Here is a 346259-nt window from a genome sequence, read left to right as displayed (position 1 = left end):
TTTTTCCGCCCTCCCACCCCGGTTGGGGGGGGGGGCCCCCCCTCCGGGGGGCCCCCCCCCCGGCCCCCCCCCGGGGGGGGGGGGGGGGGCCCCCCCCCCCCGCCCCCCCCCCCCCCGCCCCGCGTCCTCCCCCGCCCCCGCGCTACCGCTCGTCGCGCCAGGACTTCCAGAGCGCCGCGTACGGTCCGCCGGAGGCCACCAGCTCGGGGTGCGAGCCGTACTCGGTGATCCGGCCCCGCTCGACCACCGCGATCACGTCGGCGTCGTGCGCGGTGTGCAGCCGGTGGGCGATCGCCACCACGGTGCGCCCGACCAGCACCCGGGAGAGCGAGCGCTCCAGGTGCCGGGCCGCCCGCGGGTCGAGCAGCGAGGTCGCCTCGTCCAGCACCAGGGTGTGCGGGTCGGCCAGCACCAGCCGGGCCAGCGCCAGTTGCTGAGCTTGGGCGGGCGTCAGCGCGGTGCCGCCGGAGCCGACCTCGGTGTCCAGCCCGTCGGGCAGCGCGTCCACCCAGCCCTCGGCGTCGACCGCGGCGAGCGCCGCCCGCAGCTCGGTGTCGTCGGCCCCGGCCCGGGCCAGGTGCAGGTTGTCCCGCAGGGTGCCGACGAAGACGTGGTGCTCCTGGTTGACCAGCGCGACCTCGGTGCGCACCCGCTCGGCCGGCATCCGCGACAGCTGCGCCCCGCCGAGCGTGACCCGGCCGCGGCCCGGCGCGTAGATGCCCGCCAGCAGCCGGCCGAGCGTCGACTTGCCCGCCCCCGAGGGCCCGACCAGCGCGACCCGGCTGCCCGGCTCGACGTCCAGCGTGATGTCGCGCAGCACGTCCGTCCCCTCGCGGTAGCCGAAGCTGACCTGCTCGGCCGCGACCCGGCGGCCGTCCGGGCGCAGCGCCTCGTCGGTCTCCGGCTCGGCGACCTCGCGGACGCCGACCAGCCGGGCCAGCGAGGTCTGCCCGATCTGCAGTTCGTCGTACCAGCGCAGGATCCGGGAGACCGGGTGCACCAGGGCCTGGGCGTACAGCACGCCGGTGGTCAGCCGGCCCGGGCTGACCCAGCCGTGCAGCGCGAACAGCCCGCCCAGCACCAGGGTGCCGAGCACGGCCAGCGCGTAGGTGCCGTCGACGGTGGGGAACCAGACGCTGCGCAGCCAGAGCGTGTACCGCTCCCACCCCACCCAGTCCCGGATCTTCCGGTCGGTCAGCTCGACCCGGCGCCCGCCCAGCCGCAGCGCCTCGACCGTCCGCCCGGCGTCGACCGTCTCGGCCAGCACGGTGTTGACCGCCGCGTACCCGGCGGACTCGTGGCGGTAGGACTGCGGGGCCCGCTTGAAGTACCAGCGGGAGGTGCAGACCAGCAGCGGCAGGCCGAGCAGGGCGGTGGCGGCCAGCAGCGGGGAGGTCACCAGCAGGGCGCCGAGCACCAGCGCCACCGAGACCACGGCGACCACCAGTTCGGGCACCGCGTCGCGGACCGAGCGGGCCAGCCGGTCGATGTCGGTGGTGCCCCGGGAGACCAGGTCGCCGGTGCCGGCCCGCTCCAGCACGCCGAGCGGCAGCCCCACCGAGCGGACCAGGAAGTCCTCCCGCAGGTCGGCCAGCACCTCCTCGCCGAGCACGCTGCCGCGCAGCAGCGACAGCCCGGTGAACACCGACTGGACCACCAGCGCCGCCAGGTACCACCCGATCGCGGCGGCGATCCGCCCGCCGCCACCCGGCCCGGACAGCGACTCCACCAGCGCCCCGAGCACGGCCGGCCCGACCAGCCCCGCCACCGTCGCCGTCCCGTGCAGGGCCACCACGCCCGCCAGCCCGCCGCGGTGGCGCCGCAGCAGCATCCGCCCGTACGCCCGCACCGCCTTGGTGGAACCGACCGGCAGCGTGGCGGTCAGCTCCTGCTCGTGGATCTCCGGGGGCTTCACGCGGTGCTCCTTCGACTTCGCTGCCCGCCCGGGCAGGGGACGTACGGACGTGGGAGGTGCGGACGTGGGAGGTGCGGGCGGTGCCTGGGGCGGCGGCCGGTCATTCGCCGCCCCCCGCCAGGCCGAACCCGACCGGGTCGTCCGCGCCGGCGCCGGCGGCCACCGCCCGCGGCTCGCCGGGGGCGTCCTCGTCCCGGGTGACGACCGCGCGGTAGTGCGCGTCGTCGGCCATCAGCTCGCGGTGGGTGCCGCTGGCCGCGACCCGGCCCCGCCGGAGCAGCAGGACGGTGTCGGCCTGGTCGAGCAGCAGCGGGCTGGTGGCGAAGACCACCGTGGTGCGCCCGGCCCGCAGTTCGCGCAGGCCGACGGCGATCCGCGACTCGGTGTGCGCGTCGACCGCGCTGGTCGGTTCGTCCAGCACCAGCACCGGCGGGTCGGCCACCAGCGAGCGGGCCAGCGCGAGGCGCTGGCGCTGGCCGCCGGAGAGCGAGCGGCCGCGCTCGGTGATTCGGGCCGCCATCGGGTCGCCCGCGCACTCGGGCGAGCCGTCGACGAGTGCGTCCAGCGCGTCCTGCGCGCGGGCGGCGGCCAGCGCGGCGGCGGGGTCGACCCGGCCGGAGCGGGGGACGTCGAGCAGGCCGGCCAGGGTGCCGGAGAGCAGCACCGGCTCCTTGTCGTGGACCAGCACCGCCGCCCGGGCGGCGGCCAGCGGCACCCCGTCCAGCTCGACGCCGCCGAGCCGGACGGAGGGTTGGGCCCGTTCGTCCTCGGCGAGTGCGGGCCGGCCGCCGAGCCGGGCCGCCAGCTCGCCCGCGACGTCCGGGTCGCCGCAGACCACGGCGGTCAACCGCCCGGCCCGGGCGGTCAGCCCGCTGACCGGGTCGTGCAGGTCCGACCGGGCGGCCCGCCGCACCAGCTCGGCCTCTCCCGCCGGGCCGTCGGCACCGAGGTCGGCCGCCGGTCCGTCAGCACCCGCCGCGGCCGAGGAATCTGACGCTCCGTTACGACTGTTTTCGGCCATCGGCGTGCCGTCCCGGGTCAGCGAGAGCACCTTCACCGCCCGCCCGGCGGAGACCCGGGCGACGCCCCAGGCCCGCGCGGCCTCGCCGATGACCCGCAGCGGGGCGGCGAGGAAGGCGGTGGCGCCGTAGACGGCGATCAGCTCGCCGACGCCGATCGAGCCCTCGCGGACCAGCCGGGCGCCGTACCAGGTGACGCCGATGACGAACAGGCCCGGCAGCAGCACCTCCTGGGCCTGCAGCACCGCCCAGGAGCGGGCGGTGCGCACGGCCGCGGCCCGGACCCGCTGCGAGGCGGCCCGGTACCGGCGCAGGAACAGCTCCTCGCCGCCGATGCCGCGCAGCACCCGCAGCCCGGCCACCGTGTCGGCGGCCAGCGCGGAGGCCTTGCCGCCGAGCGCCCGCTGCTCGGTGTAGCGCCGTTCGAACGGCGCGAGCAGCGGCCAGACCACGACGGCCAGCACGGGCACCCCGAGCAGCACGGCCAGGCCGAGGGCGGGCTGCCGCCACAGCACCACCGCGCTGACCCCGAGCCAGGCCAGCACCGCGCCGTACAGCCGGGCGGTGAGCTCGACGAACCAGCCGATCTTCTCGACGTCGCCGCTGGACACGGCCACGATCTCACCGGTGGAGATCCGCCGGTTCAGGCCGCCGCCCAGGGCGGAGGCCTGCCGGGCCAGCAGCTGGCGGACCTGGGAGGCGGCGTGGATCCAGTTCCACACCACCTGGCGGTGGAGCAGCACCGTCATCGTGGTCTGCACGCCGGACAGCAGCAGCGCGAGCAGACCGGCGGCCAGCAGCGCCCGGCCGTCCCGGTCGATGACGGCCTGCACGCCGCGGCCGACGGCGACCGGCAGCGCGGCCATGGCGCCGAGCTCCAGCGTGCTCCACAGCGTGGCGAGGCACTGGCCCCGGCGCTGGGCACGGCCGAGCCAGCGCAGGAAGGCGTGGGGTGAACTCAGGTCGGGGCGGCCCGGATCGGACAGCGGCAGGGGGACGAGCGGCATGGTCGCTCCGTTACGGGGTGGGACGGGGCATGGAGGAGGGGCGGCCCGGCCGGGAACCGGCGGCGGGGCGCCTCGGCCGGTGCCGGGACGGGGGCAGCGGCGCGTCGGAGGTGCGCGGCGGAAGGGGTGTTCGGCTCGTCACATGCGGCGAGCCTGTCCGTCGCGGTGTGACGCACGCAACAGGTTTTCCGGCGGATCGGCCCGATCCGGCCGCCCGTCCCGCCTGCTTTCATCCGTTCCGGGGAACCCCCCGGCCACGGGAATAGACCGTTGTTCGCCGCCGTTGCCACCGCTTCGGAAGCATCGGAAGCAAACCGAAGGGCACCCCTTCCCGTGACCAGCACCCCCGCAGTACCCCAGGTCCCCGCGATCACGCTGAACAACGGCGTGCGGATCCCGCAGCTCGGCTTCGGCGTCTGGCAGGTGCCGGACGCGGAGGCCGTCCCCGCCGTGCGCACCGCGATCGAGGCGGGCTACCGCTCGATCGACACCGCCGAGATCTACGAGAACGAGGCGGGCACCGGCCAGGCGGTCCTCGAGTCCGGCGTCGCCCGCGACGAGCTGTTCGTGACCACCAAGCTGTGGAACTCGGGCACCGTGGACTGGTCCGGCGAGCAGGGCCGCGACCGGGTGCTGCGCGCCTTCGACGCCTCGCTCGGCCGCCTCGGGCTGGACGTGCTGGACCTGTACCTGATCCACTGGCCGCGCCCGATGCACGGCAACACCTTCCTGAACATCTGGCGCGCCTTCGAGCAGCTGCACGCCGAGGGCCGGGTCCGCGCGATCGGCGTCTCCAACTTCCGCGTGCCGGACCTGCGGCTCCTGCTCAAGGAGGCCGAGGTGAAGCCGGTCCTCAACCAGATCGAGCTGCACCCGTACTTCCCGCAGGCCGAACTGCGCGCGCTGCACGCCGAGCACGACATCGCCACCGAGGCCTGGAGCCCGCTGGGCCAGGGCAAGGACCTGCTGGCCGAGCCCGCCCTGCTGGCCGTCGCCGCCAAGCACGGCCGCACCGCGGCCCAGGTGGTGCTGCGCTGGCACCTGCAGTCCGGCGTGATCGCCATCCCGAAGTCGGTCACCCCGGCCCGGATCCGGGAGAACCTGGACGTCGCGGGCTTCGAGCTGGACGCCGAGGACCTCGCGGCGATCGCCGGCCTCGCCACCGAGCAGCGGATCGGCCCGGACCCGGCCGGTTTCGACTGGAACTGACCGCCCGCCGCCGACCGCCCGCCCTGGCCTCCCGCCGGTGACGGTCGGCGGAGCGGAGAACCCGGAAGGGGCCGACACCACCAGGTGTCGGCCCCTTCCCGGTGCGCCCCGGCGGTGCCGCGTTACCGGCCGGGGCACGATCGCCGCCGCGGGACCAGGGGGATCACCGGGCAGCGCTCTGCAGAATCGTTACAGCCGGGCCGCCTTGCCGAGCAGCGCCAGCGCCCGCGCGTGCTCGTGCGGCTCCAGCGGAGCGAGCAGCGCCTCCTGGACCTCGCGGACCCCGGCGGTGGAGCGGTGCAGCAGCTCCTGGCCGGTCGGGGAGAGCGAGAGCAGGTTGCGGCGCCCGTCCGAGGGGTCGCGGCGGCGCAGCACCAGGCCGCGCCGGACCAGCCGGCTGACCATCTCGGCCATCGTCGCCTTGTCCAGCGACGCCAGCTCGCCGACCGTGCGCTGGTCGGCGCCCGGTTCGGTCTCCAGCGCGTCCAGCACCGCGTACTGAGGAGCCGTCAGCTCGGTGCCGACCTTCTCCGACCAGAGCTTGGTGTGCACCTGCTGGGCGACCCGGATCAGGTAGCCGATGGCCCGCTGGGCGTCCAGCGTCGGCCGGGCGTCCGCCATCACGGCGACGGCACCCGGCTCCAGCCGGGCTATCCGGGCCATGAGCTGGACGATTTCCAGCTGCTCGTCCGGGCTCAGCGGCTCGAACAGGGTCCGCTGGACCCGGACCACGCCGCCGGTCGCCTCGCGCACGGCCTGAGCGCCGCTCTGCGAGAGGGCCAGCAGCTTGCGCCGGCCGTCGGCCGGGTCGCGGCGACGCAGCACCAGGCCGCGCCGGACCAGCCGGGCGACCATCTCGGCCATCGTCGCCTTGTCGAGCGAGGCCCGTTCGCCGACCGTGCGCTGGTCGGCTCCCGGCTCGAGTGCCAGTACCAGCAGCACCGCGAACTGCGGAGCCGTCAGCTCGGTACCGACGTATTCGGACCACAAGCGGGTGTGCACCTGCTGGGCCACGCGGATGAGGTGACCGGGCGACTGCTGCAGTCGGCCGGGCACGCGGGTTGTCGGGATCTCCCCCAGCACCATGAAATCCGTCCCGGTGTCACGCTCGGGTGTGTGTGGGACACCCGAGCGGGGCAGTAACGGCGAGTGAGCATCCCGCTGTGAGTAAGGACGCGTCGGCCGTGCAGCCGGTGGCTGCTGGCGCACACTATACAAACGGTCGGCCTGGACTGGCAGGTAGGGGCGCAGAGTAGTCGCAGGATCGGCGAAGTTGGCATATTTCCCCCGTATGTCGGGACCACGCCCAACCCGGTTCACCCGCTCGGCCGCTTTCCCCCCTCACCCTCCGTCACCTGCGGCGCTGCCCCTGTCGAGAAACCCTACCCGTCGGTAAGGTTGTCGGGCTGAGCCCCGCGCAACTCATTTATTTCTCATCGACGGGTCTCCGGCCCGCGCCGGTCCCGTCGTCCGACTTCGAGAGAGACGAGTACGAAGATGACCGAGCAGAGCACGTCCGTGACCGCCGGCACTCCGGCCCGGGTGGCGGTGGTGACGGGTGCGGCCCGTGGGATCGGCGCCGCCACCGCGCTCCGGCTGGCCGCGGACGGTTACGCCGTCGCCGTGGTCGACCTGGAGGAGTCCGCCGCCAAGGGCACCGCCGAGGCGATCGAGGCCGCGGGCGGCCGCGCGCTGGCCGTCGGCGCGGACGTGTCGGACGCCGAGCAGGTGCAGGCCGCGGTGGACCGGATCGCCGCCGAGCTCGGCGCCCCGGTGGTGCTGGTGAACAACGCCGGTGTGCTCCGCGACAACCTGCTGTTCAAGATGTCCGAGTCCGACTGGGACACCGTGATGAACGTGCACCTCAAGGGTGCCTTCCTGATGACCCGCGCGGTGCAGAAGCACATGGTGGCGGCCGGCTTCGGACGGGTCGTCAACCTCTCCTCCTCCTCCGCCCAGGGCAACCGCGGCCAGGCCAACTACTCGGCCGCCAAGGCCGGCCTGCAGGGCTTCACCAAGACCCTGGCGATCGAGCTCGGCAAGTTCGGCGTCACCGCCAACGCGGTCGCCCCGGGCTTCATCGCCACCGACATGACCGCGGCCACCGCCGCCCGGGTCGGCATGGAGTTCGAGGCCTTCAAGCAGGCCGCCGCCTCCGCCATCCCGGTCCAGCGGGTCGGCACGCCGGACGACATCGCGCACACCATCTCCTTCCTGGCCTCCGAGGGCGCGGGCTTCGTCTCCGGCCAGGTGATCTACGTCGCGGGCGGCCCGCTCGACTGACCCGGCCCGCCGGGCGCTCGTGGTGCGCCGCCCCGTGGCCGGGTCCAGACTCGATGGCAGACCTCCCGCCGCCGACCCCCGGCGGCGGGCGCGCCCCGTCGCGGGGCCGGCCCGGGCCCCGCGGCGCTCCACCCACGGAGGATCTTGATGACCGATTCCACGGACAGCGAGTCCGAGCCGACCCCGGACCACCTGCTGCACACCGGGGCGGAGCACCCGGTCGACCCCGAGGACCTGGTGATGGCCTCGGGCCAGACGCCCACCCCGGAGCTGGTCGAGAAGGCCAGGAAGGACCTGGAGGAGCACGGCGCGGCAGCCGTCGAGCGCCTCCTCCCCTGAAACCCGACAGCCCCGGCGGGGCCTCCGCACCCCGACGCCCGACGGCCCCGGCGGGCCTCCCGGAGACCCGTCGGCAGCCGCTCGGCGGCGCCCGCTCGACCCGGCGGCCGATTTCCCCCACGACCCGGAAGTGACCGGCGTCACGGAAATCGGCCGCCTCATTCGTTCCCGCACCACCCGGCGAAAGTCCGGTGAAACTACCGGAATACAGCGTTCCGGTGCACGGCGGAGCGTGATTTCCCCCACTTCCCGCTCCTTTCCCGCCCGGCCGCCTCCGACCCTGAACTGCCCGTATGGAGGAACGGCGGACGACGCGTCACCACGGGGTGACAGATCCGTCGAATACCCGGGGGAGCACGGGGCCGACCGGTAATGTCGAAGCCGTGCCAGCCGAACCCGAATACCGCGAGAATCAGATATCGACCACCCCGCGCCCGGTTCCGGTCCGATCCGGACACGAATCCGCCACCGGAGCGATCGAATCCGGTCCCCTGTCGATCAGTCGGCGGCACGCCCTGCTCTTCGGCCTGGTCGGGCTGCTCTACCTGGCGGTGGTGCTGGCCATCCTGTACGACTCCCCGCTGGTCGACCTGGACTGGTACCTGCAGCAGCTGCGCCCCTACAAGCGGTGGCCCGAGGCCCTGCCCTACCTGGACATCTGGGTGGTCGCGGGGCAGCGCGGCCCGACCGCGATCGCGGCCTGCCTCTGGCTGGGCTGGCGCTGCTACCGCTCGCACTCGGCCCGTCCGCTGCTGGTGATGGGCACGGCGCTGCTGCTGCTGAACCTCACGGTCGGCGGGGTGAAGATCCTCACCGGCCGGCTGGGCCCGCACTACGCGCACTACGTGGGCTCGCCCGAGCTGTTCTCCGGCGGCAGCATCTTCCCCTCCGGGCACACCGCGAACGCCGTGGTCACCTGGGGCGTGCTGGCCTACCTGGCCACCCGCTGGCGCCGGACGGGCACCGCGCTGGCCGCGCTCACCGCGGCCTCGATCGGGCTGACCACCGTCTACCTGGGCACCCACTGGATCTCGGACGTGTTCGCCGGCTGGGCGGCGGGCGCGCTGGTGCTGCTCGCGCTGCCGCTGGTCGAGCCCGCGCTGGCCGCGCTGGACCAGCGGGTGCTGGCGGCCTGGCACCGGGAGGGCCGCTTCGCCCGCCCGGCCGCCCAGGCCCCGCGCCCGCGCCCGGCGGCGGCCCCCCGCCCGTCCTGGCCGCCCCGGCCTCAGCCCGCCCAGGCCCGCTCCACCACACCGTCCCGGACCGCCAGGTTCAGCCGGTCCGAGCGGTACTCCATGGTCAGCAACGCGTCCGGCGCCACCGCCCGCACGGTGCGCCAGCCCCGCTCGGCGGCCAGCGCCCGGGCCCGTTCCACCGGCAGCCCCAGGTAGTCGTCCGTCTCGTCCATCGCCCCGCCTCCCCGCGTCCGAACAGTCCTAGGCTGGAAGGGTACGAGGGAGGCGGATGCCCATGCGACGCGCCAGGACTCCGAAGGTCTGGCTGAGCGGGACGGAACCGGCCACCGCGCGCAGCGACCTGAAGCTGCGGTTCCTGCTGTCGGTGCTGTTCCTGCCGTTCTTCGCGCTGTGCACGGCCGGTTTCGCGGTGTGGGCGGCGCTGGCCTCCCCGCACGGCGCGCCGAGCAGCGGCACGCTGACCGTGTTCGCGGTGGGCTGCGGGGTGCTGACCCTGCTCGCGGCGGCGGACCTGTGGGTGGTGGTCCGCCGCCGCCGCACCGAGCTCTGAGCACCGCGGCTCAGCGCGAGCCGACCGCCTGCTTGACCAGCGTCCGCCCGAAGTCCCACATCAGGCCGCTGCCGCGGTGCGCGTCGTCCATCACCTCGGTGAAGGCGTCGACGAAGCGGTCGACCTCCTTCTCGGTGACGATCAGCGGCGGGATCAGCTTGATCACCTCCAGGTGGTCGCCGGAGACCTGGGTGAGGATCCGGTGCCGCTGCAGCAGCGGAACCACCACCATCTGCGCGAACAGGCCCTTGCGGGCGGCCTGCAGCGCCGTCCAGCCGGTGCGCAGCTTGAGCGACTTCGGCCGGCCGAACTCGATGCCGACCATCAGCCCGCGCCCGCGCACCTCGGCGAGCAGTTCGTACCGCTCGGTCAGCGCCGCCAGCCGGGTCCTCAGCAGTTCGCCGACCCGGGCGGCGTTCTCCACCACGCCCTCCTGCCGCATCACGTGCAGGGTGGCCAGGCCGGCCGCCATCGCCTGGGCGTTGGAGCCGAAGCTGGCGGAGTGGACGAGCACCCGGTCCATCGAGGAGTAGACCTTCTCGAAGATCCACGACGCGCCGAGCGTGGCGCCGATCGGCACGTACCCGCCGGAGAGCGCCTTGGCGGCGCACACCAGGTCGGGCCGGACGCCCTGCTCGGCCTGGTAGGCGAAGAAGGTGCCGGTGCGGCCGACGCCGGTCTGCACCTCGTCGCAGATCAGCAGCGCCTTGTGGGCGTGCAGCAGTTCCTGGGCGGCGGCCAGCCAGCCGGGCGGCGGGGCGAGCACGCCCTTGCCCTGGATCGGTTCGACGATCAGCGCCGCGACGTCGCCGCGCTTCAGCTCCTTTCTCAGCGCGTCCAGGTCGCCGAGCGGGATCGCGGTGTCGGGCAGCAGCGGGTCGAAGCCCCTGCGGAAGCCCGCCTCGCCGTTGACCGACAGCGAGCCGGCGGTGAGGCCGTGGAAGGCGTGGTCGCAGTACAGGACGCGGCGCTTGCCGGTGGCGTACCGGGCGAACTTGAGCGCGGTCTCGACCGCCTCGGTGCCGCTGTTGCCGAAGAACACCCGGTCCAGTCCGGGGGCGTGGGCGATCAGCTGCTCGGCGAGCAGGCCGGGCAGCGGGGAGCAGTCGAAGCGGGTCAGGTCGGCCGTCTCCAGCTCCATCACCTGCCGGACGGCGTCCCGGACGGCGGGGTGGTGCCGGCCGAGCGCGAAGATGCCGAACCCGGCGAGCATGTCGAGGTACTCGTTGCCCTCGGCGTCGTAGAAGTACGGGCCGCGGGCGCGTTCGTAGTACCGGTCGAAGCCGATGGTGTGCAGCACCCGGGGCAGCTGCGGGTTGAGGTAGCGGGCGTGCAGCTCGTAGCGCTCGCCGCCCCGGGCGTCGAGCAGGGCGGCGAGGTCGAGCGGTTCGGCCTGGGTCACTCGGGTTCTCTCCGATCGGTCACTTGCGCGGCACCCTGGGCCGGTACTCCTGGGCCCCGGTCCGGGTGCCGGGCAGCAGGCGGCGGGCGTAGGCGGCGGTCTGGGCGGCGACGCCGGTGCCGGTGAGCCCGATCTCCTCGAGGATCTCACCGCGCGAGGCGTGCGCCAGGAACTCCTGCGGGACGCCGAGGTCGCGCAGCGGGACGTCGACCTCGGCGTCCCGCATGGCCTGGGCGATCGCGGCGCCGACGCCGCCGGCCCGGCCGTTGTCCTCGACGGTGACCACCATCCGGTGGGCGGCGGCCAGCGTGACGAGGGCGGGGTCGACGGGCTTGACCCAGCGCGGGTCGACGACGGTGGCGGTGATGCCGTCGGCGGCGAGCAGCGCGGCGGCGTCCAGGCAGGCGGGGGCCATCGGGCCGACGGCGACCAGCAGCACGTCGGGGCTGGGGCCGGTGCGGGTCAGCACGTCGACGCCGCCGATCCGTTCGACCGCCGGGATCGCGGGTCCGAGGTCGCCCTTGGGGAAGCGCACCACGGTGGGCGCGTCCTCGACCGCGACCGCCTCCCGGAGCTGTTCGCGCAGCCGGTCGGCGTCGCGCGGCGCGGCCAGCCGCAGACCGGGGACGACCTGCAGGATCGACATGTCCCACGTGCCGTTGTGCGAGGCGCCGTCGTTGCCGGTGACCCCGGCCCGGTCGAGCACGAAGGTGACGCCGAGCCGGTGCAGGGCGACGTCCATCAGCACCTGGTCGAAGGCCCGGTTCAGGAAGGTCGCGTAGACCGCGACGACCGGGTGCAGCCCCCCGGTGGCCAGGCCCGCGGCGGAGGCGACGGCGTGCTGCTCGGCGATCCCGACGTCGTAGGTCCGCCCGGGGTGGGCGGCCGCGAACGGGCCGAGGCCGACGGGGTGCAGCATCGCGGCGGTGACGGCGACCAGGTCGGGGCGCTCGGCGCCGAGGGCGAGCATCTCCTGGCCGAACACGGACGTCCAGGAGGCGCCGGCGGACGGCGAGACCGGCAGGCAGGTGTACGGGTCGATCGGGCCGACGGCGTGGAAGCGGTCGGCCTCGTCCTGCTCGGCGGGCCGGTAGCCGCGGCCCTTGACGGTCAGGCAGTGCACGATGACGGGTCCGCCGAAGTGCCGGGCCTGGCGCAGCGCCTGTTCGACGGCGGCGATGTCGTGGCCGTCGATCGGGCCGAGGTACTTCAGGCCGAGGTCCTCGAACATGCCCTGCGGGGCGAAGGCGTCCTTGAAGCCCTTCTTGGCGCCGTGCAGCGCGTCGAACAGCGGCGGGCCGACCACGGGGGTGCGCTGCAGGGCGTCCTTGCCCCAGGCGAGGAAGCGCTCGTAGCCGCGGGTGGTGCGCAGGGTGGCGAGGTGGTGGGCGAGGCCGCCGATGGTGGGCGCGTAGGAGCGCTCGTTGTCGTTGACGACGATGACCAGCGGGCGGTCCTCGGCCTCGGCGATGTTGTTGAGCGCCTCCCAGGCCATGCCGCCGGTGAGCGCGCCGTCGCCGATCACGGCGACGGTGCAGCGGTCGACGCCGAGCAGCTGGTTGGCCTTGGCGATGCCGTCGGCGTAGCCGAGCGCGGTGGAGGCGTGCGAGTTCTCGATCAGGTCGTGCTCGGACTCGGCGCGCGAGGGGTAGCCGGAGAGCCCGTCCTTGGCGCGCAGCCGGCTGAAATCCTGCCGGCCGGTGAGCAGCTTGTGCACGTAGGCCTGGTGGCCGGTGTCCCACAGGACGCGGTCGTGCGGGGAGTCGAAGACCCGGTGCAGGGCGATGCTGAGTTCGACCACGCCGAGGTTGGGGCCGAGGTGGCCGCCGGTGCGGGTGACGGCGTCGATCAGGAAGTCGCGGATCTCGTCGGCGAGCGGCGGCAGCTGCTCGGGGCGCAGTCGTCTGAGGTCGGCGGGCCCGGTGATCTGGCTCAGCAGTGGCATGTCGTACCCCTCACGGCCGGTTCGTCGTACGTGGCTGTCTGGTCCAGCCTGCGGCCCGGCGGGCGCGGTCGCCTGTCGGCGTGGGCCGCCCGCGCCGGGCCCTGACGGCCGGTCAGCGGGCCTTGGGCGAGGCGAGGGTCTCGCGGGCGGCGCGGATCGACTCCTTGAGCGAGCCCATGGTGGCGAGCACGGCGGTCGGTTCGTACCCGCAGTGGGCCATGCAGTTGTCGCAGCGCGGGTCGCGGCCGCGGCCGTACTTGTCCCAGTCGGTCTTCTCGATCAGTTCCCGGTAGGTGGGGACGTAGCCGTCGGACATCAGGTAGCAGGGGCGCTGCCAGCCGAACAGCGAGTAGTTGGGGATGCCCCAGGCGGTGCACTCGAAGTCGACCTTGCCCTCCAGGAAGTCCAGGAAGAGCGGGCTGTGGTTGAGCCGCCAGCGCCGCCGGTTCCCGCCGGAGAAGGCCTTGCGGAAGAGTTCGCGGGTCTGCTCGACGCCGAGGAAGTGATCCTGGTCGGGGGCCTTCTCGTACGCGTAGGCCGGGGAGATCATCATCTCGTCGACCTTGAGGTCGTCGTTGAGGTAGTCCAGCACCTCGACGACGGTCTGCGCGGTGTCGGTGTTGAAGAAGGTCGAGTTGGTGGTGACCCGGAAGCCCCGCCGCTTGGCCTCCTTGATCGCCTCGACGGCCTCCGCGAAGGTGCCCTCCTTGGCCACCGAGGCGTCGTGCCGCTCCTCCAGGCCGTCGATGTGGACGGCGAAGGTGAAGTACGGCGAAGGGGTGAACTTGTCGAGCTTCTTGCGCAGCAGCAGGGCGTTGGTGCACAGGAAGACGTACTTGCGGCGCTCGACCAGCTGGCGGACGATCTCGTCGATCTGCGGGTGCATCAGCGGCTCGCCGCCGGCGATGGAGACCATCGGGGCCCCGCACTCCAGGACCGCGCCGACCGCCTGGGCGACCGGCATCCGCTGCTTGAGGACGCCTGCCGGGTGCTGGATCTTGCCGCAGCCCTCGCACTTGAGGTTGCAGGCGAACAGCGGCTCCAGTTCGACGATGAGCGGGAACTTGTCCCGGCGCCTGATCTTCTGCTGCATGAGGTAGGTGGACACGCGGATGGTCTGACGCAGCGGCATGGCCATGGCTTAGCTCGCCTCCTGGGGGAGCGTCGAGGGCTGTGGGTTCGTCAGCTCGGTGGGGGTGGCGACCGCCTGCCGGTGCCACGCGGTGAGGGCGGGCACGGCGGCCCGCAGGGACCGCCAGGCGCGCACCCCGGCCGGCAGGGTGCCGGGGCGGATCAGTTCCCGTTCGGGGGTGTCGACCACCACCCGCAGCACGGCCGCGGGCAGCCCGGGGGCGTGCGCGGCGCGGGCGGCGAGGACGGCGGCGGCCTCCATGTCGACGGCGAGCGCGCCCTCGTGGTGGAGCCGGGCCCGTTCGGCGCCGCGCACCACGTGGTCGGCGGTGCGGTGGGTGCCGAGGTGGGCCCGCAGGCCGGCCTCCTCCAGCGCGGTGGCCAGCGCGGGCGCGGAGTCCAGCGGGTGCTCGCCGCCCTCGGCGTCGGTGACCCGGTCGGCGACGATCACCTCGCCGGGCCGTACCCCGGGCCCGAGCGCGGCGCCGAACCCGGCGACCAGCAGCGCCCCGTAGCCGCCCGCGTCGAGCAGCGCGGCGGCCTTCCGCCCGGCGGCCCGGCGGCCCATCCCGGTCCGGGCCAGCACCGGCGGCCCGCCGGCCGCGCCGGACCAGTCCCCGCCGCGCAGCGCCCAGGCCTCCGGCCCGAGCGCGCACAGCACCAGCAGCGGGGCGGTCACCGCGCACCGCCCCGGCCGAGCGGAGTGGCGTGCACGTACCGGCCGAGCGCGGTGACCGGGAAGACCAGGCGGTACAGGTGGTAGTTGATGGAGAAGTCCCAGGGGAAGCCGGTGCCGGTGAACTGGGGTTCGTCCCACGTCCCGTCCGGGCGCTGGGTGGCGGTCAGCCAGGCGACGCCGCGCTCGACCTGCTCCGACTCGCGCTCGCCGGCGGCGAGCAGCGCCATCAGCGCCCAGGCGGTCTGCGAGGCGGTGGACTCGCCGCGGCCGGCCCAGGTGGCCGGGTCCTCGTAGGAGCGCATGTCCTCGCCCCAGCCGCCGTCCGGGTTCTGCCGGTCGGCCAGCCAGGCGACGGCGCGCCGGACGGCGGGGTGGCCGGGGGCGACGCCGGCGGCGATCAGGGCGGGCAGCACCGAGCCGGTGCCGTAGATGTAGTTGGTGCCCCAGCGGCCGAACCAGGAGCCGTCGGCCTCCTGGTGGCGCAGCAGCCAGGCGACGCCGCGCCGGGCGCGCGGGTCGCGGGCGCGGCCGGTCTCGGCGAGCATCTCGACCACGTGCGCGGTGACGTCGGCCGAGGGCGGGTCGATGACCTCGCCGAAGTCGCAGAACGGGAGCTTGTTGGGGAGCTTGCTGGTGTTGTCGGCGTCGAAGGCCCCCCAGGCGCCGTCCTTGGACTGCATGCCGAGGTTCCAGTCGACGGCCCGCTCGACGGCGCCGGCCAGCCGGGCGCGGTCGGGATGGTCGATCCGGCGCAGCGCGAGGACGACCTCGGCGGTGTCGTCGACGTCCGGGTAGGTGTCGTTCTGGAACTCGAAGGCCCAGCCGCCGGGGGCCAGCCGGGGGCGCTTGACCGCCCAGTCGCCGCGGGTGGTGACCTCCTCGTCGAGCATCCAGCCGCCGGCCCGGACCAGCGCGGGGTGGTCGGCGGGCAGTCCGGCGTCGCGCAGCGCGATGGCGGCCAGGCAGGTGTCCCAGACCGGGGACTGGCAGGCCTCCATCCAGCGCTTGCCGTCCTCGGTGTGGACGGTGAAGGAGTCGAAGGCGGCGAGTCCGGCCCGCATCACGGGGTGGTCGAGCCGGTAGCCCATCAGCCGCAGCGCGATCAGCGAGTAGACGGCGGGCGGCTGGATGCCGCCCCAGCAGCCGTCGGCCTCCTGCCGTTCGATGATCCAGGCGGTGGCCTGCCGCAGCGCGAGGCGGCGGACCGGTTTGATGGCGTGCCGGTGGTAGCGGTGCATCAGCTGGTCGAGCCGCTGGAACAGGCCCTCCCAGCTGTGCGCCGGCGCGAACGGCTGCTCGGGGTACGGGCGGGCCGGGTCGGTGTGCAGTTCGGCGAGGCCGAACGGGGCGGGGCGGACCGGGCGGTGCGCGGAGACCACGGTGAGCGGGACGATGGTCTGCCGGGCCCACTGGCCGAAGGAGTAGATGTTCAGCGGTGCCCAGCTGGGCAGGAACAGGACTTCGGGGGGCAGTTCGGGGAGCTTCTCCCAGGGCCACCAGCCGAACAGGGCCAGCCAGATCCGGGTGAACACCCGGGCCGCGGCGATGCCGCCGCGTTCGCGGACGAAGGCGGCCGCGGCGCGCATGTGCGGGGCGTCCGCGGCGTCCCCGGCGAGCCGGAGGGCCACGTACGCCTCGACGGTGGTGGAGAGTTCGGGCGGGCCGCCGTGGAAGGTGGCCCAGGTGCCGTCCTCCCGCTGCCGGGAGCGGATCCAGGCCGCGGTGGCCCGGGTCTGCTCCTCGGTGCGGATGCCCAGGAACTCCCTGAGCAGCAGGTCTTCGGCGTCCATGGTGACGTTGGTCTCCAGGTCGCCCTTCCACCAGCCGTCGGCGTGCTGGAGTGACAGCAGGTGCGCGGTGGCGCGGCTGAGCGCCGCCGCTGGTGAGGAGTCCTCGGATCGTGCTGGTGCAACTGAGGTTTGGGGTCCGAGCCTTCCACCCGCGGTTGCTGTCACTCTTACGTCACCTCTCTCTGACCACCACGAATTCGGCGAGTGCGACGAAGTGCTCGCGCACCTCGTCGGCCATGGGCACCTCGCCGAGGGCGGCGAGGGCGGTGTCGTACTGGCGGCGGGCCTCTTCCTGGGTCCAGGCCCGGCCGCCGGCCTGCTCGATCAGCGCGGCGCGGGCGGCGAGCACGTGCTCGTCCTCCTCGCCCCGGCCGGTCGGGTCGGCCAGCTGTGCGGCCAGCTCGCGGGAGGCGGCGCCCCCCTCGGCCAGCGCGGCGCACACCGGCAGCGACTTCTTCCGCGACTGGAGGTCGCTCCAGTGCGGCTTGCCGGTCACTTCGGTGGCGCCCCAGATGCCCAGCAGGTCGTCCACCGCCTGGAACGCGAGCCCGAGGTGGTAGCCGTACCGCTGGAGCGCGTCGGACACCCGGTCGTCGGCGCCGGCCAGCACCGCGCCGATCGCCGCCGAGGCGGCCAGCAGGGCGCCGGTCTTGCCGCCCTCCATGGCCAGGCACTCCTCGACCGTCACCGCGTCGCGCTGCTCGAACGAGACGTCGAGCGCCTGTCCGTCGATCAGCCGCCGGGTGGCGGTGGTGATCAGGCGGACGGCGCGGGCGGCGTCGACCGGGTCGGCCCCGCCGGTCACCGCGGCGTCCAGCAGGACCTCGGTGCCGAGGGTGGCCAGCGCGTCGCCGGCCAGTACGGCCTGCGCCGGGCCGAACACCGTCCAGGCGGTGGCCCGGTGCCTGCGCGTCTCGTCACCGTCCATCAGGTCATCATGGAGGAGGGAGAAGTTGTGCACCAGCTCGACCGACACGCCGCCGGGTACGCCCACCTGCGCGTTCGCACCCACCGCCTCGGCCGAGAGCAGGGCCAGCGCCGGGCGCACGGCCTTGCCGCCGTCGCCCGCGGCGGGCTTGCCGTCCCGGTCGATCCAGCCGAAGTGGTAGGCGGCGACGGAGTCCATCGGTGCGGCCAAACGGGCGACGGCCGCGCGCATCGGCGGCGTGCAGAGCGTGCGTCCGCGCGCCAGCAGGTCGAGGACGGTCGGGGTGTCCTCGACCGTCGAGCCGGTGCGTGCCTCCACGTGGGTTCCCTCTCGGTGCGTCCGCCCGGCCGCGGTGTGCGGTCGGCGGGGTGTGGTGTCGGTGGTCGGGGGGTGGGAGGGCGGCGTCATCGGGGCCACCGTCCGTCACCCCGGTCGACCGGGATCCGGCCGTGGCCGGCCAGGGCGGCGTCGGCGGCCGTGTGGCCGCTGCGCACCGCGCCCTCCATCGTCGCTGGCCAGCCGGTGGCCGTCCAGGACCCGGCGAGCAGGACGCCGGGGAGGTCGGTGCGCGCGCCGGGGCGCAGCCGGGCGGTGCCGGGCGCCGGGTCGAACGTCGCGGTGCGCTCGCGGGTGACGAAGAAGTCGAGCACCCGGGCGCCGCGGGCGGCGGGCAGCAGGCGTTCCAGCTCCGGCAGGTAGCGGGCGCGCAGTTCGGCGACCGGCAAGTCGATCTCGTCCTCGGCGGCGGACTGCGAGACCGCCAGGTACTGGGCGCCGGGGACGTCGAGGCCGGAGTGCCGGGTCCGGTCGAAGACGAACTGGACCGGGGAGCCGAGCGCGGCGAAGAACGGGCGGCGGACCAGCCGCCGGTCGTAGACCGCGTGCACGTTGAGGATCGGCGCGGTGCCGAAGTCGGCCAGCCGGTACCGCGCGGGCAGGGCGCCGTCGGGCAGCAGGGCGGCCGCGGTGTCCTGCGCGCCGGCCAGCACGACGGTGTCGGCGGTGAGCAGCTCGCCACCCTCCAGCCGGACGCCGTTCTGCTCGGCGGCCTTCAGTTCGGCGGCCCGGGTGCGCAGCAGCACCCGGACGCCGGCCCGCTCCAGCTCGGCCAGGGCCCGGTCGTGGTGGATCTCGCCGAGCGGGACGGCGGCGGTGCCGATGTCGGCGGCGCCGGGGTCGGAGAGCAGGCCGGTCTTGAAGACCTTGGCGGCCAGCGCCAGCGAGGTGCGGTCGGCGGTGGCGTTCAGGGTGGCGACGCCGACGAGGTCCCAGACGGCCTCGACGGTGGCGGGGGTCTGGCCGTGCCGGCGCAGCCACTCGCCGAAGGAGAGGTCGTCCAGCGCCGGATCGGCGGGGTCGAGCTTCTTCAGGGCGAGCGCGCCGCGCACCACCCGCAGCCGGTCGGCGGGGCCCAGGTGCCGGTAGGTGGCCAGGCTGCCGGCCAGGTGCAGCGGGACGGGCAGCTCGGCGCGGCGCAGCCGGCCGAGGCTGCGGGTGCCGTCGGGGGCGAGGGCGAGGACCGGTACGTCCAGCCGGGGCTGGAGGTCGACCAGGCCGTTGGCGCCGAGCCGGTCGACCAGGCCGCGGTAGGCGGTGCAGCAGCGCAGGTAGACGTGCTGGCCGTTGTCGACGGTCAGCTCGCCGCGCTTGAAGGAGAAGGCCAGGCCGCCGAGCCGGGGCCGGGCCTCCAGCAGGGTGGTGCGGACGCCGGCGTCGGCCAGCCGCAGGGCCGCGGTGATGCCGGCCAGGCCGCCGCCGACCACCACGGCGGTGTGTTCGCGCCGCACTGTCGGCGTGCTCATCGGCCCTCCTGGTCAGCGGTGGACTCTGGGCACAACAACGTGCGCATGCGTCGTGATTCCCCGTTGACACAGCGTGACATAACTGGCGCGAGAATCAAGAACGCCCTCCGGCGAGCCCGGACAGTGCCACGTACGCCTTCTCCCAGCCGGGCAGGGAGACCCGGCCGCGGAGCACCGAGTGCGGGTCGGCGGCGATCCGGCCGAGCAGGCGGTGGTAGATGCCGGCCATCGCGGCGGTGGCGGCGCGGCTGCGGCGGTCGAGCATCGGCAGCAGGCGCAGGCCCTCCTCGAAGGCGCCCTGGGCGCGTTCGGCCTCGAAGGCGACCAGGCCGGTGAAGTCGGCGCCGACCGGGAGGCCGGGGAGGGCGAAGCCCTGCTGGCAGCCGAACCGGACCAGGTCCTCGGTGGGGAGGTAGGTGCGGCCGTTCAGGGCGTCCTCGCGCAGGTCGCGCAGGATGTTGGTGAGCTGGAGGGCCAGGCCGAGGGTGTCGGCGTACTCGGCGCCGCGCTCCCAGTCCTCGCAGCCGTAGACGCCGAGCGAGAGCCGGCCGATCGAGCCGGCCACGCAGCGGCAGTAGACCTTGAGCTCGTCGTAGCTGGTGTACTCGACGCCCTTGAGGTCCATCTCGACGCCGTCGATCAGCTCGTCGAAGCCGCCGAGCGGGATCGGGAAGCGGCGGGCGGCGTCGGCCAGCGCGACCTTGATCGGGTCGGTGTCCTCCTCGCCGACCCCGCCGGAGCGGACCTCGTCCAGCAGGGCGCGGGTGCGGGCCAGCGCCTCGGCCTTCTGCTCGGCGGGCAGTTCGCCGTCGCCGATGTCGTCGACCCGGCGGGCCAGCGCGTAGAGCGCCGACATCGCCAGCCGCTTGGCCTCGGGCAGCAGCCGGATGCCGTAGCTGAAGTTGCGGGCCTGCAGGGCGGTGACCGCCTCGCAGTACCGGTAGGCCGCCATGACCGGCGCGGACGCCAGTGGTGATGCCCCCACGCGGGCGCTCACCTTCCCTTCGCGAAGAGTGCCGCCGCCCGGCCGGCCAGGCGGCGCTTGTCGGGCTTCGCCCGGTGCGCGAGCACGTCGAACCTGACCGCCTCGATGGCGTCCAGGGCCGCGTACCCGCCGGCGGTGAATCCCGCCAGCAGCAGTCGGAGCCTTCCGTGAACCGTACCCACCAGCGGTGCGCCGCGGTCGAGCAGGGTCCGGGCCCGGCTCGCCTCCCAGGCGATCAGCTGGCGGACGCCGCGGGTGGCGGTGTCGGCGGCGAGGTCGTGCTCGGTGACGCCGAAGGAGGCGAGGTCCTCCTGCGGGAGGTAGATCCGGCCGCGCCGCAGGTCCTCGGCGACGTCCTGGAGGTGCTCGACGATCTGCAGCGCGGTGCAGATGGCGTCGGAGAGTTCGATCCGCCGGGGGGTGGCCCGGCCGGCCAGCGCGAGCACCAGGCGGCCGACCGGGTCGGCGGAGAGGGTGCAGTAGTGGCGCAGGTCGGCGTAGGTCGCGTAGCGGGTGGTGGTCTGGTCCACCCGGTTGGCCTCGATCAGCCGGCGGAACGGCTCGGGGGTGACGGCGTGCCGCTCGATCAGCGGGACGAGGCCGCGCAGCAGCGGGTGCCGGGGCTCGCCGGGGTCGGCGCCCAGGACGGTGCCGTGCGGGGCCGGGTCGTCGCCGAGGGCGGTGGCGAAGGCGCGGTCGAGGTCGCGCTCCAGGCCGTCCAGCAGGGCGAGTCGGAAGCCGTCGTCGGAGGGGTCGCCGGGGACGTCCAGCAGCCGGGCGGCGGCGGCCGGGTCGGCGAGGTCGCCGTCGCCGGCGTCGTCGACCAGGCGGGCGAAGCCGTAGACCGCCATCAGGTCGCCGCGCCAGGCGGCGGGGAGGAAGCCGGGGGCGACCGGGAAGTTCTCCAGGTCGGCCTTGTCCAGCGTCACCGCTACTGTCTGGTTATCTGACTTAGTTGAATCCGACACTGCCGTCACTCCCCCGTTCTACACCGGGCCGCACCGCCACCGCGCCACGGACACGCTTCCGTCGTCCCGCCTTCACCCGCCGCACGTCGCAGGGCCGGTGCCCGGGGATCCGCTCCCCGGGCACCGGCCCTGCGACCCGCGACCCGCCCCCGCTCAGGGGCGCTCGCCCTTCTCGTACCGGCGGACCACCTCGTCGGTGTACCCGTCCATGATCAGCTCGCCGTGCTCGATCCAGATCGTCCGCTCGCAGGTCTCCCGGATCGCGTTGTTGTCGTGGCTGACCAGGAAGACCGTGCCGGCCTCCTTGCGCAGCTCGTTGATCCGGTCCTTGGAGCGCTTCTGGAAGCCCTGGTCGCCGGTGGCGAGCGCCTCGTCGATCAGCAGCACGTCGTGGGTCTTCGCCGCCGCGATGGAGAACCGCAGGCGGGCGCCCATGCCGGAGGAGTACGTGCGCATCGGCAGCGAGATGAAGTCGCCCTTCTCGTTGATGCCCGAGAAGTCGACGATGCTCTGGTAGCGCTCGCGCACCTGGGCCGGGGACATGCCCATCGCCAGGCAGCCGAGCACCACGTTGCGCTCACCGGTCAGGTCGTTCATCAGCGCCGCGTTGACGCCCAGCAGCGAGGGCTGGCCCTGGGTGTAGATGCCGCCCCTGGCGGTCGGCAGCAGACCCGCGATGGCCGCCAGCATGGTCGACTTGCCGGAGCCGTTCGAGCCGATCAGGCCGATCGCCTCGCCCTTGTACGCGGTGAAGCTGATGCCGCGCACCGCGTGCACCTCGCGGATCGCGGGCGACTTCTTGCGGGTGATGATCCGGCTGAGCGCCGAGGTGGCGCTGCCCTTGCCGGAGCCGGCGCCGTGCACCTTGTAGACGATGTGCACGTCGTCCACCACGACGGTGGGGATCTGGGCCTTTTCCACCGCGGTGGTCTCCTTGACGGTGTCGAGAGCTGCGTCAGCCACGGCCGTACTCCTCCTCGGACTTCCAGAAGAACACGAAGCCGATCACGAAGGCGACCACCGCCCAGGTACCGGCCATCATCCAGATGTGGTGCGGCAGGATCAGTGCCTTGTCCCCGTAGATCTTCTTGTCGAAGCTGTCGGGCATGAACGCGTAGCGCATCAGGTCCATGTAGACCGTCGCCGGGTTCCACGAGTAGACCGTCTGCCAGATCTCCGGCCAGGTCTTGATGTAGCCCGAGACGCTGTACATCACGCCGGAGACGTACATCCAGGTGCGCAGCAGGAACGGCATCAGCTGCGAGATGTCCGAGGTCTTGGCGCCGACCCGGGCCATCACCATCGCCAGGCCGGTGTTGAACATCGACTGCAGCAGCAGCGTCGGGATGATCAGCAGCCAGGTCATGGTCGGCGTGACGTCGTTCAGCAGCACGATGGCGACCAGCACCACCATCGAGATCAGCAGCTGCTGGAGCTGGATCACGGTGAAGGCGATCGGCAGGGAGGCGCGCGGGAAGTGCAGCGCCCGGATCAGGCCGAGGTTGTCGGAGATCGACCGGGTGCCGGCCTGGATCGCGCTCTGCGAGAACTGGAAGACGAAGACGCCGACGCACAGCCAGGCAATGTAGACCGGGACCGAGTCCCGGCTCTTCATGATCACACCGAAGACCAGGTAGAACACCGCGCAGTTCAGCAGCGGGGTGAGCACCTGCCAGAGCTGGCCGAGCTTCGCCGTGGTGTACTGCGCGACCAGGCGGGCGGTGGCGAAGGCGGTGATGAAGCTGCGCCGCGCCCAGAGCTGGCGCACGTACTGCGGCAGGCTCGGCCGCTTGCCGCTGACGGACAACCCGTACTTGTCCGCGAGCTGCTTCGGGGTCAGACCCGCGTCGGAACCCCTTGGTGCGGAGAGGTTGACCGGGTCACTCAGTGTCGACACATTCGTCCTTCAGGGGGTCGGAATCCGCTGCCCGGGGGGACGGGACAGGGGACCGGGGCGTACCACGGGAGCTCTGGTCTGCTCGCGGCCGGCTCGTCGCCGAGCCGACCGGTCGCGATCAGATGATTGGCGGTCTGCCGAGCCTGGTCAAGCGCCAGACGGTGGACCACTTCATCGGCCGACGCGGACCGCAGGGCTCGCTCCAGCCGGCCCGGAACCCGCCGATCCACGCCTTCAGCGCCGCCCCGGAGGGACGCCTGAGCACGGTCAGCAGGAACCAGGTTCCCAGATAGAGAGGCACCAAGGGGACCGGAAGGTTCCGCCTGGCCAGCCACACCCGGTTGCGGGCCACGTTGTGGAAGTACGCGGCGTGCCGGGCCGGCGAGGTCGCGGGGTGGTGCAGCACCACCCCGGGGAGGTAGTCGATCGACCAGCCCGCGTCCAGCGCGCGCCAGGCCAGGTCGGTCTCCTCGTGCGCGTAGAAGAACTCCGCGGGCAGCTGGCCCGCCTGCGCGAACACCGTGGTGCGCACCGCGCTGGCGCCGCCCAGGAAGGTGGTCACCCGGGAGCCGCGCAGCGGGTCGCTGGAGCGCAGCCGGGGCACGTGCCGGCGCTGGGTGGTCCCGGTCTCCGGGTCGGCGATCCGGAACGAGACGATGCCCAGCGACGGGTCGGCGGTGAACGCGGCGCGCAGCAGCTCGGCCGAGTCGGTGTGCGGCAGCAGGCCGTCGTCGTCCAGGAACAGCACCGCGTCGACGTCCCGGCCGTCCGGGCCGAACAGCTCGATGCCGACGTTGCGGCCGCCCGGGATGCCGAGGTTCTCCGGCAGCTCGACGCTCCGCACGCCCTCCGGCAGGACGGGCAGCGGGGCGCCGTTGCCGACCACCGCGAGCTCCACCGGCGGGCCCTGCTGGGCCCGGACCGACTCGATCAGGGCGTTCAGCTCGGCCGGCCGGTTGCCCATCGTGATGATGACCGCGCCGAGCCGGAAGCCGTCGCTCACCGCAGCCTGCTGGACAGCACGATGGACAGCAGGTGCAGGACGGTCTGCAGCACCGCGATGGCGGCCAGCACCACGACCGCGAGGCGGGTGAAGAACAGGTCGCCGCGGACCGCGTCGGCGATGCCGGCGGCCAGGATGAACAGCGAGGCCTCGACCGCGCCGACCAGGCGGTGGAACTTGAGCAGCGAGGCGGCCCGGCGCGCCTTGGCCACCGCGCTGGAGCGCGGCACCGAGGCGCTGTCGTCGACGGCGGTCAGGCCGGAGCGGGCCCGGGCCACGTCGACCAGGTCGGTCTCGGACTTGATCAGGATCGCGCCGAGCGCGGCCAGCGTGCCCAGGAAGGCCCACTGCCAGGCGGCGTGCGCGCCCTCGCGGTGGAACAGGTCGGCGGCCCGCAGGCCCAGGCCGGTGAGCAGCGCGGCCTCGGACACGTAGTGGCCGACCCGGTCCAGGTAGACGCCGGTCAGCGAGGTCTGCCGGCGCCAGCGGGCCACCTCGCCGTCCACGCAGTCCAGCAGCAGGTAGACCTGGATCAGCAGGGCGCCGAGCACCGCGCCGGCCAGGCCGGGCACCAGCAGGGCGACGCCGGCCAGGACGCCGGTGAGCATCATCAGGTAGGTCAGGCCGTTGGGCGTGATCACCGTGACGGTCGACAGGACGCGGGTGATCCGCAGCGAGATCCTCCGCATGTAGAGGCGGCCGGCCCAGTGCTCGGCACTGCGGCGCTGGAGCATGCCCTCCGGGTGGATCACCGCCCGCAGTTCCTCGATCGACGGGCGCCGGGTCAGGTCGACCGGCGGGCGTTCAGCTGTTGACGGCTTGGACATAGTCGGCGTACGCGTCCCTGATGTCTGTGGCGGAGAGGTCGAGGTGTTCGAGGATGGTGAAGCGCCCCGGTCTGGTGTTCGGAGCGTAGTGCACCGCTTCGGTGAACTCCGCTTCGGTGAAGCCGAGCTGATCGGCCGTCACCGGCAGGCCGTGGAAGCGCAGGCGCTCCACGATCAGCCCGGACAGCTCCCGCTCGCCCCGCAGGTGGCAGGCGAAGGCGGCACCGAGGCCGACCTGCTCACCGTGCTGGCCGGGCCGCTTGGGGTGCAGCTCGACCAGGGCGTGCGAGATCTCGTGGCAGGCGCCCGAGCTGGGCCGGGTGCTGCCCGCGATGTTCATCGCGATGCCGGACAGTACCAGGGCTTCCGTCAGCGTGGTCAGCAGGTCCGGGTCATCCACGGTGCCCGGGTGCCGGAGCAGGTTCTCCCCGGCCGAGCGGGCCATCGCGACGGCCAGTCCGTCCACGGGTTCGCCGGTCACGGCGTGCGAGAGCTCCCAGTCCGCGCAGGCGGAGATGTTGGAGATGGCGTCGCCGATCCCTGCGGCCACGAACTGCTTCGGGGCCTTGGCGATCACGTCCAGGTCGACGATGATGCCGATCGGGCTGGGCACCCCGTACGAGCCCCGGCCGGCGTCGTTGTCGAGGGTCGCCACCGGGGAGCAGATGCCGTCGTGCGCGAGGTTGGTGGCGACCGCGACCACCGGCAGGCCGACCCGCGCCGCGGCGTACTTCGCCGCGTCGATGATCTTGCCGCCGCCGAGCGCCACCAGGGCGTCGTAGTGGCCGCGCCGCATCTCCTCGGCCAGCCGCACCGCGGCGTCCAGGGTGCCGTCGGCCACCGGGTACCAGTCGGCGCCGGGCAGCGCCGGCTCCAGGCGCTCGCGCAGCAGCGCGCCGGAGCCGCCGCTGATCGCCACCGCGATCCGGCCGCCGGACGACAGCCGCTGGTCGGCGAGGATGCCGCCGAGCGAGTCCAGGGCGCCCGGCCGGATCTCCACGAAGACCGGCGAGGGCACCAGCCGGGTCAGTACTGGCACGCGATCTCCCGGGCCTTGGCGAGGTCCTCGTGGTTGTCGACCTCGACCCAGGAGACCTCGCCGATCGGCTGCACGTCGACGGTCAGGCCACGGTCGACCATCTCCTGGTAGCCGTCCTCGTAGTACAGCTGCGGGTCGCGCTCGTAGACCGCCTTCAGCGCGTCGGCGAGGGCGTCGGCGGCGGACGGGTTGATCACGGTGACGCCGATGTACTCGCCGGTGGCCTCCAGCGGGTCCATCAGCTTGGTGATCCGGCGCACGCCCAGCTCGGGGTCGACGACGACCTTCATCTCCTCGTCGGCGAGCTTCTTCACGGTGTCCAGCGCGAGCAGGATCCCGGGGGCGCGGCCCTCCTTGGCCCGGCGGTCGTTGCCGTCCAGCATGGTGCGCTGCACCGAGGCCGGGTGCACGGTGTCGCCGTTGGCGAGCAGCAGGCCCTCGGCGAACAGCTCGCGGGCGCACCACAGCGAGTAGGCGTTGTTCCACTCCTCGGCCTTGTCGTTCTCGACCAGGGTGAGCTTCACGCCGTACTTCCGCTCCAGCGCCTCCCGGCGCTCGTACACGGCCTCCTTGCGGTAGCCGACCACGATCGCGGCCTCCCGCAGGCCGACCTCGGCGAAGTTCCCGAGGGTCAGGTCGAGCACCGTCCGCTCCCCGTCGACCGGCACCAGCGCCTTGGGCAGGGTGTCGGTGTACGGACGGAGCCGGCGGCCGGCGCCGGCGGCCAGGACGAGGCCGATCATGCGGGACTCCAGGGTCTCTCGGGTGCCGCGCGGCGCCGACCCGGGTCGGTCGTACCGCAGCACGGCCTGGTGCGGCCGCGGCTGCGGCGCGCCGAGTGGGCGACCACTGCGGGCCGCCCGGTGTCACTGATGGTAGGCGACCTCGGCGACCTGCCAGAACGCGGCCCCGGACGGTTCGCGGTCGGCCCGGCGGTCCGGCGCGGCGGGCGGCGCGGCGGGTGGCGCGGTGGCCGGGCGGTCGTTCCGGTGGCCGCTCCCTTGATCGTTCTTGTGATCGTTTGCCGCAGGCCGGTGAACATTCGGTGACCGGGGCCGACCGCCGGTCGAACGCTTCTGCCAGTGGCGCCCTCCTCGGCCGCCGGGGTGTGCGTCGCGGCCCCGCGGCGGGTGGGCCATGCGGCAGACTTGGGCCCCGACGCCGTCGGCGGACCGGCCGGTCCGGGCCGACGCGCGCGCAGCCACCCCAAGGACCGGGGCCGGCGGCCCGGCGACCACGACCGGGTGAGGCGACACCTGGTCCGCGTGCCGAAAGGGGCATTGTGCCCATGAGCCCTGCTGTCAGCCCGACCGAAGCCCTCTCGCCCGAACTGGCCTCCGCCACCGGCGCCGGGAGCGCGCCCGCGCCCGCGCCCGGCGAGATCCTGCTGGAACTGGTCGACGACGACGGCGTGACCATCGGGACCGGCGAGAAGCACTGGGCCCACCAGCAGCCGGGACGGCTGCACCGGGCGTTCTCGGTCTTCCTCTTCGACCGCCAGGGCCGGATGCTGCTGCAGCGCCGGGCCCTCGGCAAGTACCACTCCCCCGGCGTCTGGTCGAACACCTGCTGCGGCCACCCCTACCCCGGCGAGCAGCCCTTCACCGCCGCCGCCCGCCGCACCGCGGAGGAGCTGGGCATCGCCCCGGCCCTGCTCTGCGAGGCCGGCAACGTCCGCTACGACCTGCCGGACGAGGCCTCCGGCCTGATCGAGCGGGAGTGGAACCACCTGTTCGTCGGGCTGGTCACCGCCGAGCCGGACCCGGACCCGGAGGAGGTCGAGGACACCCGTTTCGTGACGGCGGCGGAGCTGCGCGAGCTGCGGGCCGAGAAGCCGTTCTCGGTGTGGTTCGAGACGGTGTTCGAGGCGGCGCTGCCGGGAATCCGGGAGATCGCCGGGCGCGATTGGTGACGCGTGATCGATGACGCGGCATCGATGACGCGGCATCGGTGTTGCGACATCGATGTTGTGACATCGGTGTCGCGGCACGGGTGACCTGTCATCGGTGTCGCGACAATTGGTGACCCGGCATCGGTGACGTGACACCGATGACGTGACACGGATGTCGTCCCCTCGTGTGTCGCGGCACGGATGCGCCGACCCGGGCGGCCTCAGTAGTCGGGGTCGTCGTCGGGGTCGGCCCCCGGGCCGGTGCCGGTCCGGGCGGGGAGCGGGAGGCTGGCCCAGATCACCTTGCCGCCCTCCTCGGTGCGCTCGACGTCGCACTCGCCGCCGGCCTGCAGGGTGATGCTCTTGACCAGCAGCAGGCCACGGCCGCCCGGGCGGGCGGGGTCGTTCTCCTGGGCCTTGGGGCGGTAGGGGTGGCCGTCGACGACCGAGACCCGGACCCGGTCGGCGGTGATGGCGAGCTCGCACACCACCTCCGGGGAGAGCACCGCCGCGTGCGTGACGGCGTTGGAGACCAGCTCGGAGACGATCAGCAGCAGGTCGTCGACCAGTTCCTGGTAGCGCTCCCCCGCCATCCCCTGGGCCAGCAGCCGGTCCCGCACGGCGTGTCTGGTGCGCGGCACCGACGCCTCGTGGGAGACCGCCGAGAAGCGCCAGCGGCCGCCCTCCGGCCCGGGGGCGGGCTCGCGGCCGGGCCACCAGGTCGCGGCGTCGGGGGCCACCTTGTCCGTCTGCTGTTCCACTGCACGCCGCCCTTCACGCGGTGAACGGGAGGCTCCCGCGCCGGGGTCCGGCCGGCGGCGGCTGTCGGGAATCGGGCGTTCCGCTCAAGGCTCCCTGGTGCACGAGGCTAGGAGAGCACCTGCCGATGACCCGCACCGGGACTGGAACTACGCGTGTCGTGAAGGTTCCCGACCGATTCGGTGCGTGTTGTGAACCCTCCTGGCCGGTCGCGTCGCACCACGGGCCCACTGTTGCCGCCAGAACGCCCGTCCGAAATCCCGCCGACCCCCCGCCACCAGGGCAATCACCGGCCGGGGGACCGGCCGGGCGGGTGGCTTGTCCGGCTATGTCCGACTCCTCGGCGGTCGGCCGTCCGGCCGCCGAAAACGCAGGTGAGAAGCACTCCCCGGGCCTGGTAATGTTCTCTCTGTCGCCAGGGGGCGGCCGAAAGGAAGCCCCGAGGTGAACACCCGGTCCGGGTGGCGGAATGGCAGACGCGCTAGCTTGAGGTGCTAGTGCCCTTTATCGGGCGTGGGGGTTCAAGTCCCCCCTCGGACACCAACGCAGGGCCCCAGAGTCTCTCTGGGGCCCTGCTGGTTTTCCGGCGCTTTCCCGGTGCTTTCCCGGTGCGGGTCGTCCCCGGCCCCTTCGGCCGGGGTCCAGAGGTTCTCGGCGCGGCCCTCGGCGAGGCGGGTGCGGTAGGTGTCGACCTTGTGGTCGATCCGGGCCAGGTGGGTGCGGAGTTCGGCGAGCCGGGTGGCGACGTCGGCGCGGTGGGCTTCGAGCAGGGCCAGTCGGGCGGGTTCGTTGCCGGGCCCGGCAGTGACGAGTTCGGCGTAGCGGCGGATGGCGCGGATCGGCATGCCGGTGGCGCGCAGGCGGGTGCAGAGGTCGATCCACCGCAGGTCGCGGGGGTGGTAGCGGCGGCGGCCGCCGGGGGTGCGGTCGATCTCGGTGACGACCAGGCCGGCCCGCTCGTAGTAGCGCAGGGTGTGGACGCTGACGCCGGTCCGTTCGGCGGCCTCGGCGATGGTCAACCCCTCGGCGGGGACGTCGGATCGGGGATTGATTTCGAGCACGCTCGAAATCGTAGCCTCGGTGCCGCCGCCCGGGACCGGCGCGGTTGACACCGCGTCAACTGCCGTCCAGGCGATGGACGGAGGAGACGTGGTGACGGAACTCGACGACCGGCGCAGGAGGTTGGTGCTCGCGGTGTGCTGCGTGAGCATGGTGCTGGTGGTGCTGGACGTCTCGGTGGTGAACGTGGCGCTGCCGGCGGTCCGCCGGGAGTGGGGGGCGCCGGTGTCGGCGCTGCAGTGGACGGTGGACGCGTACACGCTGGTGCTGGCGGCGTTCCTGCTGCCCGCGGGGGCCGCGGCGGACCGGTGGGGGCGGCGGCGGGTGTTCGTGCTGGGGCTGCTGGTGTTCGGGGCGGGGTCGGCGCTGTGCGCGCTGGCGCCGGGGGCGGGGTGGCTGGTGGCAGCACGGGCGGTGCAGGCGGTGGGCGGGACGATGCTGAACCCGGTGGCGATGGCGATCGTGGCGACGGCGTTCCCGCGGCCGGCCGGACGGGCCCGGGCGATCGGGGTGTTCGGGTCGGTGTCGGGGCTCGGGCTGGCGCTGGGGCCGGTGGTGGGCGGGGCGCTGGTGCAGGGGTGGGGCTGGCGGGCGGTGTTCTGGGTGAACCTGCCGGTGGTGGCGGCGGGGGTGGCGGGGGCGCTGCGCTGGGTGCCGGAGTCCCGGGCGGCGCGGGCCCGGCGGTTCGATCCGGTGGGACAGCTGCTGGTGGTGGCGCTGCTGGGCGGGACGGTGTTCGCGCTGATCTCGGCGGAGCGGGCGGGCTGGTCGGCGCCGCTGGTGTGGGGACCGCTGGCGGGGGCGGCGCTGGCCGTGCCGGCGCTGGGGTGGTACGAGGCGCGGCGGACGGACCCGCTGCTGGAGGTGCGGCTGCTGCGGCGCGGCCCGCTGGCGGCGGCGCTGGTGCTGGCGTTCGCGGCGCTGGGCGCGTTCGCGGCGTTCCTGTTCGCGGTGTCGCTGTACCTGCAGGGGGTGCGCGGGCTGTCGCCGCTGCGGGCGGGGTCGTGCCTGCTGCCGGTGGGGGCGCTGATCCTGCTGCTGTCGCCGCGGACCGGCCGGGTGGTGGGCCGGTCCGGGCCGCGCGGGCCGCTGCTGGTGTCGGGCGCGGCGTTGGCGCTGGCGGGCGCGCTGCTGCTGGGGACGGGCCCGGGGACGCCGCTGCCGGCGCTGCTGGCGGTGTTCGCGCTGGTGGGGGTGTTCCAGGGGACGGTGAACCCGCCGGTGACGAACACCGCGGTGGCCGGGCTGCCGGCCGCGATGGCGGGGGTGGCCGCCGCGCTGGCCTCGGCGGCCCGGCAGACCGGTTCGGCGGTGGGCGTGGCGGTGGCGGGCGGCCTGCTGGCGCCCGGGGTGGCGGCGGGCGGCGCGGCGTTCGACGCGGCGGCGCGCGGGGTGTGGTGGCTGCTGCTGGCGGCGGGCGTGCTGATCGCGCTGCTCGGCGCGGCGGGGCCGGGCGCCCGGCGTGCGGGGGCGGGCGGGCCGGGCGCCCGGCGGACCGGGGCGGAGGGGGCGGACGGCGCGGGGGCGGGCGTCCGGGGTCAGGTGCAGTCGGGGCAGATGCCGCGGTAGGTGACTTCGGCGGTGGTGAGGGCGAAGCCGAAGCGTTCGGCGGCGGGGAGGGCGGCGAGCGGGTCGCCGGTGGGGTGGACGTCGCGGATGGTGCCGCAGGCGGAGCAGACCAGGTGCTGGTGGGGCTGGTGGGCGTTGGGGTCGTAGCGCTTGGCGCGGCCGTCGGTGGCGACTTCGAGGACCTCGCCGAGCGTGACGAGTTCGCCGAGGGTGTTGTAGACGGTGGCGCGGGAGATCTCCGGGAGGCGGTCGGCGGCGCGTGCGTGCACCTCGTCGGCGGTGAGGTGCACGTGGTCGCCGTCGAGCACCTCGGCGACCACCCGGCGCTGCGAGGTGAGTCGCCAGCCGCGGGCCCGCAGTCGTTCCAACAGGTCACTCATCTTGTTCACCCATTCAGCTCAATATTCGCCCGAACTGTACAGCGGGGGCTCCGTCGCCCCCGATTCGAGCGGGATCATCACCCGTTTGACCCTCTTCTTGACTTAGACTCGGTCTATCTTAGGATCGGCTCCGAAGAAGAGCCAAGAGGTACGTCGCAGCGCGCTACTCCGCCCGCTTCCGCCCGACCCCGGAGGGACTCCGCAATGCCTGAGAACGACGACGCCATCGTCACCGACCCCAAGACCGAGGGTGCGGGCGGCTGTCCGGTCGCGCACGGCCGGGCGACCCACCCGACCCAGGGCGGCAGCGGCAACCGGCAGTGGTGGCCGGAGCGCCTGAACCTGAAGATCCTGGCGAAGAACCCGGCCGTGGCGAACCCGCTCGGCGCGGACTTCGACTACCCGGCGGCCTTCGCCTCACTCGACCTGCCGGCCGTGAAGCGCGACATCGAGACCGTGCTCACCACCTCGCAGGACTGGTGGCCGGCCGACTTCGGCCACTACGGCCCGCTGATCATCCGGATGGCCTGGCACAGCGCCGGCACCTACCGGATCTCCGACGGCCGCGGCGGCGCGGGCGCCGGCCAGCAGCGCTTCGCCCCGCTCAACTCCTGGCCGGACAACGCCAACCTGGACAAGGCCCGCCGCCTGCTCTGGCCGGTGAAGCAGAAGTACGGCCAGGCGCTGTCCTGGGCCGACCTGCTGATCCTGTCGGGCAACGTGGCGCTGGAGTCGATGGGCTTCCAGACCTTCGGCTTCGGCGGCGGCCGGGCGGACGTCTGGGAGGCCGACGAGGACGTGTACTGGGGCCCGGAGACCACCTGGCTGGGCGACGAGCGCTACACCGGCGACCGGGACCTGGAGGAGCCGCTGGGCGCCGTCCAGATGGGCCTGATCTACGTCAACCCGGAGGGCCCCAACGGCAACCCGGACCCGATCGCGGCGGCCCGCGACATCCGCGAGACCTTCCACCGGATGGCGATGAACGACGAGGAGACCGTCGCGCTGATCGCCGGCGGCCACACCTTCGGCAAGACCCACGGCGCGGGCCCGGCGGACAACGTCGCCGACGACCCCGAGGGCGCGCCGCTGGAGGAGCAGGGCCTCGGCTGGAAGAGCAGCTACGGCTCCGGCAAGGGCGCCGACGCGATCACCTCCGGCCTGGAGGTCACCTGGACGAACACGCCGACCACCTGGGACAACTCCTTCTTCGAGATCCTGTTCGGCTACGAGTGGGAGCTGACCAAGTCCCCGGCCGGCGCGCACCAGTGGAAGCCGAAGGACGGCGCCGGCGAGGGCACCGTTCCGGACGCCTTCGACCCGGCGAAGAAGCACGCCCCGCAGATGCTCACCACCGACCTGTCGCTGCGCTTCGACCCGGTGTACGAGCAGATCTCGCGCCGCTTCCTGAACGACCCGGCGGCGTTCGCGGACGCCTTCGCCCGCGCCTGGTTCAAGCTGACCCACCGCGACATGGGCCCGGTCGTCCGCTACCTCGGCCCCGAGGTCCCGTCCGAGGAGCTGCTCTGGCAGGACCCGCTGCCGGCCGCCCAGGGCGAGCCGGTCGACGCGGCGGACGTGGCGGCGCTCAAGGCGAAGCTGCTCGACTCCGGCCTGACCACCGCCCAGCTGGTCTCCACCGCGTGGGCCTCGGCGGCGTCCTTCCGCGGCAGTGACCTGCGCGGCGGCGCGAACGGCGCCCGGGTCCGGCTGGAGCCGCAGCGCGGCTGGGAGGTCAACGACCCGGAGCAGCTGGCGCAGTCGCTGCGGGTGCTGGAGGGCGTGCAGCAGGAGTTCAACGCGCGGGGCGGCAAGCAGGTCTCGCTGGCCGACCTGATCGTGCTGGGCGGCACCGCGGCGGTCGAGCGGGCCGCGAAGGAGGCCGGCGTGGAGGTCGAGGTCGGCTTCCGCCCGGGCCGGGTGGACGCCACCCAGGAGAAGACCGACGTCGAGTCGTTCGCCGCGCTGGAGCCGCGGGCCGACGGGTTCCGCAACTACCAGGGCAAGGGCACCCGGCTCCCGGCCGAGTACCTGCTGGTGGACCGGGCGAACCTGCTGAACCTGTCCGCCCCCGAGCTGACCGTGCTGGTCGGCGGCCTGCGGGTGCTGGGCGCGAACACCGGCGGCTCGCAGCACGGCGTGTTCACCGAGCGCCCGGGCGTGCTGTCCAACGACTTCTTCGTCAACCTGCTGGACCTGGGCGTCAGCTGGGCCCCGGTCGCCTCCGACAACACGGTGTACGAGGGCCGGGACGCCTCCGGCGCGGTCAAGTGGACCGGCACCCGGGCCGACCTGGTGTTCGGCTCCAACTCGGAGCTGCGCGCGCTGGCCGAGGTGTACGCCTCGGACGACGCGAAGGAGAAGTTCGTCAAGGACTTCGCCGCCGCCTGGACCAAGGTGATGGAGCTGGACCGCTTCGACCTGGTGTGAGCGCGGGCGTGAGCCCGTGAACCGCCGGAGGGCCCGGACCGCTGGTGCGGTCCGGGCCCTCCGGTCTCCGGGGGTCAGCGGCGCAGTTCCAGGGTGCAGCACTTGACGGCTCCGCCGGCCCGGAGCAGCTCGGTCAGGTCGACGCCGATCGGGGTGAAGCCGCGCTCGCGCAGCCGCTCGGCGAGGCGGACGGCGGCCTCCGGGAGGACGACGTTGGCGCCGTCGGAGACCGCGTTCAGGCCGAACACCCGGGCGTCGTCGGCGTCGGCGAGCAGCGCGTCCGGGTAGAGGCGCTCCAGCACCGCGCGGGAGGCGGCGTCGAAGGCCGGCGGGTGGTACATGATCTCGGTGTCGCTGAGCACGGCGAGCGCGGTGTCCAGGTGGTAGTAGCGCGGGTCGACCAGCCGCAGGGTGACCACCTCGCGGCCGAGGAACTCCGCCGCCTCGGCGTGCGCGGCGGTCTCGGTGCGGAAGCCGGTGCCGGCCAGGATCCGCTCGCCGACCACCAGCAGGTCGCCCTCGCCCTCGTTGACCCGCTCGGCGTCCTTGACCCGCCAGCCGCGCTCGCGGAACCAGTCGGCGTACGCGGGGCCCTCGGCGGCGCGCTCGGGGTACCGGAAGCGGGCGCCGAGCACCCGGCCGTCGACCGTGGTGGCGCCGTTCGCGGCGAACACCATGTCCGGCAGGCCGGGCAGCGGCTCGATCAGCTCCACGGTGTGGCCCAGGCGTCGGAACAGCGCGTGCAGCTGGTCCCACTGGGCGAGGGCGGTGCCGGTGTCGGTGGGCTTGGCCGGGTCCATCCACGGGTTGATCGAGTAGTCGACGGTGAAGTGGGCGGGACGGCACATCAGGTAGTGGCGCGGGGTGGCGGTTCGCGGCGACACGGTGGTGTCTCCTTCCGGGCGGGGCGCGGCGGCTGACGGTCGGTCAGTTCGGTCGCGCACGCGGGCACGTGGGTTGTTCAGCTGCCGATGGACTGGGGGAAGGCGAACAGTCCGTCCGGGTCGTGGCGACGCTTGGTGGCGACCAGCCTCGGGTAGTTGGCACCGTAGTAGGCCTCGCGCCAGCCCCGCAGGTCCGGGTCGGTGAAGTTCAGGTAGGCGCCGCCGGTCGCGTGCGGGGCGATCAGGTGATCGAGTCCGGCCAGCCAGTCGAGCTGCGGGGCCGGGTCCTCGCCGGGCAGCCAGGAGGTGTCCAGGCTGACCAGGTACCGGGCGTCCCGGTGGACGAAGGCGGTGGCCGCCGGGTCGACCCGGTTGATCGCGCCGCCCCAGCCGAACAGGGCCAGGCCGCTGCCGTCGGCGTTGCCGCTGGGCGGCGCGGCGGCCAGGTGCGCCAGGGCGGCGGCCAGGGCCTCGGGCGGCAGCGGACGGGTCGCGAAGTGGGTGCGGACGGCGAACGCGCCGCCGCTGGTCTCGTGCTGCAGGTAGTCCATCGCGTCCCAGAAGTCCCGGTCGGCGAGCTCGGCGCGCAGCGGCGGGGCGGCGGCGAAGGCGGGCGCGAGCAGCTCGCGCAGCTCGGCGGCGGTGCCCAGGTGCAGGCCGACGGTGGAGACCAGGGTGCGGCCGCCGGAGGTCGCGACGCCGAGGCGGAGCGAGGTCTCCTCGGGGGCGGTACGCATCAACTCCTGTACGGTGTGCAGCACTTCGTGGGCGTGGCTGCCCTCCCAGAGCAGCAGGCAGGTGGCCGCGGCGGGGGCCTCGACGGCCTGGAAGGTCAGGTCGAGGTTGATGCCGAAGTTGCCGCCGCCACCGCCCCGGCAGGCCCAGTACAGGTCCTCGTTCCGCTCGGCGTCGCAGCTCAGCACGGTGCCGGCGGCGGTGGCCAGCGTGGTGGCGCGCAGCGTGTCGGCGGTCAGCCCGAAGCGCCGCGAGGTCGCGGCGGAGCCGCCGCCGAGCGCCAGGCCGGCGATGCCGACGCCCGCGCCGTTGCCGAGCGGCAGCGCGAGGCCGTGCGGGCGCAGCGCGGCGTACAGCGCGCCGGACAGCACGCCGCCGCCGACCGTCACCCGGCCCGTCCCGGGGTCGACGCTGATCGCGTCCAGCGCCCGCAGGTCCACCACCAGGCCGGAGTTGACCGAGTGCCCGGCGTACGAGTGGCCGCCGCCGCGCGACACGATCGGCACCCCCTGCTCGCGGGCCCAGTCGATCGCCCGCAGCACGTCCTCCGGGCCGGCGGCCCGCAGCACGGCGGCGGGCGCGCGGTCGGCCCAGCGCTCGTTGAAGGCGGCGGACGACTCGTGGAAGGCGGCGTCACCGGGGCGCAGCAGGGCGCCGGCGGTGTGCTTGTCGAGCAGTGCCCAGTCGGGGGTCATCGGGCGGCCTCCGCCGCGGTGCGGCCGCCGCGCGGGGCGGCGGTGGGCGGGCGGGGGGTCACGGGGTGACCTCCTCGATGGTGGAGGTGCCGGTGGTGGGGTGGGGGCCGTAGCGTTCCCAGGTTTCGTGGAGGCGGATGCGGCCGTCGGGGGTGAGGGTGGGGGTGTTGTGGGTGCGGCCGCAGACGACCTGGCCGTCGGTGAGGACGAAGGTGTAGCCCATGGCGAGGGTGCCGTCGGGCTGGCGGGTGCCGGCGGTCCAGCCGCGTTGGATGGTGCCGCCGGCGATCTCGCCCCAGACCAGGTCGCCCTGCTGGTGGTAGACGGCGACGGTGCGGCGGTCGCCGTCGGGGGCGTGGAAGCGGCGGCCCTCGTAGTCGAGCCGGTGCAGGTTCGGCGGGGTCATGCCTGCCACCAGATGGCGTAGTAGGCGAAGTCGGTGTCGTGCGGGTTGGCGACGGCGTGGTCGGTGTCGGCGGGGAGCAGGACGAGGTCGCCGGCGGCGATGGGGTGGCGGTCGCCGTCGGGGGTGCGGACCTCGCCGCGGCCGCTGAGGCAGATGAAGAGTTCGCGTTCGGTGTGCTGGTGGGTGTCGGTGAGGTCGCCGGGGCGCAGGACGCACCAGGCGCCGTGGAAGGGGGCGGTGAGGTCGCCCCAGGGGTGCAGCAGGCGGAGGTCGAGGCCGTGGGCGCGTTCGAGGTGGTCGGGTTCCCGGCGGCGGATGACCAGGCCGGGCGGCGGGCCGGTTTCGGGCATGGCGGGGCTCCGTTCGTGGGACGGAAGGAGGTGGGGTCAGCGGGCGGCGACGTGGCCGAGGCCGGCGTCGCGGGCGAGGACCAGGGCCTGGGCGCGGTCGGCGACGCCGAGTTTGCCGAGGATGCCGGAGACCCGGTTGCTGACGGTCTTGGAGGCGAGGGCGAGCTCGCGGGCGATGACGGTGTTGGAACGGCCGGCGGCGAGGTGTTCGAGGACTTCCCGTTCGCGGTCGCTGAGCTGCGGGAACGGGTAGCTGCGCGGGCGGGTTCCGGTGCCCATCAGGGTGCCGAGGCGGGCGGCGATGGTGCGGTCGAGGATGGCCTCGCCGGCGCCGACGGCGAGGATGCCGCGGACGATCTGGTCGGCGGTGGCGCGTTTGACCAGGTAGCCGCGGGCTCCGGCGCGGAAGGCGGCGGCGACGGCCTTGTCGTCGTCGAGGGTGCTGAACACCAGGACGCCGGTCTCGGGGGTGAGGCGCAGGACCTGGCTGATCGTCCGCATGCCGGTCCCGTCGTCCATCTGCGGGTCGAGGACCAGCACGTCGGGCCGGTGCCGGGAGGCGGCGGCGAGCACTTCGCCGCTGGTGCCGGCCTCGCCGACCACGGCCGCGCCGCCGGCCCCGGCGCCCTCCACCATGGAGCGGACCCCCTGCCGGATGGCGGGCTGGACGTCGGCGAGCAGCACGGTCAGCGGCGTGTTGATCCCGTGCTGGTTCATCGTCCCCTCGCGGCGTGTGGTGGTGCGGCGGTTGGTACGCGGTGTGCGGCGCGGCTACGGAGTGATCAGCTGTAGTGACTATTCCGTGACCTCATCATGATCTGATCAAATGCCCGCCTCAAGTGGACAATGTCATGCAGGAGTTGGCAGATGTGAGGATTGGGCGGCCGCCTCCCGGGCCTTGCGCATGATCTCCTCGCGGCCGCGCCAGTGCGACCAGAAGGCGCCGGTGTAGCCGAGGCCGCCGAGGCTGGTGAGGAACGGGTTGTCGGCGTAGTTGTTGTCGTGCTCGCTCATGCCCTCGACGGTGGGCAGCATGACGCGGTGGTGGTCGGCCGGGTCGATCAGCGCCCACAGGTCGGTGACCGCGCCGTGCCAGCGCTCGTCGGGGTCGGCGGCCCGGGCCGGGTCGGGCAGCAGGTCGGGCGAGAAGTAGCAGACCAGCCGGAAGTTGCCGTGCTCGTCGAACATGAACTGCCGCTCGTACTCGGCCGGGGAGGCGCACATCCGCAGCGGCTTGAGCACGATCGGGCCGTCGGCGGTGTTGGACTGCAGGCCGGGGACGGTGCGCACGCCCGCGCAGCGCTCGGCGATGTCGATGCCCATCGGGGTGTACGGGAACAGCCGCAGGCCGAGCGAGAAGCCGGTGACGGTGGCGTCCAGCGCCATGAAGGCGTCCACGCAGGCGCGGACCGTCTCGGGGGTCTCCCCCGGCATGCCGAACAGCGCCTCGACCATGGTGAGGATGCCGCGTTCGTGGCAGAGCCGGACCAGCCGCTCGGTGTCCTCGAAGGTGTAGTAGGTGCCGCCCTTCTCGGTGACCTTCCAGCCGCTGAGCAGTTCGGGGCGGATGTGGTCGCTGCCGACGTTGACGCCGCGGCAGCCGGCCTCGGCCAGCAGGTCGGCGAACTCCTCGTCGAACGGGCTGGGTTGGCAGTAGACCCAGAGCCGCAGCCGGTTCAGCGGGTTGTCCGGGTCGGCGTGCCGGCGGCGGACGATCTCGCGCAGCAGGTTCTTGGCGTGCGCGATGGAGAGGTTGAACTCGCTGTCGGTGGTGTGCTGGTCCAGGATGCCCTGGGCCGCCAGCGACTCCATCTCGTCGACCACCGAGGCGAGTTCGCGCTGCCCGTAGCGGGTGCCCTTGGCGTCCGGCTCGACGCAGTGCGAGCAGCGGTAGGCGCAGCCGTTCTTGGTCAGGATGGAGCCGAGGCCGCCGCGCCGGTAGTACTCCAGGTTGTCCACCCGGCGCGGCACGCCGGAGCGCCGCCGGTACACCGAGAGCTGGTCGACCTGCCACACCCGGGGCTCGAACTGGCCGGTGGGCTCGGCGGGTTGGGCCTTGCCGTGGCGGACGGTCAGCACCGCGGGCGGGACCCGGACGGCGCCGCGTTCGGTGTTGCGGATCAGGCCGGGGATGCCCGAGGTGTCGCGGCCCTCGGCGATCGCGGTGGCCAGCTCGCAGAGGATCTTCTCGCCGGGGCCCTTCACGCCGTACTCGATGCCGAAGTACTCGACCAGCGCGAACGGCATGGTGGAGAAGCCGATCCCGCCGCCGACCACCGGCGCGTCGGTGAGCCGGCGGATCTCGGTGATGATCTCCCGGTGCTCGCCGACGAACGGGCGCTGCTCGAAGGCGTACACGGTGTCGGTGTTGCGGACGGTCACCCCGACCAGCATCGGGGAGCGCTCGGCGAAGTACTCGTGCAGGCAGGTCTTCCAGTCGTCGCGGCGGAAGGTCAGGTCGAGCACCTCGACCTCGAAGCCTTCGTCCTCCAGTGCGGTGGTGAGCACGTCGAGGGCGTACGGGGCGATCGGTGGATGCACCTTGTTCGGGTTGACCAGCAGGACGAGTCTGCTCATCGGGGTTGCCTCCCTTGGGGTTTCGGGGTTCGTGGGGTCAGACCAGGCCGAGGCTGATGCCGAACTCGGGCTCGGAGCCCAGCAGGTAGGCGCCGGCGGACTGCAGGATGCGGTCCTGGGCGACCAGGTGCTGGGCGAGCACGGCGGTGTCGCGCAGCCAGCGGTCCATCGGCGCGCTGCGGTAGATCGACCAGGTCTGCAGCAGGTCGTAGCAGCGGGAGACGATCTCCCGGGAGCTGCGGAAGGCGTGCAGCCAGGACAGCGGGGCGGCGGCGCGCTCGGTCGGGCTGAGGTCGTCCAGGGTGCCGCCGGCCGCCAGCACCTCCCACTGGCGGCGCATCGCGCCGTAGACGCCCTCCCGGGTGGCGTTGAACTGGCCCTCCAGCCGGGAGATCTCGGTCTGCACCCGCCAGCTCTCGGACCAGCTCTGGCCGGCCATCCGGTCGTAGCGGGTGCTCGCCACCTCGCGGACGTGGTCGAGCACGGCGCGGGCCACGCCGAGCGGGACGCCGCACATCGCCCGGGTGAAGGAGTCCGGCTGGGTGAGCGGGCTGGGGCGGCCCTGCGGGGTGGCGAAGGTGTAGGTGTGCTCCTCGGGGACGAACACCCCGTCCATCGTGTAGTCGCAACTGCCGCTGCCGCGCAGGCCGGTGGTGTTCCAGTTGTCGATCACCTCGACCTGTTCGCGGCGCACCAGGAACTGCCGGGAGTCGTGCCGGTGCTTGCTGCCGGGGGCGGCCCAGGGCTCGCCGTCCTCGTAGATGAACGCTCCGGAGGTCACCCAGTCGGCGTGCTTGATCCCGGAGCCGAACGACCAGCGGCCGCTGAGCCGGAAGCCGCCGGGGACGCGCTCGGCCCGGCCGGAGGGCTGGAGCAGGCCGGCCACCACCAGGTCGAGCCGCGGGAAGACCTCCTTGGCGACGGTCTGGTCCAGGAAGTTGGCGTAGATGCCGGTGTTGGCGCCGATCACGGCGCACCAGGCGGCGGAGGCGTCGCCGTACGCCAGGGCCTCCACCACCTCGGTCTGCTCCATCGAGGTCAGGCCGGGGCCGCCCCACTCGGGGCCGTAGCACATGCCGAACACGCCGGTGGCGCGCAGCAGTTCGAGGACGTCGGCGGGCAGCGTGCGGTTGGCCTCGATCTCCGGGGCCTTCTCCCGCAGGACGGGCGCCAACTCCCGGGCTCGGCGCAGGATCTCGTTCGTCATGCTGGTCGGTTCTCCTTCTGCGTCGGGTGGTTGGCGGTGGTCAGTGGAGGCCGAGGCCGATCCGGACCTTCGGGGGCCGGCCGAGCAGGTAGGCGCCGACCGACTCCAGGACGACGTCGTGGCCGATCTGGCCCTGGCTCAGCACGGCGGTGTCGCGCAGCCAGCGGTCCATCGGCGAGTCGTGGTTGATCGACCAGGTCTGCAGCAGGTCGTAGAGCCGGTTGACCACCGAGCGGGCGACGTGGACGGCGTGCAGGCCGGAGAGCGGGACGGCGCCGCGCTCGGTCAGGCTGAGGTCGTCCAGCGTGCCGCCGGCCGACAGCACCTCCCACTGGCGGCGGGTCGCGCCGTACACGCCCTCCCGGGCGGCGTTGAACTCTGCTTCACAGCGCGCCAGTTCGGTCTGCACCCGCCAGCTGTCGGACCAGCTGCGGCCGGCCATCCGGTCGTAGCGGGTGCTCGCCACCTCGCGGGCGTGGTCGAGCGCGGCCCGGGTGATGCCGAGCGGGACGCCGGGCAGGGCGCGCATGAAGGAGTCGGACCAGGCCATCGGGTTGGGGGCGACCCGCGGCTCGAAGAAGGAGAAGGTGTGCCCCTCGGGGACGAACACGTCGGTGAGGACGTAGTCGCTGCTGCCGGTGCCGCACAGGCCGGTGGTGTCCCAGTTGTCGACCGGTTCGGCGGCGGAGGCCCGGACGACGAACTGCATCGAGTCGTGGTCGTGCGGGCTGTCGGGGGCGGCCCAGGGCTCGCCGTCCTGGTAGACGAACGCGCCGGAGGTCAGCAGGTCGGCGTGCCGGACGCCGGAGCCGAACGGCCAGTGGCCGCTGAGCAGGTAGCCGCCGGGGACCCGCTCGGCCCGGCCGGCCGGGACCAGCGAGCCCGCGGTGATCAGGTCCGGGCTGGTGTAGAGCGCCCGGGTCGCCTCCGGGGTGAGGAAGTTGGTGATCGCGCCGCCCATCGCGCCGATCCCGGCGCACCAGCCGGCCGAGGCGTCGCCGTAGGAGAGGGCCTCGATCACCTCCAGCTGCTCCAGCGAGGTCAGGCCCGGACCGCCGGTCGCGGGGCCGTGGCCGATCCGGAACACGCCGGTGCCGCGCAGCAGTTCGGCGACGTCGGCGGGCAGCGTGCGGTTGGCCTCGACCTCGGCGGCCCGCTTGCGCAGGACGGGTGCCAGCTCGCGGGCGCGGCGCAGGATCTCGGCGGCGTCCAGCGGGGGGCCGTCGAGCGGGGCGTCGTCCGGGGTGCCGGCGGCGGTCGGGGTGTCGTTCGGGGTCTCGGTCATCGGTCCACATCCAGGAGTCCGGCGGGCATGGCGAAGGGGGCGTCCGGGTCGGCGGGGCCGACCTCGGAGGTGACGGTGCGGACCAGCGCGGCGGCGGCGGCCAGGCGCTGTTCGCAGGCGGTGACGCTGTCGGCCTCGCAGACCACGAAGGAGTGCCGGGCCAGGTAGCCGCCGGGGGGCAGCCGCAGCACGGTGCCGGGCGGGGCCATCGGGGCGGCGTGCAGCAGGCCGGGTGCGTCGCCGGGCGCGGGGAGGACCAACTCGTCCAGGCGGCAGTCCTGTTCGGGGCAGCCGAAGCTGATCCCGGCGACCGCGGTGCGGGTCGGGGCGATCTCCGGGCGGCGGCCGGTGGCGACGTCGAACAGCACCTCGCCGGGCTCCAGGCCGGTGGCGATCCGCCCGAGCAGCGGGATCAGGTCGCCGCCGAGCCGGCCGTTGACCTCGACGATCAGCGGGCCGCGCGGGGTGAGCCGCAGCTCGGTGTGGGTGATGCCGTCCTCGACGCCGAGCGCCCGGTGCGCGTCGGCGAGGTGGGCGAGCAGGGCGGGGTCGGCGAGCAGTGGGTCGGCGGCGTCGACGATGTGGCCGACCTCCTCGAAGTACGGCTCGTCGCTGCTGTACTTGCGGGCCAGGAACAGCGGCAGGTACTCGCCCTTGTGGACGGCGCCGTCGACGCTGATCTCGGGGCCGCCGGCGTACTCCTCGACGATCACGCTGGCCCGGTAGGGGCCGGGGTCGACCCGGCTGGCGGACAGCGCGGTGTCGAAGGCCGCGTCGAGCTCGTGCTCGTCGGCGGCGAAGACCACGCCGATGCTGGCGCCCATGGCGCGCGGCTTGAGCACCACGGGGTAGCCGATCCGGGCGGCGGCCGCGCGGGCCTCGGCGAGGTCGGTGGTGAGCGCGAAGCCGGGCTGGCGCAGGCCGGCCGCGGTGAGCACGGTGCGGGTGCGCTCCTTGTCGCGGACGCCGCGCACGCCGCGCTCGGACAGGCCGGGGACGCCGAGTTCGGCGGCCAGCAGGCCGGCGTCGAGCACCAGCGGCTCGTCCCAGCAGAGCAGGCCGACGACGTTCCGGCGGGCGGCGATCTCCCGGACGGTGGCGTTCATGGTGGCGGTGTCGAAGACGTCGGCGACCACGATCTCGTCGAAGTACTCGCGCTGCCAGGTCGGCCGCAGGTTGTTGACCAGCAGCAGTTCCAGTCCGGCGGCGCGGGCCCGGCGGCTCATCGGGCCGACCAGGTACTCGCGGTACTCCTTCAGTCCGCTGCCGATCACCAGCAGCGTGCCGGGTCCGGCTCCAGCGCCGGGTTGCTCGGTCATGCTTCCTCCTCTGCTCGGGAGTCGATGTCGAACCGGACCAGCGCGGCGGCGGCGTCGGCGAGCCGGCGGGCCTCGGCGGGGGTGTCGGCGAGGGTGGTGACGATGCCGACCCGGTCCCAGGAGCTGCGCAGCCCGGCGGTGCGGTGGCCGGGGGCGATGCCGACGACGGCGAGCTGCACGCCCTCGGCGGCGCCGGCGGCGTCCAGGCCGTGCACGGCGGTGACGGTGCCGGGCCGGTCGGGGGCCAGGAAGGCGGCGGCGGTGGCGCGTTCGGCCTTGGCGGGCAGCGGTCCCGGCCGTTCCCCGCGCATCAGGGCGTAGTAGGCGCGGGTGAGGTCGACGGGGTAGGCGGCCTCGATCAGGTCGGTGATGGAGTCGCCGGGCAGCCGTCCGGCGCACTCGACCAGGACCGGGACGCCGTCGGCGAGGATCCACTCGCAGTGCAGCACGCCGGTGCCGAAGCCGACGGCGGCGGCCAGCCGTTCGGTCTCGCCCGCCAGCAACTCGTGCGTCTCGACCGGCAGGTCGGCCGGGACGGTGTGTCCGGACTCGATCGGGTACCGGCCGGGGTAGAGCAGCTTGCCGGTGGTGTTGGCGAACACCGGGCGGCCGTCGGCGACCAGCATCTCGACGCTGAACTCCGGCCCGGAGACGTACTGTTCGGCCAGCATGACGGGCGTGATCGGCCGGTCGGGGACGAACACGCCCTCGTCCTGGGCCTGGCCGAACGCCCAGGCGGCCTCGGCCTCCTCGGCGGAGCCGACCACCAGGGTGCCGACCGAGGCCTGCCGGTTGGCGGGCTTGAGCACCGCCGGGCCGGGGTGCCGGGCCAGGAAGTCGGCCAGTCCGGCGGCGCTCGCGACCGGCTCGGAGGCCGGGTTGGCGATCCCGGCGGCGGCCGCGACCACCCGCAACTGGTGTTTGTCACGCAGCAGTTGGGCCGCGCCCAGGCCGGCGCCCGGCAGTCCGTAGCGTTCGGCGAGCCGGGCCGCGAACGGCACCGCGTACTCGACGGCGGGGATCACCGCGACCGGGTCGAGCCCGGGGTGGGCGGCGAAGAAGGCGTCCGCCCGGCCCGGCAGGTGGTACTCCCACTCGATCAACTCGCGGGCGTAGTCGATCCGTCCGATCGCCTCGTCGAGGTGCCGCTTGCGGGCGACGTCCGGCTCCTCGACGTAGACCACCGAGTCGGTGTCCTGGAAGGCGGCCAGCGCGGCCACCGCGAAGGCGACGTAGCCGACCACCAGGACGGGGCGGGCGCTCATGCGGTGCCTCCGACCGGTTCGGCCAGGTCGGCCCCGGCGTCCCCGGCGGCCTCGGCGGCCCGCCGGTCCGCGTCGCGCTTGATGCCGTACACCGCGAACGCGCCGGCCAGCGCGGCCGTCAGGCCGGCCAGTGCCCAGAAGCCCTGGCCGAAGCGCTGCCACAGGTAGACGCCGAACAGCGGGGCGACCGCGCCGGCCAGGCCGGTGACGGCGTGCATCGCGGCCAGGTAGCGGGCCTTCAGCGCGGTCGGGAAGGTCGCCGGGTGGGCGAACATGCTGGGCGCGGCGGTCATCAGCCCGGAGACGTAGACCAGCATGCCGAGGATCACGAACACCCCGGCGTGCGCCGCCAGCCCGTACAGCGCCAGCCCGAGCGCGTTCAGCCCGTGGCCGACGCCGACCGCCAGGTAGGTGGGGATCCGGGTGATGTACGCGGTGATCTTCAGCTCGCAGGTGATCAGCACCACCGAGGAGGTGGCCAGCACCGCGCTGTACAGCCAGGTCGGGTAGCCGTCGTGGACGATCTCCAGCGGCAGCGAGACCGAGGACTGCACGTAGGTGACCGTGCCGAGGGTGATCGCCACCAGGTAGGCCAGGTAGGCCCGGTCGCGCAGCATCGCCGCGTACACGGCCCGGCCGGTGGCCCGGCGCTCGGTGGCGGTGACGGCGGCCGGTTCGGGCACCGCGTGCCGGGGCAGCAGCCGGTAGGCGAGGGCGGCGTAGACCAGGGTGGTGGCGCCGTCGATCCAGAACAGCAGGTCCCAGTCGACCAGGATCACCACGGCGGCGATCAGCGGGGCGAGCGCGGCGCCGACGTTGAGGGCGATCCGCATCATCGAGAACGCCATCACGTGGTAGCGGTCCGGCATCAGGTCGCTGAGCAGCACCGACGCGGCGGGCCGGTAGGACTGGGCGAAGAGTCCGGCGCCCGCGACGGCGAGCAGCAGCGGCACCAGCAGCCCGGGCCGGGCCAGCAGCGGCAGCGCGGCGACCAGCGGCGCGGAGCCGGCCATCGCGACCACGATGGTGGTGCGGGCGCCGAGCCGGTGGGTGGCCTCGCCGCCGAGCACGGTGCCGACGGCGGTGCCCAGGCTGTACGCGCCGAGCGCCAGGCCCGCGGTGCCGTCCGACATGTTCTCGTGGGTCAGGTAGAGCACCAGGAAGGTCTGGACGAACGCGCCCAGCTGGTTGACCAGTACGCCGCCGAGCAGGTACCGGACGGTGGCCGGGGTGGCCTTGAGCGTGTCGAGGACGCCGATCGGGGGTCCGTCGTCGTCGGTCATGCCGCCTCCTTCACTGCTTCGGTGATGCGTTCCGCGACCAGCGGAGCGGTGGAGAACCCGCTGCCGCCGCAGGCGGCGCGGGTCCACAGGCCCGGGGTGACCGGGGCCAGCAGCGGGCCGCCGGTGGCGGTGTCCGCGGTGTAGTGGCAGACCCGGACGCCGGCCACGGGGTAGCGCTCCAGGTCGGGCAGGATCCCCTCGGCGGCCAGCCGCTCCAGGTGGGGCCGCTGGTCCTCGCCGGTGCTGTCGGTGTCCGCGACGGGGCGGCACACCGTGTCGGAGCTGAGTTTGAGCAGGGTGCCGGCGCCGGGCGGCAGCACCCAGCCGCGGCCCTCGCGGCCGAGACCGCCCGCGGTGGGCGCGCCGTCCCAGCGGTCGCCGCCGCCGGCGGGGCGGCCGAGGTAGAGCATGGTCTGCCGGTACAGCGTGACGGGGGCGGCGGCGAGCCGCCGCGTCCAGGGGCCGCCGGCCAGCAGCGCGAGGTCGCCGCGGAGCACCTCGCCGCCGTCCAGCACGATCCGGCCGGAGCCGGTGAACACCGAGCGGACGGTGCTGTGCGGGCGCAGCGCGACGCCGGGCCGGGCGGTGAGCCAGCGGACGGCGGCCCGCAGCACCCGGTCGGCGAGCAGTACGCCGCCGGTGCGTTCGCGGACCCCGACGGTGCCGGGCGGCAGGCCCAGCGGCGGCAGGTCGCGGCCGTCCGGCAGGTCGACCGGGACGCCGGCCTCGCCGGCCTCGGCGAGCAGGTCGTCGAGGCGGTCGGCGGGGTGCGCGGTGAGGACGCCGACCCGGCGGTAGAGCGGGGTGCCGAGCAGGGTCTCCAGTTCCTCCCAGTGGCGGTGCGCGGCGAGCCGGCGGTCGGTGCCCTCGGGGTCGCCGGGCAGCAGGGTGCGGATGGCGCGGTGCTGGTCGTGCGAGGTGGCGTCGGGGTTGGGCAGCGGGCCGCGTTCCAGCACGGTGACCCGGTGGCCGGCCCGGGCGCACGCGATGGCGGTGAGCAGGCCGGTGATGCCCGCGCCGACCACCACCACGTGCGCGGCGGCGCTGTCCGTGGGGCTCCTGCTCACCGCCCGCCGCCGCGGACCCGGGTCGCCAGCCTGGGCAGCGGGCGGGGCTGGACGGTGGTGGCGGTGTGCTCGGCGGGGATCGCGGCGTCGGGCAGGCCCTCGGCGGCGAGGTCGACGAGCAGCGGGGCGGCGCAGCGCAGGAACAGGTCGAGTTCGTGCCAGAAGTCGCCGGCGTCGGCGTCGGTGACCTCCCAGCGGTCGAGCCGGCCGAGCTGTTCGGTGAGGGTGAAGGCGGCGGCGCTGAGGCTGAAGCGGCGCGGGCGCAGGGCGGCCGCGAAGCGTTCGGCGAGCAGGGCGGCGGCGTGCCGGGAGCGGGCGCTGACCGGGAGCGGGCCCCGGTCGAGGTGGGCCTCGGCCTTGGCGGCGACCCGGTTCCAGGGTTCGACCAGGCGCTGCCCGCAGACCCGGTCCATGGCGGCGCGGGTGAAGTTGGTGCGCTGGAAGTCCGGTCCGGTGGCGGCCAGGTAGTAGCGGGCCAGGTCGCGCGGGACTTCGGCGGTGAGCTGGCGTCCGGTGACGACGTGGCCCCGGCTGGTGGAGAACTTGTCGCTGTCGAGTTCGTAGAACTCGTTGGTGACGAAGTGCGCGGGCAGGGCGAGTCCGCCGAGGGCGAGCAGCATGGCGGTGCCGGCCAGCGCGAAGGCGAAGCTGGCGTCGGAGCCGAAGAAGTAGGCGATCTCCGGTCCGGCCTCCAGGGCCCAGTGCCGTTCCTCGTCGCCGGGGACCTCGCCGCGGGACTCGGCGGCCAGCGCGATGGTGTGCAGGCTCCAGGCGACGGTCTCGGTGTCGGAGTACAGCACCTGGCCGGGGGTCTCGGCGAACGGGGCGGGGATGCCCCAGTCGATCGGCAGCGTGATCGGGTAGTCGGGCAGCCGCCGGGCCATCAACTCCTCGACGAGCTGCGCGAGCCGGGGTCGCATGGTGGGGGCGAGCCGGGCGAAGTAGCTGGCCAGCGCGGCCCGGTGCTCCTCCAGCGGCAGGACCAGGACCTCCTTCTCCCGCAGTTCGACCGCGAGTTCGGGGTGCCGGGTGGAGCGCGGGTCGAGCAGGTCGCCGGAGGCGATCCAGTGGCCGCAGTTCTCGCACAGCCCGGCGCAGCCCTCGGCCAGGCAGACCGGGCAGCCGCCGCGGACGTACGCGTCGGTGAGGTACTCGCCGGTGTCCGGCAGGTACGGGAACCTCACCTCGCGCAGCCTCAGGTGGCCTTCGCCGTGCAGCCGTTCGAAGAAGGTGCGGACGGTCTTGAGGTAGCGCTCGTCGAACCGGACGAAGCCGTCGGGGACGATGCCGGCCGCGGCGAGGGTGGCCTCGACCTGTTCGGCGGCGCGCAGCCGCAGGTCCTCGGGGCGTTCGCCGAGCCGGCGGGCGGTGGTGACGATGTAGTTCTGGGTGAAGTGCACGCCGGTGCCGAACAGGGTGTCGCGGCCGGTGGCGCGGGCGTAGCGGGCGCACACGTCGGCGGACAGGAACGGGCCGGCCAGGTGGCCCAGGTGCAGGTCACCGTTGGCGGTGGGGCCGGGGGCGACGACCAGTAGCGCGCCCATCAGCGGGCACCGGCCGGGGCGAGGCCTCGGCGGGCGAGCAGGTCGCCGGTGATGTCGCGGGCGCGGTGGGCGAGCACGCTGATCAGCGAGTCGGCGATGCCGTGGGTGGCCTCGTTGACGCCCTGCAGGTAGAGCGCGGCCTCGGTGCCGGCGCCCAGGTCGACCCGGTAGTCGCGGCTGACGGTGATCTCCCCCAGGCCGGCCTTCTCGGTCAGCTCCCGCACCAGCGTCGGCATCCGGCTGTCGTAGCCGGTGCCGAGCAGGACCAGGTCGCAGCGCTGCTCGGTGACCTTGCCGGTGCGCCGGTCGCGCAGGTCGAGGACGACCTCGCCGTCCTCCTCGCGGGCGGCGGTGACCTCGGTCATCGGGCGGACCTCGGCCCGGCCGGTGCCGATCATCTTCTCCCGGTAGAGCACCATGTAGAGCTCGTCGAGGAACGGCGGGGCGAGCGCGGCGTAGTTGGTGAACCGCATCTCGTCGAGCAGCTGGGCGCGGGTCTCGGCGGGGGCGTCGAAGAACTCGTCGACGAAGGACGGGTAGAACAGCTCGTTGACGAACTTGCTGGTCTGGTAGTTCTGCAGGCCGATCGAGCGGACCAGCATGGTGACGGTGGAGTTCGGCAGGTTCTCGTACAGCGCCATGAACATCTCGGCGGCGCTCTGCGCGCCGCCGATCACCACGGTGCGCAGCGGGGCGTCCTTGTCGACGGCGTTGATCCGGCCGCGGAAGCGGGCGCTGTGGATGACCTTCTCGGCGGGCAGGTCGGCGAAGACCGGCGGGATGTGCATGTCGCGGCCGGCGCCGACCACCAGGTCGCGGCAGCGGATGGTGTCGCCGTCGGCGAGGGTGACCTGCCAGCCGGTCAGGCGGCCGTCGGCGTCGTGCCGGGGTTCGGTGGCGACGACCTTGGCGTCGTAGCGGATCCGCACCTTCTCCAGCGAGTGGGCGACCCACTGGAGGTAGTCGGAGAACTCCCAGCGGTGCGGGTGGAAGGTTCCCAGGTTGATGAACTGGTCCAGACGGTCGTGCTGGTGCAGGAAGTTGAGGAACGAGAAGCGGCTGCGCGGGTCGCGCAGCGTCACCAGGTCCTTCAGGAAGGAGACCTGGCTGCGGGCCCAGGGCATCAGCAGGTCGCGCTGCCACTTGATGTCCGGTGCCTGCTCCAACAGCAGGGTGCTGTCGGCCAGTTCGGTGGAGCCGCTCTCCTCGATCGCGGCGGCCAGGGCCAGGTTCGCCGGGCCGGCGCCGATCGCCAGTACGCCCACCTCTAGGTCAGCCACACTTTCCCCCTCGGGAACTCGGTTTCGTCCAGGGCCGGTTGTCGCGACGAGGAATCTAGGAAGCCGGGTTTCCCGGCGGGTAGGGCGTCCTTCCCGGTGGCCGGGGAAATTCCGGACGGGAACGCGAAGGGCCCCGGGGATCCCGCCCCGGGGCCCTTCCCGCCGTTCGCCCGTTCCTGCCCGGGCGGCCGGTCGTGCGGTGCTACTTCCTGGTGATCCGCAGCACGCCGGTCTCGGTGCCCTGGTAGAGGGTGCCGTTCGGCGCGGTGGTGCCGGTCATCTGCAGCGGGTTGTAGAGCAGGCCGATGCCGAAGGCGGTGCCGGCCACCTTGGCGCCGGTGTTCGGGTCGATCACGGCGTGCGCGTAGGTGGCGAAGGTCTGGGCGCCGACCGAGTCGGTCGGGCCGCTGACGGTGACGGTGTAGATCAGGTTGTCGCCGAGCGAGAGCCGGGGCAGCGCCGCGGACTTGACGTCGCTCTCCCAGACGGTGGAGCAGCCGGTGCCGGTGGCGTTCAGGTCGATCCGGGCCAGGCCGCCCTGGAAGGAGGCCGAGGACGGGACGCTGGCGGGCGCGCCCTCGGGCAGCGCCGGGTACGGGTAGCCGTAGGTGTTGGTGACGAACACGCTGCGGCCGGAGGCGATCACCGCGTCCTCGGTGCCGCTGGCGGCCCACTTGGTGAGCACGGGCGTGCTGCAGACCGGGGTCGGTCCGGCGTCGACCCGGTAGACCAGCAGGTTCTCGTGCGGTGCGGCGTTGTCGGTGATCGTGACGTACTCGGTGCCGTCGCCGGGGCCGAAGAAGCTGGGGGTGGCGCCGGTGCCCCAGCTGAGCTGGCCGGGCTTGCGGCCGGGGCCCCGGTCGTACGGGGCGCGCCACTGGACGGTGGGCGTGCCGTCGGCGCTCTGGCCGAGCAGGTAGAGGGCGTGGTCGGTGGCGACGGCGGTGTGGCCGGGGACGGTGGAGATGCTGTTGGCGACCCCCTCGCCGGTGGCCAGGGTGCGGACGGCGCCGGTGGTGGTGTCGGCGGTGCCGATCACGCCGCCGCCGGTGGCGAACCAGACCTTGCCGTCCCAGCCGGGGCTGAGGCCGACGATGTTGTCGCCGGCCGGTATCGCGCCGGCCAGCGGGGTGCGCTGGTCGACGGTCAGCTGCCAGGCGCCGGTGCCGCCGCGGTGGTGGCCGATCCGCAGCAGGTTGTCGTCGCCGTCGACGCCGACCAGCCGGTCGTTCTGGTCCAGGTAGGCGTAGACGCCGCCGAACAGCGCGCCCTTGGGCAGTTCCAGCGAGGCCAGGTCGTTGCCGTTGGCCGGGTCGAGCAGGTGCACGGTCGGGGTCTGGCCGAAGATCGTGGTGCACAGCGCGACCGGGTAGCCGTCCTGCCCGACCGTGACGGTGGGGCAGGCCGAGGCGAGCGCGGTGCGGCTCCAGTTGACGGCGCCGGTGCCGGGCCCGGCGTACGGGGTGGTGTCGCTGGAGGCCGAGTCGCCGTGCATGCCGGCGTTGCCGTTCGGGGCGGTCGCCGGGTTCTGCGGGGGCAGTGGTCCGAAGGCGGTGGCGGCGAGCGCGGCGGCCAGCGCGAGGGCGGGCAGGAGCAGTCGGGTGCGCAGCAAGGCGGGGTCCTGTTCCGGGAGTCGGAGGCCCCGCCGCGGACGGCGGCGGGGAGGGTCCTTTCCGCCGGGAGCGGAAGGAAGGGACGCCGAGCGGCACCCGGGAACGGGGAAAGCGCGGGGGGCCGCTCGGCACGAACGCGTGAACGCGTGAACGGCCCTCGTCGAAGCGACGGGGAGGGGAGGGCCGCGTCAGCCGACGCGGCGACAACCCGTCGTGGTGGCACGGCCATGGTCGACATGGCGGCGGCTCACCAGCAGGGTCATGCCACGTACCCTAGCGGGCGCCGCCCGGGCCCCGCGCCCCCTTCCCACCTTTCGGACACCGGGGCTGACGGCCCGCCACGCGTCCGGGACGGTTGGTTCCGCCGGGCCGGAGCGGGGCATGGCTTGGGAGGGACACCGCTGTGCGGGACGGGACGGGCAGGGCGAGAGGGGCCGTGGTGGGTACGGAGTGGGCGAGTGACGCGGTGCTGTACCAGATCTACCCGCAGAGCTTCGCGGACGGGAACGGCGACGGGGTCGGCGACTTCGCGGGGCTGACCGAGCGGCTGGAGTACCTGCGCTGGCTGGGCGTGGACGCGGTGTGGCTGAACCCGTGCTTCGCCTCCCCGTTCGGCGACGCGGGCTACGACGTGGCGGACTTCCTGACCACCGCGCCCCGCTACGGTGCGCCGGAGGACCTGGCGAAGTTCACCGACGCGGCCCGCCGCCAGGGCATCCGGGTGCTGCTGGACCTGGTCGCCGGCCACACCTCGGACCGGCACCCGTGGTTCGTCCGCTCCGCCGACGACCCGGACGACCACCGGTACGTGTGGGCGGACCGCCCGGCACCCGGGTACGTGGCCTCGCCGGGCAGCCGGCCCGGCTGGTACAAGCCGAACTTCTTCGACTTCCAGCCCGCGCTGAACTTCGGCCACGCCCGCACCGACCCGGCCGAGCCGTGGCGGCAGCCGGTCGACGCCGAGGGTCCGCGGACCAACCGGGCGGCGCTGCGCGAGATCATGGCGCACTGGTTCGGCCTGGGCGTCGCGGGCTTCCGGGTCGACATGGCGTCCTCGCTGGTCAAGGACGACCCCGGGTTCGTCGAGACCGGCCGGCTGTGGCGCGAGACCCGGGCCTGGATGGACGCGCACCACCCCGACAACGTGATCCTCGCCGAGTGGGGCGACCCGGCCCGCTCGGTGCCGATGGGCTTCCACGGCGACTTCTTCCTGCAGTTCGGCGGCCCGACCGAGGGCGCGGCGCTGCGCTCGCTGTGGAACAACGGCGCGGGCACCGTGCACGAGGAGTGGCCCGTCGAGCCCTGCTACTTCGACGCCGAGGGGCGCGGCTCGATGCGGCCCTTCCTCGCCGAGTGGCGGCGCGCCGCCGAGGCCTCGGCCGGGCACGGCTTCGCCGCGCTGCCGACCGCCAACCACGACTTCTCCCGGCTGGCCTGCGGCCCGCGCACCCGCGAGCAGCTGGCGGCGGCGTTCACCTTCCAGCTGACCTGGCCGACCGTCCCGGCGATCTACTACGGCGACGAGATCGGCATGCGCTTCGTCCCCGGCCTGCCCGACACCGAAGGCAGCGTGCTCGGCCCGCACTACAACCGGGCCGGCTCGCGCACCCCGATGCAGTGGGACGCGACGGCGGACGCCGGGTTCTCCAGCGCGCCCACCGAGCGGTTCTACCTGCCGCTCGACCCCGCCCCCGACCGGCCGGACGTCGCCTCGCAGCGCGCCGACGAGTCCTCGCTGCTGCACCACGTGCGGCAGTTGATCGCGCTGCGCCGCGCGCACCCCGGCCTCGGCCCGTACGCGCCGGTCGAACTCCTGCACACCGGCTACCCGTTGGCGTACCTGCGGGGCGAGCGCTACCTGGTGGTGGTCAACCCGCGGCGCACCCCCGCCTTCCTGCCGGTCGAACGCGACCTGCCGGCGCGGTTGTTGCACGGGCAGGGCGTGTCGCTGACCCACTCGGTGCTGCGCGCGGAGGGGTTCTCGGCGGCCGTGTTCGTCCGCTAGTCCCTTTCGGCGCAGAGGAGTTCGGCCGCTGGCGTGCGCAGGTAGAGCACGCTGCGGCCGGTGCGGTGGCGGGCCGCGAGGCCGGCGTCGTGCAGGGCGGCGAGGTGGTGCGAGACGGTGGGCGCGGACAGGCCGGTGCGGGCGGCGAGTTCGGTGGTGGTGGCGGGGGCGGCCAGCTCGGCGAGCAGCCGGGCGCGGGCCCGGCCGAGTACCCGGGCCAGGCCCTCCGGGGCGGGCGGGGCGGTCTCCCAGAGGGTGGCGACGCCGCGCGGCGGGTAGACCAGGCCGGGCTGCCAGGGCGGGTTGAGCTGGGAGAACACCCCGGGCCAGGCGAACACGGTGGGCACCAGGACGAGTCCGCGGGCGCCGTCGAGCCGGCGGTGCGCCTCGACGTGCCGGTGGCCGATCCGCAGCAGGTCGTGCTCCCAACGCACCGACGGGTGCAGGTCGGTGAAGAGCCCGGCCGGTCCGTCCGCCGCCGACCGCCGGGCGCGGCGCAGGATCTCGCCCTCGGCGAGCCGCTCGATCCGCCCCCAGTGCGGGGCGATCGCGGCCTCCCAGTAGGCCCGCGCCTCGGCCGCCAGCCGCCGCGTCCCGGCCGCCGGGTCGGCGTGCATCGCGGCGACCAGGGGCGGGAGCCCGCCGTCGATCCGGTCCAGGTCGCGGCGGACGGCGGCCGGGTCGAGCGCGGTCAGCTCGGCCAGCTGCTCGGACAGCGTCGGGCTGCCGACGGCCGGCACCGGGGTGAGGAAGTCCGGCACGTACCGGGTCGGCAGCCGCACCAGTTGGGAGAGCAGCTCCCACTCGACGCCCGCGAGGGCGCGGCGGGCCCGGCGGGCCCAGGGCAGGTGGACGGCGCTGCGGCCCGGGTCCTTCAGCACCTCGACGCTGGTGGTCAGCTCGCACAGTGGCGAGCGGGCGAACCTGGTGCGGGCCAGGTCCTGCGCGGAGAACTCCCAGGTCAGCACGGATCCCCTGGCGGTCGGAGCGGTGAGGATTCGACCGGTGTCGAATCCGTGGGCGCCGACGATCATCGCAGGCAGCCTCGTGCCATGACCACCGCCACCTCCGTCCCGCTCCGGGACCGCCTCGGACTGCCCGCCTCCGCGGGCCGCCACCGCCCGCTGATCGGCGCGCACCTGATCGACAGCCTGGGCACCGGCCTGGTGCTCGCCTTCACCCTGGTGTTCTTCGCCCGCACCACCGCGCTGCCGCTGACCGCCGTCGGCGCGGCGGTCTCCGCCGCCCGGCTGCTGGCCCTGCCGGTCGCGCCCGCGGTCGGCCCGCTGATCGACCGGTACGGCGCCCGGCGGGTCGCCGCGTGGGCGAACGCGCTCTCCGCGCTCGCCCACGCGGGTTTCCTGCTCGCCGACCGCACCTGGTCGATCGTGCTGGTCTGCCTGCTCGCCCAGGCCGGCCAGGCCGCGTACTGGACCGCCAGCACCGGGCTGGTGGTGCTGGCCGCCCCGCCCGGGGAGCGCACCCGCTGGTTCGCCCTGGTGCAGACCCTGCGCAACGCCGGACTCGGCCTGGGCGGCGCGGCCGGCGCGCTGCTGGTCGGCGACGGCGGGGCGGGCGGGCTGCGGGTGCTGGTGGCGCTGAACGCGGCGTCGTACCTGGCGGCGGCGGTGCTGCTGGCCCGCTGGCGGCCCGTCCCGGCCGCGGAGGCTCCGGAGGCCGCGGCGCCTGCGGAGGCCGCCGCCCGGGAAGCGGGCACCCGGGAAGCGGGCGGCTACCGGGCGGTGCTGGCGGACCGCCGCTACCTGCTGATGGTGGTGGTGAACCTGTCCTTCGTGCTGGCCTCGATGGTGCTGAGCGTCCTGCTGGCCGTGCACGTGACGGCCGCGCTGCACCTGGACGCCTCGCTGGCCGGCGCGCTGCTGGTGCTCAACGGCGTGCAGGTGGTGCTGACCCAGGGCCCGGTCGCCCGCCTGCTGGAGGGCCGTCGCCCGACCCGGACGGCGGCGGTCGGGGCGGGGCTCAACGCGGCGGCGTTCGCGCTGTTCGCCGCCCTGCCGACCGGCGGTCCGGCCTGGCTGGTGCTGCCCGGGCTGGTCGCCGCGATGCTGGTGTACAACCTGGCGGAGACCGTCGGCACGCCCGGACGCGAGGAGTTGAGCGTGGCGCTGGCCCACCCGGCCCGGCGTGGCCGGTACCTGGCGGTCAACCAGCTCTCCTGGAACCTCGGCCAGGCGCTCTCCCCCGGTCTGCTCACCCTGCTGTTCGCGCACGGCCCGGCCTGGCCCTGGCTGTTCCTGCTCGCCGCGTCGCTGGCCGCCGTCCCCGGGCTGCTCCGGCTCGAACGCCCGTCCGCCGCCGTTCCCGACATTCCGTCGGAAACCGGGCCGCTCGCGCGGCGCTAACATTCCGTCAGGGTGAGTAGCGCGAACGGGAGTTGACCATGGTCGAACTGGTGGTGGGGTCGCGTGCCAGCCAACTGGCGCGCGCCCAGGTGAAGGAGTTCCTGGCCCCGCTGCGCGCCCGCTTCCCGGAGGTCGTCTTCCGGCACCGGGTGATCCTGGAGGACGGCGACCTCGACCGGACGTCCGACCTGCGCACGGTCTCCGAGCGCGGCGGCGGCTCCGCGTTCGCCGGGCGGCAGGCCGCCGCACTGCTCGACCGCGAGGTCGACGTGGTCGTGCACTCCCTCAAGGACCTGCCCACCGCCGACCCCGACGGCCTGCTGCTGCTCCCCTCCCCGCCGCGCGCCGACGTCCGCGACGCCCTCTGCGGCGCGCCCCTCGCCGCCCTGCCCACCGGCGCCCGGATCGGCACCTCCGCCGCCCGCCGGATCGCCCAACTCCTGTACGTCCGGCCCGACCTGGCCCCCGAGCGGATCCGCGGCAACGTCCCCACCCGGCTGGCCCGGCTGCGCACCCTGGACGCGGTGGTGCTGGCCGCGGCCGGGCTGCACCGCCTCGGCCGGGACGGCGAGATCGCCGAGCTGCTGCCCCTCGCGCAGTTCCCGCCCAGCCCCGGCCAGGGCGCGCTCGGCATCCAGGTCCGCGCCGACGACGCCAAGGCCCGCGAGCTGCTGGCCGGCACCGGCGACCCGGTCACCGACGCCGAGGTGCGCGCCGAACGCGCGATGCTCGCCGAGCTCCACGGCGGCTGCTCCGTCCCCGTCGGCGCCCACGCCACCACCGCCGACGGCATCCTGACCCTGCACGGCCAGGTCACCGCTCCCCGCGGCACCCGGCAGATCGAGGCCCGCCTCTCCGGCACCGCGGCCGAACCCGAGAAGCTCGGCCGCGCGGTCGCCGCGCTCCTGCTCGACCAGGACGCGGAGTGCCTCCTGCGCGGTTAGGACGTGCCTCCTTGATGGGTTGAGCTGTTGATCGGATGTGTCCGTTCGATTGGTGATCAGCGAGGTGATGTGGGGCCGGTCCGGGCACCGCGGGGTGTCCGGGCCGCCGTGCCTGTCGCGCGGCGACGTGGTGGCCGTGGTCAGGGGGCGGAGGGCGGGGGGAACGCGGCGGGGAGGAGGCCGCCGGGGGCTCCCGCGCCGTCGTTGGTGGCGTCGGGGTCGACCGCCATCGTGATGTGGCCGATGACGCCGCGCTCGATGTGGCGGGTGTCGTAGAGGAGGCGGAGCAGGCCGCCCTGGGTGCCGGTGCCCGGGTACAGGAAGTCCTGGTCGAGGGTCGTGCGCGTCATGGTGTTCGCCGCGTAGGGCGCCCTGTCGGCGGCGGCCTCCACCGCGTCCTCGGAGAAGTAGAACTGCCCGGTGTGGCAGGTGCGTCCGCCGGTGTAGCCGTCGGCGGTCCGGGAGCCGCCGGTGTGCACCTTGGTGTGGATGTGGACGGCCCGGCCCGCGTACCAGCCGGGGAGGACGGTCCGGAAGACGACGAAGCCCTCGTGGTCGGTCATCTGCATGCCCCGCAGCCAGGTGAGGCTGTCGGTCGGGGTCGCGTGGCCGCCGCCGGGTCCGCCGGGGGGCGCGGTCGGCGCGTCGGTGGGCGGCGGGCCGGAGGGCACGGGGCCGGGGGGCGTGCCGCCGCCACCGTTGCCGTTGTGGGTGTAGCCGGAGTAGACGCCGGACGCGTCGCAGTGCCAGATCTCGACGGCCGCGTTGCGGACGGGCTTGCAGGTGGTGCTGTCGACGGTGCGCAGGACGAGCAGGAGCGGGATGCCGGTGCGGTCTTCGACGACGTTGCCGCGGAAGAGTTCGTAGTCGATGTGGTAGGGGCCTTCGATCTGTTCCGTGGTCAGCGGCATGCAGGCGCTGGACGCGGCGGCGGCCTTCACCGAGTCGAGGGTGCTGCCGGCGGCGCCGCGGCCGGCGGCGGTGCCCGCTCCGCCCAGGATCACCGTGCCGGCGGCGCCGCTGAGGATCAGTACGCGGCGGCGGGCGAGGAGGCGGGAGACGAGGGCGTTGTCGGGTTCGTCCTGCCGTGGCGCACCGGTTGCACTCATGACGTCTGCCTTTCCGTCCGTTCGTTCCGTGTGGGTGGCCCTGCGGGGCGCCGGGCTCCAGCCGGTGCAGGTCCGGTGGGACCTGCCGGAGCGCGCAGCGGCCGGGTGTCGGCTGCTGGTGCGTGGTGGAGCCCGGCGCTGGTGCGCGGCCGGGTTTCGGCGGCGGTTCGGGAAGTAGGTCCGGGGCCGGAGGCCCGGCGGGGGGGCGGGCCTCCGGCCCCGGACCCGTGGGGGCGGGCTGTGGTGGTTCCTGCGGCCGACCCTCCCCAAATCAGGTCGGCCGCAGGTTGCCGCGTTCGTTGCGACCCCGCGGGAACGCGGCAGCCCCGTGGCCGGCGACGCCCCACGCGGAGCCGACCCCGGGAGTGCGGGGGTCAGCCGATGGCGACGTCGTCGACGAGGAAGACGGTCGTCAGGTAGGCGTCCTCGGTGCCGGCGAACTCCAGCTTCACGCTCTGGCCGCGGTAGGCGGACAGGTCGACGGTCTTCTGGACGTAGCCGGCGCTGGCGTTGGCGTTGGAGTAGGTGGCCAGGGTGGCGCCGTTGACGTTGACCTTGAGGGTGTCGTAGGCGGTGTAGCCGCTCTCCTGGGTGGAGACCCTGAGCCAGAAGGTGAGCTTGGGGCTGCCGCTGGAGGGGACCGCGATGTTCGACTGGGACAGCGACTCGGTGGCGTTGGTGCCGTAGCCCATCATCGCGGCGTACCAGGAGCCGCCGTGTGCGGGCTGCAGGGTGGAGTTGGTGATGTCGTCGGCGCTCTGGGTCCAGCCGGCGGTGCCCCGTTCGAAGCCGCCGTTGGCCAGCGCGTTGCCGGGGTTGGGGTTGCCGGTGGGCGAGGAGGTGGGGGTCGGCGTGGGGGTGGGGGTCGGCGTGGGGGTGGGGGTCGGCGTGGGGGTGGGGGTGCCGGTGCCGGGGTCGGGCAGGGCGGTGCCGACGCTGACGGCGGCCCAGGCCTTGGAGACCAGGTACCGCTCCTGGGAGTTGGCGCCGTACAGGTCGGAGGCGGCGTTCAGGGTGGCGGTGCGGGCGGAGGCGTAGGTGGTGGTGGAGGTCATGTAGGTGGTCAGGGCGCGGTACCAGACGGCGGCGGCCTTGTCCCGGCCGATGCCGGTGAAGGTGTCGTTGTTGCAGGTGGTGCCGTTGTGCGCGCGTCCGCCGATGGTCTTGGCGCCGGTGCCCTCGGCCGCCAGGTAGAAGAAGTGGTTGCCGATGCCGGAGGAGTAGTGGACGTCCACCTGGCCGGCGCCGGAGTTCCAGCAGCCGAGGCTGTTGCCGTCGGAGGCGGGGTTGTCCATCCGGCGCAGCGAGCCGTTCGGCATGTTGAGCTTCTCGCCGATGAAGTAGTCGCCGGGGTCGGTGCTGTTGTTGGCGTAGAACTCGACCATGGTGCCGAAGATGTCGCTGGTGGCCTCGTTGAGGCCGCCGGACTCGCCGGAGTAGGTGAGGTTGGCGGTGGCGGCGGTGACGCCGTGGCTCATCTCGTGGCCGGCGACGTCGACGGCGGTGACGGGGGTGTTCTGGTTCTGCGAGGAGCCGTCGCCGAAGTACATGCAGAAGCAGTCGTCGTCGTAGAAGGCGTTGACGAGCTGGTTGTCGACGTGGACGTAGGCGGGGGCGCCGCGGCCGTCGTTGCGGATGCCGGAGCGGTTGAAGGCGTTCTTGTAGTAGTCCCAGGTCTTCGCCAGGCCGTAGGAGGCGTCCACGGCGGCGCTCTCCCGACTGGAGGCGGTGCCGGTGCCCCAGGTGTTGGTGGTCTTGGAGAACGCCCGGGCGTTCTGCTTCGGGTTGGACTGCGGGCTGTTGTAGGCGTCGTAGACGATGGTGCCGCCGTGGGAGGCGTCGGTGAGGGTGTAGCCGCTGCCGGTCTGGGTGGTCTCGATGGAGACCTGGCCGACGGTGACGCCGTTGCCGGTGCCGGTGGCGCCCTGGTGCAGCTCGTACTGGTCCAGCGGCGCGCCGCTGGCCGCGTCCACGATCACCGCCTCCCGGGAGGCGGGGCCGGCCTCGCCCTCGCCGGTGACGGTCGAGCGGTACGCCAGGACCGGGACCTTGCCGACCGCGTACACCACCAGGGTGCTGCCGTCCGCGGCGGCGGACTTGGCGTTCTTGACGTGCTTGGCGTGCCTGGCGGCGGCGGCCGAGGCGTCGGCCGCGCTGAGCTTCGGCGTGGTGCCCGCGACCTTGATCGCGCCCTGGTGGGCCTGGTCGGAGCCGGTGGCCCTACCGTCCTTGCCGTAGTGCACGACCAGGTCGCCGCCGATCACCGGCAGGCCGCGGTAGGTGCGGTCGTAGCGCACGTGCCGGGCGCCGTCGGTGTCGAGGAGCACGTCCCTGGCGACCAGGCGCTCGTCCGCGCCGAAGCCGAGCGACTTCGCGACGGCGGCGGCCTCCCGGTCGGCGGTGCGCAGCGCCTCGGTGCGGGCGTCGGCGCCCATCGCCCGGAACCCGGCGCCGGGTCGGGCGCTGGAGCTGTCCGCGGCGGCGGTGGACTGGGTGGCCACCACGGTCACGGTGCCCAGGGCGAGGGCGGCCGCGACGGCGGCCGCGAGGGTGTTCTTGCGGGACATCACATTCCTCCCGCCGAGCCGGGGTTGAGGGGGAAGAGGGCAGCCGGACGTCGGCTGATGGGGGCGGGGCGTCCGGCGGCCGGGGGGCAGCTCGGCTGTGGCGATGAGGCTAGGGAAAGCCGGGAGCGGCCGACATCAGGTCAACCCCTTGACCTGGACCGCGGGGGCATCACGGTCGCACGATGGCCCGATGCAAGACTCCGCGACGTGGTTCACTGACTTCCGGGAAACGGACGGCAGCGTGCTGCCGGTGCTGCCGGTGGCGCCGGACGAGGTGCACGGCATCCGCCGGGTGGTGCTGTACGGGCCGCCCGGCATCGGCAAGAGCACCGCCGCCGGCGCGCTGGCGCGCCGACTGGGCCGCCCCGTGCTGCGGCTGGCCCCGGGTCCGCAGGACACCCCGGTTTCCTACACCGGGCTGCTCGAACTCGCCCTGGCCCTACAGCCGTTGCCGACCGCGCGGGAGCTCGCGGCGGCCCTGGACGAGGCCGCCGGGCCGCCGGACTCCCCCGGGGGCGCCGGTCCGGCCCTGCGGCTGCGCCGGCTGACCGCGACGGTGTTGCGGGAGGCGCCGCCCGTGACGCTGGTGGTGGACAACACCCAGTGGCTGGATCCGCCCAGCGCCGCCGTGCTGGGCTGGGCCCTGCGACAGGCCCCGGAGCTGCCCGTCATCGTCACCGAGCGCACCTGGCGGCCGGAGGCCGGAGGCCACTGGTGCGGCGAGGACGCGCACGCGGTGCGCGTCCCGCCCCTGACGCCCGGCCAGGTCTCCTCCCTGCTCTGCGCCCGCCGGTCCGATCCGGAGGCGGTCGCCCGGCTCCACGCCCGCAGCGGCGGCAACCCCGCCCTGGTCCTGGCGCTCGCCGAGGCCGTCGACCGCGCCGCCCAGGACGACCCTCCGCTGCCCCCGGCGGCCCGCCGACTGCTCGGGGAATGGCTCGAAACCGTGTCCGAGGAGGCTCAGGAGCTCCTGACCCTGGCCGCGCTCGACGACCGCCCCGAGCGCGAACTACTGGCCCGCCTCGCCGGACCGGCCGCCGACCACCTCCTGGCCCAGGCCGAGACGGCCGCGCTCGTCGACCCGGGACACGGCGACGGGCCGGTGCGCTTCACCGCGAGCGCGATCGGCACCGAACTCACCACCCGGCTCACCGAAACCGCACGCCGCCTCCTGCACGCGCGCCTGGCCGAGGCCAGCTACGATCCCGCCCGCCGCGACCGCCACGCCACCTTGGCCGCCGACACCGCCGACCCCCGCGCCGCCCGGCACACCGCGCGCGAGGCCGCCCGCGCGGCCGGCCACGCCCGGCTGCGCGGCGAACACCCGCTGGCCGCCGAACTCTCCCTCCTCGCCGCCCAGCGCACCCCGCACGAGGAGGTCCGCCTGCTCACCGAGCGCGCCCTGACCGCGGTCCGCGACGCCTCGCACTGCGGCGACCTCCCCCGCGCCCGGGCCGCCACCCGCCTGGTCCTCGAACACGACACCAGCCCCGACCAACGCGTCAACGCCCTCCTGACGCTGCTCGACGCCAGCGGACAACGCCTGCACAGCGCGGACGAACTGTTCGCCGCCGCGATCCACGAAACGGCCGGCCGGCCGAGCCTGACCGCACAGGTCCTGCTCCGCCAAGCCATCTGGGCCAACGTCAACGAAGGCAACCCCCACCGGGCCGCCGCCCTGGCCGAACGCTCCGCCGGCCTCGCCCGCACAGCCGACGACACCACCACCGCCGCCCTGGCCCTGACCATGCAGGCCCGCATCCAGCGCATCCTCGGCCACCCCGGAGCCGAAGCCACCCTGGAACGCGCCCTGTCCCTGCCCCGCACCGCACCCGTCACCGTCAACACCACCCCCGAACACCTCGCCGCCCGGCACGCCCTCTTCGACGACCGCCCGGAACAGGCCCGCACCACCCTGCTGCCCCTGCTCGTCCAAGCCCAGCGGACCGGGGACACCGAAGCCACCGTCGACCTCCTGCGCAGCCTCGCCGAGGCGGAACTGCGCACCGGACGCTGCGCCAAGGCCCTCGACTACGCCCACCGCGCCCAGGCCCTGACCGACCGCACCGCCCTGTCACCCGCCCCGGCCTGCTACACCTCCGCCCTGGTCGAGGGCGCCGCCCGGGACACCGGAGCCGCCCTGGCCCACGCCCGCCGGGGCGTCGACGCCTCCCGGTACGAGGACAACAAGGTCTTCCTCTCCCGCAACCTCTACGCCCTCGGGCACCTGCTGCTGGCCGCCGACCGCCCGAAGGAGGCCCTGGAACCACTGGAGGAGGTCCGCGCCCTGGAGACGCGGCAACAGGTCCGCGACCCGTCCGTCCTGCGCTGGCACCCCGACCTGGCCCAGGCCCTCCTCGCCGTCGGCCGCCACGACGAGGCCGACGACCTGCTCACCGACACCCACCGCACCGCCACCGACCTCGGCCGGACCTCCGTCCTGCCCGCCCTGGAACGCGTCCGGGCCCTGCTGGACGCCGCCCGCGGCGACCACAACGGCGCCGCCCGCCGCCTCACCGAAGCCGCCGAGCGCCTGCGCCACCTCCCCCTCGAACGCGGCCGCACCCTGCTGGCCCTCAGTCACACCGAACGCCGCGCCCGCCGCCGCGCCGGCGCCCGCACCGCCGCCCAGAAGGCCGCCGACCTCTTCACCGCCCACGGAGCCCACCCCTGGGCCGATGCCGCCACCCGCGCCCTCCACCGCCTGGAACCCGCCCCGAACGGCGACGACTCCCCCCGCCTGACCTCCGCCGAGGAACGCTGCGCCCGCCTCGCCGCCGCCGGAGCCAGCAACCGCGACATCGCCTCCGCCCTGACCGTCAGCGTCAAGACCGTCGAAGCCACCCTCACCCGCGTCTACCGCAAACTCGACGTCCACTCCCGCATCCAACTCGCCCACACCATCACCTCGATACTCGAGTAGGCGACCGGAACCGCATCGATGACCACGGGATGCGGCAGGCACGGACCGGTGCGTCCGCCATCGAGGACGGTGACCGGCGCAGCTGCGGAACGCTCCCGCTCGTCCGCTCGTCCCAGCGACTGCGCGGCGGTCTCGCCGGCCGTCGTCCGGCCCACCCCTCGACTTGATCTGGACCGTGCTCCAGGTCGTAGCGTCCGCGGCATGACCTTCACCGACCAGCAACCGCTCGGCTCGCCGTTCTCCGCCTCCACCACCGCCGAGGACGTCGTGGCCGGCCTCGATCTCTCCGGACGGACGGCCGTGGTCACCGGGGGCTACTCCGGGCTCGGCCTGGCCACCGCCCTGGCGCTGGCGGCCGCCGGGGCCCGGGTCGTCGTTCCCGCCCGCCGGCCCGACGCCGCCCGGGCCGCGCTGCGGGGGGTGGAGAACTGCGAGGTCGTCCCCATGGACCTGGCCGACCTCGCCAGTGTCCGCTCGGCCGCCGCGCACCTGGGCGACCGGCTCGACCGGATCGACCTCCTGATGGCCGTCGCCGGCGTCATGGCCACCCCGGAGCGGCGCGTCGGGCCCGGCTGGGAGGGCCAGTTCGCCGCCAACCACTTCGGGCACTTCACCCTCGCCTGCGAGCTCTACCCCCTCCTGGCCGCCGCGGACGGCGCGCGCGTCGTCGTCAACAGCTCGGCCGGACACGCCCTGACCGGCATCCGCTGGCACGACCCGCACTTCCGTACCGGCTACGACAAGTGGCTGGCCTACGGCCAGGCCAAGACGGCCAACGCCCTGTTCGCCGTGCACGTCGACGCCCTCGGGCGGGGCGACGGCGTCCGGGCCTTCGCCCTCCACCCCGGCCGGATCATCACCGGCCTCCAGCGCGAGATGACCTTGGAGGAACAGGTCGACCGCGGCTGGGTGGACGAGCACGGCAACGTCGTCGGCGAGGGCTTCAAGTCCCCCTCCCAGGGCGCCGCCACCGGCCTGTGGGCCGCCACCTCCCCGCTGCTCGACGACCGGGGCGGCCTCTACCTGGAGGACTGCGAGGTCGCGCGGGTCGCCGCCCCCGGGACCCCCGTGGACGACGGCGGCGTCCACGCCCACGCCGTCGATCCCGACGAGGCGGCCCGGCTCTGGGAGCTGTCCCTCGCCGCGACCGGCGCCACGCCGATCACCCGCTGACGCCCCTCCCCGGGAGTCCAGCGCGAGGGCGGATTGCCGCCGGTGCCGGGCGGTCCCCCGGGCGAGGCTTGGCGGCATGGAGAACAACGGACTCGAAGGACGCGTGGCGCTGGTGACCGGCGGCAGCCGGGGGATCGGCGCGGCCGTCGCGCTGCGGCTGGCGGAGGAGGGGGCGGACGTCGTGCTGACGTACCGCCAGGAGGACGAACGGGCCCGGCGGGTGGTCCGGGCGGTCGAGGGGACGGGACGGCGCGCCCTGGCGGTCCGGGCGGACGGCGCGGACGAGGAGGCGCTGACCGGCGCGGTGGATCACGCCCTGGCGGCGTTCGGGCGGCTGGACGTGCTGGTGAACAACGCGGCGGTCTTCCCGTCCGGCCCGCTGGAGGACGTCGACACCGCGCAGCTGGACCACGCGCTGGCGGTCAACGTCCGGGCGCCGTTCCTGCTGGCCCGGGCGGCGGCGAAGCACCTCCCGGCGGGCGGGCGGATCATCGGCGTCGGCAGCAACCTCGCCGACCGGGTGCCGTTCCCCGGGCTCGCGCTGTACGCGATGACGAAGACCGCGCTGGTCGGCCTGACCAAGGGGCTGGCCCGCGAGCTGGGGCCGCGCGGCATCACGGTGAACCTGGTGCACCCGGGACCGACCGACACCGACGCCAACCCGGCCGACGGCCCGCACGCCGCCGCGATCGGCGGGGTCACGGCGCTCGGCCGCTACGCCGCGCCCGCCGAGATCGCCGCCGTCGTCGCCCACCTGGCCGGCCCGGAGGCGGGCTACGTGACGGGGGCGGTGATCGCGGTGGACGGCGGCTTCTCGGCCTGAGGCCGCGCCCCCGGCCCGGCCTCGGGGTCGGGCCGGGGGCCGGGGTCACGGCCGGTCAGAGCACCAGGTCGTCGTGCTCGTCGAAGATCCAGCCGTCCTCGTACAGCACCTCGAACAGGTGGCCGTCGGGGTCGGTGAAGTAGCCGCTGTGCCCCCAGGGGTTGGGGCCGGCCGGGCGGGTGACGGTGGCGCCCAGCTCGGCGGCCCTGGCCATGACGCGGTAGACCTCGTCGGCGCTGCGGGCCACGTAGGCGAGGGCGAAGCCCGCGAAGCCGCCGGGGCCCCGGTCGGGGAGGCCGGTGTCGGCGGCGAAGGCCTCGCGGGACTGGAAGGCGACCGCGACGCCGCCGAGTTCGAAGAGCGCGAACCCGTCCGAGCCCTTCTCGGAGCGCCGCCAGCCCAGTTCGCGGTAGAACGCGGCGGTGGCGGCGACGTCGCGCACCCCCAGCAGGATCAGGTTGAGTCGCTGGCGCAAGGCGGTTCCTCCGGAGGTGCTCGGCGTTCGGCGCGCCATCCTGGCAGCCGGCACTGACACCGGTGCCGGCACCCGCCGCGTCGCGGTCGACGGCGGCGGAGGCGCGCGCCCGCCGGCCCTCAGCCCCGCAGGCCGCCCCGGGTGAGCAGCGCGGCCAGGGCGGCCGCCGAGGCGAGGATGACGGCGAGGAAGGGGAGGCGGCTGCGGGGCGGGGCGAGCAGGGTGGCGAGGGCGGGCGGGGCGGTGACGGCGAGGACGGGCCAGCCGGGGGCGAGCAGGAGCGCGGCGGCGGCCGAGGCGAGGACGGCGGTGGCGGCCGAGGCGCGGCGGCCGAGCCGTTGCGGGAGGCCGCGGATGCCGGCGGCGCGGTCCGCGGCCAGGTCGGGCAGGACGTTGGCGAAGTGCGCGGAGACGCCGAGCAGCGCGCCCGCGACCAGGACGTCCGGGGCGGGCCAGGGCCGGCCGGGCAGGGCGAGCGTCACGAACGCGGGCAGCAGCGCGAACGCCGCCGCGTACGGGAGCCAGGACCACGCGGTGGACTTCAGCCGCAGGTTGTAGGCCCAGCCGGCGCCCACCGCCGCCAGGTGGACGGCCGCCGCCGCGACCCCGCAGGCCGCCGACAGCAGGACGCAGCAGACCACCGCCCAGCGGGTGGCCGAGGCGGCCTGACGGACCGTCGACTCCCGGGCGGCGAGCGGCTTGTCGGCCCGTCCGGCGGCCGCGTCCCGGCGGCGGTCGAGCAGGTCGTTGCTCCAGCCGATGGAGAGCTGCCCGGCGGCGACCGCGCCGGTGGTGAGCGCGGTGCCGAGCGGGCCGCGTCCGGCGGTCGCGGCCATCGCGGCGGTCAGCGCGGTGACGGCGGCGGCGGGTGCCGGGTGGCAGGCCCGCAGCAGGACGCCGATCCGGGCCCGGGGCACCAACGCTGCGCTGCTCATGCCGGTCAGGGTAGGCGGCCGGGCGCCGGTGCGCCGCCGGGCGCGTGGACGAACGGTCAAGATCCTTCGCGGGAAAGGGAATTCACCCGACCGGCGCGTCCCGCCCGACCGTATACTCCCCCGGCCCGACCACACGCCCACCGGCCACCCCACCGAAGGAGGACCCGACGGTGCCGCACCTGGGTCTCACCGCTGCCCGACCGCTCGCGGAGGAGGCGTCGAGCTGGTCCTCGGACTACGGCGAACTCGCCCTGGACCTGTCGCTGGTCGTCCTGCTCGCGCTGGTGGCCCGGCTGCTGGCGCTGCCGGTGCTGCGCCGCTGCCAACGGGCGGTCCGGGAGCAGGCGGTGGGCGGCGGCGCCGGCAACGCCCCGGTGCTGACCGAGATCGTGGTGTGCGCGCTGTTCGCGGGCGTGCTGGAGGCGGCGATGATCGCCGTCCCCAACGACGGCTTCGAACTCCTGCACCACCCGGTCGCGTTCGTGGACGAGTGGACCGTCGCGTTCGCCTTCCGGGTGGAGGACTCCAGCCCGCTGCTGTGGCAGTGGGTCTTCGGCGCGGTGCTGCTGACCGCCTGGCTGCTGCTCGCCCACCTGGCCCGGCGCGCGCTGCTCGGCTCCGGGATGCCCGCGGCGGCGGCCGCGGACCCGGGGGTGCGGCGGCGGGGCGCGGCCCGGCTCGCGGCGTTCGCCGTCCTCGGGGTGGCCGCGCTGCCGATGGGCGTGCTGGTGGCGGGGGCGGTGTTCCAGGCGGTCGCGCTGCTCTCCGCCCGCCGGCTGCCCGCGCCGGCCGGCCGGGCCGGCGCGGCCGTCCTCCCGCCGCGCGGCGAACCGGCGTTCGGCCCCCGCGCGCACGCGGGCGCGGGCGCCCCGGACCACCCGTACCGCCCGTCCGCCGCCCCGCCGGGCCCCTTCCTCGGCGGCCCCGCGGCCGCTCCCCCGCCGCCCACCGCCGCCGCCACCGCCGCCGCCTCGCCCTCGCCATCGCCCTCGCCGGCCACCGCGCCCGACCCCGCGCCCGCCCGGGTGCCGCACCAGCCGCTGAACCCGCACGAGCCGCGCCGGATCGGCGGCTACCTGCTGCTGGGCCGGATCGGCGCGGGCGGCATGGGCACCGTGTACCTGGCGCGCCGGGAGGGCGCGGCGACCGAGGTGGCGCTGAAGACGATCAACCCGGAGCTGCTGGACGACCCGGAGCTGCTGCGCCGCTTCCGCCGGGAGTCGGAGGTGCTGGCGATGGTGCCGGGGGCGTACACCGCCCGGGTGCTGGACACCGGCGTGGACGCGGACCGCCCGTTCCTGGCGATGGAGCTGCTGGACGGGCGCCCGCTCCACGCGCACCTGCGCGAGCTCGGGCCGCTGCGCTCGCCGGAGGCGCTGCGGGCGCTGGCGCTGGCGCTGGCCGTCGCGCTGGCGGGGGTGCACCGGATCGGGCTGGTGCACCGCGACCTCAAGCCGGCCAACATCATGCTGACCTCGGCCGGGCCCCGGCTGCTGGACTTCGGCATCGCCGCGCTGGTCGACGGCACCCGGATGACCAGGACGGGCGCCGGCCCCGGCACGCTCACCTACATGGCGCCCGAGCAGTTCGACGGCGAGCGGGTCGGCACGGCGGCGGACGTCTGGGCCTGGGCGTGCTGCGTGGTGTGCGCGGCGCACGGCGCCAGCCCGTTCGCGGCGACCAGCACCGCCGGGGTGATCCGCCGCATCGTCGACACCGGCCCGGAGCCGGCCGCGCTGGCCGCCGTCCGGGCCCTCGACCCGGCGCTGGCCGCCGTGGTCGCCCGCGCGCTGACCCCCGACCCGGCGGACCGGCCCGGCGACGGGGCGGCGCTGCTGGCCCTGCTGACGGACGCGCCGCGGGAGGACCTCCGGGAGGAGATCACCCGGGGGTGGAACACCCTGCGGCTCTGACCCCGTTCCCCGTTTGGTACGACTGGTCCCATGATCGACCCGCCGCTCACCGCCGTCGCGTACTACGCCGTCCTGCTCGAACCCGTCACCGGGCGCGGCCTGCCGGTCACCGAGTGGTTGGCGTCCGCGTCCGACTGCCTGACCGACCGGCTGCCCTCCGAGGACGACGACCACCGCTGGTTCGCCTCCCCCGCCGAGGTCCTCGCCGCCTGCGGGGGCGCGCTGCCGCCGGACGGCCGACTCTGCTCGCTGCGCCTGCCCGCCGACTCGGCGGCCGTCCTGGCCGACGAGATCCGCGCGGCCCGGCAGCACGTGGACGAGCCCGTCCTGCTGCCCGACCGCCCGCACCCGCCCGCGCCGGACGGGCGGGTGCTCGGCTGGGAGGTGCTCGGCTACGACCTGGGCCTGCTGCACACCTGGCTCTGCAACGACCTGCACGACGACGCCGTCCGCGACCTCGGCGTCCGCACCACCCCGTACGGCCTGCTGCCCGACCACGCCGACGCCGCCCGGGTCGCCGCCTGGGCGAACGCCCGCACCGACACCAAGCCGGTCACCTGGTTCGCGGCGGCGTTCGCGGTGCACGACTGACGGCCCGTCGGCACCGGGGGCGCGCCCGGCCGGGCGAATTGCCTGATTCAGGAGGATTGTTCCCTATCCTGGGCCGGTGACGCGGATCGCGGCTGTGCACGGGGTGCTCCCGGCCCACCGCTACGGGCAGCGGGAGTTGACCGGAGCGGTGGCGGCGCTGCGCCCGGGCGGCGACGGGGCGGGGCGGGCGCTCGCGGAGCGGTTCGCGGCGGGCGCGGGCGTCGAGTTCCGGCACCTGGCCCTCCCGGTGGAGCGCTACCCGGAGCTGGACGGTTTCGGCCGGGCCAACGACGCCTGGCTGGCGGCCGCGGCCGAACTGGCCGAGCGGGCCGCCACCGGGGTCCTGCGCGAGGCCGAACTCGCGCCCGAGCAGGTCGACTTCGTCGTCTCCACCACCGTCACGGGCATCGCCGCGCCCTCCCTGGAGGCCCGGCTCGCACCCCGACTTGGCCTGCGCGGGGACGTCCGGCGACTGCCGCTGTTCGGCCTGGGCTGCGCGGGCGGCGCGGCGGGCATCGCGGCGCTGGACGGGCTGCTGGCGGGCCGCCCGGACGGGGTGGCGCTGCTGATGGCCACCGAGCTGTGCTCGCTGACCCTCCAGCGGACCGACACCTCGGCGGCGAACCTGCTGGCCACCGCCCTGTTCGGGGACGGCGCGGGCGCGCTGGTCGCGGTCGGCGCGGGCGTCGACTGCGCCGGCCCCGAGGTGGTGGCGACCCGCAGCCGGCTCTACCCCGGCACCGGGGACCTGCTCGGCTGGGAGGTCGGCGACTCCGGCTTCCGGATCCTGCTGGGCGCCGAACTCCCGGAACTGGTAAGGCTGTTCGTCGGCGAGGAGGTGTCGTCCTTCCTGGCCGGGCACGACCTGAAGCCGGGCGACGTGACGGCCTGGGTCTGCCACCCCGGCGGACCCCGGGTGCTGGACGCCCTGCAGGACGAACTCGGCCTGCCCGCCGCCGCGCTGGCCCCGAGCCGGGCCTCGCTGGCGCGCTGCGGCAACCTCTCCTCGGCGTCCGTGCTGCACATCCTGCGGGACGTCCTCGCGGCCGGCCCGCCGCCGCCCGGCTCGTACGGCCTGGTGCTGGCCCTCGGGCCCGGCTTCGCCTCCGAACTCGTCCTCCTGCGCTGGTAGTCGCCGATGATCGCGTACACCGTCCTGATCGCCCTGGTCGCCGTGGAGCGGCTGGCGGAACTGCTGGTCGCCCGCCGCAACGCCGCCTGGAGTCTGGCCCGGGGCGGCGTCGAGCACGGGCGGGGGCACTACCCGGCGATGGTGGCGCTGCACACCGCGCTGCTGGCCGGCTGCCTGCTCGAAGTCGACTACGCGGCACGGCCGTTCGTCCCCTGGCTGGGGTGGCCGATGCTGGCCCTGGCGCTGGCCGCCCAGGGGCTGCGCTGGTGGTGCATCCGGACGCTGGGGCCGCGCTGGAACACCCGGGTGATCGTCGTCCCGGGCCTGCCGCTGGTCACCGGCGGACCGTACCGGTGGCTGTGGCACCCCAACTACCTGGCGGTGGTGGTGGAGGGCCTCGCGCTGCCGCTGGTGCACACCGCGTGGGCCACCGCGCTCTGCTTCACCCTGCTGGACGCCTGGCTGCTGGCCACCCGGCTGCGCTGCGAGGACGCCGCACTGGCCCGCTGCCGGACGGCGGCGGCGTGATCGACCTGCTGGTGGTCGGCGGCGGTCCGGCCGGGCTGGCCACCGCGATCCACGCCGCCCGCGCGGGCCTGTCCACGACCGTCCTCGAACCGCGCGCGACACCGATCGACAAGGCCTGCGGCGAGGGCCTGATGCCGGGCGCGGTACGGGCGTTGGAGCGCCTGGGCGTCGAGGTCGAGGGCCGCCCGTTCGCGGGTGTCCGCTACCTGTCCGCCGACGGCACCCGGCGCGCCGAGGCCCGCTTCCGCACCGGCCACGGCCTGGGCGTGCGCCGCACCGCCCTGCACGCCGCGCTCGCCGCCCGCGCCGACCGGCTCGGCGTCCCCCGCCTGGCGGCCCGCGCCGACGGACTCGACCTCACCGAACACGCGGTCAGGATAGGCGATTTGACGGCCAGCCACCTGGTCGCGGCGGACGGCCTGCACTCCCCGGTCCGCCGCGCCCTCGGCCTGCACCGGCCCGGCCCCGCCCGGCACCCGGCCCGGTACGGGCAGCGGCGGCACTTCGCGCTGGCGCCGTGGAGCGGACTGGTCGAGGTGTACTGGTCGCGGCACGCGGAGGCGTACGTCACGCCGGTCGCGGACGGGACGGTCGGGGTCGCCGTGCTGGGCAGCGAGCGACTCCCGTTCGACCGCCAACTCGCCGCCTTCCCGGCCCTGTTGGCGCGACTGGGCGACGCGCCCCCGGCCGGGCCGGTGCGCGGCGCGGGGCCGCTGCGGCAGCGGGCCGGTGCCCGGGTGCACGGCCGGGTGCTGCTGGTCGGCGACGCGGCGGGCTACCTGGACGCCCTCACCGGCGAGGGCGTCGCCCTGGCGCTGGCCTCCGCCGAGGCCGCCGTCCGCTGCCTGGCCGCCGGCCGCCCCGCCGCCTACGAGCGGGCCTGGCGGCGTGCCACCCGCCCCTACCGGCTGCTCACCACCGCCCTGCTCGCCGCCCGCCACCAGCCCTGGCTGGGCCCGCGCGTCGTCCCGCTCGCCGCCGCCCTGCCGCCCGCCTTCCGGGCGGCGGTCGACCTGCTGGCCCGCTGAGCACCCCGGGCCGGGCGGTCAGCGGCGCGGCTGCGGCAGCATCGGCTGCGGCCCGGGCGAGAGCACCAGGCGCGGCACCGGCCGCACCGGCCCCGGGCCGACCGGGCGCAGGCGCCAGCGGGCGGCGACGGTGGCCAGGGCGAGGACGGCCTCCGCCAGGCCGAAGCGGTCGCCCAGGCACTTGGTCGCGCCGAAGCCGAACGGCAGGTAGCCGGTCCTGGGCACGCCGCCGTCCGCGAACCGGTCCGGGTCGAACTCCTGCGGTCGGGGGAAGAGTTCGGGACGGCGCTGGAGCAGGTAGAGGCAGCAGACCACCAGCGCCCCGGCGGGCAGCGCGGCGCCGGAGAGCTCGGTGGGCCGGGTGGTGGTGCGGCTGACCGCCCAGGCGGGCGGGTAGAGCCGCAGCGCCTCGTCGATCACCCGGGCGGTGTAGGGGAGTCGGGGCAGGTCCTGCCAGCCGGCCGGTCGGCCGGCCAGCACGGCGTCCACCTCGGCGTGCAACTTCCGCTCCACCTGAGGGTGTTCGGCGACCAGCCGGAGCGACCAGGCCAGCGCGGAGGAGGTGGTCTCGGCTCCGGCCAGCACCAGGGTGGCGACCTGGTCGGCGAGTTCGTCCTCCGCCAGCGGCCGACCGTCCTCGTCGCGGGCCGCCAGCAGCAGGGCCAGCACGTCGCCCCGGTCGATGCCGCGGGCCCGGTGGTCGGCGATGATCGCGGCCACTCCGGAGCGCCAGGCGGTCAGCGCCCGGCGGTACTCGCGCCGGGCCGGGGTGGGCAGCAGGTCGGCGGCGGGCAGCACCACCCGCAGGTAGATCCCGCGCAGCAGCACGTCCAGCGCCTCGCGCAGCGCCTCGGCGGCGCGCGGTTCCAGCCCGGCGGAGAACAGCGTCCGGACGGCGACGGCGGTGGTGAGCCGGAACGCCTCCCGGGTGACGTCGACGGCCCGCCCCGGCCGCCAGTCGGCCAGCAGCGCGGCGGTCTCGGCCGTCATCGCCCCGGCGTAGTGCGGCAGCAGCCCGGGCCGGAAGGCCGGCTGCACGATCCGGCGCAGCCGCGGGTGGTCGGCGTGCGGGCAGGACGCCAGCCCGTTCCCGAGGAACGCCCGGATCTTCCCGTACAGCGGCCCGGTCCGGTCGTAGCCGGTCCGGTCGGTGAGCACCCGCCGCACCGCCTCCGGCCCGCTGACCACGTACATCTCGCGCGGCCCGACCCGGATCCGCACCAGGTCGCCGTGCGCGGGCAGGGTGTCGAGGAAGGCGAGCGGCCGCGAGAGCAGCGCCGGCAGGTGGCCGAGCAGCGGCAGGCCGCCGGGGGCGAGGGCGGGACGGGTGGCGGGCACGGTCCACCACGATACGTGTCCGCACGGCAACGTGCGGTGACGCCGACGGGAGGTTGTCGACCGGGCGCGGGACACTGGAGGCATGAGCGAGTCCGGAGACATATTCCGCCCGCCGGTCGTGGTCCGCCCGCCGACCCGCGGGGCGCGACCGTACCGGCGGGTGGAGATCTACGGGCGGACGGTGGGGCGGGCCGCCGGGCCGGAGGACGTGGTGGAGCTGATCCGGCACGCGGGCGTCGCCGAACCCGACCTGGACGATCCCGACCTGGTGGCGTGGCGCGGCGGCGACCGCACGGTCTGGGCGCACCCGCCGGACTGACGCGCGGCGGGCCCGCCGGAGGTCGCGGAACGGCCGCCGGGTGGGCCTTCCGGGGCAACGGCGTCCCCCCTGCTGTGGAGCGGCCCGGCTCTGGAGTGGCCGGGCGGCGGGCGGCGGGAGTGGATGGTGTTCCAGTGCCGCGCCGACCCCTGGAGCCCCGATGCCCCGCACCCGCCGTGCCGCCGCTGTCGCCGCCCTGTCGCTGTCCGCCCTGTCCGGCCTCTCCGCCGCGGGCTGCGCGGCCCCCGCCGACCTGAACGCCCCGCCGGCCGCCGAGTCCCCGTCCGCGACGGCGTCGGCCGCGGGTTCGCAGCCCCCGGTGTCGACGTTCGCGTCCTCGGCGGGCACCCGGGTGGCGCTGGCCAGCGTGGGCAGCCTGGGCCCGGTCCTGGTGGACGAGCAGGGCCGCACCCTGTACCTGTACGGCGCGGACGACTCGGTGCACACGAGCTGCCTGGACGAGTGCGCGAAGTCCTGGCCGCCGGTGACCACCCCGGGCTTCCCGCAGGCCGGGCCGGGCGTGGACGACGGGCTGCTGGGCGCGGCGGCCCTGCCGGACGGGAGCGCCCAGGTGCTGTACAAGGGCCACCCGCTGTACCGCTACACGGGCGACCGGGGCCCGGGCGAGACCGCCGGCCACACGGTGGCCGACCCGCGCGGCACCTTCTACGCGGTGACCTCGCTGGGCGACCCGGTCGGCGTCGACATCGCGACGCTGCGCGGGCGGGGCGGCACGGTGCCGGGCGCGTCGGCGTCGGCGTCGGCGGGCGCGAGCGGCGCGGCGTCGGCCCCGGCGGACCCCGGCGCCCAGCCGGACGCGCAGGCCCCCGCGCAGACGCCCGCGCCGACCGCCCAGGCGCCGGCGGAGCCCCAGGCGCCGGCCCAGGCGCCGGTCGAGGTCCCCCCGGTCCAGGCGCCGGCCCAGCCTCCGGCCGACGCTCCCGCGGGCACTCCGGCCGACCCCCCGGCCGACCCCGCGGCGGGCGCCCCCGCGGACGGCTCCGGCTGGGGCGGCGGCTCGCAGGAGGGCTGAGGCCGCCGGGCCCGGCGCTGCGGTTGGGGGCGGGCCGGGACGGTGTTCGCGTGGGGGCGGTCGTGGTGGTCGGCCCTCGCCGCCGGGCGGCCCCGACGCGCCGACCGCGGGCACGCCGGCTCCGGCCCCGCCGCACGGCCACCACCTGATCGAGAAGACGGCCCGGTCCGACCGGGAGCGGGCGCCGGCGCGGTTCGACGCGGCGCGCGGCCGTCTGGTCGCCGACATCGCCGGGCGCGTGCGGGACGGGGTCTCCGCACCGGCGCCGGAGCGTGCCCCGCAGTACTGGCGCCATGTCGACAAGTCGCCCGCCGACCGGGCCGCCGTGCGGGGCGCTCGTTGACAAGCGTCCTCGTCGGGTCGATCCTAAGCAAGCGCTTAGTCAGCCCGTCCCGATCCCCCGCGAGGTGCCTCCGATGACCACCGCCGCTCCGCCCGGACTGGACCCGGGGAGGCTGCGCGCCCACCTGGACGCCGCGCTGCCCGCGCCCGTCGCCGGGCCGCTCACCGCCCGGCTGTTCGAGGGCGGCCGGTCGAACCTCACCTACCTGGTCGAGGACGGCGCCACCCGCTGGGTGCTGCGCCGCCCGCCGCTCGGCCACGTGCTGGCCACCGCGCACGACATGGGCCGCGAGTACCGGGTGCTCGGCGCCCTCGCCGGGACGGCCGTGCCGGTGCCCCGGCCGGTGCTGCTGGTCGAGGACACCGGGGTGATCGGCGCGCCGTTCTACCTGATGGAGTACGTGCCGGGCACCGCCCACCGGGACGCGGCGGCACTCGCCGCGCTCGGCGAGCAGCGGGTGCACGCGCTGGGCGTCCGCCTGGTGGAGACCCTGACCGCCCTGCACGCCCTCGACCCGGACGCGCTCGGCCTGGCCGGCTTCGGCCGCCCCGAGGGCTTCCTGGAGCGCCAACTGCGCCGCTGGGAGAAGCAGTTGGACGCCTCGCGGAGCCGCGAGGTGCCGGGCGCGGACGAGCTGCACCGCCGCCTCGCCACGACCCTGCCGTCCTCCCCCGCGCCCGCGCTGGTGCACGGCGACTACCGGTTGGACAACGTCCTGGTGGACGGCGCGGACCGGATCGCGGCCGTCCTGGACTGGGAGATGTCCACCGTCGGCGACCCGCTCACCGACCTCGGCCTGCTGGTGATGTACACCGAACTCGCCCGCCGCTTCGACGGGGCGCTCCCCGGCGTGGCCCTCGCCCCCGGCTTCCCGGCCACCGCCGAACTGGTCCGCCGCTACGCGGACGCCTCCGGCCGGGACGTCTCCGGCCTCGGCTGGTACGTCGCCTTCGCCTCCTTCAAGCTCGCGGTCGTCCTGGAGGGCATCCACTACCGCTACACCCGGGGCGGCACGGTCGGCGCCGGCTTCGACCGGGTCGGCGAACTCGTGCCGCTGTTCGTCGGGTTCGGCCTCGAATCGCTGGAGGGCTGACCGGATGGACTTCGCCCACGACGCCCGGACCGCCGGGCTCATCGCCGAACTCACCGCCTTCATGGACGAGTTCGTCTACCCCGCCGAGCCGGTGCTGGCCGCGCAGCTCGCCGACCCGGCCCGTGCGCCGTGGTCGGTCCCGCCGGTGATCGGCGAGTTGCGGACCGCCGCGAAGGCCCGCGGACTCTGGAACCTGTTCTTCGCGGACGAGCACGGCCTCCCCGGCGGGCCGGGCGCCGGACTGACCAACCTCCAGTACGCGCCGCTGGCCGAACTCACCGGCCGTTCCGTCCTGTTGGCCCCGCCCGCGCTCAACTGCGCGGCCCCCGACACCGGGAACATGGAACTGCTCGCCCAGTTCGGCTCCCCCGCCCAGCGCGAACGCTGGCTGCGGCCGCTGCTGGACGGCGAGATCCGTTCGGCGTTCGCGATGACCGAGCCGGACGTCGCCTCCTCGGACGCCACCAACATCACCACCCGGATCGAGCGCGACGGCGACGAGTACGTGGTCAACGGCCGCAAGTGGTACATCACCGGGGCGATGAACCCGGACTGCAAGGTCCTGATCGTGATGGGCAGGACCGACCCGGCCGCCGAACCCCGCCGCCAGCAGTCGATGGTCCTGGTCCCCCGCGACACCCCGGGCGTGCGGATCCTGCGCGGCATGCGGGTGTTCGGCTACCCGGACGACGACCACGGCGGCCACGCGGAGGTCCTGTTCGAGGACGTCCGGGTGCCCGCCGCGAACCTGATCGGCGCCGAGGGCGCGGGCTTCGCCATCGCCCAGGCCCGGCTCGGCCCCGGCCGGATCCACCACTGCATGCGGGCCCTCGGCATCGCCGAGCGCGCCCTCGAACTCACCTGCCGCCGGGTCGGCTCCCGGGTGGCGTTCGGCCGGCCGCTGGCCGAGCAGGGCGTGGTGCAGGACTGGATCGCCGAGGCCCGGGTCCGGATCGAGCAGGCCCGCCTGCTGGTGCTGAAGACCGCCTGGCTGATGGACACCGTCGGCAACCGCGGCGCGCACACCGAGATCCAGGCCATCAAGATCGCCGTTCCGTCCACCGTCGAGTGGATCCTCGACAAGGCCGTCCAGGCCCACGGCGCGGCCGGCGTCAGCCAGGACACCCCGCTCGCCCAGCTCTGGGCGGGCAACCGCACCCTGCGCCTGGCCGACGGCCCGGACGAGGTCCACAAGCGCTCGCTGGCCCGCCGCGAGCTGCGCAAGTACCGCTGAGGGCGCTCAGAGGCCGCCGCCGAGGGTGACGCCGCCGTCGACGACCAGGGTCTGGCCGGTGATCCAGGCGGCGTCCTGGGAGAGCAGGAAGCAGGCGGCGCCGGCCACGTCCTCGGGGAGGCCGAGGCGGCCGAGGGGGTAGGCGCGGGCGACCTTCTCCTCGCGGCCCTCGTAGAGCGCCTCGGCGAACTTGGTCTTGACGACGGCGGGCGCCACCGCGTTGACCCGGACGCCGGGCCCGAGTTCGGAGGCGAGCTCCATGGTGAGGCGGATCAGCGCGGCCTTGGAGACCCCGTACATGCCGATGCCGTTGGAGGCCCGGATGCCCGCGATGGAGGCGACGTTGACGACGGCGCCGCCGTGCTCGGCCATCCAGGCGGCGTGGGCGCGGCGGGTCCAGGCCAGCGGGGCGAGCACGTTGACGGCGAGGATCTTCGCGGCGGCGGCCGGGTCGGTGTCCAGCAGCGGGCCGTAGACGGGGTTGATGCCGGTGTTGTTGACCAGCAGGTCGAGGCGGCCGTACGCGTCCAGGACGCGGGCGACGGCCTCGTCCTGGTGCGCCGGGTCGTCGGACTTGCCGGGGACGGCGATCGCGTGCCCGGGCCCGCCGAGGGCCGCGACGGCCTCGTCCAGGGTCTCCTTCGTGCGCGCGGTGAGGCAGACCCTCGCCCCGCGCCGGACCAGCTCGCGGGCGATGCCGAAGCCGATGCCCCGGCTCGCGCCGGTGACCACGGCCACCTTTCCCTCGAACGACACTGCCATCGCCGTACCTCGCCCCTCTTCGAACCCGATGTGACTAAGCGCTTGCTTAGCATCTTTGCGCCGGGCGACACTGTCAACCACCCGGCCCCGCCGGGCCGTCTGGGAGGATGATCCCCATGACCGACCCAGCGACCGCCGCACTCTGGCCCGGGGGCGGGGAGCGCGCCGAGGCCGCCCGGCGGCTGCTGCTGGCCGCCGTGGACTCCTTCGCCCGCCGCGGCTACCACGCCACCACCACCCGGGACATCGCCACCGCCGCCGGGATGAGCCCGGCCGCGCTGTACATCCACTACCCGTCGAAGGCGGCGCTGCTCGCCGAGATCTCCCGCACCGGCCACCGGGCCACCCTGGAGCTGGTGGAGCGGGCCGAGGCGGCCGGCGCCGACCCGGTGGAGCGGATGCGCGCCCTCGCCGAGTCGTTCACCGCCTGGCACGCGCGCGGCCACACCGTCGGCCGGATCGTCAACCACGAGCTGCACGCGCTGCCGGAGGAGGACTTCGCGGCCGTCGCCGAGCTGCGGATCCGGATCGAGGAGGCGGTGCTCCGGATCATCGCGGACGGGGTCGCCCGGGACCTGTTCCGCGTCCCGGACCAGCGCACGGCGGCCCGCGCGGTCACCTCGCTCGGCATCGACGTCTCGCGCTGGTACACCGAGCGCAGTAGCGAGACGCCGGAGGAGCTGGGGCGCCGGTACGGGCAGCTGGTGCTGCGGATGCTGGGCGCGCCGGACGAGCGGGTCGGCGACTGACCCGGCCCGCCCACTGGACCTCCAGCCCCCTTCCTGATTAGGTTAGCCTTACCTAAGCATGAAGGAGGCTCCTGGTGCTGCCCCAGCCCGCCCGCCGCCCGTCCGCCGCCGAACGCGCCCGCACCCTGCTGGAGTTCGCCTCCTCCGCGGTCCTGGACGTCCGCGGCGCCGACCTCGCCGCCCGCCCCGGCCTGCCCCCGCAGGTCGCCTGCGCGCCGCGACCGGACGGGACGGTGGCGGTCCTGGTCGGCCGCGAGTCCGCGCTCCACCGGATCACCGCGCTCGCCCGCGGCCCGCTCGCCGCCGAGCTCGACTGCGTGGACGTCGCCCCCGTCGCCGTCCCGCACCGCGTCCGCGGCCGGCTCCGGATCCGCGGCCTGCTCTCCCGCTCCCCCGCCGAGCGCCCCGCCGCGCTCTTCCCCCACCACCACGGCCACGACGGCGTCCTGCTCCGACTGGCACCCGAGCACCTCGCGCTGGACGACCTGTGGGGCTCCGAGTGCTGCGTCGACCCGGACGAGGTGGCCGCCGCGAGCGCCGACCCGGTCGCCGCGGAGGAGGCCGGCCTGCTCCAGCACCTGGCCACCGCCCACGCCGAACAGCTCCTGCTGCTCGGCGCGAGCGCCCTGGACCGCCCCGCCGGCCCGCCCCGCGGCTGGCCCGCCGACGAGCACCCGCACGAGGTCCGCCCGGTCGCCCTCGACCGCCACGGCCTGCGCGTGCGCCTGCTCGGCCCGCGCGGCGTGCTGGACGCCCGCTTCGACTTCCACCGCCCGATCGGCCACCCCGAGGAGCTGCCCGAGGCGATGCACCGGCTGTTCCTGCCGACCCTCACCCGCTGACCGCGCCGCACGCGCGAGGGCCGCGCGGCGGGTGCCGCGCGGCCCTCGTACCGCTCCGGGGTCCGGACCGGGCGCTCAGGACTCCCCGGCGCGGCGCCGGGTGGCCACCAGCGCGCCCGCGCCGAGCGCGACCGCGGCGGCGCCACCGACCGCGAGCGAGCCCAGCGGGGTGTCCACGCCGGTGGCGGCCAGCTGCCCGGCGGTGCCGCCCACGGCGGTCGTGGCCGTCGTGGCCGTCGTGGTGCCGGTGGTCGTGGCCGTGGTCAGCCCGGCCTGGGTGGCACCGGGCTGCTCGGCCTGCCCGCCCTGCCCGCCCTTCCCGGCGCCGTCCTGCGCGGCCTGCGCGGCCTTCGCGGCCTCCACGGCCGCCTTGTCCCGGGCCTGGGCCTCCTTGAGGCCGGTGCTCAGGAACGCGCGCAGCTCCTCCAGCGTGGCGCTGGTGAGCAGCACGTTCACGGCCTTCCGGACCTCGGGGCCGCCGGCCGCCATCGCCTGGGTGACCTGGATCTGGTAGTCGTCCATGAGGGCGACGGGCGCCTGCTTCAGGAACGCGGCGATCGTCGCGGGGTCGTCGCTCCTCAGCGCCGCGAGAGCCTTGGCCCGCAGCCCGGCGCTGAGCAGTGGGTCGGAGAGGAACTGTGCGAGCTTGACGCGGTTGTCCTCGGCGATCAGCGTCGGGACGGTGACGTTCAGGAAGTGCTCGATGGCCTGCGGGGTGCCGTCGTCGAGCGCCACCTGGGCCGCCTGCCAGATCGGCGTGCCCCGCCCGGCCTCGCTCATGGTCCGGACGGTCCGGATCTTGTTGTCGGTGGCGACGACCCCGCGCAGTTCGACGTCCAGGAAGTGCCGGATCTGCTCGGCGGTCCCGCCCTCGGCCTCCCGCACGGCCTCGTAGTAGTAGGTGTAGTGGCCCGGCTCGGCGAGCAGCGCCGCCAGGCGGGCCCGCAGCGCGGCCTCGTCCGGCGCCGGGGCGGCGGGGGTCTCGGCCGGGGGCTGCTCGGCGTCCGGGGCGGCGTCGGCGGCGGGGGTGTCCGGGGCGGACTGGCCGGTCGGGGTGGGCGGGGCGGTCTCGGCCATCGCCTGTGCGGTGCCGAAGACGGTGGGTGCGGAGACGGCCGCGACGAAGACGGCGGCGGCTATCGACCGACGGATGCTCAAGGATCCCCCAGGGGAAGGTGGTACGCGCGGGAGCCGCCGCCGTGGTCGGGCGTTCACACAGCGGCGGACGCGAGGGATCGTACCGGAACCTTCCACACCGTCATAACGGATTCTTTTCAGGCCCTTTGCCCGGCGAACGTCCGCTCCGGGCGGATCAGATCGCGGGCCCCAGCACGGAGAAGTGCCCGCCCTCCGCGTCGGCGAGGCGGGCGACGCGGCCGTAGGGGGAGTCGGCGGGGCCGTCGAGGACGCGGCCGCCGAGGCGGACGGCGTGCCGGGCGGCGGTGTCGGTGTCGGTCACGGTGAAGAAGACCTCCCAGTGCGGGGCGAGGTCCTTCGCGGCGCGCAGCGCGGCGACGCTGTGGTCCTCGGAGCGCAGGACGACGCGCTCGTGCTCGTAGCGGACCTCGAACCGGGCCGGGTCGCGGTCGTCCCAGCGGAAGACCTCGCCGTAGAAGAGGGCGGCGGCGAACGGGTCGGAGGTGCGCAGTTCGATCCAGGCGGGGGCGCCGGGGGCGGTGGGGCGGGGGGTGGCGGCGGGGCCGTCGCCCTGGGCGTCGCCCTCCCAGATGCCGAAGGTCGCGCCGAAGGGGTCGGCGGCGAGGGCGACCCGGCCGGCGTCGAAGGCGAGCGGGCCGACGGCGAGGGTGCCGCCGCGTTCGCGGACGCCGTCGGCGGCGCGGTCGGCGCTCTCGATGCCGAAGTAGGTGGTCCAGGCGACGGGGCGCTCCCAGTCGGTGGCGAGTTCGCTGAGTCCGGCGACCTCGACGCCGTCGACGACGGCGCGCAGGTAGCGGCCCCAGCGGTCCGGGCCGGGGACGAACTCCCAGCCGAGCAGCGGACCGTAGAAGTCCTGGGCGGCCGCGAGGCTGCGCGCGGTCAGGCCGACCCAGCACGGCACCGCGGGCACGCAGCGCACCGTGGCCGTTCGCTCCAGCATCCGCGGGCTCCCTTCGACGCTCGGCCGGCCGGGGCGGCCGGACCCGCCCCAGCCTAGGCCGCCGTCCGGCCCGACCCCGGCACCGCCTCGCGGGCGAATCGCACCCGGAGCGGGCGGGCGACCGGCGCGGTTCCCCCGGTCGGACGCGTGGCGGTGCCATGGTCGGGCAGGAGGGCGGACAAGGGGACGCCGTTGCGGAAGGACGTGGACATGGACACCGGGATCGTGATCGTCGGGGCGGGCCTGGCCGGGGCGAAGGCCGCCGAGGCGCTGCGCGCGGAGGGCTACCGGGGGCCGGTCACCCTGGTCGGCGACGAGGCCGAACGGCCCTACGAGCGGCCGCCGTTGTCCAAGGGGTACCTGCTGGGCAAGGAGGAGAAGGAAAAGGTCTACGTCCACCCGGCCGACTGGTACGAGCAGCACGAGGTGGAGCTGCGGACGGGCGCGGCGGCCACCTCGGTCGACCCGGGCGGGCACACCGTGACGCTGGCGGACGGGGAGCGGCTGCCGTTCTCGAAGCTGCTGCTGGCGACGGGTTCGGCGCCGCGCGCGCTGCCGGTGCCGGGCGGCGACGGCGACTTCGTGCGGACGCTGCGGCGGCTCGGCGACAGCGAGGGGCTGCGGGCGGCGTTCCGTCCCGGCGCCCGGGTGGTGATCGTCGGCGCGGGCTGGATCGGCCTGGAGGCGGCGGCCGCGGCCCGCACCGCCGGGGCGGAGGTGACGGTGCTGGAGGCGGCCGAGCTGCCGCTGCTGCGGGTGCTGGGCCGGGAGGCCGCGCAGGTCTTCGCCGACCTGCACCGGGCGCACGGCGTCGACCTGCGGTTCGGCGTCCGGGTCGAGGAGCTGCGGGCGGACGGGGTGCGGCTGGGCGACGGGAGCACCGTCCCGGCCGACGTGCTGCTGGTGGGCGTCGGGATCAGCCCGAACACGGCGCTGGCCGAGGCGGCGGGCCTGACCGTGGAGAACGGGGTGCGCACCGACCAGCACCTGGCCACCTCGCACCCGGACGTGTTCGCGACGGGCGACGTGGCGAACGCCTTCCACCCGCTGTTCGGCAAGCCGGTCCGGGTCGAGCACTGGGCGAACGCGCTGAACCAGCCGGCCGTGGCGGCCGCCTCGATGCTCGGCAAGGCGGCCGTGTACGACCGCGTCCCGTACTTCTTCACCGACCAGTACGACCTGGGGATGGAGTACACGGGCTACGCGGAGCCCGGCGGCTACGACCGGGTGGTGTTCCGGGGCGACGTCGCCGGGCGGGAGTTCGTCGCGTTCTGGCTGGCCGGCGGGAAGGTGCTGGCGGGCATGAACGTGAACGTCTGGGACGTCACCGACCCGATCCGCGAACTGGTCCGCTCCGGGCGGGCGGTGGACGCGGAGCGGCTGGCCGACCCGGCGGTGCCGCTCGACGAGGTGTGACCCCGCCGGGGGCCGCGGCCCGGGTCAGGTCACGTCGCGCCACATCAGCGGGGCCATCGGGTCGCCGGTGGGCCGGGTCACCTCGTCGTGGGCCTTGCCGAGCAGCTGCATGGCGAGGTCGTTGAGCGCGCGGGCCCCGGCCACCTCCTCGCCGACCCGCAGCTGCGGGCTGTCGTCGCGGTGCCGGGTGGAGCTGCCGTGCCCGCGCAGCTCGGTGCCGTCGGAGAGGCGGACCAGGGCGGCGGCCCTGGTCCGGTCGCCGTCCTCCTGGAACTCCATCTCGATGTGCCATCCGACCAGCGTCCTCATCATGGCCGCCACCTCCCGGGTGCGTGCGGGGCGTTCGGACCGGTCCTTCCAGGGTGCCCCGGAGCGGCCGGGGCGGCCATGCGGGGCCGGGGCCGGGGTCGAGGACCGGGTCAGCGGCGGTCGGGGCCGGACCGCTCGGGGTCGGTCGGCGGTCCGCCGGCGGGTTCGTCCGTCTCCGCGCAGGCTTCGCGGCCGGTCCCGGTGTGCACCACGCGCACCGGCCGGTGGGGGTCGTCCTGGTGGAGGACCCGCTGCGGTCGGCCGCAGCGCGGGCAGAGCAGGGGGAAGTCGTTCATCGCCGCTGTCCACGCGCCCCGCGGCGGGCGGCGCCCGGGCCCGCGTGGCCTCCTCACCCCTCCAGTGTGCCGCGCCGGCCCGCCGGACCGGGTTCGACCGGTCCGCCCGGGGGTACGTACGGCGCGGCCGGGGTGTGCACCGCTCGCGGCCACCGGAATAGTTCCGCTGGTGACGGGGTTGTGCCGGGCGAAGGGCCCGGACCGCGGGGCCAGGTACGCGAGAGGCAGGTGGCGATGATGAGCACGGTGGAACTGACCAAGGACAACTTCGACGAGGTGGTCCAGGGCGAGGACAACAAGGAGTTCGTCCTGATCGACTTCTGGGCGGCCTGGTGCGGCCCGTGCCGCCAGTTCGCCCCGGTCTTCGAGCGGGCGTCGGACAAGCACCCGGACATCACCTTCGCGAAGGTCGACACCGAGGCCCAGCAGGAGCTGGCCGCGGCGTTCGACATCCGGTCGATTCCGACCCTGGCGATCATCCGCGAGGGCGTCCTCGTCTTCGCCCAGCCCGGCGCCCTTCCCGAGGCCTCCCTGGAGGACCTGATCGGCCAGGCCCGGAAGCTCGACATGGCCGAGGTCCACGCCGGCGTGGCCGCCCAGAAGGCCACCCAGAACTGACCGCACCACCCCGCGCGGAAGGGGCGCCCGGCTCACCCCGGGCGCCCCTTCCGCGTGCCCGGCCCCCGCGCGCCCGCGACGGACGGCGGCCCGCCCGCTCCGGACGTGCGGAAGGCCCGCCGCGCGGGCGGGCCTCCGGTGGGCGGAGCGGGGCGGGGCTCAGGCGAGGGCGGCGGTCATCTCCCACTGGAGGAGTTCGGCGCCCTCCGGGCCGGCGGTGACGCGCTGGCCCTCGGCGCCGGTGATCCGCAGGGCGTCGCCCTGCCGGAGCAGGCCGGCGCCCTCGACGGCGGCCTCGCCGCGGGCGGCGTAGAGGTGGACGAACGGGGCGGTGGCGAGTTCGAGGGTCTCGTCGGGGCGCAGGCGGGCGACGTGCAGGGCGGCGTGCTTCTGCCGGATGCCGATCGCGCGCTGGTCGGCGTGCTTGCCCATGCCGGACGCGAGGGTGGTCCAACCGCCGCGGGCGAGCTGGTCGTTGATGTCGAGCTGCTCGTAGCCGGGGACGATGCCGGCGGTGTCGGGGATGGTCCACATCTGGACGAAGTGGACCGGGTCCCGGTGGGCGGGCTCGCCGGTGAGCGTCCAGGAGTCGTTCTTCTCGCTGTGCAGGATGCCGGTGCCGGCGCTCATCCGCTGGGCGAGGCCGGGGTAGACGACGCCGTTGTGGCCCTCGGAGTCCTGGTGGACCAGGCCGCCGTCGAGCACCCAGGTGATGATCTCCATGTCCCGGTGCGGGTGGGTGTCGAAGCCGGTGCCGGGGGCGACGGTGTCGTCGTTGGAGACCAGCAGCAGGCCGAAGTGGGTGTTGGCCGGGTCCCAGTGGTGCGAGAAGGAGAAGGAGTGCTTGGAGTCCAGCCAGCCGGCCCGGGTGTGGAAGCGCTCCTCGGCGCGGCGCAGGTCGATCGTGGATGCCATCGGGTCCTCCTCCGTCGGGGGCGGGACGCCCACCAGGTTGTTGAATGGTAAACCACTTGCGGGAGGCCGACATTCCCGGGCCGCGCCGCCCGCGTCGGCGGGTGGTTGTCAGTGGCGTGGGTCACACTGCTGCGAGACCTCGAACGACCGAGCCGGGTGGGCCAGGATGAACGACGAGCGGGACGACGTGCGGGACGACCGGGGCGGCCTGCTGGCCGTCGGCACCAAGAAGGGCCTGTTCCTGGGCCGCAGCCCGGACCGCGAGAAGTGGGAGTTCAGCGGCCCGCACTTCGCGATGAACGGGATCTACGCGGTCGGCATCGACCGCCGCGGCGGCCGGACCCGGCTGCTGGTCGGGGCGGACAGCAGCCACTGGGGGCCGACCGTGGCCTGGTCGGACGACCTGGGCGCGAGCTGGCAGCAGCCGGCGCGGCCCGCGCTGCGCTTCCCGGAGCGGACGGGCGCCTCGCTGGAGCGGGTGTGGCAGCTGCAGCCGGCCGGCGAGGAGGCACCGGGGGTGGTGTACGCGGGCACCGAGCCGGCCGCGCTGTTCCGCTCCGTCGACGGCGGCGAGAGCTTCGAGCTGGTCGACGCGCTCCGGGACCACCCGCAGCGCGAGCACTGGGGCGCGGGCTACGGCGGCCAGGGCCTGCACACGGTGATCACCGACCCGCGCGACCCGGCGGCGCTGCTGGTCGCGGTCTCCTCCGGCGGCGCCTACCGGAGCGCCGACGGCGGCGCGAGCTGGGCGCCGTCCAACACCGGCCTGCGCACCGACTTCCTGCCCGAGCGGTTCCCCGAGTTCGGCCAGTGCGTGCACAAGATCGCCCGGGACGCGGGCGACCCGGACCGCCTCTACCTGCAGAACCACGGCGGGGTCTACCGCAGCGACGACGCCGGGCGGTCCTGGCGGCCGATCGCCGACGGCCTGCCCGCCGACTTCGGCTTCGGCGTCGCCGCGCACCCGCACGACCCGGGCACCGCGTACCTGTTCCCGCTGGAGGCGGACGTCTCCCGGCTGCCGGTCGACCGCCGCTGCCGGGTCTTCCGGACCACCGACGCGGGCGGCAGCTGGCAGCCGCTGAGCACCGGTCTGCCCGCCGAGGAGCACTACGGCGTGGTGCTGCGCGACGCCCTGTGCACCGACGACGGCGATCCGGCGGGCGTCTACTTCGGCAACCGCAACGGCGAGGTCTACGGCTCCCCGGACGGCGGCGAGCACTGGTCACTGCTCACCTCCCACCTGCCGGACGTGCTGTGCGTCCGGGCGGCGGTGCTCTGACCGGCCGCCCGGCGGGGCTCAGGAGTCGGCGGCGCGCAGCCGGTCGCTGACCGCACCCAGGCTGTCGGCGAGGGCGGCGAGCTGGGCCGGGGTGAGGACGTCGATCAGGGCCTCGCGGACGGCGGCGACGTGGCCGGGGGCGGCCGCGCGCAGCGTCCGCCAGCCCTGGTCGGTGAGTTCGGCGAAGACGCCGCGCACGTCGCTCGGACAGGAGCGGCGGGCGACCAGGCCGGCCTTCTCCAGCTGGGTGACCTGGTAGGTGAGGCCGCTCTTGGAGGTGATCAGGCGGTCGGCCAGGTCGGTCATCCGGAGCGAGCCGCCGGGGGCGGCGGAGAGCTGCACCAGGATCTCGTACTGGGTGTGGGAGAGGCCCGCGTCCTCCTTGAGCTGGCGTTCGAGGCGGCGGGCGACCAGGTTGGTGGCGGCGACGAACCCGCGCCAGGCGGCCATCTCGGTCTCGTCGAGCCAGCGGGGTTCGTCCATGCCCCGCAGTCTACTCCGGTTGTTCAAATTCGAACTCGGGTGTACCTTCGGAGGCGCAAGGTTCAAATTTGAACTACGTGCCGACAGCAGGAGGACGGACCCATGAGCACCCCTACCACCGAGCGCATGCCCGCCCTCTACCTCTCGCACGGCGCGCCCCCGCTCGCCGACGACCCGGTCTGGCCGGGCCAGCTCGCCGCCTGGTCCGCCGACCTGCCCCGCCCGAAGGCGATCCTGATGGTCTCCGCGCACTGGGAGGAGGCCCCGCTGGCGATCGGCGCGGTCGACACCGTCCCGCTGGTGTACGACTTCTGGGGCTTCCCCGAGCACTACTACCGGGTGCGGTACGCCGCCCCCGGCGCCCCCGAGCTCGCCGCCTCCGTCCGCAAGCTGCTGAACGCCCCCGGCACCCCCGTCCAGGACGTGCCGGACCGCGGCCTCGACCACGGCGCGTACGTCCCGCTGGTCGAGATGTACCCCGACGCGGACATCCCCGTCCTGCAGGTCTCGCTGCCCACCCTCGACCCGCGCGAGCTGATGGAGATCGGCCGCAAGCTCGCCCCGCTGCGCGATGAGGGCGTGCTGATCGTCGGCTCCGGCTTCTTCACCCACAACCTGCGCGCCCTCTCCCCCGACGGCCGGATCACCTCCGTGATGGCCGAGTTCGACGACTGGGGCCGCCGCGCCCTGGAGGCCCGCGACCTCGACGCCCTCCTCGACTTCGAGCACAAGGCCCCCGCCGGCCGCCTCGCCCACCCCCGCACCGAGCACTTCGCCCCGCTCTTCGTCACCCTCGGCGCCGGCGAGGCCGACCTCGGCGAACAGCGCAGCGTCATCGACGGCTTCTGGATGGGCCTCGCCAAGCGCTCGATCCAGCTCGGCTGACCCCGGCCCCGGCCCCCGTCCGCCGTCTGCCACCCGGTGTGTTCGACAGCATGGGGGCGGGTGGGCCGGGGGGCGTTCAGGGGCCGCAGGTGAAGCGTTCGCCGTGGTGGGCGGGGTGTTCGAGCTCGTCGACCAGGACGGCCGCGAAGTCCGGCAGGGAGAGGGCGGAGAGGCCGTCCGGGGTCATGACCAGGGTGTCGGTGGCGAGGCGGTAGGTGCCGGTGCGCTCGCCGGGGACCAGGTTCCGCGGCGGGCTGAGCACCGTCCAGTCGAGGTCGCGGACGGTGCGCAGGTAGTCCAGCGCCCGGCCGTGCGCGCGCATCAGCTCGAACTGGCGGGGCGGCACCGACGGTTCGTCCCACAGCGGGGTGCCGGACGCGGTGGTCAGGCCGCCCGCGCTGCCCACCACCAGCAGGCGCGGGGCCGCGTCCGCGAGTCTGCGCAGCCCCGCGACCAGCGCGTGCGCGGCGGGCTCCACCAGCCGCCCCCGCCCCGGCCCGTCCCCGCCGCCGACCGCGCTCACCACCGCCTGCCGCCCCTCCGCGACCCGCGCCACGTCCGCCGGGTCCAGCACGTCACCGCGCTCCACGTCGATCGCCAGCCCCTGGTACTCCGCCGGCCGCCGCACCACCGCCGTCACCCGGTGCCCCCGCGCGATCGCCTCGGTCACCACGCACCGCCCGATCGCCCCGTTCGCCCCGATCACCGCGATCCGCATGCCCGACCAGCCTCGCTCTCCGCGCCACGACCCCGACGTGCCATCAGACCACGGGCGCGCCGCGGGACGCGGGAGGCGGCGGGCCCGCCGCTCGGGGCCGGGCGTCGGTGACCCCGGGGAGGCGGGTTCTCGGGGCTCCCGGCCGGAGTTCCGGTGCGCGGGCGTCCCGCCGGGGTAGGGGGCGGGCGACGACGGCAACGGAAGGGGGCCCGGATGGACGGGCTGGTCGCGGACCTACTCGCCGAAGGAGCGGAACTCGACGCGCTGGTGGCCGACGCGGGGCCGGCCGGCTTCGCGCGGGCGACCCCGGCGGTCGGCTGGACGGTGGCGCACCAGATCGCGCACCTGGCCTGGACGGACCGCTGGACGCTGCTCGCCGCCCGCGACCCGGACGGGTTCGCCCGGGCCCTGGAGCGGGCGTTCACGGCCGGGCCCGACGCGGTGGACCGGGGTGCGGCGGAGGGCGCCGGGGAGGACCCGGCGGCGCTGCTGGCCCGCTGGCGGGCGGGTCGGGCGGAGGTCGCGGCGGCGCTGGCGGCGGTGCCGCCCGAGGTGCGGCTGCCGTGGTTCGGACCGCCGATGAAGGCCCGGTCGATGCTGACCGCCCGCCTGATGGAGACCTGGGCGCACGGCCAGGACGTCGCGGACGCGCTCGGTGCCACCCGCACCCCGACCGCCCGCCTGCGGCACGTCGCGCACCTGGGCGTGCGGACCGTCGGCTTCGCCTTCGCCGCCCACGGCCGTCCCGTCCCGGACGCCCCGATCAGGTTCGAACTGCTCTCCCCCGACGGCGAGTCGTGGCACTGGGGCGCGGCCGACGCCACCGACCGGGTGAGCGGCCCGGCCCTGGACTTCTGCCTGCTGGTCACCCGGCGCCGCCACCCCGACGACCTCGCCCTGACCGTCACCGGCCCGACCGCCCACGCCTGGCTCCCGCTCGCCCAGGCCTTCGCCGGCCCGCCCGGCCCCGGCCCGGCCCGGCTGCGGGGCTGAGCGGGCCGCTACCGGCCGACGGTGGCGGCCAGTTCGGTCCGGGCCGCCGCCACCCGGCGCCGGACACCCCGGGCGCCGGGGGCCCCGGTCAGCTCCTCGGCCTCCCGGAGGATCCCGGCCGCGTCGTCCGGGCGGCCCTGCTGGGCGGCGAGGTGGGCCGGGCCGATCAGGTGGGCGGCCACGCCGGGGAGGAAGCCGAGCTCGCGGCGCAGCCGGGTCGACTCCTCCACCTGGGCGCGGGCCTCCTCCAGCCGGCCGGCCGCGTGGGCGGCGATGCCGAGGTGGCGGCGGGCGTAGGAGACGGTCAGCCGGTCGTCGGCCCGCCGTTCCAGGAAGCGGGCGTGCAGGCTCCGGCCGCGCGCCGGCGCGAGGTCCGCCTCCACCGCGTCGAGGTCGCGGTCGGCGGCTGACAGGGCGTCGGAATCTCCATCGAACACCGCCTGCTCGTAGTGGAGTTGGGCCTTGGCGGCGTGCGGGTCCGTGGTCATCCGGCGGTGCCGGCAACCGTGCGCGAACGGCTGCCGCGCGGTGCGGCGCACCGGGGATCGTGCGGTATTTGTCCTAGATTGCCCGACCATGGGAGAAACTCACGGCATCAGTCGCCGGTCGGTGCTCAGGACGGTCGCCACCGCCGGCCTCGTCTCGGTGGCGGGCACCGGAGCGGCAGTGGGCGGCGGAACGGTGGCGGCGGCTTCCGGCGGGCCGGTCTTCCCGCAGCCCGTGACCGTGCGGCGCCGGCCGGCGGTGGGGCGGGTGCCGTCGGTGCTGGAGCAGGTGCTGGACGTCCGGTACGCGGAGGTCGCGGTGCCGGGCCACGGCCGGGTCACCGTCCGGGCCTACAACGGCGCGCTGCCGGGGCCGACGCTGCGGGTCCGGGCCGGGGACACCCTGCTGCTCACCCACGTCAACGGCCTGCCGCCGAACCCCGACCGGGGCCACGGCGACCGTGGCGTCCACGCCTCCCGGGTGCCGCACCGTCCCAACAGCTTCAACCTGCACGCCCACGGGATGCACGTCTCCCCGTCCGGCCTCGCCGACAACGTGCTGCGCGAGTTCGCCCCGCGCGCCGCGCCCGGCGACCCGGAGCCGCGCTACCGCACGGTGCTGCACGTCCCGGCCGACCACCCGGCCGGGACGTACTGGTACCACCCGCACCTGCACGGTTCGACCGCCGAGCAGCTGGCCGGGGGCCTGGCGGGGGTGATCGTGGTGGAGGGGGACGTCGACGAGGTGCCGGAGGTGCGGGCCGCGGCGGACGTGGTGGTGTGCGTCAACGAGCTCAAGCTGCGGGACGGCCGGGTGCCGCCGTTCGACGCCGGGGGCTGGCTGACCGGGGTGCCGTCGGTGTTCACCGTGAACGGCGCGGTCAACCCGGTGCTGCCGCTGCGGCCGGGCGAGGTGCAGCGCTGGCGCCTGGTCGGGGCGACGGCGTTCACCGCGCTCACCCTCCGGCTCACCGGCCCGGACGGGCCGTCGACGGTGCACCGGATCGCCCAGGACGGCATCACGCTGCCCGCGCCCGTCCCCGCGCAGGTGCTGCCGCTGGCGATGGGCAACCGGATCGACCTGCTGGTCCGCGGCGGGGCCCCCGGCCGGTACGAGCTACGGGCCGACCGGGTGCCGGAGCCGCTGCTGACCGTCGAGGTGGCGGGCCCCCCGCACGACCCGCCGATGGCCCTGCCGCGCACCCTCCCGCCCGGCCGGCCGTTCCTCGACGAACGGGACGTCACCGGCCCCGACCGGGAGGTGCTCTTCCACGTCGACCCCGGCGTCTTCCCGCCGCCCTTCCCGGACGCCTTCCGGGTCCTGGGCACCCACCCCACCCCGGCCGCGCACCCCGACGGCGACCTCCACCACGACCCGGCGTACGGCCTGTACGACCCCGACCACGTCAACCACGTCCTCCCGCTGGGCCGCACCGAACGCTGGACGGTCCGCACCGGCGAGACCTCCCCCGGCTTCAACCACCCCTTCCACCTGCACACCAACCCCTTCCTGGTCACCCACCGCAACGGCCGCCGCCTCGACCCCCCGGTCTGGCACGACACCGTCGGCCTGGCCGGCGGCACGCCCGGCGACTCGGTCACCTTCCTGGTCCGCTACGAGGACTTCACCGGCCGCGCCATCGCCCACTGCCACCACCTGCACCACGAGGACCTCGGCATGATGCAGAACGTGCGCTACGTCGCCCCCTGAACCGGGGCCGATCCCCGCCGTGGCCGCCGGGCCCCTGCGGAAGCCCCCTCGTGCAGGGGGCTTCCGGCTGTTCCGGGCCGGTGCGCGGGTCCGGGTCAGCGGACGACGTCGAACACGTTCTTCTGCAGGCCGTTGGCGTAGGCCTCGTGCTCGACCAGCTTCAACTTCTGGGCGTCCTTGTCCGAGGTGCTGAACAGGCGCTTGCCGGCGCCGAGCAGCAGCGGGAAGACCAGCAGGTGGTAGCGGTCGATCAGTCCGGCGTCCGAGAGCGCCTGGTTCAGGGAGGCGCTGCCGTGGACGATGATCGGGCCGCCTTCGGTCTCCTTCAGCGCGGCGACCTCGTCGAGCGAGCGCAGGATCGTGGTCTCGCCCCAGTTGGTCACCAGGTCGTCGTCGGTGAGGGTGGTGGAGACGACGTACTTCGGCATCTCCTTGTAGTCGGCGAAGTCCGCCATGTCCGGCCACACCGGGCTGAACGCCTGGTAGCTGGTCCGGCCCAGCAGCATCGCCGTGGCTTCCCGCTGCTCGCGGCCCTTGATGTCGAACGCCTCGGGGAGGAAGTCGACGTGCTTGAAGGTCCAGCCGGAGTTGCGGTAGCCGGGCTCGCCGCCCGGGGCCTCCACGACGCCGTCGAGCGAGATGAAGGCCGTGCTGATCAGGGTGCGCATCTGTGGTTCCTGGTGTCTCGTGTCCTGCTTCCGGTGGTCGGATCGGTGGACGCCGCAGCCCGCGTTCGGCTGTGGCACACCATCCATGACCTACTGACGAACGATCATGAAGGAACTCATCGGTCCGCGCCCGGGTTTTCCGCGATCCTCGCGCGCTCGGTGATCGGCGGACCCGGTGCCGCGTCGGCGTGCCGATCCGGACACCGGGTTCGGCCTCACGGCTTCAGCGGGCGATCTCCTCGGCCCAGTCCGCCAGTCGGGCGAAGTGCTCCGGTCGCAGCCCGTACCGGCGGTCGATCTTCAGGGTGAGCGCCCGGCCCGGGTGGTTGGCGGCGATCCACTCGGTGTCCCGGGGTCCGATCTCGTCGTCCACCCAGGCGAAGGGCTGCTGGTCGGCCCAGCAGACCAGCTGCCGGGTCTTCCAGTGCAGCCCGTCCGGGTCCTCGTGGTTCATCGACTCCCAGTTCACGTAGGGGAGTTCGGGCAGGCCGAGGAGCGGCGCCAGGTGCTCGTCGGCCTCGTGCCGCCAGGCGGTCGCCCACACCAGGTCGTACGGCAGGGCGAGGAGCGACGGCCCGTGGGTGGGGTTGAGCCAGACCCGCAGCGGCTTCGGATCGGTCACGCCCTTGTCGAGCTGCCGCTGCCTCCACGTCTGCGAGGGCACCCGGTGGGTCCGGTAGCCGCGGGGGCGCAGGAAGCGGTCGAACGGGACTATCGGCCCGTCGACGTCCAGCATCAGCAGCGGACGGTGTGCCATGAACATCCCCCCAGTCGGTCGCTGCCGGATTCTCTCCCACTCCCGGCCCGCGCGGCCACCGCCCCGCACTCGGAACGGGCGGACGGACGGAGGGCTGAGCACCACGGACCACCCGGCCCGCACCGTCCCCGTCCGCCGGTCAGGAACGGCTCGGGTCCGCACCCACGCGAGGGGGCGTCACCGGGGTCGCCTGATCCGCCTCGACGGCCCTGGCGGCCTCGACCGCCTCCCGGAAGGTGACGACCGCCTCGCCGTTCTCCCGCGCCCAGGCGGTGAGCATCCTGATGGGCTCCTCCAGGGTTCGCCCGAGATCGGTCAGGCCGTACTCCACGCGCGGCGGCGCCTCGGCGTACGCGTGCCGCTCGACGAGCCCGTTGGCCTGGAGCCGGCGCAGCGTCTGGGTCAGCACCTTGCGCGAGATGCCACCGCTCAGCTCGACCAACTCGCCGTGGCGCAACGGGCCGTCGGTCAGGGCGAAGAGCGTGACCATGGACCACTTGCTGGCGATGATCTCCATGGCCAGCAGGGCCGGACAGTCGGCGAGGAAGACGGTTCCGGGTCGCAGGCTCATGCCCCGAAGGTTACCTGGAGGTTCCTGACGGCCGCCTATCGTCGTCGAGGTGCGCACGCTCCCTTATCCGCATCTCGGACGATTGAGGTTCCAGCCATGTTCGTCTCCCTCGCCGTCGTGACCGTGCTCATGTCGGTGCTTCTCCTGGTGTCGGCCGGGGCCAAGTCCCTGCGGACGCGGCACATCACCGAGCAGATGTCCACCCTCGGAGTGCCGCAGAGCATGATGGCCTTCCTGATCGGCGCTCAGATCGCGGGCGCGGCCGGTGTGATCGCCGGACTCCGGTGGGGCCCCCTCGGCATCGCCGCCGCGATCGGCCTGACGCTCTACTTCGCCGGGGCGGTCGCCTTCCACCTGCGCGTCGGCGACCGCAAGGGCGCGTCTCCGGCGGCGGTCCTCGCCGTGGCCTCCGTGGCCCTGATCGTGCTGCGCGCCGCCACCCTCTGACGGCGGACGGCCGCTCCGGCACCGGCGCCGACCGGAGGAGGAAGGGCGGCGCCGGTGGCCGTCCCGTCAGCGGCGACGCCGAGCCCTACCGGGAACGGAGCACCGTCGCGTGCCTGATCGCCGGGCTGGGGGCCCGGATCGAGGACCTCGCCAGGACCACGCCTCGACCGCGCCTCGATCACGACCGCGCACGCTCCCCCGGGGCGCTCTCACTGCGGCGTGAAGGGAATCAGGAACGCCACGGTGCCGCCGGCCAGCAGCAGGGGCAGTCCACCGGCGGTGAGGGCGCAGACCTTGAGCAGCACGGGGCCCCACGCCAGCTGCAAGGAGGCTCGCCAGGGCTTCTTCGGGTCGTAGGTGACCCGGATCCGCGGTCCGCGGTCCTTGCCCCGGTGGCTGCGCTCAACGCCGTCGGCGCCGGTGAACTCGTACCAGGCGGCCCCGTCCCCGGTTCTGAAGTCGAACGCGGCGGACACCGTGATCCCGCGGCGCCCCAGCGCGAGGTGGAGCAGTGTGTCGTGCGCCGCGACGAACAGCATGAGCAGGCCGATGGTGAGCGGCACCGCCCCGAGGACCACGAACACGACGTCCGGCCCGTGGGTGGCGCCGACCCAGACGGTGTACCCGAGGTACGGGAGGACGAGGGCGCCGATGATCGCCAGTCGCCGTCGTACCACCGGCTCCGGCTCGTCCTTCTCCGGCTGCTTCAGGGCAGTGACGGTGGTCCGGGCGCTCCCGGCCGGGTCCCGCAGCTCGGGCAGTGCGGCGGTCAGGGCGGTCACGAACGCGGTGGCGGCGGTCGCGTTGCCGCCGTCCACCCGGTGCACGACTCAGTCGGTGAGCACGATCTCGACGTGCCGCCCGCCGTCGGTCCGGGTCTCCTGGATCACTGCGAGCGGGATCTCGGTGCGGGAGCCGCGGTCGACCAGCCGAAGGCCGTCGGCGTCGAGGACCGTCTCGGCACCGGCGCCGAGAAGTACCTGCGCAGAGACCATGTGCATCCGCCCCCTGGGTGTGACGTGGTGTGATCCGTGCCGTGCCGTACCGTGCCGTTCCGGGAACCTACCGCGCCCCGGCGGGGTGTCGCGCCAGTGGCCCGGGAGTTCTCCCGGAGGCCCCGGCCCCTAGAGCTGTTCGAAGCGGAAGGTGCGGATGAAGCAGTCGCGGGGTTGGGAGAGCGCGAACAGCACGCAGTCCGTGACCGACTGCGCGGTCAGCGGGGTGGTGGCGGTGCGGGGGGCGGTGTGCCAGGAGGGTGCGAGGGGGTCGGCGTCGGTGAAGTCCGGGGGGTAGAGGGAGATGACCCGGATGCCCTCGGGGCGGAGGCGGGCGGAGAGGACGTCGGCGAAGCCGGACTGGGCGGCTTTGGCGGCGTAGAAGGCGGGATGGGAGTCGGAGCGGTGGTTGCGCGGTTCGGCGACGGCGGAGACCAGGTTGACGATGTCGGCGGCGGCGGAGGCGCGCAGCAGGGGGAGCAGGTGGCGGGTGACCAGGACGGTGCCGGTGGCGCCGGCGGCGATGGTGGCGGTGACGGCCTCGTCGTCGGCGTCCAGCAGGTCGGTTCCCGGCAGGTAGGGGGCGCCGTTGTTGACCAGGACGTCGATCCGGTCGGTGCGGGCGGCGACCTCGGCGGCGAAGGCCCGGACGGCGGCGGGGTCGGCCAGGTCGCAGGGCAGGCCCTCGGCGTCGGCGCCGCTGTCGGCGGCGACCTCGGCGGCGACCTTCCGGGCGCTCTCCTCGGTGCGGGCGGCCAGCAGCAGCCGGGCGCCGAGTCGTCCGGCCCGCAGGGCGAGTGCGCGGCCGGTGCCGCGGCCCGCGCCGGTGACGACCATGACGCGGTCGGTCAGTTCCATCCGGTGGCCTCCGTCGATGATGGTGTTCCTCCGGCGTGAAAGTACCGGTACGGACGGAGGGTTCGGGCTGCGGGGGTGGGTGCCCGGGCTTCGGGGGCGCGGACGCCCCGCCCTGGATCCGCCGGCCGCTGCTGGACCGGTACGGACCTGGCGGGGACGGTCGCCGAGGCGTCCTGGCTGTGCGGGCGGTTGGCCGAGTCGGGCATACCCGCCGAGACGCTGCCCGGCGACCCCGCCGAGGACGCCGACTGGCCGTGGACGCTGCTCGGATGAGCGGGGCGGAGCGGACGCCCACCTGGCCGAGGGCCCGTGCGTCCGCTTCCCCACCAAGCAGGGCCCGTACGGGAGTTGAGCTCCGTCCTGCCGGGTGGTGGTCAGTCCCGGCGGGCGTCGGGGCGGCGGTCGCGGGTGGTGCGGCTGAACTCGCCGGTGCCGACGCGGGCGGCGAGGGTGTCGTCGGGGCCGGAGAGCAGGGAGCCGTAGCCGGTGGCGGCCCAGAGGCTGCGGGTGGCGGGGACTTCGAAGTACGGGACGGTGCGGCCCTCGTCGCGGACGGCGAGCACCTGCGGGGAGCGGCGGGCCTTGAGGGCCTGGCCGCAGTCCTCGCAGACGGCGACGTCGACGCGTTCGCGGCGGCCGACGGGCCGCCAGGTGGTGCGGCGGGCGGCGGTGCCGTGCCGGGGGTCGAAGAAGCAGAGCGGCAGCCGGGTTCCGGTGGCGAGCGCGGCGCGCCCCTCGGCGGCGAGGGCGAGGACGCCGGCCAGGTCGGCGAGGCCGTCGGCGGCGTCGAGGACCCGGCCGGCCGCGTCGTAGGCGTCCAGGGCGCGGCCGAGGCCGGGGGTGGTGGCGCCGTCGGCGCCGTCCAGGGCTTCGCCGAGGGCGAGCACCTCGGCGGTGGCCTGGCGGCGCAGTCCGGCTTCGTCGGCGGCCCGGTCGGCGGCGAACACCGCGTCCGGGAAGGTGAACGCGGTGTGCCGGGGGCGGCGGCGGGCGCGGACCAGCAGACCGCCGCCGACGGCCAGCGCGAGCACCAGGACGGCGGCGATCGCGAACGGGCCGCCGGTGGAGGAGGTCCGCTCGGCGCCGGTGCCGTAGTCGCTCTGCGGGCGGGCCGAGCGCTCGCGGTCGAGGCGGTCGGACTCGGCCTTGAACACCTCGGTGCCCTTGCCGGTGCTGATCAGCTCGATCGCCCGACCGACCTTGGCGGCGAGTCCGGCGTCCTTGAGTTCCTTGATCATGCTGACCGCGTTCGCGGAGTCGCGGGCCTGGTGGGTGTTGTCGGCCGGCCACTCGTAGCCGTTGAGCCAGCTGCCGTAGTCGTCGCTGGTGATCATGATGAGCGGGTTCTGGCCGAGCCGCTCCTGCACCACGGCGGCCATCGCCTTGGCGTCGCCGCCGAAGGCGTCGCCCTTCTGCAGCGGCACCAGGACGACCTTGATCGGCAGGCCGGTGGCGGCGATCTGCGCGCCGATCCGCTGCTGCTGGTCGGGGGTGACGGCGGCGGCGTAGCCGGGGTCGACGTACACGGGGGCGGTCCGCAGCGCCTCGGCGATGCTCGCGCCGGTCGCCGTGCTGACCGGGCCGTCGGCGGCGCGGGCGACCGGGGCGCCGAGGCCGAGGCCCGCGCCGGCGCCGGTGCTCAGGCCGACGCCGAGCAGGGCGGCGCAGACCAGCAGCAGCACGGCCGGGCGGCGCCGGAACCCGGCGCGGACGGTGGTGGGACGGTCACTGGACACTGGCGGACTCCCTGGCCCTGAGGACAAGTGCGTCGAGGCCGTCGAGCGCGGCGGGCAGGACCTGCCCGGCCTCGTGCCAGACGCTGCTGGTGCGGCCGTCCGGGTCGGGTACCCGCAGCAGGCGCTGGTCGGCCGCGAGGCGCCGGGCGGTCCGGTCGGCGGTGGGACGGTCGGCGCCGGCGCTCCGGAAGGACTCCCGGCACGAGGGGCAGATCCGGGCGGCCCGGGGACCGAGGCCGAGGTCGGCGAACCAGGTCGGCACCCGGCCGCCGGTCGCGGCGCCGTGCAGCGGGTTGGCGCGGCACAGCTGCCGCTCCGAGCGGCCCGCGAGGGCGGCGTGCCCGGCCTGGGCGAGGACGACGGCGGCGGCCAGGTCGGCCGGGTCGGCGTCCTTCGTCCCGCGTGCGCCGCGTGCCCCGCGTGCGCCCCCGCCCCCGCCTTCGCCTTCGCCGAGCAGCAGTCCGGCGGCGTCCAGGCAGTCCCAGGCGCGGGCCCGGCCGGGTGCGTCCTGCGCGGCGTCGGCGAGCCGGGTGGCGAGGGTGCGGACGTCCTCGGCGGCCCAGGCGCGCAGCTGGCGGACGGTGGGGTCGGCGGAGGTGCGCCGGGGGACGTCCGAGCCGGTCGCCGCGGCGGTGGTGGACGTCGCGGCGGTGGCGGACACGGCTGCCGCGACGGCGTGCCGGACCCGGCCGGCCCGGACGGCGGCGTAGCCGGCCCAGCCGACCAGGGTCAGGACGCCGAGCAGCAGGCCGCCGAGCAGGGTGCCGGGCACGAAGTCGTCGTCGTAGAGCGGCGGCAGCGCGTTGCCGCGCAGCTCGGGCAGTTCGGTGCCGGCGCCGGTGTCGCCCTCCCGGCCGGTGGGCCGGGCGGCGGCCACGGTGTCCAGGACCCGGTTCAGCCGGTCCGGGATCCGCAGGTCGTCGGCTCCGCCCTCGCGTTCGGGGTAGCGCAGGTCGGCGCGCCGGAACCGGGACTCGACGTCGGTCGCGGCGGTGCGGAACTCGGCGAGTTCGAAGTAGCCGCCGACCGGGTCGACCTGCACGTACACGCCGTCCAGGCCGGTGCGCTGGCGCACCTGGGCGAGCAGCCGGGAGCCGTCGCCGGTGCTCTCGTCGTCGCCGTTGGAGCCGGTGAAGAGCAGGAACACCGGCGTGGTGGCGGCGAGTTCGGCCGTCCGCTGCCGGACGGCCGCCAGTTGGGCGGGGGTCAGCACGGTCGGGGCGGCGGCGTCCTGGTAGACGCCGCCGGCGGTGAGCGCGGCGGCGGCCTCCTCGGTGCGGGCCGCCAGGTCGGCCGGGGTGACGTCCAGGTCGGGGCCGTCGACGCGCTGCGGGAAGACCTGCGGCGCGGCCAGCAGCACGCCGACCGCGGCGGCGGCGGTGGCCGCCAGCGTCACCGCCAGCACGCCGGGGCGCCAGCCGGGGACGGCGGCCGTCGCCCTGCCCCCCTTCGCCTTGCTCGCCTTGTTCGGCTTGTTCGGCTTCGGGCCGGGCTGCTTGCCCAGCGGGACGGTCCGGCGCGGCGCGGAGGCGGTCCGCGGCGGGCCGGTGCGGCGGCGGGCGAGGAACAGGCCGAGGACCAGCAGCAGGCCGGGGCCGACCACCACGGCCAGGCCGATCAGCAGGTTCTGGTTCTGCCGGTCGGTGGAGGAGATGTACCGCTCGGGCAGGTCGCCGTCGTCGTGCCGCTCGACCTCCCGGGCCTGGGCGGCGGCCTGGTCCGGGCCGAGGAGGACCTTCTCGGCGAAGGCCTCGAACTGGGCCAGCCGGCCGGCGTCGTACGGGACGGTGTGGCGGGCGATCCGCTCGGCGTCGTCGACGGGGAGGTCGACGCCGAAGCCGGTGGCGGTCACCCCGTACCGCTCGACCAGCACGTAGAGGCCGTCCGCGCCCAGCCGGTCGTGCACCTGGGCGAGCAGCGCGGCGTCGCCGTCGGGCAGCACGAGCACGTAGGTGGGCACGCCGATCCGGGAGGCGACCTCGGCGAAGCGCGGGGCGAGCGAGCGCGGCACCTCGCGCGGCAGGTCGACGGAGACGTAGACCGGGTCCTGGCGCAGCGCGGCGGCGAGGCGCTCGGCCTGCGTGGCGTCGTCGGGGAGTCGGGCCGGCGCGGACGGTGCGGCGCTCGCGGACGGTGCGGTACTCGCGGACGGCGTCGGGTCGGCCGCGGCCTGCGGGGCGGCGGCGAACAGCACCAGCGCGGCGAGGGCGGCGAGGGCGGCGGCCGACGCCGGGCGTCCGCGTCCGCCCGCCCGCCCGCGCGCCCGTCCGCGCGGCCGTGTCCGTTCCTGTATCCGCATCGGTGTCTCCCGGGTGGTCCGGCCGGTCACTTTACCCGCGCTTTGTCAGGACGCGGACCGGCGTCCGCGGGTTCCGGGTGGTTGGATCGGGGCGGCCGCGTCGCCACGGGCGCCGCCGGACGGAGGGACGAGGACGATGAGCGGCGCGGCAGCGACGAGCGGTGGGGACGGGCGGCACCCGGCGGACAGCCACGACCTGATCCGGGTGCACGGGGCGCGGGTGAACAACCTGAAGGACGTCAGCGTGGAACTGCCCAAGCGCAGGCTGACGGTGTTCACGGGGGTGTCGGGTTCGGGCAAGAGCTCGCTGGTGTTCGGGACGGTCGCGGCCGAGTCGCAGCGACTGATCAACGAGACGTACAGCGCCTTCGTCCAGGGCTTCATGCCTTCGCTGAGCCGTCCCGAGGTGGACGTGCTGGACGGCCTGACCACGGCGATCATCGTCGACCAGCAGCGGATGGGCGCCGACCCGCGCTCGACGGTCGGCACCGCGACGGACGCCAACGCGATGCTGCGGATCCTGTTCAGCCGGCTCGGCGACCCGTACGTGGGGCCGCCGCCCGCGTTCTCCTTCAACGTGCCGACGGTGCACGGCGCGGGGGCGGTCACGGTGGAGCGCGGCGAGGGCACGAAGACCGAGAAGCGGACGTTCGGGCGGGCGGGCGGCATGTGTCCGCGCTGCGAGGGACGGGGCAGCGTCTCGGACATCGACCTGGGGCAGCTGTACGACGGCTCGAAGTCGCTGAACGAGGGCGCGCTGACCGTTCCCGGGTACAAGTCGGGCGGCTGGAACCACCGGCTGTACACCGAGTCCGGCCTGGTCGACCCGGACAAGGCGATCGACGCGTACAGCGAGCGGGAGCGGCACGACTTCCTGTACCGCGAGCCGACCCGGATGAAGATCGCCGGCATCAACATGACCTACGAGGGCCTGGTGCTGCGGATCCAGAAGTCGATGCTCAGCAAGGACCGGGCCGCCCTGCAACCGCACATCCGCGAGTTCGTCGACCGGGCCGTGGCCTTCGCCGCCTGCCCCGGGTGCGACGGCACCCGGCTGAGCGCGGACGCCCGCTCCTCGAAGATCCGGGGCCTCTCGATCGCCGACGCCTGCGCCCTGCAGATCAGCGACCTCGCCGACTGGGTGCGGGAGTTGGACGAGCCGACGGTCGGGCCGCTGCTGGCCTCGCTGGGCCAGGTGCTGGACTCGTTCACCGAGATCGGCCTCGGCTACCTCTCGCTGGACCGCCCGGCCGGGACGCTCTCCGGCGGCGAGGCGCAGCGGGTCAAGATGATCCGGCACCTGGGCTCCTCGCTGACCGACGTCACGTACGTCTTCGACGAGCCGACCACCGGGCTGCACCCGCACGACATCCAGCGGATGAACGGGCTGCTGCGGCGGCTGCGCGACAAGGGCAACACGGTGCTGGTGGTCGAGCACAAGCCGGAGACCATCGCGATCGCCGACCACGTCGTCGACCTCGGCCCGGGCGCCGGCTCGGCGGGCGGCCAGGTGTGCTTCGAGGGCAGCGTGGACGGGCTGCGCGCCAGCGGTACCGTCACCGGCCGGCACTTCGACGACCGGGCCGCACTCAAGCCCGAAGTCCGCGCGCCCAAGGGCGTGTTGGAGATCCGCGGGGCGGACGCGCACAACCTCCGCAAGGTCGACGTGGACGTGCCGCTGGGCGTGCTGACGGTGGTCACCGGTGTCGCGGGCTCCGGAAAGAGCTCGCTGGTGCACGGCTCGCTGGTGAGCGGCGCGGCGCTGGTGGGCGGGGCCGTCCCGGAGGGGGTGGTGGCGATCGACCAGAGCCCGATCCGGGGCTCCCGGCGCTCCAACCCGGCGACGTACTCGGGCCTGCTGGAGCCGATCCGGAAGGCCTTCGCGAAGGCGAACGGGGTCAAGCCGGCCCTGTTCAGCGCCAACTCCGAGGGCGCCTGCCCGACCTGCAACGGCGCGGGCGTGGTCTACACCGACCTGGGCATGATGGCCGGGGTCGCGACGGTCTGCGAGGAGTGCGAGGGCAAGCGCTTCCAGGCCGCGGTGCTGGAGTACCGGCTCGGCGGCCGGGACATCGCCGAGGTGCTGGCGATGTCGGTCGACGCGGCGGAGGAGTTCTTCCGCGACGGCGACGCCCGCACCCCCGCCGCGCACACCGTCCTGAAGCGCCTCTCCGACGTCGGCCTCGGCTACCTGACCCTCGGCCAGCCCCTCACCACCCTCTCCGGCGGTGAACGCCAACGCCTCAAGCTGGCCGCCCAGATGGCCGAGAAGGGCGGCGTCTACGTCCTGGACGAGCCCACCGCCGGCCTGCACCTGGCCGACGTCGAGCAACTCCTCGGCCTGCTGGACCGGCTGGTCGACTCCGGCAAGTCGGTGATCGTGGTCGAGCACCACCAGGCGGTGATGGCGCACGCCGACTGGATCATCGACCTCGGCCCCGGCGCCGGCCACGACGGCGGCCGGATCGTCTTCGAGGGCACCCCCGCCGCCCTGGTCGCCGACCGCAGCACCCTGACGGGGCGGCACCTCGCCGAGTACGTCGGAGCCTGACGGGGGCGGTGTCGCGACACCGGTGTCACCGCATCGGTGTCGCGACATTTGTGTTGCGACATCCGTGTTGTGACATCCGTGTCGCGGCACTGATGACGTGACACCGATGTCGCGACACCGATGTCAGATCACCCATGCCGTGTCATCGATGACGTGCCATCGATGTCGCGGCACGAATGTCGCGACATCGGTGTCGCGGCAACAATCGGCCACCGCCCCGACGCCATCCGTGACGCTCCATCACTCCTCCGCATCACCTCGGCAAAGTTTTCGTCCCGGGCCGGAAATCCCCACGACAGCGCGGCGGTCCCGCCCGAGAATGACAGCGATCTTCACGGGGGAACGGCTTCACTGCGCACGACGGAGTACGGGGAGAGGGCATGACCACGGAAATCCCGCTGACGGAGCTGGACGACGCGCTGTGGGAGGGGCTGGAGACCGCGCACTGGTCGAGCCCGGCGACGATGGTGCCCCGGGTGCTGCACCGGCTGGCCGTGGCCGGGCGGGAGGCCAGGCCGGAGGACTGCGAGCTGCTGCACTGCCTCGTTCCGGAGCCGGGACGGCCGGTGCCCTCCGCCGCGCCGGTCGCGGTGCCGCTGCTGATCGTCCTGGCCCGTGACCCGGGCATGGGGGCCGTCCGCGCCCCGCTGACCCTGCTGCTCGCCCGCCTGCTGCGCGCCGACTCCGGGCTGGCCGCACGGCACCGCGCGGAGACCCTGCCGCTGCTCACCGACCCCGACCCGGCGGTCCGGCGGTCCGCGCTGCTGCTCGCCCCGGACCCGAACTGCCTGCTCGGCCTGTGGCGCACCGAGACCGACCCGTCCGTCCGGCTCTCCCTGGTCCGCGCCCTCGGGATGACCGGCACCACCGGCGCCCGGGCCGTCCTCGCCGAGACCCTGACCGAGGACCACCCCGCGCTGTACCTCGCCGCCGTGCACGCCTCCGCCGTGCTCGACCCGGACCTTCCAGCCCGCCACCTGACCCGGGTGCTCAGCCTGCTCACCGACCCGTCGCTGCGCGCGCGCTTCGACGACGTCTGGTACGTCCCGCACCGCTCCGACCCGCTCACCCGCGAGCACCTGCTCTGGGCGACCTACGGCCTGCTCTCCCCCCACCCCGAGTTGCAGGCCGCCTTCCCCGGCCACCTGCTCGCCGCGGCCGAGCGCACCGGCGACGAGGTGCTCCGCCGCGAGGCCGTCCTGCTGGCCCGGCACCACGCGGCCTGACACTCGACCCGAACCCCGCCCGCCCCCGCCCCCGCCCCGGACCGGCCCCCGCCCCCGACCGGCCCCGGCCCTGTCCCGCACCCCGGCGGCGGCCCTCAGGCCTCCGGGGGCCGCTCCGCCGCGAGCGCGAGGGCGGTACGCAGACGGGTGAGGCGGGCGATCTCGGCGTCCAGGGCGGCCAGTCGGCGGCGGACGATCGGACCGCCGGAGGGGTTGCCGCCGCAGCGGCGGGCGGGGTCGGCGAGCAGCAGGTCGACGGCTTCGGCGTGGCCGCGCAGGTCGGCGAGGGTGAGGCCGAGGGCGAGCAGGCCGCGGATCACCCGGACCCGGGCGACGTCCGTCTCGCCGTAGACGCGCTGCCCGCTGGAGCTGCGGACGGGCGCGGGCAGCAGACCGCGCTGCTCGTACAGGCGCAGCGCCCTGGGTGTGGTGCCGGCGGCGGCCGCCGCGTCCCCGATCCGCATGCCCGTGCGTCCTCCCCGTGTGGTGCCACCTGGCGGGCGGTGCAGCCCGTGGGTGGTGGAACCCCGTCCGCCGTCCGGGAATTCCGGTTACAGCTCGACCAGGACGGTGCCGAAGTGGCGGCCCTCGATCATCTCCTGGAACGCCCGGGGCGCCTGGTCGAGGCCGCTGACCCGGGTGTGCGGGAAGGTGATCCGGCCGTCCCGCAGCCACTCGGCGAAGCGGGGCAGCCAGCCGGCCTGCGCGGCGGCGTGGCCCTCGGCGCCGTGGCCGGTCAACCTGACGCCCTTGACGATGAGTTGGAAGGCGTCCAGGCGCAGCGGCACGACCGGGGCGGGGGTGTCGGCGAGCTGGCCGGACAGGACGCCGATCAGGGAGGCGCGGGCGCCGGGGCGGGCGGCGGCCAGGGCGGCTTCGGCCTGGTGGCCGCCGACGGTGTCGAGCAGGACGTCGATGCCGTCGGGCGCGGCCTCGGCGAGCCGCTCGGCGAAGCGTTCGGCGCGGCCGGGGTCGGTGCCGCCCGTGCGGTCGTCCACCAGGACGGTGTCGTAGCCGAGCCGGCGCAGCCGTTCGGCCTTGGCCGGGGAACCGGTGGTGCCCAGGACGGTGCCCGCGCCGAGCAGCCGGGCGGTCTGGCCGGCCAGGGTGCCGACGGCGCCGGCCGCGCCGGTGACCAGGACGGTCTCGCCGGGCCGGACGGGCGAGGTCAGGGCGAGCGCCCCGTAGCCGATCGAGCCGGGCGCGAGGTAGGCCGCCGGGTCGGGCAACAGGCCTGCCAGCGGGGTGAGTTCGGCCGGTTCGGCGACCGCGTACTCGCGCCAGCCCTGGACGTGGCCGACCAGGTCGCCGGTGTGCAGCCCGCTGTCGGCGGGGGCGTGCAGCACCTCCCCGACGGCGGGCCCGAACAGCGTGCCGCCGGTCGGGACGGGCGGGAACGGGGTGCCCGGCGGGGTGTCGCCGAGCAGCGTCGCCAGTCCGGGGTAGAGCAGGAACCACCGGTTGCGCAGCAGGACCCGGCCCTCCCCCGGCACCGGCGCGGGCACCTCGGCTACGGCTAGGTCGGCGGCGACCGGGCGGCCCTGCGGGCGGCGGGCGAGTCGGATCTCGCGGACGGTTTCGGGCACACTCATGCCAGGCTCCTCGGGGAGTCGCGGACGGGAAGTGCCGGAACGCTAGCCCCTGACCCGCGGGTCAGGGTCAAGTCCGCCCGGCCGGAGGAGACGGAACGGAACGGGGCGGGACGTGGCAGGGGTACGGGTGCGCGCCGGTCGGCCGGGGGACGCCGCCGGGCTGGTGCGGCTGGCCGGGCAGGTCGAGCAGTGGTTCGGGCCGATGGTCGACGAGCCGGGCTTCCACGCCGCCGTCGAGGAGCAACTCGCGGGCGGCAGCGCCCTGGTGGCGACCGCCGCCGACGGGGACGGTCCGCTGCTGGGCGGTCTGCTGGTCGGCCACCACCCGCCGGTGTGCCACCTGCACTGGCTGGTGGTGGACGCCGCCGTCCGCGGTCTCGGCGTCGGCCGGGCGCTGGTCGCCGAGGCGCTGGCCCGCCGCCCGGACGGCGTCCGGACGGTCGAGGTGGTGACCTTCGGCGCGGACCACCCGGGCGCGGTGGCCAGTGGCGCCCGGGTGTTCTACGAGCGCCTGGGCTTCTCCCCCGCCGAGGCCGCCGATCCGGGCCCGGAGGGCGGCTCGCGCCAGGTCTACCGGCAGGCGCTCTGACGGCGGGCGCTCTGACGGCAGGCGCTCCGGCGGCGGGCGCCGCCCCGGCCACGTGCGGGCCGCCTGACCTGGGAAGACGGGCGTTCCCCTGTTATTGTGCGCCGATGTCAACGATCAAGCAGTTCCAGGTGACCTTCGACTGCGCGGAGCCCGCGCGCCTCGCCGCCTTCTGGTGCGAAGTACTGGGGTACGTCGTGCCGGCGGTCCCGGAGGGGTTCGCCTCCTGGGAGGAGTACCACCGCACGCTGCCGCCCGAGGACGAGGTCTACTTCGCGTGCACCGATCCCTCGGGCGTGGCCCCGCGGCTGCTCTTCCAGCGGGTCCCCGAGGGCAAGGTCGTCAAGAACCGGGTGCACCTCTGCGTGCGGGCCGGTGCCGGGCTGGTGGGTGACGAGCGGCTGGCCACCCTGGAGGCCGAGTGCGCGCGGCTGACGGCGCTCGGCGGGAAGCACGTGCTGACGCAGCGCGCCGACGCCGACAACGAGTCGTGCATCACGATGCAGGACGTCGAGGGCAACGAGTTCTGCCTCTCCTGATCCTCCGCCGCGACACCGGGGACGGCGGCGGCCCGGGCACGTCCGGCCCGGGCGGGGCGGCCCGGGCACGTCCGGCCCGGGCCACTGTCGGCGGTTGCTGGCAGGCTGGGCCGATGAGCGATGAACCCACCACCTCGCCGCAGAACTTCTCCCCCGCCTGGGCCGGCGCCGAGGGGCGCGCCGATCCGCCGCTGGTCGGCGACGAGCGGGAGGTGCTGCTCGCGTACCTCGACTTCCACCGCGAGACCTTCGCCCTGAAGTGCGCGGGCGTCCCGGCCGGCCGGCTGTCGGAGCTGCTGGTGCCGCCGTCGGGGCTGTCGCTGCACGGGCTGGTCCGGCACCTGACCGGGGTCGAGCAGTGGTGGTTGCAGATCCAGTTCGCCGGGGACGAGTCCGCGCCGCTGGTGTACTACTCGGACGAGGACCCGGACCAGGACTTCGAGCGCCTCGACGGCGACTTCGAGCAGGCCTTCGCCACCTGGCGCGCCCAGGTCGAGACCTCCCGCCGGATCGTCGCCGCCGCCCCCTCGCTGGACGCCACCGGCACCCACAAGGCCACCGGGCGGCCGGTCTCGCTGCGCCGGATCCTGGTGCACCTGCTCGCCGAGTACGCCCGCCACAACGGGCACGCGGACCTGCTGCGCGAGCGGGCCGACGGCACCACGGGGTACTGACGTCCGTCCCCGCCCGCCCGGGGCCCCCGGCCGGAAGCCCTCCCGGTCGGGGCTTCCGGCCGGGGGCTTCCCGGCGGGGGGTTGTAGCCTGGTGGGGTGCTCCTACTCGTCAGCCGTCGCCACGTGGACCTGCTCCGCGTCACGAGCATGTCCTGTCGACGCTCCGGCTGACCTCGTACCCCTCCTCCGGCCCCACGCCCCGCACCCGGGCGCGCGGGCTCCCGTCTCCCCCGGCCCCCGGCGCGACCCGCCGACCCCGCCGGAGGGCTTCACCACCGCGGACGCACCCCCATGACGCAGCAGCACCCCACCTCCCTCCCCGTGATCGACCTCTCGCTCGCCGACGGCACCCCCGCCGACCGGGCCCGCCTGCACGACGAGCTGCGCGCGGCCGCGACCGGCGTCGGCTTCTTCCAGCTGACCGGCCACGGCGTCACCCCGGCCGAGACGGCCGCCCTGACCTCCGCGATGCGGGCCTTCTTCGCCCTCCCCGAGGCCGACCGGCTGGCGATCAGCAACCTCAACTCCCCGCACTTCCGCGGCTACACCCGCACCGGCGACGAGCACACCGCGGGCCGCCGCGACTGGCGCGACCAGCTGGACATCGGCCCCGAGCTCCCCCCGCACGTCCCGGCCCCGGACGAGCCCGCGTACTGGTGGCTGGAGGGCCCCAACCAGTGGCCCGCCGCCCTCCCCGAGCTGCGCACCGCCGCCCTGCACTGGATCGACCGCCTGGACGGCGTCGCCCGCCGCCTGCTGCACGAACTCCTGGCCTCGATCGGCGCCCGCCCCGACTTCTACGACAACGCCTTCGCCCCGCACCCGCACCTGCACCTCAAGCTGGTCCGCTACCCCGGCAGCGCCCCCGCCGGCCCCCCGCAGGGCGTCGGCACCCACAAGGACTACGGCTTCATCACCCTGCTCCTGCAGGACAGCGTCGGCGGCCTCCAGGTGGAACGCCCCGACCGCACCTTCCTGGACGTCCCCCCGCTGGAGGGCGCCTTCGTCGTCAACCTCGGCGAACTCCTGGAGGTCGCCACCGACGGCTACCTCAAGGCCACCTCCCACCGCGTCGTCTCCCCGCCCGGCGCCCGCGAGCGCTTCTCCGTCCCGTTCTTCTACAACCCCCGCCTGGACGCCCACATCGCCCCGCTCGACTTCCCGCACGCCCACCACGCCCCCGGCATCACCCAGGACCCTTCGAATCCGCTGCACGCCGAGTTCGGAGCGAACGAATTGAAGGGGTACTCGCGGGCTCATCCTGCGGTCACCAGGCGCCACCACCCGGAGCTGCTCCCGCTGGGCTGACCGGCGCGGTCCGCCGAGGACGGATCAGGTGTCGTAGAGACCGTCCCACGGCGGGCCGAAGCCCAGGCCGTTCGGGTGGAACTCGGCCCGGTCGAACAGGTGCAGGACGGCGTGGCAGTGGTCGCCGTCGCGGGCCCGGGTCACGTGGGCGAAGAACCGGCCGCCGTCCCAGTGGCCGATGGTGTCGGTGTGGTGGCCGGGCTCGTGGGCGATCGGGACCAGGTCGGGGACTGTCATGGCGGGCATGCTGGCGTCCTGGTGTGACGGTGGAGGCGGGTGCGACACTTCCGGTGTCACAGGGGCAGCGAGGAGCGGGGTGTGGTGGACGGGCCGCGGTGGACGGTGGAGGAGCTGGCGGCCCGGGCCGGGGTGACGGTGCGGACGCTGCGGTTCTACGGGGCGAAGGGACTGCTGCCGCCGCCGGTGCTGGGGGCGCGGCGGGTGGGGTGGTACGGGGCCGAGCACCTGGGGCGGCTGGAGCTGATCGAGGAGTTGCAGCGGCAGGGCCTCACGCTGGCCGCGATCGAGCGGTACCTGGCACAACTGCCCCAGGACGTCGGCGAGTTGGACTTGGCGATCCACCGGGCGCTGGTGGCGTCCTGGACGCCGGAGTCGGCGGAGGCGGCGAGCCGGGAGCAGGTGGAGCGGCGGGCCGGGCGGGCGCTGTCGGACGCCGACCTGGACTCGCTGGTGGCGATGGGCGCGCTGCACCGCACCGGGGACCCGGAGGTGTTCGAGGTCGATCCGGGGCTGCTGCCGCTGGGGGTGCGGGTGCTGGACGTGCCGATCCCGCTGGAGACGCTGCTGGCGGCCCGGGCGGTGGTGCGGCTGCACAGCCGGGCGACGGCGCACGACCTGCACCGGCTGTTCCGGGACACGGTGTGGCGCCCCTACCGGGAGAGCGGCCCGGAGCCGGCCGAGCTGGAGCGGATGCGGGAGCTGACCGACCGGATCCAGCCGATGGTGGTGCAGGCGCTGGTGACGGCGTTCCAGCGCTCGCTGGCGGAGGAGCTGGCCCGCCCGGCGGAGTGATCCGGCGCACCGGCCCGGCCCCGGCCGGCGGGGCGGTCCGGGCCGCGCCACGAGGACGCGACCCGGCGGGGGCTAGTAGCGGCCGCCGCTCTCGGCGAGGGCGACCAGCGAGGCGGGCGGGGTGAAGCGTTCGCCGTAGGCGGCGGCGAGTTCGCGGGCGCGGGCGGTGAAGCCGGCCGGGCCGCCGGGGTAGCCGTTGACGTACTGGAGGACGCCGCCGGTCCAGGCGGGGAACCCGATGCCGAGGATGGAGCCGATGTTGGCGTCGGCGACCGAGGTGAGGACGTTCTCGTCGAGGCAGCGGATCGAGTCGATCGCCTCGCTGAACAGCATCCGCTCCTTCATGTCCTCGAACGGGATCTCGGCGCCGGCCCGCGCGAAGTGCTCGCGCAGGCCGGGCCAGAGCCGGGTGCGGCGGCCGTCGACGTACTCGTAGAAGCCCGCGCCACCGCTGCGGCCGGGGCGGCCGAACTCGTCGAGCATCCGGTCCATGACGGCCTCGCCGGGGTGCGGGGTCCAGCTGCCGCCGGACTCCTCGACGGCGCGGCGGGTCTCGTTGCGGATCTTCCGCGGCAGGGTGAGGGTGAGTTCGTCCAGCAGCGCGAGGACCTTGGCGGGGTAGCCGGCCTGGGCGGCGGCCTGTTCGACGGAGGACGGGTCGAGGCCCTCGCCGATCATCGCGACGCCCTCGTTGAGGAACTGGCCGATCACCCGGGAGGTGAAGAAGCCGCGGGAGTCGTTGACCACGATCGGGGTCTTGCGGATCTGCCGGACCAGGTCGAAGGCCCGGGCCAGCGCCTCGTCGCCGGTGCGCGGACCGCGGATGATCTCGACCAGCGGCATCTTGTCGACCGGCGAGAAGAAGTGCAGGCCGATGAAGTCGGCGGCCCGGTCGACGCCTTCGGCGAGCAGGCCGATCGGCAGGGTGGAGGTGTTGGAGCAGAGCAGCGCGTCGGGGGCGACGACGTGCTGGACCTCCTGGAAGACCTTGTGCTTGAGCTCGGGGTTCTCGAAGACCGCCTCGATGACGGTGTCGCAGCCGGCCAGGTCGGCGGCCTCGGCGGTGGGGGTGATCCGGGCCAGGAGGGCGGCGCGCTCGTCGGCGGTCATCCGGCCGCGCGCCACCTGCTTGTCCAGCAGGCCCGCGCTGTAGGCCTTTCCGCGTTCGGCGGCGGCCAGGGTGACGTCCTTGAGCAGGACGTCCAGGCCCGCCTTGGCGCAGGAGTACGCGATGCCCGCGCCCATCATGCCCGCGCCCAGCACCGCGACCCTGGCGGCTTGCCGCGGTGGCACCGAACCGGGGCGGGAGGCGCCGGAGTTGACGGCGTTCATGTCGAAGAAGAAGGCCTGGATCATGTTCTTCGAGGTGGGCCCGCAGGCCAGCTCGGTGAAGTACCGGGCCTCGATCGCGAACGCGGTGTCCACGTCGACCTGGCTGCTCTCCACGGCCGCCGCCAGGATGTTGCGCGGCGCCGGGTAGGGCGCGCCGTTCAGCTGCTTGCGCAGGTTCGCGGGGAAGGCGGGCAGGTTCGCGGCCAGCGCGGGGGTGCTGGGCGTGCCGCCGGGGATCCGGTGGCCCTTGGCGTCCCAGGGCTGCAGACTGGTCGGGTTGGCGGCGATGAAGGCCCGCGCCTTGGCGTCCATCTCCTCGGCGGTGGCGGCGAGTTCGTGCACCAGGCCGTGTTCCAGGGCCTGCGCCGGGCGGTACCGCTGGCCCTGCAGCAGCACCTTGAGCAGGGCGTCGGCGATGCCGAGCATCCGCACCGTGCGGACCACCCCGCCGCCGCCGGGCAGCAGGCCGAGGGTGACCTCGGGCAGGCCGATCCTGCTGCCGGGGGCGTCCAGCGCGATCCGGTGGTGGCAGGCCAGCGCGATCTCCAGGCCGCCGCCGAGCGCGGCGCCGTTGATCGCCGCGACCACCGGTCGGCCCAGCGTCTCCAGCCGGCGCAGGGCCCGCTTGATCCGCATCGAGTCGGTGAACACCCGCTCGGCGTCGGCGGGTCCGGCGGCGGAGAGGAGCTTGAGGTCGCCGCCGGCGAAGAAGGTCTTCTTCGCCGAGGTGACGATGACGCCGGTCAACTCCTCGGTGGCGGCGAGCCGTTCGACGACCCCCTCCAGCGCGTCGGTGAACGCGGCGTTCATGGTGTTGGCGGACTGGGCCGGGTCGTCGAGGACGAGGGTGACCACGCCGTCCTGGTCCTGCTCCCAGCGGATGGGGCTGCTCACGTCGGTCATGTCGTCGAAGTCCTTGGGTGAGTGCGTGAGGTGACGGTTGGTCAGGCGGTGACGCGCTCGATGACGGTGGCGATGCCCATGCCGCCGCCGACGCACAGGGTGGCCAGGCCGTAGCGCAGGTCGCGGCGTTCCAGCTCGTCGACCAGGGTGCCGATCAGCATCGCGCCGGTCGCGCCGAGCGGGTGGCCGAGCGCGATCGCGCCGCCGTTGACGTTGACCTGGTCGGGCCGGAAGCCGAGTTCGCGCATGAAGCGCAGCGCGACGGCGGCGAACGCCTCGTTGATCTCGACCAGGTCGATGTCGGCGGCGTCGAGTCCGGCCTTGGCGAGCGCCTTGCGGGTGGCGGGAGCGGGGCCGGTGAGCATGATGGTGGGCTCGGAGCCGGAGACCGCGGCGGAGACGATCCGGGCCCGCGGGGTGAGGCCGTAGCGTTCGCCGATCGCGCGCGAGCCGATCGCGACCAGCGCGGCGCCGTCCACGATGCCGGAGGAGTTGCCCGCGTGGTGGACGTGGTCGATGGACTCCACCCAGTGGTACTTCTGCAGCGCGACGGCGTCGAAGCCGCCGAGGTCGCCGATGTCGGCGAAGGACGGCTTCAGGCCGGCCAGCGACTCGACGGTGGTGCCGGGGCGGATGAACTCGTCGCGGCCCAGCACCACCAGCCCGTTGCGGTCGCGCACCGGCACCACCGAGCGGTCGAACAGGCCGTCCGCCTGCGCCTTCGCCGCGCGGGCCTGCGACTCGGCGGCGAACGCGTCCACGTCGGTGCGGGTCAGGCCCTCGATGGTGGCGATCAGGTCGGCGCCGATGCCCTGCGGGACGAAGCCGGTCTCGTACGCGGTCATCGGGTCGGCGAACCAGGCGCCGCCGTCGGAACCCATCCGGACCCGGGACATCGACTCGACGCCGCCCGCCAGGATCAGCTCCTCCCAGCCCGAACGGACCTTCGCCGCCGCCAGGTTGACGGCTTCCAGACCGGACGCGCAGAAGCGGTTCTCCTGCACGCCGGCCACCGTGTCGGGCAGTCCGGCGGCGATCGCCGCGACCCGGGCGATGTCGGAGCCCTGGTCGCCGATCGGGCTGACCACGCCGAGCACGACGTCGTCGATCGCGGCCGGGTCCAGGGTCGGGAACCGGCGGCGCAGTTCGTGGATCAGGCCGACCACCAGGTCGATCGGCTTGGTGCCGTGCAGGGAGCCGGTCTGCTTGCCGCGTCCGCGCGGGGTGCGGATCGCGTCGTAGACGTACGCTTCGGTGGTCACGGTGGGAACAGCCTCTCAGACGGTTTTCAGGAGAGCAGGGAGCGGCCGACGATCTCTTTCATGATCTCGGTGGTGCCGCCGTAGATGGTCTGGACGCGCCCGTCGGTGAACGCCCGGGCGACCGCGCTGTCACTCATGTAGCCGGATCCGCCGTGCAGTTGCAGGCAGCGGTCGGCGGCGCGCTTCTGCAGTTCGGTGGCCCACCACTTGGCCATCGAGGCGTCCACCGGGGTGAGCGCGTACCGGTTGTGCTCGCTCACGCAGCGGTCCACGAAGGCCCGGGTGACGGCGCACTCGGTGGCGAGTTCGGCGATCTCGAACCGGACGTGCTGCAGCTTGGCCAGCGGCCGGCCGAACGCGGTGCGCCGCTTGACGTACGCGACGGTCTCCTCCAGCACGGCCTCGGCGGCGGCGATCGCGGCGACCGCGATGGTCAGCCGCTCCTGGGCGAGGTTGCGCATCAGGTACAGGAAGCCCTGGTGCTCCTCGCCGAGCAGGTTGGCCTTCGGGACGCGCGCGTCGCGGAAGAACAGCTCGGCGGTGTCCTGGGCCTTCTGGCCGATCTTGTCGAGGTTGCGGCCGCGCTCGAAGCCCGGCGTGCCGCGCTCGACCACCAGCAGGCTCAGGCCGTGCGCGCCGCCCCCGGCGGTGGTCTTCGCCACCACCACGACCAGGTCGGCCAGGATGCCGTTGGAGATGAAGGTCTTGGCGCCGTTCAGCAGGTAGTGGTCGCCCGCGTCGACCGCCGTGGTGCGGATCGCCTGCAGGTCGGAGCCGGTGTCGGGCTCGGTCATCGCGATCGCGGTGACCAGCTCGCCGGAGCAGAAGCCGGGCAGCCAGCGCTCCCGCTGCTCCTCGGTGGCCAGGCCGGTCAGGTACGGGCCGACGATGTCGTTGTGCAGGCCGACGGCCAGGCCGCTGGCCCCGGCCCGGACGAACTCCTCGGCCAGCACGGCGGCGAACCGGAAGTCGGGGCTGCCCCCGCCGCCGTGGCGCTCGTCCACGGCCAGGCCGAGCAGCCCGGCCTTCCCGGCAGCCAGCCAGGCGGAGCGGTCGACGATGCCCTGCCGCTCCCAGCGGGCGTGGTGCGGGGTGACCTCCCGGGCCAGGAAGGCCCGGACGGTGGTGCGGAAGTCCTCGTGCTCCTCGGTGTAGAGCTCGCGCTGCACGGGCCGGTCCTTCCTCTCGGGTCAGGGGGCGTTCAGGGCGGGGACGGCCCAGTCGCGGGCCACCTCCGCGGTATGCGCGCCGGGAGTGGCGGGCGGGGTGCGCAGCGTGCCGGGGGTGGCGGAGAAGCGCGGGGCGGGGGCGGGTTGCGGAGTGCCGGCGTGCTCGGTGTAGCTGCCGCGGGCGGCCAGGTGCGGGTGGGCGGCGGCCTCGCGGAGCGCCAGCACCGGTGCCACGCAGGCGTCGTGGTCGGCGAACAGCTCGGTCCACTCGGCCCGGGTGCGGGTGGCGAAGCGGGCGGCGATCGCGGCGCGCAGCTCGGGCCAGCGCGGCAGGTCGTACTGGTCGGGGGCGTCCGGGCCGAGTTCCAGCAGGCGGGCGAACTCGGCGTAGAAGTGCGGTTCCAGCGGGCCGACGGCCAGCCAGCCGCCGTCCGCGGCCTGGTAGGTGCCGTACCAGGGGGCGCCGCCGTCCAGCAGGTTGACGCCCCGGCGGTCCTGCCAGAGCCCGGCGTCCATCAGGCCCCAGAGCATGGTGGACAGGTGCGCGGCGCCGTCCACGATCGCCGCGTCGACCACCTGGCCGGTGCCGGTGGCGCGGGCGTGGTGCAGGGCGGCGAGCAGGCCGACGGCCAGGTAGAGCGAGCCGCCCGCGTAGTCGCCGAGCAGGTTGGCGGGGATCGCCGGCGGCCCGTCGGCCGGGCCGATCAGGCCGAGCAGGCCGGAGGTCGCCAGGTAGGTGACGTCGTGGCCGGCCCGGCGGGCGAGCGGCCCGTCCTGTCCCCAGCCGGTCATCCGGCCGTACACCAGGGCGGGGTTGCGGGCCAGGCAGTCCGCCGGGCCGACGCCGAGCCGTTCGGCGACGCCCGGGCGCCAGCCCTCGATCAGCAGGTCGGCCCGGGCGGCCAGGTCGCGGACGGCGGCGGCGCCCGCGTCCGTCTTCAGGTCCACCAGGACGGAGCGCTTGTTGCGGTTGGTCAGGTCCCGGGCCGGGTCCGGCCCGAGCCCCTGCCCGCCGGGCCGGTCGACCCGCACCACGTCCGCGCCGAGGTCGGCGAGGAGCATGGCGGCGAACGGCCCGGGCCCGATGCCGGCGAGTTCCAGCACCCGCACCCCGGTGAGGGGGCCGGCAGAAGTTGGCGTGGGGGTCATCGGCGACCGCCTCCCGGGTTTGACAGTGATGCTGTCACAGTGGCGATGATAGGGACGTGACTCGCCGGTAACAAGAGTCCGGACCGGGCCCGCGCGAGCGGTGCCGGACGGCGCGGGCGACGCGGGCGGCGGGGTTCCCGGCCCGGCGGATGCGCGATCATGGGACGGACCGATCCGACCGGGAGGGCACGAAGCATGCGCGACCTCGACGACCTCGACACCGCCGTCCTCGACGACCCCGTGGGCGCCTCGCTGGCCGGGCCGCACGCGCACCTGGCGCGGCGGCACGGACGGGCGGTGCGGTACGACCCGGAGGTGGCGAGCTTCAGCAGCGTCGGGCTCCGGCCCGCCCCCGGGGCCTGGGACGACCTGGCCGAACTGCTGGGCGCGGGCGAGTTCGCCGACCTGTTCAGCAGCCCGGCCCGGCCGCCCGCCGACTGGGAGCCGGAGTTCGTCCTGGACGGGCACCAGTTGGTCCGGGTCCGGGAGGTCCGTCCGGCCGCGCCCGCGGAGCTGCGGGTGGTCGAGCTGGGGGCCGCCGACGTGCCCGAGATGCTGGCGCTGGTGGAGCGCACCCGCCCCGGCCCGTTCCGGCCGCGCACCCGCGAACTCGGCACCTACCTGGGCGTCCGCGACCACGCCGGCACCCTGCTCGCGATGGCCGGCGAGCGGCTGCGCCCGCCCGGCTTCACCGAGGTGTCGGCCGTCTGCACCGCCCCCGAGGCCCGGGGCCGCGGCCTGGCCGCCCACCTGGTCGGCGAGCTCGCCACCCGGATCGCCGCCCGCGGCGAGCACCCCTTCCTGCACGTCGCCGCCGCCAACGCGGGCGCGCTCGCGCTGTACGAGCGGCTGGGCTTCGTCCGCCGGGCCGACGTGGTCTTCCGCGGCTTCCGCACCCCCTGACCCGGTCGGCTCCCGCACCCCCCGGTCCGGTCGGCCGCCCGCGCGGCTGGCCGAGGGCGACATCCCGCCGGGCCGGGTGTTGTGCCCTTCCGACCTGGGCGGCGGCCGGTCCCGTTGGCGATCATGGGAGTGCCCCGACCGCCGTCCCGCAGGGAGCCGCCCCGTGTCCGCCGCCCGTCCCGCGCCCGCGCCCGCCACCGCCGCCGCCGAGGGGACGCGGGCCGGCCGCGCCGTCGAGCACCTGGACGTGCTGGTGGTCGGGGCCGGGATCTCCGGGATCGGGGCGGGCCGGCACCTCGCGGTCGGACACCCCCGGCGGAGCTTCGCGATCCTGGAGGCGCGGGAGGACTGCGGCGGCACGTGGGACCTGTTCCGCTACCCGGGCGTCCGCTCCGACTCCGACCTGTACACCTTCGGGTACGCCTTCAAGCCGTGGCGCCGCGAGGAGTCGATCGCCGACGGCGCGCAGATCCTGGCCTACCTGCGGGAGACCGTCCGCGAGCACGGCCTGGAGCGGCACATCCGCTACCGGCGGCGGGTGGTGGGCGCGTCCTGGTCGAGCGCGGCGGCCCGCTGGACGGTCGAGGTGGAGCACACCGACACCGGCGGACGCACCACGCTGACCTGCGGCTGGCTGTTCTGCGCGGCCGGGTACTTCCGCTACGACCGCGGCCACACCCCGCCGCTCCCCGGCCTGGAGCGCTTCGCCGGGCCGGTCGTCCACCCGCAGCACTGGCCGGCCGACCTGGACCACGCGGGCCGGCGCGTCCTGGTGGTCGGCAGCGGCGCGACCGCGGTGACGCTCGTCCCCGCGCTGGCCGCCACCGCCGGGCACGTGACGATGCTGCAGCGCACCCCGACGTACGTGATGCCGGTGCCGCGCCGGGACGCGGTCGCCGTCGCGCTGAAACGGCTGTTCGGCGAGCGCCTCGGCCACGCGCTGGCCCGGCGCCGCAACCTGCTGCGGCAGCGCGCCGCCTGGGCGTTCTGCCGGCGCCACCCGGCGGCCGCCCGCCGGATCATCCGCCGGGCCAGCGCCCGCCGCCTGCCGCCCGGCTACCCGGTCGACGAGCACTTCCGCCCGCCGTACGACCCGTGGGACCAGCGGCTGTGCGCGACCCCCGACGGCGAGCTGTTCACGGCGATCCGGGACGGCCGGGCGTCCGTGGTCACCGACCGGATCGAGCGCTTCACCGGGACCGGCGTCCGGCTCGCCTCCGGCCGGGAGATCGCCGCGGACCTCGTCGTCACCGCCACCGGCCTGGACGTGCGGGCCTTCGGCGGCCTGGAACTGACCGTCGACGGGCGGGCGGTGCGGCCCGCCGAGACGGTCGCCTACAAGGGCGTGATGCTCTCCGGCGTACCCAACTTCGTGTACGCGCTGGGCTACACCAACTCCTCCTGGACGCTCAAGGTCGACCTGCTGTGCGCCCACTTCGGCCGGCTGCTGGCGCACATGGACCGGCACGGCCACCGGAGCTGCCGCCCCGAACTCGCCGACCCCGCGATGCCCGTCCGCCCGCTGCTCGACCTCACCGCCGGCTACCTGCGCCGGGCCGCCCACCTGCTCCCCCGCCAGGGCGACCGCGCACCCTGGCGCACCCCGGCCGGCCACCGCGAGGACCTCCGGCTGCTCGGCACCGGCCCGGTCGACGGGCCCGAACTGCGGTTCTCCCGCTGACGGCGGCCGGTTGACGCCCGGACGGGCACGGGCGGACGCTGGAGGGGAGCGAGGCGCGCCGGCCGCCCGGGCGCCGGCGCGCGGCCGGAAGGTGAACCGCCATGCAGAACCACTGGGTCGTCGACCTGACCTTCGACGAGGACGACTCCCGCACCACCTGCACCGCCGCGCTGAGCGGCTTCAGCGCCCCGGGCGCCCGCGGCACCGGCACCGCCCGCCGCAACCCCGCCGACGAGGCCGACAGCACCGTCGGCGAGGAACTCGCCGCCGCCCGGGCCTGCGACGACCTGGCCCGGCAGCTGATCGGCCACGCCGCGCGGGGCGTGGAGAGCCACACCCACACCCCGGCGCAGCTCTCCTTCTGAGGCGTGCGGCCCGGTCCGCACCGGTCCGGCCGGTGATCTTTTCCGACCGTCGAACCGGCGGGTAGAGTGCGGCGATCCGTCGTGCCCACGGGGGGCACCGTCGAAACGAACGTCCGGTGAACCGCATGACCGTCTGGGCCCGTCCCGCCACCTGGTGGCGCAGCGCCATCGTCCTGTCCGCGTTCCTGGGGATCTTCCTCAGCAACAGCTCGCTGGTGTACTTCACCATCCAGAGCAACGTGATCGTGCTCGGCTACTTCCTGGCCGCCGTCTACTGGATGGCCCGGCGCGACACCGCCGACGCCCCCGCGCCCCGGCTGCGCGGCGCCGCCGTCCTGTACATCACCATCACCGGCATCGTCGCGCACGTGCTGCTCAACCACGGCGAGAACCCGCTGCCCGGCCTGTTCTCCGGCCCCGACCGCCTGCAGCACTGGTCGAGCTTCTTCCTGCACTACACCACCCCGCTGCTGGTGCTGGCGGAGTGGCTGGTGTTCTCCCCGCGCAACGCCTCCCGCTGGCGCGACCTGCCGCTCTGGCTCTCCTACCCCCTCGGCTACGCGGTCCTGACCGAGGCCCGCGCCGTCCTCTTCCCGGACTTCCCGGTCCGCTACCCGTACTTCTTCCTCGACCCCACCGAGAAGGGCTACGGCTGGGTCGGCCTCCAGATGCTCCAACTCGTCGTCGAGTTCGCCGTCCTCGGCGCCTTGGTCATCGGCCTCGACCGCCTCGGCACCCGGCTCCGCCGCGCGCCCGCGCCGGAGACCGCCTGAGGGTCCGCCGCCCCCGTCGCCGCGTCGCCCCGTCCGCCCGCCGGTGGACGGGGCGTCGTCGTCAGCGGGTGGAGCCCATGGTGCGGGAGACGCGGGCGGCGGTGGCGGCGACGACGGGACCGAGTTCGCGGGCGCGGGCGGCGGTGATGCGGGAGGTGAGGGCGGAGGTGGAGATGGCGCCGATGACGGTGTTGTTGTGGTCGAAGACGGGGGCGGCGATGCAGCGGACCTCGGGTTCGTTCTCCCTGTCGTCGACGGCGTAGCCGCGGGTGCGGATCCGGGTGAGGTCGGCCCGCAGGGCGGCGGCGGAGGTGAGGGTGCGGGTGGTGATGGCGGGGAGGCCGTCGGCGACGACGGTGGCGAAGGCCTCCTCGGGGAGCCAGGCGAGCATCGCCTTGCCGACGGCGGTGCAGTACATGGGGGCGCGGCTGCCGATCCGGGAGGCCATCCGGACGGCGGTCTCGTTCTCGACCTTGTCGACGTAGACGACGTACGGGGCGTCGGGGACGCACAGGTGGACGGTGCCGCCGACCTCGCGCATCAGCTGGTGGGCCTCCTCGGAGGCGGCGGTGCGCAGGTCGAGGGTGGCGAGGTAGGCCTGGCCGAGCCGGAGGGCGCCGGGGCCGAGCCGGAAGTGGCCGGTGTCGCGGTCGCGGGCGAGGAGTTGGGCGTCGACCAGCGGGGCGGCGAGCCGCAGCACGGTGGACTTGGACATCCCCAGGCCGTCGGCGAGCGCGGTGAGGCTGAGGTCGGTGCCGGCCGCCGCGTGGTCCCGGACGTGGTCGAGCACCGCGAGGGCGCGGCGCAGCGACGCGGACTGGTTGCGTTCCGGCCGGCCCTCGGCGGGTCGGCTCTCGGCGGCGGTGCTGGTCATGGGGTGTGACGGTACGGCGCGGCCGGGCGCGGTGCCAGTTCCGCAGCACATCGTTTTGCAGTGCAGAACTTTCGCGGTCTGCTCTTGTCGCCGTGCCCGGCGAGTTTCTAACGTCCCGCTCACACCGATCCCCCACTGCATGTCCCGGTTCGTCCCGGGGTGCGCAGGTGCGTCCCGCTGCGGCGAGGAGATGACGTTGAGCATGAAGAAGCTGGCCCGTGGTGCCGCCCTTGCCGTGCTGGCCGGCACCGTGGCCACGGCCTGCGCGCCGGGTACCGCGAAGACCACGACGTCCGCGGACAAGCAGACCGGCACCGTGAAGGTGTGGCTGTACGACGAGGCGAACCGGGCGCCGAAGGAGCAGGTGGTGGCGCAGGCCGTCGCCGACTTCAAGGCGAAGCACGCGGGCGTCGAGGTCGAGGTGTCGTACATCCCGACCGACGCGGGTCCGCGCGCCGAGAAGATGAAGGGCGCGTTCAACGACCCGTCCTCGGCGCCGGACGTGGTGGAGTTCGGCAACACCGACCTGTTCGGCTACACCGCCTCGGGCGGCCTCGCCGACATCACCTCCGACCTGGCGAACTGGGAGGAAGGCAAGGACCTGCCGCAGGACCTGAAGGACACCGCGGTGGTCGACGGCAAGACGTACGGCCTGCCCTGGTGGCTGGGCGTGCGCGCGCTCTACTACCGCACCGACGTGTTCACCGAGCTGGGCCTGCAGGCGCCGACCACGTACGACGAGCTGAAGTCGGCGGCGGAGAAGGTCCGGGCCGCGCACGGCGACCTGCTGGGCATCGCGGTCGGCGGCAAGTACACCTTCGGCGCGCTGCCGTTCGTCTGGGCCAACGGCGGCGACCTGGCCGCGAAGGGCGGCTCGGGCTACGCCTCGGCGATCGACTCGGCGCCGTCGCAGGCGGGCGTGAAGCAGTACACCGACCTGTTCACGGACGCGATCTGCCCGGCGCAGCAGTGCGCCGACCTGACCGGCGGCAAGACCGTCGAGGCGTTCGCGGCGGGCAAGGCCGGCATGGCGATCCTGCCGAACTCCTCGCGCAGCGCGGTGGAGGCGGGCGCGGCGAAGGGCAAGTACGCGATCGTGCCGCTGCCGGGCACCTCGGCCGGGAAGATCGCCCCGGCGTTCTCCGGCGGCAACGACCTGGGCGTGATGAAGTCGACCCAGCACCGCGGCCTGGCCGCCGACTTCATCAAGGAGCTGGCGTCCAAGAAGAACCAGCTGGCGCTGTTCGACGCGATGGGCAACCTGCCGACGCTGTCCTCGGCGCGGGCCGAGGTGGTGCAGAAGCAGCCGTGGCTGAAGCCGTTCACGGACACCATCGCGGCGGGCACCAAGTTCGTCCCGAAGGACGCCGCCTGGGCGAAGATCGACGCCCAGAGCGTGGTGCCGACGATGCTGCAGAAGGTCATCACCGGCAAGTCCGACGTGGCCGGTGCCACCAAGGAGGCCGCGGCCGCGATGAACGCCTCGTTCAGCGGCAAGTAGTCACGGCCCCGTAGGAGGAACCGGAAGTTGTCGATGCCTGCCACGACCGTCACCGCCCGGGCGGACCAGGGGGACTCCCCCGTCCGCCCGGCGGGCGGCGCCCCCGCCGGGGCCCGCCGCCGCCCCGGGCCGCTGGCCCGGATCCCCGTCCCGCTGTGGCTGCTGCTGCCGGCCGCCCTGGTGCTGATCCCGCTGTTCGGCTACCCGCTGTACCAGCTGGGCCTGCTGTCGGTGCTCAAGTTCGGGCAGCCGCAGGCCTCCGGCGGGGTGCCGACCGAGTTCGTCGGACTGTCGAACTACTCCGACGTCCTGGGCGACGCGCAGTTCTGGTCGGTGCTCGGCCAGACCCTGGCGTTCGCCGCGTTCTGCGTGCTGACCACCCTGGCGGTCGGCGCGACCTGCGCGGTGCTGCTGACCCGGATCGGCAGGTGGCCGCGGCTGATGCTGATGTTCGGCGCGCTGGGCGCCTGGGCGGCGCCGGCGATGACCGGCTCCACGGTGTGGATGTTCCTGCTGGACACCAACACCGGCCTGGTCAACGAGGTGCTCGGCACCCAGGGCCACAACTGGATGTACGACAAGTGGTCGGCGTTCGCGATGGTCGCCGTGGTCGTGGTCTGGCACAGCTTCCCGTTCGTGATGATCACCCTCTACGCGGGCATCCAGGCCATCCCGGACTCCGTCGTCGAGGCCGCCCGGCTGGACGGCGCGGGCACGGTCACGGTCTTCCGGAAGATCATGCTGCCGATGCTGCGCCCGCTGCTGGTGATCGTGGTCATCCAGTCGGTCATCTGGGACTTCAAGGTCTTCACCCAGATCTACGTGATGACCGGCGGCGGCGGCATCGCCGGCCAGAACCTGGTCCTCAACGTCTACGCCTACCAGAAGGCCTTCGTCGCCGAGAACTACAGCCTCGGCGCGGCGATCGGCGTCCTGATGACGCTGATCCTGCTGGCCGTCACCGCCGTCTACGTCCGCAGCCTGCGCCGCTCCGGGGAGGAACTGTGATCAGCAAGCGCGACAACCGGGTGCTGCGGCAGGGGGCCAACGCGGTCGCCGTGGTGCTGGCCCTGCTGACGGTGTTCCCGCTGTACTGGATGGTGCTGTCGGCGTTGAAGCCGAAGGGCGAGATCACCTCGGCGCACCCGCGGCCGTGGACGTTCGCGCCGACGCTGGAGAACTTCCGCAACGCGCTCGGGGTGTCCGGGTTCGGGCGGTACTTCCTGAACAGCCTCGCGGTGGCGGTGGTCGTGGTCGTGGTGTCGGCCGCGGTCGCGTTCCTGGCGGCGGTGGCGCTGTCCCGGTTCAGGTTCAGGTTCAGGACCACCGTCCTGATCATGTTCCTGGTGGCGCAGATGGTGCCGGTGGAGGCGCTGACCATCCCGCTGTTCTTCCTGGTGCGGGACATCGGGTCGGTGGCTCCGGGGTTCGGGCTGTCCTCGCTGGGCTCGCTGATGCTGGTGAACCTGGCGTTCTCGCTGCCGTTCGCGGTGTGGATGCTGCGCGGGTTCGTCGCGGCGGTGCCGGAGTCGCTGGAGGAGGCGGCCCGGATCGACGGGGCGAGCCGGTTCACCATCCTGTGGCGGATCCTGTTCCCGCTGGTCGCCCCGGGCCTGGCGGCGACCAGCGTGTTCTCCTTCATCACGGCGTGGAACGACTTCGTGTTCGCGAAGACGCTGATCCTGGACACCGACCACCAGACGCTGCCGGCCGCGCTGATGGTGTTCTTCAAGCCGGACGAGAACGACTGGGGCGGCATCATGGCCGCCTCGACCCTGATGACGGTGCCGGTGCTGGTCTTCTTCGTGCTGGTGCAGCGGCACATGGTGTCGGGCCTGGGCGGCGCGGTGAAGGACTGACCCCCGCCGCGCGCCCCCTCCCCGCCGCCCGGGCGGCTCAGCTCTCCGGCTGGGCCGCCCAGGCGGCGAACGCGTCGTGGAAGCCGGGGAAGGTCTTGCGGACGCAGCCCGGGTCGTCGTAGGTGGTGCCCGGGGTGCGCAGGCCGGCCACCGCGAAGGACATGACGATCCGGTGGTCGCCGTGGGTCTCGATCTCGACCGGCTCCGGGGTGCCGGGGCGGATCTCGATCCAGTCCCGGCCGGTGGCCACGTCGACGCCCTGGCGGCGCAGGTTGTCCGCGCAGGCGTCGAGGCGGTCGCACTCCTTGACCCGGGTGTTGTAGACGTCCTCGATCCGGATCGGGCCGGAGGCGAACGGGGCGATCGCGGCGAGCGTCGGCATGGTGTCGGAGATGTCGCGCATGTTGACGGTGCCGCCGGTGAGGGTGCCGCCGGTGACGGTGGTGGCGTCGGCGCCGATCTCGACCTTCGCGCCGAGCCGCTCCAGCACCTCGACGAACTTCAGGTCGCCCTGGAGCGCGCCGCGCCCGAGGCCGGGGACGGTCACCTCGCGGCCGGTCAGCGCGGCGGCGGCGAAGAAGTACGAGGCGGTGGAGGCGTCCGGCTCGACCGGGTACCGGGCGGCGGTGTAGCCGCCGGCCGGGACGTCGAACACGTTCCCCTCGCGGGCGACCTCGACGCCGAAGCTGCGCATCATCGCCAGGGTGATCTCGACGTACGGCGCGGAGACCAGGTCGGTGACGCGGATCCGCAGGCCGGTGCGGGTGAGCGGGCCGAGCAGCAGCAGGGCCGTCAGGTACTGCGAGGACAGCCCGGCGTCGAGCGTGACCTCGCCGCCCTCGACGCCGGCCGCCTCGATGCTCAGCGGGTGGTGGCCCTCGGCGCCGTGGTGCTCCACCCGGACGCCGAGGTCGCGCAGCGCGGCGGTGAGCGGGCCGAGCGGGCGGCGGCGCATCTGCTCGGACGCGTCGAAGTGGAAGGTGCCGCGGCCGGCGGCGGCCAGCGCGGGCAGGAAGCGCGCGGTGGTCGCGCCGTCCCGGCAGAACACCGAGGCGCCGTCGACGCCGGGGCCCTGCGGGCGGCCGGTGATCCGCCACTCCCGCTCCGCGCGCTCCACCTGGTAGCCGAGGGTGCGCAGGCCCTCGGCGAAGCCCTCGGTGTCGTCCGACACCAGCGGCCGCACCAGGGTGGTCACCCCGTCCGCCGCGGCGGCCAGGAACAGCGCGCGCGCCGTGACCGACTTCGAACCGGGGATCTCGACCAGCGACACGGCGCACCCTCCATGGGAGCAACGACAACAGGACCGGGGCTGCCCATGATCCTGCCCTTCCGGCGGCCCGGGAGGGCCGGCCGTCCCACGGTACGGACACCGGGGCGGGACGGTCGACCCTCCCGGGGCGGGGTCAGCGCGGATCGACCGGGGTCAGTCCGTCCCCGTCCCACTCCAGCCAGCGGGTGATGCCGATCTCCCGGAGGAAGGGGCGGTCGTGGCTGGCGACGACCAGGGTGCCCCGGTAGCCGGCCAGGGCCTGGGTGAGCTGGCGGACGCTGGCCAGGTCCAGGTTGTTGGTCGGCTCGTCGAGCAGCAGGAGCTGCGGCGGCGGGTCGGCCAGCAGCAGGGCGGCCAGGGTGGCCCGGAAGCGCTCGCCGCCGGAGAGGGTGCCGGCCGGCTGGTCGGCCCGGGCGCCGCGGAACAGGAAGCGGGCCAGCCGGGCCCGGACCTCGTTGTCGGTGGCGGCCGGGGCGTGCGCCCTGACGTTCTGGAAGACGCTCCGCCCGTCGTCCAGCACGTCCAACCGCTGGGGGAGGTGGCGGAGTTGGACGGGGGTGGCGACCATGCCCTCGGCGGGGGCGAGTTCGCCGGCGATGGTGCGCAGCAGCGTGGTCTTGCCGGAGCCGTTGCGGCCGACCAGGGCGATCCGCTCGGGGCCGCGCAGCTCCAGGTCGATCCGGCCGCGGCCGCCGTGGGCCAGGCGGACGCCGTCCATGGTGAGGACGGTGCGCCCGGCGGGGACGGCGGTGCGGGGCAGGTCGATCCGGATCTCGGCGTCGTCGCGGACGGCCTCCTCGGCGGTGGCCAGGCGCTCCTTGGCCTCGTTGAGCCGTTCGGTGTGCATGCCGCGCAGGCGGCCGGCGGTCTCCTCGCCCTTGCCCTGGAGCTTGTCGGCCAGCGCCTTGGGGTCGTTGCGGCGCACCGAGCGCTGCTTGCCGTAGGCGGCGGACTTGGCGAGCCGCTGACCGGCCTCGACCAGGTCGCGCTTCTGGCGCTTGACGTCGGCCTCGGCGTTGCGGACGAGGCGTTCGGCGGTCTCCTGGGCGCTCTCCACGGCCTCCTGGTAGGCGCTGAAGTTGCCGCCGTACCAGGTGACCTCGCCGTCCCGCAGGTCGGCGATCTGGTCGACCCGCTCCAGCAGTTCGCGGTCGTGGCTGACCAGCAGCAGCACGCCGGGGAAGCCGGCCACCGCGTCGTACAGCCGGGCCCGGGCCCGGGAGTCCAGGTTGTTGGTGGGCTCGTCGAGCAGCAGCACGTCGGGGCGGCGCAGCAGCAGGGCGGCGAGGTTCAGCAGGACGGCCTGGCCGCCGGAGAGTTCGCCGGTGGTGCGGTCCAGGTCGAGCCGGCCGAGGCCGAGGCGGTCGAGGGTGGCGCGGGCGCGCTCCTCGACGTCCCAGTCGTCGCCGATCGCGGTGAAGTGACGCTCGTCCGCGTCTCCGGACTCGATGGCGTGCAGGGCCTCGCGCTGGGCGCGGATGCCGAGCGTCTCGTCCACCCGCCGGTCGGCGGCGACCGCCAGGTCCTGCGGCAGGTAGGCGAGCTCGCCCGCGACCCGGACGGTGCCGGTGGTGGGGGTGAGCTCGCCGGCGATCAGCCGCAGCAGCGTGGACTTGCCCGCGCCGTTGAGGCCGACCAGGCCGGTGCGGCCGGGGCCGACGGCGAGGTGGAAACCGCTCAGCACGGGGCGGCCGTCGGGCCACTCGAAGCCGAGGTCGGTGCAGAGGATCGAGGTGGTGGGTTGCGCCATGGAGGCCTCCTGGGGTTGCCGCGCGGGGATGGGGAGCACCACGGGAGACACCGGGGACGCGGGAGCGAGGAGGGCCGTCGCGGGGGAACGGAGAACCCGCACGGGAGCCGTGGATCGCCGCCCGGCCGAGGTCGCACTCGCGTCCGCACGCCGACCGACCCGGGAAGGACACGGGTGTGGCGTGGAGCGGTGTCTCATGACCTCAGACGAGCAACGGCCTTCTCCAGACGTGCGGGGACGCGATGCCTCCGAGGGTACGGAACCCGCCGCGCGCCCCGCAACGGAATTAAGTCCCGACCGCCGGGCCCGCCCGGCCGTCCGGTCCGCCCGCCCGCCCGCACGTCCGTCCGGTCCGCCCGCCCCGGCCCGTCCGGAGGGCCGCGCGCCGCCGCCTAGAATCGGGGGCATCATGACTGCCACTCTCGTCGTCAAGGACCTCGCCGCCGGCCACGGCGAGCGCACGCTGTTCTCCGGGCTGGACCTGGTCGTCGCCCCCGGGGACGTGATCGGCCTGGTCGGGGTGAACGGCGCGGGCAAGTCCACCCTGCTGCGCCTGCTCGCCGGGCTGGACGCCCCGGAGGGCGGCAGCCTCAAGCTCAGCCCGCCGACCGCGAACGTCGGCCACCTGCCGCAGGAGCCGGAGCGCCGGGAGGGCGAGTCGGTGCGCGACTTCCTGGCCCGCCGCACCGGCGTGGCGGCCGCCCAGGCCGCCCTGGACGAGGCCACCGAGGGCCTGGTGGAGGGCCGCCCGGGCGCGGACGACGCGTACGCGGAGAGCCTGGACCGCTGGCTGGAGCTGGGCGGCGCGGACCTGGAGGAGCGCGCCGAGGAGGTCGCCGACTCGCTGGGCCTGAAGGTCTCCCTCGACCTGCCGATGACGGCGCTGTCCGGCGGCCAGGCGGCCCGCGCGGGCCTGGCCTCGCTGCTGCTGTCGCGCTACGACGTGTTCCTGCTGGACGAGCCCACCAACGACCTGGACCTGGACGGCCTGGAGCGCCTGGAGGCGTTCGTGAAGGGCCTGCGCGCGGGCACCGTGCTGATCAGCCACGACCGCGAGTTCCTGGCCCGCACCGTGACCCGGGTCCTCGAACTCGACCTGCACCAGGGGCAGGTGAACGTGTACGGCGGCGGCTACGAGGCGTACCTGGAGGAGCGGGCGATCTCCCGCCGGCACGCCCGCGAGCAGTACGAGGAGTTCGCGGACACCAAGGCGGGCCTGGAGGCCCGCGCCCAGATGCAGCGCAACTGGATGGAGCACGGCGTCCGCAACGCCCGCCGCAAGGGCGGCGACAACGACAAGAAGGCCCGGGCGCAGCGCGCCGAGTCGACCGAGAAGCAGGCGGCGAAGGCCCGGCAGACCCAGCGGATGATCGAGCGGCTGGACGTGGTGGAGGAGCCGCGCAAGGAGTGGGAGCTGCGGATGGAGATCGCCGCCGCGCCGCGCTCCGGCTCGGTGGTGGCCACCCTGCGGCAGGCCGCGGTCAAGCGCGGCGGGTTCGCGTTCGGCCCGGTGGACCTGCAGGTCGACTGGGCGGACCGGGTGGCGATCACCGGCGCGAACGGCGCGGGCAAGTCGACGCTGCTGGCCGCGCTGCTGGGCCGGCTGGAGCTGGACTCGGGCTCGGCGGCGCTCGGTTCGGGGGTGCGGATCGGCGAGGTGGAGCAGGCCCGCGGGCACCTGTTCGGCGGCGACGCGGAGCAGCCGCTGCTGGCCGCGTTCTCGGCGGCCGTGCCGGAGCTGAACCCGGAGGACGTCCGCACCCTGCTGGCCAAGTTCGGCCTGAAGGCGGTGCACGTGCTGCGCCCGGCCGGGACGCTCTCGCCGGGCGAGCGGACCAGGGCGGCGCTGGCGCTGCTGCAGGCCCGCGGGGTGAACCTGCTGGTGCTGGACGAGCCGACCAACCACCTGGACCTGCCGGCGATCGAGCAGCTGGAGTCGGCGCTGGCCTCGTACACCGGCACCCTGCTGCTGGTCACCCACGACCGGCGGATGCTGGAGGCGGTGCAGGTCAACCGGCGCCTGGTGGTCGCGGACGGCAGGGTCACCGAGGCCTGAGCCGGGTCCCGGTCCGGGGCCGGACCCCGGCCCGGGGCGAGGCCGTGCCGGGCCTGAGCCGGCCCCGCGCGGCCCGCACTTGCCGATGATCGCCAACCGCCTCCGGCCGTCTTCCGCCGGGGGCGGCGGTGTGCTGTGCTGGCGCGCATGGCTGACCTCGACCCCTCCCCGGCGCCGTCGCACCCGACGACGCCGCTGCTCCCGATGCACGTCCCCGCCCACGAGGCGACCGACCGCTGCCGGGAGTTCCACCGCGTGATGGACCAGCGCCGCACGGTGCGCGACTACTCGACCCGCCCGCTGCCCGAGGGGGTGCTGGAGTGGGCGGTGCGGACGGCGGCGACCGCGCCGAGCGGCGCGCACGTGCAGCCGTGGCGGTTCGTGGTGATCACCGACCCGGAGCGCAAGCGGCGGCTGCGGGAGGCCGCGGAGGCGGAGGAGCGCGAGTTCTACTCCCACCGGGCGTCCGAGGAGTGGCTGGCGGCGCTGGCCCCGATCGGCACCGACTGGCGCAAGCCGTTCCTGGAGGACGCGCCGGCGGTGATCGTGGTGTTCGAGGTGCACAAGGGCCCGAGCTCGCCGCGCCCGTACTACACCAAGGAGTCGGTGGGCATCGCGGTCGGCTTCCTGCTGTCCGCGCTGCACCAGGCGGGGCTGGCCACGCTGACCCACACCCCCAGCCCGATGCGGTTCCTGAACGAGGTCTGCGACCGCCCGCCGGAGGAGCGCGCCGCGTACGTCATCCCGGTCGGCTACCCCGCCGAGGACGCCCGGGTGCCGGACCTGGTCCGCAAGCCGCTGGACGAGGTGATGGTCCGGCTCTGACGTCCGGCCCGCGGGGGTGGCGAACGGCCCGCCGGCAAGGGTGGCGATCCGGATACCCGCTGGTCGGCGGACTCGTGCATGGCGCATACTCCGCTCATGAGCCATTCCGCCGACGCTCCTGACACCCCCGTGCGCCCGATCAGCCCGGGCCGCCCGCCCGAGCTGCTGCCCCTCGGCGGCGGCGCGCACCTGCGCCGTCGCCGACTGGTGGACGCCGCGGCGCTGAACGCCGCGGTGATCGCCAACCTCGACCACCTGCGGCCGTGGATGCCCTGGGCCCGCACGGTGCCGACGCTGGCCGAGAGCGAGCAGCTCTCGGTGCGCGGCGAGGAGGTGTGGGACCAGGGCACCGACTTCATGTACCTGCTCGGCCTGGACGCGGACCCGGCGGCGGTGATCGGCGGCTTCGGCCTGCACGGCCGGATCGGCCCGGGCGCGCTGGAGATCGGTTACTGGGTGGACCGCGAGCACACCGGCCGCGGCCTGGCCACCGCCGCCGCCCGCGCGCTGACCGGCGCGGCGCTGGCCCTGCCGGGGGTGACCCGGGCCGAGATCCACTGCGACGAGTCGAACGCGGCGAGCGCCGCCGTGCCGCGCAGGCTCGGCTACGCGCTGGACCGGATCGAGCCGGCGGAGCCGACCGCCCCGGCCGAGACCGGCCGCAAGATGATCTGGGTGACCGGCGCCTGAGAGAGGCGTGCGTGCGCGAGGGGGCGGGCCCGCGGGCCCGCCCCCTCTGCCGTGCCGTCAGCGCCGGGCGAGCCGTTCGACCAGCGTCTGCCAGCTGTCGCCGAGCCGGGTGTCGAGCTCGCCGGCGCCGCAGGGTCCGGGCGGTGCGGGGGGGAGCTGGTCGACGGCGAGGAAGAGCAGGGCGGGGCCGTCGAGCGCGCTGGTGAGCTGCAGGGCGAGGGTGTCCGGGTCGGGGAGGCCGAGGCGGGCCTGGCCGAGCAGCATCCGGATGTGCGGGCGGGAGAAACCGGCGCCGACCGGGGGCGGGACGGAGCCCTTGCGCTCCAGGCCGGCCCGGGCGATGTCGCGGCGGGCCAGCAGGAAGGACGTCCGGGCGCGGCCGTAGGCGATCAGCCGGTCGACCGGGTCGGCGCCGGGGCCGAGCGGCGGCGGACCGGAGAGCACGTCCTGCTGGAAGCGGTGCTCCTCGGCGTCGAGCAGGGCGCGGAAGATCCCGGCCCGGGTGCCGAAGCGGCGGAAGACGGTGCCCTTGCCGAGTCCGGCCCGTTCGGCGAGCCCGTCCATGGTGACCTGGTCGACGCCGGCCTCCGCGATCATCGCGCGGGCGGTGCAGAGCAGGGCTTCGCGGTTGCGCGCGGCGTCCGCCCGTTCGGCGGGGGGCCGGCCGAAGGGGATCAGGGGGACCGGGGGGCTGTCCATGGTCACAATTTACCCGGAGCCAGAAACGGGGTAAAGTCCGTTTATGTCGAGTGCGACGCCGCCAGGCCCGCACCGCCCCTTCCGCCATGCCCGCCGCGCCCCGGCCCGGGCCCGCCCCGAGGAGTTCCGCCATGCACCTGTTCCGCCTGGACGCCAGCATCTTCCCCGGCACCTCGACCAGCTCCGAGCTGGCCGGCGCCGCCGAGACCGCGTGGGCCGCCGCCCACCCGGAGGGCACCGTCACCCGCCGCAACCTGGGCACCGACCCGCTGCCCGGCGACGCCTGGACGCACGCCACCCTGGCCGCCTTCACCCCCGAGGAGCAGCGCACCTCCGAGCAGCGGGCCGCCGCCGAGCTCGGCGCCGAGCTCGCCGAGGAGCTGCGCTCCGCCGACGCCGCGATCATCGCCGTGCCGCTCTACAACTGGGGCGTCTCACAGCACTTCAAGACCTGGGTCGACCTGGTCATCGCGGGCGCCGGCCCGACCGCCGAGCTGCTCAAGGACAAGCCGGTCGTGCTGGCCACCTCGCTCGGCGGCGGTTTCGCCCCCGGCACCCCGCGCGAGGGCTGGGACCACTCCACCCCGTACCTGGAGCGCGTCCTGCGCGACGTCTGGGGCGCCGACCTGACCACCGTCCGCCGCGAGCTGACCCTGGCCAACGTCAACCCGGCGATGGAGGGCCTGCGCGACCTCGCCGCCGAGTACCACACCCGGGCCCTGGAGGCCGCCACCGCGGCCGGCAAGACCCTGGTCCGCGCCTGACCGCCGCCCCGCACCCGCCCGGCGGCACCGGTTCGGCCCCGAACCGGTGCTGTCGGCGAAGGGAGCCTTAAGCGCGGCTGAAGTGCCCCGGGAACGCTTGACGCTCCTCGGCGACCCGGGCATTTTGAGTGCGCGGAACGGTTCGACCGCTCCGCGCACGGTGATACAGAACCCGTCTCCCGGACGGGTGTTGGGAACCAACCCCCACACGGCCCGGTCCGTCGCGCTCCCCCACGGTCAGTAGGCGCGGCCGACCGGGCCGGTTCCCACGCACCACCCGCGCGGTGGTGGTCGCCCGGGAGCAGGGAGCCCGAAGTGAACAGCGGAGGAACCGAGTTGACGGATCGCCACGGGAGGGTGACGTTTCGTCCGCGCTGTTGACCATCCGGGTCCGTTCCGGACCACCCGGGACTACGATCGATCGATGACGGACACCACACGCAGAGCAAGCGAAAGCGCCGAACCGGCGACCAGGTACCCGGCCCTGCACGCGCCGCAGCGCTGGGAGTGGGGCGGCATCGACGCCCAGTTCAGCACCGCGCTGCCACCCGACGAACTGGTCACCAACATCCACCTGGTCGGCTTCACCGAGGGCCGCGTGGTCCTCTGCCGGGACGTCCGGGGCCACTGGTTCCTGCCGGGCGGCACCCGGGAGGACGCCGAGAGCGTCGAGTCCTGCCTGGAGCGCGAACTGCGCGAGGAGGCCGGCGCCCGCCTGCTGGGCCCGCCGACCTGGATCGGCCACCACCTGGCCGTCTCCGAGGGCCCCGCCCCGTACCGCCCGTGGCAGCCGCACCCGGTCAAGGCCTGGCTCTGGGGCTGGGCCGACGTCCTGGTCGACTCCGCCCCCACCAACCCGGCCGACGGCGAACAGGTCGTCGAGGTCCGCCCGGTCACCCCCGAGGAGGCCCAACGCCTGCTCGCCCACCACCGCGAGCCCTGGTGGCCCGAACTCGTCGCCCTCGCCGTGGAGTCCCGCACCGGCTGAGGGGCGGCCGGGCGCCGGCCGCCCCTCCCGGGGGGCGCTACTTGCCCAGGCCCGCGCGGCGGAGGGCGTCGGCCATGGCGGAGTTGCCGGGGGCGGGCGGGGGGTTGGTGCCGGAGCGGCGGTCCGAGCGGTCCGAGCGGTCCTGGCGGGGCGGGCGGGGGCCGCGGCGGGACTGGTCGCGGCGGTCGGGGCCGGCCGCGCCGGGGGCGGTGTCGTCGTCGAGGCGGAGGGTGAGGCCGATCCGCTTGCGCTGGACGTCGACGCTGGTGACCTTGGCGCGGACGATGTCGCCGGGCTTGACCACCTCGCGCGGGTCCTTGACGAAGTTCCTGGACAGCGCGGAGACGTGCACCAGGCCGTCCTGGTGGACGCCGACGTCGACGAAGGCGCCGAACGCGGCCACGTTGGTGACCACGCCCTCCAGCACCATGCCGACCTCCAGGTCGGAGATCTTCTCGACGCCGTCCTTGAAGGTGGCGGTCCGGAAGGCGGGCCGCGGGTCGCGGCCCGGCTTGTCGAGCTCGCCGAGGATGTCGGTGACGGTCGGCACGCCGAAGGTCCCGTCGGCGAAGTCGCCGGGCCGCAGCGAGCGCAGCACCGCGCCGTTGCCGATCAGTTCGCCGATCCTCCCGCCGGTGGCGGCGAGGATCCGGCGGACCACGGGGTAGGCCTCGGGGTGGACGGCGGAGGCGTCCAGCGGGTCGTCGCCGTCGGGGATCCGCAGGAAGCCCGCGCACTGCTCGAACGCCTTGGGGCCGAGCCGGGCGACGTCCTTGAGCGCGCGCCTGGTCCGGAACGGCCCGTTCGCGTCGCGGTGGGCGACGATGTTGTCGGCGAGCGTGCCGGTGATGCCGGAGACCCGGGTGAGCAGCGGCGCGGAGGCGGTGTTGACGTCGACGCCGACGGCGTTGACGCAGTCCTCGACCACGGCGTCCAGCGAGCGGGAGAGCTTGAGCTCGCTGAGGTCGTGCTGGTACTGGCCGACGCCGATCGACTTGGGGTCGATCTTCACCAGTTCGGCCAGCGGGTCCTGCAGGCGGCGGGCGATCGAGACGGCGCCGCGGATCGACACGTCCAGGCCGGGGAGCTCCTGGGCGGCGAACGCGGAGGCGGAGTAGACCGAGGCGCCGGCCTCGCTGACCATCACCTTGGTGAGGTTCAGCTCGGGGTGGCGCTCGATCAGGTCGGTGGCGAGCCGGTCGGTCTCCCGGGAGGCGGTGCCGTTGCCGATCGCGACCAGGTCGACCCGGTGCTCGCGGGCCAGCCGGGCCAGCGTGGCGAGCGCGGCGTCCCACTTGTTGGCGGGCTGGTGCGGGTAGACCGTCTCGTGCGCGACGACCTTGCCGGTGGCGTCGACCACGGCGACCTTGACGCCGGTGCGGAAGCCCGGGTCGAGGCCCATGGTGGCGCGGGTGCCGGCGGGGGCGGCGAGCAGCAGGTCGCGCAGGTTGGCGGCGAAGACCCGGACGGCCTCGTCCTCGGCCTCGGCGCGCAGCCTGGTCCGCAGGTCGATGCCGAGCCGGACCAGGATCCGGGTGCGCCAGGCCCAGCGGACGGTGTCGGTGAGCCACTTGTCGGCGGGGCGGCCGCGGTCGGCGATGCCGAAGCGGGCGGCGATCCGCTGCTCGTAGTCGCTCGCGCCGGGCAGGTCGGCCTCCTGATCGCCGTCGTACGGGGAGAGTTCGAGGTCGAGGACCTCCTCCTTCTCGCCGCGCAGCATGGCCAGGATCCGGTGCGAGGGCAGCTTGGTGTAGGGCTCGGCGAAGTCGAAGTAGTCGGCGAACTTGGCGCCGTCCTGCTCCTTGCCGTCGCGGACCCTCGCGACCAGCCGGCCCCGGGTCCACATCCGCTCGCGCAGCGAGCCGACCAGGTCGGCGTCCTCGCCGAAGCGCTCGACCAGGATCGCGCGGGCGCCCTCCAGCGCGGCGGGCACGTCGGCGACCTGCTCGCCCAGGTAGCCGGCCGCGAGCGCGGCCGGGTCCTGGCCCGGGTCGGCGAGCAGGGTGTCGGCGAGCGGTCCGAGGCCGGCCTCGCGGGCGATCTGCGCCTTGGTGCGCCGCTTGGGCTTGTACGGGAGGTAGATGTCCTCCAGCCGGGCCTTGGAGTCGGCGGCGAGGACCCGGGCGCGCAGCGCGTCGTCCAGCTTGCCCTGGGCCTCGATGGACTCCAGGACGGCGGTGCGGCGCTCCTCCAGCTCGCGCAGGTAGCGCAGCCGCTCCTCCAGGGTGCGCAGCTGGGTGTCGTCCAGCGCGCCGGTGGCTTCCTTGCGGTAGCGGGCGATGAAGGGGACGGTCGCACCGCCGTCGAGCAGGCCGACCGCGGCCTGCACCTGGTGCTCGCGGACGCCGAGTTCTTCGGCGATCTTGCGTTCGACGGGCATGGTCACGGTGCCGGTCACCCCTTCTGACGGTTGCGCGGTGTCGCCCGTGCATTCTGGCAGGTCCGGCCGACGCCGTCCGGTGGTCCGGGTGGTGGCCGGGGGCGTGGCGCTTTCCGGGGAGGTCCGGGGACACGCGTCGGGCGACCCGAAGGCCGGGCGGATTGTCTGATATGAGAGACAAGCGGCTTTTGCGATCCGCCCCGCCCGGCACCAGAACGTCACGAGCGCACAGGAGGACATGGTGGCGCAGGCCCCCGCCCCGGCCGTCCGGACTCCCGCCCGACCGGTCCGCTGGAACCGCCCCGCCACCTGGCCCCGCGAGGCGGTCGCCCTGGCCGCGTACTGGGTCGCCAGCCGGCTGGTGATGATCGGGCTGATCCGCTCCGGGCGGACCGAGCCCGCGATCGAGGTGCACCGGCTGTACCAGGGCTGGTACCAGGTGCTGCGCACCGGCACCTTCCCGGTCGACGACGTCACCTGGCAGTACCCGCCGGGCGCGGCGCTGCCGATGCTCGCACCCGGCCTGCTGCCGTTCCTGACCTACCTGCAGGCGTTCGTGCTGATCGTCCTGGTGGCCGACGCCGCCGTGCAGGCCGCGCTGCTGGCGGCCGGGCGCGGACCGGGCCGCTCCGCCTGGGGGGCCTGGGCGTGGGCGCTGGCCCTGCCGCTGCTGCTCGGCCTGCCGTACGGGCGCTACGACCTGCCGGCCACCGCGCTGGCGGTCGGCGCGCTGCTGCTGCTCCCGTCCCGGCCGAGGCTCGGCGGGGTGCTGGCCGGGATCGGCGCGATGGTGAAGGTGTGGCCCGCGCTGACCCTGCTGGGCACCCCGCGCGGCCGCACCACCCGGCAGGCCTGGACGGCGGCGGCGGTCTCGGCGCTGGCCCTGCTGCTGGTGTTCGTCGCGTTCTTCGACCACACCCTGGACTTCCTGCACGCCCAGCGCGGCCGGGGCGTGGAGATCGAGTCGCTGGGCGGCAGCGTGCTGCAGGTGGCACGGCAGTTCGGCTGGTCCGGCCGGGTCGAGCAGCACTACGGCTCGTTCGAGTTCCTGGGCCGGTACGTGCACCGGATCTCGCAGCTCTCGCTGCTGCTGACCGTCGCCGCGTTCGCCTGGCTGCTGCTGTGGCGGGTCCGGGCCCGGCGCTGGACGGCCGCCACCCCGTACGACGCGGCGCTGACCGCGGTGCTGCTGTTCACCGTCACCAGCCGGGTGATCTCCCCGCAGTACCTGGTGTGGCTGATCGGCCTGGGCGCGGTCTGCCTGACCGTGGAGCGCACCACGCAGCGGCCGGTGGCGTTCCTGCTGCTGCCCGCGGTCGGCGTCACCACCGTCGACTACCCGCTGTTCTTCGACTCGATGCAGTCCGGCGGCTGGTGGCCGACCGCCGTGATCCTGCTGCGCAACGGGCTGCTGCTGGCCGCCTCGCTCTGGTCGGCGGCCCGGCTCTGGCGGGCCACCGTCTCGCCCGCGCCCGAACCCCGTCCGGCGCGCACCGCGCAGGGCGACCCGCGCACCGACCCGGACCCGGACGCCGTCCCGGCCGGGTGACGCGGCGTCAGCGGACGTACACTCCCCCAATGGCCGACACCGCGCTCGACCGGCTCGCCGCCGGCAACTACCTGCTGATCACCAGCTACAAGAAGGACGGCAGCGCCGTGCCCACCCCGGTCTGGGTGGTCCGGGACGGCGACGCCCTCGGCGCGTGGACCGCGGCCGGCTCCTGGAAGGTCAAGCGGATCCGGCGGCGCGGCGACGTCCTGGTCGGCCCGTGCGACGTGCGCGGCAACCCGAGCGGCAAGTCGGTGCCCGCGCGCGCCGAGATCGCGGACGCCGCCACCACCGAGCGCTACCGGCAGCTGCTGGCCCGCAAGTACGGGCTGCTCGGCCGGCTCACCCTGCTCGGCAGCCGGCTGCGCCGGGGCCGGTCCGGCACGGTCGGCATCACGATCCGGCTGGACGCCTAGAGCCCTGGTTGCCCTCGTACGGCAGCAGTTCGGGCCGCTTGGCCGGGCGGCCGTCGCCGGAGGAGCGGCCGCGCAGGCGGCGGCCGATCCACGGGCCGACGTGGGTGCCGAGCCAGCGGACGTCGTCGCGGGCCCTGCGGGCGCGGGTGCGGGGGTCGGGTGCGGCCAGCGGGGCCCGCCAGTCCTCGGCGGCGGGGCGGCCGAGCGCCTCCAGGACCGCGAGGGCGACCCGGCGGTGGCCCTCCGGGGAGAGGTGCAGGCGGTCCTCGGCCCAGAGCCGGCGGTCGTCGAAGCCGGGCGCGGAGAACAGGTCGACCAGCACGACCCGGTCCGGTTCGTCCCGGGCCAGGCCTTCGACGTACGCCTTCATCCGCAGGATGGCGGGCAGCAGGCGGCGGCTGCCCGCCATCCGCCGGGTCGGGTCGGTGGAGGTGAACAGCACCACGGTGCGGCCCTCGGCGAGCAGCGCGCGGACGCACTCGCCGAGCAGCCGTTCGACCTCGGCGACGTCGCAGCCGGGGCGCAGCACGTCGTTCAGGCCGCCCGCGAGGGTGACCAGGTCGGCGTCGGTGGCGGCGGCCAGGTCGACCTGTTCGGCCCGGATCTGGCCGATCAGCTTGCCGCGGACGGCCAGGTTGGCGTACCGGAAGCCGTCCGGGGCGGCCTCGGCGGCCAGGACGGCGGCGACCCGGTCCGCCCAGCCGCGGTAGTGCCCGTCGGGGAGCACGTCGTCGCACATCCCCTCGGTGAACGAGTCGCCCACCGCCACCATCGTCCGGTACTGCCGCACTCCGCCTCCTCGGTCCGTCGCTCGACCGCCCAACCCTACCGAGGCGTAACGGGGGCGTTCAGGCGGTGGCCGGGCGGGGCACCACCTCCAGCACGGCGGGGCCGTTGACGATCAGCGACGGGAGGCGGGGCGGGCGGCGGCCGGGTTCGGCGGCGGCCAGCCCGGGCAGCCGTTCGAACAGGGTGCGTAGCGCGATCTCGGCCTCCAGCCGGGCCAGTGGCGCGCCGACGCAGAAGTGCGGGCCGTGGCCGAAGGCGAGGTGGCCCTTGTCGGCGCGGGCCGGGTCGAAGACGTCCGGGCGGTCGGGGTGGCGCTCCGGGTCCCGGCCGGCGGCGGCGAAGCCGACGATGATCGGGTCGCCCTGCGGGATCAGCACGCCCTCGCCGAGGTCGATGTCGGCCAGCGCGTACCGCAGCGGCAGGTACATCACCGGTCCCTCCAGCCGCAGGGTCTCCTCGACCACGTCGGTCCAGCCGGTCCCGCCGGCCCGGACCGCGGCCAACTGCTCGGGGTGGTCGAGGAGTTCGAGCACCGCGCTGACGATCAGGTTGACGGCGGTCTCGAACCCGGCGGCGATCATCGTCAGCAGGGTGCCGAGCAGTTCGTGGTCGGACAGCGGCTGTTCGCCGGGGCGGTCGGAGAGCAGCAGGTCGCTGGTCAGGTCGGACGCCGGGTGGGCCCGCTTGTACGCGAGCAGTTCGGCGAGGCGCTCGTACAGCCGGGTCAGCGCGGCGAGCGAGTCGGCCTCGTCGAGCGAGGAGTCCAGGACGGTGTCGATCAGTTCGCCGAGGGGGTCGCGCAGGTGCCCGGGAACGCCGAACAGGTCGCAGATCACCGTCATGGTGAGCGGCCGGGCCAGGGCGTGGCGCAGGTCGGCGGGTTCGCCGGGCGGCAGCGCGGCGAGGGCGTCGACCAGGCGGTCGGCGGTGGCCTGCACCTGCGGGCGCATCCGCTCGACCCGGCGCGGCAGGAAGGTCGGGGCGATCCGGCCCCGGGCCCTGCGGTGCTCGTCGCCGTAGTGGTTGACCAGGCTGTCCTGGAACGTCACCGATCCCAGCACCCAGCCCGCCGGGACGTCCCCCGCGCCCGGCCAGTGCCGGCGGTAGTCGCGGGAGACCCGGGGGTCGGTGGTCAGCGCCTGGATCACCGCGTGCCGGGTGACCGCCCAGGCCAGCACCCCGCCGGGCAGCTCCACCCGCACCGCGGGCCCCCGGGCGCGCAGCCCGGCGGCCTCGGCGTGCAGCGCGACCGCGGCCGGGTCGAGCACCGGACAGCGCGGGGCGGACTCATCGGGGTTCATCCGGTCACCGGCCGGGGCACGACGTCGAGCACGGCCGGGCCGTTGATGATCATCGAGGGGACCCGGTCCGGCGCCCGGCCGGGCTCGGCGAGCGCGAGGTCGGGCAGTCGCTCGAACAGCGTGCTGAGCGCGATCTCGGTCTCCAGCCGGGCGAGCGGCGCGCCGACGCAGAAGTGCGGGCCGTAGCCGAACGCCAGGTGGCCCTTGTCGGCGCGGGTCGGGTCGAAGACGTCCGGGCGGTCCGGGTGCGCCTCGGGGTCCCGGCCGGCGGCGGCGAACCCGATGATGATCGGGTCGCCCTCGGCGATCACCACGCCCTCGCCGAGGTCGATCTCCTCGACCGCGTACCGCAGCGGGACGTGCATCACCGGGCCCTCGACCCGCAGCGTCTCCTCGATCACGTCCGCCCAGCCGATCCGGCCGGCCCGCAGCGCGGCCAGGTGCCCGGGGTCGGCGAGCAGCTCCAGCACCGCGCTGCTGATCAGGTTGACGGCGGTCTCGAAGCCGCCGGTGATCATCGTGAACAGGGTGCCGATCAACTCCTGCTCGGACAGCGGCTGTTCGCCGGGACGGTCGGAGAGCAGCAGGTCGCTGGTCAGGTCGGGCGCCGGGTGCGCCCGCTTGTGCGCGAGCAGCGCGCTCAGCCGCTCGTTCAGCTCGATCTGGGCGGCCAGCGCGCGCTCCTCGTCGAGCGTGGAGTCCAGCACGGTGTCGATCACCTCGCAGAGCGCCGCCCGCATCCCCTCCGGCACCCCGAACAGGTCGCAGATCACCGTCAGCGTCAGCGGCCGGGCCAGCGCGCTCCGCAGGTCGGCGCGCTCCCCCGGGGCGAGCGCGCCGAGCGCCGCCACCAGCCCGTCCGCCGTGGCCTGCACCTGCGGGCGCATCCGCTCCACCCGGCGCGGCAGGAAGGTCGGCGCGAGCCGGCCGCGCGAGGCGCGGTGCTCGGCCCCGTACTGGTTGACGAAGCTGTCCTGGAACGCGACCGGCCCGAGCACCCACCCCTCGGGCACCTCGGCCGCCCCCGGCCAGTGCCGCCGGGGGTCGCGGGAGACCCGGGGGTCGGTGGTCAGCGCCTGGATCACCGCGTGCCGGGTCACCGACCAGGCCCGCACACCCCCCGGCAGCTCCACCCGCACCGCGGGCCCCGCCGCCCGCAGCCCCGCCGCCTCCGCGTGCAGCGCGCTGCCGGCCGGGTCGAGGAACGGACATCTGGGAACGGAAGAATCGGACACGGTGTGCTCCCCTCACCGGAAATCCCCGCACGTCCCCCCATGGTGGAGCCCCCGCCACGCCCCGGGAAGAAACTCCCCGGCTTTGGCCCGAATCCGCCCCTGCGCCCGTCAACTCCCTTATCTACAGCAATAGTTGACACCAGAAACCCCACCCGCTCCGGTCGGCCGGAGGCGGGTGGGGTCGCGGGTGGGGTCGCGGGTGGGGTCGCGGGTGGGGTCGCGGGCGGGGCGGCTCAGGTCGAGGTGAGGGCGACCGCGGCCTCCGGGGTGTGCAGCTGGAAGGTGAGCGACTCCTGGAGGTACAGGTGCACGGTGGTGTCGTCGTGGGAGAGGTAGCCGATCGAGAGGTCCTCGCCGAGGTGCAGCTCGAAGTCGCCGCCCCGGGCGGAGAGCAGGACGGCGCCCTCGACGGCGGGGGCCCAGATGATCTCGCCGTCGAGCAGCCGGGCGAGGTGGTTGTGGACGGGGTAGCCGTGGTCGGAGGTCTCGTTGACGGCGGTGAAGGCGTCGGCGCCGAGCAGCAGCGAGTAGGGGCCGCCGACGCCGGCCAGGCGCAGCGCGGTGAGGGCGCGGCTGACCGCGTTGGGGTACTCGCGGACGTCGGCGGGCAGGGCGACGGGGTGGTTGCTGGAGCCGTCGCGGATGCCGGTGATGCCGGCCGCCTGGTAGCCGTCGAAGACGGCGCGGTCCTCGGCGAGGGCGATGGTGCGGGCGGCGTCCTTGACCGGGTCCCAGTCGGAGTCCTTGGAGCCGCGTTCGACGTCGTCGACGGCGGCCCGGGTGACGGTGAAGGGCACGCGCAGCTCGACCACCTGGAGGGCCTCCCGGGCCCGGGCCAGGACGCCGTTGCCGGGGGCGGCGATGTCGGCGAGGTGGCCGGTGCCGACGGCGGCGAGCTCGGGTCCGTCCGGGCCGGACAGGTCGACGACCCGGCGGCCGGCCACGTGCAGCCGGAAGGTGCGCCGGGCCTCCTCCTCGATCTCGGCCCAGGCGGCGGCGGAGACGGGCGCCAGGTCGCGGTGCAGGTTGTTCACGGTGCGGGGCTCCTTTTGAGGCTGCCGATGCGGAGGCTGCCGTCCCGGACCGGCGGGTCGGTCGCGGCGTCGGCGGGCGCGGCGCCGGCGGCCGGGACGGGCGCGCCGGGGGCGGGGGGCGGGTCGTTCAGGAAGTCGGCGCTGGGGACGTGGAAGAAGGTGCCGGTGACCGCGGTGGAGAAGTCCAGCAGCCGGTCGTGCGCGGCGGGGCCCCGGCCGAGGAACATGTTGCGGAGCATCTCCTCGGTGACCCACGGGTCGCGGGCGTAACCGATGAAGTAGGTGCCGCACTCGCCGCCCTCGGCGAACGACCCGAACGGCATGTTGAGCCGCCAGATGTCGCGGTCCTCGCCGTCCGGGCCGGTGACGGTGGTCAGCGCGACGTGCGAGTCGGCGGGCTGCGCGGCCTCGTCCAGTTCGACGTTGTCGAGCTTGGTGCGGCCGATCACCCGCTCCTGCCGCTCGGTGCCGATCGCGCCCCAACCGGCCATGTCGTGCAGGTACTTCTGCACGATCACGTAGCTGCCGCCGGCGAAGGCCGGGTCCTCGTCGCCGATCAGGACGGCGTCGGCGGCGTCCGGCCCGGTGGGGTTCTCGGTGCCGTCGACGAAGCCGATCAGGTCGCGGCAGTCGAAGTACCGGAAGCCGTGCGTCTCGTCCAGCACGGTGACCCGGTCGCCCAGCCGGCGGCTGACCAGGGAGGCCAGCTCGAAGCACAGGTCCATCCGCTCGGCCCGGACGTGCAGCAGCAGGTCGCCGGGCGTCGCGGGGGCCAGGTGCCGGGGGCCGGCCAGTTCGACGAAGGGGTGCAGCCCGGCCGGGCGGGGGCCGGCGAACAGGCGGTCCCAGGCGTCCGAGCCGATGCCGAGCACCAGGCTGACCTCCTCGCGCGGGGCCCGGGTGCCGACCGAGCGGGCCAGCCCGCCGAGGTCGGGCAGCAGCTCGCGGACGGTCTCCTCGCCGCCGTCCTCGATCGCGAGCACCAGGAACACGGCGGCCCCGGTCAGCGTGGCGAGGACCGGTTGGGGCTGCGGCATGGCGGGGGCTCCCAGGGGGCTGCCGGACGTTCGGACGCCCGCCGACCATACCCGGCAAAAGGTTCAAGACCGTGCGATGGCACCCGAATCGGGCGTGTCAGCCGGGCGGCCCCGCCCGGGCGTCAACTCCGGGCGCCGGCCCCGGGCGTCCGGCTGGCCGTCAGCCCTGGCCGTCGGCGCGGCGCCGCTCGCGGAGCCCGGCGAGCTCCTCGGTCATCCGGGTCAGGAAGCGGACCACGGCGGCGACCTGCTCCGGGGTGAACTCGGCCCGCACCCGGTCGGTGCAGTCGGCGACCGGTGCGAACCACTCGCCCGCGATCCGGGCGGCGTCCGGGTGGTAGTGCACGTGGACCTGCCGGCGGTCCTGCTCGTCACGGGTGCGGTGGACGTGCCCGGCCCGCTCCAGCCGGTCCAGGACGGCGGTCACCGCGCCGGAGGTCAGGCCGAGTTCGGCGCGCAGGCCGCCGGGGGTGATCCCGGGCGGGTCGGGCGCGCGGAGGACCGCGAGCAGGGCCTGCACGTCGGTGGCGTGCAGGCCGGAGGCGGCCGCGAAGTCGTGCCCGAGCAGGTTCATCTCGGACGCCAGCCCCTGCAGCAGCCGACCGAACTCCCGCCGCGCCACCGGTTCCCGCACCACCGGCTCCTGCTCCACCACACCCGTCCGCCCGCCTGCCCGGTCACCCGCCGGGCCGGTCACGACCTTAGCGGGCCCGTCCGGCGCGCTCACCCCCGCGACCTGCCGCCCGCGCCAGCAGGTCCAGCGCGCCCGGCAGGTCGCGCGGCCCGAGGGCGCCGGGCGGGCGGGTGGCGCGCTGCCAGCCGGGGCCGGCCGCGAGCAGCACCGGGCCGACCCGGGCGCCGTGGGCGCCCCAGGCGGTGGCGGCGACGGCCCGGGCCGGGACCGGGTCGGCGGTGGCGCGGGTCTGCGACCAGAGCAGGACGGCGGCCGGGCCGGTGCGCCGGACCGCCTCGGCGAGGGCCCCGGCGGGCAGCGCGGCGCCGAACATCCGGAACGGCAGGCCGCGTTCGGCGAGCGCGGCGGCCACCGCCTCCAGCGGCAGGACGTGCTGCTCGCCGGGCATCGCGGCCAGCAGCACCGGCGGCCCGGCCACACCTGCCGCGCCCGCCGCGCCGTCCGAGTCGGCCGGGCCGGGCGCGTCGGGCGGGGGCTCGGCGACCCGGCGCAGCGCGCTGGAGACGTGCCAGGACAGCAGGTGCTCGACCTCGACGTACCGCTCGCCGCCGCCCGCCGCCCAGCGCCGTCCGGCGGCGCGCAGCGCGGGCGCCATGACGTCCGTCCAGGCGGCGACGGCCCCGAACCGCTCGACGTCGGCGTGCAGCAGCCGGGCCACTTCCGCGCCGTCCAGCCGCCGCGCGGCCCGGGCCAGGCCGCGTACCTCGGGACGGACCTCCCCCGCCGGGAGCGGCCCGGCGGGTGCCGCACCGGGGGCGCCCGCCAGCCCGGGCGCCAACCGGGCCGCCTCGGCGGGCGGGACGCCGCGCGCCGTGAGCCGGCACATCGCCTCCAGCACCGCGACGTCCCGGGCGGTCCAGCGGCGGTGCCGCCCGGCCGCCCGCTCGGCCGGGCCGATCCCGTAACGGCGCTCCCAGGAACGGACGGTGGTCGGCGACACGCCGAGCCGCCGGGCGACCGCGCCGGTGCTCGCCCCGGCCTCGGCGGAGGTTTCTGCTGACACCCGGCCAGCCTAGGCCCCGGAGGGCGGTCCCATCCGGTTCGGCACCGGCTCCGAACACCAGTGCAGGGACGCGGTTCGGCTCGTCCCTTGAAAAGTCTCTCAATGATTGAGATATCCTCCCGCCATGCCGAAGCCCGCGCCGCCCGCGTCCCCGTCCGACTCCCCGTCCGCGCCGCCGTCCGCCTCCGGGCGGCTGCGCTTCCTGCTGCCGCTCGTGCTGCTCCTGGTCTGGCTGGTCCTGGGCGGCGCGCTCGGGCCGTTCGCCGGGCGGCTCGGGGAGGTGTCGACCAACGACGGGGCGGCCTTCCTGCCGCGCAGCGCCGAGTCGACCCGGGTCGCGCAGCTGGAGAAGGACTTCCGCACCGAGTCGACGCTGCCGGTGGTGCTGGTCTGGGAGTCCTCCGCCGGGCAGGTCGACGACGCGCTGCGGACCGCCGCCGGCCAGGCGCTGACGGAGGCCGCCCGGGTGCCGGGCGCGACCGGGCAGGCCTCGCCGCTGCTGCCGTCCGAGGACGGGCAGGCGCTGGAGGCCGTGGTGCAGCTGCGCGCCGACCTCGGACCGGACACCAAGGTCGCGGTCGAGGCGATCCGCGAGCGGGCCGGACAGGTGCCCGGCGCGGTGGCCGGGGTCGCCGGGCCGGCGGCGGTGCTGGCCGACCTCTCCGGGGCGTTCGCCGGCATCGACGGCCTGCTGCTGGGCGTCGCGCTCGGCGTGGTGCTGCTGATCCTGCTGCTGGTGTACCGCGCGGTGCTGCTGCCGCTGCTGGTGATCCTGGGCGCGGTGTTCGCCCTCGCCGTGGCCTGCGCGATCGTGTACGCGCTCGCCCAGCACGGCGTCGTCCGGGTGGACGGGCAGGTGCAGGGGCTGCTGTCGATCCTGGTGATCGGCGCGGCCACCGACTACGGACTGCTGCTGTCCGCCCGCTTCCGCGAGGAGCTCGCCGCCGGACGGGACAGGTACTCCGCCGCCCGTACCGCGCTGCACCGCTCGCTGGAGCCGATCGCCGCCTCCGGCCTGACCGTCGGCCTGGGCCTGCTGGTCCTGCTGCTCTCCGACCTGACCAACAACCGGGCGCTCGGCCCGGTCGGCGCGATCGGCATCGCCTGCGCCGTGCTCTCCGCGCTGACCTTCCTGCCCGCGGTGCTCGCGCTGTGCGGCCGGGCCGCGTTCTGGCCGGCCCGGCCCAAGGCCGACGGCACGGGCGGCTCGCACCGGGTCTGGCAGCGGGTCGCCGAACTGGTGGGCCGCCGGCCGCGCGCGCTGTGGGTCGGCTCGGTCGCCGTCCTGGCGGCACTCGCCGCCTGCTCCCCGCTGCTGGACGCGCGGGGCGTGCCGCAGTCCGAACTGTTCACCACCGCCCAGCCCTCGGTCGCCGCGCAGCGCCTGCTCTCCGCGCACTTCCCCGGCGGCTCCGGCAACCCGGCGGTGATCGTCGCCGACGCCGCGCGCGCGGACGCGGTCACCGCCGCCGCCGCGCAGGTCCCCGGCGTCGCCTCGGTCCGCCCGTACACCGGCGGCGCGCCCACCGCCCCGCCGGTCGTCGCCGACGGCCTGGTCCGGCTGGACGCCACCCTCACCGACCCCGCCGACAGCGACGCCGCCCTCGCCACCGTCGCCCGGCTGCGGACCGCCGTGCACGCCGTGGACGGCGCCGACGCGCTGGTCGGCGGCTACTCGGCGCAGCAGGCCGACACCCGGGCCACCGCCCGGCACGACCGGACGCTGATCATGCCGGTGGTGCTGCTGTGCATCCTGGTGGTGCTGGTCCTGCTGCTGCGCTCGGTGCTGGCGCCGGTGCTGCTGGCGGCCACGGTCGCGCTCTCCTACCTGGCCACGCTGGGCGTCTCCGCGCTGGTCTTCCCGCACGTGTTCGGCTTCTCGGCGACCGACCCGTCCGTCCCGCTGTACGGGTTCGTGTTCCTGGTCGCGCTGGGCGTCGACTACAACATCTTCCTGATGACCCGGGTCCGCGAGGAGACCGCGACCCTCGGCACCCGGGCGGGCGTCCTGCGCGGCCTGACCGCGACCGGCGGCGTCATCACCTCCGCGGGCGTCGTCCTCGCCGCGACCTTCGCCGCCCTGGGCGTCATCCCGCTCGCCTTCCTGGCCCAGATCGCCTTCATCGTGGCCTTCGGCGTGCTGCTCGACACCCTGCTGGTGCGCTCGCTGCTCGTCCCCGCCCTGGTCCACGACCTCGGCGGCCGGGTCTGGTGGCCGGCCCGCAAGCCGGACTAGCCGGCGGCGGCGCGGGCGGGCGGCGTACGCGGCGCGGGCGCGCGGGCGGGCGGCGCGTCACCCGCCGGTGGCCGCCAGCAGGCAGGCCACCGCGGCGAGCAGCCCGGCCAGCGTGCCGTACACCGCGAGGTGGTAGCGGCGGCCGCGCCCGGTGAAGCGCAGCCAGCTGCGGCCGGGCTCGGCGCCGGGCGGGCCCGCCAGCGCGCCGAAGGCGGTCGCGGCGAGCAGCACCAGCGACAGGTAGAGCACCCCCGTCCAGCCGGCCCGACCGTCGTCGGGGTCCGCTTCCAGCAGGTCGCCGACCGCGGTCGCCGCCACCAGGAACAGCAGGCACAGCGCCAGCGTGACCAGGGTGGCGGGCCGCCGGTGGCCGGGGCGTTCGCGCCACAGCGGGGCGACGAAGCCCGACGCGGGCATCAGCAGCGGCCCGAGCAGGTACGCGGGGAACGCGCCGTCCCCGAACAGGGCCGACAGCGCCCAGGCCGCCAGGGCGATGCCCGCTCCGAGCGCCACTCCGGCCGCCCCGGCCCGGAAGCCGTCCCGGGCGCCCGCCAGATCCGTTTCGTCCACGCCCGGAACCTACCCCGTGCGCACCCGGTTCGCGCCACCGCCCGGGCGGCTACCGCGCGTTGAGGACGGCGACGCCCGCCTCGCCCGCCTCGAAGGCGGCGATCAGCTCGGCGGCCGAGGCGGCCGGGCCGGGGTGGTCGACCAGCAGGACCGCCTGCGGCTCGCCGTCCCGTTCGGCGGGGACGAAGTCGGTGGCCAGCTCGCGGCGCAGCAGCGGCACCCACTCGTCCTCGTCTCCCGTGGTGCCGAACCCGGCGAGCAGGTCGGGGTGGTCGGCGAGGCAGCGGGCGAGGACGGAACGGGCGGTGACCAGGGTGACGGCGAGGCGGCCCGGGGTGCGGGCGTAGCGGGCGGCGAGGTCGTGCGGGAGGAGGTGGAAGACGCCCTCCTCGCCCTCGTGGCCGTAGCCGAGGAGGGCGTTGACGGCCCGTTCGCCGGGGTCGGCGGAGGTGGTGTCGACGGACAGCAGCACGCCGACGTCCTCCGGGTCGAGGGACGGGACGGCGGTGATCCAGATGCCCGGGGAGGTGGTCATGGCGGCCAGCCAAGCACGGCCCGCCGACAGCGCTCAGGCGTCGGCGCCGGTGTACCAGTGCGCGCGGACGGCGTCGGTGGGGCGCGGGTCGCCGAGGTCGGGGCCGCCCCAGTGGGCCAGCGCCTCGACCACGGGGCGGAGTTCGGCGCCGCGCGGGGTGAGTTCGTAGACGGTGGCGTTGGCGGGGCGCTCCAGGCGGCGGCGCTCCACCAGGCCCTCGCCCTCCAACTGCTTGAGCCGGGTGGCGAGGATGTCGGTGGAGACGCCGGGCAGGTCGGCGTGCAGGTCGGTGTAGCGGCGCGGGCCGCCGAGGAGCTCCCGGACGATCAGGAGGCTCCAGCGCTCCCCCACCGCGTCCAGGGCGCGGGCGACGGCGCAGTACTGGTCGTAGCTTCGGCGTGGCATGCCGTCAGCATAGCCAATAGGTTGGACTTTCCAAGTCCTTACTTGGTAGAACGAAGCAAGCCGGCCGCAGGGGCTCGGTGACGGGTCGGGAGGCCGCTGATGGAGTTTCGCCAGTCCAGCAAGCTGAAGGACGTGTGCTACGAGATCCGTGGCCCGGTCGTCGACACCGCCAACGCCCTGGAGGAGGCCGGCCACAGCGTGCTGCGGCTGAACACCGGCAACCCGGCCCCGTTCGGCTTCGAGGCGCCCGAGGAGATCGTCCAGGACATCATCCGCAACCTCAGCAACGCGCACGGCTACTCCGACTCGCGCGGCATCCTCCCCGCCCGGCGCGCCGTCGTGCAGTACTACCAGCAGCGCGGCGTCACGGGCGTCGGCGTGGACGACGTGTACCTGGGCAACGGCGTGTCCGAGCTGATCCAGATGGCCGTGCAGGCGCTGATCGACGACGGCGACGAGGTGCTCGTCCCGATGCCGGACTACCCGCTGTGGACGGCCGTGGTGCGGTTCGCGGGCGGCAAGGCGGTGCACTACCTGTGCGACGAGGAGTCCGACTGGTACCCGGACCTGGACGACATCGCCGCCAAGATCACCCACCGCACCAAGGCGATCGTGGTGATCAACCCGAACAACCCGACCGGCGCGGTCTACCCGAAGGAGCTGCTGGAGGGCATCCTCGACCTGGCCCGCCGCCACCACCTGCTGGTCTTCGCCGACGAGATCTACGACAAGATCCTCTACGACGGCGTCGAGCACCACTGCCTCGCCGCGCTCTCCGACGACGTGGTCACCCTCACCTTCAACGGCCTGTCCAAGGCGTACCGGGTGGCCGGCTTCCGCAGCGGCTGGCTCGCGGTCTCCGGCCCCAAGGAGCACGCCAAGGACTACCTGGAGGGCCTCACCATGCTGGCCGCGATGCGGCTGTGCCCCAACGTGCCCGCCCAGTACGCCGTGCAGGCCGCGCTCGGCGGCCGGCAGTCGATCAACGACCTGGTGCTGCCCACCGGCCGGCTCACCGAGCAGCGTGACGTCACCTGGCGGGCGCTGAACGAGATCCCCGGCGTCTCCTGCGTCAAACCGCGCGGCGCGCTGTACGCCTTCGCCAAGCTCGACCCGGCCGTGCACCGGATCGTCGACGACGAGCGCTTCGTCCTGGACCTGCTGCTCCGCGAGAAGATCCACATCGTCCAGGGCACCGGCTTCAACTGGCCCCGCCCGGACCACTTCCGCTTCGTCACCCTGCCGCGCGCCGACGAACTGGAGACCGCGATCAGCCGGATCGGCCGCTTCCTGGCCACCTACCGGCAGTAGGCGGAGCGGGCCGGCGGGCCGGCGGGGCTCGCCGCTGAGGGGGTCCGGTGCGCCGCCCCACCACCCGGGAGAAGGATGCCCGGGTCCGCGCACCGGCCGTCAAGTCGCTTGCGTCGCTGGGCACTCCGGAGGCGCTGGAGCCGGCGGCCGGGCCGCGCGCGGACCCGGGCCGGCACGTCCGGGCCCGCGTCGAAGGGGTGTTGCGCGGCGCTCCGATTGCCGATCGGTAACGAACCCGTCACTCGAACTCCACCGGTCACACACACTCGGAAGGATGGCGCCTCGTCCCGAGCCACTCCCCCGAGAAGAGCCCCCTTGTCCCTCTCCCTCCGCCTGCGCCGGGCCTCCGCCGCCGGCGCGCTGCTGGCCGCCGCCCTGTTCGCCACCGCCTGCGAGCCCACCGACCCGGTCGCCCCCGCCACCCCCGCCGCGCACAGCAGCAGCGCACCCGCCGCACCCACCCCCAGCCCGACGCCGACGCCCACCCCGACGCCCACCCCGACGCCGACCCCGAGCCCGACGCCCACCCCGACGCCCACGCCCACTCCCCCGCCCGCCCCCACTCCCACTCCCACTCCCGCGGCGAGCACCCCGCCCCCGAAGGCCGCGGCCACCCCCACCGCCGTCCCCACCGTCGCCCGCACCACCAGCAAGCCGCCGACCCCCGCCCCGACCCCGACGCGCACCCAGCAGGCGGCGAGCTGCCACCCGCTGTCCAACGCGGGCAACTGCTACAAGGCGGGCCAGTTCTGCCGCACCTCCGACCACGGCGTCTCGGGCACCGACGCCTCCGGCCGGGTCATCGTCTGCGAGGACAAGAACGGCTGGCGCTGGGTCGCCTCCTGACCCCGGCCCGCCTACCGGCGCGGCCCGTACATGATCACGCCGACGCCGACCAGGCAGACCAGCACCCCGACCACGTCCCACCGGGTGGGCCGGAACCCGTCCAGCACCACCCCCCACACCAGCGACCCGGCCACGAACACCCCGCCGTACGCGGCCAGCACCCGCCCGAAGTCCGCGTCCGGCTGCGCCGCCGCCACGAAGCCGTACAACCCGAGCGCGAGCACCCCCACCCCGGCCAGCCACCACGGCCGGGCCTCGCGCACGGACTGCCAGACCAGCCAGCAGCCCCCGATCTCCAGGACGGCGGCCAACACGAACAGCAGGATCGAACGGGCGGTGCTCACCGCCCCACCCTAGACGGCGCCCGCCCCGGACCCGACAGCACCGGATCCGGGGCGGGCGTCCCGCCGCCGGTCGGTCAGTGGCCGTGTTCGGTGCGGCCGGCGCGGCGGGTGATCGCGTAGTGGTCGATCCGGGTGCCGTTCTCGGCGAGGGCGGTGACCTGCATGGTGGTGGTGGCGCCGGGGTGGGCGGGGGTGACGTCGACCTTGATGAAGGAGTAGCCGGTGTAGCGGACCCGGGACCAGGCGACGGTCTCGGGGACCTTCACGGCGCCCTTCTCGAAGTGGTAGGTGACCACCTCGTCCTGGTGGTTCTCGTGGCCCTCGTAGGTGTCGGGGGCGTCGAAGGAGTACAGGCTGCGGCCGGCCGCGCCGGCGGTGACGTAGACGACGCCGTCCTTGACCGGGTCGACGGTGGCGCCGCTGGGGACGGCCTTGTTGACCTTGTCGCCGAGGATCGCGTCGGTGCGCTCGTACACGTGGTTGTGGCCGTTGACGACCAGGTCGACCCGGTACTTCTCGAACAGCGGGACCCAGGCCTCGCGGACGCCGCCCTCGGAGGCGTGCTGGTGGGTGGTGGAGAAGGCGCAGTGGTGGAAGAAGACGACGACGAAGTCGATCGACTCGTCCGCCCGCAGCTCGCGCAGCTTGCGCTCCAGCCACTGGGTCTGCCGGCCGTTGGTGTGGCCGAAGTTGACCGGGATCTCGTACGAGACGTCGTTGGCGTCCAGCGAGATCACGCCGACGTTGCCGTAGCTGAAGGCGTAGACGCCGGGGGCCTTGCGCGGGTCCGGGCCGTTGGTCGGGAGGGTGAAGCGGGCGTCGTCGCCGCCGTAGCCGTTGGGCGAGTACCAGGCCTCCATGTCGTGGTTGCCGTAGGAGACCATCCAGGGGATCCCGGCGGCGACCGGCTCGGTCTGGGCGAGGAAGGCGTCCCAGGTCAGCGCGTTGTAGGCGGACCTGTCGCCGTCCAGGCCCTGGCCCATCGGGTCGGCGTAGCAGATGTCGCCGGCGTGCAGGTGGAACACCGGGTGCTGGGCCAGGATGACGTTGTCGTTGCCGGCCGCGTGCGCGGAGACGCCCTGGTCGCCGAAGGCGGTGAAGGTGAACGGCTCGAACGGGCGGTTGTGGCGGCCGTGGCGGGACGGCGCGGTGGTGAAGGTCCGGAGGGTGGAGACCGCCTGGTGCGAGGCGGGGTCGAAGCCCTCGTGGCCGACGCCGTAGTAGTAGGTGGTGCCCGGCTGCAGGTGGTCGAGTTCGACGTGCAGGTAGTACTGGTCGACCGGGGTGCCGGTCGGGGTGAGGGCGGGGGTGTGCAGGGCGCGCACCTCGGCCTCGATCTTGTGGCTCAGCTCCCAGGGGTGGCGGCCGAAGCGCAGGAACGGCTTCTTCACGGCGGCCGGCACCTGCCAGGACACCCGCATCTGGGTGGCGGCGTCGGCGCCGAACTGCAGGTGGCGGCCGACCGGGGCGACCAGCGAGCCGGTCACCCCGTCGGCGGGGTCGGCGGTCTTCACGGCCGGGTCGGCGAACGCGGTGCCGGAGCCCAGCGCCCCGCCGACGGCGAGCGCGCCGACGGTGACCGCGCTGGAGCGCAGCAGGGTGCGGCGGGAGAGCCTGCCGCGCAGGTACGCGTGCTGCTCGGCCATGCTCATCCGGGCGGCGAGGGCGGCGGGCACGCCCATGTTGGGGATATCCATGCGCGGGAGACTGTCAGCGGCCGGTGGCCGCCGTCCGGATGGTCGGTGAACGACCGTCATCGCACCGGTCTGGCCGAGCACATGTTCCGACCATGGGATGGTAAAGCCAGGTCAGCGGGCCGGGAGCCCGCCCGACGGGAGCCCGCCCGGCGGGCCTGCGGGACCACCGGACCGCAGGACCACCGCAGGACCGCAGGACCGCACGCGGCGGGTCTACAGCCGTTCGCCCGGTACCGCCAGGTACGCCGCGCGCAGCCGGGCCACCCCCGCCGTGTCGTACGGACGCCCGTCCACCGCCGCCACCGGGCGCACCCCGACGGCCGCGTTGGTCGCGAACACCGCGTCGACGCCCGCCAGTTCGGGGCCCACCCGCTCCTCGGCGCCGCCGCACGCCCCGCGCAGCAGCGCCATCGCCGTCCCGGCCAGGTAGGCGCCGCGCGGCCAGAGCGGCTCGCCGCCGCGCAGGAAGCCGACGTTCCAGGTGCCGCCCTCGGTGACGCCGCCGTCCCGGTCGACGAACAGCGCGTCGTCGTAGCCGTCCTGCTGGGCCAGTCGGCGCTGGCGCAGCGCCCCGAACAGGGCGACGCTCTTCACCTCCGGCAGCTCCCGTTCGAAGCGCGCGGTGCGGACCCGCAGCGGCCCGGGCGCTCCGCCGCCCACCGGGCGGGCCGTCACCAGCACCCGGGGTTCGGCCTTCCCGCCGATGCTGCCCAGGTCGATCGCCGGGTCGAAGAGCGTCACCCGCACCGCGACCGTCCCGGCCGCCGGGGCGGCCCGGCGGGCGAACTCGCGCACCCGCTCCCGGTCCGGGCGGACGCCGAACAGCGCCGCGCAGTCCCGTTCCAGCCGCTCCAGGTGCAGCCCGAGGCCGCGCACCCGGCCGTCCTCCACCAGCATGGTGGTGAAGTGCCCGTAGTTCGTCAGCGCCAGCACCTGCAGCTGCGCCGCCGTCACCGGCCGCCCGTCCAACTCCGCCACCGCGCCTCCTCCGTCCACGCCCCCATCTTCGGGGAGGCCGGGGGTCGTCCGGAAATCGCGTGCCTCCCGGCCGGGGGCGGGTTAGGTTCGCGGGATGACGAAGATCGAGAGCCAGCGCCGTCCCGTCCCGTTCGCCGACGGGGGCGAACTCGACACCGCGCTCGCCTTCCTGGGCTTCGCCCGGGAGTCCGTGCGGAAGAAGACCGAGGGGCTGACCGAGGAGCAGCTGCGCCGCGTCCTGGTGCCGACCGGGACGAACCTGCTGGGCCTGGTGCGGCACCTGACGGACGGCGAACGGTACTGGTTCGGGTACCACGTCGCGGGCCGGACCGAGTACCGGGACGTGGACTTCGGCATGGCGGTGCCCGTGGAGCTGACCGCCGAACAGGTGCTGGCCGCCTACCGGGAGGCCTGCGCGGACAGCGACGCGATCGTCCGCGCCACCGGCGACCCGGACGCCCCGACCGCCACCCCGGTGGGCCCGGAGCCTCGCTCGCTGCGCTGGGTGCTCGCCCACATGACCGGCGAGACCGCCCGGCACGCCGGCCACGCCGACATCCTGCGCGAGCAGCTCGACGGCACCACCGGCCGCTGACGACCCGTCCGGCGGCGGGCGGCCGCGGGTGGCTGCCCGGCCGCGGGTGGCTGCCCGGCGCCGCGGGCGGCTACGCCGTGGCGGCCGCCGCCGCCCGGCCGGCCGTGCGGCCGGAGAACAGGCAGCCGCCCAGGAAGGTGCCCTCCAGCGAGCGGTAGCCGTGGACGCCGCCGCCGCCGAAGCCGGCCGCCTCGCCGGCCGCGTAGAGGCCGTCCAGGGGCGTGCCGTCGGCGCGCAGGACCCGGGAGTCGAGGTCGGTCTGCAGGCCGCCGAGCGACTTGCGGGTGAGGATGTTGAGCCGGACGGCGATCAGCGGGCCGGCCTTCGGGTCGAGCAGCCGGTGCGGGGCGGCGGTGCGGATCAGCTTGTCGCCGAGGTAGCGCCGGGCCCCGTGGACGGCGGTGACCTGGAGGTCCTTGCTGAACGGGTTGGCGATCTCGCGGTCCCGGGCCTCGATCTCGCGGCGCAGTTCGGCGCCGTCGATCGCGGGCGCGTCGCCCTGCCGCTCGTTCATGCCGCGCACCAGCTCCTCCAGGGTGTCGGCGACCACGAAGTCCGGTCCGTGCCGCTTGAAGGCCTCGACCGGGCCGGTGGCGCCGGGCAGGGCGCGGCCGAGCACCTGGCGGACCGAGCGGCCGGTGAGGTCGGGGTTCTGCTCGGAGCCGGAGAGCGCGAACTCCTTCTCGATGATCTTCTGGGTGAGCACGAACCAGGTGTGCTGGTGGCCGGTGCGCATGATGTGCTCAAGGGTGCCGAGGGTGTCGAAGCCGGGGAACAGCGGGACGGGCAGGCGCTTCCCGGTGGCGTCGAGCCAGAGCGAGGACGGGCCGGGGAGGATCCGGATGCCGTGCCGGGCCCAGATCGGGTTCCAGTTCTCGATGCCCTCGGTGTAGTGCCACATCCGGTCGCCGTTGACCAGGTGGCCGCCGGCCGCGCCCGCGACGTCCAGCATCAGGCCGTCGACGTGCGCGGGGACGCCGGAGAGCAGCTTGGCGGGCGGGGTGCCGAGCCGTTCCGGCCAGGCGGCGCGGACCTTGTCGTGGTTGCCGCCGATGCCGCCGGAGGCGACCACCACGGCCTGGGCGCGCAGCTCGAAGCGTCCGGCGACCTCGCGGGAGCTGGCCTCGCCGCGCTGCACGGCGGACGGGGCGAGCAGTTCGCCGCTGACGGTGTCCAGGAGGCCGGCGCTGGCGGTGAGGCCGGTGACCCGGTGCCGGAAGCGCAGTTCGACCCGGCCGGCCCGGACGGCCTCGCGGACCCGGCGGGCGAACGGTTCGACGAGGCCGGGGCCGGTGCCCCAGGTGATGTGGAAGCGCGGGACGGAGTTGCCGGGCCCGGAGGCCAGCAGCCCGCCGCGTTCGGCCCAGCCGACCACCGGGAACAGCCGGACGCCCTGCCCGTGCAGCCAGGCGCGCTTCTCGCCCGCCGCGAAGTCGACGTACGCCTCGGCCCAGCGGCGCGCCCAGGCGTCCTCGTCCCGGTCGAAGCCGGCGGTGCCGAGCCAGTCCTGCCAGGCGAGGTCGCGGGAGTCCTTGATCCGCATCCGGCGCTGCTCGGGCGAGTCGACCAGGAACAGGCCGCCGAAGGACCAGTGCGCCTGGCCGCCGAGCGAGCCGGCCGGCTCCTGGTCGAGCAGCAGCACCTTCCGTCCGGCGTCGGCGAGTTCGGCGGTGGCGGCCAGGCCGGCGAGGCCCGCTCCGATCACGATGACGTCGGCGTCGTAGGCCATGCGGGGGCGTCCTTCCAGACCTGGCTCGGGGGGTGCCCCGATCCTCCGGCCTGCGCGTCTCCGGGTCAACCCGCGGGTAACTTCGAAACGCCCCGGGAACGGCGGCAGCCCCCGCCGGGACGGACGGGGGCTGCCGGGCGCGGGGGCCGTCAGGGCTTGATCCGGACCACCTGCGGGTCGTGGTCGGAGGCCTGGGCGGCGAACTCGCTGTTGATGTGCACCACGTCGTAGTGGGTCTTCTCGGGCTTGAGCCCGGGGCTGACCAGGATGTGGTCGAGCACCTGCGAGTTGCCCTGGTAGACGTACGAGTAGCGCTCGTTCTCGGGCAGCTCGTTCACCAGGTCGCGCAGCACGCCGTCCTTGGTCAGGGTCTGCAGCGCGGGCGAGAACTGGTAGTCGTTGAAGTCGCCGAGCGAGACGATCCGGGCCTTCGGGTCGGCCGCCAGCAGCTTGGCGACGAACGCCTGCTCGACGGTGGCCTGCTTGACCCGCTGCACCTCGGAGGAGCGGGTGGGGGCCTGGAAGCGGCTGTCGATGCCCTGGTCGCCGCCCTTGCTGTTGAAGTGGTTGGCGATCACGAAGACCGGCTTGCCCTTGAACTCGAACTGGCCGACCAGCGGCTTGCGGCTGGAGGCCCAGGCCTCGTTGCCGGGGTCGATCCGGCCGGGCGAGGCGGTCAGGCGGGCCTTGTGGTTCTTGCCGGTGACGTCGACGGCGGTGGTGGCGCTCCCGCCGGGGATGTCGGTGAAGGAGACCCGGGCCGGGTCGAACAGGAACACCTGGCGGATGTTGCCGCCGGGCTCGCCGCCGTCCTTGCCGTCCTCCGGGTCGATCGAGCGCCAGTCGTACGCGGGGCCGCCGGCCGCCTTGATCGCCTCGATGAAGGTCCCGACGGTGGCGGCGGCGCCTACCGTGCCGTCGTTGACGGCGCCGTTGTCGTCCTGGATCTCCTCCAGGGCGACGATGTCGGGCGAGCCGAGGTTGGTGACGACGCCCCTGGCGAGCTGGGCGAACTTCTCCGGGCCGTCGCCCGGGTCGAGGTTCTCGACGTTGTAGGTGCCGATGGTCAGTTCGTTCTTCTTGCCCGGCTCGGCGACCTCGGGCGCGAGCCCGTTGTCCTGGACCGTGCCGAGGGTGTTGGCGGCGATGGTGTAGCCGCCGAACTGGTTGTAGTCGAGCGGGCCGGCGGTGGCGCCGGTCAGCCGGTCGCCGACGTCGGCGACCGGGAACGGCACCTCGGTCAGCGGCGGCAGCGACTGGACCATGATCCGGCCGTTGTTCGGCCGGTCGTAGCCGAGGTAGACCACGCCGCCGCGGGCGGTGCGCGGGTCGGTGGCGACGGCGTCCACCCACAGCTCGTTGTACTTGTCGGTGGCCTGCACCACCGGCACGTCGGCGACCTGGACGTTCGTGCCCTCCAGCGACTCGTAGAAGTCGAGGGCGTACTTCGCCGGGTCCAGCGGCAGCCCGTCGATCGAGCCGCCGCCGGCGTCGGGGGCGTAGGCGGCCGGGATGTTCGCGGCGTCCAGCACGACCGGCGCGGGCACCGGGTTGCCGGAGGACAGCACGGTGGTCTTCGGGCCGGTCAGCTCGGTGATCGACTGCGAGCCGCCCGAGCTGTTCGGGTAGTACTCGCTGACCTTGCCGGTGACCAGCACCGAGTCGCCGACCTTCACGGTCGGGGCGGCGGAGGTGTAGACGAACAGGCCCTCGCTGGTGGCCGGGTCCGCGTCCGGGTTCGGGTCCTGGATCCAGAAGCCCTTGGTGCCGTACCCGCGGACGCCGGTGACCACGCCGGGCACGTTGGTGACGGTCTGGCCGTTCTTCGGCGAGACCCGGGTGGTGCCCTGGACGTCGTGGATCCGCAGGTCGCCGGGGACCGGCGGGGTGGTCGGCGGGGTGGTGGAGCCGCCGCCCGCGGTCTCGCCCCTGGTGTTGGTCGGCGTCGGGTCGCCGGCCGTGAAGTCCCTGGCGTTGTCGTCGGTGTCGGCGAGCGCGGCGCCGCGCGCCACCGAGGCACTGTTGGACGCCCCGGCTATCGGGCCGCCCTCGCGCACCACGGCGGTGCCGAAGCCCACCAGGTCGACGATCCGCGGGTCGGCGGCGCAGTCCGCGGCGGTCTTGCAGGTCAGCGCGGCGGTGCCGTTCACCAGCGCGACGGTGCCGCTGGTCGCCGACAGCGCCAGGTTGCCGCTCGCGTCGGCGGCCGGCAGCGCGACGGTGCCGCCCGCGCCCGCGCCCTCCGCGACCAGGTAGCGCCCGCCGGGGGCGACCGACCCGCTCAGCGCGGTGACGCCCCACTGGCTGGAGGCGCCGGGGCTGCCCGGCAGGTACTGCACGCTGTAGCCGGACAGGCCGAAGGCCGCGCCGGACGGGTTGCCCAGCTCGATGAAGTCGTTCTTCAGCGTCGCGCCGGAGTTGCCGCCGCCGCCGTACACCTCGGCGATCACCACGCCGGTGGACGGTGCGGCGAACGCGCCCGGCAGCGGGACGGCCAGCAGGGACGCGGCGACCGCGGCCGTCGCGGTGACGCGCAGCAGCGTGCGGCGGGAGCGGCGGGCGGGGGTGGGGCTGGGCACCGTTGCGGGGCTCCTTCGTGGCAGGACCGAAGCCCGGGGGCCGCGCGGGCGCCCCGGGTGGAGTCGAGGGTTCGTCAGAAGGCTGGCTGCCGGGGCCGGTCCGGGCGTCCGGGCGGTCCTGGCGGGCTACTCGCGTAGATCCAAGTCCAGAAGATACGCGCGTAGAAGTTGACGCGACAAGGGTGCCGACGTGAACTCTTCCCGACGCGCGTCCCGGCACGCCGAGAGGGGCACCCCCCGGCGGGATGCCCCTCGTCCTCCCCCGCCCGGCCGCTACGCCTGCTCGCGCAGGCCCGCGCCCCACTTCTGCTCGACCCGGCCGAACTTCCAGAACGCCATCGCCCCGGCCCAGGTCACCACGAACAGGCCGACGATCACGTAGCCCACCAGGTTCAGGTCGAGCGAGCCGATCCAGCCGATCGGGCCGCCGGTGATCTCCAGCTTCTCGGAGAGCAGGCCGACCAGCTCGATCACGCCGATCACCAGCGCCACGATCACCGACAGGCCGGTCACCGTCAGGTTGTAGTAGATCTTCCGGATCGGCTTCGAGAACGCCCACTCGTAGGCGAAGTTCATGAACGAGCCGTCGATGGTGTCCAGCAGGCTCATGCCGGCCGCGAACAGGATCGGCAGCACCAGCAGCGCGTACCAGGGCAGCGAGAACGCGGCCGCGCCGCCCGCCAGCACCAGCAGCGAGACCTCCGTCGCGGTGTCGAAGCCGAGGCCGAAGAGCAGCCCCACCGGGTACATGTGCCACGGCTTGGTGACCGCCCGGGTGACCCGGCCCAGGATCCGGTTCAGGAAGCCGCGCCGGTCCAGCTGGCGCTCCAGCTCGGCCTCGTCGAAGTCACCCCGGCGCATCCGCCGGAACACCTTCAGGATGCCGTTGAACGCGCCCAGGTTGATCAGCCCGATCAGCACCAGGAAGGTGCCCGAGACGCTGACCCCGATCAGGCCGGTGGTCTGGTGCAGCGTCGAGTCGTCCGCCTCCACCTGCCCCGCCAGCGACCGGATGCCGAACGCCAGCAGCGCGCACAGCCCGAACACGATCGACGAGTGGCCGAGCGAGAACCAGAACCCCACCGACAGCGGGCGCTTGCCCTGCCCCATCAGCTTCCGGGTGGTGTTGTCGATCGCCGCGATGTGGTCGGCGTCGAACGCGTGCCGCATCCCCAGCGTGTACGCCGTCAGGCCCATCCCGGCACCGAACACCTGCCCGCCGACGTCGTAGTGCTGCGGCGCGATCACCGCGAGCAGGGTCACCCACCCCACCACGTGCAGGAGCAGGACGAACCCGCCCATCCCGGCGAGCCGGATCCACTCCTCCCGGGTGAGCCGGTCACGCAGACGGCTGGGGGCTGCCATGGAAGTTCCCTCCGGGGTGGTGGTGCGGGGCGGTGGCGCGGGGTGCCGAGCCGGGCCATCCTTCCGCTTGTATGCATGCAATTGCAAGTTATGTGCAACTACGAGCCAGGGGCGTACGACGGGCGCGGCCGTCCGCACGACGGGCGCACGCACCCGTCCGGCGTGCTCACCGGCGTGCCCGCCGTGCTCATCGGCGTGCCCGCCGTGCGCGCGCCGGGCCGGCGGGGCGCTCCGGGGTGACTGTTCGGAAAGCTTCCTGACGGTTCGTGGGCCGAAATCCTTGACCGCACCGAATGGTCCAGTCCAATCTAGGTGACGCGCTCACCCCAAGCGCGCAGGCTCCCACCTGGTCCCCACGGACACCGCACCTACCGGACAACCCCACTTCTCCGGAGGTTCCCCCATGCTTGAACGGGCCACGCCCGCACCCGAGTCGACTCCGCGCCGGGCTCCGTCCCGACGCCGGGCCGGCGCCCTCGTGGTGGCCGCCGCGATGACCGTCGGCTCCACGGCCCTCGCGCTCTCGCTCGGCACCGCCTCGGCGGCCACCGTCAACCTGCTGGCCAACGGCGACTTCGAAGCCGGCGCGCTGAACGGCTGGACCTGCACCAACGGTTCGGTGGTCGGCACCCCCGTGCACGGCGGGTCCTACGCGCTGAACGGCAACGCCACCGCCGCGGACACCGGCCAGTGCCAGCAGGTCGTCGCCGTCCAGCCGAACACCAAGTACACGCTGTCCGGCTTCCTCAAGGGCAGCTACGTGTACCTCGGTGCCACCGGCACCGGCGTGAACGCGTCCACCTGGACGCCGGGCGCCACCAACTACACCCAGCTGAGCACCACCTTCACCACGGGCGCGTCCACCACCTCGGTGACGGTGTTCACCCACGGCTGGTACGGCACCGGCGCGTACCAGGCGGACGACCTGGTGCTGTCCGGCCCCGGGACGGGCACCACCACCCCGACCGCCTCCGCGAGCGCCTCGCAGAGCGCCTCGTCCAGCCCGTCCGCCTCGGCCTCGCCGAGCCCGTCGAACTCGACCTCCGCCAGCCCGTCCACCTCGACCTCCGCGTCGCCGTCGACCAGCCCCAGCTCCAGCTCGGGCACCGGCAACGGCCCGGCCGGCGACGGCAAGATCACCGTCCCGGGCGGGGTCGCGGTCACCCGGACCACCGCCAACGCGGTGGTGCTGAAGTGGAACGCGTCGACCGACTCGACCGACAACTACGTCGGCTACAAGGTCTGGTCGAAGGGCCAGCTGGTCGGCACCTCGATGGGCACCGGCATCGCGATCTCCTCGCTGCTGCCGAACACCTCGTACACCTTCACCGTGCAGGCGTACGACAAGGCCGGGCACGCCTCGCAGCAGTCCGCCGCGGTGACCACCTCCACCGCCGCCGCGCCCGCCACCGCCAAGCCGCTCAAGTCGGCCTACTTCGACCAGTGGTCGGTGTACGACGCCGCCTACTACCCGAAGAACGTGGACACCTCGGGCGCCGGCGCCAAGCTGGACGTGATCTCGTACGCGTTCGAGAACATCCACCCGACCAACCTCAACTGCTTCGAGGCGGTCAAGGCCTCCGACGCCAGCCACGAGGACAACCCGAACGCGGGCGACGGCGCGGCCGACGCGTACGCCGACTACCAGATGGACTTCTCGAACGCCATCTCGGTCGACGGCTCCGCGGACGACTGGCAGCAGCCGCTGAAGGGCAACTTCAACCAGCTGCGCCAGCTCAAGGCGAAGAACCCGAACCTGCGGATCACCCTCTCGCTGGGCGGCTGGACGTACTCCAAGTACTTCTCCGACGCGGCGGCCACCGACGCCTCGCGCAAGAAGCTGGTCTCGTCCTGCATCGACATGTTCCTCAAGGGCAACCTGCCGACCGGTGTCGCGGGCGACGCCTCGGGCGGCGCGGCCAGCGCCGCGGGCATCTTCGACGGCATCGACATCGACTGGGAGTACCCGGGCTCGGCCGGCGGCCACACCGGCAACCACTACTCGGCGGCCGACAAGCAGAACTTCACCGCGCTGCTCGCCGAGTTCCGCAGCCAGCTCGACTCGTACGGCGCGAGCCTCGGCAAGAAGTTCCTGCTGACCGCGGCCCTGCCGTCCGGCCAGGACAAGATCCAGTACATCGAGACCGACAAGATCGGCGCGTACCTGGACTACGCCGACGTCATGACCTACGACATGCACGGCTCGTGGGACGCGACCGGCCCGACCAACCTGCAGGACCCGCTGCACGACAGCCCGGCCGACCCGACCACCCCGATCGCTCCCGGCACCGCCAAGTACAACGTGGACACCACGCTGGCCGCGTACACCACCGGCCTGCCGGAGTACGGGATCAAGGGCGGCTTCCCGTCCAACAAGATCATCCTCGGCATCCCGTTCTACTTCCGCGGCTGGACCGGCGTCCAGGCCGGCACCAACTACGGCCTGTACCAGAAGGCCACCGGCGCCACCCCGGCCAAGCCGGGCAGCCAGGAGGCCGGCCTGGCCAGCTGGCGCGAGCTCACCCTCACCGCCCAGAACACCCACTGGGACCCGGTGACCGAGAGCACCTGGGTCTACGACGGCACCAACTTCTGGACCGGTGACGACCCGAAGGCCATCCAGGCGCGCGCCGCGTACGCCAAGAACAAGGGCCTGGGCGGCATGTTCGCCTTCGCCCTGGAGAACGACGACGACAGCTCGACCCTGCTGAACACCATCTACAACAGCCTCGGCTGACGCACCGTCACCGACCGGCGGCCCGCCGCACCTTCCCCATGGGTGCGGCGGGCCGCCGCCGTTCCCCGTGGCCGCCGGACCCCGCCTGGGAGCACCGGCGGGGCTCCGCCGCAGCTCGGCGGGGTGCCCGCGGGGAGCGGCCGGCCAAACCGTGAACCGGCTGGGAGCCCGCTGTGAGCTTGGTGAAGACGTACCTTACGATCATCGGGTGCCAAGCCTGACCGGACTCCCGCTCCAGATCATCGCCACCCTGGTGGCCGTCGCCGCGTTCGCCGCCACCATGTGGCTGTGGCCCCGGCTCGGCGGGCGGAGCTGGCGGTCCTGGCTCGGCCGGCTCGGGGCGTTCTTCGGGACGCAGGTCGCCGTGCTGGCCGCGATGGGGCTGATCGCCAACTCGTACTTCGGCTTCTACTCGACCTGGAGCGACCTGCTCGGCCTGGACGGCAGCCCCGGCACCGTGGTCGACCACCAGCCCGGCGGCAAGGCCGTCGCGGTGACCGGCGAGCAGAAGATGTACTCGGCACAGGGCTCCGCCCAGGACCGCTCCGGGCTGATCCAGAAGGTGGAGATCCACGGCGCCGGCTCCGGACTGACCGGCACCCCCGCGTACGTCTACCTGCCGCCGCAGTACTTCCAGCCCGCGTACGCGAACACCCGCTTCCCGATGCTGCTCGCGCTGTCCGGCTACCCGGGCACCCCGGAGAAGCTGATCTCGCTGCTGCAGTACCCGGTGTCCACCCTGAAGGCCGTCGAGGCCGGGGAGATGCCGCCCACCGTGCTGGTGATGATGCGGCCCACCCTGGTCGGCAACCGCGACACCGAGTGCATGGACGTCCCGAACGGCCCGCAGGTGGAGACCTTCTTCACCGAGGACCTGCCGAAGGCGATGTCCGCCTCCTACCGGGTCGACGACCGGCCCGAGTCGCGGGCCGTGATCGGCGACTCCACCGGCGGCTACTGCGCCGTCAAGTTCGCGCTGCGCAAGCCCGATTCGTACCGGTCGGCGATCGCGCTGTCCGGCTACTACGAGGTGCACAACGACCCCACCACCGGCGACCTGTTCGGCGGCAGCGACCAGGTCAAGCAGGACAACGACCTGCTCTGGCGGCTGCGCAACCACCCCGCACCGCCGGTCTCGCTGCTGCTCGCCACCAGCCGCAACGAGGAGAACTACGGCCCCACCCAGGAGATGGTGGCCGCGTTCAAGGCCCCGACCAGGCTGTCCACCATCACCCTGGACAGCGGCGGCCACAACTTCCACACCTGGACCCGCGAGATCCCCCCGGCCCTCACCTGGCTCGGCGGCCGCCTGGCCGCGCCCACCCCGGCCCCGGCCGCCCCGGGTCCGGCCGCGAGCTGACCGGCCGTCACCCGCCCCCTCCTCGCCGCCGAGGCGTACGTCACCCGTCCGCGCGGAGATTAGAGCGGCCTCATAGCCGCCTCTCATCGAGCTCTCAGCCGGGCCTCCGAGCGTATTGCCCATGACCACGTCCAGTTCCGTTCCCCCGACCAGCGAGCCGTGGCCCGACGCCGCGAAGTACCCGCCGCCGACGGTCGCGGCCGACGCCACGGCCGACCCCGCGGCCGACGCCACGGCCGGGCCCACCCGGTGGCCCGACGCGACGCCGCTCCCGCCCGCCGGGGCCGGGGGCGAGCGGCCCGCTGAGACGCTGTTCCCGCCCGTCGCGCTGCCGCCCGTCGGCCCCAAGGGCCGGGCCTCCTGGCCCGGCCGGCTGCGCACGCTGCCCGCCCGCACCTGGCGGGGGCGCGAGGACGACCCGCGTTGGGTGCGTCCGGCGTTCCTCGGCCTGCTGCTGGCGACGGCCGTCCTGTACTTCTGGAACCTGACCGCCTCCGGCTGGGCGAACGCCTTCTACTCGGCGGCCGTCCAGGCCGGCTCGGTCAGCTGGAAGGCGATGTTCTTCGGGTCCTCGGACGCGGCGAACTTCATCACCGTCGACAAGCCGCCGCTGTCGCTGTGGCCGATGGCGCTCTCCGCCCGGGTCCTCGGCCTGAACTCCTTCAGCCTGCTCGCCCCGCAGGTCCTGATGGGCGTCGGCACGGTCGCCGCCGTGTACGCGACGGTGCGCCGCCGCTTCTCCGCGCTCGGCGGCCTGGTCGCGGGCGCCGCGCTGGCGCTCACCCCGGTCGCGGCGCTGATGTTCCGCTTCAACAACCCGGACGCGCTGCTGGTGCTGCTGCTCACGCTGGCCGCGTACGGCGTCGTCCGGGCCACCGAGACGGCGTCCACCCGCTGGCTGGTGTTCGTCGGCGTGATGCTCGGCCTGGCGTTCCTCGCCAAGACCCTGCAGGCCTTCCTGGTGCTGCCCGCGTTCGCCCTGGTCTACCTGGTGTGCGCGCCGACCCGCCTGGGCCGCCGCTTCCGGCAGCTGCTGTACGGCACCGTCGCGATGGTGGTGGCCGGCGGCTGGTGGGTCGCGGTCGTCGAACTGATGCCGGCCTCCGCCCGCCCGTACATCGGCGGCTCGCAGGACAACTCCTTCCTCTCTCTGACCTTCGGCTACAACGGCTTCGGCCGGATCACCGGCGACGAGACCGGCTCGGTCGGCGGCGGTGGCGGCGGACGGATGGGTGGCGGCGGCGGTGGCGGTGGCGGCATGTGGGGTTCCACCGGCCTCACCCGGCTGTTCGACGGCGACATCGGCGGGCAGATCGCCTGGCTGGTGCCCGCCGCGCTGATCCTGCTGGTCCTCGGCCTGTGGGCGACCCGCCGCTACCCGCGCACCGACTCGGCCCGGACCGCCTTCCTGGTCTGGGGTGGCTGGCTGCTCTGCACCGGGCTGACCTTCAGCTTCATGTCCGGCATCTTCCACCAGTACTACACGGTGGCCCTCGTCCCGGCCGTCGCCGCCCTGGTCGGCATGGGCGCGGACGGCCTGTGGCGGGCCCGGCACCGACTGCCGTACGCCGCCGTGCTGGCCGTCACCGTCCTGGTCACCGCCTGGTGGGCGCACCAACTGCTGGGACGCAGCGCCCAGTTCGTGCCGTGGCTGCGCAACGCGGTGCTGATCGGCGGCATCCTCGCCGCCCTCGCCCTGCTCTTCTCCACCCGGATCGCGGGCCTCACCGGCCGCCGGGTCGCCACCGTCGCGGGCCTCACCGCCCTCGCCGCCGGCCTGGCCGGCCCCGCCGCGTACGCCCTCGACACCGTCTCCACCGGCCACAGCGGCTCCATCGTCACGGCCGGGCCCGCCGTCCAGGGCGACCGAGGCGGCTTCGGCGGCCGCGGCGGCTTCCCCGGCGGGGGCGGTTTCCCCGGCGGGGGCGGCGGTCGGACCGGCGGCCAGAACGGCGCCTTCCCGGGCTTCCCCGGCGGCGGGGGCACCGGTGCCGGCGGCGGCTCGCAGAACGGCGGGATGCCCGCCTTCCCCGGCGGCGGCACCGCCAACGGCAACGGCAACGGCACCTTCCCCGGCTTCCCGGGCGGCGGCGCCAACACCGGCACCGGCACCGGCGAGGGCCGGGACGGGCGCGGCGGCTTCGGGGGCATGGGCGGCGGTGGCGGCATGGGCGGCCTGCTGAACGGCGCCCAGGTCTCCTCCGAGGTGGCCGAACTGCTCAAGCAGGACGCCGACGAGTACACCTGGGTCGCGGCCGCGGTCGGTTCGCAGAACCAGGCCAGCTACCAGCTCGCCAGCGGCGAACCGGTGATGGCGCTGGGCGGCTTCAACGGCAGCGACCCGTCGCTCTCCCTGGACGGCTTCAAGAAGCTGGTCGCCGAGGGCAGGGTGCACTGGTTCATCGGTGGCGGCGGCATGGGCGGCGGCGGCATGGGCGGCTCCACCTACTCCTCGGAGATCGCCTCCTGGGTGGCGTCCACCTACACCGCCAAGACGGTCGGCAGCACCACGATGTACGACCTCACCGCGACGCCCGCGTCCGGTAGCTGACCCCGGCCGACCGGTCGGCGCCCCCGGCGGCTCACCGGGGAGCCCCAGCGAACACCCGAGGCCGTTCCGGCTCCCCTCCCCCGGGGCCGGAACGGCCTCGGGCCGCCGCGGCCCCCGCCTCCCTCATCCGCCGCAGAGCGAGAGCATCGTCTTCTTGTCGGCGGGCGTCACCGGCAGCTGGTACTTCAGCGACACCTGCGCCCACCGGATCGCGTACGAGCAGTGCACCGAGGTGTTGGCCGGAAGCCAGGTCGCCGGACCGGAGTCGCCCTTCGAGGCGTTCTGCGACCCGTCGGCGGGGATCAGGTTCAGCGGGTCGTTGGCGATCTGCACCCGCTTCGCCTTCTCCCACTGCGCGGCGCCCTGCTGCCAGTCGTAGGAGAGCGGCATCACGTGGTCGATCTGGATCTTCGACGCCTGCTGCTTGTTCCACTGCACGGTCTTGCCGGTGTACGGGTCCCAGATGGTCATCCCGGTGACCACGCAGGTCGAGCCGTCCTTGTGCTCGACGTTCTGCCCGTCCCGGGCCAGCACGTCGTCCCGCGTCCCGCAGTTGTTGTGCCCCATCGACACCCCGTCCACGTTGTCGGTCCACGGCGGCCCGAACTGGTCGCGGTCGTAACCGGTCTTCGGACCGGGGGCGGCGGTCTTGACCTGGGCGATCAGGTCCCGGCCGGCCTTCTTGTCCGCGTCGGCGCTGACCGGCGCCAGCCCGGGCTTGCTCCCGTCCGGGTTCTGCAGCGGGTTCGTCCCCTGCGAGGCCGCCCCCGGACTGCTGCCGCCCCCGCTCCCCTTCTTCGCGCTGGTGCACCCCGCGAGCGCGAGCGGACCGAGCAACAGGACGGCGACGACAGCGGTACGGCGGGATCGCACGGCATTCCTCTGCGACTGGGTGACTCTGACGGCCCACCAGGAGACCAGCCCCGCCCCGCCGGGTCAAGCCGACCGGGGTCCGGCATGACACACCTCACAAACCGGGCAAATATCGTCCCGGCCGCGCACCCGATCCGGCCCGCCTCCGCCAACAGCCGCCGCCGGCCGGTCACTCGGGACCGCCGACCGGTGTCGCGCCATCGACGCACCGTCACGGATGACACGTCACCCGCCGCCGCCACCACCCGCCGCCGCCACCGCCCGCCGGTCAGGACCGGACGGCCGGCCTCAGGACGTCCTGGCACCACTGGCGGAACCCGGTGGCGGTGGCGGCCGCCGGGTCGCGGGGCTCGGCGTCGTAGATGCCGTCGTTCTGCGCGCCGACCATGTCGGCCATGTCCCGGGCCAGCGAAGGGCTCGCGCCGCGCCGCACCATCCGGGCCCGGAAGTCCGCGAGCGGCACCTGCTGGTAGCGCACCGGGCGGCCCAGGGTTTCGGAGACGATCCCGGCCATGGCGTCGGGCGTCAGGTCGTCGGGCCCGGCCAGGGGAACGCGGGCCCGGCCGTCCCAGGCGGCGTCCAGCAGGAGGTCCGCCGCCGCGAGGGCCACGTCCCGGGTGGCGATGGTCGGCAACGGCCGGTCCGCGGCGTTCGCCAGGGAGAAGACGCCCTGCCCGGCGATCGGCCGGACCTGGTGGAGGAGGTTCTCCATGAAGAACGGCAGCGCCATCGCCCGGTACCGCACGCCGGCGCCCTCGATCATCTCGTCCATCGCGAGCGCGGCCGACAGGAGCCCGGCCGCGCCGTCGTACCCGTGCCCCAGGGAGGTGACGTGCACCATCCGCACCCCGCGGCGCGCGGCTTCCCGGGCGGCGGCCCGGGTGAAGTCCAGGTAGTGGTCCACGGCGGGGCCGGCGTCACGGAACCCGGCCGGGGGCACCAGCCAGAACAGGCGGTCGGCGCCCTCCAGCGCCTTCGCGACCGTGTCCGCGTCGGCGTGCGAGCCCTCCACCACCTCCACCCGCGCGCGCACGTGCTCCGGGAGCCGGGACGGGTCGCGGGCGATCACCCGGACCGGCTCGCCGCCGTCCGGGACGCGGTCCAGGACGCGCTTCAGGACCTGTCGGCCGATGTCACCGGTCGGCGTGGTGATGACGATCATGAGTGTCTCCGTGCGTGGCTGGTCGGCGGCGGCCCGAAGGGCGCGCCGGGCGGTCGTTCCCGAGTGAAGCCGCTGCGGCGGCGCAGCTGAAGGACCGTCTCGATCGCCATTGATACCCTGGGGGTATGAATGATCCGGAGGTGCGGCAGCTCCGCTACTTCGTCGCGGTGGCGGAGGAGCTCCACTTCGGGCGGGCCGCCGACCGGCTGGACATGGCGCAGCCCCCGCTGTCCCGAGCGATCCGGGAGCTGGAGCGGCAGCTCGGCGTGACGCTGTTCGTGCGGACCACCCGGCAGGTGGGACTCACCGGAGCCGGGGAGGTCCTGCTGCGCGACGCCAGGACCGCGCTGGAGGCGGTCACCGCCGCCGCCCGCCGGGCCCGGCACGCCGGCAGCCCCTCGCCCTGCCTGCGGATCGCCCTCAAGGCCGACATCGACGGCGGCCTGCTGCCACGGATCCTGGACGCCTACAGCGCCGACCCCGCGGCCGCGCCGCCCGAGCTGGTCCTCGGCGGGTTCGGCGACCAGCCCCAGGCACTGCGCGACGGCCTCGCCGACGTCGCACTGGTACTCCACCCCGTCGACGACCGGGGACTCGACAGCGAACCGCTGCTGACCGAGCCGGTCCTGGTCACCGTGGCCGCGACCGACCCGCTGGCCGCCCGCACCCGGCTGTGCCTGGCCGACCTGGCCGGCCGGGTCCTCCCCGACGGCGCGCCGGCCGACGGCGGTCGGACCGCGCCGTCCCCGCCCGGGGCGAGGAGAGCGGCCTCCAACCTGTCGGAGATCTTCAGCCTCGTCGAGACGGGCGGCATCGTGTTCTTCGCGCCCGCCTCGGTCGCCCGACGCAACCCGCGCCCCGGCATCGCCTACCGGCCGGTCAGCGACCTGCCGCACTGCACCCTGGCCGTCGCCTGGCCCCAGGACGCCCGCTCTCCAGCCGTCGCCGCCTTCGTGCGCGCCGCGTGCGCGACCGCAGCCGCCCACCCGCCACGAACGGAGGCCCACCTGCGCGGCACGCCCGCCTGAGCCCCGTCACCATCGACGCGGGCACCGGCTGCGGGGGCGGAACCACCGTGCCGATGTCGCGGCATCGGTGATGCGACACGGATGTTGTGTCACGGATGTCCCGACATCGATGTGCCGACACCGATGTTGCGTCATGGATGACACAGCATCGATGCCTCGTCACGGATGACGTGACATCAATGCCCCGTCACCGAGACAGATGACGCGACACCGATGCCTCGTCACGGATGTCACGTCACCACCACCCCGCCCTCAGCCGCCGATCGCGGACATCGGCCGGTCCGGTCGGACGAAGTCGGCGTCGCCGATCCGGTGCCCGGGGCCCTTGCGGGCGACGCAGTCCCGCCAGGCGCGCTCGATCCGGGCGTCGTCGGCGCCGGACCGCAGCAGGGCGCGCAGGTCGGACTCCTCGGTGGCGAACAGGCAGTTGCGCAGCTGGCCGTCGGCGGTCAGCCGGACGCGGTCGCAGCCGCCGCAGAACGGCCGGGTGACGGAGGCGATCACGCCGACCACGTGGTCGGTGCCGGCCAGTCGCCACTCCTCGGCGGGCGCGTTGCCGTGCCGTCCGACCGGGACGAGGCGCCAGCGGGTGCCGAGGACGTCCAGGACCTCGGCGGCGGTCACCATCGCGGTGCGGTCCCAGGCGCCCTGGGCGTCCAGCGGCATCGACTCGATGAAGCGCATCCGGTAGCCGCCGGCGACGGCGAACTCGACCAGGTCCACCAGCTCGTCCTCGTTGACGCCGCGCACCGGCACCGCGTTGACCTTGACCGGTTCCAGTCCGGCGGCCTTCGCCGCCGCCAGCCCGGCCAGCACGTCGGCCAGCCGGTCCCGGCGGGTCAGCGCCGCGTACCGTTCGGGGCGCAGGGTGTCCAGGCTGACGTTCACCCGGTGCAGCCCGGCGTGCTTCAACTCGGCGGCGCGCCGGGCGAGTCCGATGCCGTTGGTGGTGAGCGAGAGCTCCGCGCCGAGTTCGGCGAACCGGGCCAGCAGGGCGGGCAGGCCCCGGCGCAGCAGCGGTTCGCCGCCGGTCAGCCGCAGGGTGCGGATGCCGAGGCGGTGGACGGCGATCCGGGCCAGGCGGAGCAGTTCGTCGTCGTCGAGGGTCTGGTCGCGCGGCAGCCAGTCGAGTCCTTCGGCGGGCATGCAGTAGGTGCAGCGCAGGTTGCACCGGTCGGTGAGCGAGATCCGCAGGTCGGTGTGGACCCGGCCGTACCGGTCGACCAGCGGTGCGGGGGCGGCGGCGGGGACGTCAGTGGTGCGCGGTGCCATGGGGCCAGTGAACGGGGGCGGCCGGGGCCCGGTCCAGGGACGGAACGGCCGGGAGCGGCGGTCCGGTGGCGGACCGGGGCTGTCGGATCGTCCAAGGCGGCCGGGCGGGGCGCGGGGGCAGACTGGCGGGCATGGCGTACGCGGCGAGCGGGACGGAACTGCGGGTGCCGGCCCTGGTGCTGGCGGCGGGCGGCGGCTCGCGGCTGGGCGGGCGGCCGAAGGCGCTCCTCTGCTACCGGGGGCGTCCGCTACTGGAGCACGCGCTGGCGACGGCCCGGGCGGGCGGCTGCGACGGGGTGGTGGCGGTGCTGGGCGCGGCCGCCGCCGAGGTGCGGGCCGCGCTGGGGGCGACGGCGGGGTCCGGGGCAGGAACCGCCATGGAGACCGGGACGGCGGCCGAGCCGGAGAGCGCAGCAGGGGCCGGACGGTATCGACTCGTCGACAATCCCGACTGGCGCTCCGGCATGGCCTCCTCGCTGCGGACGGGTCTGGCCGCGCTGCCGCCGGACGCGACGGCGGTCCTGGTCCTGCTGGTGGACACCCCGGGCGTCACGGCGGAGGCGGTGCGCCGCCTGCTCGCGACGCACACCGGGCGCACCGATCTCGCCTCCTGCGCCTACGCCGGACGCCGGGCCCACCCGGTACTGATCGGCGCCGCGCACTTCCCGTTCCTCCTGTCCACCGCCACCGGCGACGCGGGCGCCCGCGCTCTGCTGGCGTCCCGCCCGGTCACCCTGGCCGACTGCACCGGCGTCGCCGTACCGGACGACCTCGACACCCCGTCCGACCTGGCCCGCTGGGGCATCGACCAGGACCCGGTCCGGCCGCCCGCCGCGGCCGACCCGCAGGGGACGGACCTCGGCGGAGGCCGGCGCCCGGCTCGGTGAGTGGCGGACCGGGCGGCCCGCTCGCCACGGCAGGGGACTGCCACCCGATGGCAGGAGAATGCGCCTTCACGGTCGGGCCCCGGGCATCGCAGTTTCGTGGCATATCCCCGCGCCCGCCGCCGCTGCCAGGATGCCGTGTGCGGAGCCGAACGCTCCGACCGGGCCCGGGACTTCGCGTCCCACGCAGCGCCCGCGCACCGCTCGTGCACTGCCCGCGCACTGCCCGCGCACTGCCCGCGCAGCATGCGCGCGGGGTCGCGCCGGAGCACCCGGACGTACTCGATGGAGGGACTCCGTCCCCATGAAGATCCGCCGACTCGCCACCACCGCGGCAGCCGCGGCCGTGCTGGTTCCGCTGCTCGTGCTCGCCAACGGCGCCCAGGCGAGCGCCTCCCCCGCCGACGCCTCGCCGGGCGTGCCCATGGAGCTCTCCGAGGAGCAGCAGTGCACTGCGGCCTCCTACGTCGACCACCAGCTCGTCGGCAAGGCGTCCGCCGACAACCAGTGGTACGCCTGCATGGCCTGACCCCACCTCCGCGCGCGCCCGTCCGCCGCCAGGGCCCACGTGGCCGGAACGGCACCACCGTCCCTACGAATAGCATCAGTTGACGCGCCGCCAGTTCCGGCGGTCCGGATCGCGGCCCAGGGATCACGGCGGGCGCGCACGCCCCCCGGCGTGCGACCGGTCGTGCACCTTTCCCCCACCTCAACTCCGCTGGAGGAATCTCTCATTCCGCACCGGCCGGGACGGCGATCGGCCAGGATGGAGGCCTACCCCCTCCCAGCCGACCCGAACGGACGGTGACCCGCCATGCCGCTGCCCGAGGACGCCGCAGACGCCGAGACCACCGCCGGGGGACCGGTCGGCTTCTCCCCCGGTTCGCCTTCGGGGGCGAGCCACCTGCGCTGCCCGGCCTGCCGGGCCGAGCACCGGTACGAGCCGCCGAGCCTGCCGTGCCCGTGCGGGGCGCAGTTGCGGGTGCCGCTGCTGCGCGGCGGGGTGCCGGTGCAGGTGCGGTTCCGCTCCTGGGAGGACTCCTGGCTGAGCATGCGCTGTCCGCACTGCGGGCGCAGCGACCAGTGGCCGCAGCCGGAGTTCACCTGCGACTGCGGGGTGATCGTCCGCATGCCGGTGGACCGGGCGCCCCGCCTGCAGAACGCCGGTCCGCAGGTCGGCCCGCACGTCGGTCCGCGCTCCGGCCCGCGCTCCGCCGCGCGCCCGGCGCAGACCGCCCGCCCGTACACCACCGCCGTGCCCCCGTCCGCCCCCGTCCCCGCCCCGGCGGCGGGCCCGGGCACGGGCGCGGCAGGCGCGGCGGGCGTGCCGGACGACCCGTCGGCGGTCGGTCCGTCGGCGACCGACCCGCTGGCGGCGGGCTCGGGCGCGGCCCGCGCGCTGCGGCCGCCGTTCCGTCCGCAGCCGGTGCGCACGCCGCAGGACGCGGTGCTGACGGCGGCCCGCTACCTGCAGTGGCTGGGTTTCTACGACCTGGAGCTGGTGCCGGGCCAGGAGCGCGACTCGACCACCCTGATCGGCGGCCGGATGATCGCCCGAGTGGACACCTGGACGGAGCCCGCCGACGTGAAGGCGGTGGAGTGCCTGTGGCTGGAAACCCTGCACAGTGAGGACGTCGCGGCCGCGATGTTCACCGTCTCGGGCTACTCCCGGCAGACCGTGGTGCGCGGCGAGCAACTGCTGGTCGCCCTGTTCACGCTGGACGCGGCGGGCATCCCGCAGCCGTCGAACGGGGCCGCCGAGGCGCTGATGGAGACCGGCTGGACGTCCTGACGCCCCGTGGGCCCGGCACCCCGGGGCCGCCCCTCCGACCCACCGTCCGGATCGAGCCGTTCCGGATTTCCTCGCGCTCGTGATCTGGTGCACAAGCTCCCGCGCGTGTTGAATTGCCGCCACGACGCGGGCCCTTGGGCCGGCGGGTCGTTGCATGGCGCGCACAAGGAGGTGGCGTTGTCGGTGCACGGGACTGCCCCGGGGGGCATGGCGGACGTCGTCTGGCGGTTGCGTTCGCGCGCCTGCTGGCAGGAGGCGGCCGACCTGCTCCGCCCGCAGGCCGGTCGGGACCCGGCCGCGGCGCTCCAACGGGCCGAGCTGCTGATCGAGCAGTGCCTGTTCACCGCCGACCACTGGGAGCGCGCGGAGGACGCGCTGCGCCAGGCGGAGGCCTCGGTCGCGGGCATCGAGGCGCGCGCGGCGGCGTCCTGCGCCCGGGGGTTCCTGGCGTACGTGGCGAGCGTGCTGGGCCGGCGCGACCGGCTGGACGAGGCGCAGGCGGCGCTGGGACGGACGTCCGCGCTGCTGGCGCCGCAGGCGCCGGGCCGTCCGCTGCTGGACTTCCGGCGCGGGCTGGTCGCGGAGAACCTGCTGCACGACCCGGCGGCGGCGTACAGCGCGTACGCCCGGGCGCACGAGGGGGCCCGCGAGCGGGGGGACGAGCTGCTGCGCTCCTCGACCTGGCGGCACCTGGCGGGCCTGGCCCGGGCGGCGGGCGACCGGGAGCGGGCCCGGGAGGGGTTCACGGCCTCGCTGCGCCTGCGCGAGGAGCTGGGTTTCACGGTCGGGGTGGCGCCCGCGCTGGCCTCGCTGGCGGAGGTGTCGGAGCCGGCCGAGGCGGAGCGGCTGCGCGCGGAGGCGTCCCGGCTGGTGCAGGCGCTCGGCGGGGTGCCGGTGTGGCTGGCGCGGCAGCTGGCGCAGGTCCCGGCGCAGCCCGGTCCCCCGGACGGCGGTGCGCGGCACGACCTGCGGCACGGCATCAGCTAAGGTGAGCCTTACCTGCCCGGGGTGAGCAGCAGTCCGGGCGGGTCCACCTCGCCGTACCCGGGCCCGCCCCCGGGAGCACCACCAGGGAGCCCGGGTGACCGCGTACCAGGTCGAACAGTCCCCCGCCCCCACCGGCGCCCGCCCCGACGCGCCGTCCGGCGCCCGGTCCGGCCCCCGACCCGACCCGCGATCCGACGCCCTGCCCTGCCGGGGCAGTTGGCTGCGCCTCGGCCGGGTCTTCCCGGACCTGCGGATCCACCACGCCGCCCCGCGCACCGGCCCCGGCTGGACCACCGCCGCCGCGCTGGCCGACGACCCGGCCGCGCTGGCGGCGATGATCGCCTTCGACGAGCGGCTCGGCCTCGACCTGTACGGCGTCCCGTCCCGGCCGGACGTCACCGCCGGGTTCAGCCTGCACCGCTACGCCTGGCCGGTCGCGCTCGCCTTCACGCTGCCCTGGCTGCTGGAGCGCCGCGTCCCGCTGCTGCCCGGCCACCGGGTCTCGATCAACCGCACCACCGGCGAGCTCACCGCCCGCCCGGCCGGCTTCCACTGCCTGCCGGACGACCCGGCCGCCGGCCGCCCCGACGCCCTGGTCGTCCCCGACCGCCCGGCGCTCGACGCCGCCCTGCGCACCGCGCTCGCCGGGCACTTCACGCCCCTGCTGGACGCCTTCCGCCCCGCGGTGCGCCGAGGCCCGCGCACGCTGTGGGCGCTGGTCACGGACGACGTGGTGGACGGCCTCTGGTACGCGGCGGGCCTGCTCGGCGAGGAGCCCCGGGCGGTGGCCGAGCTGACCGCCCTGCTGACCGGCGACGCCGCCGCGGCCCCGTTCGTCGGCACCCCGGGCTTCCGCGAGCCGGGCGAGCCGAACGGGCCGGCCGGGCCGAACGGGCCAAGCGGGCCGAGCACCCCCCGGACCCGGACCCGGGTCAGCTGCTGCCTCTACTACACCGTCCGACCGACCGAACTCTGCGTCAGCTGCCCGCGCGCCAAATAGATCTGACGATATTCTTCGCGCCGCCCGAAATTCCCCCCTAATGGGGTAATGGCCCCGATCCCGCCTTGATCGCCGAATTTCTCCGCCATGATGGTCCCGCCATCACGACAGCGGAAAGCGAGGCTGGGCCAGATCATGAGACTGTCGGACATACCGCTGGGCTGGGCCGTCGCCGGCACGGCCGTCCTGGTGGCCGTCGTCGTGCTGCTGGTCTTCGCCCGCAGCCGGAGCGGAGCGGCCGGTACCGGTGGCGGCACGGACTCCTGGGAGCGCGCCGAGGAGCGCCGCCGCCGCACCGAGTCCCTCTACGGGGGCGCCTCCTACCTGCTGCTCTTCTGCTGCGCAGCGGTCGCCGCCGCGCTCTCCTTCCACGGGCTGGTCGGCTTCGGCGTGCAGAACCTGGGCCTCTCCGGCGGCTGGGAGTACCTCGTCCCGTTCGGGCTCGACGGCGCGGCGATGTTCTGCTCCGTCCTCGCCGTCCGCGAGGCCAGCCACGGCGACGCGGCCCTCGGCTCGCGCCTGCTGGTCTGGCTGTTCGCCGCCGCGTCCGCCTGGTTCAACTGGGTGCACGCCCCGCGCGGCCTCGGCCACGACGGCGCGCCGCAGTTCTTCGCCGGAATGTCGCTGTCCGCGGCCGTGCTGTTCGACCGCGCACTGAAGCAGACCCGGGTCGCCGCGCTCCGCGAGCAGGGCCTGGTGCCCCGCCCGCTGCCGCAGATCCGGGTGGTGCGCTGGCTGCGCGCGCCGCGCGAGACGTACGCCGCGTGGTCGCTGATGCTGCTGGAGGGCGTCCGCACCCTGGACGAGGCGGTCGAGGAGGTCCGCGACGACAAGCGGACCGCCGCCGAGGACCGCGAGCGCCGCCGGCTGGCGTCCCGCCGCGAGCGGGCCGAGATCCGCGCCATCGGCCGCCAGCCCGGTGCCGGCTGGCGCCACCGCGCCGCCCGCCAGCTGGAACCGGCGCCCACCCCGGCCGCCGTGCCGGCCGCCCCGACGGAGCCCGCCATAGCCGCCCCCACCGGACTCCCCGCCACCCCCGCCGCCCACCGCAGCGTCGACCTCACCCCCGACGAGGACACCATGACCCTGCCGCGGCTCGACTCCCTGGAGCAGAAGCTCAAGGACCTGGAGCAGCAGTTCGGTTGAGCCCTCCGGGGCCCGGCCCGGGTCGCCCCGGAACGGGCCCCGGGCGAGCGGTTCAGCCGCTGAGCTCGAACCACATCCGCTTGCCGGTGCCCCGCGGCTCGACGCCCCACGCGTCGGCGAGCGCCTCGACGAGCATCAGGCCGCGCCCGGAGGACGCCTGTTCGCCGGGGGTGCGGCGGGTGGGCCAGAGGTCGGACTCGTCCTCGACCTCGACCCGGAGGCGGGCCCGGCCGCTCTCCGGGGCCCGGCCGTTCTCGGGGTGCCGGCCGTTCTCCGGGGCCCGGCCGTTCTCCTGGTAGAGGCGGGCGGTGAACATCGCGTCGCGGTCGGTGTGCCGGATCGCGTTGGTGACGAGTTCGGAGGAGAGCAGCTCGGCGGTGTCGATGAGTTCGGGCACGCCCCAGCGGCGCAGCGCGTCCCGGAGTTCGCCGCGGAGTTCGGCGATCCGGGCGAGGTCGGCCTGGCCGATCCGGCGCCGGAGCTGCTGCGCGGCGCGGCCGCCGGCCGGGCCGTCCCAGCGGAGCAGCAGCAGGGCGATGTCGTCCTCGCGCTCGCTGCTGTCGGCGGCCTGGGTGGTGATCCGGTCGGCGAGTTCCTCCAGCGGTTCGCGGGGGGACTCGTCGATGCCGGGGAGGTGGCCGGAGACGGTGGCGCAGAGCCGGGCGAAGCCGGTGTCGAGGTCCATCCCGCGGGCTTCGACCAGGCCGTCGGTGCACAGGACGACGGTCTCGCCGGGGTCGAGGCTGAACCGGGTGACCCGGTACTCCTCGTCGGGGTCGACGCCCAGCGGCAGGCCGCCGGAGACCGGGACGGGGTGCGCGCTGCCGTCGGCGCGGCGCACGACGGGGTCGAGGTGGCCGGCCCGGACGGCGTAGACCACGCCGTAGTCGACGTTGACCTCGGCGTAGGTGCAGGTGGCGAAGTGGTCGGTGTCGAGGTCGGCGAGGAAGCGGGAGGCGCGGGCCATCACGGCGGCGGGCGGGTGGCCCTCGGCGGCGTAGGCGCGCAGCGCGATCCGGAGCTGGCCCATGATGCCGGCGGCGTGCACGTCGTGGCCCTGGACGTCGCCGATGACCAGGCCGACGTGTCCGCCGGGCAGCGGGACGACGTCGTACCAGTCGCCGCCGATCTGCAGGCCGGAGCCGGCGGCGAGGTAGCGGACGGCGGTGCTGACGCCGGGGACGGCGGGGACGGTGCGGGGCAGCATGACGCGCTGCAGGCCGGCGGCGAGTTCGTGTTCGGCGTCGTGCAGGCGGGCCCGGGCGAGGGACTGCGCGACCAGGCCGCCGAGGGTGGACAGCAGGGTGCGTTCGTCGGCGTCGAGCTCGCGGGCGTCGTCGAAGGAGACCACGCAGATGCCGCTGGGGCGGCCGCTGGCGACCAGCGGGAGGAACGCCCAGGAGGAGCGGCCGCTGTCCTCGGCCCAGGGCCAGGCCTCGGGGTAGCGCTCGCGGTACTCCTCGCGGCTGGAGACGAAGACCGGGGCGCGCTGCCGGATCGCCTCGGCGGCGGGGTGGGTGGGGGCGAGCGGGATCCGGTCGAACTGGTCGCTGAGCGCGCTGCGGTAGCCGCTGGAGCCGAGCAGCGCGATCCGGCCGGCCTCCAGCGAGGCCAGCGCGAGGCCGTCGGGGCCGAGGCCGGGCAGCGGGAGTTCGGTGAAGACCCGGGCGACGTCCCGGACGGTGACGGCCTCGGAGAGCGCGCGGGCGGCCTCCTTGATGAACCGGGAGCGCTCCTCGCGCAGCTGGGCCTGTTCGTCGGCGCGCTCGCGCTTGTGCAGTTCGACGGTGGCGTCCCAGACGAAGCCGACCATCCGGGACGGGCGGCCGAACGCGTCGGCGAGCACCCGGCCGCGGAAGCGCACGGCGTGCAGCTCGCCGTCGGGGAAGACGGTGCGGTAGTAGGCGCCGCACTGGCCGAGCTCGGCGACGGCGCGCTCGACCCGGCGGCGCACCACGGGGGCGTCCTGGGGGTGCAGCAGGGCGAGGAAGGAGGCGGAGGTGCGGTCGAAGGGCTGGCCGGTGAGGCCGAGGATCGCGCAGGCGCGCTGGTCGCCGACCAGGATGTCGCGGCGGATGTCCCAGTCGAAGGAGCCGATGCCGTTGGCGGCCATCGCGGGTTCCAGCCACTCGGGGCTGGAGTCGCCGCTGCGGGCGGAGAGGCCGCGGCCGGCCGGTGCGGGCACGGCCCGGCCGCCGGTGCTGCCGGTCGTGGCGCCGCTCGTGCCGCCGGGGCCGGTGACGGAGGTGCCGACGGCGGTGCGCAACGGGTTCGCGGCGGTCTCGTTCCTGGTGGTCTGGGCGGGCGGGGTACGGCGGGCGGGCCCAGGCGCCTCGGGCTCTGTGGCCATGCTTCTCCTGCCGGTGCCTTGCCTGGCGGCCGCTGTGTTCCCGTGTCCCCTGCTGGGCCGGCCGGACCGCGATGGTTGCGTGTGCCTACTGGCACACATTCTCACTACCCTCTCGTATGTTCGGCAAGGCGGCAATGCCGGGGGGCCGAACGGTACGGATCGCACACGATCACGTCCGGCATATTCACCCCGTGGGCCCCACCCGTGCGGGCCCGGAATTACCGGTTCAGGCGGCGGCCAGCTCGAACCAGGTGGTCTTCCCGTCCGCCCGGAGCTGGACGCCCCAGTCGTCGGCGAGCGCCTCGACCAGGAACAGCCCGCGCCCCGAGGTGGCGGTCTCCGGGGCCGTCCGGCGGTTGGGCGCCTGCGCGGCGCCGTCCTGCACCTCGACCCGCAGCCGGGACTGCTCGGTCAGCACGGCGTCGAACACGGCGCCCCGGCCGGTGTGCACCAGCGCGTTGGTGACCAGCTCGGACGCGAGCAGCTCGGCGGTGTCGGCGAGCTCGGCGGGGACGCCCCAGTGGTCCAGCGCCGCCCGGAGCCGCCTGCGGACCGCACCGACCGCGGGCAGGTCCGCCGCGTCCAGCGAGGCGTGCACCCGGCGGTGCAGCGCGCAGCCGGGTTGGTGCTCCACCGACTGGTGCCCTCCCGACGCCCGGTGCGCCGGTCCCCGGTACTCGGCGTCCTCCCGCCACGTGGCCGACCGCTGTCGCGGAAACCTCGCCTGACCGTCCATCAACCTCTACTGCCCCCGCGGTAGTCCCAAGGCGGCCTCCCCTCGTCCCCCGCCGGGGCGGCTGCCGCTTCTCGCTCTCCTCTTGCCCACTCAGCACCCGCAAAACCCTCCGGGGGCCCGTCGAGCGGCCGGGGCGGTCGGCGCCCCGCCCGCCCGCAGCCCGCCCGCCGCCGTCCCGCCGCCAGCCCGCCGTCCCCCGCCCGCTGCGTCCAGAGTGTCGGCGGTGCTAAGTTTGAACGGCGTTCTAACATCTGTACCGACCATCCCTCCGCGACCCCCGCAAAGCGAGGCACCGTGCGACTGACCCCCACCGAACGGGACCGGCTGCTGATCTTCACCGCGGCCGAACTGGCCCGCGCCCGCCGGGCGCGGGGCGTGCGGTTGAACGTGCCCGAGGCGACCGCGCTGATCGCCGACACGGTCTGCGAGGCGGCCCGCGACGGCCGCCGGCTGGCCGAGGCGATCGAGGCCGGCCGCACCGTGCTGGGCGCGGCGGACGTGCTGCCGGGCGTCGCGGACGTGGTGACCGTGGTGCAGGTCGAGGCGGTGTTCGAGGACGGCACGCGGCTCGCCGTGGTCACCGACCCGTTCCGCGGCGCGGGCTCGCTGGGCGAGGACGCGCCGGGCGCGGCGCTGCCGGGCCCGGGCGCGGGGTACGACCCGGTGGAGGAGACGGTGCTGCTGCCGGTGCGCAACACCGCCTCGGTGCCGATCTCGGTGACCTCGCACTTCCACTTCTTCGAGGCGAACCCGCGGCTGGCCTTCGACCGGGCCGCCGCGTACGGCACCCACCTCGCGGTGCCGGCCGGTTCCTCGGTGCGCTTCGACCCGGGCGCGACGGTCGAGGTCGGCCTGGTGCCGATCGGCGGCGCCCGGGTGGCGATCGGCTTCGCGGGGCTGGTGGACGGCCCGCTGGACGCGCCGGGCGCGAAGGAGGCGGCGCTGGCGAAGGCCCGGGCGACGGGCTACCTGACGGAGTTCGGCGGCCCGCTCGACGACGCGGAGCCCGCGCGGTGACCGCCCCCTCGACCCCCCGGAAGGACCCCGCATGAGCGCCATCACCCCGCACGACTACATCTCGGTGCACGGCCCGCGCGCGGGCGACCGGGTCCGGCTCGGCGACTCGGGGCTGATCGTCCGGGTCGAGTCGGACTCGCAGGCCCCGGGCGACGAGTTCCTGGCCGGGTTCGGCAAGACCGCCCGGGACGGGCTGCACCTGAAGCCGGCCGCCGTCCGGGAGACCTGCGACGTGGTGGTCTCCAACGTGCTGGTGATCGACGCGGTGCTGGGCATCCGGAAGACCTCGATCGGCATCCGGGCGGGCCGGATCGCGGCGATCGGCCGGGCCGGCAACCCGGACACCCTGGACGGGGTGGAGGTGGTGGTCGGCACCGGCACCACCATCGTCTCGGGCGAGGGCCTGATCGCCACCGCCGGCGCGATCGACACCCACGTGCACCTGCTCTCACCGCGCATCATGGAGGCCTCGCTGGCCTCCGGGGTGACCACGATCATCGGCCAGGAGTTCGGCCCGGTCTGGGGCGTGGGCGTCAACTCGCCCTGGGCGCTGCGGCACGCGTTCAACGCCTTCGACGCCTGGCCGGTCAACATCGGCTTCCTGGGCCGCGGTTCGTCCTCCGACCCGGCCCCGCTGGTGGAGGCGCTGGCCGAGGGCGGCGCGTCCGGCTTCAAGGTGCACGAGGACATGGGCGCGCACACCCGGGCGCTGGACACCGCGCTGCGGGTCGCCGAGCAGTACGACGTCCAGGTGGCGCTGCACACCGACGGGCTGAACGAGTGCCTGTCGGTGGAGGACACCCTCGCGGTGCTGGAGGGGCGGACCATCCACGCCTTCCACATCGAGGGCTGCGGCGGCGGCCACGTGCCGAACGTGCTGAAGATGGCGGGCGTGGAGAACGTCATCGGCTCCTCCACCAACCCGACCCTCCCGTTCGGCCGGGACGCGCTGGGCGAGCACTACGACATGATCGTCTCCGCCCACGACCTCAAGCCCGACCTGCCGGGCGACGCGGCGATGGCCCGCGACCGGATCCGGGCCGGGACGATGGGCGCCGAGGACGTGCTGCACGACCTGGGCGTCATCGGCATCACCTCCTCCGACGCCCAGGGCATGGGCCGGGCCGGCGAGACGGTGCGCCGCACCTTCGCGATGGCGGGCAAGATGAAGGCCGAGCTCGGCCCGCTGGACGGCACCGGCTCGTACGGGACGGCCGAGGGCGGCGACGACAACGAGCGGGTGCTGCGCTACATCGCCAAGCTGACCATCAACCCGGCCATCGCGCACGGCCTCGCCCACGAGGTCGGGTCGATCGAGCCCGGCAAGCTGGCCGACCTGGTGCTGTGGCGCCCGGACCACTTCGGCGCCAAGCCGCAGCTGGTCCTGAAGGCCGGCTTCCCGGCCTACGGCGTGGTCGGCGACCCGAACGCCTCCACCGACCGGTGCGAACCCCTGGTGCTGGGACCGCAGTTCGGCGCGCACGGGGCCACCGCCGCGGACCTCTCGGTGGCGTTCGTCGCCCAGGCGGCCGCCGACTCCGCGTACTTGGACGTCGCCGGCGACCAACTGCCCACCCGCAGGCGCCGGGTGGGGGTGCGCGGGACGCGCGGCATCGGCCCGCGGTCGATGCTGCGCAACGGCCGGGTCGGGCGGGTCGACGTCTCCGCGACCGGACTGGTCTCGCTGGACGGCGAGCCGCTGCGCTCGGCCCCCGCCGACTCGGTCTCGCTCAGCCGCCTCTACTTCCTCTGAACACCCCTCACCTGCATAGGACCCGACCCCATGACCAGCTCCCCCACCCCCGCCGCGCTCGGCTTCCGGATGCCCGCCGAGTGGCACCCGCACGAGCGCACCTGGATGGCCTTCCCCACCGCCAACCCGACCTTCGACGGCGCCGAGCAGCTGGACGCGGCCCGCCGCGCCTGGGCCGAGGTCGCCAACACCGTCGTCCGGTACGAGCCGGTCACCGTGGTGGTCAACACCGGCGAGGGCGAGGACGCCCGCCGCTACCTGGCCGCCGGGGTGGAGACCGTCGAGCGGCCGCTGAACGACGCCTGGATGCGCGACATCGGCCCGTCCTTCCTGGTCGACGACCAGGGCGCGGTGGCGGCCGCCGACTGGGTGTTCAACGGCTGGGGCGCGCAGTCCTGGGCCCGCTGGGACAAGGACCAGGACATCGCCGAGCACGTCACCGGGCTGACCGGCGTGCGGCGCTTCGCCTCCCGGCTGGTCAACGAGGGCGGCGGCATCCACGTCGACGGCGAGGGCACCGTCCTGGTCACCGACACCGTGCAGCTCGGCGAGGGCCGCAACGCCGACTGGACCCGCGAGCAGGTCGAGGCCGAGCTGCACGCCCACCTGGGCACCGGCAAGGCGATCTGGCTGCCGCGCGGACTCACCCGCGACTACGACGAGTTCGGCACCCGCGGCCACATCGACATCGTCGCCTCGTTCGTCCGCCCGGGCACCGTGGTGGTGCACTCCCAGCCCGACCCGGCCCACCCCGACCACGCCGTCTGCCGGGAGCTCGCCGAGATCCTGCGCGGCGCCACCGACGCCCGCGGCCGCACCCTGGAGGTCATCGAACTCCCGGCCCCCACCGTCCTGTTCGACGAGGACAGCGAGCCGGTCGACTACTCGTACATCAACCACTACGTGGCCAACGGCGTGGTCGTGCTGTGCGCGTTCGACGACCCGCGCGACGAGCAGGCCAAGGCGATCCTGGAGAAGGCCTACCCGGGCCGCACGGTCGAACTGGTCGACGCCCGCGAGATCTTCGCCAACGGCGGCGGCATCCACTGCATCACCCAGCAGCAGCCGCGCCCCTGAGCGCGTCCGGACCGGTCACGGCCGCGGGCCGGAACCCGCCTCCCGGGGGGAGGGGTTCCGGCCCGCGGCCGTCGGTCGCGACCGGTCAGGTCAGTGGCGGCGTCCGGAGCGGCGCCCGGCCAGGACGGTCAGCAGCACGCCGCCGACCGTGAGCACCCCGGCCAGCACGCCCAGCGCCCTGCCGGGCACCGCGGAACCGGTGTGCGGGAGGCTGCCGCCCCCGCTGCCGCCGGGTGACGCGGTCGATCCCCCCGCCGAAGCGGACCCGGTGGCGCCGGGCGACGGCGACGGGCTCGGCCCGGTCGAGCCGGACGGGCTGGGCGAGGGCGACGGCGACGGGCTCGGGCGCGGCCCGGTCGAGCCGGACGGGCTGGGCGAGGGCGACGGGCTCGGCTCGGGCTCCGGGGGCAGCAGGCCCAGGTCGAGGTCGAGGTCGCGTTGCCCGCCGGCCAGCGGGACGGTCTGGGTCAGGCCGGTGGCCGGGTCGCCGTCGGAGTCGACCGCCGGGTCGGTGCCGACGTGCCGGGCGGTGACGGTGGTGCCCTGCGGGAGGGTCGCCAGGTCGAAGCGGACGGCGTACGAGCCGTCGGGCAGCCGGTCGAACAGGTAGTGGCCGCTCGCGTCGGTGGTGGCGGTGACCGGCGTGCCGTTCAGGTCGCGGACCGGCTGACCGGCCGCGTCGAGCAGCGCCACGCCCACCCCGGCCACGCCGGGCTCGCCGGCCGTCTGGCGGCCGTCACGGTCGTCGTCCCGCCAGACCAGGTCGCCCAGCGCGTTGTTCGACGGCGCGGTCTGCCGGACGGCGACGCCGACCTTCGCGGGCTCGGCGGGCAGCAGCCGGCCGCCGGTGGTGTCGGTGGCGGTGTAGGCGAAGGAGTTCCAGGCGTACGCGGCGTCGGGCGCGTCGTAGGGGGCGGTCATCGGCCACTCCAGGGTGAAGGAGGCGCCGGGGTCGAGGGTGCCGGGGCGGCTGATCCGGAACCAGGCGGCGTTGCCGGGGCCGGGGAAGGTGCTGCTCCAGACCGCGGCGGGGTCGCAGCCGGGGTCCTGGGCGGGCGGCAGCAGGGCGTCCACGCAGGGCCGCTTCGCGGTGGTGTACTCGATCACCACGCTGGGGTCGCTGCTGATCAGCGGGAGCCGCAGCGAGGGGTCCCAGGCGCTGCCGCGGGGCGCGCCGGGGTTGAGCACGTAGCCGTCGCCGGGGGTGGGCAGCCGGTCGTAGGCGAGGAACTCGGTGACCGGGTCGGGCGAGTCGTTGCGGACGGTCATCCGGTAGGACAGCAGGCCGCCGGGGGTGGTGGTGCCCATGCTGCCGTAGTCGGCGTCGAGGTCGCCCCTGACCTCCTTGTAGGAGCGCAGCACGCTCGGCACCTGCACCTCGACCTGCGAACTCGCGTGGCACATGGTCTCGGTGCGGTCGCCGTCGCCGTTCAGGTCGAGCAGGTCGGGGACGCCGCCGTCGACGCCGCCGTAGAAGCAGGCGACCGGGAGGGTGGGCTGGTCGGCGGTGACGAAGACCTCGTTGAGGAGGGTGCCGGAGCGGACGCTGCCGGCCACCTGGACGTCGAACCGCACCCGGTAGGCGAGCTGGTCGTGCAGGTAGGTCATGTCGGGCGCGCCGGCCGGCCAGGTCAGTTTGAGGATCTGGCGGCCGTCGGCGCCGGGCAGCACCTCGACGGACTGCGGGAGCTTGGCGTCCGGGTAGCCGCTGGTGGTGCGCAGCGAGCCGTCGACGTAGACCAGGCCGGCCGGCAGGACGTCGTACAGCACCAGCGGGCGGTCCAGGTCGCGGCCGGTGCGGTTGTAGGGGATCACCTCGAAGGTGGCGGTGCCGCCGGCCGAGGTGACGGCGCCGGCGGTGGTGGTCTTGGCGGCGCCGAGGTTGGTGGCGGGGGTGACGGTGGTGTCGGCGCAGCCGGTGGCGGTGGCGGTGCCGGTGCCGTCGGTCGCGGTGGTGGTGACGCAGTTGGTCAGCGGGTCGGGCGCGGCGCGGCCGTCGTGGCCGGTGGCGCGGACCTGGGTGACGAGCTGGACGCCGCCACCGGGGGACCAGCCGGTGGGCAGGTCGCCGTTCCAGGTGAACCGCAGGCCGTCGAGCCAGCGCCCGGCCGGGATGCCGAGGATGTCGCCGGCGGGGTCGCCGGCGCCTTCGGCGAAGGTGACCCGGCGGTCGGTGGCGCCGTCGAAGGGGGTGCCGGGGGTGAAGGTCCGCCAGGTCGGGTCGCCGTTCAGGCGGTACTGGAAGGTCATGGTGGTGCCGGCCGGGTTCCACGGCTCGAACTGCAGGGACTGCGGGTACAGCCAGTTGTAGAGGTCGGCGGTGGTGCCGGTGCCGGGGTCGGTCATGGTGAGGCTGGTGGCGGGCGCGCCGGTGTTGGTGGCGAAGATGCTGAAGCCGTTGAGGTCGCCGGAGACCGAGGAGGCGGCCCAGCTCTTGCTGGCGGTGACCTGGACGTCGGTGATCGGCGGCTGGAACTGGTCGGTGGCGGCCTGCGCGGTGGACAGGCTCCGTTCGGGGTCGGCGCCGAGCGGGTCGCCGAACAGTTCGACGCTGTTGGTGGAGGTGCTGCCGGTGGGGAAGTCGGCCTCCGGGTAGTGGACCACCAGTACGCCGACCGACCGGCAGCCGGCCTGGCCGTTGCCGGCCCGGAACTCGCCGAGGTCGTAGCCCCAGGTGTTCGGTCCGGGGGCGGCCGGGGTCCAGCCGGGCGAGCGGCCGGTGTCGACCACGGCGCCGGCGGGCAGCGTGTCGAGCAGCCGGCTGGTGTCCAGGTCGACGTTGACGCCGTCGGTGGAGCAGGCGCTGAACTGGTAGGTGACGGTGCGCCGGTCCGCGCTGGAGGTCTGCACGCCCTTGGTGGTGCTGTACTCCGGGGTGACCTGGGCGGTGACGGTGGCGCTGCCGGTCTGCGGGCTCTCGCCGTCGACCGTCAGCTGCGCCGTGTTGGTGGCGGAGGTGCCGTTGCCGGTGGTCCAGTTGGGGAAGCGCAGGGTGACCCGGACGGAGGCGGTGGTGCCGGGGCTGAGGGTCCGCAGCTTGATGTTCAGGCTGCCGCCCGCCGTACCGGCCGCCGGGACGGTCGAGCCGGCCACGTCGACGGTGCTGGGGTCGGGCACCCAGGAGACGAACTCCATGCTCGCGGGCAGCTGCTCGGTGATCACGCCGTTCAGGCACTCGGTGACCGAGCACGAGTACTGCAGGGTGTAGGTGACGTTCTCCCCCGGCGCGACGGTGCTCCTGTCGGCGGTCTTGGTGAACGACACGGCGGCCTGGGCGGACGGGGCTACCACGCCGCTGCCGAACAGCGAGGCGGCTAGCACCGTCAGGACGGAGGCGATCCGCCCGGTCCGATGGGGAGTACGCATGCTGCGCAGTCCATCGGACCGCGGGCACCGAACCGGTGGCGGCGCGAACCGGTCCCCGCACTTCTCACCCGCCCGGCGCAGCCTTCTCCAGCCGTCCGACTGACGGCGGGTCACCCGGAGCCCGTGCCGCCGGGCTCAGTACCAGCGCTCCTCCTCCTCGTGGCGGCGCTCGCGCCGGCGGCGTTCGACCATCGCGGCGACGGTGCCGGTCAGGAAGGCGTCCCAGCAGTCCCGTTCCAGGGTGGCGGTCCGGCCGGTGCCGGCCGTGCAGCGCGGGCACTCCCGGCAGGGGCGGTAGCGGTGGTCGGGGCTGCCCGGCTGCGGTCCGGCCTGCGACTGGTCGGCGGTCACGGCTCCTCCTCGATCTGGGCCCAGATGACGGTCTGCCCGTCCGCGGTGACGGACCCCCACCGGTCGGCGGTGCGCAGGGCCTGGAGCAGTTCGCTCCAGGTGGGGACGTCGTCGGGCGGGCAGGGGATGCTGATCCGGGTGCTGCCGGGGGCGGACCGGACGTCGGCGCGCACGCCGGTGGCCCGTTCGATCGCCGTCCGCAGGTCGGACGCGCGCGTGCTGATCTGCACCACTCCCCCAGGGTACGCATAGGGCTATGCTCTACACGTAGAGTAGTGCCACGAGGGATACTGTGTCACCGATCGGCCGGACCGCACACCCCTCGGAGGACGTCGATGACCGCCAGCGGGCCCTCCGCTTACCTTCAGGTGGCCGAGCAGATCCGCGAGCGGATCGCCGCGGGCGAGTACCCGCCGGGCAGTCAACTCCCGTCCCTGGCCGAGCTGCAGGCCCAGTACGGCTTCTCGCACGGCGTCGGCCAGTCCGCGTACCGGCTGCTGGAGCAGGAGGGCGTGGTGCTCGCCAAGCAGGGCCGCGGCTACTTCGTCCGGGTGCAGGAACCGCGCCGCACCCTGGTCCGCCGGGGCGACGGCAAGCCCGGGCCGGACACCGCGGGCCTGGCCGAACAGGGCGCCGCCGCGACCTGGCGCAGCCACTCCACCACCGAGGCCGCGAGCGACGAACTCGCCGACCGCCTCGGCGTCGAGCCCGGCAGCCCGGTCATGCACACCTCGTACGTCTACCTGGTCGACGGCGAACCCGGCTACCTCGCCGAGTCCTGGGAGCCGATGTCCGTCACCGGCCACCACCTGATCGTGCTGCCCGAGGCCGGCCCGTACACCGGGGTCGGCATCGCCGCGCGGATGGCCCTGATCGGCATCGAGGTCGGCGACCCCGTCGAGGAGGTCACCGCCCGCACCCTCACCCGCGCCGAGGCCCAGACCCTCGCCCTGCTCCCCGGCGCGCCCGCCCTCGCCATCCGCCGCACCCACTACGACCGCGCCACCGGCCGCCCGGTCGAGACCGCCGACCTCGTCCTGCCCGGCGAGCGCTGGACCACCCGCTACGGCCGGCGCCCCGGCGACTGAGCCCGCGCCCGCGCCGTAGGGGAGACTGGGCTCCGACCGCACCGTCCCCCGAGGAGTACCACCCATGGCGCAGCCCCGCCCCCGCCGCCCGGCGCGCCCCCGCGAAGAGGTCTACGCCGCCGCCCGCGCCGCGATCGCCGAGCACGGCCTCGCCCGGCTCACCATGGCCGGCCTCGGCGAACAGCTCGGCATGAGCGCCGGACACCTCCTCTACTACTTCGGCAGCAAGGACCAGCTCCTGCTGGAGACCCTCGGCTGGAGCGAGGCCCAGCTCGGCGAACGGCGCAGCCGCGAACTCGCCCGCCGCGAGGTGCCCGTCCTCGAACGGCTCGACCGCTACCTGGAGCTCTACCTCCCGGAGGGCCCCGGCGACCCGCGCTGGATCCTCTGGATCGAGGTGTGGAGCCGCTCCCCCGGCACCGCCGACCTCCGCCAGGGCCAGCTCGACATCGAGGCCCCCTGGCAGGACGACCTCACCGCCCTCCTCGCCGAAGGCCGCACCGCCGGCCTCCTCCCCGCCACCGGCGCCACCCCCGACCGCGCCACCCAGCTCCGCGCCCTCCTCGACGGCCTCGCCATCCCCCTCGCCATCGGCCTCCCGCGCACCACCCGGCCCGCCGCCCTCGCCCAGGCCCGCTCGGCGGCGCACGCCCTGCTGGGGATCTGAGTCCGCTCCGGGCGGCCCCGGCTACTCCGTCCAGACCGCCGCCGCGGTCCGGTCGTCCGCGTAGCCCTTGGCGCGGACCTGGATCTGGCGGAGGAAGTCCACGGTGCCCGGCGGGTGCGGGTGCGCCCAGTGGCTGGAGAGGAAGTGCGCGACGGCGGGCTCCTCGGCGATCGGGGCGGCCAGGCCCGGGGTGCAGAGCAGCAGGATGTCGCCGGAGGTGGCCGGGACGAGGCGGAAGCGGAACGGCCGGGGCGCGGGCATCGAGGCCGGGGGCAGCGGGGGCTGCCCGTCGGGGTGGTGCAGCAGGCGCGCCGCGTACGCGTCGATCCAGTGGCCCGAGCGCAGCAGGTAGAGCCCGCCCGGGCCGGTGCCGAACGCGGCGCGGTGGGTCGCGTTCGGGTCGGCGGACATCAGCAGGCAGTGCAGCGAGGCCTTCTCCTCCGGCGGCAACCCGGTCGGCGTCCCGTCGGCGTCCGCCGCGGCCTCCTCCGCGGCGCCGCGCAGCTGCACGGCGGCCTGCAGGGCGATCCGCTGGAGGCCGTAGCGCAGGCGGTCGCGGGCCCCGGCCCGCAGGTCGGCGGCGAGTTCGGCCCGGCTGCGGCCGATCGCGGCGGCCAGCTGCCGGCCCGCCTCCGCGGCCGCGGCCGACCCCCACCGGGTGTCGGCCCGGCGGGCGGGCGCGGCCAGCACGGTCAGCACCAGCGCCTCCTCGCCCGCGCCGAACCGGGCGGTGAGCAGGCTGTCGGTGCGCGGCTCGCCCCGGTAGCGGGCGGAGTCGCCGCGGATCGACACCGCCCGCAGCGTGGTGGCCGCGAACTGGGCGCCGTCGATCGCGGTGTCGGGCACCAGCGTGCCCAGCCCGTCCGGGTCGGCGGCCGGCAGGCTGGTCGGCTCCGGCGCGTAGGTCGGCGGCCGCTCCCCCACGTGCGGCACGGCGGGCGCCTGCGGACGCCCCGTCCAGGGCGCGGCCCGCCCCGGCTGCTGGGCCGCCGGCCCGGGCTCGGGCGCGGGCTCCGGTTCAGGTTCGGGCGTCGGTTGGGGCGTCGGCTCCGGTTCGGGCGTCGGCGTCGGCTCCGGTTCAGGCTCCGATGCCGGTTGGGGCACGGGCTTCAGCATCGACGCCGGTTCGGGCGCCACCAGCGGTACGTCCGCCAGGGTCGGTGTCGGCACCGGCTCGGGCTCGGGCTCGGCCTCCCCTTCGGCTGCGTCCTGGCTCTGGCTCTGGTCCGGGTCCGGGAGGTCCGGCCAGGCCGCCTCGGCCCAGCTGCGCGGTGACGGCCCGAGCTGCGCCTCCGTCTCGTCCGCCGCCGGTGCCGCCGGTGCCGCCTCGGGGGCTTCCGCCGGGGGCGGCGTCTCGTCGGCGGTGGGTCGCCGTTGCGGGGCGATGAGTCCGGCCGCGGTGGTGAACCAGTCGTCGACGGTGCCGGTGTCGGCCTTCGCGGCAGGGGTGTCGGGGAGGGTCCCGGCGGGCCCCGCGTAGACGGTGTGCCACCAGGCGTCGTCGGGACGGGGCTCCCTGCCTGCGCCCTGCTCGTTCAACTGATCGCTCCTGATCCGTGAGGGGGCCGGACATCAGGCCATTCTTCCGAAGGACGGGCGCGATGTCCGGGATTCGGGTCATCGCGCGGACGGTCGGGGAGGTGTTCCGGCCACCGGGGGCGGCGCGGGCGCCGACAGGACCTTCGGGACGGGGCGGGAGGGCGTTCGGCCGGAAAATGAGAGGCCGGTTGGGGCATCGCTTCACCCGATCGGCTGATTAATATGTGCGCATGACCGCGCCAGGATCTCGTACTCGCCCCGGAGGGCCCGCCCACGCGGTGCTCCGTCCGGCGGCGGTGCTGTGGTCCCTGCTGCTGGCCGGGCTGCTCGCGCTGCTGCCGTGCGCCGCGAGCGCGCGGACGCTGAGCGGTGCCCCGGCGTCCGGCCCGGAGGCGCACGGCGTGTCCGCGCGTCCGGTCGCGGTGCCGGTCGAGCGGCCGTCCGGACGGACGGCCGCCGCGGAGCGCACGGACGCGGCGGCGCGGCACGCGGTGCGGCACCTCGCGGTGGCCCCGGACGCGTCCGGCGCGGGGTTCGTCCTGTGCGTCGCGGAGGGCCCGGGCCCGGTGCCCGGGCACGGCTGCTCCAGCCACCCCTTCTGCGGCCCGGAGTCGCACCTGCCGAACGCGCCCCCGCAGCCCGGCACGGCCGTCCGTCCGCAGCTGGTCGCCCCGCCGGCGCCGTCGGCGGCCGCGGCCTGCGGCACCCCGACGGGGTCCCACCACGCCCCCGACCTGCACGTCCTGCAGGTTCACCGGTCCTGAGCGGAACCCACCGCCGACCGACGCCCCGCCGCGCGGGGAGGTCGGCGGCTCCGCTGCCCCCACCCCACCGCAGACCGCCGTGCCGAGCACGGCGGGGACAAGGAAGACATCCATGGGTTCCGCCTCGAAGCAGTCCAACCCGACCGGCAAGCAGCCCAAGCCGGGCAGCAAGAACGCCCAGCAGGCCGACCGCCGGGCCCGGATCGCCGAGCTGCGCGCCATCGAGCAGCGCCGCGAGCGCCGCAACAAGATCCTCACCATCGGCATCTCGTCCGCCCTGGTGCTCGCCATGATCGGCGGCGGCACCTGGCTGGCGCTGGACGCCAAGGACAAGAGCGACAAGAAGGCGGCCGCTGCCCAGGCCTCGGCCGACGCCGCGCAGAAGGCCAAGGACGACGCCGCGAAGGCCGACATCCCGGGCCTGCAGACCTTCGGCAAGCTCACCCAGAACCACGTCAAGACCGAGGTGAAGTACCCGCAGACCCCGCCGGTCGGCGGCGACCACGACCCGGTCTGGCAGACCTGCATGGGCAACGTGTACGACAAGCCGGTCCGGAACGAGAACGCCGTCCACTCGCTGGAGCACGGCGCGGTCTGGGTCACCTACAACGGCAAGGCCACCCCCGAGGACATCAAGGCCCTCGGCGACAAGGTCAAGGCCACCCCGTACAGCCTGATGAGCCCGTACCCGGACGAGGCCGGCACCATCACGCTGACCGCGTGGAGCAACCAGCTGGTGGTGGACTCCGCCAGCGACCCGCGGGTGGAGACCTTCTTCGCCAAGTTCGTGCAGGGCCCGCAGACGCTTGAGCAGGGCGCCAGCTGCAGCTCGGGGCAGATGTGACCGCGACCCCCGCCGGTGACGGCGACGGCGAGCGGGAGTTCGAGCAGGAGCTGCCGGCCGGCCCGCGCGGGCGGCGGCGGTTCTGGTGGCCCGCCGCGCTGGCGGCCGTGGTCGCGCTGGGGCTCGGCGTGCCCGCGCTGGTCTCCGGCAGCACCCCGGCGTCCGGCAGCCCGACGGCCGCCGCCTCGGCCGCGCCGGCCACCGACTCGGCGGAGGCCGGGTTCGCCCGCGACATGGCCACCCACCACCAGCAGGCCATCGACATGTCCTTCCTCGTCCGGGACCGCACCCAGAACGAGGAGGTGCGCGGCCTGGCGTTCGACATCATCAACACGCAGGCCAACCAGCGCGGCATGCTGATGGGCTTCCTCGACCAGTGGGGCCTGTCGCAGAGCACCACCGCCAAGCCGATGACCTGGATGAACCACCCGTACGAGGCGCACGACGGCGCGCTGATGCCCGGCATGGCGACCAACACCGAGCTGGACCGGCTCCGTTCGCTCAGCGGCCGGGACGCCGAGGTGTACTACCTGCAGCTGATGATCAAGCACCACAGGGCGGGCGCCGAGATGGCCCAGGCGTACGTGGACGCGGGGCGCAACGCCCCGGAGAAGCGGCTCGCCCAGGGCATGGTCGACGCGCAGCACTCCGAGATCCAGCTGATGACGGACATGCTCGCCGAGCGCGGCGCGCAGCCGGCTCCCTGAGCCCGGCGGGTCCACCGCGCCGGAGGGCGCCGCCCGGGGAACCTCCCGGGGCGGCGCCCTCCGGCGTTCCCGGGGTGCCCGGGGTGCCCCCTTCTCACCCCCGGCAGAGCCGGGCGGCCAGGCAGGCGACCGCCGCGAGCAGCAGCGGGACGGCGCGGCCGCCCGCCGCCGGGCCGGCCTGGTGGACGGCCAGCACCGGCAGCGCGGTGCCGAGCGCGGTGCCGAGGCTGCGCACCATGTTGACCAGTCCGCCGCCGACGGCGGAGCTCTGCGCGGGGATCGCCCGCATCACCAGGGCGTTGTTGGCGGGCAGCAGCAGGCCCAGGCCGTAGCCGGTGAGCAGCAGCGGCGCGGAGGTCGTCCAGGGGCCGGGGGCGGGCAGCAGGGCGAGGCCGAGGAGTCCGGCGGCGGCGGTGAGGGCGCCGCAGCGGCAGCGGGCGGCGTCGCTCCAACGGCGCGGCAGCAGGGCGCCGCCGGCGGTGGCGGCGAGGGCGAACGCGGCGGGCAGGGCGGTGATCGCGGCGCCCGCGGCGGTGGCGGTGGCACCGCGGGCGGCGAGGACGACGGGCTCCAGCACCAGCGGGCAGAACAGCAGCAGGTAGCCGGTCAGCGCGACCAGCAGGCCCGCCCGGATGCCGGGGGTGTTGACCAGTCCGGGCGGGATGATCGGGCGGTCGGCGCGGCGCTCCTGGCGGACCAGGGCGAGCGTCGCGGCGGCGGCCGCGACCAGCAGCGCGGCCACCGCCCAGCCGGGCAGCGGCAGGCCGGAGGCGGCGGACAGCGCGAGCAGCAGGCCGGTGGAGGAGCCGGCCAGCAGCAGCAGCCCGGCCAGGTCGAAGCGCCGTCCCTCGCGGCCCTCCCCCCTCCCGCCGCCCTCGCGGGCGGGGCGGCGGCCGTCGGGGAAGGTCCGGGGCAGCAGGAACCAGCCGGCCAGCAGGCCCAGCCCGCCGACCGGCACGTTGACCCAGAACGCCCAGCGCCAGGAGGCGTGCGCGACCAGCAGGCCGCCGAGGGTCGGGCCGAGCGCCAGGCCGAGGGCCTGGGCGGCGGCCTGCACGCCGAGCGCGGTGCGCATCGCCCGTTCGGGCACGCCGCGGGCGACCAGGGCCACGCTGTTGGCCTGCATCATCGCGCCGCCGACGGCCTGCACGGCTCGGCAGGCGATCAGCACCGTCAGGTTCCCGGCCAGTCCGGCGCCGAGCGAGGCGGCGGCGAACACCGCGAAGCCGCCCAGGTACACGGTCTTGCGGCCGACCAGGTCGGACAGCCTCCCGACCGGGGCGAGCAGCGCGACCAGCACCAGCAGGTACGCCAGCGCGACCCACTCGACGGCGGCGAACGGGGCGGCGAAGTGGCCTTCGAGCGCGGGGAAGACCAACGAGGTGACGCTGGCGGTGAGTTGGCCGAGGAAGGCGCCCAGGCAGACGGTGCCGACGGCCAGCCAGTGCGCGTGCGGCCAGCGGGCGACGGCGCGGGGGCGGGGGCGCTCGGCGAGTTGCAGGGTGTCGAGCAGCCGGGCGGCCACCGCGGGTTCAGCCATGCGCAGAACATATCTGCTAGCGACATAATCGTTCAAGGAGCATTCCCGCCCGCCCCCGCCCACCACCTCCCCCGCACTCCAGCCCCTCGCTCCCGCCCTCCGGACAAGCGGGGCGTTCCGGCCGGTGGACGGGTGGACTCCCGGTAACCCGCCGGTCGCCGGACGCTACGCTGTCCGGCATGTCTTCGCAGCCCCAGCCCGTCCCGCACCCGTCCGGCCCCGCGGCCGCGGCCGACGACGCACTCGCCGGGGCACAGCAGCTCACAGACGTGATCACCCGGCTGCGCCGGGCGCTGCGGAGCTCGATCCGCTCCGAATTCCCCTGGGAGGCCCTGCCGATGGCCCAGGTCGAACTGCTCCAGACCCTCGCCCCCGCCCCCCTGCGGGTCGGCGAGCTGGCCGCCCGTCAGCGCCTCGCCCCCAACACCGTCAGCGGCCTGATCTCCAAGCTCCTGGACGCCGGCCTGGTCGACCGCCAGCCCGACCCCGGCGACCGCCGCACCGCCCGGATCGCCCTCACCGAGGCCGGCCACCAGCAGCTCCGCGACTGGCGGAGCGCCCACGAACGCCGCCTCGCCACCGCCCTCGAAACCCTCACCCCCACCGACCGCACCGCCGTCATGCGGGCCCTCCCGGGCCTCGACCGCCTCGCCCACTCCCTGGCCGGCACCGACCCGACCCGCTGAGGCCCCCACCTGCCGGGGCCCCGCCCGTCACGGCCCGGCCCCGCGAAGGCACCGACGGCCTCGGAGTCCACCGTGCTTACCGGCGGACTCCGAGGCCGTTGGCATCTCCCGGCTCCGGGCGGCGGCGGCTAGACCGCGCCGCCGGGGGCGAGCTGGGTGGTCACCAGATAGATGGGTATCCAGCCGAGCGTGACCACCGCCATGAAATACGTGCACAAACTCCCCTTGCCCCGAAAGGGGTGGAGAGGGCGGGAGGCGGGGCGATCGCCCGGGCGCGTGCGTGACATTTCAGTGTTCCATTTGTGTTGGTTCCGTGGCTTCCGGAGGCCGGTGGCCTCCCATCGGGAAGGCTATCCACCTTCCGCCACGATCATCAACTCCGGGGGATGGGTACCTCTGACCCCGGGATTCGCCGGGATGTCGAATGCCCGACACCCCGGCGGACCGGCCGATCCGGTCGCAATCGACTACTGGTCGAATCTGATCATTTTGGATCGCCGTGGAATTGGCGGGATCCCCGCGCGGGCGTTTCGGGCCGACTCTCCCGATTGCACCGGAGGAGGGATTCGGTCAAGTCGCCCAGGCTCGGTGCCGAGCCCCCGAAGGGCTCCGGCCGGTGGGACCGACCGGGACCCCTCCCGTCGTCCCCCTCCTCCCGAGGGGTGGTACCAATGACCGCCTCCACCTGCCGCAGACCGTCCCGCGCCACCCGCTCCTCGTGGGCGGCCCCGATCCCGGCCGCCAGGTCGGCCGCGGCGGAGTAGTCCCGGTGCGCCTCCCCGTATTCCTCCCCGACGTGGTGGATCCGGCCGAGCGCATTGCGCGCATCGATCACGTGCCGGACGTCCCCGAGGATTTCGAAGGTCCGGGCCGCCGAATTCAGCAGGGCGACGGCCCTCTCGGATTCTCCGGGAACGTCCAGGGTCAGTGCGAGATTGAGCCGGACCGCCGCGACATCGGTCTCCGAAAGTTCACCCCCGTCGAGTTCCAGGAGGGCTTCGAACGACATCCGGGCGGATCTCAGGTCCCCGGTGCCCAAATTCAGTCCCCCCAGGTTGTTCAGGAGTGACGCGGTGCTTCGGGTGTCGCCGATGCTCCGGAAGATCGGCAGCGCTTCCGCGAGGCATTGGATGGCGGATTCGTGGTCGTCCAGCAGGATGTGGAAGATTCCCTGGTTGTTGAGGCTGCGGGCCAACGGCCCCTCGTCGCCGATCGAGCGGCGCAGGGCCACTGCCGCGCGCTGGTGGGTGAGGGCGGACGCCGGGTCGCCGGTCTGCCCGTGCAGTTCGGCGAGCCGGCCCAGCGCGTCGGCGTGGGCGGGCGCGTCGTCCGCGGCCCGGGCGAGGGCGAGGGCGCGCTCGGCGGCGCGGGCCGCCTCGGGGTAGCGGGCGAAGCGGGTCCGGGTCCGGGCCAGGTCGAGCAGAGCGTGCGCCTCTCGCCGGGGGTCGTCCGCCGCCCGTCCGGCCGCCGCCGCGGCCTCCTGCATGCGGTGGGCCTCGTGCCACAGCCCGGCCGTGTCCAGGTGGGGAGCGAGCGCGTGGGACAGCCAGGAGGCCTCGGTCGCGCTGCCGCTCGTGCGCAACTTCCTTTCCAGCGCGATGAGTCCGGGGAGTTCGAGGCGGAGCCAGTCGGTGGCCGCCGTACTGTCGGACCACTCCGTGACGCACGGCGGGGCGCCCTCGGGGTGCTCGGCCAGGTCCGTCGGCGGGGGCAGCCGGAAACGCTGGGGGGAACGCGCGTGATCAATTCCGATCAGTGTGCCGGCCGCGAAGGCCAGCACTCTTCGGAGGGCTCGGGAGCGGTCTTCGAGCGAATCCGTTCGATTCGCCAGAATCCTGCCGAACTCACCGATGAGATCGTGCACTGCGTACCTGTGGGGGGAGGGCTCGGATATCAGGTGGACGGTCAGGAGCGCGTCGATGGCCCGTTCCGTCTCCACCGGGGGGAGGCCGATCAGCGCGGCCGCCGTGTGCGTACCGAACTCCCCGCCCGGATGCAGGCACAGTCGGCGGAAGGCGGTCTGATGATCAGCCGCGAGGGATTGGTACGACATCATGAAGGCCCCGTCCAGGCTGCCGAGGTCGTCCCGGAGCTCGCCGATTCTCCCGTCGGTGCGGGAGAGTCGCCGGATGAGGTGTTCGAGGGTCCACGTCGGGTGCGCGCGGAAGCGGCTGGCCGCCAGGTCCAGTGCGAGCGGATGCCCGCTGCACAGCCTGGCCACCTCCGCCGCCTGCCGGGTCTCCGCACCCCGGCCCTCACCGACCAGTCGCCGGAACATCGCCTGGGAGGCCGCCGGGGACAGTCCGCCCAGCAGGACGGTGCGGACCGCGGGGAGTTCCGCCATCCGGTGGCGGCTGGTGACCAGGACGAAGGAGTCCGAGCCGGCCGGCAGCAGCGGCCGCACCTGGGCCGGGCCGACGGCGTCGTCCAGCACCACCAGGGCGCGCCGCCCGGCGAGCAGGGCGCGGCAGTCGGCGAGCAGTTCCTCCGGATCCAGGGGGATCCGGGGGGCGGGTACGCCGAACTGCCGCAGCAGCGCGGTGGCGGCCGTCTCCGGATCCGGGGACGAGCCCCCGCTGCCGTGCGCGGCCAGCGGGACGAACACCTGGCCGTCGGGGAACTCCTCGCGCAGCAGGGTGGCCGCGGCCAGCGCGAGCCCGGTCTTCCCGGCTCCGGGCATGCCGGAGACCGTCACCACGGTCAGGGGACCGGGCCGGCCGTCCGCGCTCCGGCCGGCGCTTCGCGCGGCCTCCAGGATGCTGTCCAACTCTCGCTCCCTACCGATGAGTTCGGGGGCCGAGCGGAGTGTCGAGGGAGCTCTGGCCGCCCCCTGGGGGCCCGGTGCGCCGGCCACGGCGGCCGGGCGGCGCAGCAGGGTGGCGACGGGCACCCGGCGCAGGAGCTGTTCGTTCAGGCGGCTCAGCGACTCGGCGGGATCGGTCCCCAGGTCCTCCCGCAGCCTCCGCCGGACCTCGCGGTAGACGCCGAGCGCCTCGGCCAGCCGGTCGCAGCCGTACAGGGCGGTCATCAGCAGCGCCGGGATCCGCTCGTTCCACGGATGGTCGGCGGCCAGCGCACTCAACTCGGGCACCACGTCGGCGAAACGGCCGAAGCGGAGTTCGATCTCGATCCGGGTGAGGGTCGCGGCGAGTCTGCGGTCGGCCATCAGGACGCGGGTGTTCCGCGCCCACTCGCCCGGGAGGCCGGCGAGCGGCTCCCCCTGCCAGACGTCCTCGGCCTCGCGCAGCAGCTCCCAGGCCCGGCGGTCCTCGCCCGCGTCGGCGAGGGTGCGGGCCCGTCCGGCGAGGGTACGGAAGTGGTGCCAGTCGACCCGTTCGGGCCGCGCGCGCAGCAGGTAGGTGCCGGACTGGGAGACGATCCCGGTGCGGGTGCCCGACCAGGCCTGCGTCCTGGCGTCGGCCTCCCGCAGCGAGCCGCGCAGCCGGGAGACGTAGCTCTGCAGCGTGGAGGTGGCGCTGGCCGGCGGATCGCCGTCCCAGATGCGGTCGGCGAGGACGGCGGGCGAGAGCGGCTTTCCGAGATCCAGGGCCAGACAGGCCAGCAGTATTCGTACCTTGTGCGAGCGGATCGCCAGCGGCGCCCCGTCGACCGCCAGCCCTATCGTCCCCAGAAGATGGATCTCCACCGGAATTGCCCCCTGTCGTCTGTTCTCCGGACGCGCAGGAGGCGAGCATGGCATGAGAGGGAACCGCCTGCCATACCACCGCGCGGTTCCCTGAACTGCGGATTTCCACGTTCTACGCGCAATCGTGAAACCAAAGTGGTACGGGCGGGCTGCCGGTGCCACGGTTCCCCGTCCCCGATCCGGCTTCCGCCCCGCCATGCCTAGGAGGAGCAGCGTTGGCGCACGAATCCGGCATTTCGTCGAACTCGCCAGCTCAGTACCGGCCCGAGCAGCGCAACAGCGTCGACGGGCGCGCGACGATCAACGGCCCGGTGTTCCAGGCCGGGCGGATCGAGGGGGGCGTGCACGTTTCCGTGCACGCTCCGGCGCAGCTTCCAGTTCCTCGACAGCTTCCACCCGCCCCCGTGCACCTCCCCGGGCGACAGCTCGAACTGGCTTCTCTGGAACGGGTGTTGGGCTCCGGTCGGCCGGGCGGTTCGGTCCTGGTGCTCAACGGGCCGGCCGGTGTGGGCAAGAGCGCACTGGCCGTCAGCTGGCTGCGCGCGCAGGGCGACCGCTTCCCCGACGGCACCTTCTACGCCGACCTGCGCGGCCACTCCCACGGCACGCCGGCCGATCCGGTCGAGGCGCTCGGCCGGTTCCTGCGCGCACTGGGACACACCACCGCCGTTCCCGCCGAACTCGCCGAGGCCAGCGCCCTGTGGCGCTCCGTCACCGCCCGGCTGCGGATCGCCGTCCTGCTCGACAGCGCCGCCAGCGCCGCCCAGGTACGTCCGCTGCTGCCGGGGACGGACACCTCGGCGACGGTGGTGACCAGTCGCACCCGGCTCACCGGACTCGCCATGGACGGTGCCGAGTTCCTCACCGTCGGCCTGGTCGGACCGGACACCGCGGCCGCCATCCTGGCCCGGCAGGTCGGTGCCGAGCGGATCGCCGCCGAACCGCAGGCCGCCGACCAGGTGGTCGCCCGGTGCGCCGGGCTGCCGTTGGCGATCTGCGTGGCCGGGGCCCGGATGGCGGCCCGGCCGCGGACGCCGTTGGCCGCCACCGCCGAGGCGCTGCGGCGGGAGGCCGACCGGCTCGCCGAGCTGCGACTGGACGGGGACCGGGCGGTGCACGCGGTGCTGGACGCCTCCTACCGGGTCCTCGGGCCGGAGGCCGCCCGGCTCTACCGGCTGCTCGGCCTGCTGCCCGTGCCGGAGTTCACTCCCGCGCTGGCGGGGGCGGCCGCCGAACTCCCGGCCGCGGAGACGGGCCGGCTGCTGGACGTCCTCGGGGACGAGCACCTGCTGGAGGAGCCGGCCGGCGGCCGCTACCGCTTCCACGACCTGGTGCGGCTGCACGCCCGGGAGCGCGGTGGTGCCGACGAGACGCCGCACTCGCGCCGGGGGGCCGTCCGGCGGGTGGCGGAGCACCTGCTGGCCGCGGCCACCGCCGCCGAGCGGATCATCAGCCCGAGCCGTCGGCCGCTCCCCCGCGACTACGAGCAACCGCCGCTGTGCGTACCGGAGTTCGACGGGGAGTCGGCGGCACTGCACTGGCTCGACCAGGAGCGCGGGCAGCTCGGCGCGGCCCTGCGGGCGGCGGCCGCGGACGGGCAGGACTCCCTGGTCTGGCAGCTCGCGGACGCCATGTGGCCACTGTTCCTGCGCCTGCGCGCTCATGAACTCCAGTTCGAGGCACACGAGTTGGGCCTGGCAGCGGCGCGCTCCGCGGGCATCCGGGCCGCCGAGCAGCGGATGCTGACCTCCGGCGGACACGGACTGCACCACGCGGGCCGACCCGCCGCGGCGGCCCGGTGGTACGGCGAAGCACTGGAGCTGGCCCGGGCCATGGCCGACCCGCGGGCCGAGGCCAACGCGCAGTACGGGATCGGGCAGGCGCACCGGGTGGCGGGTGAACTCGGCTCCGCCCGGCGGGCGTTCGAGGAGATGCTGCGGCTGCGCACGCTGGCCGGCTATCCCCGGGGAGTGGCGCTGGCCCGGATCGCGCTCGCCGAGGTCTCGCTGGCGGAGGGCGAATTCGACCGTGCGATCACCCATCTGGCGCAGGCGGAAGGCGAGTTGACCGAACTGGGCGACCACTACGAGGCGGCCCGGGCACTCGCGCTGACCGGTGAGGCCGAACTCGCCGCCGGACGCCTCCCCGCCGCCCGGCGGGCCCTCGGCCCGGCCCTGGCCGCCTTCCGGACCGCCGGTTCGGCCCTGTGGGAGGCCCGGACCCTGGAACTGCTCGCGACCCTGGCCGAGCACGACGGCGACCATCCGACGGCCCGGCGGCACCTGGAACGCGCCCTGGAGCTGTACCGCGGCATGGCCGCCCCGAACGCCGAACCGCTGGCCCGCCGGCTCGCCGCCCTGCCGCCGCCCGCTCCCACGCCCCAGCCACCACCCCCGCCGGCCCCGCCGGCCCCGGCCGGGTGACGAGGGCGTCGGGGGCGGGCTCTGCGAAGGGGCGACGCGTCAGAACAGCCGGTCGCCGCTCTCGTGCGCCAGCAGCCAACGCTTGGCGTCGATGCCGGCCGCGAAGCCGGTGAGACTGCCGTTGGCGCCCATCACCCGGTGGCAGGGGCGGATGATCAGCAGCGGGTTGGCGCCGACCGCGCCGCCGACGGCGCGCACCGCGCGGGGGGACTGGCCCGCGGCGTCGGCGAGTTGGCCGTAGCTGAGGGTGGTGCCGTAGGGGATGTCGTCCAGGGCCTCCCAGATCCGCTGCCGGAAGGGGGTGCCGACGGGGGCCAACCGGAGGTCGAAGGTGGTGCGCTCGCCGGCGAAGTACGCGGTGAGCTGTTCGACGGCGGGGCCCAGCGCGTCGGCGTCGGGCTCCCAGTCGGCGGCGGGGGCCGCGAGCGCGCCCTTCTGGCCGGGGGCGGTGACGGTGGCCAGCGCGAAGCCGTCGCCGTCGTGGGTGCCGCTGAGCAGCAGCGGGCCGAGCGGGCTGTCCATGGTGGTGAAGAGGGTCGTGGCGGCGGCAGGGGTGATGGTGGCGGCGGCGGTGGTGGTGCGGACGGTGCTCATGACTGGTCCTCGCGGGGCTTGCGGGTTCGGGGGAGGGTGGCGTGCCGGTCGGCCGCGGCCGACCACAGGTGGTGCAGGGCGTAGGAGCGCCAGGGCGCCCACGGGGCGGAGCGTGCGGCGGCGGTGCGCGGGTCGCCCGGTTCGCCGAGGGCGCGCAGGCCGTCGCGGACGCCGATGTCGGTGGGGAGGAAGACGTCCGGGTCGGCGAGCGCGCGCATCCGCAGGTAGCCGACCGTCCAGGGGCCGATGCCGGGCAGGGCGAGCAGGTCGGCGGCGGCCTGTTCGCGGTCCACTCCGGGGTCGAGCCGGACGGCGCCGTCGGCGAGCGCCGCGCACAGGCCGAGCAGGGCCCGGCGGCGGGCGTTCGGCATGGCCAGGTGCTCCGGGTCGGCGGCGGCGAGGGCGGCGGCGGTCGGGAAGAGCAGTCGGAGTCCGCCGTCGGCGGCGGGCAGCGCGGTGCCGTAGCGCTCGGCGAGCCGGCCGGCCAGGGTGCGGGCGGCGGCCACGGTGACCTGCTGGCCGAGCACGGCCCGGACGGCCAGCTCGTGCGGGTCGACGTGTCCGGGCGAGCGCAGCCCGGGGCGGGCGGCGGCGAGCGGGGCCAGCAGCGGGTCGGCGGCGAGCCGGGCGTCCACCGCGTCCGGGTCGGCGTCCAGGTCGAACAGGGCGCGCAGCCGGTGCACGGCGGTGGTCAGGTCGCGCAGGTCGGTGAGGGTCAGCCGGCAGTCCAGCCACCCCCGGTGGAGGGGGTCGCCGGGGCCGAGCCCGTCGACCTCGGCCAGGCCGTGCCCGTACGGGAGGGCCAGGGTGCGCCGGTAGGTGCGGGTGCCGGGGCGCGGGCCGGGGACGACCTCCTCGACGCCCGGGACGGCCCGCAGGCCGAGGAAGTCGAGCAGGTGGCCGGTGTCGATCGCGCCCCGGTAGGCCAGCCGCAGGGCGAGCGTGCCGCCGCCGGCCGGGCTGCGGCGGTGGCCGCCGTGCTCGGTGCGCAGCGCGGACGGGGTGCGGTCGTACACCTCGCGGATGGTGTCGTTGAACTGCCGGACGGAGGCGAAGCCGGCCGCGAACGCCACGTCGGTGACCGGGAGTTCGGTGGTCTGCAGGAGCAGCCGGGCGGTCTGCGCGCGCTGCGCGCGGGCCAGCGCGAGCGGGCCGGCGCCGAGCTCGGCGGTCAGCTGCCGCTGCAGTTGCCGGGAGCTGTAGCCGAGCCGGGCGGCCAGCCCGGCGACGCCCTCGCGGTCGACCACGCCGTCGCCGATCAGCCGCACGGCGCGGCCGACCAGGTCGGCGCGGTGGTTCCACTCGGGCGAGCCGGGCACCGAGTCCGGCCGGCAGCGCCGGCAGGCCCGGTAGCCGGCGCCCTGGGCGGCGGCGGCGGTCGGGTAGAAGGTGCAGTTGGTGCGCTTGGGGGTGGTGGCCGGACAGCTCGGACGGCAGTAGATGCCGGTGGTCCGCACCGCCGTGAAGAACACCCCGTCGAAGCGGGCGTCCCGGCTGTCCACCGCCCGGTACCTGGTCTCGTCGTCGATCACGCCTTCCAGTCTGCGTGATCGCCGGAGCCCCGACTGGCGGGATTCGGACATCGCCGTGGGTGTCCCGGGCGGTCGCGGTCGCGGCCGCCCGGGACGGTGCGGGTCGGGACGGGCCCGGGTCAGGGCCCGGGTCAGGGCTTGGGGCGGGCGCGGACGGCCTTGGTGAGGTGCTTGCGGTGGCGGGCGCGTTCGGCGCGCAGGCGGGCGTCGGTGCGGGCGGCGATCCAGTCGTTCTCGCGCTGGAGTTTGAGGTAGCTCTCCCAGCGGCGTTCGGGGAGGGTGCCGTCGGCGAGGGCGGCGCGGACGGCGCAGCGGGGTTCGGTGCGGTGGGAGCAGTCGGCGTAGTGGCAGTCGGCGGCAATCGCGCTGATGTCGGCGAAGGCCTGGTCGATGCCCTCGCCGCCGAACAGGCCGACGCCGCGCAGGCCGGGGGTGTCGATGACGGCGCCCCCGGCCGGGAGCGGGACGAGCTCGCGGACGGTGGTGGTGTGGCGGCCCTTCTCGTCGACCGAGCGCACCTGCTGGACGGTCATCGCGGCCGTCCCGGCGAGCGCGTTGGTGAGGGTGGACTTGCCGGCGCCGGACTGGCCGATCAGGGCGCAGGAGCCGGTGGCCCGGGCGCGCAGTTCGGCCATGCCCTCGCCGGTCTCGGCGCTGACCGTCAGGACGGTGACACCGGGGGCGATCGCCTCGACGTCCGCCCGGACGAAGTCGCCGTCGTGGACCAGGTCGGACTTGGTCAGGACGATCAGCGGTTCGGCCCCGGACTCCCAGGCGAGGGCGAGCAGGCGCTCGACCCGGCCGGGATCGGGTTCCGCGGCGAGCGAGACGGCGATCAGTACGGTGTCGACGTTGGCGGCCAGGACCTGGCCTTCGGAGCGCTTGTGGGCGCCCTTGCGGATGATCGCGGTGGTGCGGGGCAGCACCGCCGCGAGGGCGGGTGCGGGCCGGGCGCCGGGGTCGTAGGCGACCCAGTCGCCGGTGCACGGGTTGTGCGCGGTGTCGGCCGTCATCACCGGACGGGTGGCGGCGCGCCGGACGGCGGGCTCGCCCGTCTCGGGGTCGACGAGCAGCACCTCGCAGCTGCCGCGGTCCATCCGGACGATCCGTCCGGGGAGCAGCCCGGCGGCGGCGTGGTGGGTGAAGGCGGCGGCCCGGTCGTCCGTCCAGCCGAGCCCGGCGAGCGGGTGGGCGGCGGGCGGGGTCGGGGAGGCCGGGGTGGTGCGGGTGGGGACCTGCGTGGCGGTCAACGGGGATCCTTCGGAAGGAGGGGCGGCCCCGGCCGCGGCGGGCGTCAGCGTATGCGCGACACCGGCTGGAGACGGCGGGCCGGGAGCCAGGGGGTGGTGGACTCGGTGGACTTCTGGACGCGGGAACAGGCTCCTGCGTGGACGGAACTCACGGCCCTCACCTCCTTCCTCTCCGTACGTGCCTCGCCCACCCCGCTCCGGGGTGCGCTCGATCGGCGGGCGCCACGTTAGTCCCCGTCCGCCACCCGCGCCACCGATTTTCCCCCGCACCCGGAATTCGCCCCAACTCGGCTTCTTGGAGCGGGAGTTGGCTTTCCCCCCGAGTGCAAGGGTTCCGCAAGCCGCGCAAGGCTTCTCCAGCCGTCCCGCCACCCGGCGCGGACATCCCCACCGTGACGGCGGCGCACGGGGCCCGCCGTCCCGCCCCGGTGGGAGGCCGGGGGAAAGGGGGGAGGCCCGATGTCCTGGGCGACTCGGAACGACTGCAAGCGGGTGCTGGCGGTCGTCCACACGGTGGTGTACGGGCAGCGGCTGCGCGAGGTGTGCGAGCTGCTGGCGGGGGACCTGCGGGTGCAGGTGGTGTTCACGGTCGCGCCGCACGCGTTCAACGAGGGGGTGACGGCGTTCCTGATGGCGCTGGGCGGCACCGTGGTGCCGTGGGAGCAGGCGGTGGCCACCGAGTTCGACCTGGTGCTGGCCGCCGGTTCGCGCGGCGTCGAGCGGGTGCGCGGCCCGCTGGTGCGGCTGCCGCACGGCGCGGGGCACCTGAAGCTGGCCCGGACGCGGCCGCCCGCGGACTCGGTGACGGGCGCGCGGGAGCGGGAGCAGGAGCGGGAGCGGCCGGGTGAGGGCGCCGGCGGCCCGCGGGAGGTGGCCGGCCTGGGCCGGGAGTACCTGCTGTGGGAGGGCCGACCGGTCGCCGCGGCGTACGCGCTGGCGCACCGGGACGAGCTGGCGCTGCTGGCGCGTGACTGCCCGGAGGTGCTGCCGGTGGCGGAGGTGGTCGGCGACGGCGACCACGACCGGATCGTGGCGGCGCTCCCCCGACGGGCCGAGTACCGGGCGGCGCTGGGCCTGGGCGAGCGGGAGCGGCTGGTGCTGCTCTGCTCGACCTGGGGGCCGCACTCGGTGTTCGGCGGGCTGGACGCGCTGCTGCCCCGGCTGGTGCGCGAGCTGCCCGCCGGGCGGTTCCGGACGGCGCTGGTGGTGCACCCGAACGTCACGGCGGGGCACGGCGGCTGGCAGGTGCGCCGCTGGGTGGAGGAGGTGTCGGGCGGCGCGGTGTCGCTGGTCGCCCCGCAGACCGACTGGCGGCCGCTGCTGGTCGCCGCGGACTACGTGATCGGCGACCACGGCTCGGTGACGCTGTACGCCTCGCTCACCCCGGCCCGGATCCTGCTCGCCCGCTTCCCGTACGGGGAGGTGAACCCGGACTCGCCGGGCGTCCAACTGGCCCGCACCGCCCCGGCGCTGGACCCGGCGCACCCGCTGGCCGACCAGCTCGCGTACGCGGACGAGCTCTACCGGCCGGAGGCGTACGCGGCGATCGGGGCCCGGATCTCCTCCGAGCCGGGCGCGTTCCTGCCCCGGATCCGCCGCCTGCTGTACCGAGTGCTGGGCCTGGGCGAGCCCGCCCGCCCGGCCGCGGAGCCGCCGCTGGCGCCGCCGGCCCCGCTGGCGGGGGGCGGACGGTGGCGGTGACGGTGACGGTCCGGCTGCCGGCCGGCCCGGGCGTCCCCGCGTGGTGCGACCGGCACCTGGCGGCCCGGACGGACGAGCCGGCCCGGGTCCGGCGGCTGGCGGACGTCCTGCACGGCGAGCAGGGCGACCGCGACGGGCCGGACGGCGCGGACGGCGGGCTGGAGGAGCTGTGGCGGCGCCACCCGGGCTGCGCGGTGCTGGCGGTGCGCGGCGCCGACGGCCTGGTCCGGGTCCGCTTCCGCGGCGGCGCGCTGACCGTGCGGGTGCGGGGGGACGAGCCGGCCGCGCTCGCCGGTTCGCTGGTGCACGCCCTGCTGTCGGCGGCGGCCGCCCGCCGCGGCCGGGGGTAGCACGACGAGGGACGGCCCCACCCGGCGGGACGGGGCCGCCCCTCGGCTTCCGCCGGGCGACGGCCACCACCGCTGGTACCCGCTGGGCGGCAGGCCCGCCGCCCGGTACCCGCCGGACGGCAGGCGCTGCGGAGTCGACACCGCAGACGAGGGCCGCTCCTGCCGGAGCCCGCCGCCCCGGGGCCCACTGCCCGGTGGCCGCTGGGCAGCAGGGGCTGCGAGGTCGGCACCGCAGACGAGGGCCGCTCCTGCCGGGACCCGCCGCCCGGAACCTGCCGCTCGGGTCCCATCGCCCGGTGTCCGCCGGTCGGACCTTGCCACCTGGGGCCCGCACTCGGAGCGCGCCCTGCGGGTCTCATCGCTCGGTGTCCGACGGTCGGAGCCCACCCAAGGCCTGCCGCCTGGTGCCCGGCAGGCGGTGGGCGGTGGGCGGTGGGCGGAGCCTGCTCTCCGGAGCCCGGCCCTGTGGGACCTGGCGTCCAGCCCCCGCTGGGCGGCAGGCGCTGCGGGGTCGGCGCCGCGCGGGTCGAGGGCCGCTCCTGCCGGGGCCCGCCGCCCGGCGTCTGCCGGCCGGAACCCGGTCCCGTGGGCCTGCCGTCAAGCGCCCGCCGGACGGCAGGTGCTGCGGGGTCGGCACCGCAGGCCGAGGGCCGCTCCTTCCGGGGCCCGCCGCGCGGTGTCCGCCGGTCGGAGCCCGCCACCGAGGCCCGCCGACCGCCGTCCACCGCCCGCCGGGCGCGTCAGCGGCCGGCGCGCCGTCGGCGCTCGCCGCTGCCGCCGCGTCCGCCGCCGAGCCGGCGGCGGACGTCGTGGTGCGGGAGGAAGCCGGCCCAGCGTTCGGGGTACTCGCTGGGGGCGGGCTGCTCGTCGTCCTCGTCGAAGAGGTCGTCGTCGTGGCCCTCGGCGAGGCCGAACTGGCGGGCGCGTTCGGCGCGCTCGACGGCCCGCCGGGCGGCGGCCTCGCGGCCGCGCTGGACGGCGGCGTCCTCGGCGAGGCGCTCGTTCTCGGCGCGGGCGTCGGCGGTCTCGACGGTGGGCCAGCGGCGGTCTATCGCGGCGTTCATGGCGGCGCCGATCAGGACGGCGAGCGCCACCACGAAGATCCACAGCAGTACGGCGACGGGCGCGGCGAGCGAGCCGTAGACGGAGTGGCCCTCGACCGAGCTGACCAGGTAGAGCCGGAGCGCGATGCTGCAGACCACCAGCACCAGCAGGGCGACCAGCGCGCCGGGGATGTCCTCGCGCCAGGGCGTGGAGACCGGGACGGCCACGTGGTAGAGGGTGGTGAGGGAGACCACCAGCAGGATGATCGCGGCGGGCCAGTAGAGCGCGTTGATCACGCCGGCCCAGCTCTGGAAGGTGCCGATCAGCAGTCCGGGTCCGGCGACCAGCAGCGGCAGCACCAGGGAGCCGATCACCAGCGCGCCGAGGTAGAGGCCGAGCGACATCAGCCGGGTCTTGACCAGTCCGCGCTTGCCGTCGAGGCCGTACATCACGGTGATGGTGTCGATGAAGATGTACAGCGCCCGGGAGCCGGACCAGAGCGAGAGCAGGAAGCCGAGCGAGATCAGGTCCGGCCGGGCGCTGTCGAAGACGTCGCGCAGCAGGGGTTGGACGATCTCGTCGATGGAGCTCTGTGAGAGCACCGTCCCGGATGCCGAGACGATGTCCTGCTTGAGCTTGTCGATGGTGCCGGCCCCGAGGATGTCGTCGAGGTAGCCGAGGGTGCCGGCCAGGCAGAGCAGCAGCGGCGGGATGGAGAGGAGCGTGAAGAACGCGGCCTCGCCCGCGAGGCCGGTGACCCGGTACTCGACGCAGGTGTTGGTGGTGTCCTTCACCAGCGCCCACAGGGTGCCGTACCAGGTGGTGCGCTTCGCCGCCCGGCGCCTTCCGCCTCGGCGGCGGGCGGGCGGGTCGCCGCTCGGCCCGGAGCCGTGGCCCGGGTGGGGGGTACTGCCTGCTGCTTGCACGCCCCTACGGTATCGGCCCGGGCCGTTCGGCCCGCGCGGTACCACCCGGTGCCGCCGGAACCGGACGGGCCGACGGGCTCCGGACCGCCCCGGACCGCCCCGAGCAGTCCCGGATCGCCCCGAGCAGCCCCGAACCGGCTTCCATCCCACCATTCGGAACAATGGGGTCCACCATTCGGACGTTAGTGGACCGCGAGTCGCTCGCCGTGCGAATCTCTTGCCATGTCTAGCGCCGGAACCACCCTAGTTGGCCGACTCCACGTCGACCTCCTTCGCGTGTCCAGCGCCATCTGTCCGGTGACCTGAGCCCGTCAGCACGCCGCACCGCACCGGCGCCATCCCCGCCGTCGCGGATGCGCGCAAGACCCTGCCCGGCCAGCGTCGCCCCTCCCGATCCGCCCGCCCAGGGCAGAGCCACGTCCGACCGCGGGCGGGAGCGGAGCGCGTCCGGGGACCGTCAGCACCCTCGCACCTGCCAAGCCGCTCAAAGGATTGACACCATGGCCCGCACTCCCGAAACGGTCGAGCCTCAGGCCGGAGCCGCCCCGGCGGCCCGCCCCGCCGCCCGCAAGGTGACCCGCCACCGCGGCGAGGGACAGTGGGGCATGGGGCACTTCACCCCGCTCAACGGCAACGAGCAGTTCAAGAAGGACGACGACGGTCTCAACGTGCGGACACGCATTGAGACGATCTACGCCCACACCGGCTTCGCCTCGATCGACCCGAACGACCTGCGCGGCCGGATGCGCTGGTGGGGCCTGTACACCCAGCGCAAGCAGGGCATCGACGGCGGCAAGACGGCCGTCCTGGAACCGCACGAGCTCGAGGACGAGTTCTTCATGATGCGGGTGCGCATCGACGGCGGCCAGCTGACGGTGGCCCAGCTGAAGGCGATCGGCGAGGTCTCCGAGCAGTACGCCCGCGGCACCGCCGACCTGACGGACCGGCAGAACGTGCAGTACCACTGGGTGCGGATCGAGGACGTCCCGGCGATCTGGCAGAAGCTGGAGGCCGTCGGCCTGTCCACCACCGAGGCGTGCGGCGACTGCCCGCGCGTGGTGATCGGCTCCCCCGTCGCGGGCATCGCCGAGGACGAGATCATCGACGGCAGCTGGGCGATCGACGAGATCCACCGCCGCTACATCGGCAACAAGGAGTTCTCCAACCTGCCGCGCAAGTTCAAGACCGCGATCTCCGGCTCGCCGCTGCTCGACGTGGTGCACGAGATCAACGACATCGCCTTCGTCGGCGTGGTCCACCCCGAGCACGGCCCGGGCTTCGACCTGTGGGTCGGCGGCGGCCTGTCGACCAACCCGAAGCTGGGCGTCCGGCTCGGCGCCTGGGTCCCGCTGGAGGAGGTCCCGGACGTCTGGGCCGGCGTGGTCGGGATCTTCCGCGACTACGGCTACCGCCGCCTGCGCAACCGCGCCCGGTTGAAGTTCCTGGTCGCCGACTGGGGCCCGGAGAAGTTCCGCCAGGTGCTGCAGGACGAGTACCTGAAGCGCGAACTCGTCGACGGCCCCGGCCCGCAGGAGCCCAGCAACCGCTGGCGCGACCACGTCGGCGTGCACCGGCAGCAGGACGGCAACTTCTACGTCGGCTTCGCCCCGCGGGTCGGCCGCGCCAACGGCAAGCTGCTCTCGCAGATCGCCGACCTGGCCGCCGAGCACGGCTCGAACCGCCTCGCCACCACCGTCGAGCAGAAGATGATCGTGCTCGACGTCGCCGAGGACCGGGTGGAGTCGCTGGTGGCCGGCCTGGAGGCGCTCGACCTGCGGGTCACCCCGTCGACCTTCCGCCGGGGCACGATGGCCTGCACCGGCATCGAGTACTGCAAGCTGGCGATCGTCGACACCAAGGAGCGCGGCCGCACCCTGATCGACGAACTGGAGCGCCGACTGCCGGAGTTCGACGAGCCGCTGAGCATCAACATCAACGGCTGCCCGAACGCCTGCGCCCGGATCCAGACCGCCGACATCGGCCTCAAGGGCCAGCTGGTCACCGACGCCGACGGCAACCAGGTCGAGGGCTTCCAGGTGCACCTGGGCGGCGCCCTGGGCCTGGACGCCGGCTTCGGCCGCAAGATCCGCGGCCTGAAGGTCACCAGCGCCGAACTGCCCGACTACGTCGAGCGCGTGCTGACCCGCTACCAGGCGGACCGGCAGGACGGCGAGCGGTTCGCCCAGTGGACCGTGCGGGCCACCGAGGAGCAGCTCTCGTGACCGAACGCGCCGCCCCCTTCTACTGCCCGTACTGCGGGGACGAGGACCTGCGCCCGTCCGAGAGCGGCCACGGCGCGTGGGAATGCCGGTCGTGCCGCCGGGGCTTCCAGTTGAAGTTCCTCGGCCTGCTGTCAACGAACCACGGGGGTACCGGACATGACGACCGCGACTGACTACGAGGCGATAGCCGTCGCAGCGGGCCGCGAGCTGGAGGAGGCCAGCGCGCAGGAGGTCCTGCGCTGGGCCGCCGACACCTTCGGCAAGCGCTTCTGCGTCACCTCCTCGATGGAGGACGCGGTGGTCGCCCACCTGGCCTCCACCGCCCTGCCCGGCGTGGACGTGGTCTTCCTGGACACCGGCTACCACTTCCCGGAGACCATCGGCACCCGGGACGCGGTCGCAGCGACCATGCCGGTCAACGTGATCACGCTGACCCCGAAGCTCACCGTGGCCGAGCAGGACGCCCGGTACGGGCCGAACCTGCACGACCGCGACCCGGACCTGTGCTGCTCGCTGCGCAAGGTCGAACCGCTCGGCCGCGGCCTGGGCGCGTACGACGCCTGGGCGACCGGGCTGCGCCGCGACGAGTCGCCGTCCCGCGCCGGCACCCCGGTGGTGGCCTGGGACCCGAAGCGCCGCAAGGTGAAGATCGCCCCGATCGCCCGCTGGACCCAGGACGACGTGGACGCGTACGTCCAGGCCAACGGGGTGCTGCTGAACCCGCTGCTGTGGGAGGGCTACACCTCGATCGGCTGCTCGCCGCTGTCCTGCACCGCCAAGCCCGGCGAGGGCGAGGAGGGCCGGGCCGGCCGCTGGGCGGGCTCCGGCAAGACCGAGTGCGGCATCCACCTCTGATCCGCGCCCGCCGCACCGCCCGCCCCACCTGAACCACCGTCACCAACCGTCAGGAGAGACCACCGTGACCACCGCCGAGACCGAGGCCGCCGGCCGCGAGCGCGGCGCCACCGTGTGGCTGACCGGCCTGCCCAGCGCGGGCAAGACCACCCTCGCGTTCGCGCTGGCCGAGCGGCTGCGCGCCGAGGGCCACCGGGTCGAGGTGCTGGACGGTGACGAGATCCGCGAGTTCCTCTCCAAGGGCCTGGGCTTCTCCCGCGAGGACCGGCACACCAACGTCACCCGGATCGGCTTCGTCGCCGAGAAGCTGGCCGCCAACGGCGTCAAGGTGCTCGCCCCGGTGATCGCCCCGTTCGCCGACTCCCGGGCCGCCGTCCGCGAGCGGCACGCCGCCCACGGCACCGAGTTCCTGGAGATCCACGTCGCCACCCCGGTCGAGCTCTGCTCCGAGCGGGACGTCAAGGGCCTGTACGCCAAGCAGGCGGCCGGTGAGATCTCCGGCCTGACCGGGGTCGACGACCCGTACGAGGCCCCCGAGAAGCCGGAGCTGCGCCTGCAGACGCAGGGCCGGTCGGTGGCCGAGTCCGCCGAAGAACTGCACGCCTTCCTGACCGAGAGGGGCTTGGCATGACCGTCACCACGCAGCGCCTGTTCCGGGCCGAGGACACGCCCTTCGCGCTGTCCCACCTGGACGCCCTCGAAGCGGAGTCGGTGCACATCTTCCGCGAGGTCGCGGGCGAGTTCGAGCGGCCGGTGATCCTGTTCTCCGGCGGCAAGGACTCCATCGTGATGCTGCACCTGGCGCTGAAGGCGTTCGCGCCCGCGCCGGTGCCGTTCGCCCTGCTGCACGTCGACACCGGGCACAACTTCCCCGAGGTGCTGGCGTACCGGGACCGCGCGGTCGCCAAGCACAACCTGCGGCTGCACGTCGCCGCGGTGCAGGACTACATCGACCGCGGCGTGCTGCGCGAGCGCCCGGACGGGCTGCGCAACCCGCTGCAGACCGTCCCGCTGCTGGACGGCATCGAGTCCAACAAGTTCGACGCCGTGTTCGGCGGCGGCCGCCGCGACGAGGAGAAGGCCCGCGCCAAGGAGCGCGTCTTCTCGCTGCGCGACGAGTTCGGCGCCTGGGACCCGCGCCGCCAGCGCCCCGAGCTGTGGTCGCTGTACAACGGCCGGCACGCGGCCGGCGAGCACGTCCGGGTCTTCCCGCTGTCCAACTGGACCGAGCTCGACGTGTGGCAGTACATCGAGCGCGAGAACATCGAGCTCCCGGAGATCTACTACGCCCACGAGCGCGAGGTGTTCAAGCGCGACGGCATGTGGCTGACCGCCGGCGAGTGGGGCGGCCCGAAGGCCACCGAGGAGACCGAGACCCGGCTGGTGCGCTACCGCACCGTCGGCGACATGTCCTGCACCGGCGCCGTCGACTCCGACGCCGACACCATCGAGGCCGTGATCGCCGAGATCGCCGCCTCCCGCCTCACCGAACGAGGGGCGACGCGCGCCGACGACAAGATGTCCGAGGCCGCCATGGAAGACCGCAAGCGCGAGGGGTACTTCTAAGCAATGAGCACCACCCAGGAAGCGACCGCCACCTCGCTGCTGCGCTTCGCCACCGCGGGCTCCGTCGACGACGGCAAGTCCACGCTGGTGGGCCGGCTGCTGCACGACTCCAAGTCGGTGCTGGCCGACCAGCTGGAGGCCGTCGAGCACGCCTCCCGCCGGCGCGGCCAGGACGCCCCCGACCTGGCGCTGCTCACCGACGGCCTGCGGGCCGAGCGCGAGCAGGGCATCACCATCGACGTCGCGTACCGCTACTTCGCCACCGCCCGGCGCCGGTTCATCCTCGCCGACACCCCCGGCCACGTGCAGTACACCCGCAACATGGTGACCGGCGCGTCCACCGCCGAGCTGGCCGTGGTCCTCGTCGACGCCCGCAACGGGGTGGTCGAGCAGACCCGCCGGCACGCCGCGGTCGCCGCCCTGCTGCGCGTCCCGCACGTCGTGCTGGCCGTCAACAAGATGGACCTGGTCGCGTACGCGGAGCCGGTGTTCGCCGCCATCGCCGCCGAGTTCACCGCGTACGCGGCCTCGCTCGGGGTCAAGGACGTCGTGGCGGTGCCGATCTCGGCGCTGGCCGGCGACAACGTGGTCGAGCCCTCCGCGCACATGGACTGGTACGGCGGCCCGACGCTGCTGGAGCACCTGGAGACGGTGCCGGTCGGCACCGACCCGAGCGCCGAGCCGGTCCGCTTCCCGGTCCAGTACGTGATCCGGCCGCAGAGCGAGGAGCACCACGACTACCGCGGCTACGCGGGCCAGCTGGCCTCCGGCGTGCTGCGGGTCGGCGACGCGGTGACGGTGCTGCCCTCGGGCCACACCAGCACCGTCGCGGCGATCGACGCGCTCGGCGTCGCCACCGAACTGGCCTGGGCCCCGCAGTCGGTGACCGTCCGCCTCGCGGACGACATCGACATCTCCCGCGGCGACCTGATCGCGGCCGGCCCGCTGCCCGTCCCCACCAAGGACATCCGGGCGACGGTCTGCCACCTGAACGAGCGCCCGCTGCACGTCGGCGCGAAGGTGCTGCTCAAGCACACCACCCGCACCGTGCGCGCCCTCGTCAAGGAGATCTCGTACCGGATCGACATCGACACCCTCGAACAGCGCTCCGGCGCCGAGGGGTTGAACGTCAACGACATCGGCCACGTGGTGCTGCGCACCGCCGAGCCGCTGGCCCTCGACGACTACACCGACAACCGCCGCACGGGTTCGTTCGTCCTGATCGACCCGTCCGACGGCACCACCCTCACCGCCGGCATGGCGGGCGAGGCCTTCGACACCGTCAGCACCACCGACGCTTCCCACGAGGAGGACTGGGTCTGATGCCCAGCGAGGCGTTCTCGGGCATGGACAAGGAAGGCGGCCGCATCGGCAGCGGCGTCCTCGGCAGCGGCCAGGGCGGCCTGACGCGATGTGGGGGCGGACAGGGGCGCTGAGCCCCTGTCACCGGGCCCGCTGCCGTCGTTCCTCCCCACAGCGGGAACGACGGAGGCGGCCCGGCCTCCGACCGCACTCCAGGCACGCACTTCCTTCTCTCTCGAAACGGGACACCTCTCTCATGGCACCGAACACCCAGCCCACCCATACCTCCGCACGCCCCGCCGCCGGCCGGATCAGACGCGCCACCGTGGCGGCCGTCGCCGTGCTGACCACCGCCGGCCTGCTCTCGGCCTGCTCGTACGGCGCGAAGAGCGACGACAAGGCCTCCGCGGCACCGGCCGCCTCCGGCGCGAAGCTCTCCGCGGACACCGTGAAGATCGGCTACTTCGCCAACCTGACCCACGGCACCGCGCTGGTCGGCCTGAAGCAGGGCATCATCCAGCAGGAGCTGGGCGGCACCAAGATCAAGACCCAGGTCTTCAACGCCGGCCCGGCCGAGATCGAGGCGCTGAACGCCGGCTCGATCGACATCGGCTGGATCGGCCCCTCCCCGTCGATCAACGGCTACACCCAGTCCGGCGGCAAGTCCCTGAAGATCATCAGCGGTTCCGCCTCCGGCGGCGTCAAGCTGGTCGTCAACCCGGACAAGATCAAGTCCCTGGACGACCTCAAGGGCAAGAAGCTCGCCACCCCGCAGCTCGGCAACACCCAGGACGTCGCCCTGCTCAACTACCTGTCGGAGAAGGGCTACAAGGTCGACGCCCAGACCGGCGACGGCGACGTGAAGGTGCTGCGCACCGACAACAAGGTCACCCCCGACGCGTACAAGTCCGGCTCCATCGACGGCGCGTGGGTGCCCGAGCCGACCGCCTCCAAGCTGGTCAGCCTGGGCGCGAAGGTCCTGCTCAACGAGAAGGACGTCTGGCCCGACAAGAAGTTCGTCATCACCAACATCATCGTCTCGCAGAAGTTCCTCACCGAGCACCCGGACGTGGTGGAGGCGGTGCTGCGCGGCTCGGTGAAGACCAACGCCTGGATCAAGGCCAACTCCGACCAGGCCAAGACCGCCGCCAACGAGCAGATCAAGGCCGACGCCGGCAACGCCCTGGACACCGCGATCCTCGACCCGGCGTGGCAGGACATCGACTTCATCGACGACCCGCTGGCCGGCACCCTGCAGGCCGAGGCCGACCACGCCGTCACCGCGGGTCTGCTCAAGAAGCCGAACCTGGCCGGGATCTACGACCTGACCCTGCTCAACAAGGTGCTGAAGGCGAACAACCAGCCGGCCGTCGCCGACGCCGGCCTGGGCGCCAAGTAAGTCCCTCCAGGCCCCGAGGTCCGCACCCCGCGCCCGCCCGACCGATGCCCACTCAACGGGCGGGCGCGGGGTCGGACCCCGGACACCGATCCCCGCCCTGCCCGGAACCACACCCGCAGGAGGTGCCCGTGACCACGGCACTGACCACCTCGCCCGACGCCCCCGGCGCGGGACGTCCGGACGGCGACCACGCCGTCCGGATCTCGCACGTGCACAAGACCTTCGGCCGCCCCGGCACCGCCGCACCGGTGCTGGAGGACATCAACCTCACCGTCGCCCCCGGCGAGTTCGTCACGCTGCTCGGCGCCTCCGGCTGCGGCAAGTCCACCCTGCTCAACCTGGTGGCCGGCCTGGACCGGCCGAGCTCCGGCACCATCGAGGTGCCCGGCGGCCGCCCGGCGCTCATGTTCCAGGACCACGCGCTGTTCCCCTGGCTCACCGCCGGCCGGAACATCGAGCTGGCGCTGCGGCTGGCCGGCGTCCCCAAGGCCGAACGGCAGCCCGAGGCCGAGCGGCTGCTCGAACTCGTCCGGCTGGGCGGCTCCTACAAGAAGCGCGTCCACGAGCTGTCCGGCGGCATGCGCCAGCGCGTCGCGCTGGCCCGCTCGCTCGCCCAGGGCTCGCAGGTGCTGCTGATGGACGAGCCGTTCGCCGCGCTCGACGCCATCACCCGGGACGTGCTGCACGACGAGATCACCCGGATCTGGGCGGAGAAGCAGCTCGCCGTCCTGTTCGTCACCCACAACGTCCGCGAGGCGGTCCGCCTCGCCCAGCGCGTCGTGCTGCTCTCCTCGCGTCCCGGCCGGGTCGCCAAGGAGTGGCGGATCGACCTGCCGCAGCCGCGCCGGATCGAGTCGGCCGGGGTCGCGGACCTGTCCATCGAGATCACCGAAGAACTGCGTGGGGAGATCCGCCGCCATGTCCAGCACTGACACCGCCGCTCCCCTCGCCAAGCCCGCGTCCGACGACGCCAGCGTCGAGGCCGGCCTCGACGCCCTGGAGACCGTCCAGGCGCAGCGCACCCCGCTCGCCTCGGTGCTGCGGCAGAAGGTGCTGCCGCCCGTCCTCGGCGTGGTCCTGGTGCTGGTGGTCTGGCAGCTCGCCTACAGCCTGGAACTCACCACCCCCGACAAGCTCCCCAGCCCCGCCGACGTCTGGGACTCGCTCACCGAACTCTGGTACGCGGGAACCCTGTTCTCGATCATCTGGACCAGCGTCTGGCGCGGCCTGTCCGGCTTCGGCCTGTCCGTGCTGATCGGCACCCCGATCGGCCTGGTCGTCGCCCAGCTGAAGCCGGTCCGCGCCGCGCTCGGCCCGGTGCTCTCCGGCCTGCAGTCGCTGCCCTCGGTTGCCTGGGTGCCGGCCGCCATCATCTGGCTCGGCATCACCAACTCGGCGATGTACGCGGTGATCCTGCTCGGCGCCGTCCCGTCCATCGCCAACGGCCTGATCAGCGGCATCGACCAGGTCCCGCCGATCTACCTGCGGGCCGGCCAGACCCTCGGCGCGACCGGCCTGCGCGGCGCCCGGCACATCCTGCTGCCGGCCGCCCTGCCCGGCTACCTCTCCGGCCTGAAGCAGGGCTGGGCGTTCTCCTGGCGCTCGCTGATGGCCGCCGAACTCATCGCCTCCTCCCCCGACCTGGGCCTGGGCCTGGGCCGGTTCCTGGAGAACCAGCGCGAGTTCTCCAACATGTCCGGCGTCTTCCTCGGCATCCTGCTGATCCTGATCGTCGGCGTCGCCATCGACCTGCTGTTCTTCTCCCCGCTGGAGCGCCGCGTCCTGCGCAGCCGCGGCCTCCTGGTCAACTCGCGCTGACACCATGGCACCCCGCACCACGCACGTGTTCCCCGCGTCCCCCGCGTCCGCTCCCGGACGCGGGGGCACCGCCGTCCCCCCGCTGCTGCTGCTCGCGCACGGGTCGCGCGACCCCCGGCACGCCGCGACCGTCGAAGCCCTCGCCGACGCCGTCCGCGCGCTCGCGCCCCGGCTCGCCGTCAGCACCGCCTACCTGGACCACTGCGCGCCCCGGATCGCCCAGGTCGCCCCGCGCCTCACCGACGCCGTCGCCGTACCGCTGCTGCTGAACCGGGCCTTCCACGCCAAGCACGACATCCCCGCCGCCCTGCGCGCCGCCGGCGCGTCGATCCCCGTCGCGGACGTCCTCGGCCCCTCCCCGCTGCTGCTGGACGCCCTCGACCGCCGGCTCGCCGAGACCGGCCTGGACGTCGCCGACCCCGCCGTCCGCGCCCGCACCGGCGTCGTGCTGGCCGCCGCCGGCTCCTCCGACCCGGCCGCCAACGCCACCACCCGCGCCGTCGCCGCCGAGTGGCGCCGCACCCGGGGCTGGGCCGCCGTCACCCCCGCGCACGCCTCCGGCACCGGCCCGACCACCGCCGACGCCCTCGCCGCGCTCCGCCGCACCCCGGCCGTCCGCACCACCGCCGTCGCCCCGTACCTGCTCGCCCCCGGGCTGCTCCCCGACCGCATCGCCGCCGCCGCGACGGCCCGCGGCGCCGACCACCTCGCACCGGTCCTCGGCGCCGCCCCGGAACTCGCCCGCCTGGTCCTGACCCGCCACGCCGAGGCCGCCCGCGCCGCGGCCTCCCCCGCCGCCACGCCCGCCGCGCGCACCGCCTGACCGGACCCGGCCACCCGGCCACCCGGCGCGGCCGAACTCCCCCGGCCCTCGCGTCCGAGGGCCGGAGCCGGCCGTTACGGCGGTCCGGCGGGCTGCGCCCGACCGCTCGCGTGCAGGTGGACGGCCGAACGTGCCGAGGCGATCTCGGCGTGCTGGCGGAGCCCGGCCGCCCCGAGGGAGCGGGAGAAGTCGGTGAGCAGTTCGGCTGCGACCACCCGGTCCCCCGCCCCCTCGTACAGGGCGACCGCCCGGTCGACGGCCGCGGCGGCCCGCTCCCAGCGGCCTTCGGCCCCCAGCTGCCGGCTCAGCCCGGCGAACACCTCGGCGGCGCCCTCCCAGTCGCCGGCAGCCTGCCGCAGTGCCACGGCCCGCTCCACCGCTTCGGTGAACACCGCGACGCTCCCCGCCCGGTCACCGGCGGCCCGCCGGCGCGCCGCGGACGGCGCCAACGGCCCGGCGCCGGAGGAGTCCGCCGGGTGACGCCGCTGCCGGCACCGTCCGCAGTGTCCGGTCGGACGGCCCGACTTCTTTTCCCCGTAGCGGATTTGACGCTCATTCAGGAGTCCGGGTGGGGGCACGGAATGTCAGGGGCAGGCGGGGCCGGGCCCGTCCCGCGGCCTTCGGGGGCCGTCCCCCTGCACCACGGAAGAGCCGTGGGAAGGCGGGGAAACCCGCGCGGCCTCACCCGTTCGGGCGGGGCCGGGAATCGTCGAGCCGTTCGCGCACCCACGGATCCGCGGCCCGCCGCGCCGCGGCCGTCCGGGCCGCCCGGAAACGCTCCGCCAGGTCCGGGTACGGAGCGTCCGCCCACCGCCACGCGCCGACCGCGCACGCCTGCCGCAGCGGCCCGCCGTCCTCGACCGCGGCGACCAGCTCCTCCTGCAGCCGGCGGCGCCCGCCCGCGACCACCAGCACCTGCGCCAGCCAGCACGGCGAGGAGAGGTCGTCGTCGGCCAGCAGCGCGTCCAGCACCGGCCCGTAGTGCGTCCGGGCCGCCGCCCGGTCGTCGGCCAGCCGCCGGTAGGCGGCCTGCCGCTTGTGCCCGATCCGGTGGTACTGCGCGTAGCCGGGGGCCCGCGCGTCCAGCGCCGCGACCCGCGCGTCCGGCTCGCCGCCGGCCCCGACCCGCTCGTCGAGCGCGGCCAGCAGTGCGTCCAGCGCCGCCTCCTGCGCGTCCAGCCGTGCCGCCCGCTCCATCGCCGGTCTCCTCCCGTCCCCCTCATACTTGCAGACGCGGGAATTTGCGCGCCCCGACTAAGCTTGTCCCCGACAGGACCCACCGACGAAGGGAGCACGGGCCATGACCCGACCGGACCCCGGCCTGGCGCACGGCTGGTGCGCCCTCACCGCCCTGCACGGCCGGATCGAGGCGCACGTCGAACGCGCCCTCCAGGCCGAGCACGAACTCAGCGTCCGCGAGTTCTCCGTCCTGGACGTGCTCTCCGACCAGCACGACGGCGACGGCGGCCACTTCCGGATGAACCAGCTCGCCGACGCGGTCGTGCTCAGCCAGAGCGCCACCACCCGCCTGGTCACCCGCCTGGAGGACCGCGGCCTGCTCTCCCGCTACCTCTGCCCCACCGACCGGCGCGGCATCTACACCAACGTCACCCCCGCCGGCCTGACCCTCCTCGCCGAGGCCCGGCCCACCAACGACCGGGCCCTCGCCGAAGCCCTCGCCGCCGCCGAACAGCGCCCCGAGCTCGCCCCGCTGGCCGCCGCCGTCCGCGAACTCTCGAAGCCGAAGGACTGACCCGCCCCGGCCGACCGCCGCGTACCGGGCGCCCGCGCGCCGAACGCCGACGGCGGCCCCGGCCGGGCCCAGGTCGCCGGGTGGCGCCGCGGGTCCGGCCGGGGCCGCCGTACCGGGTCGGTCCGGTCGGGGCCCCGGTCGGCCGTCAGTCGCTCTTGCGGCGCTGGCGGCCCGTGCCGTAGTTGGAGCCGCTCTTCGTGCCGGAGCCCGGCTTGGCCCGGCCGGAGGCCTTGCCGATGAAGCCGGCGGCCATCTGCGTGCTGCCGCCGCCGGGGCGCTGCTTGGGGCGGGGGCGGCGCGGGTTGCCGCTCATGTCGACGTCCTTGGGGAGGCCGGCGTCGGCGCGCTTGGCGGGGCGGCGGCGGGCCTCGCCGTCGGCGGGCTTGGCGCCGCCCCGGCCGCGGCCCCGGCCGCGGCCGCCGTTCTCGGTGCCGGCCGCCGCCTGCTCCCGGCCGGCCGCGGGGGCGGCGGCGGGCTGGGCGGTGGCCGGGACGGGCAGGGTGACGGCGACGCCGCTGGGGGTGCGGGCGCCGGTGATGCGCTTGAGCTCGCCGTCCTCGGGGCGGACCTTGGTGACGGTGGCCCGGATCCCGGCGATGCTCATCAGCCGGTTGACCTCGCGGCGCTGCTCGGGCAGCACGAGGGTGACGACGGTGCCGGACTCGCCGGCCCGGGCGGTGCGGCCGCCCCGGTGCAGGTAGTCCTTGTGGTCGATCGGCGGGTCGACGTTGACGACGAGGTCGAGGCCGTCGATGTGGATGCCGCGGGCGGCGACGTTGGTGGCGATCAGCGCGGTGACCTCGCCCTCGCGGAACTGGTCGAGGACGCGGTTGCGCTGCGGCTGCGACTTGCCGCCGTGCAGCGCGGCGGCGACCACGCCGTTGGCGCGCAGCTGCTTGGCGAGGCGGTCGGCGCCGTGCTTGGTGTGCACGAACATGATGACCCGGCCCTCGCGGGCGGCGATCCGGGCGGTGGTCTCGGCCTTGTCGGCGGGTTCGAGCTGGAGCAGGTGGTGGTCCATGGTGGTGACCGCGCCGGCCGACGGGTCGACCGAATGGGTGACCGGGTCGGTGAGGAAACGGTTGACCAGGCGGTCCACGTTGCGGTCGAGGGTGGCGGAGAAGAGCATCCGCTGCCCGCCCTCGGCGACCTGCTCCAGCAGCTTGACGACCTGGGGCAGGAAGCCCATGTCGGCCATCTGGTCGGCCTCGTCGAGGACGGTGATCGCCACGTCCTCCAGGAACACGTCGCCGCGCTGGATCAGGTCGTCCAGCCGGCCGGGGGTCGCGACCAGCACCTCGGTGCCGCGCCGGACCTGGTTGGACTGGCGGGTGATCGACATGCCGCCGACCACGGTGGTGATCCGCAGGTTCAGCACCCCGGCGTACGGGGCGAGCGCCTCGGTGACCTGCTGGGCGAGCTCGCGGGTGGGCACCAGCACCAGGGCCAGCGGGCGCCGCGCGGTGGCCCGCTTGCCGGCGGTGCGCACCAGCAGCGGCAGACCGAAGGCGAGGGTCTTGCCGGAGCCGGTCCGGCCGCGGCCGAGCACGTCGCGGCCGGCCAGCGCGTCCGGCAGGGTCGCGGCCTGGATCGGGAACGGCTCGGTGACGCCCTGCGCGCCGAGCTCCCTCATCAGCCCGGCGGGCAGTTCCAGCTCGGCGAAGCTCGCCGCCGGCGGCCGGGACGGGGTGCCCTGCACGGGCGTGAAGTCCTCGGCGACCGCCGCCGCGGGGGCGCCGCCGCCGCGGCGGGGGCGGCGCGCCTGCTCGCCGCCGCCGGTGCGGGGGGCGCCGCTACGGGCGGCGCCGGTGCGCGGCCGGCCGCCGCGGCCGCGCGGCTGCTCGGAGCTGCCGGAGCGCTCGGTACGGGGACGGTCGGTGCGGGGACGGGACTGTTCGGGCATGGGCGTTCCACTTCCTGGGGCCGCCAGCCGACGCGCGGCGGTCCGCCGCGGGGCTGGGAAACGTGTCGGCCGTCGAAGAGGTGGAGGGTCCGCCCCGGCCGTCGGGCGGCATGGACGAGGGCCCGTACCCTGTGGAGGTACGGGCCCTCGCCTGCGACATCTACGAGTCGGCGTGAGCCGGGACTCAGATGGGGCGGATGTTCTCCGCCTGCGGGCCCTTCTGGCCCTGCGTGACGTCGAACTCGACCTTCTGGCCCTCGAGCAGCTCACGGAAGCCGGTCGACTGGATGTTCGAGTAGTGAGCGAACACGTCGGCGCCGCCGCCGTCCTGCTCGATGAAGCCGTAGCCCTTTTCGCTGTTGAACCACTTCACGGTGCCGGTAGCCATAACCGTCTCCACTTTCACTGGGGCATTGGGACACACACCTCGTGCGCCCCACGTAGCCGCGATCCCCATCCGGAGACTAAACACCGGACAAAACAAATGCGCCTGGCGGTTGGAACCAGCAGGCGCACACACACGTTCATGGGAACCAATACTGCAACTGCTTCGACAATAGCACGTCGGTCCTCGTCAATGGCGGCAATGGTTGCGCTGGTCACACCACGTTTCGCGGACGCGCGGAGGGGGCATGCGGACCGGTCGGCCCGCACGCCCCCTCGCTCACCTCCTACCGCCGCCGGGTCAGGCCCGGCCGGCCGGCTCCGGCGCGCGCTTGTCCAGCGAGGTGGTGCCGGGGTCGGGCATCGCGCCGTGACCGGGCCACCAGGCCTTGTTGCCGAGCAGGGCGGTGATCGCCGGGGTGAAGAACATCGCCATCACGAAGGCCGCCACCGCGATGCCGAACGCCATCGCGAAGCCGAACTCCAGCATGAAGACGTTGCCGGCCAGCATGAACGTCGCGAACGAGGCCGCCAGGATGAAGCCGGCCGCCGCGACGGTCGGGCCGCCGTGGCGCAGCGCCTCGCGGGCCGCCTCGCGGGGGGAGCGGCCCTCGCGGGCCTCCTCCCGCAGGCGGGCGATGATCAGGATGTTGTAGTCGGTGCCGATCGCCACCACGAAGAGGTAGATCAGGATCGGCATCATGAACATCATGCCGGGCTCGCCCTTGATGTTCTGGAAGAGCACGGTGGCGGCGCCCAGCGTGGCGGTGAAGCCGAGGCCGACCGAGGCCATCAGGTACCAGGGGGCGACCACGCTGCGCAGCTGCAGGCCCAGGATCAGCAGGATGAGCAGACCCGCGACCGGGAAGACCAGCCGGTAGTCGTGGTTCATCGCCAGGTTGATGTCCTTGTAGATCGCGCTCATGCCGCCGACCTTGGCCTCGGTGCCGGCCGGGGCCTTCTCGTGCGCGACGTCCCGGAGGCTGGTGACGGCGTCGATCGCCGCGTTGCTCTCCGGCTTCTCCTTGAACATCACGGTGAACTCGGCGGTGGCGCCGTCCTCGCTGACCTTCGGCTCGGCGGGAGCCGCGGCCACGCCCTCGACCTTGGCGAGCTCGGCCGCGTACGACCCGAAGGCGGCCGGGTCGAGCTTCGCGCCGGACTTGTCGGTCAGGTAGACGTGCGCCGGGTCGGCCGCGCCCGCGGAGAAGCCCTTGGCCAGCTTGTCCTGGACGACCACCGACTCCACGTCCTTGGGCATGGAGCTGCCGGCCAGGTCGAAGAAGCCGTTGTAGTTGACGGCGCCGACCGAGAGGGCGACCAGCACCGCGCCGGAGGCGACCGCGACGAACGCGGGGCGCTTCTCGACGACCTTGCCGAGCGCGGTGAAGCGGGCGTCGCTGGGCTCCTGCAGCCACTTCTTGCCGGGCCAGAACACGGCCTTGGCCGGGATGACGGCGAGCAGCGCCGGGGCGAGGGTGAGCGCGGCGAAGGCGGTGACCACGACGGCGATGGCCAGGCCCGGGCCGAGCGCCTTGAACATGCCGAGGCTGGAGAGGACCAGCGCCGCGAAGGCGATGGTGACCGCGCCGGCCGCCGAGGTGATCGCCTCGCCGACCCGGCCGACCGCGTTGACCACGGCGGTCTTGCGGTCGTCGCCGGCCCGCAGCCGCTCGCGGTAGCGGAAGGCCAGGAACAGGAAGTAGTCGGTGCCGACGCCGAGCACGACGACGATCAGGATCGCCGAGAGGACCGGCGTGCTGTCCAGGTCGAAGGCCTTGGTGACGTAGTTGATCAGGCCGTTGGCGGTCGGCATCGCGAACATCAGCGACACCAGCAGCGGCAGGAGGCCGGCCAGCACGCTGCGGAAGATGATGCCGACGATGATCGCGACCAGCAGCACGGTCGACATGGCGATGATCGCGTCGGCCGAGCCGGAGGCCTCCTGCTGGTCCAGCGCCTGGGCGGCCGGGCCGCCGAGCTGGAACTTCACGTCGGTGCCCTGGGCGAGGGCCTTGCCGTCCTCGCGGATCTCCTTGGCGACGTCGCCGAAGGCCTTGGAGTCCTGCTGCTTGGCCTTGTCGACGGCGATCGGCGACAGGGCGTACTGGCCGTTCTTCGAGGTGGTCTGCTCGCTGACCGGCACGACCTGCTGGACCGCGTCGATCTTCTTGTCGGTCAGGCCCTGGGTGATCCTGGCGATGTCGGCCTTGTCCTTCTCGGTCAGCGCCCCGCCGTCGTTGCGCTCGAACAGCGCGTACGCGGACGGGGTGAAGCTGGTCGGGAAGGCCTTCTCCTGGAGCTCTGCGGCCTGGATCGACTCGTAGTGCTTGGGGAGGAACGAGGCCTCGTCGGTCTGTGCGCTGATCTTCGGCGCGGTGGCCGCGATGGCGATCATGCCGACCACCCAGGCCGCGATCACCCACCAGGCCCGCTTGACGACGAAGTGTCCAAGTCGGTGGAACATGCTCGAAATGCCTCCTGGGCATGATTCACCGCCGCCTGGAGACGGGGACCGGGCAACGGCTCTGACCGGCGCGCGGACCCTCAGCGGGAACTAGCCGGTCGGCAGGTAAGGACTAGTGAGCATCCTACGGGACCTTGCTTGCCGCCCGGCAAGTGGGTTTCGCGTCTGCCCCCTGGGGCGGCCACGGAACCGGCCCCGCACCATCGTCACCCGGCCGGGGGGCCCTCCACCTCGTGCTCCGGGTGGAGATCGCTCCGCCTCAGGGTGGACGCCGGGCCGCACCTGAGGAGGAGACCCCGACCCCGGGGGTGGGGTTAACCCCAGGGATGACCCTGAGGGCAGGACCAGGGGAAAGCCGGTGCCTAGCCGGATGGTCCGTCAGGGCGCGCTTTCCTAGCGTTGGTTGGGCCGCGCGGAGCAGTCCCGCGGGCCACCGACCGGGGCGGTCCCAGCCGCCCGACACCCTGGGGGAAGCAGCAGTGAAGCAGGGAATCGCCGCCACCATGGGCGCCTGGAGCGCCCGCCATCGGAAGACCGCGGTCTTCGGCTGGCTCCTGTTCGTCGTCCTCGTCTCCTACCTCGGGGGGGTGCACGGCTCCGACAAGGTCACCGACGCCGAGTCGATGCCCGGGCAGGTCGCCCGGGCCGCGAGGATCCTGGACGACGCGGGCATCACGTCCCCGGCCGGCGAGACCGTGCTGGTGCAGAGCGGGTCGCTGACGGTCGACGACCCGGCCTTCCGGGCCGCCGTCGAGCAGGTCTCGGCCGCCGTCCGGGGCACCGGCCGGGTCAGCGACCCGGTCAGCCCGTACGAGAGCGGAGCGCTCTCCGCCGACCGGCACTCCGCGCTGCTGCAGTTCACCGTGAACGGGGCGGACCGCGAGGCCGCCGTCGCCAACGTGCCCGCGGTGATGGACGCGGTGGCCGGCGCGCAGAGGCAGCACGCCGACTTCGTGATCGAGGAGTACGGCGAGGCCAGCTCCGGCAAGTGGTTCAGCGAGCAGTTCGAGGACGACTTCGCCCGCGCCGAGTGGACGGCCGTACCGCTCGCCCTGGGCATCCTGCTGGTCGCCTTCGGGGCCGTGGTCGCCGCGGTGCTGCCGGTGGTGCTGGCGATCACCGCGTTCGTCGCGGCCGGCGGCCTGGTCGCCCTGACCTCCGGCCTGCTGCACACCAGCGACGACGCCAGCTCGGTGATGCTGCTGGTCGGCCTGGCCGTCGGCGTCGACTACTGCCTGTTCTACCTGCGCCGCGAGCGCGAGGAGCGGGCGGCCGGCCGCGACCACGCCACCGCGCTGCGGATCGCCGCCGCCACCAGCGGCCGCGCCGTGCTGGTCTCCGGGGTCACCGTGGTGGTCGCCATGGCCGGCATGTTCCTCACCGGCATCGCCGACTTCCGGGCGATGTCCTTCGCCACCATCGTGGTCGTGGTCACCGCCGTCCTCGGCTCGCTGACCGTGCTGCCCGCCCTGCTCTCGATGCTGGGCGACCGGGTCGAGAAGGGCCGCGTCCCGTTCCTGCACCGCCTGCGGCGGGACGCCGGGGAGGGCAGCCGGTTCTGGAACGCGGTGCTCACCCCGGTGCTGCGCCGCCCGCTGGCCGCCGCCGTGCTGGCCACCGGCGTCCTGCTGGCGATCGCCGCCCCGCTGCTGACCATGCACACCGCCAACCTGACCTTCCAGCAGCAGCTGCCCGCGGGCAACGCCCTGGTCGCCACCTCGCAGCGGGTCGAGGCCGCCTTCCCCGGCAGCCCCTCCCCCGCCACCGTCGTGGTCAAGGCCCGCGACATCACCTCCCCGGAGATGACCCGGGCCCTCGCCGACCTGCAGTCCCGCGCCCTCGCCACCGGGCGGATGCACGGTCCCACCGAGGTGGAGGTGCACGCCGCGCAGAACGTCGCGACGGTCGACATCCCGCTCTACGGCAGCGGCAACGACGAGACCTCCGCCGCCGCGCTGAAGGCCCTGCGCGAGGAGGTCGTGCCCGCCACGGTCGGCAGGGTGCCCGGCACCGAGGCGCCGGTCACCGGCAGCACCGCCGGCTCGGTCGACTTCAACCAGCAGATGTCCGACTCGATGCTGCCGGTCCTCGGCTTCGTGGTCGCCTTCGCCTTCCTGCTGATGCTGCTCTCCTTCCGCTCGCTGGCCGTCGCCGTCACCGCCGTGGTGCTCAACCTGCTCTCGGTCGGCGCGGCCTACGGCGTGCTCGCGCTGGTCTTCCAGCACGGCGTCGGCGCCTCGCTGATCGGCACCGCGGGCGTCGGCGCGGTGGAGAGCTGGGTCCCGCTGTTCCTCTTCGTGATCCTCTTCGGCCTCTCGATGGACTACCACGTCTTCGTGGTCTCCCGGATCAAGGAGGCCCGCGACCGCGGCCTGGAGACCCGCGCCGCCGTCGCCCACGGCATCCGCACCACGGCCGGCGTCGTCACCAGCGCCGCGGTCATCATGGTCGGCGTCTTCGCGGTCTTCGGGACGCTCTCCATGCAGTCCATGAAGCAGATGGGCGTCGGCCTCGCCGTCGCCGTCCTGATCGACGCGACGATCATCCGGGCCGTGCTGCTCCCCGCCGTGATGAGCCTGCTCGGCGAGCGGAACTGGTACCTCCCGCGCTGGCTGGGCTGGCTCCCCCGGATCGAGGGCGAGGGCGCCCCGGCGGCGGAGGACGACGGGCGGCGGCCCGCACCGCTGGCGGCCGCCGGCGCCCACCGGTAGGCCGCACCGCACGGCGGCTGCCCGACAATGGACGGGTGATCTTCGACGAACCGAGGGCACTGGCCCTCCTGCAGGAGGCGTGCGCCCCGGCCGGGATCGACCCGGCCGGGGCCGCGCTGTTGGCGCTCGGGCAGAACGCCGTCCTCGACCTCCCGGCCGAAGGGCTGGTCGCCAAGGTCGGCCGCACCCCCGGGGAGGCCGCCCGGGCCGAGCGCGAGCTGGCGCTCGCCGGGTGGCTGGACGGCGCGGGCGTGCCCGTGGTGCGTCCGGCCTCGACGGCCGTCACGGTGGTCGACGGGCACCCGGTGACCTGGTGGCACCGGCTGCCCCCGGCCGTCCGCCCGGCCCGCCCGGTCGACCTGGCGCCGCTGCTGACCGCGCTGCACGCGCTGCCCGCCGCGCCCGTCCCGCTGGGGCGGCGCGAGCTGCTCGCGCCGGTGGACGGCTGGCTGGCGGCGGCCGAGGGGCACGTCGACCCGGCCGACACCGCCTTCCTCCGTGTCCGGAAAGAGAGCTTTGTCACGGCGATCGCCGAGCTGGCCCCGGCCCTGCCGCCCGGCCCGATCCACGGCGACGCGCTGCCGCGCAACGTGCACGTGACCGCCGACGGGCCGGTGCTGCTCGACCTGGAGTACATGGCCGCGGACTTCCGCGAGCACGACCTGGTGGTGCTGGCGCTCAGTCAGGACCGGTACGGCGTACCGGCCGAGGAGGTGGCCGCGTTCGACGCCGCCTACGGCTGGCACGTCCGCGACTGGCCGGGCTTCGCGGTGCTGCGCGGGGCGCGGGAGACCGCGAGCGCCGCGTGGGTCGCCCAGCAGGCGGCCGGGAACCCGGCCGCGGCGGCCGAGTTCAGGCGCCGGGTGGACTCCTTGCGCGAAGGGGCGACGGCAGTACGCTGGTTCGCGTTCTGACCGCTTCCGTCCGGTCCCCGCCCTGTGGCGGAGCGCACACCAACCGCCCTGTGGCGCGGCGCACATCCGGACGGAACCACCCCGCTCGTGCCTGGCGTCGTACCGGACGCCCCGCCCCCAGGCGGCCGGTACGACGTCAGGAGTCGCCCCATGGTGAAGTCCCGCATACCCGCCCCCCGTCGTCCCCTCCTCCTCGGTGTCTCCGCGCTGCTGGGCACGTCCGCCCTGCTGGTGGCGTGCGGCGCCCAGGGCTCCCCCTCCGCGGCGGGGGACGCCGCGCACCGCCCGGCCTCCCCGAGCGCGAGCACGAGCGCGGGCGCGGGCGCGACCGGGGCGAGCGGCGGGAGCACCACCGGGGCGGCCCGGCCGACGCCCGGCGCCGAGGAGTCCTCCGCGGCGGCGAGCCCGACCGCGACGCCCACCCGCACCCCGTCCGCGAGCCGCTCCGCGGCGCCGACGACCGCGCCCGCCTCGCCGTTCGCCTCCGCCAGTGCCACCGCGCGCCCCGCCACCCAGTCCGCCCCGGCGACCACCGCGCCGCCGGCGTCCCCGTCCACCCACGCGCCGGCCACCGGGGTGCTGCGGCACACCGCCTCGGGCGGCCGGACGGTCGCGCTGACCTTCGACGACGGTCCGGGCCCGGCCACCGGGCAGGTGCTGGACCTGCTGGCGCAGTACGGCGCCAAGGCGACGTTCTGCGAGATCGGCGGCAACGCGAAGACCCACCCGGCGGAGGTGCGGCGGATCCTCGCCGAGGGCCACCGGCTGTGCGACCACACCGTGGACCACCCGCAGCCGATGCACACCCGGACCCACGAGCAGCAGGTCGCCGAGATCGGCGACGCCAAGGCGATGATCGAGCGCGCGGCCGGCGGCAGCCCGACGATCACCTGGTGGCGCGCGCCGGGCGGCGACTTCACCGCGGAGAACGAGCGGATCGGCGCCGACCTGGGCATGAAGTCGCTGGGCTGGACGGTCGACCCGCGCGACTGGTCGCGCCCGGGCGTGCAGGCGATCGTCTCCAACGTGCAGCAGAACCTGCGCCCGGGCGGCGTGGTGCTGATGCACGACGGCGGCGGCGACCGCACCCAGACCGTGGCGGCGCTCAAGCAGCTGCTGCCCTGGCTGGTCGCGCAGGGCTACGCCTTCGACTTCCCGCAGTCCTGACCGGTTCCCGCAGGCCTGCCTGGTTCGCCGCGGCCCTGGCGGCCGGGCGACTCCGTCCGGGAGGGCTCAGGACGCGGCCTTGAGCGGCCAGCGCGGGTCGACCACGGCCGCCGGGTCCTTGCGGCGCAGCCACTTCTCCAGGTCGACGGCCCAGTCCCGGTACCAGTCGACCTGCCGCCGGTGCAGTTCGTCCAGCGGCAGGTCACCGGCCTGGTCCGGGTACCGGTGGCCGAGGGCGACGGCGACCCGGACGGCGGCGAGCGCGTCGCTGCCCGCCTCGTGGGCGTCGCGCAGTTCGACGCCGTAGACCTCGCAGACCCGCTGGAGGGTGCGCGAGCCCTTGCGGTACTTGTCCAGCGCGCGGTCGACGACCATCGCGTCGACCACGGGGGTGACCGGGCCGCCGAGGCGGTCGGCGAGCGTGGGCAGGCCGTGGCGGCGCAGTTCGGCGTCGAGCAGCGAGAGGTCGAACGGGGCGTTGAAGGCCACCACCGGGCGCCCGGCGGCGAGCCGTTCGGCCAGCGCGCGGGCGATCTCCTCGATCGCCTCGGCGGCGGGGCGGCCGTTCGCCCGGGCCTCGGCGTCGGTGATGCCGTGGATCGCGGCGGCCTCGGCGGGTATCGGGACGCCCGGGTCGAGCAGCCAGGTGGTGGCGCCCTGCACGCCGCCGCCGAGGGTGTCGACCACGGCGGCGGTGACGATCCGGGACTCCTCCGGGTCGGTGCCGGTGGTCTCCAGGTCGAAACCGGTGAGCGGCCCCTTCCACCAGGTCATGGGGTGTGTCCTTCCGTCAGCACTGCCAAGACGGGTCCATCATCGCGTGCCGCAGTGACAGCGCCCGCGGCACGTCTGCCCTCCGGGCGGTCCGGTACGCGTTCAGGAGACCGGCCGGGAGTCGCCCCACAGGTCCTCGAACTCCTCGCGGTAGACCTCCAGCAGCCCGGGCTCGGTGCCGCCGGACTCCTGTCCGGCGCCGCCGCGCAGCACCAGCGCGGGCGACTCGATGCCGCGCGCCTTGCGCAGGTAGGGCTGGACGACGCCGAGGTCGGTGGAGCGGCGGCGGCCGCCCGCGCCGGTGGTGCGCTGGCCCTCGACCAGGTACGCGGTGAACCGGGGCAGTTCGTCGAACACCCGGATCTCGAAGCTGCCCTGGTCGCGCAGCCGGGCGCGGACCCGCCGCACGTGCATGATGTTCATCTCCACCGCGCGCCCCAACTCGCCGCGTCCGATCCCGAGTTCGCGTTCACGGCGGCGCACCGCGCTGCTCGCCGGGTTGAGGAACAGCAGGCGGACCCGGCAGCCGTCGGTGGCGAGCCGGACCAGCCGCCTGCCGGTGTAGTTCTGGCAGAGCATGCCCAGGCCGATGCCGACGGCGTCCAGTCGGCGGGCCCCGTCGAGCAGGTCCTCGACCGGCAGGTCGCGCTGCAGCCGGACCCGGTCGGGGTGGACGGCGACCACGTCGGCGTACCGGCCGGCCACCAGTTCCTCGACCACGTCGGCGGGGACGCCGCCGTGGGTGCCGTCGAGCAGGGCGAGCACCCGGGCGGCGGCCCGCTCGGTCTGGTCGAGGACGGTGCGGGTGAGGGCCCGGTTGCGGGAGACCACGTGCCGGGCGACCTCCAGCTCGTCGAGGGCGAGCTCGATCTCCCGGCGGTCCACCAGGTGCGGTTCGAAGCAGGGCCAGTGCTGGACCATCAGCTCGCGCAGCTGCGGCAGGGTGAGGAAGACCAGCGGGTCGTCGTCGACCGGGTCGAGCAGGTAGCCCTTGCGGCGGGAGACCTCGCGGACGGCGGCGGCCCGGTGCACCCACTCCTCGCCGGCCGGGCCGGCGGCGGCGGTGACCCACTCCTCGCCGTGCGCGGGCGCGTAGACCGGGCGCAGCACCTCGTCGACCAGGGCGCGCATCCGCTGTTCGACCAGGTTGAGCCAGACGTAGGCGCGGCCGGCCAGCCGGACCCGGCGGTAGGCGTCGTCCCACTGCTCGGCGGCCCAGGCGGGCGGCATGCCTTCGAGCGGGCCGGGCTGCGGGGGCAGCGGGCCGCGGCCGCCGCGGACGATCAGGGTCGGGGCCTCGCTGCCGCCGGCCCGCGGGTCCGTGCCGTCGCCGCCGGCGGGGAACCCCATCCGCCACCTCACCTCTCGTCCGCCGCCCTGCAGTGACGGCGCGTCCGCCGAATCCCTCCACGCCGGCGGACCCTGCTCGCACGCCGGATGGGCCCGGGGCTCGCGATCCGGACGATCAAGGGTATCGCCCGGTGCGGCCGGGCCGCAGCCCTCTTGACAGCAAGCGGGACGGCTCCCGACGGTCCGTCACCGCGCGGGCACGCCGCGCCGACGGCACGGGGCGCCGGGACACCCGTTCGGGCGAACAACGCGTGGATGGGCGCGGAGTTCCGGCCGCCGTTGGGGAGTATGCGGGTGTGCCGTGCGTCACCTTCGCCGACGCCCCGCACATGACCGGGCGCTCCGCCGGGAATCCCCCAGCCGGAGCGCCGATTCGCGTCAGGCTCAGGGGAGTTGAGGTCTCATGCAGGTCTGGCCGGGGCAGTCGTACCCGCTCGGCGCCACCTATGACGGCGCCGGCACCAACTTCGCCGTGTTCTCCGAGAGCGCGCACCGGATCGAGCTCTGCCTGCTCGCCGAGGACGGCACCGAGACGCTGGTCGAGCTCCGCGAGACCGACGCCTTCGTCCGGCACGCCTACCTGCCGGGCGTGCAGCCCGGCCAGCGGTACGGCTTCCGGGTGCACGGCCCGTACCAGCCGGGCCTGGGGCAGCGGCACAACGCCTCGAAGCTGCTGCTCGACCCGTACGCGAAGGCGATGAGCGGGCACATCGACTGGGACGAGTCGGTGTACGGGTACCACTTCGGGGCGCCCGAGCGCCGCAACGACCTGGACTCGGCGGCGCACACCATGCACTCGGTGGTGATCAACCCGTACTTCGACTGGGGCACCGACCGGCCGCCGCGCACCGACTACCACCGCACGGTGGTGTACGAGGCGCACGTGAAGGGCCTGACCAAGCTGCACCCGGGCATCCCGGAGGAGATCCGCGGCACGTACGCGGGCCTGGCGCACCCGGCGGTGATCGAGCACCTGGCCAAGCTGGGGGTGACCGCGATCGAGCTGATGCCGGTGCACCAGTTCGTCCGCGACCACCGGCTGCGCGACCTGGGGCTGTCCAACTACTGGGGCTACAACACGGTCGGGTTCTTCGCGCCGCACTCCTCGTTCTCCTCGACCGGCGACCGCGGCCAGCAGGTGCAGGAGTTCAAGTCGATGGTGAAGGCGCTGCACGCGGCCGGCATCGAGGTGATCCTCGACGTGGTCTACAACCACACCGCGGAGGGCAACCACCTGGGTCCGACGCTGTCCTTCCGCGGCCTGGACAACGCCTCGTACTACCGGCTGGCCAAGGACCAGCGCTTCTACGAGGACACCACCGGCACCGGCAACTCGCTGCTGATGCGCAGTCCGCACGTGCTTCAGATGATCATGGACTCGCTGCGCTACTGGGTCACCGAGATGCACGTCGACGGCTTCCGCTTCGACCTGGCCGCGACGCTGGCCCGGCAGTTCCACGAGGTCGACCGGCTCTCCTCGTTCTTCGACCTGGTCCAGCAGGACCCGGTGGTCTCGCAGGCCAAGCTGATCGCCGAGCCGTGGGACCTCGGCGAGGGCGGCTACCAGGTCGGCAACTTCCCGCCGCTGTGGACCGAGTGGAACGGCAAGTACCGGGACACCGTCCGCGACTTCTGGCGCGGCGAGCCCGCCACGCTGGCCGAGTTCGGCTCCCGGCTGACCGGCTCCTCCGACCTCTACCAGGACGACGGCCGCCGCCCGATCGCCTCGATCAACTTCGTCACCTGCCACGACGGCTTCACCCTGCGCGACCTGGTCTCCTACAACGACAAGCACAACGAGGCCAACCACGAGGACAACCGGGACGGCGAGTCGCACAACCGCTCCTGGAACTGCGGCGCCGAGGGCGACACCACCGACCCCGCCGTCCTGGAGCTGCGGGCCCGCCAGCAGCGCAACTTCATCGCCACCCTGATGCTCTCCCAGGGCGTCCCGATGCTCTGCCACGGCGACGAGGCCGGGCGCACCCAGCGCGGCAACAACAACGCGTACTGCCAGGACTCCGAACTGACCTGGGTGCACTGGGACGACGCGGACGACGCGCTGCTGGAGTTCACCCAGGGCATGATCTGGCTGCGCCGCGACCACCCGGTCTTCCGCCGCCGCCGCTTCTTCCACGGCCGGCCGGTCTCCGGCACCCGCGACGACCTCACCGACATCGCCTGGTTCACCCCGGCCGGCGAGGAGATGACCGGGCAGGACTGGTCGACCTCGTACGCGAAGTCGCTGACCGTCTTCCTCAACGGCAACGCGATCTCCGAACCCGACCGGCGCGGCGGCAAGATCGTCGATGACTCCTTCCTGCTGCTGTTCAACGCCCACTTCGAACCGCTCACCTTCACCGTCCCCGCCGACCACGGCGAGGCCTGGCAGGTCGTCGTCGACACCTCCCTGCCCGCCCTCCCCGCCCGCGGCACCGGCCCCCGCGTCAAGGCCGGCGACAGCCTGCGCCTGCCGGACCGCGCGCTGATGGTGCTCCAGCGCCCCGCCTGACGCTTCGGTTCGCCCCCGTCCCGCAGGTCTAACCGCAGCCGCCCCCGGGTACCTCCCCGCGCAGTGTGAAACCGCAGATCAGAGGGGGTACGAAGTGTCTCGTCGGTGGTTGGTGACCGGCTGTTCGTCGGGGTTGGGGCTGGCGCTCGCGCGGGCGGTGGTGGCGGGCGGGGACCGGCTGGTGGCGACCATCCGGGGGGCGTCGCCGCTGGACGCGCTGGCGGCGGAGTTCCCGGACCGGGTGGTACGGGCCCGGTTGGAGCTGCGCAGCGCCGAGGAGTGCGCGGCGGTGGTGGAGCTGGCCCGGGAGCGGTTCGGCGGGGTGGACGTGCTGGTGAACAACGCGGGCGTGGGCCTGTTCGGGGCGGTGGAGGAGGTCTCGGACGAGGAGCTGCGCGACCAGCTGGAGGTGCTGGCGGTCGCGCCGTGGCGGCTGGCCCGGCTGGTGCTGCCGCTGATGCGGGCGCAGGGCGGCGGGCACGTGGTCAACGTCTCCTCGGTGGGCGGGCGGATGGCCTTCCCGGGGCTGGGGGCGTACGTGACGGGCAAGTTCGCGCTGGAGGGGATGAGCCTGGCGCTGGCGGCGGAGGCGGCCGCGTTCGGGGTCCGGGTGACGCTGATGGAGCCGGGCGGGTTCGCCACCTCGTACGGGACGTCGCTCGCCGAGGCGGCGGCGCGGCTGCCGGAGTACGAGCAGGCGCTGGCGCCGATGCGCGGGGCGCTGCGCGGGATGGCCGGGTCGGCGGAGCTGAACCGGCCGGAGGCGTTCGCGGAGCTGGTGCTGCGGGTGGTCGCGGCGGAGGCGGGGCCGGTGCGGGTGCCGGTGGGGCCGGACGCGTACGCGATGGTGGCGGCGGTGCTGGCCGGGGAGGCGGCGGACTTCGCGGCGGCCCGCGAGCTGGCGGGCGGGGAGTCGGCGGGCGGGGTGTCGGCGGACGGGCGGCCGGCGGGCGAGGGGGTGGCGGTGCCGGATCCGGTCTGAGCGGCGGGGCGCCCGTTCGGCGCAGTGCGGGCGGTGGGCGGCGGGTGACCGGGGTAGGCATGCGGGTATGACGTCAGCCGCCGCACGCCCCGAGACTGCCGTCCCGCCGACGGCCAGCTACCGGCTCCAGCTGCAGCCGGACTTCACCCTGCGCGACGCGCGCCGGGCGGTGCCGTACCTGGCGGCGCTCGGCGTGTCGCACCTGCACCTGTCGCCGCTGCTGGAGGCGGCGGCGGGGTCGACGCACGGGTACGACACGGTCGACCACGGCCGGATCAGCGAGCAGCTGGGCGGCGAGGGGGCGCTGCGCGAGCTGGCGGCGGAGGCGGCGGCGCACGGGCTGGCGCTGATCGCGGACGTGGTGCCGAACCACATGGCGCTGCCGGTGCCGGAGCGGTTGAACGGACCGCTGTGGCAGGTGTTGCGGAACGGCCCGGACGACCCGTTCGCGGCCTGGTTCGACATCGACTGGGCGGCCCAGCCGGGCCCGCCGGACGCGCCGGAGCGGGGGCGGCTGCTGCTGCCGCTGCTGGGCGACCGGCTGGGCGCGGTGCTGGAGCAGCTGGTGGTGGACGGCGGGGTGCTGCGTTACCACGAGCACGAGTTCCCGCTGCGGCCCGGCACCGAGGGGCTGCCGCTGGCGGAGCTGCTGGAGCGGCAGTGGTACCGGCTGTGCTGGTGGCGGCTGGCCGACGAGCAGGTCAACTACCGGCGGTTCTTCACGGTGAACGACCTGATCGCCGTCCGGGTGGAGGTCCCGGAGGTGTTCGAGGCGACGCACGGGGTGCTGCTGCGGCTGCACCGGGAGGGCGTGCTGGCCGGGTTCCGGATCGACCATCCGGACGGGCTGGCGGACCCGCGCGGCTACCTGCGCCGGCTGGCGGAGGCGACCGGCGGGGCGTACACGGTGGTGGAGAAGATCCTGACCGGGGACGAGGCGCTGCCCGCGGACTGGCCGTGCGCGGGGACGACGGGGTACGACGCGCTGCGCCGGATCGACGGGGTGCTGACCGACCGGCGGGGCGCGGAGAAGCTGGTGGCGGCCTACCGGCGGGACGCCGGGGAGGCGGCGGACCCGGCGGCGGCGGGCCGGGCGGGCCGGGCGGAGATGGTGGCGCCGGGCGGGGCGCTGGCGGCGGAGACGGACCGGCTGGTGCGCCTGGTGGGGCGGGTCTGCGCGGAGGGCCCGGAGCTGGCGGACCACTCGCCGCTGGCGGTGCGCCGGGCGCTGGAGGAGCTGCTGACCGGCTACCCGGTGTACCGGCCGTACGTGGTGCCGGGCGAGGAGGCGCCGGCGGAGGCGGTGGCGGCGCTGGCGCCCGCGGCGGACGCGTCGGCGACGGAGCGGCTGGTGCGGGAGCTGGCGCTGGGCCGGCTGGGGCGGTCGGCGGCGCGGGACGAGTTCTGCCACCGGTTCGGGCAGACGGCGTCGGCGGTGGCCGCGAAGGGCGTGGAGGACACCGCGTTCTACCGGTTCAACGCGCTGCTGTCGCTGAACGAGGTGGGCGGCCTGCCGGAGCGGCCGGGGGTGTCGGTGGCGGAGTTCCACCGCTGGTGCGCCGGGCAGGAGCGGCTGTGGCCGGACTCGATGACGGCGCTGTCCACGCACGACACCAAGCGCAGCGCGGACGCCCGGGCCCGGTTGGCGGTGCTGGCGGAGCTGCCGGAGGTGTGGGCGGCGGAGTGCGCGGCGTGGACGCTGGCGGCGGGGCCGTGCGCGGACCGTTCGACGGCGTGGCTGCTGTGGCAGACGCTGCTGGCGGCGTGGCCGGTCTCCGAGGAGCGGCTGCTGGGGGTGGTGCTGAAGTCGGTGCGGGAGGCGAAGCGGCGCACCTCGTGGAAGGAGCCGGACGAGGTCTTCGAGCGCTGGCTGTCGGGGTACGTGCGGGGGGCGCTGGCCAATCCGGGGCTGTGTCCGCGGATCGCCGGGTTCGCGGGGCTGATCGCCCCGTTCGCCCGGGTGAACTCGCTGTCGGCGGCGCTGCTGCACCTGCTGGCGCCGGGGGTGCCGGACGTGTTCCAGGGCGGTGAGGAGCCGCTGTACACGCTGGTCGACCCGGACAACCGGGCGCCGGTGGACCTGGGCGCGCTGGCGGTGCGGCTGACGGACTCGCCGGAGCCGCGCCCGGGCGACCTGGCCCGGGAGAAGCTGCACCTGACCACGACGGCCCTGCACCTGCGCCGGGCGGGCCGGTTGGGCTCGTACCGGCCGCTGGCGGCGGACGGCCCGGCGGCGGAGCACCTGGTGGCGTTCGGGCGGGGCGAGCGGGTGCTGGGCGCGGCGACCCGGCTGCCGTACGGGCTGCACCGGGCGGGCGGCTGGCGGGAGACGGTGCTGGAGCTGCCGCCGGGCCGCTGGACCGACCTGCTGTCGGAGCGCCGCTTCACCGGCGGTCCGGTCGAACTGTCCTATCTGTTCCGGCAGTCGCCGGTGGCCCTGCTCGCGGAGGAGTCGTGATGCGGTACGGGGTGTGGGCGCCGGACGCCAAGGTGGTCGAGGTCGAGGTCGGGGCGGTCCCGTACCTGCTGGAGCGTGATCCGGACCGGCCGGGCTGGTGGCACGGGGAGGGCCCGGAGGGCGACTACGGGTTCCGGCTGAACGGCGGGCGGGCGCTGCCGGACCCGCGTTCGGCCCGGCAGCCGTCCGGGCCGGACGGGCTGAGCCGGCCCGTCGACCACGACGCGTTCGCCTGGTCGGAGACGGCCTGGCGGGGGCGTCCGCTGCCGGGGGCGGTGGTGTACGAGCTGCACGTGGGCACCTTCACCCCGGAGGGGACGTTCGACGCGGCGGCCGCGAAGCTCGACCACCTGGTCGAACTGGGCGTGGACTTCGTCGAGTTGATGCCGGTCTGCCCGTTCCCGGGCCGCTCCGGCTGGGGGTACGACGGGGTCGACCTGTGGGCGGTGCACGAGCCGTACGGCGGGCCGGACGGGTTGAAGCGGTTCGTGGACGCGGCGCACCGGCGCGGCCTGGGCGTGGTGCTGGACGTGGTGCACAACCACCTCGGCCCGTCCGGCAACTACCTCCCGCAGTACGGCCCGTACTTCACCGACCGGCACCAGACGCCGTGGGGCTCGGCGGTCAACCTGGACGCGCCGGGTTCGGACGAGGTGCGGGCGTTCCTGGTCGGCAGCGCGCTGTCCTGGCTGCGCGACTACCGGATCGACGGGCTGCGGCTGGACGCGGTGCACGCCCTGGTGGACACCAGGGCCCGGCACTTCCTGGAGGAACTCTCGGCCGAGGTGCAGAAGTTGGCGCAGGCGACCGGCCGGCCGCTGTTCCTGGTCGGCGAGTCCGACCTGAACGACCCGCGCACCACCACCGCCCGGGAGGCGGGCGGGCAGGGCCTGGACGCGCAGTGGAGCGACGACTTCCACCACGCGCTGCACTGCCTGCTGACCGGCGAGTCGCAGGGCTACTACGCGGACTTCGCGGCCGACCCGTACGCGGCCCTGACCAAGACCCTCACCAGGGGCTTCTTCCACGACGGGAGCCGGTCCTCGTTCCGGGGCCGCTCGCACGGCCGCCCGTTCCCGCCGGAGCACGGGCACCGGCTGCTCGGCTACGCGCAGACCCACGACCAGGTCGGCAACCGGGCCACCGGCGACCGGCTCTCGGCCGCGCTGGCGCCGGGGCGGCTGGCGGCCGCGGCGGCGCTGGTGCTGACCTCGCCGTTCACGCCGATGCTGTTCATGGGCGAGGAGTGGGGCGCGGGCACGCCCTGGCAGTACTTCACCGACCACACCGACCCGCGGCTGGCCGAGGCCGTCCGGCAGGGCCGGCGGCGGGAGTTCGCCGAGCACGGCTGGCGCGCCGAGCAGGTGCCGGACCCGCAGAGCCCCGCGACGGTGGCCGCCTCGACCCTGGACTGGGCCGAGCCGCTGCGCCCGCCGCACGCCGAACTGCTGTCCTGGTACCGGGAGTTGATCCGGCTGCGGCGGGCCGCACCGGAGCTGGCGGACGGCGACCTGGCCGCCGTCCGGGTCCGGTACGACGCGGCGGCGGGCTGGCTGGTGGTGCACCGGGGCCGCCACCGGGTGCTGGTCCGGCTCGGCGGCGAGGGCCCGCTGGACGTCCCGCTGGACGGCCGGCTCGGGGCGCTCGCGGCCTCGTTCGGCGAGGTGGCGGCCGGCCCGGACGGCACGCTGCGGCTCGGGCCGGACGCGGTGGCGGTCGCCCGCACCACGTGACCGGTCACCACAGGTACTCGGCGATCCGGGCGCGCAGGCCGGCGGCGTCCAGGCCGTAGGCGGCCAGGTGCTCGGGGACCGAGCCGTAGTGCCGGTGCTCGGCCACCGGCACGCCCAGACCCAGGACGCGGTGCGGCCGGTCGGCCAGCGCCAGGTGCGCGGCGCGCTCGGAGGTGCCGGCCAGGTAGGGCTCCACCAGCACCACGTCGGCCCGCTCGCCGAGCGCGGCGCGCAGGCCCGCGGCGTCGAACGGGCGGACGGTGGCGGCGTACAGCACCGTCACGTCCAGCGTCTCGGTGGCCTCCAGCACGGCGTCCAGCATCGGGCCGACGGCCAGCACCGCGCCCGCCGTCCGGGAGCCCTGGCGGACGGTCAGGAACCGGCCGGGGGCGACGGGCCGGGGCTCCGCGTTCTGGTGCGCGGAGAGCCGGACGTACTGCAGGGTGTCGCCGGCGGCGACGGCGTGGCGCAGCAGGGCGTCGGCCTCGGCGGGGTGGCCGGGGACGTGCACGTGCCAGTCGGGCAGGGTGTCGAGCAGGGCGACGTCCCCCGGGGACATGTGGGTGCGGCCGCCGGCCGGCCAGTCGTAGGAGCCGGCGGCGCTCACCAGGACCGCGCCGACGCCCTGGTGGACGAGGTCCAACTTCACCTGCTCGAAGGGGCGTTCGATCAGGAAGCTGGCGAAGGTGTGGGCGATCGGCCGCATCCCGGTGAGGGCCAGGCCGCCGGCCACGCCGATCAGCAGCTGCTCGCGGATGCCGACGTTCACCACCCGGTCGGGGTGGGCGCGGGCCGCCTCGGGGAACTGCGCCACCCCGATGTCGGCGAGCACCAGCGCGGTGCGCGGGTCCCGGTCCAGCAGCTCGGTGACGGTGGCGCCGAACTGCTCGCGCATGGTGGTCTCCTGGACGTTCACGGTCTCCACTCCCCCGGTGGTCAGGCGTGCTTGGGTTCGGTGCGGGCCACCACGACGTGCGGTCGGCCCGGGTGCGGGGCGGTGTACGCCCGGTACAGCGCCTCGTGGTCGCGGCCGTCCACGGTGGCCGTCGACCAGCCCTCGGTGGCGAAGCGGGCCGCGATGCCGCCGCTCCAGCCGTGCGTGGCCGAGGAGTTGTCGATCACCAGGACGTGCAGCCGCTCCAGGCCGGACGCCCCGGCGAAGGCCACCGCCTCGTGGTTGGAGCCCTCGTCGAACTCGGCGTCGCCGATCAGCACCCACACCGCCGGACCGTCCAGCCCCTGCGCCCGCAGGCCCAGCGCGGTGCCCACCGCGAGCGGCAGGCCGTGCCCGAGCGAGCCGGAGCCGATCTCCGCGCCGGGCACCAGCAGCCGGTCCGGGTGGTGGCCCAGCGGCGAGTCGTACGCGCCGAAGCCGTGCAGCAGCTCCACCGGGAAGAAGCCCTTCGCGGCGAGCACCGCGTAGTACGCCATCGGGCCGTGGCCCTTGGAGAGCAGGAACCGGTCGCGGTCCTGCGCGTCGACGTTGCCCGGGTGGACGTCCAGGACCCGGTCGTACAGCACCCACAGCGCGTCCAGCGTGGAGTGCGCGGCCGGGGAGTGCTTCTCGTCGCCCGCCATCAGCGAGATCAGGTGCGGCAGGTCGGTGTACCCGCCCGTCGTGCGGATCGCTTCGCTCGTCATGGGGAACAGCCTCCGACTTCAAGCGCGCTTGAAGTCAAGGGGGTCCACCCCGGTACCCTCGGGCCATGCCCCCCTCCCGGCACGACGCCCTCACCATCGGCCAGCTCGCCGAACGCAGCGGCCTGGCCGCCTCCGCACTGCGCTACTACGAGAGCCTCGGCCTGATCCACTCCACCCGCACCGCCGGCAACCAGCGCCGCTACCCGCGCACCGCGCTGCGCCGGGTCGCCTTCGTCCGGGCCGCCCAGCAGGTCGGCCTCAGCCTGGACGAGGCCCGCGCCGCCCTGTCCCGGCTCCCGCACGACCGCGCCCCCAGCAGCGGCGAGTGGGACGCCGTGGCCGTCGCCTGGCAGCACCGCATCGACCGGCAGATCGCCGAACTCCAGCTGATGCGAGCCAAGTTGACCGGCTGCATCGGCTGCGGCTGCCTCTCCCTGACCCGCTGCGGCCTCTACAACGCCGACGACCGGGCCGCCGCCGCCGGACCCGGCGCCCGCTACCTGCTCACCCGCGACCCCGACAGCGGCCCCGAACCCGACCCGGAAGGCTGATCCACTTCTTTCCCGACCCCCCGCCGCACCCCCCGACCGGCCGTCTATGCTGCCCGTCAGGAAGCGCGTTCCACCAACGGGGGAGCCACACATGACCGACCATCAGGAAATCGCGCTCGACTGGATGTCCGGCGACCACAGCCCGCCGCCGTCCGCCGAGCTGCGCCCCGAGGTCCCGCACCCGGCCCGGATGTACGACTACTACCTCGGCGGCAAGGACAACTTCCCCGCCGACCGGGCCGCCGCCGAACAGGTCATCGCGCTCAGCCCGCTGGTGCGGATCAGCGCCCGCGCCAACCGGGCCTTCCTGCAGCGGGCCGTGCGCACCCTCGCCGAGCGGGGCGTGCGCCAGTTCCTCGACATCGGCACCGGCATCCCGTCCGCCGGGAACACCCACGAGATCGCCCAGGCCGTCGACCCGGCCGCGCGGGTCGCCTACCTCGACAACGACCCGATCGTGCTGGTGCACGGCCGCGCCCTGCTGTCCGGCGCCCGGCCCGGCAGCGTCAGCGTCCTCCAGGCCGACCTGCGCGAACCCAAGGCGATCCTGGCCGACCCGGCCGTCCGCGAACTGCTCGACCTCGAACAGCCGGTCGCCCTCCAGCTGTTCGCGATCCTGCACTTCATCGACGAGGCCGACGACCCGTACGGCATCGTCCGCACCCTGGTCGACGCGCTGCCCTCCGGCAGCTACCTCGCCCTCTCGCACGGCACCGCCGACTTCATGCCGCCGCAGGACGTCGACAAGGGCCCCGACGCGTACCGGAACGCGACCGCGCAGCTCAGCCTGCGCAGCCGCGAGCAGGTGCTGCGCTTCTTCGACGGCCTCGACCTGCTGGAGCCCGGCCTGGTCACCGCCCCGCTCTGGCGGCCCGACCAGGAACCGCAGGACATCGACGCCCAGGTGGCGATCTGGGCGGGCGTCGGCCGCAAGCCCTGACCGGCGGCGTCCCGCGAGGGCGGTGCGATCATGGGGCCTCCGCACCGAGAGGGGGCACCCGCCGCATGAGCACCGCACCGCCGTCCGCCGCAGCGCCGTCCGCCGTACCGCCGCTGGTCGACGCGGGGTGGCTGGCCGCCCGGCTCGGCCGGGCGGACCTGGTCGTCCTGGACGCGGGCGTCGGCCCGCACCGGCACGCCCCGGTCCGGATCCCCGGCGCCCGGCCCTTCGACCTCGACGGCCCGCTCTCCGACCCCGCCTCCCCGCTGCCGCACACCCGGCCGGCCCCCGCCGACCTGCAGCGCGAGCTGCGCGCCCTCGGCGTCGACGACCGCTCCACCGTCGTGGTCTACGACGGCGCGGGCGTGTACTCCGCCCCGCGCGCCTGGTGGATGCTGCGCGCCGCCGGCCACGACCGGGCGGCCGTCCTGGACGGCGGACTGCCCGCCTGGCGGGCCGCCGGACACCCCGTCGACCCCACCCCGCCCGGGTACGCCGGCCCGACCGGCGACTTCACCGCCCGGCCGCGCCCCGGCCTGTTCGCCGACCGGCCCGCGGTCGCGGCCGCCCTCACCGACCCCGCCACCGCCGTCCTGGACGCCCGCGCCCACGACCGCTACACCGGCGCCGCGCCCGAACCCCGGCCCCACCTGCGCCGGGGCCACCTGCCGGGCTCCACCAGCCTGCCCTTCACCGAACTGCTCGGCCCGGACGGCCGCTACCTGCCGCTCCCCGCCCTCCGCGACCGGCTCGCCACCGCGGCGGCGGGCCGCGCGCGCCTCGTCACCTCCTGCGGCTCCGGCGTCACCGCCTGCGTCCTCGCCCTCGCCGCCCACCTGGCCGGGTACCCCGACCCCGCGGTCTACGACGGCTCGTGGGCCGAGTGGGGCCACCCGGAGAGCGGCCTCCCGGTCGAGACCGGCGGGTGAGGGCCCGGGACCGGTCCCACCCACCGGCGGCGCGCGGGAGGGGGTGACCAGCGGTCATCCGTCCCGGCGGTCCTCCTCCCACCCCGCCCCACCACCCCCTCGGAGTGGCGCGGGGCTCTCACGGGCACCACCCGTGCGGGGACGAATCGATCGGGAGACGGCCCGTCGCCCCGGGACAGAGCCGCCACCCCACCGGCCAGCACGAGGGGACTGCCTTGACCGCACCGACGCCGCCCGACGGAACGCCGCCCCGCCCGTCCGCAACGCCGCCGACCCCCGTGGGAGCGGCCCCGCCCCGCCGGATCGACCTGCAGGGGTGGAGTGCCGTGGTGACCGCCCTGGTCGGCGTCGCCACCCTGGGGGCCGGGTTCGCGGGGGGCTACCTCAGCCAGCCGCGGGCCGCCCCCGAGAGCCCTCCGCAGCCGACCGCGACCGCGACCGTCACGGCCACCGTCACGGCCACCGCACCGGCAGCCGCCCCGACCGTCACCGCGCCGACCGTCGACCCCCTGCCCGGCCCGACGCCGGCCGGCCCGCCGTCGAGCGTCGTCCGGACGCTGCTGGCCTCGCCGGACACCGGGCGCGGCGGGACGCGGACGGTGCTCACCGGACGGGGGTTCCCACCCGGCGCGGTGGTCCGGGTCTCCTTCGTGGTCAAGGGCGAGGGCGACGTCGAGTTCCAGCACCGGGACCTGCGGGACACCAGGTCCGACGCCGCCGGCGCCTTCTCGGTCGAGGTGTCCGTCCCGTCCGACCTGGACGGGTACGCGGACGCGAACACCTACCTGCGCGTCCAGACCGACACCGGCGCGAAGCTCGCCGAGACGGTGTTCGACCTGCTGCCCTGACCGGCCGCTCAGCCTCGGCGCTGCTCCAGGTGCTGCCACAACTCGTCGACGCGGGCGGTGAGTTCGGCCAGGTCGCCGCTGTTGTCAAGGACCAGGTCGGCGACCGCGAGGCGGTCCTCCCGGGTGGCCTGGGCGGCCATCCGGGCCCGGGCCTCGTCCTCGGCCATGCCGCGCAGGTCGACCAGGCGGCGCAGGCGCTGCTCGTCCGGGACGTCGACGACCACGACCAGGTCGTAGAGCGGGGCGAGGCCGTTCTCGGCGAGCAGCGGGACGTCGTGCACGACGATCGCGTCCGGGCCCGCGGCGGCCTCCAGTTCGGCGGAGCGGGCCCGGACCAGCGGGTGGACGATGGCGTTCAGCTCGGCCAGCCGGGCCGGGTCGGCGAAGACGACCCGGCCGAGCGCGGGGCGGTCGAGGGCGCCGTCGGGGAGCAGCACGCCGGGCCCGAACGCGGCGGCGACGGCGGCCAGTCCGGGCGTCCCGGGGGCGACCACCTCGCGGGCGATCACGTCCGAGTCGACGATCATCGCGCCGCGCGCGGCCAGTTGGCGGGAGACCTCGCTCTTGCCCGCGCCGATCCCGCCGGTCAGTCCGATCCTCAGCATGCCGCCAGGCTACCGGCCCGTACCCGGCGGGTCGGCGGGGGCCCGGGCGGCGGGTCGCTCAGACCAGTTCGACGGACTCGCCGGCCGCCAGCACGCGGTACTCCGCGCCGCCGGTGCCGGGGCCCTGCGGGCCGAGCAGTCGGCCGTGGACGGCTTGGCCGGCCTCGCTGAGCGTGGCTTCGTGGATCGCCACCGCCTGCCGGGGCCGGGCGTCGCGCAGATAGTCGACCAGGTCGCCGGCCCGCAGCCAGGGCGCGCCGAGCGGCAGCAGCAGGGTGTCGACGGTGTCCGGCGGGACGGTCAGCGCGTCGCCCGGGTGGAAGGCCCGGCCGCCGAGCAGGAAGCCGATGTTGGGGATCCGCGGGAGGTCGGGGTGGATCTCCGCGTGCCACTCGCCGTGCACCGTCACCGGCAGCCCGTCCAGGTCGAACGCGTCGCCGTCGCCGACCACCGTCACCTTGGCGCCGATGCCGTCCAGCTGCCGGGCCACCGAGGAGTTGGTGTACACCCGCAGGCCCGGGTCGGCCTCGACGGCGGCCCGGACCTGCTGCTCGGTGAAGTGGTCGGCGTGCTCGTGGGTGATCAGCAGGGCGCTCGCACCCGCGACCGCCTCGGGGTCGGTGAACATGCCGGGGTCGATCACCACCGCCCCCTCCGCGTGCTCGATCCGGACGCAGGCGTGGCCGTACTTCGTCAGTCGCATGGCGCCAGACTACGGCGCGCCCACCAGGCCGCGCGGCTTCACCAGGCGTGGCGCGGGGAGTACCACCGGGCGCAGCGGCGGGAGTTCGACGTGCTCGTCCAGGCCGATCACCTGGTGCAGGCGGCGCAGCGGGGCGGGCGCCCACCAGTTGAGCCGGCCGAACAGCGTCATGGTGGCGGGCACCAGCAGGGTGCGGACCAGGGTGGCGTCCACCGCGACGGCGACGGCCAGCGCGATGCCCATCTGCTTGACCATCAGCATCTGCCCGGCGGCGAACCCGGCGAACACGATCACCATCAGCAGCCCGGCCGAGGTGATGATCCGACCGCTGCGCTGCAGGCCGAGCTCGACCGACTTCGCGCAGTCGTGGCCCTGGTCGTGCAGCTCCTTGATCCGGGAGAGCAGGAACACCTCGTAGTCCATCGACAGCCCGAACGCGAAGGCGAACACCAGCACCGGGATGACCGTCTCCAGGCCGCCGGTCGGGGTGAACCCGAGCAGCGAGCTGAAGTAGCCGTGCTGGAACACCAGGGTCAGCGCGCCCAGCGACGCCCCCAGCGAGAGCACGTTCATCAGCAGCGCCTTCACCGGCAGCACCACCGAGCCGGTCATCAGGAACAGCAGCACCAGCGTGCCGGCCGCGACCAGGCCCAGCGCCCACGGGCCGCGCGAGCCGATCTCGTGCTGGAAGTCCACCAGCGAGGCCGCGTCGCCCGTCACGTACGTGTCCAGCCCGCCGCGGTCCGCCCGCAGCTCGCCGACCACCCGCTTGGCCTCCGCACCCTGCGGGTCGCCGTTCACCAGCACGTCCACGGTCTGCACGCCGTCCGAGACCGGCGTCACCGCCCGGACGCCCGCCACGCCCGGCAGCCCGGCGACGACCCGGTCCGCGTAGTCCCGCGCCTGCTGCTGCGTGCCCTCGACCACCACCTGCACCGGGGCCGGGGCCTGGTCCGGGAAGCGCGCCTCGACGGTCTCGGCGACCTGCCGGGACGCGAAGCTCTTCGGCAGCACGTCGGCGCCCGAGTTGCGGAACTCCGAGCCCAGGAACGGCGCGCCCGCCGCCAGCAGCAGCGCCACGCAGGCCAGCATCACCGGGACCGCCCGGCGCTGCACCCGGCGCACCGTCCGGGAGAAGAAGCCCTCGTCCGGGACGGGCGCGGTGGGCGCCTTGATCTTCGACCCCATGAAGCCCAGCAGCGCCGGGACCAGCGTCAGCGCCGCCGCCACCGCGATCACCACCACGCTGACGCCGGCCGCCGCGACCGCCCGGAACACCGGGCTGGTGAACACGAACAGCCCGCTCAGCGCGACCGCCACCGTCAGCCCCGAGAACGCCACCGTCCGGCCGGCCGTAGCCGCGGTCCGCTCCACCGCCTGCGCGATGTCCGCGCCGTGGCCGCGCTCCTCGCGGAAACGGTTCACCATCAGCAGCGCGTAGTCGATCGACAGGCCCAGGCCCAGCACGGTCGCGATCGGCAGCACCGAGGTGTCGATGTCCATCAGCTTGCTGAACCCGAACATCGCCAGCAGCGCGCCGCCCACCGAGGCGATCGCCCCGATGCCCGGCAGGCCCGCCGCGGCCAGCCCGCCGAACACCAGCACCATCACGACCAGCGTCAACGGCAGCGTGACGATCTCACCGAACCGGGTGTCCTTCGCGGTCTGGTCCTTGACCTCCTGCTGGAGCACCAGGTCGCCGCCGACCACGGTGTGCGCGCCGTCCGCGTCGATCCGCTCCAGCCGGTCGGTCACGGCCGCCAGCTGCTTCGCCGTCGACCCGTCCGCCATCCGCACGCTCACCAGCGACGCCTTGCCGTCGCCCGAGGTCAACTGTCCGCCCGTCGCGTACGTGTCGGCCACCGCGACCACGCCCGGCAGCCTCCCCACCTCCGCGCTCGCCCGCTCGACCGCGGCCCTCACGCCCGGGTCGCCCACGGCCGGACCGTCGACCACCGCGGTCACCGTGCCCTGCACCGGGTCCGCGGCCTGCACGACCGCCGTCCCCTTCGCCGACTCCGAACCGCCGCTCCCCGTGGCCGCCACCGACCCCTCGAACACCCGCCCGCCGATCACCACCCCCACCGCGAGCACCAGCGCCCAGAACGCCAGCACCCAACGCCGGTGCCGGAAACACACTCGCCCCAGAGCGGCCAGCCGGCCGGGAACCTGGGAGACCTGGACCTCTGCTGCGGTGGAGCGGGAGCTGCGCATGCGGGGAGCCTTTCGGACAAGTCCCCTCAATGTATGCGTGACCACGCTTTCGTCCTATAGGCGGACGATGAGCCTCATCTCACAATTCCCTTCACATAAACGCCACTTAAGCCCCCCGCCTTATCCACGCCTTACGGGCTCCCCGCCCACCCCCGAACGCCGGGCCCGCGGGCGGCGCCTTTTCGCCCACCCCCGCGGGCAGCGCAAAACAGCGGCCCTCCACCCGGGAAAACCCGGGTGGAGGGCCGCTGTTCAGTCAGCTAGGCAGCTGCCGAAGCGGAGCGCTTCAGCTCTGGCCGCCGGCCAGCTTCTCGCGGAGCGCGGCCAGGGCCTCGTCCGAGGCGAGCGCGCCGGAGCCCTCGTCGCTGCTGGAGGAGTACGAGCCGCCGCCGGAGACCGGGGCCTCCTCGCCGGCCTCGGCCGCGGCAGCGGCGTCGGCCTCGCGGGACTTGATGACCTGGGCCTGGTGCTGCTCGAAGCGGGCCTGGGCCTCGGCGTACTGCCGCTCCCACTCCTCGCGCTGCTTCTCGAAGCCGGGCAGCCAGTCGTTCGCCTCGGGGTCGAAGCCCTCCGGGTAGATGTAGTTGCCCTGGTCGTCGTAGGACGCGGCCATGCCGTACAGGGTCGGGTCGAACTCGACCGACGCCGGGTCGGCACCGAGGGACTCGTTGGCCTGCTTCAGCGAGAGGCTGATGCGGCGGCGCTCGAGGTCGATGTCGATGACCTTGACGAAGATCTCGTCGCCGACCTGGACGACCTGCTCCGGGATCTCGACGTGGCGCTCGGCCAGCTCGGAGATGTGGACCAGGCCCTCGATGCCCTCGTCCACGCGGACGAACGCACCGAACGGAACCAGCTTGGTGACCTTACCCGGGACGACCTGCGAGATCTGGTGGGTCCGGGCGAACTGCTGCCACGGGTCCTCCTGGGTCGCCTTCAGCGACAGGGAGACGCGCTCGCGGTCCATGTCCACGTCGAGGACCTCGACGGTGACCTCCTGGCCGACCTCGACAACCTCGTTCGGGTGGTCGATGTGCTTCCAGGACAGCTCGGAGACGTGCACCAGACCGTCGACGCCGCCGAGGTCGACGAACGCACCGAAGTTGACGATCGAGGAGACGACGCCGGAGCGCACCTGGCCCTTCTGCAGGGTGGTGAGGAAGGTCTGGCGGACCTCGCTCTGGGTCTGCTCCAGCCAGGCGCGGCGGGACAGGACCACGTTGTTGCGGTTCTTGTCCAGCTCGATGATCTTCGCCTCGAGCTCCTTGCCCACGTAGGGCTGGAGGTCGCGGACGCGGCGCATCTCGACCAGCGAGGCCGGGAGGAAGCCGCGGAGGCCGATGTCGAGGATGAGACCACCCTTGACGACCTCGATGACGGTACCGGTGACGATGCCGTCCTCTTCCTTGATCTTCTCGATCGTGCCCCAGGCGCGCTCGTACTGCGCACGCTTCTTGGACAGGATCAGGCGCCCCTCCTTGTCCTCCTTCTGGAGAACCAGGGCCTCGATGTTGTCGCCGACCGCGACAACCTCGTGGGGGTCGACGTCGTGCTTGATCGAGAGCTCGCGGGACGGGATGACACCCTCGGTCTTGTAACCGATGTCGAGGAGCACCTCGTCACGGTCGACCTTCACGATGACGCCCTCAACGATGTCGCCGTCGTTGAAGTACTTGATGGTCTCGTCGATGGCGGCGAGGAAGGCCTCGGCGTCGCCGATGTCGTTGACCGCAACCTGCGGGGTGGTGCTGACAGAGGTGTCGGTGGGGCTCGTCATTAGGAAAAGGGCTCCGGTACGGACATGAAGTCGTAGTAATGCCACGCGGAGGGCCCTGATCGCTCCCACCGAAAGCCGTACAGGCCAGAAAACGGCCCACCTGGGGATTCCCCGTACGAACTGGAGGATCCGGGTGTCCGTCTGACGACCGTGGGGTCTTCGACAGATGCGAGCGCGACCTGCTCCGTCCGAGGCGCGCAGGCCCGCAGCGCAACTTGTAGCATACGGGGACACCCAGGCACGGTCAACGTCGAAGCCGACGAGACCGGTAGAGGCCGGGACGGATCGGGCCATATCCTCGACGGCGCGCCTGTCGGCGGCCCGAGCACCGGCCCTTCCCCGGATGCCACCGCCCGACCCGGTTCCCGTACGGGACCGGCTCCGCAGCAGCAGCGCTTCCGCAAGCCCATAGCCTACTTGACGTCCTCCCCCGGCCGGTGCCAGGGGGCCCGCCCGCTCCCGGCCCGCGCCGGTCCGCCCGACGATCCAGGTGACTGCCCCGATGACCCACCCCACCCCCGGCCCCGAGCAGCGGCCGACCGACTACGACCCGTCCGCCTACGACGTCCCCTCCGCGTACGACGGGACGGACGGCGCGGACGAGGAGGACGGCGACGAGGCGCTGCGGCGGGAGGCCGGCGAGCAGGAGTCGAGCCGGGCCAGCCGGCACTGGTGGGACCGGAACGCGGACGACTACCAGGACGAGCACGGCGAGTTCCTCGGCGACGACCGGTTCACCTGGTGCCCCGAGGGCGTGGACGAGGCCGAGGTCCGGCTGCTCGGCGACCCGGCCGATCTCAAGGGCGCGAGCGTGCTGGAGATCGGCTCCGGCGCCGCGCAGTGCTCGCGCTGGCTGGCCGCCCGGGGCGCCCGCCCGGTCGCGCTGGACATCTCCTACCGGCAGTTGCAGCACTCCCGCCGGATCGACCTGGGCCGCGGCCTGGAACCGGTCGCCGTGGTGCAGGCGGACGCGGCGGTGCTGCCGTTCGCCGACGGCTCCTTCGACCACGCCTGCTCGGCGTACGGCGCGGTGCCGTTCAGCGCGGACACCGCGCGGCTGATGCGCGAGGTGCACCGGGTGCTGCGGCCCGGCGGGCGCTGGGTGTTCTCGGTGACCCACCCGATCCGCTGGGCGTTCCCGGACGAGCCCGGCGTGGAGGGCCTGACCGCCACCTCCTCGTACTTCGACCGCACCCCGTACGTCGAGCAGGACGAGCAGGGCGTCGCCACCTACGTCGAGCACCACCGCACCCTCGGCGACCGGGTCCGCGAGCTGGTCGCGGCCGGGTTCACCCTGCTCGACCTGGTCGAGCCGGAGTGGCCGGAGGGGCTGGAGCAGGAGTGGGGCGGCTGGAGCCCGCTGCGCGGCGAGCACATCCCCGGGACGGCGATCTTCGTCGCCCGCCGGAACGGCTGACCGCGGTGCGCCCCGGGGGGCCGGAGCTGCCCGTCCGCGCCGTGCTCCCCGCGCTCGCCGCCGCGCTGGACGGGTCCGGCGCGGCGGTGCTCTCCGCGCCGCCCGGCACCGGCAAGACCACGCTGGTGCCGCTCGCCCTGGCCGGGCTGCTCGGCGGCCCGCCCCGCCGGGTGCTGGTCGCCGAGCCGCGCCGGCTCGCGGTCCGGGCGGCGGCCCGCCGGATGGCCTGGCTGCTGGACGAACCCGTCGGCCGCGCCGTCGGGTTCACCGTCCGCGGCGAGCGGCGGGCCGGACCCGGCACCCTGGTCGAGGTGGTCACCACCGGCGTGCTGCTGCAACGCCTGCAGCGCGACCCCGAACTGCCGGGCGTGGACGCGGTGGTGCTCGACGAGTGCCACGAACGGCACCTGGACGCCGACACCGCGCTCGCCTTCCTGCTGGACGTCCGGGCCGCGCTCCGCCCCGAGCTGCGGCTGCTGCTCGCCTCGGCGACCGCCGACACCGCCGCCTGGGCCGAACTCCTCGACGGCGCCCCGGTGGTGGCCGCCGAGGGCGTCTCGCACCCGGTCGGAACGGTCTGGGCCCCGCCGCCCGTCGCCGTCCGGCCCGCGCACGGCACCCGGGTCGACCCGGCGCTGCTCGCGCACGTCGCCGCGACGGTCCGCCGGGCGCTGGCCGAACGCGACGGGGACGTGCTCTGCTTCCTGCCCGGCGTCGGCGAGATCGCCCGGGTCGCCGGGCAGTTGGCCGGCCTGGACGGCGTCGACGTCCTCCAGCTGCACGGGCAGGCGCCGCAGGCCGTGCAGGACGCGGCGCTGACCGCCGGGGAGCGGCGGCGGGTGGTGCTGGCCACCTCGGTCGCCGAGTCCTCGCTGACCGTGCCGGGCGTGCGGGTGGTGGTCGACTCCGGGCTGACCCGGGAGCCGCGCACCGACCACGCCCGGGGCCTGTCCGCCCTGGTCACCGTCCGCACCTCGCTGGCCGCCGCCCGGCAGCGGGCCGGCCGCGCCGGACGCGAGGCCCCCGGCACCGTCTACCGCTGCTGGGCCGAGGCCGAGGACGCCCGGGCCGCCCGCTTCCCCACCCCCGAGATCGCGCTCGCCGACCTCACCTCCTTCGCCCTGCAGGCCGCCTGCTGGGGCGACCCCGACGCCACCGGGCTCACCCTCCCCGACGCCCCGCCGCCCGGCGCGCTGGCCGCCGCCCGCGACGTGCTGCGCGCCCTCGCCGCCGTCGGCCCCGACGGCCGCCCCACCCCGCGCGGCCGCGCCATCGCCCGCACCGGCCTGCACCCCCGGCTGGCCCGCGCCCTCCTCGACGGCGCCCCCGCCGTCGGCGCCCGCCGCGCCGCCGAACTGGTCGCCCTGCTCTCCGAGGAGCCCCCGCGCGCCCTCGGCGACGACCTCGCCGAGATCCACCGCACCGTCCGCCGCTCCCCCGCCGACCCGTACGCCCGCCGCTGGAAGGACGAGACCCGCCGGCTGGAACGCGCGCTGGCCGACACCGCCGGGGACGACACCGCCGGGGACGGCGCCGTCGGGGACGCGCTACCCGACGCCGTCGCGGCCGGGCTGGTGGTCGGGCTGGCGCACCCGGAGCGGGTGGCGCGGGCCCGGGAGGGCGGGGAGGGGGCGTACCTGATGGCCTCCGGGACGGCCGCGCGGGTGCAGCCGGGTTCGCGGCTGCCGTCCGGCGGCTGGCTGGCGGTGGCGGTCGCGGACCGGCCCGCCGGGGCGCCCTCGGCGCGGGTGCTGCGGGCGGTGGCGATCGACGAGGCGACGGCCCGGCGGGCGGCCGCGCCGCTGCTGGCGGCGCGCGAGGAGGTGCACTGGTCGGTGCGGCAGCGCGAGGCGGTGGCCCGGCGAGTGGAGGCGCTGGGGGCGGTCGAGCTGGCCGCCGTGCCGCTGTCCTCACCCGACCCGGCGCTGCTGCGGGCCGCGCTGCTGGAGGGCCTGGAGCGGGAGGGCGTCTCGGCGCTGCTGTCCTGGCCGCCGGCCGCGGGCGGCCTGCGCGAGCGCCTCGCGTTCCTGCACCGGACGGTCGGCGACCCGTGGCCGGACGTCTCGGACGCCGCGCTGCTGGCCGCCGCCGGGCGGTGGCTGGAGCCGGAGCTGTCCCGGGCCCGCCGCCGCGCCGACCTGGAGCGGATCGACACCACCGCCGCGCTGCAGCGCCTGCTGCCCTGGGCGAGCGGCCAGGCCGGGCGGCTGGACGAGCTCGCCCCGGAGCGGATCACCGTCCCGAGCGGCAGCCGGATCCGGGTCGACTACGCGGCCGACCCGGACCGCCCGGTCCTCGCGGTCAAGCTCCAGGAGCTGTTCGGCTGGTCCGCCGCCCCGGCGCTGGCCGGCGGCCGGGTCCCGCTGACCGTCCACCTGCTCTCCCCCGCCGGCCGGACGGCCGCCGTCACCGGCGACCTGGCCGGCTTCTGGCGCGAGGGGTACCGCGCCGTCCGCGCCGACCTCCGCGGCCGCTACCCGCGCCACCCCTGGCCCGAGGACCCGACCACCGCCGAGCCCACCCGCCGCGCCAACCCGCGCAGGTGACGCCGGGCAGGGCCGCCCGCACGGGGTGCCGGCCCCGGCCCTGCCGCACCCGCGCGGTCCCAACTCTCGTTCGCACCCGTCCCGTGCGCACCGGTCCTCGGTGGCGGGAGCCCAGCGGTGGCCGGCGGGGGCGGTCGGGTCAGGTCCAGTCCTCCGCGAGGGCCGCCATGTCGATGTCGTCGATCCACTCGTCGCCCCAGCGCAGCACCTGGCGGCGGACGCCCTCGACCTTGAAGCCGGCCTTCTCGTAGGCGCGGCGGCCGCGCGCGTTGAAGGCGTAGACGGAGAGCGAGACCCGGTTGAGGCCGAGGGCGCGGATGGCGTGGTCGGTGAGCAGGCGGACGGCTTCGGTGCCGAGGCCGCGGTCGCGGCCGTCGGGGCCGAGGGCGATCCGGAGGTTGCAGGCGCGGTTGGGTTCGTCCCACTCGTTGAGGACGACCTCGCCGACGCCCCGGCCGGTGGCCCGGTCGACGACGATCAGGTCGAGGCGGTCGGGCTGGTCGTTGCGGGTGGTGTACCAGTCGACGACGCGGCGTTCCATCGCCTCGTCCCACTCGGGGGCGACGGGGGTGTACGCGTCGGAGGTGTAGCGGAGCACGTCCGGGTCGTTGATCATGACGCGGAGCATCGGCAGGTCCTCAGCGGGCCGGACGGGCCGCAGCAGGGCGCGCTCGCCCACCAGGGTGGGCTTGTCGGCGAAGGTGACGGGGGCGGTCATCCGGCCAGTCTCGGCGGACCGGCCGGACGCCCGCAAACCGTTTAGTGCGCGGCGGCCTCCCAGTTCGCGCCGGCGCCGACCGAGACGTCGAGCGGGGCGCGCAGCGGGTACGCGCCGGCCATCTGCTCGCGGACCAGGGCCTCGACCCGCTCGCGTTCGCCAGGGGCGACCTCCAGGACGATCTCGTCGTGCACCTGGAGCAGCATCCGGCTGGTGAGGCCGGCGGCGCGCAGGGCTTCGTCGACCCGGAGCATGGCGATCTTGACGATGTCGGCGGCGGAGCCCTGGATCGGGGCGTTGAGGGCCATCCGCTCGGCCATCTCGCGGCGCTGCCGGTTGTCGCTGGTGAGGTCGGGCAGGTAGCGGCGGCGGCCGAGCAGCGTCTCGGTGTAGCCGACGGCGCGGGCCTCCTCGACCACGTCGTGCAGGTAGTCGCGGACGCCGCCGAAGCGCTCGAAGTAGGTGTCCATCAGGCCCTGGGCCTCGGCGGGCTTGATGCCGAGCTGCTGGGAGAGGCCGTAGGCGGAGAGGCCGTAGGCGAGGCCGTACGACATCGCCTTGATCTTCCGGCGCATCTCGGCGTCGACGTCCGCCGGGGCGACCGCGAAGACCTGGGAGGCGACGGTGGTGTGCAGGTCCTCGCCGGTGGTGAAGGCCTCGATCAGGGCCTCGTCCTCGGAGAGGTGGGCCATGATGCGCAGTTCGATCTGCGAGTAGTCGGCGGTGAGCAGCGTCTCGTAGCCCGCGCCGACCACGAAGGCGCGGCGGATGGCGCGGCCCTCCTCGGTGCGGACCGGGATGTTCTGCAGGTTCGGGTCCTGGGAGGAGAGCCGGCCGGTGGCGGCGACCATCTGGTTGAAGGTGGTGTGGATCCGGCCCTGCGGGGAGACGGTCTTGAGCAGGCCCTCGACGGTGGTGCGGAGCTTGGCCTGGTCCCGGTGGCGGAGCAGGATGACCGGGAGCTCGTTGGTGGTCTGGGTGGCGAGCCAGGTGAGGGCGTCGGCGTCGGTGGTGTAGCCGGTCTTGATCTTCTTGGTCTTCGGCAGGCCGAGGTCGCCGAACAGGACCTCCTGGAGCTGCTTGGGCGAGCCGAGGTTGAACTCGCGGCCGGCGGCGGCGTGCGCCTCCTCGACGCAGCGCTGGATCTCGGCGGCGAACTGGGCCTCCAGCCCGCGCAGCCACTCACGGTCGGCGGCGATGCCGTGGCGCTCCATCCGGGCGAGGAGTTCGGCGATCGGGAGTTCCATGTCGTGGAACAGCTCGACCGCGCCGACCTCGGCGAGCCGGGTGTCGAAGAGGGCGGCCAGGTCGTGGACGGCGCGGGCCCGGGTCATCAGGGCCTGGGCGCCGGCCGTCGGGTCGGGCTCGTCGGCGTCGAAGCTGAGCTGGCCGGTCTCGGCCTGGGCGGCGGGGGCGAGCGAGCGGCCGAGGTACTCCTCGGCGAGCACGTCGAGGGTGAAGGTGCGGCGGCCGGGCTTCTCCAGGTAGGCGGCGAGCGCGGTGTCGGCGGTGACGCCGGCGAAGCTCCAGCCGCGCTCGGCGAAGGCCCGCATCACCTGCTTGGCGATGTGCAGGGCCTTGGGGCGCTTGGGGTCGGCGAGCCAGGCGGTGAGGGCGCGGTCGTCCTCCTCGGTGAGCGCGGCGGGGTCGAACCAGGCGGCGGCGGTGCCGGTGGCGAGGGCGATCTGCTCGACCTCGCCGCTGCCCAGCGCCCAGCTGTAGTCGGCGGCGAGCGCGGTGCGGGCGTCCTCGCCGGTGTGCTCCTCCAGCCAGGCGGCGAGCGCGCCGGGGACGGTGAGCAGGTCGCCGTCGACGGCGGGGCCGGCCGGGACCTCGGGGGCGGCCGCGGTCTCGGCGCCGGCCGGGTCGATGCCGGCCACCCGGTCGCGGAAGTTGGGGTTGCGGAACTCCAGCGCCTCCATCAGCCGGGTGACCTCGTCCTTGTCGAACGGGGCGCGCTCCAACTGGGGGACGCCGAGCGGGAGTTCGACGTCCCGCACCAGCTCGGTGAGGAAGCGGTTGCGCTTGACCGCGTCGAGGTGCTCGCGGAGCTTCTCGCCGATCTTGCCCTTGACCTCGTCGGCGTGCTCGACCAGCTCGGCGAAGGAGCCGTACTGGTTGACCCACTTCGCGGCGGTCTTCTCGCCGACACCGGGGATGCCGGGCAGGTTGTCGGACGGGTCGCCGCGCAGGGCCGCGAGGTCCGGGTACTGGTCGGGGCGGACGCCGTACTTCTCGGCGACCTTCTCCGGGGTGTAGCGGGTCAGCTCGGAGACGCCCTTGGTGGGGTAGAGCACGGTGACGTCGTCGGTGACCAGCTGGAGGGAGTCCCGGTCGCCGGTGACGACCAGCACCTCGAAGCCCTCGGCCGCGGCGGCGGTGGCCAGGGTGGCGATGACGTCGTCGGCCTCGAAGCCCTCGGCCGTGATCCGGGGCACCCGCATGGCGTCGAGGAGTTCGCCGATCAGCGGGATCTGGCTGCGGAACTCGTCCGGCGTGGCGGAGCGGTTGGCCTTGTACTCGGGGTACTCGGCGGACCGGAAGGTCTGCCGGGAGAGGTCGAAGGCGACCGCGAGGTGGGTGGGCCGCTCGTCCCGCACGGTGTTGGCCAGCATCGAGGCGAAGCCGTAGACGGCGTTGGTGTGCTGGCCGGTGGCGGTGGAGAAGTTCTCCACCGGCAGGGCGAAGAAGGCCCGGTAGGCCATCGAATGCCCGTCCAGCAGCATCAGCCGGGGCCGCCCGGCCGCACTCTTGCTCGCACCCTGTGTCGCCACGTCACGTCCCGTTCCTGCCGGTTGCACTGCCACCCCGATCCTATGGCCCGGCGCCGACATCCCGGGCGCGGCGCGGGGCCTCCCTACCGGCGGGTAGACAGTCGTACGATCGACGCGCACAACGAAGTGAACCCCCGAACAGGAGCACCATGACCGACGCGGCGCCCGTACTGAAAGTGCCCCAGGACGTGCTGGACCACTTCGCCAAGCTGGGGGTGAGCCCGGAGACCTTCTCCGGCGGGCACCTGGGCGAGAAGCTGGGCATCACCCTCGTCGAGGCCTCCCCGGACCGGGTGGTCGGGACGATGCCGGTGGAGGGCAACCAGCAGCCGTACGGGCTGCTGCACGGCGGGGCGTCGGCGGCGCTGGCCGAGACGCTGGGCTCGATCGGCGCGATGCTGCACGCCGGGCCGGGCCGCTACGCGGTCGGCGTGGACCTGAACGCGACGCACCACCGCTCGGCGACCTCCGGCCTGGTGACCGGCGTGGCGACGGCGGTGTTCAAGGGCCGCACCGCGGCGACGTACGAGATCGCGGTGACCGACGACACCGGCCGGCGGATCACCTCCTGCCGGCTGACCTGCATGCTGCGCGACCTCTAGGCCCTCTCGATCGGATCTCGTCGGATCGGCGCGCGGCGTCGGGCGCCCGGCAAGATCCGAAAGAGAGGACCCAGGCGCCACGGCGCCCCGCGCGCCCCCTCGGAGTTTGGCCCGCCCCCGGCAGGGGCAGCCTGGGCTGGACGAGGGGGCGCCGCCATGTCCGGAGAGCGCGAACTGCCGAGCGGCCCAGGGGGGTTCCTCGGCCCGGTCGAGCCGGGCGAGGGCACCTGGACGCCGCTCGTGCTGCGCCCCGAGCCCCCGCCCGAGCGGCCGCCCCGGCTGCTGAGCTGGCGTCAGGTCTGGCTGTTGGCAAGTTTCTTGCTGCTCGTGCTGCTGGCGCTGACGATCCGGCAGGCCGCGACCTACCCTGAGCAGGCGGCGAACTCGCCCCCGCCGCAACGGGTCCAGCCCTTTCCCTCGCAGTCCGTCCGGGTCGAGTACGGGGGGCCGGCGCCCGAGTGGCAGGACGACTTCGCCCTGCGGCTGACGGTGCGCAACGCCGGGTCCGGCCCGGTGGACGTGCTGGGGGTGAGCCAGGGCTACCGCGGCCTGAGCGTGCTGGTGTCGGGGTGGCTGCCGCAGACGGTGCCGCCCGGCGGGACGATCTCGCTGCGGGTGGGTCTGCGGGTGACCGACTGCTCGGGAGCGCCCGCGGACGCGAGTCTTCCTTTCCTCGATGTAACGCTGCGTAATACGCGTGCAATGGAGACCGTGAGTCAGATCCTGGGCGACTCCTACGCCCGCGACCTTTCCGCCGCGCTGCGTTCGCGGTGCGACGGGTCCGATAAACGGACGCCGACGCCCACCCCGTCACCGCCGGACAAACCTGTCCGATAATCGGAGACCCCGCTTGTGACCAGCGAGTTGAGGAGGACGGGCATCCGCCACTCGGGACGCGGCCCGGAACCCCGGGCTCCACCTGGGGTTTTCGACCATGATGTGAGATCAACATCCGCCGTGGTCATAACAAGAGAATCACAGCCTCCCCCGCCCCACTGCCCGAGCAGGCGACGGCGGTCTAGAGTCACGCCCAGTCACCGCGCCGTCCGGTTTCCGGGTCGGCCCGTCGCGACCCGGCACCGCCAGCCCTGTGCGCGTGTCCTCCAGATCCAGAAGGAGTCCCTCGTCGTGCGAAAGAGCTCACTTCTCGTCGTGGCCATTGCGGTAACGGGGGCGCTCACCCTCTCCGCCTGCGGTTCGCGCGGCGACTCCGGCTCCGGCTCCGGCTCCGGCTCCGACAACGCGGGCAGCGGCACCGGGAGCAGCTCCAAGGTCGTGATCGGCGTCGACGCGCCGATCAGCGGCAGCCTGTCGGCCCTCGGCCTCGGCATCCGCAACTCGGTCGAGCTGGCCACCAAGCAGGCCAACGAGAAGAACTACGTCCCCGGCGTGACCTTCTCGATCGAGGCCAAGGACGACCAGGCCAACCCGACCACCGGCAAGCAGAACGCCACCGCGCTGGTCGACACCAAGGGCGTGGTCGGCGTGGTCGGCCCGCTGAACTCCAGCGTCTCGCAGACCATGCAGAAGGTCTTCGACGACGGCAAGCTGGCCCAGGTCTCGCCGGCCAACACCAACCCCGAGCTGTCGCTCGGCCCGAAGTGGGGCGAGAACCAGTTCGCCCGCCAGTACAAGTCGTACTTCCGCACCGCCACCACCGACGTGGTGCAGGGCAAGTTCGCCGCCCAGTACCTGTACAACGACGCGAAGAAGACCAAGGTCTACGTCATCGACGACAAGAAGACCTACGGCGCGGGCCTGGCCTCGATCTTCGCGGACGAGTTCAAGAAGCTCGGCGGCACCGTGGTCGGCACCGACCACATCAACCCGGGCGACAAGGACTTCTCCGCGGTCTCCACCAAGGTCGCCTCCTCCGGCGCCGACTCGGTCTACTACGGCGGCGAGTACCCGGACGCCGGCCCGCTCAGCGACCAGCTGAAGAAGGGCGGCGCCAAGGTCCCGCTGTTCGGCGGCGACGGCATCTACGACCCGGAGTTCGTCAAGCTCGCCAACGGCAACGGCGAGGGCGACCTGGCCACCTCGGTCGGCGTCCCGGTCGAGGAGCTGGACACCGCCAAGGAGTTCGTCGCGAACTACGCCAAGGCCGGTTACAAGGACCCGTACGCGGCCTACGGCGGCTACTCGTACGACGCCGCCTGGTCGATCATCGAGGCGGTCAAGGCCGCGGTCGAGCACAACGGCGGCAAGGTGCCCTCCGACCTGCGCACCAAGGTGCTGGAGGAGCTCGGCAAGGTCAACTTCACCGGCGTCACCGGTCCGGTCTCGTTCGACCAGTACGGCGACACCACCAACAAGCAGCTGACCGTGTACAGCGTCCAGGGCGGCGCGTGGAAGAAGGTCAAGAGCGGTACCTACACCGGCTGATCCGCCCCTTCCCCCCTCGTACTCCCCGTACGAACGACAGCCGGGTCGGCGGAGGGCACCACAAGTGCCCTCCGCCTCCTCGTACCCCCCTATCCACGGAGGCCCGCGGTGCACGAACTGCCGCAAAACCTGGCCAACGGACTGATGCTCGGCCTGATGTACGGCCTGATCGCCATCGGCTACACGATGGTCTACGGCATCGTCCAGCTCATCAACTTCGCCCACGGCGAGATCTTCATGATCGGCGGCTTCGGCGCGCTGACCGCCTACGCGGCGCTGCCGCAGGGCACCTCCCTCTGGCTGGCGCTGCCGGTCATGATCCTCGGCGGTGTGCTCGCCTCCGTGCTCACCGCCACCGCCGCCGAGCGCTTCGCCTACCGGCCGCTGCGCGGGGCGCCGAGGTTGGCGCCGCTGATCACCGCGATCGGCCTGTCGATCGCGCTGCAGCAGGTGGTGTGGGCGTTCTACCCGAACGGCAAGAAGGCGCTGTCCTTCCCGCAGTTCGCCGGCGACCCGATCGGCCTGGGCTCCTTCCACCTGCAGCGCAACGACCTGTTCCTGCTGGTGGCGGCGCCGCTGTGCATGCTGGTGCTGGCCACCTTCGTGCGGCTGACCCGCACCGGCCGGGCCATGCAGGCCACCGCGCAGGACCCGGACACCGCCAAGCTGATGGGCGTCGACACCGACCGGATCATCGTGATCGCGTTCGCGCTGGGCGCGGCCTTCGCGGCGGTCGCGGCGGTCGCGCACGGCCTGCGCTACGGCCAGGTCGACTTCACGATGGGCTTCCTGGCCGGTCTGAAGGCGTTCACGGCGGCCGTGCTGGGCGGCATCGGCAACATCTACGGCGCGATGCTGGGCGGCCTGGTCCTCGGCGTCGCCGAGTCGCTGGCCACCGCCTACGTCCAGGACGTGCCGGGCATGCACCAGCTCGGCGGCGGCGCCTGGGCGAACGTCTGGGCGTTCGTGCTGCTGATCGTGGTGCTGCTGGTGCGTCCGCAGGGCCTGCTGGGCCAGCGCGTCGCGGATCGGGTGTGAGCACGATGACCGACCTCTCCTCCCACGAGACCTCCCACGAGACCTCCCGGGTGCTGCCGCTGCCCGCGCACCTCGCGTTCGGCGCGACGGTGGTCGGCGGCGTGCTGGCCGCCGCCTCCGCGGCGATGTCCTGGACCTGGACGCCGGCCTTCCCCGGCGACCTCACCTACTACGGCTCCCCGGCCGGCCTGCAGTGGCTGGCACTGGCCGGCGGCCTGCTGACCGCCCTGCTGGCGCTGGCCGCCCGCGGGCTGAAGGGCCTGCGCTGGCTGAGCCCGTCGGGCAGCCACAACGGCGTGCTGTTCGCCGCGCTGGGCACCCTCGCGGTGTGCTGGTACGCGGTGGGGGCCATCGCCGTCGAGCTGGACGGCCTGGTCAACCTGGAGCCGGGCGGCTGGCTGGCCGCGGTCGGCTCGCTGCTCGCCGCGCTGGGCGCGCTCGGCCTGCCGCTGGACCGCCGCCGCACCGTCCGCCACCGTGAGCTGCACTGGGGCCTGTACGCGGCGCTGGGCGTCTCGGTGGTGCTCCGGGTCGGCTTCGGCCAGGGCTGGGCGCTGGACGCGGTGCCGCCGGGCGTGCGTCCGCTGTTCAGCGAGAACCTGTGGTTCTTCGTCGCGCTGCCCGCCGCGATCGCGGCCTTCCGGGCCTGGCGGCAGCTCGACGGCTGGCTGCGGCTGGGCCGGATCGAGCGCCCGCTGCCGGCCGCCCGGGCACTGCCGGGCTGGGCGGAGATCCTGGTGGTGACCGCGGTGTTCGCGGTCGGCCTGGGCGTGGTCGAGTTCGGCGTCTCCACCGAGTACGGCGAGCTGTTCGTCGGCTTCCTGCTGCTGGCCGCGTTCGCCACGGCGGCGCTGCTGGCCTCCGGCGCGGTCGGCCGGCTGCGCGAACTGACCGCGCGGCACCGGGCGGTGACCACCGGCGCGGCCTTCGCGGCGGCGGGCGCGTTCCCGTTCACCCAGAGCAGCGAGACGTACGTGCTGATCGGCACGAACATCCTGATCTTCGCGACGGTGGCGCTCGGCCTGAACGTGGTGGTCGGCCTGGCCGGCCTGCTGGACCTCGGCTACGTGGCCTTCCTGGGCGTCGGCGCGTACGCGGCGGCGCTGGTGTCGGGCTCGCAGTTCTCGGTGTTCAGCGGCGTGCACCTGCCGTTCCCGGTCGCGGTGCTGATCGGCGCGCTGGCGGCGCTGGTGTTCGGCGTGGTGATCGGCGCGCCGACGCTGCGGCTGCGCGGCGACTACCTGGCGATCGTGACGCTGGGCTTCGGCGAGATCTTCCGGATCGCGATGAACAACCTGGACGGCCGCTCGGGCCCGAGCCTGACCAACGGCCCGAACGGCATCGCGGCGATCCCGGACGTCAACCTGTTCGGCTTCGACTTCGGCCAGCCGCACGACTTCGGGGCGCTGCACCTGGGCAAGAACGGCAACTACCTGCTGCTGATGCTGCTGGCCACCGCGGTCGTGGTGACGGTGTTCGGCCGGGTCGCCAACTCCCGGATCGGCCGGGCCTGGGTGGCGATCCGGGAGGACGAGACGGCGGCCGAGGCGATGGGCATCAACGGCTTCCGGGTGAAGCTGATCGCCTTCGCGCTGGGCGCGACGCTGGCCGGCCTGGCGGGCGCGGTGCAGGCGCACGTGTCGGGCGCGGTCTCGCCCGACCAGTACCTGTTCAGCAGCCCGACGCCGCCCAACTCGGCGTTCCTGCTGGCCGCGGTGATCCTCGGCGGCATGGGCACCATCAGCGGCCCGCTGGTGGGCGCGGCGCTGCTGTTCCTGATCCCGGCGAAGCTGGAGTTCCTGCAGTCCTACCAGCTGCTGGCGTTCGGCGTGGCGCTGATCCTGCTGATGCGCTTCCGCCCGGAGGGCCTGATCGCCAACCGCCGGCAGCAGCTGGAGTACCACGAGGCGCAGCTGCCCGCGCAGGCCGCGCCGATCGACGACGTACCGACCAAGGCTGGGGCGTGAGCACCGTGACCACCGACACCGCTCCCGCCGCGCCGGCCCCCGTGCCGTCCGCGCCGCCCGTGCTGGAGGCCTCCGGCGTGGTGATGCGCTTCGGCGGCCTGACCGCCGTCGGCGGCGTGGACCTGACGGTCCGCCAGGGCGAGATCGTCGGCCTGATCGGCCCGAACGGGGCCGGGAAGACGACGTTCTTCAACTGCCTGACCGGGCTGTACGTCCCGACCGAGGGCACCGTGAGGTACAAGGGCCGGGTGCTGCCGCCGAAGCCGCACCTGGTCACCCAGGCGGGCATCGCCCGGACCTTCCAGAACATCCGGCTGTTCGCCAACATGACGGCGCTGGAGAACGTCCTGGTCGGCCGGCACACCCGCACCGCGGAGGGGCTGTTCTCGGCGATCCTGCGCGGCCCGGGCTACCGGCGGGCCGAGGCGGAGAGCCGGGAGCGGGCCCGCGAGCTGCTGGAGTTCTGCGGTCTCGGCGCGAAGGCCGACCACCTGGCCCGGAACCTGCCGTACGGCGAGCAGCGGAAGCTGGAGATCGCCCGGGCGCTGGCCTCCGAACCGGGCCTGCTGCTGCTGGACGAGCCGACGGCGGGCATGAACCCGCAGGAGACCCGGGCCGCCGAGGAGCTGGTGTTCGCGATCCGGGATCTGGGGATCGCGGTGCTGGTGATCGAGCACGACATGAAGTTCATCTTCAACCTGTGCGACCGCACCGCGGTGCTGGTGCAGGGCCGGAAGATCGTCGAGGGCGACCGGGAGACCGTCCAGAACGACGAACGGGTGGTCGCCGCCTACCTGGGCGCCCCGCTCGAAGGAACCACCGCAGCTCAGGAGGACGGCCAGTGACCGCTCTGCTGGAGGTCGAGGACCTCCGTGTCGCCTACGGCAAGATCGAGGCCGTCAAGGGCATCTCGTTCACCGTCGAGCAGGGCGAGGTCACCACCCTGATCGGCACCAACGGCGCCGGCAAGACCACCACCCTGCGCACCCTGTCCGGGCTGCTGCGGCCGACCGCCGGGAAGGTGCTGTTCGACGGGCAGGCGATCGACACGGTGCCCGCGCACCGGATCGTCGCACTGGGCCTGGCGCACTCGCCCGAGGGCCGGCACATCTTCCCCCGGATGACCATCGAGGAGAACCTGCTGCTGGGCGCGTTCCTGCGGCGGGACTCGGCGGGCATCGCCGAGGACGTCGAGCGGGCCTGCACGCTGTTCCCGATCCTCGCGGAGCGCCGCAAGCAGGCGGCGGGCACGCTCTCCGGCGGCGAGCAGCAGATGCTGGCGATGGGACGGGCGCTGATGTCCCGGCCCAAGCTGCTGATGCTGGACGAGCCGTCGATGGGCCTGTCGCCGCTGATGATGCAGAAGATCATGGCGACCATCGTGGAGCTGAAGGCCGCCGGCACCACCATCCTGCTGGTGGAGCAGAACGCGCAGGCGGCGCTCTCGCTCTCGGACCGGGCGTACGTGATGACCACCGGCCGGATCACGCTCTCCGGCACCGGCACGGAGCTGCTGCACGACGAGTCGGTCCGCCGCCAGTACCTCGGCGAGGACTGAGGGCCGACCGCCCGGAACGCGCCGGTGCCCCCGTCCCCTGGTGGGGAGGACGGGGGCACCGGTGCGTTCCGGGGCGGGGGCTCAGCCCTCGGCGGCCTCGGCCTTCTTGCGGTCCTGGGCGGCGCCCTCCTCGATCACGGCCTCGGCGACGGCGGCCATGGTCATCCGGCGGTCCATCGAGGTCTTCTGGATCCAGCGGAACGCGGCGGGCTCGTTCAGGCCGAACTTGGTCTGCAGGACGCTCTTCGCCCGGTCGACCAGCTTGCGGGTCTCCAGCCGCTGCGAGAGGTCCGCGATCTCCTGCTCCAGGGTGCGCATCTCGGTGTAGCGGGAGACCGCCATCTCGATGGCCGGCACCAGGTCGCTCTTGCTGAACGGCTTGACGATGTACGCCATCGCGCCCGCGTCGCGGGCCCGGTCGACCAGCTCGCGCTGGGAGAACGCGGTCAGCATCAGCACCGGGGCGAGGTGCTGTTCGTGGATCCGCTCGGCGGCCGAGAGGCCGTCCAGGACGGGCATCTTGACGTCCAGGATGGCCAGGTCGGGCTTGAGCTCCTCCACCAGCCTGACCGCGGTCTCGCCGTCACCGGCCTCACCGACGACGGTGTAGCCCTCCTCCTCCAGCATCTCCTTCAGGTCGAGGCGGATCAGCGCCTCGTCCTCGGCGATGACGATTCGGGTGATCTGGGGCGAGTCGGTCTCAAGCGGCTGTGGCTGCTCGTCGGGGGTGCTCACGGGGCTCCTCGGTCCGGCGGGGTGCTGCATGCATGAGCCTACCCAGACACGGTATGTTTGGTTCACCACGGGTGGGGGTCCGACCTTCGATCCGCTGGGCCCCGATAGCCCAATCGGCAGAGGCAACGGTCTCAAACACCGTCCGGTGTGGGTTCGAATCCCACTCGGGGCACCCCTTCTTCGGTTCCAAGGTCGCCCGACCTTGGAACCGTTTTCGGTTCCGGCGGCCGGTCTCAGCCGGCGTCGAGGGTGACCTCGGCGGGCTCGGCGCCGTCGTCGGAGGCCTCCAGGGTGTAGCCGCCGGCGGTGTCGCCGTAGAAGTCGAACCAGGCGGCCAGGCTGACGGCGTCCGGGCGGTCGGGGTAGGCGGCGGCGCTGACCGGGACGCTGGGGGCGAGGCGGCGGCCGTCGGGCAGGGTCAGGCGCAGCAGCAGGCGGTCGGCGCTGGTGCCGGCGGGGGCCTCGAAGAGCACCTCGACGCTGTGCTGCCCGGGCTTGAGGGCGCGCAGCGCGCGCGGGCTGAACGGGGTGGTGCCGAGCAGCACGACGGGGGCGGCGGTGGGGCTGCCGGTGCAGTCCTCGCGCAGCCGGGCGCCGGCCAGGGCGAGCCGGAACCGTCCGGTGGCGAGGGCGTCGGCGGACGGGCGCAGCGGGGTGGGCCGCAGGTCGGCCGGGGCCTGGCCGCTGTGCTCGCCGATCGGGAGGACGGCGCGGGCGGCGCCGGGGGCGGTGAGCACCAGGGCGAGCCGGTCGGGGTCGAGCGGCTCGCCGGGGGTGCCGACGTCCTGCACGGTGGCGGTCAGCGAGGCCCGGCCGAACGGCGGCGGGTTGACCTCCAGCGGGCCGCTGACGGCGACGCCGTCGGCCTCCAGGGCGACCTTGGGCAGCGCGGCCGCGACCGGCACCGGCGACTCGACGCCGACCTCCAGGACGAGTTGGGCCTCGGTCCGGCCGTCGGGCCGCACGGTGGTGGTCACCCCGGTGAGCCGGTAGGAGCTGCCGCCCCACCAGGCGGTCCGGTCCAGGGCCACCGAGCGCACCGCGGGGCCCTCCGGGCCGGGTGACGCCGCCGTCCGCAGGGTGTCCGCCCCGTAGGGGGTGCAGCCGGCGGCGAGCAGGGCCGCGACGCAGGACACCACGGCAGTGCGGCGGCGTATCAAGCTGCTTCTTCCCCCCCGATCACGGTGCGGACGCGGCCCCGGGCACCCGCCCAGATCATGCTACCGACAACCCTGCGGCGCCCGGATCATCCACCTGTCAGGGTGCCGCCCTCCGCCCCCGCGCCCTGACAGGTCGTCAAACGGCGGCGGGGCCCGCCCCTCCCCGGGTGCGGGCCCCGCCGGCGGACGGGCTAGTTGGCGGGCTCGCCGACGTGGTGCACCCGCACCAGGTTGGTGGAGCCGGCCAGGCCGGGCGGGGAGCCGGCGGTGATGACGACGATGTCGCCGGGCTTGCAGCGGCCGAGGCTCAGCAGCGCGGAGTCGACCTGGGCGACGAGTTCGTCGGTGGTGGTGACGAACGGGCCGAGGAAGGTCTCCACGCCCCAGGTGAGCGCCAACTGGCTGCGCACGGCGGGCTCGTAGGTGAAGGCCAGCACCGGGATCGGCGAGCGGTAGCGGGTCAGCCGGCGGGCGGTGTCGCCGCTCTGGGTGAACGCGATCAGGTACTTGGCGTCCAGGAAGTCGCCGATCTCGGCGGCCGCCCGGGCCACCGCGCCGCCCTGGGTGCGGGGCTTGCTGCTGGTGGTGAGGGCCGGCAGGCCGGCGGCGAGGACGTCCTCCTCGGCGGCCTGGACGATCCGGGCCATGGTCTTGACCGTCTCGACCGGGTACTTGCCGACCGAGGTCTCGCCGGAGAGCATCACCGCGTCGGTGCCGTCCAGCACCGCGTTGGCGACGTCGGAGGCCTCGGCCCGGGTCGGCCGGGAGGCGTTGATCATCGAGTCCAGCATCTGGGTGGCGACGATCACCGGCTTGGCGTTGCGCTTGGCCAGCTTGACCGCCCGCTTCTGGACGATCGGCACCTGCTCCAGCGGGAGTTCGACGCCCAGGTCGCCGCGGGCGACCATGATGCCGTCGAAGGCGTCCACGATGGACTCCAGGTTCTCCACCGCCTGCGGCTTCTCGATCTTGGCGATGACCGGGATCCGCCGGCCCTCCTCGGCCATGATCCGGTGCACCCCCTCGACGTCCTTCCCGCTGCGCACGAACGACAGCGCGATGATGTCGGCACCGGTCCGCAGCGCCCAGCGCAGGTCTTCGACGTCCTTGTCGGAGAGCGCGGGCACCGAGACGGCGACGCCGGGGAGGTTGAGGCCCTTGTGGTCGGAGACCAGTCCGCCCTCGATGACGATGCAGTGCACCCGGGGGCCCTCGACGTGGGTGACCTCCAGGCAGACCCGGCCGTCGTCGACCAGGATCCGCTCGCCGCGCGAGACGTCCGCGGCCAGGCCCTTGTACGTGGTGCCGCAGATCTCCCGGTCGCCCGGGACGTCGTCGACGGTGATGGTGAACTCGTCCCCGCGCTCCAGCAGGACGGGCCCGTCGGCGAAGGTGGCGAGGCGGATCTTCGGGCCCTGCAGGTCGGCCAGCACACCGACGCTGCGGCCGGTCTCGTCCGAGGCCTTCCGGACGCGGTGGTAGCGGTCCTCGTGCTCCGCGTGGGAGCCGTGGCTGAGGTTCAGTCGGGCGATGTCCATGCCGGCGTCGACCAGGGCCTTGATCTGGTCGTACGAATCCGCGGCCGGCCCGAGAGTACAAACGATTTTTGCTCGGCGCATACAGCAGAGCCTAGGCATTACCGGGTCGTAACAGCGCGGTTCCGGCCAGTCCCGCCATGGCAGTTGGCGAAAGATTTGGTGAACGACCCCACCGCGCGCGGCGGGTGGCGTCCGGGGTGAGCGGCCGGTCGCCGCCTTGACGCACGCGCGTGCGGACGGGGGCGGGCGCGTCACGCGCGGGTCACCCGGATCTCACCTGTTGGATGGCGGAGGGGGCTGGCCCCGGCGGCCGGAAACCGGCAGACTGCCACTCGCCTTCTCTACGCGCGTCACTCCGGGTGGCGGGGCGTCATCCGCCCTGCCCCGGAGGCCCGCCGACCGCCCGGCCCGACTTGGAGTCCCCGATGTCCCTGAACCGCCGTGACTTCGTCACCCGCTCCGCCGCCACCGCGGCCGGGGCCGCCCTGGCCGGCGGCCTGACCACCGCCGCGGCCACCCCCGCCGCCGCCGCGGACCTCGACCGGGACGACGCCCGCGGCAAGGGCCCCGTCCCGTTCAAGGCCGCCTTCACCGTGATGGGCACCACCGACCTGCACGGCCACGTCCTCAACTGGGAGTACTTCACCGACTCCGAGTACGACGACAAGGCCCGCAACGACGTCGGCCTGGCCAAGATCTCCACCCTGGTCGAGCAGGTCCGGCGGGAGAAGGGCCGCGGCCGGACCCTGCTGATCGACGCCGGCGACACCATCCAGGGCACCCAGCTCTCGTACTACTTCGCCCGGGTCGAGCCGATCACCGGGAAGAAGGCCCCGCGCCACCCGATGGCCGCCGCGATGAACGCCATCGGCTACGACGCCGCCGCGCTCGGCAACCACGAGTTCAACTACGGCATCCCGCTGCTGCGCGCCTACCAGGACCAGCTCGACTTCCCGCTGCTGGGCGCCAACGCGGTGCACGTCAAGAGCGAGAAGCCGGCCTTCCCGCCGTACGTCATCCGCGAGCTGCACCTCGGCCACGGCCGCCCGCTCCGGGTCGGCGTCCTCGGCCTGACCAACCCCGGCATCGCGATCTGGGACAAGGCCAACGTGCAGGGGCAGCTGGCCTTCCCGGGCATCCCGGAGATCGCCGCGAAGTGGGTCCCCAAGGTCCGCGCGGCCGGCGCCGACGTGGTCGTGATCACCGCGCACACCGGCGTGGACGGCGGCTCCTCCTGGGGCGACCAGCTGCCCTACAGCGAGAACGCGGGCGCCGAGATCGCCGCGACCGTCCCCGGCGTCGACGCGATCCTGATCGGCCACGCCCACAAGGAGATCCCGCAGCGGATCGTGGTCAACGAGAAGACCGGCAGGAACGTCGTGCTCTCCGAGCCCGCGCTCTGGGGCGAGCGGCTGACCTGCTTCGACTTCGAGGTCGAGTTCGCCCGCGGCCAGTGGACCGTCACCGGCGTCAGCTCCCGGCTGCTGAACTCCAACACCGTCGCCGAGGACCCGAAGATCGTCAAGCTGGTCGCCGACCAGCACGCGAAGGTCGTCGCCTACGTCAACCAGGTCATCGGCAGCTGCAAGGAGGCCCTCTCCATCGCCGACGCCCGGTTCGAGGACACCCCGATCATCGACCTGATCGGCCGGGTCCAGGCCGACGCGGTGCGCGACGCGCTGGCCGGCGGCCCCTACGCGAGCCTGCCGGTGCTGGCCCAGGCCGCGCCGTTCAACCGCACCGCGGCCATCCCGGCCGGCGAGGTCAAGCTGCGCGACGCGGCCGGCCTGTACATCTACGAGAACACCCTGGAGGCCCGGATCCTGACCGGCGCCCAGCTCAAGGACTACCTGGAGTACTCCGCCAAGTACTACGCCCAGGTCGCCCCCGGGGCCGTGATCGACCGGGACACCCTGACCAACCAGGCCGACAACACCCCCGACTACAACTACGACTCGGTCTACGGCCTGTCGTACGACATCGACATCGCGCAGCCGGTCGGCAACCGCATCGTCGGCCTGTCGTACCAGGGCACGCCGGTCGACCCGGCCGCGGAGTTCGTCCTCGCCGTCAACAACTACCGCGCCAGCGGCGGCGGCAACTTCCCGCACGTCGCGGCCGCCCGGCAGGTGTGGGCGAACTCCGAGGAGATCCGCAACACCATGATCGCCTGGGTGAAGGCCAAGGGCGTCATCGACCCGGCCGACTTCCACGGCACGAGCACCTGGCGCCTGGTCCGGGCCGGCGTCCCGGTCTTCTAGGCCGCACCGCGCCACGACCCGCGGGGCCGTCCGGGAGTCCGACTCCCGGACGGCCCCGCGCGTTCCGGGGAACCGCCGCCCGCCCGCGCCCGTCCAACCCCCGTCCGGGCCCACGGACCACGAGCCAGGGGGATGACGGAAGATGCGCGTACGGGCAGTACTGGCGGTCCTCGGTGCGGCGCTGCTGCTCGCCGCCTGCGGACCGGGCGGAGCGAACGACCCGGTGCCGCCCGCCCCGGCGGGACCCACCCCGGTCACCGGCGGGCCGGAGGTCCGCCCGGCCACCGGCGCCGCCGCCGAGCGGGCCGCCGAGGTCGCCGCCGCCTGGCCCGGATCGGCCCTGCGGGAGACCTGGGAGCACGGCTACTACCCGCTCGACGCCCCCGAGGAGTGGCTGCCCGCCGACGCCTTCCACCAGGGCGGCGACAAGGCCGCCTACCTGGAGGGCCGGTTCGACCTGCGGACCGCCCTGCCGGTCTCCGTCGCCGGCACCACCGAGGTCCGGTTCGCGGACGGCGGCAGCCTCGTCCTGCCGCAGCGCTCCGCCGAGGACGTGCACACCTGGCTGACCCGCGGCGCCGGCACCTGCCACCTGGACTGCGACGCCCGACTCACCGTCACCGCCGTCCAGCCCGGCACCGCCACCGTCACCACCAGCCGCGGCCCGGCCACCATCGCCACCTGGGAGTTCACCGTCGCCGGCTACGACGGGCCGTTCCGCTACCCCGCCGTCCTCCCCCAGCAGCCGCCCGCACCCGCCCCGACCTGGAGCGGCGACGGCATCCAGGCCGACCTGCGGGCGGTCTCCCCGGACGGCCTGGTGCTCACCGCCGGCGTCCCTTACGGCTGCGCCACCCCCGACCCGGGCACCGTGTACGAGACCGACCTGGCCGTCGTCCTGGTCGGCCACGCCACCCCGCGCACGCCCGGCCCGGGACAGGCCTGCGACGCCTCGATGACGGTGGCCCCGGTCGAGTTCCGGCTGGCCCGGCCGCTCGGCACCCGCGTCGTCCTCGGCCTCGCCGACGGCCGCCCGCAGCTCCCGCCGCCGACCGGCGGCCTGCCCGGGTAGCCTGCGGCTGCCCTCGTTCCACCGACCGCCGGGAGCGCCCTTGCCCACCACCGACCGCCTCGTGCTGCGCCCCTGGGAGCCGGCCGACCGCGACCGCGCCTACGACATCTACTCCCGCTGGGAGGTCGCCCGCTGGCTCGGCAGCACCCCGCGCGTCCTCGCCGACCCCGCCGAGGCCGACACCCTGATCGCCCGCTTCCGCGACCGGTGCACCCCGGACGGCCGCCGCGGCGCCTGGGCCGTCGAACTCCGCGCCACCGGCGTGGTCGCCGGCACGGTCGTCCTGCTGCCGATCCCGGACGGCGACGGCGAGATCGAGGTCGGCTGGCACTTCCACCCCGACAGCTGGGGCCGCGGCTACGCCACCGAGGCCGCCCGCGCCGTCCTCGACCACGCGGCCCTCCCCGAGGTCCACGCCCTCACCCGCCCCGGCAACACCCCGTCCCAGGCCGTCTGCCACCGCCTCGGCATGACCCCCCTCGGCCGCACCGACCGCTGGTACGGCACCGAGTTGGAGGTCTTCCGCCTCACCCGCTGACGGCCGGCCGCGGGCCGGCGCGGCGGGTCCTAGAACGGGAACCGGGACCGCCCGTGCTGGATCGAGATCCACTTGACGGTGGTGAACGCGTCCACGCTGGTGTCGCCGTTCAGCCGCCCGACGCCGGACCCCTTCTCGCCGCCGAACGGCACCACCGGCTCGTCCGCGATCGTCCCGTCGTTGACGTGGATCATGCCGGTGTCGATCCGCTGCGCGAACCGCACGCCGCGCTCGACGTTCGCGGTGTGCACCGCGCCGGAGAGGCCGAACGGGGTGTCGTTGGCGATCCGGACGGCCTCGTCCTCGCCGTCGAAGGGGATCAGCAGCGCGACCGGCCCGAACACCTCGCGGCGCAGGATCGGGTCCCCGGCCGGGACGTCGGTGAGGACGGTCGGGCGGACCAGCGTGCCGACGGTCGCGCCGTGCAGCAGGGCGCGGGCCCCGCCGGCTATCGCGCGCTCGACCTCGGCGGTGATGCCCTCGGCCTGGGCGGAGTTGATCAGCGGGCCGAGCTGGGTGGCCGGGTCGCCGGGGTCGCCGACGGAGAGCGAGGCGACCTTGGCGGTGAACTTCTCGCTGAACTCGGCGAACAGCGTCCGGTCGACCAGGATCCGGTTGGCGGCCATGCAGATCTGGCCCTGGTGGACGAAGCGGCTGGCGACGGCGGCGTCCACCGCGTAGTCGACGTCGGCGTCGTCGAGGACCACCAGCGCGCTGTTGCCGCCGAGTTCGAGGACGGTGCGCTTGAGGTGCCCGGCGGCGACCGCGGCGACGTGCCGGCCGACGGTGTCGGAGCCGGTGAAGGCGATCACCTTGGGCACCGGGTGCTCGATGAACGCGTCGCCGATCTCGGCGATGTCGGTGAGGACGACGTTCAGCAGCCCGGCCGGCAGCCCGGCCTCCTCGAAGACCCGGGCGATCAGGGTGCCGCCGGCCACCGGCGCGTCCTGGTGCGGCTTGAGGACGACGGCGTTGCCGAGGGCGAGCGCGGGGGCGACGGCCTTCAGCGAGAGGAACACCGGGGCGTTGAACGGGCTGATCACGCCGACCACGCCGACCGGGAGGCGGTAGAGCCGGTTCTCCTTGCCGGGCACCGGCGAGGGCAGGATCCTGCCCTCGGCGCGCAGCGCGAGCGCACCGGCCTCCCGCAGCATGTCCTTGACCAGGGAGAGTTCGAAGGCGGACTTCATCAGGGTGCCGCCCAGCTCGACGGTCATCACCCGGAGGATCTCCGCCTCGCGCTCCTCGACCACCCGCAGCGCGCGCTCGAAGACCAGCCGCCGCTCGTACGGGCTGGTGGCGGCCCAGGCGGGCTGGGCGCGTTCGGCGGCGCGGTAGGCCTGGTCGACCTCCTCGACGGTGGCGACCGTGTAGGAGGCGAGCTTCTCCCCGCTGTAGGGATCGAGGTCGACGATGTCCCAGGAGCCGGTGCCCGGCCGCCACTGGCCGTCGATGTACTGCTGGGCGAGTTCCGCGATCAAGGACATCGGATCCCTCTCGGTGCTGCGACCACCTACTGACGGATCATCATCCTAATTGCGGGCTAGGAGTCCTGGAGGATCTCCGCGAGAAGCGACCGGGTCTCCTCCTCGGACAGCGCCGCCGTCGACACCCGCTCCAGCGCCGTCGCGTACTCGGCCACCTCGGCCGGCTTGTCCAGGTACAGCGCGGTGGTGAACTGCTCGACGTAGACCACGTCCGCCAGGTCCGGCTCGGGGAAGCACAGCACGGTGAACGCCCCGCTGTCGGCGGCCAGCGCGCCCATCCCCAGCGGCAGCACCCGCAGGCTGATCGTCTCGCGCCGCGACAGCTCGGCCAGCCGCAGCAGCTGGCCGCGCATCACCTCCGGCCCGCCGCACGGGCGGCGCAGCGCCGTCTCGTCGACGATCAGCTCCAGCCGGGCGGACGCGTCCTCGGCCAGGAAGCGCTCCTGCCGGCGCAGCCGCACCGCGGCCCGGCGCTCGATCTCCTCGGCGGGCGCGGCGGGGCTGCCGGCCCGCATCACCGCGTGCACGTACTCGGGGGTCTGCAGCAGCCCGGGCACGAACTGCACCTCGTAGCTGCGGACCAGGTTGGCGGCGTCCTCCAGGTTGAGGTACGTCTGGAACCAGCCGGGCACCACGTCACCGTAACCGTGCCACCAGGACGGGGCGTTGGTGCCGCCGACCAGGCCGAGCAGCGCCGACCGGGACTCCTCGTCGTCGACCCCGTAGAGGGTCAGCAGGTCGGCCACGTCCCGCTGCTTGAAGCCGACCCGGCCGAGCTCCATCCGGCTGATCTTCGACTCCGAGGCCCGGATCGAGTAGCCCGCGTCCTCCCGGGTCACGCCGCGGGCCTCGCGCAGGCGCCGCAACTGGGCGCCCAACTGGATGCGACGCGCGGTCGCACCGCTGCCCGTCTGCAGGCCCGTCATGCAAACCTCCGCCCCAGGAACGCCAAGTCGAGACCCCGTGGGATGCAGTCTGCCACTGGGCGACGACACTCCGCGAGGTCCTTCCGGTATTTGGCCGATCCGTTGTACGGGGCGGGGTTTCGCCGCCGTTCAGGACAGGGCCGGCAGGACGGCCGCGAGGTCGGTCCGGGAGCTCACCCCGAGCTTGGGGTAGGCCTTGTACAGGTGGTGCCCGACGGTGCGGGAGCTCAGGAACAGCTGGGCCGCGATGTCCCGGTTGGACAGGCCCTGCGCGGCCAGCCGGACGATCTGCGACTCCTGCGGGGTCAGCCCGGCCGCCACCGGCCGCCCGGCCCCGGCGGACGGCCCGCCGGCGGCACCGGTGGCGTCCAGCTCCAGCCGGGCCCGCTCGGCCCAGGGCCCGGCCCCCAGCCGGCGGAAGGCCTGCTCGGCGGCGCGCAGCGGGGCCCGGGCCTCGGCCTTGCGGCGGCCCCGGCGCAGCCACTCGCCGTACAGCAGCTCGGTGCGGGCCTGCTCCCACGGCCGGGGCTGCTCGGCGTGCCGGGCCAGCGCGGCCCGGTAGAGCTCCCCGGCGAACTCGTCGGGCGCGAGCAGCGCGTGGCAGCGGTGCACCAGCGCCCGGGCCCACGGCCGGTCGGCGTGCGCCGCCCAGCGCTCGAACCGGGCCAGCGGCTCGGCGCACTCCTCGCCCCGGCGCAGCCGGACGGCCGCCTCCACCAGGTCGGGGACGGCCCGGACGGCGGCCACCTGGTAGCCCTGCGGGCCGCCGGTGAGCGCGGCGAGCTGCCCGTGGGCGTCCTCGGCCCGGCCGGCCCCCAGCTCCAGCAGGCCCAGCGCCCAGCGCGCCCAGGGCACGCCCGCCCCGCCCCGGGCGAAGGCCTCGGCGGCCTCGTCCCGGCAGGGCCCGCTCTCGCCCCGGGCTGCGGCCAGGTAGGCCTGGAAGCCGTGCAACTGGCCGGTCCACAGCGGCTGTCCGCTGTCCCGGGCGAGCGCGAGCGCCTCGGCGGCGTGGTCGGCGGCCAGTCCGGGGCGGCCGTCGAAGAGCTCCGCCTCGGCGAGGAAGAACAGCAGCGTCGGCAGCGCCCCGAACACCCCGCCCTCCCGCGCTTCCCGCACCAACCGGCGTGCCAGGTCCAGCACTTCGGCGTCGTGCCCGGGCACGAGCCCGGCACCGCAGGGCAGCGCCAGGTCCACCGGTCCCACCGCGCCGGCGTCCCGCGCCGCCCGCTCCGCCTCCTCCAGCGTCGGCCCGGCCCCCGCCGAGGGCTCCCCGGCGAGCGGGCCGAGCGCGGTGGTGAGGTAGCGGACGACCGGTGCGAGCGGGTCGTCGGCCGGGAGCGGCAGGGCGGCGAGGGTGTCCAGCGTGCAGCGGAGGGCGGGGAGGCCGTCGTACCAGGCGACGTGCACGGCCTGGACCAGGACGCGGGCGGCCGGGCCGGGGTGGGTGGCGGCGACCAGGGCGGCGGCCTCGGTGAGCCGCTGGTGCGCGGAGGCGTTCTCGTCGCGCCAGAACTCGGCGACGCCCCGGGCGAACAGCAGGTGGGCCCGGGTGACCGGGTCGGTGCCGGGGCGGTCGGCGGCGCGGGCGAGCCGTTCGGCCCGTTCCAGTTCGCCCGCCTCCAGCGCGGTCTCGACCGCGTCGACGCTCCAGCGGCGGGCGAGGCCGGGGTCGGGGCTGAGCCGGGCGGCCCGCTCGTACGCGGCGCTGGCGCCCTGGTGGCCGCCGCGGGCGGCGGCGGTGGCGGCCGCGGCGGCGAGTTCGGCGGCGGCGTCGGCGTCCTGCCCGCTGGTGGCCAGGGCGCGGTGCCAGGCGCGGCGCAGCGGCTCGGCGGGCCCGTACGCGGCGGCCAGCGCGCGGTGCGCGGCGAGCCGGTCGGCGAGCGGGGCCCGGTCGACCAGGGCGGAGCGCAGCAGCGGGTGCCGGAACCGGACCCGGCCGGTCGTCAGGTCGATCCGGAGCAGTCCCCGGGCTTCGGCGGGGGCCAGGTCGGCGGCGACGAGTCCGCTCCGTTCGGCGGCGCGCAGCAGGACCTCCGCCTCGCCGGTCTCCTCCAGGGCGGCGAGCAGCAGCCAGCGCTGGGTGGGGCCGGGGAGCCGGCTGACCTGGCCGTGGTAGGCGATCCGCAGGCGTCCGTCGGGCGGCAGCGCGCCGGTGGCCTCGCCCTGCGGGAGCTCGCGCAGGGCGAGCGGGTTGCCGCGGGCGGCGGCCAGCACCCGGGCGGGGTCGGCGAGTCCGGGGGCGTGGTGGGCGAGCAGTTCGGCCGCGTCGGGGTCGGCGAGCGGTCCGATCCGCAGGTCGGGCAGTCCGGCGGGGTCGGGGTCGGCGTCCTCCCGGGTGGCGAGCAGGACGGCCACGCGTTCGGCGCCGAGTCGGCGGGCGGCCAGTCGGAGCGCCGCCGCGGACTCCGGGTCGGCCCACTGCAGGTCGTCCACCAGGGCCAGGACGGGCTGCCGCTCGGCGAGGTCGCCGAGCAGGGTGAGCAGGGCGAGGCCGACCAGCAGCCGGTTCCCGGCGGGTCCGTCGGCGAGACCCAGGGTCCGTTCCAGCGCGGCCCGTTGCGGTCCGGGGAGGCCGCCGAGGGCGTCGAGCGCGGGGGCGAGCAGTTGGCTGAGCACCGCGTAGGGCAGCCGGGCCTCCGACTCGACGCCGGCGGCCCGCAGCACCCGCCACCCGGTGGCCGCCCCGGCGGCGGCGTCCAGCAGGGTGCTCTTCCCGATGCCCGGTTCGCCGCGCAGCACCAGCGCCCCGGCCCGTCCTCCGTCGGCCGCCGCGAGCAGCCGGTCGAGCGCCGCGCGTTCCGTCCCCCGTCCGTACAGCATGGGTCGACCCTACCTATGCGTGACCGATTCGCCGGACCGGCGCTCTGCGTAGGTTCTCGTTCCATAAGGAAGACCACGGAGCAGAAGGAGCCCGCCATGGACCTGCAGAACCTCGCCGAGCGCTACCTCGCCGTCTGGAACGAGACCGACCCGGCGGCCCGCCGCAAGCTGGTCGAGGACGTCTGGGCCGCCGACGGCAGCTACACCGACCCGCTGGTGGCGGCCCGCGGCCGGGAGCAGTTCGACGCCACCGTGGCCGCCGTGCAGGCGCAGTTCCCCGGCCTGGTCTTCACCCTCGGCCCGGTGGACGCGCACCACGACGTCGCGCGCTTCACCTGGGGGCTCGCCCCGGCGGACGCGGCGGAGCCGCTGGTGGTCGGCTTCGACGTGCTGACGGCCGACGCGGAGGGCCGGGTCGCCACCGTGGTCGGCTTCCTGGACAAGGTGCCGACGGCCTGAACCGGCGCCGGGAACGACACCGCGCCGGGAACGACATCGCGCCGGGAACGACAACGACGCCTGCCCTTACCTGGTCGGGGAGTGGGCAGGCGTCGCGATGACCGGTTCCCGACGGCTCTGGCGGGGCGGTGTTTGTCGGCCGTACCCCCCTCGCGGGGGGCTTGGGCGTTCTGGGGCGGTGGTCGGTCAGACCACCAGCGAGCGGTCGTTCGGCTTGATCGGGGCGGGGAGCGGGGTCTTGCCGCCCAGGTACCTGTCGACCGCGGAGGCGGCCGAACGGCCCTCCGCGATCGCCCAGACGATCAGCGACTGGCCGCGACCGGCGTCACCGCAAACGTACACCCCGTCGACGTTGGTGCCGAACTTGCCGTCCCGGGCGACGTTGCCGCGGGCGTCGAGGTCGACGCCGAGCTGCTCGACGAGGCCGTTCTTGACGTCGGTGCCGGTGAAGCCCATGGCGAGGGTGACCAGCTGGGCCGGGACGACCTTCTCGCTGCCGGGGACGGGCTCGAACTTGCCGTCCTTGAACTCGACCTCGACCAGGTGCAGTTCCTGGACGTTGCCGTCCTCGTCGCCGGCGAAGTGGGTGGTGGAGACGGAGTAGATCCGCTCGCCGCCCTCCTCGTGGGCCGAGGTGACCTTGTAGGTCATCGGCATGGTCGGCCAGGGCTGGTTGGCCGGGCGGTCCTCGGACGGCCGCGGCATGATCTCCAGCTGGGTGACCGAGAGGGCGCCCTGGCGGTGCGCGGTGCCGACGCAGTCGGCGCCGGTGTCGCCGCCGCCGATGACGACGACGTGCTTGCCCTTGGCCGTGATCGGGGAGTCGACGTAGTCGCCCTCCTGGACCTTGTTGGCCAGCGGCAGGTACTCCATCGCCTGGTGGACGCCGTTCAGCTCCCGGCCGGGGACGGGCAGGTCGCGGGCGGTGGTGGCGCCGGCCGCGATGACGACCGCGTCGAAGCGCGAGCGCAGGTCCTGGCCGCTGATGTCGACGCCGGCCTCGACGCCGGTGCGGAAGCGGGTGCCCTCCGCGCGCATCTGCTCGATGCGGCGGTTGATGTGGCGCTTCTCCATCTTGAACTCGGGGATGCCGTAGCGCAGCAGGCCGCCGATGCGGTCGGCGCGCTCGTACACCACCACGGTGTGGCCGGCCCGGGTGAGCTGCTGGGCGGCGGCCAGGCCGGCCGGGCCGGAGCCGATCACGGCGACGGTCTTGCCGGACAGCCGCTCCGGGACCTGCGGGGTGACCCCGCCGCGGTCCCAGGCCTTGTCGATGATGGTGACCTCGACGTTCTTGATGGTCACCGCGTCCTGGTTGATGCCCAGGACGCACGCCGACTCGCACGGAGCCGGGCACAGGCGGCCGGTGAACTCCGGGAAGTTGTTGGTGGCGTGCAGCCGCTCGATCGCGCCGGTCCAGTCGTCCCGGAAGGCGAGGTCGTTCCACTCGGGGATCAGGTTCCCGAGCGGGCAGCCGTTGTGGCAGAACGGGATGCCGCAGTCCATGCAGCGGCCGGCCTGCTTGGAGATGATCGGAAGGAGGCTGCGCTCGACGTAGACCTCGTTCCAGTCACGGAGCCGGACGTCCACCGGACGGCGCTCCGCCAGCTGCTTGGGCGTGGTCAAGAAGCCCTTGGGGTCAGCCATGTGCCGCCTCCATCATCTTGCGAGTGGTCTCCACCTCGGAGAGGCCATCGCGCTCAGCGGCGTCCTTGGCGGCGAGCACAGCCTTGTAGTCGGTGGGCATGATCTTGGAGAAGCGGGAGACCCCGCTGCCCCAGTCGGCCAGGAGCTCGGCGGCGACGGTGGAGCCGGTCTCCTCGTAGTGCTGCTGGACGGTCTCGCGCAGCCAGTCGCGGTCGGCGGCGCCGGGGGCCTCGATGCCCACCATGCCGCTGTTGACGTTGGCCGGGCGGAGGTCGAGCACGTAGGCGATGCCGCCGGACATGCCCGCCGCCAGGTTGCGACCGGTCTCGCCGAGGATGACCACCCGGCCGCCGGTCATGTACTCCAGGCCGTGGTCGCCCACGCCCTCGACCACCAGGGTGGCACCGGAGTTGCGGACCGCGAAGCGCTCGCCGGCCTTGCCGCGCAGGTGGACGCGGCCGGAGGTGGCGCCGTAGCCGATGGTGTTGCCGGCGATGACGTGGTTCTGCGCGTCGGCGCCGATCGCGGCGGCGTCCCGGGCGGGACGGACCACGATCACGCCGCCGGACAGGCCCTTGCCGACGTAGTCGTTGGCGTCGCCCTCCAGGCGCAGCGTGACGCCCTTGGGGACGAAGGCGCCGAAGGACTGGCCGGCCGAGCCGGTGAAGGTCACGTCGATGGTGCCCTCGGGCAGGCCCGCGCCCCGGTACTTCTTGGTGACCTGGTGGCCGAGCATGGTGCCGACGGTGCGGTTGACGTTGCGGATCGGCAGCTGGATCCGGACCGCCTCGCCGCGCTCCAGGGCGTCCTCGGCGAGCTCGATGAGCTGGTTGTCGAGGGCCTTGTCGAGCGCGTGGTCCTGCGCCGTGGTGTGGTGCAGGGCGGCGCCCTCGGGCAGCTCCGGGACGTGGAACAGCGGGGCCAGGTCGAGCCCGGCGGCCTTCCAGTGGTCGATCGCGGCCTGGGCGTCGATGTGCTCGGCGTGGCCGACGGCCTCCTCGATCGAGCGGAAGCCGAGCTCGGCGAGGATCTCGCGGACCTCCTCGGCGATGAACTCGAAGAAGTTGACCACGAACTCGGGCTTGCCGGAGAAGCGCTCGCGCAGCACCGGGTTCTGGGTGGCGACGCCGACCGGGCAGGTGTCCAGGTGGCAGACCCGCATCATGATGCAGCCGGAGACCACCAGCGGGGCGGTCGCGAAGCCGAACTCCTCGGCGCCCAGCAGGGCGGCGATGACGACGTCGCGGCCGGTCTTCAGCTGGCCGTCGGTCTGCACGACGATGCGGTCGCGCAGGCCGTTGAGCAGCAGGGTCTGCTGGGTCTCGGCGAGGCCGAGCTCCCAGGGGCCGCCCGCGTGCTTGAGCGAGGTGAGCGGGGAGGCGCCGGTGCCGCCGTCGTGGCCGGAGATCAGCACCACGTCGGCGTGCGCCTTGGAGACGCCGGCCGCGACGGTGCCGACGCCGACCTCGGAGACCAGCTTCACGTGGACGCGGGCGTCCGGGTTGGCGTTCTTGAGGTCGTGGATCAGCTGAGCCAGGTCCTCGATGGAGTAGATGTCGTGGTGCGGCGGCGGGGAGATCAGGCCGACGCCCGGGGTCGAGTGCCGGGTCCTGGCCACCCACGGGTAGACCTTGTGGCCGGGCAGCTGGCCGCCCTCGCCGGGCTTGGCGCCCTGGGCCATCTTGATCTGGATGTCGTCGGCGTTGACCAGGTACTCGGAGGTGACGCCGAACCGGCCGGAGGCGACCTGCTTGATCGCCGAGCGGCGGGCCGGGTCGTACAGGCGCTCCGGGTCCTCGCCGCCCTCGCCGGTGTTCGACTTGGCGCCGAGCCGGTTCATCGCGATCGCGAGGGTCTCGTGCGCCTCCATCGAGATGGAGCCGTAGGACATCGCGCCGGTGGAGAACCGCTTGACGATCTCGGAGACCGGCTCGACCTCGTCGATCGGGACCGGGGTCCGGCCGAGGCCGTCCAGCTGGAACAGGCCGCGCAGCGTCATCAGGCGCTCGGACTGGGCGTTCACCCGGTCCGTGTACTGCTTGAAGATGTCGTAGCGCTTGGTGCGGGTCGAGTGCTGGAGGCGGAAGACCGTCTCCGGGTCGAACAGGTGCGGCTCGCCCTCGCGGCGCCACTGGTACTCGCCGCCGATCTCCAGCGCGCGGTGCGCGGCGGTGATGCCGGAGGCCGGGTAGGCCTTGGCGTGGCGGGCGGCGGTCTCCTTGGCGATCTCGTCCAGGCCGATGCCGCCGAGCTTGGTGGTGGTGCCCGCGAAGTACGCGTCGACCAGCTCCTGGGCGAGGCCGATGGCCTCGAAGACCTGCGCGCCGCGGTAGGAGGCGACGGTGGAGATGCCCATCTTGGACATCACCTTCAGGACGCCCTTGCCGAGCGCCTTGATCAGGTTCTTGATCGCCTTCTCGGCCTCGATGCCCTGGACGAACACGCCCTGCTGGACGAGGTCCTCGACCGACTCCATGGCCAGGTACGGGTTGACCGCGCCGGCGCCGTAGCCGACCAGCAGCGCGACGTGGTGCACCTCGCGGACGTCGCCGGCCTCGACCAGCAGCGACACCTGGGTGCGCTGCTTGGTGCGGATCAGGTGGTGGTGGATCGCCGAGGTGAGCAGCAGCGACGGGATCGGCGCGTGCTCGGCGTCCGAGTGCCGGTCGGAGAGGACGACGATGCGGGCGCCGTCGGCGATCGCGGCGTCGGCCTCGGCGGCGATCTCGGCGAGGCGGGCCGCCAGGCCCTGGCCGCCGGCCGCGACCTTGTACAGGCCGGACAGGGTGACGGCCTTCAGACCGGGCTGGTCGCCGTCCGCGTTGACGTGGACCAGCTTGGCCAGCTCGTCGTTGTCGATCACCGGGAAGGTGATGCCGACCGAGCGGCAGTGCGCCGGGGAGGCGTCCAGCAGGTTGCCCTCGGGGCCGAGGTTGCTGTGCAGCGAGGTGACCAGCTCTTCGCGGATCGCGTCCAGCGGCGGGTTGGTGACCTGGGCGAACAGCTGGGTGAAGTAGTCGAACAGCAGGCGCGGCTTCTCGCTGAGCGCGGCGATCGGCGAGTCGGTGCCCATCGAGCCGAGCGCCTCGCCGCCGGTCTTGGCCATCGGCGCGAGGATGACCCGCAGCTCCTCCTCGGTGTAGCCGAAGGTCTGCTGGCGGCGGGTGACGGAGGCGTGGGTGTGGGCGATGTGCTCGCGCTCGGGGAGCTTGGCGAGCTGGATCTGCCCGGCGGCGACCCACTCCTCGTAGGGGTGCTCGGCGGCGAGGGCGCCCTTGATCTCCTCGTCCTCGACGATGCGGTGCTCGGCGGTGTCGATCAGGAACATCCGGCCGGGCTGCAGGCGGCCCTTCCTGGTGACCTTCTCCTGGTCGATGTCGAGCACGCCGACCTCGGAGGAGAGCACGACCAGGCCGTCCTCGGTGATCCAGTACCGGGCCGGGCGCAGGCCGTTGCGGTCCAGGACCGCGCCGATCTGGGTGCCGTCGGTGAAGGTGACGCAGGCCGGGCCGTCCCAGGGCTCCATCAGGTTGGAGTGGTACTGGTAGAACGCGCGGCGGGCCGGGTCCATGGTGGCGTGGTTCTCCCACGCCTCCGGGATCATCATCAGCACCGAGTGCGGCAGCGAGCGGCCGCCGAGGTGGAGCAGCTCCAGGACCTCGTCGAAGGACGCCGAGTCGGAGTGGTCCGGGGTGCAGATCGGGAAGATCCGGTTCAGGTCGCCGGGGATCAGGTCGGTGGCGAGCTGGGACTCCCGGGCGGTCATCCAGTTCCGGTTGCCCTTGACCGTGTTGATCTCGCCGTTGTGCGCGACGAAGCGGTACGGGTGGGCGAGGGGCCAGCTCGGGAAGGTGTTGGTGGAGAAGCGCGAGTGCACCAGACCGATCGCGGAGGCGTAGAGCCGGTCCGACAGGTCGGGGAAGAAGGGCTCCAGCTGGCCGGTGGTCAGCATGCCCTTGTAGACCAGGGTGCGGGCGGAGAGCGAGGGGAAGTACACCCCGGCCTCGCGCTCGGCGCGCTTGCGCAGCACGAAGGCGACCCGGTCCAGGGCGATGCCGGTGCGGTCCGGGTGCGTGACGAAGACCTGCCGGAAGCGCGGCATGACGCCGCGGGCGGTGGCGCCGAGCAGGTCGGGGGTGACCGGGACGTCGCGCCAGCCGAGGACGGTCAGGCCCTCCTCGGCCGCGATGACCTCGATCCGGGTGGCCGCGGCGGCGGCCTGCTCGTCGGCGTCCGGCAGGAAGGCGATGCCGACGGCGTAGGAGCCGGCGGCCGGTAGCTCGAAGTCGACGTTCGCGCGCAGGAACGCGTCCGGGACCTGGGTCAGGATGCCCGCGCCGTCACCGGAGTCCGGCTCGGCGCCGGTGGCGCCCCGGTGCTCCAGGTTGCGCAGGACGGTCAGCGCCTGCTCGACGATCTTGTGGTCGGCGATGCCGGTCAGCGTGGCCACGAAGCCGACGCCGCAGGCGTCGTGCTCGTTGCGCGGGTCGTAGAGACCCTGGGCCTGGGGACGCGCGTCCGGAACGAGGGCGTAGGGGCCGGTGGCCTTGGCGTCCTCGTGGCCGGAGTGCATGGATGCAGACAGCATCGGCTCTCCCGTCGTCGTAAACAGTTGCTTCATGCAAAGGGACGACGTTGGCCCTGATGCGATTTGTCGGTGCAGGTTACATGATGCCGCCTGGCCCGGGAAGTGGATTCCTGCGTCCACATCCCGGACTGATCCCCAGGTCAGGGGGCGGATGAGGGGAAGGCGCAGCGTCGCGCGTTCCCTCCAGTGTGCCCTGTGCCGAAGGGCGTGAAACAGGGGCGAAACGCCCCTGGCACACCCGCCGCACCAGTCCCACCTGGGATTCTTCGAAGTCGACGCCGCCCCCGGTTTTGATTCTGGGGGTCGACAGCCGGATGTCGAGACTAGGGCAAGGCGCAGGTTCGGGCCCATGTGCGGAACATCACGCGTTCCATGGCATAACTATACAGAGCTCTGGATTTTCGTACAAGGCCGCCCGGGTGACGGTCAGCCGATCGCCCCGCCGATCAGGCGCCCCAGCAGGTAGGTGACGCCCGCCGCCGCGCCGCCCAGCAGCAGCTGCCGCAGGCCGGAGTACCACCAGCTGCGGGCGGTCACCCGGGCCACCACCGCGCCGCAGCCGAACAGGCCCAGCACGGCCAGCAGCGCGGCCGGCCAGAGCGCGGTCGCGCCCAGCAGGTAGGGCAGCACCGGCAGCAGCGCGCCGAGCGCGAAGCAGCCGAACGAGGAGACGGCCGCGACCAGCGGCGAGGGCAGGTCGTCCGGGTCGACGCCGAGCTCCTCGCGGGCGTGCACGGCCAGCGTGGTCTCCGGGTCGGCGGACAGCTGCCGGGCCACCTCGTGCGCCAGCTCCGGGTCGACGCCCTTGGCCACGTACAGCTGGGCCAGCTCGGCCAGCTCGCCCTGCGGGTTGCGGCGCAGCTCGATCCGCTCGGCCTCCAGCTCGGCCTCCACCAGCTCGCGCTGGGAGGCCACCGAGGTGTACTCGCCGGCCGCCATCGAGAAGGCGCCCGCGGCCAGGCCGGCCAGGCCGGTGAGCACCACGGTGCTCGGCCCGGCGGCGCCGCCGACCACGCCGGTCATCAGCGCGAAGTTCGACACCAGGCCGTCCATCGCGCCGAACACGGCCGGGCGCAGCCAGCCGCCGTTGACATCCCGGTGGTGGTCGGCGTCGGGTATCCGCGGCTGCGGGCTGTCGGTCTGCGGCTCTGCGATGACGGTGCTCATGCGGCGGCTCCCCTTCCGGGCACGGCGGATCACCCGGGCCGCGCGTCGGCCGGGCTCCCGGTGCCCTTCGAACGTAGCCGTTTGACCTGCTGGTTTCCAGCAAAGTAAGCCTGCCCAAAGGCAGTTGGGGCCGCCCCCGCCGGACTCGGCGGTGGCGGCCCCGACGGGGTCGACTCGCGTGCTCAGGAAGGCTTCTCGGTGTCCTTGCCGAGCTTCGCGGGGGCGTCGGCGGACGCGTCGGCCGGGGTGCGGGCCGGGGTGTCGGCCGGGGCGCCGCCCGGGGCGTCGGCCTGGGTGTCGGCCGCCTCGGCGGCCTCGGCGCGCTCCTTGGCGGCCTGCGGGTCGATCGCGTCCGGGTCCTCGCGGCCGGGGCGGAGCCTGGCGGAGAGCACGAAGGCGACGATCGCGCCGACGAACACCAGGATCGCCGTCCAGTCGTTCAGGCGCAGGCCGAAGAAGCGGTGCGCCTCGTCGATCCGCAGCCACTCGGTCCAGAACCGGCCGAGCGTGTAGGCCGCCACGTACAGCCAGAAGGCGCGGCCGTGGCCGAGCCGGAAGCGCCGGTCGGCCCAGATCACCAGCACCGCGACCAGCACGCACCAGAGCGACTCGTACAGGAAGGTCGGGTGGTGGATCCCCTGGACGACGGTGCCGTCCGGGAGGGTCTTGTCGATCTTCAGGCCCCAGGGCAGGGTGGTCTCCCGGCCGTACAGCTCCTGGTTGAACCAGTTGCCCCAGCGGCCGCAGGCCTGGGCCAGCGCGATGCCGGGGGCGATCGCGTCGGCGTAGGCGGGCAGCGGGACGCCCCGGCGGCGGGCGCCGATCCAGGCGCCCACCGCGCCGAAGGCGATGGCGCCCCAGATGCCGAGGCCGCCCTCCCAGATCTTCAGCGCGTCGATCGGGTGCTTGCCCTCGCCGAAGTACAGCTGGTTGTCGGTGACGACGTGGTACAGCCGACCGCCGACCAGGCCGAACGGCACCGCCCAGACCGCGATGTCGCCGACCGTGTGCCGGCCGCCGCCGCGGGCGACCCAGCGCCTGCTGCCGAGCCACACGGCCACGACGACACCGATGATGATGCAAAAGGCGTAGGCGCGCAGCGGGATGGGCCCCAGGTTGAGGACGCCCCGCGACGGGCTCGGAATGTATGCGAGATCCATGGCACTGTCGACGCTACCGTGTCCCACCGGCCGCACCGGCACCGGAGCGGGTCACGGTAGCGTCACACGGCCCCGGCCCGGTCAGGGCGAGGGCGGGTTGTTCGACTCGCCCGCCGTGGAGCCGGGCGTGGGGCTCTGCCCGTGGGAGCCGGGGGTGCCGAGCTGCTTGCCCTGGTTGGCCGCGTCCACCCACTTGACCAGGTTCTCCGGGCTGATCTGCTCGTCGCCCTTCTTCGGGTAGACCGGCTCGCCGTTCAGCAGCACCGTCGGGGTCGACTTGTAGCTGGACTTGTCGAAGTCCTGCTGCACCGCGGAGACCCAGCCGGAGAACGTGTTGTCGTTGACGCAGGCCTGGAACGCCGGGGTGTCGAGGCCGGGGACCTGCTTGGCCAGGTCGATCAGGGTCTGCTTGCTGCCGAAGGAGTCGTCGGTCTCCTCCGGCTGGTTGCGGTACATCACGTCGTGGTAGTCGCGGAAGTGCCCGGCGTCCTGCGCGCAGGCCAGGGCGTTGGCGCCGTACTTGGAGCCGTTGCCGCCCAGCGAGCGGTCGATGAACGAGACGATGTGGTAGTTGACGTAGACCTTGCCCGCGTCCTCCAGCTGGTCGATGGTCGGCGAGAAGCTGCGCTCGAAGCTGCCGCAGGCCGGGCAGCGCGGGTCCTCGTAGACGGTCAGGGTGGAGGGGGCGTCGGCGCCGCCGACCGGGATGACCAGGTTCTTGTCGCCGATCGTGCCGGCCGGCGCGGCGGTCGGGGTCTCCGGCTTGGAGCGCTGGTTCTGCACCACCACGCCCACCACGACGGCGGCGGCGATCACCGCGACGACCACGCCGCCGACCGCCAGCTTCTTGTTCCGCCGCGCCTTGGCCTCCTCGGCGGCCCGGGCCTCCTGCATCTTGTCCCGGGCGTTGCGCTTGCCTTCTCGGTTCTTCTCGCTCATGGGGTGCTCTTGCCAGTCCAGGGGTCGGATCGTCGGATCGGTGCGGGTGCGGATGCGGGTACGGAGGGGCGGCGCGGGTGCGGGTACGGCGCGGGGGCGGCGCGGGTCAGGCGGCCAGCCAGGCGTCCAGCGAGAGCTTCGTCCGGGGCCGGTAGACCAGCCAGGCCGACAGCAGCAGGAACCCGGAGTCGCGCAGGATCTCCTGCAGGTACTCGGTCTGCGACTCGTCCACCGCGCCGCCGCCGCCGAAGCAGCCGCAGTCGATCGAGATGCCGCGCGCCCACGCGGAGCCGATGCCGGCGATGAACACCAGCAGCAGCACGGCCGAGACGACCGCCACGATCCTGGTCCCCAGGCCGAGCACCAGCAGCAGCGCCAGCGCCAGCTCCAGGAACGGCAGGCCCCAGCCGACCGGCTTCACCAGCGACTCGGGCAGGATCTCGTAGGCCCGCACCGCCTGCGCCGCCTCCGCCGGGTCGGAGACCTTCGCCAGGCCCGCCCAGCCCCACACCAGCGCCAGGCCGAGCCGCACCGCCAGGCCGAACCACTCGGCCGCGGGACCGTCCACCACCCGGCGCAGGCCGCCCGTCCGGCCGGCGTCGGCCTGCTGACTGGCCATCAAGTTCCCCCTCGGGCGCGCTTCCCACCGTTTCCTGCCTGATGAACCGTAGGGGATGGCGGGTGGTTCCTCCACATTGGCGAGTTAAGCCGTATGGGCGACGTTAAACGGTCATACGTCCGATTTACCGGATCATCGACCCGGTGCGTCGCAGCCCGCCGCCGGCTGCTGGCACAGCACCGCCCGCTCGGCCCCCCGGCGCGCCAACTCCCGCTCCACGCCGCCGCTCCCGGCCAGCGCGGCGGCCAGCGCCAGCCCCGCCGCCAGCGCCCGCAGCAGCACCGCCCTGTGCACCCGCGCCATCCGGACACCCTCTCGCCGACGGACCGACCGAGGGTTCAACGGCCCCGACCGGGAGCGGAGCACCAGCCCCCACCGGTTTTTCACCCTGCCGGAGTAGGAGCGCGAACGACGAGAGCCGCCCGGGGAGCGGGAGTTGCTCCTCGGGCGGCTCTCGGGCCGGGACGGGTTACTTGCGGCGGACGCCCTCGGCCAGCTCGGCCGCCAGCGCCCGGACGGCGGCCACGCCGTCGGCCGGCCGCTCGGCGTCCAGCAGGCGCTGGACGAACGCCGAGCCGACGATCACGCCGTCCGCGAAGCCGGCCACCTCGGCGGCCTGGTCGGCGTTGGAGACGCCCAGGCCGACGCAGACCGGCAGCGGGGTGGTGGCGCGGGTGCGGGCCACCAGGTCCTCGGCCAGGCTGCCGACCGCGGCCCGGGTGCCGGTGACGCCCATCACGGCCGCCGCGTAGACGAAGCCGGAGCCCGCCGAGGTGACCTCGGCCAGCCGGTGGTCCGTGGAGGACGGGGCGACCACGAACACGGTGTCCAGGCCGTGCTCCTCGGCGGCCTTGCGCCACTCCACCGACTCCTCGACCGGCAGGTCGGGCAGGATGCAGCCCGCGCCGCCGGCCGCGGCCAGGTCGGCCGCGAACCGGGCCGTGCCGTAGCGGTCGACCGGGTTCCAGTACGTCATCACCAGGACCGGGACGGCCGGGTGGGCCGCCGCGACCTCGGCGACGGTGGCCAGCACGTCCTTGATCCGCACGCCGCCGCGCAGCGCGATGTCGTCCGCGGTCTGGATGACCGCGCCGTCCAGCACCGGGTCGGAGTGCGGCAGGCCGACCTCGACCACGTCGCAGCCGCCCTCGATCAGGGCCTTGATCGCGGCGGTGCCGCCGTCCACGGTCGGGAAGCCGGCCGGCAGGTAGCCGATCAGGGCCGCCCGGCCCTCGGCCTTCGCGGCGGCCAGGGCGGCGGTGAGCTTGGTGTCGGCCATGTCAGTTGGTTCCCTCGGCGTCGTAGAGGCCGAAGTACTCGGCGGCGGTGTGCATGTCCTTGTCCCCGCGGCCGGAGAGCGAGACCAGGAGGGTCGCCTCCGGGCCGAGCTCGCGGCCGAGTTCGAGCGCGCCGGCCAGCGCGTGCGCCGACTCGATGGCCGGGATGATGCCCTCGGTGCGGGACAGCAGCCGCAGCGCCTCCATCGCCTGGGCGTCGGTCACCGGGCGGTACTCGGCCCGTCCGGTGTCCTTCAGCCAGGCGTGCTCCGGGCCGACGCCCGGGTAGTCCAGGCCGGCCGAGATCGAGTGCGACTCGATGGTCTGGCCGTCCTCGTCCTGCAGGACGTAGGTGCGCGAGCCGTGCAGCACGCCCGGGTCGCCCTTGGTCAGGGTGGCGGCGTGCTTGGGGGTCTCGGCGCCGTCGCCGGCCGCCTCGCAGCCGATCAGCCGGACGCCGGCGTCCGGGATGAACTCGTGGAAGATGCCCATCGCGTTGGAGCCGCCGCCGACGCAGGCGACCACCGCGTCCGGGAGCCGCCCGGTGCGGTCGAGCACCTGCTGGCGGGCCTCGACGCCGATCACCCGGTGCAGGTCGCGCACCATCATCGGGAACGGGTGCGGGCCGGCCACCGTGCCGAACAGGTAGTGGGTGGAGTCGACGTTGGCGACCCAGTCGCGGAACGCCTCGTTGATGGCGTCCTTCAGGGTGCGGCTGCCGGAGGTCACCGGGATCACCTCGGCGCCCAGCATCCGCATCCGGGCGACGTTCAGCGCCTGGCGCTGGGTGTCGACCTCGCCCATGTAGACGGTGCAGTCGAAGCCGAACAGGGCGCAGGCGGTGGCGGTGGCCACGCCGTGCTGGCCGGCGCCGGTCTCGGCGATGATCCGGGTCTTGCCCATCCGGCGGGTCAGCAGCGCCTGGCCCAGCACGTTGTTGATCTTGTGCGAGCCGGTGTGGTTCAGGTCCTCGCGCTTGAGCAGGACCCGCGCCCCGCCGGCCTCCGCGGAGAACCGGTGGACGTCGGTCAGCGGGCTCGGCCGGCCGGTGTAGTCCTTGAGCAGGACGTCCAGCTCGGCGGCGAACGCCGGGTCGTTCTTGGCCTTCTCGTACTCCTCGGCGACCTGCTCGACGGCGGCGACCAGCGCCTCCGGGATGAAGCGGCCGCCGTAGGCGCCGAAGTAACCGCGTGCGTCGGGCACCTGGGCGCCCGGGAGGTAGTGCTCGGACATGTTCCGTCCTCGGATGAAGGATTGACGGCGTGGAAGGGTGACGCGCGGCGGGTGGTCAGCCGCGGGCACCGCGCCATCGACGTCCGGGGACCTGTCCGGGCTCGCACCCGATCACGTACCGCACCCGCCGCCCCAGCACCCGGCGGGCGGGCGCGCGGCAGCCGCGCGGGCGGCAACCGGGAGCGAGGCGGGTGGCGATCGACACGGCGGGGGTCAGCCCCGCCCGTTGTTGCGCAGCGCCGGGTGGGCGCCGGCGGCGACCAGGTCGGCGACCGCGGCCTTCGGGTCCCGGCCGGTGACCAGGGACTCGCCGACCAGCACCGCGTCGGCGCCCTGGTTGGCGTAGGTGATCAGGTCGTGCGGCCCGCGCACGCCGGACTCGGCGACCCTGACGATGTGCGCCGGGATGGCGTCCACCACGTTGCCGAAGGTGTTCCGGTCGACCTCCAGGGTCTTCAGGTTGCGGGCGTTGACGCCGATGATCCGCGCGCCGGCGTCCACCGCGCGGGCGATCTCCTCCTCGTCGTGCACCTCGACCAGCGGGGTCAGCCCGATCGACTCGGCCCGCTCGATCAGCGAGACCAGGGCCGGCTGGTCCAGCGCGGCGACGATCAGCAGCGCCAGGTCCGCGCCGTGCGCGCGGGCCTCCCACAGCTGGTAGGCGGTGACGATGAAGTCCTTGCGCAGGACCGGGGTGGGCACGGCCGCGCGCACCGCGTCCAGGTCCGCCAGCGAACCGCCGAAGCGGCGCTGCTCGGTGAGCACGCTGATCGCGGCGGCACCGCCGGCCGCGTAGTCGACCGCCAGCGCGGCCGGGTCGGCGATCGCCGCGAGCGCGCCCTTGGACGGGCTGGAGCGCTTGACCTCGCAGATCACCCGGACGCCGTCACCGCGCAGCGCGGCCACGCCGTCCTTCGCCTCGGGCGCCTTGGCGGCGAGCTCCTTGAGCTCGTCCAGGGAGACCCGGGCCTGTCGCTCGGCGAGGTCCTCCCGGACCCCGTCGATGATCTCGTCGAGCACAGTCACGCGTGCGCCCCCATCGTGTTTCGGTGGTGAGGCCGGGAACGTCGAACGAACCCCCGGCAGTTCGATGGTATCGGGCGCGGGGGGCGCACTCCGCATCCGCCCGGCGCGCGTCTCGAACGGCGGACCCCCCGCTGGACGCCGGACGCGCCCCGCTCACGCCCCCGGCGGGGCCAGGACCGCCCCCGACGGCAGGTTCCGCACCACGCCGAACAGCAGCACCAGCAGCACCAGCGCCCCGACCCGCCGGGCGGTCCACCGCGGCCCCCGGGCCGGCCGACCGCGCACCGCCAGCACCACCCAGCGCGCCCACAGCACCAGCAGCACCAGTCCCAGCAGCGTCACCAGCAGGTTGTCGTGGGCCGCCGTCAGCACGTCCCCCCTGGTCAGCGCGTGCACGCAGCGCAACCCGCCGCACCCCGGGCACCACCAGCCGGTCGCCTCCAGCACCGGGCACACCGGGTAGTGGCCGGGCCGGTTCGGGTCCACCAGCGCCACGAACGCGGTGGGCGACGCCACCGCCGCCAGCGCGGCCAGCGGGCGCAGCAGCCGCCGGGCCGGCGTCGGCCCGGCGGCCGGGCCCGGGCGGGGACGGGGGGCGGGGGCGGCGGGAGCGTTCACCCGGCCGATTCTGCTCCCGCCCCGCCGCCGGGCGGGCGACCCGCGCCCCGAAACGCCGAACGGCGGGCCGCCGGGCCCGCCGTCCGTTCCACTGCCCGTACCGGGGTCAGCCCGCGGTGACCGCGCTGCGCTCCTCGGCCGGGGCCGGGGCGAAGTTCCTGCTGGGCTGCTTGCCCATGCCCGCCATCGCCATGGCCTTGCCGACCACGCCGCCGATCAGGACCACGGCGAGGCCCGCGATGACCAGCACGACGTTCGGGATGATCATCGCGACGCCGGACACGCAGAAGCCGACGAAAGCAATGACCACGCCGGTCCACGCGGCGGGGGTGTGGCCGTGCGCTGCTGCAGCCATCTTGTTGGTGCTCCTTGTTCGTACCGGGGCCCGGTCGGGCGGTCCTGGGCGACGCCCGACGGGTTGACCCTCCCATTGTGCCGGGCCGAACACGGCGGCCCCAAGCCGGGTGCCCGTGGTACCGCCCACACTCAGCCGGTGGGGTCCTCGCCCCGGTCCAGCGCCTTCCACAGGTCGGCCGGGCTCTCCGCCCGGGCCGGTCCCCTCCGCGACGGCGCCTCGTACCGGGCCCCCATCGCCGGCCAGCCGCCGCCGAACCGCGCCGTCAACGCGCCCGCCGCCACCAGCAGCACCCCGCCCGCCAGCGCCACCCACGGCCAGACCGTGCGGGTGATCTCCTCCGCGCGGCCGCTGCTCAGCGCGAGCTGCCCCGCTGCGAGCGCGTGCAGCCCCGAGGTGTCGGTGTAGCCGATCAGCGCCCCCGCGACCACACCCGCCCCCGCCAGCACCGTCAGCGCCCCCACCAGCACCCGGCCCCACCCGCGCACCGCGAACACCGCCACCGCCGCGGCCATCGCCACCAGCGCCATCCCGGTCGGCAGCGCGGTCAGCCTGCTCCCGCTCGCCCGCACCTCGATCCGGCTCCCCCCGAGGCCGGCCGCCACCCCCTCCGCCCAGGTCCGGCCCACCGCGGTCAGCACCAGCACGGCGCCCAGCGCGGTCAGCAGCAGCATCAGACCCAGGGTGCCGCGCGACTTCGGCGCACCGGGAGCGGGGGAAGCAGACGTCTCACTCACCCACCCAGTGTCCCCGACCTCACCCCGCCCCCGACCACCGCCCCTTCCGACCCGCCCGCCGACGCGCGGACGCCCCGCCGGGTCGCACCCGGCGGGGCGTCCGCGCGTCGGCCGCGCCTCAGCGGAGGGTGTTCGCCGCGGCGACCGCCCGGAGCACCGCCGCCGCCTTGTTGCGGCACTCGGTGTCCTCCGCGTGCGGGTCGGAGTCCGCGACCACGCCCGCGCCCGCCTGGACGTACGCCGTCTCGTCGCGGATCACCGCCGTCCGGATGGCGATCGCCGTGTCGGAGTCGCCCGCGAAGTCGAGGTAGCCGACGCAGCCGCCGTACAGGCCGCGGCGGGTGGGTTCGAGCTCCTCGATGATCTGCATGGCGCGCGGCTTGGGCGCGCCGGAGAGGGTGCCGGCCGGGAAGCAGGCGGTGAGGACGTCGAACGCGCTGCGGCCGGCGGCGACCTTGCCGGTGACGGTGGAGACGATGTGCATGACGTGGCTGTAGCGCTCGACGGTCATGAACTCCACCACCTCGACCGAGCCGGGCTCGCAGACCCGGCCGAGGTCGTTGCGGCCGAGGTCGACGAGCATCAGGTGCTCGGCCCGCTCCTTGGGGTCGGCGAGCAGTTCGGCGGCCAGTTCGGCGTCCTCGTGCGGGGTGGCGCCCCGGTGCCGGGTGCCGGCGATGGGGTGCAGCATGGCCTCGCCGCCGGCCACCTTGACCAGCGCCTCGGGGCTGGAGCCGACCACGTCGAAGCCGCCCTCGGCGCCGCCCTCCGGGCCGGGGAAGCGGAACAGGTACATGTACGGGCTGGGGTTGGTGGTCCGCAGCACCCGGTAGACGTCGAGCGCGGAGGCCGGGCAGGGCGCCTCGAAGCGCTGCGAGGGGACGACCTGGAAGGCCTCGCCGGCCCGGATCCGCTCCTTCACCACCTCGACGGCCTTGCGGTACGGCTCGCCGCCGAACGGCGAGCGCGCGTCGACCGCGGTCGGGGTGTAGGTGGCGAGGCCGGGGTCGACCGGGCGGCGCAGGTCGGCCTCCATCGCGTCGAGGCGGGCGACGGCGTCCGCGTGCGCCTCGTCGACGCCGGTGGCCAGGTCGTTGTGGTTGACCGCGTTGGCGATCAGCAGCACGGTGCCGTCGGCGTGGTCGAGGACGGCCAGGTCGGTGGCGAGCAGCAGGGTCAGCTCGGGGAGCCTCAGGTCGTCCGGGGTGAGGTCCGGCAGCTTCTCCAGGCGGCGGACCACGTCGTAGCCGAGGTAGCCGACCAGGCCGCCGGTCAGCGGCGGGAGGCCGTCGTCGGGGAGCCGGGGGGTGTGCAGGGCGGCCAGGGTGGCGCGCAGCACCTCCAGCGGGTCGCCGGTGGTGGGGATGCCGACGGGGGGCTCGCCGAGCCAGCGGGCGCCGCCGTCCGGGCCGACGGTCAGCACGGCGCCGGAGCGCACGCCGACGAAGGAGTACCGGGCCCAGCTGCGGCCCTGCTCGGCGGACTCCAGCAGGAAGGTGCCGGGCCGCTCCGCGGCGAGGCTGCGGTACACGCCGATCGGGGTGAGGCCGTCCGCCAGGAGCCGGCGGGTGACGGGGATGACCCGGGTGTCAGCGGCGAGCGAGCGGAAAGCCTCAAGTTCCATGGAACACCGATCGACTGGAAGGGGCGGGGCTGGTCGGGGGACAGGCTACTGGGCGAGCGGCAGCACGTCGGCGTCGAAGCAGGTCCGGTCGCCGGTGTGGCAGGCCGCGCCCACCTGGTCGACCTTGACCAGCAGGGTGTCGCCGTCGCAGTCCAGGGCGACCTGCTTGACGTGCTGGACGTGCCCGGAGGTGTCGCCCTTCACCCAGTACTCGGCGCGGCTGCGGCTCCAGTACGTGCAGCGGCCGGTGGTCAGGGTGCGGTGCAGCGCCTCGTCGTCCATCCAGCCGAGCATCAGCACCTCGCCGGTGTCGTACTGCTGGGCGACGGCGGGCAGCAGGCCGTCCGGGGTGCGCTTGAGGCGGGCGGCGATCGCCGGGTCCAGTGCGGTGCTGCCGGGGGCGGCGGGGGTGGTCGACATGGCGCCATTCTCGCAGGCCCGCCCCGACCCCCCGGGCCGGGGCGGGTGCGTCCCGGCCCGGGTCCGCCGCGTCCGGCGGACCCGGCCGGGGGCGCGCCCGGGGGGTGTCCGGCCTCAGCCGAACGCGGTCCGGATCCGCGAGCGCTCCACCCGGTAGGGGTCCGGCTGCTGCGGGATACCGAGGTCGTTCAGCAGCTCCTGCTCGACCGCGCCCTGGTTGGTGTCGCTCTTCCAGGCGTCCTGCGCGACGCCCAGCGCGGACTTCCCGGCCGCCTTCAGGTCGCCCTTCAGGGTGCCGTCGCCGCGCTGCACGCCCGCGCGGTCGTCCTCGTCGATGCCGAGGGCGTCCTTGAGCCGGTCCTCGCCCCAGGCGCCGACCTTCTCGGTGACCTTCTCGTCGAGCTTCCCGGCGATCTTGGCGGCCGTGCTCCCGCCCTCCTCCAGCGCCCGGAGGTCCTGGAACGCGGTCTCGACCTTCCGCATCCTGGACACCACCTCGCCGAGGTCCTTGAGCTTCCGGGTGGCCTTGACCGCCCTGCCCATCTCCTGGAGCGCCTTCAGCAGCTCCTCCAGGGCCTTCGCCAGCTTGGTGGACACCTGCGCCACCCGGCCCACGAAGACGGTGATCTCGGCCTCGTCGATCAGCGCGCCGACCAGCGCGGCGGCGCCGAAGGTGACCACCGAGAGCACCGCCTCGGCGGCCAGCGAGACGATCAGCGCCTCGATCGCCTCGGTGATGATCTCGACCACCATGCCCTCGGCCGTCGCGCACTCCTGCGCCGCCGCGTTGATGATCTGCGCGGTCCGCAGCATCTCCTCGGCGGTCTGGTCGAGCGCCTCCGCGACCTCGCCCATGTGCCCGCCGAACGCGTCGCTGGCCGCGCCCGCCCACTCGTCCGCCAGCGGCAGCGCGCCCGAACGCAGCTCCGCCGCGACCGAGCGCACCGCGGCCGCCTGGGCCTGCCACTGGGCGCCGGCCGCGTTCAGCTCCGCCAGGTCGCCGGTGACCTTCTCCAGCATCCCCAGCAGGCCGGACTCCTCCAGCGCCCACTCGACCGCCTCGTCGAGCGCCCCGCTCAGGCCGCCCCGCGAGGCGTGCCGCGCCTCCGGCAGCGCCTCCATCGACCGCTCGATCTGCGCCCGGGCCCACGCGTACGCGTCACCGGGCCCGCCGGGCGCGCCGATCCCCGGCCCCGCCCCGTACCCGGTCACCGCGCCCGCCCCGTGGCCCGGCACCCCGGCGGGCATCGTGGTGACGTCCTCCCGGGCCGGCCGCCCCTCCTGCCCGACCCGGCCCGCGGCCTCGCCGACGGCCCGGCCGATGCCGGTGAACATGCCGTTGCCCTCGGCGGAGCCCTCCGGACCGCCCCCGGGCCCCTCGGCGCCGCCCGGCTCCCCCGCCCCCGTCGCGGGGCCGAAGACCCGCTCACCGACCCAGTCCCCGGCCCGGCCGCCGAGGCTGCCGGCGGCGTTGCCCGCGGCGTCCCTGAGCATCCCGCCGAACCAGGACTGCCGCGGGTCCGCCGCCGCCCCGTCCGCGCCGCCGTCCTCGCCGCCGGTCGTCGGCCGGGTCTCGTCCGCGCCCCGGCCGCCGGGACGGATCCGGCTCGAGTCGCCGACCTCGGGCGTCCGCCCGTCGTGCCCGTCCGCCGGCGGGGTGTCCGGCCGCGCGCTCGGCGGGGTGCTCGGCCGCGTGGTCGACGGGGCGGTGCCGACTACCCGCGGGTCCCCGACCCGGGGCGGCGGGTCGTCGTGCCGGTGCGAGGTCGAACCGCCCGAACCGCCCGACCCCCTCGACGAACCCCTCCTGGTGCTCACCGGCCACCGCCCATGGTGCCCACCACGTGGTCCTCGTGGTCCGTGTAGTTCCGCGAGACCCCCGACAGCCCGTGCGCGCTGCCGCCCACCGCGCTGCCGATCACCCCGAGGTTCTCGCGGCTGGCGTCGGCGTGCTCCCGGTACGCCGAGGCCAGGTGCTGGGCGTTCGGCAGGTGCCCGAAGGCGTCCGACGAGATGGTGATCGCGGCGGTCGCCGCGGCGATCCGCTCCAACTGCTCGGCCTGCTCGGCCAGCAGCGACGAGTACCGGTCGAGCGCACCTGGCTCGACCCGAAATCCGCCGTCCCCCATGACAGTTGCCTCCCTCTGGCATCCCTCTGACAAGCCGGTCATCCTACTGATCAGCATGCAAAGGACGGGCAAACCGCCGGCCCGACCGCACCGGCCGGGCCGGTGGGAACCGGAAAGGACTGACGCGGCCGCCGCCCTGCCGCCAGAATGGCCTGGGAATCCGAGGGGGTTGGGATGAACGGACGACAGAAGGCGTTCCTGGCAGGCCTGGTGGCCGCGCTCGCCGTCGCGGCGGCGGTCCTGCTGTGGCCCGCCCCGGAGCACCCGGCCGCCGCACCCCCGCCCCCGAGCCCCTCCCCCAGCCCGACCCCGAGCCCCAGCCCGTCGAAGACGTACCCGTACCCGTACTACCCCCCGGGGACGTGCCTGGTGGTGCCGTGGCTCAGCGACGTCACGACGACCGCGGTGGTGCCCTGCGACCAGCCGCACGACTCCGAGACGATCTCGGTGGGGGTGCTGCCGGACGGGCTGACCACCGACGGCACGATCATCCAGGCCGCCCTGGCGCTCTGCAAGGAGCCGTACACCGCGGTCGAGCAGCGGCAGGGCGGGACGACCCCGTACTACAACAGCCCGCTCGCCCTCGGTGCGCAGTTCTACCGGCAGGGCTTCCGGGACGTGAGCTGCGCGGTGACCGTCAGCAACCAGCACGACGACCGCAAGCTGACCGCCCCGCTCCGCTGACGCGCCGTCACCCGCCGCCCCGTACGCTGGCCCCATGGTGAGTCTTGCGCAGGGTGAACGCGCCCGGTTGAGTCGGTTGTTGGCGGCGGCGGGCCCGGAGGGGCCGACGTTGTGCGAGGGGTGGGCCGCGCGGGACCTCGCGGCGCACCTGGTGGTGCGGGAGGGGCGGCCGGACGCGGCGGCGGGGATCCGGGTCGGGGCGCTGGCCGGGTGGACGGAGCGGGTGCAGGGGCGGGTCGCCGCGGGCGGCTACGAGGCGCTGGTGAAGTCGTTCCGGTCGGGGCCGCCGGCCTTCTCGCCGTTCAACCTGCCGGGGGTGGACGGGGCGGCGAACCTGGTGGAGTTCTTCGTGCACGCGGAGGACGTCCGCCGCGCGGTGCCGTTCGAGCCGGAGCGGCCGGCGCCGGAGCTGGCGGAGGCGCTGTGGAAGCGGCTGCCCGCGGTGGCCCGGTTCGGTGACGCGAAGTCGCCGGTCGCGCTGCGCCTGGTGCACCCGGACGGCCGGGAGTTGACGGTGCGCCGGAAGGGCGCGCCGCTGGTGACGGTGCGCGGCGAGCCGGGCGAGCTGGTGCTGTTCCTGTACGGGCGGGGCGCCCGGGCCGAGGTGGTCGCGGAGGGCGCGCCGGAAGCGGTGGAGACCCTGGCGCACGTGCTCCCGCTGCCCGAGGCGGGGACGGGAGCGGGTACGGGGGCCGGTACGGGGGCCTGACGGCGCGTCGGTCCGTTCCGTCCCGCCGGTGTGCCAGCCTGACCCCGGACGCCCCCTCCCCTCCCTCTCCCCCTCTCCAGGAGCGCACACCATGGTGAGCAGCGACTTCCGGCCGGGTTCGCCGAACTGGATCGGTCTCGGCAGCCCGGACCTCGCCGAGTCCGAGCTGTTCTACGGTTCGGTGTTCGGGTGGACGCTGGACCCGTCCGGTCCGGACGGCTACGGCTTCTTCCGCAGCGGCGGCCGGCTGGTGGCGGGCGTCGGACCGTTGACGGAGGTGGAGGCGCTGCCTGCCTGGACGGTGTACTTCGGCGCGGTGGACGCGGCGGACGTCGCGGCGGAGGTGGAGCGTTCGGGCGGCACCGTCCGGGTCGCGCCGACCGAGGTGCCGGGGCGGGGCCGGTTCGCGCGGCTGTCCGACCCGTTGGGCGGCCGGTTCGCGGTGTGGGAGGACGGCGGGACGGCCGGGCTGGAGGTGGTGGGTGAGCGGGGCGCGCTGTGCTGGGCGGAGCTGCGTTCCGCGGACGGGCCGGCGTCGCTGCGGTTCTACCGGGGCCTGTTCGGCTGGCGGACCAGGGAGTCGGACGTGCCGGGGGCGGAGTACGCGGTGCTGCGTCCGGCCGGCGGCGGGGAGGAGTTCGGCGGCGTCGCGGGCGTGCACCCGCGGGTGGACGCGGGCTGGCTGGTGCACTTCGCGGTGGCGGACGCGCTGCTGGCCACCGACGAGGTGCGCCGGCTGGGCGGGAGCGTCGTGGTGCCGCCGGAGCGGGTGCCGACGGTGGGCCGGATCGCGGTGCTGGCGGACCCGTTCGGCGCCCAGTTCGCCCTGCTGGAGCCGGAACCCCGCCGGTAGCCGGTAGCCGGTAGCCGGAACCCCGCCAGTAGCCGATAGCCGGTGGCGGCGGGGTCCCGACCGGAGCTCAGCGGACGGGGTGCCCGGTGGCCCGCAGCTCGTCCTTGACCTGGCCGATGGTCAGGTCGCCGAAGTGGAAGACGCTGGCGGCCAGCACCGCGTCGGCGCCGGCGTCGACCGCGGGGGCGAAGTCGGCGAGCTTGCCGGCGCCGCCGGAGGCGATCACCGGGATGGTGACGGCCTTGCGGGCGGCCCGGATCATCTCCAGGTCGTAGCCGTCCTTGGTGCCGTCGGCGTCCATCGAGTTGAGCAGGATCTCGCCGGCGCCGAGTTCGGCGGCGCGCACCGCCCACTCGACGGCGTCCAGGCCGGTGCCGCGGCGGCCGCCGTGGGTGGTGACCTCGAAGCCGGAGGCGGTCTCGGTGCCTTCGGGGCAGCGCCGGGCGTCGACCGAGAGGACGAGCACCTGGCGGCCGAAGCGCCGGGCGATCTCGGCGATCAGTTCGGGGCGGGCGATCGCGGCGGTGTTGACGCCGACCTTGTCGGCGCCGGCCCGCAGCAGCTTGTCGACGTCCTCGACGGCGCGGACGCCGCCGCCGACGGTGAGCGGGATGAAGACCTGCTCGGCGGTGCGGCGGACCACGTCGTAGGTGGTCTCCCGGGAGCCGGAGGAGGCGGTGATGTCGAGGAAGGTCAACTCGTCGGCGCCCTGGGCGTCGTAGAGCTTGGCGAGCTCGACCGGGTCGCCGGCGTCGCGCAGGTTCTGGAAGTTGACGCCCTTGACGACGCGTCCGGCGTCCACGTCCAGGCAGGGGATGACGCGTACTGCGAGTGTCACGGCTGGGTGCCTTCCAAAGTGCGGGCCAGGCCGGGCCGGTGGGCCTCGACCTCGACCTCGACCATCATCCGGGAGTCGGTCAGGCCCTGGACGACCACCATGGTGGTGACCGGGCGGACCGCGCCGAAGAGTTCCTTGTGCGCGCGGCCGACCTCGTCGCAGTCCCGGACGTGGGTGAGGTACATCCGGGTGCGGACCACGTCGGCGGCGGTGAGTCCGTAGCGGTCGAGCGCGCCGAGGGCCGTCCGGAAGGCGGCCAGCGCCTGCTCGTACGGGTCGCCCTCGACGACGGCGTCGACGTCGTCGTGGGCGGTGCAGCCCGCGACCAGGACGGAGTCCCCGGCCACCACCGCCCGGGAGAATCCGTACTGGTCCTCGTAGGGGGACCGCTCGGACGGGCGGGCGGCGGTGGTCGGGGTCTCGTCGGTCATCGGGACACAGCCTCCAGGGCTTCCTCAAGGGTGAACTTCTGCTCGTAGAGCGCCTTCCCCACGATCGAGCCCTCGACGCCCTCCGGCACCAGGGTGGCGATGGCGCGCAGGTCGTCGAGGGACGACACGCCGCCGGAGGCCACGACCGGCTTGTCGGTGGCGGCGCAGACGTCGCGCAGCAGCTGGAGGTTGGGGCCGGTCAGGGTGCCGTCGCGGTTGACGTCGGTGACCACGTAGCGGGCGCAGCCCTCGGAGTCGAGGCGGGCCAGCACGTCGTAGAGCTGGCCGCCGTCGCGGGTCCAGCCGCGGCCGCGCAGGGTGGTGCCGACCACGTCGAGGCCGACGGCGATCTTGTCACCGTGCTCGGCGATGACCTTGGCGACCCACTCGGGGGCCTCCAGGGCGGCGGTGCCGAGGTTGACCCGGGTGCAGCCGGTGGCGAGGGCGGCGGCGAGCGACTCGTCGTCGCGGATGCCGCCGGACAGCTCGACCTTGATGTCGAGGCGGCCGGTGACCTCGCGGAGCAGCTCGCGGTTGCTGCCGGTGCCGAAGGCGGCGTCGAGGTCGACCAGGTGCAGCCACTCGGCGCCGGCGTTCTGCCAGGCGAGGGCGGCGGCGAGCGGCTCGCCGAAGGAGGTCTCGGTGCCGGAGGCGCCCTTGACCAGGCGGACCGCCTGGCCGTCGCGGACGTCGACGGCGGGCAGCAGTTCGAGGCGGTTGGTCATGGTGTGGAGGACTCTTCCGTCGTCAGAGGGTGTCGACCCAGTTGGTCAGCAGGGCGGCGCCGGCGTCGCCGGACTTCTCGGGGTGGAACTGGGTGGCCCACAGCGGGCCGTTCTCCACGGCGGCGACGAACGGCTGTCCGTGGGTGGCCCAGATCACCTTGGGGGCGCGGATCTTCTCGGAGTGGGTCTCCAGCACCCAGTGCCGCACGCCGTAGGAGTGCACGAAGTAGAACCGGGTGTCGGCGTCCATCCCGGCGAACATCCGGGTGCCCTCGGGGGCGTCGACGGTGTTCCAGCCCATGTGCGGGACGATCGGGGCGTCCAGCGGCTCGACCACGCCGGGCCACTCGTCGCAGCCGGCGGTCTCGACGCCGTGCTCGACGCCCTTCTCGAACAGGATCTGCATGCCGACGCAGATGCCGAGCACCGGCCGGCCGCCGGCCAGCCGGCGGCCGATGATCTGCTCGCCGCGGACGGCCCTGAGGCCGCGCATGCAGGCCTCGAAGGCGCCGACGCCGGGCACCAGCAGCCCGTCGGCGTCCAGCGCCTGCTGGAAGTCCGAGGTGACGGTGACGGTGGCCCCGGTGCGTTCGACGGCGCGCTGGGCGGAGCGCAGGTTGCCGGAGCCGTAGTCCAGCACCACGACGTTCTTGGACATCTGTGGGTCTCCTAGAAGCGCATGATGCCGGCGGCCAGGCACATGGCCGAGGCGAAGCCGAGGACGAGGACGACGCTCTTGGGCTTCTCCTGCTTCCAGAAGGACCAGACGCCGGTCGCGAAGAAGATCCCGAGGAAGATCAGGACCGTCGCCATCAGAGCGCGCCCTTGGTGGACGGCAGGATGCCGGCGGCGCGCGGGTCGCGCTCGGAGGCGTAGCGCAGCGCCCGGGCGAGGGCCTTGAACTGGCACTCGACGATGTGGTGGGCGTTGCGGCCGTACGGCACGTGCACGTGCAGGGCGACCTGGGCCTGGGCGACGAAGGACTCCAGGATGTGCCGGGTCATCGTGGTGTCGTACGCGCCGATCATCGGGGCGATGTTCTCGGGCTCGGTGTGCACCAGGTAGGGGCGGCCGGAGAGGTCGACGGTGACCTGGGCGAGCGACTCGTCCAGCGGCACGGTGCAGTTGCCGAAGCGGTAGATGCCGACCTTGTCGCCGAGCGCCTGCCTGAAGGCGGCGCCGAGCGCGAGGGCGGTGTCCTCGATGGTGTGGTGGGTGTCGATGTGCAGGTCGCCCTCGGTCTTGACGGTGAGGTCGAAGAGGCCGTGGCGGCCGAGCTGGTCGAGCATGTGGTCGTAGAACCCGACGCCCGTGGAGACCTCCGTCCTGCCGGTTCCGTCGAGGTCGATCTCGACCAGGACGGAGGTCTCCTTGGTGGTGCGTTCGACGCGGCCGATGCGGGACATGCGGGGTTACAGCTCCTTGGTCACGAGGGAGACGGCGTTCAGGAAGGCGTCGTTCTCGGCGGGGGTGCCGGCGGTGACGCGCAGCCAGCCGGGGACGCCGTTGTCGCGGATCAGCACGCCCTGGTCGAGGATCGTCCGCCACACCGCGTGGGTGTCGGCGAAGCGGCCGAACTGGATGAAGTTGGCGTCGGACTCGGTGACCTCGAAGCCGAGTCCGCGCAGCCCGAGCACCACCCGGTCGCGCTCGGCCTTCAGCTGGGCGACGTAGCCGAGCAGGGTCCCGGTGTGCTCCAGGCAGGCCAGCGCGGTGGCCTGGGTGACGGCCGACAGGTGGTAGGGCAGCCGGACCAGCTGCACCGCGTCCACCACGGCGGGGTCGGCGGCGAGGTAGCCGAGCCGCAGGCCGGCCGCGCCGAAGGCCTTGGACATGGTGCGGGAGACCACCAGGTTCGGGCGGCCCTCCAGCAGCGGCAGCAGCGAGGCGCGGTGCGAGAACTCGACGTACGCCTCGTCGACGACCACCACGCTGGGCCCGGCGGCCTGCGCGGCCTCGTACAGGGCGAGCACGGTCTCGGCGGCGACGGCGGTGCCGGTCGGGTTGTTCGGCGAGCAGACGAACACCACGTTCGGGCGCAGCTCGGCGATCGCCGCGCGGGCCGCGTCCAGGTCGATGGTGAAGTCGGCGTTGCGCGGGCCGGAGACCCAGCCGGTGCCGGTGCCGCGGGCGATCAGGGCGTGCATCGAGTACGAGGGCTCGAAGCCGATCGCGGTGCGGCCGGGCCCGCCGAAGGTCTGCAGCAGTTGCTGCAGCACCTCGTTGGAGCCGTTGGCGGCCCACACCTGCCGCCCGGTGACGGCGAAGCCGGTGGTGTCGCTGAGGTACTTCGCCAGGCCGGCCCGCAGCTCGACCGCGTCCCGGTCCGGGTAGCGGTTGAGGTGGCGGGCGGCGTCGGCGACCCGCTCGGCGATCCGGGCCACCAGCGGCTCGGGCAGCGGGTACGGGTTCTCGTTGGTGTTGAGCTGCACGGGCACGTCCAACTGCGGTGCGCCGTACGGGGACTGGCCGCGCAGTTCGTCCCGGATGGGGAGGTCGTCGATCTTCGTCACGAGGTGGGAACCGTCCAGTCGCTGTGCCAATTCCGTTCGTCTCCGACGAAGCGGGCCTTGATGGCGTCGCCGTGGCCGGGCAGGTCCTCGGCCTCGGCCAGGTCGACCACGTGCGCGGCGACGCCGGCCAGTGCCTCGCGGTCGTACTCGACGACCTGGACGCCGCGCAGGAAGGTCTGCACGGACAGGCCGGAGGAGTGGCAGGCGCAGCCGCCGGTGGGCAGCACGTGGTTGGAGCCGGCCGCGTAGTCGCCGAGCGAGACCGGGGTGAACCGGCCGAGGAAGATCGCGCCCGCGTTGCGGACCCGCTCGGAGACGGCGTGCGGGTCGGCGGTCTGGATCTCCAGGTGCTCGGCGGCGTAGGCGTTGACCACGGCCAGGCCCTGCTCCAGGTCGTCGACCAGGATGATGCCGGACTGCGGGCCGCCGAGCGCCTCGGCCACCCGCTCGGAGTGCCGGGTGCGGGCGACCTGGGTCTTCAGCTCGGCCTCGACCGCGTCGGCCAGCAGCGGCGAGGCGGTGACCAGCACGGAGCCGGAGGTCGGGCCGTGCTCGGCCTGGCTGATCAGGTCGGCGGCGACCTCGGCGGCGTCCGCGGTGTCGTCCGCGAGCACCATGATCTCGGTCGGGCCGGCCTCCGAGTCGATGCCGATCCGGCCCGCGAACAGGCGCTTGGCGGCGGCGACGTAGATGTTGCCGGGGCCGGTGACCAGGTTGACCGGCGCGCACTCCTCGGTGCCGAGCGCGAACATCGCGACGGCCTGGGCGCCGCCGACCGCGTACACCTCGTCGACGCCGAGCAGCGCGCAGGCGGCCAGGATGGTCGGGTGGACGCGGCCGCCGAAGGCCTTCTGCGGCGGGGAGGTGACCGCGATGCCGGCCACGCCGGCCTCCTGCGCGGGCACCACGTTCATCACCACGGAGGACGGGTAGACCGCGAGGCCGCCGGGCACGTACAGGCCGACCCGGTCGACCGGCACCCAGCGCTGGGTGACGGTGCCGCCGGGCACCACCCGGGTGGTGTGGCCGACCCGGCGCTGGTCGGAGTGGACGGCGCGGGCGCGGCGGATCGACTCCTCCAGTGCGGCGCGGACCTTCGGGTCGAGCCGCTCCAGCGCCTCGGCGATCTGCCCGGCCGGGACGCGGGTCGACTCCAGCCGGACGCCGTCGAAGCGCTCGGTGATCTCGATCAGCGCCGCGACCCCGCGATGGCGGACGTCCTCGGCGATCGGCCGGACCTTCTCCAGGGCGGCTTCGACGTCGAACTCGGCACGGGGGAGCACGTCGCGCGGGTCCGTGGAGGAGCCGCGGAGGTCGATTCGAGAGATCACAGGCCCAAGTGTAAGGAGTGGCGAAAACCGGCAGCCCGGCATTTCAGTCCGTGATACGAAAGGTGAGACGAGACCAAGATCATCGGGGGCGTGGTGGAGCAGGCACCGGACGACTGGACCGACACCGAGCGCGGCCTGTGGGAGGCCTTCCGGCACGGCGAGGTGTACGACCTGCGGGCCGGGGGCGGCCCGGCCGAGTTCGTGCTGCCCGCCCCGGCCGGGCGGGCCGTCCGACCGGACGGGGCGGAGGGCCGCGGCCCGGACGACCCGTTCGCCGCCGACGCCTGGGGCCCGGAGCGCACCGTCCGGGCCGAGGTGATCGCCCGGCTGCTGCTGCACGGCCCCGAGGCCGCCCCGGGCAAGGTCACCGCGCTCAAGCTCACCGGCGCCCGGGTCACCGGCGAGTTCACCCTGGCCGGTGGCCGGATCGACTGCTACGTCGAGTTCCAGCTCTGCCGCTTCGAACGCAAGCTGCTGCTCTCCGAGGCCACCGCCGGCACCCTGCGGATCGTCTCCTGCGCCCTCCCCCGGCTGGAGGCCTCCCGGCTGGCCACCGAGGGCGACGTGCACCTCGCCCGCTGCGGGATACCCGGCGGCGTCCGGCTCACCGACGCCCGGATCGGCACCGACCTGCTGCTCAACCAGTCCGCCGTCGGCCCCGACGCGTACGGGCGGGCGGTCTCCGCCGACGGGATCTCCATCAACCAGGACTGCGAGGCCGAACGGATCGACGTGCTGGGCGAGCTGAGCCTGCGCTCGGCCCGGATCGGCGGCCGGCTCTCGCTCCGCGGCAGCGCGCTGCGGGCCGCCGGCCCGGACAACCCGACCGCGGTCAACGCGGCCCGGATCACCGTCGGCCACACCCTGTACCTGTCCGGCTCCGAGGACGCCAACTGGACCGGCTCGCGCACCGTCTACGGCTCCGGCTACGGCGGGTCCACGGTCGCCGCGCCCTACCGGGACACCACCCACACCCCGTTCCGCTCCTGGGGGCGGATCCGGCTCTCCGACGGCCGCTTCGACAACGCCGTCCTGATCACCAACGCCGAGTTCCACCTCGGCGAGGGCGAGGAGCTGGCGCTCAGCCGGATCCAGACCCCCGAGCTCCGCTTCACCTGCGACACCCCGCCCACCGGCGCCGTCAGCCTCAACCGGGCCCGGGTCGGCAACCTGGTCGACTCCCCCTCCGCCTGGCCCACCGCGCACCACGTCTCGCTCACCGGCTTCGCCTACGAGTCGCTGCGCCCCGCCGTGGCCTTCCCGCTGGAGCGCCGGATCGCCTGGGTCGACTCCGGCCGGGAGTTCCGCCCCGAGGCGTACGAGCAGCTGGCCGCCGCGCTGCGCCGTGACGGCGCCGACGAGGACGCCCGCGCCGTCCTGTACGCCAAGCAGCGCCGCCGCCGGCGCACCCTGCCGCTGCCCGGCCGGCTCTGGGGGCACCTGCAGGACGCCGCCGTCGGCTACGGCTACCGGCCCGGCCGGGCCGCCGCCTGGCTGGTCCTCGCCTGGGTGCTGGGCACCGCGTACTTCGCCGGGCACGAGCCCGCGCCGGTCAAGGCCGACGAGCACGTGGTGTGGAACCCGGCGCTGTTCGCGGCCGGCAAGGTCCTGCCGCTGATCGACCTCGGCCAGAACGGCTGGAACCCGGACCGCGCCGGCCAGTGGGTCGCCACCGCCCTGGTGCTGACCGGCTGGGTGCTCGCCACCACCGCCGTCGCGGGCGTCACCAGGCTGCTCCAGCGCGGCTGACTCCCGCCGCGTCCGGAGAACTGCGGCGCGGCGGCGGCCCCCCGGCAACTACGCTGTCCGCCGTGACTGATCGGCTCCCGCTCTTCCCGCTGAACACGGTCCTGTACCCGGGCCTGGTGATGCCCCTGCACGTCTTCGAGGAGCGCTACCGCCACTTGGTCGCCGACCTGGAGAAACTGCCCGAGGACGCGCCGCGCCGCTTCGGCGTGGTCGCCGTCAAGGACGGCCGGGAGACCGCGCCGGTCCGCGAACCCGACGACCCGGCAGGCCCGTTGGACGGCATCGGCGCCCCCGGCGGCGACCCGCTGGACGCCCTCTACCCGGTCGGCTGCGTCGCCGACATCGCCTCCGTCCGGGAGCAGCCGGAGGGCCGCTACGAGCTGCTCGTCACCGGCACCACCCGGTTCCGGCTGCGCGCCCTGGACGCCACCGGGCCCTACCTGGTCGGCGACGTCTCGGTGCTGCCCGAGGAGCCCGGCGAGGGCTCCGGCGCGCTCGCGGCCGGCGTCGAACGCGCCTTCCGGACGTACCAGAAGCGGCTGGCCGGGGCCCGCGAGGCCACCCTCAGCGGCGAGCCGGAGCTCCCGGACGACCCGCAGGTGCTCTCCTACCTGGTCGCCGCGGCCACCTCGCTGCCCACCAAGGTCAAGCAGGAACTCCTCGCCTGCCCCGACACCGCCCAGCGCCTCACCCGCGAACTCGCCCTGCTCCGGCAGGAGAGCGCGGTCCTGGCGAAACTGCCCTCGCTGCCCGCCGTCGACCTCACCCGCCAGGCGTTCAGCCCGAACTGAAGCCCCGAGGACCGCCCCCTTGGCCAAGAAGAAGACCGCCGGCGGCACCCCCGCCACCGTCGCCCTCGACACCGCCGGCGTCCCGTTCACCGTCCACGAGTACGCCCACGACCCGGCCGCCGCCTCGTACGGCGCCGAGGCCGCCGAGGCGATGGGCGTGCCCCCGGAGCGGGTCTTCAAGACCCTGCTCGCCGAGACCGACGGCACCCTCGCGGTCGCCGTCGTCCCGGTCTCCGGCCGGCTCGACCTGAAGGCGCTGGCCGCCGCGCTCGGCGCCAAGCGCGCCGTGATGGCCGACCCGGCGGCGGCCGAGCGCTCCACCGGCTACGTGGTCGGCGGCATCTCCCCGCTCGGCCAGCGCCGCCGGCTCCGCACCGTGGTCGACTCCGGCGCCCTGGACCACCCGACCGTCTTCGTCTCGGCCGGCAAGCGCGGCACCGAGGTCGAACTCGCCCCGGCCGACCTGGTCCGGCTGACCGGCGCCCGCACCGCGCCGATCAGCAGGCCCTGAGCGGCCGCCGGGGGACGCCTACGCGGCCGGGGGCCGCTGCTCCGGCCCCGGCTCCGGCCCGTCCTGCGGGTCCTTCGCCGACGGGACCTGCGGCGGCTGCGGGGTCGGCGGCGGCTGCGGCGCCTCCGGGCCCTTCGCGAACGGGTCCTCCGCCGCCGGCGCGGCCGGCCACGCCCCCTCGGGGCCCGGCGTCGCCCAGTACGGCGGACGGTCGGGCTCGCGCTTGCCGAAGGTCGCGGAGAGCGCCAGCAGCAGGATCATCGCCGTCATCGGCCAGACGATCAGCGCGCCCTTCGCGGTGAGCTCCAGCGGCCCGTCGAAGGTGCCGCCGCTGCCGACGGCCCGGGCGTGCGCGCGCAGGTCGGTGGTGGCGCCGAGGTGGGTGCCGAGCTGCCAGGCGATGACCGAGCCGAGCAGTCCGCCCACCGCCAGCCCGACCGCGACGGCGATGCCGCCGCCCCGGGCCCGGGTCCACAGGAAGGCGCCCAGCGAGGTGAGCAGGCCGAGCCCCAGCCCGAGCAGCGAGAACACGCCGACCGCGCCGACCAGCTCCTCGCCCTCGGGGTCGCGGTACAGGATGTGGTTGTCCTGGACGGCGTAGCCGACCCGGGGCGCCAGCCAGAGCCAGAGGAACCCGAAGACCACGCCGAGGACCGCCCCGGCCAGGACGATGATCGCCCCGATCCGCAACTCGGGCCCGAGCGGCGCCCGCTCCGCGCGGGCGGGCGGCGCCGGCAGGGGCGGGGCGAAGGGGTCCGGCCCGGGCGTGCTGCCCGCAGGTGTGTTCGGTACGGTCACGGGGCCATCGTTTCACGTTCACCCGGAGCGGTGTCGATCTCGTCCGACAAGCAGCCCGGCACGGCCCACCCCGCCCACCGCCCGTCGAGCCGGCACGTTCACCCGGAGCGGTGCCGCTCCCGTCCGACCAGCAGCCCGGCGCGTCGCCCGCCCCCGCCGGGGGCTACCTCGCGGCGCGCCGGTAGGCCCAGGTGGCGAGGGTGAGCGAGGCCAGGCCGACCGCGCCGCAGACGCCGAGGTCGAGCAGGACGCGGGCCCAGTCGGGATCGGGGGCGAAGGTGAGGGCGAGGGCGTCGACGCCGTAGCTGGAGGGGAGCAGGTCGCGCAGCCACTGCACCGGCTCGGGGAGCCGGGAGGCGGGCAGGACGCCGAGCAGCAGGGCGGCGGACATGCCGAGCTGTCCGGCGAGGGTGGCGAGCTCCTGGCGGGGGGCGAGCAGTCCGAGCGCGGCGCCGAGGCCGGCCAGCGCCGCGCCGGAGAGCGGGATGACGGCCAGCAGGATCCACAGCCGGCCGAGCGGCAGGTCGAACATCCAGCTGCCGAGGCCGGCGGTGGCGAACACGCCGGGGACGGTGAAGGAGGCGTACGCGGCGGCGGTGCCGAGGACGACGGAGGCGGGCGGCACCGGCAGCGTCGCGTAGTGGTCGAGGCCGCCGGTGGCGCGCAGCTTGCCGAAGTACTGGGCGAGCAGGTTGAGCGCGACGAAGGCGACGACCAGGACGGCGGAGCCGGCCACCACGGCGTGCGCGGAGGGGTTGTCGCCGGGGTCGACGACGCCGCGCATCATCACCAGGATGCCGACCGACTGGAAGGTGGCGACGAACAGCAGCGGGATCCGGGAGACCTTGGCGCGGGCCAGCTGGGCCCGGTAGACGGCGGCCAGCGCGGGCAGCAGCCGGGCGGCGGGGGCGAGCGGCGCGGGCGCGGTGCTGACCGCGGGGGCGTCGAGCAGGGTCATCGGGCGAGTCCTCCGGGCCGTCCGCCGAGTCGGAGGTAGGCGTCCTCCAGGGTGGGGGTGGCGAGGGTGAAGTCGTCGAGGGCGGCGAAGGCGGGGCCGGTGGTGACGGCGGCGACCAGTTCGCGGGCCTCCTCGGGGGTGGTGCGCAGGGTCCAGCGGCGGCCGGTGCGCTCGGCGCGTTCGGCGAGGGCGGCGACGGCGGGGACGGTCAGCGGGGCGTCGGTGCGCCAGACCAGGTCGAGCCGGACGTGGCCGTCGACCAGGGCCTTGAGGCCGCCGGGCGTGTCGCAGGCGATGACCCGGCCGGCGTCGATCACGGCGACCCGGTCGAGGACGGTCTCGGCCTCGATGACGTTGTGGGTGACCAGCAGCACGGTGGTGCCGCGTTCGGCGCGGCGGCGGTCGACGGCGCTCCAGACGGCGCGGCGGGCGACCGGGTCCATGCCGGTGGTGGGTTCGTCCAGGACCAGCAGCGGACGGTCGCCGATCAGCACGGCGGCCAGGCAGGCGAGGCGGCGCTGGCCGCCGGAGAGCTTGGCGAGCGGGCGGTGGGCGAGCGCTTCGAGGCCGAGCTCGGTGATGACGTCGGCGGTCTCGGCGCGGGCGGCGGCCCGGCCGAGGCCGCGCAGCCGGCCGGTGGTCTCGGCGGCGAGGGCGACGGTGAGCTCGTCGAGGGCGGTGGACTCCTGGCCGAGGTAGCCGAGCAGGCGGGCGGCCCGTTCGGGGTGCCGGACGATGTCGTGGCCGAGCAGGTCGATCCGTCCGGCGTCGGGGCGGAGCAGTCCGGTGAGCTGGCGGACCAGGGTGGACTTGCCGGCGCCGTTGGGCCCGAGCAGGCCGAACACCTCGCCGCGTCCGACGGCGAGGTCGATGCCGTCGTTGGCCCTGACCTCGGTGCCGCCCGTCCGGTAGGTCTTGACCAGGCCGCTGACCGTGCAGCAGCCCTGAGGTGCCTTGCTCACGACGGAAGACTCTACGCGCCGTAAGGGACGTTCCGGACACGCGGGGTCGGCGCGGGGCCGGGGCGGGCGCCGGGCGTCAGCGGTCCTCCAGCGCCTCCGGGTGGTGGCGGGTGTCGGGGACGCGGGCGGCGAGCTCCTTCCAGAAGCCCTCCCGGATGGCGTACCTGTCCTGCTCGTCGATCTGGTCCTCCTTGTGCGCGAGCAGGCCGAACCGGGCGGCGTAGCGGAGCAGTTCGCCGTCCAGGCGGTGCGGGATGCGCGGGTGGTCGGTCCACAGCGGGCCGGGGTGCTCGGTGGCGGGGAGGCGGTCCAGCCAGCGGCGGGCGAAGACCTGGCCGACCTCCTGCGGGTCGCCGCCGACGCTGGTGATGTCCTCCTCGCGGTCGGCCCAGCGCTGGGCGGAGGTGGTCAGCCGGTCCAGGGTGGGCAGCGCGTCGGCGGCGGTGGCGGGGGCGTCGGCGCGGTCGACCCAGCCCCGGTCGGAGGACCAGCGCAGCACCGGCCCGGCGGCGGCGGACGCGGCGGGGACGGGGGCGGGGACGGGCGGCGGGGCGGCGCGTCCGGCCAGGTCCTTGGGGGTGGGGATGACCCGCAGCGGGGTGGCCCGGGCGGCGGCGGGCGCGGGCCCGGCGGGCACCGGAGCGCCGGGCGCGGGGACGGGCACCGGCCGGGGACGCGGCGCGGCGACCGGCCCGGCGGCGGGCAGCACGGTGACGGGGACGACGGCCGCGGCCGCGGCGGGCACGGCGGCGGTCTCCCGCGGACGGGCCCAGCGCTGGATCCAGGCCCGGTCCAGCACCCGGCGCTCGTCGGCCTCGCCGACCAGCTCCTCGGACTGGTTGAAGTCCCCGTCCGCGGCCTCCAGCGCCCACAGGTGCACCGCGACGCCGTGCTCCTTCGCCGAGGCGACGCCGGGCAGCAGGTCGCCGTCCCCGGTGACCAGCACGATGTCCGCGCAGGCGTGGTTGCGGGCCAGCTCGCTCAGCTCGGCGTGCATCGCGGCGTCCACGCCCTTCTGCACCCAGCGGCCCTCGGCCCTGGTCAGCGCGCCCAGCCGGACGGTGACCCGGGGCAGCACCCGCAGCCTGCGGTGCTCGGGGGCGGGGCGGCGGTCGACGGCCGCGTCGAACCAGTAGATCCGCAGCAGCGGCAGCCCGGTCTCGGCCTCGGCGCGTTCGCGCAGCGCGGCGATCAGCACCGGGTGGTCGACGGCGATCCGGGAACGGCCGGGCTCCCCCGCGAGCAGGCTGGCGGCCGCCCCCAGCAGGTAGCCCGCGTCGACCAGGACGACGCAGCGGTCCATCTCCGGCACCTCCTCCTCGGCCCGGCCCCCGACGGCAGTGCCCCGCCCGGCGGCCCGGCGACCGTTGGGCACACCTTTACCCTCCGCTCGCCGACCGAACCGCCCGGCCCCCGCCCTCTCCCTACTCCCTCCCCGCGCCGCAGGCACCCACCGCAGGCACCCGCCGCAGGCACCCGCCGCAGGCACCCCTCCCTCCCCCACCCCCGGCGTCCGGCCCGCCGCCCACCCTTCCCTCGCCTCCTCCCCTCCCCTCATCCCTCCTCACGCCGCAGGCGCCCCTCCCTCCCCCACCCCCCGGCGTCCGGCCCGACCCTGGATACTGGGACACCGTGCGGAAGAGTGCGGTGGCGTTGGGCGCGGTGGCGGCGGTCGGGACGGTGGCCGTGGTGCTGGTGCCGGCGACCGCGCCGGAGACCTCCAGCGGGGACGCGACGCTGCTGTCGGTGGTCGTCAACGGCGGCCGGACGGTCGAGCTGGGCCCGGCCGAGAGCCGCACCGTCACCGTGGAGGTGACCGCGCGTGACCGTTCGGGCATCCGGGCGGTGGACCCGATCGGCCTGTGGGGGCCGAACTACGCGGCGCTGGAGGTCGGTCCGATGGCCTGCGTGCCGCTGGACCCGGCCGGGACGACGGCCCGGTGCAGCGGGGAGGCGACGGTGGCGGCGACCTCCCGGGCGCTGTTCGACGACCAGGCGGGCACCTGGTTCGTCGACCTGCGGATCCGGGCGGGGGACGGCGACCGGTACGTGTCGAAGAACGCCGCCGGGTTCTCGCTGAAGCGCGCCGCGCGGATCGACGACGCGGCCGCGCCGGCCCGGGTCGCGGCGGACGGGGCGGTGACGGTCCGGGGCCGCCTGCTGCGCGCCGACTGGGACCGCGGCGCGGACGTGCCGCAGTACGGCGCCACCGCGTACCTGCAGTTCCGTCCGGCGGGCGGCAGCACCTGGACGACGGTGGCGGCGACGGGCGCGGACGCCGAGGGCCTGCTGTCGTTGAACGTGCCGGTGCGCGGGCCGGGGACGTTCCAGTGGTACGCGCCGGGTGACAAGTGGACGGCGGGCGCGCTCTCCGCGGAGCTCCCGCTCGCGGTGGACGGGCCGACGCCCCACCCGGGGCAGTGAGCGCGGAAGGGCCCCGGGCGGCTGCCCGGGGCCCTTCGCGCGTCACCGCGTCACCGCGCCACGCTCAGCCGCGCAGCTCGGCCGCGACCAGCTCGGCGATCTGCACGGCGTTGAGCGCCGCGCCCTTGCGCAGGTTGTCGTTGGAGAGGAACAGCGACAGGCCGTGCTCGACGGTCTCGTCGGCGCGGATCCGGCCGACGTAGCTCGGGTCCTGGCCGGCCGCCTGCAGCGGGGTGGGGATGTCGGTCAGCTGGACGCCGGGGGCGCCGGTCAGCAGCTCGACGGCGCGCTCGGGGGCGAGCGGGCGGGCGAAGCGGGCGTTGACCTGGAGCGAGTGGCCGGTGAAGACCGGGACGCGCACGCAGGTACCGGAGACCTTCAGCTCGGGGATGCCGAGGATCTTGCGGCTCTCGTGGCGGAGCTTCTGCTCCTCGTCGGTCTCGTTGCTGCCGTCGTCGACGACCGACCCGGCGAGCGGGACGACGTTGAACGCGATCGGGCGCTGGTAGACGCCGGGCGCCGGGTACTCGACGGCGGCGCCGTCGTGGACGAGCGCGGTGGCGCCGTCGACGACCTTGCGGGCCTGCTCGTGCAGCTCGGAGACGCCGGCCAGGCCGGAGCCGGAGACCGCCTGGTAGGTGGAGACCACCAGGGCGACCAGCTCGGACTCCTCGTGCAGCGGGCGCAGCACGGGCATCGCGGCCATGGTGGTGCAGTTCGGGTTGGCGATGATGCCCTTGGGGCGGTCGGCGATCGCGTCGGGGTTGACCTCGGCGACGACCAGCGGGACCTCGGGGTCGCGGCGCCAGGCGGAGGAGTTGTCGATGACGACGGCTCCGGCGGCGGCGACCTTGGGGGCCAGCGCCTTGGAGGTGGCGCCGCCCGCCGAGAAGACCACGATGTCCAGGCCGCTGTAGTCGGCCGTGGCGGCGTCCTCGACGGTGACCTCGGTGTCCTTCCACGGCAGGGCGCGCCCCGCCGAGCGGGCCGAGGCGAACAGCCGCAGCTGCTCGACCGGGAAGTCCCGCTGCGCCAGGATCTCGCGGACCACGCCGCCGACCTGACCGGTGGCACCTACGATGCCGATCCTCATCCGTCTCTCCTCCTGCTACCGGTTGTGCCGGTTGTCCCGGCCCATCATGCCTTGTCAGAGCGGGTTTCGGTGGGGGCGTCCCAAAGCGTGAACGCTTCCCGTCCGCGGCGGAAATCCCTCCTGTGAGGGGCCTTTCCCGCCGGAAATCCTGCGTGCGATCCGGCGCCGCTCAGTCGTGGGCGAGCAGCGGCAGTCGCACCGCGGGGGTCGGGATCCGCCCGGCGCGGTGCAGCAGCGCCTTGAGCGCGGTCGGGTTGGGGCCGGCGAAGGCGGCGCGGGAGAGTGCGGCGAGTTCGGCGCCGAGCTTGCGGGCGAGCGCGGCGTCGCCGTCCTGCCAGGCCCGGTGCAGGGCGACGAAGCGGGCGGTCTCCAGGTGCGCGGAGGCGAGCATGCCGCCGTCGGCGCCGAGGGCGAGCAGCGGGGAGAGGAACAGGTCGTCGCCGGCCATGACGCCGCGCGGTTCGGCGGCGAGCAGGGCCACGGTCTCCTCGTCGATGCCGCCGGGCGCGTACTTGACCCCGGCGACGCCGGGCAGCGCGAGCAGTTCCAGCAGGGCGGCGGCGCCGAGCGGCTGCCCGGTGCGGTAGGGGATGTGGTAGATCACCAGCGGCAGCGGGCTGTCCTCGGCGAGCGCCCGGAAGTGGGCGAGGACGCCGGCCTCGCCGGGGCGGACGAACGCGGGGACGGCGACCAGCGCGGCGTCGGCCCGGCCGGCCAGCGCGGTGAGCGCCTCGGCGGTGCGGGCGGTGCCGCCGTGCCCGGTGCCGACGGTGAGGACGGCGCCGTGCGCGTCGGCGGCCCGGCGGCAGACCTCGACCACGGCGTCCTGTTCGGCGGCGGTGAGCGAGCCGGGTTCGCCGGTGGTGCCGAGGGCGACGAGTCCGGCGGCGCCGGCTTCCAGGCTGTCGTGGGCGAGCCGTTCCAGGGCGTCGAGGGCGAGGGCGCCGTCGGCGGTGAAGGGCGTGACCAGCGGGACGTGGATGCCGTGGAGTTCCATGCGGGAAGCCTGCCGGGCGGCGACCGTGCGGGTCCAGTTCACGTTTCCGATGCTTCTCGTAAGCTTGGCCGATGCTCGATGTGCGAAGGCTGCGGTTGCTGCGCGAACTGGCCCACCACGGGACGATCGCGGCGGTCGCGGAGGCGTTGGCGTTCAGCCCCTCGGCGGTGTCCCAGCAGTTGTCGGTGCTGGAGCGGGAGGCGGGGGTGCCGCTGCTGGAGCGGACCGGGCGGCGGGTGGCGCTGACCCCGGCGGGGCGGAACCTGGTGCGGCACACCGAGGCGGTGCTGGAGCTGCTGGAGCGGGCCGGTGCCGAGCTGGCGCACGCCCGGACGGGGCTGGCGGGGCCGCTGCGGATCGGCGCCTACCCGTCCGCGGTGCGTGCGATTGTTCCCGCGGCGCTGGCGGAACTGGCCTCCCGGCACCCGGAGTTGGAGGCGATGGTGACCGAGGTCGACCCGGCCGCGGTGGCCGGGTCGCTGCGCGCGGGCGAGCTGGACGTGGCGCTGGTGCACGAGTACGACCTGGTGCCGGGCGAGCCGGAGGACGGGATCGCGCTGACCGGGCCGGTGTTCGCCGAGCCGCTGTACCTGGCGGCCCGCTCGGCCGCCCCGCTGGCCGGGCACCGGGACAGTCCGTGGATCACCTCGCCGGTCGGCACGCTGTGCCACGCGATGGTCCAGGGGGTGTGCCGGTCGGCGGGGTTCAGTCCGCGGGTGCGGCACCGGGTGGACGACTTCGCCGCCCAGCTGGCCCTGGTCGCGGTGGGCCAGGGGGTGGCGCTGGTGCCGCACCTGGGCATCGACCGCTGCCCGCCGGGCGTCACGCTGACCCGCCTGCCGCTGTACCGGCGCACCCGCACCGCGTTCCGGGCCGGCGGCGCGGCCCACCCGGCGGTGGCGGCCTTCGCGGCGGCCCTGCACGCGGCCGTCCCCGCCGAACTCCGCTCGGCCTGACCCTCCCGCCGTCCACGGGTGATCGCTACCCTTCCGGCATGCGTCAGTTGAACGAGGAGCAGGAGCAGCCGGGCCGGTCCGGGCCGGACGCCACGGTGGAGGTCCGGGCCGAGCGGGTCGGGGCGGTGCGCACCGAGTACGCGCCGGACCACGACGGCGACCCGGACCCGGGCGAGATCGTCTGGACCTGGGTGCCGTACGAGGAGAACGACGGCCGGGGCAAGGACCGGCCGGTGCTGGTGGTGGCGCGGGAGGCGGGCGGTTCGCTGCTGACGGTGATGCTCTCCAGCAAGGGCCACGCCGACGACCGGGACTGGGTGCCGCTGGGCGCCGGGCCGTGGGACCGCAGCGGGCGGGACTCCTGGGTGGCGCTGGACCGGGTGTTCCGGGTACGGGACGGCGGGATGCGGCGCGAGGCGTGCGCCCTGGACCGGGCCCGGTTCCAGCTGGTGGTCGACGCGTTGAAGCGCCGTTACCACTGGCGCTGAGTAACGATTGTCGGATCGTCCTTTCCACGTTCACCCCATTACCGGTACAACGGCTCCAGGATTCCCCACAGTTGAGCTGGAGTCGTACGCATGAGCAGCAGCACTCCCCCCGGCTACGAACCGCAGAAGGACCCGTACGGCCAGTACGCGCAGGGCGGGGGGCTCCCGGGGTGGCTCGCCCCGGCCCCGGCTCCCGGCTACCCGCCGGCCCCGGGCGCCCGGGTGCTGGCCACGCCGGGGGACCGCCTGCTGGCCCGGCTGATCGACGCGGCGGTCCTGTTCGTGCCGCTCCTCGTCCTGAACCTCCTCACCCCCGGCTACTACCTGGGCTTCGTGGTCGACGCCGTGGTCCTCGCGGCCTACGAGGGCGCCATGCTGCTGACCCGGCACGGGCAGACCATCGGCAAGAAGGTCATGGACCTCCGGGTGGTCAGCGCCGCGACCGGCGGCCGCCCGACCGACAACGAGCTGTGGACCCGGGTCGCGATCTACGCCGGCCCGGGCGCGGTGCCGGTCGTCGGCGGCCTGTTCTCGGCGGTCAACGCGCTGTCCCTGCTCTGGGACAAGCCGCTCCAGCAGTGCTTCCACGACAAGGGCGCCAAGACCGTGGTGGTCAAGGAGCACTGACCCGTCCGCACGTGTGCGGGGCCCCGGCGGAGCGCGCGTTCCGCCGGGGCCCCCGCGCGTTCAGCTCGCCAGGCAGCTCGGCCCGAGCAGCTGCTTGAGGTCGCCGAACAGCGCCGGGTCGGACTTCACCCGGTGCCGGTCCAGCCGCAGCACCACCGTCTTGGCCTCCCCGCGCAGGTGGACGTGCACCTCGGTGCTGCCCCGGTGGCTGCGCAGCACCTCGCCGAGCCGGGTGACGATCGGCGGGGTGAGCCGGTCCTCCGGCACGGTGATCACGATCGGCAGCTGCGCCGTGATGTTGTTCAGGTCGGGCACCGACAGCTCCATGGCCATCAGCCGCGGCACGTCCTCCCGCTTGTCGAGCTTGCCGCGGACGAACACCACGGCGTCCTCGGCCAGTTGGGAGGAGACCAGCTGGTAGCTGGCGGGGAAGAACATGCAGTCGATCGAGCCGGCCAGGTCCTCGACGGTGGCGATCGCCCAGGCGTTGCCCTGCTTGGTCATCTTGCGCTGCAGGCCCGAGATGATGCCGCCGATCGTCACGATGGTGCCGTCCGGCCGTTCGGCGAGGTCGGCGACCGCGCAGTCCGCCTTGTCGGCGAGCACGTGCTCGATGCCGTGCAGCGGGTGCGAGGAGACGTACAGGCCGAGCATCTCGCGCTCCTGGGTGAGCAGGAAGGACTTCTCCCACTCCTCCTCGGTGAACACCACGTCCAGTCCGAAGGACGGCTCGTCCGAGACGGCGTCCCCCCCGAAGAGGTCGAACTGCCCCTCCGCCTCCTTGCGCTTGATCCCGACCACGTTGTCGATCATCGGCTCGAACTGGGCGCTCAGGCCCTTGCGGGTGTGTCCGAGCGAGTCGAACGACCCGGCCTTGATCAGCGACTCGACGGTGCGCTTGTTGCACACCACCGACTCGACCTTCTCCAGGAAGTCCGGGAACGAGGTGTACTTCCCCTTCGCCTTCCGGGTGCGGATCATCGACTCCACCACCGGCCCGCCGACGTTGCGGATCGCGGTCAGGCCGAACCGGACGGTGTCGCTGCCGTGCGGGGTGAAGTCGGCGTCCGACTCGTTGACGTCCGGCGGCAGCACCTGGATGCCCATCTTGCGGCACTCGTTGAGGTAGACCGCGGACTTGTCCTTGTCGTCCTTGACCGAGGTGAGCAGCGCCGACATGTACTCGGCCGGGTAGTTGGCCTTCAGGTACGCCGTCCAGTACGAGACCAGCCCGTAGCCGGCGGTGTGCGCCTTGTTGAAGGCGTAGCCGGAGAACGGGACGAGCACGTCCCAGACCGCCTGGATCGCCGCGTCCGAGTAGCCGCGCTCCCGGCAGCCCCGCTGGAACGGGACGAACTCGGCCTCCAGGATCTCCTTCTTCTTCTTGCCCATCGCGCGGCGCAGCAGGTCGGCCTGGCCGAGCGAGTAGCCGGCCAGGATCTGCGCGGCCTTCTGCACCTGCTCCTGGTAGACGATCAGGCCGTAGGTCGGCTCCAGGATCTCCCGCAGCGGCTCGGCCAGCTCCGGGTGGATCGGGGTGATCTCCTGCTGGCCGTTCTTGCGCAGCGCGTAGTTGGTGTGCGAGTTGACGCCCATCGGGCCGGGCCGGTACAGCGCCAGGACGGCGGAGATGTCCTCGAAGTTGTCGGGCTTCATCAGGCGCAGCAGCGAGCGCATCGGGCCGCCGTCGAGCTGGAAGACGCCCAGCGTGTCGCCGCGGGCGAGGAGTTCGTAGGCGGGCTTGTCGTCGAGCGGCAACTGGAGCAGCTCGATCTTGACGCCCTTGTTCCTCTCGATCGCCTTGACCGCGTCGTCCATGATCGTCAGGTTGCGCAGTCCGAGGAAGTCCATCTTGAGGAGCCCGAGGCCCTCGCAGGTGGGGTAGTCGAACTGGGTGATGGTGACGCCGTCGGTGTGCCGGGTCCACACCGGGATGTGGTCGGTCAGCGGCTCGGCGGACATGATCACGCCGGCCGCGTGCACGCCGGGCTGCCGGATCAGGCCCTCGATGCCGCGCGCGGTGTCGATCACCTTGCGGACGTCGGGGTCGTTCTCGTACAGGCCGCGGATCTCGCCCGCCTCGCCGTAGCGCGGGTGCGCGGGGTCGGTGATGCCGGACAGCGGGATGCCCTTGCCCATCACGTCCGGCGGCATCGCCTTGGTGATCCGGTCGCCCATCGCGTACGGGTAGCCGAGGACCCGCGAGGAGTCCTTGATGGCGGCCTTCGCCTTGATGGTGCCGTACGTGACGATCATGGCGACCTTGTCGGCGCCCCACTTCTCCGTCACGTAGCGGATCACGTCGCCGCGCCGGCGCTCGTCGAAGTCGATGTCGACGTCGGGCATCGAGACGCGCTCGGGGTTGAGGAAGCGCTCGAAGATCAGGCCGTGCGGGATCGGGTCGAGGTCGGTGATGCCCATCGCGTAGGCGACCAGCGAGCCGGCCGCCGAGCCGCGGCCCGGGCCGACCGCGATGCCCTGGCTCTTCGCCCACATGATGAAGTCGGCGACCACCAGGAAGTACGCCGGGAACCCCATCTGGACGATGGTGTCCATCTCGTACTCGGCGAGCCTGCGGTGCTCCTCGTCGTAGCCGCCCGGGAAGCGCCAGTCCATGCCCTCCCAGACCTTGGACCGGAAGAACTCGGCCTCGGACGCGAAGCCCTCCGGGATCGGGAAGCGCGGCATCAGGTTCTTGAACTCGAACATGCCGGCGGTGTCGACCCGCTCGGCGACCAGCAACTGGCTGTTGCGGCAGCCCTCCTGCCAGACGTCCGAGGAGTCCAGGCCGTACATCTCGGCGGCCGACTTGACGTAGTAGCCGGTGCCGTCGAACCGGAACCGGTCCGGGTCGGAGAGGTTCTTGCCGGTCTGCACGCACAGCAGCAGGTCGTGCGCGGCCGCGTCCGCCTCGGTGGTGTAGTGCGAGTCGTTGGTGACCACCGGCGGGATGCCGAGCCGCCGGCCGATCTCGACCAGGCCGTCGCGGACCCGGGTCTCGATCTCCAGGCCGTGGTCCATCAGCTCCAGGAAGTAGTTCTCCCGGCCGAAGATCTCCTGGTACTCGGCGGCCGAGCGGAGCGCCTCGTCGAACTGGCCCAGCCGCAGCCGGGTCTGCACCTCGCCGGACGGGCAGCCGGTGGTGGCCATCAGGCCCGCCGCGTGCTCGGCGATGATCTCCTTGTCCATCCGCGGCCACTTCACCAGCCAGCCCTCGGCGTAGGAGCGCGAGGTCAGCTTGAAGAGGTTGTGCAGGCCCTCCTTGTTCCGGGCCCAGATGGTCTTGTGCGTGTAGGCGCCGGACGCCGAGACGTCGTCCTTCTTCTGGTGCGGCTGCCCCCACAGGATCCGCTTGGTGTTCGACCGGGACTCCGGCGCGACGTACGCCTCGATGCCGATCACCGGGGTGATCCCGGCCGCCGTCGCCTGCTTGTGGAACTCGGCGGCGCCGTACATGTTGCCGTGGTCGGTCATCGCGACGTGGGTCTGCCCCAGCCGCTCGACCTCCTGGAAGAGCTGCTTCAACCGGGCGGCGCCGTCCAGCATCGAGTACTCGGTGTGGACGTGCAGGTGCGCGTACGGCTGGTCGCTCAAGGCGGGGCCTCCGGGGTCCTGGGGGCGGGCTGAAACACATGAGGCCCGAGCCACCACCAGGGCTCGGACCACGGCTTCCGGGTTCGCGCCCCCGAGTCTAATCTCCCCCGCCCCGGGAGGGCCCCGGTGGCGCTCCCGCTCCGCTAGCCTCCCTCCGACACTCGAACTTCCCAGGGGGAACCACCGCATGAGCCACCCACCGCTCCCGTACGCACCACCCCCGTACGGCGCGCCCCCGTACGTCCGGCCCGCCGGCCCGGCCCGGGGGCTGCCCGCCGTCGGCGCGGTGCTGCTGCTGCAGGCCGCCGCGCTGGCCGGGGTCCTGGTGTACGACCTGTCCCAGGGCGGCGCCGACTACCTGCCCACCGCGCTCGGCTTCTCCTACGCCCACGGGGTGGCCGGCCCGGCCGGCTTCGGCGGCGGCTGCGCCGCCTACCTGCTGCTCGTCCTGGTCCTGGCCTTCCGCGCCTTCGCCGGGGCCGCGTGGACCCGGGCCGCCGCCGTGGTGCTCACCGGGGCCTTCGCGTACCCCGTCGTCGGCCAGCTGTGGCTGCTGTTCACCGGCCCGGCCGGCCGGGCCGGCTACGCCACCAGGAGCACCGAGAACCTGCTGCTGACCCTGACCCTCGCGCTGCACGTGCTGGTGTTCGCCGTCGTCGCCCTCACGGTCGCCGCCACCCGCGCCCCCGCCGCCGCCCCGCCCGCCTACCCGCCGCTGCCCTTCGTCCCCGTCCCCGTCCCGGCCCCGGCCGTCCCGCCCGCCTACCCGGCCCCGGCCGTCCCCCCGGCCCCGCTGCCCGGCCCCCCGCTTCCGCCCCCCGCGGACGGCCCCGGCGCCGCGTACGCGTACCCCCCGCCCCCGCCGGCCACCCCGCCGGCGGGCTGAGCGGTGCCGGCCGTGCGCACCCTGTCCGACCGCGAGCTGACGGTCTCCTTCTTCGAACGCCAACTGCTGCACCGCACCGAGGAGTCGGGCGCCGCCGGGGCGGTGGCCCGGCTGGCCGCGCTGCAGGCGCAGTACTCGCCCTCGCCCCACCTGGCGCTGTGGGCCCGACTGCCCGGGTTCGGGTACCGGGACCTGGAGGCGGCGCTGCTGGACGGCACGGTGGTGAAGTCGACGCTGATGCGCGGCACCCTGCACCTGGTCCCCGGGGCGGACTACGGGCACCTGGCGGCGGCCTGGCGCCGCCAGTGGCTGGCCGACCTGCGCGGGCGGCACCGGACGGCCGGCCTGGACGAGGCCGCGCTCGAAGCCTCCCTGCGCGCCTTCACCGCCGTCCCGCGCGGCACGGACGAGCTGCGCGCGCACACCGCCGAGGCGTCCGGCGGCCGGGTCCGCGAGGCCGACCTGCTGCACTACCCGCGGGCGCTGCTCCCGCTGGTGCACGTCGCCCCGTCCGGGCACTGGCGGGCGCACGGCAAGCCGCGGCTGGTGTGCTGGGACGGCGAGCTGCCGCCCGAGCCGGCCGCCACCGTCCGCCTGGTGCGCCGCTACCTGGCGGGCTACGGGCCGGCCTCGCGCGCCGACGTCGCGCACTTCGGCGGCCTGCGGCTGCGCCAGGTCGACCCGGCGCTGGCCGAACTCGCCGAGCGGGGCGAGCTGGTCCGCCACCTCGCCGAGGACGGCCGCGAGCTGCTCGACCTGGCGGACGCCCCGCCGCCGTCCGACCCGGGCCGCGAGCTGCCGGTGCGCTTCCTGCCGAAGTGGGACGCCGCGCTGCTCTCGCACGCCGACCGCACCCGGGTGCTGCCCGCCGCGATCCACCGGCGGGTCTACCGGGCGGTCAACGGCACGCTGCTGGCCTCCTACCTGGTGGACGGGCTGGTCGCGGGCGTCTGGGAGCACACCCGCGCCCGGGGCGCAGCCGTCCTCACCCTCACCCCGCTGCTGCCGCACGCCCGCCGCCCGGAGCTGACGGACGAGGGCGAGCGGCTGCTGGCCTTCCTGGAACCCGACGCGGACCGCCGGACGGTGCGCTTCGCGTCCTGAGGCGTGCCGTGGCCAGGCCCTCTCGTTCGGATCCTGCCGGATCGGCGCGCGGCGTCGGGCGCCCGGCAGGATCCGAACGGGAGGGCCTAGGCCTCCTGCTCGTCCAGCTCCGCCAGGAAGGCCAGCGCGGCGGCCCAGGTCCGCTCGGCGGCCTCGGCGTCGTGGTCGGGCAGGTCGGCGTCGGTGTACAGGTGCCCGGCGCCCCGGTAGCGGTGCACCTCGACGTCGGCGCCGGCCCGGGTCATCCGCAGGTACCAGGTGTTCAGCCAGTCCTCGGACTCGAACGGGTCCGGCTCGGCGACGTGCAGCTGCACCGGGATCCCGGTGGCGGCGTCCTCCCGCAGGTCGGAGGTGCCGTGCAGGAGCAGCAGGCCGCGGGCCTGCTCGTCGGCGAGCGCCAGGTTCTGGGCGAGCGCCCCGCCGAGCGAGAACCCGGCGTACACCAGTCCGCCCTCGACCGGCAGCAGCGGCGCGACGGCCCCGACGGCCCGGCGCAGCAGTTCGTCGTTGCCGATCCCGTCGCGGTGCGCCATGCCCTCCTCCAGGTCGTCGAAGGTCCGGCCGCCGTAGAGGTCGGGGGTGTGCACGGTGTGCCCGGCGGCGCGCAGCCGGTCGGCGGCCGCGGCGACGGCGGGGCGCGGGCCGTACGCGGAGTGGAACAGGACGATCTCGGCCACGGGTCTGGCTCCTCGGTGCTGCGGGCGGGCGGGTGGTGCGGTGCGCCGGAGCGGTTCGGCGGCGGCGCGGACCCTCCATGATCGCCCATCCCCGGACGCGCGGGGGCCCGGCCCACCGGGAGGGTGGGCCGGGCCGTTCGGTGTCTGGTGCTACCGGGGGGTCGCCGTCCGGCTCAGAACGAGGCGCTGACGGTGGCGCCGGCGAAGTCCTGCCCGGCGGCGTGGAGGCTGACGAAGTTCCAGCCCGGGGTGGGGTTGGCGACGGTCAGGGTCTCGGTGTTGCCGCTGTTGGTGGACTTGGCGGTGTTGGCGCCGGTGGTCGCCCAGGTGGCGGCGTTGTAGTACAGGTCGGCGTTGCCGGTGCCGCCGGAGGCGTTGATCTTCAGGCTGGCGGTGCCGGCCGGCACCCAGACGAAGAAGTACGCGTAGTCGCCGTTGGCGGCGGCGAGGCCGCTGCGGACGCAGCCGTTGTCGAGCTGGCGGGTGTCCGCGGCGGTGCACTCGCCGCCGCCGGGCGGGGTGGTGGCGGCGCCGTTGCCGGCCGTGAGGGAGACGCCGGAGATCGGCTGGCCGCCGGCCGCGTGGAGGCTGACGTAGTTCCAGCCCTCGGGCGGGTTGGCGACGGTCAGGGTCTCGGTGTTGCCGCTGTTGGTGGACTTGGCGGTGTTGGCGCCGGTGGTCGCCCAGGTGGCGGCGTTGTAGTACAGGTCGGCGTTGCCGGTGCCGCCGCTGGAGCTGACGGTCAGCTTGGCGGTGCCGGCCGGGACCCACACGTAGAAGTACGCGTAGTCGCCCGCCGCGGCGGCGACGTCCTTGCGGGTGCAGCCGATGTCGAGCTGCTGCGGGCCGGCCGCGGTGCAGTCGCCGCCGGGGGTGGGCGGGGTGGTGCCGGAGCCCTTGCCGCAGGCGCCGGCGTTGCAGGCGGTCAGCCAGGTGTCGAAGTCGGCGTCGTAGCGGGTGCCGATGGTGCTCTTCAGGAGGGTGCGGGCGCCGGCCCAGTCACCGGTGCGGTACTTGGCGAGGACGGCGTCCATGTCGGAGCGGCGCTGCTCCAGCATGTAGCGGACGGCCAGGTAGCCCCAGTTGTAGATCCGGGTCTGGTCGGCGTTCTCGTAGGTGGTGTCGAACAGGGTGGACAGCGGGTAGGTGTGCCGGCCGGCCTGGTCGATCGCGGCGGTGTAGTCGGCGCCCCGGTAGCCGTAGTTGACGTACTCGGCGAAGCCCTCGACCCACCAGACGGTCGGGGTGGTCATCCCGGCCTCGAAGTCGCCGTACATGTCGAACCGGCCGTCGAGGAAGTGGGTGTACTCGTGGTTCAGGTTCCAGATCTGGAAGTCCGGACGGACCCACTCGGCCTCGTAGGCGATGAACCGCGGCTGGTTGCCGGCCGCGGTCGGGTCGCCCTCCAGGTACATGCCGCCGTTGTTGGTGGAGATGCCGAAGATGATGCCGGCGTACTTCTGGTAGTCGCTGCTGGAGTGGAAGACCACCACGTCGATGGTGGTGTTCCGGTCGTCGGCGACCGGGCCGCCGTCCTTGGCCACGTTGTGGAAGTACGCGTCCTGGCCCTTGAGGCTGGTGCAGGCGGTGGCGAGCTGGTCGGCGGTCAGCGCCTGGGCGATGACGTCGATGCTGGCGCTGCAGGTGTGGTTCACGGTCAGCACCGCGGCCTTCACCCGGTTCACCAGGTCGCAGGTGCCGTAGTAGGCGCAGTTGGCCTTGTCGTAGCTGTCGGTCATCTCGGCCAGGCCGACCCAGAGCGAGGCGGTGCTGCCGGTGATCGAGGTCTGGGCGAGCAGGCCCTTCACCATCGGGCTGACGGTCGGCTTCAGGTCCGCGTACTGCAGGAAGCGGCCCAGCTCGCGGCCGGAGTTGGCGACCAGGAAGTCCTTGTCGGTGCCGAGCCGGCCGAGGTTGCGGCCGGCGAAGGACTGCAGGGTGGTCAGCACGCTCGGGTCCGCCTTGACGGCGGGCAGGAAGTCGCTGTTCTGGTGGCCGCGCCAGAACACCGTGAAGGTGTTGTTGACGGCGTTGACCATGTACCAGGACGGGTCGTAGCTGCTGTTGTAGCCGTTCAGCAGGCGCTTGACGACGTTCAGGTAGCGGGCGTTCTCCAGCGAGCTGTCGATCAGGGTGACCGCCTCGCCCAGCGTCTCGCCGTTGGCGTCGGTGACGTCCTGCGAGCGGGCGTTGGCGAAGAAGGCGTCCAGGCCGCCCTCGATCGCGCCCTTCAGGGTGCCGCCGTAGGTGCCCACCACGTCCGCGTTGTACCACTGCACGTAGTAGCCGGCCCGCAGGTACAGCACGATCTGGTGGGCCGAGGTGGAGTTGTCGCCCGGGTAGGCGGCGGACACGTCGCGCAACGCGTTGGCGACGGTGACCATCTGCGACTCCTTGAAGGCCGCCTTCGCGTCGTTGCCCTTGAGCAGGAACAGCGAGTTGACGCAGTCGACGGTGGACGCCTTGATCTTCGCCACCAGGTCGGCGCCGGTGCGGCCGGTGAAGTCGGACGCGTCGCAGGCCGTGGTGGCGGTCGGTACGTCACCCGGCAGGCCGCCGGGCTCGCCCCCGGCCGCCAGCGGCGGACGCTTGCTGGCGTCGGAGCGGACGTTGCTGGCGGAGTCCTTGCGGAGCTCGGCCGCCGCCGAGCCCAGCGGCGCCTCCTTGCCCGCCTTGGCCGCCCGGTCGGCCCCGAGGGCCTGGTCGGAGTTCTCGGACTTGGCCGGCTTCTGCCCGGCCGGGGCGGCCGCCCGGGCCCCCGGCGCCAGCGCGCCGAGGAGACCGAGGGCCAGACAGAGGGACAACAGCAGACTCAGCGTCCGTCCTGCGGACGCGAACGCCATCCGGAAGGTTCGCACGTGGGGGCCTCCGGGCCGATGTGGCGCCGTGGTTGGGGGCACGGCGGAGGGTCGGTGACCGCCGAGGTGCCCCTCGACGGCCTGTGACATGTACAATTACACATGTCACCTGTCACCGAAAGAGCTCAGGCGCAAGTCAACTGCCGGTCATAACCCGCCGGTTGAACTCCCGCCCGCACCCGGCCCCTGCTCGGCCCCGCTCAGCCCCCGCCCGGATCCCGTCCGGCGGCCTCCCGATCCCGCCCCCGTCCCCCGCCGCTATCCGGCCAGGCGGTCGGCCAGCTCCGGCAGGTCCGCGACGAACCAGAGCTGCAGGCCGCGGTTGCTCTCCCGGACGAAGTCGCGCAGCGCGTCCGACCCCGCCACCTGCGCGGCGATGTCGCCCACCACCGCGAGGCCCATCCGGTACTGCGCGAACTTCTGCACCACCGCGCCCGCGACGCCGCTGCGCAGCCGGAAGAACTCCGCCCCCAGCCGCTCCACCGGCAGCGCCACCCAGGACGCCTCCTGGTAGTAGGCGTCGCCCAGCAGGTCCAGCGCCTGGCGCTCCCCCGCCACCGCCTCGCCCTCCGGCCCGGCCACCATCACCCGCACCCCGCCCAGCTCCCGCACCGCCGTCACCGCACACCTCCGGTCAGGTCGTCGATCAGCGCCAACACGTCGGACACCCGCCGGGGCGGGCCCATCACCACGAAGCGCAGCGCGCTCCGCTCCTCCTCCCGCACCGCCTGCACCCACAGCGGCCGCGGCCCCCCGGACCACGCCGAGGCCGCCGCCAGCACGCCCGTGACCAGCCGGTCCGCGTCGCGCGGGCCCACCCCGTCCACCTGCACCACCGCCGAGACGTCCGCCCGCACCGGTTTGGCCGACACCCCGCCCCCGGTGAACGCCTCCGCCTCGGCCCGCGCGATCCGGTACTGCTTCCCGATCCGCACCGCCTTGAGCTTCCCGTCCCGCACGTAACCCCGCACGGTCTTCACGTGCAGGCCCAGCAGCTCGGCCACGTCCTCGACGGAGTAGAAATCCTGCATTCCCTATCCTTCCCTATCCCGCCCCAGAATACGACCCGATAGGGAACTTCTCCCTCCCGCCACTCCGACCGCGGACCACCGGTTCCCGCTCCTCCCCGCTCCTGCCGTCCGCCCCGGAAAAACCGCTTGCGCCGCTGCCGCCAGCGGCTAAGGTGGTCCACGTCCCGCCGCGCCGCCGTGCGCTCGCGGGCCCGACGAGAGGAGGTGTGGACCGATGGTTGTCGCCGTGACGCGGCGTGCCTTCGTGTGCGCGCCATACGCCTCCCCCCGTCTTCGTCCCACCGGCTGACAGCGCCCTTTCCGCGCCCCGGTGGGCCACTCCTCAGGAGCCACCGCAGTGCGCGAGCGCTTTGCCGACAGCGATTCCTTCTCCCGCATCCGCCCCAAGGGCACGTCCCGTCGCGGCCGCCGGACGGACCGCTTCGACGACGACCAGCCCGACTACGACTACTTCTCCACCGCCGAGGCCGACGGCTTCGGCCACTCCGACGACTTCGCGGGCGACGAGCCGGAGTTCACCGCCCCCGTGACCGACGGTCCCCCCACCGGCGACCGCTGGTCGACGTGGGACCAGTCCACCCCGACCGAGAAGGGCCCCGAGCCGCGCCCCGACTGGGTCGTCACCGAACTCGCGGCCGTCGACACCGAGTTGGGGATCGTGAAGACCGGCAAGGAGGCCGACGTCTTCCTGCTGGAGCGCGCCGTCCCCGGCACCGACCGCCGCACCCTGATGGCGGCCAAGCGGTACCGGGACGCCCAGCACCGGATGTTCCACCGGGACTCCGGCTACCTGGAGGGCCGCCAGCACAAGGAGTCCCGGGTCACCCGGGCGATGGCCAAGCGCACCGCCTTCGGCAAGGAGGCGATCGCCGGCCAGTGGGCGGCCGCCGAGTTCGGCGCGCTGTGCCGGCTCTGGTCGGCGGGCGTCGCCGTGCCGTACCCGGTGCAGATCACCGGCACCGAGATCCTGATGGAGTTCGTCGGCGACGAGGACGGCACGGCCGCGCCCCGGCTGGCCCAGCTCCGCGCCGAGGAGGCCGACATCGACGACCTGTGGGCGCAGTTGGGCCGCAGCCTCGCGCTGCTGGCCTACGACGGCTACGCGCACGGCGACCTCTCGGCGTACAACATCCTGGTGCACCGGGGCCGCCTGGTGGTCATCGACGTCCCGCAGATCGTCGACGTGGTGGCCAACCCGCGCGGCCTCTCCTTCCTGGAGCGGGACGTGCGCAACGTCGGCGCATGGTTCGTCTCCCGCGGCCTCCCGCCCGAGAGCGTCGAGGCCCTGGTCGAATCCCTCGCCACCGACGCCCGCCTGCGCCGCTGACCCCGCCGCCACCGGCCCGCCACCGCCCCCGCCCGGCCCCGACCGCGGCTGACCTCTCCTCACCTCGTGCGAACCGCCCGGTAGTTGGCTCGCGCACCAGGTGTAGAGTCACCGCGGTCGGGCGGGGCGGGGGTACCGGCTTCCCTCTCCGCGTTCGAACGGTCAGAATCACTGACAGGTAGTCCAACACGCTCGGGGGATGCGGGACATGTGGGGTCGGGGCACGGTGCTCGGGGGCCGGTACGCCCTCTCCGAACGGCTCGGCAGCGGGGCGATGGGCGAGGTCTGGCGAGCCGAGGACCAGGTGCTCGGCCGCCAGGTCGCGGTCAAGATCGTGCTGCCCGCGCTGATGGAGGACGAGGTCTTCGCGGCCCGGTTCCGCCGCGAGGCGACGGTGCTGGCGGCGATGAACCACCGGGGCGTGGTGCACATCCACGACTACGGCGAGGACGGCACCGAGCCGGACGCGAGGACCGCGTACATCGTGATGGAGCTGCTCACCGGCAAGCCGCTCGACAAGGCCCGCGGCCGCGACCCCTTCCCGCCCGACCGGGCGCTGGACGTCGCCGCCCAGGTGCTGGACGCGCTGCACGCCGCGCACCGGCAGGGCATCGTCCACCGGGACATCAAGCCGTCCAACCTGATGATCGACGCGGACGGGCGGGTCACCGTCACCGACTTCGGCATCGCCCGCACTCTCGCCGACACCCGGATCACCACCGCCCACGCGGTGATCGGGACCGCCCTCTACATGGCCCCGGAACGCGCCGAGGGCAAGGACGCCTCCGCCGCCTCCGACCTGTACTCGGTCGGCGTGGTGCTGTACGAACTGCTGGCCGGCGCGGTGCCGTTCACCGGCGGGACCCCGCTGGAGGTGGTGCTCAAGCACGTCCGCGAGCCGGTCCCCGAACTGCCGGAGAGCGTGCCCGCGCCCGTGCGGGCGGTGGTCGCCAAGGCGCTCGCCAAGCAGCCCGAGGACCGCTACCCGGACGCGGCCGCGATGGCCGTCGCCGCCCGGCAGGCGATGTCCACCCCGGCCGCCCTCGGGGCGGTGCTCGGCCCGCCCGAGGCCGTCGAGGCACCGCCGACCGTCCCCGCCCCCGAACCCGCCCTCGGGTCGACCGCCGGACCCGCGCCCGTGCCCGCGCCGGCCCCGGCCCCGGTCCCGGCGCCCACCCCCAAGGAGCAGCGCGCCGGGCGGCGGCGCCTGGCCACCGTGCTGCTGCCGGTCGTCCTGGTCACCGGTGGCGGGGTGACGGCCCACCAGCTCGACCTGCTGCCCTGGCAGCAGGACCGGAACCCGGGCACCACGGCCGGCTCCACCCCGAGCGCCGGCGCCCCGGTCCCCGGCGCCGTCGGCACCGGCCCGTCGGCCACCGACTCCGGCACCGCGCAGGCCGTCCCGACCCCGCCCCCGTCGTCCCCGCCCGCCGAGAACCCCGCCTCCCCGGTCACCGACCCGGGCGCCGCCCCCGGCACCGGCATCGTCCCGGGCACCGGCAGCGGCTCCGGCTCCGGTGGCGGGGTCGGCGGCGGCAACTCCGGCGGCTCCGCGAGCGGTTCGGGCGGCACCGGTACCACCGCCGGCAGCGGGAGCAACCCGGGCACCGGCTCCGGCGGTTCCAGCAGCTCAGGTGGCTCCAGCAGCTCGGGCGGCTCCGGCGGCGGCAGCACCCCGGCCCCGCCCAAGCCCACCACCCCGGCCGCCGGCACCCCCGCCGGCCCGGCCAACGGCTGCGGCGGCTCCGGCTGGGGACGGCTGAGCAACACCGGCAGCGGACGGACCATCGGCCTCGGCTCCGACGCCGTCAGCCCGGGCGTCCCGGTGGTCTCCGGCGGCTACACCTCCCACGGCTGGATCAAGGCCACCGACGGCACCGGCGTGACCACCTTCACCGCCTGCAAGCCCGGCAGCGGCATCAGCCTCGGCGCGCGCTACGCGGGCAGCCCCAACATCGCCGAACTCGCCGGCTCCAGCTCCTTCGGCGACATGATCAGCTGGTCCGTCGCCGACGCCGGCTCCGGGAACTTCCAACTCAAGTTCGGGTACGGCCCGCAGAGCTGCCTGACCGACAACGGCAGCGGCAACACCCTCACCGTCAACACCTGCAACCCGGGGGACAGGTCCCAGCTCTTCCGCTTCTCCTGACCACCGCCCGAGGACTCCACCGATTCCCCCACCCCGCAGCGCAGTTGTCGCACATCCGGGGCAGAATGCGGTCATGGCCGAACAGTACTTCTCCGCCTTCGCGGTGGACGCCGCCATCCTGCTGCGCCTCCCCGGCTCGGGCGACCGCCCCCTCCCGGGGGTGGCCCCGTCCGAGGCGCTCGGCGAGCTGCTCTCCGGCCGGATCCGCCCCGACTCGGCCTCCCGCTACACCGCCCTGCTGCCCGCCCTCGCCGGCGCCTTCGGCACCCCCCTGGGCGCGGTCTCCGTCCCGGGCCGGCACTGGGACGACCTGACGGACGTCTTCGAGGCCCTCGAACTCCCCGCCCTGACCGTCCTCTGGTCCCGCCCCTGGGCCTTCCCCGCCGACAGCGCCGACGACTGGCCGTGGCCGTACCCGACCCTCGCCCCGCGCACCGGCACCGCCGAACTGCTCGCCGAACTCGCCGCCCTGGCCTCGGAGTCAGTCCCCGAGCAGGACGTCCCGAGCATGGACGAGGACGACCTGGAGGAGGCGTCCTGGTTCCTCACCGAGCACCTGCCGGTCTGGGCCTCCCGCGCCCACGCGCTCGACCTCGACCTCCTGCTGGTGCGCGACGGCGCCCGGTGACACGTCATCGATGACGCAGCACCGATGCCCCGACATCAATGCCACAGCATCGATGTCACGACACCGATGTCACGACACCGATGTCGCATCACCGATGCCACGACATTGATGACACGGCACCCATGTCACGGCACCGTCCCCGGCACCCCACCGCCGCCCCACCCACCCTCAGGACACCACGTCCTTGCCCGCGAACCCGCGGAACGCCAGCGCCAGCAGCACCACCGAGTAGGACAGCGACAGCACCACGCCCTGCACCATCCCGCCCCACTCCAGCTGCGGCTGCAACGCGTCCGCCCAGGCGTACTGCCAGTGCGCCGGCAGCCACTCCCGCAGCGAGCCGAGCGCGGTGACGGCGTCCAGCACGCCCGTGACGATCGAGAGGAAGACCGCGCCGCCGACCGCGCCGAGCGGGGCGTCCGTCGCCGTGGAGAGCCAGAACGCCAGCGCGCCGATCACGATCTCGGCGAGGAAGACGTACAGCACGGCGATCGCCAGCCGGGGCAGCGCCTCGGTCGCGGAGAGCGTCGCCCCGGTGGGGAGCTTCAGGTCGCCCCAGCCGTACGCCGCGGTGCCGACCACCAGTCCGACGGCGGGCAGCAGCACCACCGCGGCGGCCGAGAACACCATCGCCACGGTGAACTTCCGCACCAGCAGCCGGGCCCGGGGCACCGGCGCGGCCAGCAGGTAGCGCAGCGAGGACCAGCTGGCCTCGGAGGCCACCGTGTCGCCGGAGAACAGCGCGACCGGGATGACCAGCAGGAAGCCGGTGCCCATGAACAGCAGCGTGGTGGCGAAGTTCGCGCCGGACGCGGTGGCCAGGTCGATGAACGTGGTGCGGTTGTCCCGCCCGGACGTGCCGCCGATCTGGAACGCCCCCAGCACCACGAACGGCAGCACCGCCAGCACCCCGCCGATCACCAGCGTGCGCCGCCGCCGCAGCTGGCGCATCGCCTCGACCCGCAGCGGCAGCGTCCGGCCGACCCGGTAGCCGGGCGCGGCAGCGCCCGGCTCGGCCTCGACCACCGCGCCGCCCGCGCCGCCCGCGCCGCCAGTCCCGCTCATCGCGCCCACACCCCTCCGTACCCAGCCCCGCTCCGACCACTGACACCGTCCACCGGACCCCCACCGCTCACGACGACGCCCCCTGGATCAGCGACAGGAAGGCGTCCTCCAGCCGTCGCTGCGGCCCGATCCCGCTCACCGGCACGCCGAGGCGCACCAGTTCGGCGGTCAGCCGGCTCGCGGGCAGGCCGTCGAGGCGGACCAGCAGCCCGCCGTCCACGGCTTCCGCCGAGGCGACGCCGGCCAGCTCGGCGAGCTTCTCGGCGACCGCACCGGCACCGGGGTAGCCGTCCTCGACGGTGACCAGCAACTGCTCGCCCGCGCCGGTGATCTCCCCGGTCGGCCCGGCGACGACCAGTCGGCCACGTTCCATCACCACCAGGTGGGTGCAGGACTGCTCGACCTCGGCGAGCAGATGGCTGGAGACGATGACGGTCCGCCCGGCGGCGGCGTACCGGACCATCACCTCCCGCATCTCGCGGATCTGCGGCGGGTCGAGCCCGTTGGTCGGTTCGTCGAGGATCAGCAGGTCGGGCAGGCCGAGCATGGCCTGGGCGATGGCCAGCCGCTGCCGCATGCCCTGCGAGTAGGTGCGGACGGCGCGCTCCAGGGCCTCACCGAGGCCGGCGATCTCCAGGGCCTCGGCGAAGTGCGCGTCCTCGACGGGCCGGCCGGTGGCGGCCCAGTACGACTCCAGGTTGGCCCGGCCGGAGAGGTGCGGCAGGAAGCCCGCGCCCTCGACGAACGCGCCGACCCGGGAGAGCACCGGCGCGCCGGGCCGGATCGCGTGCCCGAAGACCCGGATCCCGCCCTCGTCGGGGCGGATCAGGCCCATCAGCATCCGCAGCGTAGTGGTCTTGCCCGCGCCGTTGGGGCCGAGCAGGCCGAGCACCTGCCCGGTCTCGACCCGGAACGACAGGTCGCGCACCGCGTACCGGTCGGTGGAGCCCTTGTACCGCTTCGACAGGCCGGTGATCAGCAGCGGCACCCCGGCCAGCTCCGGGTCGGGCGCGGGCGTGCCGTCCCGCCGCCGCCGGGCGAACACCAGCAGCGCGGCGAGGGCCAGCGCGACCAGCGGCAGCACCCAGGTCCGGTCCGGCAGCGGCGCGGCCTCGGTGCGCAGCTCCGGCACGGTCGGGACGGTCAGCGGGCCGGCGGCCGAGACGGTGTACGTGGCGGCCCGGTCGGGCGAGGCGTACGCGAGGTCGGTGGCGGCCAGGACGAGGCGCAGCCGGTGCCCGGCGGGGAACTCGTGGTCGACGGCGGGCAGCGCGACCCGCACGGTCCGCCCGCCGTCGGCGTCGGCGCCGGTCACCCGCAGCGGGGCGACCAGCTGCTGCGGCAGGCTCTGCTTGCCGTCGGGGGCGACGTCGTAGAGCTTGGCGAACAGCACGGCCTCGGGGGCGTCCGCCTCGACCCGCACCGAGACGGCGGGGGCGCCGGTCAGGTGCAGGGCGCCGGTCAGCGGTTCCGACTCGAAGGAGGCGTGCTGGCCGGGGAAGTCGAGCGAGAGGCCGGCCCCGACCGAGGAGAGCTGGGACAGCGCGCCGATGCCGGGCAGGGTGGAGATGTTCGGCGGCGCCCCGCCCGGCGGGTTGGCGAACTCCTGCTCGCGGCCGGTCAGCGGCACCTCCCGCTGGGCGGTCCCGCCGAGGCCGGGGTACGCGTCGGCGTCGGCGCCGCGCAGCACCGCCTGGAAGCCGGTGGAGTCGACGCCGCCGGTCCGGGTGACCCGGAACGCGGGGCCGGTGTCGGTGCCGTCGTCCTTCAGGTAGTGGTCGAACCAGGCGTTCACCCGGGCGTCCGCGCGGGTGCTGGTCTCCTGGCCGCCGTCGTGGCCGGCGCCGAACCAGTCGACCGAGACGGGCGCGCCGTTCGCGGCGACCGCCCGGGCGATCCGGTCGCCCTGGTCGAGCGGGAACAGCGAGTCCTGCTGGCCCTGGACGACCAGCGTCGGCACCTTGATCCGGTCCGCCACGGCGGCGGGGCTGGAGCGCTCCAGCAGTTCGACCGCCGCCGCGTCCGGCCGCCCGGCCGCCGCCACCCGGTTGTACATGTCGCACAGCTCGGCCCGGAACCGCCCGCAGCCCACCGCGCCGGCCGCACCGTCCGCGCCCACCGCACCGTCCGCGCCCACCGCGCCGTCCGCGCCCCCGGAGGCACCGGGCGCCCCGGAGCCCCCGGAGGCACCGGGCGCCCCGGAGCCCCCGAATCCGGCGGCCGACGACGAGCCGGTGGTGAAGAAGATCCCGGCCCACAGCTTCTTGAAGACCCCGTCGGCCGCCGAACTCCCCTGCGCGGCCTGCGGGAAGAGCGCGTCCGCCAGGTCGAACCAGGTGATCTGCGGGGCGATCGCGTCGATCCGGCCGTCGTACCCGGCGGCCAGCAGCGACACCGCCCCGCCGTACGAGGCGCCGGTCACGCCCACCCTCGGGTCGCCGGCACCGTCCAGCCGCACCTCGGGGCGCTGCGCCAGCCAGTCCACCAGCCGGGAGACGTCGGCGACCTCGCGCTCCGGCTGGTCGAGGCCGATCCGCCCGCCCGACTTCCCGAAGCCGCGCGCCGACCAGGTCAGCACCGCGTAGCCGTGCCGGGCCAGCTCCTCGGCGCGCTCCCGCAGGTCGTCCTTCGACCCGCCGAAGCCGTGCGCCAGCAGCACGGCCGGGCGCCGCCCGGAGCCGCCCGCGGTGAAGAACGAGGTGTCGATCCGGACGGTCTCACCGCTGCCGGCGACCTCGGGCAGCTCCAGGAAGCGGTCCTCCCGGTGCACCCGCTCCGGCTGCCCGGCCACCGCGACCGCCCCGCCCCCGACCAGCAGCGCGGCCGCGACCCCGCCGGCCAGCACCGCCCTGCGCCTGGTCCACCACCCGCGCCACGCCCCACCGAAGCCCATGCCGGTGATCCTAACCGGGGCCGCGGTAGGGAATCCGTCAGCGCGCCCCCGCCCTCCCCCACCACCGGACACCCCCGTCCCCGGACACCCCGACACCCGCCCGCCCCGGGCTCCCGTACCCCCGCATTCCGCCGCGATAGGGTGCGAATCCCCCACCCGGCCCCCGTGCCTCCCCCACCCCCGGACCGCCCGAGGTGACCCGTGTTCTGGCCGCTCGTCAGCCTGCTCGCCGCGATCCTCGCCACCCTGCTGGCCGGCTGGCTGGTCGACCAGCTCCTCCAGCGGCTGGCCGCCCGCCACCCGGACGCCCCGGTCTGGGCGGAGCTGCGCCGCTGCCGCGTCCCGCTCCAACTGGTGCTGCTGTCGGCCCTGTTGCTCGCCGCCCAGCCGGTCCGCCGGATCTTCCACGCCGAGGACGACGGCGTCCGGCACGGCGTGCTGCTGGTGCTGGTCGGCTCGCTCGGCTGGCTGACCGTCCGGGTGCTGGCGGCCGTCGTCGAGGCCGCGTTCAGCCGCTACGAGACGGTCACCGAGGACGCCTCCCGGGTGCAGCGCGTCCGCACCCAGCTCGGCCTGGTCCGCCGGGTCGGCTCCGCGGTCGTCTGCGTGGTGACCGGCGGCGCGCTGCTGCTGACCTTCGACGCCATGCGCACGGTCGGCGCCAGCCTGCTCGCCTCGGCCGGCATCATCGGCATCATCGCGGGCATCGCCGCCCAGTCCACCCTCGGCAACTTCTTCGCGGGCCTGCAGATCGCGTTCAGCGACACCGTCCGGATCGGCGACACCGTGGTGGTGGACGGCCAGCAGGGCACCGTCGAGGAGATCACCCTCTCCTACCTGGTGCTGCGCCTGTGGGACTACCGCCGCCTGGTCGTCCCGGTCTCGTACTTCGTCTCCAAGCCGTACGAGAACTGGACCCGCCGCGACCCCGGCCTGCTGGCCTGGGTGCTGCTCCACCTCGACCACCGCACCCCGGTCGACGCCCTGCGCGCCGAACTGGAGCGCTACCTCGCGGCCAGCCCGCTCTGGGACGGCCAGGAGTGGTCGCTGACCGTCAGCGACACCACCCCGTCCACCATCGTCGTCCGCGCCATGATGACCGCCCGCGACCCGGACGCCACCGCCGCCCTCAAGCTCGCCGCCCGCGAACACCTGCTGGCCCACCTGCGCGACCACCACCCGGAGTCGCTGCCCCGGGTCCGCACCGAGTGACCCACGCCCCTCCGGGCCGGGCGGCGTCCGCCGCCGAACGGCACGGCGCCGCCGTCACCCGCGGCGGCGGGTGTCGGAGCGGGGACCGCGTCCGGCTTCGGCCGCGGTCCCCGCTCCCCTCGTCACAGCACCCGGGTCATCGTCCGGTGCGGGATCCCGGCGTCGTCGTACACCGGGCCCTCGGCCGCGTAGCCGAGCCGCTCGTAGAAGCCGAGCGCCTGCACCTGGGCGTGCAGCTCGACCTCGCGGGCGCCCCGTTCGCGCCCCAACTCCTCGACGGCGCGCACGAGTCGGGCGCCCAGGCCGGTGCCGCGGGCGGCGGCGACCACGGCGAGCCGGCCGAGCAGCACCCGGCCCTCGGTGCCGCCGGTCATCGCCAGCGCCTCGGCGCCGGAGATCAGCCGGGCGGTGCCGAGCGCCGCGCCGTCGGGGCCGACGGCCAGCAGGTGCGCGGAGGTCGCGTCGTACTCGTCGTACTCCAGCTCCGGCGGCACGCTCTGCTCGACCACGAACACCTCGTGCCGCACGCCGCGCGCCAGCTCCATCTCCGCGTCCCCGTCGACCACCCGGATCGACACGTCCGTCAGTGGGATGCCCATCCCCGTCCTCCTCAGCTCTCGGCCGCGATGGTATCCAGCGCGTGCCGCAGGTCCTCCGGGTAGTCCGAGGTGAACTCGACCCAGCGCCCGTCCTCGGGGTGCTCGAAGCCGAGCGAGACGGCGTGCAGCCACTGCCGGGTCAGGCCGAGCCGCTTGGCCAGCGTCGGGTCCGCGCCGTAGGTGAGGTCGCCGACGCAGGGGTGGCGCAGCGCCGACATGTGCACCCGGATCTGGTGGGTGCGGCCGGTCTCCAGCTTGATGTCGAGCAGGGACGCGGCCCGGTACGCCTCGATCAGGTCGTAGTGCGTGACGGAGGGCTTGCCGTCGCGGGTGACGGCCCACTTCCAGTCGCTGCTGGGGTGCCGGCCGATCGGCGCGTCCACCGTGCCGGACAGCGGGTCGGGGTGGCCCTGGACCAGCGCGTTGTACTTCTTCTCGGTGATCCGGTCGTGGAACTGCCGCTTCAGGTCGGTGTACGCCCGCTCGGACTTGGCGACCACCATGATCCCGGAGGTGCCGACGTCGAGGCGGTGCACGACGCCCTGGCGCTCGGCGGCGCCGGAGGTGGAGATCCGGTAGCCGGCCGCGGCCAAGCCGCCGATCACGGTGGGGCCGGTCCAGCCGGGGCTGGGGTGCGCGGCCACGCCGACCGGCTTGTCGATCACCACGACATGGTCGTCGTCGTGGATGATCCGCATGCCCTCGACGGCCTCGGCGACGATCTGCACCGGCGCCGCGGGGGCGGGGATCTCGACCTCCAGCCAGGAGCCAGCGGTGACCCGGTCCGACTTCCCGGCGACCGCGCCGTCCAGGGTCACCTTGCCCTCGGCGGCGAGCTCGGCGGCCTTGGTGCGGGAGAACCCGAACATCCGGGCCAGGGCGGCGTCCAGCCGCTCGCCCTCCAGGCCGTCGGGTACGGGGAGGCTACGGGTCTGCGCTGCGATACTCACCCACCCGAGTATGCCCGACCCGCACCGGCCCCCGACCCCACCGGCCCCCGCCCGGGCCCCACCCGCCGCCCGCCCGGCGGCCGTCCTCGCCCCGGCGGCGGCACGTCCGGGGCCGCCTCCTAGCATCGGAGCCGCACCACCATCACGACGGCCCGGTCAACGGGGACGGGGCCGGATCCGAGGGGGGACCCGCCATGAAGGCCCGCACGATCGGTACGGCCGCCGCGGCCGCGGTGGCCGCGCTCGCGGCCCGCGACCTGCTGCAGAAGCGGCACGCGCTGCTGCGAAACTTCCCGGTGGCCGGCCACGCCCGCTACCTGCTGGAGCGGATCGGCCCGGAGCTGCGGCAGTACATCGTCACCTCCAACGAGGAGGAGCGCCCGTTCAGCCGCGACCAGCGCAGCTGGATCTACGCCTCCGCGAAGGAGGAGAACAACTACTTCGGCTTCGGCACCGAGGTCGACGTCGCGCACGTCCAGGGCCACGCCTACCTGAAGCAGCGCACCTTCGCCGGCCCGCTGCCCGACGCGCACGACCCGGACGCGCCGCTGCCGTCCGCCAAGGTGCTGGGCGGCCCGCGCGGGCGGGCGAAGGCGTTCCGGCCGGCCAGCGTGGTGAACGTCTCGGCGATGAGCTTCGGCTCGCTCTCCGGCGCCGCGATCACCGCCCTGAACGAGGGCGCGGCGCAGGCCGGCGCGCTGCACAACACCGGCGAGGGCGGCCTGTCCCCGTACCACCGCAAGGGCGGCGACCTGGTGCTGCAGCTGGGCACCTCGTACTTCGGCTGCCGCAACGCGGACGGGAGCTTCGACCTGGCGAAGCTCAGGGAGGTGGTGGCGTCCGGTCCGGTCCGGGCGATCGAGATCAAGCTGTCGCAGGGCGCCAAGCCGGGCCTGGGCGGCATGCTGCCGGGCGCGAAGGTGGCGCCGGAGATCGCCGGGATCCGCGGCATCCCGGTCGGCGAGGACTGCGCCTCGCCGTCCCGGCACAGCGCGTTCGGCGACACCGACTCGATGCTGGACTTCGTCGAGCTGCTGGCCACCGAGACCGGCCTGCCGGTCGGGATCAAGAGCGCGGTGGGCGAGCTGGGCTTCTGGCGGGAGCTGGCGTCGATGATGGCGCGCGGCGACCGCGGCGTGGACTTCGTGACGGTCGACGGCGGCGAGGGCGGCACCGGCGCGGCGCCGCGGATCTTCGCCGACTCGGTGTCGCTGCCGTTCCGGATGGGCTTCTCCCGGGTCTACGGCACCTTCGCCGAGCTGGGCCTGACCGACCGGCTGACCTTCGTCGGCTCCGGCAAGCTCGGCCTGCCGGAGAACGCCGCGGTGGCGTTCGCGCTGGGCGCCGACCTGATCAACGTGGCGCGCGAGGCGATGCTGTCGATCGGCTGCATCCAGGCCCAGAAGTGCCACACCGACCGCTGCCCGACCGGCATCGCCACCCAGAACCCGTGGCTGACCCGCGGCGTCGACCCGGCCTCCAAGGCCACCCGGGCCGCCCTCTACCTGCGCACCCTGCGCCGGGAGCTGACCAAGGTCTCCTCGGCGCTCGGCGTCGCCCACCCGTCGCTGATCACGCCCGACGACATCGAGGTGCTGAACGGCGACTACGAGGCCCGCACGCTGGCCTCCGTGTACGGCTACAAGGACGGCTGGGGCCGGCTCGGCCCGGAGCTCGCCGAGGAGATCACCCGGCTGCTCACCGCCTGATCCCCGCCGCCCGCCCCTCAGCGGGAGAGCAGCAGCCGGCCGCCGACCGCCGCGGTCGCCGCGAGCACCGCCACCGCGATGACGTGCACCGCCAGGTCCCACCCCCACGAGCGCCGGTCGGCCGCCGGGTCGAGCGTGAACTCGGCCGGGTCCGCGGGCGTGTGGTGCACCGTCACCGCGCGCCCGCGCGCCCGGGCCGGGTCGGCGAGGTGCGCGGTGCAGTGCGCGGTGACGGCGGTGCCGGCGCGGGTGGTGAACGCGACGACGGGGGTGAGGGTGGTGTGGGTCGAGCCGTCGTCCTCGTCGACCCGGACGTCCCGGAACACCGCGACGATCCGCCCCGGCACCGCGTCCATCGCGGCGAGCCGCTCCCGCTTCGCCCTCCGGTCCCGGACGGCCTCCGGCAGGTACCGGATCCCGAGCAGCGCCCACGGCCCGGCGCCGCCGACCAGCGCCCACGGCCAGGCCCAGCGGACGGCGGCCAGCGCCACCAGGCCCGCGTACGCCGCGAACAGCGCGCCGGCCGGGCCCGCCAGGCCCCGGGCGGGCGGCTCGGGGGCGTTGGAGAACCGGTGCTCGGCGGGCCGGCCCACCGGGTGGCTGACCCCGATCTCCCGGCCCACCCACGCCGAGGTGAGCGTCTCGCCGCGCCCGTCGTCCCCCTGGACGACGACCTCCCGCCCCGAGTCCGGGTCCCGCCAGGAGACCGTCACCGGGATGCCGCCGATCCGCGAGGCGCCGTGCCGCACCTCCCCGACCCGCTCGATCCGCCCGGCCAGCCGGACCGTCCGCTGCGCCTTCGTCACCCCGGCCAGCGACCGCCCGGCCCCGACCAGCGCCACCGCGCCCCACGCCGCGCTCCACAGCAGCAGCGCCCCGTCCCACCCCACCACGCGCCCTCCCCGGCGGTCCGTCCTCCCGACACCATGCCCGCCCGCCGGCCCCCGACACGCGGATGCCCGCCGGACCTGGGGTCCGACGGGCACGCGTACGGGGGCGGGCGGGGCGGTCAGCCCTCGCCGTCCTCCTGCTCCGCCTGCTTCCCGGCCCTGGCGGCCGGCGCGCCGTGCGTGGTGCCGTCCGGGTTGGAGCCGCGGAAGGAGAGCAGGACGACCAGGATGCCGCCGCAGACGATCGCCGAGTCGGCGAGGTTGAAGACCGCGAAGTGCTGGACGGAGATGAAGTCGACCACGTGCCCGCGGAACGCCGAGGGGGCGCGGAACAGCCGGTCGGTGAGGTTGCCGAGCGCGCCGCCGAGCAGCAGGCCGAGCGCGATCGCCCAGGGCAGGCTGTACAGGCGGCGGGCGATCCGCCAGATCACCACGATGACGCCGGCGGCGATCGCGGTGAACAGCAGCGTCATCGCCTGGCCCATGCCGAACGCGGCGCCGCCGTTGCGGATCACCTGGAGGGTCATCCAATCGCCGATCACGTCGATCGGCGTGGAGCGGCCCTCCAGCTTGGCGACGACCAGCATCTTGGAGCCGAGGTCGATCAGGTAGGCGAGCAGCGCGACGAGCAGCAGCAGGCTGATCCGGCGGCGGCGCACCACGGCGCGGGCGCCCTCGGCGGCCGTCGAACCGGCGTTCTCTGGCTGCTCGTGCTCGGGCGCCGGACGCTCGGCCGGCTCACCCGCCCCGGTGGGCCGGGCGGTGGGGACGGCGTCGTCCTGGGTCTGGTGGGAACCTGGCGTGCTGATGATCCGCTCCGCTGCCGTGTGGAATGCGCCGGGTGGAATGCCGGTCGACGTACTGGGGACGAGGGTACGGCACCGCCCGCCCGGTTGGCCGCCGCAGCCGGGATTGTCCGGCCTTCGGGACCAGTCGACCGGCACCCGCGGTCAGCGGCGTTCCTGCTTGGCCTTGCAGCTGACGCAGAGGGTGGCGCGCGGGAAGGCCTGCAGCCGGGCCTTGCCGACGGGCTGGCCGCAGGACTCGCAGCGGCCGAAGGCGGTGCCCTCCAGGCGGGCCAGGGCGCGCTCGGTCTGGGCGAGGCTGTCGCGGGCGTTGTTGGCGAGCGAGAGCTCGCTCTCCCGGTTGATGTTCTTGGTGCCGGCGTCGACCTGGTCGTCGCCCGCGCCGTCGTTGGAGTCCCGCATCAGGCCGGCGATGGCGGCCTCGGAGGCCTCGATCTCGGCCCGCAGCCGGAGCAGGTCGGCGGCCAGTTCGTCGCGCAGCTCGGCGACCTCCTCGGCCGTCCACGGGTCCTCGCCGGGGCGGACCGGCAGCTCGGCCGGGTCGGCCTGCTCGCCGCCGCCGCGGGCACCGCTGCCCGCCGGCACGTGGGTGCGGCTGCTCGCCGCGGTGTGTCCGGTGGTGCCGGTCTTTCGCCGCGCAGTACTCACGGTCCCCTCCCCTGGGTCGCCGGCCACGGCCTCGCGCGACCTCTTGGTCACGGTTCCTGTCGCCTTCTCAGCCATGGCTTTCGACCTCATTCACGAATGATCAGAAGCGTCGGTTCCCGACGATCTTGCCGGTCCCGGAACGATAAACCCCATCGAATCAGCCCACAACGGGACATACCGATGCACCTCACCGATCCCACCCGCGCAGCCTCCGTCGGTCCGGCGCTGCCCAAGTTGTGCCCAGAACGCCCCGGGCTAACCACCCGCCGCCCGCCGGCCCCCGGCTCGCGGGTGCGCGAAACGGCTTGCGGGGGCCGATACACTGGGCCTCGCAAGGCGCAGATGGGACGAGTACCGACGCACGCAGCCAGCAGCGACCCGGGGGCGGTGGGAGCCCGGGGGTGTGCGCGGCGGGAAGATCACCCCGGAGCCGCCGGAAGAACGGCCCGCGTCAGCGGGCCCAGTAGAACCGGCCGCAAAACCCAAAGAGAGGGCCGCAGCGCGCGCGGTCAAGGAGGGTGGTACCGCGGGGCGGCTCGCCGTCTCGTCCCTCCGTCGGAGCCAGTCCACGCATCCGCCGGAGGTTGAACGCCCGCCATGCCCCCCGTCTACAACGCCGTCCCGAACGCCGTCGACCTGCCCGCGCTGGAGCACGGGATCCTCTCCTTCTGGCAGGACAACCAGGTCTTCCAGCGCAGCCTGGAGCAGTCCGAGGGCCGCCCCGAGTGGGTGTTCTACGAGGGCCCGCCCACCGCCAACGGCATGCCGGGCGCGCACCACATCGAGGCCCGCGTCTTCAAGGACGTCTTCCCGCGCTTCCGCACCATGAAGGGCTACCACGTGGCCCGCAAGGCCGGCTGGGACTGCCACGGCCTGCCGGTCGAGCTCGCGGTGGAGAAGGAGCTGGGCTTCTCCGGCAAGCCGGACATCGAGAAGTACGGCATCGCCGAGTTCAACGCCAAGTGCCGCGAGTCGGTGACCCGGCACACCGACGCGTTCGCCGAGCTGACCACGCGGATGGGCTACTGGGTCGACCTCGACCAGGCCTACCGCACCATGGACCCGTCCTACGTCGAGTCGGTCTGGTGGTCGCTGCAGCAGATCTTCGACAAGGGCCTGCTGGTGCAGGACCACCGGGTCGCCCCCTGGTGCCCGCGCTGCGGCACCGGCCTCTCCGACCACGAGCTGGCCCAGGGCTACGAGACCGTGGTCGACCCCTCGGTGTTCGTCCGCTTCCCGCTCACCTCCGGCCCGCTGGCCGGCACCGCCGCCCTGCTGGTGTGGACCACCACGCCGTGGACGCTGGTCTCCAACACCGCCGCCGCCGTCCACCCCGGGGTGACCTACGTGGTCGCCACCGACGGCACCGAGCGCCTGGTGGTCGCCGAGCCGCTGCTCGCCAAGGCCCTCGGCGAGGGCTGGGAGGCCACCGGCGAGTCCTTCACCGGCGCCGAGATGGAGCGCTGGGCCTACCGGCGCCCGTTCGAGCTGGTCGAGATCCCGGACGCGCACTACGTGCTGACCGCCGACTACGTCACCACCGAGGACGGCACCGGCATCGTCCACCAGTCGCCCGCGTTCGGCGCCGACGACCTCGCCACCTGCCGCCGCTACGGCCTGCCCGTGGTCAACCCGGTGGAGACCGACGGCACCTTCGCGCCCGACGTGCCGCTGGTCGGCGGGGTGTTCTTCAAGAAGGCCGACGAGACCCTGGTCGCCGACCTGCAGGCCCGCGGCCTGCTGTTCTGTCACCTCCCGTACGAGCACAGCTACCCGCACTGCTGGCGCTGCCACACCGCGCTGCTCTACTACGCGCAGCCGTCCTGGTACATCCGGACCACCGCCGTCAAGGACGCGATGATCCGCGAGAACGAGGCCACCAACTGGTACCCGGAGACGGTCAAGCACGGCCGCTTCGGCGACTGGCTGAACAACAACATCGACTGGGCGCTGTCCCGCAACCGCTACTGGGGCACCCCGCTGCCGATCTGGCGCTGCGCGGACGACCACCTGACCTGCGTCGGCTCGCTCGCCCAGCTCTCCGAGCTGACCGGCACCGACCAGTCCGGCCTCGACCCGCACCGCCCGTACATCGACGAGGTCACCTTCCCCTGCCCGCAGTGCTCCGCCACCGCGGTCCGGGTGCCCGAGGTGATCGACGCCTGGTACGACTCGGGCTCGATGCCGTTCGCGCAGTACGGCTACCCGTACCGCAACAAGGAGCTGTTCGAGAAGCGCTACCCGGCGCAGTTCATCTCCGAGGCGATCGACCAGACCCGGGGCTGGTTCTACACCCTGATGGCGGTCGGCACCCTGGTGTTCGACAGGAACTCGTACGAGAACGTGGTCTGCCTGGGCCACATCCTGGCCGAGGACGGCCGCAAGATGTCCAAGCACCTGGGCAACATCCTGCAGCCGATCCCGCTGATGGACGAGCACGGCGCCGACGCGGTGCGCTGGTTCATGGCCGCCGGCGGCTCCCCCTGGGCGGCCCGCCGGGTCGGCCACGGCACCATCCAGGAGGTGGTCCGCAAGACCCTCCTCACCTTCTGGAACACCGTCTCCTTCCAGGCCCTGTACGCCCGCGCGGCCGGCTGGTCCCCCTCCGCGGCCGACCCGGCCCCGGCCGACCGCCCGGTGCTCGACCGCTGGGTGCTCTCCGAGCTGAACGCCCTGGTCCGCGAGGTCGACGCCGCCTACGAGGCGTACGACACCCAGCGGGCCGGCAAGCTGCTGTCCGGCTTCGTCGACGACCTGTCCAACTGGTACGTCCGCCGGGGCCGCCGCCGCTTCTGGCAGGGCGACGCCGCCGCGCTGGCCACCCTGCACGAGGCGCTGGAGACCGTCACCCGGCTGATGGCCCCGCTCACCCCGTTCATCACCGAGCGGGTCTGGCAGGACCTGGTCGTCCCGGTCACCCCGGACGCCCCGCTCTCCGTCCACCTGAGCAGCTGGCCGGTCGCCGACGAGAGCCTGGTCGACCCCGAGCTCGCCAAGCAGGTGGCGCTGGTCCGCCGCCTGGTCGAGCTCGGCCGCGCCACCCGGGCCGGCAGCGGCGTCAAGAACCGCCAGCCGCTGCTGCGCGCGCTGATCGCCGCCCAGGGCTGGGAGGAGGTCCCCGCCGACCTGCGCGCCCAGATCTCCGAGGAGCTCAACGTCCTGGAGCTGGAGTCCCTCGCCGAGGTCGGCGGCTCGCTGGTCGACACCTCCGCCAAGGCCAACTTCCGGGCGCTGGGCAAGCGCTTCGGCAAGGGCGTCCAGGACGTCGCCAAGGCGGTCGCCGCCGCCGACGCCGCCCGGCTCTCCGCCGAGCTGCGCGCCACCGGCACCACCTCGGTCGAGCTGGACGGCGAGAGCGTCGCGCTCTCCCCCGAGGAGGTGATCATCACCGAGACCCCGCGCGAGGGCTGGGCCGTCGCCAACGAGTCCGGCGCCACCGTCGCCCTCGACCTGACGATCACCCCGGAGCTCAAGCGCCTCGGCGTGGCCCGCGACGCGATCCGGCAGATCCAGGACGCCCGGAAGAACTCCGGCCTGGAGATCACCGACCGCGTCCACCTCCAGCTCACCAGCACCGACCCGGAGACCCTGGCCGGCCTCACCGAGCACCAGTCGCTGATCGCCGCCGAGGTCCTCGCCGAGTCGCTGGGCCTGGCGGTCACCGACCCCGACGCCCCGCGCTTCGGCGACGAGGACCTCGCCCTGGAGTTCACCCTCCGCAAGGCCTGAGCACCGCGCCGGCCCCCGCACCCCCGCTGCCGGGGGGTGCGGGGGCCGGCGGGGGCGGGAACGGGAGCGCGGGCGACCGCGCACGGCGAAGGGCGCCCCCAGCCGTGACGGCCAAGGGCGCCCTTTCGGTGACGCGCTGCGGTACCGCTAGTTGTCGCCGTCCTCGTCGATCAGGAAGCCCCGCATCGGCGCGGGAGCCTGCTGCATCGGCTGCGGGGGCTGCGGCCGGACGGCCGCCATCGGCTGGGTCATGCCCGCC

General features: G+C 74.6%; 302 protein-coding genes, 2 tRNA genes and 1 pseudogene (1 of these 305 only partly in view). 137 read left to right on the top strand and 168 right to left on the bottom strand.

The window, feature by feature from the left end; genetic code table 11:
- Nucleotides 1–142: 142 nt before the first annotated feature.
- Together ACZ3J7_RS04005 and ACZ3J7_RS04000 are read right to left on the bottom strand one after the other, a co-directional pair.
- The gene (locus ACZ3J7_RS04005; protein WP_465616544.1) at nt 143–1915 is read right to left on the bottom strand and encodes an ABC transporter ATP-binding protein; all 1773 of its coding nucleotides are present in this window, start codon (nt 1913–1915) and stop codon (nt 143–145) included.
- 100 nt (nt 1916–2015) lie between these two features.
- Nucleotides 2016–3941, bottom strand: a complete 1926-nt coding sequence (locus ACZ3J7_RS04000; RefSeq protein ID WP_465616542.1) for an ABC transporter transmembrane domain-containing protein — start codon at nt 3939–3941, stop codon at nt 2016–2018.
- Nucleotides 3942–4274: 333 nt separating this feature from the next.
- Between ACZ3J7_RS04000 and ACZ3J7_RS03995 the strand changes: the two genes are divergently transcribed.
- Nucleotides 4275–5150: an aldo/keto reductase gene (locus ACZ3J7_RS03995; RefSeq protein ID WP_465616540.1), complete on the top strand. Its 876-nt coding sequence runs from the start codon at nt 4275–4277 to the stop codon at nt 5148–5150.
- Between the two features lie 189 nt (nt 5151–5339).
- Here the strand turns inward: ACZ3J7_RS03995 and ACZ3J7_RS03990 are convergent, their stop codons facing one another.
- Complete coding sequence (locus ACZ3J7_RS03990; RefSeq protein ID WP_465616538.1) at nt 5340–6164, bottom strand: MarR family winged helix-turn-helix transcriptional regulator; 825 nt, start codon at nt 6162–6164, stop codon at nt 5340–5342.
- A gap of 483 nt (nt 6165–6647) precedes the next feature.
- Here ACZ3J7_RS03990 and fabG point away from each other — a divergent pair, with 483 nt between their 5' ends.
- The 4 genes from fabG (at nt 6648) to ACZ3J7_RS03970 (ending at nt 9518) form a co-directional block, all read left to right on the top strand.
- Nucleotides 6648–7433, top strand: coding sequence for a 3-oxoacyl-ACP reductase FabG (fabG, locus tag ACZ3J7_RS03985; RefSeq protein ID WP_465616536.1), 786 nt, complete (start codon nt 6648–6650; stop codon nt 7431–7433).
- Nucleotides 7434–7580: 147 nt separating this feature from the next.
- Nucleotides 7581–7772, top strand: a complete 192-nt coding sequence (locus tag ACZ3J7_RS03980) for a hypothetical protein (protein ID WP_465616534.1) — start codon at nt 7581–7583, stop codon at nt 7770–7772.
- A gap of 383 nt (nt 7773–8155) precedes the next feature.
- A complete protein-coding gene (locus ACZ3J7_RS03975; protein WP_465616532.1) occupies nt 8156–9163 on the top strand; it encodes a phosphatase PAP2 family protein in 1008 nt (335 codons plus the stop codon).
- 79 nt (nt 9164–9242) lie between these two features.
- The gene (locus ACZ3J7_RS03970) at nt 9243–9518 is read left to right on the top strand and encodes a DUF6343 family protein (protein ID WP_465616531.1); all 276 of its coding nucleotides are present in this window, start codon (nt 9243–9245) and stop codon (nt 9516–9518) included.
- Between the two features lie 10 nt (nt 9519–9528).
- Here ACZ3J7_RS03970 and ACZ3J7_RS03965 read toward each other — a convergent pair whose 3' ends face one another.
- The 15 genes from ACZ3J7_RS03965 to ACZ3J7_RS03895 all read right to left on the bottom strand — a co-directional run bounded on the left by ACZ3J7_RS03965 (nt 9529) and on the right by ACZ3J7_RS03895 (nt 26657).
- Complete coding sequence (locus tag ACZ3J7_RS03965) at nt 9529–10920, bottom strand: aspartate aminotransferase family protein (RefSeq protein ID WP_465616529.1); 1392 nt, start codon at nt 10918–10920, stop codon at nt 9529–9531.
- 19 nt (nt 10921–10939) lie between these two features.
- A complete protein-coding gene (gene dxs, locus ACZ3J7_RS03960; RefSeq protein WP_465616527.1) occupies nt 10940–12865 on the bottom strand; it encodes a 1-deoxy-D-xylulose-5-phosphate synthase in 1926 nt (641 codons plus the stop codon).
- Nucleotides 12866–12977: 112 nt separating this feature from the next.
- The gene (gene hpnH, locus ACZ3J7_RS03955; protein WP_465616525.1) at nt 12978–14003 is read right to left on the bottom strand and encodes an adenosyl-hopene transferase HpnH; all 1026 of its coding nucleotides are present in this window, start codon (nt 14001–14003) and stop codon (nt 12978–12980) included.
- Nucleotides 14004–14006: 3 nt separating this feature from the next.
- Complete coding sequence (locus ACZ3J7_RS03950; protein ID WP_465616523.1) at nt 14007–14675, bottom strand: phosphorylase family protein; 669 nt, start codon at nt 14673–14675, stop codon at nt 14007–14009.
- Nucleotides 14672–16630 carry a squalene--hopene cyclase gene (shc, locus tag ACZ3J7_RS03945; RefSeq protein WP_465616521.1) on the bottom strand — a complete coding sequence of 653 codons (1959 nt, stop codon included), beginning with the start codon at nt 16628–16630 and terminating at the stop codon, nt 14672–14674. The genes ACZ3J7_RS03950 and shc overlap by 4 nt, the downstream gene beginning before the upstream one ends.
- A 7-nt stretch (nt 16631–16637) precedes the next feature.
- The gene (locus ACZ3J7_RS03940; protein WP_465616519.1) at nt 16638–17801 is read right to left on the bottom strand and encodes a polyprenyl synthetase family protein; all 1164 of its coding nucleotides are present in this window, start codon (nt 17799–17801) and stop codon (nt 16638–16640) included.
- Nucleotides 17798–19195 carry a hydroxysqualene dehydroxylase HpnE gene (gene hpnE, locus ACZ3J7_RS03935; protein WP_465616517.1) on the bottom strand — a complete coding sequence of 466 codons (1398 nt, stop codon included), beginning with the start codon at nt 19193–19195 and terminating at the stop codon, nt 17798–17800. The genes ACZ3J7_RS03940 and hpnE overlap by 4 nt, the downstream gene beginning before the upstream one ends.
- 94 nt (nt 19196–19289) lie before the next feature.
- Nucleotides 19290–20147, bottom strand: coding sequence for a presqualene diphosphate synthase HpnD (gene hpnD / locus ACZ3J7_RS03930; RefSeq protein ID WP_465616587.1), 858 nt, complete (start codon nt 20145–20147; stop codon nt 19290–19292).
- Nucleotides 20148–20188: 41 nt separating this feature from the next.
- Nucleotides 20189–21109 (bottom strand): squalene synthase HpnC, encoded by a 921-nt coding sequence (hpnC, locus tag ACZ3J7_RS03925; protein WP_465616515.1) that lies wholly within the window; start codon nt 21107–21109, stop codon nt 20189–20191.
- A 192-nt stretch (nt 21110–21301) separates the two neighbouring features.
- Nucleotides 21302–22111 (bottom strand): ABC transporter ATP-binding protein, encoded by an 810-nt coding sequence (locus tag ACZ3J7_RS03920; protein WP_465616513.1) that lies wholly within the window; start codon nt 22109–22111, stop codon nt 21302–21304.
- On the bottom strand, nt 22104–23045 hold the full coding sequence (locus tag ACZ3J7_RS03915) for an ABC transporter permease (RefSeq protein WP_465616511.1): 942 nt from the start codon (nt 23043–23045) through the stop codon (nt 22104–22106). The genes ACZ3J7_RS03920 and ACZ3J7_RS03915 overlap by 8 nt, the downstream gene beginning before the upstream one ends.
- A gap of 118 nt (nt 23046–23163) precedes the next feature.
- Complete coding sequence (locus tag ACZ3J7_RS03910) at nt 23164–24009, bottom strand: glycosyltransferase family 2 protein (RefSeq protein WP_465616585.1); 846 nt, start codon at nt 24007–24009, stop codon at nt 23164–23166.
- A 35-nt stretch (nt 24010–24044) separates the two neighbouring features.
- A complete protein-coding gene (locus ACZ3J7_RS03905) occupies nt 24045–24875 on the bottom strand; it encodes a CDP-alcohol phosphatidyltransferase family protein (RefSeq protein WP_465616509.1) in 831 nt (276 codons plus the stop codon).
- On the bottom strand, nt 24853–25914 hold the full coding sequence (locus tag ACZ3J7_RS03900; protein ID WP_465616507.1) for an iron-containing alcohol dehydrogenase family protein: 1062 nt from the start codon (nt 25912–25914) through the stop codon (nt 24853–24855). Before ACZ3J7_RS03900 ends, ACZ3J7_RS03905 begins: the two co-directional genes overlap by 23 nt.
- Nucleotides 25902–26657 carry a phosphocholine cytidylyltransferase family protein gene (locus ACZ3J7_RS03895; RefSeq protein WP_465616505.1) on the bottom strand — a complete coding sequence of 252 codons (756 nt, stop codon included), beginning with the start codon at nt 26655–26657 and terminating at the stop codon, nt 25902–25904. The genes ACZ3J7_RS03900 and ACZ3J7_RS03895 overlap by 13 nt, the downstream gene beginning before the upstream one ends.
- Before the next feature lie 539 nt (nt 26658–27196).
- On the opposite strand from ACZ3J7_RS03895, the gene idi reads away from it, so the two are divergent.
- The gene (idi, locus tag ACZ3J7_RS03890; RefSeq protein ID WP_465616503.1) at nt 27197–27826 is read left to right on the top strand and encodes an isopentenyl-diphosphate Delta-isomerase; all 630 of its coding nucleotides are present in this window, start codon (nt 27197–27199) and stop codon (nt 27824–27826) included.
- A gap of 200 nt (nt 27827–28026) precedes the next feature.
- On the opposite strand, the gene ACZ3J7_RS03885 is transcribed toward idi, so the two are convergent.
- Nucleotides 28027–28566 (bottom strand): ATP-binding protein, encoded by a 540-nt coding sequence (locus ACZ3J7_RS03885; RefSeq protein ID WP_465616501.1) that lies wholly within the window; start codon nt 28564–28566, stop codon nt 28027–28029.
- 453 nt (nt 28567–29019) lie between these two features.
- Here ACZ3J7_RS03885 and ACZ3J7_RS03880 point away from each other — a divergent pair.
- Nucleotides 29020–29107 (top strand) — tRNA-Leu (locus ACZ3J7_RS03880).
- Here ACZ3J7_RS03880 and ACZ3J7_RS03875 read toward each other — a convergent pair.
- Complete coding sequence (locus ACZ3J7_RS03875; protein ID WP_465616499.1) at nt 29086–29625, bottom strand: MerR family transcriptional regulator; 540 nt, start codon at nt 29623–29625, stop codon at nt 29086–29088. The two genes, ACZ3J7_RS03880 and ACZ3J7_RS03875, sit on opposite strands and share 22 nt — an antisense overlap.
- Before the next feature lie 91 nt (nt 29626–29716).
- Here ACZ3J7_RS03875 and ACZ3J7_RS03870 point away from each other — a divergent pair, with 91 nt between their 5' ends.
- Nucleotides 29717–31192, top strand: a complete 1476-nt coding sequence (locus ACZ3J7_RS03870; RefSeq protein WP_465616497.1) for an MFS transporter — start codon at nt 29717–29719, stop codon at nt 31190–31192.
- On the opposite strand, the gene ACZ3J7_RS03865 is transcribed toward ACZ3J7_RS03870, so the two are convergent.
- Nucleotides 31162–31572 (bottom strand): Fur family transcriptional regulator, encoded by a 411-nt coding sequence (locus tag ACZ3J7_RS03865; RefSeq protein ID WP_465616495.1) that lies wholly within the window; start codon nt 31570–31572, stop codon nt 31162–31164. The genes ACZ3J7_RS03870 and ACZ3J7_RS03865 overlap by 31 nt on opposite strands.
- 204 nt (nt 31573–31776) lie before the next feature.
- Here ACZ3J7_RS03865 and katG point away from each other — a divergent pair, with 204 nt between their 5' ends.
- A complete protein-coding gene (gene katG, locus ACZ3J7_RS03860) occupies nt 31777–34002 on the top strand; it encodes a catalase/peroxidase HPI (protein ID WP_465616493.1) in 2226 nt (741 codons plus the stop codon).
- A 74-nt stretch (nt 34003–34076) separates the two neighbouring features.
- Here the strand turns inward: katG and ddaH are convergent, their stop codons facing one another.
- From ddaH to ACZ3J7_RS03785, 15 genes are all read right to left on the bottom strand, one after another.
- Nucleotides 34077–34886 (bottom strand): dimethylargininase, encoded by an 810-nt coding sequence (gene ddaH / locus ACZ3J7_RS03855; RefSeq protein WP_465616491.1) that lies wholly within the window; start codon nt 34884–34886, stop codon nt 34077–34079.
- A gap of 77 nt (nt 34887–34963) precedes the next feature.
- Nucleotides 34964–36316 carry an FAD-binding oxidoreductase gene (locus ACZ3J7_RS03850; RefSeq protein ID WP_465616489.1) on the bottom strand — a complete coding sequence of 451 codons (1353 nt, stop codon included), beginning with the start codon at nt 36314–36316 and terminating at the stop codon, nt 34964–34966.
- 58 nt (nt 36317–36374) lie between these two features.
- Nucleotides 36375–36722 carry an avidin-fold protein gene (locus tag ACZ3J7_RS03845; RefSeq protein WP_465616487.1) on the bottom strand — a complete coding sequence of 116 codons (348 nt, stop codon included), beginning with the start codon at nt 36720–36722 and terminating at the stop codon, nt 36375–36377.
- Nucleotides 36719–37072 (bottom strand): cupin domain-containing protein, encoded by a 354-nt coding sequence (locus ACZ3J7_RS03840; protein ID WP_465616485.1) that lies wholly within the window; start codon nt 37070–37072, stop codon nt 36719–36721. The genes ACZ3J7_RS03845 and ACZ3J7_RS03840 overlap by 4 nt, the downstream gene beginning before the upstream one ends.
- Nucleotides 37073–37108: 36 nt before the next feature.
- Nucleotides 37109–37789, bottom strand: a complete 681-nt coding sequence (locus tag ACZ3J7_RS03835; RefSeq protein WP_465616483.1) for a response regulator — start codon at nt 37787–37789, stop codon at nt 37109–37111.
- A gap of 132 nt (nt 37790–37921) precedes the next feature.
- Entirely contained in the window at nt 37922–39649 is a 1728-nt protein-coding gene (gene tsrT / locus ACZ3J7_RS03830; protein ID WP_465616481.1) for a tryptophan 2-C-methyltransferase, read from the bottom strand.
- 37 nt (nt 39650–39686) lie between these two features.
- Nucleotides 39687–40856, bottom strand: a complete 1170-nt coding sequence (locus tag ACZ3J7_RS03825; protein WP_465616479.1) for an acyl-CoA dehydrogenase family protein — start codon at nt 40854–40856, stop codon at nt 39687–39689.
- Nucleotides 40857–40896: 40 nt separating this feature from the next.
- Nucleotides 40897–42141, bottom strand: a complete 1245-nt coding sequence (locus tag ACZ3J7_RS03820; RefSeq protein ID WP_465616477.1) for an acyl-CoA dehydrogenase family protein — start codon at nt 42139–42141, stop codon at nt 40897–40899.
- Complete coding sequence (locus ACZ3J7_RS03815) at nt 42138–43460, bottom strand: ATP-grasp domain-containing protein (protein ID WP_465616475.1); 1323 nt, start codon at nt 43458–43460, stop codon at nt 42138–42140. The genes ACZ3J7_RS03820 and ACZ3J7_RS03815 overlap by 4 nt, the downstream gene beginning before the upstream one ends.
- Nucleotides 43457–44725, bottom strand: a complete 1269-nt coding sequence (locus ACZ3J7_RS03810; RefSeq protein ID WP_465616473.1) for an ATP-grasp domain-containing protein — start codon at nt 44723–44725, stop codon at nt 43457–43459. The genes ACZ3J7_RS03815 and ACZ3J7_RS03810 overlap by 4 nt, the downstream gene beginning before the upstream one ends.
- Nucleotides 44722–46008 (bottom strand): MFS transporter, encoded by a 1287-nt coding sequence (locus ACZ3J7_RS03805; RefSeq protein ID WP_465616471.1) that lies wholly within the window; start codon nt 46006–46008, stop codon nt 44722–44724. Before ACZ3J7_RS03805 ends, ACZ3J7_RS03810 begins: the two co-directional genes overlap by 4 nt.
- Nucleotides 46005–47075, bottom strand: coding sequence for an NAD(P)/FAD-dependent oxidoreductase (locus tag ACZ3J7_RS03800; protein ID WP_465616469.1), 1071 nt, complete (start codon nt 47073–47075; stop codon nt 46005–46007). Before ACZ3J7_RS03800 ends, ACZ3J7_RS03805 begins: the two co-directional genes overlap by 4 nt.
- The gene (locus ACZ3J7_RS03795) at nt 47072–48619 is read right to left on the bottom strand and encodes a class I tRNA ligase family protein (RefSeq protein WP_465616467.1); all 1548 of its coding nucleotides are present in this window, start codon (nt 48617–48619) and stop codon (nt 47072–47074) included. The genes ACZ3J7_RS03800 and ACZ3J7_RS03795 overlap by 4 nt, the downstream gene beginning before the upstream one ends.
- Entirely contained in the window at nt 48619–49899 is a 1281-nt protein-coding gene (locus ACZ3J7_RS03790; RefSeq protein WP_465616465.1) for a lysine N(6)-hydroxylase/L-ornithine N(5)-oxygenase family protein, read from the bottom strand. The genes ACZ3J7_RS03795 and ACZ3J7_RS03790 overlap by 1 nt, the downstream gene beginning before the upstream one ends.
- 202 nt (nt 49900–50101) lie before the next feature.
- Complete coding sequence (locus ACZ3J7_RS03785; RefSeq protein ID WP_465616463.1) at nt 50102–51511, bottom strand: hypothetical protein; 1410 nt, start codon at nt 51509–51511, stop codon at nt 50102–50104.
- Between the two features lie 437 nt (nt 51512–51948).
- On the opposite strand from ACZ3J7_RS03785, the gene ACZ3J7_RS03780 reads away from it, so the two are divergent.
- Nucleotides 51949–53517, top strand: a complete 1569-nt coding sequence (locus tag ACZ3J7_RS03780; RefSeq protein ID WP_465616461.1) for an alpha-amylase family glycosyl hydrolase — start codon at nt 51949–51951, stop codon at nt 53515–53517.
- Here ACZ3J7_RS03780 and ACZ3J7_RS03775 read toward each other — a convergent pair.
- Nucleotides 53514–54551, bottom strand: a complete 1038-nt coding sequence (locus ACZ3J7_RS03775) for an ArsR/SmtB family transcription factor (RefSeq protein ID WP_465616459.1) — start codon at nt 54549–54551, stop codon at nt 53514–53516. The genes ACZ3J7_RS03780 and ACZ3J7_RS03775 overlap by 4 nt on opposite strands.
- A gap of 18 nt (nt 54552–54569) precedes the next feature.
- On the opposite strand from ACZ3J7_RS03775, the gene ACZ3J7_RS03770 reads away from it, so the two are divergent.
- The gene (locus ACZ3J7_RS03770) at nt 54570–55880 is read left to right on the top strand and encodes an MFS transporter (protein ID WP_465616457.1); all 1311 of its coding nucleotides are present in this window, start codon (nt 54570–54572) and stop codon (nt 55878–55880) included.
- A gap of 38 nt (nt 55881–55918) precedes the next feature.
- Nucleotides 55919–56824 carry a hydroxymethylbilane synthase gene (gene hemC / locus ACZ3J7_RS03765; protein ID WP_465616455.1) on the top strand — a complete coding sequence of 302 codons (906 nt, stop codon included), beginning with the start codon at nt 55919–55921 and terminating at the stop codon, nt 56822–56824.
- 140 nt (nt 56825–56964) lie between these two features.
- Here hemC and ACZ3J7_RS03760 read toward each other — a convergent pair whose 3' ends face one another.
- Together ACZ3J7_RS03760 and ACZ3J7_RS03755 are read right to left on the bottom strand one after the other, a co-directional pair.
- On the bottom strand, nt 56965–57933 hold the full coding sequence (locus tag ACZ3J7_RS03760; RefSeq protein ID WP_465616453.1) for an intradiol ring-cleavage dioxygenase: 969 nt from the start codon (nt 57931–57933) through the stop codon (nt 56965–56967).
- 374 nt (nt 57934–58307) lie between these two features.
- On the bottom strand, nt 58308–60500 hold the full coding sequence (locus tag ACZ3J7_RS03755) for a M4 family metallopeptidase (protein ID WP_465616451.1): 2193 nt from the start codon (nt 60498–60500) through the stop codon (nt 58308–58310).
- A 190-nt stretch (nt 60501–60690) separates the two neighbouring features.
- Here ACZ3J7_RS03755 and ACZ3J7_RS03750 point away from each other — a divergent pair, with 190 nt between their 5' ends.
- The 3 genes from ACZ3J7_RS03750 (at nt 60691) to ACZ3J7_RS03740 (ending at nt 65419) form a co-directional block, all read left to right on the top strand.
- Nucleotides 60691–63423, top strand: coding sequence for a helix-turn-helix transcriptional regulator (locus ACZ3J7_RS03750; RefSeq protein ID WP_465616449.1), 2733 nt, complete (start codon nt 60691–60693; stop codon nt 63421–63423).
- Between the two features lie 201 nt (nt 63424–63624).
- A complete protein-coding gene (locus ACZ3J7_RS03745) occupies nt 63625–64596 on the top strand; it encodes an oxidoreductase (protein WP_465616448.1) in 972 nt (323 codons plus the stop codon).
- 76 nt (nt 64597–64672) lie between these two features.
- Nucleotides 64673–65419, top strand: coding sequence for an SDR family NAD(P)-dependent oxidoreductase (locus tag ACZ3J7_RS03740; RefSeq protein ID WP_465616446.1), 747 nt, complete (start codon nt 64673–64675; stop codon nt 65417–65419).
- 55 nt (nt 65420–65474) lie between these two features.
- Here ACZ3J7_RS03740 and ACZ3J7_RS03735 read toward each other — a convergent pair whose 3' ends face one another.
- Both ACZ3J7_RS03735 and ACZ3J7_RS03730 read right to left on the bottom strand, forming a co-directional pair.
- On the bottom strand, nt 65475–65894 hold the full coding sequence (locus ACZ3J7_RS03735) for a VOC family protein (protein WP_465616444.1): 420 nt from the start codon (nt 65892–65894) through the stop codon (nt 65475–65477).
- A 119-nt stretch (nt 65895–66013) separates the two neighbouring features.
- Entirely contained in the window at nt 66014–66829 is an 816-nt protein-coding gene (locus ACZ3J7_RS03730) for a UbiA family prenyltransferase (RefSeq protein WP_465616442.1), read from the bottom strand.
- A 170-nt stretch (nt 66830–66999) separates the two neighbouring features.
- Here ACZ3J7_RS03730 and ACZ3J7_RS03725 point away from each other — a divergent pair, with 170 nt between their 5' ends.
- From ACZ3J7_RS03725 to ACZ3J7_RS03705, 5 genes are all read left to right on the top strand, one after another.
- A complete protein-coding gene (locus ACZ3J7_RS03725) occupies nt 67000–68742 on the top strand; it encodes a serine/threonine-protein kinase (protein ID WP_465616440.1) in 1743 nt (580 codons plus the stop codon).
- A 30-nt stretch (nt 68743–68772) separates the two neighbouring features.
- A complete protein-coding gene (locus tag ACZ3J7_RS03720; protein WP_465616438.1) occupies nt 68773–69333 on the top strand; it encodes a hypothetical protein in 561 nt (186 codons plus the stop codon).
- 76 nt (nt 69334–69409) lie between these two features.
- A complete protein-coding gene (locus tag ACZ3J7_RS03715) occupies nt 69410–70465 on the top strand; it encodes a type III polyketide synthase (protein ID WP_465616436.1) in 1056 nt (351 codons plus the stop codon).
- A 6-nt stretch (nt 70466–70471) separates the two neighbouring features.
- On the top strand, nt 70472–70993 hold the full coding sequence (locus ACZ3J7_RS03710) for an isoprenylcysteine carboxyl methyltransferase family protein (protein WP_465616435.1): 522 nt from the start codon (nt 70472–70474) through the stop codon (nt 70991–70993).
- A complete protein-coding gene (locus ACZ3J7_RS03705) occupies nt 70990–72021 on the top strand; it encodes an NAD(P)/FAD-dependent oxidoreductase (protein ID WP_465616433.1) in 1032 nt (343 codons plus the stop codon). The genes ACZ3J7_RS03710 and ACZ3J7_RS03705 overlap by 4 nt, the downstream gene beginning before the upstream one ends.
- Before the next feature lie 18 nt (nt 72022–72039).
- Here the strand turns inward: ACZ3J7_RS03705 and ACZ3J7_RS03700 are convergent, their stop codons facing one another.
- The gene (locus ACZ3J7_RS03700; protein WP_465616431.1) at nt 72040–73359 is read right to left on the bottom strand and encodes a cytochrome P450; all 1320 of its coding nucleotides are present in this window, start codon (nt 73357–73359) and stop codon (nt 72040–72042) included.
- Between the two features lie 82 nt (nt 73360–73441).
- Between ACZ3J7_RS03700 and ACZ3J7_RS03695 the strand changes: the two genes are divergently transcribed.
- The 4 genes from ACZ3J7_RS03695 to ACZ3J7_RS03680 all read left to right on the top strand — a co-directional run bounded on the left by ACZ3J7_RS03695 (nt 73442) and on the right by ACZ3J7_RS03680 (nt 77381).
- A complete protein-coding gene (locus tag ACZ3J7_RS03695) occupies nt 73442–73678 on the top strand; it encodes a hypothetical protein (RefSeq protein WP_465616429.1) in 237 nt (78 codons plus the stop codon).
- Between the two features lie 160 nt (nt 73679–73838).
- Nucleotides 73839–74711, top strand: coding sequence for a COG4315 family predicted lipoprotein (locus ACZ3J7_RS03690; protein WP_465616427.1), 873 nt, complete (start codon nt 73839–73841; stop codon nt 74709–74711).
- Nucleotides 74712–75127: 416 nt separating this feature from the next.
- Entirely contained in the window at nt 75128–76147 is a 1020-nt protein-coding gene (locus ACZ3J7_RS03685; protein ID WP_465616425.1) for a phosphotransferase family protein, read from the top strand.
- A gap of 4 nt (nt 76148–76151) precedes the next feature.
- Entirely contained in the window at nt 76152–77381 is a 1230-nt protein-coding gene (locus ACZ3J7_RS03680) for an acyl-CoA dehydrogenase family protein (RefSeq protein ID WP_465616424.1), read from the top strand.
- A 6-nt stretch (nt 77382–77387) separates the two neighbouring features.
- Here the strand turns inward: ACZ3J7_RS03680 and ACZ3J7_RS03675 are convergent, their stop codons facing one another.
- Nucleotides 77388–78143, bottom strand: coding sequence for an SDR family oxidoreductase (locus ACZ3J7_RS03675; protein ID WP_465616422.1), 756 nt, complete (start codon nt 78141–78143; stop codon nt 77388–77390).
- A 116-nt stretch (nt 78144–78259) separates the two neighbouring features.
- On the opposite strand from ACZ3J7_RS03675, the gene ACZ3J7_RS03670 reads away from it, so the two are divergent.
- On the top strand, nt 78260–78892 hold the full coding sequence (locus ACZ3J7_RS03670; RefSeq protein WP_465616420.1) for a TetR/AcrR family transcriptional regulator: 633 nt from the start codon (nt 78260–78262) through the stop codon (nt 78890–78892).
- A 74-nt stretch (nt 78893–78966) separates the two neighbouring features.
- Entirely contained in the window at nt 78967–79734 is a 768-nt protein-coding gene (locus ACZ3J7_RS03665; protein ID WP_465616418.1) for a DUF2470 domain-containing protein, read from the top strand.
- Nucleotides 79735–79809: 75 nt separating this feature from the next.
- On the opposite strand, the gene ACZ3J7_RS03660 is transcribed toward ACZ3J7_RS03665, so the two are convergent.
- A complete protein-coding gene (locus tag ACZ3J7_RS03660; protein ID WP_465616416.1) occupies nt 79810–80892 on the bottom strand; it encodes an ALF repeat-containing protein in 1083 nt (360 codons plus the stop codon).
- Between the two features lie 154 nt (nt 80893–81046).
- Nucleotides 81047–81832: a VOC family protein gene (locus ACZ3J7_RS03655; RefSeq protein ID WP_465616414.1), complete on the bottom strand. Its 786-nt coding sequence runs from the start codon at nt 81830–81832 to the stop codon at nt 81047–81049.
- A gap of 210 nt (nt 81833–82042) precedes the next feature.
- On the opposite strand from ACZ3J7_RS03655, the gene ACZ3J7_RS03650 reads away from it, so the two are divergent.
- Nucleotides 82043–83248, top strand: coding sequence for an NAD(P)/FAD-dependent oxidoreductase (locus ACZ3J7_RS03650; RefSeq protein WP_465616413.1), 1206 nt, complete (start codon nt 82043–82045; stop codon nt 83246–83248).
- A gap of 24 nt (nt 83249–83272) precedes the next feature.
- On the opposite strand, the gene ACZ3J7_RS03645 is transcribed toward ACZ3J7_RS03650, so the two are convergent.
- Nucleotides 83273–83560, bottom strand: a complete 288-nt coding sequence (locus ACZ3J7_RS03645; RefSeq protein ID WP_465616412.1) for a DUF1876 domain-containing protein — start codon at nt 83558–83560, stop codon at nt 83273–83275.
- Nucleotides 83561–83667: 107 nt separating this feature from the next.
- Nucleotides 83668–83853, bottom strand: a complete 186-nt coding sequence (locus ACZ3J7_RS03640; RefSeq protein WP_465616411.1) for a hypothetical protein — start codon at nt 83851–83853, stop codon at nt 83668–83670.
- A gap of 228 nt (nt 83854–84081) precedes the next feature.
- On the opposite strand from ACZ3J7_RS03640, the gene trxA reads away from it, so the two are divergent.
- Entirely contained in the window at nt 84082–84471 is a 390-nt protein-coding gene (trxA, locus tag ACZ3J7_RS03635; RefSeq protein ID WP_465616409.1) for a thioredoxin, read from the top strand.
- A gap of 159 nt (nt 84472–84630) precedes the next feature.
- On the opposite strand, the gene ACZ3J7_RS03630 is transcribed toward trxA, so the two are convergent.
- Nucleotides 84631–85386 carry a pirin family protein gene (locus ACZ3J7_RS03630; protein ID WP_465616407.1) on the bottom strand — a complete coding sequence of 252 codons (756 nt, stop codon included), beginning with the start codon at nt 85384–85386 and terminating at the stop codon, nt 84631–84633.
- A gap of 166 nt (nt 85387–85552) precedes the next feature.
- Here ACZ3J7_RS03630 and ACZ3J7_RS03625 point away from each other — a divergent pair, with 166 nt between their 5' ends.
- Nucleotides 85553–86668 (top strand): WD40/YVTN/BNR-like repeat-containing protein, encoded by a 1116-nt coding sequence (locus tag ACZ3J7_RS03625; RefSeq protein WP_465616405.1) that lies wholly within the window; start codon nt 85553–85555, stop codon nt 86666–86668.
- Between the two features lie 18 nt (nt 86669–86686).
- Here the strand turns inward: ACZ3J7_RS03625 and ACZ3J7_RS03620 are convergent, their stop codons facing one another.
- On the bottom strand, nt 86687–87151 hold the full coding sequence (locus ACZ3J7_RS03620; RefSeq protein WP_465616403.1) for a MarR family winged helix-turn-helix transcriptional regulator: 465 nt from the start codon (nt 87149–87151) through the stop codon (nt 86687–86689).
- Between the two features lie 102 nt (nt 87152–87253).
- Here ACZ3J7_RS03620 and ACZ3J7_RS03615 point away from each other — a divergent pair, with 102 nt between their 5' ends.
- Nucleotides 87254–88036 (top strand): dioxygenase family protein, encoded by a 783-nt coding sequence (locus ACZ3J7_RS03615; RefSeq protein ID WP_465616400.1) that lies wholly within the window; start codon nt 87254–87256, stop codon nt 88034–88036.
- Nucleotides 88037–88112: 76 nt separating this feature from the next.
- On the opposite strand, the gene ACZ3J7_RS03610 is transcribed toward ACZ3J7_RS03615, so the two are convergent.
- Nucleotides 88113–88754, bottom strand: coding sequence for an NAD(P)-dependent oxidoreductase (locus ACZ3J7_RS03610; RefSeq protein ID WP_465616398.1), 642 nt, complete (start codon nt 88752–88754; stop codon nt 88113–88115).
- A gap of 213 nt (nt 88755–88967) precedes the next feature.
- Between ACZ3J7_RS03610 and ACZ3J7_RS03605 the strand changes: the two genes are divergently transcribed.
- The gene (locus ACZ3J7_RS03605) at nt 88968–89747 is read left to right on the top strand and encodes a TIGR03084 family metal-binding protein (protein WP_465616396.1); all 780 of its coding nucleotides are present in this window, start codon (nt 88968–88970) and stop codon (nt 89745–89747) included.
- 8 nt (nt 89748–89755) lie between these two features.
- Here ACZ3J7_RS03605 and ACZ3J7_RS03600 read toward each other — a convergent pair whose 3' ends face one another.
- Nucleotides 89756–90235 (bottom strand): hypothetical protein, encoded by a 480-nt coding sequence (locus ACZ3J7_RS03600; protein WP_465616394.1) that lies wholly within the window; start codon nt 90233–90235, stop codon nt 89756–89758.
- A gap of 88 nt (nt 90236–90323) precedes the next feature.
- Here ACZ3J7_RS03600 and ACZ3J7_RS03595 point away from each other — a divergent pair, with 88 nt between their 5' ends.
- Nucleotides 90324–91943, top strand: a complete 1620-nt coding sequence (locus ACZ3J7_RS03595; protein WP_465616392.1) for a multicopper oxidase family protein — start codon at nt 90324–90326, stop codon at nt 91941–91943.
- Nucleotides 91944–92038: 95 nt separating this feature from the next.
- Here the strand turns inward: ACZ3J7_RS03595 and ACZ3J7_RS03590 are convergent, their stop codons facing one another.
- From ACZ3J7_RS03590 to ACZ3J7_RS03580, 3 genes are all read right to left on the bottom strand, one after another.
- Nucleotides 92039–92611 (bottom strand): dihydrofolate reductase family protein, encoded by a 573-nt coding sequence (locus tag ACZ3J7_RS03590; RefSeq protein WP_465616390.1) that lies wholly within the window; start codon nt 92609–92611, stop codon nt 92039–92041.
- Between the two features lie 223 nt (nt 92612–92834).
- On the bottom strand, nt 92835–93368 hold the full coding sequence (locus ACZ3J7_RS03585) for a hypothetical protein (protein WP_465616388.1): 534 nt from the start codon (nt 93366–93368) through the stop codon (nt 92835–92837).
- A 139-nt stretch (nt 93369–93507) separates the two neighbouring features.
- Nucleotides 93508–93939 (bottom strand): winged helix-turn-helix transcriptional regulator, encoded by a 432-nt coding sequence (locus tag ACZ3J7_RS03580; protein ID WP_465616386.1) that lies wholly within the window; start codon nt 93937–93939, stop codon nt 93508–93510.
- A 96-nt stretch (nt 93940–94035) separates the two neighbouring features.
- Between ACZ3J7_RS03580 and ACZ3J7_RS03575 the strand changes: the two genes are divergently transcribed.
- Nucleotides 94036–94386 (top strand): DoxX family protein, encoded by a 351-nt coding sequence (locus ACZ3J7_RS03575; RefSeq protein ID WP_465616384.1) that lies wholly within the window; start codon nt 94036–94038, stop codon nt 94384–94386.
- A gap of 209 nt (nt 94387–94595) precedes the next feature.
- Here ACZ3J7_RS03575 and ACZ3J7_RS03570 read toward each other — a convergent pair whose 3' ends face one another.
- The 3 genes from ACZ3J7_RS03570 to ACZ3J7_RS03560 form a co-directional block, all read right to left on the bottom strand.
- Entirely contained in the window at nt 94596–95213 is a 618-nt protein-coding gene (locus ACZ3J7_RS03570; protein ID WP_465616383.1) for a hypothetical protein, read from the bottom strand.
- A gap of 3 nt (nt 95214–95216) precedes the next feature.
- Entirely contained in the window at nt 95217–95381 is a 165-nt protein-coding gene (locus ACZ3J7_RS03565) for a hypothetical protein (RefSeq protein WP_465616382.1), read from the bottom strand.
- A 129-nt stretch (nt 95382–95510) separates the two neighbouring features.
- Complete coding sequence (locus ACZ3J7_RS03560; RefSeq protein WP_465616381.1) at nt 95511–96239, bottom strand: SDR family oxidoreductase; 729 nt, start codon at nt 96237–96239, stop codon at nt 95511–95513.
- A 75-nt stretch (nt 96240–96314) separates the two neighbouring features.
- On the opposite strand from ACZ3J7_RS03560, the gene ACZ3J7_RS03555 reads away from it, so the two are divergent.
- Complete coding sequence (locus tag ACZ3J7_RS03555; RefSeq protein WP_465616380.1) at nt 96315–96512, top strand: hypothetical protein; 198 nt, start codon at nt 96315–96317, stop codon at nt 96510–96512.
- 101 nt (nt 96513–96613) lie between these two features.
- Here ACZ3J7_RS03555 and ACZ3J7_RS03550 read toward each other — a convergent pair whose 3' ends face one another.
- A complete protein-coding gene (locus ACZ3J7_RS03550; protein WP_465616378.1) occupies nt 96614–97975 on the bottom strand; it encodes a hypothetical protein in 1362 nt (453 codons plus the stop codon).
- Entirely contained in the window at nt 97965–100274 is a 2310-nt protein-coding gene (locus ACZ3J7_RS03545) for a hypothetical protein (RefSeq protein WP_465616376.1), read from the bottom strand. Before ACZ3J7_RS03545 ends, ACZ3J7_RS03550 begins: the two co-directional genes overlap by 11 nt.
- Before the next feature lie 136 nt (nt 100275–100410).
- Between ACZ3J7_RS03545 and ACZ3J7_RS03540 the strand changes: the two genes are divergently transcribed.
- Nucleotides 100411–102825 (top strand): ATP-binding cassette domain-containing protein, encoded by a 2415-nt coding sequence (locus ACZ3J7_RS03540; RefSeq protein WP_465616374.1) that lies wholly within the window; start codon nt 100411–100413, stop codon nt 102823–102825.
- A gap of 380 nt (nt 102826–103205) precedes the next feature.
- On the top strand, nt 103206–104051 hold the full coding sequence (locus ACZ3J7_RS03535) for a HEAT repeat domain-containing protein (RefSeq protein WP_465616372.1): 846 nt from the start codon (nt 103206–103208) through the stop codon (nt 104049–104051).
- Nucleotides 104052–104146: 95 nt separating this feature from the next.
- Here ACZ3J7_RS03535 and ACZ3J7_RS03530 read toward each other — a convergent pair whose 3' ends face one another.
- A complete protein-coding gene (locus tag ACZ3J7_RS03530; protein WP_465616370.1) occupies nt 104147–104515 on the bottom strand; it encodes a MerR family transcriptional regulator in 369 nt (122 codons plus the stop codon).
- A gap of 87 nt (nt 104516–104602) precedes the next feature.
- A complete protein-coding gene (locus tag ACZ3J7_RS03525) occupies nt 104603–105643 on the bottom strand; it encodes a zinc-binding dehydrogenase (protein WP_465616369.1) in 1041 nt (346 codons plus the stop codon).
- 49 nt (nt 105644–105692) lie between these two features.
- Here ACZ3J7_RS03525 and ACZ3J7_RS03520 point away from each other — a divergent pair, with 49 nt between their 5' ends.
- The 5 genes from ACZ3J7_RS03520 (at nt 105693) to ACZ3J7_RS03500 (ending at nt 108750) form a co-directional block, all read left to right on the top strand.
- Nucleotides 105693–106232, top strand: coding sequence for a GNAT family N-acetyltransferase (locus ACZ3J7_RS03520; RefSeq protein WP_465616583.1), 540 nt, complete (start codon nt 105693–105695; stop codon nt 106230–106232).
- Nucleotides 106233–106336: 104 nt separating this feature from the next.
- Nucleotides 106337–106768, top strand: a complete 432-nt coding sequence (locus ACZ3J7_RS03515; protein WP_465616367.1) for a VOC family protein — start codon at nt 106337–106339, stop codon at nt 106766–106768.
- Between the two features lie 113 nt (nt 106769–106881).
- Nucleotides 106882–107442: a DinB family protein gene (locus ACZ3J7_RS03510; protein WP_465616365.1), complete on the top strand. Its 561-nt coding sequence runs from the start codon at nt 106882–106884 to the stop codon at nt 107440–107442.
- 96 nt (nt 107443–107538) lie between these two features.
- A complete protein-coding gene (locus ACZ3J7_RS03505; RefSeq protein WP_354644872.1) occupies nt 107539–107613 on the top strand; it encodes a putative leader peptide in 75 nt (24 codons plus the stop codon).
- Between the two features lie 120 nt (nt 107614–107733).
- On the top strand, nt 107734–108750 hold the full coding sequence (locus ACZ3J7_RS03500) for an isopenicillin N synthase family dioxygenase (RefSeq protein ID WP_465616363.1): 1017 nt from the start codon (nt 107734–107736) through the stop codon (nt 108748–108750).
- 24 nt (nt 108751–108774) lie between these two features.
- Here ACZ3J7_RS03500 and ACZ3J7_RS03495 read toward each other — a convergent pair whose 3' ends face one another.
- The gene (locus ACZ3J7_RS03495; protein WP_465616361.1) at nt 108775–108996 is read right to left on the bottom strand and encodes a hypothetical protein; all 222 of its coding nucleotides are present in this window, start codon (nt 108994–108996) and stop codon (nt 108775–108777) included.
- A gap of 75 nt (nt 108997–109071) precedes the next feature.
- Between ACZ3J7_RS03495 and ACZ3J7_RS03490 the strand changes: the two genes are divergently transcribed.
- Nucleotides 109072–109782, top strand: a complete 711-nt coding sequence (locus ACZ3J7_RS03490) for a MerR family transcriptional regulator (protein WP_465616359.1) — start codon at nt 109072–109074, stop codon at nt 109780–109782.
- A 72-nt stretch (nt 109783–109854) separates the two neighbouring features.
- Here ACZ3J7_RS03490 and ACZ3J7_RS03485 read toward each other — a convergent pair whose 3' ends face one another.
- From ACZ3J7_RS03485 to ACZ3J7_RS03470, 4 genes are read right to left on the bottom strand one after another with little or no spacing between them, the layout of a single operon-like run.
- Nucleotides 109855–112017, bottom strand: a complete 2163-nt coding sequence (locus ACZ3J7_RS03485; RefSeq protein ID WP_465616357.1) for a 3-hydroxyacyl-CoA dehydrogenase NAD-binding domain-containing protein — start codon at nt 112015–112017, stop codon at nt 109855–109857.
- Nucleotides 112018–112058: 41 nt separating this feature from the next.
- Entirely contained in the window at nt 112059–113279 is a 1221-nt protein-coding gene (locus ACZ3J7_RS03480; RefSeq protein WP_465616355.1) for an acetyl-CoA C-acetyltransferase, read from the bottom strand.
- Nucleotides 113280–113305: 26 nt separating this feature from the next.
- A complete protein-coding gene (locus ACZ3J7_RS03475; RefSeq protein ID WP_465616353.1) occupies nt 113306–114448 on the bottom strand; it encodes an acyl-CoA dehydrogenase family protein in 1143 nt (380 codons plus the stop codon).
- Nucleotides 114449–114469: 21 nt separating this feature from the next.
- Nucleotides 114470–115597 (bottom strand): CaiB/BaiF CoA transferase family protein, encoded by a 1128-nt coding sequence (locus ACZ3J7_RS03470; protein ID WP_465616351.1) that lies wholly within the window; start codon nt 115595–115597, stop codon nt 114470–114472.
- A 195-nt stretch (nt 115598–115792) separates the two neighbouring features.
- Between ACZ3J7_RS03470 and ACZ3J7_RS03465 the strand changes: the two genes are divergently transcribed.
- The 4 genes from ACZ3J7_RS03465 (at nt 115793) to ACZ3J7_RS03450 (ending at nt 119319) form a co-directional block, all read left to right on the top strand.
- The gene (locus ACZ3J7_RS03465) at nt 115793–116500 is read left to right on the top strand and encodes a GNAT family N-acetyltransferase (protein ID WP_465616349.1); all 708 of its coding nucleotides are present in this window, start codon (nt 115793–115795) and stop codon (nt 116498–116500) included.
- Between the two features lie 163 nt (nt 116501–116663).
- Nucleotides 116664–118181: a flavin-containing monooxygenase gene (locus tag ACZ3J7_RS03460; RefSeq protein WP_465616347.1), complete on the top strand. Its 1518-nt coding sequence runs from the start codon at nt 116664–116666 to the stop codon at nt 118179–118181.
- A gap of 101 nt (nt 118182–118282) precedes the next feature.
- Complete coding sequence (locus tag ACZ3J7_RS03455) at nt 118283–118546, top strand: DUF1876 domain-containing protein (RefSeq protein WP_465616346.1); 264 nt, start codon at nt 118283–118285, stop codon at nt 118544–118546.
- A 125-nt stretch (nt 118547–118671) separates the two neighbouring features.
- Nucleotides 118672–119319, top strand: a complete 648-nt coding sequence (locus ACZ3J7_RS03450; protein ID WP_465616581.1) for a Pr6Pr family membrane protein — start codon at nt 118672–118674, stop codon at nt 119317–119319.
- 61 nt (nt 119320–119380) lie between these two features.
- Here ACZ3J7_RS03450 and ACZ3J7_RS03445 read toward each other — a convergent pair whose 3' ends face one another.
- Nucleotides 119381–120193, bottom strand: coding sequence for an IclR family transcriptional regulator (locus tag ACZ3J7_RS03445; protein ID WP_465616344.1), 813 nt, complete (start codon nt 120191–120193; stop codon nt 119381–119383).
- Nucleotides 120194–120395: 202 nt separating this feature from the next.
- Here ACZ3J7_RS03445 and ACZ3J7_RS03440 point away from each other — a divergent pair, with 202 nt between their 5' ends.
- Genes ACZ3J7_RS03440 through ACZ3J7_RS03430 form a run of 3 tightly spaced genes read left to right on the top strand, consistent with a single transcriptional unit; the run spans nt 120396 to nt 123553 of the window.
- Nucleotides 120396–121694, top strand: a complete 1299-nt coding sequence (locus ACZ3J7_RS03440; RefSeq protein ID WP_465616579.1) for a sugar ABC transporter substrate-binding protein — start codon at nt 120396–120398, stop codon at nt 121692–121694.
- Between the two features lie 33 nt (nt 121695–121727).
- Complete coding sequence (locus tag ACZ3J7_RS03435) at nt 121728–122702, top strand: carbohydrate ABC transporter permease (RefSeq protein ID WP_465616342.1); 975 nt, start codon at nt 121728–121730, stop codon at nt 122700–122702.
- Nucleotides 122702–123553 carry a carbohydrate ABC transporter permease gene (locus tag ACZ3J7_RS03430; protein WP_465616577.1) on the top strand — a complete coding sequence of 284 codons (852 nt, stop codon included), beginning with the start codon at nt 122702–122704 and terminating at the stop codon, nt 123551–123553. The genes ACZ3J7_RS03435 and ACZ3J7_RS03430 overlap by 1 nt, the downstream gene beginning before the upstream one ends.
- 37 nt (nt 123554–123590) lie before the next feature.
- Here the strand turns inward: ACZ3J7_RS03430 and aroA are convergent, their stop codons facing one another.
- Together aroA and ACZ3J7_RS03420 are read right to left on the bottom strand one after the other, a co-directional pair.
- Nucleotides 123591–124823, bottom strand: coding sequence for a 3-phosphoshikimate 1-carboxyvinyltransferase (gene aroA / locus ACZ3J7_RS03425; RefSeq protein WP_465616340.1), 1233 nt, complete (start codon nt 124821–124823; stop codon nt 123591–123593).
- A gap of 133 nt (nt 124824–124956) precedes the next feature.
- Nucleotides 124957–126573, bottom strand: coding sequence for an ABC-F family ATP-binding cassette domain-containing protein (locus ACZ3J7_RS03420; RefSeq protein WP_465616338.1), 1617 nt, complete (start codon nt 126571–126573; stop codon nt 124957–124959).
- A gap of 409 nt (nt 126574–126982) precedes the next feature.
- Here ACZ3J7_RS03420 and ACZ3J7_RS03415 point away from each other — a divergent pair, with 409 nt between their 5' ends.
- From ACZ3J7_RS03415 to ACZ3J7_RS03405, 3 genes are all read left to right on the top strand, one after another.
- Nucleotides 126983–128629, top strand: a complete 1647-nt coding sequence (locus ACZ3J7_RS03415; protein ID WP_465616336.1) for an ABC-F family ATP-binding cassette domain-containing protein — start codon at nt 126983–126985, stop codon at nt 128627–128629.
- A 147-nt stretch (nt 128630–128776) separates the two neighbouring features.
- Nucleotides 128777–129454, top strand: coding sequence for a nitroreductase family protein (locus ACZ3J7_RS03410; protein WP_465616334.1), 678 nt, complete (start codon nt 128777–128779; stop codon nt 129452–129454).
- A 96-nt stretch (nt 129455–129550) separates the two neighbouring features.
- Entirely contained in the window at nt 129551–130144 is a 594-nt protein-coding gene (locus ACZ3J7_RS03405) for a GNAT family N-acetyltransferase (RefSeq protein WP_465616332.1), read from the top strand.
- 57 nt (nt 130145–130201) lie between these two features.
- On the opposite strand, the gene ACZ3J7_RS03400 is transcribed toward ACZ3J7_RS03405, so the two are convergent.
- The gene (locus ACZ3J7_RS03400; protein ID WP_465616330.1) at nt 130202–130843 is read right to left on the bottom strand and encodes a TetR/AcrR family transcriptional regulator; all 642 of its coding nucleotides are present in this window, start codon (nt 130841–130843) and stop codon (nt 130202–130204) included.
- Between the two features lie 131 nt (nt 130844–130974).
- Here ACZ3J7_RS03400 and ACZ3J7_RS03395 point away from each other — a divergent pair, with 131 nt between their 5' ends.
- Together ACZ3J7_RS03395 and ACZ3J7_RS03390 are read left to right on the top strand one after the other, a co-directional pair.
- Nucleotides 130975–131607, top strand: a complete 633-nt coding sequence (locus tag ACZ3J7_RS03395) for an FMN-dependent NADH-azoreductase (protein ID WP_465616328.1) — start codon at nt 130975–130977, stop codon at nt 131605–131607.
- A 424-nt stretch (nt 131608–132031) separates the two neighbouring features.
- The gene (locus ACZ3J7_RS03390) at nt 132032–132595 is read left to right on the top strand and encodes an NUDIX hydrolase (RefSeq protein ID WP_465616326.1); all 564 of its coding nucleotides are present in this window, start codon (nt 132032–132034) and stop codon (nt 132593–132595) included.
- Nucleotides 132596–132632: 37 nt separating this feature from the next.
- On the opposite strand, the gene ACZ3J7_RS03385 is transcribed toward ACZ3J7_RS03390, so the two are convergent.
- Nucleotides 132633–134975: a Tex family protein gene (locus ACZ3J7_RS03385; protein ID WP_465616576.1), complete on the bottom strand. Its 2343-nt coding sequence runs from the start codon at nt 134973–134975 to the stop codon at nt 132633–132635.
- Nucleotides 134976–135213: 238 nt separating this feature from the next.
- Here ACZ3J7_RS03385 and ACZ3J7_RS03380 point away from each other — a divergent pair, with 238 nt between their 5' ends.
- Together ACZ3J7_RS03380 and ACZ3J7_RS03375 are read left to right on the top strand one after the other, a co-directional pair.
- On the top strand, nt 135214–136524 hold the full coding sequence (locus ACZ3J7_RS03380; protein WP_465616325.1) for a glycosyltransferase 87 family protein: 1311 nt from the start codon (nt 135214–135216) through the stop codon (nt 136522–136524).
- 29 nt (nt 136525–136553) lie between these two features.
- A complete protein-coding gene (locus tag ACZ3J7_RS03375) occupies nt 136554–136940 on the top strand; it encodes a PPOX class F420-dependent oxidoreductase (RefSeq protein ID WP_465616323.1) in 387 nt (128 codons plus the stop codon).
- Here ACZ3J7_RS03375 and ACZ3J7_RS03370 read toward each other — a convergent pair.
- The 7 genes from ACZ3J7_RS03370 to ACZ3J7_RS03340 all read right to left on the bottom strand — a co-directional run bounded on the left by ACZ3J7_RS03370 (nt 136918) and on the right by ACZ3J7_RS03340 (nt 144033).
- Nucleotides 136918–137730: an SGNH/GDSL hydrolase family protein gene (locus ACZ3J7_RS03370; RefSeq protein WP_465616321.1), complete on the bottom strand. Its 813-nt coding sequence runs from the start codon at nt 137728–137730 to the stop codon at nt 136918–136920. The genes ACZ3J7_RS03375 and ACZ3J7_RS03370 overlap by 23 nt on opposite strands.
- A gap of 58 nt (nt 137731–137788) precedes the next feature.
- Nucleotides 137789–139030: a cytochrome P450 family protein gene (locus ACZ3J7_RS03365; protein WP_465616319.1), complete on the bottom strand. Its 1242-nt coding sequence runs from the start codon at nt 139028–139030 to the stop codon at nt 137789–137791.
- On the bottom strand, nt 139027–140265 hold the full coding sequence (locus ACZ3J7_RS03360) for a cytochrome P450 family protein (protein ID WP_465616317.1): 1239 nt from the start codon (nt 140263–140265) through the stop codon (nt 139027–139029). The genes ACZ3J7_RS03365 and ACZ3J7_RS03360 overlap by 4 nt, the downstream gene beginning before the upstream one ends.
- A gap of 233 nt (nt 140266–140498) precedes the next feature.
- Nucleotides 140499–141299 carry a family 1 encapsulin nanocompartment shell protein gene (locus ACZ3J7_RS03355; protein ID WP_465616316.1) on the bottom strand — a complete coding sequence of 267 codons (801 nt, stop codon included), beginning with the start codon at nt 141297–141299 and terminating at the stop codon, nt 140499–140501.
- The gene (locus tag ACZ3J7_RS03350) at nt 141296–142336 is read right to left on the bottom strand and encodes a Dyp-type peroxidase (RefSeq protein ID WP_465616314.1); all 1041 of its coding nucleotides are present in this window, start codon (nt 142334–142336) and stop codon (nt 141296–141298) included. The genes ACZ3J7_RS03355 and ACZ3J7_RS03350 overlap by 4 nt, the downstream gene beginning before the upstream one ends.
- Before the next feature lie 160 nt (nt 142337–142496).
- Nucleotides 142497–142988, bottom strand: a complete 492-nt coding sequence (locus ACZ3J7_RS03345) for a MarR family winged helix-turn-helix transcriptional regulator (protein ID WP_465616312.1) — start codon at nt 142986–142988, stop codon at nt 142497–142499.
- Nucleotides 142989–143037: 49 nt separating this feature from the next.
- Nucleotides 143038–144033, bottom strand: coding sequence for a MerR family transcriptional regulator (locus ACZ3J7_RS03340; protein WP_465616310.1), 996 nt, complete (start codon nt 144031–144033; stop codon nt 143038–143040).
- Between the two features lie 124 nt (nt 144034–144157).
- Between ACZ3J7_RS03340 and ACZ3J7_RS03335 the strand changes: the two genes are divergently transcribed.
- Nucleotides 144158–146269 (top strand): MMPL family transporter, encoded by a 2112-nt coding sequence (locus ACZ3J7_RS03335; protein ID WP_465616308.1) that lies wholly within the window; start codon nt 144158–144160, stop codon nt 146267–146269.
- A gap of 57 nt (nt 146270–146326) precedes the next feature.
- Here the strand turns inward: ACZ3J7_RS03335 and ACZ3J7_RS03330 are convergent, their stop codons facing one another.
- From ACZ3J7_RS03330 to ACZ3J7_RS03320, 3 genes and pseudogenes are all read right to left on the bottom strand, one after another.
- Nucleotides 146327–146839, bottom strand: a complete 513-nt coding sequence (locus ACZ3J7_RS03330; RefSeq protein WP_465616306.1) for a hypothetical protein — start codon at nt 146837–146839, stop codon at nt 146327–146329.
- 49 nt (nt 146840–146888) lie between these two features.
- Nucleotides 146889–147374 (bottom strand): hypothetical protein, encoded by a 486-nt coding sequence (locus ACZ3J7_RS03325; RefSeq protein WP_465616304.1) that lies wholly within the window; start codon nt 147372–147374, stop codon nt 146889–146891.
- Nucleotides 147375–147425: 51 nt separating this feature from the next.
- A pseudogene (locus ACZ3J7_RS03320) lies at nt 147426–147779 on the bottom strand (winged helix-turn-helix transcriptional regulator); the annotation flags it as partial.
- 99 nt (nt 147780–147878) lie between these two features.
- Between ACZ3J7_RS03320 and ACZ3J7_RS03315 the strand changes: the two are divergent.
- Both ACZ3J7_RS03315 and ACZ3J7_RS03310 read left to right on the top strand, forming a co-directional pair.
- Entirely contained in the window at nt 147879–149090 is a 1212-nt protein-coding gene (locus tag ACZ3J7_RS03315) for a pyridoxal phosphate-dependent aminotransferase (protein ID WP_465616302.1), read from the top strand.
- A gap of 315 nt (nt 149091–149405) precedes the next feature.
- Nucleotides 149406–149936, top strand: a complete 531-nt coding sequence (locus tag ACZ3J7_RS03310; RefSeq protein WP_465616300.1) for a hypothetical protein — start codon at nt 149406–149408, stop codon at nt 149934–149936.
- An 11-nt stretch (nt 149937–149947) separates the two neighbouring features.
- Here ACZ3J7_RS03310 and ACZ3J7_RS03305 read toward each other — a convergent pair whose 3' ends face one another.
- From ACZ3J7_RS03305 to ACZ3J7_RS03295, 3 genes are all read right to left on the bottom strand, one after another.
- Complete coding sequence (locus tag ACZ3J7_RS03305; protein WP_465616298.1) at nt 149948–150280, bottom strand: YnfA family protein; 333 nt, start codon at nt 150278–150280, stop codon at nt 149948–149950.
- Between the two features lie 74 nt (nt 150281–150354).
- A complete protein-coding gene (locus ACZ3J7_RS03300; RefSeq protein WP_465616296.1) occupies nt 150355–151977 on the bottom strand; it encodes a purple acid phosphatase family protein in 1623 nt (540 codons plus the stop codon).
- Between the two features lie 213 nt (nt 151978–152190).
- Nucleotides 152191–152955, bottom strand: a complete 765-nt coding sequence (locus ACZ3J7_RS03295) for an aminotransferase class IV (RefSeq protein ID WP_465616295.1) — start codon at nt 152953–152955, stop codon at nt 152191–152193.
- A 94-nt stretch (nt 152956–153049) separates the two neighbouring features.
- Between ACZ3J7_RS03295 and ACZ3J7_RS03290 the strand changes: the two genes are divergently transcribed.
- The gene (locus ACZ3J7_RS03290; protein ID WP_465616293.1) at nt 153050–153550 is read left to right on the top strand and encodes a DinB family protein; all 501 of its coding nucleotides are present in this window, start codon (nt 153050–153052) and stop codon (nt 153548–153550) included.
- Nucleotides 153551–153620: 70 nt separating this feature from the next.
- Here the strand turns inward: ACZ3J7_RS03290 and ACZ3J7_RS03285 are convergent, their stop codons facing one another.
- The 3 genes from ACZ3J7_RS03285 to nicT form a co-directional block, all read right to left on the bottom strand.
- Nucleotides 153621–155279: an FAD-binding dehydrogenase gene (locus ACZ3J7_RS03285; protein ID WP_465616291.1), complete on the bottom strand. Its 1659-nt coding sequence runs from the start codon at nt 155277–155279 to the stop codon at nt 153621–153623.
- Nucleotides 155280–155428: 149 nt separating this feature from the next.
- Nucleotides 155429–157858, bottom strand: coding sequence for an endonuclease/exonuclease/phosphatase family protein (locus ACZ3J7_RS03280; RefSeq protein WP_465616289.1), 2430 nt, complete (start codon nt 157856–157858; stop codon nt 155429–155431).
- Nucleotides 157859–158131: 273 nt separating this feature from the next.
- On the bottom strand, nt 158132–159223 hold the full coding sequence (nicT, locus tag ACZ3J7_RS03275; RefSeq protein ID WP_465616287.1) for a Nickel transporter NicT: 1092 nt from the start codon (nt 159221–159223) through the stop codon (nt 158132–158134).
- Between the two features lie 403 nt (nt 159224–159626).
- Here nicT and ACZ3J7_RS03270 point away from each other — a divergent pair, with 403 nt between their 5' ends.
- The 3 genes from ACZ3J7_RS03270 to ACZ3J7_RS03260 all read left to right on the top strand — a co-directional run bounded on the left by ACZ3J7_RS03270 (nt 159627) and on the right by ACZ3J7_RS03260 (nt 165871).
- Complete coding sequence (locus ACZ3J7_RS03270) at nt 159627–161960, top strand: glycosyl hydrolase family 18 protein (protein WP_465616285.1); 2334 nt, start codon at nt 159627–159629, stop codon at nt 161958–161960.
- Between the two features lie 208 nt (nt 161961–162168).
- Complete coding sequence (locus ACZ3J7_RS03265; RefSeq protein WP_465616283.1) at nt 162169–163320, top strand: alpha/beta hydrolase; 1152 nt, start codon at nt 162169–162171, stop codon at nt 163318–163320.
- A gap of 121 nt (nt 163321–163441) precedes the next feature.
- Nucleotides 163442–165871, top strand: a complete 2430-nt coding sequence (locus ACZ3J7_RS03260) for an ArnT family glycosyltransferase (protein WP_465616281.1) — start codon at nt 163442–163444, stop codon at nt 165869–165871.
- A 123-nt stretch (nt 165872–165994) separates the two neighbouring features.
- On the opposite strand, the gene ACZ3J7_RS03255 is transcribed toward ACZ3J7_RS03260, so the two are convergent.
- Together ACZ3J7_RS03255 and ACZ3J7_RS03250 are read right to left on the bottom strand one after the other, a co-directional pair.
- Entirely contained in the window at nt 165995–166744 is a 750-nt protein-coding gene (locus tag ACZ3J7_RS03255) for an HNH endonuclease family protein (protein WP_465616279.1), read from the bottom strand.
- Between the two features lie 268 nt (nt 166745–167012).
- A complete protein-coding gene (locus ACZ3J7_RS03250) occupies nt 167013–167906 on the bottom strand; it encodes an NmrA family NAD(P)-binding protein (RefSeq protein ID WP_465616277.1) in 894 nt (297 codons plus the stop codon).
- Nucleotides 167907–168031: 125 nt separating this feature from the next.
- Between ACZ3J7_RS03250 and ACZ3J7_RS03245 the strand changes: the two genes are divergently transcribed.
- Nucleotides 168032–168934, top strand: a complete 903-nt coding sequence (locus tag ACZ3J7_RS03245; RefSeq protein WP_465616275.1) for a LysR family transcriptional regulator — start codon at nt 168032–168034, stop codon at nt 168932–168934.
- A 252-nt stretch (nt 168935–169186) separates the two neighbouring features.
- Here ACZ3J7_RS03245 and moaA read toward each other — a convergent pair whose 3' ends face one another.
- Nucleotides 169187–170206 (bottom strand): GTP 3',8-cyclase MoaA, encoded by a 1020-nt coding sequence (gene moaA / locus ACZ3J7_RS03240; RefSeq protein WP_465616273.1) that lies wholly within the window; start codon nt 170204–170206, stop codon nt 169187–169189.
- Between the two features lie 131 nt (nt 170207–170337).
- Here moaA and ACZ3J7_RS03235 point away from each other — a divergent pair, with 131 nt between their 5' ends.
- From ACZ3J7_RS03235 to ACZ3J7_RS03210, 6 genes are all read left to right on the top strand, one after another.
- Complete coding sequence (locus ACZ3J7_RS03235) at nt 170338–171093, top strand: nucleotidyltransferase family protein (protein WP_465616272.1); 756 nt, start codon at nt 170338–170340, stop codon at nt 171091–171093.
- 301 nt (nt 171094–171394) lie between these two features.
- Nucleotides 171395–171619 (top strand): hypothetical protein, encoded by a 225-nt coding sequence (locus ACZ3J7_RS03230; protein WP_465616271.1) that lies wholly within the window; start codon nt 171395–171397, stop codon nt 171617–171619.
- 285 nt (nt 171620–171904) lie between these two features.
- Nucleotides 171905–172882, top strand: coding sequence for a hypothetical protein (locus ACZ3J7_RS03225; protein ID WP_465616269.1), 978 nt, complete (start codon nt 171905–171907; stop codon nt 172880–172882).
- Between the two features lie 207 nt (nt 172883–173089).
- Nucleotides 173090–173869, top strand: coding sequence for a hypothetical protein (locus ACZ3J7_RS03220; protein ID WP_465616574.1), 780 nt, complete (start codon nt 173090–173092; stop codon nt 173867–173869).
- Between the two features lie 94 nt (nt 173870–173963).
- Nucleotides 173964–174869: a (2Fe-2S)-binding protein gene (locus tag ACZ3J7_RS03215; RefSeq protein ID WP_465616267.1), complete on the top strand. Its 906-nt coding sequence runs from the start codon at nt 173964–173966 to the stop codon at nt 174867–174869.
- A 135-nt stretch (nt 174870–175004) separates the two neighbouring features.
- Nucleotides 175005–176015, top strand: a complete 1011-nt coding sequence (locus ACZ3J7_RS03210) for a DUF2637 domain-containing protein (RefSeq protein WP_465616265.1) — start codon at nt 175005–175007, stop codon at nt 176013–176015.
- 52 nt (nt 176016–176067) lie between these two features.
- On the opposite strand, the gene ACZ3J7_RS03205 is transcribed toward ACZ3J7_RS03210, so the two are convergent.
- Complete coding sequence (locus ACZ3J7_RS03205; protein ID WP_465616263.1) at nt 176068–178365, bottom strand: SpoIIE family protein phosphatase; 2298 nt, start codon at nt 178363–178365, stop codon at nt 176068–176070.
- A 226-nt stretch (nt 178366–178591) separates the two neighbouring features.
- Nucleotides 178592–178999, bottom strand: a complete 408-nt coding sequence (locus ACZ3J7_RS03200) for an ATP-binding protein (RefSeq protein WP_465616261.1) — start codon at nt 178997–178999, stop codon at nt 178592–178594.
- Between the two features lie 396 nt (nt 179000–179395).
- On the opposite strand from ACZ3J7_RS03200, the gene ureA reads away from it, so the two are divergent.
- The 3 genes from ureA to ACZ3J7_RS03185 are packed head-to-tail and all read left to right on the top strand — an operon-like array spanning nt 179396 to nt 182948.
- Nucleotides 179396–180118, top strand: coding sequence for an urease subunit gamma (gene ureA / locus ACZ3J7_RS03195; RefSeq protein ID WP_465616259.1), 723 nt, complete (start codon nt 179396–179398; stop codon nt 180116–180118).
- 31 nt (nt 180119–180149) lie between these two features.
- Nucleotides 180150–181871 (top strand): urease subunit alpha, encoded by a 1722-nt coding sequence (locus ACZ3J7_RS03190; protein ID WP_465616258.1) that lies wholly within the window; start codon nt 180150–180152, stop codon nt 181869–181871.
- Nucleotides 181872–181901: 30 nt separating this feature from the next.
- The gene (locus ACZ3J7_RS03185; protein ID WP_465616256.1) at nt 181902–182948 is read left to right on the top strand and encodes an agmatine deiminase family protein; all 1047 of its coding nucleotides are present in this window, start codon (nt 181902–181904) and stop codon (nt 182946–182948) included.
- Between the two features lie 90 nt (nt 182949–183038).
- Here the strand turns inward: ACZ3J7_RS03185 and ACZ3J7_RS03180 are convergent, their stop codons facing one another.
- The 3 genes from ACZ3J7_RS03180 to ACZ3J7_RS03170 all read right to left on the bottom strand — a co-directional run bounded on the left by ACZ3J7_RS03180 (nt 183039) and on the right by ACZ3J7_RS03170 (nt 186898).
- Nucleotides 183039–186314 (bottom strand): SdrD B-like domain-containing protein, encoded by a 3276-nt coding sequence (locus ACZ3J7_RS03180; protein WP_465616254.1) that lies wholly within the window; start codon nt 186312–186314, stop codon nt 183039–183041.
- A gap of 135 nt (nt 186315–186449) precedes the next feature.
- Nucleotides 186450–186665, bottom strand: a complete 216-nt coding sequence (locus ACZ3J7_RS03175) for a hypothetical protein (RefSeq protein ID WP_465616252.1) — start codon at nt 186663–186665, stop codon at nt 186450–186452.
- Nucleotides 186662–186898, bottom strand: a complete 237-nt coding sequence (locus ACZ3J7_RS03170) for a hypothetical protein (protein ID WP_465616250.1) — start codon at nt 186896–186898, stop codon at nt 186662–186664. Before ACZ3J7_RS03170 ends, ACZ3J7_RS03175 begins: the two co-directional genes overlap by 4 nt.
- Nucleotides 186899–187033: 135 nt before the next feature.
- On the opposite strand from ACZ3J7_RS03170, the gene ACZ3J7_RS03165 reads away from it, so the two are divergent.
- Nucleotides 187034–187753, top strand: a complete 720-nt coding sequence (locus ACZ3J7_RS03165; RefSeq protein WP_465616248.1) for a GntR family transcriptional regulator — start codon at nt 187034–187036, stop codon at nt 187751–187753.
- 64 nt (nt 187754–187817) lie between these two features.
- Nucleotides 187818–188420 carry a TetR/AcrR family transcriptional regulator gene (locus ACZ3J7_RS03160; RefSeq protein ID WP_465616247.1) on the top strand — a complete coding sequence of 201 codons (603 nt, stop codon included), beginning with the start codon at nt 187818–187820 and terminating at the stop codon, nt 188418–188420.
- 21 nt (nt 188421–188441) lie between these two features.
- On the opposite strand, the gene ACZ3J7_RS03155 is transcribed toward ACZ3J7_RS03160, so the two are convergent.
- Nucleotides 188442–189959: a PP2C family serine/threonine-protein phosphatase gene (locus tag ACZ3J7_RS03155; protein WP_465616245.1), complete on the bottom strand. Its 1518-nt coding sequence runs from the start codon at nt 189957–189959 to the stop codon at nt 188442–188444.
- 230 nt (nt 189960–190189) lie between these two features.
- On the opposite strand from ACZ3J7_RS03155, the gene ACZ3J7_RS03150 reads away from it, so the two are divergent.
- The 3 genes from ACZ3J7_RS03150 (at nt 190190) to ACZ3J7_RS03140 (ending at nt 192274) form a co-directional block, all read left to right on the top strand.
- On the top strand, nt 190190–190723 hold the full coding sequence (locus ACZ3J7_RS03150) for a hypothetical protein (protein WP_465616243.1): 534 nt from the start codon (nt 190190–190192) through the stop codon (nt 190721–190723).
- Between the two features lie 112 nt (nt 190724–190835).
- Complete coding sequence (locus ACZ3J7_RS03145) at nt 190836–191567, top strand: DUF3105 domain-containing protein (protein WP_465616241.1); 732 nt, start codon at nt 190836–190838, stop codon at nt 191565–191567.
- The gene (locus ACZ3J7_RS03140; RefSeq protein WP_465616239.1) at nt 191564–192274 is read left to right on the top strand and encodes a DUF305 domain-containing protein; all 711 of its coding nucleotides are present in this window, start codon (nt 191564–191566) and stop codon (nt 192272–192274) included. Before ACZ3J7_RS03145 ends, ACZ3J7_RS03140 begins: the two co-directional genes overlap by 4 nt.
- 94 nt (nt 192275–192368) lie before the next feature.
- On the opposite strand, the gene ACZ3J7_RS03135 is transcribed toward ACZ3J7_RS03140, so the two are convergent.
- Complete coding sequence (locus ACZ3J7_RS03135) at nt 192369–193814, bottom strand: MFS transporter (protein WP_465616237.1); 1446 nt, start codon at nt 193812–193814, stop codon at nt 192369–192371.
- 179 nt (nt 193815–193993) lie between these two features.
- Here ACZ3J7_RS03135 and ACZ3J7_RS03130 point away from each other — a divergent pair, with 179 nt between their 5' ends.
- Nucleotides 193994–194500, top strand: coding sequence for a MarR family winged helix-turn-helix transcriptional regulator (locus tag ACZ3J7_RS03130; protein WP_465616235.1), 507 nt, complete (start codon nt 193994–193996; stop codon nt 194498–194500).
- A gap of 484 nt (nt 194501–194984) precedes the next feature.
- Here ACZ3J7_RS03130 and ACZ3J7_RS03125 read toward each other — a convergent pair whose 3' ends face one another.
- Nucleotides 194985–198146 carry an AfsR/SARP family transcriptional regulator gene (locus ACZ3J7_RS03125; RefSeq protein ID WP_465616233.1) on the bottom strand — a complete coding sequence of 1054 codons (3162 nt, stop codon included), beginning with the start codon at nt 198144–198146 and terminating at the stop codon, nt 194985–194987.
- A gap of 215 nt (nt 198147–198361) precedes the next feature.
- Here ACZ3J7_RS03125 and ACZ3J7_RS03120 point away from each other — a divergent pair, with 215 nt between their 5' ends.
- Nucleotides 198362–200569 carry a tetratricopeptide repeat protein gene (locus ACZ3J7_RS03120; RefSeq protein ID WP_465616231.1) on the top strand — a complete coding sequence of 736 codons (2208 nt, stop codon included), beginning with the start codon at nt 198362–198364 and terminating at the stop codon, nt 200567–200569.
- 39 nt (nt 200570–200608) lie between these two features.
- On the opposite strand, the gene ACZ3J7_RS03115 is transcribed toward ACZ3J7_RS03120, so the two are convergent.
- From ACZ3J7_RS03115 to rsgA, 3 genes are all read right to left on the bottom strand, one after another.
- Nucleotides 200609–201163: a methylated-DNA--[protein]-cysteine S-methyltransferase gene (locus tag ACZ3J7_RS03115; protein WP_465616230.1), complete on the bottom strand. Its 555-nt coding sequence runs from the start codon at nt 201161–201163 to the stop codon at nt 200609–200611.
- Nucleotides 201160–202746 (bottom strand): DNA-3-methyladenine glycosylase 2 family protein, encoded by a 1587-nt coding sequence (locus ACZ3J7_RS03110; RefSeq protein ID WP_465616228.1) that lies wholly within the window; start codon nt 202744–202746, stop codon nt 201160–201162. Before ACZ3J7_RS03110 ends, ACZ3J7_RS03115 begins: the two co-directional genes overlap by 4 nt.
- An 80-nt stretch (nt 202747–202826) precedes the next feature.
- Entirely contained in the window at nt 202827–203945 is a 1119-nt protein-coding gene (gene rsgA, locus ACZ3J7_RS03105; RefSeq protein WP_465616226.1) for a ribosome small subunit-dependent GTPase A, read from the bottom strand.
- A 459-nt stretch (nt 203946–204404) separates the two neighbouring features.
- Here rsgA and ACZ3J7_RS03100 point away from each other — a divergent pair, with 459 nt between their 5' ends.
- Together ACZ3J7_RS03100 and ACZ3J7_RS03095 are read left to right on the top strand one after the other, a co-directional pair.
- Nucleotides 204405–205646: a hypothetical protein gene (locus tag ACZ3J7_RS03100; RefSeq protein ID WP_465616224.1), complete on the top strand. Its 1242-nt coding sequence runs from the start codon at nt 204405–204407 to the stop codon at nt 205644–205646.
- Nucleotides 205643–205996 (top strand): hypothetical protein, encoded by a 354-nt coding sequence (locus tag ACZ3J7_RS03095; RefSeq protein WP_465616222.1) that lies wholly within the window; start codon nt 205643–205645, stop codon nt 205994–205996. The genes ACZ3J7_RS03100 and ACZ3J7_RS03095 overlap by 4 nt, the downstream gene beginning before the upstream one ends.
- Before the next feature lie 740 nt (nt 205997–206736).
- On the opposite strand, the gene ACZ3J7_RS03090 is transcribed toward ACZ3J7_RS03095, so the two are convergent.
- Nucleotides 206737–207966: a YihY/virulence factor BrkB family protein gene (locus tag ACZ3J7_RS03090; protein WP_465616220.1), complete on the bottom strand. Its 1230-nt coding sequence runs from the start codon at nt 207964–207966 to the stop codon at nt 206737–206739.
- A gap of 222 nt (nt 207967–208188) precedes the next feature.
- Here ACZ3J7_RS03090 and ACZ3J7_RS03085 point away from each other — a divergent pair, with 222 nt between their 5' ends.
- The 11 genes from ACZ3J7_RS03085 (at nt 208189) to ACZ3J7_RS03035 (ending at nt 217951) form a co-directional block, all read left to right on the top strand.
- Nucleotides 208189–208272, top strand: coding sequence for a putative leader peptide (locus tag ACZ3J7_RS03085; RefSeq protein ID WP_318264789.1), 84 nt, complete (start codon nt 208189–208191; stop codon nt 208270–208272).
- Between the two features lie 194 nt (nt 208273–208466).
- A complete protein-coding gene (locus ACZ3J7_RS03080; protein WP_465616218.1) occupies nt 208467–210188 on the top strand; it encodes a nitrite/sulfite reductase in 1722 nt (573 codons plus the stop codon).
- The gene (locus tag ACZ3J7_RS03075) at nt 210185–210361 is read left to right on the top strand and encodes a hypothetical protein (protein WP_465616216.1); all 177 of its coding nucleotides are present in this window, start codon (nt 210185–210187) and stop codon (nt 210359–210361) included. Before ACZ3J7_RS03080 ends, ACZ3J7_RS03075 begins: the two co-directional genes overlap by 4 nt.
- Nucleotides 210345–211043, top strand: a complete 699-nt coding sequence (locus ACZ3J7_RS03070) for a phosphoadenylyl-sulfate reductase (protein ID WP_465616214.1) — start codon at nt 210345–210347, stop codon at nt 211041–211043. The genes ACZ3J7_RS03075 and ACZ3J7_RS03070 overlap by 17 nt, the downstream gene beginning before the upstream one ends.
- A gap of 64 nt (nt 211044–211107) precedes the next feature.
- A complete protein-coding gene (gene cysC, locus ACZ3J7_RS03065; RefSeq protein WP_388026356.1) occupies nt 211108–211674 on the top strand; it encodes an adenylyl-sulfate kinase in 567 nt (188 codons plus the stop codon).
- Nucleotides 211671–212609, top strand: a complete 939-nt coding sequence (cysD, locus tag ACZ3J7_RS03060; protein ID WP_465616212.1) for a sulfate adenylyltransferase subunit CysD — start codon at nt 211671–211673, stop codon at nt 212607–212609. The genes cysC and cysD overlap by 4 nt, the downstream gene beginning before the upstream one ends.
- Before the next feature lie 3 nt (nt 212610–212612).
- Nucleotides 212613–213932, top strand: coding sequence for a sulfate adenylyltransferase subunit 1 (locus ACZ3J7_RS03055; protein ID WP_465616210.1), 1320 nt, complete (start codon nt 212613–212615; stop codon nt 213930–213932).
- A gap of 235 nt (nt 213933–214167) precedes the next feature.
- A complete protein-coding gene (locus ACZ3J7_RS03050) occupies nt 214168–215310 on the top strand; it encodes an aliphatic sulfonate ABC transporter substrate-binding protein (protein WP_465616208.1) in 1143 nt (380 codons plus the stop codon).
- Nucleotides 215311–215438: 128 nt separating this feature from the next.
- Nucleotides 215439–216242 (top strand): ABC transporter ATP-binding protein, encoded by an 804-nt coding sequence (locus tag ACZ3J7_RS03045; RefSeq protein WP_465616206.1) that lies wholly within the window; start codon nt 215439–215441, stop codon nt 216240–216242.
- Complete coding sequence (locus ACZ3J7_RS03040) at nt 216229–217128, top strand: ABC transporter permease (protein WP_465616204.1); 900 nt, start codon at nt 216229–216231, stop codon at nt 217126–217128. The genes ACZ3J7_RS03045 and ACZ3J7_RS03040 overlap by 14 nt, the downstream gene beginning before the upstream one ends.
- A 4-nt stretch (nt 217129–217132) precedes the next feature.
- Nucleotides 217133–217951 (top strand): sirohydrochlorin chelatase, encoded by an 819-nt coding sequence (locus tag ACZ3J7_RS03035; protein ID WP_465616202.1) that lies wholly within the window; start codon nt 217133–217135, stop codon nt 217949–217951.
- A 74-nt stretch (nt 217952–218025) separates the two neighbouring features.
- Here ACZ3J7_RS03035 and ACZ3J7_RS03030 read toward each other — a convergent pair whose 3' ends face one another.
- Both ACZ3J7_RS03030 and ACZ3J7_RS03025 read right to left on the bottom strand, forming a co-directional pair.
- A complete protein-coding gene (locus ACZ3J7_RS03030) occupies nt 218026–218343 on the bottom strand; it encodes a hypothetical protein (RefSeq protein ID WP_465616200.1) in 318 nt (105 codons plus the stop codon).
- Between the two features lie 289 nt (nt 218344–218632).
- On the bottom strand, nt 218633–219148 hold the full coding sequence (locus ACZ3J7_RS03025) for a hypothetical protein (RefSeq protein WP_465616198.1): 516 nt from the start codon (nt 219146–219148) through the stop codon (nt 218633–218635).
- A gap of 103 nt (nt 219149–219251) precedes the next feature.
- Here ACZ3J7_RS03025 and ACZ3J7_RS03020 point away from each other — a divergent pair, with 103 nt between their 5' ends.
- The gene (locus tag ACZ3J7_RS03020) at nt 219252–219704 is read left to right on the top strand and encodes a MarR family winged helix-turn-helix transcriptional regulator (RefSeq protein ID WP_465616196.1); all 453 of its coding nucleotides are present in this window, start codon (nt 219252–219254) and stop codon (nt 219702–219704) included.
- A 145-nt stretch (nt 219705–219849) separates the two neighbouring features.
- On the opposite strand, the gene ACZ3J7_RS03015 is transcribed toward ACZ3J7_RS03020, so the two are convergent.
- The 3 genes from ACZ3J7_RS03015 to ACZ3J7_RS03005 form a co-directional block, all read right to left on the bottom strand.
- Nucleotides 219850–221607: a DEAD/DEAH box helicase gene (locus ACZ3J7_RS03015; protein ID WP_465616194.1), complete on the bottom strand. Its 1758-nt coding sequence runs from the start codon at nt 221605–221607 to the stop codon at nt 219850–219852.
- A gap of 184 nt (nt 221608–221791) precedes the next feature.
- Nucleotides 221792–221995 carry a cold-shock protein gene (locus tag ACZ3J7_RS03010; protein WP_376047050.1) on the bottom strand — a complete coding sequence of 68 codons (204 nt, stop codon included), beginning with the start codon at nt 221993–221995 and terminating at the stop codon, nt 221792–221794.
- 297 nt (nt 221996–222292) lie between these two features.
- Nucleotides 222293–224458, bottom strand: coding sequence for an MMPL family transporter (locus ACZ3J7_RS03005; RefSeq protein WP_465616192.1), 2166 nt, complete (start codon nt 224456–224458; stop codon nt 222293–222295).
- A gap of 503 nt (nt 224459–224961) precedes the next feature.
- Here ACZ3J7_RS03005 and ACZ3J7_RS03000 point away from each other — a divergent pair.
- The 3 genes from ACZ3J7_RS03000 (at nt 224962) to ACZ3J7_RS02990 (ending at nt 229250) form a co-directional block, all read left to right on the top strand.
- The gene (locus ACZ3J7_RS03000) at nt 224962–227169 is read left to right on the top strand and encodes an MMPL family transporter (RefSeq protein WP_465616572.1); all 2208 of its coding nucleotides are present in this window, start codon (nt 224962–224964) and stop codon (nt 227167–227169) included.
- Nucleotides 227170–227204: 35 nt separating this feature from the next.
- Entirely contained in the window at nt 227205–228083 is an 879-nt protein-coding gene (locus ACZ3J7_RS02995) for an aminoglycoside phosphotransferase family protein (protein ID WP_465616190.1), read from the top strand.
- A gap of 150 nt (nt 228084–228233) precedes the next feature.
- Nucleotides 228234–229250 carry a polysaccharide deacetylase family protein gene (locus tag ACZ3J7_RS02990; RefSeq protein ID WP_465616188.1) on the top strand — a complete coding sequence of 339 codons (1017 nt, stop codon included), beginning with the start codon at nt 228234–228236 and terminating at the stop codon, nt 229248–229250.
- 66 nt (nt 229251–229316) lie between these two features.
- Here the strand turns inward: ACZ3J7_RS02990 and ACZ3J7_RS02985 are convergent, their stop codons facing one another.
- Nucleotides 229317–230024 carry an exonuclease domain-containing protein gene (locus ACZ3J7_RS02985; RefSeq protein ID WP_465616186.1) on the bottom strand — a complete coding sequence of 236 codons (708 nt, stop codon included), beginning with the start codon at nt 230022–230024 and terminating at the stop codon, nt 229317–229319.
- A 102-nt stretch (nt 230025–230126) separates the two neighbouring features.
- A complete protein-coding gene (locus tag ACZ3J7_RS02980; RefSeq protein ID WP_465616184.1) occupies nt 230127–231374 on the bottom strand; it encodes an SAV2148 family HEPN domain-containing protein in 1248 nt (415 codons plus the stop codon).
- 403 nt (nt 231375–231777) lie between these two features.
- Between ACZ3J7_RS02980 and glgX the strand changes: the two genes are divergently transcribed.
- The 4 genes from glgX to treZ all read left to right on the top strand — a co-directional run bounded on the left by glgX (nt 231778) and on the right by treZ (nt 239059).
- Nucleotides 231778–233886 carry a glycogen debranching protein GlgX gene (glgX, locus tag ACZ3J7_RS02975; protein ID WP_465616182.1) on the top strand — a complete coding sequence of 703 codons (2109 nt, stop codon included), beginning with the start codon at nt 231778–231780 and terminating at the stop codon, nt 233884–233886.
- Between the two features lie 112 nt (nt 233887–233998).
- The gene (locus ACZ3J7_RS02970) at nt 233999–234868 is read left to right on the top strand and encodes an SDR family NAD(P)-dependent oxidoreductase (RefSeq protein ID WP_465616180.1); all 870 of its coding nucleotides are present in this window, start codon (nt 233999–234001) and stop codon (nt 234866–234868) included.
- 67 nt (nt 234869–234935) lie between these two features.
- The gene (treY, locus tag ACZ3J7_RS02965) at nt 234936–237326 is read left to right on the top strand and encodes a malto-oligosyltrehalose synthase (RefSeq protein WP_465616179.1); all 2391 of its coding nucleotides are present in this window, start codon (nt 234936–234938) and stop codon (nt 237324–237326) included.
- Nucleotides 237326–239059 carry a malto-oligosyltrehalose trehalohydrolase gene (treZ, locus tag ACZ3J7_RS02960; RefSeq protein ID WP_465616178.1) on the top strand — a complete coding sequence of 578 codons (1734 nt, stop codon included), beginning with the start codon at nt 237326–237328 and terminating at the stop codon, nt 239057–239059. Before treY ends, treZ begins: the two co-directional genes overlap by 1 nt.
- 4 nt (nt 239060–239063) lie before the next feature.
- Here the strand turns inward: treZ and ACZ3J7_RS02955 are convergent, their stop codons facing one another.
- Nucleotides 239064–239954 (bottom strand): transketolase family protein, encoded by an 891-nt coding sequence (locus tag ACZ3J7_RS02955; RefSeq protein WP_465616570.1) that lies wholly within the window; start codon nt 239952–239954, stop codon nt 239064–239066.
- 41 nt (nt 239955–239995) lie between these two features.
- On the bottom strand, nt 239996–240700 hold the full coding sequence (locus tag ACZ3J7_RS02950; RefSeq protein ID WP_465616177.1) for a transketolase: 705 nt from the start codon (nt 240698–240700) through the stop codon (nt 239996–239998).
- A gap of 65 nt (nt 240701–240765) precedes the next feature.
- Here ACZ3J7_RS02950 and soxR point away from each other — a divergent pair, with 65 nt between their 5' ends.
- From soxR to ACZ3J7_RS02930, 4 genes are all read left to right on the top strand, one after another.
- The gene (gene soxR / locus ACZ3J7_RS02945) at nt 240766–241251 is read left to right on the top strand and encodes a redox-sensitive transcriptional activator SoxR (RefSeq protein WP_465616176.1); all 486 of its coding nucleotides are present in this window, start codon (nt 240766–240768) and stop codon (nt 241249–241251) included.
- Between the two features lie 91 nt (nt 241252–241342).
- Nucleotides 241343–242191, top strand: coding sequence for an SAM-dependent methyltransferase (locus ACZ3J7_RS02940; protein ID WP_465616175.1), 849 nt, complete (start codon nt 241343–241345; stop codon nt 242189–242191).
- Between the two features lie 65 nt (nt 242192–242256).
- Nucleotides 242257–243120 carry a sulfurtransferase gene (locus tag ACZ3J7_RS02935; RefSeq protein WP_465616174.1) on the top strand — a complete coding sequence of 288 codons (864 nt, stop codon included), beginning with the start codon at nt 242257–242259 and terminating at the stop codon, nt 243118–243120.
- Between the two features lie 329 nt (nt 243121–243449).
- Nucleotides 243450–243968 (top strand): hypothetical protein, encoded by a 519-nt coding sequence (locus tag ACZ3J7_RS02930; protein ID WP_465616172.1) that lies wholly within the window; start codon nt 243450–243452, stop codon nt 243966–243968.
- A gap of 8 nt (nt 243969–243976) precedes the next feature.
- Here the strand turns inward: ACZ3J7_RS02930 and coaE are convergent, their stop codons facing one another.
- From coaE to rpsA, 4 genes are all read right to left on the bottom strand, one after another.
- Entirely contained in the window at nt 243977–244573 is a 597-nt protein-coding gene (gene coaE / locus ACZ3J7_RS02925) for a dephospho-CoA kinase (RefSeq protein WP_465616170.1), read from the bottom strand.
- A 58-nt stretch (nt 244574–244631) separates the two neighbouring features.
- On the bottom strand, nt 244632–245276 hold the full coding sequence (locus ACZ3J7_RS02920) for an MBL fold metallo-hydrolase (RefSeq protein WP_465616168.1): 645 nt from the start codon (nt 245274–245276) through the stop codon (nt 244632–244634).
- Nucleotides 245277–245285: 9 nt separating this feature from the next.
- Entirely contained in the window at nt 245286–247490 is a 2205-nt protein-coding gene (locus ACZ3J7_RS02915; protein WP_465616167.1) for an MMPL family transporter, read from the bottom strand.
- 286 nt (nt 247491–247776) lie between these two features.
- Entirely contained in the window at nt 247777–249267 is a 1491-nt protein-coding gene (rpsA, locus tag ACZ3J7_RS02910; RefSeq protein ID WP_043913368.1) for a 30S ribosomal protein S1, read from the bottom strand.
- Nucleotides 249268–249769: 502 nt separating this feature from the next.
- Here rpsA and ACZ3J7_RS02905 point away from each other — a divergent pair.
- Nucleotides 249770–250684 carry a class I SAM-dependent methyltransferase gene (locus ACZ3J7_RS02905; RefSeq protein WP_465616164.1) on the top strand — a complete coding sequence of 305 codons (915 nt, stop codon included), beginning with the start codon at nt 249770–249772 and terminating at the stop codon, nt 250682–250684.
- 5 nt (nt 250685–250689) lie between these two features.
- Nucleotides 250690–253230, top strand: coding sequence for an ATP-dependent helicase HrpB (gene hrpB, locus ACZ3J7_RS02900; RefSeq protein WP_465616163.1), 2541 nt, complete (start codon nt 250690–250692; stop codon nt 253228–253230).
- Nucleotides 253231–253369: 139 nt separating this feature from the next.
- On the opposite strand, the gene ACZ3J7_RS02895 is transcribed toward hrpB, so the two are convergent.
- Both ACZ3J7_RS02895 and polA read right to left on the bottom strand, forming a co-directional pair.
- Complete coding sequence (locus ACZ3J7_RS02895) at nt 253370–253948, bottom strand: GNAT family N-acetyltransferase (RefSeq protein WP_465616161.1); 579 nt, start codon at nt 253946–253948, stop codon at nt 253370–253372.
- A 41-nt stretch (nt 253949–253989) separates the two neighbouring features.
- Nucleotides 253990–256722 carry a DNA polymerase I gene (gene polA / locus ACZ3J7_RS02890; protein WP_465616159.1) on the bottom strand — a complete coding sequence of 911 codons (2733 nt, stop codon included), beginning with the start codon at nt 256720–256722 and terminating at the stop codon, nt 253990–253992.
- 149 nt (nt 256723–256871) lie between these two features.
- Between polA and ACZ3J7_RS02885 the strand changes: the two genes are divergently transcribed.
- The 7 genes from ACZ3J7_RS02885 to ACZ3J7_RS02855 all read left to right on the top strand — a co-directional run bounded on the left by ACZ3J7_RS02885 (nt 256872) and on the right by ACZ3J7_RS02855 (nt 264272).
- A complete protein-coding gene (locus ACZ3J7_RS02885; protein WP_465616157.1) occupies nt 256872–257324 on the top strand; it encodes a PaaI family thioesterase in 453 nt (150 codons plus the stop codon).
- Between the two features lie 156 nt (nt 257325–257480).
- A complete protein-coding gene (locus tag ACZ3J7_RS02880) occupies nt 257481–258161 on the top strand; it encodes a Tat pathway signal sequence domain protein (RefSeq protein WP_465616156.1) in 681 nt (226 codons plus the stop codon).
- Between the two features lie 291 nt (nt 258162–258452).
- Nucleotides 258453–259709: a branched-chain amino acid ABC transporter substrate-binding protein gene (locus ACZ3J7_RS02875; protein ID WP_465616154.1), complete on the top strand. Its 1257-nt coding sequence runs from the start codon at nt 258453–258455 to the stop codon at nt 259707–259709.
- Between the two features lie 108 nt (nt 259710–259817).
- Nucleotides 259818–260747 (top strand): branched-chain amino acid ABC transporter permease, encoded by a 930-nt coding sequence (locus ACZ3J7_RS02870; protein ID WP_465616152.1) that lies wholly within the window; start codon nt 259818–259820, stop codon nt 260745–260747.
- A 5-nt stretch (nt 260748–260752) separates the two neighbouring features.
- A complete protein-coding gene (locus ACZ3J7_RS02865; RefSeq protein WP_465616568.1) occupies nt 260753–262714 on the top strand; it encodes a branched-chain amino acid ABC transporter permease in 1962 nt (653 codons plus the stop codon).
- The gene (locus ACZ3J7_RS02860; RefSeq protein ID WP_465616150.1) at nt 262711–263559 is read left to right on the top strand and encodes an ABC transporter ATP-binding protein; all 849 of its coding nucleotides are present in this window, start codon (nt 262711–262713) and stop codon (nt 263557–263559) included. The genes ACZ3J7_RS02865 and ACZ3J7_RS02860 overlap by 4 nt, the downstream gene beginning before the upstream one ends.
- A complete protein-coding gene (locus ACZ3J7_RS02855) occupies nt 263556–264272 on the top strand; it encodes an ABC transporter ATP-binding protein (protein WP_465616148.1) in 717 nt (238 codons plus the stop codon). Before ACZ3J7_RS02860 ends, ACZ3J7_RS02855 begins: the two co-directional genes overlap by 4 nt.
- 81 nt (nt 264273–264353) lie before the next feature.
- Here the strand turns inward: ACZ3J7_RS02855 and ACZ3J7_RS02850 are convergent, their stop codons facing one another.
- A complete protein-coding gene (locus tag ACZ3J7_RS02850; protein ID WP_402499545.1) occupies nt 264354–265037 on the bottom strand; it encodes an ANTAR domain-containing response regulator in 684 nt (227 codons plus the stop codon).
- A gap of 68 nt (nt 265038–265105) precedes the next feature.
- Between ACZ3J7_RS02850 and ACZ3J7_RS02845 the strand changes: the two genes are divergently transcribed.
- Nucleotides 265106–265179, top strand: a tRNA-Leu gene (locus ACZ3J7_RS02845).
- A 61-nt stretch (nt 265180–265240) separates the two neighbouring features.
- Here the strand turns inward: ACZ3J7_RS02845 and ACZ3J7_RS02840 are convergent.
- Entirely contained in the window at nt 265241–266167 is a 927-nt protein-coding gene (locus ACZ3J7_RS02840; protein WP_465616145.1) for a hypothetical protein, read from the bottom strand.
- A gap of 191 nt (nt 266168–266358) precedes the next feature.
- Nucleotides 266359–267786 carry a pyruvate kinase gene (gene pyk / locus ACZ3J7_RS02835; protein ID WP_465616143.1) on the bottom strand — a complete coding sequence of 476 codons (1428 nt, stop codon included), beginning with the start codon at nt 267784–267786 and terminating at the stop codon, nt 266359–266361.
- A gap of 344 nt (nt 267787–268130) precedes the next feature.
- On the opposite strand from pyk, the gene ACZ3J7_RS02830 reads away from it, so the two are divergent.
- From ACZ3J7_RS02830 to ACZ3J7_RS02820, 3 genes are all read left to right on the top strand, one after another.
- Nucleotides 268131–269966, top strand: a complete 1836-nt coding sequence (locus ACZ3J7_RS02830) for a bifunctional metallophosphatase/5'-nucleotidase (protein ID WP_465616141.1) — start codon at nt 268131–268133, stop codon at nt 269964–269966.
- Nucleotides 269967–270108: 142 nt separating this feature from the next.
- Nucleotides 270109–271038, top strand: a complete 930-nt coding sequence (locus ACZ3J7_RS02825; RefSeq protein WP_465616139.1) for a hypothetical protein — start codon at nt 270109–270111, stop codon at nt 271036–271038.
- 40 nt (nt 271039–271078) lie between these two features.
- Nucleotides 271079–271576: a GNAT family N-acetyltransferase gene (locus tag ACZ3J7_RS02820; RefSeq protein WP_465616137.1), complete on the top strand. Its 498-nt coding sequence runs from the start codon at nt 271079–271081 to the stop codon at nt 271574–271576.
- A gap of 29 nt (nt 271577–271605) precedes the next feature.
- On the opposite strand, the gene ACZ3J7_RS02815 is transcribed toward ACZ3J7_RS02820, so the two are convergent.
- From ACZ3J7_RS02815 to ACZ3J7_RS02805, 3 genes are all read right to left on the bottom strand, one after another.
- Complete coding sequence (locus ACZ3J7_RS02815; protein ID WP_465616135.1) at nt 271606–273063, bottom strand: aldehyde dehydrogenase family protein; 1458 nt, start codon at nt 273061–273063, stop codon at nt 271606–271608.
- Nucleotides 273064–273119: 56 nt separating this feature from the next.
- Nucleotides 273120–273989: a helix-turn-helix domain-containing protein gene (locus ACZ3J7_RS02810; protein ID WP_465616134.1), complete on the bottom strand. Its 870-nt coding sequence runs from the start codon at nt 273987–273989 to the stop codon at nt 273120–273122.
- A 129-nt stretch (nt 273990–274118) separates the two neighbouring features.
- Nucleotides 274119–276809, bottom strand: a complete 2691-nt coding sequence (locus ACZ3J7_RS02805; RefSeq protein WP_465616132.1) for a helix-turn-helix transcriptional regulator — start codon at nt 276807–276809, stop codon at nt 274119–274121.
- A gap of 96 nt (nt 276810–276905) precedes the next feature.
- On the opposite strand from ACZ3J7_RS02805, the gene ACZ3J7_RS02800 reads away from it, so the two are divergent.
- Entirely contained in the window at nt 276906–277268 is a 363-nt protein-coding gene (locus ACZ3J7_RS02800; protein ID WP_465616130.1) for a nuclear transport factor 2 family protein, read from the top strand.
- A gap of 186 nt (nt 277269–277454) precedes the next feature.
- Here the strand turns inward: ACZ3J7_RS02800 and ACZ3J7_RS02795 are convergent, their stop codons facing one another.
- The 18 genes from ACZ3J7_RS02795 to ACZ3J7_RS02710 form a co-directional block, all read right to left on the bottom strand.
- Nucleotides 277455–278915 carry a glutamate synthase subunit beta gene (locus tag ACZ3J7_RS02795; RefSeq protein ID WP_465616128.1) on the bottom strand — a complete coding sequence of 487 codons (1461 nt, stop codon included), beginning with the start codon at nt 278913–278915 and terminating at the stop codon, nt 277455–277457.
- Nucleotides 278908–283488, bottom strand: coding sequence for a glutamate synthase large subunit (gltB, locus tag ACZ3J7_RS02790; protein ID WP_465616566.1), 4581 nt, complete (start codon nt 283486–283488; stop codon nt 278908–278910). The genes ACZ3J7_RS02795 and gltB overlap by 8 nt, the downstream gene beginning before the upstream one ends.
- Before the next feature lie 441 nt (nt 283489–283929).
- Entirely contained in the window at nt 283930–284670 is a 741-nt protein-coding gene (locus ACZ3J7_RS02785) for a VIT1/CCC1 transporter family protein (RefSeq protein ID WP_465616126.1), read from the bottom strand.
- A gap of 182 nt (nt 284671–284852) precedes the next feature.
- Nucleotides 284853–285830 (bottom strand): prolipoprotein diacylglyceryl transferase, encoded by a 978-nt coding sequence (gene lgt / locus ACZ3J7_RS02780; RefSeq protein WP_465616125.1) that lies wholly within the window; start codon nt 285828–285830, stop codon nt 284853–284855.
- Nucleotides 285831–285911: 81 nt separating this feature from the next.
- The gene (locus tag ACZ3J7_RS02775; protein WP_465616123.1) at nt 285912–286769 is read right to left on the bottom strand and encodes a DsbA family protein; all 858 of its coding nucleotides are present in this window, start codon (nt 286767–286769) and stop codon (nt 285912–285914) included.
- Between the two features lie 106 nt (nt 286770–286875).
- Entirely contained in the window at nt 286876–287388 is a 513-nt protein-coding gene (locus tag ACZ3J7_RS02770) for a MauE/DoxX family redox-associated membrane protein (RefSeq protein ID WP_465616121.1), read from the bottom strand.
- A 132-nt stretch (nt 287389–287520) separates the two neighbouring features.
- Nucleotides 287521–287691, bottom strand: a complete 171-nt coding sequence (locus ACZ3J7_RS02765; protein ID WP_465616119.1) for a hypothetical protein — start codon at nt 287689–287691, stop codon at nt 287521–287523.
- A 166-nt stretch (nt 287692–287857) separates the two neighbouring features.
- Nucleotides 287858–288667, bottom strand: coding sequence for a tryptophan synthase subunit alpha (trpA, locus tag ACZ3J7_RS02760; protein ID WP_465616117.1), 810 nt, complete (start codon nt 288665–288667; stop codon nt 287858–287860).
- Between the two features lies 1 nt (nt 288668).
- Entirely contained in the window at nt 288669–289898 is a 1230-nt protein-coding gene (gene trpB, locus ACZ3J7_RS02755) for a tryptophan synthase subunit beta (protein ID WP_465616115.1), read from the bottom strand.
- 55 nt (nt 289899–289953) lie between these two features.
- Nucleotides 289954–290115: a tryptophan biosynthesis modulator TrpM gene (gene trpM, locus ACZ3J7_RS02750; RefSeq protein ID WP_465616565.1), complete on the bottom strand. Its 162-nt coding sequence runs from the start codon at nt 290113–290115 to the stop codon at nt 289954–289956.
- The gene (gene trpC / locus ACZ3J7_RS02745) at nt 290112–290924 is read right to left on the bottom strand and encodes an indole-3-glycerol phosphate synthase TrpC (protein ID WP_465616113.1); all 813 of its coding nucleotides are present in this window, start codon (nt 290922–290924) and stop codon (nt 290112–290114) included. The genes trpM and trpC overlap by 4 nt, the downstream gene beginning before the upstream one ends.
- A gap of 153 nt (nt 290925–291077) precedes the next feature.
- Nucleotides 291078–291542, bottom strand: a complete 465-nt coding sequence (locus tag ACZ3J7_RS02740) for a DUF2752 domain-containing protein (RefSeq protein ID WP_465616111.1) — start codon at nt 291540–291542, stop codon at nt 291078–291080.
- Nucleotides 291543–291648: 106 nt separating this feature from the next.
- Nucleotides 291649–291897, bottom strand: a complete 249-nt coding sequence (locus ACZ3J7_RS02735; protein ID WP_465616109.1) for an HGxxPAAW family protein — start codon at nt 291895–291897, stop codon at nt 291649–291651.
- A gap of 131 nt (nt 291898–292028) precedes the next feature.
- A complete protein-coding gene (locus ACZ3J7_RS02730; RefSeq protein ID WP_465616107.1) occupies nt 292029–292634 on the bottom strand; it encodes a TIGR02234 family membrane protein in 606 nt (201 codons plus the stop codon).
- Between the two features lie 118 nt (nt 292635–292752).
- Entirely contained in the window at nt 292753–294258 is a 1506-nt protein-coding gene (locus ACZ3J7_RS02725) for an anthranilate synthase component I (protein WP_465616105.1), read from the bottom strand.
- Nucleotides 294259–294303: 45 nt separating this feature from the next.
- Entirely contained in the window at nt 294304–294678 is a 375-nt protein-coding gene (gene hisI, locus ACZ3J7_RS02720; protein WP_465616103.1) for a phosphoribosyl-AMP cyclohydrolase, read from the bottom strand.
- A gap of 114 nt (nt 294679–294792) precedes the next feature.
- The gene (locus tag ACZ3J7_RS02715; protein ID WP_465616101.1) at nt 294793–296496 is read right to left on the bottom strand and encodes a WXG100 family type VII secretion target; all 1704 of its coding nucleotides are present in this window, start codon (nt 296494–296496) and stop codon (nt 294793–294795) included.
- On the bottom strand, nt 296493–296807 hold the full coding sequence (locus ACZ3J7_RS02710; protein ID WP_465616099.1) for a hypothetical protein: 315 nt from the start codon (nt 296805–296807) through the stop codon (nt 296493–296495). Before ACZ3J7_RS02710 ends, ACZ3J7_RS02715 begins: the two co-directional genes overlap by 4 nt.
- A gap of 174 nt (nt 296808–296981) precedes the next feature.
- Here ACZ3J7_RS02710 and ACZ3J7_RS02705 point away from each other — a divergent pair, with 174 nt between their 5' ends.
- The 3 genes from ACZ3J7_RS02705 (at nt 296982) to ACZ3J7_RS02695 (ending at nt 299053) form a co-directional block, all read left to right on the top strand.
- Nucleotides 296982–297491 (top strand): hypothetical protein, encoded by a 510-nt coding sequence (locus ACZ3J7_RS02705; protein WP_465616097.1) that lies wholly within the window; start codon nt 296982–296984, stop codon nt 297489–297491.
- Nucleotides 297492–297525: 34 nt separating this feature from the next.
- Nucleotides 297526–298200, top strand: a complete 675-nt coding sequence (locus ACZ3J7_RS02700) for a TIGR03085 family metal-binding protein (protein WP_465616095.1) — start codon at nt 297526–297528, stop codon at nt 298198–298200.
- A gap of 91 nt (nt 298201–298291) precedes the next feature.
- A complete protein-coding gene (locus tag ACZ3J7_RS02695) occupies nt 298292–299053 on the top strand; it encodes a VOC family protein (protein ID WP_465616093.1) in 762 nt (253 codons plus the stop codon).
- A gap of 67 nt (nt 299054–299120) precedes the next feature.
- On the opposite strand, the gene hisF is transcribed toward ACZ3J7_RS02695, so the two are convergent.
- From hisF to hisD, 8 genes are read right to left on the bottom strand one after another with little or no spacing between them, the layout of a single operon-like run.
- Nucleotides 299121–299891, bottom strand: coding sequence for an imidazole glycerol phosphate synthase subunit HisF (gene hisF, locus ACZ3J7_RS02690; RefSeq protein ID WP_465616091.1), 771 nt, complete (start codon nt 299889–299891; stop codon nt 299121–299123).
- Nucleotides 299888–300322, bottom strand: coding sequence for a RidA family protein (locus ACZ3J7_RS02685; protein ID WP_465616089.1), 435 nt, complete (start codon nt 300320–300322; stop codon nt 299888–299890). Before ACZ3J7_RS02685 ends, hisF begins: the two co-directional genes overlap by 4 nt.
- The gene (gene priA / locus ACZ3J7_RS02680) at nt 300319–301047 is read right to left on the bottom strand and encodes a bifunctional 1-(5-phosphoribosyl)-5-((5-phosphoribosylamino)methylideneamino)imidazole-4-carboxamide isomerase/phosphoribosylanthranilate isomerase PriA (RefSeq protein WP_465616087.1); all 729 of its coding nucleotides are present in this window, start codon (nt 301045–301047) and stop codon (nt 300319–300321) included. The genes ACZ3J7_RS02685 and priA overlap by 4 nt, the downstream gene beginning before the upstream one ends.
- A gap of 22 nt (nt 301048–301069) precedes the next feature.
- On the bottom strand, nt 301070–301705 hold the full coding sequence (gene hisH / locus ACZ3J7_RS02675; RefSeq protein WP_465616085.1) for an imidazole glycerol phosphate synthase subunit HisH: 636 nt from the start codon (nt 301703–301705) through the stop codon (nt 301070–301072).
- 11 nt (nt 301706–301716) lie between these two features.
- The gene (locus ACZ3J7_RS02670; RefSeq protein WP_465616083.1) at nt 301717–301860 is read right to left on the bottom strand and encodes a hypothetical protein; all 144 of its coding nucleotides are present in this window, start codon (nt 301858–301860) and stop codon (nt 301717–301719) included.
- Nucleotides 301860–302453 (bottom strand): imidazoleglycerol-phosphate dehydratase HisB, encoded by a 594-nt coding sequence (gene hisB, locus ACZ3J7_RS02665; protein ID WP_465616081.1) that lies wholly within the window; start codon nt 302451–302453, stop codon nt 301860–301862. Before hisB ends, ACZ3J7_RS02670 begins: the two co-directional genes overlap by 1 nt.
- Nucleotides 302454–302459: 6 nt before the next feature.
- Nucleotides 302460–303560, bottom strand: coding sequence for a histidinol-phosphate transaminase (locus ACZ3J7_RS02660; protein ID WP_465616079.1), 1101 nt, complete (start codon nt 303558–303560; stop codon nt 302460–302462).
- The gene (hisD, locus tag ACZ3J7_RS02655; RefSeq protein WP_465616077.1) at nt 303557–304891 is read right to left on the bottom strand and encodes a histidinol dehydrogenase; all 1335 of its coding nucleotides are present in this window, start codon (nt 304889–304891) and stop codon (nt 303557–303559) included. Before hisD ends, ACZ3J7_RS02660 begins: the two co-directional genes overlap by 4 nt.
- 93 nt (nt 304892–304984) lie before the next feature.
- Between hisD and ACZ3J7_RS02650 the strand changes: the two genes are divergently transcribed.
- The 3 genes from ACZ3J7_RS02650 to ybaK all read left to right on the top strand — a co-directional run bounded on the left by ACZ3J7_RS02650 (nt 304985) and on the right by ybaK (nt 307942).
- Complete coding sequence (locus ACZ3J7_RS02650) at nt 304985–306640, top strand: oxidoreductase (RefSeq protein WP_465616563.1); 1656 nt, start codon at nt 304985–304987, stop codon at nt 306638–306640.
- 62 nt (nt 306641–306702) lie between these two features.
- Complete coding sequence (locus tag ACZ3J7_RS02645; RefSeq protein WP_465616076.1) at nt 306703–307431, top strand: LON peptidase substrate-binding domain-containing protein; 729 nt, start codon at nt 306703–306705, stop codon at nt 307429–307431.
- A 19-nt stretch (nt 307432–307450) separates the two neighbouring features.
- The gene (ybaK, locus tag ACZ3J7_RS02640; protein ID WP_465616074.1) at nt 307451–307942 is read left to right on the top strand and encodes a Cys-tRNA(Pro) deacylase; all 492 of its coding nucleotides are present in this window, start codon (nt 307451–307453) and stop codon (nt 307940–307942) included.
- An 18-nt stretch (nt 307943–307960) separates the two neighbouring features.
- Here ybaK and ACZ3J7_RS02635 read toward each other — a convergent pair whose 3' ends face one another.
- The 4 genes from ACZ3J7_RS02635 to ACZ3J7_RS02620 all read right to left on the bottom strand — a co-directional run bounded on the left by ACZ3J7_RS02635 (nt 307961) and on the right by ACZ3J7_RS02620 (nt 311963).
- The gene (locus ACZ3J7_RS02635; protein WP_465616072.1) at nt 307961–308740 is read right to left on the bottom strand and encodes a hypothetical protein; all 780 of its coding nucleotides are present in this window, start codon (nt 308738–308740) and stop codon (nt 307961–307963) included.
- 163 nt (nt 308741–308903) lie between these two features.
- The gene (locus ACZ3J7_RS02630; RefSeq protein ID WP_465616070.1) at nt 308904–309698 is read right to left on the bottom strand and encodes an ABC transporter permease; all 795 of its coding nucleotides are present in this window, start codon (nt 309696–309698) and stop codon (nt 308904–308906) included.
- Entirely contained in the window at nt 309695–310660 is a 966-nt protein-coding gene (locus ACZ3J7_RS02625; protein ID WP_465616068.1) for an ABC transporter ATP-binding protein, read from the bottom strand. The genes ACZ3J7_RS02630 and ACZ3J7_RS02625 overlap by 4 nt, the downstream gene beginning before the upstream one ends.
- 76 nt (nt 310661–310736) lie before the next feature.
- Complete coding sequence (locus tag ACZ3J7_RS02620) at nt 310737–311963, bottom strand: NYN domain-containing protein (protein WP_465616561.1); 1227 nt, start codon at nt 311961–311963, stop codon at nt 310737–310739.
- A 329-nt stretch (nt 311964–312292) separates the two neighbouring features.
- Here ACZ3J7_RS02620 and ACZ3J7_RS02615 point away from each other — a divergent pair, with 329 nt between their 5' ends.
- The gene (locus ACZ3J7_RS02615) at nt 312293–313084 is read left to right on the top strand and encodes a hypothetical protein (protein ID WP_465616066.1); all 792 of its coding nucleotides are present in this window, start codon (nt 312293–312295) and stop codon (nt 313082–313084) included.
- Between the two features lie 64 nt (nt 313085–313148).
- Here the strand turns inward: ACZ3J7_RS02615 and ACZ3J7_RS02610 are convergent, their stop codons facing one another.
- Nucleotides 313149–314177: an aspartate-semialdehyde dehydrogenase gene (locus ACZ3J7_RS02610; RefSeq protein WP_465616064.1), complete on the bottom strand. Its 1029-nt coding sequence runs from the start codon at nt 314175–314177 to the stop codon at nt 313149–313151.
- Nucleotides 314178–314346: 169 nt separating this feature from the next.
- Nucleotides 314347–315216: a dihydrodipicolinate synthase family protein gene (locus ACZ3J7_RS02605; protein ID WP_465616062.1), complete on the bottom strand. Its 870-nt coding sequence runs from the start codon at nt 315214–315216 to the stop codon at nt 314347–314349.
- A gap of 29 nt (nt 315217–315245) precedes the next feature.
- Between ACZ3J7_RS02605 and ACZ3J7_RS02600 the strand changes: the two genes are divergently transcribed.
- The 3 genes from ACZ3J7_RS02600 (at nt 315246) to ACZ3J7_RS02590 (ending at nt 317245) form a co-directional block, all read left to right on the top strand.
- Complete coding sequence (locus tag ACZ3J7_RS02600) at nt 315246–316130, top strand: LysR family transcriptional regulator (protein WP_465616060.1); 885 nt, start codon at nt 315246–315248, stop codon at nt 316128–316130.
- Between the two features lie 38 nt (nt 316131–316168).
- Complete coding sequence (locus tag ACZ3J7_RS02595; protein ID WP_465616058.1) at nt 316169–316618, top strand: type II toxin-antitoxin system PemK/MazF family toxin; 450 nt, start codon at nt 316169–316171, stop codon at nt 316616–316618.
- A gap of 90 nt (nt 316619–316708) precedes the next feature.
- Entirely contained in the window at nt 316709–317245 is a 537-nt protein-coding gene (locus ACZ3J7_RS02590) for an RDD family protein (RefSeq protein WP_465616056.1), read from the top strand.
- A gap of 60 nt (nt 317246–317305) precedes the next feature.
- Here the strand turns inward: ACZ3J7_RS02590 and dnaE are convergent, their stop codons facing one another.
- Complete coding sequence (gene dnaE / locus ACZ3J7_RS02585; protein ID WP_465616055.1) at nt 317306–320839, bottom strand: DNA polymerase III subunit alpha; 3534 nt, start codon at nt 320837–320839, stop codon at nt 317306–317308.
- Nucleotides 320840–321026: 187 nt separating this feature from the next.
- Here dnaE and ACZ3J7_RS02580 point away from each other — a divergent pair, with 187 nt between their 5' ends.
- Nucleotides 321027–321725 carry a hypothetical protein gene (locus ACZ3J7_RS02580; RefSeq protein ID WP_465616053.1) on the top strand — a complete coding sequence of 233 codons (699 nt, stop codon included), beginning with the start codon at nt 321027–321029 and terminating at the stop codon, nt 321723–321725.
- A 12-nt stretch (nt 321726–321737) separates the two neighbouring features.
- A complete protein-coding gene (locus tag ACZ3J7_RS02575; RefSeq protein ID WP_465616052.1) occupies nt 321738–322829 on the top strand; it encodes a winged helix DNA-binding domain-containing protein in 1092 nt (363 codons plus the stop codon).
- Nucleotides 322830–322915: 86 nt separating this feature from the next.
- Here the strand turns inward: ACZ3J7_RS02575 and ACZ3J7_RS02570 are convergent, their stop codons facing one another.
- The 4 genes from ACZ3J7_RS02570 to ACZ3J7_RS02555 all read right to left on the bottom strand — a co-directional run bounded on the left by ACZ3J7_RS02570 (nt 322916) and on the right by ACZ3J7_RS02555 (nt 327395).
- A complete protein-coding gene (locus ACZ3J7_RS02570; protein ID WP_465616050.1) occupies nt 322916–323506 on the bottom strand; it encodes a dienelactone hydrolase family protein in 591 nt (196 codons plus the stop codon).
- A 173-nt stretch (nt 323507–323679) separates the two neighbouring features.
- On the bottom strand, nt 323680–326349 hold the full coding sequence (locus ACZ3J7_RS02565) for a M9 family metallopeptidase (RefSeq protein WP_465616560.1): 2670 nt from the start codon (nt 326347–326349) through the stop codon (nt 323680–323682).
- 273 nt (nt 326350–326622) lie between these two features.
- Nucleotides 326623–326985 (bottom strand): DUF4180 domain-containing protein, encoded by a 363-nt coding sequence (locus tag ACZ3J7_RS02560; protein WP_465616048.1) that lies wholly within the window; start codon nt 326983–326985, stop codon nt 326623–326625.
- The gene (locus ACZ3J7_RS02555) at nt 326982–327395 is read right to left on the bottom strand and encodes a helix-turn-helix domain-containing protein (protein ID WP_465616046.1); all 414 of its coding nucleotides are present in this window, start codon (nt 327393–327395) and stop codon (nt 326982–326984) included. The genes ACZ3J7_RS02560 and ACZ3J7_RS02555 overlap by 4 nt, the downstream gene beginning before the upstream one ends.
- A 337-nt stretch (nt 327396–327732) precedes the next feature.
- Between ACZ3J7_RS02555 and ACZ3J7_RS02550 the strand changes: the two genes are divergently transcribed.
- The 3 genes from ACZ3J7_RS02550 to ACZ3J7_RS02540 all read left to right on the top strand — a co-directional run bounded on the left by ACZ3J7_RS02550 (nt 327733) and on the right by ACZ3J7_RS02540 (nt 331499).
- A complete protein-coding gene (locus tag ACZ3J7_RS02550; protein ID WP_465616044.1) occupies nt 327733–328722 on the top strand; it encodes a serine protein kinase RIO in 990 nt (329 codons plus the stop codon).
- 199 nt (nt 328723–328921) lie between these two features.
- Entirely contained in the window at nt 328922–330871 is a 1950-nt protein-coding gene (locus tag ACZ3J7_RS02545; protein ID WP_465616042.1) for a serine/threonine protein kinase, read from the top strand.
- A gap of 73 nt (nt 330872–330944) precedes the next feature.
- Nucleotides 330945–331499 (top strand): hypothetical protein, encoded by a 555-nt coding sequence (locus ACZ3J7_RS02540; protein WP_465616040.1) that lies wholly within the window; start codon nt 330945–330947, stop codon nt 331497–331499.
- Nucleotides 331500–331667: 168 nt separating this feature from the next.
- On the opposite strand, the gene ACZ3J7_RS02535 is transcribed toward ACZ3J7_RS02540, so the two are convergent.
- Together ACZ3J7_RS02535 and ACZ3J7_RS02530 are read right to left on the bottom strand one after the other, a co-directional pair.
- Nucleotides 331668–332564 carry an ABC transporter permease gene (locus ACZ3J7_RS02535; RefSeq protein ID WP_465616038.1) on the bottom strand — a complete coding sequence of 299 codons (897 nt, stop codon included), beginning with the start codon at nt 332562–332564 and terminating at the stop codon, nt 331668–331670.
- A 67-nt stretch (nt 332565–332631) separates the two neighbouring features.
- Nucleotides 332632–335457, bottom strand: coding sequence for an alpha/beta fold hydrolase (locus ACZ3J7_RS02530; RefSeq protein ID WP_465616035.1), 2826 nt, complete (start codon nt 335455–335457; stop codon nt 332632–332634).
- Between the two features lie 201 nt (nt 335458–335658).
- Here ACZ3J7_RS02530 and ACZ3J7_RS02525 point away from each other — a divergent pair, with 201 nt between their 5' ends.
- Nucleotides 335659–336669 (top strand): mechanosensitive ion channel family protein, encoded by a 1011-nt coding sequence (locus ACZ3J7_RS02525; protein WP_465616033.1) that lies wholly within the window; start codon nt 335659–335661, stop codon nt 336667–336669.
- 122 nt (nt 336670–336791) lie between these two features.
- On the opposite strand, the gene ACZ3J7_RS02520 is transcribed toward ACZ3J7_RS02525, so the two are convergent.
- Together ACZ3J7_RS02520 and ACZ3J7_RS02515 are read right to left on the bottom strand one after the other, a co-directional pair.
- Nucleotides 336792–337268, bottom strand: coding sequence for a GNAT family N-acetyltransferase (locus tag ACZ3J7_RS02520; protein WP_465616031.1), 477 nt, complete (start codon nt 337266–337268; stop codon nt 336792–336794).
- An 11-nt stretch (nt 337269–337279) separates the two neighbouring features.
- Complete coding sequence (locus ACZ3J7_RS02515; RefSeq protein ID WP_465616030.1) at nt 337280–338218, bottom strand: RluA family pseudouridine synthase; 939 nt, start codon at nt 338216–338218, stop codon at nt 337280–337282.
- A gap of 194 nt (nt 338219–338412) precedes the next feature.
- Between ACZ3J7_RS02515 and ACZ3J7_RS02510 the strand changes: the two genes are divergently transcribed.
- Nucleotides 338413–339927 carry a glutamate synthase-related protein gene (locus ACZ3J7_RS02510; RefSeq protein ID WP_465616028.1) on the top strand — a complete coding sequence of 505 codons (1515 nt, stop codon included), beginning with the start codon at nt 338413–338415 and terminating at the stop codon, nt 339925–339927.
- Between the two features lie 17 nt (nt 339928–339944).
- On the opposite strand, the gene ACZ3J7_RS02505 is transcribed toward ACZ3J7_RS02510, so the two are convergent.
- The 3 genes from ACZ3J7_RS02505 to ACZ3J7_RS02495 form a co-directional block, all read right to left on the bottom strand.
- Entirely contained in the window at nt 339945–340817 is an 873-nt protein-coding gene (locus ACZ3J7_RS02505) for a DUF3592 domain-containing protein (protein ID WP_465616559.1), read from the bottom strand.
- 119 nt (nt 340818–340936) lie between these two features.
- Nucleotides 340937–341665 (bottom strand): signal peptidase II, encoded by a 729-nt coding sequence (gene lspA, locus ACZ3J7_RS02500; protein ID WP_465616557.1) that lies wholly within the window; start codon nt 341663–341665, stop codon nt 340937–340939.
- Nucleotides 341666–341767: 102 nt separating this feature from the next.
- A complete protein-coding gene (locus tag ACZ3J7_RS02495) occupies nt 341768–342271 on the bottom strand; it encodes a TraR/DksA family transcriptional regulator (protein WP_465616026.1) in 504 nt (167 codons plus the stop codon).
- A gap of 597 nt (nt 342272–342868) precedes the next feature.
- Here ACZ3J7_RS02495 and ileS point away from each other — a divergent pair.
- On the top strand, nt 342869–346000 hold the full coding sequence (gene ileS / locus ACZ3J7_RS02490) for an isoleucine--tRNA ligase (RefSeq protein WP_465616024.1): 3132 nt from the start codon (nt 342869–342871) through the stop codon (nt 345998–346000).
- Nucleotides 346001–346147: 147 nt separating this feature from the next.
- Here the strand turns inward: ileS and ACZ3J7_RS02485 are convergent, their stop codons facing one another.
- Nucleotides 346148–346259, bottom strand: partial view of a DivIVA domain-containing protein gene (locus ACZ3J7_RS02485; protein ID WP_465616022.1) — the end only. 1235 nt of this gene lie beyond the right edge of the window; only the last 112 of its 1347 coding nucleotides appear in the window; its start codon lies off the right edge, out of view; its stop codon occupies nt 346148–346150.

It is taken from the genome of Kitasatospora sp. NPDC015121 (assembly GCF_055562955.1).
The sequence above is the reverse complement of the archived record's forward strand: the minus strand, read 5'-3'. Positions and strand labels throughout refer to the sequence as shown.

Excerpts from the sequence above, each read along its gene's own strand:
- ACZ3J7_RS03315 (WP_465616302.1), top strand. The coding sequence starts at position 147,879 with ATGGAGTTTCGCCAGTCCAGCAAGCTGAAGGACGTGTGCTACGAGATC.
- ACZ3J7_RS03380 (WP_465616325.1), top strand. The coding sequence starts at position 135,214 with ATGGTGGCGCAGGCCCCCGCCCCGGCCGTCCGGACTCCCGCCCGACCG.
- ACZ3J7_RS02795 (WP_465616128.1), bottom strand. The coding sequence starts at position 278,915 with ATGGCTGACCCCAAGGGCTTCTTGACCACGCCCAAGCAGCTGGCGGAG.
- trpA (WP_465616117.1), bottom strand. The coding sequence starts at position 288,667 with ATGGCCGACACCAAGCTCACCGCCGCCCTGGCCGCCGCGAAGGCCGAG.
- ACZ3J7_RS03160 (WP_465616247.1), top strand. The coding sequence starts at position 187,818 with ATGGCGCAGCCCCGCCCCCGCCGCCCGGCGCGCCCCCGCGAAGAGGTC.
- ACZ3J7_RS03025 (WP_465616198.1), bottom strand. The coding sequence starts at position 219,148 with ATGGAGCGGGCGGCACGGCTGGACGCGCAGGAGGCGGCGCTGGACGCA.
- ACZ3J7_RS03040 (WP_465616204.1), top strand. The coding sequence starts at position 216,229 with ATGTCCAGCACTGACACCGCCGCTCCCCTCGCCAAGCCCGCGTCCGAC.
- ACZ3J7_RS02565 (WP_465616560.1), bottom strand. The coding sequence starts at position 326,349 with ATGGCGTTCGCGTCCGCAGGACGGACGCTGAGTCTGCTGTTGTCCCTC.
- ACZ3J7_RS03675 (WP_465616422.1), bottom strand. The coding sequence starts at position 78,143 with ATGGCAGTGTCGTTCGAGGGAAAGGTGGCCGTGGTCACCGGCGCGAGC.
- ileS (WP_465616024.1), top strand. The coding sequence starts at position 342,869 with ATGCCCCCCGTCTACAACGCCGTCCCGAACGCCGTCGACCTGCCCGCG.
- ACZ3J7_RS03775 (WP_465616459.1), bottom strand. The coding sequence starts at position 54,551 with ATGATCGTCGGCGCCCACGGATTCGACACCGGTCGAATCCTCACCGCT.
- hemC (WP_465616455.1), top strand. The coding sequence starts at position 55,919 with ATGGTCGAACTGGTGGTGGGGTCGCGTGCCAGCCAACTGGCGCGCGCC.
- ACZ3J7_RS03840 (WP_465616485.1), bottom strand. The coding sequence starts at position 37,072 with ATGCCCGAAACCGGCCCGCCGCCCGGCCTGGTCATCCGCCGCCGGGAA.
- ACZ3J7_RS03085 (WP_318264789.1), top strand. The coding sequence starts at position 208,189 with ATGTCTAGCGCCGGAACCACCCTAGTTGGCCGACTCCACGTCGACCTC.
- ACZ3J7_RS03115 (WP_465616230.1), bottom strand. The coding sequence starts at position 201,163 with ATGAGCACCGTCCGCACCACCACCGCCGCCGCCACCATCACCCCTGCC.
- ACZ3J7_RS03865 (WP_465616495.1), bottom strand. The coding sequence starts at position 31,572 with ATGAGTGACCTGTTGGAACGACTGCGGGCCCGCGGCTGGCGACTCACC.
- ACZ3J7_RS03535 (WP_465616372.1), top strand. The coding sequence starts at position 103,206 with ATGACCACGGAAATCCCGCTGACGGAGCTGGACGACGCGCTGTGGGAG.
- ACZ3J7_RS02520 (WP_465616031.1), bottom strand. The coding sequence starts at position 337,268 with ATGGGCATCCCACTGACGGACGTGTCGATCCGGGTGGTCGACGGGGAC.
- ACZ3J7_RS03710 (WP_465616435.1), top strand. The coding sequence starts at position 70,472 with ATGATCGCGTACACCGTCCTGATCGCCCTGGTCGCCGTGGAGCGGCTG.
- coaE (WP_465616170.1), bottom strand. The coding sequence starts at position 244,573 with ATGCTGAGGATCGGACTGACCGGCGGGATCGGCGCGGGCAAGAGCGAG.
- ACZ3J7_RS03390 (WP_465616326.1), top strand. The coding sequence starts at position 132,032 with ATGACGGACACCACACGCAGAGCAAGCGAAAGCGCCGAACCGGCGACC.
- ACZ3J7_RS03270 (WP_465616285.1), top strand. The coding sequence starts at position 159,627 with ATGCTTGAACGGGCCACGCCCGCACCCGAGTCGACTCCGCGCCGGGCT.
- ACZ3J7_RS03560 (WP_465616381.1), bottom strand. The coding sequence starts at position 96,239 with ATGGAACTGACCGACCGCGTCATGGTCGTCACCGGCGCGGGCCGCGGC.
- ACZ3J7_RS03820 (WP_465616477.1), bottom strand. The coding sequence starts at position 42,141 with ATGACCGAGACCCCGAACGACACCCCGACCGCCGCCGGCACCCCGGAC.
- ACZ3J7_RS03540 (WP_465616374.1), top strand. The coding sequence starts at position 100,411 with ATGAGCGGCGCGGCAGCGACGAGCGGTGGGGACGGGCGGCACCCGGCG.
- ACZ3J7_RS02620 (WP_465616561.1), bottom strand. The coding sequence starts at position 311,963 with ATGGACCGCTGCGTCGTCCTGGTCGACGCGGGCTACCTGCTGGGGGCG.
- ACZ3J7_RS02770 (WP_465616121.1), bottom strand. The coding sequence starts at position 287,388 with ATGGCCAGTCAGCAGGCCGACGCCGGCCGGACGGGCGGCCTGCGCCGG.
- ACZ3J7_RS03580 (WP_465616386.1), bottom strand. The coding sequence starts at position 93,939 with ATGAGCCTGCGACCCGGAACCGTCTTCCTCGCCGACTGTCCGGCCCTG.
- treY (WP_465616179.1), top strand. The coding sequence starts at position 234,936 with ATGACGTCAGCCGCCGCACGCCCCGAGACTGCCGTCCCGCCGACGGCC.
- ACZ3J7_RS03145 (WP_465616241.1), top strand. The coding sequence starts at position 190,836 with ATGGGTTCCGCCTCGAAGCAGTCCAACCCGACCGGCAAGCAGCCCAAG.
- hpnD (WP_465616587.1), bottom strand. The coding sequence starts at position 20,147 with ATGGCGGCCTACCGGTACTGCGAGGCGGTCACCGCCCTGCAGGCCCGC.
- ACZ3J7_RS03135 (WP_465616237.1), bottom strand. The coding sequence starts at position 193,814 with ATGGCTGAACCCGCGGTGGCCGCCCGGCTGCTCGACACCCTGCAACTC.
- ACZ3J7_RS03350 (WP_465616314.1), bottom strand. The coding sequence starts at position 142,336 with ATGCCGCAGCCCCAACCGGTCCTCGCCACGCTGACCGGGGCCGCCGTG.
- ACZ3J7_RS03525 (WP_465616369.1), bottom strand. The coding sequence starts at position 105,643 with ATGAGTGTGCCCGAAACCGTCCGCGAGATCCGACTCGCCCGCCGCCCG.
- ACZ3J7_RS03495 (WP_465616361.1), bottom strand. The coding sequence starts at position 108,996 with ATGCCCGCCATGACAGTCCCCGACCTGGTCCCGATCGCCCACGAGCCC.
- ACZ3J7_RS02610 (WP_465616064.1), bottom strand. The coding sequence starts at position 314,177 with ATGAGGATCGGCATCGTAGGTGCCACCGGTCAGGTCGGCGGCGTGGTC.
- ACZ3J7_RS02815 (WP_465616135.1), bottom strand. The coding sequence starts at position 273,063 with ATGTCCTTGATCGCGGAACTCGCCCAGCAGTACATCGACGGCCAGTGG.
- hisH (WP_465616085.1), bottom strand. The coding sequence starts at position 301,705 with ATGTCCAAGAACGTCGTGGTGCTGGACTACGGCTCCGGCAACCTGCGC.
- ACZ3J7_RS03510 (WP_465616365.1), top strand. The coding sequence starts at position 106,882 with ATGAGCGATGAACCCACCACCTCGCCGCAGAACTTCTCCCCCGCCTGG.
- hpnH (WP_465616525.1), bottom strand. The coding sequence starts at position 14,003 with ATGGCCATGCCGCTGCGTCAGACCATCCGCGTGTCCACCTACCTCATG.
- ACZ3J7_RS03415 (WP_465616336.1), top strand. The coding sequence starts at position 126,983 with ATGACTGCCACTCTCGTCGTCAAGGACCTCGCCGCCGGCCACGGCGAG.
- ACZ3J7_RS03565 (WP_465616382.1), bottom strand. The coding sequence starts at position 95,381 with ATGGTCTCTGCGCAGGTACTTCTCGGCGCCGGTGCCGAGACGGTCCTC.
- katG (WP_465616493.1), top strand. The coding sequence starts at position 31,777 with ATGCCTGAGAACGACGACGCCATCGTCACCGACCCCAAGACCGAGGGT.
- ACZ3J7_RS03015 (WP_465616194.1), bottom strand. The coding sequence starts at position 221,607 with ATGCCCGAACAGTCCCGTCCCCGCACCGACCGTCCCCGTACCGAGCGC.
- ACZ3J7_RS02765 (WP_465616119.1), bottom strand. The coding sequence starts at position 287,691 with ATGGCGCGGGTGCACAGGGCGGTGCTGCTGCGGGCGCTGGCGGCGGGG.
- ACZ3J7_RS02905 (WP_465616164.1), top strand. The coding sequence starts at position 249,770 with ATGACCCACCCCACCCCCGGCCCCGAGCAGCGGCCGACCGACTACGAC.
- moaA (WP_465616273.1), bottom strand. The coding sequence starts at position 170,206 with ATGGCACCGCGCACCACTGACGTCCCCGCCGCCGCCCCCGCACCGCTG.
- ACZ3J7_RS03695 (WP_465616429.1), top strand. The coding sequence starts at position 73,442 with ATGAGCGAGTCCGGAGACATATTCCGCCCGCCGGTCGTGGTCCGCCCG.
- ACZ3J7_RS02590 (WP_465616056.1), top strand. The coding sequence starts at position 316,709 with ATGAGCAGCAGCACTCCCCCCGGCTACGAACCGCAGAAGGACCCGTAC.
- treZ (WP_465616178.1), top strand. The coding sequence starts at position 237,326 with ATGCGGTACGGGGTGTGGGCGCCGGACGCCAAGGTGGTCGAGGTCGAG.
- ACZ3J7_RS02510 (WP_465616028.1), top strand. The coding sequence starts at position 338,413 with ATGAAGGCCCGCACGATCGGTACGGCCGCCGCGGCCGCGGTGGCCGCG.
- ACZ3J7_RS03515 (WP_465616367.1), top strand. The coding sequence starts at position 106,337 with ATGTCAACGATCAAGCAGTTCCAGGTGACCTTCGACTGCGCGGAGCCC.
- ACZ3J7_RS03035 (WP_465616202.1), top strand. The coding sequence starts at position 217,133 with ATGGCACCCCGCACCACGCACGTGTTCCCCGCGTCCCCCGCGTCCGCT.
- ACZ3J7_RS02670 (WP_465616083.1), bottom strand. The coding sequence starts at position 301,860 with ATGGCGACGGTCCTGATCTTCCTCGGGATCTTCTTCGCGACCGGCGTC.
- priA (WP_465616087.1), bottom strand. The coding sequence starts at position 301,047 with ATGACCAACCGCCTCGAACTGCTGCCCGCCGTCGACGTCCGCGACGGC.
- ACZ3J7_RS03835 (WP_465616483.1), bottom strand. The coding sequence starts at position 37,789 with ATGAACCAGCACGGGATCAACACGCCGCTGACCGTGCTGCTCGCCGAC.
- ACZ3J7_RS03110 (WP_465616228.1), bottom strand. The coding sequence starts at position 202,746 with ATGTCCGAATCCCGCCAGTCGGGGCTCCGGCGATCACGCAGACTGGAA.
- ACZ3J7_RS02920 (WP_465616168.1), bottom strand. The coding sequence starts at position 245,276 with ATGCGACTGACGAAGTACGGCCACGCCTGCGTCCGGATCGAGCACGCG.
- ACZ3J7_RS03235 (WP_465616272.1), top strand. The coding sequence starts at position 170,338 with ATGGCGTACGCGGCGAGCGGGACGGAACTGCGGGTGCCGGCCCTGGTG.
- ACZ3J7_RS02915 (WP_465616167.1), bottom strand. The coding sequence starts at position 247,490 with ATGCGCAGCTCCCGCTCCACCGCAGCAGAGGTCCAGGTCTCCCAGGTT.
- ACZ3J7_RS03760 (WP_465616453.1), bottom strand. The coding sequence starts at position 57,933 with ATGAGTGCAACCGGTGCGCCACGGCAGGACGAACCCGACAACGCCCTC.
- ACZ3J7_RS04000 (WP_465616542.1), bottom strand. The coding sequence starts at position 3,941 with ATGCCGCTCGTCCCCCTGCCGCTGTCCGATCCGGGCCGCCCCGACCTG.
- ACZ3J7_RS02985 (WP_465616186.1), bottom strand. The coding sequence starts at position 230,024 with ATGACCTGGTGGAAGGGGCCGCTCACCGGTTTCGACCTGGAGACCACC.
- ACZ3J7_RS03445 (WP_465616344.1), bottom strand. The coding sequence starts at position 120,193 with ATGACCAGCACCGCCGCCGAGAGCCGACCCGCCGAGGGCCGGCCGGAA.
- ACZ3J7_RS02630 (WP_465616070.1), bottom strand. The coding sequence starts at position 309,698 with ATGACCCTGCTCGACGCCCCCGCGGTCAGCACCGCGCCCGCGCCGCTC.
- ACZ3J7_RS03605 (WP_465616396.1), top strand. The coding sequence starts at position 88,968 with ATGGACGGGCTGGTCGCGGACCTACTCGCCGAAGGAGCGGAACTCGAC.
- ACZ3J7_RS03385 (WP_465616576.1), bottom strand. The coding sequence starts at position 134,975 with ATGCCCGTCGAACGCAAGATCGCCGAAGAACTCGGCGTCCGCGAGCAC.
- ACZ3J7_RS03825 (WP_465616479.1), bottom strand. The coding sequence starts at position 40,856 with ATGACGAACGAGATCCTGCGCCGAGCCCGGGAGTTGGCGCCCGTCCTG.
- ACZ3J7_RS03745 (WP_465616448.1), top strand. The coding sequence starts at position 63,625 with ATGACCTTCACCGACCAGCAACCGCTCGGCTCGCCGTTCTCCGCCTCC.
- ACZ3J7_RS03220 (WP_465616574.1), top strand. The coding sequence starts at position 173,090 with ATGGCGGACGTCGTCTGGCGGTTGCGTTCGCGCGCCTGCTGGCAGGAG.
- ACZ3J7_RS03230 (WP_465616271.1), top strand. The coding sequence starts at position 171,395 with ATGAAGATCCGCCGACTCGCCACCACCGCGGCAGCCGCGGCCGTGCTG.
- ACZ3J7_RS03470 (WP_465616351.1), bottom strand. The coding sequence starts at position 115,597 with ATGACCCCCACGCCAACTTCTGCCGGCCCCCTCACCGGGGTGCGGGTG.
- ACZ3J7_RS03205 (WP_465616263.1), bottom strand. The coding sequence starts at position 178,365 with ATGGCCACAGAGCCCGAGGCGCCTGGGCCCGCCCGCCGTACCCCGCCC.
- ACZ3J7_RS03435 (WP_465616342.1), top strand. The coding sequence starts at position 121,728 with ATGCCTGCCACGACCGTCACCGCCCGGGCGGACCAGGGGGACTCCCCC.
- ACZ3J7_RS03005 (WP_465616192.1), bottom strand. The coding sequence starts at position 224,458 with ATGTTCCACCGACTTGGACACTTCGTCGTCAAGCGGGCCTGGTGGGTG.
- ACZ3J7_RS03395 (WP_465616328.1), top strand. The coding sequence starts at position 130,975 with ATGCACCTGTTCCGCCTGGACGCCAGCATCTTCCCCGGCACCTCGACC.
- ACZ3J7_RS03325 (WP_465616304.1), bottom strand. The coding sequence starts at position 147,374 with ATGACCACCTCCCCGGGCATCTGGATCACCGCCGTCCCGTCCCTCGAC.
- ACZ3J7_RS02850 (WP_402499545.1), bottom strand. The coding sequence starts at position 265,037 with ATGCAGCACCCCGCCGGACCGAGGAGCCCCGTGAGCACCCCCGACGAG.
- ACZ3J7_RS03615 (WP_465616400.1), top strand. The coding sequence starts at position 87,254 with ATGAGCACCCCTACCACCGAGCGCATGCCCGCCCTCTACCTCTCGCAC.
- ACZ3J7_RS03625 (WP_465616405.1), top strand. The coding sequence starts at position 85,553 with ATGAACGACGAGCGGGACGACGTGCGGGACGACCGGGGCGGCCTGCTG.
- ACZ3J7_RS03190 (WP_465616258.1), top strand. The coding sequence starts at position 180,150 with ATGAGCGCCATCACCCCGCACGACTACATCTCGGTGCACGGCCCGCGC.
- hisB (WP_465616081.1), bottom strand. The coding sequence starts at position 302,453 with ATGTCCCGCATCGGCCGCGTCGAACGCACCACCAAGGAGACCTCCGTC.
- ACZ3J7_RS03815 (WP_465616475.1), bottom strand. The coding sequence starts at position 43,460 with ATGACCGAGCAACCCGGCGCTGGAGCCGGACCCGGCACGCTGCTGGTG.
- ACZ3J7_RS03050 (WP_465616208.1), top strand. The coding sequence starts at position 214,168 with ATGGCACCGAACACCCAGCCCACCCATACCTCCGCACGCCCCGCCGCC.
- ACZ3J7_RS03245 (WP_465616275.1), top strand. The coding sequence starts at position 168,032 with ATGAATGATCCGGAGGTGCGGCAGCTCCGCTACTTCGTCGCGGTGGCG.
- ACZ3J7_RS02785 (WP_465616126.1), bottom strand. The coding sequence starts at position 284,670 with ATGAGCACCGTCATCGCAGAGCCGCAGACCGACAGCCCGCAGCCGCGG.
- ACZ3J7_RS03670 (WP_465616420.1), top strand. The coding sequence starts at position 78,260 with ATGACCGACCCAGCGACCGCCGCACTCTGGCCCGGGGGCGGGGAGCGC.
- hisI (WP_465616103.1), bottom strand. The coding sequence starts at position 294,678 with ATGTCGACCACCCCCGCCGCCCCCGGCAGCACCGCACTGGACCCGGCG.
- ACZ3J7_RS03680 (WP_465616424.1), top strand. The coding sequence starts at position 76,152 with ATGGACTTCGCCCACGACGCCCGGACCGCCGGGCTCATCGCCGAACTC.
- ACZ3J7_RS03630 (WP_465616407.1), bottom strand. The coding sequence starts at position 85,386 with ATGGCATCCACGATCGACCTGCGCCGCGCCGAGGAGCGCTTCCACACC.
- ACZ3J7_RS03645 (WP_465616412.1), bottom strand. The coding sequence starts at position 83,560 with ATGATGAGGACGCTGGTCGGATGGCACATCGAGATGGAGTTCCAGGAG.
- ACZ3J7_RS02705 (WP_465616097.1), top strand. The coding sequence starts at position 296,982 with ATGAACGGACGACAGAAGGCGTTCCTGGCAGGCCTGGTGGCCGCGCTC.
- ACZ3J7_RS03335 (WP_465616308.1), top strand. The coding sequence starts at position 144,158 with ATGCCGAAGCCCGCGCCGCCCGCGTCCCCGTCCGACTCCCCGTCCGCG.
- ACZ3J7_RS02600 (WP_465616060.1), top strand. The coding sequence starts at position 315,246 with ATGCTCGATGTGCGAAGGCTGCGGTTGCTGCGCGAACTGGCCCACCAC.
- ACZ3J7_RS02725 (WP_465616105.1), bottom strand. The coding sequence starts at position 294,258 with ATGGAACTTGAGGCTTTCCGCTCGCTCGCCGCTGACACCCGGGTCATC.
- cysD (WP_465616212.1), top strand. The coding sequence starts at position 211,671 with ATGACCGTCACCACGCAGCGCCTGTTCCGGGCCGAGGACACGCCCTTC.
- ACZ3J7_RS03805 (WP_465616471.1), bottom strand. The coding sequence starts at position 46,008 with ATGACCGACGACGACGGACCCCCGATCGGCGTCCTCGACACGCTCAAG.
- ACZ3J7_RS03595 (WP_465616392.1), top strand. The coding sequence starts at position 90,324 with ATGGGAGAAACTCACGGCATCAGTCGCCGGTCGGTGCTCAGGACGGTC.
- tsrT (WP_465616481.1), bottom strand. The coding sequence starts at position 39,649 with ATGAGCAGACTCGTCCTGCTGGTCAACCCGAACAAGGTGCATCCACCG.
- nicT (WP_465616287.1), bottom strand. The coding sequence starts at position 159,223 with ATGGCAGCCCCCAGCCGTCTGCGTGACCGGCTCACCCGGGAGGAGTGG.
- ACZ3J7_RS03850 (WP_465616489.1), bottom strand. The coding sequence starts at position 36,316 with ATGACCCCCGACTGGGCACTGCTCGACAAGCACACCGCCGGCGCCCTG.
- ACZ3J7_RS03080 (WP_465616218.1), top strand. The coding sequence starts at position 208,467 with ATGGCCCGCACTCCCGAAACGGTCGAGCCTCAGGCCGGAGCCGCCCCG.
- ACZ3J7_RS03905 (WP_465616509.1), bottom strand. The coding sequence starts at position 24,875 with ATGTCCAAGCCGTCAACAGCTGAACGCCCGCCGGTCGACCTGACCCGG.
- ACZ3J7_RS02825 (WP_465616139.1), top strand. The coding sequence starts at position 270,109 with ATGCGCGTACGGGCAGTACTGGCGGTCCTCGGTGCGGCGCTGCTGCTC.
- ACZ3J7_RS03150 (WP_465616243.1), top strand. The coding sequence starts at position 190,190 with ATGACCGCGCCAGGATCTCGTACTCGCCCCGGAGGGCCCGCCCACGCG.
- ACZ3J7_RS03590 (WP_465616390.1), bottom strand. The coding sequence starts at position 92,611 with ATGCGCACCCTGATCAGCACGGCCTTCATCTCGCTCGACGGCGTCGTG.
- ACZ3J7_RS02810 (WP_465616134.1), bottom strand. The coding sequence starts at position 273,989 with ATGACGGGCCTGCAGACGGGCAGCGGTGCGACCGCGCGTCGCATCCAG.
- ACZ3J7_RS03585 (WP_465616388.1), bottom strand. The coding sequence starts at position 93,368 with ATGGCACACCGTCCGCTGCTGATGCTGGACGTCGACGGGCCGATAGTC.
- ACZ3J7_RS03260 (WP_465616281.1), top strand. The coding sequence starts at position 163,442 with ATGACCACGTCCAGTTCCGTTCCCCCGACCAGCGAGCCGTGGCCCGAC.
- ACZ3J7_RS03365 (WP_465616319.1), bottom strand. The coding sequence starts at position 139,030 with ATGAACCCCGATGAGTCCGCCCCGCGCTGTCCGGTGCTCGACCCGGCC.
- ACZ3J7_RS02775 (WP_465616123.1), bottom strand. The coding sequence starts at position 286,769 with ATGAGCGAGAAGAACCGAGAAGGCAAGCGCAACGCCCGGGACAAGATG.
- ACZ3J7_RS03750 (WP_465616449.1), top strand. The coding sequence starts at position 60,691 with ATGCAAGACTCCGCGACGTGGTTCACTGACTTCCGGGAAACGGACGGC.
- ACZ3J7_RS03130 (WP_465616235.1), top strand. The coding sequence starts at position 193,994 with ATGTCTTCGCAGCCCCAGCCCGTCCCGCACCCGTCCGGCCCCGCGGCC.
- ACZ3J7_RS02735 (WP_465616109.1), bottom strand. The coding sequence starts at position 291,897 with ATGGCTGCAGCAGCGCACGGCCACACCCCCGCCGCGTGGACCGGCGTG.
- ACZ3J7_RS03250 (WP_465616277.1), bottom strand. The coding sequence starts at position 167,906 with ATGATCGTCATCACCACGCCGACCGGTGACATCGGCCGACAGGTCCTG.
- ACZ3J7_RS03640 (WP_465616411.1), bottom strand. The coding sequence starts at position 83,853 with ATGAACGACTTCCCCCTGCTCTGCCCGCGCTGCGGCCGACCGCAGCGG.
- ACZ3J7_RS03810 (WP_465616473.1), bottom strand. The coding sequence starts at position 44,725 with ATGAGCGCCCGCCCCGTCCTGGTGGTCGGCTACGTCGCCTTCGCGGTG.
- soxR (WP_465616176.1), top strand. The coding sequence starts at position 240,766 with ATGCCCCCCTCCCGGCACGACGCCCTCACCATCGGCCAGCTCGCCGAA.
- fabG (WP_465616536.1), top strand. The coding sequence starts at position 6,648 with ATGACCGAGCAGAGCACGTCCGTGACCGCCGGCACTCCGGCCCGGGTG.
- ACZ3J7_RS03485 (WP_465616357.1), bottom strand. The coding sequence starts at position 112,017 with ATGACCGACGTGAGCAGCCCCATCCGCTGGGAGCAGGACCAGGACGGC.
- ACZ3J7_RS02980 (WP_465616184.1), bottom strand. The coding sequence starts at position 231,374 with ATGGGGTTCCCCGCCGGCGGCGACGGCACGGACCCGCGGGCCGGCGGC.
- ACZ3J7_RS03940 (WP_465616519.1), bottom strand. The coding sequence starts at position 17,801 with ATGACGCCGCCCTCCCACCCCCCGACCACCGACACCACACCCCGCCGA.
- ACZ3J7_RS02955 (WP_465616570.1), bottom strand. The coding sequence starts at position 239,954 with ATGCGCGAGCAGTTCGGCGCCACCGTCACCGAGCTGCTGGACCGGGAC.
- ACZ3J7_RS03020 (WP_465616196.1), top strand. The coding sequence starts at position 219,252 with ATGACCCGACCGGACCCCGGCCTGGCGCACGGCTGGTGCGCCCTCACC.
- glgX (WP_465616182.1), top strand. The coding sequence starts at position 231,778 with ATGCAGGTCTGGCCGGGGCAGTCGTACCCGCTCGGCGCCACCTATGAC.
- ACZ3J7_RS03980 (WP_465616534.1), top strand. The coding sequence starts at position 7,581 with ATGACCGATTCCACGGACAGCGAGTCCGAGCCGACCCCGGACCACCTG.
- ACZ3J7_RS02685 (WP_465616089.1), bottom strand. The coding sequence starts at position 300,322 with ATGACCGACGAGACCCCGACCACCGCCGCCCGCCCGTCCGAGCGGTCC.
- ACZ3J7_RS03650 (WP_465616413.1), top strand. The coding sequence starts at position 82,043 with ATGGACACCGGGATCGTGATCGTCGGGGCGGGCCTGGCCGGGGCGAAG.
- ACZ3J7_RS02530 (WP_465616035.1), bottom strand. The coding sequence starts at position 335,457 with ATGGGCTTCGGTGGGGCGTGGCGCGGGTGGTGGACCAGGCGCAGGGCG.
- ACZ3J7_RS02595 (WP_465616058.1), top strand. The coding sequence starts at position 316,169 with ATGCGTCAGTTGAACGAGGAGCAGGAGCAGCCGGGCCGGTCCGGGCCG.
- lgt (WP_465616125.1), bottom strand. The coding sequence starts at position 285,830 with ATGGATCTCGCATACATTCCGAGCCCGTCGCGGGGCGTCCTCAACCTG.
- ACZ3J7_RS03290 (WP_465616293.1), top strand. The coding sequence starts at position 153,050 with ATGACGAAGATCGAGAGCCAGCGCCGTCCCGTCCCGTTCGCCGACGGG.
- ACZ3J7_RS02540 (WP_465616040.1), top strand. The coding sequence starts at position 330,945 with ATGGCCGAACAGTACTTCTCCGCCTTCGCGGTGGACGCCGCCATCCTG.
- ACZ3J7_RS03770 (WP_465616457.1), top strand. The coding sequence starts at position 54,570 with ATGACCACCGCCACCTCCGTCCCGCTCCGGGACCGCCTCGGACTGCCC.
- ACZ3J7_RS02950 (WP_465616177.1), bottom strand. The coding sequence starts at position 240,700 with ATGACGAGCGAAGCGATCCGCACGACGGGCGGGTACACCGACCTGCCG.
- ACZ3J7_RS03450 (WP_465616581.1), top strand. The coding sequence starts at position 118,672 with ATGACCGTCTGGGCCCGTCCCGCCACCTGGTGGCGCAGCGCCATCGTC.
- ACZ3J7_RS03210 (WP_465616265.1), top strand. The coding sequence starts at position 175,005 with ATGAGACTGTCGGACATACCGCTGGGCTGGGCCGTCGCCGGCACGGCC.
- ACZ3J7_RS03845 (WP_465616487.1), bottom strand. The coding sequence starts at position 36,722 with ATGACCCCGCCGAACCTGCACCGGCTCGACTACGAGGGCCGCCGCTTC.
- ACZ3J7_RS03410 (WP_465616334.1), top strand. The coding sequence starts at position 128,777 with ATGGCTGACCTCGACCCCTCCCCGGCGCCGTCGCACCCGACGACGCCG.
- ACZ3J7_RS02935 (WP_465616174.1), top strand. The coding sequence starts at position 242,257 with ATGAGCACCGCACCGCCGTCCGCCGCAGCGCCGTCCGCCGTACCGCCG.
- ACZ3J7_RS02830 (WP_465616141.1), top strand. The coding sequence starts at position 268,131 with ATGTCCCTGAACCGCCGTGACTTCGTCACCCGCTCCGCCGCCACCGCG.
- ACZ3J7_RS02895 (WP_465616161.1), bottom strand. The coding sequence starts at position 253,948 with ATGACCGCCCCCGTCACCTTCGCCGACAAGCCCACCCTGGTGGGCGAG.
- ACZ3J7_RS03100 (WP_465616224.1), top strand. The coding sequence starts at position 204,405 with ATGTCCTGGGCGACTCGGAACGACTGCAAGCGGGTGCTGGCGGTCGTC.
- ACZ3J7_RS02865 (WP_465616568.1), top strand. The coding sequence starts at position 260,753 with ATGACCGACCTCTCCTCCCACGAGACCTCCCACGAGACCTCCCGGGTG.
- ACZ3J7_RS03400 (WP_465616330.1), bottom strand. The coding sequence starts at position 130,843 with ATGGACAGCCCCCCGGTCCCCCTGATCCCCTTCGGCCGGCCCCCCGCC.
- ACZ3J7_RS03455 (WP_465616346.1), top strand. The coding sequence starts at position 118,283 with ATGCAGAACCACTGGGTCGTCGACCTGACCTTCGACGAGGACGACTCC.
- ACZ3J7_RS03600 (WP_465616394.1), bottom strand. The coding sequence starts at position 90,235 with ATGACCACGGACCCGCACGCCGCCAAGGCCCAACTCCACTACGAGCAG.
- ACZ3J7_RS03225 (WP_465616269.1), top strand. The coding sequence starts at position 171,905 with ATGCCGCTGCCCGAGGACGCCGCAGACGCCGAGACCACCGCCGGGGGA.
- rpsA (WP_043913368.1), bottom strand. The coding sequence starts at position 249,267 with ATGACGAGCCCCACCGACACCTCTGTCAGCACCACCCCGCAGGTTGCG.
- ACZ3J7_RS03180 (WP_465616254.1), bottom strand. The coding sequence starts at position 186,314 with ATGCGTACTCCCCATCGGACCGGGCGGATCGCCTCCGTCCTGACGGTG.
- ACZ3J7_RS03055 (WP_465616210.1), top strand. The coding sequence starts at position 212,613 with ATGAGCACCACCCAGGAAGCGACCGCCACCTCGCTGCTGCGCTTCGCC.
- ACZ3J7_RS03500 (WP_465616363.1), top strand. The coding sequence starts at position 107,734 with ATGACGCAGCAGCACCCCACCTCCCTCCCCGTGATCGACCTCTCGCTC.
- pyk (WP_465616143.1), bottom strand. The coding sequence starts at position 267,786 with ATGCGCCGAGCAAAAATCGTTTGTACTCTCGGGCCGGCCGCGGATTCG.
- hpnE (WP_465616517.1), bottom strand. The coding sequence starts at position 19,195 with ATGAGCACGCCGACAGTGCGGCGCGAACACACCGCCGTGGTGGTCGGC.
- ACZ3J7_RS02700 (WP_465616095.1), top strand. The coding sequence starts at position 297,526 with ATGGTGAGTCTTGCGCAGGGTGAACGCGCCCGGTTGAGTCGGTTGTTG.
- ACZ3J7_RS03465 (WP_465616349.1), top strand. The coding sequence starts at position 115,793 with ATGCGCGACCTCGACGACCTCGACACCGCCGTCCTCGACGACCCCGTG.
- gltB (WP_465616566.1), bottom strand. The coding sequence starts at position 283,488 with ATGCACTCCGGCCACGAGGACGCCAAGGCCACCGGCCCCTACGCCCTC.
- trpB (WP_465616115.1), bottom strand. The coding sequence starts at position 289,898 with ATGTCCGAGCACTACCTCCCGGGCGCCCAGGTGCCCGACGCACGCGGT.
- ACZ3J7_RS03530 (WP_465616370.1), bottom strand. The coding sequence starts at position 104,515 with ATGCGGATCGGGGACGCGGCGGCCGCCGCCGGCACCACACCCAGGGCG.
- ACZ3J7_RS02695 (WP_465616093.1), top strand. The coding sequence starts at position 298,292 with ATGGTGAGCAGCGACTTCCGGCCGGGTTCGCCGAACTGGATCGGTCTC.
- ACZ3J7_RS02940 (WP_465616175.1), top strand. The coding sequence starts at position 241,343 with ATGACCGACCATCAGGAAATCGCGCTCGACTGGATGTCCGGCGACCAC.
- ACZ3J7_RS03910 (WP_465616585.1), bottom strand. The coding sequence starts at position 24,009 with ATGGGCAACCGGCCGGCCGAGCTGAACGCCCTGATCGAGTCGGTCCGG.
- ACZ3J7_RS03755 (WP_465616451.1), bottom strand. The coding sequence starts at position 60,500 with ATGTCCCGCAAGAACACCCTCGCGGCCGCCGTCGCGGCCGCCCTCGCC.
- ACZ3J7_RS02545 (WP_465616042.1), top strand. The coding sequence starts at position 328,922 with ATGCGGGACATGTGGGGTCGGGGCACGGTGCTCGGGGGCCGGTACGCC.
- ACZ3J7_RS02555 (WP_465616046.1), bottom strand. The coding sequence starts at position 327,395 with ATGCAGGATTTCTACTCCGTCGAGGACGTGGCCGAGCTGCTGGGCCTG.
- ACZ3J7_RS02580 (WP_465616053.1), top strand. The coding sequence starts at position 321,027 with ATGAGCCACCCACCGCTCCCGTACGCACCACCCCCGTACGGCGCGCCC.
- ACZ3J7_RS03010 (WP_376047050.1), bottom strand. The coding sequence starts at position 221,995 with ATGGCTACCGGCACCGTGAAGTGGTTCAACAGCGAAAAGGGCTACGGC.
- ACZ3J7_RS03655 (WP_465616414.1), bottom strand. The coding sequence starts at position 81,832 with ATGCTGGAGCGAACGGCCACGGTGCGCTGCGTGCCCGCGGTGCCGTGC.
- ACZ3J7_RS03285 (WP_465616291.1), bottom strand. The coding sequence starts at position 155,279 with ATGGCCTACGACGCCGACGTCATCGTGATCGGAGCGGGCCTCGCCGGC.
- ACZ3J7_RS03185 (WP_465616256.1), top strand. The coding sequence starts at position 181,902 with ATGACCAGCTCCCCCACCCCCGCCGCGCTCGGCTTCCGGATGCCCGCC.
- ACZ3J7_RS03000 (WP_465616572.1), top strand. The coding sequence starts at position 224,962 with ATGGGCGCCTGGAGCGCCCGCCATCGGAAGACCGCGGTCTTCGGCTGG.
- ACZ3J7_RS03440 (WP_465616579.1), top strand. The coding sequence starts at position 120,396 with ATGAAGAAGCTGGCCCGTGGTGCCGCCCTTGCCGTGCTGGCCGGCACC.
- ACZ3J7_RS03685 (WP_465616425.1), top strand. The coding sequence starts at position 75,128 with ATGACCACCGCCGCTCCGCCCGGACTGGACCCGGGGAGGCTGCGCGCC.
- ACZ3J7_RS02535 (WP_465616038.1), bottom strand. The coding sequence starts at position 332,564 with ATGAGCGGGACTGGCGGCGCGGGCGGCGCGGGCGGCGCGGTGGTCGAG.
- ACZ3J7_RS02990 (WP_465616188.1), top strand. The coding sequence starts at position 228,234 with ATGGTGAAGTCCCGCATACCCGCCCCCCGTCGTCCCCTCCTCCTCGGT.
- ACZ3J7_RS02880 (WP_465616156.1), top strand. The coding sequence starts at position 257,481 with ATGTCCGGAGAGCGCGAACTGCCGAGCGGCCCAGGGGGGTTCCTCGGC.
- ACZ3J7_RS03720 (WP_465616438.1), top strand. The coding sequence starts at position 68,773 with ATGATCGACCCGCCGCTCACCGCCGTCGCGTACTACGCCGTCCTGCTC.
- ACZ3J7_RS03740 (WP_465616446.1), top strand. The coding sequence starts at position 64,673 with ATGGAGAACAACGGACTCGAAGGACGCGTGGCGCTGGTGACCGGCGGC.
- ACZ3J7_RS03690 (WP_465616427.1), top strand. The coding sequence starts at position 73,839 with ATGCCCCGCACCCGCCGTGCCGCCGCTGTCGCCGCCCTGTCGCTGTCC.
- ACZ3J7_RS03405 (WP_465616332.1), top strand. The coding sequence starts at position 129,551 with ATGAGCCATTCCGCCGACGCTCCTGACACCCCCGTGCGCCCGATCAGC.
- ACZ3J7_RS03730 (WP_465616442.1), bottom strand. The coding sequence starts at position 66,829 with ATGAGCAGCGCAGCGTTGGTGCCCCGGGCCCGGATCGGCGTCCTGCTG.
- ACZ3J7_RS03970 (WP_465616531.1), top strand. The coding sequence starts at position 9,243 with ATGCGACGCGCCAGGACTCCGAAGGTCTGGCTGAGCGGGACGGAACCG.
- ACZ3J7_RS03575 (WP_465616384.1), top strand. The coding sequence starts at position 94,036 with ATGTTCGTCTCCCTCGCCGTCGTGACCGTGCTCATGTCGGTGCTTCTC.
- ACZ3J7_RS03795 (WP_465616467.1), bottom strand. The coding sequence starts at position 48,619 with ATGGGCGCGCTACTGGTCGTCGCCCCCGGCCCCACCGCCAACGGTGAC.
- ACZ3J7_RS03375 (WP_465616323.1), top strand. The coding sequence starts at position 136,554 with ATGGCCGACACCGCGCTCGACCGGCTCGCCGCCGGCAACTACCTGCTG.
- ACZ3J7_RS02800 (WP_465616130.1), top strand. The coding sequence starts at position 276,906 with ATGGACCTGCAGAACCTCGCCGAGCGCTACCTCGCCGTCTGGAACGAG.
- ACZ3J7_RS02710 (WP_465616099.1), bottom strand. The coding sequence starts at position 296,807 with ATGGGGGACGGCGGATTTCGGGTCGAGCCAGGTGCGCTCGACCGGTAC.
- ACZ3J7_RS03545 (WP_465616376.1), bottom strand. The coding sequence starts at position 100,274 with ATGCGGATACAGGAACGGACACGGCCGCGCGGACGGGCGCGCGGGCGG.
- ACZ3J7_RS03300 (WP_465616296.1), bottom strand. The coding sequence starts at position 151,977 with ATGGATATCCCCAACATGGGCGTGCCCGCCGCCCTCGCCGCCCGGATG.
- ACZ3J7_RS03420 (WP_465616338.1), bottom strand. The coding sequence starts at position 126,573 with ATGGCGCAACCCACCACCTCGATCCTCTGCACCGACCTCGGCTTCGAG.
- ACZ3J7_RS03895 (WP_465616505.1), bottom strand. The coding sequence starts at position 26,657 with ATGATCGGCCTCGTCCTGGCCGCCGGCGCCGGCCGCCGGCTCCGTCCG.
- ACZ3J7_RS03610 (WP_465616398.1), bottom strand. The coding sequence starts at position 88,754 with ATGCGGATCGCGGTGATCGGGGCGAACGGGGCGATCGGGCGGTGCGTG.
- ACZ3J7_RS02805 (WP_465616132.1), bottom strand. The coding sequence starts at position 276,809 with ATGCTGTACGGACGGGGGACGGAACGCGCGGCGCTCGACCGGCTGCTC.
- dxs (WP_465616527.1), bottom strand. The coding sequence starts at position 12,865 with ATGCCACTGCTGAGCCAGATCACCGGGCCCGCCGACCTCAGACGACTG.
- ACZ3J7_RS03070 (WP_465616214.1), top strand. The coding sequence starts at position 210,345 with ATGACGACCGCGACTGACTACGAGGCGATAGCCGTCGCAGCGGGCCGC.
- ACZ3J7_RS02885 (WP_465616157.1), top strand. The coding sequence starts at position 256,872 with ATGACCGACGCGGCGCCCGTACTGAAAGTGCCCCAGGACGTGCTGGAC.
- ACZ3J7_RS03620 (WP_465616403.1), bottom strand. The coding sequence starts at position 87,151 with ATGGACGAACCCCGCTGGCTCGACGAGACCGAGATGGCCGCCTGGCGC.